This window comes from Actinocrispum wychmicini (assembly GCF_004345645.1).
GTDB lineage: Bacteria > Actinomycetota > Actinomycetes > Mycobacteriales > Pseudonocardiaceae > Kibdelosporangium > Kibdelosporangium wychmicini.
On sequence record NZ_SLWS01000001.1, the window covers coordinates 57,672 to 398,614 of the forward strand.

The 340,943-nt window shown below is 68.5% G+C and carries 343 protein-coding genes, 11 tRNA genes, 1 other RNA gene and 1 pseudogene (1 of these 356 only partly in view); 195 read left to right on the forward strand and 161 right to left on the reverse strand.

Annotation, left to right across the window (positions count from 1 at the left end; genetic code table 11):
- From EV192_RS00245 to EV192_RS00270, 6 genes and pseudogenes are all read left to right on the forward strand, one after another.
- Positions 1 to 615, forward strand: a pseudogene (locus EV192_RS00245) (HAD-IB family hydrolase) (it extends 198 nt beyond the left edge of the window).
- Positions 616 to 1,246: 631 nt separating this feature from the next.
- Positions 1,247 to 2,974 carry a glycoside hydrolase family 3 protein gene (locus tag EV192_RS00250; RefSeq protein WP_243726544.1) on the forward strand — a complete coding sequence of 576 codons (1,728 nt, stop codon included), beginning with the start codon at positions 1,247 to 1,249 and terminating at the stop codon, positions 2,972 to 2,974.
- Entirely contained in the window at positions 2,968 to 4,224 is a 1,257-nt protein-coding gene (locus EV192_RS00255; RefSeq protein WP_132109954.1) for an exo-beta-N-acetylmuramidase NamZ family protein, read from the forward strand. Before EV192_RS00250 ends, EV192_RS00255 begins: the two co-directional genes overlap by 7 nt.
- A 12-nt stretch (positions 4,225 to 4,236) precedes the next feature.
- Entirely contained in the window at positions 4,237 to 5,982 is a 1,746-nt protein-coding gene (locus tag EV192_RS00260) for a serine hydrolase domain-containing protein (protein ID WP_424923325.1), read from the forward strand.
- 167 nt (positions 5,983 to 6,149) lie between these two features.
- On the forward strand, positions 6,150 to 7,067 hold the full coding sequence (locus tag EV192_RS00265; protein WP_132112741.1) for a MurR/RpiR family transcriptional regulator: 918 nt from the start codon (positions 6,150 to 6,152) through the stop codon (positions 7,065 to 7,067).
- A 32-nt stretch (positions 7,068 to 7,099) separates the two neighbouring features.
- On the forward strand, positions 7,100 to 8,026 hold the full coding sequence (locus EV192_RS00270; RefSeq protein ID WP_132109956.1) for an N-acetylmuramic acid 6-phosphate etherase: 927 nt from the start codon (positions 7,100 to 7,102) through the stop codon (positions 8,024 to 8,026).
- 468 nt (positions 8,027 to 8,494) lie between these two features.
- Here EV192_RS00270 and EV192_RS00275 read toward each other — a convergent pair whose 3' ends face one another.
- Entirely contained in the window at positions 8,495 to 9,235 is a 741-nt protein-coding gene (locus EV192_RS00275; RefSeq protein WP_132109958.1) for a Fic family protein, read from the reverse strand.
- Positions 9,236 to 9,401: 166 nt separating this feature from the next.
- On the opposite strand from EV192_RS00275, the gene acs reads away from it, so the two are divergent.
- Positions 9,402 to 11,381 carry an acetate--CoA ligase gene (gene acs / locus EV192_RS00280; protein ID WP_132109960.1) on the forward strand — a complete coding sequence of 660 codons (1,980 nt, stop codon included), beginning with the start codon at positions 9,402 to 9,404 and terminating at the stop codon, positions 11,379 to 11,381.
- A 40-nt stretch (positions 11,382 to 11,421) separates the two neighbouring features.
- On the opposite strand, the gene EV192_RS00285 is transcribed toward acs, so the two are convergent.
- Together EV192_RS00285 and EV192_RS00290 are read right to left on the reverse strand one after the other, a co-directional pair.
- A complete protein-coding gene (locus EV192_RS00285; RefSeq protein WP_132109962.1) occupies positions 11,422 to 11,886 on the reverse strand; it encodes an OsmC family protein in 465 nt (154 codons plus the stop codon).
- Positions 11,886 to 12,668, reverse strand: a complete 783-nt coding sequence (locus EV192_RS00290) for a carbon-nitrogen hydrolase family protein (RefSeq protein ID WP_132109964.1) — start codon at positions 12,666 to 12,668, stop codon at positions 11,886 to 11,888. The genes EV192_RS00285 and EV192_RS00290 overlap by 1 nt, the downstream gene beginning before the upstream one ends.
- A gap of 69 nt (positions 12,669 to 12,737) precedes the next feature.
- Between EV192_RS00290 and EV192_RS00295 the strand changes: the two genes are divergently transcribed.
- Positions 12,738 to 13,367: a GntR family transcriptional regulator gene (locus EV192_RS00295; protein ID WP_132109966.1), complete on the forward strand. Its 630-nt coding sequence runs from the start codon at positions 12,738 to 12,740 to the stop codon at positions 13,365 to 13,367.
- Between the two features lie 152 nt (positions 13,368 to 13,519).
- On the forward strand, positions 13,520 to 14,200 hold the full coding sequence (locus EV192_RS00300; protein ID WP_132109968.1) for a DUF2848 domain-containing protein: 681 nt from the start codon (positions 13,520 to 13,522) through the stop codon (positions 14,198 to 14,200).
- Here the strand turns inward: EV192_RS00300 and EV192_RS00305 are convergent.
- Positions 14,197 to 15,153: an AraC family transcriptional regulator gene (locus EV192_RS00305; protein ID WP_132109970.1), complete on the reverse strand. Its 957-nt coding sequence runs from the start codon at positions 15,151 to 15,153 to the stop codon at positions 14,197 to 14,199. The genes EV192_RS00300 and EV192_RS00305 overlap by 4 nt on opposite strands.
- A 119-nt stretch (positions 15,154 to 15,272) precedes the next feature.
- Between EV192_RS00305 and EV192_RS00310 the strand changes: the two genes are divergently transcribed.
- From EV192_RS00310 to EV192_RS00325, 4 genes are all read left to right on the forward strand, one after another.
- The gene (locus tag EV192_RS00310; RefSeq protein ID WP_165960152.1) at positions 15,273 to 16,142 is read left to right on the forward strand and encodes an NmrA family NAD(P)-binding protein; all 870 of its coding nucleotides are present in this window, start codon (positions 15,273 to 15,275) and stop codon (positions 16,140 to 16,142) included.
- Between the two features lie 79 nt (positions 16,143 to 16,221).
- Positions 16,222 to 17,394, forward strand: a complete 1,173-nt coding sequence (gene nhaA, locus EV192_RS00315) for a Na+/H+ antiporter NhaA (RefSeq protein WP_279492588.1) — start codon at positions 16,222 to 16,224, stop codon at positions 17,392 to 17,394.
- 24 nt (positions 17,395 to 17,418) lie between these two features.
- Positions 17,419 to 17,883 carry a phage holin family protein gene (locus EV192_RS00320; protein WP_132109974.1) on the forward strand — a complete coding sequence of 155 codons (465 nt, stop codon included), beginning with the start codon at positions 17,419 to 17,421 and terminating at the stop codon, positions 17,881 to 17,883.
- Positions 17,864 to 18,808: an alpha/beta fold hydrolase gene (locus EV192_RS00325; protein ID WP_132109976.1), complete on the forward strand. Its 945-nt coding sequence runs from the start codon at positions 17,864 to 17,866 to the stop codon at positions 18,806 to 18,808. Before EV192_RS00320 ends, EV192_RS00325 begins: the two co-directional genes overlap by 20 nt.
- Here EV192_RS00325 and EV192_RS00330 read toward each other — a convergent pair.
- Genes EV192_RS00330 through nth form a run of 4 tightly spaced genes read right to left on the reverse strand, consistent with a single transcriptional unit; the run spans position 18,805 to position 21,944 of the window.
- Positions 18,805 to 19,989, reverse strand: a complete 1,185-nt coding sequence (locus EV192_RS00330; RefSeq protein WP_132109978.1) for a MarP family serine protease — start codon at positions 19,987 to 19,989, stop codon at positions 18,805 to 18,807. The two genes, EV192_RS00325 and EV192_RS00330, sit on opposite strands and share 4 nt — an antisense overlap.
- Before the next feature lie 4 nt (positions 19,990 to 19,993).
- A complete protein-coding gene (locus EV192_RS00335; RefSeq protein ID WP_132109980.1) occupies positions 19,994 to 20,677 on the reverse strand; it encodes an NUDIX hydrolase in 684 nt (227 codons plus the stop codon).
- Entirely contained in the window at positions 20,674 to 21,231 is a 558-nt protein-coding gene (locus EV192_RS00340; protein WP_132109982.1) for a TlpA family protein disulfide reductase, read from the reverse strand. Before EV192_RS00340 ends, EV192_RS00335 begins: the two co-directional genes overlap by 4 nt.
- On the reverse strand, positions 21,228 to 21,944 hold the full coding sequence (nth, locus tag EV192_RS00345; RefSeq protein ID WP_132112745.1) for an endonuclease III: 717 nt from the start codon (positions 21,942 to 21,944) through the stop codon (positions 21,228 to 21,230). The genes EV192_RS00340 and nth overlap by 4 nt, the downstream gene beginning before the upstream one ends.
- 161 nt (positions 21,945 to 22,105) lie before the next feature.
- Here nth and EV192_RS00350 point away from each other — a divergent pair, with 161 nt between their 5' ends.
- From EV192_RS00350 to EV192_RS00365, 4 genes are all read left to right on the forward strand, one after another.
- A complete protein-coding gene (locus tag EV192_RS00350) occupies positions 22,106 to 22,360 on the forward strand; it encodes a hypothetical protein (protein WP_132109984.1) in 255 nt (84 codons plus the stop codon).
- A gap of 124 nt (positions 22,361 to 22,484) precedes the next feature.
- Entirely contained in the window at positions 22,485 to 23,159 is a 675-nt protein-coding gene (locus EV192_RS00355) for a Crp/Fnr family transcriptional regulator (RefSeq protein WP_132109986.1), read from the forward strand.
- Between the two features lie 619 nt (positions 23,160 to 23,778).
- Positions 23,779 to 25,020, forward strand: a complete 1,242-nt coding sequence (locus EV192_RS00360) for an MFS transporter (protein WP_132109988.1) — start codon at positions 23,779 to 23,781, stop codon at positions 25,018 to 25,020.
- A 10-nt stretch (positions 25,021 to 25,030) separates the two neighbouring features.
- Positions 25,031 to 25,957, forward strand: coding sequence for a nucleoside hydrolase (locus EV192_RS00365; protein WP_132109990.1), 927 nt, complete (start codon positions 25,031 to 25,033; stop codon positions 25,955 to 25,957).
- Here EV192_RS00365 and EV192_RS00370 read toward each other — a convergent pair.
- The gene (locus EV192_RS00370) at positions 25,954 to 27,300 is read right to left on the reverse strand and encodes a CehA/McbA family metallohydrolase (RefSeq protein ID WP_243726545.1); all 1,347 of its coding nucleotides are present in this window, start codon (positions 27,298 to 27,300) and stop codon (positions 25,954 to 25,956) included. The genes EV192_RS00365 and EV192_RS00370 overlap by 4 nt on opposite strands.
- Before the next feature lie 310 nt (positions 27,301 to 27,610).
- Between EV192_RS00370 and dnaN the strand changes: the two genes are divergently transcribed.
- Positions 27,611 to 28,711, forward strand: a complete 1,101-nt coding sequence (gene dnaN, locus EV192_RS00375; protein ID WP_132109994.1) for a DNA polymerase III subunit beta — start codon at positions 27,611 to 27,613, stop codon at positions 28,709 to 28,711.
- Between the two features lie 10 nt (positions 28,712 to 28,721).
- On the opposite strand, the gene EV192_RS00380 is transcribed toward dnaN, so the two are convergent.
- Both EV192_RS00380 and EV192_RS00385 read right to left on the reverse strand, forming a co-directional pair.
- A complete protein-coding gene (locus EV192_RS00380; RefSeq protein WP_132112747.1) occupies positions 28,722 to 29,477 on the reverse strand; it encodes an MBL fold metallo-hydrolase in 756 nt (251 codons plus the stop codon).
- 2 nt (positions 29,478 to 29,479) lie between these two features.
- Positions 29,480 to 30,331 carry an NUDIX hydrolase gene (locus tag EV192_RS00385; protein ID WP_165960256.1) on the reverse strand — a complete coding sequence of 284 codons (852 nt, stop codon included), beginning with the start codon at positions 30,329 to 30,331 and terminating at the stop codon, positions 29,480 to 29,482.
- Between the two features lie 90 nt (positions 30,332 to 30,421).
- Here EV192_RS00385 and EV192_RS00390 point away from each other — a divergent pair, with 90 nt between their 5' ends.
- On the forward strand, positions 30,422 to 31,306 hold the full coding sequence (locus tag EV192_RS00390) for a Gfo/Idh/MocA family protein (protein WP_424923326.1): 885 nt from the start codon (positions 30,422 to 30,424) through the stop codon (positions 31,304 to 31,306).
- A gap of 66 nt (positions 31,307 to 31,372) precedes the next feature.
- On the opposite strand, the gene EV192_RS00395 is transcribed toward EV192_RS00390, so the two are convergent.
- Genes EV192_RS00395 through sp36 form a run of 4 tightly spaced genes read right to left on the reverse strand, consistent with a single transcriptional unit; the run spans position 31,373 to position 33,876 of the window.
- Complete coding sequence (locus EV192_RS00395; protein ID WP_132109998.1) at positions 31,373 to 32,593, reverse strand: hypothetical protein; 1,221 nt, start codon at positions 32,591 to 32,593, stop codon at positions 31,373 to 31,375.
- Between the two features lie 25 nt (positions 32,594 to 32,618).
- Complete coding sequence (locus EV192_RS00400; protein WP_132109999.1) at positions 32,619 to 33,242, reverse strand: hypothetical protein; 624 nt, start codon at positions 33,240 to 33,242, stop codon at positions 32,619 to 32,621.
- A 17-nt stretch (positions 33,243 to 33,259) separates the two neighbouring features.
- A complete protein-coding gene (locus EV192_RS00405) occupies positions 33,260 to 33,715 on the reverse strand; it encodes a RidA family protein (RefSeq protein ID WP_132110001.1) in 456 nt (151 codons plus the stop codon).
- The gene (gene sp36, locus EV192_RS00410; RefSeq protein WP_132110003.1) at positions 33,712 to 33,876 is read right to left on the reverse strand and encodes a Sp36 family protein; all 165 of its coding nucleotides are present in this window, start codon (positions 33,874 to 33,876) and stop codon (positions 33,712 to 33,714) included. Before sp36 ends, EV192_RS00405 begins: the two co-directional genes overlap by 4 nt.
- 155 nt (positions 33,877 to 34,031) lie before the next feature.
- Between sp36 and EV192_RS00415 the strand changes: the two genes are divergently transcribed.
- The 3 genes from EV192_RS00415 to bagB are packed head-to-tail and all read left to right on the forward strand — an operon-like array spanning position 34,032 to position 36,457.
- Positions 34,032 to 34,283 (forward strand): hypothetical protein, encoded by a 252-nt coding sequence (locus tag EV192_RS00415; RefSeq protein WP_132110005.1) that lies wholly within the window; start codon positions 34,032 to 34,034, stop codon positions 34,281 to 34,283.
- A gap of 45 nt (positions 34,284 to 34,328) precedes the next feature.
- A complete protein-coding gene (gene bagA / locus EV192_RS00420) occupies positions 34,329 to 35,333 on the forward strand; it encodes an ATPase BagA (protein WP_132110007.1) in 1,005 nt (334 codons plus the stop codon).
- Positions 35,330 to 36,457, forward strand: coding sequence for an ATPase BagB (bagB, locus tag EV192_RS00425; protein WP_243726546.1), 1,128 nt, complete (start codon positions 35,330 to 35,332; stop codon positions 36,455 to 36,457). The genes bagA and bagB overlap by 4 nt, the downstream gene beginning before the upstream one ends.
- A 3-nt stretch (positions 36,458 to 36,460) precedes the next feature.
- Here bagB and EV192_RS00430 read toward each other — a convergent pair whose 3' ends face one another.
- The gene (locus EV192_RS00430; RefSeq protein ID WP_132110009.1) at positions 36,461 to 36,760 is read right to left on the reverse strand and encodes a WhiB family transcriptional regulator; all 300 of its coding nucleotides are present in this window, start codon (positions 36,758 to 36,760) and stop codon (positions 36,461 to 36,463) included.
- 206 nt (positions 36,761 to 36,966) lie between these two features.
- Between EV192_RS00430 and EV192_RS00435 the strand changes: the two genes are divergently transcribed.
- Complete coding sequence (locus tag EV192_RS00435) at positions 36,967 to 39,396, forward strand: penicillin-binding protein (protein ID WP_207925844.1); 2,430 nt, start codon at positions 36,967 to 36,969, stop codon at positions 39,394 to 39,396.
- Positions 39,397 to 39,434: 38 nt separating this feature from the next.
- On the opposite strand, the gene EV192_RS00440 is transcribed toward EV192_RS00435, so the two are convergent.
- The gene (locus EV192_RS00440; protein ID WP_132110011.1) at positions 39,435 to 39,902 is read right to left on the reverse strand and encodes a GatB/YqeY domain-containing protein; all 468 of its coding nucleotides are present in this window, start codon (positions 39,900 to 39,902) and stop codon (positions 39,435 to 39,437) included.
- A gap of 69 nt (positions 39,903 to 39,971) precedes the next feature.
- On the opposite strand from EV192_RS00440, the gene EV192_RS00445 reads away from it, so the two are divergent.
- From EV192_RS00445 to EV192_RS00465, 5 genes are all read left to right on the forward strand, one after another.
- Positions 39,972 to 40,916 carry a metallophosphoesterase gene (locus EV192_RS00445; RefSeq protein WP_132112755.1) on the forward strand — a complete coding sequence of 315 codons (945 nt, stop codon included), beginning with the start codon at positions 39,972 to 39,974 and terminating at the stop codon, positions 40,914 to 40,916.
- Between the two features lie 17 nt (positions 40,917 to 40,933).
- Positions 40,934 to 41,007: transfer RNA gene (locus tag EV192_RS00450), tRNA-Pro, on the forward strand.
- Between the two features lie 335 nt (positions 41,008 to 41,342).
- Complete coding sequence (locus EV192_RS00455) at positions 41,343 to 41,669, forward strand: hypothetical protein (protein ID WP_132110013.1); 327 nt, start codon at positions 41,343 to 41,345, stop codon at positions 41,667 to 41,669.
- A gap of 38 nt (positions 41,670 to 41,707) precedes the next feature.
- Complete coding sequence (locus EV192_RS00460; RefSeq protein WP_132110015.1) at positions 41,708 to 41,935, forward strand: hypothetical protein; 228 nt, start codon at positions 41,708 to 41,710, stop codon at positions 41,933 to 41,935.
- A gap of 92 nt (positions 41,936 to 42,027) precedes the next feature.
- Positions 42,028 to 42,264, forward strand: coding sequence for a hypothetical protein (locus EV192_RS00465; protein WP_132110017.1), 237 nt, complete (start codon positions 42,028 to 42,030; stop codon positions 42,262 to 42,264).
- A 26-nt stretch (positions 42,265 to 42,290) separates the two neighbouring features.
- Here the strand turns inward: EV192_RS00465 and EV192_RS00470 are convergent, their stop codons facing one another.
- Entirely contained in the window at positions 42,291 to 42,767 is a 477-nt protein-coding gene (locus EV192_RS00470) for a DUF3291 domain-containing protein (RefSeq protein WP_132110019.1), read from the reverse strand.
- Between the two features lie 40 nt (positions 42,768 to 42,807).
- Here EV192_RS00470 and EV192_RS00475 point away from each other — a divergent pair, with 40 nt between their 5' ends.
- On the forward strand, positions 42,808 to 44,643 hold the full coding sequence (locus EV192_RS00475) for a S9 family peptidase (protein WP_132110021.1): 1,836 nt from the start codon (positions 42,808 to 42,810) through the stop codon (positions 44,641 to 44,643).
- A 35-nt stretch (positions 44,644 to 44,678) separates the two neighbouring features.
- On the opposite strand, the gene EV192_RS00480 is transcribed toward EV192_RS00475, so the two are convergent.
- Positions 44,679 to 45,230 carry an NADPH-dependent FMN reductase gene (locus tag EV192_RS00480; protein ID WP_132110023.1) on the reverse strand — a complete coding sequence of 184 codons (552 nt, stop codon included), beginning with the start codon at positions 45,228 to 45,230 and terminating at the stop codon, positions 44,679 to 44,681.
- 75 nt (positions 45,231 to 45,305) lie between these two features.
- Between EV192_RS00480 and EV192_RS00485 the strand changes: the two genes are divergently transcribed.
- Positions 45,306 to 46,388, forward strand: coding sequence for an alpha/beta hydrolase (locus EV192_RS00485; protein WP_132110025.1), 1,083 nt, complete (start codon positions 45,306 to 45,308; stop codon positions 46,386 to 46,388).
- A gap of 47 nt (positions 46,389 to 46,435) precedes the next feature.
- On the opposite strand, the gene EV192_RS00490 is transcribed toward EV192_RS00485, so the two are convergent.
- The 11 genes from EV192_RS00490 to EV192_RS00540 form a co-directional block, all read right to left on the reverse strand.
- A complete protein-coding gene (locus tag EV192_RS00490) occupies positions 46,436 to 47,044 on the reverse strand; it encodes a hypothetical protein (RefSeq protein ID WP_132110027.1) in 609 nt (202 codons plus the stop codon).
- Positions 47,045 to 47,468: 424 nt separating this feature from the next.
- A complete protein-coding gene (locus tag EV192_RS00495; protein ID WP_243726547.1) occupies positions 47,469 to 48,917 on the reverse strand; it encodes a catalase in 1,449 nt (482 codons plus the stop codon).
- Positions 48,914 to 49,363: a Fur family transcriptional regulator gene (locus EV192_RS00500; protein ID WP_243726548.1), complete on the reverse strand. Its 450-nt coding sequence runs from the start codon at positions 49,361 to 49,363 to the stop codon at positions 48,914 to 48,916. Before EV192_RS00500 ends, EV192_RS00495 begins: the two co-directional genes overlap by 4 nt.
- Positions 49,364 to 49,628: 265 nt before the next feature.
- Positions 49,629 to 50,672: an ABC transporter ATP-binding protein gene (locus tag EV192_RS00505; protein WP_132110031.1), complete on the reverse strand. Its 1,044-nt coding sequence runs from the start codon at positions 50,670 to 50,672 to the stop codon at positions 49,629 to 49,631.
- 4 nt (positions 50,673 to 50,676) lie between these two features.
- Positions 50,677 to 51,756: an ABC transporter ATP-binding protein gene (locus EV192_RS00510; RefSeq protein ID WP_243726549.1), complete on the reverse strand. Its 1,080-nt coding sequence runs from the start codon at positions 51,754 to 51,756 to the stop codon at positions 50,677 to 50,679.
- The gene (locus EV192_RS00515) at positions 51,753 to 52,769 is read right to left on the reverse strand and encodes an ABC transporter permease (RefSeq protein ID WP_132110033.1); all 1,017 of its coding nucleotides are present in this window, start codon (positions 52,767 to 52,769) and stop codon (positions 51,753 to 51,755) included. The genes EV192_RS00510 and EV192_RS00515 overlap by 4 nt, the downstream gene beginning before the upstream one ends.
- Positions 52,770 to 52,864: 95 nt before the next feature.
- Positions 52,865 to 54,655, reverse strand: coding sequence for an ABC transporter substrate-binding protein (locus tag EV192_RS00520; protein ID WP_132110035.1), 1,791 nt, complete (start codon positions 54,653 to 54,655; stop codon positions 52,865 to 52,867).
- Positions 54,656 to 54,715: 60 nt separating this feature from the next.
- Positions 54,716 to 55,717 (reverse strand): ABC transporter permease, encoded by a 1,002-nt coding sequence (locus EV192_RS00525; protein WP_132110037.1) that lies wholly within the window; start codon positions 55,715 to 55,717, stop codon positions 54,716 to 54,718.
- Positions 55,718 to 55,973: 256 nt separating this feature from the next.
- Positions 55,974 to 56,513, reverse strand: coding sequence for a uridine kinase family protein (locus EV192_RS00530; protein ID WP_243726691.1), 540 nt, complete (start codon positions 56,511 to 56,513; stop codon positions 55,974 to 55,976).
- On the reverse strand, positions 56,513 to 57,109 hold the full coding sequence (recR, locus tag EV192_RS00535; protein ID WP_132110039.1) for a recombination mediator RecR: 597 nt from the start codon (positions 57,107 to 57,109) through the stop codon (positions 56,513 to 56,515). The genes EV192_RS00530 and recR overlap by 1 nt, the downstream gene beginning before the upstream one ends.
- 1 nt (position 57,110) lies before the next feature.
- Positions 57,111 to 57,434 (reverse strand): YbaB/EbfC family nucleoid-associated protein, encoded by a 324-nt coding sequence (locus tag EV192_RS00540; protein WP_132112762.1) that lies wholly within the window; start codon positions 57,432 to 57,434, stop codon positions 57,111 to 57,113.
- Positions 57,435 to 57,500: 66 nt separating this feature from the next.
- Between EV192_RS00540 and EV192_RS00550 the strand changes: the two genes are divergently transcribed.
- The gene (locus EV192_RS00550) at positions 57,501 to 58,361 is read left to right on the forward strand and encodes an N-acetylmuramoyl-L-alanine amidase (protein ID WP_243726550.1); all 861 of its coding nucleotides are present in this window, start codon (positions 57,501 to 57,503) and stop codon (positions 58,359 to 58,361) included.
- Here EV192_RS00550 and EV192_RS00555 read toward each other — a convergent pair.
- Positions 58,358 to 58,909 carry a helix-turn-helix domain-containing protein gene (locus EV192_RS00555; RefSeq protein ID WP_132110041.1) on the reverse strand — a complete coding sequence of 184 codons (552 nt, stop codon included), beginning with the start codon at positions 58,907 to 58,909 and terminating at the stop codon, positions 58,358 to 58,360. The genes EV192_RS00550 and EV192_RS00555 overlap by 4 nt on opposite strands.
- 38 nt (positions 58,910 to 58,947) lie before the next feature.
- Here EV192_RS00555 and EV192_RS00560 point away from each other — a divergent pair, with 38 nt between their 5' ends.
- On the forward strand, positions 58,948 to 59,466 hold the full coding sequence (locus EV192_RS00560) for an arsinothricin resistance N-acetyltransferase ArsN1 family B (RefSeq protein WP_207925845.1): 519 nt from the start codon (positions 58,948 to 58,950) through the stop codon (positions 59,464 to 59,466).
- Here the strand turns inward: EV192_RS00560 and EV192_RS00565 are convergent.
- Together EV192_RS00565 and ffs are read right to left on the reverse strand one after the other, a co-directional pair.
- The gene (locus EV192_RS00565) at positions 59,463 to 61,412 is read right to left on the reverse strand and encodes a DNA polymerase III subunit gamma and tau (protein WP_132110045.1); all 1,950 of its coding nucleotides are present in this window, start codon (positions 61,410 to 61,412) and stop codon (positions 59,463 to 59,465) included. The genes EV192_RS00560 and EV192_RS00565 overlap by 4 nt on opposite strands.
- A 316-nt stretch (positions 61,413 to 61,728) precedes the next feature.
- Positions 61,729 to 61,823, reverse strand: an RNA gene (gene ffs / locus EV192_RS00570) — signal recognition particle sRNA small type.
- Between the two features lie 12 nt (positions 61,824 to 61,835).
- Here ffs and EV192_RS00575 point away from each other — a divergent pair.
- Positions 61,836 to 62,621 carry a S1 family peptidase gene (locus EV192_RS00575; RefSeq protein WP_132110047.1) on the forward strand — a complete coding sequence of 262 codons (786 nt, stop codon included), beginning with the start codon at positions 61,836 to 61,838 and terminating at the stop codon, positions 62,619 to 62,621.
- Here EV192_RS00575 and EV192_RS00580 read toward each other — a convergent pair.
- On the reverse strand, positions 62,584 to 63,147 hold the full coding sequence (locus EV192_RS00580; protein ID WP_132110049.1) for a nitroreductase family protein: 564 nt from the start codon (positions 63,145 to 63,147) through the stop codon (positions 62,584 to 62,586). The genes EV192_RS00575 and EV192_RS00580 overlap by 38 nt on opposite strands.
- Entirely contained in the window at positions 63,147 to 64,358 is a 1,212-nt protein-coding gene (locus EV192_RS00585) for a hypothetical protein (protein ID WP_243726551.1), read from the reverse strand. The genes EV192_RS00580 and EV192_RS00585 overlap by 1 nt, the downstream gene beginning before the upstream one ends.
- 120 nt (positions 64,359 to 64,478) lie before the next feature.
- Between EV192_RS00585 and EV192_RS00590 the strand changes: the two genes are divergently transcribed.
- Both EV192_RS00590 and EV192_RS00595 read left to right on the forward strand, forming a co-directional pair.
- Positions 64,479 to 65,744 carry an aspartate kinase gene (locus tag EV192_RS00590; protein WP_132110051.1) on the forward strand — a complete coding sequence of 422 codons (1,266 nt, stop codon included), beginning with the start codon at positions 64,479 to 64,481 and terminating at the stop codon, positions 65,742 to 65,744.
- Positions 65,744 to 66,799, forward strand: a complete 1,056-nt coding sequence (locus EV192_RS00595) for an aspartate-semialdehyde dehydrogenase (protein ID WP_132110053.1) — start codon at positions 65,744 to 65,746, stop codon at positions 66,797 to 66,799. Before EV192_RS00590 ends, EV192_RS00595 begins: the two co-directional genes overlap by 1 nt.
- Here the strand turns inward: EV192_RS00595 and EV192_RS00600 are convergent.
- Positions 66,769 to 67,926: an MFS transporter gene (locus tag EV192_RS00600; protein WP_243726552.1), complete on the reverse strand. Its 1,158-nt coding sequence runs from the start codon at positions 67,924 to 67,926 to the stop codon at positions 66,769 to 66,771. The genes EV192_RS00595 and EV192_RS00600 overlap by 31 nt on opposite strands.
- A 277-nt stretch (positions 67,927 to 68,203) precedes the next feature.
- On the opposite strand from EV192_RS00600, the gene EV192_RS00605 reads away from it, so the two are divergent.
- On the forward strand, positions 68,204 to 68,530 hold the full coding sequence (locus tag EV192_RS00605; protein ID WP_132110055.1) for a DUF4190 domain-containing protein: 327 nt from the start codon (positions 68,204 to 68,206) through the stop codon (positions 68,528 to 68,530).
- Positions 68,531 to 68,534: 4 nt separating this feature from the next.
- Here EV192_RS00605 and leuA read toward each other — a convergent pair whose 3' ends face one another.
- Positions 68,535 to 70,325 (reverse strand): 2-isopropylmalate synthase, encoded by a 1,791-nt coding sequence (gene leuA, locus EV192_RS00610; RefSeq protein WP_132110057.1) that lies wholly within the window; start codon positions 70,323 to 70,325, stop codon positions 68,535 to 68,537.
- A gap of 244 nt (positions 70,326 to 70,569) precedes the next feature.
- Between leuA and EV192_RS00615 the strand changes: the two genes are divergently transcribed.
- Both EV192_RS00615 and EV192_RS00620 read left to right on the forward strand, forming a co-directional pair.
- On the forward strand, positions 70,570 to 70,866 hold the full coding sequence (locus EV192_RS00615; protein WP_132110059.1) for a hypothetical protein: 297 nt from the start codon (positions 70,570 to 70,572) through the stop codon (positions 70,864 to 70,866).
- 58 nt (positions 70,867 to 70,924) lie between these two features.
- A complete protein-coding gene (locus EV192_RS00620; protein ID WP_132110061.1) occupies positions 70,925 to 71,263 on the forward strand; it encodes a hypothetical protein in 339 nt (112 codons plus the stop codon).
- A gap of 19 nt (positions 71,264 to 71,282) precedes the next feature.
- On the opposite strand, the gene EV192_RS00625 is transcribed toward EV192_RS00620, so the two are convergent.
- Positions 71,283 to 71,687 carry an RpiB/LacA/LacB family sugar-phosphate isomerase gene (locus EV192_RS00625; RefSeq protein WP_132110063.1) on the reverse strand — a complete coding sequence of 135 codons (405 nt, stop codon included), beginning with the start codon at positions 71,685 to 71,687 and terminating at the stop codon, positions 71,283 to 71,285.
- Between the two features lie 121 nt (positions 71,688 to 71,808).
- On the opposite strand from EV192_RS00625, the gene EV192_RS00630 reads away from it, so the two are divergent.
- On the forward strand, positions 71,809 to 72,882 hold the full coding sequence (locus EV192_RS00630; protein ID WP_165960153.1) for a DUF3103 family protein: 1,074 nt from the start codon (positions 71,809 to 71,811) through the stop codon (positions 72,880 to 72,882).
- A 206-nt stretch (positions 72,883 to 73,088) separates the two neighbouring features.
- Here the strand turns inward: EV192_RS00630 and EV192_RS00635 are convergent, their stop codons facing one another.
- Entirely contained in the window at positions 73,089 to 73,310 is a 222-nt protein-coding gene (locus EV192_RS00635) for a hypothetical protein (protein ID WP_132110067.1), read from the reverse strand.
- Positions 73,311 to 73,684: 374 nt separating this feature from the next.
- On the opposite strand from EV192_RS00635, the gene EV192_RS00640 reads away from it, so the two are divergent.
- The 17 genes from EV192_RS00640 to EV192_RS00720 all read left to right on the forward strand — a co-directional run bounded on the left by EV192_RS00640 (position 73,685) and on the right by EV192_RS00720 (position 88,466).
- Complete coding sequence (locus tag EV192_RS00640; RefSeq protein ID WP_132110069.1) at positions 73,685 to 73,933, forward strand: helix-turn-helix domain-containing protein; 249 nt, start codon at positions 73,685 to 73,687, stop codon at positions 73,931 to 73,933.
- Positions 73,930 to 74,832: a YqaJ viral recombinase family nuclease gene (locus EV192_RS00645; RefSeq protein ID WP_165960154.1), complete on the forward strand. Its 903-nt coding sequence runs from the start codon at positions 73,930 to 73,932 to the stop codon at positions 74,830 to 74,832. The genes EV192_RS00640 and EV192_RS00645 overlap by 4 nt, the downstream gene beginning before the upstream one ends.
- Positions 74,829 to 75,638 (forward strand): recombinase RecT, encoded by an 810-nt coding sequence (locus EV192_RS00650; RefSeq protein WP_132110073.1) that lies wholly within the window; start codon positions 74,829 to 74,831, stop codon positions 75,636 to 75,638. Before EV192_RS00645 ends, EV192_RS00650 begins: the two co-directional genes overlap by 4 nt.
- Positions 75,635 to 76,027: a hypothetical protein gene (locus EV192_RS00655; protein WP_132110075.1), complete on the forward strand. Its 393-nt coding sequence runs from the start codon at positions 75,635 to 75,637 to the stop codon at positions 76,025 to 76,027. Before EV192_RS00650 ends, EV192_RS00655 begins: the two co-directional genes overlap by 4 nt.
- Complete coding sequence (locus tag EV192_RS00660) at positions 76,024 to 76,302, forward strand: hypothetical protein (protein ID WP_132110077.1); 279 nt, start codon at positions 76,024 to 76,026, stop codon at positions 76,300 to 76,302. The genes EV192_RS00655 and EV192_RS00660 overlap by 4 nt, the downstream gene beginning before the upstream one ends.
- Entirely contained in the window at positions 76,272 to 76,628 is a 357-nt protein-coding gene (locus tag EV192_RS00665) for a hypothetical protein (RefSeq protein ID WP_132110079.1), read from the forward strand. The genes EV192_RS00660 and EV192_RS00665 overlap by 31 nt, the downstream gene beginning before the upstream one ends.
- A 198-nt stretch (positions 76,629 to 76,826) precedes the next feature.
- Complete coding sequence (locus EV192_RS00670) at positions 76,827 to 77,126, forward strand: hypothetical protein (RefSeq protein ID WP_132110081.1); 300 nt, start codon at positions 76,827 to 76,829, stop codon at positions 77,124 to 77,126.
- Positions 77,123 to 78,295, forward strand: a complete 1,173-nt coding sequence (locus EV192_RS00675) for a helix-turn-helix domain-containing protein (protein ID WP_132110083.1) — start codon at positions 77,123 to 77,125, stop codon at positions 78,293 to 78,295. The genes EV192_RS00670 and EV192_RS00675 overlap by 4 nt, the downstream gene beginning before the upstream one ends.
- The gene (locus EV192_RS00680) at positions 78,292 to 79,623 is read left to right on the forward strand and encodes a replicative DNA helicase (protein WP_132110085.1); all 1,332 of its coding nucleotides are present in this window, start codon (positions 78,292 to 78,294) and stop codon (positions 79,621 to 79,623) included. Before EV192_RS00675 ends, EV192_RS00680 begins: the two co-directional genes overlap by 4 nt.
- Complete coding sequence (locus EV192_RS00685; RefSeq protein WP_207925846.1) at positions 79,620 to 80,243, forward strand: VUT family protein; 624 nt, start codon at positions 79,620 to 79,622, stop codon at positions 80,241 to 80,243. The genes EV192_RS00680 and EV192_RS00685 overlap by 4 nt, the downstream gene beginning before the upstream one ends.
- A 4-nt stretch (positions 80,244 to 80,247) precedes the next feature.
- Positions 80,248 to 80,817 carry a hypothetical protein gene (locus EV192_RS00690; RefSeq protein ID WP_207925847.1) on the forward strand — a complete coding sequence of 190 codons (570 nt, stop codon included), beginning with the start codon at positions 80,248 to 80,250 and terminating at the stop codon, positions 80,815 to 80,817.
- The gene (locus EV192_RS00695) at positions 80,814 to 81,326 is read left to right on the forward strand and encodes a WhiB family transcriptional regulator (protein WP_132110089.1); all 513 of its coding nucleotides are present in this window, start codon (positions 80,814 to 80,816) and stop codon (positions 81,324 to 81,326) included. The genes EV192_RS00690 and EV192_RS00695 overlap by 4 nt, the downstream gene beginning before the upstream one ends.
- A gap of 1,032 nt (positions 81,327 to 82,358) precedes the next feature.
- Entirely contained in the window at positions 82,359 to 83,159 is an 801-nt protein-coding gene (locus tag EV192_RS00700) for a hypothetical protein (protein WP_132110091.1), read from the forward strand.
- 134 nt (positions 83,160 to 83,293) lie between these two features.
- On the forward strand, positions 83,294 to 83,788 hold the full coding sequence (locus tag EV192_RS00705; protein ID WP_207925848.1) for a helix-turn-helix domain-containing protein: 495 nt from the start codon (positions 83,294 to 83,296) through the stop codon (positions 83,786 to 83,788).
- A complete protein-coding gene (locus tag EV192_RS00710) occupies positions 83,781 to 85,019 on the forward strand; it encodes a PBSX family phage terminase large subunit (RefSeq protein WP_132112772.1) in 1,239 nt (412 codons plus the stop codon). Before EV192_RS00705 ends, EV192_RS00710 begins: the two co-directional genes overlap by 8 nt.
- The gene (locus EV192_RS00715) at positions 85,016 to 86,605 is read left to right on the forward strand and encodes a phage portal protein (RefSeq protein ID WP_207925849.1); all 1,590 of its coding nucleotides are present in this window, start codon (positions 85,016 to 85,018) and stop codon (positions 86,603 to 86,605) included. Before EV192_RS00710 ends, EV192_RS00715 begins: the two co-directional genes overlap by 4 nt.
- On the forward strand, positions 86,577 to 88,466 hold the full coding sequence (locus EV192_RS00720; protein WP_132110095.1) for a phage minor capsid protein: 1,890 nt from the start codon (positions 86,577 to 86,579) through the stop codon (positions 88,464 to 88,466). Before EV192_RS00715 ends, EV192_RS00720 begins: the two co-directional genes overlap by 29 nt.
- Before the next feature lie 522 nt (positions 88,467 to 88,988).
- Here the strand turns inward: EV192_RS00720 and EV192_RS00725 are convergent.
- On the reverse strand, positions 88,989 to 89,630 hold the full coding sequence (locus EV192_RS00725) for a hypothetical protein (RefSeq protein WP_132110097.1): 642 nt from the start codon (positions 89,628 to 89,630) through the stop codon (positions 88,989 to 88,991).
- Between the two features lie 126 nt (positions 89,631 to 89,756).
- Between EV192_RS00725 and EV192_RS00730 the strand changes: the two genes are divergently transcribed.
- From EV192_RS00730 to EV192_RS00760, 7 genes are all read left to right on the forward strand, one after another.
- Entirely contained in the window at positions 89,757 to 90,386 is a 630-nt protein-coding gene (locus EV192_RS00730; protein ID WP_132110099.1) for a hypothetical protein, read from the forward strand.
- Positions 90,387 to 90,388: 2 nt separating this feature from the next.
- Complete coding sequence (locus EV192_RS00735; RefSeq protein ID WP_132110101.1) at positions 90,389 to 91,267, forward strand: major capsid protein; 879 nt, start codon at positions 90,389 to 90,391, stop codon at positions 91,265 to 91,267.
- Entirely contained in the window at positions 91,267 to 91,533 is a 267-nt protein-coding gene (locus tag EV192_RS00740) for a hypothetical protein (protein WP_132110103.1), read from the forward strand. The genes EV192_RS00735 and EV192_RS00740 overlap by 1 nt, the downstream gene beginning before the upstream one ends.
- 2 nt (positions 91,534 to 91,535) lie before the next feature.
- Positions 91,536 to 91,949 carry a hypothetical protein gene (locus EV192_RS00745; RefSeq protein WP_132110105.1) on the forward strand — a complete coding sequence of 138 codons (414 nt, stop codon included), beginning with the start codon at positions 91,536 to 91,538 and terminating at the stop codon, positions 91,947 to 91,949.
- A 650-nt stretch (positions 91,950 to 92,599) separates the two neighbouring features.
- Positions 92,600 to 92,923, forward strand: a complete 324-nt coding sequence (locus EV192_RS00750) for a hypothetical protein (protein WP_132110107.1) — start codon at positions 92,600 to 92,602, stop codon at positions 92,921 to 92,923.
- A 17-nt stretch (positions 92,924 to 92,940) separates the two neighbouring features.
- Entirely contained in the window at positions 92,941 to 93,315 is a 375-nt protein-coding gene (locus EV192_RS00755) for a hypothetical protein (protein ID WP_207925850.1), read from the forward strand.
- Positions 93,312 to 93,752 (forward strand): minor capsid protein, encoded by a 441-nt coding sequence (locus tag EV192_RS00760; RefSeq protein ID WP_132110109.1) that lies wholly within the window; start codon positions 93,312 to 93,314, stop codon positions 93,750 to 93,752. Before EV192_RS00755 ends, EV192_RS00760 begins: the two co-directional genes overlap by 4 nt.
- A gap of 14 nt (positions 93,753 to 93,766) precedes the next feature.
- Here the strand turns inward: EV192_RS00760 and EV192_RS00765 are convergent, their stop codons facing one another.
- Positions 93,767 to 94,336 (reverse strand): hypothetical protein, encoded by a 570-nt coding sequence (locus EV192_RS00765; RefSeq protein ID WP_132110111.1) that lies wholly within the window; start codon positions 94,334 to 94,336, stop codon positions 93,767 to 93,769.
- Positions 94,337 to 94,554: 218 nt separating this feature from the next.
- Between EV192_RS00765 and EV192_RS00770 the strand changes: the two genes are divergently transcribed.
- The 12 genes from EV192_RS00770 to EV192_RS00820 all read left to right on the forward strand — a co-directional run bounded on the left by EV192_RS00770 (position 94,555) and on the right by EV192_RS00820 (position 104,289).
- Positions 94,555 to 95,061, forward strand: coding sequence for a phage tail tube protein (locus EV192_RS00770; protein WP_132110112.1), 507 nt, complete (start codon positions 94,555 to 94,557; stop codon positions 95,059 to 95,061).
- A complete protein-coding gene (locus tag EV192_RS00775) occupies positions 95,061 to 95,561 on the forward strand; it encodes a DUF7426 family protein (protein WP_132110114.1) in 501 nt (166 codons plus the stop codon). The genes EV192_RS00770 and EV192_RS00775 overlap by 1 nt, the downstream gene beginning before the upstream one ends.
- A 179-nt stretch (positions 95,562 to 95,740) precedes the next feature.
- Entirely contained in the window at positions 95,741 to 97,894 is a 2,154-nt protein-coding gene (locus EV192_RS00785; protein WP_132110116.1) for a phage tail protein, read from the forward strand.
- Positions 97,894 to 100,044, forward strand: a complete 2,151-nt coding sequence (locus EV192_RS00790) for a hypothetical protein (protein ID WP_132110118.1) — start codon at positions 97,894 to 97,896, stop codon at positions 100,042 to 100,044. The genes EV192_RS00785 and EV192_RS00790 overlap by 1 nt, the downstream gene beginning before the upstream one ends.
- Positions 100,045 to 100,051: 7 nt before the next feature.
- Positions 100,052 to 101,194 (forward strand): hypothetical protein, encoded by a 1,143-nt coding sequence (locus EV192_RS00795; protein ID WP_132110120.1) that lies wholly within the window; start codon positions 100,052 to 100,054, stop codon positions 101,192 to 101,194.
- 25 nt (positions 101,195 to 101,219) lie between these two features.
- The gene (locus tag EV192_RS00800; protein WP_132110122.1) at positions 101,220 to 101,918 is read left to right on the forward strand and encodes a hypothetical protein; all 699 of its coding nucleotides are present in this window, start codon (positions 101,220 to 101,222) and stop codon (positions 101,916 to 101,918) included.
- Positions 101,915 to 102,094 (forward strand): hypothetical protein, encoded by a 180-nt coding sequence (locus EV192_RS00805; RefSeq protein WP_132110124.1) that lies wholly within the window; start codon positions 101,915 to 101,917, stop codon positions 102,092 to 102,094. The genes EV192_RS00800 and EV192_RS00805 overlap by 4 nt, the downstream gene beginning before the upstream one ends.
- Positions 102,095 to 102,669: 575 nt before the next feature.
- Positions 102,670 to 103,011 carry a hypothetical protein gene (locus EV192_RS00810; RefSeq protein WP_132110126.1) on the forward strand — a complete coding sequence of 114 codons (342 nt, stop codon included), beginning with the start codon at positions 102,670 to 102,672 and terminating at the stop codon, positions 103,009 to 103,011.
- Complete coding sequence (locus EV192_RS53535; protein WP_165960155.1) at positions 103,008 to 103,154, forward strand: hypothetical protein; 147 nt, start codon at positions 103,008 to 103,010, stop codon at positions 103,152 to 103,154. Before EV192_RS00810 ends, EV192_RS53535 begins: the two co-directional genes overlap by 4 nt.
- On the forward strand, positions 103,151 to 103,822 hold the full coding sequence (locus tag EV192_RS00815; RefSeq protein ID WP_132110128.1) for a peptidoglycan-binding domain-containing protein: 672 nt from the start codon (positions 103,151 to 103,153) through the stop codon (positions 103,820 to 103,822). Before EV192_RS53535 ends, EV192_RS00815 begins: the two co-directional genes overlap by 4 nt.
- Positions 103,819 to 103,953, forward strand: a complete 135-nt coding sequence (locus EV192_RS56710) for a hypothetical protein (protein ID WP_279492614.1) — start codon at positions 103,819 to 103,821, stop codon at positions 103,951 to 103,953. Before EV192_RS00815 ends, EV192_RS56710 begins: the two co-directional genes overlap by 4 nt.
- Before the next feature lie 72 nt (positions 103,954 to 104,025).
- On the forward strand, positions 104,026 to 104,289 hold the full coding sequence (locus tag EV192_RS00820; RefSeq protein ID WP_132110130.1) for a hypothetical protein: 264 nt from the start codon (positions 104,026 to 104,028) through the stop codon (positions 104,287 to 104,289).
- Between the two features lie 58 nt (positions 104,290 to 104,347).
- On the opposite strand, the gene EV192_RS00825 is transcribed toward EV192_RS00820, so the two are convergent.
- The 5 genes from EV192_RS00825 to EV192_RS00845 all read right to left on the reverse strand — a co-directional run bounded on the left by EV192_RS00825 (position 104,348) and on the right by EV192_RS00845 (position 108,317).
- Positions 104,348 to 105,172 carry a phosphotransferase gene (locus EV192_RS00825; RefSeq protein WP_132110132.1) on the reverse strand — a complete coding sequence of 275 codons (825 nt, stop codon included), beginning with the start codon at positions 105,170 to 105,172 and terminating at the stop codon, positions 104,348 to 104,350.
- Positions 105,173 to 105,175: 3 nt separating this feature from the next.
- Complete coding sequence (locus tag EV192_RS00830; protein ID WP_132110134.1) at positions 105,176 to 105,925, reverse strand: AAA family ATPase; 750 nt, start codon at positions 105,923 to 105,925, stop codon at positions 105,176 to 105,178.
- A gap of 13 nt (positions 105,926 to 105,938) precedes the next feature.
- The gene (locus tag EV192_RS00835; protein ID WP_341770827.1) at positions 105,939 to 106,871 is read right to left on the reverse strand and encodes a radical SAM/SPASM domain-containing protein; all 933 of its coding nucleotides are present in this window, start codon (positions 106,869 to 106,871) and stop codon (positions 105,939 to 105,941) included.
- Between the two features lie 57 nt (positions 106,872 to 106,928).
- On the reverse strand, positions 106,929 to 107,459 hold the full coding sequence (locus EV192_RS00840) for a hypothetical protein (protein ID WP_132110136.1): 531 nt from the start codon (positions 107,457 to 107,459) through the stop codon (positions 106,929 to 106,931).
- Between the two features lie 576 nt (positions 107,460 to 108,035).
- Complete coding sequence (locus EV192_RS00845; protein WP_132110138.1) at positions 108,036 to 108,317, reverse strand: hypothetical protein; 282 nt, start codon at positions 108,315 to 108,317, stop codon at positions 108,036 to 108,038.
- Positions 108,318 to 108,454: 137 nt separating this feature from the next.
- Between EV192_RS00845 and EV192_RS00850 the strand changes: the two genes are divergently transcribed.
- The gene (locus EV192_RS00850; RefSeq protein ID WP_132110140.1) at positions 108,455 to 109,669 is read left to right on the forward strand and encodes a helix-turn-helix domain-containing protein; all 1,215 of its coding nucleotides are present in this window, start codon (positions 108,455 to 108,457) and stop codon (positions 109,667 to 109,669) included.
- 382 nt (positions 109,670 to 110,051) lie between these two features.
- Here EV192_RS00850 and EV192_RS00860 read toward each other — a convergent pair whose 3' ends face one another.
- Positions 110,052 to 110,984 (reverse strand): tyrosine-type recombinase/integrase, encoded by a 933-nt coding sequence (locus EV192_RS00860; protein WP_132110142.1) that lies wholly within the window; start codon positions 110,982 to 110,984, stop codon positions 110,052 to 110,054.
- Between the two features lie 119 nt (positions 110,985 to 111,103).
- On the opposite strand from EV192_RS00860, the gene EV192_RS00865 reads away from it, so the two are divergent.
- Both EV192_RS00865 and EV192_RS00870 read left to right on the forward strand, forming a co-directional pair.
- A tRNA-Ser gene (locus EV192_RS00865) sits at positions 111,104 to 111,190 on the forward strand.
- 439 nt (positions 111,191 to 111,629) lie between these two features.
- Positions 111,630 to 113,165, forward strand: a complete 1,536-nt coding sequence (locus EV192_RS00870; protein WP_165960157.1) for a peroxidase family protein — start codon at positions 111,630 to 111,632, stop codon at positions 113,163 to 113,165.
- 88 nt (positions 113,166 to 113,253) lie between these two features.
- Here the strand turns inward: EV192_RS00870 and EV192_RS53540 are convergent, their stop codons facing one another.
- The 5 genes from EV192_RS53540 to EV192_RS00890 all read right to left on the reverse strand — a co-directional run bounded on the left by EV192_RS53540 (position 113,254) and on the right by EV192_RS00890 (position 115,295).
- A complete protein-coding gene (locus EV192_RS53540) occupies positions 113,254 to 113,403 on the reverse strand; it encodes a hypothetical protein (protein ID WP_165960143.1) in 150 nt (49 codons plus the stop codon).
- A 207-nt stretch (positions 113,404 to 113,610) separates the two neighbouring features.
- Positions 113,611 to 113,697: transfer RNA gene (locus EV192_RS00875), tRNA-Ser, on the reverse strand.
- Between the two features lie 30 nt (positions 113,698 to 113,727).
- Complete coding sequence (locus tag EV192_RS00880; RefSeq protein ID WP_243726553.1) at positions 113,728 to 114,234, reverse strand: RNA polymerase sigma factor; 507 nt, start codon at positions 114,232 to 114,234, stop codon at positions 113,728 to 113,730.
- A 127-nt stretch (positions 114,235 to 114,361) separates the two neighbouring features.
- On the reverse strand, positions 114,362 to 114,826 hold the full coding sequence (gene tadA, locus EV192_RS00885) for a tRNA adenosine(34) deaminase TadA (protein WP_132110146.1): 465 nt from the start codon (positions 114,824 to 114,826) through the stop codon (positions 114,362 to 114,364).
- On the reverse strand, positions 114,807 to 115,295 hold the full coding sequence (locus EV192_RS00890; RefSeq protein ID WP_132110148.1) for a tRNA adenosine deaminase-associated protein: 489 nt from the start codon (positions 115,293 to 115,295) through the stop codon (positions 114,807 to 114,809). Before EV192_RS00890 ends, tadA begins: the two co-directional genes overlap by 20 nt.
- A gap of 80 nt (positions 115,296 to 115,375) precedes the next feature.
- Between EV192_RS00890 and EV192_RS00895 the strand changes: the two genes are divergently transcribed.
- The 3 genes from EV192_RS00895 to EV192_RS00905 are packed head-to-tail and all read left to right on the forward strand — an operon-like array spanning position 115,376 to position 119,455.
- Positions 115,376 to 116,623: a M20 metallopeptidase family protein gene (locus EV192_RS00895; RefSeq protein WP_132110150.1), complete on the forward strand. Its 1,248-nt coding sequence runs from the start codon at positions 115,376 to 115,378 to the stop codon at positions 116,621 to 116,623.
- Between the two features lie 21 nt (positions 116,624 to 116,644).
- Entirely contained in the window at positions 116,645 to 117,607 is a 963-nt protein-coding gene (locus EV192_RS00900) for a prephenate dehydrogenase (RefSeq protein WP_207925851.1), read from the forward strand.
- 57 nt (positions 117,608 to 117,664) lie between these two features.
- On the forward strand, positions 117,665 to 119,455 hold the full coding sequence (locus EV192_RS00905) for a fibronectin type III domain-containing protein (protein ID WP_132110154.1): 1,791 nt from the start codon (positions 117,665 to 117,667) through the stop codon (positions 119,453 to 119,455).
- A gap of 77 nt (positions 119,456 to 119,532) precedes the next feature.
- Here the strand turns inward: EV192_RS00905 and EV192_RS00910 are convergent, their stop codons facing one another.
- The gene (locus EV192_RS00910) at positions 119,533 to 120,582 is read right to left on the reverse strand and encodes a DUF1906 domain-containing protein (protein ID WP_165960158.1); all 1,050 of its coding nucleotides are present in this window, start codon (positions 120,580 to 120,582) and stop codon (positions 119,533 to 119,535) included.
- Positions 120,583 to 120,689: 107 nt separating this feature from the next.
- On the opposite strand from EV192_RS00910, the gene EV192_RS00915 reads away from it, so the two are divergent.
- A complete protein-coding gene (locus tag EV192_RS00915) occupies positions 120,690 to 121,439 on the forward strand; it encodes a sulfite exporter TauE/SafE family protein (RefSeq protein ID WP_132110158.1) in 750 nt (249 codons plus the stop codon).
- Here the strand turns inward: EV192_RS00915 and hisC are convergent.
- Positions 121,429 to 122,484: a histidinol-phosphate transaminase gene (hisC, locus tag EV192_RS00920; RefSeq protein WP_132112786.1), complete on the reverse strand. Its 1,056-nt coding sequence runs from the start codon at positions 122,482 to 122,484 to the stop codon at positions 121,429 to 121,431. The two genes, EV192_RS00915 and hisC, sit on opposite strands and share 11 nt — an antisense overlap.
- Before the next feature lie 165 nt (positions 122,485 to 122,649).
- Here hisC and EV192_RS00925 point away from each other — a divergent pair, with 165 nt between their 5' ends.
- The 7 genes from EV192_RS00925 to EV192_RS00955 all read left to right on the forward strand — a co-directional run bounded on the left by EV192_RS00925 (position 122,650) and on the right by EV192_RS00955 (position 127,804).
- Positions 122,650 to 123,321: a dienelactone hydrolase family protein gene (locus EV192_RS00925; RefSeq protein ID WP_132110160.1), complete on the forward strand. Its 672-nt coding sequence runs from the start codon at positions 122,650 to 122,652 to the stop codon at positions 123,319 to 123,321.
- Between the two features lie 24 nt (positions 123,322 to 123,345).
- Positions 123,346 to 123,789: a hypothetical protein gene (locus EV192_RS00930; protein ID WP_132110162.1), complete on the forward strand. Its 444-nt coding sequence runs from the start codon at positions 123,346 to 123,348 to the stop codon at positions 123,787 to 123,789.
- The gene (locus EV192_RS00935) at positions 123,789 to 124,823 is read left to right on the forward strand and encodes a PPE domain-containing protein (protein ID WP_132110164.1); all 1,035 of its coding nucleotides are present in this window, start codon (positions 123,789 to 123,791) and stop codon (positions 124,821 to 124,823) included. The genes EV192_RS00930 and EV192_RS00935 overlap by 1 nt, the downstream gene beginning before the upstream one ends.
- Entirely contained in the window at positions 124,816 to 125,550 is a 735-nt protein-coding gene (locus EV192_RS00940) for an ESX secretion-associated protein EspG (RefSeq protein ID WP_132110166.1), read from the forward strand. Before EV192_RS00935 ends, EV192_RS00940 begins: the two co-directional genes overlap by 8 nt.
- A gap of 17 nt (positions 125,551 to 125,567) precedes the next feature.
- Positions 125,568 to 127,532: an acetoacetate--CoA ligase gene (locus EV192_RS00945; RefSeq protein WP_132110168.1), complete on the forward strand. Its 1,965-nt coding sequence runs from the start codon at positions 125,568 to 125,570 to the stop codon at positions 127,530 to 127,532.
- Positions 127,533 to 127,602: 70 nt separating this feature from the next.
- A tRNA-Ser gene (locus EV192_RS00950) sits at positions 127,603 to 127,691 on the forward strand.
- Positions 127,692 to 127,728: 37 nt separating this feature from the next.
- A tRNA-Arg gene (locus EV192_RS00955) sits at positions 127,729 to 127,804 on the forward strand.
- A gap of 62 nt (positions 127,805 to 127,866) precedes the next feature.
- On the opposite strand, the gene EV192_RS54555 is transcribed toward EV192_RS00955, so the two are convergent.
- The gene (locus tag EV192_RS54555; RefSeq protein WP_207925852.1) at positions 127,867 to 128,865 is read right to left on the reverse strand and encodes a DUF5937 family protein; all 999 of its coding nucleotides are present in this window, start codon (positions 128,863 to 128,865) and stop codon (positions 127,867 to 127,869) included.
- Between the two features lie 81 nt (positions 128,866 to 128,946).
- Between EV192_RS54555 and EV192_RS00970 the strand changes: the two genes are divergently transcribed.
- The 6 genes from EV192_RS00970 (at position 128,947) to EV192_RS00990 (ending at position 134,215) form a co-directional block, all read left to right on the forward strand.
- Positions 128,947 to 130,179, forward strand: coding sequence for an MFS transporter (locus EV192_RS00970; RefSeq protein ID WP_132110172.1), 1,233 nt, complete (start codon positions 128,947 to 128,949; stop codon positions 130,177 to 130,179).
- A gap of 119 nt (positions 130,180 to 130,298) precedes the next feature.
- Positions 130,299 to 130,469: a hypothetical protein gene (locus tag EV192_RS53545; protein WP_165960159.1), complete on the forward strand. Its 171-nt coding sequence runs from the start codon at positions 130,299 to 130,301 to the stop codon at positions 130,467 to 130,469.
- Between the two features lie 92 nt (positions 130,470 to 130,561).
- Positions 130,562 to 131,728 (forward strand): CgnE/CgnB domain-containing protein, encoded by a 1,167-nt coding sequence (locus tag EV192_RS00975; RefSeq protein WP_132110174.1) that lies wholly within the window; start codon positions 130,562 to 130,564, stop codon positions 131,726 to 131,728.
- A complete protein-coding gene (locus EV192_RS00980; protein ID WP_132110176.1) occupies positions 131,725 to 132,453 on the forward strand; it encodes a class I SAM-dependent methyltransferase in 729 nt (242 codons plus the stop codon). The genes EV192_RS00975 and EV192_RS00980 overlap by 4 nt, the downstream gene beginning before the upstream one ends.
- 52 nt (positions 132,454 to 132,505) lie before the next feature.
- Positions 132,506 to 132,925, forward strand: a complete 420-nt coding sequence (locus EV192_RS00985; RefSeq protein WP_132110178.1) for a YciI family protein — start codon at positions 132,506 to 132,508, stop codon at positions 132,923 to 132,925.
- Between the two features lie 15 nt (positions 132,926 to 132,940).
- Positions 132,941 to 134,215 carry an RNA polymerase sigma factor gene (locus tag EV192_RS00990; protein ID WP_132110180.1) on the forward strand — a complete coding sequence of 425 codons (1,275 nt, stop codon included), beginning with the start codon at positions 132,941 to 132,943 and terminating at the stop codon, positions 134,213 to 134,215.
- On the opposite strand, the gene lhgO is transcribed toward EV192_RS00990, so the two are convergent.
- Complete coding sequence (gene lhgO, locus EV192_RS00995) at positions 134,208 to 135,386, reverse strand: L-2-hydroxyglutarate oxidase (protein ID WP_132110182.1); 1,179 nt, start codon at positions 135,384 to 135,386, stop codon at positions 134,208 to 134,210. The genes EV192_RS00990 and lhgO overlap by 8 nt on opposite strands.
- Positions 135,387 to 135,396: 10 nt before the next feature.
- Positions 135,397 to 137,175, reverse strand: coding sequence for an SdrD B-like domain-containing protein (locus EV192_RS01000; protein WP_132110184.1), 1,779 nt, complete (start codon positions 137,173 to 137,175; stop codon positions 135,397 to 135,399).
- 426 nt (positions 137,176 to 137,601) lie between these two features.
- Here EV192_RS01000 and EV192_RS01005 point away from each other — a divergent pair.
- The 3 genes from EV192_RS01005 (at position 137,602) to EV192_RS01015 (ending at position 138,405) form a co-directional block, all read left to right on the forward strand.
- Positions 137,602 to 137,675: transfer RNA gene (locus tag EV192_RS01005), tRNA-Leu, on the forward strand.
- Between the two features lie 9 nt (positions 137,676 to 137,684).
- Positions 137,685 to 137,756 (forward strand) — tRNA-Asn (locus EV192_RS01010).
- Positions 137,757 to 137,856: 100 nt separating this feature from the next.
- Complete coding sequence (locus EV192_RS01015; protein ID WP_132110186.1) at positions 137,857 to 138,405, forward strand: GNAT family N-acetyltransferase; 549 nt, start codon at positions 137,857 to 137,859, stop codon at positions 138,403 to 138,405.
- Here the strand turns inward: EV192_RS01015 and EV192_RS01020 are convergent.
- The 4 genes from EV192_RS01020 to EV192_RS01035 all read right to left on the reverse strand — a co-directional run bounded on the left by EV192_RS01020 (position 138,383) and on the right by EV192_RS01035 (position 142,569).
- The gene (locus EV192_RS01020) at positions 138,383 to 139,225 is read right to left on the reverse strand and encodes an ABC transporter permease (RefSeq protein WP_132110188.1); all 843 of its coding nucleotides are present in this window, start codon (positions 139,223 to 139,225) and stop codon (positions 138,383 to 138,385) included. The genes EV192_RS01015 and EV192_RS01020 overlap by 23 nt on opposite strands.
- On the reverse strand, positions 139,222 to 140,118 hold the full coding sequence (locus tag EV192_RS01025; RefSeq protein ID WP_132110190.1) for an ABC transporter permease: 897 nt from the start codon (positions 140,116 to 140,118) through the stop codon (positions 139,222 to 139,224). Before EV192_RS01025 ends, EV192_RS01020 begins: the two co-directional genes overlap by 4 nt.
- Positions 140,119 to 140,320: 202 nt before the next feature.
- Positions 140,321 to 141,349: an ABC transporter ATP-binding protein gene (locus tag EV192_RS01030; RefSeq protein WP_243726554.1), complete on the reverse strand. Its 1,029-nt coding sequence runs from the start codon at positions 141,347 to 141,349 to the stop codon at positions 140,321 to 140,323.
- Entirely contained in the window at positions 141,349 to 142,569 is a 1,221-nt protein-coding gene (locus EV192_RS01035) for an ABC transporter substrate-binding protein (RefSeq protein WP_132110192.1), read from the reverse strand. The genes EV192_RS01030 and EV192_RS01035 overlap by 1 nt, the downstream gene beginning before the upstream one ends.
- Before the next feature lie 333 nt (positions 142,570 to 142,902).
- Between EV192_RS01035 and EV192_RS01040 the strand changes: the two genes are divergently transcribed.
- Positions 142,903 to 142,976: transfer RNA gene (locus EV192_RS01040), tRNA-Arg, on the forward strand.
- 106 nt (positions 142,977 to 143,082) lie between these two features.
- On the opposite strand, the gene EV192_RS01045 is transcribed toward EV192_RS01040, so the two are convergent.
- Together EV192_RS01045 and EV192_RS01050 are read right to left on the reverse strand one after the other, a co-directional pair.
- Positions 143,083 to 144,678 carry an ABC transporter permease gene (locus EV192_RS01045; RefSeq protein ID WP_132110194.1) on the reverse strand — a complete coding sequence of 532 codons (1,596 nt, stop codon included), beginning with the start codon at positions 144,676 to 144,678 and terminating at the stop codon, positions 143,083 to 143,085.
- Positions 144,675 to 145,580, reverse strand: a complete 906-nt coding sequence (locus EV192_RS01050; RefSeq protein WP_132110196.1) for an ABC transporter ATP-binding protein — start codon at positions 145,578 to 145,580, stop codon at positions 144,675 to 144,677. Before EV192_RS01050 ends, EV192_RS01045 begins: the two co-directional genes overlap by 4 nt.
- Before the next feature lie 131 nt (positions 145,581 to 145,711).
- On the opposite strand from EV192_RS01050, the gene EV192_RS01055 reads away from it, so the two are divergent.
- The 6 genes from EV192_RS01055 (at position 145,712) to EV192_RS01080 (ending at position 152,078) form a co-directional block, all read left to right on the forward strand.
- A complete protein-coding gene (locus EV192_RS01055; protein WP_243726555.1) occupies positions 145,712 to 146,185 on the forward strand; it encodes a GbsR/MarR family transcriptional regulator in 474 nt (157 codons plus the stop codon).
- 10 nt (positions 146,186 to 146,195) lie between these two features.
- Positions 146,196 to 147,869 (forward strand): DUF885 domain-containing protein, encoded by a 1,674-nt coding sequence (locus EV192_RS01060; protein ID WP_132110198.1) that lies wholly within the window; start codon positions 146,196 to 146,198, stop codon positions 147,867 to 147,869.
- A gap of 156 nt (positions 147,870 to 148,025) precedes the next feature.
- Positions 148,026 to 149,189: a thioester domain-containing protein gene (locus tag EV192_RS01065; RefSeq protein WP_165960160.1), complete on the forward strand. Its 1,164-nt coding sequence runs from the start codon at positions 148,026 to 148,028 to the stop codon at positions 149,187 to 149,189.
- A gap of 69 nt (positions 149,190 to 149,258) precedes the next feature.
- Positions 149,259 to 151,217 (forward strand): FUSC family protein, encoded by a 1,959-nt coding sequence (locus tag EV192_RS01070; RefSeq protein ID WP_243726556.1) that lies wholly within the window; start codon positions 149,259 to 149,261, stop codon positions 151,215 to 151,217.
- A gap of 46 nt (positions 151,218 to 151,263) precedes the next feature.
- Positions 151,264 to 151,470, forward strand: a complete 207-nt coding sequence (locus EV192_RS01075; protein WP_132110204.1) for an antitoxin — start codon at positions 151,264 to 151,266, stop codon at positions 151,468 to 151,470.
- Positions 151,467 to 152,078, forward strand: a complete 612-nt coding sequence (locus EV192_RS01080) for a putative glycolipid-binding domain-containing protein (RefSeq protein WP_132110206.1) — start codon at positions 151,467 to 151,469, stop codon at positions 152,076 to 152,078. Before EV192_RS01075 ends, EV192_RS01080 begins: the two co-directional genes overlap by 4 nt.
- Before the next feature lie 21 nt (positions 152,079 to 152,099).
- Here the strand turns inward: EV192_RS01080 and EV192_RS01085 are convergent, their stop codons facing one another.
- Positions 152,100 to 153,098, reverse strand: a complete 999-nt coding sequence (locus tag EV192_RS01085; RefSeq protein ID WP_243726557.1) for a polyprenyl synthetase family protein — start codon at positions 153,096 to 153,098, stop codon at positions 152,100 to 152,102.
- Between the two features lie 117 nt (positions 153,099 to 153,215).
- On the opposite strand from EV192_RS01085, the gene EV192_RS54560 reads away from it, so the two are divergent.
- Together EV192_RS54560 and EV192_RS01095 are read left to right on the forward strand one after the other, a co-directional pair.
- Positions 153,216 to 153,641, forward strand: coding sequence for an excalibur calcium-binding domain-containing protein (locus tag EV192_RS54560; protein WP_207925853.1), 426 nt, complete (start codon positions 153,216 to 153,218; stop codon positions 153,639 to 153,641).
- Positions 153,642 to 153,679: 38 nt separating this feature from the next.
- On the forward strand, positions 153,680 to 154,006 hold the full coding sequence (locus tag EV192_RS01095) for a hypothetical protein (protein WP_132110208.1): 327 nt from the start codon (positions 153,680 to 153,682) through the stop codon (positions 154,004 to 154,006).
- On the opposite strand, the gene EV192_RS01100 is transcribed toward EV192_RS01095, so the two are convergent.
- Both EV192_RS01100 and EV192_RS01105 read right to left on the reverse strand, forming a co-directional pair.
- On the reverse strand, positions 153,987 to 155,126 hold the full coding sequence (locus EV192_RS01100) for a nucleoside 2-deoxyribosyltransferase domain-containing protein (RefSeq protein ID WP_132110210.1): 1,140 nt from the start codon (positions 155,124 to 155,126) through the stop codon (positions 153,987 to 153,989). The two genes, EV192_RS01095 and EV192_RS01100, sit on opposite strands and share 20 nt — an antisense overlap.
- A complete protein-coding gene (locus EV192_RS01105) occupies positions 155,123 to 156,139 on the reverse strand; it encodes a methyltransferase (protein WP_132110212.1) in 1,017 nt (338 codons plus the stop codon). Before EV192_RS01105 ends, EV192_RS01100 begins: the two co-directional genes overlap by 4 nt.
- A 97-nt stretch (positions 156,140 to 156,236) precedes the next feature.
- Between EV192_RS01105 and EV192_RS01110 the strand changes: the two genes are divergently transcribed.
- Positions 156,237 to 156,719 (forward strand): hypothetical protein, encoded by a 483-nt coding sequence (locus EV192_RS01110; RefSeq protein ID WP_132110214.1) that lies wholly within the window; start codon positions 156,237 to 156,239, stop codon positions 156,717 to 156,719.
- On the opposite strand, the gene EV192_RS01115 is transcribed toward EV192_RS01110, so the two are convergent.
- Positions 156,691 to 158,196, reverse strand: a complete 1,506-nt coding sequence (locus tag EV192_RS01115; RefSeq protein ID WP_132110216.1) for an MDR family MFS transporter — start codon at positions 158,194 to 158,196, stop codon at positions 156,691 to 156,693. The genes EV192_RS01110 and EV192_RS01115 overlap by 29 nt on opposite strands.
- A 140-nt stretch (positions 158,197 to 158,336) precedes the next feature.
- On the opposite strand from EV192_RS01115, the gene EV192_RS01120 reads away from it, so the two are divergent.
- The gene (locus tag EV192_RS01120; protein ID WP_132110218.1) at positions 158,337 to 158,828 is read left to right on the forward strand and encodes a MarR family winged helix-turn-helix transcriptional regulator; all 492 of its coding nucleotides are present in this window, start codon (positions 158,337 to 158,339) and stop codon (positions 158,826 to 158,828) included.
- Here EV192_RS01120 and EV192_RS01125 read toward each other — a convergent pair.
- On the reverse strand, positions 158,825 to 160,510 hold the full coding sequence (locus EV192_RS01125; protein ID WP_132110220.1) for a bifunctional metallophosphatase/5'-nucleotidase: 1,686 nt from the start codon (positions 160,508 to 160,510) through the stop codon (positions 158,825 to 158,827). The genes EV192_RS01120 and EV192_RS01125 overlap by 4 nt on opposite strands.
- A gap of 109 nt (positions 160,511 to 160,619) precedes the next feature.
- Between EV192_RS01125 and EV192_RS01130 the strand changes: the two genes are divergently transcribed.
- Together EV192_RS01130 and EV192_RS01135 are read left to right on the forward strand one after the other, a co-directional pair.
- Entirely contained in the window at positions 160,620 to 161,087 is a 468-nt protein-coding gene (locus EV192_RS01130) for a MarR family winged helix-turn-helix transcriptional regulator (protein ID WP_132110222.1), read from the forward strand.
- A gap of 21 nt (positions 161,088 to 161,108) precedes the next feature.
- Positions 161,109 to 161,193 (forward strand) — tRNA-Ser (locus EV192_RS01135).
- Between the two features lie 504 nt (positions 161,194 to 161,697).
- Here EV192_RS01135 and EV192_RS01140 read toward each other — a convergent pair.
- Positions 161,698 to 162,552, reverse strand: coding sequence for an XRE family transcriptional regulator (locus EV192_RS01140; protein ID WP_132110224.1), 855 nt, complete (start codon positions 162,550 to 162,552; stop codon positions 161,698 to 161,700).
- Between the two features lie 566 nt (positions 162,553 to 163,118).
- Here EV192_RS01140 and EV192_RS01145 point away from each other — a divergent pair.
- On the forward strand, positions 163,119 to 163,877 hold the full coding sequence (locus tag EV192_RS01145; RefSeq protein ID WP_243726558.1) for a methyltransferase domain-containing protein: 759 nt from the start codon (positions 163,119 to 163,121) through the stop codon (positions 163,875 to 163,877).
- Here EV192_RS01145 and EV192_RS53550 read toward each other — a convergent pair.
- The 3 genes from EV192_RS53550 to EV192_RS01155 all read right to left on the reverse strand — a co-directional run bounded on the left by EV192_RS53550 (position 163,852) and on the right by EV192_RS01155 (position 165,541).
- On the reverse strand, positions 163,852 to 164,010 hold the full coding sequence (locus tag EV192_RS53550) for a hypothetical protein (protein ID WP_165960144.1): 159 nt from the start codon (positions 164,008 to 164,010) through the stop codon (positions 163,852 to 163,854). The genes EV192_RS01145 and EV192_RS53550 overlap by 26 nt on opposite strands.
- A gap of 90 nt (positions 164,011 to 164,100) precedes the next feature.
- Positions 164,101 to 164,379, reverse strand: a complete 279-nt coding sequence (locus tag EV192_RS01150; protein WP_132110226.1) for a hypothetical protein — start codon at positions 164,377 to 164,379, stop codon at positions 164,101 to 164,103.
- 619 nt (positions 164,380 to 164,998) lie between these two features.
- Positions 164,999 to 165,541, reverse strand: coding sequence for a hypothetical protein (locus EV192_RS01155; RefSeq protein ID WP_207925854.1), 543 nt, complete (start codon positions 165,539 to 165,541; stop codon positions 164,999 to 165,001).
- A gap of 585 nt (positions 165,542 to 166,126) precedes the next feature.
- On the opposite strand from EV192_RS01155, the gene EV192_RS53555 reads away from it, so the two are divergent.
- From EV192_RS53555 to EV192_RS56715, 4 genes are all read left to right on the forward strand, one after another.
- Positions 166,127 to 166,285, forward strand: a complete 159-nt coding sequence (locus EV192_RS53555) for a hypothetical protein (RefSeq protein WP_165960161.1) — start codon at positions 166,127 to 166,129, stop codon at positions 166,283 to 166,285.
- 716 nt (positions 166,286 to 167,001) lie between these two features.
- Entirely contained in the window at positions 167,002 to 167,913 is a 912-nt protein-coding gene (gene ypfJ / locus EV192_RS01160) for a KPN_02809 family neutral zinc metallopeptidase (protein ID WP_132110230.1), read from the forward strand.
- 1 nt (position 167,914) lies between these two features.
- Positions 167,915 to 168,055: a hypothetical protein gene (locus EV192_RS53560; RefSeq protein WP_165960145.1), complete on the forward strand. Its 141-nt coding sequence runs from the start codon at positions 167,915 to 167,917 to the stop codon at positions 168,053 to 168,055.
- Between the two features lie 180 nt (positions 168,056 to 168,235).
- Positions 168,236 to 168,370: a hypothetical protein gene (locus EV192_RS56715; protein WP_279492618.1), complete on the forward strand. Its 135-nt coding sequence runs from the start codon at positions 168,236 to 168,238 to the stop codon at positions 168,368 to 168,370.
- Here EV192_RS56715 and EV192_RS01165 read toward each other — a convergent pair.
- Positions 168,357 to 168,992, reverse strand: coding sequence for a GNAT family N-acetyltransferase (locus tag EV192_RS01165; protein WP_132110232.1), 636 nt, complete (start codon positions 168,990 to 168,992; stop codon positions 168,357 to 168,359). The genes EV192_RS56715 and EV192_RS01165 overlap by 14 nt on opposite strands.
- A gap of 54 nt (positions 168,993 to 169,046) precedes the next feature.
- On the opposite strand from EV192_RS01165, the gene EV192_RS01170 reads away from it, so the two are divergent.
- Complete coding sequence (locus tag EV192_RS01170; RefSeq protein WP_132110234.1) at positions 169,047 to 170,024, forward strand: NAD(P)H-quinone oxidoreductase; 978 nt, start codon at positions 169,047 to 169,049, stop codon at positions 170,022 to 170,024.
- Here the strand turns inward: EV192_RS01170 and EV192_RS01175 are convergent.
- Positions 170,014 to 171,216 (reverse strand): cysteine desulfurase-like protein, encoded by a 1,203-nt coding sequence (locus tag EV192_RS01175; protein ID WP_132110236.1) that lies wholly within the window; start codon positions 171,214 to 171,216, stop codon positions 170,014 to 170,016. The two genes, EV192_RS01170 and EV192_RS01175, sit on opposite strands and share 11 nt — an antisense overlap.
- Before the next feature lie 93 nt (positions 171,217 to 171,309).
- Here EV192_RS01175 and EV192_RS01180 point away from each other — a divergent pair, with 93 nt between their 5' ends.
- From EV192_RS01180 to glfT1, 5 genes are all read left to right on the forward strand, one after another.
- A complete protein-coding gene (locus EV192_RS01180) occupies positions 171,310 to 171,870 on the forward strand; it encodes a bacterial proteasome activator family protein (RefSeq protein ID WP_132112798.1) in 561 nt (186 codons plus the stop codon).
- 232 nt (positions 171,871 to 172,102) lie between these two features.
- Positions 172,103 to 172,681 (forward strand): D-alanyl-D-alanine carboxypeptidase family protein, encoded by a 579-nt coding sequence (locus tag EV192_RS01185; protein ID WP_243726559.1) that lies wholly within the window; start codon positions 172,103 to 172,105, stop codon positions 172,679 to 172,681.
- A gap of 109 nt (positions 172,682 to 172,790) precedes the next feature.
- The gene (wzm, locus tag EV192_RS01190; protein ID WP_132110238.1) at positions 172,791 to 173,696 is read left to right on the forward strand and encodes a galactan export ABC transporter permease subunit Wzm/RfbD; all 906 of its coding nucleotides are present in this window, start codon (positions 172,791 to 172,793) and stop codon (positions 173,694 to 173,696) included.
- A 14-nt stretch (positions 173,697 to 173,710) separates the two neighbouring features.
- Positions 173,711 to 174,523, forward strand: coding sequence for a galactan export ABC transporter ATP-binding subunit Wzt/RfbE (gene wzt, locus EV192_RS01195; protein WP_132110240.1), 813 nt, complete (start codon positions 173,711 to 173,713; stop codon positions 174,521 to 174,523).
- The gene (gene glfT1 / locus EV192_RS01200) at positions 174,520 to 175,419 is read left to right on the forward strand and encodes a galactofuranosyltransferase GlfT1 (RefSeq protein ID WP_279492619.1); all 900 of its coding nucleotides are present in this window, start codon (positions 174,520 to 174,522) and stop codon (positions 175,417 to 175,419) included. Before wzt ends, glfT1 begins: the two co-directional genes overlap by 4 nt.
- On the opposite strand, the gene lanKC is transcribed toward glfT1, so the two are convergent.
- On the reverse strand, positions 175,373 to 178,012 hold the full coding sequence (gene lanKC / locus EV192_RS01205) for a class III lanthionine synthetase LanKC (RefSeq protein ID WP_132110242.1): 2,640 nt from the start codon (positions 178,010 to 178,012) through the stop codon (positions 175,373 to 175,375). The two genes, glfT1 and lanKC, sit on opposite strands and share 47 nt — an antisense overlap.
- A 548-nt stretch (positions 178,013 to 178,560) precedes the next feature.
- On the opposite strand from lanKC, the gene EV192_RS01210 reads away from it, so the two are divergent.
- Positions 178,561 to 179,475 carry a DMT family transporter gene (locus EV192_RS01210; RefSeq protein ID WP_132110244.1) on the forward strand — a complete coding sequence of 305 codons (915 nt, stop codon included), beginning with the start codon at positions 178,561 to 178,563 and terminating at the stop codon, positions 179,473 to 179,475.
- Positions 179,472 to 179,741, forward strand: coding sequence for a hypothetical protein (locus EV192_RS01215; protein ID WP_132110246.1), 270 nt, complete (start codon positions 179,472 to 179,474; stop codon positions 179,739 to 179,741). Before EV192_RS01210 ends, EV192_RS01215 begins: the two co-directional genes overlap by 4 nt.
- 50 nt (positions 179,742 to 179,791) lie before the next feature.
- On the opposite strand, the gene EV192_RS01220 is transcribed toward EV192_RS01215, so the two are convergent.
- Both EV192_RS01220 and EV192_RS01225 read right to left on the reverse strand, forming a co-directional pair.
- The gene (locus EV192_RS01220; protein ID WP_132110248.1) at positions 179,792 to 181,738 is read right to left on the reverse strand and encodes a glycosyltransferase; all 1,947 of its coding nucleotides are present in this window, start codon (positions 181,736 to 181,738) and stop codon (positions 179,792 to 179,794) included.
- 124 nt (positions 181,739 to 181,862) lie between these two features.
- The gene (locus EV192_RS01225) at positions 181,863 to 182,306 is read right to left on the reverse strand and encodes a GtrA family protein (RefSeq protein WP_132110250.1); all 444 of its coding nucleotides are present in this window, start codon (positions 182,304 to 182,306) and stop codon (positions 181,863 to 181,865) included.
- A gap of 54 nt (positions 182,307 to 182,360) precedes the next feature.
- Here EV192_RS01225 and dprE1 point away from each other — a divergent pair, with 54 nt between their 5' ends.
- Together dprE1 and dprE2 are read left to right on the forward strand one after the other, a co-directional pair.
- On the forward strand, positions 182,361 to 183,716 hold the full coding sequence (gene dprE1 / locus EV192_RS01230) for a decaprenylphosphoryl-beta-D-ribose oxidase (protein WP_279492620.1): 1,356 nt from the start codon (positions 182,361 to 182,363) through the stop codon (positions 183,714 to 183,716).
- Positions 183,713 to 184,468, forward strand: a complete 756-nt coding sequence (gene dprE2 / locus EV192_RS01235) for a decaprenylphospho-beta-D-erythro-pentofuranosid-2-ulose 2-reductase (RefSeq protein WP_132110252.1) — start codon at positions 183,713 to 183,715, stop codon at positions 184,466 to 184,468. The genes dprE1 and dprE2 overlap by 4 nt, the downstream gene beginning before the upstream one ends.
- Here dprE2 and EV192_RS01240 read toward each other — a convergent pair.
- From EV192_RS01240 to EV192_RS01255, 4 genes are all read right to left on the reverse strand, one after another.
- Positions 184,465 to 185,406 (reverse strand): decaprenyl-phosphate phosphoribosyltransferase, encoded by a 942-nt coding sequence (locus EV192_RS01240; RefSeq protein ID WP_132110254.1) that lies wholly within the window; start codon positions 185,404 to 185,406, stop codon positions 184,465 to 184,467. The two genes, dprE2 and EV192_RS01240, sit on opposite strands and share 4 nt — an antisense overlap.
- Positions 185,378 to 185,923, reverse strand: a complete 546-nt coding sequence (locus EV192_RS01245) for a phosphatase PAP2 family protein (protein WP_132110256.1) — start codon at positions 185,921 to 185,923, stop codon at positions 185,378 to 185,380. The genes EV192_RS01240 and EV192_RS01245 overlap by 29 nt, the downstream gene beginning before the upstream one ends.
- On the reverse strand, positions 185,916 to 187,106 hold the full coding sequence (gene glf / locus EV192_RS01250; RefSeq protein WP_207925855.1) for a UDP-galactopyranose mutase: 1,191 nt from the start codon (positions 187,104 to 187,106) through the stop codon (positions 185,916 to 185,918). The genes EV192_RS01245 and glf overlap by 8 nt, the downstream gene beginning before the upstream one ends.
- 172 nt (positions 187,107 to 187,278) lie before the next feature.
- Positions 187,279 to 188,163 (reverse strand): LLM class flavin-dependent oxidoreductase, encoded by an 885-nt coding sequence (locus EV192_RS01255; protein ID WP_132110258.1) that lies wholly within the window; start codon positions 188,161 to 188,163, stop codon positions 187,279 to 187,281.
- A gap of 139 nt (positions 188,164 to 188,302) precedes the next feature.
- Between EV192_RS01255 and EV192_RS01260 the strand changes: the two genes are divergently transcribed.
- Positions 188,303 to 189,109: an HAD family hydrolase gene (locus tag EV192_RS01260; protein ID WP_132110260.1), complete on the forward strand. Its 807-nt coding sequence runs from the start codon at positions 188,303 to 188,305 to the stop codon at positions 189,107 to 189,109.
- Here the strand turns inward: EV192_RS01260 and EV192_RS01265 are convergent.
- Positions 189,106 to 191,163 carry a DUF6541 family protein gene (locus EV192_RS01265; RefSeq protein WP_132110261.1) on the reverse strand — a complete coding sequence of 686 codons (2,058 nt, stop codon included), beginning with the start codon at positions 191,161 to 191,163 and terminating at the stop codon, positions 189,106 to 189,108. The genes EV192_RS01260 and EV192_RS01265 overlap by 4 nt on opposite strands.
- Positions 191,164 to 191,321: 158 nt before the next feature.
- On the opposite strand from EV192_RS01265, the gene EV192_RS01270 reads away from it, so the two are divergent.
- Complete coding sequence (locus tag EV192_RS01270; protein ID WP_132110263.1) at positions 191,322 to 192,548, forward strand: glycosyltransferase family 2 protein; 1,227 nt, start codon at positions 191,322 to 191,324, stop codon at positions 192,546 to 192,548.
- Positions 192,549 to 192,603: 55 nt separating this feature from the next.
- Here EV192_RS01270 and EV192_RS01275 read toward each other — a convergent pair whose 3' ends face one another.
- From EV192_RS01275 to EV192_RS01295, 5 genes are read right to left on the reverse strand one after another with little or no spacing between them, the layout of a single operon-like run.
- A complete protein-coding gene (locus EV192_RS01275; protein WP_132110265.1) occupies positions 192,604 to 193,002 on the reverse strand; it encodes a DUF2304 domain-containing protein in 399 nt (132 codons plus the stop codon).
- An 11-nt stretch (positions 193,003 to 193,013) separates the two neighbouring features.
- Positions 193,014 to 193,742, reverse strand: coding sequence for a glycosyltransferase family 2 protein (locus EV192_RS01280; RefSeq protein WP_132110267.1), 729 nt, complete (start codon positions 193,740 to 193,742; stop codon positions 193,014 to 193,016).
- 1 nt (position 193,743) lies between these two features.
- The gene (locus tag EV192_RS01285; RefSeq protein ID WP_132110269.1) at positions 193,744 to 195,627 is read right to left on the reverse strand and encodes a DUF6541 family protein; all 1,884 of its coding nucleotides are present in this window, start codon (positions 195,625 to 195,627) and stop codon (positions 193,744 to 193,746) included.
- Between the two features lie 9 nt (positions 195,628 to 195,636).
- Positions 195,637 to 196,911, reverse strand: coding sequence for a lipopolysaccharide biosynthesis protein (locus tag EV192_RS01290; RefSeq protein WP_132110271.1), 1,275 nt, complete (start codon positions 196,909 to 196,911; stop codon positions 195,637 to 195,639).
- A complete protein-coding gene (locus tag EV192_RS01295; RefSeq protein ID WP_132110273.1) occupies positions 196,908 to 197,912 on the reverse strand; it encodes a glycosyltransferase family 2 protein in 1,005 nt (334 codons plus the stop codon). The genes EV192_RS01290 and EV192_RS01295 overlap by 4 nt, the downstream gene beginning before the upstream one ends.
- 25 nt (positions 197,913 to 197,937) lie before the next feature.
- Between EV192_RS01295 and EV192_RS01300 the strand changes: the two genes are divergently transcribed.
- Complete coding sequence (locus EV192_RS01300) at positions 197,938 to 199,038, forward strand: UDP-N-acetylglucosamine 2-epimerase (protein WP_132110275.1); 1,101 nt, start codon at positions 197,938 to 197,940, stop codon at positions 199,036 to 199,038.
- Here the strand turns inward: EV192_RS01300 and serS are convergent.
- The 4 genes from serS to EV192_RS01320 are packed head-to-tail and all read right to left on the reverse strand — an operon-like array spanning position 199,035 to position 202,671.
- The gene (gene serS / locus EV192_RS01305) at positions 199,035 to 200,297 is read right to left on the reverse strand and encodes a serine--tRNA ligase (RefSeq protein WP_132110277.1); all 1,263 of its coding nucleotides are present in this window, start codon (positions 200,295 to 200,297) and stop codon (positions 199,035 to 199,037) included. The genes EV192_RS01300 and serS overlap by 4 nt on opposite strands.
- 43 nt (positions 200,298 to 200,340) lie before the next feature.
- A complete protein-coding gene (locus EV192_RS01310) occupies positions 200,341 to 200,793 on the reverse strand; it encodes a DUF350 domain-containing protein (RefSeq protein WP_132110279.1) in 453 nt (150 codons plus the stop codon).
- A 42-nt stretch (positions 200,794 to 200,835) separates the two neighbouring features.
- Complete coding sequence (locus EV192_RS01315) at positions 200,836 to 202,002, reverse strand: glutathionylspermidine synthase family protein (RefSeq protein WP_132110281.1); 1,167 nt, start codon at positions 202,000 to 202,002, stop codon at positions 200,836 to 200,838.
- On the reverse strand, positions 202,003 to 202,671 hold the full coding sequence (locus EV192_RS01320; RefSeq protein WP_243726560.1) for a hypothetical protein: 669 nt from the start codon (positions 202,669 to 202,671) through the stop codon (positions 202,003 to 202,005). It abuts the gene before it with no gap.
- A gap of 98 nt (positions 202,672 to 202,769) precedes the next feature.
- Between EV192_RS01320 and EV192_RS01325 the strand changes: the two genes are divergently transcribed.
- On the forward strand, positions 202,770 to 203,747 hold the full coding sequence (locus EV192_RS01325; RefSeq protein ID WP_243726561.1) for a septum formation family protein: 978 nt from the start codon (positions 202,770 to 202,772) through the stop codon (positions 203,745 to 203,747).
- Between the two features lies 1 nt (position 203,748).
- A complete protein-coding gene (locus tag EV192_RS01330; protein WP_132110283.1) occupies positions 203,749 to 204,099 on the forward strand; it encodes a metallopeptidase family protein in 351 nt (116 codons plus the stop codon).
- Positions 204,100 to 204,102: 3 nt separating this feature from the next.
- On the opposite strand, the gene EV192_RS01335 is transcribed toward EV192_RS01330, so the two are convergent.
- A complete protein-coding gene (locus EV192_RS01335) occupies positions 204,103 to 205,281 on the reverse strand; it encodes an RtcB family protein (protein WP_207925856.1) in 1,179 nt (392 codons plus the stop codon).
- Positions 205,282 to 205,347: 66 nt separating this feature from the next.
- Between EV192_RS01335 and tenA the strand changes: the two genes are divergently transcribed.
- Positions 205,348 to 206,022: a thiaminase II gene (tenA, locus tag EV192_RS01340; protein ID WP_207925857.1), complete on the forward strand. Its 675-nt coding sequence runs from the start codon at positions 205,348 to 205,350 to the stop codon at positions 206,020 to 206,022.
- Between the two features lie 94 nt (positions 206,023 to 206,116).
- The gene (gene shbA / locus EV192_RS01345) at positions 206,117 to 206,731 is read left to right on the forward strand and encodes an RNA polymerase sigma factor ShbA (RefSeq protein WP_132110285.1); all 615 of its coding nucleotides are present in this window, start codon (positions 206,117 to 206,119) and stop codon (positions 206,729 to 206,731) included.
- On the opposite strand, the gene EV192_RS01350 is transcribed toward shbA, so the two are convergent.
- Together EV192_RS01350 and EV192_RS01355 are read right to left on the reverse strand one after the other, a co-directional pair.
- Positions 206,721 to 207,050 carry a nucleotide pyrophosphohydrolase gene (locus EV192_RS01350; protein ID WP_132110287.1) on the reverse strand — a complete coding sequence of 110 codons (330 nt, stop codon included), beginning with the start codon at positions 207,048 to 207,050 and terminating at the stop codon, positions 206,721 to 206,723. The genes shbA and EV192_RS01350 overlap by 11 nt on opposite strands.
- A gap of 17 nt (positions 207,051 to 207,067) precedes the next feature.
- Positions 207,068 to 207,247, reverse strand: a complete 180-nt coding sequence (locus tag EV192_RS01355; RefSeq protein WP_132110289.1) for a hypothetical protein — start codon at positions 207,245 to 207,247, stop codon at positions 207,068 to 207,070.
- A gap of 196 nt (positions 207,248 to 207,443) precedes the next feature.
- Between EV192_RS01355 and EV192_RS01360 the strand changes: the two genes are divergently transcribed.
- Positions 207,444 to 209,126 (forward strand): sensor histidine kinase, encoded by a 1,683-nt coding sequence (locus EV192_RS01360; protein WP_132110291.1) that lies wholly within the window; start codon positions 207,444 to 207,446, stop codon positions 209,124 to 209,126.
- Positions 209,123 to 209,773 (forward strand): response regulator, encoded by a 651-nt coding sequence (locus tag EV192_RS01365; RefSeq protein WP_279492628.1) that lies wholly within the window; start codon positions 209,123 to 209,125, stop codon positions 209,771 to 209,773. Before EV192_RS01360 ends, EV192_RS01365 begins: the two co-directional genes overlap by 4 nt.
- A 14-nt stretch (positions 209,774 to 209,787) precedes the next feature.
- Here EV192_RS01365 and EV192_RS01370 read toward each other — a convergent pair whose 3' ends face one another.
- The 3 genes from EV192_RS01370 to EV192_RS01380 all read right to left on the reverse strand — a co-directional run bounded on the left by EV192_RS01370 (position 209,788) and on the right by EV192_RS01380 (position 212,395).
- On the reverse strand, positions 209,788 to 210,741 hold the full coding sequence (locus tag EV192_RS01370) for a hypothetical protein (protein WP_132110295.1): 954 nt from the start codon (positions 210,739 to 210,741) through the stop codon (positions 209,788 to 209,790).
- A gap of 72 nt (positions 210,742 to 210,813) precedes the next feature.
- Entirely contained in the window at positions 210,814 to 211,176 is a 363-nt protein-coding gene (locus tag EV192_RS55445; RefSeq protein ID WP_243726562.1) for a PASTA domain-containing protein, read from the reverse strand.
- A gap of 13 nt (positions 211,177 to 211,189) precedes the next feature.
- Complete coding sequence (locus EV192_RS01380) at positions 211,190 to 212,395, reverse strand: L,D-transpeptidase (RefSeq protein ID WP_132110297.1); 1,206 nt, start codon at positions 212,393 to 212,395, stop codon at positions 211,190 to 211,192.
- A gap of 124 nt (positions 212,396 to 212,519) precedes the next feature.
- Between EV192_RS01380 and EV192_RS57265 the strand changes: the two genes are divergently transcribed.
- A complete protein-coding gene (locus EV192_RS57265; RefSeq protein ID WP_132110299.1) occupies positions 212,520 to 212,684 on the forward strand; it encodes an SDR family NAD(P)-dependent oxidoreductase in 165 nt (54 codons plus the stop codon).
- On the opposite strand, the gene EV192_RS01390 is transcribed toward EV192_RS57265, so the two are convergent.
- On the reverse strand, positions 212,662 to 213,312 hold the full coding sequence (locus tag EV192_RS01390) for a DUF4232 domain-containing protein (RefSeq protein WP_132110301.1): 651 nt from the start codon (positions 213,310 to 213,312) through the stop codon (positions 212,662 to 212,664). The two genes, EV192_RS57265 and EV192_RS01390, sit on opposite strands and share 23 nt — an antisense overlap.
- A gap of 153 nt (positions 213,313 to 213,465) precedes the next feature.
- On the opposite strand from EV192_RS01390, the gene EV192_RS01395 reads away from it, so the two are divergent.
- Positions 213,466 to 215,217 (forward strand): phosphocholine-specific phospholipase C, encoded by a 1,752-nt coding sequence (locus EV192_RS01395; protein WP_132110303.1) that lies wholly within the window; start codon positions 213,466 to 213,468, stop codon positions 215,215 to 215,217.
- Here the strand turns inward: EV192_RS01395 and EV192_RS01400 are convergent.
- Together EV192_RS01400 and pheA are read right to left on the reverse strand one after the other, a co-directional pair.
- Positions 215,214 to 215,834 carry a histidine phosphatase family protein gene (locus EV192_RS01400; protein WP_132110305.1) on the reverse strand — a complete coding sequence of 207 codons (621 nt, stop codon included), beginning with the start codon at positions 215,832 to 215,834 and terminating at the stop codon, positions 215,214 to 215,216. The genes EV192_RS01395 and EV192_RS01400 overlap by 4 nt on opposite strands.
- The gene (pheA, locus tag EV192_RS01405) at positions 215,831 to 216,739 is read right to left on the reverse strand and encodes a prephenate dehydratase (protein WP_132110307.1); all 909 of its coding nucleotides are present in this window, start codon (positions 216,737 to 216,739) and stop codon (positions 215,831 to 215,833) included. Before pheA ends, EV192_RS01400 begins: the two co-directional genes overlap by 4 nt.
- Positions 216,740 to 216,803: 64 nt before the next feature.
- Between pheA and EV192_RS01410 the strand changes: the two genes are divergently transcribed.
- A complete protein-coding gene (locus tag EV192_RS01410) occupies positions 216,804 to 217,400 on the forward strand; it encodes a macro domain-containing protein (RefSeq protein ID WP_424923327.1) in 597 nt (198 codons plus the stop codon).
- On the opposite strand, the gene EV192_RS01415 is transcribed toward EV192_RS01410, so the two are convergent.
- A complete protein-coding gene (locus EV192_RS01415; RefSeq protein WP_243726563.1) occupies positions 217,389 to 217,874 on the reverse strand; it encodes a GNAT family N-acetyltransferase in 486 nt (161 codons plus the stop codon). The two genes, EV192_RS01410 and EV192_RS01415, sit on opposite strands and share 12 nt — an antisense overlap.
- 69 nt (positions 217,875 to 217,943) lie before the next feature.
- Here EV192_RS01415 and coaA point away from each other — a divergent pair, with 69 nt between their 5' ends.
- Positions 217,944 to 218,867 (forward strand): type I pantothenate kinase, encoded by a 924-nt coding sequence (gene coaA / locus EV192_RS01420; RefSeq protein WP_132110311.1) that lies wholly within the window; start codon positions 217,944 to 217,946, stop codon positions 218,865 to 218,867.
- 10 nt (positions 218,868 to 218,877) lie between these two features.
- Positions 218,878 to 219,510 carry a response regulator gene (locus tag EV192_RS01425; RefSeq protein WP_132110313.1) on the forward strand — a complete coding sequence of 211 codons (633 nt, stop codon included), beginning with the start codon at positions 218,878 to 218,880 and terminating at the stop codon, positions 219,508 to 219,510.
- Here the strand turns inward: EV192_RS01425 and EV192_RS01430 are convergent.
- The 8 genes from EV192_RS01430 to EV192_RS01465 all read right to left on the reverse strand — a co-directional run bounded on the left by EV192_RS01430 (position 219,499) and on the right by EV192_RS01465 (position 229,623).
- Entirely contained in the window at positions 219,499 to 220,008 is a 510-nt protein-coding gene (locus tag EV192_RS01430) for a hypothetical protein (RefSeq protein WP_132110315.1), read from the reverse strand. The genes EV192_RS01425 and EV192_RS01430 overlap by 12 nt on opposite strands.
- A 98-nt stretch (positions 220,009 to 220,106) precedes the next feature.
- Positions 220,107 to 221,231, reverse strand: a complete 1,125-nt coding sequence (locus EV192_RS01435) for a GAF domain-containing sensor histidine kinase (protein ID WP_132110317.1) — start codon at positions 221,229 to 221,231, stop codon at positions 220,107 to 220,109.
- 14 nt (positions 221,232 to 221,245) lie between these two features.
- Positions 221,246 to 224,389 carry a thiol reductant ABC exporter subunit CydD gene (gene cydD, locus EV192_RS01440; protein ID WP_132110319.1) on the reverse strand — a complete coding sequence of 1,048 codons (3,144 nt, stop codon included), beginning with the start codon at positions 224,387 to 224,389 and terminating at the stop codon, positions 221,246 to 221,248.
- Entirely contained in the window at positions 224,386 to 225,393 is a 1,008-nt protein-coding gene (cydB, locus tag EV192_RS01445; protein ID WP_132110321.1) for a cytochrome d ubiquinol oxidase subunit II, read from the reverse strand. Before cydB ends, cydD begins: the two co-directional genes overlap by 4 nt.
- 12 nt (positions 225,394 to 225,405) lie before the next feature.
- Positions 225,406 to 226,869 (reverse strand): cytochrome ubiquinol oxidase subunit I, encoded by a 1,464-nt coding sequence (locus tag EV192_RS01450; RefSeq protein WP_132110323.1) that lies wholly within the window; start codon positions 226,867 to 226,869, stop codon positions 225,406 to 225,408.
- An 80-nt stretch (positions 226,870 to 226,949) separates the two neighbouring features.
- Positions 226,950 to 227,594 (reverse strand): helix-turn-helix domain-containing protein, encoded by a 645-nt coding sequence (locus EV192_RS01455; RefSeq protein ID WP_132110325.1) that lies wholly within the window; start codon positions 227,592 to 227,594, stop codon positions 226,950 to 226,952.
- Positions 227,591 to 228,760, reverse strand: coding sequence for a fumarylacetoacetate hydrolase family protein (locus EV192_RS01460; protein WP_132110327.1), 1,170 nt, complete (start codon positions 228,758 to 228,760; stop codon positions 227,591 to 227,593). Before EV192_RS01460 ends, EV192_RS01455 begins: the two co-directional genes overlap by 4 nt.
- Positions 228,757 to 229,623, reverse strand: coding sequence for a hypothetical protein (locus tag EV192_RS01465; RefSeq protein WP_279492634.1), 867 nt, complete (start codon positions 229,621 to 229,623; stop codon positions 228,757 to 228,759). The genes EV192_RS01460 and EV192_RS01465 overlap by 4 nt, the downstream gene beginning before the upstream one ends.
- A gap of 77 nt (positions 229,624 to 229,700) precedes the next feature.
- Between EV192_RS01465 and EV192_RS01470 the strand changes: the two genes are divergently transcribed.
- On the forward strand, positions 229,701 to 230,879 hold the full coding sequence (locus EV192_RS01470) for a homogentisate 1,2-dioxygenase (protein WP_132110329.1): 1,179 nt from the start codon (positions 229,701 to 229,703) through the stop codon (positions 230,877 to 230,879).
- A 2-nt stretch (positions 230,880 to 230,881) separates the two neighbouring features.
- Here the strand turns inward: EV192_RS01470 and EV192_RS01475 are convergent, their stop codons facing one another.
- Positions 230,882 to 231,616, reverse strand: a complete 735-nt coding sequence (locus EV192_RS01475; protein WP_132110332.1) for an N-acetyltransferase — start codon at positions 231,614 to 231,616, stop codon at positions 230,882 to 230,884.
- Between the two features lie 153 nt (positions 231,617 to 231,769).
- Here EV192_RS01475 and EV192_RS01480 point away from each other — a divergent pair, with 153 nt between their 5' ends.
- The 6 genes from EV192_RS01480 to EV192_RS01500 all read left to right on the forward strand — a co-directional run bounded on the left by EV192_RS01480 (position 231,770) and on the right by EV192_RS01500 (position 240,050).
- Entirely contained in the window at positions 231,770 to 232,417 is a 648-nt protein-coding gene (locus tag EV192_RS01480) for an immunoglobulin domain-containing protein (RefSeq protein ID WP_132110334.1), read from the forward strand.
- Positions 232,418 to 232,495: 78 nt separating this feature from the next.
- Complete coding sequence (locus EV192_RS01485) at positions 232,496 to 233,776, forward strand: SWIM zinc finger family protein (protein WP_132110336.1); 1,281 nt, start codon at positions 232,496 to 232,498, stop codon at positions 233,774 to 233,776.
- 454 nt (positions 233,777 to 234,230) lie between these two features.
- Complete coding sequence (locus EV192_RS01490) at positions 234,231 to 235,610, forward strand: DUF5691 domain-containing protein (protein WP_481728356.1); 1,380 nt, start codon at positions 234,231 to 234,233, stop codon at positions 235,608 to 235,610.
- Complete coding sequence (locus EV192_RS01495) at positions 235,607 to 236,698, forward strand: ATP-binding protein (protein ID WP_132110340.1); 1,092 nt, start codon at positions 235,607 to 235,609, stop codon at positions 236,696 to 236,698. The genes EV192_RS01490 and EV192_RS01495 overlap by 4 nt, the downstream gene beginning before the upstream one ends.
- Positions 236,698 to 238,884, forward strand: coding sequence for a DUF5682 family protein (locus EV192_RS55450; protein WP_243726564.1), 2,187 nt, complete (start codon positions 236,698 to 236,700; stop codon positions 238,882 to 238,884). Before EV192_RS01495 ends, EV192_RS55450 begins: the two co-directional genes overlap by 1 nt.
- The gene (locus EV192_RS01500; RefSeq protein ID WP_243726565.1) at positions 238,881 to 240,050 is read left to right on the forward strand and encodes a VWA domain-containing protein; all 1,170 of its coding nucleotides are present in this window, start codon (positions 238,881 to 238,883) and stop codon (positions 240,048 to 240,050) included. The genes EV192_RS55450 and EV192_RS01500 overlap by 4 nt, the downstream gene beginning before the upstream one ends.
- On the opposite strand, the gene EV192_RS01505 is transcribed toward EV192_RS01500, so the two are convergent.
- The gene (locus EV192_RS01505; RefSeq protein ID WP_243726566.1) at positions 240,047 to 240,652 is read right to left on the reverse strand and encodes a LysE family translocator; all 606 of its coding nucleotides are present in this window, start codon (positions 240,650 to 240,652) and stop codon (positions 240,047 to 240,049) included. The genes EV192_RS01500 and EV192_RS01505 overlap by 4 nt on opposite strands.
- Positions 240,653 to 240,835: 183 nt before the next feature.
- On the opposite strand from EV192_RS01505, the gene EV192_RS01510 reads away from it, so the two are divergent.
- The 3 genes from EV192_RS01510 to EV192_RS01520 all read left to right on the forward strand — a co-directional run bounded on the left by EV192_RS01510 (position 240,836) and on the right by EV192_RS01520 (position 244,565).
- Complete coding sequence (locus tag EV192_RS01510; protein WP_132110346.1) at positions 240,836 to 243,103, forward strand: glycosyl hydrolase family 95 catalytic domain-containing protein; 2,268 nt, start codon at positions 240,836 to 240,838, stop codon at positions 243,101 to 243,103.
- A 63-nt stretch (positions 243,104 to 243,166) separates the two neighbouring features.
- Positions 243,167 to 243,931, forward strand: coding sequence for a DUF2470 domain-containing protein (locus EV192_RS01515; RefSeq protein ID WP_132110348.1), 765 nt, complete (start codon positions 243,167 to 243,169; stop codon positions 243,929 to 243,931).
- 82 nt (positions 243,932 to 244,013) lie between these two features.
- Positions 244,014 to 244,565: a CHRD domain-containing protein gene (locus tag EV192_RS01520; protein WP_132110350.1), complete on the forward strand. Its 552-nt coding sequence runs from the start codon at positions 244,014 to 244,016 to the stop codon at positions 244,563 to 244,565.
- 110 nt (positions 244,566 to 244,675) lie between these two features.
- Here the strand turns inward: EV192_RS01520 and EV192_RS01525 are convergent, their stop codons facing one another.
- Positions 244,676 to 245,140, reverse strand: coding sequence for a PPOX class F420-dependent oxidoreductase (locus EV192_RS01525; RefSeq protein ID WP_132110352.1), 465 nt, complete (start codon positions 245,138 to 245,140; stop codon positions 244,676 to 244,678).
- Positions 245,141 to 245,163: 23 nt separating this feature from the next.
- On the opposite strand from EV192_RS01525, the gene EV192_RS01530 reads away from it, so the two are divergent.
- Entirely contained in the window at positions 245,164 to 245,964 is an 801-nt protein-coding gene (locus tag EV192_RS01530) for a CPBP family intramembrane glutamic endopeptidase (RefSeq protein ID WP_165960163.1), read from the forward strand.
- Here EV192_RS01530 and EV192_RS01535 read toward each other — a convergent pair.
- Together EV192_RS01535 and EV192_RS01540 are read right to left on the reverse strand one after the other, a co-directional pair.
- Positions 245,957 to 246,850 carry an SDR family NAD(P)-dependent oxidoreductase gene (locus EV192_RS01535; protein ID WP_132110354.1) on the reverse strand — a complete coding sequence of 298 codons (894 nt, stop codon included), beginning with the start codon at positions 246,848 to 246,850 and terminating at the stop codon, positions 245,957 to 245,959. The two genes, EV192_RS01530 and EV192_RS01535, sit on opposite strands and share 8 nt — an antisense overlap.
- 10 nt (positions 246,851 to 246,860) lie before the next feature.
- Positions 246,861 to 247,682: a glutamate ABC transporter substrate-binding protein gene (locus tag EV192_RS01540; RefSeq protein WP_132110356.1), complete on the reverse strand. Its 822-nt coding sequence runs from the start codon at positions 247,680 to 247,682 to the stop codon at positions 246,861 to 246,863.
- A gap of 160 nt (positions 247,683 to 247,842) precedes the next feature.
- Here EV192_RS01540 and EV192_RS01545 point away from each other — a divergent pair, with 160 nt between their 5' ends.
- Complete coding sequence (locus EV192_RS01545) at positions 247,843 to 249,087, forward strand: arginine deiminase (protein ID WP_132110358.1); 1,245 nt, start codon at positions 247,843 to 247,845, stop codon at positions 249,085 to 249,087.
- 15 nt (positions 249,088 to 249,102) lie between these two features.
- Here EV192_RS01545 and EV192_RS01550 read toward each other — a convergent pair whose 3' ends face one another.
- Positions 249,103 to 250,641: an alpha/beta hydrolase gene (locus EV192_RS01550; protein ID WP_243726567.1), complete on the reverse strand. Its 1,539-nt coding sequence runs from the start codon at positions 250,639 to 250,641 to the stop codon at positions 249,103 to 249,105.
- A gap of 158 nt (positions 250,642 to 250,799) precedes the next feature.
- On the opposite strand from EV192_RS01550, the gene EV192_RS01555 reads away from it, so the two are divergent.
- Positions 250,800 to 251,384, forward strand: a complete 585-nt coding sequence (locus EV192_RS01555) for a TetR/AcrR family transcriptional regulator (RefSeq protein WP_132110360.1) — start codon at positions 250,800 to 250,802, stop codon at positions 251,382 to 251,384.
- Between the two features lie 91 nt (positions 251,385 to 251,475).
- A complete protein-coding gene (locus EV192_RS01560) occupies positions 251,476 to 252,006 on the forward strand; it encodes a ferritin (RefSeq protein ID WP_132110362.1) in 531 nt (176 codons plus the stop codon).
- Positions 252,007 to 252,057: 51 nt separating this feature from the next.
- On the opposite strand, the gene EV192_RS01565 is transcribed toward EV192_RS01560, so the two are convergent.
- The 5 genes from EV192_RS01565 to EV192_RS01585 form a co-directional block, all read right to left on the reverse strand.
- On the reverse strand, positions 252,058 to 252,852 hold the full coding sequence (locus EV192_RS01565) for a hypothetical protein (protein ID WP_132110364.1): 795 nt from the start codon (positions 252,850 to 252,852) through the stop codon (positions 252,058 to 252,060).
- A 2-nt stretch (positions 252,853 to 252,854) separates the two neighbouring features.
- On the reverse strand, positions 252,855 to 253,397 hold the full coding sequence (locus tag EV192_RS01570) for a SigE family RNA polymerase sigma factor (protein ID WP_132110366.1): 543 nt from the start codon (positions 253,395 to 253,397) through the stop codon (positions 252,855 to 252,857).
- Between the two features lie 73 nt (positions 253,398 to 253,470).
- A complete protein-coding gene (locus EV192_RS01575; RefSeq protein WP_132110368.1) occupies positions 253,471 to 253,860 on the reverse strand; it encodes a DUF952 domain-containing protein in 390 nt (129 codons plus the stop codon).
- The gene (locus EV192_RS01580; RefSeq protein WP_207925918.1) at positions 253,857 to 254,738 is read right to left on the reverse strand and encodes a DUF5926 family protein; all 882 of its coding nucleotides are present in this window, start codon (positions 254,736 to 254,738) and stop codon (positions 253,857 to 253,859) included. Before EV192_RS01580 ends, EV192_RS01575 begins: the two co-directional genes overlap by 4 nt.
- Positions 254,739 to 254,814: 76 nt before the next feature.
- Positions 254,815 to 255,549 (reverse strand): glycerophosphodiester phosphodiesterase, encoded by a 735-nt coding sequence (locus EV192_RS01585; RefSeq protein ID WP_243726568.1) that lies wholly within the window; start codon positions 255,547 to 255,549, stop codon positions 254,815 to 254,817.
- Between the two features lie 60 nt (positions 255,550 to 255,609).
- On the opposite strand from EV192_RS01585, the gene EV192_RS01590 reads away from it, so the two are divergent.
- The 7 genes from EV192_RS01590 to EV192_RS01620 all read left to right on the forward strand — a co-directional run bounded on the left by EV192_RS01590 (position 255,610) and on the right by EV192_RS01620 (position 263,463).
- Complete coding sequence (locus tag EV192_RS01590) at positions 255,610 to 256,770, forward strand: cytochrome P450 (protein ID WP_132110374.1); 1,161 nt, start codon at positions 255,610 to 255,612, stop codon at positions 256,768 to 256,770.
- Between the two features lie 103 nt (positions 256,771 to 256,873).
- Positions 256,874 to 257,656, forward strand: coding sequence for an ABC transporter ATP-binding protein (locus EV192_RS01595; RefSeq protein WP_132112825.1), 783 nt, complete (start codon positions 256,874 to 256,876; stop codon positions 257,654 to 257,656).
- Complete coding sequence (locus tag EV192_RS01600; RefSeq protein ID WP_243726570.1) at positions 257,644 to 258,417, forward strand: ABC transporter ATP-binding protein; 774 nt, start codon at positions 257,644 to 257,646, stop codon at positions 258,415 to 258,417. Before EV192_RS01595 ends, EV192_RS01600 begins: the two co-directional genes overlap by 13 nt.
- Complete coding sequence (locus tag EV192_RS01605; protein WP_132110376.1) at positions 258,414 to 260,192, forward strand: AMP-dependent synthetase/ligase; 1,779 nt, start codon at positions 258,414 to 258,416, stop codon at positions 260,190 to 260,192. Before EV192_RS01600 ends, EV192_RS01605 begins: the two co-directional genes overlap by 4 nt.
- Positions 260,189 to 261,085 carry a branched-chain amino acid ABC transporter permease gene (locus EV192_RS01610; RefSeq protein WP_132110378.1) on the forward strand — a complete coding sequence of 299 codons (897 nt, stop codon included), beginning with the start codon at positions 260,189 to 260,191 and terminating at the stop codon, positions 261,083 to 261,085. The genes EV192_RS01605 and EV192_RS01610 overlap by 4 nt, the downstream gene beginning before the upstream one ends.
- Positions 261,085 to 262,182 (forward strand): branched-chain amino acid ABC transporter permease, encoded by a 1,098-nt coding sequence (locus EV192_RS01615; RefSeq protein ID WP_132110380.1) that lies wholly within the window; start codon positions 261,085 to 261,087, stop codon positions 262,180 to 262,182. The genes EV192_RS01610 and EV192_RS01615 overlap by 1 nt, the downstream gene beginning before the upstream one ends.
- A gap of 15 nt (positions 262,183 to 262,197) precedes the next feature.
- Positions 262,198 to 263,463, forward strand: coding sequence for an ABC transporter substrate-binding protein (locus EV192_RS01620; RefSeq protein ID WP_132110382.1), 1,266 nt, complete (start codon positions 262,198 to 262,200; stop codon positions 263,461 to 263,463).
- 132 nt (positions 263,464 to 263,595) lie between these two features.
- Here the strand turns inward: EV192_RS01620 and EV192_RS01625 are convergent, their stop codons facing one another.
- The 12 genes from EV192_RS01625 to EV192_RS01680 all read right to left on the reverse strand — a co-directional run bounded on the left by EV192_RS01625 (position 263,596) and on the right by EV192_RS01680 (position 275,684).
- The gene (locus EV192_RS01625) at positions 263,596 to 265,164 is read right to left on the reverse strand and encodes a carboxylesterase/lipase family protein (protein WP_132110384.1); all 1,569 of its coding nucleotides are present in this window, start codon (positions 265,162 to 265,164) and stop codon (positions 263,596 to 263,598) included.
- 51 nt (positions 265,165 to 265,215) lie between these two features.
- Positions 265,216 to 265,872 carry a response regulator gene (locus EV192_RS01630; RefSeq protein WP_132110386.1) on the reverse strand — a complete coding sequence of 219 codons (657 nt, stop codon included), beginning with the start codon at positions 265,870 to 265,872 and terminating at the stop codon, positions 265,216 to 265,218.
- A gap of 3 nt (positions 265,873 to 265,875) precedes the next feature.
- Positions 265,876 to 266,898: a sensor histidine kinase gene (locus tag EV192_RS01635; protein WP_132110388.1), complete on the reverse strand. Its 1,023-nt coding sequence runs from the start codon at positions 266,896 to 266,898 to the stop codon at positions 265,876 to 265,878.
- Positions 266,899 to 266,972: 74 nt separating this feature from the next.
- Complete coding sequence (locus EV192_RS01640) at positions 266,973 to 267,881, reverse strand: DUF4328 domain-containing protein (protein WP_132110390.1); 909 nt, start codon at positions 267,879 to 267,881, stop codon at positions 266,973 to 266,975.
- Positions 267,882 to 268,214, reverse strand: a complete 333-nt coding sequence (locus EV192_RS01645) for a rhodanese-like domain-containing protein (RefSeq protein WP_132110392.1) — start codon at positions 268,212 to 268,214, stop codon at positions 267,882 to 267,884.
- A gap of 29 nt (positions 268,215 to 268,243) precedes the next feature.
- Positions 268,244 to 269,836 (reverse strand): solute symporter family protein, encoded by a 1,593-nt coding sequence (locus EV192_RS01650; protein ID WP_132110394.1) that lies wholly within the window; start codon positions 269,834 to 269,836, stop codon positions 268,244 to 268,246.
- Positions 269,833 to 270,183, reverse strand: a complete 351-nt coding sequence (locus EV192_RS01655; RefSeq protein WP_132110396.1) for a DUF485 domain-containing protein — start codon at positions 270,181 to 270,183, stop codon at positions 269,833 to 269,835. The genes EV192_RS01650 and EV192_RS01655 overlap by 4 nt, the downstream gene beginning before the upstream one ends.
- 148 nt (positions 270,184 to 270,331) lie before the next feature.
- Positions 270,332 to 272,050: a sodium/solute symporter gene (locus EV192_RS01660; protein ID WP_132112830.1), complete on the reverse strand. Its 1,719-nt coding sequence runs from the start codon at positions 272,048 to 272,050 to the stop codon at positions 270,332 to 270,334.
- A 112-nt stretch (positions 272,051 to 272,162) separates the two neighbouring features.
- Positions 272,163 to 272,585: a hypothetical protein gene (locus tag EV192_RS01665; protein ID WP_243726571.1), complete on the reverse strand. Its 423-nt coding sequence runs from the start codon at positions 272,583 to 272,585 to the stop codon at positions 272,163 to 272,165.
- A gap of 22 nt (positions 272,586 to 272,607) precedes the next feature.
- Entirely contained in the window at positions 272,608 to 273,462 is an 855-nt protein-coding gene (locus tag EV192_RS01670; protein ID WP_132110398.1) for a LytR/AlgR family response regulator transcription factor, read from the reverse strand.
- A 66-nt stretch (positions 273,463 to 273,528) separates the two neighbouring features.
- Complete coding sequence (locus EV192_RS01675) at positions 273,529 to 274,389, reverse strand: S49 family peptidase (protein WP_132110400.1); 861 nt, start codon at positions 274,387 to 274,389, stop codon at positions 273,529 to 273,531.
- Between the two features lie 11 nt (positions 274,390 to 274,400).
- Entirely contained in the window at positions 274,401 to 275,684 is a 1,284-nt protein-coding gene (locus EV192_RS01680) for a histidine kinase (protein WP_165960164.1), read from the reverse strand.
- Between the two features lie 90 nt (positions 275,685 to 275,774).
- On the opposite strand from EV192_RS01680, the gene EV192_RS01685 reads away from it, so the two are divergent.
- The 3 genes from EV192_RS01685 to EV192_RS01695 are packed head-to-tail and all read left to right on the forward strand — an operon-like array spanning position 275,775 to position 278,501.
- Positions 275,775 to 276,506: a (Fe-S)-binding protein gene (locus tag EV192_RS01685; protein WP_243726572.1), complete on the forward strand. Its 732-nt coding sequence runs from the start codon at positions 275,775 to 275,777 to the stop codon at positions 276,504 to 276,506.
- Positions 276,488 to 277,915, forward strand: a complete 1,428-nt coding sequence (locus tag EV192_RS01690; RefSeq protein ID WP_132110404.1) for a LutB/LldF family L-lactate oxidation iron-sulfur protein — start codon at positions 276,488 to 276,490, stop codon at positions 277,913 to 277,915. Before EV192_RS01685 ends, EV192_RS01690 begins: the two co-directional genes overlap by 19 nt.
- Positions 277,908 to 278,501: a LutC/YkgG family protein gene (locus EV192_RS01695; protein ID WP_132110406.1), complete on the forward strand. Its 594-nt coding sequence runs from the start codon at positions 277,908 to 277,910 to the stop codon at positions 278,499 to 278,501. Before EV192_RS01690 ends, EV192_RS01695 begins: the two co-directional genes overlap by 8 nt.
- A 7-nt stretch (positions 278,502 to 278,508) precedes the next feature.
- Here EV192_RS01695 and EV192_RS01700 read toward each other — a convergent pair whose 3' ends face one another.
- The 3 genes from EV192_RS01700 to EV192_RS01710 form a co-directional block, all read right to left on the reverse strand.
- Positions 278,509 to 279,372, reverse strand: coding sequence for an Fpg/Nei family DNA glycosylase (locus EV192_RS01700; protein ID WP_132110408.1), 864 nt, complete (start codon positions 279,370 to 279,372; stop codon positions 278,509 to 278,511).
- Between the two features lie 31 nt (positions 279,373 to 279,403).
- Positions 279,404 to 279,844 (reverse strand): DUF983 domain-containing protein, encoded by a 441-nt coding sequence (locus tag EV192_RS01705; protein WP_132110410.1) that lies wholly within the window; start codon positions 279,842 to 279,844, stop codon positions 279,404 to 279,406.
- Positions 279,845 to 279,955: 111 nt separating this feature from the next.
- A complete protein-coding gene (locus tag EV192_RS01710; RefSeq protein ID WP_132110412.1) occupies positions 279,956 to 281,428 on the reverse strand; it encodes a sigma-70 family RNA polymerase sigma factor in 1,473 nt (490 codons plus the stop codon).
- A 266-nt stretch (positions 281,429 to 281,694) separates the two neighbouring features.
- Here EV192_RS01710 and EV192_RS01715 point away from each other — a divergent pair.
- Positions 281,695 to 281,767 (forward strand) — tRNA-Gly (locus EV192_RS01715).
- Positions 281,768 to 282,463: 696 nt separating this feature from the next.
- Here the strand turns inward: EV192_RS01715 and EV192_RS01720 are convergent.
- Positions 282,464 to 282,661: a hypothetical protein gene (locus EV192_RS01720; RefSeq protein WP_132110414.1), complete on the reverse strand. Its 198-nt coding sequence runs from the start codon at positions 282,659 to 282,661 to the stop codon at positions 282,464 to 282,466.
- 79 nt (positions 282,662 to 282,740) lie between these two features.
- Here EV192_RS01720 and EV192_RS01725 point away from each other — a divergent pair, with 79 nt between their 5' ends.
- Positions 282,741 to 283,862 carry a class I SAM-dependent methyltransferase gene (locus EV192_RS01725; protein ID WP_132110416.1) on the forward strand — a complete coding sequence of 374 codons (1,122 nt, stop codon included), beginning with the start codon at positions 282,741 to 282,743 and terminating at the stop codon, positions 283,860 to 283,862.
- A gap of 18 nt (positions 283,863 to 283,880) precedes the next feature.
- Complete coding sequence (locus EV192_RS01730; protein WP_132110418.1) at positions 283,881 to 284,819, forward strand: hypothetical protein; 939 nt, start codon at positions 283,881 to 283,883, stop codon at positions 284,817 to 284,819.
- Here EV192_RS01730 and EV192_RS01735 read toward each other — a convergent pair.
- The 10 genes from EV192_RS01735 to EV192_RS01775 form a co-directional block, all read right to left on the reverse strand.
- Entirely contained in the window at positions 284,802 to 285,890 is a 1,089-nt protein-coding gene (locus EV192_RS01735; protein ID WP_165960165.1) for an acyltransferase family protein, read from the reverse strand. The genes EV192_RS01730 and EV192_RS01735 overlap by 18 nt on opposite strands.
- A complete protein-coding gene (locus tag EV192_RS53565; protein ID WP_165960166.1) occupies positions 285,887 to 286,777 on the reverse strand; it encodes a hypothetical protein in 891 nt (296 codons plus the stop codon). The genes EV192_RS01735 and EV192_RS53565 overlap by 4 nt, the downstream gene beginning before the upstream one ends.
- On the reverse strand, positions 286,770 to 287,336 hold the full coding sequence (locus EV192_RS01740) for a hypothetical protein (RefSeq protein WP_132110422.1): 567 nt from the start codon (positions 287,334 to 287,336) through the stop codon (positions 286,770 to 286,772). Before EV192_RS01740 ends, EV192_RS53565 begins: the two co-directional genes overlap by 8 nt.
- A 51-nt stretch (positions 287,337 to 287,387) precedes the next feature.
- Entirely contained in the window at positions 287,388 to 291,089 is a 3,702-nt protein-coding gene (locus EV192_RS01745; protein ID WP_132110424.1) for an FkbM family methyltransferase, read from the reverse strand.
- Positions 291,082 to 292,254: a hypothetical protein gene (locus EV192_RS01750; RefSeq protein ID WP_132110426.1), complete on the reverse strand. Its 1,173-nt coding sequence runs from the start codon at positions 292,252 to 292,254 to the stop codon at positions 291,082 to 291,084. The genes EV192_RS01745 and EV192_RS01750 overlap by 8 nt, the downstream gene beginning before the upstream one ends.
- A 108-nt stretch (positions 292,255 to 292,362) precedes the next feature.
- On the reverse strand, positions 292,363 to 293,658 hold the full coding sequence (locus EV192_RS01755) for an alginate O-acetyltransferase AlgX-related protein (RefSeq protein WP_132110428.1): 1,296 nt from the start codon (positions 293,656 to 293,658) through the stop codon (positions 292,363 to 292,365).
- Positions 293,659 to 293,900: 242 nt separating this feature from the next.
- The gene (locus EV192_RS01760; protein WP_132110430.1) at positions 293,901 to 294,557 is read right to left on the reverse strand and encodes a response regulator transcription factor; all 657 of its coding nucleotides are present in this window, start codon (positions 294,555 to 294,557) and stop codon (positions 293,901 to 293,903) included.
- Positions 294,554 to 295,615, reverse strand: a complete 1,062-nt coding sequence (locus EV192_RS01765) for a sensor histidine kinase (RefSeq protein ID WP_132112836.1) — start codon at positions 295,613 to 295,615, stop codon at positions 294,554 to 294,556. The genes EV192_RS01760 and EV192_RS01765 overlap by 4 nt, the downstream gene beginning before the upstream one ends.
- 63 nt (positions 295,616 to 295,678) lie before the next feature.
- A complete protein-coding gene (locus tag EV192_RS01770) occupies positions 295,679 to 297,469 on the reverse strand; it encodes a gamma-glutamyltransferase family protein (protein ID WP_132110432.1) in 1,791 nt (596 codons plus the stop codon).
- A gap of 3 nt (positions 297,470 to 297,472) precedes the next feature.
- Positions 297,473 to 298,750: a UDP-glucose dehydrogenase family protein gene (locus tag EV192_RS01775; RefSeq protein ID WP_424923328.1), complete on the reverse strand. Its 1,278-nt coding sequence runs from the start codon at positions 298,748 to 298,750 to the stop codon at positions 297,473 to 297,475.
- 144 nt (positions 298,751 to 298,894) lie between these two features.
- On the opposite strand from EV192_RS01775, the gene EV192_RS01780 reads away from it, so the two are divergent.
- The 3 genes from EV192_RS01780 (at position 298,895) to EV192_RS01785 (ending at position 300,922) form a co-directional block, all read left to right on the forward strand.
- The gene (locus EV192_RS01780) at positions 298,895 to 299,857 is read left to right on the forward strand and encodes an aldo/keto reductase (protein WP_132110436.1); all 963 of its coding nucleotides are present in this window, start codon (positions 298,895 to 298,897) and stop codon (positions 299,855 to 299,857) included.
- Between the two features lie 117 nt (positions 299,858 to 299,974).
- Positions 299,975 to 300,109 (forward strand): hypothetical protein, encoded by a 135-nt coding sequence (locus tag EV192_RS56720; protein ID WP_279492643.1) that lies wholly within the window; start codon positions 299,975 to 299,977, stop codon positions 300,107 to 300,109.
- Positions 300,110 to 300,163: 54 nt separating this feature from the next.
- The gene (locus EV192_RS01785; RefSeq protein WP_132110438.1) at positions 300,164 to 300,922 is read left to right on the forward strand and encodes an SDR family NAD(P)-dependent oxidoreductase; all 759 of its coding nucleotides are present in this window, start codon (positions 300,164 to 300,166) and stop codon (positions 300,920 to 300,922) included.
- On the opposite strand, the gene EV192_RS01790 is transcribed toward EV192_RS01785, so the two are convergent.
- Genes EV192_RS01790 through EV192_RS01800 form a run of 3 tightly spaced genes read right to left on the reverse strand, consistent with a single transcriptional unit; the run spans position 300,903 to position 303,525 of the window.
- Complete coding sequence (locus tag EV192_RS01790) at positions 300,903 to 302,063, reverse strand: aromatic ring-hydroxylating oxygenase subunit alpha (RefSeq protein ID WP_132112838.1); 1,161 nt, start codon at positions 302,061 to 302,063, stop codon at positions 300,903 to 300,905. The two genes, EV192_RS01785 and EV192_RS01790, sit on opposite strands and share 20 nt — an antisense overlap.
- Before the next feature lie 2 nt (positions 302,064 to 302,065).
- A complete protein-coding gene (locus EV192_RS01795) occupies positions 302,066 to 303,214 on the reverse strand; it encodes an NAD(P)/FAD-dependent oxidoreductase (protein WP_132110440.1) in 1,149 nt (382 codons plus the stop codon).
- Positions 303,214 to 303,525, reverse strand: a complete 312-nt coding sequence (locus EV192_RS01800) for a bifunctional 3-phenylpropionate/cinnamic acid dioxygenase ferredoxin subunit (RefSeq protein ID WP_132110442.1) — start codon at positions 303,523 to 303,525, stop codon at positions 303,214 to 303,216. Before EV192_RS01800 ends, EV192_RS01795 begins: the two co-directional genes overlap by 1 nt.
- A gap of 119 nt (positions 303,526 to 303,644) precedes the next feature.
- Between EV192_RS01800 and EV192_RS01805 the strand changes: the two genes are divergently transcribed.
- Complete coding sequence (locus tag EV192_RS01805) at positions 303,645 to 304,424, forward strand: IclR family transcriptional regulator (RefSeq protein ID WP_132110444.1); 780 nt, start codon at positions 303,645 to 303,647, stop codon at positions 304,422 to 304,424.
- On the opposite strand, the gene EV192_RS01810 is transcribed toward EV192_RS01805, so the two are convergent.
- Positions 304,421 to 305,512 carry a hypothetical protein gene (locus EV192_RS01810; RefSeq protein WP_132110446.1) on the reverse strand — a complete coding sequence of 364 codons (1,092 nt, stop codon included), beginning with the start codon at positions 305,510 to 305,512 and terminating at the stop codon, positions 304,421 to 304,423. The two genes, EV192_RS01805 and EV192_RS01810, sit on opposite strands and share 4 nt — an antisense overlap.
- Before the next feature lie 179 nt (positions 305,513 to 305,691).
- On the opposite strand from EV192_RS01810, the gene betA reads away from it, so the two are divergent.
- The 5 genes from betA to EV192_RS01835 all read left to right on the forward strand — a co-directional run bounded on the left by betA (position 305,692) and on the right by EV192_RS01835 (position 312,117).
- Positions 305,692 to 307,332, forward strand: a complete 1,641-nt coding sequence (gene betA, locus EV192_RS01815; RefSeq protein ID WP_132110448.1) for a choline dehydrogenase — start codon at positions 305,692 to 305,694, stop codon at positions 307,330 to 307,332.
- Positions 307,329 to 308,126 carry an IclR family transcriptional regulator gene (locus EV192_RS01820; protein WP_132110450.1) on the forward strand — a complete coding sequence of 266 codons (798 nt, stop codon included), beginning with the start codon at positions 307,329 to 307,331 and terminating at the stop codon, positions 308,124 to 308,126. Before betA ends, EV192_RS01820 begins: the two co-directional genes overlap by 4 nt.
- A gap of 63 nt (positions 308,127 to 308,189) precedes the next feature.
- Complete coding sequence (locus EV192_RS01825; RefSeq protein ID WP_243726573.1) at positions 308,190 to 309,206, forward strand: quaternary amine ABC transporter ATP-binding protein; 1,017 nt, start codon at positions 308,190 to 308,192, stop codon at positions 309,204 to 309,206.
- Complete coding sequence (locus EV192_RS01830) at positions 309,206 to 311,173, forward strand: ABC transporter permease (RefSeq protein ID WP_132110454.1); 1,968 nt, start codon at positions 309,206 to 309,208, stop codon at positions 311,171 to 311,173. The genes EV192_RS01825 and EV192_RS01830 overlap by 1 nt, the downstream gene beginning before the upstream one ends.
- Positions 311,170 to 312,117, forward strand: coding sequence for an ABC transporter substrate-binding protein (locus EV192_RS01835; protein WP_207925858.1), 948 nt, complete (start codon positions 311,170 to 311,172; stop codon positions 312,115 to 312,117). The genes EV192_RS01830 and EV192_RS01835 overlap by 4 nt, the downstream gene beginning before the upstream one ends.
- A 49-nt stretch (positions 312,118 to 312,166) precedes the next feature.
- Here EV192_RS01835 and EV192_RS01840 read toward each other — a convergent pair whose 3' ends face one another.
- Both EV192_RS01840 and EV192_RS01845 read right to left on the reverse strand, forming a co-directional pair.
- On the reverse strand, positions 312,167 to 313,552 hold the full coding sequence (locus EV192_RS01840) for an alpha/beta hydrolase (RefSeq protein WP_132110456.1): 1,386 nt from the start codon (positions 313,550 to 313,552) through the stop codon (positions 312,167 to 312,169).
- Between the two features lie 137 nt (positions 313,553 to 313,689).
- Positions 313,690 to 314,229 (reverse strand): PadR family transcriptional regulator, encoded by a 540-nt coding sequence (locus EV192_RS01845; RefSeq protein WP_132110458.1) that lies wholly within the window; start codon positions 314,227 to 314,229, stop codon positions 313,690 to 313,692.
- Positions 314,230 to 314,315: 86 nt separating this feature from the next.
- On the opposite strand from EV192_RS01845, the gene EV192_RS01850 reads away from it, so the two are divergent.
- The 7 genes from EV192_RS01850 (at position 314,316) to EV192_RS01880 (ending at position 323,212) form a co-directional block, all read left to right on the forward strand.
- Positions 314,316 to 314,879 (forward strand): hypothetical protein, encoded by a 564-nt coding sequence (locus EV192_RS01850; RefSeq protein WP_243726574.1) that lies wholly within the window; start codon positions 314,316 to 314,318, stop codon positions 314,877 to 314,879.
- A complete protein-coding gene (locus tag EV192_RS01855; RefSeq protein WP_132110460.1) occupies positions 314,876 to 316,168 on the forward strand; it encodes a carotenoid oxygenase family protein in 1,293 nt (430 codons plus the stop codon). Before EV192_RS01850 ends, EV192_RS01855 begins: the two co-directional genes overlap by 4 nt.
- Before the next feature lie 73 nt (positions 316,169 to 316,241).
- Complete coding sequence (locus tag EV192_RS01860; protein ID WP_132110462.1) at positions 316,242 to 318,638, forward strand: GcvT family protein; 2,397 nt, start codon at positions 316,242 to 316,244, stop codon at positions 318,636 to 318,638.
- 3 nt (positions 318,639 to 318,641) lie between these two features.
- Positions 318,642 to 319,844: a sarcosine oxidase subunit beta family protein gene (locus EV192_RS01865; RefSeq protein ID WP_132110464.1), complete on the forward strand. Its 1,203-nt coding sequence runs from the start codon at positions 318,642 to 318,644 to the stop codon at positions 319,842 to 319,844.
- Between the two features lie 11 nt (positions 319,845 to 319,855).
- On the forward strand, positions 319,856 to 320,098 hold the full coding sequence (locus EV192_RS01870) for a sarcosine oxidase subunit delta (RefSeq protein WP_132110466.1): 243 nt from the start codon (positions 319,856 to 319,858) through the stop codon (positions 320,096 to 320,098).
- Complete coding sequence (locus EV192_RS01875) at positions 320,095 to 322,710, forward strand: 2Fe-2S iron-sulfur cluster-binding protein (RefSeq protein WP_132110468.1); 2,616 nt, start codon at positions 320,095 to 320,097, stop codon at positions 322,708 to 322,710. The genes EV192_RS01870 and EV192_RS01875 overlap by 4 nt, the downstream gene beginning before the upstream one ends.
- Positions 322,700 to 323,212: a sarcosine oxidase subunit gamma gene (locus tag EV192_RS01880; RefSeq protein WP_207925859.1), complete on the forward strand. Its 513-nt coding sequence runs from the start codon at positions 322,700 to 322,702 to the stop codon at positions 323,210 to 323,212. Before EV192_RS01875 ends, EV192_RS01880 begins: the two co-directional genes overlap by 11 nt.
- On the opposite strand, the gene EV192_RS01885 is transcribed toward EV192_RS01880, so the two are convergent.
- Complete coding sequence (locus EV192_RS01885) at positions 323,209 to 324,846, reverse strand: TM0106 family RecB-like putative nuclease (protein ID WP_132110470.1); 1,638 nt, start codon at positions 324,844 to 324,846, stop codon at positions 323,209 to 323,211. The two genes, EV192_RS01880 and EV192_RS01885, sit on opposite strands and share 4 nt — an antisense overlap.
- Before the next feature lie 90 nt (positions 324,847 to 324,936).
- Here EV192_RS01885 and EV192_RS01890 point away from each other — a divergent pair, with 90 nt between their 5' ends.
- The 5 genes from EV192_RS01890 to EV192_RS01910 all read left to right on the forward strand — a co-directional run bounded on the left by EV192_RS01890 (position 324,937) and on the right by EV192_RS01910 (position 328,462).
- The gene (locus tag EV192_RS01890; protein ID WP_132110471.1) at positions 324,937 to 325,377 is read left to right on the forward strand and encodes a DUF6474 family protein; all 441 of its coding nucleotides are present in this window, start codon (positions 324,937 to 324,939) and stop codon (positions 325,375 to 325,377) included.
- A gap of 200 nt (positions 325,378 to 325,577) precedes the next feature.
- Complete coding sequence (locus EV192_RS01895; RefSeq protein WP_132110473.1) at positions 325,578 to 326,072, forward strand: hypothetical protein; 495 nt, start codon at positions 325,578 to 325,580, stop codon at positions 326,070 to 326,072.
- Positions 326,073 to 326,124: 52 nt separating this feature from the next.
- Positions 326,125 to 326,907 carry a YcnI family copper-binding membrane protein gene (locus EV192_RS01900; RefSeq protein WP_132110475.1) on the forward strand — a complete coding sequence of 261 codons (783 nt, stop codon included), beginning with the start codon at positions 326,125 to 326,127 and terminating at the stop codon, positions 326,905 to 326,907.
- Positions 326,904 to 327,452, forward strand: a complete 549-nt coding sequence (locus tag EV192_RS01905; RefSeq protein ID WP_341770831.1) for a copper resistance CopC family protein — start codon at positions 326,904 to 326,906, stop codon at positions 327,450 to 327,452. The genes EV192_RS01900 and EV192_RS01905 overlap by 4 nt, the downstream gene beginning before the upstream one ends.
- Positions 327,452 to 328,462, forward strand: coding sequence for a copper resistance D family protein (locus EV192_RS01910; protein ID WP_132110476.1), 1,011 nt, complete (start codon positions 327,452 to 327,454; stop codon positions 328,460 to 328,462). Before EV192_RS01905 ends, EV192_RS01910 begins: the two co-directional genes overlap by 1 nt.
- Before the next feature lie 82 nt (positions 328,463 to 328,544).
- On the opposite strand, the gene EV192_RS01915 is transcribed toward EV192_RS01910, so the two are convergent.
- From EV192_RS01915 to EV192_RS01925, 3 genes are all read right to left on the reverse strand, one after another.
- The gene (locus EV192_RS01915) at positions 328,545 to 328,850 is read right to left on the reverse strand and encodes a hypothetical protein (protein ID WP_132110478.1); all 306 of its coding nucleotides are present in this window, start codon (positions 328,848 to 328,850) and stop codon (positions 328,545 to 328,547) included.
- 134 nt (positions 328,851 to 328,984) lie between these two features.
- Positions 328,985 to 329,887, reverse strand: coding sequence for a phosphotransferase family protein (locus tag EV192_RS01920; RefSeq protein ID WP_132110480.1), 903 nt, complete (start codon positions 329,885 to 329,887; stop codon positions 328,985 to 328,987).
- Between the two features lie 25 nt (positions 329,888 to 329,912).
- The gene (locus EV192_RS01925) at positions 329,913 to 331,229 is read right to left on the reverse strand and encodes a helix-turn-helix domain-containing protein (protein WP_132112848.1); all 1,317 of its coding nucleotides are present in this window, start codon (positions 331,227 to 331,229) and stop codon (positions 329,913 to 329,915) included.
- Positions 331,230 to 331,504: 275 nt separating this feature from the next.
- Between EV192_RS01925 and EV192_RS57270 the strand changes: the two genes are divergently transcribed.
- Together EV192_RS57270 and EV192_RS01935 are read left to right on the forward strand one after the other, a co-directional pair.
- The gene (locus EV192_RS57270; protein WP_424923345.1) at positions 331,505 to 331,792 is read left to right on the forward strand and encodes a hypothetical protein; all 288 of its coding nucleotides are present in this window, start codon (positions 331,505 to 331,507) and stop codon (positions 331,790 to 331,792) included.
- A gap of 13 nt (positions 331,793 to 331,805) precedes the next feature.
- Positions 331,806 to 332,150, forward strand: a complete 345-nt coding sequence (locus EV192_RS01935; RefSeq protein ID WP_132110482.1) for a hypothetical protein — start codon at positions 331,806 to 331,808, stop codon at positions 332,148 to 332,150.
- A 60-nt stretch (positions 332,151 to 332,210) separates the two neighbouring features.
- On the opposite strand, the gene EV192_RS01940 is transcribed toward EV192_RS01935, so the two are convergent.
- Positions 332,211 to 333,425: an MFS transporter gene (locus tag EV192_RS01940; protein WP_132110484.1), complete on the reverse strand. Its 1,215-nt coding sequence runs from the start codon at positions 333,423 to 333,425 to the stop codon at positions 332,211 to 332,213.
- Between the two features lie 205 nt (positions 333,426 to 333,630).
- Between EV192_RS01940 and EV192_RS01950 the strand changes: the two genes are divergently transcribed.
- The 3 genes from EV192_RS01950 to EV192_RS01960 all read left to right on the forward strand — a co-directional run bounded on the left by EV192_RS01950 (position 333,631) and on the right by EV192_RS01960 (position 335,358).
- Entirely contained in the window at positions 333,631 to 334,251 is a 621-nt protein-coding gene (locus EV192_RS01950) for a TetR/AcrR family transcriptional regulator (protein ID WP_243726575.1), read from the forward strand.
- Between the two features lie 85 nt (positions 334,252 to 334,336).
- Entirely contained in the window at positions 334,337 to 334,807 is a 471-nt protein-coding gene (locus EV192_RS01955; RefSeq protein ID WP_132110489.1) for a helix-turn-helix domain-containing protein, read from the forward strand.
- The gene (locus tag EV192_RS01960) at positions 334,807 to 335,358 is read left to right on the forward strand and encodes a VapC50 family PIN domain-containing toxin (RefSeq protein ID WP_279492651.1); all 552 of its coding nucleotides are present in this window, start codon (positions 334,807 to 334,809) and stop codon (positions 335,356 to 335,358) included. The genes EV192_RS01955 and EV192_RS01960 overlap by 1 nt, the downstream gene beginning before the upstream one ends.
- 46 nt (positions 335,359 to 335,404) lie before the next feature.
- Here EV192_RS01960 and EV192_RS01965 read toward each other — a convergent pair whose 3' ends face one another.
- Positions 335,405 to 336,607, reverse strand: a complete 1,203-nt coding sequence (locus EV192_RS01965) for an amino acid deaminase/aldolase (protein ID WP_132110491.1) — start codon at positions 336,605 to 336,607, stop codon at positions 335,405 to 335,407.
- 85 nt (positions 336,608 to 336,692) lie between these two features.
- Here EV192_RS01965 and EV192_RS01970 point away from each other — a divergent pair, with 85 nt between their 5' ends.
- Positions 336,693 to 338,009, forward strand: coding sequence for a D-arabinono-1,4-lactone oxidase (locus tag EV192_RS01970; protein WP_132110493.1), 1,317 nt, complete (start codon positions 336,693 to 336,695; stop codon positions 338,007 to 338,009).
- Here the strand turns inward: EV192_RS01970 and EV192_RS01975 are convergent.
- The 3 genes from EV192_RS01975 to EV192_RS01985 all read right to left on the reverse strand — a co-directional run bounded on the left by EV192_RS01975 (position 337,982) and on the right by EV192_RS01985 (position 340,176).
- Entirely contained in the window at positions 337,982 to 338,653 is a 672-nt protein-coding gene (locus EV192_RS01975) for an NAD(P)H-binding protein (RefSeq protein ID WP_132110495.1), read from the reverse strand. The two genes, EV192_RS01970 and EV192_RS01975, sit on opposite strands and share 28 nt — an antisense overlap.
- Positions 338,654 to 338,677: 24 nt before the next feature.
- A complete protein-coding gene (locus EV192_RS01980; protein ID WP_243726577.1) occupies positions 338,678 to 339,265 on the reverse strand; it encodes a hypothetical protein in 588 nt (195 codons plus the stop codon).
- Positions 339,266 to 340,093: 828 nt separating this feature from the next.
- Positions 340,094 to 340,176, reverse strand: a tRNA-Leu gene (locus EV192_RS01985).
- Positions 340,177 to 340,301: 125 nt separating this feature from the next.
- On the opposite strand from EV192_RS01985, the gene EV192_RS55455 reads away from it, so the two are divergent.
- Positions 340,302 to 340,943: DUF3662 domain-containing protein (locus tag EV192_RS55455; protein ID WP_132112858.1), on the forward strand; the 642-nt coding region annotated here is incomplete at its 3' end.

Genomic DNA, 340,943 nt, shown 5'->3' on the forward strand with positions numbered 1-340,943 from the left:
CGGATGCGTGCGCACCTGACCGCGCTCTGCGAGGGCTGGGACGTCCAGTAGGTCCGGTCGATCGTCGAGGAGACCCTGCACGACATCGTGGACCCGTTGATCTACGCGGAGGCCGCCGAGCTGATCGCCGACCACAAGGCCAAAGGACACGACGTGGTGGTGGTCTCGGCCTCCGGCGAGGAGATCGTCCGCCCGATCGCCCGGATGATCGGCGCGACCGACAGTGTCGGCACCCGGATGGTCGCCGAGGAGGGCAGGTACACCGGCGAGATCGAGTTCTACTGCTACGGCGAGAACAAGGCGGTGGCGATGAAACAGCTGGCCGTGGAACACGGTTACGACCTGACCGCCTGCCACGCCTACAGCGACTCGATCACCGACGCGCCGATGCTCGAGGCGGTCGGCCACCCGTCCACAGTGAACCCGGACCGGGGCTTGCGGAAGCTGGCGAACGAACGCGGTTGGCCAGTACTGGCGTTCTCCAAACCGGTGTCGCTGCGGTCGCGCTTCCAGATGCCGTCAGGGACCACTGTGGCCATCACCGCGGCGAGTATCGGGGCGGTGGCGGCGGCCGGCGCGACCTGGTACGGCCTGCGGCGCCGCAAGCGGAAATAGCCATCCGTCCGGGCGACGTGGATAGCCCGGACGGTGGTAGCGCCGACGACCGGCCGCACGCTACTCATCGTCCATTCGACACGTGGCGTGTTGATCTACCGCTCGGCGACTCTGTAACGGTGCACCCCTTCGTGCCCTTGAAGTGACCGCCATCACTAGGTACAAAGGGATTGCGGACTTCCAGTCGGCCAGGGACCAAACGAAGAGAAGCTTGGTCCACCCCGAAGGAGCTCCGTGCGCGGACTCCAGGCACCCACGCGCAGCACGCCGCGGGAGGCTTGTCGTCAAGGGACTGCGTACCGGGACGCCGGGCGCCGAGACCCAGTGAGTACGACGTGAGTTGCACGCTTGGTAACCCGAGATGTCCGCGCTTGGAGGCGGCGCCCCTAACTAGGGGCGCCGCCTTACTGTGTTTATGGTCCTCGCTTCGCTCGGACAGGCTTGGCCGCCGCTCTGTCCGGTCGCACTGCCTCCGAACGGACCTTTGCGCAAGCACCACGATGTGGGTAAGTTACCGAAAGAAGTGACTACCGTGTAAGTATCTTACGCCTCCAGGGAGGCTGTGGTGTTACGTCCACGTCCCCGCCGTTGGATTCTCCCGCCCCTCGTCGCCTTCACTACGTTGGCCGCCGTGACGACTTCGGCTGATGCCGCGCCGCGGTTCGACCCGGCCACGTTCTACGCTCAGGCGACGTTGCGGCACATGACTTTGGAAGAAAAGGTCGGCCAGCTGTTCGTCGCCACCGTGTGGGGCAAGTCCGCGGACGAGGTGAACCCGGCCAACCGTGTGTACGGCGTAGACACGCCGACTCAGGTGGTGCAGCGCTACCACGTCGGCGGCGTCATCTACTTCAACAACCCGTCCACGGACAACGTGGACGACCCGACCCAGTTGGCACATTTCTCCAACGGCCTGCAGCGGGCGGCCCTCAGCAGCGGTGCGCACATCCCGTTGACGCTGTCCATCGACCAGGAGGGCGGCAACGTCACCCGGATCGTGGCGCCGGCCACCGAGTACCCGAGCAGCATGGCCGTCGGGGCCACCCGCAGCACGCAGGCGGCCACCCGGCTGGCCACGATCAACGCCCGGGAACTGCGGGCCATGGGCATCAACCAGAACTTCGCGCCGGACTCGGACGTCAACTCCAACCCGATCAACCCGATCATCGGGGTGCGGTCGTTCGCCGGCGACCCCGACCTGGCCAGCCGCATGGTGAGCGCCGAGGTCAAGGGCTACCAGCAGGGCGGTTGGCTGCCGGACACGGTGTCGTCCGCGGCCAAGCACTTCCCCGGCCACGGTGACGCGGCGACCGACAGCCACACCGGCTTTCCGGTGATCAGCCGGACGGTTGAGCAGTGGCGGCAGATCGACCTGCCGCCGTTCAAGGCCGCCATCGCGGCCGGCGTCGACTCGATCATGACCGCGCACATCCAGGTGCCGAGCCTGGACCCGTCCGGTGAGCCGGCCACGTTGTCCAAGCCGATCATGACGGGCCTGCTGCGCGACGAGCTCAAGTACGACGGCGTCGTGGTCACGGACTCACTGGGCATGGCCGGCGTCCGGCAGATGCACCCGGACAAGGAGATCCCGGTGCTCGCGCTGGAGGCTGGTGTCGACCAGATGCTGATGCCGCCGGACCTGAACATCACCATCACCGGCGTGTTGGAGGCGGTGCACTCGGGTCGGCTGACCGAGCAGCGCATCGACCAGAGCGTGACCCGCATCCTGAAGATGAAGTTCAACCGCGGCATCCTGTTCAACCCGTTGGTCAACGAGCGGGCCGTGGCGTACCGGGTGGGCACGCCGGAGAGTCTCAGGCAGATCCAGGACATCAGCGACCGCTCGGTGACCGTGCTGCGCAACGACGCCGGCCTGCTGCCGGTCCGGACGAAGCCGGCGAGGATCCTGGTCACCGGCTGGGACAATCCCGCCTTCCCGGGTCTGCCTGCCGAGCCTGTGGCCACGTTGGCCAAGGCGGTCGGCGGCACGGCCATCGCGACCGGCGGAGCGCCGAGCGCCGCGCAGATCGGCCAAGCGGTCGCCGCGGCGAACGGCAGCGATCTGGTCATCGTGCTGACCAACGGCCTGCGGACGTCCGCCTCCCAGACGAGCCTGGTCAACCGGCTTGTCGCCACGGGCAAACCTGTGGTCGCGGTGGCCGCGCAGGTGCCGTACGACCCGGCTTTCGCCGATGTGCCAACGTGGATCACCACGTACGCGTGGCGTGACATGTCCATGGCCAGCCTGGCGAAGGTGATCTTCGGGCAGATCAGCCCGCGGGGCAAGCTGCCGGTGAACGTCCCGACCGCGGACAACACCAAGGTCCTCTTCCCGTTCGGGACCGGCCTGACATGGTGACCCGGCGCGTTTTCCTCGCGACACCGGCCGTCCTGGCCGCGGCGGCCGCACCCGCCGCGGCCGGGCAGGACGAGGCCTGGGGCGGCCGCAGGGTCACGACGGGCGCGGACCGGTCGGCCGGCCGCGGCTGGCCGGACTTCGCCGGCCACAAGGTCGGTGTGCTGACGAACCCGACCGGCGTGTTGCGGGACAAAACACACATCGTGGACTCGTTGGTCGCGGCCGGCCGGGCGCCGGTCGCGGTCTTCGGCCCCGAGCACGGCTTCCGGGGGACGGCACAGGCCGGCGGTTCCGAGGGCGGCTACACCGATCCCCGGACCCACGTCCCGGTCTACGACGCGTACGCGGTCACGTCGGCGAAGTTGGCCGACATGTTCGCCAAGTCCGGTCTGGACACGGTCGTGTTCGACATCGCGGACGTCGGCGCCCGCTTCTACACGTACATCTGGTCGATGTACACGGCCATGGTCGCCGCGGTCACCGTCGGCGCCCGGTTCGTCGTGCTGGACCGGCCGAACCCGGTCGGCGGCAAGGCGTTCGGCCCACGGCTGGACCCCGCGTTCACCTCGGGTGTCGGGCTGAAACCGATCGTCCAGCAGCACGGCATGACCGCGGGCGAGCTGGCCAGGTTGTTCGACGCGGAGTTCCTCCCGGCCGACACCGGCGGGCGGCGGCTGTCCAAGTTGGACGTCGTGGAGGTCACCGGCTGGCACCGGGACGCGCTGTTCGGTGACACCGGCCTGGACTGGGTGTTGCCGAGCCCGAACATGCCGACTCCGCAGACCGCGTTGACCTACCCCGGCGCGTGCATGTTCGAGGGCACGGTGCTGTCCGAGGGCCGCGGCACGACCAGGCCGTTCGAGATCATCGGCGCGCCGGACATCGACTGGCGGTGGGCCGACGAGCTCAACGCCATGGATCTGCGGGGCGCGCGGTTCCGGGAGTGCTACTTCGCGCCAACGTTCTCCAAGTTCGTGGGCAAGACCTGCGGCGGTGTTCAACTGCATTACACGGACGAACGATCCTTCGACGCGGTCCGGACCGCCGTGGCGATGCTGGTCACCGCGAAACGGCTGTATCCGGCGGTCTTCGCGTGGCGGTCGGACAACTACATCGACAAGCTGTCGGGTTCCGCGCGCCTGCGGACCATGATCGACGCGGGGGCGGGCGTGGACGACGTCGTCGGTGCCTGGCAGGACGAGCTGGCCGCGTTCCGGCGGCTACGGCAGCGATACCTGATCTACCGGTGAGGGGGACCATTCATGTTTCGGCGGGCAGCGGTCATGCTGACGGTGATGGGTGTCGCCGGCGCCACGGCGGTGGCGGCCGACGCCTACCCTTGGCACAACAACCGGTTCGACCGTCCTGAGCACGGTTTCGCCCCGACGTGGACGACGTTGCACGACGGTTCGCCGCGGGACGTCGGCCTGGATCCCGGGCCGATCGACGCCTCGGTCCGCCAGATCGACGAGTGGACCAGGACCAACCCGACGGTCCCGGCCGTGCCGCATCCGCTGATGTCCGGCGTGGTCACCATGCTCGTGCACGACGGCGTGGTGGTGGAGCGGTCGCATGCCGGCTACGCGTCGCAGTACGCCGACCAGCAGGGGACGTTGCTGCCGTCGGACCAACGGGTGCCCATGCGCGACGACACGATCTTCGACATGGCGTCCATCAGCAAGCTGTTCACGTCCATCGCGGTGATGCAGCTCGTCGAGCGCGGCAAGGTCGACGTGGACGCGCCGGTTTCGCGCTACCTGCCGGAGTTCGGCGTGAACGGCAAGGCCGGGATCACGGTCAAGCAGTTGCTGACGCATGTCTCGGGCCTGGACGCGGACCTGCCGTTGTGGCGGGACTGGCCGGACAAGGCGGCCCGGATCAAGGCGGTCATGGACGTGGCCCCGATCAACCCGCCGGGCACCGTGTACAAGTACTCGGACCTGAACCTGATCACGCTTGGTGTGATGATCGAACGACTGACCGGGTCCACGTTGGACAACGTTGTCAGGACGGGTATCACCGAGCCGTTGCGTATGGTCGACACTGGATACAACCCACCCGCGTCCAAACTGGACAGGATCGCCGCGACGGAGTACCAGATCTCGCCGCCGCGCGGCATGGTGCGCGGTCAGGTGCACGACGAGAACGCGTGGTCGCTGGACGGCGTCGCCGGCCACGCGGGCGTGTTCTCCACCGCCAGGGACATGGCGATCCTGGGCCAAACTTTCCTCAATGGCGGCATTTATGCCGGCAGGCGGATCCTCCGCGAGGACACCGTACGGGCCATGCTGACCGACTACAACGGCGCGTTCCCCGGCAACGCACACGGTTTGGGCTTCGAACTTGACCAAATGTTCTACATGGGAGGGCTGAGCGGCCCGGTCACGGCGGGCCACACCGGTTACACCGGAACGACTCTGGTGGTCGACCTGGCGTCGCGGTCGATCGCGATCCTGCTGTCCAATCGCGTGCATCCCAATCGTGGCTGGGGATCCATCAACCCGGCGCGGGAGGCTCTGGCGACCGGACTGGCCCGCGCGCTGGCCGTCCCGCCGAGACACGGCCGTGACTACTGGTTCACCGGGATCGGCAACAGCACCACAGCCACACTGTCCACACAGGAGCTCGCGGCCGGGGATTCGCCCATCCGGGTTACGTTCGACACATTCGTCGACAGCGAATCCACCGACCACCTCGTTCTGGAGTCAAGCAATGACGGCGTGCGATGGCAATCGGTTGCCGTTGTCGCGCACGGCCCTGGCGCGCCGCCCGGCTCGACCGACTGGCTGGCCGGCCACGGCCACCGGACCTGGTGGTTTGTCGAAGCGACCGTTCCGCCGACCCCGAAAATCCGGTTCCGGTGGCGGCTGACCACCGACCGGCTCTACACCGGCCGCGGAGACGGTGTGGACAACATCAAAATCACCCAGGGTAGCCGGACACTTCTTGACGGTGAAAAACAACCAACCGTGCTCGATTCACAGGGTTGGGATCGTCGAATCCGATGATAAAGTTTGTTAACGACACCCCCATTACCTGCGATTTCCCACGCAAACCCCAGTGGTTGCAGGTTCAAGTTTCGGACACGTTTGGGTGTCGTTGCGTCAGGAGGTCTAGTCGTGACCTTGTACGATCTCATAACTGTTAGTAAGTTTCCCACGTGAGCACCGCAGAGATGGTTGACGAGCGCGCGGAGAACAGCCCGCTCGTGCGCATCAGGTCGCTCTTGCCTGGCCTGGCCCGCGCCGAGCAGCGAGTTGCGAAGGTGGTGCTGGACAACCCCGGCTCGGTGGCGCGCCGCAGCATCACCGAGGTCGCTGACGCGGCGGGAACCAGCGAGACCACGGTCACGCGGTTCTGCAAGGCGATCGGCGTCGGCGGGTATCCCGAGCTGCGGATCGCGCTGGCCGCGGACACGGCCCGCACGGAGGCACGGGCCGAGCGCGACCTGGGCGGTGAGATCGGTCCGGACGACGACCTGCAGCAGGTCGTCAGCAAGGTCACCTTCGCGGACGCACGCGCCGTCGAGGAGACCGCGGACCAGCTGGATGTGCCCACCCTCCAGGAAGTCGTGGACGTGATCGCCGCCGCCGGCCGCGTCGACGTCTACGGCGTGGGCGCGAGCGCTTTCGTGGCCTTGGACCTGCAGCAGAAGCTGCACCGCATCGGCCGTGTGAGCTTCGCGTGGAACGACACCCACATCATGCTCACGTCGGCTGCCGTGCTGCGTGACGGGGATGTCGCGGTCGGCATCTCGCACACGGGCGCGACCACCGACACCGTGGAGGCGCTGCGCACCGCGCGGCAACACGGCGCCACAACCGTGGCGTTGACGAACTTCCCCCGCTCCCCGATCACCGAGGTGGCCGATCTCGTGCTGACCACCGCGGCCCGGGAGACGACGTTCCGCTCCGGCGCGATGGCCAGCAGGATCGCCCAGCTCACGGTGATCGACTGCCTGTTCATCGGCGTGGCCCAACGACACCTGTCGGAGGCCATGGGCGCGTTGGAGGCCACCCGTGACGCGGTCGGACCGCACCGCCTGGAGACCAGGCCGGACGGTCGCCGCAAAACTCGCGACATCGGGAAATGAGAGAAACCAGTGCCGACTGAAGCAGGTGGGCGATGACGGTTCCGCAGCAGGCGGTCTACGTCGATTCGCCGACCGAGGGCCGCAACCCACGGACCACCGGGCTGGACACGTTGCCCACCCTGGAGGTCCTGCGGACGATCAACGCGGAGGACCGGCTGGTGCCGGCCGCCGTGGCGGCCGTGCTGCCGCAGCTGGCCCAGGCCGTGGACTACGCGGCCGAAGCGCTTCGACAAGGGCACCGGGTGCATTACGTCGGCGCGGGCACGTCCGGGCGGTTGGCCAGCCTGGACGTGGCCGAGCTGGCCCCGACGTTCAACGCGCCGTCGGAGTGGTTCCTGGCTCACCACGCGGGCGGTGACCGGGCACTCCGCACGGCTGTGGAGAACGCGGAGGACGACTCCGCCGCCGGGGCGGCGGAGCTGACCAGGGACGCTGAGGCCGGGGACTTCGTCCTCGGCCTCACGGCCTCCGGCCGGACGCCGTACGTGCTGGGCGCGCTGGCCGCGTCCCGGCGGATCGGCGCGCGGACCGGGCTGGTGTCGAACAACCCGACGTCGGCGCGGACCGTGGACGTCGATGTGGTGATCGCGGTGGACACCGGCCCGGAGGCGGTGGCCGGGTCGACCAGGATGAAGGCGGGCACCGCCCAGAAGCTGGTGCTGACCGCCTTCTCCACGGCGGTGATGGTGAAACTCGGCCGCACGTACTCGAACCTGATGGTGAGTATGCGTGCCACGAATGCCAAGCTCCGCGGCCGTACGCTGCGGATCCTGCGGGAGGCCACCGGTCTGGGCACCCAGGAGTGCGCGGAGGCCCTCACCGCGGCCAGCGGGGACCTGAAAGTGGCGTTGGTGCACTTGCTGTCCGGTGCGGATTCCGACCGGGCGGCGAAGGCACTGGGCGAGGCGAACGGTCATGTCCGCAACGCGTTGGACATGCTCGGCGCGGCCACGCACTGAATCCGGCGGCGCACACACACTGTGCACCGCCGGTTACATTTCTCCACAGTTTCAGCGATGCGGCAACCGCACGGCATACGATATTCCCCATATCATCGCCGACAATTCTTTCGTCCATATCGGACACAATCGTCGCAGGACCATTGTGGACGGTCGGGCGGGCACACGGACAACCCCGCGACCGCACCGGCGTTTCGCCAACGCGATCACGGAGTTGGCCGCTGCCGGCGGCCCGCTCGACGGTTCAACGGGCGCGTTCAAGGTCGTCGAGCGGGATGGCCGGCGGATCCCCGGCCGACCCGGGTCGGCCGGAGCCTTGGCAAGGCCAACCGGTTCGTCCTTTGTGACCGTCCGGATGTGAATGCAGTCCGCGGCAACCCGTTGTGTGTTACGGAAGTCACACGTTCAGCCCAACAACGGTTGCGCTTTGGTCAGGGCTGGATGACGAAACGGCGGCGACGTGCGGGTTCAGGCGCCTACCGACTCGGCGATCGACGTGGCTTCCTTGGCGCCGATCTCCACTGCCTCACAACACAACAGAACCCACTCCCGAACCCCGTCCGGCTGTCCACTGGCGAACGCGGTCGCGGCCGTGCGGTAACGCTCCGGTCGCCGTAGGTAGGCGACTTCCGGAACGGTCAGCCCTTTCGGATCCAGGCCGGTCGCGATCATGGTCAGTCGGGCGGCGGCTCGGGCGACCACGCCGTCCGCGAGCCCGAACGGCGCCAAGGTCAACAACTCGCCGTGCACCACGGCGGCCAACACTGGCCCCGGCGCCGCCGTGGCGCCCGTGACGAGGTTGGCCAACAGGTCCAATCGGCCCGACACGCCCCGTGCCGGTCGCGGACGGCCGAGCCGGTCGTCGTCGGAGGCGTCGACCAGGTCCGCGGCTGCCAACAGGTGCAGCCGGGCCAGTGCCTGCAAGGGCGCGCGCTGCCACACCGGGAGCAGCGGCCCGATGGCTTCGGCGACCCGCAACGCACCGGCCAGAACAGGGTCTGTGACGTCGCCCTCAGCCGGGATCTCCGGGTCGCCGCCGTCCATGTAGGCGGACGAGCGGGCGGCCCGTACGGACGCCTCAGCGGCTGTCGTAGGCCAGCCGCGCCGGTTCGTGGGGTGCCTGTGCACGGCGTCCACGGTCTCGCGGACGGACTGCACGGCCTCCGCGATCCCAGGGAGATCCAGCAGCGGGCCCAGCGGATCGGTCACGGGCAGACACTATCGGGTGGACTTCGATCTCCACGCCGACCACTGGGTTTTCCGGCCGGCCGACCATTGGTCTGAACCAAAATGGGTCCCCCGACCTGTTCTCGCGGCCAGGCTCGCACTACGGTCTCAACCAGCACGAGTTATCGGTTTAGAGGAGGTCACGCAGATGACCGAGCAGTCCGGCCAGGGCCCCGCGCTGGACAACCTGCTCACGGAGAGCAGGACGTTCCCGCCGTCCGACGAGTTCGCGGCGGCCGCCAACGCGCGCCCGGAGCTGTACCGGGAAGCAGACGCCGACCGGGAGGGCTTCTGGGCGAAGCAGGCCGAGCGACTGCACTGGGACACCAAGTGGGACCAGGTGCTCGACTGGAGCGACGCGCCGTTCGCCAAGTGGTTCGTGGGCGGGAAGCTGAACGTCGCCTACAACTGCGTCGACCGGCACGTCGAGTCGGGCCACGGCGACCAGGTCGCCATCCACTGGGAGGGCGAGCCCGGCGACACCCGCACGATCACGTACTCGGACCTGCGGGCCGAGGTCTGCCGGACCGCGAACGCCCTGCTCGAACTGGGCATGAACACGGGCGACCGGGTCGCGATCTACATGCCGATGGTCCCCGAGGCGATCTTCGCCATGCTCGCGTGCGCCCGCCTCGGCCTCACCCACAGCGTGGTGTTCGGCGGTTTCTCCGCCGAGGCGCTGCGGTCGCGCATCGACGACGCCCAGGCGCGGCTGGTGATCACGACCGACGGCCAGTACCGGCGCGGCAATCCGGCGGCGCTGAAGCCAGCCGTCGACGAGGCCGTCGCACAGACCCCGTCGATCGAACACGTGCTGGTGGTCAAGCGGACCAGCACGGACGTCGAGTGGACCGACGGACGCGACATCTGGTGGCACGACCTGGTCGACAAGCAGTCCGACCAGCACACGCCGGAGGCGTTCGACGCCGAGCACCCGCTGTACATCCTGTACACGTCCGGCACCACAGGGCGACCGAAAGGCATCCTGCACACCTCGGGCGGCTACCTGACCCAGGCGTCCTACACGCACTTCAACGTGTTCGACCTGAAGCCGGACACGGACGTCTACTGGTGCACCGCGGACATCGGCTGGGTCACCGGACACAGCTACATCGTGTACGGACCGTTGTCGAACCGCGTGACGCAGGTCGTCTACGAGGGCACGCCGAACACCCCGCACGAGGGCCGGCACTGGGAGATCGTGCAGAAGTACAAGGTGTCGATCTACTACACGGCACCGACGCTGATCCGCACGTTCATGAAGTGGGGCGCGGACATCCCGGAGAAGTTCGACCTGTCTTCGCTGCGGGTGCTCGGCAGCGTCGGTGAGCCGATCAACCCGGAGGCGTGGATCTGGTACCGGGAGAACATCGGCGCCTCCCGGACACCGATCGTGGACACCTGGTGGCAGACCGAGACCGGCGCGATCATGATCTCCCCGCTGCCCGGCGTGACGTCCGCCAAACCCGGTTCGGCCCAGCGCGCGCTGCCCGGCGTCTCCGCCAAGGTCGTCGACGACCAGGGCAACGAAGTCCCGCACGGCGGCGGTGGCTACCTGGTGTTGGACAAGCCGTGGCCGTCGATGCTGCGCGGCATCTGGGGCGACAACGACCGGTACCGCGAGACGTACTGGTCGCGTTTCGCCGCCCAGGGTTACTACTTCGCCGGCGACGGCGCCAAGTACGACAACGACGGCGACATCTGGCTGTTGGGCCGCGTGGACGACGTGATGAACGTGTCCGGGCACCGGATCTCCACCACGGAGGTCGAGTCGGCGCTCGTGTCGCATCCGACCGTGGCCGAGGCGGCGGTGGTCGGCGCGACCGACCCGACGACCGGCCAGGGCATCGTCGCGTTCGTCATCCTGCGCGGTGGCGCGGTCGACGGCGGCGCCGAGGCCGTCAAGGCGTTGCGGGACCACGTCGCCAAGGAGATCGGCCCGATCGCCAAGCCACGCCAGGTGATGGTGGTGCCGGAGCTGCCGAAGACCCGGTCCGGCAAGATCATGCGCCGCCTGTTGCGGGACGTGGCGGAGAACCGGTCGATCGGCGACGTCACGACATTGGCGGACTCGTCGGTGATGGAGCTGATCTCCGACGGCCTCAAGAAGGGCACCGCCGAGGACTGACAACCAGGGCGTGGGGTCGGTCCTGGCCCCACGCCCGCTGTCAGCGTGAAACGTCCACTGTCGGCTCGTGTCGTACAGGGAAGTTCACCGACCGAGCGATGAAGCACATCTCGTGCGCTTTCTTGTGCAGCTCAACGGCTTTGTCGACCATGTCGGCGCCGGCGACGGTCACCCGCGGCCGCAGCACGACTTCGCTGAACTGACCGGCGCCGTTCTTCTCCATCACCATCGTCCCGACCGATTCGTCCACATAGGACTCCACGGTCACCCCCGCGACGGCGCAGAGATGCAGGTACCACAGCATGTGGCAGTCGGACAACGCGCCGACCAGCAGTTGCTCCGGGTTCCACCGCGTCGGGTCGCCCCGGAAGTTCGGATCCGAGGACGCCTGGATCGTCGGCCGGCCGTCGGTGGCGATGTCGTGGTCGCGGGTGAAGTCGCGGTAGCCTGACGTGCCAGTGCCGAGATTTCCCGTCCATGTCACGGTGACCTGGTAGGTGTGCATCAGAACCTCCTGTTGACCAGTACGGGCACGGCCGCGCGAGCGGTCGCCACCTCGGCTGGGTCGACGTCCACCACGAGCAGTCCGGGCTCCGGGCCGAGCTGTCCGCGGATCTCCCCGAGCGGTGATACCACTGTGCTGTAACCGATTCCGGTCGGCGCGGTGCCGGACTCCCGGCCGACGGTGGTCGGGTCGGCCTGTCCACATGCGACGATCCAGGTGGTCGAGTCAAGGGCGCGCGCCCGGACCAGCAGCTCCCACTGGTCTCGTTTGCCCGGCCCGGATCCCCACGACGCCGGCACCACGATCACCTCGGCGCCGGAGTCGGCCAGTTTCTGGAACAGTCCGGGGAAGCGGATGTCGTAGCACGTGGCGAAGCCGACCGCGACGCCGTCTACAGTGGACACAATGGTCGCCGATCCCGGCGCCACCGTCTTGGACTCGGCGAACCCGAAGGCGTCGAACAGGTGGATCTTGTCGTAGGACGTGTCCAGCCCGCGACCGGTGATCAGCAGGGTGTTGGTGACCCGGCCGTCCGGGCTCGGTGTGAACATCCCGGCGACGATCACCACCCCGGCGGCTTCGGCGATCCGCCGGACCGACGTCGCCCACGGCCCGTCGAGCGGCTCCGCGACCGGGCCGAGCGGGATGCCGAACCGGGCCATGGTGGCCTCGGGGAAGACGACCATCGAGACGTCACCGGCCTCGGCGACGGCTGTGCGGACGTGCTCCAGGTTGCGCGCCGGATCCGGGTCGGCCGCGAACTGGCTGAGAGCGATGCGCATCGGGGCACCTCGTCTGGGATACAATTCGTATACTCGTTGTATACAAGAAGCATACAAGGAGGCTCCAGGATGATTCCACCGTCCGGCCGGGATCGGGCCTACACCTTCGTCAAGAAGGAGATCCTGACCGACCCGGCCAGGCAGGGCACGTTCATCAACGAACAGGTGCTCGCCGACCAGATCGGCGTCTCCCGCACGCCGATCCGCGAGGCGCTGCTCATGCTCGCCGCCCAGGACCTGGTCCAACTCGTGCCCAAACGAGGCGCGTACATCGCCCCCATGACCAACCGTGAGCTGCGGGATCTCGTCGGCGTCCGGCTGATGATCGAGCAGCACGCGGCCATGCATGTCAGCGACTTCAAGAACATCGCCTACGAGATGCAGGAGGCGCTCACGGCGCAGGATTTCAAGCGCCGACCGGCCCAGGCCAAGGAATTCATCGAGCTGGACACGAGGTTCCACACCGCGCTGGTGCGCGCGGCCGGCAACGAGATGCTCACCAAGATGTACGAAGGTCTGCGGGACAGGCAGGTCACAGCCGGTTTGGTGGCCCTTTCCCGATCGTCGCGACGCCAGGACGAGGTGCTCGCCGAGCACTCGGCGATTGTGGCCGCCCTCATCGACGCCAACGTACCGGCCGCCCTTGCGGCGATAGAAAAACACCTTTCGTCGACTCTACGGGTACAGCTCACCGCATGATCATGAGCAATCGCTTACCGGCCGCCGGCCCGACGGCGTAGGTTGGGCGTGCCCGCGACAACCGACTTGTCGAGGGTGGCGTCCGCTTCGGCGGCGCTCGCATACTGGTCGCATATCTTGTGTATACGACGCGTATACACGGCGTCTCGGAGGTGTGCGTGCTGCACTTCAGCCTGCCCGACGGCCAGCGGGTCTCCGTCGAGGTGCGGTCGGTGCTCAACGCCGGCTTCTCCGGTCGCAGTGACGACGTGGTCGCCGCTCACATCGCCGAACTGGCCGCGTTAGGCATCCCCGCGCCGAACGTCACCCCCTGCCTCTATCCCGTCGCGCCCTACCTGGCCACCCAGTCCGGCGAGGTCCTCGTCCAACACGGCCGCACGTCCGGCGAGGTCGAGTGGGCCCTGGTGATCACCCGCGACGACGTCCTGCTCACCGTCGCGAGCGACCACACCGACCGTGACCTGGAACGGCACGGCGTCGGCTGGAGCAAGCAGGTCGCCCCGAACGTGCTGAGCCACCAGGCGTGGCGCTTCGCCGAGGTCGCCGAGCGAATGGACGCGATGACACTGACCGCCTGGGTGCGCAACGGGGAGTGGACCGAGATCCAGAACGGCACGTGCGCGGACCTCCAACCGCCGAAGTACTGGCTGGACGTGATGGAGGCGAACAACCTGCACGTCCCGGGGACCGTGCTGATGTCCGGCACCCTGCCGATGCGCCGGGGTGTGAACCAGTTCGCCGACGCCTGGCGCGGGGAACTGTCGGACCCCACGACCGGCCGCACGCTCACGGCCGAGTACCACGTCCGCCGCCTGCCGGACCCGATCGCCTAGCCGTTCGCACGGTAGTGGCCTGGGGCTTGGCCAACGACGCGCTTGAAGGCGCGGGCGAAGGCGAATTCGGAGTCGTACCCCACCCGCTGTGCCACCTCACGCAACGGCGCCCGCCCTTCGCGCAGGATGCGGGCCGCCACTGTCATCCGCCACGCCGTCACGTAAGCCATCGGTGACTGACCGGTCATCGTGGTGAACCGACGGTTGAAGGTGGCCCGCGGCACCCCCACCGCACGAGCCAGCAGAGGCACACTCCACGGCCGGCCCGGGTCGGCGTGGACCAATGCCAGCGCACCGCCGACCGCCGGGTCGTAGAGCGCGCCCGCCCAGCCACCGCTCTGCTCCGCCAGCCAGGCCCGCAACATGTACACGAACAGCAGGTCGATCAGGGACGCGACCACCGCGGGCGCGCCAGGATCGGTCCGCTCGAACTCCGCGGACAGCAGGTCCACGGCCGCGCTCAGACCGGTTCCACGGGCCTGCCCGGCGCCCACGTGCACGATCGACGGCAGCATCGCGGTGAGTGGGTGTCGCGGACCGGGTTCCAGCAGGTATCCGCCGCACAGCAGCCCGGTGACCGGCCCGTCGCCCTCGATGACCAGTTCTCTGGGGGCGGCCTCGCCGAGCGGTCCGCCGATCAGCTCCGTCATCGACCGCAGGGGGCGGCCGGGGCTGTCGACGAGGGCATGGCCGAGTCCGGACGGCACGAAAGCGACGTCGCCCCGGATCAGATGCACGGGTTCACCGTCGTCCGGTATCAGCCAACAAGCTCCGGCGGTGACGACGTGGACGCTGGCCAGCGCGGCTGCCTCGACCCGGATGCCCCACGGCGCGTGGAACCGCGACCGGCTGTAGAGCGCGGTGCCTCGCCGGGTCGCGGCCACGACGTCAGCCACGATGTCGGCGACCACATCGCCCGATCGGACCGACTTGCCGGGTGTCACGATCACCATGCTCACCACGGTACGCCGTGAGCCGATCTGACATCCTATCGAGCTGGACTGTCATGGATTGGCTCAATCTTGAGCCGTACGGTCGACCTGTCCAGCACGACCGACAACCGGAGACCCATGTGTCCAGCACCGTCCTGGTGACCGGCGCGACCGGCAAGACCGGCCGCCGTCTGATACCGAAGCTCCTGCGACGTGGGATCGCCGTGCGCGCAGGCAGTCGCGCGCCGGTGCGCTCAGGAGCCGAGCCCGTACGTTTCGACTGGTTCGACGAGAGCACCTACCAACCGGCGTTGCAGGGCGCGGACGCCCTGTACCTCGTCAGCCCCCACCTGGCCGACAACGTCGTCGACGCGTTCGCCCAGATCCAGAAGTTCCTGCACAGCGCTGCCGACGCCGGCGTCCGCCGGCTGGTGCACCTGTCGTCGTTCGGCGTGGACCAGGCGCCCGCCGACGATCCGCTCCGCCGGGTCGAACTGCTCGTCGACGAGTCGGCGATACCCGCCACGATCCTGCGACCCGCCGCGTTCATGCAGAACTTCTCGGAGAACCACTGGTCGAACCTGGCCCGGACGATCAGGGAGCGAGGCGAGGTGGCGATGCCGTTCGGCGACCACCCGGTGAGCTACGTGTCCACCGCCGACATGGCCGACGTGGCCGCGGTCGCGCTGGCCGAAGACGGCCACGAAGGCCGCGGATACACGTTGACCGGCCCGGCGGCGATCACGCTGATCGAGGCCGCCGAGCTGATATCGGCGGCCACCGGCCGGCACATCCGTTACGTCGACCCCGGCCCCGGTGCGGTCCGCCAGGCCCTGCTGGATTCCGGCGCGCAGGCCGACTTCGCCGAGTACGTGAGCCAGATCTTCGAGTTCGCCATCACCTCAGGCGTGATGACGGCGGTCACCGGCGACGTCGCCGCGGTCACCGGCCGGGAGCCGACCGGGTTCGCCGAGTTCGCGACGGACGCGGTCGGCGCCTGGCTGCCGTGATCCGTTAAGATCCCGTATCGGTGTGCCGGGAAGCCTGGTCGGCGGAATGATCCAGTGATAGCCGACCCCGGGGAGCACCGTGAGCCGACGTCCAGTCGCCGAATTCGCCCGTTACCTGCGCACCGAGACCGTTGGCGGGATGGTGTTGCTCGGCGCGACCGCGATCGCGCTGCTGTGGGCCAACTCGCCGGTCCGCGGGTCGTACGAGGCGATCCGGACCTTCCACATCGGACCGGGCCACCTCAGTCTGTCCCTTGAGGACTGGGCCAAGGACGGGCTGCTGGCCCTGTTCTTCTTCGTGGCCGGGTTGGAGCTCAAACGGGAGCTGGTCGTCGGCGAGCTGTCCCGGTTCCGGGCGGCGGTGCTGCCGGTGCTGGCCGCGATCGGCGGGATGGCCGTGCCGATCGGGCTGGCGCTCGCGGTCGGGTGGGGCGCGCCGGGGATGAGTGAGGCGTGGGCCATCCCGGCCGCCACGGACATCGCGTTCGCGCTCGGTGTGCTGGCGATCACCGGGTCCGGGCTGCCCAGCAGTGCCCGGGTGTTCCTGCTCAGCCTCGCCGTCGTGGACGACCTCGGCGCGATCGTGATCATCGCGATCCTGTTCACGGCGACGTTCAACCTGGTCGCCGCGGCCGTCGCGGTGGCGCTGCTCGCGTTGTACGCGTACTTGCAGCACAAGCGCGTACGGACATCCTGGTTGTACGTCCCCATCGCGATAGGCACCTGGCTCGCCGTGCACGAGTCAGGTGTGCACGCCACGATCGCGGGTGTCGCGCTCGGACTGCTGACGCGCGTCAAGAAGGACCCGTACGAAGTAGCGGCCCCCGCTGTCCGCCTCGAACACCGCCTGCAGCCGTGGTCAGCAGGCTTCGCCGTGCCTGTGTTCGCTCTGTTCGCCGCCGGGGTGCCGGTCTCACCGACTGCCCTCGGGCAGATGCTGAACGACCGGGTGGCCATCGCCGTGATCGTCGGGCTCGTCGTCGGCAAGCTCATCGGGATCTTCGGCGCCACGTTCCTGGCCATCAAGATGAAGATCGGCGAGAAGCCAACCGGCATGGGATGGCGGGACATCCTCGCGGTCTCCATGCTCGGCGGCGTCGGGTTCACGGTCAGCCTGCTGATCGCCGACCAGGCGCTGGACGGGCCGGCCGAGCAACGCGCGAAAGCCGCGGTCCTGCTCGCGAGCGCGCTGGCGAGTCTGCTGGCCGCGGCGATGTTGGTGCGTCGCAGCCGGGCACGGCGGGCTCCGTGAGCTGCCCCATGGCACGATGACGCGGTGACGAGTGCGCAGGAGAACGACCACGCGGCGATCCCGTCGATCCCGCTGACCGAGGACCGGCCGGAGTTGGAATCCGGCGAGGGGTCCATCGGTGCCCTGGTCAGGGACGCGACCACCCACCTGTCCACGTTGGTGCGCGCCGAGATCGAGCTGGCCAGGATCGAGATCGCCAGGGACGTCAAGCGGGGTGTCCGCGGCAGCATCTTCTTCATGATCGCCCTGACAGTGCTGCTGTTCAGCCTGTTCTTCTTCTTCATCGCGATCGCCGAGCTGCTCGCCGACGTCGGACTGCCGCGCTCGGCCTCGTACGGCATCGTGTTCGCCGCCATGCTGCTGTTCGCGGGGCTGGCCGGCTGGCTGGGCTACAAACGGGTCCGCGGGATCAAGGGGCCGAGGCGCACGATCAGCACCATGCGGGACACCGCCGCGGCGCTCAGGCGCGATGGCGACAACACCGACTGACCCGTCGACAGTCCGCGTTGACGGGCCGTGGGCGCACCGAGACGTCCACGCCAACGGCATCCGCCTGCACGTCGCGGAGACCGGGAACGGTCCGCTTGTGCTGTTCCTGCACGGCTTCGGCCAGTTCTGGTGGACGTGGCGGCACCAGCTGACCGCGTTGAGCGACGCGGGATACCGAGCCGTCGCCGTGGACTTGCGCGGCTACGGCGACTCGGACAAGCCGCCACGCGGCTACGACGCCTGGACGCTCGCGGGCGACGCCGGTGGCCTGGTGAAAGCCCTCGGGGAACGCAAGGCGCACATCGTCGGACACGGCTGGGGCGGCCTGCTGGCGTGGACCGTCGCCGCGATCCACCCGCGTCTGGTGCACTCGATCGCGGCCGTGTCAGCGCCGCACCCGCTCGCGCTGCGCCGTGAGATCCGTCGGACTTCATTGCGCCGCAGGCCCAACAACCAGGCGCGGGCGATCGGAACGCTGTTTCGCGGGCAGCTGCCGATCGCGCCGGAACGATGGCTGACCAGGGACGACGCCGTCACCGTCGAACACCTGATGAGGCAATGGGCGGGGCGCGGGTGGGCCGCCGGCACGGATTTCCTCGCCGCGACGGAACGCTACCGGCAGGCCATGCTCGTGCAGGGCGTAGCGCATTGTTCCCTTGAGTACTACCGCTGGGCCGTGCGCTCCCAGATCCGCAGCGAAGGCCGTAAGTTCAGCGAAGCTCTCGACCGCACGACACCCGTGCCCGCGCTACGCCTGCACGGTGAACAGGACACGCTCATGCTGCCCGCCACCGCGAAGGCGTCCAGCCAATGGCTTGACGAGAAAGCACCGCTGCACATGCTCACGGGCGTCGGGCACTACCCGCACGAGGAAGCCCCCGACGTCACCAACCAGATCCTGCTCGACTGGCTCACCGGTCTTTAGGCCGCGCACGCCCCGGTGGCGACCCGCTGGGTCATCCCGGGCGCCTGTTTGACCTGGGGCAACACCTGCTTGGCCGTCAACGCGAACCCAGTCGTGTTGTTGTCCACCGCCGCGCCGAACACCACGCCGATCACGTCGCCGTTGACGTCCACGAGCGGACCGCCGGAGTTTCCGCTCTGTACCAACGCGCGCACGGTGAACACGTCCCGGGTGACCGTCCGCGAGTCGTAGATGTCCGGGCCCCGCAACTTGATCTGTTCACTGATCCGCGCGGGCGAGGCGGTGTACGGGCCGTCGAGCGGATAGCCCAACACGATGCTGTCCTGGCCGTTCTTGCCGTCCTCCACGGCGAAGTCCAACGGCTTCGCGGTGAGGTCCGGCACCGCCAGGACGGCCACGTCGACCTCGGGGTCGTAGTACACGACACGGGCGGACAGCTGGCCCTTGTCGGTCTCCACGGCCACCTGGTCCGTACCGGCCACCACGTGCGCGTTGGTCATCACCCGCTGTGGGGCGATCACGAACCCGGAGCCCTCCAGCTGACGCGAGCACGACTGGGCCCTGGCGTGGATCTTCAGCACGCTCGGCCGGTCTTTCTGGACGGCCGGTTTGCCCTGCAGCGCCGGATTCGGCGGCTCGGCGCTCACCGTCGGGGTCTGCGAGAACGGCCCGACCACGCTGGGGAACCCGGAGTCGTCCAGCAGTTTCTTCACACCCGCGGGCAGGTCCTTGGCGCCGGCCGGCATCAGTTCGTTCACGCCGCCCAGCACGACCGAGCCGTTGATCGCCTCCCGCAACCCGGGCAGACCGGTCACGCTGGTCAGCGGCAGCGCGATGATCCACGCCACCACGAACACGACCACGCCCTGCACCAGCGCGCCCAGGATGCTCTCGATCGGGGTCAGGTTCGGGGTCTTCATCTTCCGGCGCAGGGTCCGGCCGACCCACACCCCGAACGTCTCGCCGAGCGCGACCAGGAACACCACGATCGCGATGAAGAACGCGGCCCTGGTGGCGAAGTTGGTGAAGTTCTCCACGATCACCGGGGCGATCAGGGCGCCGAGCACCAGTCCGGCGAACACGCCGAGCAGTGCCGGCAGCGCGATCACCACGCCCTGGCGCGCGCCGGAGATCGCGGCCAGCACCACGAGCGCCAGCACCAGCACGTCGACCCAGTTCAAGTCCTCACACCTCCGGTCGGCTCGCTCGCCACGCTACGTCAAGGTCGCGCACGTCGGTGGCGTCCCACGGCCGTTCCCAGCCGCCGACGGCCAGCACGACGGTGAGCAACGCCGCCGTGAAGCCCCACACGAGCATGCCCGGCGCGCTGAACGCCGGGCCAGTGAACCCCGAAGGATGGGTGACCATGAACCGGTTCGCCGGATCCGCGAGGTGGTCGAGGGGAACGCGGGCGACCGCGGCGGTTTCCGCTGGGTCGACCGCCCAGACCGGCGACGGCTGCGGCCAGTGCGCCAGCACCGGAGTGACGAGAAACTTGGAAACGGGCACATACAGCGCGGGCATGACGGCGACCGGCAGAACACCCTCGGGCCGGACACCGGTCTCCTCGGCGGCCTCACGTAAGGCGGTGCCGATCGGGCCGTCGTCGCCGTCGTCGGTCTTCCCGCCGGGGAACGCGACCTGCCCGGCGTGCGAACCGAGGTCGTCGGAACGCAGCAGCAGCAACACATCCGGCCCGCCAGGTCCCTCGCCGAGCAGGACCAGCACCGCGGCGGTGCGCGCCAGGACGTGGTCCGGCGGGCTCAGCCGGCGGAACATCTCGGCGTCCAGATCCCGGGTCGCCTCAACGAGCTTGCCCATCCACGGCGGGACGTCCGCCGGGTCGACGAGCGGGCCGTGGTCGGTCATCGGCCCACCGCCGCGGCGACGTCCGCGACGGACTTGAACACCCTGGGCTGGCTGACGAACCGGACATTTCCCTGGCTGTCGACCAGGTACGAGGCCGGCAGGGTGTCCGGGACCTTCAACGCGCGTCGCACAGACCCATCACGGTCAAGCAGGCTCGGCAGGTTCACCTTCAGGTCTGTGAGCATGGCGATAGCGGTCGACTGGTCACTGTCCACAGCCAGTTCAACGACCGGCGTGGCGCCGGGTTCGGCGGCGTACCGCGAAAGCACGGGCAACTCGTCCTGGCAGGGGGCGCACCACGTGGCCCACACGTTCACCAGCACCGGACCCGCAAACGCTTTCCGCACGTCGAAAGGCGCGCCGTCGGCAAGGCAGGTCGCGGTGAGACCCTGCACGCTCGACGGCCCCGCACCCGCACGGGCGCACGACGGCAGTCCGGTCTTCACCGGTGTCGGCGCCGCTTGGGGAGCCGCGTCCTCACGCGGCCAGAACGCGACCGCGCTGGCCACGACCAGGACCAACGCGACGAGCGCCCAGCGAACCTTGGTGCTCAACCGGCCGCCCTGCGGGGACGTGCCGGCTTCGGGGCCTGCTCGGCGAGCGCGATCAGGTGTTCCGCTTCCACGCCCTTGACCAGCTTGGCGGCCACATCCGGTTCGGTCGGCCCGGCGCCGTACGACGGGCAGTCCTTGGCCAGCAGGCATGCGCCACACGCCGGCTTGCGGGCGTGACACACGCGCCGGCCGTGGAAGATGATCCAGTGCGACGCCATCGTCCAGTCCTTGGGCGGCAGCAGCGTGGCCACCGCGGACTCGACCTTCACCGGGTCGGTCTCCTCGGTCCACTCCCACCGCCGGACCAACCGGCCGAAATGCGTGTCCACGGTCAGGCCGGGGACGTCGAACGCGTTGCCGAGCACGACGTTCGCGGTCTTGCGGCCGACCCCGGGCAGCGTGACCAGTTCCGCCAGGGTGCCGGGGACCTGGCCGTCGTACCGTTCGACCAAGGCCGCGCCCAGGCCCATCAACGACGTCGTCTTGCTCCGGAAGAACCCCAGCGGCCGCAGAAACTCCTCGAGTTCGGTCCGGTCGGCGCCGGCGTAGTCCGCCGCGGTCCGGTACTTCGCGAACAGCGCCGGCGTGGTCAGGTTGACCCGCACGTCCGTGGTTTGGGCGGACAGCACAACGGCTACCAGGAGTTCGAGCGGGTCGGCGAAGTCCAGCTCGGCGCGGGCGTCCGGGTAGGCCTCGGACAGCGAGCGGATCATCCGCCGGGCGCGCCGGACCAGAGCCGTGGCCGGCTTGACCGCGGGGGGCTGTTGGGTGGCGGAGGGCACGGGACTAGCCTACGGGCCGCCAAGCAACCCCATCGGTGCCCCAGACATCTATCAACATGCCGAGTGTCCCGAGGCAAGCGAGGATTCAAGTCATGACGACGGTCTGGTTCGTGTTCATCGTCCCGCTCGTGATCATGCTGTTCGCGCTGTTCATGGAGCGTGTCGAGACACGCCTGCGGCATGTCGCCGTCCGCGAGGACGAGGTGACTGAGTTCCTCGACGACGCGCGGCCAGACGAGGTGCGCGCCCTCTACGGCCACGGCATTGGCCGGGCGCTCGAGCTTTTCCGCCTCCGCCGGCGCGGCGGCCGGGCCGCGCGACTGCGTGCACAGCGTGTCCGCCGGTAGCGGTCCCCGTGACCTACCGGTAGCGTCCGGCGTGCCGACGAGCGCTTCCGGGTGAACGTCCTACACTGCAGGTAGTGAAGACGGTGACGACGCTGGTCGCCGTGTCTCGACAGGAGGGACGAGCGTGGACGAGACCCTGGCCAGGGCCGGCATCTTCCAGGGGGTCGAACCCGCGGCAGCCGAGGCGCTCAGTCAGACGCTCGAATCCGTGGAGTTCCCCCGCGGGCACGTCATCTTCGCCGAGGGCGAGCCGGGCGACCGGCTGTACATCATCCTGTCCGGCAAGGTGAAGCTCGGCCGGAAGTCACCGGACGGCCGGGAGAACCTGCTGGGCATCTTCGGCCCGTCGGACATGTTCGGTGAGCTGTCGATCTTCGACCCGGGGCCCCGGACCTCCACGGCGACGACCGTGACCGAGGTACGCGCGGTCACCATGGGCCGCCCCGAGCTGCGGCAGTGGATCGCGACCCGTCCGGAGATCGCCGAACAGCTCCTGCGGGTGGTGGCCCGCAGGCTGCGCCGGACGAACGGGATGTTGGCCGACCTGATCTTCACCGACGTGCCCGGCCGGGTGGCCAAGGCGCTGCTCCAGCTGGCCCAGCGGTTCGGCAGCCAGGAAGCCGGCCTGCTGCGGGTGACCCACGACCTGACCCAGGAGGAGATCGCCCAGTACGTCGGCGCCTCCCGGGAGACGGTGAACAAGGCGCTCGCGGACTTCGCCCACCGGGGCTGGCTGCGGCTGGAAGGCAAGAGCGTGCTCATCCTCGACCCGGAGCGACTGGCCCGCCGAGCCCGCTGACCTCGACATTCTGTTCCGGCCAGCCTGACCCGACAGACAGAGCGTCTGCTTGACCAACGGGTCAGAGCTACCGCGTGTCCGCTCCACCACCAGGTCAGAGCTACACGTGTCCGCCGTTCCCGCCGGGTGAGTCGCCGGTTCGGCTCGCTACCAGCGCCGTTGGGTTTGCTTTTCGCCGCGAACCAGCAACTCACCCGCAGGAACAGCAGACACGCGCGGTTCGGCTCGCTCACCTGCTCGCTGGTTCGCTCACGCGAAAAGCCGGGCGCCGCCCCCGACGCGGCGCACCGGCTTCCCGTGTTCGCGCGAGCCATCCCCCGACAGCTCGCGCTCCCCGCCCTCCTGGCGTTCCGGCCCCGACCCATTCCGCCGGAGGGAGTTTTGTTCAGTTCGGGTTCCCCGTGGGGAGCCGCGTCAACCACCATCGCACGGACCCACCCCCGGAACTCAAGCCTTTTCACCCTCAAGGACTCGGATGAGTGGGTTTCGTTGTGCGACTTTCCCCCGAGTTCACTTTCTGTTACCAAACCGTGATCAACTACTGCGCCGATCGGGCGAGGTGATCAGGCCCACCGGAAAATAATGGTACGGCGGTACCATATTTGCCATACTGGTACGTGTGTCCCACTCTGTCTCGTTCGCCGACTACCGGGCCGCGCTGACCACTCCCGGCGCGCGATGGCCCGTGCTCACGGCCGTCCTCGCTCGCCTGCCGATCGCGATGGTCGGCCTGTCCCTGCTGTTCTACGTGCAGCGGGTGACCAGCTCGTTCGCCACCGCCGGCCTGGTCTCGGCGGGTGCGCTGGTGGGTGTGGCCGTGGGGTCGGTGCTGCAGGGACGGATCATGGACCGGCTCGGACCCAGCCGGCCGCTGCTGGTCAGCTCGGCGGCGTTCGCGGCGCTCGTGACCGTGGCGATCTTCGGCGTCGAGCAGCGCGCGAACACGGCTGTGCTCGTGGTGCTCGCGGTCGGTGTGGGGGTCACGCAGCCCACAGTCGGCTCGGCGAGCAGGGCGATGTGGTCGCGCCTGCTGCCGGCGGGCCGGGCCAGGCAGGCGGCCTACAACTACGACGCCATCAGCATCGAGGTGTTCTTCATCCTCGGCCCTGGCATCTCCGGGTTGCTGTCCGGTGCGGCCTGGGCGGGCACGGGCATGGTCGTCGCCTCGGTCATCCAGACCGTCGGCGCGATCGGGTTCGCGTTGACCAGGACCGTCCGTGGGCTTCGGCCGCTGCGCGGTGAGCTGCCGGGCTACCTGGGCGCGCTGGCCAGTCCCGGGATGCGCACGGTCGTGGTCGCCGCGATGGGTTTCGGCGCCGTGATCGGGTTCGTCGAGGTGGCGGTGCCGGCCGCGGCGACCGCCGCCGGGCACCAGTCGCTGGGCGGGGTGATGATCAGCGCGTGGTCGGTCAGCTCGGTGATCTTCGGCGTGGTCTACGGCATGCGGCCGTGGCCTCGCGCGATGCACCTGCGGCTGCCGTTCCTGCTGGCCGCGTTCGGCGTGCTGGTGGCCTTCTCGTCGATCCCGACCGGACTCGTCGGCCTCACGCTGACGCTGCTGATCGCGGGCACCATGATCACGGCGCAGTCGACTGCGCACTCGACCGCGCTGGAGCAGGTGGCGCCACCCGGGACGGTCACCGAGGCGTTCGGCTGGGTGATCACGGCCGTCACCCTGGGCCTGGCCCTCGGCCAGTCGGTCAGCGGGTACTTCGTGGACCACGTCAGCGTGTCCGCGTCGTTCCTGGCCGCGTCGGTCGTCGGGCTGATATTCGCGGGCCTGGTGTTCCTGCTGCGTGGCACCATCTCGCGGGGTGTCCCGACCGCGACACCCCAGAAAGACCACGCCCTAGCGAGCTGATCGGAGAACGATGCGGCGCCTGATCATCGACACGGACCCCGGCGTGGACGACGCCTTCGCGATCGCGCTGGCCTGCGCGAGCCCTGACGTGGACCTGATGGCCGTGACAACGGTCGCCGGCAACATCGGGATCGAGCACACGACCCGCAACGCCCTCAACCTCCTCGCGTTGTGCGGCCGCGAGGACGTCCCCGTCGCGGCGGGCGCACACAGGCCCTTCTCGCGACCGGTACGTGGCGACACCGCGCACGGCGTGGACGGTCTCGGCGGGCACGCGCACGCACTGCCCACGTCCAAAGCAACCGGGGACCCGAGGGACGCCATCACGTTGCTGAAGGACACCCTCGAAGCGTCCGAAGGGCCCGTCACGGTCATCGCGATCGGCCCGATGACGAACGTGGCGCTGCTGCTGGCGGCGCACCCCGGCGTGAAACCGAAGATCGACCGGTTGGTGATCATGGGCGGTGGGATCGCCGGCGGCAACATCACGCCGTCCGCGGAGTTCAACGTGTGGGTCGACCCGGAGGCCGCCCGCCGGGTACTGGTCGAGGAGGACGTGCCGGTCACCCTCGTCCCGCTGGACGTGACGATGCGCTGCGCGGTCGGCGACGAGTGGCTCGGGCAACTGGCTGACCATCCGGTTGGCCGCGAACTGGTGGCGATGACCCCGCACTACCGCGCGTTCTACAAGGAGACGTTCGGACGCGACGACTTCGTCATGCACGACGCCATCGCCGTGGCCGAGGCGATCAACCCGGGACTCCTGCGGACCACACCACTGCGCCTCGAAGTCGACTGCACCGACGGGCCAGGCAGCGGCGCCACCATCGCCGACCGTCGCACGCCACCGCAGCCGGACGAGCGTTTCGTGGACGTCGCGCTGGACGCGGACATCGACGCGTTGCGCGCCTACATCCTCGGCGAACTCGCGCGTTAGCCGAGGAAGATCGGGTTCGTCAGGGCGACCATGGTGTCGACTGTGGTCTGTGTGGGTTCGTTGCGGCGTACTTCGACGCGCACCCAACGGCTGTAACGGCTGCGCGTGGTCCATGACGCCGTACCGCCGTCCTTGTGGACGTACCCGCCCCACTGCGGCCCGGTCTGGTCGAGCATTCGGATGTGTGTGTCCGGCGCACCCTCCACCCGGACCTCGAACGTGACCGGGTCGTCGGTCTCCAGCCGCTGGCCGATGCCGACGGTCCGGATCCCGGTGGTGGCGGTGAAGTCGAGCCGGACCTCGGCGGACTCGGCGATCCAGTTGCGGCCCTGGGCGAATCCGGCCATCAGCTGGTCGCCGCTCAGGCCGCGGGACCAGACAACGTTGTGCGGCAGGCCGACCCGGTCCGCGCGCGAGTGCGAATCGCTGTTGCCGACGGCCGGCACCCACCGGCCGGCGCGCAGCAGGCTGTCCCACGCGATCACCGTGGCTTCGTCGTCCAACGTCCACGGGCCGTTCCACACCTCCACCAGGTCGACACGTTCCATGCCGAACTCCCACGAGCACCCCACGCACGGGCTGAACGGGTGCGCGGCGACCACCAGGCCGCCGGCGCCGCGCACCTCGTCCACGAACCGGCGCAGGTCATCCGGGTTGTCCGCGCGGTGGCGCCAGTCGATCCACTTGCCCGCCGGCAGATGCCACGCCGGCCAGTGCCCGGTCCGCGTGGTGACCTCCTCGCCGTTGAGGATCAGCAGGTCGTCGGTTGCGTGATGCCCCCACCGAAGATGCGCGCTCGACGTGTTGTGTTCCGTGGAAACGACGAAATCCAGGCCCGCCTGCCGAGCGTCCGCGACGAGCTCCGGGAGTGTGCGTTGCCCGTCGGAGTGGATCGTGTGCAGGTGCCCGTCGCCGCGATACCAGGCATGTCCGCGACCCGGGATGCGCGCGGGCGCCGGACGGGGCCGGAACGACTCACCATCCGGTCCACTGTGGATGGTGATGTCCAGCTCGTAGGAGATCCCCTGCGGGGACACCGTGTACGGGCCGAGAACCACCTGCCACCGGCCCGGCCACACCGGACCCGGCAGGTAGCCGGGCGTGGCCTCGCTGGCGTTGATGGCGAACCGGTCCCGCGCCCCGCCCGACCAGCCGCGGAACTCGTCGTCCGGCCCGAAGATCCCGATGTCCAGACTGTTGCCCCGGACGCCGGGCGGAACGGCCGGCCGGTCATAGGTGTAGGCCACCTCGATCTCCCGCGCACCGGGCGGGACGTCGATCGGCACATACACCCAGTCATCGGCGCCCGGCTCAATCCACCCGGTGATCCTCTCACTGGTCACCACCCCAACCTAGCCAAGACCACGCCGGCGGTGTCGCCCCGCTTGGCCGCGCCAACACCAGCCCCAGCTTGGCGGCACCAACACCAGCCCTTGGCTTGGCCGCGCCGGTCATTCCCGCCGCACAACCCGCCCGACATCGCCCGGCCAGAGCCGAGATCGCCCGAAACTGTCGGTCCCCTCCGATAACGTGGAAATCGGGGGTCCCCCTGGGAGGGGACGTCCGTCGCGGCGTGACCCCGAGGCGGCCAGGCCCGTCCGAGCGGAGCGAGGACCATCAATACTGTCGGTGCCCCTCGTTACTGTGCCGGGTATGGATCTGACCGCAACCACCGCCGAACTGGCGAGCGCCGCAGCCGAGGCTGTCCGGCTGCTTCCCGGGCGCGTTCTCGACCCAGTGCTCGCCGGCCTGTTGCTCACCGCCGAGGGTGACGAGGTCATGCTCGCCGGGAGCGACCGCGAGCGCGCTGTCCGGCTGTCGTGTTCCGCCGCCGTGCACACGTCTGGCCGCGTGCTCGTTCCGGCGAAGCCGCTTGCCGAGACGTTGCGCGCGCTGGATGTGCCGATGGTGCGGCTTGTCGTGGAGGGGGCGAGACTCGCGGTTCGGACGCCGAATGCCCGGTTCGCGTTACCGCTGCTCGACGCGGATCTGCATCCGGGTGCGCCGACCGCGCCCCCGCTCGCGGGCACGGTCGACGGCAAATTGTTGGTGTCCGCGTTGGCGACCGTGGCCGCGACGGCGTCCCGCGACGACGCTTTGCCGTTGTTCACGGGTGTTCGCGTGCGCGCGGACGGGGATCGATTGCTGTTGGCGGCGTCGGACCGGTATCGGATGGCGTTGGCGTCCTTGCCGTGGACGCCGACTGGCGGGTCGCTGGACGCGTTGGTGCCGGCCGCTTTGCTGGCCGAGATCGCCAAGCAGGCTCGGTCCACAGTGGGCTTGCACGTCGATCAGAACCGGGTCGGTGTCGCCTGGGGCAGTTCGGTGGTGACCACGGCGTTGCTGGACGGATCTTTCTTGAGCGAGAACAAGATTGTGACGTCCACAACGGACACTTGGCTGTCGGTGGACGCGGATGCCTTCGCTGCCGCGGTTCGTCGTGTCGCCCTCTACGCGGACCACCGCGGTGTCCTGAAACTCGAGGTGGGCGACAACGAGTTCCGTTTGCGCGGAGCCGATCAGCAGGCCGGTGAGGCCGAGGAGACCGTCAAGGCGGACGTCGACGGCGGACGTACGTCACCGTCGTTCCAATCCCGGTTCCTGCTCGACGCGTTGCGCCCGTTCGCCGGTGGCCAGGTACGCGTGGCGATCCAACCCGGGATGCGGGCGACGATCTTCAGCTCGCCGGACCCGGACAACCCAGTCGACCTGCGCTACATGGTCGCCCCGATGCGCCCACCTGCGACACCGTAGGAGAGCGGGTCTAGGACGAACGGAGGTACTCCAACTGAGCCCGCACTGACCATTCCGCCGGCCCCCACAACGAGGGATCGACGTCCGCGTACACAACTTCAACGACCTGCCGTGCCGACGCGTCCGGACCGAGCTGGCGCAGTGCCGCCCGAACTTGCTCCAGCCTGGCTTCCCGATGCGCCAGGTACTCGCTCGCGACCGTGGCCAAGTCGGGCAGTTCCGCCCCGTGTCCCGGCAACACCACGGCCGAGATCGCCTGAAGCCGTCGCAGCGACCCCAGGTAGTCGCCGAGCGACGAGATGATGGTGGTGCCGCGGCCGAGGATGGTGTCCCCGGTCAGCACGGCGTCGTCGAGCTGAAGGCTGACGGAGTCCTCGGTGTGCCCGGGCGTGTGCAGTACGCGCACGTCGAGACCGGCGACGGAGATGACTTCGTCGTCCGTGAGCGGCTCGGCGTCCTGGCACAGCTCGGGATCGAACGCCCGTACCGGCGCGCCGGTCTTCGCGGCGAGCCACGGCGCGCCTTCGACGTGGTCAGGATGGTGGTGTGTCACCAGAATCAGCGACACGGGCCCGCAGTCGGCGACCCGGGTCAGGTGTGCCGCGTCCTCGTATCCGGGGTCGACGACGACACAGCCTGCCTCGCCGGGGGCGCGCAGGATCCAGGTGTTGGTGCCGTCCAGGGTCATCGAGCCGGGGTTGTCCTCCAGCATCACGGACGCGGTCGGCGTGACGGGACGCAGGACGCCGTAGGCGGGATGGGCGATGCTCACCGTGGCTCCAGGGTGTCGCCGGCACGCGGGTCGAGATGGGCGGCCGCGCGGGGGTAGTCCGGGTCGCCGGGCAGCACCGGCCGGAGGGTGCTCCCGTCCCGGATCACCTTGGGCATCACGCGCTCGATCACCCGCTCGGCGGCCATCGCGTCGGCGACCGTCGCCAGCTCGCCCAGGTCCGAAAGGGTCATCCAGGTCGGCGGCAGCAGGCCGCGTTCGCCGGCCTGCCACATGGCGATCGCGTCCGCGGGCCGGCGCCACTCGACGTGGTCGGCCTCCGAGGTGGCGCCGTCCGCCCGCTGCCCGTCCGGGAGGGCCGCGACGAAGAACTTCGTGTCGTAGCGCCTGGGCTCCTCCTCCGGGGTCACCCAGTTCGCCCATGGCCGTATCAGGTCCGCTCGCAGCACCAACCCGGCGTCGGCGAGGAACTGCGCCAGCGAGAACGCCCGGTCCACCAACGCCTGCCGTGCCGTGGCGTACGGCCGGGTGTCCGAGACGACGGAGTCCGCGTCCGGGCCGGCGAGCAGCACCCCGGACTCCTCAAACGTCTCCCGGACCGCCGCGCACACCAATGCGCGTGCCAAGGGCTCCGTGCACGAGAACCGCGACGCCCACCAGGCGGCGTCAGGTCCGGTCCAGGCGACGTCGGCGTCGGCGTCCCGCCGGTCCACGCCACCACCTGGGAAAACGGTCATCCCGCCGGCGAACGCCATCCCCACCACCCGCCGGATCAGGAACGCCTCCAGACCCGCGGCGGTGTCCCGCACGAGCACCACGGTGGCCGCGTCCTTCGGCGGCACCGGCGGGTCCGGGAACTCGGCCGGGACCATGTTGGCCGGCAGAACCATCTCCTTCGGCAGTTCTCGCACGGATCGAGCGTACGACCGTGCCGTGACCCAGGCCCCGTGACCCGGCTCACCCCGTCGATACTGGGGCCCGTGGAGAACCAGCTGCGAGTAGGACTGATCGGAGCCGGCGGGTGGGCCGGCCGGGTGCACGCGCCGAGGCTCGCCGACCACCCCGGGGTGCGGCTCGTGTCGGTGTGGGCGCGCCGGCCGGACGCCGCCGAGGAAATCGCCGGCCGGCACTGTGCCCGGGTCGCGGCCGATCCCGCCGAGTTGATCGCCGAGGTGGACGCGGTCGCGTTCGCGGTGCCGCCCGCGGTCCAGGCCGAGTTGGCGTTGCAGGCGGTCAGGGCGGGCCGGCACGTGATCCTCGAGAAGCCCATGACGTCCACTGTGGACGAAGCAGAGCGGTTGGCCGACGCGGTGGCCGAGGCGGGGGTCGCCTCGATCCTCGTGCTGGTCCGCCGGTTCGCGCACGAGACCGCCGAGTGGCTCAGGGCCCTGCACGACCTGGGCGGCCTGGCAGGCGGCAACGCCCAGTGGCTGTCCGGCGCGTTGATGTCAGAGGAGTACGGCAACTCGGCCTGGCGTCAGGAACACGGTGCCCTGCTGGACATCGGCCCGCACGTGATCGACTTGATGGACGCCGCGCTCGGCCCGATCACCGAGGTCGTCGGCGCCACCCGCGGCGGCCACGACCTGTGGCACATCCTGTTCACCCACGAGGGCGGCGCGACCAGCACGATCTCCATGTCGCTCGGGCTGCCGATGCGGCCGACCGTGGTCGAGTTCTCGGTCTACGGCGACCACGGCTACCGCTCGCTGCCGGGCCGCGACACCCCGGCCGACCAGTGCTACACCGCGCTGCTCGACGACTTCGTCGCGATGGTCCACAGTGGAACCACCAGCCATCCGGTCGACGCCCGGCGCGGCCTGCACCTGCAACGCGTCATCGACGCCGTCCGCGAAAAGCTCTGAGCCCGCGGTCTTCAAGACCCACCAACCCTGTGGGTGGGGGTCTTGAAGACAGGCCAACCCTGGGGATCAGGCGCCCGGTGGGAACCGTGGCGGTTCGGCCGAACCGCCGGCGGTCGGCGGGACGCCGTTGATGATCCGCGGTGTGGCCGGGCTGGACCACTTCGCGTCCGCGTCGGAGTGCCGGCCCGACCGGTCGGTCTGCCAGCCCATCTTCTTGCCGGTGGACGCTGCCTCGGCCTGTTCCCGCTTGGCCAGCTCCTCCTGCAGCTGGCGGAGCAGGTCGCGTTCCTGGTCGTTGAGGTCGGCGTCGTCGAACGTGTCCTTGACCGGGGTGGCCGGCGTGGTCACCGGCTCGGGGTCCGGCACCGGTTCGACGTGCCGCAGGCTGGGCTGGTCGAAGTTCGGCCGGTCGGACCGGGGGGTCGGCGACGGCACGGACGGAGGCGGCGGCAGTGGCTCGACGGTCACCTCATCCACGACCGGGTCGGGCGCCTTCGCCGGTTCTTTTGGGGGCGTCACCGAGTCCATCTCCGGGATCCAGCTCGACGTGACGGGCTGCTCCGGCTCCGGCTCGGGGTCCTTCTTCCACGACTCACGTTCCTGGCCCCACGTCCGGGGCGTGTCCGGTTCGGCCGAGCTCTCGGCGCCGTCGAACGACACCCGACGGGCCTGCTGCATGCCCTGCTTGTGGTACTCGGTCAGCGGCGACGAGTCCCGAAGCACCTCGACCGCGGCCCGGATACCGGCGCGCCGCAGCGCGTGCTCGATCCGGTACGCCGTCGACGGCGGGAACCCGCGCGGCCCGATCTCGACGAGCACGACCCGGTGCGGCACAGGCCCAGCCACGGCGCCGGACGGGGTGGTCCGCCAGACGCACCACAGCGCCCGGACGTCCGGCAGCACCTCCAGCACCCGGTGCACGGCCTCACGCACGCCCTGCTCCGCACCGCCGACCTCGGAGTCGACCAGCCCCGGGTGGAACCGGTGCACCGGCGGGCGGACCCGGCCGTCGTCCACCTTGAGCTGCTGGATCAGCACGGTGTCGCAGTGTGCCTCGGTGAACAGCGCTTCCATGTCCCGGCGCTCAACGGGCGACAGCGGGATCTTCCCGGCGACGAGGCACCCGGCGATCAGCTCCAGCGACCGGTCCAGCTCGGCGGACGCCAGCAGCTCTCTCGCGTCGGTCAGCGCGTCGTCGTCCAGCCTGCCGGCGAGACCGAGCAGCAGGTCATGGACACGGATCGGGAGCGCGACGCGGTCGGCGACCTGGGTCACGGTTGTCTCCATTCCGGCTCGTCGAGCGGGAGGCCGGCTAGCTGGGGACCAGATGGCCCCCTTCAGCGGCTCCCATGGCCAGCGGCACCGATGCCGCCAGTGCCGCCTGGTGGTACCGAGGCAGCAGGATGCCCCTCGGGATCACCTCGACGCTCGGCTCGTGTGTGCCAAGCGCCCGCAGCACCCGCTGCAGCTCACCCACGAGCCGCGCGCACTGCGAGGTCGCGGTCACCAGGACGACCCGGGTAGCTGCACCACCACCCGTTCGTGGCAATCGCCAACTGCCCCGGACCTCACCGATGTCGGTTCGGTCGCGGACAATCGCCCCGAGGACTACGCCCGTGGAGTCGCCCATGCTCACCCATTCGGGCGACTCCGACGTGAATGTGTAGTCGACCTCGGCGATTTCGTCTACCCAAGGAAGCGCATTCAACCGCTCAGGATCCGCGCCCGCCGGCCGCAAAGCGTTCGTGAGCAGGCGAGACTCCTCCGCGGTGAGTCCGACACGTTCTCGCAAAAGGGTGAGCGGCAACGACCGCGCGAGGGCGGTCACCGCCCCCGCGGCGAGCCAGTCACGGAACCGCCAGAGCTGACGGTCGGGCAGCCGGCCCGCGAGCCGCAGCAACAGCTCGTGGCAGTCCGACTCGGCGTAGCTGTCCATCTTGCCTCCCAGTGGGCTCAACCCACCTCGAAGATCACGTCGACCTCGACCGGCGCGCCGAGGGGCAGCTCGGCCACCCCCACCGCGGCCCGAGCGTGCTTGCCCGCGTCCCCGAACACCTCGCCGAACAGCTCGGACGCACCGTTGACCACGGCCGGGACGGCCGTGAAGCCCTCGGCGGCGGCCACGAAGCCGCCGACCTTGACCACGCGGGTCACCGCGTCGACGCCGACCAGGTCGTGCACGGCCGCCAACGCGTTCAACGCGCAGGTGCGCGCGTGCGCCTTGGCCTCTTCCGGGCTGACCTCGGCGCCGACCTTGCCCGTGGCGGGCAGCGTGCCACCCACGAACGGCAACTGCCCGGACACGTAGACCTGCGAGCCGGACTGCACAGCGGGCACGTACGCGGCCAGCGGAGCGGCGACCGCCGGAAGTTCGATTCCCAGCTCGGCGAGCCTGTCCGACCAGCTCATCCGAGCACGTCCTTCGGCCGCTTCAGGAACGCCACGAGCTGCTCGCCGGTCGGGCCGGGCTGCACCGTGACCAGCTCCCAGCCGTCCTCGCCCCACTGGTCGAGGATCTGCTTGGTCGCGTGGGTGAGCAGGGGAACGGTCGCGTACTCCCATTTCGCCATGCGCGGCAGCGTATCCCGTGACCCGCCGTGAGCTTGGCCGCGCCGGTCGTTTGCGCCACGAACACGCCCGACATCGTCCCAGCCACGGCCTTGGCCAGCCACGAGCGGAGCGAGGATAAATCGGACACAGGTCGGAGGCCCGGTAGCTTCGGGGCATGGAGGCATGGCGAGTGATCGCGGGCGTGCTGATCGCGGCCGGCGGCATCCTGCTGGTACTGCAGACGATGGCGTTCACACGGGAGCGGAAGGGCAGCACCGGCGGCACGGTGGCGTTGGCCGGGCTGATCGCGTTCGTCGTGCTCCTGCTGTTGTGCGTGCTGTCGCTGACCGTGTTCCCCGGGATCGTCGTATGGGGACTCGTGCTGATCTTGGCCCTGACAAGCATAGTGCTGTTGCACACAAGCTGACCGGCCGCAAAGGCATTCCGGTAACCGCGCATTTACGCTGAAGTGGTGACCACCCCTGTCGTTGGTTGGACCGATCACGTGGCCCGCGCCCGGCTGCACATCGTGACCGGCAAGGGCGGAACCGGGAAGACCACGATCGCAGCCGCGCTGGCCATCGCGCTGGCCACGGGCGGCCGTCGGGTGCTGCTGGTCGAGGTCGAGGGCCGGCAGGGGATCGCCCAGGTCTTCGACACCCAGCCGCTGCCGTACGCGGAGCAGCGGATCGCGGCGGCCCCCGGTGGCGGCGAGGTCAAGGCGCTGCACGTGGACGCCGAGGCGGCGCTCCTGGACTACCTGTCGATGTTCTACAACCTGGGCCTGGCCGGTCGGACGCTGCGCCGGATGGGCGCCATCGACTTCGCCACCACGCTCGCCCCCGGGCTGCGGGACGTGCTGCTCACCGGCAAGATCAAGGAGACGGTCAGCCGGACCGACGACAACGGCCGGCACGTGTACGACGCTGTGGTCGTGGACAGCCCGCCGACCGGCCGGATCGTGAAGTTCCTCGACGTCACCAGGGCCATGGCCGACCTGGCGAAGGTCGGGCCGATCAAGGGCCAGAGCGACGGCGTGGTCCGCCTGCTGCACTCCGGCGACACCGCGGTGCACCTGGTGACCCTGCTGGAGGAGATGCCGGTGCGCGAGACCCTCGATGCCGTGGCCGACCTGGACGGCGCCGACCTGCGGCCCGGGGCGGTGTTCGTCAACCGGGTCCGGCCGCCCCGGCTGCCCGCCCGGTCGGTGACGTCGGCGGCCGGTGGCCGGGTGGACGCCGCCCGGATCCGCGCCGGGCTCGAGGCCGCCGGCCTGGACCTGGGCGCGGACGTGGTGGAGGGCCTGGTGGAGGAGACCGTCGAGCACGCGATCCGGGTGCGGGCCGAGAGCCGGGCCCGGGAACAGCTGGCCGAGGGTGACCTGCCCACGGTCGAGCTGCCCGAGGTGACCGACGGCATCGATCTGGGCACCCTGTACGAGTTGGCGGAGTCCATGGTGGAACAGGGGGTCAGGTGAGTACTCCCGCGCTGAAGACCGACGAGCTGATCGACGACCCGGCCACGAAGGTGATCGTGTGCTGCGGCTCCGGCGGCGTCGGCAAGACGACCACGGCCGCGGCCCTCGCGGTACGCGCGGCCGAACGCGGCCGGAAGACGGTCGTGTTGACCATCGACCCCGCGCGCCGGCTGGCCCAGGCGCTGGGCCTGCCCGAGCTGGACAACCAGCCGCGCCGGGTGGAGGTCGACGGCTTCGAACCCGCCGGTGACCTGGCCGCGATGATGCTGGACATGCGTCGCACGTTCGACGACATGGTGCACTCGCACGCCGGCCCGGAGCGGGCCAAGGAGGTGCTGGCCAACCCGTTCTACCGGACGATCTCCAGCTCGTTCTCCGGCACCCAGGAGTACATGGCGATGGAGAAGCTCGGCCAGTTGGCCGGCGAGGGGCTGTGGGACCTGATCGTGGTGGACACGCCGCCGAGCCGGTCGGCGCTGGACTTCCTGGACGCGCCACAGCGGCTGTCCCAGGCGTTGGACGGTCGGATGATCCGGCTACTGGCCGGGCCGGCCAAGGCCGGCGGCTGGGGCCTGCGCAAGCTGGTCGGCGCCGGGTTCTCGCTGTTCGCCAAGGCCGTGTCCACGATCGTCGGCGGCCAGCTGCTGGCCGACGCGTCCGCGTTCGTCCAGGCGTTCGACAGCATGTTCGGCGGGTTCCGGGAACGCGCCGACCGGACGTACCAGCTGCTGCGCTCCGGCGGCACGGCGTTCCTCGTGGTCGCCGCGCCCGAACCGGACGCCCTGCGCGAGGCCAGCTACTTCGTGGAACGGCTGTCCGGTGAGTCCATGCCGCTGGCGGGGCTCGTCGTCAACCGGACCCACCCCGTGCTGGCCGGCCTGGCCGGGTCGAAGGCGCTGGCCGCCGCCGAGGCACTGGAGCGCCGCGGCGACGCGCCGCTGGCCGCCGCGGTGCTCCGCCTGCACGCGGACCGGGTGTCGGTCGCCGACCGGGAACGCCGACTAGTGGCGAGATTCACCCGGGCGCACGAAGGTGTCGCTGTCGCCCGCGTGCCCGCGATGCCCTCTGACGTGCACGACCTGTCCGGCCTGCGGCAGATCGGCGAGCAGTTGGGCAACGGCTGAGCACTACCCGACCTGGGCGTCCTCCGGGTGATGGCGTCTGCGTGCCTTGTCGAGCAGTTCACGCCATGAGGTGACGTCCGGGCGCCGGCGCAGCAACGCGCGCCGCTCCCGTTCGGTCATGCCACCCCACACGCCGAACTCGATCCGGTTGTCGAGCGCCTCGGCCAGGCACTCCGTGCGGACCGGACACGCGACGCAGATCAGCTTCGCCTTGCGTTGCTCGGCCCCCCGTACGAAGAGCTCGTCCGGATCGTCGCTGCGACATGCCGCGTTGACGCGCCAGTCCTGCGGTTTCGGATTCATCTCCCCCAGCTCCTACCGTCGTTTCCACTCGTCCGATGCCCCCCGGCACCAGCTGCCTGTCGTGCAAGATTGACGACGTTCGACCGCCCCCGGTTCCACCTGATCTCCCCTTGACCCTTGATCAAGTTGCACAGAGGGCGCTCGCTGTCAACTCGGTTCCGCAGCGTAGCCATAGGCCCGAAAGGGTTAATCGGTACCCTGGCGTCGTGCGTTTTACCAACGGTTTGTTCAAGCTGCTCAGCCTGTGCCTGCTGGCCGGCGTTCTGCTGGCCGGCATGCTGTTCCCGGTGGTCGGGGCCTTGGGGGTGGCCTCCAACCGGGCCAGCGACACGATCGACAGCGCGCAGGCCGAGATGGTCGAGGTGCCACCGGCGCTGATCACGTCGATCACCGACAACCAGGGCAAGCAGATCGCGACGCTGTACGACCAGTACCGGATCCCGGTCGCCGCCGACCAGATCTCGCCGATCATGAAAGCGGCGCTGATCTCGATCGAGGACCGCCGGTTCTACGAGCACCACGGCGTGGACTGGAAGGGCACGTTCCGGGCCGCGCTGTCCACCAGCGGCGGCAACCAGCAGGGTGGCTCGACGCTGACCCAGCAGTACGTCAAGAACTACCTGATCAACGTGGTCTACCGGGGGAACAAGGCCGAGCAGAAGAAGGCGCAGGAGCCGACCATCGCCCGCAAGCTGCGTGAGGCCAGGATCGCCCTGCAGCTCGAGCAGAAGATGACCAAGGAGGAGATCCTCACCGGCTACCTGAACGTGGTCGAGTTCTCCAACGAGATCTACGGCATCGGCGGGGCGGCCGCCTCGTACTTCGGCACCACCCCGGACAAGCTGACCCTGCCGCAGGCCGCGTTGCTGGCTGGCATGGTGAACAACCCGAGCCTGTTCAACCCGTGGTCCAACGGCCCGAGCGCGCAGAAGCGGCGCGACCTGGTGCTCGACACGATGGTGCAGACCGGCAAGCTGTCCCCGGCGGACGCGGACAACGCCAAGAAGCAGCCGCTCGGCGTGCTCCCGCAGGTCTCCAAGCCGGCCAAGAACTGCAACGGCGCCGGCCCGGAGGCCGGGTTCTTCTGCCAGTACGTGGAGAACTACCTGGAGAAGCTGGGCTTCACCGAGGACCAGCTGATCACCGGCGGCTACACCATCAAGACCAGCCTCGACCTCAACGCCACCCACCTGGCCAAGCAGGCGGCCGAGGACGGCGTGGCCAAGACCCTGCCGGGGATCGCCAACGCGATGGCGATCGTGCGGCCGGGCAAGGACCGGCACGAGGTCGTCGCCCTGGTGTCCAACCGGGACTACGGGCCGAACGCGGCGGCCGGGCAGACCCAGTACCCGCAGCCGTACGGCATCGAGAACAAGTTCGGCGCCGGATCGACGTACAAGATCTTCACCGCGGCCGCCGCCCTGGAGAAGGGCATGGGCATCAACAACACCATCCAGACGCCCACCGAGTACACCTCGCACCTGTTCAAAGGCGGCAATCCCGAGCGGTGCCCGAAGACGGAAGACCCGAAGGACGGCAACACCCGCTGGTACTGCCTGAAGAACGCGGGCGACAAGTACGCCCCGACGATGTCCTTGCAGAGCGGGCTCGCGACGTCGCCGAACACCGGTTTCGTGGCTCTGGAGGAAACCCTCGGCAGCACCGACCCCGCCGTGGACATGGCGATCCGCCTGGGGATGCGCGAGACGATGGCCTCCACCCCCGCGGGAAACCAGCCCAAGCCCGGTGAGGACAACCAGGCCAAGTACTACAAGAGCAAGCCGGGCGACCCCGGTCGGGCGGCGTTCACCCTGGGCCCGGACGCGACCAGCCCACTGGAGCTCGCGAACGTCGCCGCGACGCTGATGAGCGGCGGCCGGTGGTGCCCGCCGACGCCGATCGTGTCGATCACCGACCGCAACGGCCAGCCGGTCGACATCAAGGCCAAGGAGAAGCCGTGCGAGCAGGCGGTTGACGAAGCCCTGGCCAACACCATGGTGGTCGGCATGAGCAAGGACGACCAGCCGGGCGGCACATCGTACGGCGCCGCCAGCGACGCCAAGTGGAACCGGCCGATGCTGGGCAAGACCGGCACGACCCAGGAGTACAAGTCCGCCGCGTTCGTCGGCGCGACCCCGCAGTACGCCGCGTCGGTGATGACCTTCAACGACGGCCCACGACCACGACCCATCCGGGACGGCGACCCGCCGTACTTCTCCGACACCGGCAACATCTACGGCGGAAAGATCCCGGCACGTACCTGGTTCCGCACGATGATCCCGTTGCTGCAAGGCGAACCTGTCCTGCCGTTGCCTGAGCCGGACCCGCGGTACCTGGACGGCGGCGCAGTGCAGGCCGTGCCGAACGTGGTCGGCATGAGCGTCCAGGACGCGACGAACAAGCTGCAGGGCGCCGGCTACCGAGTGGCCACCGTGAACCGCGACGACGCGGCCAGAAAGGGCACTGTGGTCTCGCAGAACCCACGCGGCAGCAGGATTCCGGGCGAGACGATCACGTTGTACGTGTCCACCGGGGTGGCGCCGCAGGTGCCGAACTCGGCGCCGCCGCCCTCAGGTGGTGGTGAGCCCGGCGGCGGGGACAACCCGAACGGCGGAGGTGGCGGCGGCGGAGGCTGACCCGGCAGGGCCCTCGGGTGACCGAGGGCCCTGTTTCGTCACTGCAGTCGCGCCCGGACCACGGCGGCGACCCGACCGCCTTCGGCGCGGCCGGCGACCTTCGCGTTGGCGGCCTTCATGAGCAGGCCCATCTGCTTCTGGGTGGGCGCCGCGCCGGCTTGTTCGGTCACCTCAGCGACGGCCTCGTCGACGAGTGCGGCCAGTTCCTCGTCGGTCAACTGCTTCGGCAGGTACTCCGCGATCACGGCGGCCTCGGCGCGTTCCCCGGCGGCCTGGTCGGTCCGGCCGGCGGTGTCGAACGCCTCGGCGGCCTCGCGGCGCTTCTTCGCCTCGCGGGTGAGGACGCGCTGGACTTCGTCGTCGGTGAGTTCACGGGCCGCCTCACCGGCGACCTCCTCGTTGGTGACCGCGGTCAGGACCATCCGCAGGGTCGCCAGCCTGGTCGTGTCCTTGGCCTTCATCGCGGCGACCATGTCCGACTTCAGGTTTTCCTTCAGCTGCGCCATGGCCGAAACGTTACCGGGGCGGCGGGTGCCGCCACCCGGGTGCGCCGCCGTACTCTCGGAAGGGTGAGTATGTTGGGCCGGATCGCGTTGGCGACGACAGCACTGGGCACAGCCACGATCGCCTACGCGGTGGGCATCGAGAGAAGGCGCTGGACACTGCGCCAAGCCACCCTGCCCGTCCTGCCCGAAGGCGCCCGCCCGTTGCGGATCCTGCACATCTCGGACATCCACATGATGCCGGGCCAACGCTCGAAGCAGCGCTGGATCGAAGCACTGGACGCTCTGGAACCCGACCTGGTCGTCAACACCGGCGACAACCTCGCGCACAAGCAGGCCGTGCCAGCGGTGGTCCGCGCCATCGGCCCCCTGCTGAACCGCCCCGGCGTCTTCATCTTCGGCAGCAACGACTACTACGCCCCGAAACCGAAGAACCCGCTGCGCTACCTCATGCCGAAAGGCAAGAAGAAGCGCGTCCACGGCATCCCCCTGCCGTGGCGTGACCTGCGCGCCGCCATGGTCGAACGCGGCTGGCACGACCTCACCCACGTCCGCAGGCTGGTCACCGTCGACGGCCGCAACATCGCGGTGGCCGGCGTCGACGACCCGCACCTGCGCCGCGACCGCTACGAACAGATCGCCGGCCGCCCCGACCCCACCGCCACCCTCCGCCTCGGCATCACCCACTCACCCGAACCCCGCGTCCTGGACTCCTTCGCCGCCGACGGCTACGACCTCGTCCTCGCCGGCCACACCCACGGCGGCCAACTCCGGATCCCCGGCTACGGCGCCCTGGTCACGAACTGCGAACTGGACCGCTCCCGCGCCCGCGGCGCGTCCCGCTGGGGCTCCCACATGTGGCTGCACGTCTCCGCAGGCCTCGGCACCTCCCCCTACGCCCCGGTCCGCTTCGCCTGCCCACCAGAGGCCTCCCTGCTGACCCTGGTCCCCCGCCCCACCGGCGGCACCGAGACCCAACCCAATACCCGCTTCAACGCACGTGCGGACGTCCGCTAGAGTTACTCAGGCAAGACCGGGGTGTGGCGCAGCTTGGTAGCGCGCTTCGTTCGGGACGAAGAGGTCGTGGGTTCGAATCCCGCCACCCCGACAAAGGTGAGAAGCCCTCTCCTCCACTCAGGAGGAGAGGGCTTCTCCCGTCTTGGGAGAAATCTGGGAGAAGATCTTGAACTTCTCCCCAGTTTCTACGCCCGCCGGCGTCCCACTCGGCTGTGAATCACACTGTCCAATGTGACGCGGGTCACAAGTGAACCTTGTTTGTGGTCACGATCTGTGATCGGCAGGGTGCGAGTGTCCGGTGTGGACGAACAATGCGTGGGGTCACCACATCGTGGCCGGTCAACGGAGGTGATTGGGACGCGGCCGCCGGGCTGGGTGACGTAGTGACGCGCTCGCACCGTCACACTCACAGAAAGGGATCATGCCGTGAGCATCATCAAGAATCGAATTGCGACGTTGCTGGCACTGCCCGTGCTGGTCGCAGGCGGCCTGCTCGTCGGCGGCGCGTCGGCACAGGCTGACCCGAGCCAGGGATACGAGTGCGACGTGGTCGCGAATGCCCTGGACGTTGTCACCGGCACCATTTGCACAACGGTAGGCAGCGTTCCGACCACCGGTTTGATCTTCGGAGAATTCTTCATCGACGACGGTGTCACTCAATACGATTGCGTCGGACTGCTCGGCCCGAATTTCCCGACCGGCGAGGCGCTCCTGCCCGCGGAAGTCATCGGCGAGGGCTGCACCGCAGTCTAAAAAGGCGATCCGCTGCCTTCGTCGGTCGGAGGCAGCGGATGCGACTGTCAGGCAAGATCCATCCACTCTCGCTTGACCGGGTCGCCTGCGGCGGCGGTGACCATGGTGCCAGCCACGTCCCAGCCGAGACCGACCATGTCCTGCGGCACCATCAGGACATCGGCCAGAAGGTGCTCACCCAGACCCTACGCAACCTCGAACGGGACTGTGTGCTGACCGTGCGATCGAACTACGACATTCGTGTCGCTGTTAATACGAATGGGTGACTGTTCAGCGTTCAACTGACTTTCTGTAACGGGGTGGATGATCGACGCGAGGACTTCAGTGAGCGTCCCAACGCCGTGCAGGAGGAACCGCCATGAGTAGCCTCTCCGCTCTTCGCCCCGTCTTCCGGCCCAGTGTCGCCCGCGTCGGCGTTGTCGGCAGTTTTGCCGTTTTCCTTGTTATTCTTGGGTTTCTGGTTCCATTTTGGATACTCCTCGGGATCAGCTCGGTGTTCGTCATCGTCGTCGGCGCGGTCCGCTCGGTCCGCCGTGCGGCGCGGACCGTCGACCAGATCCTGGCCGAGGAGCTCAGCGGCCGTTCCACCGAATGACGCAACGGGTCAGCTACCCTGAGTCACTAGCATTCGATCAGGTCTCGGGTGGTTGCGTCCCCGGTCGGGTTGAAGGTGTGCCGAAGCGTGAACGCGTACGGCGTCGGGCCGTGGCCCCGCAGGTACGTCAGGCGCTCCTCGGCTTCCGCCACGGTCGGCCGGTGGCCGGCGCGGACCCACCACAACGCCGTCATCGCCTCGACCGGCTTCTCGAACCACTCCCTGCGGCGGCGCATGATCGACCGGTGCGCCGTGTCGTACACGTAGGAGTTCAACGTCTCCACCGAGGTCCACACGGACATGTTCACGATCAGCCAGGAGTCGTCGAAGATCTGGACCGCGGTGGCGTTGCCGTCCTCGGTCTGCATCCGCCAGACGAACCCTTCGGCGGTGTCGGCCACCGCGTTCACCCGGTCAAGGGCACCCACGAAGTCGGCCAGTAACGGGCTGTCGATCGGCGCCAACAGCCTGCTGATGTTCACTTGTGCGAGCTCGTACCCCATGACTGCCAACCTACCGGGGAAATGAGGCAGGATCGTCCCTGTGACCAAGCATCCCGCAGCAGAGGAGCCCGACCACCTGTTCGCCGACACCGACGCGGACACGCGTTGGCGGGCGCGGTTCCGGGCCGCACGAGTGAACTTGCCGGAGTGGGCCAGGGACGCGCCCGACCGGAACGTGTACCTGTCCAACGCCAGCGGGGTGTGGGAGACGTACGCGTGGGACCGGGCGACCGGCACCCACCGGCAGGTCACCGACCGCCCGAACGGCACGTACAACTCGACGATCAGCCCGGACGGCGAACACGTCTGGTGGTTCGACGACACCGACGGCGACGAGTTCGGCAGCTGGGTCACCGAGCCGTTCGCCGGCAGACCGGCGGCGGAGGGGCCGAAGCCCGCCATCGTCGGCGTCCCCGCCGGGTATCCGGCCGGCGAGGTGATCGGGCGGACCGTCACCGCGATCGGGATATCCAACGACGACGGCACCACGATCGCGGTGTCCACCGACAAGAGCGAAGCCAAGGTCATCTACGCGCACAAGAACGACGCGGGCGTGGCGGCCCAGTCGCGCGACGAACGGCACCTGGTGATCGCACACTCCGAGCACGGCGACAACCGGCACACCGCGTTGCGTGTCCTGGACGTCAACGGGAACACGGTCGCGGACAAGTGGGACGGCAAGGGCAAAGGCCTTGACGCCATCGCGTTCAGCCCGGTCGACGGCGACACCCGACTGCTTGTCCTGCATGAGCGGCACGGCCGGGAGGAGTTGCTGATCTGGGACGTCACCGCGGACACGGAGAGCGAGATCAGCCTGGACCTGCCCGGCCAACTGTCCGCGAGCTGGTACCCGGACGGGCGGTCCATCCTCGTCATGAACACCCATCAGGCCCGGAATACCTTGCACCGCTACGAGATCGAGACCGACAGCCTGTCTGTTTTGGACACTCCCGCTGGGACGGTCGGGTCGGCGGGCGTACGGCCGGACGGCACGGTCGAGTACTCGTGGTCGAACGCGGCCGAGCCGCCGATGGTCCGCGCCCTGTTCACCGACGGCACGGACGACGTTCTGCTGACACCGCCAGGAGAACGCGCGCCCGGCAGTGTCACGGTGACGGACTCGTTCGTCGCGGGCCCCGGCGGGCAGGTGCACTCGCTGGTCGCGAAACCCGAAGGGGCACAAGGTCCGTTGCCGACGGTCTTCGCCCTGCACGGCGGTCCGCACTCGGCCGACGAGGACAGGTTCTCGGCGTACCGCGCGGTCTGGGTCGACGCCGGATTCGCCGTGATCCACGTGAACTACCGCGGCTCGAGCGGATACGGCTCGGCCTGGCGCGACGGCAACGAAGGCCGCCCTGGTCTGACCGAGCTGGAGGACGTCGCCGCGGTGCACGACTGGGCGGTCGCCAGCGGCCTGGCGGATCCGGAGCGGTGTGTGGTCGCCGGGGCGTCCTGGGGTGGTTACCTCAGCCTGCTCGCGATCGGCACCCAGCCCGAGCGGTGGGCCGCTGGGGTCGGCGGTGTGCCCGTCGCCGACTACCTCGCGGCGTACGAGGACGAGATGGAACCGTTGCGGGCGTTCGACCGATCGCTGTTCGGCGGCTCACCGGAGGACCTGCCCGACTTGTACCGCGAATGCTCGCCGATGACCTATGTGGACAGTGTGCGGGCGCCGGTGCTGATCTGGGCCGGGGAGAACGACCCGCGCTGCCCGATCCGGCAGATCGACAACTACCTGGACCGGCTCGCCGAACGCGGCGCTCGGTACGAGGAATACCGCTACGACGCCGGCCACGGCTCGCTTGTCGTCGCGGAGACGATCAAGCAGGTCGGCATCGAGGTGCACTTCGTCCAGCGGATGCTCGGCATGGCGTAGAAAACCCGCTCCTCGTGGCGGCCGCCACGAGGAGCCTATTTCTGGGCGAACTGGGCGACCTGCCGGCCGATGGTGCGCAGGTTCCCGGCCACGGTCGCGTTCGACGCCGTGCCATCGTCGTCGAACCGCACTTCGGCGGTGTTCACCGCGGCACCGAGCGGGGTCGGCCAGCCCCGCAGCGAGTGCACGATCGAACGCAACGACGTCAACGTGGTGACGGACGCCTGCCAGCCCAACGCCACGGCCACGCAGCCAACCGCGCGCCCGTCCAGGTACGGGCGGTCGTCTTCGCGGAGGTCCTCGATGTAATCGAGGGCGTTCTTCATCAGGCCCGAGATGGTGCCGTGGTAGCCGGGCGAGACGAGCACCACGCCGTCAGCCGTGCGCAACCGCTCGACCAGACGGCGCGCGGCCGGGGAGCGTTCCGGGACCGCGGGGTCGTAAAACGGCAGCACCAAGTCGTCCCCGGTGATCACGGTCGTCTCGGCACCCAGGTCGCCGGCACCCTCGAGCGCGATCCGCAACGCCCGTTCGGACTGGGAGCTGACGCGCAGGGAACCGCCGATGCCCACCACACTGATCGCCATTCCCTCGATCCTAGAACGTGAACCACGGTTCAGGTCCAGCTCCACAACGAAACCTACTCGAAGTAAGATAACCTGATGCCGACCCTGCTGGATCGTGTTCCCCACAGTGTCAGAGCCAGTGGTCTTCGTGCGATGTACGGGCTTCCGTACCGCGTACGTCGGCTGATCGCAGGCCCGCCGCTCCGGCTGGACGGGCTGGAACTCGCCCTGGACGCCCAACTACTGCTCCGGGCCAACGAACTCGCCAACCTCCCGCCGCTGTCCGCCGGCGCGCCGCAGCAGGCGCGGGCGTACCTCAAGGAGAACAGCAAACTGGTGCTGGGACCCCGGATCGAGCCGGTCGACACCAGGGACATCAGGATCCCGGTCGACGGCGATGAGATCGGCGCCCGCCTCTACGTGCCGACTGGACTGCCCACCGGGTCGCCGTTGCTGGTCTACTTCCACGGCGGCGGGTTCGTCGTCGGCGACATCGAAAGCCACGACAACACGTGCCGGTTCCTGGCCCGGCACGGTCGGGTCCGGGTGCTGTCGGTGGACTATCGGCTCGCCCCCGAGCACCCGTTCCCCGTCCCGGTCGACGACGCGCTGGCCGCGTTCCGCTTCGCCCACGCCAACAGCCGTGAGCTGGGCGCGAACCCGAACGGGATCGCGGTCGGCGGCGACAGCGCGGGTGGCAACCTCGCCACGGTCGTCTGCCAGGTCACGGCCACCGAGGGCGGCCCGAAGCCGGTCTTCCAGCTGCTGTTCTACCCGGCGACGGACGCGACCAGGTCGACCCGGTCCAAGGAGCTGTTCGGCAAGGGCCTGTTCCTGACCCAGGACGACATCGACTGGTTCATGGGTCACTACGCCACCCGAGAGGAGGACAAGCGTGACCCGCGGTACTCGCCGCTGCTGGCCGAGGACCTGGCCGGCCAACCGCCCGCGTACCTGGCGACCGCGGGTTTCGACCCGCTGCGGGACGAAGGCGAGACGTACGCGGACCGGTTGCGGGCCGCCGGTGTGCCGGTCGTGCTGTCCCGGCAGGCCGACCTGATCCACGGTTACGTGAATTTCCTCGGTATTGGGAATCGTTTTCGCGAGGCACTGTTCGAGGCCGCCGGCGCATTACGGGCGGCGCTCGAAATTACCGTGCGGGAATCGGTCGCGAAATAGCCGAACGTCCGGCGCGGAAACGCGCCGGACATTCACGTCCGGCGTGACTACGGCGCCGGCGGCAGCGGCGGAACCGGCAGCGGCGCCGGCGGCAGCGGCGGAACGGGTAGCGGCGCCGGCGGCACGGGCAGCGGTGGTGCCGGCAGCGGTGGTGCCGGCAGCGGCGGAACGGGCGGCAGCGGCGGAGCCGGGACGGGCAGCCCGCCGAGCAGGGCCTGGACCAGGTTCAGCAGCGTGCTCAGCAGTGACGTCAACAGCGCGGTCACACCGGAGAGCAGGTCAAGGCCGGGCAGGCCCTTGGCGGTACCGTCCGGCATCTTCGCCAACTCCGCCATGAGCTGCGCGTTCTTGTCGTTGGCGTCGGCCGAACCGGCCCGCACTTCGCTGCGAGTGGCCCAGTCGTCGGTCCGGATGACCAGGGCTTTGAGCACTCCGTCGAGCTCGCGCGTGGTGGCCTTCACGCCGGCCACGTCACCGGCTTCACTGGTGGATTTCAGCTCGTCATGGAGGCGCTGGACAGTCCTGGCGGCCACGTCGGCGCTGGCCGTCGACGTCCATCCGGCGCTGTGCCAGTCGTCCGCCTGAGCGCCGCCGGCCAGCGCGATCATGCTGCCGACGACCAGGGCGGCGATCTTTTTGACGAATCCTGTTCTCATTACCGACTCCTCCCCCCGCTCAAATGATGACTTAGCCAACAATGAGCGGATCCCGCTAGTACCGGAACATAGTCACCACCGGCAGGCAGGCGCGCCAGAGTTCTTCACCAATGTCGAACTGGGCAGTTCGCGCGGAGTGATCGGATTACCGGCATTAACCAACTACTTTGGCCACGGCGTGGGGAGGTTTGCCGGAACGACGCTAACTGTCCGATGCCCGACACGCGCACCAACCCACGCCCGCAGCCACGACAGGGGGACGGGTAACCCGGCAGAGTGAAATTGACCGACCCGGTCGCACCACTCACTACAGACAGCACGGCCTCACGTAACCAGCCCTGTCCGAGCGGAGCGAGGACCAAAAATATTGAGGCCCGGCGAGTGGCGGCTCGCCGGGCCCGTTACCGGGTGACGCTATGGGGTGTTACTTCTTCAGCGCGGACGCGACCCGGTCGCCCAGGGTCTTGTCCACGTTCCGCCAGTACTCGAACACCCGCTCGAGCACCGGCTGGGACACGTTGTTGCTGGCGTGGCCGACGATGTTGTTGACCAGGCGGTCGCGTTGGGCGTCGTCCAGGACCTCACGGACCAGCGTGCCCGGCTGGCCGAAGTCGTCGTCGTCGGAGTGCAGTTGGTAGGCCGAACGCACGACCTCGTCCTGCAGGCCGTAGGTCGACGCGGTCTCGGCGGCGAGCTCGGGGTTGGCGTGCGGGCCGCCGTACGAGTTCGGCGCGTACACCGGGTCGCCCGGGTTCTGGTAACGCATCGCGCCGTCCTTGGAGTAGCTGTTGACGGGCGACTTCGCGGCGTTCACGGGCAGTTGGGCGTAGTTCGCGCCGATCCGGTAGCGGTGGGCGTCCGGGTAGGCGAACAGCCGGCCGAGCAGCATCTTGTCCGGCGAGGGGCCGATGCCCGGCACCAGGTTGGTCGGCTCGAACGCGGCCTGCTCGATGTCGGTGTGGTAGTTCGCCGGGTTGCGGTCCAGCACGTACCGGCCGACCTTGATCAGTGGGTAGTCGCCGTGCGGCCATACCTTGGTCAGGTCGAACGGGTTGAAGCGGTAGTCCGCGGCGTCCGTGTACGGCATGACCTGCACGTACAGCGTCCAGCTCGGGTGGTTGCCCTTGTCGATCGCGGTCCACAGGTCGCGGATGTAGAAGTCCGCGTCCTCGCCGGCGATCCGGTCCGCGTCCGCCTGGGTGAGGAAGTCGATGCCCTGGTCGGTCTTGAAGTGGTACTTGACCCAGAACCGCTCGCCGCCCGCGTTCTCCCACAGGTAGGTGTGCGAGCCGTAGCCGTTCATCTCCCGCCAGTTGGACGGGATGCCGCGGTCGCCCATCAGCCAGGTGACCTGGTGGGCCGACTCGGGCCGCAACGTCCAGAAGTCCCACTGGATGTTGTGGTCACGCAGGTGGTTGTCGGCGCGACGCTTCTGCGACCGGATGAAGTCCGGGAACTTGATCGGGTCCCTGATGAAGAACACCGGGGTGTTGTTGCCGACGATGTCGTAGTTGCCCTGGCTGGTGTACAGCTTCACGGCGAACCCGCGCGGGTCGCGCCAGGTGTCCGGCGAGCCGTTCTCACCGGCGACCGAGGAGAACCGGATGACGGTCTCGGTGCGGGTGCCCGGCTGGAACACCGCGGCCTTGGTGAACTGGCTGACGTCCTCGGTGACCTCCAGGAAACCGAACGCGCCACCACCCTTGGCGTGCACCACGCGCTCGGGTACACGTTCGCGGTTGAAGTGGGCGTTCTTCTCGATCAGGTAGTGATCCTGCAACAGGATCGGACCGTTCGGTCCCAGGGTCAGCGAGTCGTTGTCGCTCGCGACCGGGATACCCACGTTGTTCGTGGTGTAGCGCGCCTCGGTCACGCCTTTCCCTTCGTCTCGTGGTGGATGCAGTCGGGACACAGTCCCCAGAAGACCACCTCCGCCTCGTCCACCACGTAGCCGGCCGACTCGGCGGGCGTCAGGCATGGCGCCACGCCTACCGTGCAATCGACGTCCTCCGTACGGCCGCACGCGCGGCAGACAAGATGATGATGGTTGTCCCCGGTCCGGGTCTCGAACCGCGCCGGATGGCCGGCCGGCTCGATGCGTCGGACCAGGCTCGCGGTCGAGCAGACGCTCAGCACGTCGTACACGGCCTGGGTGGAAACCGAACCCAGCAGGTCCCGCACGCCGCTGGCCACCTGCTCGGCCGTGGTGTGCGGATGATCATTCAACCAGGTGAGCACCGCGAGCCGCGGCGCGGTCACCCGCAGCCCAGCCAGCTTCAGCCGCTCTCGCAGTTGAGCCCGGTCCGGGAAGGTCGTCACGAGGCTGAACACTGCCACGTTTTCTGGAATGAGTCAAGAAAGCGATCAGATCTGGTTAGGTAACGCTTGGACACCTGCCATCGTCGACGACCGGTGCGGTGCTCGACATCTCCCAAGGTGCCCGCCAGGGGGCCAAGGCCGATCTTGACGCCCGCGGCGACCATGGGTTCGCGCGAGGACGCGAGCGAGTAACGCCACCAGTCGACAGATGGGGGTGACACCGGCGCACACGCGAAAGGGTGCTGCCGGTGTCCCGCACCTCGACCTAGACGACCGAGACGGTCTCCGCGGCGTCCGGCGTGTTCTCCGGGAAGTGACAGGCCGCCTGACGGCCGGGGGCCAGCTCGATCAGCGGCGGTTCCTTGGTCTTGCAGACGTCCTGCGCCTTCCAGCACCGGGTGTGGAACCGGCAGCCGGACGGCGGGTTGATCGGGCTCGGCACGTCGCCCTTCAGCCGGATCCGCTCGCGCTTGGTCTTGCGCTCCGGGTCCGGCACCGGCACCGCCGACAGCAAGGCGATGGTGTACGGGTGCATCGGGCGTTCGTACACACTGGTCCGGTCGCCGAGCTCGACGATCTTCCCGAGGTACATCACCGCCACCCGGTCCGACACGTGCCGCACCACCGACAGGTCGTGCGCGATCATCACGTACGTCAGGTCCAGCTCGTTCTGCAGGTCCTCCAGCAGATTCACCACCTGCGCCTGGATCGAGACGTCCAAAGCGGACACCGGCTCGTCGGCGATGATCAGCTTGGGCTTCAACGCGAGCGTGCGCGCGATGCCGATGCGCTGCCGCTGGCCGCCGGAGAACTCGTGCGGGTAACGGTTGTAGTGCTCCGGGTTCAGGCCAACGAGTTCGAGCAGGTCCTGCACGGCCTTCTTCACGCCGTTCGGTGTGTCGACCTTCTGCAGCTTGAAGGGAGCGCCGACGATCGCACCGACCGTGTGCCGCGGGTTCAGCGACGAGTACGGGTCCTGGAAGATCATCTGGACGTCCCGCCGCAACGGGCGCATCGACGACTGGGACATGTGCGTGATGTCCCGGCCCTCGAAGACCACCTTGCCGGCGGTCGGCTCGAGCAGCCGGGTCAGCAGCCGGCCGGTGGTGGTCTTGCCACAGCCGGACTCGCCCACCAGGGACAGTGTCTCGCCCTTGTGCACCGCGAAGTCCAGGCCGTCCACCGCCTGCACGTTGCCCTTGGTGCGCTGCAGCAGGCCCTTGCGGATCGGGAAGTACTTCTGCAGGCCGCTGGCCTCGAGCAGCACGTCCGTCTTGCGGCGACGTTCAGAGGCAGTCTGTTCGGTCATCAGCTCACAACTTCGGCTTGATCTCGGTGTCCCACAGGTGCTGGCGCTGCTCCGTGGACAGGTGGCAGGCGATGTGGTGCCCCGGGCTGATCTCCCGGAACTCCGGCCGCTCGGTCGTGCTCAGGTCCCCGTTCAGGCCGGCGTACTCGCACCGCGGGTTGAACGGGCAGCCGGCCGGCACGTTGATCAGGCTGGGCGGGGTGCCCTTGATCGGCTGCAGCCGCTCGGTCCGTTCCCGGTCCAGCCGGGGCATCGAGCCGAGCAGGCCCCACGTGTACGGGTGCTGCGGCCGGGAGAAGATCTCGTGCGCGCTGCCGTACTCGACCGAGCGGCCCGCGTACATCACCAGGATGTCGTCCGCCAGCTCGGCGACCACACCGAGGTCGTGGGTGATGATGATGACCGCGGAGTTGAAGTCCTTCTGCAGGTCCACGATCAGGTCGAGGATCTGCGCCTGCACGGTCACGTCCAACGCGGTGGTCGGCTCGTCCGCGATCAGCAGCTCCGGGTCGCACGACAGGGCCATCGCGATCATCGCGCGCTGCCGCATGCCGCCGGAGAACTGGTGCGGGAAGTCGTCCACCCGGGTGTTCGGCTGGGGGATGCCGACCCGGTCGAGCATCTCGATCGCGTGCTTGCGGGCGACCTGCTTGGACACCTTGTGGTGCACCTGGTACGCCTCGATGATCTGCTTGCCGACCGTGTAGAACGGGTGCATCGCGGTCAGCGGGTCCTGGAAGATCATCGCCATCCGCTTGCCGCGCAACAGCCGCACCTCTTCCGGCGTGGCCGCCACCAAGTCCTCGCCGTCGAGCAGGATCTGGCCGCTGATCTTCGCGCTGCCCTTCGCGTGCAAGCCCATGATGGACAGACTTGTCACGCTCTTGCCCGAGCCGGACTCGCCGACGATGCCGAGCGTCTTGCCGCGGTCCAACGCGAACGTGAGCCCGTCCACCGACTTGACCACACCGTCGTCGGTCGGGAAGTGCACACGCAGGTCGCGAACCTGGAGGAACGGCTCGTCCGGGTTGTGCGGCGGCACGGCGACGCTGCCCGCCATGAAGTCTTCGGAGTTATCGGTCACGAGTAACGCACCCTCGGGTCGACGACGGCGTACAGCAGATCCACGACGAGGTTCGCGATCACGATGAACAACGAGCCCATCAGGACCACACCAAGAACGCGGGGCAAGTCGTTCTCCTTGATCGCGGTGACGGCGTATTCGCCGATGCCGTGCAGCGAGTACGTGGACTCGGTCAGCACCGCACCGCCGAGCAGCAGCCCCAGGTCAAGACCGAAGATCGTCAACACCGGGGTGAGCACGGACCGCAGGCCGTGCCTGACAACCACGGTCCGTTCCGGCAGGCCCTTGGCCCGCGCGGTCCGGATGAAGTCCTCGTTCATCGTCTCCAGCATGGTGGCCCTGGTCAGCCGGGCATAGCCGGCCGCGTTCAGGAACGCCAGCGTGATCCACGGCAGCAGCAGGCTCATGAACCAGGCCGCCGGATCTTCGGAGAGCGGTTTGTACGCGCTGCCGTTGAACTCCGCGATCCCGAAGCCGTCCCGGAAGATCGCCAGCGACAGCAGGCCGGTGAAGAAGATCGGCAGCGACACGCCGGCGAGCGCGGTGCCCATCGACAGCCGGTCGAAGATCGTTCCCTTGCGCAGCGCGGAGACCACGCCGGTGCCCACACCGAAGGCCAGCCAGATCACCGAGGCGCCCAGCGCCAGTGAGATCGTCACCGGCAGCCGGTCGAGCAGGTCCGGCAACACCGGTGTCTGCTTGAGGAACGAGTACCCGAAGCACGGGGCGTCACAGTGGACGATCGCCGCACCGGTGTCGTAGTCCGCACCAGCGAAGATCCCCTTCACGAACCGCCAGTACTGCTCGTACAACGGGTCCGTGAAACCGAGCTTGATCGCCAGCTGGTGGATCTGTTCCGCACTGGCCGACTTGCCCACGTACCGCGAGGCGATGTCGTCCGCGGTCGCGCCGGCGAACTTCGGCAGCAGGAAGAAGATCATGAATGTGGCGACGGTGATCACGAACAGCGTGAGCACCGCGCCGAGAAGGCGTCGAATGATGTAAGCGAGCACCGCGGTCGGCGTGGCCGACGGGGCCGGCTCGCTGATCGAGCGGACCGGCCCCGTCGGCCTATGCCTTCACCTGCCTTATCGCTGGATAGTGACTACTACGACGACACACCCAGCGCGAGGTAGTCGTACTGCTGGAAACCGTTGCTGATGAAGACGTTCGACAGCGTCTTCGGCCGGTACAGCAGGCCCTTGGCCCAGATACCGGGGAGCACCCACGCGCCTTCCATCGTCTTCTTGTCGATGTCGCCCCAGATCTTGTTCCGGGCCGACTCGTCCGTGGTGGACACGGCCTTGTCGATCATCTCGTCGATGGCCTTGTCCTTCACGCTGAAGTTGGTGTTGCCACCGGTGTCGCGGATGGTGCGGCTGTCGGTGATCTGCGACAGGAAGCCGAAGCCGTCCGGCCAGTCAGCGCCCCAGCCGTACACGATCAGGCCGAGGTTGTTGTTCTTGGCGAAGTCCGGCTTGCCCGCGTACAGCTTGGTGTAGTCGCTCTCCGGGTACGGCTTGATGGTCAGCTTGATGCCGACCTTCGCCAGCGACTGCTGCAGCGACTCGGCCGTGGCCTTCTCCTTCGGCCGCTCGGCGCGGTAGGAGATGTTGGTCTCGAAGCCGTCCGGCTTGCCACACTGCTGGAGCTCGGCCTTGGCCTTGGCCACGTCGCCCTTGCTGCCGTCGCTCGGGTACAGGTCGAACTTCTCGTAGCCCGGGACGACCGGCGGCATCAGGCCGGACGCGATCTCACCACCGGTCTGGCCACCGTACGCACGCTGGTAGCCCTCACGGTCGGCGGCCCAGTTGACGGCCTTGCGGCAGTGGACGTCGTTCAGCGGCGCCACATCCGGGTTGACCGAGGTGAACCAGGCACGGGCCAGGATCGTCGAGTCGGCCATGGCCTTCAGGTCCGGCGTGGTCAGGACCTTGCTCTGCGCGGCGGCGCGGACGCCGTTGCCCTCGATGTCCAGGTCGATGGAACCGGAGAGCAGCTGGTTGTCCAGGTCGTCCGCGTTGACGTTCAGCTGGACCTCGTACTTGTCCGGCAGTGCCTTGCGGTTCGGGTCCGTCGACTGGTCCCACTGGTCGTTGCGGACCAGCACCATCTTCTTGCCCAGCTCGTAGCTGTCGAACTTGTACGGGCCGGTGGACATGACGTGCTTCTTGTACTCCGAGCCGGTGTCCTTCTTCTGCGGCACTGGCACGGTCTGCGGCAGCATCGCGAAGTAGTCGAAGCTGGAGAACGCCTGGTTCAGGTGGAAGACGATGGTCTGGTCGTCCGGCGTCTCGATGGCCTTCAGCCCGAGCTTGTCCGGCGTGGTGTCCTTGAAGGCGCCGGTGTAGCCCTGCAGGTCCAGGTAGTCCTTGAAGTAGGTCGGGCCGTTCGGCAGGATCGCCTTGTCGATCGACCGCTCGACCGCGTACTTGACGTCCTTCGAGGTGACCGCCGTGCCGTCCTCGTACTTGACGCCCTTGCGGATCTTGTACGTCCACGTCTTCAGGTCCGCGCTCGGCGTGCCCTTGCTCTCGGCGAGGTCCGGCACGAGCTGGGCGCCCTTGGCACCCGGGGCGGACTGGAACATCATCAGCGAACGGCCGTAGAGCCGCAGGAAGTTCCAGGAGTAGGCGTAGTAGGTGTCACCAGGGTCGACCGAGTCGCCCCAGTCACCGGCCTTCGCCATTCGCATCGTGCCGCCCTTTTTGTCGGACGGATTGAAGACCTTGTCGACACCGGCGTTGAACTCGGGTTTCGAGCTCCCGCCGCTGGCGTTGCCGCTACTGCTGCTGTTGTTGTTGCTGTTGCCGCTCGTCCCGCTGCTGCCGCAGGCCGCAAGCACCAACGAGGCGGCCGCCGCGGTGGCAACCATCGCGAGCGTGCGTTTACTTGTCATCTACAGTTGCACCCCTTTGTTGCTGAACAGCCACCGCGGTGGGCGGCTTCTTCCGTCGGGCTAGCGGGCCCTCGGGTCCAAGGCGTCACGGAGTCCGTCTCCGAACAGGTTGAACACCAGCACGGTGAGGAAGATCGCCAAGCCCGGGAAGATCATGAACCACGGGTCGGCCTGGAAGATGCGGGTGGCGTCGGACAGCATCCCGCCCCAGGTCGGGGTGGGTGGTTGGATGCCGACACCGAGGAACGACAGGGCCGCTTCGAACAGGATGTTCGTGGGAATCAGCAGCGTCGAGTAGACCAGGATCGGCGCGACCAGGTTGGGCAGCAGTTCCTTGAACAGCACGTGCGGCGATCGCGCGCCCAGGCTGCGGGCCGCGTCCACGAACTCCCGCTCGCGCAACGACAACGTCTGGGCCCGGACGATCCGGCCGATGTACGGCCAGTTGAAGAAGCCGATGATGAAGACCAGCACCAGGATGCGCGGCCAGTCGCCGGTCAGGCCGAACGCCTTGTCCGGGATGACACCGGCCAGCGCGATGGCGAACAGCAGCAACGGGAACGCCAGGAAGATGTCCATCAGCCTGCTGATCAGGGTGTCCACCCAGCCACGGAAGTAGCCGGCGATGACACCCATGACCGCGCCGATGATCACCGACAGCATGGTCGCGCAGAAGCCGATCAGCAACGAGATCCACGAGCCGGCGAAGATCCGGGTGAGCAGGTCACGGCCGTTGACCGGTTCGACGCCCAGTGGGTGGGCCCAGCTGACCCCGCCGAGCGACCCGATCGGGGTCTGGATGTCCGGGTCGACCAGGTCCTGGTGGAAGTCGTTGGGGTGAATGACGCCGAACACCCGGTCCAGCAGCAGGGCGGCGAGCGCGGCGATCACCATGATCACGATCAGCACGCCGCTGACCATGGCGACCCGGTCGCGTTTCAGCCGCATCCACGCGATCTGGCCGAGCGACCGGCCTTGGATGGCTTTCTTGCTGAGGCCTTGGGTCACGGCCTCGGGCTGTGCCTCGGCGGATCCGCCGGAGACTTCGAGCGGCGCGGTCATGCGCGCCGAGTGCGGGTCGTGGCATCAACTGCACTCGACATTGCCTGCAGCGTTCGCCGCGACGCGGATCGCGGGTATGCCATCACGCACTCCCTTGGAAGAACCGCTCGGACGCACACCGGTTTCTTGGCCGGATCACATCCGAGTCTCAGACTGTGGTCGCCGAATCTAGTCGCTCCAGTCTGCGGGCAAGACCACGGGAGGTCACAATCGGGCCACATGGTTTCCCAAAAGCCACGGATCTACATGCTGATGATTACCCAGTGTTAATTTTTTGGCTCGCGCGCGCCGCCGTATCGTCGACCGCGAACCAGCCGGCCTCGAATTCCTGCCACCGGCGGAAGTAGGGCCGGGACGGCTCGCCGTCCCGGCGCACCGAGCGTTCCAGACGCTGTGGCGCGTCAGCGAAATCCACCCAAAACAGGCACGACAGCCGATCTTGGACAGCCCGTCGGCCGGCCGACACGCCTTCGAGGACGAGGACGCTCGGGACGTCGACGGTGATCCACGCGCCGAGCCGAGGCACGCCACCCGGCCACTCTGTGCGTTGGTAGCGGCCCGGTCGTCCCTCGGCCAACGGCCGCAGCACGCCGCTGTCCAGCCTTGGCCACCACGCGACCGGGTCGTCCCAGGTCGCGAAGTCGTCGGTGGAGATCAGCACGGAATCCGGGACCACCGCGGCGATCCGGGCGGCCAGGGTGGACTTGCCGGCGCCGGACGGGCCGTCCACCGCGACCAGACGGACGCCGCCGAGCCGGGGCGGCGCCGCCAGTGTCGCGGTGCGAATCTCGTCGATCACACGGTCCGACGGCCGGACAGCGCCCGGGTGAGCGTGAGCTCGTCGGCGAACTCCAGGTCGCCGCCCATCGGCAGGCCGGACGCCAGCCGGGTGACGGTCAGCCCGGGGAAGTCCTTCAGCAGCCGGATCAGGTACGTGGCCGTGGCCTCGCCCTCCGTGTTCGGATCGGTCGCCAGGATGACCTCGGTCACATCCTGCGAGCCGATCCGGCCCAGCAGCTCGCGGATCCGCAACTGGTCCGGACCGATGCCGGACAACGGGTCGAGCGCGCCGCCGAGCACGTGGTAGCGGCCCTTGAACTCACGGGTCCGCTCGATCGCGAGCACGTCCTTCGGCTCCTCGACCACGCACACGCTCGCCGGGTCCCGCCGCGCGTCCCGGCAGATCCGACAGGTCTGCTGCTCGGACACGTTCCCGCAGATGTCGCAGAAGACCACGCCCTCCTTGACCTTCTGCAGGGCGTCCTGCAGCCGGGCGATGTCCGCGGGCTCGGCCGCGAGCAGGTGGAACGCGATCCGCTGGGCACTCTTCGGCCCGACCCCGGGCAGCCGGCCGAGCTCGTCGATCAGGTCCTGGACTGGTCCCTCGTACACCTTAGAACCCAGGCAGGCCGAGGGCGCCGCCGAGACCGCCGGCCAGGCCGCCCATCTTCTCCTCGGCCAGCTTCTGCGCGTTGCGGTTGGCGTCCCGCACCGCGGCGACGACCAGGTCGGCGAGGGTGTCCACGTCGTCGGGGTCGACCACTTTCGGGTCGATCGTCAACGCGGTCAACTCGCCCGCGCCGGACACGGTCGCGGTGACCAGGCCACCGCCGGCCGAGCCGGTCACCTCGGTGTCCTCAAGCTCCTCCTGCGCCGACGCGAGCTTCTCCTGCATGGCCTGCGCCTGCGCCAGGATGTCCTGAATATTGGGGGGCATTCCTCCGGGTTGCACCGCGGGCTCCTTCACGTCGGTGATGCTGCTGTCAAGACTAGTCTCGTCGACGTGACGACCTTGCCGCGCGCCACCATCGCCGTCGCCGCCGTGTTCGCGTGCCTCGCCGCCTGCGGAAACCCGGAGGCGAGCCCGGCGCCGCCGCCCTCGTCGACGACGGCCACCTCGACCACGACCACGTCGTCGGCTCCCCCGGCGCCGGCTTCGAGCCCGCCCGCTTCGACGTCGTCCTCACCGTCCTCGTCGTCCGCGCCCGCGGTGCCCGGCGGGAAGGTCGTCGTGCTCGACCCCGGGCACAACGGCGGCAACGGCTCGCACACAGCGGAGATCAACAAGCAGGTGCCCGCCGGTCGAGGCCAGATGAAGCCGTGCAACACGACCGGGACGGCGACCAACGCGGGCTACGAGGAACACGCGTTCACTTGGGACGTGGCCAACCGCGTCAAGGACGAACTGGCGGCCAAGGGCATCAAGGTCGTGATGACGCGCCCCAACGACACGGGTGTCGGGCCGTGTGTGGACCAGCGGGCCGCCGTCGGCAACCAGGCCAAAGCGGACGCCGTGGTGTCCATTCACGCCGACGGGTCCGATTCGGCCGGGGCGCACGGGTTTCACGTCGCCTACTCGAACCCGCCGCTGAACGCCGCCCAGGGCGCGCCGTCCTCGAAACTCACCCACGACCTGCGGGACGGTTTGAAAGCGGCGGGTTTCGCGACCTCCACGTACATCGGCACCGACGGCCTGTCGCCGCGCGCGGACCTCGGCGGGCTGAACCTGTCCGAACGCCCGTCGGCCCTGATCGAGTGCGGGAACATGCGCAACGCCGGGGACGCGGGCACGATGTCCAGTTCGGACGGACGGCAGAAGTACGCGGACGCGATCGCCAAAGCGATCATGGCGTACCTGAGCTAACCGTTCCGTTTGGTCAGCGCGACGAGGTAGCGGCATGGCTCGTCGGTGGGATTGACGAACCTGGTCGGCGTCGGCGGCCCGAGCTGCAGGCAGTCGCCAGTGTCGAGTTCGTGCACGGTTTCGCCCTCGTGGAACCGAAGACGGCCGTCGAGCATCCAGATCTGCTGGTGTTTGAAGGCGTAGGCGTCCGCCGGATACGAAATGTCCGTTCCCGGCGGCAGTTCCACCTCCACCAGTTCGAGTGGTCCGCCAGTGGACAAGGCCCGGCGGTGGTAGCCGGTCTCCGGGTCCGTCCACACGGGCTGGTCCGCTCGCCGGGTGAGCCGGTTTCCCTCGGCCCGCGCCACGAGTTCGCTCAGCGTCATGCCGAGCGCGCCGGACAGGCGGCCGAGCAGGACCGCGGTCGGCTGCGCCGCACCGCGTTCGATCTTGCCGATCATCGCCCGGGACACGCCGGAGCGTTCCGCGAGGGCGTTGACCGACAGGTCCCGGTCTCGTCTCGCGGTGCGCAAGGTCACCGCGAGTGATTCGGCGAGGTCGTCCACGATTGGACACTATAACGTCAGTTATGGCTACTATCGTCACCATGAAGGTCCGAGACGCGTCGGTGGACGACGCCGCCGCGTGTGCGGCGATCTACGCGCCATACGTCACCGACACCGCCATCACGTTCGAACTGGACCCGCCGTCACCAGCGGAAATGGCCGCGCGCATCAACTCCGTCGCGACAACGCACGCGTGGCTTGTCCTGGAGGACGCCGGTGACGTCGTCGGGTACGCCTACGGTGGCCCCTTCAAGGCGCGCGCCGCGTACCGGTGGTCGTGCGAGGTCAGCGTGTACCTGCAACAGGGTCGGCGCCGTGCGGGCGGCGGCCGCACGCTCTACACAGCATTGTTCGAGCGCTTGGCGGAACGTGGCTTCCGGACTGCCGTCGCCGGCATGACCCTGCCCAACGATGCCAGTGTCGGCCTGCACAAGGCCATGGGTTTCGAGCCGGTCGGCACGTACCGGCGGATCGGCTGGAAGCACAACAGGTGGCACGACGTCGCCTGGGCCCAACGCCCGCTGGTCACCGGCGACGATCCCCCCACTGAGCCCCGCTAGATCCGCTTCGCACCCAGTTCCTGGGTGAGCAGGTCGATCGCGATCTCCTCCGGGTCCTTGGCCGCGACCCGTTCGCCGTCGCCGGGCTCCTGGGACGCTTCGGCGAGCATCTCCTCCTCGGCCTCCGCCTCGGTCTGCGGCGGGAGAGGGTCGTCGGGCTCGGGCGGCTCCGGCGGCGGCGGAATCTCGTCGTGGTCCACCGCCGGCCTCGGGGCCTCGCGCCGGGGTGGTTCCACCGCGGCCGAAGGGGTCGGCGCCGGCCGGCTCGGCCTGGTCGGCTGCGGCCGGGGAGCGGGCGGCGCCTGCGCGGGCGCCGCGGCTGGTCCGGCGTGCACACACTTGACCCGCCACTTGCCGCCGATCACGTTGGTCAACGCCTCGGCGACCAGGTCCATGTTCCTGGCCTCGGCCAGCCGGCGGGCCAGCGGCGCGGCGGCGTGCCCGATCACGACTGTGTCGCCGTCGATCTCCTGCACAGTCGCGTTGGTGAGCATGGCTTCCGTGCTGCGGCCACCCGGCTGGCGGCGTACTTCGGCGAGCAGGTCCGGCCAGATCCGCCGGACCGCGGCCGCGTCCATCGCACCCGGCTCCGCCGGTGGCGGTGGCGCGACGGGTTCCGGCTCGGGCGCCGGCGGCGTCTCGTCGACCACGGCGGGCTCGGGCTTCGGCTCCGGTCGCGGCTCAGGAGTCGGTCGCGGCTCGGGGGTCGGCGTCGGTGTGGGGGCCCGGCGGGGTGCCGGGGCGGCGGGCGCCGGCTCGTGCGCGGCCACCGTGGCCGGTCCGCGTTTCTCAAGGCTCTCAAGGCGTTGCAGCACAGCGGAGTCGATGGCGGCGTCGGTCGGCACCGCGGCGGGCAACAGCATCCGCGCGCACAGCAGCTCAAGGACCAGCCGCGGCGACGTGGCCCCGCGCATCTCGACCAGTCCAGTGTGGACGATCTCGGCGAACCGGGACAGCGTGGCCGGACCGAGGTTCTCGGCCTGGCCGGTCATCCGGGTCAGCTCGTCGGCCGGCACGTTCACCAGGCCGCGCGCGCCCGAATCCGGCACCGCCCGCAGCAACACCAAGTCCCGCAAGCGATCCAGCAAGTCCGACGCGAACCGCCGCGGGTCGTGCCCGGCATCCACCAGCCGCTCGACCGTGCCATAGACAGCGGCCGCGTCACCGGCCGCGAGCCCGTCCACCATGTCGTTGATCAGCGCGACATCCGTGACCCCCAACAACGCCACCGCGCGGTCGTAGGTCACCCCGTTCGGCCCGGCCCCGGACAGCAGCTGGTCCATCACCGACTGGGTGTCGCGCGCCGAACCGCCGCCCGCCCGGATCACCAACGGGAACACCGCGGGCTCGACCGCGACCCCCTCCGCGGCACAGTTGCGTTCCAGCAGCTCACGCATGATCCCCGGCGGGATCAGCCGGAACGGGTAGTGGTGGGTGCGGGAGCGGATGGTCGCCAGGACCTTGTCCGGCTCGGTCGTCGCGAAGATGAAGATGAGGTGCTCGGGCGGCTCCTCCACGATCTTCAGCAGGGCGTTGAAACCCTGCGTGGTGACCATGTGCGCCTCGTCGATGATGAACACCCGGTACCGCGACATGGCGGGCGCGAAGAACGCCCGGTCTCGCAGCTCACGCGTGTCGTCCACGCCACCATGGCTGGCCGCGTCCAACTCGACGACATCGACACTGCCCGGCCCCTCCGGAGCCAGCGAAATACACGACTCACACTCGCCGCACGGCTCCGGAGTAGGCCCCTGCGCGCAGTTGAGCGACCGAGCCATGATCCGAGCACTGGACGTCTTCCCACACCCCCGCGGCCCAGAAAAAAGGTACGCGTGGTTGACCCGCCCAGCGGACAAAGCGGTGCGAAGCGGTTCGGTGACGTGCTCCTGCCCGACCACCTCAGCAAAGGTCGCCGGCCGGTACTTGCGATAAAGCGCGAGCGCCACACATCAACCCTACTGTGACCCACCGACACTCCAGGACCGGCCCGCGCCCAACCGAAAAACAACCCGCCAAACCCAGGGCAGCCCCCGCCACTCCCAGGGGGGCGACCCCGACACCAGCGTATCGAGAGGGCAAGATCAACTGGGGGTGTAGGCAGGGTCAGACCGGGCGAACGGTCCGTTCGTGCGGACTTCAGCCGATCGGGCTGGTGAGCGAGGCGGCGAAGCCGCACGTGGGGGGTTTGGGGGGCTCGGCCCCCCAAAATAATCCTGGCCGACCCAGCGAGGCTGCGAAGGAACCGAGCAGGGTCGGCCAGAGGCCAGGGGACCCCGCGCACCTGCCAGAGCCCGCTTATCCTTGCTGCCTTCCGGCCCTGGGGAGGTTCACGAGATGCACACCGCGCGAGGTCCGTGTTCAGTGTACCCATGAGACTCGGCGCCTTGCTGGTGGCCACGTTGTTCGTCGTGGGCAGCCCGCTGGCCTGGGCGGATTCGGTGCCGATGGTGGTTGGCGGCTCGCGGGTGCGCGTCGAGGACTACCCGTTCGCCGTCTACCTGGTCGACCGGTCCGGGTTCCAGTTCTGTGGCGGTTCCCTGGTCGGCGCGGACAAGGTGGTCACGGCCGCGCACTGCGTGAGCGGCCGGAGCACGGCGAACGCCTGGGTGGTCTGGGACCGGGAGGACAAGCTGGGCACCGATGGTGTGGTGGCCGGTGTCAGGGACATCTGGGTTCATCCCAGGTTCACGAGCTCCATGCGGGGTTACGACGTGTCCGTGGTCACGCTCAGTACACGCCTGCCAGGCCCGTACGTCCCGCTGGCCGCGCCTCAGGACACCGCGTTGTACGCGCCCAACACGATGGCCACGATCCTGGGGTGGGGGGCGGTCAGTTCAAGCGGCTCGGCCTCTCGGTACCTGGTGAAGGGCACTGTGCCGATCACCACGGACGCGGCCTGCCGGGCGGCGTACGGCCAGACGTACCTCAGCACGGCCATGGTCTGCGCCGGCTACCAGAACGGCGGGGTCGACACCTGTCAGGGTGATTCCGGCGGCCCGTTGATCTCCGGTGGCAGGCTCATCGGCGACACGTCGTGGGGACGTGGGTGCGCGATGGCCGGCTACCCCGGCGTGTACGGCCGGCTGGCGACCTACTACGACGCGATCGAGGCCCAGGTCAACCCGGAAATGTCGGCTGTCCCCACGCGCCGGTGAAGGCGATCTCGGCGAGGGGCAGTCGGTGGCGTTCGGCCAGTTCCCGGTCTCGCAGGTGGTCCGGGATGGTGTCGCGCGGGCCGAGCTTGCCGACCGCGACCACGATCAACGGCTGGACGTCCGGGGGCAGCTGGAACAGGATCCGGGCGGCCTCCGCGTTGAACCCACCCATCTGGTGGGCGACCAGGCCCTCGGCCACGGCCTGCAGCACCAGGTTCTCGGTGGCCAGGCCGACGCCGTACTCCCATTTCGGCAGCTCGCCCTTGGCGTTCGTGGTGGCCGCCATACCCATCAGCAGCGCGCTGGCGGTGTACGCCCAGCCCTGGTTGCGCCGGGACAGCGTCTCGAAGATCCGCTGGTACGTCGAGTCGCCGCGGCGGCCGACCAGGTAACGGGCCGGCTGGGTGTTGCCGTACGACGGGGCCCAGCGGGCCGCTTCGAGGAGGGCGCGCAGGGCGTCGTCGCCGATCGTGAACGACTCGTCCAGCCAGCGCGGGCTCCAGCGTTGCTCGATCAAGGGGTGCATCAGATCGCGTAGCTCCACACGGTTACCGCGTACGCGCCGAACCAGCTGGTGACGACCGTCAGGCCGCTCAACGTGAGCACCATGGTCGAAGTCCGCCGGTTGGCCAGCGCGACGGCGATGGGGATCAACAGGACGAAGGCCGGCAGCAGCAGCCGGGCCTTCGAGGCCATCATGCCGTTCGACCCGACGTCCATCAGCAGCACACCGATCCCGTACAGCATCAGCGGCCATGGCAGCCGCATCCGGAACCCGATCACCAGCAGCACGAACGCGGCGAGGATCACCACGATCGTGACGCCTTCCAGGACGGACAGCGGGTGGGTCAGCGAGTCGACCATGAACCGCCAGGTGGCCAGGCCGCCGTCGAACTGCGACTCCCATCCGCGTTGCTGCAGCTTGAAGTAGCCCAGGGCGTCACCGGTCCGGACGCCGACCCACGCCAGGTACGTGAGCATCCCGGCCGGTGCGATGAGCCCGCACATCCACGGTCGCCAGCCGTCCCGCCGCTTGATCACGGCGACCAGCGCGGCGACACAGATCGCGAGCACCAGCGCCATCGACGTGGGCCGGACGAGCCCGGCGGCGGCGCACGCCAACCCGGCCATGATCCACTTACGTTCCAGCACACCCACCAGGGCCCACGCGGCCAGCGCGCAGAACAGCGCCTCCGAGTAGGTCATGCTCAGCACGATGCTCATCGGCGCCACGGAGAACAGCGCGACGAGCACGAAGCCGACCCGGTACGAGCCGTCGGACACGTTCCGCCCGATCCGGCTCAGGCCGTACGCGCAGAACACCCCGGCCACGACCGTGATCGCGAAGGCGAAGAACATCTGCGCGCCGGGACCGCCGCCGAAGGGCGCGGCCAGGTAGTTGATCAGCTTGGGGTAGCCGGGAAAGAACGCCAGCGGGGTCTCGGCGCTGCGCTGCCCGAACGCGTCGCCGAGGTTCAGCGGCACGGTGTCGTAGCCGCCCGCGGCGATGCCCAGGTACCACTGGCCGTCCCAGGATGTGAGCGCGTCACCGATCGGGAAGTGTGTTTCCGCACTCATCCAGGCCAGTACGACCAGGCCGATCTCCCGGACGCCCAGGTAGATCAACCCGGGCGCGAGCAGCAACGCGACCCGCCTGATGGTCCACGGTGCGCGGGCCGGCCGGTCCCGCGTCTCGTCGGCCACGGCGGGCTGTTCGGCCACATCCGTCGCGGTCACGGCGACCAGGCTAAACGGTGTGGCGTGGAGTGGGCGGCCGCACATCACGATCGTGGTACGTAACCGGTCGCGGGTAGGCTCCTTTCGACGTAGGCCGCGTGATGGAGGAGGTCAGACCCAGTGGCGCTCGTCGTCCAGAAATACGGCGGTTCATCGGTCGAGAACGCCGACCGGATCAAGCGGGTCGCCGAGCGCATCGTGGCCACCAGGAAGGCGGGCAACGACGTGGTCGTGGCCGTGTCGGCGATGGGTGACACCACCGACGAGCTGCTCGACCTCGCCGGCCAGGTCGCCCCGGTGCCGCCCGCCCGCGAGCTCGACATGCTGCTCACGTCCGGCGAGCGGATCTCGATGTCGCTGCTGGCCATGGCCATCCACGCGCAGGGCCTGGAGGCCAGGTCGTACACGGGCTCGCAGGCCGGCGTGATCACGACCGCCGCGCACGGCAACGCCCGGATCATCGACGTGACCCCCAGCCGCATCCAGGAGGCGCTCGACGACGGCGCGATCGCGATCGTCGCCGGGTTCCAGGGGGTCAGCCAGGACAGCAAGGAGATCACCACGCTCGGCCGCGGCGGCACGGACACCACCGCGGTGGCGTTGGCGGCCGCGCTGAACGCCGATGTGTGCGAGATCTACACCGATGTGGACGGCGTGTTCTCCGCCGACCCGCGGATCGTGCCCAACGCGCGTCACCTTGAGCAGATCACGTACGAGGAAATGTTGGAGATGGCGGCCAGCGGCGCCAAGGTGCTGATGCTGCGCTGCGTCGAGTACGCCCGCCGGTACAACGTCCCGGTCCGGGTCCGCTCGTCGTTCAACCAGAAGCCCGGCACCGTGGTGCAAGGGTCCATCGAGGAGCTCCCCGTGGAACAAGCACTGATCACCGGCGTCGCCCACGACCGGTCCGAGGCCAAGGTCACCGTCACCGGGGTGCCGGACCGGACCGGGGTGGCAGCCCGGATCTTCCGGACGATCGCCGACGTCGAGATCGACATCGACATGGTGTTGCAGAACGTGTCGTCCACCCACTCGGGCCGGACCGACATCACGTTCACGCTGTCGAAGTCCAACGGCCCGGTCGCGGTCGCGGCGCTGGAGAAGGTGCGCGTCGAACTGGGCTTCGAGCAGGTCCTGTACGACGACCACATCGGCAAGGTCTCGCTGGTCGGCGCGGGCATGCGGTCGCACCCTGGCGTGACGGCGACGTTCTGCGAGGCGCTGGCCAAGGCCGGGGTGAACATCGACATCATCAACACCTCGGAGATCCGGATCTCGGTCCTGATCCGGGACACCCAGCTCGACGAGGCCGTGCTGGCCATCCACGAGGCGTTTGGCCTTGGCGGGGACGAGGAAGCAGTCGTGTACGCGGGGAGTGGACGCTGATGGCACCGGTTCTCGCGCTGGTCGGCGCCACGGGCGCGGTCGGCGGAGTGATGATCGACATCATGGACGCCCGGCGGCAGTTCCCGTGGGGCGAGGTCCGGCTGATCGCGTCGGCCCGGTCGGCGGGCCGGAAGATGACCGTGCGCGGCCAGGAGCTGACTGTTCAGGCGTTGTCGCCGGAGGCGTTCGACGGCGTGGACATCGCCATGTTCGACGTGCCGGACGAGGTCTCGAAGGAGTGGGCGCCGATCGCGGCGGCGCGTGGCGCGGTGGCCGTGGACAACTCGGGCGCGTTCCGGATGAACCCTGACGTGCCGCTGGTTGTGCCCGAGGTGAACGTGGCCAAGATCCACGACCGGCCACTGGGGATCATCGCGAACCCGAACTGCACGACGTTGTCGATGATGGCCGCGATGGGCGCGCTGCACCGTGAGTTCGGCCTGCTTGAGCTGGTTGTGGCCTCGTACCAGGCGGCGTCCGGCGGTGGCCAGGCCGCGATCGACCGGCTGTACGCCGAACTGGACGCGGTGCACGGCAAGCAGGTCGGCGTCCGCGCCGGGGACGTCCGGGAGGCCGTCGAAGCGGCTGGACTGCCCATTTCGGACTCGCCGTTCCCGGCGCCGCTCGCCATGAACGTGGTGCCGTTCGCCGGTTCGCTCAAGGACGACGGCTGGACGTCGGAGGAGTTGAAGGTCCGCAACGAGTCCCGCAAGATCCTCGGCATCCCGGACCTGAAGGTGTCCGCGACTTGCGTGCGGGTTCCTGTGGTGACAACGCATTCGGTCGCGGTGCATGCGGTCTTCGAGCATGCGGTCACGGTTGAGGCCGCCCACAAGGTGTTCGCCGCGCAGCCGTCGATCGTCCTGGTGGACGACCCGGCGGCGATGCGGTTCCCGACCCCGGCGGACGTCGTGGGCGAGGACCCGACCTACGTCGGCCGGGTCCGCCAGGCGCTGGACTTCCCGAACACGTTGGACTTCTTCGTGTGCGGGGACAACCTCCGCAAGGGTGCGGCCCTCAACACCTACGAGATCGCCGAGGCGCTGGTCAACTGATCCGTTCGGGTGAGGGCGAACGCGCTGGCGGCGACCAGCAGTCCGCCCACACCGGCCGCCGCGAAACCCAAGCTCGGCCACGTGTGGTCGACCACGAACCCGATCACCGGCGACCCCAGCGAAGCCCCCAAGGTGAACGCTGAGCTCTGCAACCCGGTCGCCTCACCCCGAACCGCCACTGGAGCCAGGCGGCTGACCTCTTCGCCCGTCGACGCGATGATCGGCGCGCACATCGCACTCGCGGGCGCCAGCGCGAGCCCGATCACCCACCACGGCCCGCCGAAGAACACCACGGGGATCGTCAGCAGACCCAGTAGCGCCATCAAAACCACCTGGGGCAACGACTTCCGTACAGCGCCGTGCACGACGCCGCCGATCAGCGAAGCCACGCACAGGATCACGACCACCGCGCCCGACCACTCGACGTCACCCTGCGCCCGCAGTACGGCGACGACGGCGACCTCGGTCCCGGCGATCACGAAGATCGCGCCCAGACCGAAGACGAGCACGCCGATCATCTTGCGCGTCAACCATTCCCGCCGTGGTGGGCGTGGTTCACCGGTCTTCTCGTCGGTGCCGCGGACCGCCGGGTTCACCACGTACAGCGCGACACCGACCAGGATCACCGAGCCGGCGATCGCGATCATGGCGACCTTTGTGGACACCTGGGTGGCCAGGGCGACACCGACCACCGGCCCGATCATGAAGCACAGTTCGACCATCACGGAGTCCAGCGAGTACGCCGTGCGCCGCTGATCCTCGGGGACGAGCGCGGCGATCGCCTGTCGTCCGATGGACATCGCCGGAATGGTGACCACACCGGCCACGAACGACGTCACGAGCAGCACCGGATACGCCATGAACGGGCCGGTGAACCAGAACGCGGCCTCGCCGATGGTGGTGAGCACGAGCATCGGCCGCAGGCCGTACCGGTCGACGATCCGTCCCATCACCGGGGCGCCCAGCGCGATCCCGACCGTCCCCGCGGCCCCGACCAGCCCGGCGGCGCCGTAGCCACGGCCGAGGGTGATCGCCACGTGCAGGGTGAGCGTCATGCCGACGGCGGCCGTGGGTATGCGCGCGAAGAAGTTCAGGATCATCAGCGTGCGGACACCTGGCAGGGCCAACGTTCGTCGGTAGCGCTCCACAACGAGTCAGCCGACCATCCCACCACCAGCCAGGGCAACCCAGTTTCCCAGGCATCATGGGTGGCGTGCCTCACCTCGGCGGAGGCGCGGCGGGTTGACCGATTCAGATCAACTCACCGCGATCACCCCGGTACCTACTGTTTTGGCTGGTAGGCCGATAGGTTGACGTTCTGGCGAACCGGTAACACGGTCTGGGATAACGGCGATTTATGGGCAAGTGTCCATCGACGGACAGCCTCGCCGCACGGGAGCCGCCATGAGCGCAGCGATCCGGCCGCACCAGGCCGCAACGCCGATCTTCCGCAACGGTTTCGCCACCACCGCGCTCGCCTTGGGCATTGTCGGGGTCGGCTTCGGGCTGACTGTGCTTTTCGGTCTCCTCGCCACCATTTTCGGCGCGTCCGCGGTGATCTTCGGGGTGGTCGGGGTGATCCGGGCCCGCAAGGGCCGGGCCACCGACGGCGGGATGGCCGCCATCGGTGTGGTCGCCGGCCTGATCGCGGTCGGGTTGGGAATCGCCGGCATGATCTCCGTGCCGGACGCTTCCCAACCGCTGTCGTCGAGTACGGTCCGCGGGGTCTGACCGGCTACCGGTGCGCCCGGTCGATCGCCGAGACCACAGCCCGCAGTGAGGCCGTGACGATCGACGAGTCCACGCCGACACCCCACAGCACGCGTTCGCCGACCGCGCATTCCACGTAGGCGGCGGCGCGAGCGTCATCACCGGCGGTGAGGGCGTGTTCGGTGTAGTCCAGAACTCGCACGTCATAGCCGACGCTGGCCAACGCGTCCACAAAGGCCGCGATCGGGCCGTTCCCCGAGCCCGTGACCTCGTGGCTGTCACCCTCCACATCGACCACGGCGACGATCTCGTCGTGCCCATGGCCGTCGTCCGACAACCTGTGCCGCTGCAACGCGAGCGGTGTCGCCGCGGACAGGTACTCCTGTGCGAAAACGTCCCACATCTGCTGCGGCGTGACCTCGCCGCCGGCGCTGTCGGTCATCCGCTGCACCGCGCCGGAGAACTCGATCTGCAGCCGGCGCGGCAGTTCCAGCTGGTGCTCGGTCTTCATGACGTACGCGACGCCGCCCTTGCCGGACTGGCTGTTCACCCGGATCACGGCCTCGTACGTGCGGCCGATGTCCTTCGGGTCGATCGGCAGGTACGGGACCTCCCACGGGAAGGCGTCCACCGGCGTGCCGGCCTTCTCGGCGGCGTCCCGCAGGGCGTCGAAACCCTTGTTGATGGCGTCCTGGTGGCTGCCGGAGAACGCGGTGAACACCAGGTCGCCGCCGTACGGGTGCCGCTCGGGCACGGGCAGCTGGTTGCAGTACTCGACCGTGCGCCGGACCTCGTCGATGTCGGAGAAGTCGACCTGCGGGTCGATGCCCTGGCTGAACAGGTTCATCCCCAGGGTGACCAGGCAGACGTTGCCGGTCCGTTCGCCGTTGCCGAACAGGCAGCCCTCGATCCGGTCGGCGCCGGCCTGGTAGCCCAGCTCGGCGGCGGCGACGCCGGTGCCGCGGTCGTTGTGCGGGTGCAGGCTCAGGATCACCGAGTCGCGCCGCTCCAGGTTGCGGTGCATCCATTCGATCGAGTCGGCGTACACGTTCGGGGTGGCCATCTCGACGGTCGCCGGCAGGTTCAGGATCACCGGCCGCTGCGGCGTTGGCCGCCAGATCTCGGTGATCGCGTTGCAGACCTCGGCCGCGTACGACAGTTCGGTGCCGGTGTACGACTCCGGCGAGTACTGGAAACGGAAGTCCGTGTCGGTGTACTTGTCCGCCAGCTCGACCACCATCTCAGCGGCGGACGTGGCGATCTTCTTGATCCCCTCGCGCTCCTCGCGGAACACCACGCGGCGCTGCAGGATCGACGTCGAGTTGTAGATGTGGACGATCGCCTTCTTCGCGCCCTGCAACGCCTCGAACGTGCGCTCGATCAGCTCCGGCCGGCACTGGCTCAGCACCTGGATGCGGACGTCGTCCGGGACCGCGTCCTCGGTGATGATCTCGCGGACGAAGTCGAAGTCGGTCTGCGACGCGGCCGGGAAGCCGACCTCGATCTCCTTGTACCCCATCCGCACCAGCAGTTCGAACATCCGCCGCTTGCGGGCCGGGGACATCGGGTCGATCAGCGCCTGGTTGCCGTCCCGCAGGTCGACCGCGCACCACAGCGGGGCCACCGTGATCCTGCGGTCCGGCCACGTCCGGTCGGGCAGCGTCACGTCCTCGACCACGTCGGCGAACGGTCGGTAGCGGTGGAACGGCATCGAAGTGCCCAGCTGGGCGTTCCAGTCGGCCTGGCCGGCGGGCGCGGGCCGGGCCGGGCGCCGAATCTTTCCAGCGGCCGGGCGGTAGTCGTCGTGGGTGGTCATCTCCGGGAATCTCCTGCTCGAGGTCGGTGTGCACTACGACCGGCGGCAACACTCAGCTCCGCGGCGGGGAGCCGGTCCGCAGAGTCAGGCCCCGTCGCGGCAGCGAAGCAGGAGGTTGAGTCGTGCCACCGGCTCACCATATCCACCCGGCCCCGGGATCGGTAAAGGAGGTGTCTCACATGGTGGGCACAGATTGGTCCGATCGGCGTAGTTTCCGGATCGGCGCCACGGAAACTCTATGAATATGACTACTCGCAGATGGCACGTGTCGAACGGCCGAGGTACTGCGGCACGAGTGGTGTTCGGAGTCACCGCGCTGTTCGCGTTGATCGAGGCGATCTTCATCCTGCTGAACCTGTTCGGCGCCAACGCGGCGAACGGCTTCTACATGTTCGTCAGGTCGCTGGCCGAGCCGCTCGCCTTGTTCTTCCCCGGCCTGTTCGCCACCGGCAGCTTCCCCATCGACGTGCTCCTCAACTACGGACTGGCCGCGGTGTTCTGGCTGGTCGTCGGATCGATCATCGCGCGGATCATCGCTTAGTCGGCACGAAGTTACCGACAGGTAGCGCAACCGGCTGGGCCATGCCAGACTGCTCTGCATGGCCCAGCATGCCGAGTCCGACGAGCGGCCCCGGCGCAGTGCCGGCGAGGCGCGCGCCCAGGTCCTGGGCGTCGTCGCCGGGGTCGTCCGGTGGGTCGGCCTGGCCTTCGCCCTCGTCCTGGTCATCCACGTGATCCTGACGGTCGGCAGCGCGAACCCGGCCAACGGGATCACCAGCTTCTTCGCGGACGTGGCCGACCCGGTCGCGCTCGGCTTCAAGGACCTCTTCACGCCGGCCGACCACAAGCTGTCCGTGCTGGTCAACTACGGGATCGCGGCGCTGTTCTGGCTGATCGTGTCGGCCGTGCTCGCCCGGGTGATCCGACGCTTCGCCTGACGCTGTCCATTGTGGACGATCAGTCCAGCAGTGCGATGTTCGCGGCCTCGTCCGGGTCGGCGTCGGTGCTGAGGAAAGTCCTGGTCACCTCGACGGCGACGGCCGGCGCGAGGCGTTTCAGGCTGAGCGCCAACACATTCGCGTCGTTCCACTTGCGCGCGCCCTCGGCGATCCACGCCTCCCAGGCCAACGCGGCCCGGACACCCGGCACCTTGTTCGCGGCGATCGACATGCCCGTCCCGGTCCAGCACATCGCGACACCGAAGTCGGCGTCACCGCCCGCCACGGCACGGCCGACCGCGGCGCCCAACTCCGGCCACGCGTCCGACCTGCCCACCCGGACGACCTCGTGGTCCTGTTCGAGGAACGCCACCACGGCACGCGTGGTCTCGTTCTCGTCGTCAGCCGCGAACGCGATGCGCATAGCGACAATGTTACTCGTTCACTTTTTCCCATTGCAGGCATCGCACCCATTTGGACAGTTGCGAATTGCCCGATGGTGCGGAAAGTTCGAGTTGTCCCTGACCCAGGACGTAAGGAACCCTATGCGTATCACATCCCTGCGCGCGGTCGCAGTCGCGTTTGTGCTCGCGAGTTCCACTGTCACAATCAGCGGCACGACCGCCGCCGCGGCGAATTCGAACACCATTTCCGGAATCACCGACGGCCTCGCGCGTGCCCTGGCGGGTGAACTCACCGACCACACGGTCCGCGACACCCTGACGAAGCTGGCCCCGGTCACCCCGGTCGACGTCCGCGCCCTGGATGTCCGTGGCCGGCTCGGCGCGGTCATCGACAAAGCCAACGCCGACCTGCTCGCCGCGAAAGGCCTGCCCGCGGGCGCCGCACGGCTGTCCGAGGTACGGCTGGGCTCCCCCACCATGGTCAACGCGCTCCGCCAGGGCGTCACCCCCCTCGTCGCCGCGACCCCCAACGACGACAACGCCAAGACGTTCGTGGCGTACGCACCGGGCGGCAAGGCAGAGACCCTGCCCACAGCCACCGTCCCACGGCAGCCGGTGTTGTTCGTCGACGTCGACGTGAAGACCGCGACCCGGCTCGGACTGGCCGTGATCGACCGGGAAACAGCCAGGCACCGGAAAGCCGCCCCGGCCTTGACCGCGCAAGGCGGCTACTGGGCGACCCAGCTCACCAGCATCCGCTTCAAAGACGTGGAAGAACCGTGGTTCAAGGGCGCGGCCGAGATCTTCGCCGTGGTCGGCGGCTTCGACCTCAACGGCGACGCCCGCACCGACATCGTCGACATGCCCTACCTCGACGACGAGAACACCACCTACTACCCGAACCAACTGGTCATCCACTGGAACCGCTACAAGTACAACGCGGCCGACATAGTGTTCATGGAAGACGACGGCGACACCAACTATCTGCAACTGGCCCAGGCGCTCATCGCCGCCCTCGCCTACCTCACCGACACCGGCGCCTACCAACCCCTGGTCAACGCGATCCTGCAAGCCATGCCCGGCAGCTGGTGGACCGACGACCCCGACTTCGTCGACGCCTGCTACACTCTGACCCAGCAGGCCAACGACACCCGCACCTGCGCCGGCGCCAACGGCACGGTGAGCGTCCGGCCCTTCTGGGTCAGCGAGCTCTGAACCACCCCCCGTTTTGGGAGGTCACGGCCACATCCGGTACCCTCTTCGACGGAGGATTCGCATAGTGGCCTAGTGCGCACGATTGGAAATCGTGAGATCGCCAGCGCTGTTCTAGCCTCTCAAATCCGCAGGTCGTAGACAATAACGACTTACGAAATCGTATGGTGTTCCGCAGGGCATCCCCGCCGGGGTAGACCAGAATTGGTCTACCCCGGCGGGTGTTTGTGTCCGGGCTCCTCTTCGGTGGCTGGACGCGTGAGCTCGGCGCCGGACAGTTCGCGCCTGATCAATTCCGGGTCTCCCGTATGGGCGGCTAGTTCGGCGAAGCGTAGGTCTATCTCGTCGCATAACTCGCGCACGGTGTAGTGGGAAAGTTCTTGGCGTGCCTCGGGTTGCGTGAGCACCCCGGCGGCCACGAGGACTGTCACGAGGGGGACGTCCAGCGCGTTGGCGGCAGCTCGGGCGTTCGCAATGGACGGTTGAACGCCTTTACCGATCCAGTCAGAGATGCGGCTAGCGGGCACACCAGACCTTTGGTGCAAATCCGTAGGCCGCCACCCCCGGTCGGCGAGCTGCCCGGAAAGCCATCTCGACCAGGGGTTTTCACTCACATGTCGCATGATACTTCCATACGCGGAAGTAGGCCACTCGGGTTAACCAACTGTGGAGATTCTGCGTTCTACCTGGTACTTCCGTGTACGCAAGCGTTGAAACGCCTGTTTGATCTGCGTAGTGTCGATCACACGGCCGGGGGGCCTGTTCCGTAGACAGAAACTCTGACACAGTAGGGGGTTCCGACCTGATGTCTGCACACGTGCGCATCCGCCCGGATGCGCTCGACAAGATCGCCGAAGCCAAGGGGCTGAGATCCCGGTACGCCCTGGCCAAGCGCCTCGGCGTGTCCCAGTCCACCATCGGCCGCGTCCTCGACGGCCAATGCCTACCTGGCAACCCGTTCATCGCCGCCGCCATGCTGCACCTCGACGTGCCGTTCGACGCCGTGTTCGAAGCGACCGACGAGAAGGAAACGAGGAAAGAGGTGCTCGCGTGAGCGCCGCCGTGCGCCTCGGCACCTTCACCCCCGGATCACCCGAATGGGTCACTACCCGATCGACCAGCCTCGGCGCCTCGGACATCGCCGCGGTGCTCCGCCTGTCCCCGTGGCAGTCCGCGTTCTCTCTCTGGCACGAGAAACGAGGCGTGCTCACGCCCGAACCCGACACCGAGGTGTTGCGCCGCGGCCGACTGCTGGAACCCGTGGTCGCCGCCTGGTTCGCCGAGCAGCACCCCGAGTATAAGGTGCGCCGGACCGGCACCTGGGCCAACCGCGCCCGCCCGTGGCAGATCGCGACTCCGGACCGGCTGTTGCATGCGTTGACCGGTCGCGCTGTGTTGGAGATCAAGACCGCGACCGACCCGGGTGAGTGGGGCGAGCCGGGCACCGGCGAGATACCGATCCACTACCGGTGTCAAGTTCTCTGGCAGTTGGACACCCTCGGCCTGACCCGCGGACACGTCGCCGTCCTGACCTCGGGGTTGGAGTTCCGCGAGTACGTCGTCGAGTGGAACATCGACGAGGTCGAGCTGCTTCGCGCGGCCGGCCGCGAGTTCCTCGACACGATCGACCGCGACGAGCGCCCCGACATCGACACGCACGGCGCCACGTATCGCGCGGTTCGCCTCCTGCATCCGGACATTGCCGACGTCGAGGTCGAGATTGCGCCAGGGCTCGCCGAGCACTACCGGGCCGCGGTCGCCGCCCACAAGCAGGCCGAGCAGACCAAGCAACAGGCCACCGCCCGGGTCATGGACGCGCTCGGCACCGGCCGCCGGGCCGTTGTCGACGGCGAGTCGATCGCCATCCGGGTGCCCGGTCGCGCCGGCGGGCCGCCGTCGCTGCGCCCGTCTCCTATCCGTATGACGCCGCAGAAGGTGAGCGCCGCAGCATGAGCCAGACGGTTACCGCCGCCGTTGCCCAACGTGACAACGGGGCGCAAGCCCTGATCGCGAAGTACCGCACTGACTTCGCGCAAGTCCTCCCGAGCCATCTCCGGCCGACAACGTTTGTCCGACTCTCGCAAGGTTTGCTGAGACGTAACGTCAAGCTCGCCGAGGCGGCCGAGCGCAACCCCGCGTCGTTCCTCGCCGCGCTGTTGGAGTGCGCGCGATTAGGGCACGACCCGGGAACCGATCAGTTCGCGCTCGTGCCGTTCAACGACCGCAAGCGCAACACGGTCGAGGTGGTCGGGATCGAGCAGTATCAAGGGGTCATTGAACGGATGTACCGGGCCGGCGCGGTCCGCTCAGTCAAGGCCGAAGTCGTTCGGGCGGCTGACCCGTTTGAGTACGCGCCGGACGTGATGGACCGGCCGGGGCACAAGCCGAATTGGTTCGCCGACCGGGGTGAGCTGATCGGCGTGTACGCCTACGCCGAGTTCTTCGACGGCAGTACCTCGCGCGTGGTCATGATGAACCGCGAGACCGTCATGGCACACAAGGCCAAGTCCCGAGGCGCCACCAGCGAGGACTCACCGTGGCAAGCGTGGGAAGAATCCATGTGGCTCAAAACCGCCGTCCACGAACTGGAGAAGTGGGTACCGACCAGTTCAGAGGACCGACGGGCGGCACGGGACGGCACCGCGGACCCGGCACCGGTCGAGGTGCCCCGGGTTGCCGACGAGGTGCTCGACGCCGACCTGGTCGAGGACGACCACGCCGACCATCCGACCGCGACCCCGACAGGTGACGTCCGATGACGGCGACCGTGGTCAACGGGCTGGAGGTACTCGCCGACGAGCCGACCGAGGCACCCATGCGCAGCCGCAACGGCTCGCCGGTGTTGTGGCAGCAGACCCGAACGCTGCTGTTGGAGGACGGCAACACGGTCTATGGGTGCGTGCACTGCGACTACACCTCGGACAACGTGCACAGCATCCGGCCGCACCTGAACAAGCACCGCACCGCCAGCGCTGCAAGCGTTGCGGGTGTCGACCAGTTCGGCGAGGTGACGCTCGCCGAGGTGATGCGCCGGCTCGCCGACTTCGACGAGATCAGTATTGAGCGAGAGGCGTGGAAGGCACGGGCGACGCGGGCCGAGCGGTCGCTGTCGACCCTGCGCGCCGCGCTACGTGGGGTCGCCTCATGACCGCGAAGGCGCTCGTGCCGACCGGTGTGGTGGTCGTCTGCTGCCGCGAGCACCGATCCGCCGGCTGCTGCGAACCGGAAGGGTGTGCTCCGTGTTGCCCGGAGTGCCCGACCTGCGCCGCGGTGCAGACCCGCCCGCCGGAGCAGCGCGCCATCGAGGCCGCGGCACACCGCGCCCTGCTGGCCACTCTTGCCGCGTGGGTGCGCGACGTCCGCGTGACGTTATGGGAAAGGGAGGCGCCGCCATGGTCGAGCACGTCGACCAGCTTGCCCTAGCGTTCGCCGACCGCCACGCCGGACAATCAGCGAACCTGGCCGCAGCGACCGCGGTTCACCGGCGCTACCGCGAGGCCGCCGAGACCGTGCTCGCCGACCTGGTCGCTGACGGACGCCCGTTCACCGCCGAGGACATCCGCAACGGCATCCCCGAGGACATCGAGGCGCACTCGCCGAACGTCCTGCCGTCCGTGCTCGGTATCTGGGCCGCTCGTCGCCGGATCGTGCCGTGCGGCGAGTACCGCAGTCGCCGGCGCAGTCGACGAGCCAGCCGCAACCGGGTGTGGATCGCTCACTCCAAGTCGAGCGATAGGCCGATCGAGTAAAGTACCCGTTTCTTGCCAAACGGGCAAAAAACGCGGTCGGTTGACGCTTAGCGTTCCGGCACCCACAAGGAACACCACCACGAAACGAAGTCCATCACTGACAAGTGGCGGGCGCGGTGAAGCACGCCCGCGTTCGCCGCTTTCCAAAGGGGGTCAACGTGATCATCAACCGTCCGGCAGTGCATCAAGAGGTGTTAAGTGGCAACGGATAACACGTTGTCTCGGTCCACTGTCGACATTCGTCTGTCGATCGAAGACGCCCGACAGGCAACGGCATCCGCCGGATGTGAGGACGGGCCGTACGGCGAGCTGATGGCGACCTATGTGGAGCTCGGCGAACTGCTCGACTCCGGCCGTGCCGACGTCGAGTACGAGCAGGAGTGCCGCGCGCTGGTCGATCGGCTGATCGTGCTCGGCAAGGCGAACGAGCGGCACTGGGACCAGAAGTGGGCGGCATGGGCAGCAGAGAACACGACGTTCGGGGGTGATGTCTGGTGAGCCGGGTACGGTTCGCCGCGATCAGGTGGGCTCGCGAGGCTCCGACCCTGCTGCACCACGGGCGGGTCGACCGGCTCGGCCATCACCTACTGGTGGTGATGGCCTCCTACGCGCGCAACGACGGCACCGACATCTACGTGTCCACAGCGACCCTCGCGCGCGAGGTACACGCCACGGTGGGCGAAGTCCAGACAGCCGTGGATCGGTTGGAGCGGGCTGGTCTGCTGGCGCGGGCGGCGGCATCCAACGGCGCCTCCGGCTGGCGGTTGAACCTCACCCATGAGCATGGCCCGGACACGGTCACGCAGACGCGAGCGGAGCGTCGCCGGGCGGCCACCCGGGAGCGGGTGCGTCGGTTGCGGGAGCGGACAACGACGCGCTCCGCTAACACCACAGTAGAGCGTGACGTCACGCCCGAGTCGAGCGTTACCAACGCCGAAGTCCAGCGTTACAGCGGCACGGGTGTAACGCAGGACAGTAACGCGGTAACGCAGGACAGTAACGCTTGTAACGCACCAGGAAGCGTTACATCAGCAGGTCAGCAGGGGTACAACTCCCTTAGAACTCCCTTAACTCCCATTCCTTCCCTCACCCGCGCTTCGCTTGGTGAGGAAGACCGACGCGACTCACACCTCGACACCCCCTCGATGTCCCTCGTCTTGGCATCGTCCATCGTGGACGCCAAACGGTCCCAAGCTGGCCGGGCATCCCGGACGAACACCAGCTACACGCCTGCCTTCGAAGCGTGGTGGACGTTGTACCCACGCAAGGTCGACAAGCTCGCCGCGTCCCGCAAGTTCGCGACCGCGCTCAAGCACACCAACATCGAGACCGTCACCGACGGCGTGCGGCGTTACGCCGCCGAGGTCGACGGCCGACTGCCGGAACACATCAAGCACGCCGCCACCTGGCTACACGGCCGCTGCTGGGAAAACGGCACCCCGGACACAGCCGAGAGCGTTGTCGAGTGGGTCCGCGACGAGTGGCATGCCGGCCGGGTGAAACCGATCGAGGAACGCACCGGGCTGCACTACGACCCGCCCGACCTCCCGCTGGACGTCACCGGCCGAGACGCCGTCGAGGAATTCCACGCCAACGCCTGCCGCGACTGGATCACCGCACACCGCGACATGATCCTCGACCGCCTGACCGCTCGGAGCGCATCGTGACCGAACTCAACCCCGCCGACGAAGAGCGCTACCTCGCCAGTCTGCTGCTGCCCATCACCACCCGCACGTTGCGCGACGACGCGCTCACGACCGTCGCCCCCGAGGACTTCTGGGACACCCACATCGGTCGACTCTGGACCGAGGCCCGCGCCCTGCGTGAGCGCGACGAGCCCATCACGAAACGAACGTTGATCGCCGCCACCCGCAACCCGGCCAAGGGCAAACCGGCCGACAACCCCGCGGTCAAACGCCTACTCGACGAACTCGACGGCGTCATGCCGACCATCGGGCTGTATCCGAAGGCCGTGACCACGGTGCGACACCACGCACGGATGCGCCGCATCGTCGGGTTCGCCGACTCCGTGCGGCAACGTGCGTTCCTCGCCGAGGATTACGCCCAGGCGATCGGGATGGCCTACGAGCTGCTCAGCAAGCTCGACGAGCAGCAGACCGAGCACGCCGATGTGCAGGCGTTCGGCGACCTGCTCGACCAGTTCATCACCGAGCAGCAGGTCCCCGCCGGCAGCCGGTCGCCGGTCATCGCCACGCCGTGGCCGGAGGTCAACGAGCAGATCGCCGGCGGTCTGCACGGCGGGCGGCTCTACATCGTTGGTGCCCGGCCCGGTGAGGGAAAGTCCATCGCCGCGCACCAGCTCGCCGAGAACGCCGCCGCCACCGGCCACCCCTCGATCGTGTTCTCCGTCGAGATGGGCGCCGCCGAGGTCACCGGGCGAGTCGTGTCCGCCGGCGCGCAAGTCGAGATGCGGGACGTGTCCCGACGCGACCTCGACCCGTACTCGTGGGGCAAGGTGCACGAGTACGTCGAGCGGGCACGGCACTATGCGCTGTTCGTGGTGGACAAGTCGGACCTGTCTATCCCGTACATCCGCACGGTGTGCCGCAACCAGAAGCGCCGCACCGGCCTGGACGTGATCGTCATCGACTATCTCCAACTGCTCTCGACCGACCGCAGCCAGCCCCGCGAGCAGCAGGTCGCCGGCATCTCCCGCGCGCTCAAAGTGTTGTCCCGCGAGTTGGACGCCGCGGTGGTCGTACCGGCCCAACTCAACCGGGAAACCGTCCGGCGCGGGGGTAAACCCAACTTGGCCGACCTGCGCGAGTCCGGCGGGATCGAGGCAGACGCCGACGTGGTGATGCTGCTCGCCCGCCAGGTCATCGAGGACGGACCACGCAAGGGCGAATACAACGGCATGATCAGCATCGACATCGCCAAGAACCGACACGGCAAAACCGGCCACGTCGAACTGCCCTGGCGCGCGCACTACTCCATGATCGGCGCCGCTCCCAGCAGGCATGGTGCAGCGTGAGCCGAGACCCGCACGGTGCGACCGGTCGCCGGCATCGCCGCGCGCACGCGACCAGCAGCTCGGCGAGTCCCTCGGCCGCTCCTCGCCGGTCGGTCCGAGTGCTGCTCGCCGGACTCGCCTACCTCGCCACAGTGACGCTCGCGAACTGGACGACCTCTGTCTACGGGTTGGTGCCCGCGGGGTTCGGGCTCGTGGTCACCGCAGGCACCTACGGTGCCGGGCTCGCGCTCGCCGTGCGCGATGCCGTGCAGGATGCCGCCGGCATGCGGGTCGCCGTCGCCTTGGTGGCGCTCGGGTGCGGGCTGTCGACACTGTTCGCCGATGCCCGGATCGCCCTCGCGTCCGGCGTGGCGTTCCTGCTCGCCGAGTTACTCGACATGGCCGTCTACACCCCGATGCGCCGGCGTGGTCATCGCCGCGCCGTTGCGGTATCGGGCGCCGTGGGCGCGGTCGCCGACTCAGTCGTGTTCCTGCTCGTAACCGGATTCCCGTTTACCGCACCGAGTCTCGGCGGCCAACTGCTGGTGAAGGCCGTGTGGGTGACCGGCGCGTACCTCGTCGTGATGGAGGTGGCGCGCCGTGCTCTACCTCGCGAACGCGTCATCTCCGAGGGTGCGTGAAGTCATGCGTACCGGCGAAATCGGCCAGATCTGCACCCCCGCCGAGGGGCGCGCCCCACTCGACGGCGTGCTCTGGGGAGCGGATAACGGATGCTTTGGCAAGGGCTACCCCGGCCCGGCCGGCTGGCGTGCGTGGCTCAGCCGGCACGCCGTGCACGCCGAGCGGTGTCTGTGGGCGACCGCGCCGGACGTGCTCGGCGACGCCGCCGCGACCCTCGACCGATCCCGGCCACACCTGCCAGCAATCTGCGCACTCGGCTACCCCGCGGCGCTGGTCGCCCAGGACGGACTCGAACACCTCACCGTGCCATGGGCCGACTTCGACGTGCTGTTCCTCGGGGGCACTACAGCGTGGAAGCTGGGGCCAGCCGCCGCCCGCCTGGCTGCTGAGGCGCTCGGCCGAAGTAAGCGCGTCCACATGGGACGCGTCAACTCCCAACGCCGCTGGACCTACGCCGAACACCTCGGATGCCACACCGTCGACGGCACCCTGCTCGCGTTCGGCCCCGACACCAACCTGCCCCGCCTGCTGTCCTGGACCAGACAGAGCACCCTCTCACGGGCCGATCGATGATCCGACTTCCGGAGTGGCGCACCCGAGCCGCCTGCCGCGGCCGGCTCGAACTCGACTTCATCGACCCCCGCACGCCGACTGAGGCCGCCCAGTGCCGCGCCATCTGCACCGACTGCCCCGTGCGCGAGCAGTGCCTCGGCGACGCGCTCGCCGCTGGCGAAGCATGGGGCATCTGGGGCGGGCTCGACGTCGACGAACGCGAGCAGCTCGCCGAGCAGCACGGCCACCCGGCGCCGAGCATCCGGCCGGAGCATGGCACGAACCCGCGGTACGCGAAACACGGGTGCAGGTGTGACCTGTGCCGCGAGGCCCACACCGCCTACGAACGCGCCCGCCGCGAGCGTCGGCGCCGGACCGGCGACCTCTGGGTGCAGCCGATCGTGCTCACCGTGCCGATCCGCACCGGCCGACGGTGGACCTGCGCAGGACAGTGCCTCTTGCCCCTGTCGGGCCTGCCCAGCTGCGGGAACCCGGACCCGACAAACCACCTACTGCGCTATGACAAATAGTGGACGAAAACTTGACAAAAAGTTGTCAAGAGATGGGTGGCCCTGAAACACGAACGAGTAGTCGAACAGGTTCGCCTCCCCTCGACGAGCACAAGGTAGGACCGCCCACTGTGGGCTTGGACACCACTCACAGGTCGACGAGGAGCCCCAGGCAACTACGTCACGGTGACCAACCTCACCACCCGTGCCGTCCTCACGGTGGAGACACGGAAAATCGTACACTCTACCCAACAAACCTCTGACCAGCGACTATAGCTGCCCTCAGAGCCTCTGCGAACTCGCTACGTAATTGGGCATCACGTATGGAACCAGACTGTGAACGCAAACAGTAAAAGCGAAGTTTGAAATCAGGTCTAATTTGCACAATTGCCAAAGCAGAGATACACCAAAGTTCTATTAAGATTGCGGATCAGAATTCTACAACGTAGTCTATAAGAGTACGGAACTTGGTTCCGTACGAAGACACGAACGGCGATTGAGCACGTGGGTGCTGCTACACCCGCTCAACCGCCGCCGTGCGGGACATCTTCCTAACCGCGCATTGCCAGTGCTACCAGGCGGAACGTTCCAGCCAGTGCCCTCGCCCACTGGGCGTGGGCACTGGCCCCAAGCATCGTCGCTACGGCGTCGAGGCCGAGCGCGCCACGGTCGAGCATGACCGCGACTCCATCTCGGGTAAGCCTTGGCGGTGGTCTCGGCGACATTGGCGTCTCTCCTTCTGGGCATGCCTCGGGCCGGAGAGGTATGCCCAGTGGTGATCACGTACCGGCCCAGAGCTCCAGTAAACGTCAAAGTCCTTCACCCACGCAACTGACGCCACGATATTTTTCCTTAAGTGGTTTGCGATCCGTCCCTAGGGGTGACATTTTTTATCAAATACGACTTGATTGCCCACCTGAGAGATCAACTAGACGTCCGGTTACCTGCGACTTCCGGGCGGGGTGACACCAAACGGGTGAAGTTTGTCCGGTGAGTGTGTGCGCTGTTCCGAGCTGTAGCAACGAGACCACCGGTGACCGCCCTGTCTGTGGCGTGTGCCTCGGCCGGCTCGACGGTCGGCTCGCCGAGTTGCCCGAACTGGTGGCGGACCTCGACGACACGGTCGCCCGGCAGACCCGGACCGGCAACCGCATCGGCTCGCGCCCGGCCGAGACCGGATTGCCGTACAACCTGGGCGCGGCCGAGGTGCGCGACGACTTACGCAACGTGTTGTCGACGTGGGTGCGCGACCTGTGGGAGTCCAACGGGCCTGGACGCGAGGTCTCCACCGGTGAGGTCACGCTCGACGGCGAGCCGGTGACCGAGTGGGTGCTCGACCCGCTCAACCTGGACGACACCGTGCCCGAGATGGCGAAGTGGCTGCGCCGACACCCGTCGTGGATCGAGGACCACCCTGCCGGCGGCGAGCTGGTCGACGAGATCACCGACGCCGTCGAGCGCGTGCGCCTCGCCGTCGACCTTCCACCAGCCAGGGTGTACTGCGGCCCCTGTCCGGACTGTGGCGCCGACCTGTACGCGCTTCCCGAGCGCGCGATCGTGGGGTGTCGCGAGTGCGATGCCCGGCACGATGTCGAGGCGTTGCGCGCCGAACTGCTCGACGCCGCCCGCGACACGCTCGCCACGGCCGCGGAGATCGCCCGCGCGTTGCCGCGCCTGCTCGGCCGCGACTTGAGCGCGAACACTGTGCGGACCTGGGCGCGTACTGGCCGGATCACGCGCCGTAAGCCGGACAAGCAGGGCCGTCCGCGATACCTGGTCGGTGAGGTGATCGACGTCGCGCTCATCACCCCGACCCGAACGCGTGTCACCCGGAACTCGGCCGAAGGTGCTTAAACTGGTGATCAGCAGCGGGTGAGCTGTACCCGCAGTCCGATGACGTGTACCTGTATCCCCGATCCCGACAGTCCCGAACCCCTCCCCCTGGGTTCGGGACTGTCGTCTCTCTGGCGCATGGCGAGGTGGTCCCCTTGCCGCGCAACCTGATCACCGACGCCGACCGCGACCGCGTGCGCGAGCTGCACGCGGCAGGCAAGACCCGCAACGACATCGCCCGCGCGATCGGCCGTTCACCTTCAACGGTGACCGGGATCGCGCGCTCGCTCGGCCTGTCGTTCGACCGTTCGGCCACTGCCGCGGCCACACACGCCCGGCAGGTCGACAACCGCGCCCGTCGCACCGAGATCGTCGGCCGACTCTACGGCCGCGCCGAGCGCGTGCTTGCCCGGCTGGAAGCACCGACGTACACGTTTACCGCGACCACCGTGCACGGCATCGAAACCAAGACGCTCGACCACGTGCCCGCACCGGATGAGAAGGCGCTCGCCTCGGCGACCTCAACGCACCTCGCTGCCGCCGCGCGCCTTGAGCAGATCGACGCCGACAAGGGCAGTGAAGGCGCCAAGAGCATGCTTGGCGGGCTCGCGGTCGCGCTCGGCATCCGGGCCACGCGCGGCGATGAATGACCTACCGCTGTCGCCCAAGCAACTTGACGCGATCCGGGGCAGCACGGCGCGGGTCAACCTGTACTCGGGCGCCATCCGCAGCGGCAAGACCGTCGCGAGCCTGCTCCGGTTCTTGATCTACACCGCGTCGGCGCCGCGTGGTGGTCAGCTCGTGGTCGTCGGCCGCACCCGTGACTCGGTCGCGCGCAACGTGTTCGCTCCGCTCACCGACCCGTCGCTGTTCGGGCTACTCGCCGCCCACGTGAACTACACCGCCGGCGCGCCGACCGGGCGGGTACTCGACCGCACGGTGTACGTGCTCGGCGCCTCGGACAGCAAGGCCGAGAAGGTGTTGCGCGGGTTGACCTGCTGTGGTGCTTACGTCGACGAGCTGACCGTCGTCGCTGAAGACTTCTTCACCCAACTGTTGGGCCGCATGTCGGTTCCGGGTGCGCAACTGTTTGCCACCACCAACCCGGACAACCCTGCGCACTGGGTGAAACGGCGCTACCTCGACCGGCTCGCCCAGCTACCCGACTGGCGCTCGTTCACCTTCCGGCTCGACGACAACCCCGCGCTAACTCAGTCTTATAAGGACAGCATCCGGCGTGAGTACACCGGATTGTGGTACCGGCGATTCGTGCTCGGCGAATGGGTCGCCGCCGAGGGCGCGGTATTCTCCGGCTGGAACCCGGCTCGGCATGTCGTGTCCGCCGACGCACTGCCGACCATGACACGGGTCCTGGCCGCCGGCATCGATCACGGCATGACCAACCCGAGCGCGGCAATCCTGCTCGGCATCGGCGCCAACGGCGCGCTCTATGCGATCAACGAGTGGTGGCTCGACCCGACCCACGGCGTCGAAAGACCGACCGTCGGACAGCAATCCGCGATGATTCGCGGTTGGCTCAACACTCAGCCGACCCGGCCCGAGTTCGTCATCGTCGATCCCGCCGCGGCATCCCTGCGCGTCCAGCTCCACCACGACGGCGTGACCACCCAAGCCGCCGACAATGACGTGTCCTACGGCATCGCGCTGTTGGCCTCTCTGCTCGGTTCCGGCCGCATGTTCATCAGTGACCGGTGCCCGAACCTCATCCGAGAAATCCCCGCCTACTCATGGTCGACCCAGGCAACCGAGAAGGGCGACGACAAACCCATCAAGGTCGCTGACCACGCCTGTGACGCCTGGCGCTACAGCGTAGTCACCACGGAAAACCTCTGGCGTCCCTTGCTCGCGCTCGCCGCATGACCTACCGAAAGGGGGCGAGCATGGGCGACCAGTGGCCCCCGGCCCCGTTTGACCGCGCGTATCAGCGGATGCGGGAACACGACGCCTGGTATGTCGGCAATCCGGAACACCTGGCCACGTTCTACGGCCGCGGTCCGGTCGTGCACACCCGGCCGGCGCAGTACCGCGGCGGGCTGGTCGGTGCCGTGTCGCGGTTCTTCTGGGGCCGCCCGGTGTCCCCTCGGGGGCAGCAGCGGACCCGGTTGCATGTGCCGCTCGCGTCGGACATCGCGACCGCCTCGGCCGACCTGTTGTTCGCCGAGCCGCCGCGGATCACTGTCGAGAACAGCGCTACACAAAGCCGGCTCGACGAGATTGTCAACACCCCGGGTGTCCACAGTGCTCTTTTGGAGGCGGCCGAGGTCGCCGCCGCACTCGGTGGCGTGTATCTGCGGGTGGTCTGGGATGCCGACATTGCTCGACACGCCATGCTCGACGCCGTCGACGCTGATGCCGCGGTGCCGGAATGGCGTTGGCGCGAACTGTCCGCGGTGACGTTCTGGCAGACCCTCGACGGCACCGACGGCGCCACCGTGCTGCGCCACCTCGAACGCCACGAGCCCGGCCGCATCATGCACTCTCTGTACCTGGGCACCGACGACGAACTCGGCCGGCCGATCCCGCTCACCGAACACCCCTCGACCGCGTGGACCGCTCGCGTGGTCGACGCCGACGGCGCAATCGACACCGGTACCCGCCGGCTCACCGCGAACTACGTCCCGAACATCCGGCCGTCACGCGAATGGCGGTCGGTGCCAGCATTGAAACCGTTGGGGCGTAGCGACTTTGACGGGGTCGAGCCACTGTTCGACGCGCTCGACGAAACCTATTCGTCGTGGATGCGTGACGTACGGCTCGCCAAGGCCCGACTGTTGGTGCCCGCCGGCTACCTGCAACCGCTCGGCGGACCCGGCGCGGGCGCGGTGTTCGACGACGATCAAGAGATCTTCACCGAACTCAACATGTTGACCGGCAGGGGCGATGGGTCACCGCCGATCACCCCGAGCCAGTTCGCGATCCGGGTGCGCGAGCACCGCGAGACGGTCGAGCAGATCACCCACGACGTCCTGCGGGCGGCCGGCTACTCGCCCAGTACGTTCGGCGAACTGAACGGTGCGACCGGGATCACCGCGACCGAGGTCACCGACCGGCGCGAACTATCTGAGACCACCCGGGACAAGAAATCGCGGTACTGGCAGGCCGCGCTCGGCCCGCTCGCCGGCGCGTTGCTCGACGTCGACCGAGCGGTGTTCGGTGGCGCCGGCATCGGGCTCGACGAGACCCCGCTCGTGGACTTCGGCGACCAGGCCCAACCCGACCCCGCCGAACTCGCCCGCACCGCGCAAACGTTGCTCGCCGCCGAGGCCGCCTCGACCGACGTGCGGGTGCGCCTCGTGCACCCCGATTGGGACGACGACCAAGTCGCCGCCGAGGTCGCCGCGATCCTCGCCGAGACCGGCCGCACCGTCCCCGACCCCGCCACCTTCCGCGGACCCGACCAGGCTGGGGGCGCGAGCGATGGTATGGGAACCGGCCCCGGGCAGTGACCCGGCCGACGTCGTCGAGCAGCTCGCCCGCGACATCCTCGCCGTGTTCACCCAGGCCGAGGCGCGGCTGCTCGCCGACATCGCACGGCGTGCCCGCGCCGACCGCAACGTTCCCGAATGGGCGAGCCAGAAAGCCGCCGCCGTGCGCGAGTTGCGCCTCGCGGTCGAGCGGATGCTCACCCAACTACACGCCGAGGCAGGCCAAGCCGCGGCCGACGCCGTGCTCGCCGCGTGGCAGGCCGGCGCCACGACGGCACTCGCCCAACTCTGGGACGTCGGCGCGCTCGACGCCGACCAACTCAGACAACTACGGGACGTCATTCCCGGCATGGACGCCGCGGCACTGCTCGCCGCGGACCTCACGAGCCGGCTCGACGCGGTGTATCTGCGGGTACTTCGCTGGGGACAGGACGCCTACCAAACCGCGGTCGCCGCCGCAGCGCCGACACAACTACTCGGCACCGGCACGACCCGCTCAGCGCAACGCGCCGCGTGGGATCGCCTGGTGTCCCAAGGGGTCACGGGATTCGTGGACCGGTCCGGGCGCGCGTGGAACCTCTCGTCGTACGTCGAGATGGCCACCCGCACCGCGACCGGGCGAGCGTGGAACGAGGGACACCTCGCCCGCATGGACGCGCTCGGGGTCGACCTGGTCACCGTGTCCCGCACGTCCGACGGATGCGTGCTCTGCGCGGTGTGGCAGGGCCGCATCCTCGCCCGCACGGGCACGGCCGGTGAGCGGACGGTCGAGAACGAACTCACCGGCGAACCGATGCCCGTCGAGGTTGCCGGCACCGTCGAGGAAGCCCGCGCCGCCGGGCTCATGCACCCGAACTGTCGGCATACCTTCCTGCCCTACATCCCCGGCGTGACCCGGGCCGAGCCGGTCGAGCACGACCAGGGCGCCGAGCACGACCGCGAACACCTGCGCGAGTTGGAACGCAAAGTACGCAAGGAGAAGCGCAAGGAAGCCGGCGCACTGTCCGACGATGAACGACGCCTAGCACGCGCCAAGATCCGCGCGCTACAAGGCGAGATCCGCGACCACATCACGGCCACCGGGCTCAACCGCAAACGCTACCGCGAGCAAATCAACCTCGGCCACGGCGACCAGCACGCCGCCCGACGCCGACGCGAGGACCTCGCCGAACAGGTCGCCGAGGGCAACGCCGAACAAACCCGACTCGACGCCGTCACCGCCGAGCAACAACGCCGACGCGAGCAAGAACGGCTCGCCGCAGAGAAGGCAGAGCGGGACCGGTACACCGACGAGTTGCGCGGGCTGTCCGACGAGGACCTCGACGCCCGGCTCGCCGAGGCTGCCAACGACGAGACGCTGCTCGACCTGGTGCTCGCCGAACTGGACCGCCGGCAGGCCGAGCAAGACCAGACCGACGAGGGAGCCGACGAGGACCCGCACGCGGAGAAGTGGGCCGAGGTCGACCGGCTCGTCGCTGAGGGATCGGACTACGAGCAGGCATACGCCGAGGTGTTCGACAAGGACGTCGACCGGGTGCGCCGAGAGGCCGCGATCGCCCGGCTACGGGACGATGGATTCCAGGGGCGCGGCTTCGACGAGTTGGCCCGCGCCGCGTACGCCAAAGCGCTCGAAGTGCAATACCTCGCCGCCGAGGCCGCGACCAATGGCTACCTGCTCACGCCGACAGGACAACGCAAGGGTCTCGACCCGCGGCAACTGTGGCGCCAGAACGAGACCTACGCGCGGAAATGGGCATCCGACGAGCTGAAAGAATGGTGGGACATCAACGGTAGACTCACCTTCGACCAGTTCGCCGCCCAGCTTCTCAGCGGTGGCAACGACAAGCGGTTCCGGACGGGTGGTGAGACATGGCTTCAGTGACCGCCGAACAAGTCCGCGCCGCACGCGCCGAGGGCTACGCCGCCGGGTACGCGCTGCGTCCCTCACGGCCCAACCCTTACGCACCCCCGCACGTGCCCGTATGGCTAGACCGCCGCACCACGGCCGAGAAAGCCGCCGGCGAGCGACACGCTCGGTCTGCGCGCATCCTCGCGGGTGTGTGGCAACGCGCCCACTCTGACGGGCTCGCCGCCTACGCTCGTCACCGTGGCCTCGCCCCGCCGTCGGAACCTCCACCCGTTCAGTCCGACGATTGACGACGTGGTCGGCCCCCGCCGGCACCCCGCCCCAACATTCCCGCCCGCCACTGCGTGATCTCCTCAAGCCGGTCGGGTGACCACCCAGGCACACCGTCAAGGTTGATATCCGGTAGCGGGAACGGATGTTGCGAGCCGGCGGGGTATCGGTCGCGCCACTTGTCCACCGCGGACGGGGTAACCCCCAGCGCGGCGGCCAGCCCGGTACGCCCCAGATACCGGGCCGGCTCGCCAGTCGGAGCGGGGCTCACGCGAGCACCGCCTGACCGGCCAAGTCGCCACGGGAGTAGAACGCGCCGACCGGCGCCGGCCACGCGAACGGCTCGACCGCGACCCGGGTGACGTCCGCGACGGGCTCGGCGAACAGGTCACCCTGACCCATCACCCCCGCCGTCACAGCCAGCCGACGCAGCGCCTCGGCCTGCCGCATCGGGGTCGTGTCGAACAGTGCGGTCATGTCGTTCACGGTGGTCTCCTTCTCCTGCTCCTGGTGGCGTGCACGGTCCAGCTCGCGCCGCTCGCAACGGTCGCGGATCTCGTCGGTGCTGGTCCAGTCGATCGCAACGGTGACCCCGCGGAAGCGCGCGGCCAACATCCGGCGCGCGTTCTCCGGGGAGGACAACCGGCCGTCTCGCTTGACCATCGCGCCGCCCACGAACAGCGGGTCGCACGCCTCAACCCACCCCTCCGGGGTCTCCAGGCCGGGATGGACGACAACGCGCATGGTCCGGCCCGAGCGCGGGTCGCTGTTGGCAATGACCCGGATCATCGGCGTACCCGCAACGATCAATGCCGCCGCTTCCGGGTAGTCGTCATTGTGCTTGAGCGCCGCGGCGCGGATCTCCTCGGCGGTCACCGGGATGTTGCCTTCGTAAGCATTGCCGGTCATCTCGCGCCCCTCTCGCCAACATTGTCTCTATTGCCGACAACGTTACAGGTAGCTCCTATCGTTGTCCACCCTCTTGGACAAAGTTTTCTGGTTCCCTTTCCCCGCAACATATGGAGGTCACCCACCTTGACCACGCCCACACCCCCCAACGACCCCGCACCCACACCCGAGAGCAGCCCACCGAGCCAGCCGCCCACACCGGACACACCACCTCCACCGTCCGCCGAGAACACCGACTCGTCGGCCGATCCGGCGAACCAGCCACCGAACGCCGCGGTCGACGTCGAGGCACTGCGCGCCGAGGTCGCCGACTGGCGCACCAGGTTCGAGGGCGCACAGCAGGGCATCGTCGACAAGATCGCGACAGCGCTCGGCATCGGCACCGACGAGGCGCCGACCGTCGAACAGGTCACCGACCAGCTCACCGCGGCCCAACGCGACGCCCGCGAGCGTGCCGTCGACCTGGCCGTCTATCGGGCTGCTGGCATGGCCGGCGCGGACCCCGACGCGCTGCTCGACTCGACCGCGTTCCGCAAGCGCGTCGCCGAGCTGGACCCCGCGGCCGACGGGTTCGCCGCGAAGGTCACGGCCGCGATCACCGCCGCTGTGAAGGACAACCCGCGGCTTGCCACCAGTCCGGCCACGGCGCCGCGTAGCGGCGCAGAGATCACCGGCGGGTCGCCGTCCGGCTCGGACGACCTCGGCTCACTGCCGGTCGAGGACTACATCAAGCGCACCAGGAAGGGGCGTAGCTGACCATGCCCAACCAGTTGTTGACAGTGAACGTGATCGCCCGGGAGGCGATCGCGACCCTGTATGAGGCCACGGTCATGGCCGGGCTCGTACATCGGGACTATGAAGGCGATTTCACCGGCAACTCCGGCGACACCATCACCATTCGCAAGCCGGCCACGTTCACCGTGACCGAGTTCAACCGGGCGACCGGCATCGTGTTGCAGGACGTCAAGGAATCCTCGACGTCCCTCACGCTGAACAAAATTCCGGACATCAGCTTTGCGGTCACGTCCGAGGACTGGTCGATGCGGATCACCGACTTCTCCGAGCAGTTCCTCCAGCCGGCCATGGAAGCCATCTCGCAGTACACCGACCGGCTCGTGCTCGGCCTACGTGCCGACATCACACAGTTGGTCGAGTACAACCCGACCGCGCCCAACCCATCGGACGTGTTGGTGGATGCCGGCAAGGTACTCAACGACGCCAATGTGGACACCGCGCAGCGGCGTGCGGTCGCGGACACCACCCTGACCGCGTTGTTCCAGAAAGATCCGCTGTTCACCCAGGCACAGCAGGTCGGCGACGACGGCACCGCCCTGCGCGAAGCGTCCATCGGCCGCAAGCGCGGGTTCGACAACTACATGAGCCAGAACGTCAAAGACGGCGTGTCCCTGGCGTTCCGGCGCGAGGCATTCGCGCTCGTGACCCGCACCCTGCCGTTGCCGCGAGGGATCGGCGCCGGGCAGGGCTCGATCGTCACCTACAAAGGCTTGGGACTGCGGGTGATCTACGGCTACGACATGACCAAGAAACAGGACGTGGTCAGCATCGATTGCCTGATGGGGGTCAAGACGCTGGACCCCAAGCGCGCGGTCTTGATCAAGCGGAAGGCCGGCGCCTGATGATCGCTTACCGCAACGTGCGCACCGAGGAAGTCCACGAGCCGGAACCTGGTTCGTGGATGGCGGAACGACTGGCCGGCCTGCCGGACATCTGGGAACCCCTCATCCCCGCCGCGCCGGCACCCACAAGCCCGGCGCGGCCGGTCAAGACAGCCCGGAAGGCCGACTGGGTCGAGTACGCCATGGCACACGGTCACTCCCGCGAGGACGCCGAAAACCTCTCGCGCGATGACCTCGCCCGACTGTTCGACGACCAGGAGATGTAGCCGTGCGGGTCTACGCCACGACGGCTGATCTCGTCGAGTACGCCGGTCCGGACGTGCTCGATCAGGACAGTCCGCGACTGCTGGCCCGTGCCTCCGAACGAGTCGACTCTCTGCTACTCACCGCGGTCTACGACACCACCCCCGACGGACTGCCCGTCGAGGAACAGGTACGCGACGCGCTCACACGGGCCACCTGCGCGTTGGTGCAGTGGTGGAGCGAGACCGGCGACCCGACCGGCGCCGGCGGACGGTTCGTCGAGTCGCAGATCGGCACACTCCGGCTCAAGCGTTCCGAGTCCGACACCGAGCCTGACCTTGCCCCGGCCGCAGTCCGCATCCTGGTCACGGCGGGGCTGCTCGCCGATGCACCATACGCGCCACGAGCCTGGGTCACGTACGGCAAACCCAAGTCGTAGAGCCACTGCTACGACGTGGCACGGCCTGGTCGTTGCCCGGGGGGTGATCGACGTCGTCTGCTCCGGCTTTGTTTGCGAGCAGGGTGGATGGGGATAACGTCCTGTGTCGGGTCGATCAGGTCGGGCGAAGAACTGATCGGGTCGGCGTCCTCCTTCGAACCGACGATGAGATGTCCATCAGGCTTGAGCTCGATACGGCGATCGGACTTGCCAGCCTCACTTCGTAGCGCATTGCGCTGCTGGAGGAGCCGTCGCCCCTCCGAGATGAGGTGCTTTGCCAACAAGAGCGATGCCAACGCGATCACCGTGGTCGGCCCGAGTTCGGGGGCGAGCCTGCCTACCCACGACCAGTCCATCTACGTACCTACCCACCTATCTCTGCTTAAGCCAACAGATCAGGTGGTAGGGGTTTCAATATGACGCCACGACCGCCAGCACCTTGTCAAGCACACCCCTGTCACATATCACCTGGGGAAAACGGGTCAAGAATCCGAGTTTTCGCAGGTCAAGACCTACATGACCCAAAGTAGGTAGACTTCGCTCATTTCTGTGCCAGCCGTACTACAACCGAACAAGTGCACGACGCCGACCTCTTGCGAATTGGCTGTTATGTCGGTTTCTTGCCGGTTCATATTGGGGGTGGACCCCACGTGCACCCACCCAATTTCGTCCTGCCCCACGCGGTCGCCGTCCGGCCTTACCTCGGGCCTGGCCCGTACGGGGACGTGTTCGGCGATCCGGTTGTCGTCCGGCGCGCGTTCGTCGAGGACCGCCGTCGGCTCGTGCGCTCGCCGGACGGTGAGGAAGTCGTCAGCGAGACCACCGTGCGCACCCGTCGCAACGAGCGCATCCCACTCGGGTCGAAAGTGACGGTCTGGCAAGGAACCCCACACGAGCGCACCGCAACCGTGATCACGGTGAGCGTCTTGGACCACCCGTCGAGCTGGTCGCACCTGGAGATCACGCTCACCTGACCGAACGGGGGTGCGGCATGCCCGTGGAACCCCGCGGAAACGGCGGTATCCGGGTTGAATCCGAGTGGCGCGGCTACGCGGCCGGGGAAGCAGCTCGGCGCGGCGCGGCACAGGGGGTGGCGTTGGGTGCCGAGTACATCCGGGCCGTGTCGGTCGACCGGGCGCCCTTGGATACGGGTGCGTTGCGGGATTCGGCGACCGCGAGCCATGACCCGGACACGCTCACCGCGGCCGTGTCTTACGACACCCCGTATGCGGCCCGGCAACACGAGGAACTGACCTGGCATCACCGCGAGGGCGGCCCGAAGTACCTGGAGTCCGCGCTCGCGTCCGAGCGGGATGTGGTCGCCCGGCTGATCCAAGCCCAGATCCGCAAGGCCCTGGGCACATGAGCTACACCGCAGACCTCGCGCACGGGCTCGCCGGCTACCTGGCCGCGGCCGGCATCGGCGCCTACCGGCCGGGCGGTGTGTACCGCGAGGACGAGGTCGGCATCGTGATCGGCACAGTTCCCGCATCGCCGGGCCGCGTCGTGACGCTGAGCGTGTATCCGCTCGTCGACGATGTCGACCAGGCCGACAGCCTGCTCGGGCTTCAGGTGAGGGTCCGTAGCGGCACCCCCGACCCGCGGGAAGTTCTCGACCTGCTCGACGCCGTGTTTGAGATCCTGCAAGGCACCACTCACCTGTACTTCCACGACGTCGAGGTACACCTTTCGCAGCGCATCGCTTCTCTTCCCATGAGGCAAGACTCGAACAAAAGGTATGAGCATGCCGATATTTACCAACTGACAACACACCGACCGACATATCATCGCCGTGATAACTAAGCCGTCCTTTGCAGCTAACTCATCTCGCTAAGCACGCCCCTTGCGTCACGCTTCCATCGAACTCCAGCAGAGTCCCGAAACTCAATTGTTAAACCACAATTCAGCCACATCTTCTCAATTTCTTCCGCCCTTCTCCAAATTGCCTGTTCCGCTTCAGAGGTACGCTCAAACTCTGCACGCTCTTCTTTTAGAAGCCGAAACCGCTCTCTATATTCAGCAAGCTCACCTTGCTTCGCCTCATCAAATGCACGCTCCACGGAGGCAGCCAGATCAGAAAGATGCTCGGCCGGATTCGGATGAGCCTTCGCCGATCCGGGCGGCAACACATGCCGCTCCCACGTTAGTTTACTGGAGTCGCCGGGAGTGACATAGGTAATTTGTACGTCGTAGATGGGGCCTGAACTTGCATTTAGCGCCCATAGCCCGTCAACCCGGTTAGCAATCCACGCCGAAACGCCAAGGGCTTGACTGCGTCGGCGATCCTGCTGTCGGTCAGTTGATTCATCCTTGAGAATCGCAATTTGTTGAGCCTGATGGGCGTTTGCTCGAAATGCAGCCCTTGCCGCATAAGCAGCAACTAGCAACGCGGCTAGCGTCAGAATCGAATATGCAAATGTAGACCACGCCGACAACCTCGCGACCCAATCCGACCCAGGAGTAGACGCCGGAGAGGGTGAGGGTGGTTCGAATGTCCAAATAAGTACTGGCATAGATCGATGCTATGCCGTTTCCGTAAAGACGAAAAGTGAATTCACCCGTTCAGGTACGCAATTCAGCCGCGATCTAACAGGAGCAAGAAACAATGACACTCCGCTCTCTGCTGGCTAAAGACTGGGTCTTGGAAGTGGACACCCGCGCGCCGGGCGCGACCGCGCCGGCATGGACCCGCGTGAACGGGTTGACGTCGCTGAGCGAGTCCACCGACGACAACACCGAAGACGACGTCACCGATGATGACGGTTGGGGCAGTTCCGTTGTCACCCAACGAACCTGGTCGATCGAGGCCGAGGGCAGACGCAAGCGGACCGAGACGACCGTGTTCACCCCGGACCCCGGGCAGGAAGCGATCCGCAAGGCCGGCCGGGTGGTCGGGTTCGGCGCGAACATCCGGGTTCGCTGGTACCGGCGCGACGGCGCACCAGACGCACAGGAAGGCACGGCCACCGTCTCAGGGTTCACCAAGGGCGGGTCCCGGACCGACCTGGAACCGTTCAACTTCGCCCTGAACGGACAAGGCGCGCCGGTCGACATCCCCAACCCGGCCACCAACCCAGGCTTTGCCGACGTAGCTGCGAGCGAGGCGGACTGATGGCCTTCCGTGACCTGTCCGAAGTCCTCGACGCCGGCCTGTCGTTGCCGATCAACGGAAAGACGTACGTCGTTCCGCCGGTCGACGCCGAGACCGGGCTACGGCTACAGCGATTGGCCGAACTCGCCGCGACCGTGGCGCACGCGGTCGAGGCCGGCGAGCAAATCGACACGGTCGCCCTCGATGACGCCGGCGAGATCGACCTCTACCGGGACGCGCTCGGCACCGTGTATGACGAGATGATCGCCGACCGGGTGTCCTGGCCGGCGCTGAAACTCGCTGGCGTAACCGCGTGGCTGGACGCCGCGGTCGGTCGGGAGGCGGCCGAGGCGTACTGGAACGGTGCGGGCTCCCCGGAAGCGCCGGCCGGGAATCGGGCGACCAGGCAGGCGGCCCGATCGACCCGGCAACCGGTATCCGGGAGTGGTACGACCCGCACCCGCACGGCGACGCCGAAGGCGGGCACACCTGGTCGTCGATCCTCGACCACTGGGCGCTGATCGAGGCTGACCTGCACGAGGTGTACGGCATCGACATCGAATCGGGCGTCTTGCGTGCCCGGTCGTGGCGGTGGTTGCGGACCCGGATCACGGGGTTGTTGTCGGGTGAGTCCCGGCTGTCGCGCGCCTTGTCCCCGAACGAACGGCAGTAGCGGGCGGGTTCGGTCGGGGGTGTCTTCGTGGCGCTCACGATCGGCGAGTTGGTCGGCTACCTGCGGGTGGACGACGACGGGTGGCACCGCGGGCTCGCGCGGGCACGGGCCGCGCTGGCCGAGGCGAGCAAGGGCACCGCCGGTGACCTCGGGAACATGGCTGACCAGGTCAGCAGCGCGGGCAACAAGGCCGCCGCGAACCTCGCGCAACTGGCCTTGTCCCTGTCCAAGGTGGCCACTGCGGCGTCGGCGCTGCACGAGGTCAACCTGCTGGTGACCCAACTGTCCGGCGTGATCGGCCTGCTCCCGGCGGCCGGTGCCGCCGCGGTGGCGGGCATGATCGCGCTCAAGGTCGGCATGTCCGGGTTCGGCGACGCGATGAAGAACGCCGGCGACCCGGAGAAGTTCGCCGAGAGTCTCGGCAAGCTCGCGCCGGCCGCGCGTGACACCGCGGTAGCGGCGCGGGACTTGGCGCCGGCGTGGCGGTCGGTCCAACAGTCGGTACAGAACTCCCTGTTCGCAGGTGTCGCGCAAGACGTCCGGACCTTGGGGTCTCGATATCTACCGGTGCTCAAGGTCGGGTTGTCGGGGATCGCGGGCGAGTTCAACACCGCGACCCGCACCACCGCGGGTTTCCTGTCTCAGTCGCGGCAGGTCGGCACGGTCTCGGGGATCTTCGGCAACCTCCGGGCCGCGATCGGTAACACCACCACGGTTGTTCAGCCGTTGGTCTCAATCCTGCTGGACGTGGTGTCGGTCGGGTCGGAGTTCCTGCCGGGCATGACGAAAGGGTTCGGTGACTCGGCACGCGCCGCGGCACAGTTCGTGCAGCACGCTCGGGAAACCGGGAAGCTGCGGGACTGGATCGGGTCCGGGTTGGACACGTTGCACCAGCTCGGGCAGGTCCTGCACAACATCGTCAGTATCGCCAAGACGGTGTTCGACAGCTTGGACACCGGCGGCGCCGGCCTGCTCACCACGCTGGTGAACGTCACCGGCGGAGTCCGTGACTTCCTGAAGTCCGTGCAGGGGCAGGAAGCGTTACAGTCGTTGGCGTCCGTGCTCAGCACAGTGTCCACAGTGACCTCTACCGTGCTGCTGACCGCGCTACGGCAACTCGCCCCGGTGGTGGTCGAGTTGGCGCCCGGGTTCGCCGAGCTGGCCCGTCAGGTCGGCTCGGTCCTGGTGACCGCGCTTCAGTTCGCCGGCCCGTTGCTGCAATCGGTGGCCCGGTTCCTGTCGGACAACGCTGGTTGGCTGGGGCCGCTGGCGATCGGCCTTTATGGTGCGGCCCAAGCCTTCCAGGTGGTCACCGGTGTGATGCGGGTGTTGAGCGCGGTCGCGTCGGTCAACCCGTGGGTGTTGTTGATCACGGCCACGGTCGCGCTCGCCACGCTGGTCGTGTCCCATTGGGACGCGATCAAGGACGCGGTGTCGGCGGCCTGGTCGTGGCTGTCGGATCGGGCGGCCGAGGTGTGGGGCTGGATCGAACGCAACATCGTCGAGCACATCGTCAACGCTGCCCGCTGGGTCGGTGACCGGGTCGGCGACATCCTCGATTTCTTCGGCTGGCTCGCCGCGCTACCTGGGAAGGCCGCCGAGTGGTTCGCCGGCATCGCCCGCTGGGCCGGCGACAAGCTCGCCGACGCGGTGCGGTTCTTCCGTGACCTTCCCGGCAACATCCTGTCCGCCCTCGGGGATCTGGGATCGCTGCTGGTCAACGCCGGACGCGATATCGTGCTCGGCCTGCTGCGCGGGCTGGAGAGCCTGGCCGGTCGGATCTGGGACTGGATCAAGGGAATCGCCCAACGGATCTGGGACGGCATCACCGACTTTTTCGACATCTTCAGTCCCAGCAAGAAAATGGCGTGGGCCGGTCGCATGATCGGCCTCGGTCTCGCCGAGGGCCTGGACGCGATGAACGGCAAGGTCCTCACCGCAGCGGACCAGCTCGCTGCGGCCGGCATGGTCACCGTCCCGGCTCCGGTGATCCGCGCCCCGGCCCTGTCCGCTGTCACCCGCACGCCGGCGGCCACGCCACCACCGCCGGCGACTCCCGTTCTGGTGGGCACGGCGCGGGATGCGTTGGTGCACATCGAGAACTACCACCCACCCGCCGACGCCACCCCCGGACAGGTCGCCAGCGACCTCGATTGGTTGATGCGAGGCGGTGGTCGCTGATGACGGGAGAGTTGATCACCCGCGACCGACAGATCGAGTGGCGCGGCCTCCTGATGGGGGCCGGCACCCGGATCAAGGTCACCGCGGTGACCGGCTGGCTCGACCTGCCCGAACAGCGCGGCAACGACCCCATCCTGACCGGCCGACACGGCACCTACCCCGGACAACGGCTCAGCAGCGGCCGGACCATCACCGCCGACCTGTCCATCACCGCGCCGGCCGAGGAGTTCCCGCGACTGCTCGACACGCTACGGCAGGCGACCGCGCCGGATGAGGACCCGGTCGAGGAACCCCTCGTGATCCGCGTGCGCGGCCAGGCGTGGATGGTGTGGGCACGCTGCACCCGGCGAGCCATCCCGACCGACCGCGCCTTCCTGGTCGGACACACCCGCGCCTCGGTGCAGTGGCAGGCCACCGACCCCCGGCTGTACTCCGTGACCGAACAGACCGCCGAGACCGGGCTACCCGCACCCGCACAAGGCGGGTTGCGGTTCCCGCTGGCCTTCCCGCTCGACTTCGGCCCCGGCCGCACCGGCGGCGAACTGGTCGCCGAGAACCTCGGCCACGTCCCCACCTGGCCGGCATTGGACGTGCTCGGCCCATGCCCAGGACCCGTCATCACGGTCACGTCAGGCGGCAACTGGTGTTCGACCCCGACTTCACCGTGCTCGCTGAGCAAACCATGGTCCTGGACACCGGGTTACGCACGGTCGAGATCAACGGCGTGTCCGTGCGGTCCCGGATGTGGACCCACCAATGGACACCCTTCACCAAGGGCACCAACCGGGTCCGGTTCTCCGCGGCCGGCGGCTTCTATCACCCCGGCGCGCGGCTACGTGCCCGCTGGCGCCACGCCCAACACTGACCCGGAAGGAGGATCTCTGATGCCCGAGCGTCCTTCCTGGGCCGCCATGAACGGCACAACCCCGATCCTGGACGGTGAGTCGTCCCGGCTCGCGCTCGCCGCGCTGTGGACCCCGGCGGGTGCGGTCGCCGCCCGGCCCGGTCGCCGCCCAGCCGCCGGCGACCCGCTACGGGTCACCGCCAGTAGCCCGACCCCGGACACCAAGATCCGGGTCGCGCCCGGTCAGGGTGTGCTCGCGGCGACCCGCGGCCGAGGCGAGTACATCACCACCCTGGACACGGCCAAGTCGATCGACATCCTGACCACTCGACCAGCCGACGGCGCCAACGCACGGTGGGACCTGATCGTGGCCCAACAGACCGACACGTTCTACGGCGACTCGGCGACCAACTATGTGGTGCGGCACGTGGTCGGGACCGCGTCCCAGCAGCCCCGCGACCCCGACGTCGACGGTTCCCCCGACTATCAGGTGCTCGCGCGTATCCGGGTACCGGCGCAGGCGACCGCGATCACCGCGGCCATGATCGATGACCTACGTCCACCGTTCGCGGTCGCGCTCGGCGGCCTGCTCCCGGTCACCGACGCCACCGACCGAGCGAAGATCACCACACCCTACGAGGGGCAACCGATCTACCGGATGGATCGCGACTGGGTCGAGGTCCACGACGGAACCGCGTGGCGGGTGCAGGGCACCGCCGTGTGTTCCTCCACAGCGGACCGAGACGCCGCCATCACCGCCCCCTACCCGGGACAACTCGCGATCACCACCGATCTCGGTATCGCCTGGCAATACCTCGCCGGCGCGTGGAAGGTACCTGGCCCGCTCGGGATCATCGGTGGCCGCGTCATCAGCGGCCTGAACCCGCTCGGTGCCGCGGTCACCACCACCGAGGTAGCACCGACCAACATGGACAGTGGCACCGTGGCACTTCTGCCCAATCGGCACTACCTGATCCACTGCCGCTACAAAGCGGCGTCCAGCGCCGTCGACGAATACTTTCTCTTGCGCATCCGGGAAGGCTCCACGCCTGGTACCGGCGGCAACCAGCTACGCCAGCTCGTCTACAACACGTTGCCCGCAGGCTTCGGCTGCACCCAGGATCTGTTCGCCGACTACGAGACCGGCGCGGCCCCGGCGACCAAGGTGTTCACGCTCACCGCGGCTCGGGTCGGGGGCACCGGGGCACTCCAGTTCCAAGGCGGCGACACCGGATCAACCAACCTGGTGGGTGTCTGGGTCGAGGACAAAGGCCCCGCCGGCAAGCTGACCGCCCTGGCGAGCTGAACCAGCCATGGCCACACCCCTCTACACGTACATGGTCCATGACCTGATCACCAACGCCCCACTCGGCGAACTCCCGTTGACCGGAGTACGGCACACCCACCGGCTCAACGACTCCGGCACCCTCACCGCCACGTTCAACCTCGACACCAAAACCGCCACCCGACGCAGAGTGAAAGACCCCTACGACTGGACCACCCCCGTCACCCGCTGCCTGTACGCCTACCGCGACGAACGCCCGGTATGGGGCGGCATCCTCTGGACCCGCAGATACGACAGCACCACCCGCACCGTCCAACTCGGCGCCGCAGACTGGTGGTCCTACTACGACCACCGCCGCCTACTCCCAGTCCTGCCCGCGAACCCGCCGGTCGACCTGGTGGCACGGCAACAAGTCCAGTACACCAACATCGATCAGAACGAGATCGCCCGCCGGCTCGTGCAGCTCGCGCACGCGCACACCGGCGGCAACATCAATGTTCAGCTCGATGCGTCCCTGTCCGATGTTCGGCGCGATCGGACGTACGCCGGGTACGAGCTGACCACGATCGGCGACGCCCTCCGCAACCTGGCCAACGTGCAGGGCGGACCCGACATGATGTTCGGTGTCGCCACCACCCTCGACCCCCGCGGCCGGCCCATCCGGCAACTCCAGGTCGGCGACCCGTACCTCGGGCAACAGGGCTCAGCGCACGTGTTCGAGACCGGCGGCAACATCACCGGCTACACCTGGCCCACCGACGGCACCCGCTACGCCTCCCGCGCCTTCGCCACCGGCGACGGCGCCGCCGAAGGAATGCCCATCGCCGTCGCCGAAGACCACGACCGCTACCCCCACGGATGGCCACTGACCGAGATCGAGCAGGGCTACAGCGCAGTCACCGACCCCGACACCCTGCAACAACACGCCGACGCCGACCAACGCGTCGCCCGGCTCCCGGTCGTCCTACCCACCCTGACCGTCCGCGGCGACCTACACCCCACCGTCGGCGAATGGGCAGTCGGCGACGACGCCCGAGTCGAAATCGACGACGACTTCATGGTCGACGGCATCTCCACCTCGATGCGGATAGTCGCCGACGAGATCGCGCCCGGCGACGACACCGAAGTCGTCACCCTCACTATGGCGCCCCTACTCGACGACGTCGCCTAACTCCTGGAGGTGTGTTGTGGGGCAAGTGAACCAGCCTTCAAACCTGCTCGACCGGATCATCCGGATCGAGAAACGCGTCGAGGACATCTGGAAGAAAGTCGGGCTCGCTTCGGCCGTCATCCGCCGCGGCGGGCTGACCCTGCTGGATGACGCCTACCTGAGAATGGTGGACGACAACAACACCGAAATCGTCTACATCGGACCTGACCAGGACGGCAAACAGATCATCCGGATACGCCGCGACAGTGGCGCCGACGTCCTGTTCACCTACACCGCCGGCGGCCGACAGTTCTGGGCGCTCACCGACAACGCCCGGCAGATCGTCGTCAGCGACGACGCCGTGTCCGGCCAAGGCATCGCCCGTCCCTGGCTACCCATCCCGGTGCAGACCAGCAGATACGACCACCTGCCCAGTACACCGCTGACCGACTGGGACCAGCTTCAGAACACCGGATACCGACCCAAACAACACCCGCTCTGGAGCGTCTTGATCAAGCACTGCACCACCGCGCCGGATACCAAGGGCGAGGTGCGACTCGTGCTCGACGGCGTCCAGGTCGGCACGACCATCCCGGTCGAGTACTACAACACGTGGGCCGGCGTCGGCCCGTTCCCAGTACCTGGCACGCACATGTCAGCACACATCCTTGAACTTCAAGCCCGCCGTACAGCCGGCACCGGCCGCGTCGGCGCCAGCATGGCAGTTGAAGGACTTCAGTCGTGACCCCACAGGAAGCCGAAGCCCTCGCCAACGCCCCCACCCTCGACCTGTCCGAATCCCCAGTCGACACCGGCCCGGACACACCCCCGACCAGCGCACCCCGCCGACCGCCACCCGCGCCGCTGCTGCCCGGGGAAACCCAGACTCCCGACGGCGGGGTCGTACTCAGCGCGACCTAGTCGGTTGATCCGGCCGCCAATCCTCACAAGGAACCGGCGTACTCCCCGGCACCCCACACAGATGCGTCGGTCTCGGTGGCGGTTGATTCACCGGGGGTTCCTGGCTCGTGGACTCCGAACCTGACCGCCCGGCCGGCGGCTGACCACCGTTCCCACCCCCACCGCCGGCATCACCCGAACCACCACGCGCCACACCGGATGTCGCCGGTCGCCCGCCCGTGTCACCAGCAGGACCACCGACACCCGCCGACGAACCGCCCAGGGTTGTCGCCGACGCCGGACCCGACGCTGCCGGCGTGATGCTCGGCGAGGTCGCCGTCGGGTCGACCTGCGGCAGGTCCACCACCTGACCCGCAGGGGTCGGCGAGGCCGGACCGCCGCCGGTCGTGAACGCGGCAACCGCCGTCACTGCCGCCGCGGCCACCACCAGCACCCCGCCCGCGAGCGCGTTGCGCGGCATTCGGTCCCAGAGTTTCACCCAATCCCCCTAACAGCACACACGGCGCACCACGGGACATATCGCCACACCCTGTCGATGCGTAACAAGCCGCTGCCCACCCTCGTGGAGAAATCTCGTGGATATCGCGTTGATCTGCGCCGGCACCATCGCCGCCCTCGGCGCAATCACCGCTCTGACAAAGGCGATCGCCCGCCTACTGCGCCTCCTGCGCAAGCTCGGCCACCTCGCCGACGACCTGTTCGGCGAACCCGCCCGCGACGGCGTGCCCGCCCGCCCCGGAGTCATGCATCGCTTGCACGACATCGAAACCAACGCGCGTGACATCGCCCACCGGCTCGACGCGATCGAGGCCGAACTACGCCCCAACTCCGGCGCCTCACTCCGCGACGCCGTCGACCGCGTCGAGCACCACCTCGACCCCACCCACCCGCAACACCCACCAGAGAGGAACACATGACCACACCCGACACCCCGAACACCGACACGACCGCAGTGTTCGACGACACCACCACACCAGCCCCCACCGACGTGACCCCGTTCGCCGGCAGTGAGGACGACAACCCGGAAACCCACATGAGCAACCAGGAAGTGACCGCATGAGCTACCGCCTTGCCCGATGTCTGGCCGTGTTCCGCGACGAGGTCAACAACCGATGGCCCGGCCGCGACAAGTCCTCCGACGGATGGATCGGCGACGCCGCCCACGCCACCCGACAGTCCGACCACAACCCCTGGGTCCACGACAACAACGGCGTGGGAGTCGTCCGCGCCTACGACATCGACGCCGGCCCCGGAGACAACACCGACATCGGACTGTGGCTCGCCGATCACGTCCGCACGCTCGGCGCGTCTGGACATCCGGCACTGCGCAACGGGTCCTATGTCATCTCCGCCCGCCGGATCGCCTCTCCCTCCTCCGGGTGGCAGTGGCGCGCGTACACCGGATCGAACCCGCACATCAGCCACACCCACGTGTCAGTCTCGCTGGACCAAGCCGGCTACGACGCCACCCAGGGATGGGCCATCACCGGCGGCCCCGGCCCAGACCCGGGCGGACGGCCCACCATCCGGCGCGGCTCCATCGGCGACGCAGTGCGGGAACTTCAACGGATCCTGAACGCCTGGTACCCATCCCTGCCGCCCCTTGTGGTCGACGGCGACTTCGGACCGAAGACCGACGAACGCGTGCGCTACATGCAGCAACGCGCCGGGCTCGCCGTCGACGGCATCGTCGGACCCCAAACCTGGGGCCGGCTCCTCAGCGGATGACCCGCCAACACCTGCTCCTCGCGGCGCTCGGCCTGGCCCTCGTCGCACTCGCCCGCCACGCCTGGCAACGACTCGGCGACATCGAGGCCGAACTCAACGCAGCCGAGCAGGAACTCGCCGAACGGGACTAGAACATTCGTTCGACTGTCCCCAAGTTGTCCCCACCCTGTGGACAACGACCCCGACCTATGGAGAAGTGATCAATGTCTGACCAACTCGTCGGTTGGCTGCGGACCGTCGTCCCGGCCACCTGGTCTGCGTTCGTGACCTGGCTCGCGACCCTCGCGGTTCCGAACACCATCACCGGTCCGCTTGGCCAGGCCGGCGAACTCGTCGTCGCGCCGATCGTGATCGCCATCGTGTATCCACTCCTTCGAGCGGTCGAGGCACACCTGCCCGACTGGCTCACCCGGGTCCTGCTCGGCTCGTGCAAGGTCCCGACCTACCGCAAACCCGACACCCCGTAAGACGACGTCGCCCCCGCACCTCACCAAGGGGTGCGGGGGCCGCTCGTCGCGTTCGGAGCTAGAGCAGGTCACGCGCGTGCGCCGCGAGCGGCTCAGCCAGGTCGGGGTAGTCGCCGCGATCGGTCCGGCGCAGTAGTCGCGCGACGACGTACAGCTGCGCCAAGCGTCCCGCGCTCGTGTCGAGGATGTCGGCAAACGTGGTGCGCACCCGCTCGGCAATGTCGGGTACCAGCAAGCTGTAGCACAGCAAGGTCGCCGCATCGGTTCCCGCCGGGCCGGTCCCCCACAATTCCCAATCGAGCAGTCCGAACCGGTGCCCGAACAGGTTCGCCCAATGCACGTCGCCGTGCACGGTCTCCCACTCCGTCACAGTCGGGTCGACCGAGTCGCCGAATCGCTGCCCGACGCGGTCGGCCAACTTCTCCTGGTCGGTATTCACCCGTCGGGTCGGTGTTGCCGCAACGGTCGTTATCGTTCGGCGCAGCTCAGTCCACCACTCGGCAGGCAGGTCAACGACGGTGCGCAACGCGTCAGTCGGCGAGCAGGGATGGCCTGGAACACGGGTCATGACCTCGGCGCGTTGCTGGCGCCATTCTTCCCACTCGTACACGTCGAGAACTCGGGGTTTGGCTATGTCGGTGAAGATGTTCGCGTCGAGGTTCCCAGTCCAGAAGTCTCCGCCTATCCACTTTCGGTCCTCGGACACGACTCGTAACCAGTATTGATCGCCGTCCTTGCTGACCGGTGCGCTGATGGAACGGCCGATCCATCCGTGCAGTGGCTCGCCGGTGACTGTCAGTCTAAAATGTTCCGCGGCACGATGGAGATTCGCGTGCATCCATTCCGCGAACCGGGCGTCGGCCTCGCTCGTGTCAGTCATCACCGGTCACCCTTGTGTAACGTATCGCAAATAAGCAGTAGGGTTGTTCATATAGCGGCGCCAGTGGTCCACGAGGGCGAGATCTTCCCATGTGGTACGGCGAAAACCGTGGTCACCGACTTCGATGATGTCAGCGCCAGGCGTAGCGGCCAGGATCGGCGAATGGGTCGCGCAGATCACTTGCGCTCCGGACTCGCCGAGTCGGTACATGAGATCAACCAGCCGTAGGCACGACTGGAAAGACAGGGCCGCTTCGGGCTCATCCATGACATAGAAACCAGGCTCTCTGAACATCGCCTCGAAGACCGCGAGGAACCCCTCGCCGTGGCTCATCTCGCTGGTATTCTCGTCCCAATAGCCGGCCATACTGCTCACAGTTTCCATGAAACCAAAGGCGGTCTCCGCACGGAGGAAGTAGCCTTTGCGTTTGTGGCGTGATCCTCCGCGCTGACGGGCTCCTGCTGATGTGGACTCCAGACGGAGAATTTCACCAAGCGGCGTCTTAGGGCGGTCGTTGCCGTACTTCCGCCCCGCTCGCCCGCCGCGCGCATCCAAACCCCAAGCCTCGGCAAACGCCTCGACAAGGGTCGACTTGCCCGAGCCGTTCTCTCCGACCAGCATCGTCACCGGTCGCTCGAACGTCATGTCTTCCTCGACTAGTTGAGCGACACAAGGCACGCTCAGCGGCCACGGTCGATCCTCTGGCGGGTCGTCCGGCAACAGCTCCTCAGGAATGCGCGCGCGACGGACAAGCATCAAACGACCTCAATCAGTACTCGGTGGGTACGCACGCGCCGACGGGTGTGCAGTTATTCATAGGTTCGCATGCCGGACCACAGGACGGGCCGCACTGCGGATCACACATCCTAGGCACGCATACGGCGCCTTCCGGCAGGCGCGGACCGAACTGCGCGGCAAGCCTCATCGATGTCTCAGCCATCGGCGGCCCGGTCAGGATGTCGGTGAGTGAGTCGTGCCGGACATTGCCGACCGGTAGCCATCGCGAGAAGACGCACGGCCACACCGAACCATCAGACGCAACCGCGACCTTGCCTCGGCCACAGTGCCCGCACAGTTGGGACAGGTCCGGCGACGAGGTCCGCACGCCGCGCCCGACCTGTCGCAAACGGTCGACACGTACCTCGCCTGTGACCCCGAGCGCGGCAAGCTCGGCACGTGCCCCCTCGACGCGTTGCCCGTCCGACATGTCGATTAGGCCGACGCGCAGCGGGATCGAGCGGCGCACTGCCTCGGCAATGTTCGCCTTGGTCCGCGTGTAGCTGCCGCGGCCCTTGGTGATGGACTCGTGCTGGTCGGCCCCGTCGGCGTAGTAGCTCGTAGCAAGCTGCACGCCCGGCTGCGCGAACACGTCCCAGAGTTGCGGCGACACGTGCACAAGGTTACTGAACACCTCGACTTGCAGCCTGCGGCCAAGAGCGTGCCCGACCAGGTCAGGCAAGCCACGGTGCAGCGTTGGCTCGCCGCCGATGAACTGCACCATGCTGGTTCCCAAGCCGGCAGCCTGATCAATCACGCTTGACCAGTCCTCCAACGTCATCACACCGTCTGTGCCAGACGCCCCAGAGTCCGCATAGCAGTGTTCGCATGCCAATTGACATTTCCCGGTAATCTCCAACCACACGAACGACAAATCTCGCACGCGTCGCCTCCTAAATTCGCCGACCGACATGGAATCAAACATGGCAGAGGATCATGTGGGCCGCACACCGCTGAACGCGCGAACGCGCCAGCAACCCAATCACATGGCGTTCTCGTACGTGTTCGTAGTACGACGAAACGACATAGCCTCAAACTGATCACATAACCTGTCGATGCCCCTCGAACGGTTAATACCTCCCTCTTCTTCTTGAGTTTCAAACCATCCAATTCGCCCGAAGTCAGCCGTTGTCGCCTCACCCAGCAAGAAAGGTTCAACTGCACGAGCTTGAACGTACGGACGAACGATGGGCTGCTCGTCGTCATCGCTCCATGCATTACTAATTTGACGAGTATCGTAGCCACTCACAAGTCTTGGCCCCATTATCAGACCCGGCATCGAGGCAGTCGCCTCACCAACATCCAGAAGATTGCTCGCGATAAATCCGCGCGAATGTCGACCGGCAAACTCCGCGAGAGCGTCCTGATGCGACATCCGCCGCCCAGTTCGGGTATCCATCAGGACGCACACGCCAATCACCAGAAGCGCGATAACCCCGACCGATATCAGTAACACCGTACCGGCGACGCTTTCGACATCCCGCACTGCCTCGGCAAAACCAAGGGTTCGCATCTACCTCCACATCCTCTCAAGAACGTCCCCCTCCAGTGATATGGCCGTGCGAATCACCAAGTATCCGTCTCGACTATTGAGTCGTGCCTGACCGCTTCTACCTGTGCAGACAGCTGAAGGAGTCCCTCAGTTCGCAACGACATGACCACCTGCTCCCGCCGGAATGCAGCGGCAGCAATGGAATTACAAACCCGCACTTCCAAATCACTGCCGCGAAATGCACGCAGTATGGTTCCTTGCGCCCGCACTTAGGGCACGGATAAGGCGGCCTCCTCACTGTATTCAGGCAGATGCCGACAAGCTCACGATCTACGGGATCTACTGCACGCACAAAACCGTCCACATATTCTCAGCGCTTTTACACCAGCTTTTCGATTTCCAACCCAATCAAAGAGTCGGCCAACCTCATAGACGTACATACTCCTTGCAACAAAGCAATCGGAGCGTCCTGTTGCCGGAGTCGATCTATCGCAATGGGAAGTAATGTGCCACACAATCGTTCAAGAGTGTCCGCAAGGTCGCTTCTATGCGCATCACTTCGAAGGCAATGTGCCGATCGCAGATCCGACGTGTCACTCACGGCGTGACTTCGTGGGACGTGGCGAGCACGGGCGTCTCGGGGGGTGGACAACCCGCACCCGCCACGAACTTGTGTGGACCGTCAGCACGCACGAGAGCGCGCCGCCGGGAATGGTCACGCTCGCGGGCGGACGCTTGAAGGTCAGCGACCTCGGCCACGATGGCAGCGAACCGGGCACGATGCCGGCGGACGTGACGCACGTACCCGACGATCGCGGACATAAGCGCGTACAACGCTATGGCGCCCAACGGGGCGAACATCATCGTCTCTGTAGCCATGTTGTCACCTCCGGTAGCGAGAGGTGACGCTACGTGCGATACCGGGGCTGAAAGAACAAATCAAGGACAAAACCGCCGTTCACCCCAGCGCGGTACCGTGGAAGCGCCCAACTACCGGCCATGAGGCAGGTTTGACGATGCCCGCTGAGGACCAACAACCGGACGGCATCGGCCGCCGGGTGAAGGCTGCCCGCCAACTTGCCGGCTGGACGCAAGACAAGCTCGCACGCGAGGCACACGTCAGCTTGAGCCTGGTCAAGCAGGTAGAACAGGGCAGGGTGCCCGCCTCACCGGCGTTTACGGACGCCGTCGCCGTCGCCCTCAAGTCCAGTTCGACGAAGTTGAAAGGCCAGCCGTACGAGGATGACAGCCGGCCGAGCCACCGGGTGCATTCAGGTATTGCAGCCCTGCGTCGCGAGGTCGCGTCCTACCGTCTGCCACCGGAGGACACACCTCCGCGTTCCCTCGCGCGGCTGACCGCAGCGGTTGCCGACGTGTCGCGACTACGCCACCGAGCGAAGCTCGACAAGCTCGGCGATGAACTGCCTACGCTGCTCGCAGAACTGCGAGCAGCCACTCATCACACCAAAAGCCCCGACCGCGAACGCTTGTTCGGCTTGCTCGCCGAGGCGTATGCCGCGGCTGGTCAAGTTGCGTACAAGCTCGGCTACGCGGACTTGTCCGCGCTCACGACCGAACGCGTCGAGTGGGCTGCCCGCCAATCCGGCGACCCGCTCGCGGGAGCTGCTGCCGACTTCTACATCGCCGGCGAGCTAATCGTCAACGCTGAGTGGCGAGGCGCGTTGAACTACCTCGAACAGGCGCGCCACCAGATCGAGGATGAACTGCGTACCGTGGACAACGAGGCCGCCCTCGCGATGCACGGAGTACTCCATCTGAAATCTGGCCTTGCTGCTGCTAGGGCTGGAGATGCCGACGCTGCCGACGCGCACCTCGCCGAGGCACGGGACGCAGCCCAATGGGTGACGCCCGGTAGTGATCACTATCGTCTCGCGTTCGACATTGACTCCGTCAACATCTGGTCAGTTGGCTTGGCCGTCGAGCGCCAGGACGGCACCGAGGCCGTCAAGCGAGCCCAAGGGCTACGGTTCAATCGAACCGCGCCACGCGAACGGGTCGGACATCACTGGATCGACCTCGCGCGCGCCTATCAGCTTCATGGAGACCGCGACCGAGCCTTGGCCACGCTGCTACGGGCGAAGAGGACAGCACCTCAGCAGATGCGTTACCACCCGCAAGTGCGGGAAACGCTGGTCACGTTGGCTGAACACGACCGCCGACGCTCCGACACGCTAGCCGGGTTGGCAAGTTGGGCAGGCATTCGACTCTGATTCCACGGTCGGCCAGATCACATGAATGGGCCGAAGTGGCCACCGTGGTGCTCGGCGGCCACTAGGGCACACGACCGCTCGTTAGGGCACACCACACCTACGTCGCGCTCTGGCGCTTAGTAGCGCGAGGCGCGAGAAGTGTGCCTTCTTGGCGGATTCGGCCCGTCGGGCACGCTCCTCAGGCGGAAGGACCCCGTCAGGGTCGACCTGTCGCTCGAAGCGTTCGAGCGCCGCTCGCCGTGCCGCCGCGGTCCGGGCCATCCGGTCCGCGGTGTTGGCCCACGATGCATGTGCGGCGGCCGAGGCGCGCAGGTGACGCTGTGCGGGGGTGAGGTTGGTCGATGCAGCCATACCCCAAGCACAGCGCCCCCGTGTCACCCGATCAGGCGATGAGCGAGTCGGCCGGCGACAGGCGCTCGTGCTCGTCGAGGGCCCGCTGCACTTCGGCTTGCTTGCCGTAATGGCGCGGCATCTTGGTAGAGGACCACCCGGCAATGATCATGAGCCCGTGCTCGCTGCCGCCGGCTTGCTTCCACCTGTGGGTGAAGTCGTGCCGGAAACGGTGAGCGTGCAGGGAGTCTGACACCTTCGCCTGCCGACCACGCCGGTTCAACATGTGCTTGATCCCGTCGACACAGAGCGGCTTGTCGACCCGGCGGGACAGCCACAGCCCGCTACAGGACTCCGCGAGCGGATGCTTAGCCCGAGCCTTCAGGTAGCGCGCCAGGGCCAGACCAGTGCTCGCCCCGAACCGCACCCACCGTTCCTTGTTGCCTTTGCCGCAGATCTTCAACCGCTTCGTCGTGAGGTCGACGTCACGGGCGTCTATCGAATGCAGCTCGGACACCCGCATTCCGGTGTCGATGAACAGCAGCACAATCGCCGTGTCGCGCAGGTCGGCAAGACTCTTGCCGGAGCAGGTCAAGAGCACCGCGGCGTGCTCCTCGTCGCTCAACAGTGGCGTGATCTTCTCCGGGACGTTCGGCGGCTCCGTCTCGTCCATCGGGTTCCCGGTCTTGATCTCCTTCCGCTTGACCAGCCACGCGAAGTACACCCGTAGGTTCCGGTAGTGGTGCGCACCGTTGGCCGCCGACGTGGCCTCGATGATGTCCACGATGAAGTCGTCGACGTGGTGTGCCTCGACGTCGGCCGGCTCGACGTCGTGCCCTTGGTCACTGAGCCACTCGGCCCACCGCCGAGCGGTGTAGAGGTAGCCACGTTCCGTGTTCGTCGACAGCGCCTTCGCCCTGATGGTCTTACGCCACCGCTCGGCCAACATGCTCCACACCGCAGCATTGGTACAGGTCTCGCCCATGTCACAACCTCAGCAATCGTGTTGTCACCGACCGCTGTGCTTGCCCACGGTCCCCGCCGCACGCCCCTCGTGACCCCCCGTTTTGGGAGGTCACGGCCACATCCGGTACCCTCTTCGACGGAGGATTCGCATAGTGGCCTAGTGCGCACGATTGGAAATCGTGTTGGGTGTGATAGCCCTCAGGGGTTCAAATCCCCTATCCTCCGCTCGTTTCCGGGTGACCTGTGTCTGCGGAAAGCGCAGACCAGGTCACTCGCCATAATGTTGGGGGGCGACCCCCCAAACCCCCCGAGGCGGGCTTCGCCCGCGTGTGGCTGGGTTCGGCTGGTTCGGTGTCCCCCGTCGATGGTTGTGGGTCGACAGCCGCAGTCTGTTGCGGTAGCAGACTCAGTGCGGGAGATCAGTTGGACCAATTTGCCGCCGAGGGTCTTCGGGGTGGTGGTGTGGTGGTCAGTTGTGTCGGTGGGTTCCTGTGCGGGCCAGGCACGTTGTTGGCCGGGTGGACAAGATCCGTGTTGGACCACACTTAGGGGAGTCTCCTCACTTGTCGTGGACTTGAGTGGACTAGACCATCCGGACCGGGGCCCGGCACCGAGATCCGGACCGGGCTCTGCACCGAGTGACAAGCTCGATTGGGAGGCCCGGATGAGGAAACTGAGTCGGCGTGGCTTTTTGGGTGGTATCGGCGTGGGTGCCGGCGTCCTGGCCGCCCAGCCCGCCAAGGCGTTCGGCGTGATCAACGAGATCTTCGACGACGCGCCCGCCGCCGCCGCGCCCTCCGCTGTCACTTTTGGACGGATCTTCGGGATTCCGGCGTTCGCGCCGGCGAGTTCCGCGGTGGTGGCCGCGCTTTCCGACATCGGCAAGGCGGGTGGCCTGCTGGACGCCAAGGACGACCTCAGTCAGGGCCCGGCCGCGTCGATCCTCGACCCGACACTGAGCCCGAACCACCACGACAACCCGAGGATGACCGCGGGTTTCCATTTCCTGGGCCAGCTGATCGACCACGACCTGACCTTCGACCTCACGTCCACGCTCGGCGTGCCGGCCGTCCCCGAGCAGACCCGGAACCAACGCACACCAGCGCTCGACCTCGACAACGTGTACGGCGGCGGACCGCAGGCCAGCCCGAAGTTGTACGACCCCGCCGATCCAGCCAAGTTCCTTGTGCAGAGCGGCGGGCAGTTCGAGGACGTCCCGCGCGAGGCGGACGGCACCGCCATCATCGCCGACCCGCGCAACGACGAGAACATGATGATCTCCGGGCTGCACGTCGCGATCCTCAAGTTCCACAACAACGTCGTGGACGCACTGCGCGCGCAGGGCGTACGGGACGTTTTCAACGCCGCCCACCGCACCGTTCTCTGGCACTACCAATGGATCATCCTGCACGAGTACCTGCCGGCGAACATCGGCCAGGACATGACCACCGCCGTCCTCAGCAACGGTTTGCTGTACTTCGACCCCTACCGGACGCCGTTCATGCCGATCGAGTTCAGCGCGGCCGCGTTCCGGTTCGGGCACGCCCAGATCCGGCCGTCCTACCGGGCGAACCTCAAGGGCGACAACGGCAGTCCGTTCTTCGGGTTTATCTTCGACCCGGCCGGCGAAGGCCAGGCGGATCCGGTGGACCTGCGCGGCGGGTTCCGGGCGCCACGGCGGTTCATCGGCTGGCAGACGTTCTTCGACTTCGGCGACGGCCAGGTCAAACAGAACAAGCTCATCAAGACGGCGGTCTCCACGCCGCTGTTCCAACTCCCGCTCAGCGCCATCGCCACCCACGACCAGCCGGTCTCCCTGATGGCCCGCGACATGCTGCGGATGCTCACCTGGTCGCTGCCCTCAGGCCAGCGGCTCGCCGAGTTCATGGGCGACCCGGTCATCGACGCCGGCCACTTCCCGGAACTCGCGAAGTACGGCCTGGGCCTGGACGCCAACACGCCGCCGCTCTACTACATCCTGCGCGAGGCCGACCTGGTCAACGGCGGCACCCACCTCGGTCCGGTCGGCGGACGCATCATCGGCGAGACCATCATCGGGCTGATGCTCGTGGACCCGGGCGCCTTCCTGTCCAGCAACCCCAACTGGACGCCGACGCTGCCCAGTGCCACACCGGGCACGTTCACCATGGTGGACCTGCTGAAGTTCGCCAAGGTCGACCCGGCCAGCCGGGGCCAGTGACGAAGCGCCGTCCGCGCGAATTCTCTCAGACCAGTTGGACCGGTTCGGCCAAGAAGCCGATGGCCTGGGCGCCGCCCAGGCCATCGGTTCACTCCTCGTCGTCCGGCTTGGCGTGGTCCGCCTTGCCGGGGTTCGGATCGCGGGACAGGTCGATCAGCGGGTGCGGCCCGACCGCGTCGTCCGGCAGGGCATGACTCCCCCTGCCCTCCTTGCCTGGTTTGTCCTGATCTGTGCTCACCACGCCCCTCCTTCGTGTCGATTGGACAGTACCCATGGGTGCCGACAACCCGCATGACGAGGTCCAACCACAAGCGGCGAAGCCCTACTCCAACAAAGGTGAGAAGTTCGCCGATCTCCGCCAGGACACAGCCGTCTTTCGCAATAGCGGTGGCTAAGGGAACGAAGCCCCCGGCGACCATGATCGGTCGGCGGGGGCTCTGAGCTGCGGTGGCGGTGGGATTTGAACCCACGGAGGACGTGAATCCTCACACGCTTTCGAGGCGTGCTCCTTCGGCCGCTCGGACACGCCACCGAGCGGAAGCTTACCGGACGGGTCGCTGGCTCAGCGCCAGGCCCGCATGGCCAGGGCCAGCCGGCCGCGGGCGCGGGCCAGGCGGCTGCGGACGGCTTCTTCGGTGCCGCCGGAGAGTCGGGCGATCTCCAGGTGGGGCAGGCCGTCGATCTCGGCGAGCAGCCAGGTTCGGCGTTGCGGGTGGGAGAGTTGGGCCAGGGCCGCGGTGAGGGCGTCCACGCCGGCCACCGCTTCGACCACCCGTTGGGGGTCGGCGGCGGTGGTGGGGAGGTTGATGTCGAGCTGTTCGTGGTGGCGGCGGCTGCGCAGGACGCCGAGACACTGGCGGTGGGCGACGCGGAAGAGCCAGGTGCGTACGGCGGCCGGTTCGGTCAGTTCGGACAGGCTTCGCCAGGCCGTGACCGAGACTTCCTGGGCGACGTCTTCGGCGTCGGCTGTGGAGCCGAGCATCCGCAGGGCCATCAGGAACACGCGGTGGGTGTAGCGGCCGAGCAGGATTTCGAACGCGTCCCGGTCTCCGGACGTCGCTCGACCCACCAGGGTCGCATCATCTACATCGGACAGATCACAGGTGCGCAATCGCCTGCCCTCCAACGAAAACGTCTGGCGCTCATGGTGGCAGGGACGCACTCAAACCCATCGTCGGCACGCTATGTGATCTGCGTCACTCTGTCCGTCGTTGGTCGAAGAAGGCGGCCAGCAGTGCCGAACACTCGTCCGCCAGCACCCCGCCGATCACCTCGGGCCGATGGTTGAGCCGCTGGTCACGCACGACGTCCCACAACGACCCCACGGCACCCGTCCGTGGCTCCCAGGCGCCGAAGACCACCCGGGCGATCCGGGCCAGCACGAGGGCGCCGGCGCACATTGTGCACGGCTCCACCGTCACGACCAGTGTGCACCCGGCCAACCGCCAGCCGTCGCCATAGGCCTTGGCCGCGGCACGCAACGCCAGGATCTCCGCGTGCGCGGTCGGGTCACCGAGGGCTTCCCGGGCGTTGCACGCGCTCGCCAGCTCGTCGCCGGCGGGCGAGAGCACGATCGCCCCGATCGGCACGTCCCCGGTGTCCAGCGCCCGCTCGGCCACCCTCAGCGCGGCCCGGACCAGGTCACTGTTGGATGCGGTCAAGCAACGCCCCGAACTGGTCGGCGAACCCGCAGCGCTGGGCGACCATCTGCAGCTGCTGGTCCGGGTACAGGTCCACCTCGGCCGTGATCACCTGCAGCTCCGGGCCGGGCAGGCCCAGGTCGGCCAGGATGTCCAGGGTGCCCTCCGGCCACAACTCGTCGTCATCGTCCTCCGGCGGGTCGACCCGCAGCAGGTCGAGCGCGTCCGCCGCGATGTCGTAGTCCAACGCCGCCGCCGCGTCCGACAGCAGCAACGACACCCCGCCCGGGCTCGGCCTGAGCAGGAGAAAGAACTCGTCGTCCACCGCGAGCATGCCGAACACCGCGCCGGTCGAGCGAAGCTTGCGCAGCTCGGTGATGGCCGAGTCCAACGAGTTGAGCGCGTCCGCGCCCATGGAGTCGCACCGCCACCTGCCGTCCTCCCGGACGACCGCTACCGCGAAGCCAGCGACCGGCTCCTCCTGAGACATGTGCACACCGTATTCCGCTTGGCGTTCACCCGGAAGAACCAAGCCCCCATCGGCGCGCCCACGGTGTCACTATCAAAGACATGAACGCGACCCGTCCTCACCCGTCACCTCCCGTTTCCCCGCTGGCCACCGACCCACGGTTCAGCGGCCTGGTGGAGGCCGCCCGAGCACTGCAACCGCGGACCGTCGCGTTGCGCAGGCGGATCCACAAGTTCCCGGAACAAGGCCTGCAGCTGCCCCGGACCCAGGCGGCCGTGCTGCAGGCCCTGGAGGGCCTCCCGCTGCAGATCACCAAGGGCAAGGACGTCGGCTCGGTGACCGCCGTGCTCACCGGAGCGCGACCAGGTCCCACCGTGCTGCTGCGCGGCGACATGGACGCCCTTCCGCTGCACGAGGACACCGGCCTGGACTATTCCTCCGAAGTGGACGGTTCGATGCACGCGTGCGGCCACGACACGCACACGGCGATGCTCGTGGCCGCCGTGCGCCTGCTGTGCAGCCGGAAGGACGCGTTGACCGGGCGGGTCGTGTTCATGTTCCAACCAGGCGAAGAAGGCCACCACGGTGCTCGTCACATGATCGACGAGGGGGTCCTGGAGGCCGGCGGGCGGCCGATCGAGCGGGCGTTCGCGTTGCACATCACGGCCACCGACACGTCCGGGTTGGTCCGCAGCAAGGCGGGCGCGATGCTCGCCGCCGCGGACTCGTTCACCGTGCGGGTCACCGGCAAGGGCGGCCACGGCGCCATGCCGTCGCACGCCCTCGACCCGATGCCGGCCGCCGCGGCGATGGTCGGCGCGATCCAGACGCTCGTCACCCGGCGGATCAGCGTTTTCGAACCGGTCGTCGCCACGGTCACCCGGATCACCGCGGGCACCACGTCCAACATCATCCCGGAGACCGCCGAACTGGAGGGCACGATCCGGTCGCTGTCCGAGGCCAGCCGCGCCCGGATGCGGGCCGAGCTGCCCAAGCTCTGCCAGCACATCGCCGCGGCGCACGGCTGCCGGGCGGAGGTCGACGTCAAGCCGGGCTATCCGGTGACCATGAACGACGCCGAGGTCGGCCCGCACGTGGTCGAGCTGGCCAGCGCGGTGCTGGGCGCACGGCACGCCGCGCCGATGCCCAACCCGCTGATGGGCGCCGAGGACTTCTCGTACGTGTTGCAGCGCGTTCCCGGCGCGTTCGCGTTCCTCGGCGCGTGCCCGCCGGGGATCGAGCCGGACGACGCCGCCCCGAACCATTCCAACCGGGTGCACTTTGACGAGTCCGCGCTCGCAAACGGGGTCGCGATGTACGCCGCGTTCGCGCTTGACACCTTGCGGTGACATGTAGGGCACTATGTGATCGTGCGGCCTGTTTGCGTGATCGGATTGGGACTCATCGGCGGCTCGCTGCTGCGCGCGGCGGCGGCCGCCGGGCGGCAGGTGTGGGGCGCCACACTGTCCACTGTGGATGCCGAAGCGGCGGTGAGCGACGGCTTCCTGGTCGAGTCCAGGGTGGACAAGGCCGTTGCCATGGCCAGGGAACGGGACGCGATCGTCGTTGTCGCCGTGCCGCTGCCCGCGGTCGACCAGACACTGTCGACGATCGCCCGGCACGCACCGGACTGTCTGCTCACCGACGTGGTCAGCGTGAAGGGACCGGTCGACGAGGCCGTGCGGCGGTTCACCACACGGGTGCGTTACGTCGGCGGCCACCCGATGGCCGGCACCAGCGCGTCCGGCTGGGAGGCCGGCTCGGACGGGCTGTTCCATGACGCCTCCTGGGTGTTGACCGTCGAGGACGAGACCGACCTGAGCGCGTGGCGCGACGTGGCCCAACTGGTGCTGGAGTGCGGCGCGCAGGCCGTGCCCACGTCCGTGGCCGCCCACGACGACGCGGTCGCCCGGATCTCCCATCTCCCGCACGTCCTTGCCGCGGTGCTTGCCGCGGTCGGCGCGGACGGCGGAACGCTGGCGCTCGCATTGGCTGCGGGCTCGTACCGCGACGGCACCCGTGTCGCCGGAACCCGGCCGGAGTTGGTCCGCGCGATGTGCGAGGGCAACCGAGCTCCGTTGTTGGACGCTGTGGACGACGCACTTGGACGGCTCGGCGCGGCCCGGGGCGCGTTGGCGTCGACCGGCTCGCTCGGCGCCACGCTCGAAGCCGGTCACCAGGCCTGGAACCAGCTGCAGGAGTACCGGACGACAGCCCGGCCGAAGGCCAGGATCGACTTGTCCGCGCCCGACGCCCGCGAGGCGCTGCTCGCGCTCGGGGCCCGTGGCGGCCGGGTGATCGGCGTGGACGGGGACTTCGTCATCACCGGCTGAGATACCGGCTTGGCCACAATGTGTGAGCTATCTCGCAACGACGCCTAGCTTGACGGGGTGGAGCGGAATGTCCTGCGCCGGGCCGGGTACACGGCCGGGGCCTTGGTGGTGCTTGCCGGCGCGATAGTGCTGTTGCGTAACGCTGATACGCCTACAGCCCAGAAGCCGCCGCCACCACCTCCGATCCAGACGACCGTGCGCGAGTACACCGACGACGGCGTCCTCGCCCCGCAGCCCGCCGGGAAGCCACCCACCCCCGCTGACCTGCGCGTTGTGCCCGGCCCGCATCGATTACAGGTGACCTGGCGCAGGAGCCAGGAGTCCGCGGGCTACGAGGTCCAGCTGCACGGCGGCACCGACCGGACCAAGCTCGTCACCGACAACGCCGTCCAGTTCGACGCACTCGACGACAACGCCGACTACGAGATCCAGGTCCGCGCGGTGGACTCGTACGGCCAGCGCTCCGCCCCCGCGACCGAGAAGGCCCGCCCCACGGCGAAACGACCGGACGAGACCCCGTACACCCTGATCGACCACTTCGACGACGGCATGGCCCCCGACCCGGCCCGCTGGCGCCTGGCGAACAACGCGGCCTGCGCCCGGATGTCCCAAGGCATCGACGCCGAACGCGGCCGGCTCGTCGTCAGCGCGGCCTGCGGGAACGAATCTGTGGCGTTGCGATCCCGGGCTCCCCTGGTCCTCACCGCCCATGACGGTGAACTCGGCCGCGTGATGATCGAGACGGACGCCCCCGAGACCGCCGGCGAGCTGGCCGTCGACCTGGTTCCCGGCCCTGCCGACCTGGTCGAGACGTCACCGCGGGGCGGCATGCCGCCGGGCACGGTCCGGGTGCGGATCACCCCGGACGCGGTGACCATCGGCGACACCCAGCCGATCCCGATCGAGCACCTGCACTCGGCGTTGAGCTCCCGTTGGGAGGTCGTGCTGCGGACCGATGGAGTCCAGGTGCGACGCAACGGGTCCGTGGTCGGCAGCGCGCCCGGGGTACCGACCTGGACGCAGGCCACCGCGTTGTTCGAGTTCACCGGACCGCCCAACGGCCTGAACTTCGTCGGCATCGACGCGCTCGGCCTGTCCACCGACTACTTCCCCGCGTTCGTGCCACCGCCCCGGGTCACCACGACCGAAACGCGGCCGGGCACCAACCCGCTGCCGGGTCAGCTCGGCGGGCAGCTGCGGATGACGATCCGGTCCAGCTACGGCGAGGCCATGCCCGGCCCGTTCACCGTGCAGGTCGGGAACCGGACATTCCCGGTGCGGCCCGCGGTCGACGGGCAGGTGCTTGACTCCGGCCTGCGCTACGCGGTCGTGGCGGACCTGCCGGCGGACGCGCTGCTCACCACCGACCGGTTCGAAGTGCCCATCCAGGTGCACAGCGGTGACCCGAACGCGCGGCCGCAGGTCCAGCACGCCGATCTCGAACTCACCCCCGACCCGGCGCACCCGCCCGCCGCCACCGGCCCGGCGATCGACCAGGTGCGGCGGCCGAAGCCGATCCTCGCCGACATCGAAGCGACGTTGCTCGACGCGGCCGGCGGCAAGATCGGCAACGGGCCGAGCCCGAGCGGCCGGGTGATCCTGGAGGTCACTGTGGACGGTCCCGGCGACCTCGCCGGCCTCGCCGGGGTGGAGATCTGGGTGGACAACAAGCGGGTGGCCGGGGTCCCGACGAACAAGGACGGCCCAGGGATCGCCGGCAGGTGGCGGTTCGCCCTGAACACGTCGTCCTTCCCGGCCGGCGTGCGCGACCTGGAGGTCAAGACGCTCAGCACGGACGGGGTGGCGTCGCCGCAGTTCGCCAGCATCGCCTGGCAGATCCCGGCCTAGCGGCGAGGTTGGCCGCTGTTGACGACGGTTGTCCACAGGGTTGGTGGGTCTTGAAGACCTCGCACCAGCGCCGGGGGCTAGCCGGTGATGTCCAGGAAGTTGCTGTCGATGTTGACACCCACGCCGTTGTAGGACTCGTCGTGTCCGCCTTGGTACTGGTGGATCCGCTGGCCGGCCCAGCGGTCGTCGGGCAGGAACCGGCCGCCGTCGGCGTTGGCCTGGTTGTTCCACCACGCGAACCAGACGTGGTCCGGCCGGTTGTAGCCGCCGTTGTCGAAGTTGCGCACCAGATCGGTGATGCCGGCGCCGGCGCTCGAGTACACACCGGGCCGGTAACCGCGGTTGCGCAGTTGTTCGGACCAGCCGCTGAAGAACGACATCACCGCGGCGCTGCATCCGCCGTCCGCCGTGTTGTACGCCTCCATGTCGTCGTAGATCACCGTGCCGGCGGCCAGCCCCAGGGGCTTGGCCAGGTCGACGGCGTCGTTGGCCGCGTCCCTGCCCTGGTCACGGGCCACGCCTTGGTCGGGGTCCACGCGGTAGCGGAACGACGTGCACGTCGCCTGCCGGCCGACGTAGATCGGGATCAGGTGCCATCCCTTGCGCGCCTGGGTGTTCACCCACCCGGCGGTGAGATTCGGTTGGGCGCACGCGCGGTGGATACCGCCGATGTACACGCCGATAGCCCGGTACGGCGACCCCAGCCACGCGTCCATCGTGCCCTGGGACGGCGCCGAGCACGCGTCGAAGCCCGGTCCTGTGTAGACACCTGGTTGCACCGTGTGGTGAGCGGGCTCGGCTCGCGTGGTCGCGATTCTGGTCCGCAACGACGCGTACTTCTCGCCGGTGACCGTCACGGTCCCGTCCGGCTCGATCAGCACCGCGTCGGTGACCTGCCGCACGCTCGCCGGGCACCGCTGGTCCGCACCGGGTTCTCCGAGGTAGACGGCATTGCGGTCGAACCGCACGCACTCGGTCGGCCGGGTGGTGAGATCGATCACCGGCCAGTCCACGGGCACCTTCAGTGAGTAACCGCGGTAGTCGACCGTCTGCTCGGTCGCTTCGGCCGGTACCACCAGGGCAGCCAGGAGCGTGACCGCTCCCGTGCCCGCGATCCACGCCCGCATGTCGCCCTCCCCGGCGGTGACTCTGTGTGAAGGAACAGGTCCCATCTTCGGTGATCGCGGCCGTGGCGGCCACTCGACCGACGTCGCGACCTGCCACTATCCGAGGAATGACCCCCATCGAGGCGACCGTGGTCGCAGTGGCCGGCCTGTGCGCGGGTGCCATCAACACGGTTGTCGGCTCGGGCACGCTGATCACGTTCCCGGTGCTGCTCACCCTCGGCTACCCGCCCGTGGTGGCCAACGCGTCGAACAGCATCGGTCTCGTCCCCGGCGGGATCACGGGCGCGTTCGGCTACCGGGCCGAACTGGCCGGGCAACGCACCCGGATCGTCCGGCTGGGGATCTGTTCACTGCTGGGCGGCGCGGTCGGCGCGCTGCTGCTGCTCGTGCTGCCGCCCGGGGTGTTCAAGGCGGTCGTGCCGGTGCTGATCATCATCGCGTTGATCCTCGTGGTGGCCCAACCTTGGCTCGCCAGAAGGCTTTCCGAGCGGGAACGGCACGAGCACGGCGGCACCCTCGCCATGCTGGCGGCGTTCGGCGCGGGCATCTACGGCGGATATTTCGGTGCCGCGCAAGGAGTTCTGCTCGTCGGGATGCTCGGCATCCTGATGACCGAAGGCATTCAGCGGCTGAACGCGCTGAAGAACGTGCTGACCGCCGGCGTGAACCTGGTCGCCGGCTTGGTGTTCGTGCTGATCGCCACCGTGGCGTGGCCGGTCGTGCTGCTGATCGCGATCGGCTCGACGGCCGGCGGCATCCTGGGGGCCAAGGTCGGCCGCCGGCTGCCACCGGCCGTGCTGCGTGGCGTGATCGTCGTGGTCGGGTTGGTCGCGGTGGTGAAACTGCTCACCGACTGAACGAGCGCGCCGCGGCGAGGAAGACGTCGTTCTCCTCGGGAGTGCTCACCGTGACCCGGGCACCGTCGCCGGCGAACGCCCGCACGATCACCTTGTGCGACAGGCAGTGCTCGTTGAACGCGACGGCCCGCTCACCCAACGGCAGCCAGACGAAGTTCGCCTGGGTCTCCGGCACGTCGTACCCCAGGGCCAGGAGTTCGTCGCGGACCCGGATCCGCTCGTCCTTGATCACCCGGACGCGTTCGAACAGTTCGTCCTCGGCCTCCAGCGACGCGACGGCGGCGGCCTGCGCGATGTGGTTGACGCTGAACGGGATGTACACCTTCCGCAGCGCGGCGGCCACGTGCTCCGGCGCGACGCAGTACCCGATGCGCAGGCCGGCGAGACCGTACGCCTTGGAGAACGTCCGCAACATGGCGACGTTCTCACGTTCCCGCGCGATCTCCAGGCCGTTCGGCGCGTCGGCGTCGTCCACGAACTCCCAGTAGGCCTCGTCCAACACCACCATCACGTTGGTCGGCACCGCGTCGAGGAACCGGTTGAGCTCCTGCTTGCGGATCAACGTGCCAGTTGGGTTGTTCGGCGTGCACACGAAAACCAGGCGGGTGGTCGGCGTGACCGCCGCGGCCACCGCGTCGAGGTCGATCGCGTGCCCCGGCGTCAGCGGCACCCGGACCTGTTGGGCGCCAACGACCTGGGTAACGATCGGGTACGCCTCGAATGAACGCCAGGGAAACACCACGGTGTCCTGCTCGGTGCACAGCGCCTGGATCATCTGCTGGCACAGGGTCACCGAGCCGCAGCCGATCGCGATCCGCTCCGGCGACTCGCCGAGCTTGGCCGCCAGCCGCTCGGTGAGCTCGCCGCACCCGGTGTCGGGGTAGCGGTGGATCTCGGCGGCGGCCTGGCCGATCGCCTTCGCCACGCTGGGCAACGGGCCGCCGGCGACCTCGTTGCTGGCCAGCTTGATCGCGCCAGGGATCACGCGCCCGGGCACGTACGAGGGCAGCGTCGCCAGGTCGGCCCGGGGTTGGACGTTGGTCACATCAGCTTCACGCACACCCGCACGTTAGCCTCCGAACCGGGGTACGCGCACAGACGTTTGGACGCCGAATCGATATTCCCGTGCCGCTGTGGACGGTCTATCGTGATTGCCTCGTCTGGTTGGTCACGTTGACTTCTGTTCACCCCTACGTGATTGGGTGGAGGCATGACCGAAACACGCACCGAGACGGTCCAGCTCGCCGATGGCCGCGCGTTGCCGCTGACCATCGCCGAGCCGGAGCGCGTGGTACGCGGCGGCCTTGTGGTGCTGCACGAGGCCCATGGCGTGACCGACACAGTGCGCATGCTCGTCAGCGCGTTCGCCGCCGAAGGATGGCTGACGGTGGCCCCGCACCTGCACCAGGGCGCGGGATCGAGAGAAGAGCAGGTCAGAGAGCTTTCCGGGGATTGCGTGCTGGCCGACACGGACATCGCGTTCGCCTTCCTCGCCGACCGCGGGATCACCGCCGACCTGATGGGTGTGATCGGTTTCGACCTCGGCGGCACCGCCACGGTGGTCGTGGCCGCGCGGCGTTCGATCGGCGCGGCGGTGAGCATCTCCGCCGGCGGCATCATCCAACCGGCCGCCAGCGGGTTGCCGCCGTTGGTGGAGATCGCGGGCGAACTGAAATGCCCGTGGCTGGGCATGTACGGCGACCAGGACACCGAGATCGACCCGTCCGAAGTGGAGAAGCTCCGCGACGCGGCGATCGGGTCGGGCACGGCGACCAACGTGGTCCGGTTCGCCGACGCGGACCACAGGTTCGACACCGACGCCGAAGCCGCGCACGAGGCGTGGCACCGGACCCTCAATTGGTTCGATGCGCACCTGAGGTGACCGGCCGGTGGGTATCGTGCCGGCATGGCGAAGGATCCCAAGGCCATGCCGGCATTCGGCGGCGCGGCCGGCGCACTCGTCCCAGTGGCCGGCCAGGCCCAGGAGGTCCGGCACAAGGCTGAGATCGGTGGGCTGAAACTCGATCCCACCGCGGCGAAGGCCCTGATCGCGACGTTGACCCGGCTGCACGCGCGGGTGGAGGACCTGGTCGGCGACTGCGCTGACCTGGGTCAACCGCTGAAGTTCGGCGCCAACTTCGTCGGCCAGACGGTCGCGGGGCGGCTGCGGAACACCGCGTCCGGCAACGCGGCCGCGGTGACACCCGTGTTGACCGAGTTCGGCCAGGTCCTCGGCGACCTGCTGGCGACCGTGCGAGCAGCCGCCGGAAGCTATGTGGTCACCGACGAGACGGCCGCACGGAACATGCGCCAGGCCGCCGCGAGGTTCGGGCTGGAGGTGGACGTCTGATGCTGATGCGTTGGCCCGAACCGGAACCCGAGCCGAAGCCGGGCGAGGCGTCGCTGTACGAGAACGTCGACTGGATGACGTTCGCCCACGAGCAGCTCTACGACATGGTCAACCAGGGGGTGGACCTCGCCGGGGCGACCGCGGTCGCGGCCGCGTGGGCCCGGCTGGGCGAGGCCCTGCAGGAGATCGGCGACGAGCTCACGCAAGCGCTTGCGGCCAGTGCGGACGCGTGGCAGGGCGAGGCGGCCGACCAGGCACGCGGCACGATGGCCGCGCTGTCGACGTGGTCGACGAACACCGGCGCGACCGCGACCGAGGTGTCGGGCTGCATCTCCGTCGAGGCGGACAACGCCGAGAACGCCCGCCGCAGCATGCCCGAACCAGTGCCGGGGATCCCGCTGGGGACGCGCGTGCCTGTGCATCCCGTGCACAGCGGCACGTCGCCGATGTCCGCAGCGTTCGGCTCAGCTCGTGACCTGGTCAAGGATCCCGCCGGACGCACCACCCAACAGCAGGCCGCCCACGAGGAAGCCGCCCGCGTGATGGAACGGTTCCAGGACGCGTCGCAGGAGGTGTACGGCACTGTTCCCGCGTTCTCGCCGCCGTCGTTGCGGCAGGCCCTGAATCCCGTCGACCCGCCGGCTCCTCCGTCGCGTCCTGAACCTGGGCCGGTGGTTCCGCCTGTCCAGGGCCTGATCGACGAACCGGCGCCGGCCAAAGGTGGATCGGTCGCACCCCCTCGGGAGAGCGGCCCTGCGGTGCCTCGTCCCGAGAGTGGTCCACCCGCTCCTGGCAAACAGCCAGCGGTTGCCGCGCCCACGCCGCCCGTTGAGCAGCGGCCCGCGGCGGCCGCTCAGCCGACGTCCGCTCGTCCGTCCGCCGCCGCCATGGCACCGGGTGCGATGGGCGCGGGCGCCGGGCACAAGGAGGAGGACCGGGAGCGGAAGTCACCCGGCTATCTGGAGGGCGATCCGAGTCTCTGGAGCATCGCCGACCGGCTGGCGCCACCGGTGATCGGGGACGACGGTGCGTGACCCGCGCTCGGGCTGGATCCAGCTCAGCGCGGCCGAGTTCAGCCTGGTGTGGTCCGCGCTCAACCTCGGCCCGATCCCGACCGCCCTCGGCATTCCGCGCCTCGGTCGGACCGCGCGGACCCGTGCCGACCTCAACACCCAGGCCTCCGCGACGCTGAACAGCCGGGACCTGGGCACGGTCGGGCAGCCCGCCAAGGACGTGGCGATCCCGCTGCACGTGCTGGCCGGCCACGAGAAGCTCGTGGAGATGACCGTCGACGGCCAGGAGTCGTCTCTCGCGGCCGTCGTCGGATCGGGCCAGCGCGGCACAGCCGTGGCGGCCCGCGTGGGCGACGAGGTGCGGGTGGGGCCGGTCGAGCGGATCACCGGAGCGTTGCTGGACGCGGTCGTGCCACTGCCGGCGGGACCAGGCAGTTCGGTGAACATCAGAGTGGCCGACTTCGACACGGCATGTGCCGCCGGCGAACGTGACGGGATCTCAGGTTTCAGCGCTGAGCTGGGCCGCGCCGGAATCCGTCCCCGGGACGCGTCGATGGTGGCCAAGGCGTTGACCACCCGCCTCGGCGGCGGACGGCTCGGGGTGACCCACAGCCGGGTCCGTACCGCGTTCTCGTGGGTGGACACCCCGGACGGGCGGTATGTGCTGCGCACCACAGGCGACTGGGTCACGGTTACGCCGGTGGATCCGCCCCGGCTCGCCGCGCTGGTGGACGACACGGTGGTCTGAGCGATAGGAACAGGGGCATGACGTCGACGGAAGCCCCTGAGCTGCTGTGGCAGCCCGACCCGGCCCGGGTGGCCGACAGCAGGATCGCCGCGTTCCGCGAGTGGCTGCGCACCGAACGTGGCCTTGACCTGCCTGACTATGCCGCGCTGTGGCAGTGGTCCACCACTGACCTGGCGGGGTTCTGGGGCGCGTTGGCGGAGTTCCTCGGCGTGGTCTTCCACACGCCGCCGACCCAGGTGCTCGGCTCGACGTCGATGCCCGGCGCGGAATGGTTCCCCGGGGCCACGGTGAACTACGCCGAACAGGCCCTGTCGGGCAAGCCGGACGACGACCTGGCGATCGTGTTCCACCGTGAGGACGGCGAATCCGCGTATCTGACGTACGGGAAGCTGCGCGCGAAGGTCGCCGCTTTCCGGGCCGCGTTGGTGTCGTTGGGCGTGCAGCGGGGTGACCGCGTGGTGGCGTTGGCGCCGAACTGCCCACAGACGCTCGTGGCGTTCCTCGCCACCGCGTCACTGGGTGCCACCTGGTCGTCGTGCTCGCCGGACTTCGGGCCGCGGGCCGTCTCCGACAGGTTCACCCAGATCGAGCCGACGGTGTTCATCGCGGTCGACGGCTACGTCTACGGTGGACGCTCGTTCGACATCAGGCCGACCGTCGACGAACTGAAGGCGGCACTGCCCAGCCTGCGCGCCACCGTCCTGATCGACTACCTCGGCAACAACGCCTCCCTGCCGGACACGTTGTCGTGGGACGACCTGTTGGCGGCCAACGCGGACGCCTCGTTGGCATTCGACCCGGTTCCGTTCGACCATCCACTGTGGGTGCTCTACTCGTCCGGCACGACCGGCCTGCCCAAAGGAATCGTGCAGGGCCACGGCGGGATCATCCTGGAACACCTCAAGGCGCTGGCGTTGCACAGCGACCTCGGCCCGGGTGAACGATTCTTCTGGTTCACCACGACCGGGTGGATGATGTGGAACTTCCTGATCTCCGGCCTGATGGTGGGCTGCACGATCGTCCTGTTCGACGGAAACCCGGCCCACCCGGACCTGACGGCCCTCTGGCGGCTCGCCGAACAACACCGGATCACCTATTTCGGCACCTCGGCGCCCTACATCCAGTCGTGTCTGAAGAAAGGGATCGCGCCGGCCCGTGAGTTCGACCTCTCGGCGCTGCGCGTGATCGGCTCGACCGGCGCCCCACTCGCCCCGGAGGGCTTCCGCTGGATCGGCGCGGAGATCGGCCCGTCCGTCCAGATCTGCTCGGTCTCCGGCGGCACAGACCTGTGCACGGCGTTCGTCGGCGCGGCCCCGGACGTCCCCGTCTGGCTCGGCGAACTGTCCTGCCGAGGGCTGGGCGCCGCGGTGGCCGCCTACAACGAGGCCGGCGAAGAAGTGACCGACGAGGTCGGCGAACTCGTCATCACCCAACCCATGCCCTCCATGCCGGTGTCGTTCTGGAACGACCCGGACGGCACCCGCCTGCACGCCGCCTACTTCGAGGACTTCCCCGGGGTCTGGCGCCACGGCGACTGGATCAGGATCACCCACCGAGGCTCGGCGGTGATCTACGGCCGCAGCGACTCGACCCTCAACCGCGGCGGCGTCCGGATGGGCACCAGCGAGTTCTACCGGGTGGTCGAAGGCTTCGACGAGGTCGCCGACTCCCTTGTGATCGACACCACCGCCGTCGGCCAACCCGACGGCGAACTGCTCTGCTTCCTCGTGCCGGCCCCCGGCGTCACCCTGGACGAGATCGAGCCCCGCCTCCGCGCCGAGCTACGCACCAGCCTGTCGCCCCGCCACGTCCCGAACAAGTTCATCGTGGTCACCGAGATCCCCCGGACCCTGAACGGAAAGAAGTGCGAGGTCCCGGTGAAGAAGATCCTCGCCGGAGTCGCCCCTGACCGGGCCGTCAGCCGGGACGCCCTGGCCAACCCCGCAGCTCTGGACCCCTTCGTCACCCTCGCCGAGGCCTGAGGAGGAGGGGCGCTTTGCAGCCGGCCCGGGGCCCTGTGTACGCTTATCGCCGAAGCGGCCGAGGGCCCCGGGAGGCTTCGCCTAGTCTGGTCTATGGCGCCGCACTGCTAATGCGGTTGGGGATAACACCCCTCCCGGGTTCAAATCCCGGAGCCTCCGCAGGACGTTCGGCTTCGGCTGAGCGACAACTGAACAAGCGCCCGTAGCTCAACGGATAGAGCATCTGACTACGGATCAGAAGGTTAGGGGTTCGAATCCCTTCGGGCGCGCCACATGGTTACGTCTGACCTGTAGGTATGTCGCCCCTTCCGTTACGCCGTCGATGGGGTCTTCGCTATTCACTTCTGGGCGTTGACTGCATTAGGGCTGCCGCTAGCGGGGTTTGGCGGTAAAGGACTTCTCGGCCTCGACGCTCGGCGGTGACCAGTCCGGCGTCGCGGAGGATGGCGAGGTGTTGGGAGACGGTTGCCGGGGTCAGGGCGACTCGTTGGGCCAGGCTTCTGGTTGTGCTCGGGAAGAGGGCTTTGGCCAGTACGGAGGCGCGTCCGGCGCCCAGGAGTCTGGTGATCGCCGGTGGGTCCGTGGCTGGTTCCCAGAGCCGCGCTGAGCCGAGCATCGGGTAGACGAGGGCCGGCGGTGTGTGCGAAGTGTCGTTGGTGGGGCCGATGCCGAGGTTCGGCCAGCCGAAGGCGGTCGGGACGAGAACGAGGCCGCGGCCGCGCAGATCGACGGTTCCATTGCGGAGACCGGTGAGGTGCAGCGCGTCGTTCTGCCATGTTGCCCGTGGGTGCAGGTTCGCGAACAGCCGCTCCAGGCCGCCGTCAGCCAGTTGCCGAGCCCGGGTGGTGATGTCCGCGTCGAGCATGCCGCGCATCCGGTCCCACAGGGGTGCCACCAGGGCCTGCCACGCCAGCCGCTGCTGCGCGACCAGCATGTCCCGGGTCTTGGTGGGGTCGCCGATGAGCGTGCGGTACAGGTCTTTGGGCACGGTGCGCGGGTCGAGGCGGCGGATGTGCTCGGCGAGTTCGGTGGCGACGACGCTTGGGTCGGTGGCCTGGACTTGGGCGAGGTCGTCCTCGATCGTGGTGAGCGGGCTGGTCGGGCTCGGCCACAGGAAGTCCGGCCCGTGCCCGTGCACCGGCGCGGCAACGCTCAGCAGACGCAGGTCCAGCTCGGCGACAACGGGCTGGACGTCGCGCAGCCAAGGCAGATACCAGCAGTGGCGGCCCGGATCGGTCAGCACCAGCAGGGTTGACATCGTCTCCTGCAGCGGTGACATCGCGAACCGGCACCGCGCCGCATCACCCGACCCAAACCGCAGCACGAGCGTCATACCACCAACGATGGCACGGCCACGATTCGACGCACACCGAATCCACGATGTTCGGAGGGCGATGGCGGCACTCTGACAGCCATGGTCGACACCCGAGCGCTGCTCCGCGGAAACCCGGCGTTTCGAGCGTTGGTCGCGTCGCGGGCGGTGTCGTTCGTCGGCGACGGGATCACCGCTACCGTGCTCGTCCTGCTTGCCGCCCAACAGAACGGGCCCGCTGGGGTGGGGCTGCTGCTGTTCGCGAACGCTCTGCCGCGCTTCGGCGGGCCGTTGGCCGGGGTGTTCGTCGACCGGGTCCAGACCCGCAAGCTGATGATGAGCTGCGAGCTGACCTCGGCGCTGGTCATCGGCCTGGTCGCGGTCGCCCTGCCACCACTGCCGGTGCTGATCCCGCTCGTCGCGCTCGCCGGGGTGCTGGCCACCATCCGCAACCCGGCCGGGCGCAGCCTGGTCCCAGTGCTGGTCGACCAGGCTGACCGTGCCCCGGCGAACGCCCTGTTCGCGCTCGGTCGCACCCTGCAACTCGCCGTCGGCCCAGGACTGGGTGGCCTGCTGGCAGCCGCGCCAGGCGGGATCCACACCGCGTTGGCGGTCGACGCCGCGACCTTCGTCGCCTCGGCGTTGCTCCTCAGTGGACTCCCAGCCTTCCCGGCGGCCCGTGATCCCGCGGCGGTCACCGGAATGTGGGCCGAAGCGGCGGCGGGTCTGCGCTACGTCGCGACCCACCGGCAGGTCCGAGTCCTGGTCCTCGCCCTGTTCCTCACCGTGGCCTTCGCCGCCGTGGACAACGTGGCACTGGTGTTCCTCACCAGCGATCGACTCCACGCCGGCGCGGCCGGATACGGCTTCGCGGCCAGCGCGTTCGGCGTCGGGATGCTGCTGGCGTCGGTCGCCTGCACCCGACTGGCCCGCGGGCGCTCACCGTTGGCGCTGCTGGTCCTCGCCACCGCCGCCACCGGCGTGGGCATGATCCTCACCGGCCTGGCCCCGGCCGTCGCCGTTGTCGTCGCCGCACAGTTGATCGCGGGCGCGGGCAACGCCGGGGAGAACATCGGCTACGACACCGTTGTGCAGAACCTCGTGGCCCGCCAGTTCCTGGGCCGCGTGTTCGGCACCTTCGGGACCGCCGCCCAACTGGGCGCGGGCCTGGCCTACATATCCGGTGGTGTGCTGGTCAGCCTGGTTGGCGCCCGCGCGGCCTTCGTCGTCGCCGGCGCGGGGACATTCGCTGTCCTGCTCATACTCGCGCCCGTGCTTCGCCGCAATTCGCATGATCGATTTCCTCAGTCACCAAAACCGACATCAACGACGTAGTCGACATCACTTCGCGCGTCGAATTCAAGGGGTTCAAGTGTCCGGCCTGGCGTAGTGAAGATCGTCAACATATGTTGTGACAGGTAACACTGGCCAACTAACGTAAGGGGAACGTTTCGATGGCGGGAACAGAAATCTTGGAAGCCGCGCGCAATGAGCGCGTCACGGCAGCGCTGAACACCATGCTCACCCACGAGTCGCCGGCCAGGTCGGTCGACTTGGTGGACATCCTTTCGGGCCGTGACGACGAAGCGGTCACGTTCACTTCCGCGTGGGAGACTGAGGAATAACAAACTGATGGTGCTGCCTCGAAGGAGCTCCTTCGAGGCAGCACCACCGTCGCGCGCCTGTATTCAAAGTTTGTTCTCCGGGGGTTTTCGTCATGAGCAATACCAGGTTGATCGACAATGTCACGCCTGCGCACGGGATTCCCGATGAGCGGGTTTGGCGCGGCGTGTCATTGATGCTTGACCAGTATCTTCGGATCAGCGCGGAAGATCGGGTCCTCATTCTCTACGCACGCAGCGCGCGTGAACCCGCTGCCTGGATCGCCGCCGAGTTGGGCGCGCGGGAAATTCCGACGGCCACCACCGATCTGGACACTCTCTCCGGGACGACGGTCGCCCGCTTCGCCGACAAGTTGAACGCGATGTCATCCGGTCCGGACGAGTCGGGCGCTCGGCTTGTGGTTGTCTGCGTCGAGTACGACATTGTCACGCCGTCGGCGTGGATCCGTGCGGCGTTGGAGCCGTTTGCCGGGAGAAAGACTGAAGTATTCCGAACGATCATGACCGGGGAAGCCTTCTTCCGGCAGGGTGTGACGACATCGCCCGACACGCTCAACAACATCAACGCGGGGCTGCTGCGCAATCTCCGGTCCGCCGAGCGGTTCACGGTCAGGACGTCGTCCGGGTCCGAGTTGGACATCACCCTGGACCATGGCCGCTATCGCTGGGTGAGCAATCGCGGGATGCCAAGGGAGGGGGCGTTCGTACTGCTCCCGGCCGGCGAGGTGGCCACCTACCCAGCCCGGATCAGTGGTCAGCTCGTCGCGGACGGCGCGTTCAACTCGACGGCGCACACCAAGCTCGACGCCCGGCTTCAGGATCATCCTGCCGTGTTCGAGATCGAGGACGGCAGGATGGTCGACTACCACTGCGACAATCCACTGGTGGAAAAACTCATCGAGCGGTGCCTGCGACTTCCGAACGCCGACCGGGTCGGCGAGTTGGGATTCGGCACCAATGTCGGGATCGAGCAGTTCATTTCCCTGAACTCGCACCTCAACGAGCGGTTCCCGGGTCTGCATATCGGTTTCGGCCAAAGCAACCAGATCAGAGGTGAGGTCTACTCGTGCGACGTGCACGTGGACTTCATCGCGTCCGACTGCACGATCGAGATCGCCGGTCAGCCGCCGCTCAACAGCGCGGACTTCAAGAATCTCACCGGCGAGCATCCGGCCATTGAGGCCGGTGTGTTCGACGAGGATCTCGACGGTGACTGCTGTGGCCTGTTCTCGCCGCACATCAACGCGCAGTGTGACGTGTGAGAAGTCCGCTTACGCCCGACGGCAGCCCGGTAGAGCTCTTCGCCCGCCTACCGGCCGGCTCGACCCCGGGACTGATCCACGGCGCGATTCCGCCCGGGGCGAGCATTCTCGAACTGGGAGCGGGTGCTGGGAGAATCACCCGTCCACTGGTCGAACTGGGTCACGAGGTCGTCGCGGTCGACGAGTCGTCGGCCATGCTGGCGTACATCAAGGGCCCGGAAACGGTCGAATCCCGGATCGAGGACCTTGCCATGGGCCGCCGGTTCGACGTCGTTCTGTTGATGTCGCATCTGATCGAGACGCCGGATCTCGATCAGAGTCGCGCCTTTCTGAAGACCTGCCGTGCACATGTGACCGACCACGGACAGGTGATCATTCAGCGGGATCCGCCGGACCGGGACTACACCGCGGAGCCGCCATTCAAGAGGGTTGTGGCGGACGGTTGCACGATCAGCATGCGCGACCTGAAACAGATCTCATCGGACGTGCTGACCTTCACCCTCGACTACCAGATCGACGACTCGGCGTGGTCGCAGTCGGTTGTCACCAGGCGAGTCGACGACGACGTCCTCAAGCACGAGCTTGCCCTGGCGGGACTGGAACTCGACGGCTTCCTCGTGCCGAACCGGTCCTGGGTGGTGGCCCGTCGCCGTGGTGAGCGACGGGTGACCGCCGGAAATAAGATCGGCGGTGTGTCGATCCACGGCTCTCCCCGTTCGACCTAGGGGCGAGCGGGGCCGGCGAGCGGCCCCGGACGAACCCAGGGAGACAGAGACCATGAAGTACATGCTGATCTGGCGCGCCACCGACGAGGCTGTCGCGGGCTTGGCGAACGTCGACTTCATGCAGATGCTGGAAACCGTCGGCAAGTACAACGAGGAGATGATCCGGGCGGGCGTGCTGCTCGCGGCCGAGGGGCTCGCTGACGCCGCTGAGGGGGTGGTCGTGGACTACTCGTCCGAGACGCCCGTGGTGACCGACGGCCCGTACGGCGAGACCAAGGAGTTGTTCGGCGGGTTCTACATCATCAACGTGGCGTCCCAGGAGGAGGCGGTCGAGTGGGCCAAGCGGTCGCCGATCAGTGGCGCGGGCTTCAAGACCGAGATCCGCCGGGTCACCACGATCGACGAGTTCCCGCAGGACAACGAGTGGATCCAGAAGGAACGGGCGTGGCGCGAAGCGACCGGCCAGCTCTGACCGGGCGGGGCGGCGATGGCTGACCCGACTGGCCGGGAGGCCGTCGCCGCTGTCTGGCGGATCGAGTCCGCGCGGATCGTCGGCGCGCTCGCGCGGTACACCGGTGACTTCGCGCTGGCCGAGGACCTTGCCCAGGAGGCGCTGGCTGAGGCGCTCGTGAACTGGCCACGTGACGGCGTTCCGCGTAACCCCGCGGGGTGGTTGCTGACCGTTGGCCGGCGTCGTGCGATCGACGCGTTCCGCCGGCGCTCAGCCCGTGACGACAGGTACGCCGCCCTTGCCCACGACCTGGGTGAGGGCGGCGTCGCCGCGGGCGGCGAACCAGGTGAAGCCCAGGATTTGCCGTGGGATCCCGACCAGATCGACGACGACGTGCTCGCGTTGATGTTCATCTCCTGCCACCCGGTGCTGTCGCGGGAGGCGAGGGTGGCGCTCACCTTGCGTGTGGTCGGCGGTTTGACCAGCGACGAGATCGCCAAAGCGTTCCTCGTCCCAACCGCCACTGTGCAGGCCAGGATCACCCGGGCGAAGAAGACCCTCGGGGCGGCCCGGGTGCCGTTCGTGGTGCCCCCGCCCGAGGAGCGGGCGGAGCGGCTCGGCTCGGTGCTCAGCGCGATCTACCTGATCTTCACCGAGGGATCTTCGGCCAGTTCCGGCGACGACCTGATCCGACTCGACCTCGCCGGCGAGGCACAGCGGCTGGCCCGGATCCTGACCCGGCTGGTACCCGACCAGCCCGAAGTGCACGGCCTGCTGGCCTTGCTCGAACTGACCGCGGCACGGTTCCCCGCCCGCACCGGGCCACACGGCGAGCCGGTGCTGCTGGAACAGCAGGACCGCCGCCGCTGGGACCGCGCCGCGATCCGCCGCGGGCGAGCCGCCCTGGCCCGTGCCGAGCAAGCCGGCCGGGGTCTCGGCGCGTACGGCCTGCAGGCGGCGATCGCCGAATGCCATGCCCTCGCCGCCTCGGTCGACGCCACGAACTGGGAACGCGTCGTGCTCCTCTACGAAGCACTCGGCAGGCTCACGCCCTCACCGGTGGTCGACCTCAACCGTGCCGTGGCGGTGTCCATGGCCCATGGACCAGCGGCGGCGCTACCGATCGTGGACGAACTGGCGGCCGCCGGAACGCTGGCCAGCTCCCACTTGTTGCCGACCGTCCGAGGGGAACTGCTCACCCGGCTGGGACGCACCGACGAGGCACGTGCCGAGCTGGAACTCGCCGTGAAGCTGTGCGGCAACGAACGCGAGCGGGCCTTGCTGGAGCGCAAGCTCGCCGACCTCAGCTGATCTGGTCGGCGACGTGCCGGGCGATCTCCAGAGCGCATGTCGCGGCTGGGGAAGGTGCGTTGAGGACGTGCACCTGGTTGGGGGCGTTCTCGATCAGGAAGTCGTCGACCATGCAACCGTCCGGCAGCAGCGCTTGGGCTCGTACGCCCGCGCCGCAACGCACCAGGTCGTCAGGGCCGACCGCGGGGACCAATCGGGCCAGGCTCGCGGCGAATCGCTTACGTGACAAGGAACGGAGCACTTCGTCGACGCCAGTTCGCCCGTACTTGCGAGCCAGTCGCCATGAGCCGGGGAACCGTGCGGTGTCCAGCAGGTCACGGGGCGAGATGTCCTGCCAGCGGTAGCCTTCGCGGCGCAACGCGAGCACCGCGTTCGGGCCGGCGTGCACACTGCCGTCGAGCATTCGGGTCAGGTGTACGCCCAGGAACGGCAAGGCCGGGTCGGGCACCGGGTAGATCAGGCCGCGGACCAGGTGCCGGCGGTCCGGTCGCAGTTCGTAGTACTCGCCGCGGAAGGGCACGATCCGCGCTCGGGGTTTCAGGCCGGCCAGTTCGGCCACCCGGTCGCTGTGCAGGCCGGCGCAGTTGACCAGAGCGTCCGCCCGCACGACGGCGGACCCGGTCGCGACCTCCACTCCGCCGTTCCGGCCAGGGCGGATGCCCAGTGCCGGGGTGCCGAGGCGCAGGTCGGCGCCGGCTTCGGTGAGCAGGCGGACAAGAGCCGCGCAGATCGCGGGGAAGTCGATGATCCCGGTGCTCTCCACGCGCAGAGCCGCAACGCACGACACTTCAGGCTCGTACTCGGCCGCTTCGGCGGGTTCGATCAGCTTCGCCGGCACACCGTTCGCCTCGGCGCGCTCCGCGAGCACTCGCAGCGCCGGCAGTTCGGTGCTGTCGGTGGCCACGACGAGCTTCCCGCAGATGTCCACCGGCACGCCGTTGGCGCGGGCGAACGCCACGACCGACCGGTTGCCGGCGACCGACATCCTGGCCTTGAACGAACCCGGCCTGTAGTACAGGCCGGCGTGCACAACGTTGCTGTTGTGGCCGGTCTGGTGGGCGGCCCAGTGGTCCTCCTTCTCCAGGACCGTGACCCGGTCGCCCCGCCGGACCAGCTCATGGGCCACAGACAGACCGAGGATTCCACCACCGACGACGACAACTTGTGCCACATCGCACAGGCTACGGACCCGTTGATCGGTGGCTCCGGCGACGTCCGTACATGACGGTGGCGACGCCGACAAGGAGTACGACTGCGCCGAAGCGACTCAGGCCGATCACGTCGGCACCGGTGCTCGCCAGGCCCGCATGTCCCTCAGGGGTGACCACAGCCGGCGGACTCCCCTGCGCGGGCGGCGCGCAGTCGGCGGGCTGCGTCGGCAGCGTGGGCGGCGTCGCGTCGCCGGGCACGAACTCGATGCCCAGGCGGGCCGGTGCGCCGTCGAATACAAGAGCATCGCTGGTCAGGTCACCGAACTTGGCCTTCCACCCGGCCGGCGGGAACATGAAGACCGTGTAGTCGGGGCCGACCGGCAGGTTGGTGAACTCGAAGACGCCGTTCGCGTCGGTCGTGGTCTCGGCCACGATCGGGCAGTGCTCGTGGTTGGTGAGCACCACCCGGACCCCCGGGATCGGCTGCCTCGGCCCGCTGGGTGGGGTGTACATGATGTCGCCGACGATGCCGCCGATCCCGCCCGGCACCCTGGCCGAGTCGAAGTCCGACGGGTCACTCTCGGGGTTCTCGACACCGGCATAGCCGAAGTCGCAGGCGACGAACAACCGGCCGGAGGTGAACGCGGCCTGGGGCACGGCCTCAGTCACGTCCAGGATCTTCGTCTCGCCGGCGGCCACCGTCACTCCGTCCGCCGCCAGGTCACCCCAACCCGGGCCTTTCCCAGTGAGTTCGTCACCGTTGCCGACCCGGTTGCAGTTCGCGACGATCCCAGTCACTGGCCCGCTGCCGCTGTTGGCGAGCGTCACGGTCACGTGTGCGATGTCGCCCACCTTGTAGGTGTCCTGGGTGAAACGCAGTTGTACGGCGAGTTCGCCGTGTAGGGGTTTGACCGCCCGGATCCGCAAGTCCTCGTTGCGGTCGGACTGGTCGACGGTGATCGCCCGGGAGCTGATCCGCCAGCCGTCCGGCGCGGTCCCGCTGAGGAAGTACGCTCCCGTGGGGATCGCGGGCAGGCTGAAGCGGCCCGCATGGTCAGTGCCCGTGGTGAACGTGCTCGGACCCCATCGGTAGCCCAGTGACAGGGTCACACCACCGAGTTCCTCGCCCGGGTCGGCCTGGCCGTTGTTGTTCTTGTCGCCGAAGACAAGCCCGCCGATCCGGCCGTCGGTCCGCGTGATCGCGAACGAAGCCGCGAAGTGCTTGATGTGCAAGCCGGTCGGGTCGAGGATGTCGCCGGCGAACTGCACGCTGGTCGCCTCGGCGTTCCGCTGGTGCCCGGTGACCGTGGCCGCGACCGACTCACTCGGCGCGAGCGGCACTCCCTTGCCCGAGAAGGCAAGCGGGCCCCACGACGGGTAGTCCAGGACGAAATCGGCGCTGGTCGGGAACTGTTCCAACGCACGGACGGTCACCGGGCTCTCGCCCACGTTCTTCACGGTGACCGTGGCCGAGAACTGCTCGCCGCTGGTGTAGGCGGCCTTGCCGAACTTCACGTCCACGTCGAGGTTCGGCTGGGTGTCCGCTGCCTTGGGTGGTGCGGGCTCCGCGGGTTTGGCGTGCTCGCTCCGGTTCGCCGACGCGGGGAGACTGGGGTCGGCCGACGACGGAGCGCTCGGTGCGGACGACGGTGGCGAGCTCGATGGCGGGTCGGCGGTCGCCGACGTGGACGGTTCCGCCGACGGCGTCGGTGTTTCCTGGTCGGCCCCGGCCAGTCCGGCCGCGTAGGTCAAGGTCACGGTAAGCGTGCTGATGAACGCGGCGATACGCGCGACGGATCTGCCATGCATGGCGGTGTCCCCCTGGTTTGTCCTAGCCGCGCAATTTAGGACCTTCCCAAGATCAGGTCAAAGAAAGTTCCCTACCGCGGTCCAGTCGGACCAGGCGAACAGTTGAACGCCCTTACCGTCTACAGTGGACGAACTGCCGTCCCGGAATTTTGTCCACAGGGGCGCCCCGGGTGAAGCATCCACACCGCCAATAACATCTGCCTCGGCAGCGCACCGAGTTGTCCACAGGTTTGGCCAGTCATCCACAGGGTTGTCCACAAGTGGAAAACCCTGTTGACGGGGATGCGAGAGTGAGCACATGACCTTGATGAGCAATTTGATGCCGGGCCGCGACTCCCCGCCCTGACGTGCGTTTGTGCCGTCACGACCGGGAGCCGCTCATCGCGCGATGGGCGGCTTTTTCGTTGTCCGGGACATTTCTGGCGAGCCCTCGTAGCCCAACCGGCAGAGGCGGCGGATTCAAAACCCGTCCAGTGTGGGTTCGACTCCCACCGAGGGCACGGTTTCTTTCCCGTGTGGTGTCAGTGGCAGCACGCCCGGCTGTTAACCGGGAGGGTCAGGTTCGAGTCCTGACACGGGAGCGACGCGCACGGTCCGGTGGCCACCCGGGTCTCATAAGCCTGGGCCGCCTGGTTCGACACCAGGGTGCGCGACCGACGCGGCGCATGATGGACTGGCTGTGTGCTCGCGACCAGGATCTATCTCCAACAGACCCGTGCGGACGACCTGCAGCCGGCCAAGGAACCCGCGTTCGACGTGTCGATCGTCCGGTCCGAGGAGCCGTCGCCGGAGTTCCACCGGTACCTCTACACAGCTGTCGGCGGCGACTGGTACTGGTCGAAACGGCTCAGGTGGACGTGGCAGGAGTGGCAGGACTTCCTGACCACGTCCGGCCACGAGACGTGGGTCTCGTGGGTCCGGGGTACCCCAGTCGGGTATGTGCTGATGATCCCCGGTGACGGCGAGGTGGAGATCAGGGACTTCGGGCTGGTCCCGTCGTTCATCGGCCAGGGCCTGGGCGGCCACCTGTTGACGTTCGCGCTGCGCCGGGCGTGGGAGATCGCCGGGACGAGCCGGGTCTGGCTGCACACGTGCACGTTGGACGGGCCGCACGCCCTGGCGAACTACCAGGCGCGCGGCCTGTCGGTGTACCACACCGAGGAGATGTACGAGGACGACGGCCCGCCGCCGGGTCCGTGGCCGGGCGCTAGTCGTCCTTCACCCGCGTGATGAGCTGCGTCGGGTTCACGAAACGCAACGCCACGAGCAGCAACAGCACTGTGGACAGCATGTACACCACGGCGATGGCGTCCACGGTCTGATCGGCGCGGATCCCCGCCCCGCTCTTGGCCGCGTACAGGGCGACCACGAGCGTCTGGCTGTCCGCGCCTGAGGTCAGGAACGTCAGCTCGAACATGCCGACGGTCCGTACGAGCACCATGACCGCGCCCGCGAGAATTCCCGGCAGCAGCAGCGGGCCGAGCACGCTCACCAGGATCCTCGGGGTGCCCGCGCCGAGTGTGCGGGCCGCGTCCTCCACCCGCCGGTCGATCTGTTCGACGAACGGCGTCATCGTGAGCACCACGAAAGGCAGTGACGGCACCACGTTCGCCAGCACCACGCCGGTCATGTTGCCGCCGAGGCCCCACTGGTAGAGCAATGTCGCCAGCGGGATGCCGTACGTGATCGGCGGCACCAGCAGCGGGAGCAGCAACAGCAGGCTGACCACGCGTTTGCCGGGGAAGTTCCGGCGCGCCAGGACGTACGCGGCCGGCACCCCGAGCGCCACCGAGATCACCACGACGAGCAATGCCACTTCCATGGTGACCAGCAGCGTGCTGCCCAGCCCGAACTCGGACCACGTCTGTTCCCACCACTTACCGGTGAACCCAGCGGGCAGCCACGTCCCCAGCCACACCGTGCCGAACGAGCTGACCACGACGGCCACGATCAGGGCGGTCACGAAGACAAGGAACACCGTGACCCCGGCCCAGGTGATCCATGCCGTCGGCGACAGGGCCAACGATCGCCTGGCGCGGATGGCCGTCATCCTTTGCCTCCTGTCGCCGGTCCCCGGTAGAGCAGGGAACGGGCCCCGAGCACGAGCACAACGAACACCAGTTGCGCGGCGGCGAGCAACATGGCCACCGCGGACCCCATCGACGGGTCGAGTCGTTCCTGCGCCTCCTGGTACGCGATCAACGCCATCACTCGTGCGGATCCGGATGGGTCCCCGAGCAGCACGGCCGACGGGAACACCGAGAACGCCATCACGAAGTTCAGGCACAACGTGACCGCGGCACCCGGCAGCAGCAGCGGAAAGACCACGTACCGGAACCGTTGCCCCGGGAAGGCGCCGAGCGTGGCCGCGGCCTGTTCGAGCGACGGGTCGATCCCGGACGCGTAGGCGAGCATCAGCAGGAACGCGAACGGGAACCCACTGACCACAAGGGACAGGAACACTCCCCACCAGTTGTTGGTCAACCGGACGGGACTGTCGACGAGACCGAGCCCCAGCAACGCCTTGTTGAGCCAGCCGGCCGGGCCGAGCACGTTCAGCATCCCGTCGGCGAGGAACACCGTGCCCAGGCTGACCGGCACGACCAACGCGGCGGCGAGCACCCGCCTGCCTCGGAACGCGCGCCGCATCCGGACAGCGATCGGCACGGCCGCCACGACGTTGACGAACGTGGCCGGCACGGCGATCGCGAGGGTGTTGACCAGGCTGCTGGAGTAGTACGGATCGGAGAAGAACGCCCGGTAGTTGTCGAACGGGTTGGTGAACCGTTGGGGGGTAAGGGAAAGCTGAATACCGAAGACGAACGGGTAGACGAACAACACGAGCACGACGAGCACAGCCGGAACGGCCAGCAGCAGCCGGAGATCGATGCCGCGCTCAGCCAGCCGGAGCCGGAGCGAAGGCCGCACAACGGTCGCGGTCACCGGATCACCTCCGCGACATTCCGGGTGTGGATCCGGTGAACGGCCGGCCCACGTGGTCGCCGGGCGGCCGGCCCGCAGCGTCGCCGAGCGGATCCGGCCCAGAAGCGGCCGACCCGGTTTTGTCGGTCCCCCACGGTAACGTTGATCCGGGGGACCTCAGCCCTCCCCTTCCATTGGGCTGCACGGAAACGAGGTGGCGCGGTCATGGCTCGAACACCAGCAGTCGGTCCGGGGTGATACCGATCCGGACTTCGTCTCCTGGGTTGTGCGGTTCGTAGCAGACCGCGTGCAGTTTGAGTCCGCTTGTTGTCCGCACTTCCAACAGGAACTGCCGGCCGTGGTACTCGACCACCTCCACGGTCACTTTGATCGCGTTGTGTTCGATGTCGACACGCAGGTCTTCTGGCCGGCACATGGCCACCGCGGCTCCGGTGACCGTGGACCGGCCCTGCCAGGTGCCGTCGTCGAACGTGAAGCCGGTGTCGGTGGCTGTGCCGGCGATCTGGTTACGGAAGCCCATGAAGTCGGCCACGAACGGCGAGACTGGTTGGGCGTACAGCTCTTCCGGGGTGCCGATCTGCTGGACCTGGCCGTCCTTCATCAGCACCAGCCGGTCGGCCAGGGACAACGCCTCTTCCTGGTCGTGGGTGACGTAGATCGTGGTCAGGCCGAGTTCCTGGTGCAGGCGCTTGATCTCGGTCCGCATCTCCACGCGCAGCTTGGCGTCCAAATTGGACAATGGTTCGTCCATCAGCACCAACGGTGGTCGTAGCACGACGGCACGCGCGATGGCGACTCGTTGCTGCTGGCCGCCGGAGAGCTGGCCCGGATGGGACCGGGCCAGGTGCTCCAGGTGGACCAACTCCAACGCGGCACGCACCCGCGACCGGACGTCCGCCTTCGGCACTTTGCGCATCCGCAGGCCGAAGGCGACGTTCCGTTCGACGGTCAGGTGCGGGAACAACGCGTAGTTCTGGAACACCATGCCGAAGCCGCGGCGCTCGGCTGGCTGGGTGTCCATCCGCTTGCCGTCCAGGGTGATCCGGCCCGCGGTCAGCGGGAGCAGGCCGGCCAGGCAGTTCAGGGCCGTGGACTTGCCGCAGCCGGACGGGCCGAGCAGCGCGATGAACTCGCCCCCGGTGATCGTCATGCTCAGCCCGTCCAGCGCGGTCACCTGCCCGAACCGGCGGCTCACCCCGGCCAGGTCGAGCGTGGTGATCCCGGGCGACACTACTTCTTCACCTTGCTTCCGCCGATCTCCCGATCCCACCGCTCGAACGCGGCGACCATGGCGTCGTTGTCCAGCGGGGTCTCGATCGGGTTGTTGGCGATCAGGTCCGGGTACTCCGGCCGGCCGAACTCGCCGATGGCCTTCTGCGACTCCGCCGGGGCCATCGACAGCGGCACGTCCCGCACCGCCGGCCCGGGGTAGAAGTAGCCCTGGTCGTACGTCTGGGCCTGGGCTTCCTTGGTGAGCATGTACTTCATCAGCTGGTAGAGCACGTACCGTTTCTCCGGTGTGACACCCTTGGGGATCACCATGTACTGGGCGTCGGCGACCCAGTGGAAGCCCTGCAGGGTGCCGGTCTTCATGTCCTTCGGCACCTGGCCGAGCGCACGCGGGTTGATGTCCCAGCCGGTGGTCGAGACCACGATGTCCCTGGTGCCCTGCGCCAGCTCCTTCATCACCGCGGACGTGCCGGACGGGTAGTACTCGACGTTCTTGCCCAGGTCGGCCAGGTAGGCCCAGGTCTTGTCCCAGCCACCCTTCGGATCTTTCGGGTCCTTGTCCCCCAGCAGGTACGACAGGCCCATCAGGAACGTCCGGCCGGGGCCGGAGTTCGCCGGCCGGGCGTACATGACCTTGTTGGGGTGTGCTTTGGCGTAGTCAAGGAGTTCCTGCGCGGAGCGCGGCGGGGTGGGCACGGTCGCCGGGTTGTACTCGATCAGCGGGCCGGACGGGTAGTACACCACGATGATCCCGTTGCCCTGGGCGAGCTTCTGCATCCGTTGGGCGGGTTCCTGCAGGGTGTCCTCGAAGCTGCCGAGCACGTCGCGGGCGTTGTCGGCGGCCTTCTCCCACAGGCCTTTCGACGCGCCGGCCGCGAGCGCGTCGGTGCCGGTGAGCACCAGGTCGATGTCGACCTTGCCGGCCTTCTGCTCGGCGTCGATCTTGCCGGGCAGCTCCGGCGCGGTCGACCTGGTGAAGTCCACACTGGACACCAGGTCCTTGTGCCCGTCCCGGAACTTCTCGATCGCCTTCTGGGTCAGCTGGAGGTTGCCGGCGACGTCCGCGACGGTGAGCTTGACCGGCTGGTCGGGCTTGCGGACCGGTTCGGCGGCCGGGCCGCTGGGGCCGGACGTGGGCGCCTGCTGCTTCTCCTGTGGCGCACCGCAGGAGACCGATAACAGCGCCGCGCAGCTGATGACCAGTGACAGCCTTCTCCTCATGGGCTCTCCCATCGGAGGAATCATCGGATGAATACGTTTACAGCTGTTACATACAGTACGACCTCGCGCAAGCCCCCGCCAGGCCCGCGGGTCTCGATCCGGTGTCGGCGCGGGCCGCCTTAATTCGTTGGACGGCCGTCCGCAATTTGAGTCAGAATTGTTCCCGTCAGCCGAGAGGAGGCAGCCCGATGATTACCAACCGGACCGTTCTTCGTCGCACTGCCGACGACCGAGACTGGTAACAACCAGCAGGTCGGAGCGGCTCTTGCGGTGAGCTAATAGCGCTCACATATCAAGAGCCGCCGAACCGGGAAATTGGTTCGGCGGCTTTTCGTCCCCATAGCTCAGTTGGACAGAGCGCGGCGCTACGAACGCCGAGGCCCGAGGTTCGACTCCTCGTGGGGACACCCCTGGCACGGCGGGTTGTGGTGCACCCGGTCTCCAGACAAGGACCGGGACGAACACAGTGGGGTGCTGTGGTGGGGGTGGGTCCGTGCGCCCACCCCCACGCACTCAGCCGACGTCCCGGCGGCGGAAGCCGACCAGGCCGGCCACGCCCAGAACCACTGCCACCACGGACAACCACACCAGCGGCGTGGCGGTGACCGCGCTGGTCAGCTTCGGCACGTGGGTGAACGGCGAGACGTCCATCGCCCACTGCGGCAGCTGGAGAATCGGCCCGAGCTGGCCGAGCAGCACGAACAACGTCAGCGCCGCCCAGCCGCCGATCACGTACTTCGGTGCCAGGCCGAACAACGCCATCGCGATACCGGCGACCACGAGCGTCGCGGGCAGTTGCAGCAGCGCGGTCTTCAACACCGACCCGAGCTGTCCGCCGACGTCGTCGACCTGGATGCCGTACGCGATCCCCAACGCCAGGCCGGCCACCAGCAGCATCAGCAGCGCGCCGACCGTGGCGAACACCAGATGGCTCGTCGCCCAACGGATCCGGCCGACCGGGGTGGCCAGCACCGGCTCCGCCCGGTACGTGGTCTCCTCGGCGCGCAACCGAAGCGTGGCCTGCACCGCGTAGACGGCGGCGACCAACGCGACCAGGCCCATCATCGCCGACATGAACGCGTCGACGATCGCGGTCGAGCCGCCCATCTGCGCCAGGACCTTCTCGATCTGCGGGTTGTCCTTGAGCAGGTCGACCGCGCCGTTGGCGATACTGCCGAACGCGGCACCCATCACCACGAACCCGACCGCCCAGCCGAGCATCGCCCACCGGTGCAGCCGCCAGGCGAGCCCGAACGGTCCGCTGAGCGTGACACCCGCGCCGGCCGGTCCGGGGCGCGGTCGGACGAGCCCGGCGCCGAAGTCACGGCGACCGACAAGGGCGTACGCCACAACGAAAAGCACGATCGCGAACCCGGCCATCAGGCTGAGCACCCACCAGTTGTCGTCGGCGTAGGCACGGACCTTCTCGATCCATCCGACGGGTGAGAGCCACGTCAGCCAGCCGGGTCCGTCGGTGCCGCCCGCGTCCCCGATCAGCCGCAGGATGAAGGCCACGCCGAACGCCGTGCCCGCGATGGCCGTGACAGTCCGCGCGTTCTCGCTCAACTGCGCGGCCACGGCGGTGACCGCGGCCATCACGATGCCCAGCCCGCCGATCGCGAACCCGGCCGCGAACGACCCGCTGACCGGCAGCTTCTGGCCGGCCATCCCGGCCCCGATCAGCAGTGCCATCACCAGGTTCGCGCCGATCGTGACCACCAGCGCGGCCGCCATCGGGGCGTGCCGCCCGACGACGGTGGCGCCGATCAGTTCGAGCCGACCGGCTTCCTCGTCCTGACGGGTGTGCCGGTTGATGGTCAGCATGCTCATCAGCCCGGCCAGCAGCGCGCCGATGATCGCCATGCGCCACATCACAACGGCTCCGACGGACGTGTCGTAAACCGGGCCGTAGATGGCAAGCATCGCCGGGTTGCTGCCGATCGTGCCGGCGATCCGCTGCCGGGCCGCTTCGTCCGGGTACAGCTGCGGAATCGTGCTCGCGGTGCTCAGCGCGATCCCGACGGTCACCACGATCCAGATCGGCAGCCGGACGCGGTCGAGCCGCAAAGCCAACCGCACCAAGGAGAGCGTGCCGGTGAGGGTGCTCATCGCAGGTCGTCCTCGTAGTGCCGGAGGAACATCTCCTCCAGGGTCGGCGGCTGGCTGGTCAACGACCGGACGCCGAACCCCGTGAGGTGCTTGAGCACGCCGTCCAACTCGGCCGTGTCGACTTCGAGCTTCACACCGCAGTTATTGGTCGCAGTGTCCTTGACCACCAAATCATGGACACCGGGCAGGTCGGCCAGGCCGGTGGGCGCGGTGCCCAGTTCGGCACTGATCGACGTACGGGTCAGGTGCCGGAGTTCGGCCAGCGTGCCGGATTCGACCGTGCGGCCGTTGCGGATGATGCTGACCCGGTCGCACAGCGCCTCGACCTCGGACAGGATGTGGCTGGACAGCAACACCGTGCGGCCGTTGCCCTTCTCGTCCTGGATGGTGTCCCGGAACACGGCTTCCATCAACGGGTCCAGGCCCGAGGTGGGCTCGTCCAGGATGAGCAGCTCGACGTCCGACGCCAGGGCGGCGACGAGGGCGACCTTCTGCCGGTTGCCCTTGGAGTAGGTGCGGCCCTTCTTGGTCGGGTCGAGCTCGAACCGCTCCAGCAGCGTGGTCTTGCGTTTGGCGTCAAGGCCGCCGCGCAGCCGGCCGAGCAGGTCGATGACCTCGCCGCCGGACAGGGTCGGCCAGAGCGTGACGTCGCCGGGCACGTAGGCCAAGCGGCGGTGCAGTTCGGCGGCGCTCCCCCAGGGATCGCCCCCCAGCAGCTGGGCGGTGCCCGAGTCGGCACGCAGCAGGCCCAGCAGGATGCGGATCGTGGTCGACTTGCCTGCGCCGTTGGGGCCCAGGAAGCCGTGTACCTCCCCCGTGCCGACGGCCAGATCCAGCCCGTCGAGCGCGCGCGTCCGGCCGAACGTCTTCACCAGGCCGGACACGGATATCGCGTGTGTCATGAGAAGGAAGCTACACTGTCTTCACAAAATCATGAAGTTAAGAAAGCGTATAAAGTTGTCTAAAGCAACTAAGAGTAAGGGATGATGCGCTGGTGAGTGAGGTGAGAGCAACGGCTCGCGACCAAGTCTCGGTGACCAGGTTCATAGAGCGATTCGCCGGGCACCTGGCGGACGCGGGTATGCAACGGATGGCGGCGCGGGTCTTCATCACGTTGTTAAGCGAGGACACGGGTCGGCTCACCGCCGCCGAGCTGGCCGACGCACTCCAGGTCAGCCCGGCCGCGATCTCCGGTGCGGTGCGGTATCTCACCCAGGTCAACATGGTCGTCCGGGAACGGGAGCCGGGTTCCCGGCGCGACTACTACACGCTCAACAGCGAAGACCTGTGGTACGACATGATCACGCAGCGCGAGCAGCTCGTGCAACGCTGGGACTCGGTGTTGCGCGAAGGCGTCGCGGCCCTCGGCGAGACCACCCCCGCGGGGCTGCGCATCCGGGAAACCGCGGCGTTCATGGACTTCCTGCACGAAGAGATGCCCGTGTTCATGAAGAAGTGGCACGAGCGCCGGGCCCGGCTGCTCCAAGAGTGGGACATGAGCGACTAGCTTGGGGCGCATGACGACCGAATCGAGCCGGGCCGACGCCCTGGCGGACGAACTGGCACGCCTCGGGTTCGACCACGAGCCGATCGGCGCGTCGCTGTACGGCATCCCCGGCTACGACGACAAGCTCGGCGACCCGTCCGCCGCGGCCGAGCAGGCATACCGCGCGAACCTGCTGGACATCGCCGCCCGCGCCGACGAGGTCGCCAAGTCCGACACGGACGCCGCGGACGGGATCACCCTGGCCGTGGTGGCCCAGCAGGCCCGCGCCGGGGTCGACCGGATCGACTCGTACATGGCCGAGTACACGGTCACCGACCTGTTCGTCAGCCCGGCCAGCGGCCTGCTGACGCTGCTGCCGATGACGGCGTTGCCGACCGCCGAACGGGCCCAGGACTACCTGACCAGGCTGCGTGGGCTGCGGGAGTACCTGCCCGCCTGCGCGCAGCGGCACCGGGAGGGTGTCGCCGCCGGCCGGGTCCCGGTCGCCCACCTCGTCCAGGCCGCCATCGCGCACCTGGACCGTTACCTGGCCGCGCCCCAGACCGACACGCTGCGCCGGCCGACCCCGCCGGCCGAGATCTCGACCACCTTCGAGGCGGCCCGCGACAAGCTGCTCGACGAGGTGGTCCGGCCGGCCTTCGCGGCGTACCGGGAAGTGCTGGTCGACGACATCGCCCCGCACGGGCGGCCCGCCGACAAGGTCGGGCTGACCTGGCTGCCCGGCGGGGACGAGATCTACGCGTCGCTGTCCCGGGTGCACACCACCACCGACCGCACGCCGGACGAGCTGCACCAGACCGGCCTCGACCTGATGGCCGAGATCCACGCCGAGTTCGCCACGGTCGGCGCGCGGGTGTTCGGCACCGCCGAGGTCACGGCCATCTTCGAGCGGCTGCGGACCGACCCGGAGCTGCGCTGGGCGTCCGGCGAGGAGCTGCTGGCGTCCGCACGGGCGGTGATCGAACGGGCCGAGGCCGAGGCGCCGCGGTGGTTCGGCCGGCTGCCGTCGAGCCCGTGCCGGGTGGAGGCCGTCCCGGCGGCGGAGGCACCGGGCGCGCCGATGGCGTACTACCTGCCGCCGTCCATGGACGGCCAGCGGCCGGGCACGTACTTCGCCAACACCTACCAGCCGGCGGAACGGCACAAGCACATCGCCGAGGTCACCGCGTTCCACGAGGCCGTCCCCGGCCACCACCTGCAGCTGGGGATCGCCCGGGAACTGACCGACCTGCCGCTGCTGCGGCGGATCGCGGACGTGAACGCCTACACCGAGGGCTGGGGCCTGTACTGCGAGCGGCTGGCCGACGAGATGGGCCTGTACTCGTCCGACGTGGCCCGGCTCGGCATGCTGTCGATGGACGCGGTCCGGGCCGGCCGGCTGGTGGTCGACACGGGCATGCACGCCAAGGGCTGGTCCCGCCAGCAGGCGGTGGACTACCTGACGCACAATGTGCCGATGCCGGCGCTGGAGATCAACACCGAGGTCGACCGGTACATCGCGTACCCCGGGCAGGCGTTGGCCTACATGGTCGGCCGGCTGGAGATCCAGCGGATCCGGACGAACGCGGAACGCGCCATGGGCGACCGGTTCGACATCCGACGGTTCCATGACCTGGTGATCGGCGGCGGACCACTGCCGCTCAGCGTCCTCGACCAGGTCGTCACCGATTGGGTGACCGCCTGACGAAGGATTGACTCCAGCTTTATGTACCCCAGATCACTCGGCCGTTGTCCGATCGATAGAGTGCGCCCCTGATCGATGGATGTACGCCTAGTGGTTGTTCGTACGCACAACACACTGCGCGTTGGGGCACGGACTGGTAAGAGGGAGCATTCAATCGTGAATCGGGTGAGCAAGCTGCGCAGAGGCGCCGCGCTGTTGAGCGTGGGCGCGATCGCCTTGATGGCCGCCGCCATCCCCGCTTCAGCGGACGCCGCCAAGGGTGTCTTCGCGGGGCGGGCGGAGAGCGGTCCGGGTGTCAACGTCAAGCCCCACGGCGGCGGCAAGGACGAGTTCTTCGAGACGGACCTGTTCAAGCTGAAGGTCGGCGACGACGTCCTCAAGACGTACTGCGTGGACATCCACACCGACATCATCGACGACGCACAGTACGACGAGGTGCCCTGGGGCGAGCACACCGCGCCCGACTCGACGTTCAAGAAGAACGCCGCCAAGATCAACTGGCTGCTGCACTTCGGGTACCCGTCGGTCGACCCGGACAAGCTCCAGAAGGCCATCGGCGGTAATTGGACACACGACCTGAGCAACCGAGAGGCCCTCGCCGGGACTCAGGCGTCCGCGTGGCACTACAGCGACAACGTCGACCTTGACCTCGACAACCCGATCGGCACGGAAAACCCCAACAACGACACCGCCGAGAACGTCGTCAAGGTCTACAAGTACCTGACCGACGACAAGAACAACGTCGGCATCGGCGACCAGCCGGCACCCGAACTGACCCTGAACCCGCAGAAGCTCGCCGGCAAGACCGGCTCGCTGATCGGTCCGTTCACGGTCACCACGAACGCACCGGATGTGGTCGTCAGCGCCCAGGTGCCCCAGGGTGTGGAGCTGACCGACAAGGACGGCAAGAAGCTGCCGGACGCCGGCTCCGCCGCCATGAAGGCGAAGGCGGCCGCTTCGGACAAGTTCGACTTCTTCGTCAAGGTGCCGGAGGGCACGCCGGACGGCAAGGCGGACATCACCGTCAAGGGCAACGTCTCGCTGACCCTGGGCCGGCTGTTCGTCAGCAAGAAGGGCGACAAGACGTCGCAGGCGATGATCCTGGCCGCCACCCAGAAGGTGAAGCTGCAGACCGCCGGTGAGGCCAGCTGGAGCGCGGCCGGCACCACGCCGCCCACCACGGAGGCCCCGACGCCGCAGGCCAAGAACGAGCTGGCGAACACCGGTGCGTCGGTGCTGACCCCGATCATCATCGGTGTCGTGCTCGTCGCCGGTGGTGTCGGTGCGCTGATCTTCCAGCGCCGCCGCCGTCGCGCCTGATCAACGTAGGTGAGTGATCCAGCCCCGGGGCCGCCGCCCCGGGGCTGGATCTTTGTTTAGATGGGTCGTGTGACCGGACCGACGACTCCCCGTAAGGACGTCGCCGCGCCGCACTGGCTGGTCCAGCTCGTCCGCCCGAAGTCGGTGCCGGTCGCGTGGAATCGGATCACCCGGGCCGCCGTGGGGATCGCCGGGCCGATCGGGCTGGGGTTGGCGGTCGACCGGCTGGACATCGGCGTGCTGGTGTCGATGGGCGCGTTGTGTGCGACTTTCGGCGACGCTGACGGGCCGTACCGGTACCGCTCGCGGCGGATCGGATGGGCCGTCACCGGCGGCGCTGTCGGGTTCTTTCTGGGCGCGTTGACCGGTGGGCAGGGTTGGTGGTCGGCACTTGTCGTCGTGTTGATCGCGGGGGCGTCCGCGCTGCTCAGCGCGAGCGGCAACATCGCCTCGCTGGCCGCGTTGCAGCTGCTGGTGTTCGCGACCCTCGGTTCGGGAACGCCGCGCGACCCAGCGTTCGCGACCTTGTGGTTCCTCGCCGGCGCCCTCCTCGCGTGGCTGCTCGCGATCGGCGGGTGGACGTTCAAGGCGACCGGGCCAGAACGGGCCGCGGTGGCGGCGGTGTACGACGAGATCGCGGTCATGCTGGCGGCCTCAGGGACCGCGGCCGCCCGCGACGCACGCCAAGGCCTCACCACGGCCCTGAACACGGCCTACGACGCCCTCCTGACGGCCCGTTCGCACCTGTCCGGGCGAGACAGGGCATACCGGCGGCTGATGACGCTGCTGGCGGACACCACACCGATCGTGGAGGCGAGCGTCGCCCTGGTCAACGTGGGCCGCCATCCGCCGGCCGAAGTGATCGTCCACATCGTCGCCGTCGCCGAGGCCATCCGGCTCGACCAGCCGATCCCGGCCCCACCCGAGTTCGAGGAGTCCTCCCGCGGCCTCGCGGCCCTCAAGGCCGGTCTGGAGGGCCTCACGTCGGCCAGCGGCAAGCGCGACGAACGTGATCCGGGCGAGGACATCCCGTGGCGGGAACGGTTCCAGGAGTGGTGGACGGCGACGTTCGCCGGCCGGGTCGCCTGGTCGCACGCGGCGCGCCTGATGCTGTGCATGGGGTTGGCCGAAGTGGTCAGCCGGGTGCTGCCGCTGCAGAACCCGTACTGGGTGGCGTTGACCGTCGCGATCGTGCTCAAGCCCGATTTCGGCTCGGTGTTCGGACGCGCTGTGCTGCGTGGGTTCGGCACGCTGCTGGGCGTCATGCTCGGCGCGGTGGTGCTCGCGTTCGACCCGCGAGGCTGGATCCTCGTGCTGATCGTCGCCGCCATCGCCGCCGCGTTGCCGATCGGCAAGGACCGCAACTACGGCATGTTCTCCGCGTTCGTGACCCCGCTGGTGATCGTGCAGATCGACCTGACCCACGCGGGTGACTGGGACGTGGCGCTCGCCCGGCTGCTGGACACCGCGCTGGGCTGCGCGATCGTGCTCGTCTTCGGCTACCTGCTGTGGCCGGGCAGTTTCCGGCCACGGGTCGGCACACACCTGCTGGCCGTGCTGGAAACCCTCGGTTCGTACATCCAGGACGCCTTGTCCGGTGCGGACAAGCGAATCGAGTTGCGCAGGCAGGTCTACCGTCAGCTGTCCGACCTGCGGAACGTGTTCCAGCAGGCAGTGGTCGAACCGTCCGCCGCGGGGCTACAGGCGGCCGCGTGGTGGCCGGTGATCGTCACCCTGGAACGCGCGACCGACGCGGTGACCGGACTGGCCGTGGGCATCGACCGAGGCGCCGAGCCGATCTCCCAGGACGCGATCGAGGCGCTCACCGACGCGGTCGCCGAGGCCGCGGCGGCCGTGCGGGAGGAACGACCACCCGATCGGATGCCGATGCCCGACGTGGACCGCCTGTCGCGCCTTGTCACCGAGCTGGTGGCGGTGCTGACGACGCTGCGCGGGCCGGACTGGTACAGCCGCTCGCCGGGCCAGATCGTCCGACGTCTGCTGCGGCCGGTCCGCACTGTTGGGTAGCCTGCGAGACGGGACAGGCCAGGTTTTCCTTCCAAGGAGCGACACAATGGGCATCAACTTCGACGAGCTGAAGAACAAGGCCGGGGACCTCCTGAACCAGCACGGCGACAAGATCGAGGACGGACTGGAGAAGGTCGGCGACTTCGCCAAGAAGCAGTTCGGGCACGACGAGCAGATCGACAAGGTGGTCGACAAGGCCAAGGACATGATCCCCGACAAGCCGACCACCGACGACCCGGCGGACAACACGTGACCACGACATCCCCAGCGACACCGGTCACCACCCGCAAACCCACCATCCTCACCTGGCAAGGTGTCGGCGCGCCCCGGCTGGAGTCGGTGCGGCTGCTGGTCGCCGAGCGCCGGTTCAAGGCGTCCGGCCGGTTGATCGCCGCCGCCGACGGCGACTCGGACGCCTACAGCACCTCCTTCGAGGCCGCCACGGACGAGTCCGGCACCTTCAGCCGCCTGCTGCTGCGCGTGACCACGGCCGAGGAGGAACGCCAGATCTCCGTCAACCGGACCGAGGACGGCCTGTGGCTGGTCGACCGGGGTCAAGGGTCGGAACGGTCCACCTTCGGCGGCGCGCTGGAGGTGGACGTCGCGGGCGCGGTCACGTTCAACGCGTTACCCATCCGGCGGTTGAACCTGCATCGCGAGTCCGGCCGGCACGAGCTGCCCGTGGTCTTCGTCTCGCTGCCGGACCTGTCGGTCCGGGTCACCCAGCAGACGTACACGACGATCTCCGTCAACGACGACGGGGCCGTGGTCAACTTCAGCTCCGACACGTTCACCGCCGACCTGACGGTCGACAGCGCGGGCTTCGTGGTCGACTACCCGGACCTGGCCAGCCGCGTCTGACCGAGCGTCCACTATGGACTCTCAGGACGTCCGCACGGCGACGAAGTCGCAGAGGGCGGACAACGCCGCGCGGGCGGGGATGTCCGGAATGTCGTGCAGCATGTCCCTGGCTCGTTCGGCGTAACGGACCACCTCCTGACGGGCGCGGCGCAGGCCCGCGGAGGGACGCAGCAACTCCAGGGCGAACGCACGGCAGTCGTCGTCCGTGATCGGCCCGGCCAGGACGACGTCCGCGAGCGCCGGATCGTCCTCCACCGCGTACAGCACGGGCAGGGTCACGATGCCCTCCCGCAGGTCGGTGCCGGGTTTCTTGCCCAGTTCGGCCTCGGTCGCGGCGATGTCCAACACGTCGTCGGAGATCTGGAACGCCGTGCCGAGCAGTTCCCCGTACAGCTCAAGGCACCTGGCGACATGCTCGTCGGCGCCGCTGACCATCGCGCCGAGCCGGACAGCCATCGCGATCAACGAGGCCGACTTGTCGGACATCACCCGCAGGCAGTGTCCACTGCGGTCAACCCCGTCCAGCGGGCCGACAGTCTCGTTGACCTGGCCGCGGACCAGCCGGCGAAGCGTGCCCAGTTGCAGCTTCAGCACCGCGTCGCCGAGGCCGGCGCCCAGTTCCGCGGCCCGCGCCAGCAAATAGTCACCCAAGAGCACTGCGATCGTGTTGCTCCAGCGGGCGTTCGCGGTGATGACACCGTGCCGCACCGGGGCTTCGTCCATCACGTCGTCGTGGTACAGCGTCGCCACGTGCACGAGTTCCGTCATCGCCGCGGCTTCCACGATCTGCGTGCGGGACGGTCCGAAGTGGGCGCCCAAGAGTGCCATCATCGGGCGGAAACGCTTGCCGCCCGCGTCGATCAGGTGCCCCGCTGCCGAGCTGATGAACGCGTTGTCCGCGTCCCGCACGACCGCACGAAGTGCTTGTTCCACCAGGTCAAGGTCGTCGGCCAGGTGGACGCCGGCCGACTCGACCGCCGCGAGCGGGCCCGGGAAACGTTGCGCGGTAACCATCTGCATAACTCCACGGTCGCAATCCGGCGAACGGACTACATCGTTCGTCGGAGTGACCGATCTCCCCCACCAGAGGGAGATCCGTTCTGTAACACCAGGACCCGCCGCGCGGACTAGACCGGTGTGTCTGGCAGACAAAGGTGGCACTGGATCGCGGCCGGTGTGGCCGGGTTGGCTGTCGTCGGTGCCGTGCTGGCCAACGGAAAGACCAGCAAGCCACCGACGTTGACCGCGCATCCGTTCCCCACGGTGCAGTTTCACCCGCCGGAGAACGGCGGCGTCATCGCGGCGACGCCGACCATGGACGCGACCACTGTGACCAATACCACACCGAAGCCGAAGCCCGGTCCACCGTCGACACAGGCCAGACCGACCGCGCCGGAGCACACCGAGACCAAGCTGACCATCACGTTCAGCCTGCCGGACATCCCGTGGTACTTCGACGACTGCGCGATCGCCAGGGAGTTCGGCCTGGCGCCCATTCGGAAGGGCGAGCCGGGGTACCGCCCGGAACTGGACGGGGATCATGACGGACTCGCCTGCGAGTAGCCCTGGCGGACGCGTGTGTCGGCTACTGATGTAACGCCATGCCGCACCCCGACTACATGCACGACGTGACCGAGTCGAAGACATCAACCATGTGGGTGGTCGGTGTCGTCGCGGCCGTCGTCATCATCTTGACATTCTTCGACTTCGACGACAGCAGACCGGTGACGACCATCCCGGTGAACCTGGGCGGGCAGCCCGCGGCCAGTGTCGACCGCGAGCTGAGAGGCCTGGGATTCGCCAACATCATGTACTCGTCGCCGATCGAGACCTCGGCCACCGTCCATCCAGAGTGGACGGTGGTCTCGGTGGACGGCGCCGGTCAGACCGTCGGCCTGGACAGCTGGATCATGGTCCGGGTGCACTGAACACCACGTTCAGCACCCCGAGCGTGGACCAGTCGACCAGTTCGTCGGCGAGGATCTCGCGGTATGTCCGTACTTCGACGAACGTACGTTCAGAGTCCTCGTGCACCCCGTACGGGCCTGGATTCTCGTGCGCGTACGCGATCTCCTCGGCGGTCAGCTCAACCGTGAAAACGTGCAGCCGGTGCGCGCACAAGGTCGCGACCACCTGCCGAACCTGACTGAGCCGCAACCGTTCCGGCGCGACCCGCAGGCCGGTCTCCTCGGCCATCTCGTGCACCGCCTGGTCGATCGGCGACCCGTCCAGCACACCGCCGCCAGGCAGTTCGTGCACGTAACCGTCGGACGTGCCCGCCGGCAGGCGGAACTCCTTGACCAGCACGACCTCGTTCCGCCACGGCGTTTCACCGGGCCGATAGGCCACAATGGACACGACGTCCGGCCGGCCGAGCACGAACTCGTTCGCCTTGACCCGGTCCTCGGCGGTGACGTACATCCGGGCGTGGTACGCCCAGATGAACTGGCCCTGGATCCACGCCAGCCGGCCGTCGAGCAGGATGTTCCCCGCGTTCTGCTGTGCCGCCACCCAGGTGCGGAACGTCGGCGACCGCCAAGCGACCAAGGGCACGAACCGCTCGCCGCCGGATCGCCGCGCGCCTGCCTCGATGGACGCGAGAGCAGCGGCGACGGTGTCCGACAGCGTCGGCAGCACTGGCGCGCCATGCTTGCGGGCGTGATGCTGCAGATAGCGGACATGCTGCGCGTCCTCGGGCGCGCCAAGCACGACACGGCCGGACGACTCGTAGCGCCCGAACTCCACGTTCGTGGTGAGGCCCGGCAGCGTGGCCATGTCCCGCGGCACCCAGAACAGGATCGTGTCGGCCGCGTCCAGCCAACGTTCCTCCCATGCCACCTGGTCGTCGTAGTCCGGATACGCGGTGCCGCCGGCGGCTTCCGGAACGAACACCACAAGGACGCCGACGTTGCTTTGCCGACACAGCTCCGCGAGCGCGCCCGGACGCCAGGACGGCACGGTCGCGGACCGTGGCGTCGGGCCGGCCAGGAAGATCGACGCGTCCCACTCGTCCGGCGGCTCCTGGCCGGCGTAGACGACCTCGATCATGCCGGCTTGCGGGCCACGACGACGCTGTAGCCGGCCGTCGTCGGCTTGTGCGTCACCTCGGCGAATCCGACCGTCCGGAAGATCTCGGTGAGTTCCGCGGCCGAGTAGCACCGCCCGGCCGTCATGAGCATCATCCGGACCGAGAACTCGGCCTGCCGCAACGGCCCGGTCTTGTCGTCGTCGATGTGCATGTCGTGGTCCACGAGCACTCCGCCCGGCGGCAGCGCGGCGAACGACGCTGCGGCGAGCCGCTCGATGTCGGCGGAACTCCAGTCGTGCAGGACGTTGGAGAACAGGTGGACGTCGAACCCGGTGGGCAGTTCGGCGAACATGTCGCCGGCGATCACGTCGACCCGGTCGGCCAGCCCGCGGGCGGCGATCGACGACCGCGAGAAGTCCACCACCGACGGCATGTCCAGCACCGCGGCCGTGGTCTCCGGCAGGACTTCGACCAGCGAACACGCGTAGATTCCGGAACTGCCGCCGACGTCGAGGACGCGCTGTGGCCGCAGGTCGCGCAACGCGTCGCCGAGCGCCGGGCCGAGGTAGCGGCCGCGAGCGTCCATGGCCGCGCTGAACACCGTCGCGAAACCGCCTGTGGACGACATCCGGGCCAGCCAGTCCCCACCGTCGTCCGCGCTCTCCCATGGCGCTGGCTTGCCAGTGCGAAGGACCTGGGCAGCGTCCCGGCAGCCCGGCCGGCCTTTCTGAGCCGCGGCGTAGGCCCGCACGTCGAGCTCGGCGCCCTCGGTCAGGTACGCCGCAGCCGCCGGCGTGGGCCGCACCGAGCCGCCGGGGAGCCGTTCGAGCAGGCCCAACGCGGTCAGGTACGTCAACGACACGTCTGCGGCGCGTTCGTCGATCTCCAGCAGTTCGGCCACCTCGGCGACCGTGCCCGCCCGGCCGGCGAGCTTGGTGAACAGGTCGAAGTCGCTGACGACCGAGATGAACAGGTCCACGCCGGACGCGCTGTTGACCAGGGCGATGACGTCCCCAGGCTGGTCTATGGTCATACCTTTGATCCTGGCGTGCGCCCCGGTCGCCCGTCCACTCTCGCAACTACCGAAAAACCCGCCTATACTCGGTAGTCAACGAGGGGGAGGCGTAGCCATGAGCGTGCTGGCGGAAACCCAACAACTCCTCGACCTGTTCGAACAGGTCGAGGAAATCGAGTCGGTGGCGGACACTCTACCGGCGGACGACCAGCGCCGCACCAGGCTGATCGGGGTAGTGGAACGCGCGCTGGCGAAGGCTCCCCCGGTCCGTCCGGTCGTCGCCGGTGAACTGCTGGACCTGACCGAGAAGACGGTACGGGCGTGGGCGCAGGAGGGCGTGCTCACGGTCAGCCACACATCCCCGCGGATGCTGCTCGACGCCGGCCGGCTGCACCAGGTGGTGCACCTCGTGGCCGACCTGCGACGGGCCGGCAAGACCCGCGGCCTGCTCGACGAGGTGTACCGGCGGCTCGCCAAACCGTCGTGCTGTGGCACAACGGGTGAGGCGCCCGTGTCCGCCGTGGAGATCGTGGACGATCTGGTCCGGCGGGCGCGGGCACCGCGGGCACTCAGTCGAGCGCACCGACGTCCCGGTTGACCTTGTTCCCTGGCATCAACAGCAAGGCCACCACGCTGAGGACCGCGACGAAGATCATGGCAGCGAACACGTTGTGGGTGGCGTCGTAGAGGGCGCCGCGGACGAACACCGCGACCGGGGAGCCGTCGTACGCTCCCGTAGCGTCCACATTGGACGGTAGGTGGCCGGCGACCCCGGCTGGCGCGTGGGCGAAGCGGTCGGCGAGCGTGGCGTTCGCGATCGCGCCGAACACCGCGACACCCACCGCGCTGCCCAGGGACCGGCTGAACATGTTCGTCCCGGTGGCCACTCCCCGTCGTTCCCAGCCGACCGACGACTGCACGGCGATCATCGACGGGCTGGACGTCAACCCGAGGCCGACACCGAGGACGAACGCGGCGCCCGCGGCCTGCCACACCTCGGCCCGCGCGGGCAACATGCCGATCAGCACGGCGCCGGCCACCACGAACACCGCGCCGATCAAAGCCGTGTTGCGCAGGCCGATGCGGAGGTACGCGTGCCCGGACATGGTCGCCGCGATCGGCCAGCCGATGGTCATCGCGGCCAGGGCGAACCCGGCGACCAGGGCGCCGGTGCCGATCACGCCCTGCACGAACGTGGGCAGGTACGAGCTGAGACCCATCATCAAAGCGCCGACGATCAGCGCCATCAGGTTCCCGCCGATGAGTGTGCGGCTGGTGAACACCCACAGCGGCAACACCGGTTCGGCCGCTTTGCGTTCCACGAACCCGAACGCCACCAGCATGGCCACGCCGACCGCGAAGATCAGCAGGCTGGGCGCGGAGTTCCACGCCCACGCCACCCCGCCTTCGAGCAGTCCCAGCAGCACCAACGACAGTCCGATGGTGAGCAGCGCCGACCCGGCGTAGTCGATCCGCTGTTCGCGGCGCTCGATCCGTTCGGCGAACTTCCGGACGATCATCAGCACGGCCAGGATGCCGAACGGCAGGTTGATGAAGAAGATCCACCGCCACGACACGTACTCCGCGAACACCCCGCCCAACGCCGGCCCGACCAGCGACGCCCCGCCCCAGATGCTGGTGACGTAACCCTGCACGCGGGCGCGTTCCTCAAGCGTGTATAGGTCACCGAGCATGGTCATGCTGATCGGCTGCACGGCACCCGCGCCGATGCCCTGGACCGCCCGCGCGGCGATCAGAACGGGCATGCTCCACGCGACCCCGCAGAGCACGGATCCGAGCAGGAACACCGCGATGCCGAACAGCATCACCGGCTTGCGCCCGAACATGTCCGCGAACTTGCCGTACAGCGGCACGGTCACGGCCTGGGTCAGCAGATAGATCGAGAACAGCCATGGGAACTGGGAAAAGCCGCCCAGGTCGGCCACCACGGACGGCACCGCGGTCGCGATGATCGTGCTGTCCAGGGCGACCAACGCGGTCGACAGCATGATGGCGCCGAGGATCGGTCCTCGCTCCGAACGTAGTCCCACCGCGCTGCGCGCGACCTGTGTCATTGTCAAAGCCCTCCCAGTAGCTCCCCCGAACCATGATCTACCTGGAGTAACTCCACCTCGGCTGTGAGAACCACTACAGCGCGGCTGTCCGACCGAGAGAATTTATCTCGACGTCAAGGTAAGTGGCAGAATGGGCGACTGTGCGTGACGCGGTGGACACCATCATGGACCAGTGGCGGACCGAGCGGCCGGACGTGGATCCGGAACCGATGGGGGTGACCGTGCGCGCGGCCCGATTAGCCGCCCTGCTGGAGCGGAGCATGGACGACACCCTGGCCGCGAACGGGCTGGCCGGGTGGGAGTTCGAGGTCCTCGCGTCGCTGCGGCGCAGCGGGGAGCCGTTCGAGCTGACGGTCGGCCGGCTGCTCGGCACGATGATGATCAGCTCGGGAACGATGACGCACCGGCTGGACCGGTTGGAGAAACGCCGCCTGGTGGCGCGGACCAAGGATCCGGAGGACCGGCGGGGCATCCGGGTCCGGCTCACCACCGACGGGCGGCAACTGGTCGACGAGGTCGTGGTGACCAGGCTCGACCGGGAGCGGGAACTGCTGGGCGGGCTGGACGAGGAGGGACAGCGGCAGCTCGCCGGCCTGCTGCGCACGCTGCTGCTGTCCCTCGACGACGTTTAGGGCGTCTTCACGATCCGGTCGAGCGCCGGCGGCGCCAGGTTCGGATGCGCGGTCAGGTACGCGGTGAACGCGTCCAGGTCGACCGGGCCACCACTGAGGTTCGTGCCCTTGGTGAACTCGGCGAACCCGTCCCCGCCGGCGGCGAGGAAGTTGTTCACCGACACCCGGTAGCCGCCGTTCGGGTCGACCGGCGTGCCGTTGACCGTGATGTTCGAGACCTTCGAACCCACCGGCGCGCTGTCCGACCACGAGTAGTGCAGCGACGAGGAGATCTGCAGCATCTTGACCCCGGCGGGCTGCCACTGCTGCTCCAGCACGTTCTTCAGGTTCGCGCCGGTCAACGTGACCGTCTGCATGATGTTGCTGAACGGCTGGACGGTGAACGCCTCGCCGTACGTGACGACACCGTCGCCCTCACCCGCCGGCGAGGACTTGAACACCAGGTCCGACCGGATCCCGCCCGGGTTGGTGATCGCGACGACCGCGTTGTTGCTCGCGGTCCCAGCCAGCTGCCCGTCGGCGAGCACATCACCCAGCGGCGACTCACCGGACGGGGCCTGTGAGCGGACCAAGTCCGCCGTGATCGTGCCGACCTGGCGGTTCGCGATGGGCGCGGACTTCGTCACCGCGTCCTTCACCAGCGCGGCGACCGTCGGGTCCGGCGTGACGTTCCGGGTGACGATCTCGTTGTGCGCCTTGGTCGCCGACCGGACGACGTCCCTGGTGCGGCGGTCGATCTTCAGGTCGATCACCGACAGCAGCCGACCGAACGACGCGCCCTGGATCATCGGCCGCGGGTTGCCGGCCGGGTCGTTGACCACGCAGTTGTACTGCTGGTGGCTGTGGCCGGTGAAGAACGCGTCCACCTTCGGCGACGCCTTCTCCACGATGGCGCGCGCCGGGCCGGCGACGTTCTTGCAGTCGTCCGGGCCGGCCGCGTCGGTGTTGTCACCCTGGTGCATGACAACGACCTGGGCCTTCACCCCGAACAGGTCCAGCAGGTTCGCGGTCCGGTCGATGGCCTGCACCTCGTCACCGAACTTCAGGCCCTTGATCGCGTCCGGCGTGACCACACTCGGCAGGTCCTTGAGGGTGACCCCGATGATGCCGACCGGGACACCCCGGACGAACTCGACACTGAACGGCAGCAACGCCGGCAGGCCACGGTCGGTGTACACGTTCGCGCCGAGGAACGGGAAGTCCGCGCCCTTGAACCGCGGCCGGAACTGACAGCCGTCCGTCGGGTGGCAGCCCCCGAACTGCATGCGCTGAAGTTCCTTGAAGCCCTCGTCGAACTCATGGTTGCCGACAACCGACGCGTTCACGCCGATGTCGTTCATGAACTCGATGGACGGCTCGTCATGGAACAGAGCCGAGGCCAGCGGCGACGCCCCGATGTTGTCACCGGCGGACAACACCAGGCTGTCGGCCGTACGCAACTGCTTGACGTGCGTGGCCAGGTAGGCCGCACCGCCGGCGTCGACCGTGGTGCCGTCCGGCAGCCTGACGCGCCCGGAGGACCCCGCGGGTGGCTCCAGGTTGCCGTGGAAGTCATTGATGGCGATCAGGCGTAAGTCAATGGTCGTGGACGGTTTGGCGAGCGCAGGGATGCCCGTGAGCCCCACCAAGCCGACCGTCGCCACCGCGAGTACCGCGGCGCGACGGATGGTCGAACCGATCATCTTTCCTCCGTCCGGGGATTTCACCCGGGCCGGGAGTCTGCCTGGTCAAGTGGGCCAACGCCAGACGGGGAGATGGATCGGAGATGTTTCGTGACTAGCCTCTTCAGGTGTGACCGCAGAGCCCCGCTGGCTGACCGACGCCGAGCAGAGATCGTGGCGCGCCTACGTGATCGGCACCGAGCGGCTGCGCCAGCGCCTCACCACCGAACTGCAGGACACCCACAACCTGCCCCTGGCCGACTACGAGGTGCTGGTCCGCCTGTCCGAGCAGGAGAACCACCAGATGCGGATGACCCAACTGGCCGACGAGGTCGCCCAGTCCAAGAGCCGCCTCTCCCACCAGATCTCCCGCCTCGAACAAGCCGGCCTGGTCCGCCGAACCTGCTGCCCCAACGACGCCCGAGGCATCCTCGCCGAACTGACCGACCAAGGCCTCACCCACCTCCACCAGGCCGCCCCCACCCACGTCGACGGCGTCCGCCGCCACCTGATCGACCTGGTCACCGACGAGGAACGAACCGTCCTGGCCACCATCTTCGAGCGAGTCCAGCAACACCTGGACGACACCGCCCCCTAGCCCGCTACCCTCTTGCACCAAGGAGGCGTGGCAGAGCGGCCGAATGCATCCGCCTTGAAAGCGGAAGACGGGAGACCGTCCGGGGGTTCAAATCCCTCCGCCTCCGCACCGTTGACCAGCAGAAACGCTGTAGTCCCGCCCACCCCCGGGGGCTACAGCGTCGGTGTGGGTCTCAATTGAGGTCTCATTTAGGCGCTTTCAGCTGAATGGGCATCAGCAGGAGTCGGCGGCCTTGCCGCGCTCATCGCCATCGGTGCTGCAATCGTGGCGTTCGCCGAAGCCAGGTTGGCCGAGCGTCAGGCAGCTGACGGCGTTGGCGCGCCTGTACATCAGCGTTGATACTGCGGTACAGCTCACGGTGACGTAGCCCGGCCCGAACGCTTGCCCAGATCAGCCATAGGGCGCCGAGTCCCAGCAGCCCGTACACCACAACCACAACAGTCACCCCGAACCTGGTCGTCACTTCACGGACAGCGCGAGCGAGGCGGCAACCCATCTACCGGGCGGCATGGGAGGTCGGGAAGCAGAACCGCTGTGCCCGCAGCTGAAGCGACGACGCTAAGTCTGATCATGAACCCGGTTTTCACAAATTGTGAAAACCGGGGCAGTATCACCTGGTTGGGGCAACGCCAATCTGATACGCCAGGCGACGCACGTCCCGTCCACCTGCGTTCCGACGAGCCGACACCAGCATGCCCGCCACCGCGTCCCGCACGAACGGGTTAGACCTCACCTGCTGCGGCGTCAGCTTCTCCGCCTTGAGGATGGCTTGCACGCCTTGATGCCGAGTTCGCTTGTCCTGAATCAGCGCACGCCCCAAGTCCATCCGATAGGCGCCCTGCCTAGACGTCGGCAACACCTGCCAGTCAACGCCCTTGGCAGCCGCGGCTGCCCTGCCGACGTGGCCAAGTTCGACCCCGATGCTGATCCGCCAGATGGCCACGTTGGCACGGCCGAAGTTGAGCATGGCCGAACCCCATGGGCTAACAGACATACCGAGTCGTTCGGCCATGCCCTCAGCTTCAGACAGGTGGGTTTCAGCTGTGGCAGCGTCGCCTTGACCTGCGGCAGCGAGCGAAGCTGTGAGGTGCCCCATGCCCCGGCTTTCCAAGCGCGCCCCAGACGCGTCCGCCGCCGCCACCGCGAGCTGATACTGACGTGGCCGAGACAGCGACGACATGAACCGTGCCCGTGCCCAGGCGGCCAATCCCAGCCATTCAGGGTCGTCCAGGGCTTCAGCCGCAGCCTGAATCCGTTCTGCGGCAACCAGTCCTAGATGCCTGGCGCCAAGCCATGCCGCCATGTTGCCGGCGGATTGGTAGACCGTGATCAGGCCGATCAACGAGTCGCGTCGGTGTGCGTCGTCCGCCGCATAGATCAGCAGGTCATGCAGCAGGCCGGGCAGGATGACCCCCTGCTGAACGAAGTCGGCCTGGGGGCGAAGCGTCGTGACCAGCAGCTCCATGTCCTGAGACACCAGCTCCCAAGACCGCGCCGGGTAGTCGTCGGGAACCTCACCCGGCCACCACTCGGTGAGAAGTGCGTCCAGTCCGTCAAGTGCCGCGTGCGCAGCGGTGCTGGTGGGCGCGACAGGAACACGATGCCGTCCGTCAAGATCAGTCGGAGACACCCGCAGGACAGCCGCTTCGTGGACCAAGCTGCGCGTCTTCGATGTCCATCGTGGGCCTGCCCATCGTCGCGGAGGCTGGACCCTTCGCATGCCCCCGGTGATCGCCGGGGCTTTCTCCGCGAAGAGGTTCGCGGCGAAGTTTACGGCAGCAACCCCATGCCTCACGGCATCACTGCCACTGACCAGCGATAACAGCACGTAGGCTCGCTGGTCCTCAAGCCACCCCGGACCCTGGTAGGTTCGCGGACAAGTTATGGCGAATATCCTGTAACGATGGCTGAGCGATGACGGTCTGACAGGGTGCCAACGGAGGCTGTCAGGGTTGGGGTCGGCGGCTGCTGGTGCTGCCATAGGTGAGGCGCCTGGTGTGCTTGACTGGGCTGATGGCTGACACGTTTGGGGTGCCGCGGCCGGACAAAGTCACCTATTACGGTCAGGTGGCGGGATCGAGCGCCGGGCGGGATTACAAGCAGCAGGTGCTCGCGGCGCTGGATCTGCGGCCTGGGCAGACGGTGCTGGACGTGGGGTGCGGTCCGGGAACCGATCTGGCGGACATGGCGGAGGCCGTGACGGCGTCGGGGTCGGTGATCGGCGTGGATGTCGAACCGGCGATGGTCGAGGAGGCCAGCCGCCGGCTGGCGGACAAGCCGTGGGTCGAGGTGCGTCGCGGCGATGCTCACGCGTTGCCGGTGCCCGATGCCAGCGTGGACCGTGCCCGCGCCGATCGGATGGTCCAGCACGTCGCCGATCCGGCCGGTGTGTTCGCTGAGTTCCGGCGGGTGCTGCGTCCTGGCGGTCTGGCATGCGTGGCGGAGCCTGACTGGGACAGCCTGGTGATCGATCCGGGCGATGTCGAGACGAATCGGGCGTTCAACCGCTTCGTGTGCTCCACCATGGTGCGCAACGCCACCGTGGGTCGGCAGCTGGCGCGCTTGGCCCACCACGCGCAACTGGAGGTGTGCGATGTGGTCACGGCTGCGCCGGTGTTTCGCGACTTCACCCTTGCCGACAAGATCCTCGGTCTGAGTCGCAACGCCGAACGTGCCATCCGAGCGGGTCAGTTGGACCGTGCGGCGGGCGAGCGGTGGCTGGCCGAACTGTCGGCCGGTCCTTTCCTCGCGACAAGCGTGCTGTTCATGGCGGTGGTTCGTCGAACCTGAGTGCGATCCACTCCCAGTCGATCAGGTCACAGAAGAACCCGCGCAGGCTGTCGATGCGTTGCACCTTGCCCACCGCGGTCAGCGGCTGGCCCTTTCTGGTGAGGCCACGCAGACCACGATCCAGGCGACACAAGCCCGGCAGGGCAACCGGCTCGATGAGATGGACGGCAAGCTCGACAGGCTGATTGAGATTCGGCAGGCCAAGGCGTCCGGGCCCCGGTGTTCAGCCCAGCACGACGAGCATGGCGGGCACGACAGACAGCAGGAACACGGCCCAGGAGCTGACAATCCAGGGCGAGGGGGGTGTGCCCCGGCGGGCAGCGAGGCTGCCGCCGACCACTGTGAGCAGGACGCCGACCCCCACGGCTAGCAACGGCAGCCACCCCAGTATCCAGTCGAGCGTGCTGAGGCTCGTGCGCCCGCCGTGGGACGCGGCGACGGAGTAGAGCCCCAGGAGGAGCAGCGACGGCAGGGCGCTGGCCAACATGAGGCCGACCGACAACCAGGCCCCTGGTGCGAGGCGCTTCGCAGGTATATCGGCATTGAAGCCGCCCACGAAGTCAGCATCGGCACGGGCGGGTCTCGGCATGCGACGGCTGTCCGAGGGACGGCGGCCAGGCGCTCCTGACCGCTCAGCATTCACCACGTCATCATCAGTCACGGGGGAATCCTGGCCAGCCCACCGCCGCGCCGGCATCCGCGTTTCTACTCATTCCGCTCGGACAAGAGCACAAGACGACGCGCAAGTTGTCAGTGCCACGCATATCCGCCCGACCACCCCACCCACAGATCCACAATGGACGGCATGGGTCTCATTCAGGACGGTTCGGGCTGGTTCATCCACCACGCCGCAGGGGCCCTGCCAGGTGATCTCTCGTCGAGCCGGAAACCCTATGTGGAGGCTGTGCCGGCCGGGTGATCAATTCCCGGGATCCGACCGGCACAGCTCTCCGTGCCACGCTCGACCCGACCGGATGTCGCCCCGACAGTTTCCGGTACGCGTTGTCGCATGGACTTCGACAAAGGGAGAAAGATCGCCGCCCGCGTGGCAGGCGGGCAATCGCGGTGATTACGAAGCCGGACCGCGTTGTCCGGATCGGCTCACCTGTGGTGGGCGATGACTACTTGGTCTTGCCCAGGCCCAGGCCGTTGCCCAGGACGCCGGTCGAGCCGATCAGGCCACCGGCGCCGTTGCCGCTGGCGTTGTGCGAACCGGCCGAGTCGCCGACCTTGTGCACGTTCACGTTGTCGCCCGCACCCTTGGCGCCGTGGGTGTTGGAGCCGGCCTGCGAGGAGCCCTGGTTCGAGGTGCAGGAGTCGTCGTTCACGTTGGTGGACACGTTGCCGTTGCTCAGAACGTTGATGTGCGGCTGCTTGAGCGCCTCGTCGACGTCCACGGCCACCGGCACCAGGCCGACCAGGCTCTGCGCGTTCAGGTCCTCGAGCGGACGGTTCGCCAGGCAGCCGAAGTTCGGCGAGACGTTCACGTTGTTCAGGGCGTGTACCGGAACGACGCCCGTCTGGTTGATGTTGCCGTCAGTGCTGCGGCCGTGGCCGTGGTCCGGACGCTCGCCGGCGAAGGCGGTACCCGCGACCCCTGCGAAACCGGCGGCGGCGAGAGCAGCTACGACGACGGCCTTCTTGAACAGCTTCAAGTTACTCATTCCTTTCGACTTGCGGGCCCGGAAATCTGGCTGATGGTCTACTTCGCCCCCAGTGGCGTTTGGGCCCGCTGCACGCAGGACCATACAACAGCTCGGCATTAGTCAACGGCTCGAATAACACTATCGGGTGATCGATCCCGCCGCGTTTCCCGCTTTCCGGTGAATGTGCGCGAGCCACGTTCGCCGACCCAGAAGTTGGCGGCGGCCTAACTGACATCTCGTCGAGAGCCAGAGAAGTGCCTGTTGTTCAGGGCAGTCTTCGTTGTCGCGACGTTCGGCGCCACGCCCTTCGGAGCATCCGGCGTCCGGCTGGGCGGAAATTGCCGATCCCCAGTGGTCGATGAACGCGCATCAGGCACCCGAAATCGTTCCAAGTCCACTTTCGCGCAGGTCAGGATGCATCTTGTGGATATACCGGGCCAATGCGGAGCGCGCTCATCGGAGCCGAGGCCGTGATCGCCGGGGCCGGGTCTGGTCTGCTTGCCAGTACTGGGATTCCGGGGCACGGTGGGCGCGGGGCGCGGGTTTGGCCATCCCGGCCAGACTTGTCCAGCGGCTGGTCCGCGTGGCTTCAATGAGACGGTCATGACTGGATTCCGCGACACCGTGGTCGGGGTCGACGCCCATCCGCGTGGGCTCGTGGATACTCGCCGGCCTGGCTCAGGCGCAGCGCACATACTCGATTGCGCCCGCGAACTCGTGCAACGCGAGGGCGGCTACTTCTTCGTCGCATGTCCGCTGTAAGGTAGGGATTTCCAACAGGACATCGTCCATGTGATGATCATCCGTCAGCCAGGAGCGGCGCACGGTTTTTTGTCGCCGGGCGGTGGGCACGACCGGGTTTGAGTGATTTTGCTCGTCCGGGGTTCGAATCCCGCCGCCTCGCTTTGGGTGATTGTGTCCGCAGAAGGCGCGGACCCGGTCGCTCGCCATAATGTTTGAGGGAGGCCCCAACCCCCCGAAGTTTGTCGGTCCACCCTCGGTCGTCGGGTGGCGGCCGTGCGGAGTGTGGTCGGCCGGTCACTTTGAGTACGGGGCGTTACGTTTCCGGACAGTGACCGAAACTTCACCAATTCAGGTCACTTGTGACTTGGGACACAAAGGGGCATGCTCAGGGGAAGGGTGGTCCTTCGACCCGCGTCGGAGCCAGGGACCAGCCGGAAAGGGTCAGGTGATGCCGTGGCGAAGCTGTCAACGCAGGTGGTCGCGCGCCTGCCGCGTCCCCGCGGCTGAGACGACAGCATCGACCCAGCCGTGGCTGTGGGCGGCGTGGTCCGTTCCCATCAGTGCATCGCACCTGGACGCCGATCGAGTCCTCGGTTGGGACTCCGCGCCGGTCGGGCCTGGGCGTGTGCGGCCACTGACAAGTCCATCCGAAACCCGGGCGCGCCTGCGGGCGCGTCCGGGCTTTGTCTTGTTGGGCTTTGTATCGTTGGGCCCCACACACCCCCGGAGGCGACGTGGAATTCAACGACGACGTGGGGCTCGACACGTCCCAGGTGCAGGACTTGCGGTCGGGCGGCGGCGGCATCGGGCCCCGGGTGTTGCTCGGTGGTGGCGGGCTCGGCGTCGTCGGACTGATCATCTACTTCGTGATGTCCCAGTTGGGGGGTACGCACGGGAGTCCGGCGTCCGGGCTCGGCGCGGTGGGGTCCGGGCAGCGGGTGGACAACTCGAAGATCGCCCAGCAGTGCAAGACCGGGCGGGACGCCAACACCAACCACGACTGTGCGCTGGTCGCCACGATCAACTCGATCCAGGGTTACTGGCAGGACCAGTTCGCCCGGTCCGGCAAGACCTACCGGACCGCGCCGACGAACTTCTTCAACGGCCGGGTCAGCACCGGCTGCGGCGGCGCGACCTCCGACACCGGCCCGTTCTACTGTCCCGCCGACTCCCAGGTGTATGTGGACCTTTCGTTCTTCAACGAGTTGCGGTCCCGGTTCGGCGCGCAGGGTGGGCCGTTCGTCGAGGCGTACGTCCTGGCCCACGAGTACGGCCACCACGTGCAGAACCTGCTCGGCACGTCAGGCAAGGTGAAGTCGCGCTCCGGTCCGACGTCCGACTCGGTCCGGCTGGAGCTGCAGGCCGACTGCTACGCCGGGGTGTGGGCCAAACAAGCGACCACCACACCGACCGCGAACGGCCAGCCGCTGATCAAGAACATCACCGACGACGACATCAAACGCGCCCTGGACACCGCGGCCCGGATCGGCGACGACTTCATCCAGACCAAACTCGGCAACGGCCAGGTCGACACGTCCAAGTTCACGCACGGCAGTTCCGCGCAGCGGGAGAGGTGGTTCACCACCGGCATCAAGTCCGGCAACCCCGCGAACTGCGACACTTTCGGCACCAACAACCTCGGTTAGCATGCTGCCTCGGCCCGGCGACCGCAGCCGGGCCGAGGAGCCCATGCCCACCGCACTGATCACCGGTATCTCCGGTCAAGACGGCGCGTACCGCCGCACCAGTTCGGTCAACTTCTGGCGGATCGCCGGGGTGGGGCGCTGAACCTGCTTGAGGCGATGCGGATCGTACGGCCAGGGGCCCGGTTCTACATCCCCAAGGTGGTCGACCACTTCCGGCGCGGCGAACGCGAGATCGAACTGGGCAACACCGGGGTGTGGCGGGACTTCGGCGACGTCCGGTCGGTGGCCCGGTACTACCGCCGGCTACCGGATCGAGGTCCGGGTGAACCCGGCGTTCGTGCGGGCGAACGAGGTGATCCGGCTGGTCGGCAGCCGGGACCGGCTCGTCGCCACGCTGGGCGACGAGCCGCCGATTCCGCTTGAGGACACCCTCGCCTGGATGTTCACGGCGCGCTGACCAGCAGCGGCAGGCTGTCGTCCAGCCCGCGCACCTCGACCGTCCACGAAGGACGGAACGCGGCGAACCGGGACGCGGTGAGCGCGAGTCGCACCGACGTCGCGGCCTTTCCCCGGCGTGCCAACGTCATCGTGCCGTCGGGTACGTAACCGAGCTTGCGGCTCACCGCGTTCGACGCCGCGTTGTCCTCGAAGGCGTCCGACATCAGCCGGGTCGCGCCCAGGTGGTCGAAGGCGAACATCGCGACCGCCGCGCGCATCTCCGTGCCGTAGCCCTTGCCTTGGTGCCGCGCGCCCAGCCAGGACCCGGTCGTCACCTCACGCGTCACTGCGAAGTCGGTGGCCTCCGCGCCTTGCGTGCCGATCACGCGCCCGTCCAGGCGGACCAGGAAGTTGATCCGCCAGTTCGCTGGCTTGACCCCGGCCCGGGCGGACCAGTGGTATTGCAGCCATTCGTGTTCCGGGTTGTCGGTCCAGGGCACGGTGAACGGCATGTAGTCCGGTGGGTGCACGCCGAGTCGCGCCTCCGCCACGAGTTCGAACAGGCCCGGGTCGTCGTCCGGACGCAGTTCGAGGCGCGGGGTGCGCAGGACCAGGTGTCGCAGTGGCCAGGGATCCGCCATGTCGAGATGGTCCCCGGTCCGCGCACGCGACGCGACCGGATTACCTTGAGCGACGTGTATGCGATCGTGGCCCGGGAGCCGGGTGGACCTGAAGTACTGGAATGGACCGAGGTGCCGGACCCCGAGCCGGGGCCGGGCGAGGTGCTGATCGACGTCGCCGCGAGCGCGGTGAACCGGGCAGACCTGTTGCAGCGTCAGGGTTTCTACCCGCCGCCGCCGGGTGCGTCGGACATCATCGGCCTGGAGTGCTCCGGCACGATCGCGAAACTCGGCGAAGGCGTCACCGGCTGGCAGGTCGGCGCCGAGGTCTGCGCGCTGCTCGCCGGCGGCGGATACGGCCAGCGGGTCGTTGTGCCCGCGGTGCAGGTCCTGCCGTTGCCTGACGGGGTCGACCTGGTCGCCGCCGCGTCGATCCCCGAGGTGGCGTGCACGGTGTGGTCGAACGTGGTGATGCACGGCCGCCTCGAAGCGGGCCAGGTTCTGCTGGTGCACGGCGGCGCCGGCGGCATCGGCACCCACGCCATCCAGGTCGGCAAGGCACTCGGCGCGACCGTCGCGGTGACCGCGGGCTCGCGGGACCGGCTCGACCGCTGCGCCGAACTGGGCGCGGACGTCACGATCAACTACCGGGACCAGGATTTCGTCGAGGTACTGGGAAGCCGCGGCGCGGACGTCATCCTCGACAACATGGGAGCGTCCTATTTGGACCGAAACCTCAACGCCCTCGCCATGGACGGCCATCTGCTGGTGATCGGGTTCCAAGGTGGCCGCAAGGCCGAGATGGACATGGGCAAGTTGCTGTTCAAGCGCGGCAGCCTCACCGCGCTGAGCCTGCGGTTCCGGCCGGTCGAAGGACGGGCGAGCAAGGCGGACGTGGTCGCGGCCGTCCGCGCCGGCCTGTGGCCGATGTTCGCCAAGGGCGAGGTCAAACCGATCGTGCACACCGTCATGCCGATGAGTGCCGCCGCCGACGCCCACCGCGCGCTGGAAAGCGGCGGCGAGGTCTTCGGCAAGATCGTCCTCACGTCCTGATGTCGGCCACCGCGTCGACGAGCTGGTCCACCTCGCCCGAAGTGGTGTAGTGGGCCAGCCCGACGCGGACCGCGCCGCCCACCTCGCTCACGCCGAGCGCGGCGAAGACACCGCTGGGCACGTCGTCGGCGAACGCGCAGATGCCCCGCTCGGCCAGTGCCACGATCGCGTCCGCCGCCTTCACGTCCGCGATGGTGAACGCCAGCACCGGGATCCGGCGCATCGCGTCGCCGATCACCATCACGTTCCGGATCGCCCGCAGCTCCGAGATCAGCTTGGCCAGCAGCCCCGCCTGGTACGACTTGGCCGACGACAACGACGTCTCCAGGCGCTCCCGCCGGGTGCCGGACGCGGCGTCGTCCAGCGAACCCAGGTAGTCCACGGACGCCACCAGGCCGGCCAGCATCGGGTACGCGTGCGGCCCTAATTCCAGGCGTTCCGGTCCGCGTGTCCCCGGGTCCAGCGCGGACGCGGGCAGCCGGTCGAGCAGGTCCGGGTCGGCGAACACGAGCGCGCCGACCGCCGGCCCGCCCCACGCGGACGCCGACACGGCGATGATGTCCGCGCCAAGGGCACGCATGTCCATGGGCATGAACGGGGCCGCGTAGGACGCGTCGACCACCATCAGCGCGCCCGTCTTGTGCGCGATCTCCGCGATCTTCGGCACGTCCGGCCGGGTGCCGACCGCGCCGGAGGCAGCTGTGACCGCGACCACCTTGGTGCGCCGGGACATCAGGCTGTCGTACTGCCACGCCGGCAGCTCACAGGTCTCGATGTCGATCTCGCCCCAGCGGATCGCCGCCCCCGGCCGTTGGGCCGCGCGCAGCCATGGCGCGATGTTGGCCTGGTGGTCCAGCCGGGACACCGCGACCTCGTCACCGATCAGCCACTCGCTGCCCAGCGCCTCGGCCAGCCGCTGCAGCAGGACGGGCACGTTCGGGCCGAGCACCACGCCGGCCGGCTCTCCGCCGACGAGGTCGGCCACGGCCCGCCGGGCCGCCTCCACGATGGCCTCGGCCCGCTGCGACGCCGGGAAGGCACCACCGGGCCCGGACACCGGCGCGCGCATGGCCGTGGCGACCGCCGTGGCGACCTGTTCGGGCACCTGCATGCCGGCTGACGCGTCCAAATGAATCCAGCCGTCACCCAACGCGGGGAACAGCCCACGAATCCGAGCGACGTCGAACGCCATGGCCACACCGTACGGAGCCGGCCAAGTGCGGTGACCAGTACCCTCGGGTATGTGGACTTGTGGGGGAACGTGCTGGCGACGAATCCGAGCGGGATGGGACATATGAACGACCACGCCACCAACGGCGCCCAGGCTGACGACAACACCCACCATGTGGTGGTGGTCGGACCGGACGGCCAGCCGCTGGGCGCGGCCAGGATCCCGGACGGCGACGACCGGCCCGGCGAGCAGATCGGCGACATGGTGGAGCAGCCCGCCAAGGTGATGCGGATCGGCACCATGATCAAGCAGCTGCTCGAGGAGGTCCGCCAGGCGCCGTTGGACGACGCCAGCCGAACCCGGCTGCGGGAGATCCACCAGTCCTCGATCAAGGAGCTGCAGGAGGGTCTCGCGCCCGAGCTGCGCGAGGAGCTGGACCGGCTGACCCTGCCGTTCACCGCGGACTCGGTGCCGTCCGACGCCGAGCTGCGGGTCGCCCAGGCCCAGCTGGTCGGCTGGCTGGAGGGCCTGTTCGCGGGCATCCAGACCGCGCTGTTCGCCCAGCAGATGTCCGCACGTGTCCAGCTCGAGCAGATCCGCCGCGGCGCCCTCCCACCCGGCCTCGGCGGCCAGCAGGAGGCCGGTCACGGCCGTGAGACCGGGCAGTATTTGTGACTTGGTCGCGCCGGTCGTTTGCGCCACGCAACACGCCCGACATCGCCCCGAGCACAGCGACGACCAGCCCCGAGCGGAGATGTCGGTCGCGTGGGGCGGGGTGGAAACGACCGGCTTGGGCGACCAAGTCCGTCCGAGCGGAGCGAGGACAATCGAACACAGCGGCCAGCAGGAAGGTGGCCACGGCCGTGAGACCGGGCAGTATTTGTAGCGCTGACAACCTTCACCCCTGGTGAGACGTCTGCCTGTTGTGCGGGGATGGATCCGAATAGCGCTGGTTGCCGGGGTTGTCGTGGTGCTCGGGGGCGGTGTGGCCGGCCTGTGGCTGAGCAGGGTCATCGGCTACGAGCCGGTGGCCGGCCAGGCGACCTTCCAGATCGAGGGTGTGGTCGGCCCAGACACCGGGGCGCAGTGCCCGGTGGACAAGCGGTACGTCGACGAGCAGCCGACCGGGCTGCGCGACGACGTGCTGGCGGCGTACACCAGCCTGCGGGCGAAGGCGACGGCCGAGAAGGTCACGATGTGCCTGCAGGACGGCAAACGCAGCTCCCGCCAGCAGCAGGCCCAGTTCGACGACTACGTGAAACGGTTCGGCAGCCGGGAGCTGGCCCGCAACTACGCCTTGCCGCCGGAGGAGTCCAACCACGTCAAGGGCGTCGCCGTGGACATCCAGCCGCTGTCCGCGGCCGGGTGGGTGGAGCGGAGCGCCGGCAAGTACGGCTGGTGCCGTCGTTACGAGAACGAGCCATGGCATTTCGAATACAGCCCGGACTACGCCAAGGGCTGCCCGACGCTGCTACCGCATGCGTGAGCGACCTATCATTCCTGCTCATGCTCAGCACACGACCGGTCACCAAGGGGTCAACCGGCCGCCGGTACTCTCATCGACTGTGCAAGCGACGAGCACGATCGACCGACCGATGACGACGGGGGAAGCCCCGCTCGACAATCCCAGCCGCACCTTCGGGCGGGCATGGGACGATGTCCGACGCGGTGTCCGGGCCGTGGACCTGTGGGGTCACCTCGGCTGGCAGGACATCAAGCAGCGTTATCGCCGTTCGGTGATCGGACCCCTGTGGATCACGCTGAGCATGGCGGTGACCGCCATCGGACTCGGGCTGCTGTACTCGCAGCTCTTCAAGACGACGATCGGGACATTTCTCCCGTATATCACGGTCGGCTTCATTGTCTGGAACTTCATCGTCGGATGCGTCATCGAGGGCACCGACACGTTCATCTCGAACGAAGGACTGATCAAGCACCTGCCCGCGCCGCTGACGGTGTACGCGTTGCGCACGGTGTGGCGGCAGACGCTGATGATGGCGCACAACCTGATGGTCTACGTGGTCGTCGTCGCGATCTTCTTCACGAACCTGACCGCGGCGGGGTACACGATCAGCGACGGCGGCACCCAGCAACCGGGCCTGAGTTGGACGGTCCTGCTGGCGGTCCCCGGGTTCCTGCTGATCGCGGTCAACGGCGTGTGGGTCACCCTGCTGTTCGGCATCATCGCCACCCGCTACCGGGACATCCCGCCGGTGATCAACGCGCTGATCCAGCTGGTGTTCTTCGGTACGCCGATCGTGTGGTCCACCGACCTGCTGACCGGCGGCGGCGCCTTCGGCGGTGGCGGCGGCCACTGGCGGGTGCTGATCGCCGAGCTCAACCCGCTGTACCACTTCGTCGAGGTGATGCGCGCGCCGCTGCTCGGCATGGTGGTCAGCTGGCACCATTGGGCCATCGTCGGCGGCATCACTGTCATCGGCTCACTGCTGGCTTTGGTGGCGATGCGTAACTACCGCGCGCGCGTGCCCTACTGGGTGTAACGGAGGCTGGAGACATGGTCAGCATCGACGTCTGGAACGCCTCCGTCGACTTCCCGATCTTCGACGCGAAGACCCGGTCGCTGAAGAAGGCGGTGCTCGGCAAGGTTGGTGGGCACATCGGCACCGAGGCCAGGGTCCCGGTGATCGAGGCGCTGCGGGACATCAACCTGTCGTTGGGCGACGGCGACCGGGTGGCCCTGGTGGGCCACAACGGCGCGGGCAAGTCCACGCTGCTGCGGCTGCTGTCCGGGATCTACGAGCCGATCACCGGCGGCGCGAAGATCATCGGCAAGATCGCGCCCGTGTTCGACCTGGGTGTCGGCATGGACCCGGAGATCTCCGGGGTCGAGAACATCATGATCCGCGGCCTGTTCCTCGGCATGAACCGCAAGGCGATGGAGAAGAAGGTCGACGACATCGCGGAGTTCAGCGAGCTCGGCGACTTCCTGCAGATGCCGCTGCGGGCGTACTCGACCGGGATGCGGGTGCGGCTCGCGCTGGGCATCGTCACGTCGATCGACCCGGAGATCCTGATCCTGGACGAGGGCATCGGCGCGGTGGACGCGGCGTTCATGAAGAAAGCCAGAGACCGCCTGGTCGACCTGGTGAAACGCTCCGGCCTGCTGGTGTTCGCGTCGCACCAGGACGACCTGCTGCTGGAGCTGTGCAACCAGGCGATCTGGATGGACGGCGGCCGGATGAAGATGCGCGGCGGCCTGCGTGAGGTGCTCACCGCGTACAAGGGCTACGACCCGTACGAGCACCTGGGTCCGGAGATGCTCAGCCGGCTGGGTGTCGAGGCCGTTCCGAACGGCGAGACCCGGTGACCACGCCGCTGCGGCCGGACTCGGTCGTCACCGTCGTGGTGACGAGGCACCGCCGTGACCTCCTGGTCGACTCGTTGAAGGTGATCGGCGCGCAGACCCGTCCGCCGGACCACCTGGTGGTCGTGGACAACGGCCCGGACCAGTCGGCCGAGGACGTGGTGGCCGCGTGCCCGGTGCCGTCGACGTACATCGCGTCGCACCGCAACCTCGGCGGCGCCGGTGGTTTCGCGCTGGGCATCCTGCACGCGTTGGCGCTCGGCGCGGAGTGGGTCTGGCTGGCCGACGACGACGGCCGGCCGGCGGACGAGACGGTGCTGGAAGTCCTGCTCGGCGAGGCGAAACGGCGTGGGCTGGCCGAGATCTCCCCGGTCGTCGTGAACATCGACACGCCGGAGACGCTGGCCTTTCCGTTGCGCCGCGGGCTGACGTGGAAGCGGCACACGTCCGAACTGGGCACGGACTTCCTGCCCGGGATCGCGTCGCTGTTCAACGGCGCGCTGTTCCGGGCGTCCACTTTGGACGTCATCGGCGTGCCGGACTACCGGCTGTTCGTCCGCGGCGACGAGGTCGAGGTGCACCGCCGGCTGGTCCGGACCGGGCTGCCGTTCGGCACGTCGCTGCGGGTGGCGTACCTGCACCCGGACGGGTCGGACGAGTTCAAACCGATGCTGGGCGGCCGGTTCCACGCCCAGGACCCGGACAACCCGGTCAAGCGCTACTACACGTACCGCAACCGCGGATACCTGTTGTCGCAGCCCGGGTTGCGCAAGATCGGCGCGCTTGAGGTCCTCCGCTTCGGCCTGTACTTCCTGACCGTGCGCAAGGACCCCAAGGCGTTCCTGACCTGGCTCAAACTCGTCCGCCAGGGCCAACGCGAACGTTTCTTCCGCTACTGACCCCGGCCGTCTTCACCCCCACTGTCGCATGGGGACTGTTGAGCACCCGCAGTGGCGCGGTGTCGGTGCTGTTGTCGCTCAAGAAGGGCAGCAGCTGAGCACCGTCCAGAACGGACGCGAGCGCGAGCAGCACACCCGCTCCGCCGGTGGCGACGTCCATCGACAGGCGCAGCAAATGGGTGCCGGGGAACGCGATGTGCCCGTGGTACGGCACGGCGTGCAGCGCCAGCCAGTCCAGATGCTGGTCGGTCGCCCGCGCCGAAATCGGATCCGGGTCCCGGCGCTGCCCGGCGGCGAGCGCGGCCAGCAGGCCGGCGCGGCCGAGCATCAGGCCAGGCTGGATCACGAACTCGGCCATCAACGCGCGCCGCAGCTTCGGCAGTTCCATCGCACAGGGGGCGCCGGGCCAGCACGACAGTAACTCCGTCATCACGAGGACGATCCCGGCGCTGCCGACCTCCAGGTACGGCAACGTGCGCAGCCCGTCCCGCACCTGCACCGAGCCGTCCGGGCCGCGGGTGCATTCCAGCAGGTCCCGGCGGATCGCGAGGTCGGCCTGGTCCAGCCAGCCGCGGTCCCGGGTGCGTTCGAACAGCCGCAGGAACAGCAGGGCCGGTCCGGACCAGCCGTGCATCAGGCCGGCGCGGCCGCGGATGCCGGGGCCGGGCAGCGGGACGTTGGCCAGCATGCCGGTGAGCCGTTCGCCGATCTCGACCGCGTGCCACAGGTGGCCGGCGTCCTGTCGGCTGGCCGCGAGGTGCAGCAGGTTCAGTCCGATCCCGGCGAGCCCGGTGCGCAGGCCGTGGCAGGTGATCGTGGCCAGTTGCGGCTCGAACCGGTCGATCAGGTCGTCGACCGCGTCCTGGTAGCCGAAGTTCTCCAACACGTACGCGGTGCCGTACGCGCCGTTGAAGAATCCCGCGGTGGTGGGTGGATCCCGGCGGACGGCTTCGAGCAGCCACTGTTCGTGCATGGGGAACCGGCCTGCCCCGGTGACGTCCAGTGCGTGCAGGACACCGGCGGCGCCGTGGCCGAACCCCGTGGCGCCGGTGGCGAACTGCTGGATGTCACCGGGGAAGAGCCGGTCGGTCCGGGCCGGCGTGGCGCTGGCCAGGATCGCGTCCGCGATCGACCGGCGGACCGCCGTCCAGTTCACCTCGGGCTGGTCCAGCGCGGTCCGCCGGCGGGCGGACCTGGTCGACCGGGGCCGCAGTTCGGCCAGTACCTCTTCGAGGTAGCCGAGTGGCAGGTCGAATCGTTTGCGCACGTACCGGACGAAGTCGGCGAGCTTGTCCGGTTCCATGTCCAGGACCGTGGTCATCGGCAGGAACATCCACAGCCGCAGCACCGCGAACGAGTACCGGTCGACCTCGTAGCCGGTCCGGTCGTTCGGGGCGCGGAAGCCCGGGGTGCCGCCCGGCGGGCGGTGCGGGTCGCGGGCCGGGAAGGCCAGCTCGAAGTCCACAAGGGACACTGAGTCGTCCTCGTCGACGAGGATGTTGCGGTCGTTGAGATCGCCGAACACCAGGCCACGCCGGTGGATGTCGGCGAGGATGCGTTCCACCCGGCTGAGCACGCCGAGGGCGCGTTCGACGTACCGGCCGCGGTCGGATCTGGTGGTGTCGCGTTGGGTCAACGGGTTGTGCCGGGCGAGCCAACGGCACAGCGGCATGCCGGGCACCGCGCTCATCGCCATGTATTCGTTGCCCCACACGGAGAACCGCTCGTGCAGTTCGGGCACGCCGGACACGCCGGCCAGGGCGGTGAGGGTCCGCGCCTCCCGCTCGAGCCGGGTCACCGCGTCGACACAGTCCTGGTCCAGACCTGTATACGGTCGCGCCTCCTTCAGCACGACCTGGCGGCTGTCCGACCGCCGGGTGGCCAGGTACACGCCGCCCGCGTTGGTCACGTGGTGCGCGCTGTCCACCCGGTACGGCGCCCGAATGTCCGGTTCGGGCGGATCGATGTGGGACCTGAGGAAGGCCGGGACCCGCACCCAGTCCGGCAGCCGCCGGCTCTCCTCGGGGACGAGGGTGCCGTCCGGGCGCTCCAGGGCCGGGATCGTCGCCCCGGTCCCCTCGGTGATCATACGTTCGACAAATCCACCGAACTTGATGTAAAGAGGACCCTCCCCATACCGCGCCTCGCCTGGTATGTGCGGACCGGCAACACCGGTCAAGCGTTCGCTCAGGTCCTCGAGGACACGTTTCAATTGGGTCTCGTCCACCGGGTAAATGGTGATCAATTTTCCACTTGCGGCCCGATCCGCATACTTGGCGTTCCGATTTGCGTGAATCCTGGCCGAGCGCAGAAATTTGAATGGTATACCGATTCGCACACAGTACGGCCGAACGATGTCCAGCACCCGCCGCGCGTCGGCCCGACCGGCGCTGATGTGCACCTTCCAGCCCTGCATCGGCAGATCCACGCCGTCCGGCAGGCAGACGTGCCAGCCACCGCGGTCGAACCGGCGCCAGCCGTGCACACATCCGGAAAGTGTGCTGACCCAACTGTCCAAATGTTCGAGCCCGTGGTCTTCGGTGTCATAGAACCAACGATCCGCGAAGCAGTATGCCTCATAACGCAGATCCATGCCGGCAAGCGCCTCCCCGTTCCCGATTTTCTCGCCACAGCGCCCGAGTAGAAACAATTCCCGCACATACCGACCGCGAGGGTCGATCCGCCGTTCGAGGGTTCACACTGCCAATTAGCAACCGAACGGCATATGTTACCGATGAGTATCTGCGGGCAACTGGCGGGAAAATGACGAAAAGCATCCGGGCGCCGGCAGCTGCTCGACCGAACGGCCCATTGCCCTATGGTCCTGGACGGACCATAGGCGACTACAGTACGTAGCCGTTCTACCGTCAGTGGGTCCGCCGAACGCAGGTTCAACCAAATGCCGCTTGACAGTGCCATTAGCGTGGTCGGCGTGCATCGCATGTTTCCCATCACTCCCCCTCCCGCCGCCTAGGCGGGGCTTGAGCTGACCATGCGCGGCACGCTGCCGCGCCGATGAGACATGCCAACCGCCCCGCGGACGAACACTCACCCTGTTCCTCCTGCGTTGGAGCGATTCCCTTGGTCGACAACGTCCTTACCGACCGTGTTCGAAACCGGTCGGCCTCTTCGCGGCGATCTATGTTCTTCCTGGTCCTCGCCGGCGTGCTCTGGGGCGCCGGCGGGCTTTCCGGTTCCCTGCTTGGCCTTCAGACAGGTCTAGACCCGTTGGCGGTGGCCGCGTACCGGCTGCTGATCGGCGGCGCGATCGCGACCCTCGCCCTCGGCACCCGACTGAAACGGTTGCCGCGCACCGCGGCGGCGATTCGCCGGCTGTTCGCGGCCGGCGCGCTCTTGGCCGTGTTCCAGGCCAGCTACTTCGGTGCGGTGGCAATGACTTCGGTGAGCCTGGCGACGCTGGTGACCATCGGCAGCGTGCCGGTGATCGTCGCGGCCGTCACCGCGGTCCGCGAACGCAAGGCACCCACGCGCCGAACAGCCTTGTGCGTCGCGCTCGCGGTCAGCGGGCTGGCCATGCTCGCCGGCATGCCCTCCACAAGGGACACCTGGCACACCGTCGCCGGTGTGGCCCTGTCCCTGGCCGCCGGCACCGGATTCGCCGCGTTCACCCTGGTCAACCGGCGTCCGGTGGCCGGCCTGTCGAACGGCGTCACCACCGGTCTCGGCCTGCTGGTCGGCGGAATCCTGTTGCTGCCGGCGGCATTGCCGCTCGGCATGGCCATTCCGTTGACACCTCAGGTGGTGCTCACCGCGGTGTTCCTGGGTACCGTGCCGACCGCGATCGCCTACGGTGCCTACTTCGCCGGACTTCAGCACGTCAGCCCGGTCGCCGCCGCGCTGTCCGCGATGTTGGAACCGCTGACCGCGACCGTGCTGTCGGTGACGTTCTTCCACGACCGTCTCGGCGCGGTCGGGATCGTCGGCGCGGTCCTGCTCGGCGTGGCGTTGGTGGTCAACTATTCCGCTCAGAGCGGATCAGCCGACGGTGAACCGGCATTGCCGGCCGAAGCACCCGATGCTGAGGTCAGGTCATGACTGAGTCGACCAAGACCGCACTGGTGCTGCATCTCGCCAGCGGCGGCGAGCCACTGGTGTACGCGTTGTCCGAGGAGGGGGCGACAGCCCTCGCTGCCCGGCTGCAGACGCTGATGACCTCAGGCGGAGTGGACGCGCCACTGCTGGCGGACGAGTCCAAAGTGACGATCAACTTCGCGCACGTCGCGACCGCGCACTTCGAGGAGGCGCCGTCGAACCGCGTGTACGGCAGCGCCAACAAAGGACCACACGGCTTCGCCCGCTGACAGCAAAGGGGTGGGACGGCAGCGAAGCCGTCCCACCCCTTTCCCGAAAGTCACTGCTGCTCGAACACCTTGCGCCACGACTCGATGGACGTGAGATCGCGCAACGCCGCGCGGTACTCGCCCTTCAGCCGCTCGAACTCACGCTCCAGTTGCATGAAGTCCTGAACAGCCTGACGCATCAGCATCCGGAACTTCTCCGGGTCCCGCTTGCGGAACGTGGTCCCGCGGCCGTCCGCCGTCGCCACTGTCGCGCCGTCGATCCGGGACATCAGGTACCAGCGCGCGTCCTGGGCCGAGATGTTCAGCTGGGGCCGCTCATGGTGCTCCGGCCGCGGCTTGCGCAGGTTGTGCACCAAGCCCTCCAGCAAGGTCCGGCCCATCGCGATCGGGTTGTCCGGACGGTGCGAGAAGTGCGCGGCGTGCGCGGCTGTCATCGACGGCAGCGGCAGGTCCCTGGCCGAGCCGACCACGCGGCCGTCGTCGAACTGGGCCCGCAGCTCGCGGACCTCGGCCAGCGCCGTGGGCAGCATCTCGAACAGCCGGTCCGGGCCGGCCATGAAGTCCTGGATGGCCCGGTGGTGCAGCGCGACCGTCGAGTACTGCAGGCTGAGCAGGTTCACCAGGGTCGACCTGAGGCTGCTCTTGACCAGGCCGCGCGGCTTGCGGTCGTCGCTGTACAGCGCGGCCACGATCAGCCGGTTGCGGAAGTGGAAGTACGCCTGCCAGTCGGTGCCGTCGTCCTTGTTCGACCACGGCATGTGCCAGATCGCCACGCCGGGCAGGCTGGCCGTCGGGTAGCCGGCGGCCGCCGCGCGCAGGCTGTACTCGCTGTCGTCCCACTTGATGAACAACGGCAGCGGCAGGCCCAGCTCCTCCACCAGCCGCCGCGGGATCATGCACATCCACCAGCCGTTGTAGTCCACGTCGATCCTGCGGTGCAGGTTCACCGACTTGGGGTGGCGCAACGGCCGCTTGACGAAGTCGTGGTCGGTGGCCGCGTACGGTGCCGCGTTCCACATGAACGGGCCGCGGTCGACGATCTCGCCCATCGAGTGGAGGTGCGAGCGGGCCTGCAGGTTGAGCATGTGCCCGCCGACGATCATCGGCTGAGCGGCGAACCGGGAGAACGCCAGCGCGCGCAGGATGCAGTCCGGCTCGATCACGATGTCGTCGTCCATCAGCAGGACCTGGTCGCAGTCGGTGTCCGTGACCGCCTCGAACATGCCGCGCGCGAACCCGCCGCTGCCGCCCATGTTGGCCTGGTCGCGCATACGCAAGCGGTCCCCGAGCCGGGCCGCGGCCTCCGCGTAGCCCGTCGCGTCCCGCACCTTCTTGGTGCCCTGGTCGGCCACGACCACGGCGGTGATCGCCGCGAGCACGAGGTCGTCCTCGCCGATCGCGGTCAGCGCACCGACGCAGTCGTCCGGCCGGTTGAACGTGGTGATGCTGATCGACACCGAGCCCCGGCCGGGCGCCGGCGACGTGGCGTACCAGCCGCTGTCGGTGATCTCCAGGTCGTCGCTCTCGCTGGTGACGTTGAACCAGTACCAGCCGCCGTCCTCGAACGGCGCCAGCTCAAGGTCGAACGACACCGGGCCGGCCTTGGCCACGGCCAGGCCGCGGACGTGGATCTGGGTGCCGTCGCCCTTGGACCGGTAGACGTCCACCCGGCAGGCCGCCGACACGTTCAGCCGCAGCACGACCGACTCCAACGTGGTCCAGCGGCGCCAGTAGCTGGCGGCGAACCCGTTGAAGTAGGTGGCGAACGAGATCTCCGAGTCCGGCCCGATCTGCAGCGCGGTCCGGCTGAGCGAGCGGGCCCGGCGGGCGTTGCCCGTGTCCTCGTCGAGGTAGAGGGCACGTACATCCAATGGGTCACCGATGCGCGGGAAGATCACTCGCTGCAGCAGCGCCCCGCCGTACGTCTCCGGCCCTGCGGCCGCCTTGGGAGCCGCCTTCTGGGCCGCGCGCGGGGTGTCGGCGGTCTTCGTAGCCATTGAGCTGTCTGTCCTCCCGCGGGCGACACCCGCGTCTGTGGTCGTCAAATTCCGAAACGCCGCAAACCGTCCCCCATCGGACGCGACGACGTTCAGATCCCAACGTACAGTGCATTACGCTGGGTCACACGGGCGCCTTGAACACCACTGTCCGTAGTATCACGAAGTTGATCGCCGTGGCCACGCCCTGCGCGATGATCCACGCGACCGTGACATGCCCCCGGAAGTCGCCAAGAACACCCAGCATCCAGGCGTTCATCCCGATGTTCACGAAGAACGTGACCGTGTACAGCAACGCGAACTTCGCCACCGACCCCGTGCCGCCGGACGCGTTGTTGAACGTCCACCTGCGGTTGAGCAGGTACGCGGTGGTCGTGCCCAGGACGAAGCTCATCGCCTTGGCCCCGTGTACCCAGATGCCCAGCGCCAGGAATCCCTGGTAGGTGCCGTAGTCGACCAGCGCGGACAGCCCGCCGACGAGGACGAACCGGGTGATCTGGGTCAGTAGGCCGATGGTGCGCGGCTCGGCGTTCACGGCTGTCACCACAAAGTTCCTCACTGCTGCCATGGCCCTGCATCCTCACGGGCAGTCTACGAGGCGGCGGCCGGTAGGGTGAGCCGGGTGGATGCCGAGTTGCGAACGCTCGCCGGCTGGGGACGGACCGCGCCGAGCACCGCACGAGTCATGGTCCCGTCGAACGTCACCGAGGTCCGTGAAGCGCTGCGGGACGTGGACGAACGCGGTGTGATCGCGCGTGGTCTCGGCCGCGCGTACGGCGATCCCGCGCAGAACGCGGGCGGCCTCGTGCTGGACATCACCGGCCTGAACCGGATCCATTCGATCGACGCGGACGCGGCCACGGTCGACACGGACGCCGGCGTGAGCCTGGACACCCTGATGCGACGGCTGTTGCCGTTCGGACTGTGGCTGCCGGTGCTGCCGGGCACCCGCCAGGTCACGGTCGGCGGGGCGATCAGCGCGGACATCCACGGCAAGGCGCACCACGTGGAAGGCAGCTTCTGCGAGCACGTCCAGTCGATGGACCTGGTCACCGCGGACGGCGAGGTGCACACGCTCACCCCGGACGGGCCCGAGGCGGAACTGTTCTGGGCGACCGCGGGCGGCATGGGCCTGACCGGTGTGGTGGTGCGGGCGACGCTCCAGCTCAACCGGGTGGAGACCGCGTACTTCCTCGTCGACACCGACCAGATCGACAATCTCGACGACCTGATGGCCAAGCAGTCCGTTGACGACGAGAAGTACCTGGAGTCGGTGTCCTGGTTCGACTCGACCACCACCGGTCCGCATCTCGGTCGCGGGACGCTGACCAGGGCGAATCATGCCACCCTCGACGACCTGCCGGGCAAGCTGAAGGCGAACCCGCTGAAGTTCGACGCGCCGCAGCTGGTGACCATCCCGAACATCGTCCCGCCGGGGATGTTGAACAAGTACACCGCGCGGATCTTCAACGAGCTGTGGTACCGCAAGTCGCCGACGAGGCAGGGCGCCGTCCAGAACATCACGATGTTCCTGCACCCGCTGGACGTCATGGGCGAGTGGAACCGGCTGTACGGCCCGCACGGCTTCCTGCAGTACCAGTACGTGATCCCGTTCGGCCGGGAGGACGCGGTCAAGCAGAGCGTCCGGATGATCGCCGAGTCCGGGCACGTGTCAGCGTTGAACGTGCTGAAGCGGTTCGGCGCCGGCAACCGCGCCCCGCTGTCGTTCCCGGCGCCGGGCTGGACGCTGGCCGTGGACATGCCAGCCAAACGGGGCCTCGGTGACCTGTGCACCGCGCTGGACGAGCTGGTGCTGGCCGCCGGTGGCCGGCTCTACCTGGCCAAGGAGTCGCGGACCACGGCCGAGGCGGTGCAACGGATGTACCCGCGGATCGACGAGTGGCGCAAGGTCCGCGCCGCCGTCGACCCGCACGGAATCTTTGTTTCGGACATGGCCAGAAGGTTGAGGCTCACGTGATCGACGCAGTTGGCAGCCCCCAGTCCCTGCTGGTGCTCGGCGGCACGTCCGAGATCGGCCTGGCGGTCGCCGAGCAGTACGCCGGCAGGCGCCCGATGCGGATCACGTTGGCGGCCCGCCCGTCGGAACGGCTCGACGCGGCGGTGGAACGGCTTCGCAAGGCCGGTGCGACGGTGAGCACGGTCCCGTTCGACGCCCGCCAGCCGGACACCCACACCGAGGTGATCGAGAAGGCGTTCGCCGACGGCGACATCGACCTGACGCTGGTGGCGTTCGGCGTGCTGGGCGACCAGGAGGAAGCCTGGACCAATGTGGACGTCGCCAGGGAGTTGGCCGAGGTCAACTACGTGGCCGCGGTGACCGTCGGCGTGCCTTTGGCCGAGCGGTTGCGCAAGCAGGGCCACGGCGTGATCGTGGCGCTGTCCTCGGCCGCGGGTGAGCGCGCGCGGCGGTCGAACTTCGTGTACGGCTCCACCAAAGCCGGTTTCGACGCGTTCTACACCGGCCTGACGTACGCGTTGAAGCCGCACGGCGTGACCGTCAGCGTCATCCGGCCGGGCTTCGTGCGCACGAAGATGACCGACGGCCTCGACGCCGCCCCGCTGTCCCAGTCCGCCGAGCAGGTCGCGGACATCATCGTCAACACCGTGCGCAACCGCCGCGAACAGGCCTGGGCACCGGCCGCGATGCGACCGGTGATGACCGTCCTGCGGCACGTGCCGCGGGTGATCTTCCGCCGGCTGCCGTTCTAGGCCGGCAGGTAGACCGCCAGGCCGAGGCTGAGCACCCAGGCGAGTCCGAGGATCTGCAGTACCCGGTCGCGCATCGCGATCTCCTCGGGTTCGCCGGCGGTGCCGCCGTCGACGTCCACCGCGTAGCGCAGCACGGCCAGCACGAACGGGATCATCGACACGGACGACCACGTCGGGTGGTGGCCGAGGCGGATCTCGAACGCCCACAGGCCGTAGCTCATGATCAGCACGGCGGCCGAGGTGGCCCAGACGAACCGCAGGTAGCTCGGCGTGTACTTGGCCAGCGAGGCACGGATCTTCGCGCCGGTCCGCTCGAACAGCATGATCTCCGCGTACCGCTTGCCGGACACCATGAACAGCGAACCGAACCCGGTGACCAGCAGGAACCACTGGGACAGCGCGATACTGGTGGCCGCGCCGCCGGCGATCGAGCGGATCAGGAAGCCGGACGCGACGATGCACAGGTCCAGCACGGTCTGGTGCTTCAGGCCGAAGCAGTAGCCGAGTTGGATGACCTCGTAGATCGCGATCACCAGCGCCAGCTGCCAGGTCGCGACCAGGGACAACCCGAGCGCGCCGAGGAACAGCACGATCGAGACGCCGTAGGCGAGCCGGACCGGCAGCACGCCCGCGGCGATCGGCCGGTGGCGTTTGGTCGGGTGCGCCCGGTCGGCCTCGACGTCCATCGCGTCGTTGACGAAGTACACCGCGGACGCCGCCAGGCAGAACGCCACGAACGCGACGGCCGCGTTCAGCAGCACGTGCCCCTCGGTGATCTTGCTCGCGGTGAACGGCGCGGCGAACACCAGGACGTTCTTGACCCACTGGCGTGGCCTGGCGGTCCGGATGATCCCGGCCACCAGGCCGCCCCGCTTCTGGTTCACCTCGTCCTGCGGGACATCGGGCGACTCAGTCGCGGTTTCGACCTCGTTGCTCATCGCGTTCCTTCCGGCGAGACAGCTTTCGTCGCACGACACCGCCGATGACGGCGCCGAGGACGGAGCCGGCCAGCACATCGCTGGGGTAGTGGACCCCGAGCACCATCCTCGACAGGAGCATCGGCGGAACCAGCACTGGTGATAGCCGACGGTTGAGCAATCCCCCATAGAGAACAGCCGCGGCGGTGGTCGAGGTTGCGTGCGCGGACGGAAAACTCAGCCGGGACGGCGTCCCGACGAGGACCTGGACACCCGAATCGTCCGGTCTTGTCCGTTTCACCACGCGCTTCACCACGACGGACGCCGCGTGGGCGCCGAACACGCCGCCGGCCGCGATCAGCCAGTCCTTGCGGCGCTCACGGTCGACCAGGGCGCCGACCGCGCCCACCGCGAGCCAGCCGATGCTGTGCTCGCCGAACACGGACATGCCGCGCGCCACCTTGACCACGATGGGCTTGGCGATCGCGCCCTGCACTCCGCGCAGCACGGCGATCTCGGGCGACGTGGACTCAGCCATCGAACGACCCGTCCAGCGGCGCGCCCTCGGTCAGGTGCGGGGCGACCTTGTTGTCGAACACGCTCAGCGCCGACCCGATGGCCATGTGCATGTCCAGGTACTTGTACGTGCCCAGCCGGCCGCCGAAGATCACGTTGCGGTTCGCCGCCTCGCCCTTGACCAGCTCGCGGTAGCGCTCCAGCTTGTCCCGGTCGTCCGGCGTGTTGATCGGGTAGTACGGCTCGTCGTCGTCCTTGGCCATCCGCGAGTACTCGCGGACGATGACGGTCTTGTCGGTCGGGTACTTCCGCTCCGGGTGGAAGTGCCGGAACTCCAGGATCCGGGTGTACGGCACGTCCTCGTCCGGGTAGTTCATCACCGGGGTGCCCTGGAAGTCGCCGGTCGTGCTGACGACCTCCTGCTCCAGGTCGACCGTGCGCCAGCCCAGCCGGCCCTCGGCGTAGTCGAAGTAGCGGTCCACCGGGCCGGTGTAGACGGTCGGCGTGCCCGCCGGGATCTGCTCACGCACCTCGAAGTAGTCCACGTTCAGCCGCACCTCGATGTTCGGGTGGTCGGCCATCCGCTCAAGCCACTTCGTGTACCCGTCCTTGGGCAGGCCCTCGAACGTGTCGTTGAAGTAGCGGTTGTCGTAGTTGTAACGGACCGGCAGGCGGGTGATGATCCCGGGCGCGAGCTCCTTGGGGTCGGTCTCCCACTGCTTGGCGGTGTAGTGGCGGATGAACGCCTCGTAAAGCCTTCGGCCGACCAGCGAGATGGCCTTCTCTTCGAGGTTCGTGGCGTCCTCGGTCCGGAACTCGGACGCCTGCTCGGCGATCAGTTGGCGGGCCTCGTCCGGGGTGAACGCCCGGCCGAAGAACTGGTTGATCATCGCGAGGTTCATCGGCATCGGGTACACCTGGCCATGGTGGTTGGTGAAGACCCGGTGCTGGTAGCGGGTGAACTCGGTGAACTGGGTGACGTAGTCCCACACCCGCTTGTTGGACGTGTGGAACAGGTGGGCGCCGTACTTGTGCACCTCGATCCCGGTCTCCGGCTCGGCCTCGGAGTAGGCGTTGCCACCGATGTGCGACCGCCGTTCGAGGATCAGCACCCGCTTGTTCAGCTGGGTGGCGGTACGTTCGGCCACGGTGAGGCCGAAGAATCCGGCTCCCACGATCACCAGGTCATAGCCATCGAAGCTCACGAGCTTCGAGGGTAGCGGCCGATTGCCGGATGAGATCGGGCAGCCCCCGTGCGTGGTCTCCCCCGACCACCGCACGAGGGCGTTACCCCCGCCCCTCCCGCTGTGTGCTCCCCGCACATGACAGAGAGACGTCGGCGACCGGGCGCCGGTTCCGTCGCATCACTCGTTCGGCCTAGCGCAGGGCCGGCAAGACCTCGGCGGCGATGTCCTCGACGAGCTGTTCGGATCCGGCGAACACGCCGTCGTGCCGGGGCCACGGCACCGTGACGTCGCTGAAGCCGAGCCGCTCGGCCTGGCCGAGCACGTCCCGGAAGTGCTCGACGCTGGTCAGGACGTTCGCCGGGGCGGCGTCCAGGTTCAGGTAGCGGTCGATCGTGCCCGGCGCGCGGCCCTCTGCCGCGAGCACGTCGTCGAACCGGCCGACGGTCTCCGCCACCGACTCCCACCAGCTCGACATTTCGACCATGTCGGCGCGGTCGCCACCTGTGGTGACCCACCCGGCGCCGTAGCGGGCCGCGATCCGCATGGTCCGCGGACCGTTCGCGGCCACCACGAACGGCAGCCGCGGCTTCTGCACGCAGCCAGGCGCCATCCGGGCCTCGACGGCTTCGAAGTACTCGCCCTGCCAGGTTGTGCGGTCCTGGCGCAGCAACAGGTCGAGCAGCTCGACGAACTCCGCGAACCGGTCCGCCCGCTGCCTTGGCGGCATCGACCTGTCGCCCATCACCTGGGTGTCGTAGCCGGTTCCGCCCGCGCCGACACCGAGGATGAACCGGCCGTCGGACACGTCGTCCATGGCGGTCAGCTCGCGGGCGAACGACACCGGGTGCCGGAAGTTGGGGGTCGCGACCCAGGTACCGAGCCGGATCCGGCTGGTGACCATGGCGGCCGCGGTCAGCGTGGGAACGGCACCGAACCACGGGCCGTCGACCAGCGTGCGCCAGCCGAGGTGGTCGTAGGTCCACGCGTGGTGGAATCCGTACTCCTCAGCGGCCCGCCACTTCGGTTCCGCCACCCACCACCGGTGTTCGGGCAGGATTTCGATACCAACTCGCACAGTGACCGACCGTATCGTGTCCTCCTGACGGCGCAACGCGCTACACCCAGAAAGGGGATCAAGTTTTCGATAACGGTCGGACACATGACCACGGTCACAGAGCCGCGAACGCCTGAGTTGATCGGGCAGGATGAGACATGTGCGGAGACCAGGCCTGGTGGCGTCGGACGTGGACGGGACGCTGCTGGACGCCATGGAGCAGGTCAGCCAGCGGACCGCACGGGTGGCCGGCCGGGTGATCGCGTCCGGCACGCCGTTCGTCCTGGTCAGCGGTCGACCGCCGCGCTGGATCCCCCGGGTCGCGGACGCGGTCGGGCTCACCGGGTACGCCGTGTGCGCGAACGGGGCCGTCGTCTACGACATCGGCAACGACCGAGTGGTCAGCGCCCACACCCTGGATCCGGTAAAGCTCAACGACGTGGTGCACTCGTTGGAGCGGGCGATGCCAGGCATCCGGGTGGCCGCCGAGCACCCCGCGCCCGCGGGCTACCAGGGCACGCCGTTCCTCACCGAGCCGTCGTACGCCAACCCGTGGGGCGACGGCGAGAACAACATCGCGTCCCGCGCCGAGGTGCTCGGCCGGACCGCGGTGAAGCTGCTGGTCCGGCACGAGGGGATGACCAGCGGCGAGATGTCCAGGCTCGCGAACACGGTGCTGGACGACAGCGTCACGGTCACGTTCTCCACCAACCGCGGGCTGATCGAGATCTCGGCGCCCGGCGTCACCAAGGCGACCGGCCTGGCTGAGGCCGCCGCGCTGCTGTCGCTGGACGCGTCGAGCGTGATCGCGTTCGGGGACATGCCCAACGACGTCGAGATGCTCCGCTGGGCAGGACACGGCGTCGCCGTGGCCAACGCCCACGACGACGTGCTCGCGGTGGCCGACGAGGTCACCGCGCCGAACACCGAGGACGGCGTGGCCCAGGTGCTGGAGCGCTGGTTTTAGCCGGCCGTGTCGGACATCCGCTGCAGGACGCTCCGGTCGAGCCGGTACACGTGCACGGCGCCCTGGTGGAACTCCTCGGTGAGGCCCGCGATGCCCTTCAGGTTCGCGAAACCGGACGGGAAGCTGAAGGACGGCGCGCCGACCCAGTTCTCCGGGCTGACCGGTGAGCCGATTCCCGGCGGCGACTCGTCCACGTAGACCCACGTGATGTTCAGGTCGAGGATCGACTTCCTGATCGTGGGATCCGTCGGGTACGTGTTGAACTTCTGCATCAGCTTGTAGGTGTACGGCACCCCGTACACACCCAGCGTGCTCAGGTTGACCACCGGGATCTTCTTCTCCACGTACAGGTACGTGGACCCGTCGTTGGCCGAGTTCATCACCCGCTCGCCCGGTCCGACCCGACCCGGAGCGGCCAGGAAGTCGAACGCCGCCTGGTCCTCCGCCGTGATCCGCCACAGGTCCGGCGCGCCATAGCGGGTGGCCAGGTAGCGCTCGTTGGTATCGGCGTACGTCCTGGCCGGGCCGGCCAGGTACGGGATCATGATCAGGGCCACCAGCGCCGCCGCCACCCAGCCGATCCGGGCGCGGCGCAGCGGTGGCCGGCGGGCCAGCCAGGCCGCGATCCACCGGGCGGTGAGCACCACGCCGAGCGCGGCCAGCACCGGGACCAGCAACGACTGGTGGCCCCTGATCCGCAGCATGGCGTTGTAGAAGAACCCAGTCACGGACGTCTCGAAACCGGTGCCGGGGCTAAGGAAGGCGCCGAGCACGATGACCGACCACACCCCGTACGCCGCGACCGGACCGAACCCGCGTCGGGTCAGCAGGACCGCGGCGATGCCGAGCACCGCGAGGCCGAACGCCACCACCTGGCTGCGCCCGTCGTACGTGGGGATCCAGCCGGCGTAGGGCAGGCTGAACGTCTGCCCCAGCGCGTTCGGGAAGGTCAGCTTGCCGAAGTCAGGCGGCCAGGTGCTGGTGATTCCGGACGCCTTGAACGCCTGGATCAGGTACGGCGAGGCGACCACGGCCGTGGCCACGACGGCGGCGAGCAGCGAGAGCAGCTGTCCGCCCAGCCGGCGCAGGCCACCCCGGGTGAACGCCTCACCGATCCACCAGGCGACCAGCGTCACCCCCACGCTGGCCGCGGAGCTGGGATGGGCCGCGAAGACCCCGGCGCAGGCGACCCCGGCGGCGACCGCGGCCGGCCAGTCCCGCCGGCGCAGGGTCAGCAGCACGGCCACGACCCCGAGGAAGAGGGCGAGCGAGACCATGTTGGCGAGGATCCCGCCGGCCTCGGCCATGTGGATCTCCGGCGACTGCAGCCCGCCGACGACGATCACGGCCACACCCGAGCCGGCCACCGCCATGCCCTGGTTCACCCCGGCCCGGCGCAGCGCCACGTAGGCGAGCGCCGCTTCGGCCATGCCCAGGCCGACCGTGCACATCACGACGGTGATCGCGTTCAGCCCGACGATCGGGCTGCCCATGACGCCGCCGGTCACGGCCGCCAGCAGGTGCATGCCGGACGGGTAGAAGCTGGTCGGCTGGCCGGAGAGCACGTCGACCGGCATCAACTGCCAGGGAGCGCCGCGCCCGGAGTACTGGATGTAGGCGGTCAGCGCCGAGTGCCCGATCGTGTCGTGCTCCTGCGGCACCGCACCCAGCTCGTGCAGGCCGGACATCCACATGTGCAGGCTGTACGCGACACCGATCAGGGCGAGCACGACACCCACCGCGATCGTGACCCGCTGTGAGCGCGGGATCAACGGTCGGGCGTCGTCAGGTTGGCTCTGCCGGCCGCGTACCCAACGGAAGACACCGACCGCCACCAGCAGTGCGACGACGACACTGAGGCTCACCGGGCCGAACGGGATGCCGACGAGTCCGCAGAGGATCGCCGTGATCGCGGCCACACCGATGGACGCCGCGGGGCCGGCACCGAGCACCCAGACGACCCGGCGTACCCGCAACGCGAACAGCAGGGCCGTCCCCGGCAGCACCGAGACGACGAGGGCGACCAGCAGCCCGGGAAGTGCGCCGATGGTCATGAGACGCCTGCTGAGGGGTGTCCACACCGCATGCCACGGATCCTGTCAGACGGCGGTGACCACGGGCGGTGGGGGCATGTGTCCCCTCTGTCCATGTCATGGTCAGCTTGCCGGTACCCTGGCGTGGTCTCGCCGCCTGACCACTGGGGAAGGACCCAATGGACCACCCGCGCACCAGTTGCGAGCTGACGATCGTCATGCCCTGCCTCAACGAGGCAGAGACGCTGGCGACCTGCATCCGTAAGGCGCAGGGCTACCTGGAACGGTCCGGAGTGGACGGTGAGGTGCTGATCGCGGACAACGGCAGCACCGACGGATCCCAGGAGATCGCCCGTGGCCTGGGCGCACGCGTGGTCGACGTGGCGGCCAAGGGCTACGGCAACGCCCTGATGGGCGGTATCCGCGCGGCCCGCGGCACGTACGTGATCATGGGCGACGCGGACGACAGCTACGACTTCTCGTCGCTTGAGCCGTTCGTGGCGAAGCTGCGCGAGGGCTACGACCTGGTGATGGGCAACCGGTTCAAGGGCGGGATCGAGCCGGGCGCGATGCCCCCGCTGCACAAGTACCTGGGCAACCCGGTGCTGTCGTTCATCGGCAAGCTGTTCTTCAAGGCCCCGGTCACCGACTTCCACTGTGGACTGCGGGGCTTCCGCCGCGAGGCCATCCTGCGGATCGGCCTGCACACCTCCGGCATGGAGTTCGCCAGCGAGATCGTGGTCAAGTCCTGCCTGTCCGGACTGCGCATCGCCGAAGTGCCCACCACCCTGAAGAAGGACGGCCGCAGCCGGCCACCGCACCTGCGCAGCTGGCGCGACGGCTGGCGGCACCTGCGGTTCCTGCTCATCTACAGCCCCCGCTGGCTGTTCCTCTACCCCGGCCTCGCCGCCCTCGTTCTCGGCTTGGCCGCGACCCTGGCCCTGATGTTCGGCCCGATCGCGATCGGCGGTGTCGGGTTCGACGTCGCCACCATGCTCTACACCGCCGGCATCGCCGTCCTCGGCTACCAGGCCGTGCTGTTCTCCGTGATGGTGAAGCTGTTCGGCGCCCGGGAGCAACTGCTCCCGATGAGCCCCAGGTACAAGCAGCTGGTCGAACGGTTCACCGTCGAACGCGGGCTGGTCCTCGGCATGGTCATCTTCCTGGCCGGCATCGTGCTCGCCGTCCTCCAGCTGGTGCTGTGGGGCGACACCGGGTTCGGCAAGCTGGACGCCGCCGCGACCATCCGGGTGGCCATCCCGGCGATGCTCGGCATCATCCTCGGCTTCCAGACGATCATGTTCAGCATGTTCGCCGGTGTCCTCAGCATCCCCACCTCGGCGGACACCGACAGCCAGTTCAACCAGGCCGAGCAGCCGGCCGACCAGGGCGAACTGGTCGCCTAGGGCCTGTATCGAGGTCCCCGTTCGATGAGAGTCGGGATCGGGGCGGTTCCTGGCCCTAAGCGTTCGTCATCTCCGAACGGGACTCCAGGAGCTGGATGCGTTTCTCCAGCTCCTGTTTCGTCTCCTCGAGTTCGCAGCGCACCAGCGCGGTTTCCTCCACCGAGGTGCGTACCTCTTCCTCAAGGTGGCCGACCTCCGCGCTCAGGTGCAACGCCACCATGCCCAGCACACCCAGGGCGAGGAACAGCACGAAGTTCGACACCGTGATGAAGTGCATCAGGCTGCTCAGCCACTCCGCGACGCCGGGCACGGCGCCGAGGACGGCCACGCCGATGGCCAGCAGCAGCCAGATGCCGGCGTACTTCTCGCGGAGTTTCCGCCTGCGCATCATCTCGACGACGATGAGCAGCACGAGGACCGCGACAACGATGCTCAGTACGCGCCAGGCAGCCATGGGTGGTTCTCCTACGCCGAATCCGACTGGTCCGCCGCGGGCCTGCGGCGGACCAGGGCGAGCAGCAGGGCGAGTCCGGCGCGGCTGAGGTAGATCGCCGCGCGGACAGGCGACGCGCTCGGCCGTCCCGACATCCGTTCCAGCATGACGACCGGGATCTCCTTGACCACCAGCCGGGCGCGTAACGCCATCACTAACGACTCGACCGTGTCGCCGAGGTACTCGGCCGGGTAGTAGCGGGCGAACAGTTCGACCGCGCGCGGCCCGGCCGCCTTGAACCCGGACGTGACGTCGGTCAGTTTGGTCCTGGCCAGCCGGGAGAACACGACCGACAGCACGACCATCGCCCAGCGCCGGGGGCCGCCGGCCCTGTACGTGCCGCGGCCGGCGAAGCGGGAGCCGATCACCAGGTCGGCGTCGTCCAGGCCGGCGAGCAGCGCGGGGAGTTCACCCGGGTCGTGCTGCCCGTCCGCGTCGACCTGCACGACCACGTCGTATCCGCGGGACTTGGCGTAGCGGTAGCCGGTCCGCATCGCGCCGCCGACACCCAGGTTCACCGCGAGCCGGGCCACACTGGCGCCGGCCTCGCGGGCGCGGTCCGAAGTGTGGTCCGTCGAGCCGTCGTCGACGACGAGAATGCCCGCGTCCGGCAGCGCGGCGCGGACCTTGGTGACCACGGCGCCGACGTTGTGCTCCTCGTTGAGCGCCGGCAGCACGATCAGGACACGTCGATCGGGCACGTCAGGACCTTACCCGCTCGCGTTGGCCCTCGATCTCGTAGACAGTGGCCCCCTCGTTGTGGAAGACCTGCTGAAAACCCCTGGTCGTGGCCAGGTCGACGAAGCCGGGGGAGGTCGTGTAGTCCCGGACCATGCCGGTGCCGACGATGACGTACCTGATCTTCAGGGTGTCGAGCGCGGCGCGGACCCGGGGGTCGGTGTTCAGCCGGTTGAGGTTCTCGGTGAGGTACGCGGCGTCGCTGTGTTCCGCGCCGTAGTACGTCCATTCCGCCGGTCGCACGCCGGCGAGCGCGTACATCCAGACCGAGCCGTCGTGGAAGTCGTTCATCACGACCTCGCCGGGCCGGACCTGGGTGGCCAGCCAGGCGTACCCGGCACGTTCGGCCGAGCTGACCGCCGGACCGTCGGTGTACCTGGTCGCCAGGCGTTCGGTGTTGCGCGGGATGTACGCGCCCGCGGCGAGCACGGCGCACACCAGCACGATGGCCAGCCCGAAGACGGCGGCCGGCACCCGGGTCACCTTGCGGCCGAGCCATTCACCGGTCTTCCACACGAACACGCCGAACGCGACCGCGCCCGGCAACGGCAGCAGCGCGGCCAGCCGCCAGTGGTCGTTGTAGAAGATCCCGGTGAGCACGTCGACGATGTGCAGGTCGAGCGAGACCGTCGCCGCGTACAACAGGCCGAACAGGGCGTACGCGCCGACGAGCCACACGAGAAGGCACTGCCGGGCCATGATCACGATGCCGATGAACGCGGGGATCCCGATCGCCCACAGTGGATAGTTGACCACCCCGGAGAACGTGAGTGCCTGGGTGAACGCGGCGGCCTGGGTCGCTTCGGGTGGCCACTGGGCGCTGGTGACCCCGCTGGCCCCGGCCAGCGAAGGCAACACGAGTGGAGCCGCGACCACACCGACAATCACGACGGTCGCGATCATCGCCGGCGCACTGGCGCGCCAGTCGACAGGTTCGAACCGGAACAGGCCGGCGAGCAGGATCAGCACGAACAGGACGACCAGGACGAACGCGAGGCTGGTGTGCAGACCGGCGAGCCCGGCCGCGGCCACCGCGGCGACGATCGGACCGGTCGCGCCCCTGTTCCTCAGGACGAGGGTGGCGGTGGCCAGAATCGCCGGCAGTAAAGCGATCCCGGCCACGTACGGCCACAGTGGACCGCGGGCCAGCGAGTCGTACGGGAACGGCGAGAACCAGGTGGACACACACGCGGCGGCCGCGGCGGCGACCGGCGGGAGCCGCCAGGCCAGGCACATCGCGGCGATGCCTAACGGCCACGCCAGGATGCCCATCAACGCACCCAGGTTCAACAGGTGCGGCATGTCCAGGCCGCCCTTGTCGAGCACCAGGGCCAGCAACGCGTGGTAGGTGTCCGGGTAGAAGTAGTCGGTGTTGGTGGGCTGGTTGGCGATCGTGCCGATGGTGGACGGCAGGGTCGAGCCGTGTTCGGCGATCCACCGCACCAGGTTTCCGTGGTACGGCGCGTCCCAGTCCTGGTTGACCCAGTCGAGGCTGGTGATGCCGCCCAGGAACGTGACCACGCCGACGGCCATCCCGGCCACGACCCCGCCGCCGACCATCAGGTGCTGGCCGAGCGTGCGCCGCTTTTCGGAATCGGTTCCGTTCGCCGTGCCGCGCCGGGAGACGAAAAACACTATTACGAAACCGACAATCGAAACCGCGGCCGTCCAGATCGCGAAGTCCAGCAGATCCCAACGGATTCCCAGCCGGCCGAGCAGGTAGCCGCCGACGGCGACGATTCCGAACGTCAACGCGGGTGCGGCGGCCGCCAGAATCCAGCCCCGCAGTTTCACCGCCGCGCCGAAAACCAGTCCGGGCAGCCAGAAAGCCAGCAGAAGCAGCGCCACGGCGGCACCTTAGCGGGCAGTCGTCCCGTCATCGACGGCGACCTCGTGATCGGTGGATGACCGGTGTGCCAACGAGACGAGACCAAGGCTCACCAGCAGTCCGAACGTCGGCCCGACAATGAGTCCGACGGTCGCCCGGAGAAGCGGGTCACCGGGCCAAAACGCGAGGGTCAGCGCAGTGGAAACCGCCACCACGGCCCACGTCGACAGCACGTGGTCGACCCTTTTACCGGCCACCATGACCGCGGCCAGCAATTGGATCATCGCCAGCAGCACGGCGGACCACATCAGTCCGGCGACCGCCCAGCCGGCCACCACGTAGTCGTGACCGTAAAGCAGCCGAACGAGCCACGGCCCGATCAGGAACGCCAACCCGGCCGCGATCGCCGCGAGGACGAGCCCGCCGACGGCGCCGAGCGTCAGCAGCTGGCGGAGCCTGCGCCGGCCGTCGTCGCTCGCCGACAGCCGGACCACCATCGGCACGGCGAGCGCCTGGACAGCGGCGAACAGCAACAGCGGGATCCGAGCCACAGCGAGCGCCGCATAGAACCCGCCGAGTTTCGTGCTGTCGCCGCCGGGCGCCAGGAGCGCGACCATCGCGGGGAAGCCGGTGATGACGCTCGCGGTGAGCGCCGCGCCCAGCAACAGCGTCAGCACGCGGCGGGCCACCGGACCCCAGTCGTCGCCGTGCACGGACCTGTCGATGTGCCGGCCGGCGCGGCGGACGAACAGCAGCCAGGCGAACGATCCGAGCCCGACGGCGACGCCGAACGGCACCATCTGACCGAGTCCGACCGCCACGAGCACGCCGACGACCACCGGCCGGATCGCCGCCTCCGTGACCAGCAGCCACGAGTACGACGTCACCTCGTCGCGGCCGATGAGCAGGCCACGTACGGCGAACTGGGCGGCGAACGCGATCCCGGCGACCAGCACGATGACACCGAGTTCGTAGTGCCCGGCGAAGAGTTTCGCGTTCACGGCCGGGATCAGCGGAATCAGGCCGACCACCACGACGACCACGGTGGCGACGCTGAACGCGCGCACCACGTCCACGCCGACCTTGCCCTGCTTGACCTGTGCTTCCGCCGACAGGCGCGCGACTTCCTGTTCCAGCGGGGAAAGCGCGCTGCCCACGCCGAACAGCAGGCCCCAGAAGGTCATGAACGTCGTGTACTCGGCAGGCGAAAGGATCCGGCCGACCGCGACGGTGAGCACGTAGCCGAGGATCGAACCGGCCAGCATCGCGACACCGATCTTGCTGACGCTCTTGGTGCCGCTCATCGACGTCGGCGAGCGGCGAGCGCAAGCCCGCGCAGGGCGCCGGCCAGGAAGCTGAATCCGAACAGCGGCAGCAGTCGGGCGAACGCCTTGGCCTCCGACTTGGTGGCGCCGAAGCGGCGCACCGCGACCCCGGCGGCCGCCGACCCGGCCATGCCCACTGCGATCGCGGTTTTCGGTCGCCGCAGCAGCAGCGCCACACTGGCCAGGCCAACGCCCACCACGGCGAACAGGCCGCGCCGGGCTGGGCCTTTGGACTGCAGGTACCCGTCGACGAACGTGGTTCCTCGAAAGAACGCGTGCTTGGTGAACTTCGCCAGCGAGTCCCGGCCGTGGTACGTGCAGGAGAACTCCGGTGCGAGCCAGATCCGTTCCCGTTCGGCGATCCAGCGCAACAGCCGGGTGTCGTCGCTGGCCAGGCGCTGGTCGTCGTACAACGACTCGAACTGCTCGGTGGCCTGCTCGAACAACGCGCGCGGCGCCGCGAAATACCCTGTTCCCTTCGGGAAGACGTCGAACTCGTCGATACTGAACGACATCAGCCGGGGATTGCCGAAATACCGCCGCCACGGGATCTTGACCATCGCGGAAAGAAACCCACTGTACGGATTTCCGTCGTCGTCGATGCGTACGTGCCCGGTCCAGACCCGGCGGTCGGGATGCGCGCGGAGTTGGTTCTTGAGGAATGCGAGCGCCGACTCGTCGACGATGATCCGACTGTCCACCAGCAGCAGCATTTCGCCGGACGCCTTCGCCAGCCCGGTCCGGCGGGCCGCGAACCGGCCCTTGTTGGCCTGAGTGATCACTACGATCCCGTGTTCCGCCGCCAGCTGCACCAACGCCTGCGGTGTCCCATCGGTGCTGCCGTCGTCGACGACGATGATCTCCGCGGGCCATTCCGCTTGCCGCGTCGCGGCGACGACGGCGGTGACGCTGCGCGTGATCCACTCTTCCTCGTTGAACACCGGAATGACGATGCTCAAGGACGGCTGATTCGCGTTCATCGGGTGCGACAGTACTCTGTGCCGCGTGATCTCCTTCATTGTCGGTACGACCGCTGAGCTGATCAAGATCGCGCCTGTGCACCACGCGATCGCCGCCCGCGGCACCCGGCCGCAGCTGTGGTTCACCGCCCAGCACATGGACAAGATCGCGGAGACGTTGGCCGACTTGAAGCTGCCCGAGCCGGACGTGTGGCTCGTCCCGAAGGCCAAGGCGGTGCACGTGAACCGGCCCGCGCAGGTGCCTGGGTGGGCCGCGACGGTCGCGAGCACGGCGTGGAGCCGTCGCGCCGAACTACGGGACGTGTTGACGTCGGACGGCCGGCCGCCGCTGGTGATGGTGCACGGCGACACGTTCTCCACCCCGTACGGCTCGTTCGTCGGGAAGAAGGTGTTGCGCGCACGCGTCGCGCACATCGAGGCGGGCATGCGCAGCGGCAGCGCGACAAGCCCGTTCCCGGAGGAGATCAACCGCCGGATCGCAACCCGGCTGACCGACATCCACCTCGCGCCGACCCACCGCGAGGTCAAGAACCTGGCGCACGCCCGCGGAATCGTCGTCGACACCGGCGCGAACACCGTCATCGACTCGGTCCGCGCGGCGATGACCGCGGACGTGACCATGCCTGACCTGCCTGCCGAGTTCGGCCTGGCCACCCTGCACCGGTTCGAACTGGTGTCCCGTGAGGACAAGTTCCGTGAAGTCCTGCACATGTTGCGGGACGCCAGCAGGCAGACGCCGATCCTGTACCTGGCCGGCGCGCCCGAGCGGGAACGGATCGAGAACCTGGGCCTGGGCGGCGTTTTCGACGACGAACGCTTCCTGATGCGCCCCAAGGTCCGGTACACCGAGTTCCTGCCGCTGCTCACCAGGGCCAAGTTCGTCGTGACGGATTCCGGTGGGCTGCAAGAGGAATGCGCGTACCTCGGCGTGCCGGCGGCGATCCACCGGGAACGGACCGAACGCCATCAGGGACTGGACCGCAACATCGTGCTGACCGAGATGCGCGCGAACAAGTTCGCCGCGTTCCTCGCCGACTACGAGTCGTTGCGGTTCCCGTCCCTGATGGACAAGTACCACCCCACCGAGATCATCGCGAACACGTTGGGGCAGCTGGGTTTCTGCTAGGCCGGTTCGATTACCTCAAGGCCGCCGAGGCCGGGCCGCAGCGCCGCCGGGACCACAACGGACCCGTCGGCCTGTTGGTGGTTCTCCATGATGGACGCGATCCACCGGGTGGTGGCGAGCGTGCCGTTCAACGTCGCCGCGGTCTGCGGCTTGCCGTCCTCGTCGCGGTACCGCACACCGAGGCGGCGCGCCTGGAACGTGGTGCAGTTCGAGGTCGAGGTCAGCTCGCGGTACGCCTGCTGCGACGGGAACCACGCCTCGCAGTCGAACTTGCGGGCCGCGCTCACCCCGAGGTCACCCGCCGCGGTGTCGATCACCCGGTACGGCACCTCGATCTTGGTGAGCATCTCCTCCTCCCACGCCAGCAGCCGGGCGTGCTCGGCGCCGGCGTCCGCGGGCTTGCAGAAGGTGAACATCTCGACCTTGTCGAACTGGTGCACCCGGATGATCCCGCGGGTGTCCTTGCCGTACGAACCGGCTTCCCGCCGGAAGCACGACGACCAGCCCGCGTACCGCCGCGGCCCCTTGGCCAGGTCCAGGATCTCGTCGGCGTGGAAGCCGGCGAGCGGCACCTCGGACGTCCCGACCAGGTACAGGTCGTCGTCCTGCAGGTGGTACACCTCGGTCGAGTGGGCGCCGAGATAGCCGGTGCCGCCCATGATCTCCGGCCGGACCAGCGCCGGCGTGATCATCACCTGGAACCCGTTGGCCACGGCCTGCTGCACGGCCAGGTTCAGCATGGCCAGCTGGAGCTGGGCACCGATGCCGGTGAGGAAGTAGAACCGCGAGCCGGACACCTTGGCGCCACGTTCCATGTCGACCGCGCCCAGCCTGGTCATCAACTCCAGGTGGTCGGCCACCTCGAAGTCGACCGGCTTGGGCTCGCCGACGTGCTTGAGGACGACGTAGTCCTGCTCGCCACCAGGCGGCGCCGCCGGGTCGACCACGTTCGGCACCGCCCGGTGCAGCGCGGCCAGCGACTCCTCGGCCTCGGCCTGCTCGGCCTCGGCCGCCTTCACCTCGGCCGCCAACTCCTTGCCCTTGGCCAGCAGGGCGTCGCGCTCCTCGCCGCGCGCCTTGCCGACCTGCCGGCCGAACTGCTTCTGCTCGGCCCGCAGCCGGTCGGCCTGGGACACGGAACCACGCCGACGCTCGTCCGCGGACAGCAACTGGTCGACCAGCCCCTCATCCTCGCCGCGGGCGCGCTGGGACGCACGCACAGCCTCCGGGTCGTCGCGCAGCATCCGTAGGTCAATCATGACAAGAAGGGTAGTAACCGCCGCCGGGGTAGCTCGACCGGGTTTAGCTGATGGAGACCGCGATGATCAGGCCGAGGGCGAGGTGGGCGGCGGCGACCACGAGGCTGGCCGGCGAGTACGTCTCACTCTGGATCAGGGTGCCGATGTCGATCCGGGTGGCCCACTCCAGGATCCGGATCGCGAGCACCTGCACGACGATGCCGACCAGGCCGTACACCAGGGCCGTGATCAGGCCGGCGGTCAGGTCGCTGTCCGAGTTGTTGATCGCGACGACGATGATGAACGCCATGCTGATCAGGCCGGCCGAGGTGACCACCACGGCGTTCGGCTTGCCTGTGCGCACCAGGTCGGACAGCTTGCCCGGGGTGGTCCAGTCGATCGCGTAGAAGCCGAGCAGGACCAGCACCAGGCCGACGATCGCGTACAGCGCGATGGCGCCGATCCCCTTGCCGAGCTGCGAGCCGAAGTCGTCACTGAGTGCGAGGAGAGTGGTCACGGGGTTCCTCCGGCCTAAGTGGACTCTGTCGTGCGTGAATTATCACGATTCCGGGATGCGGTGGGGGACAAACGCCGCACCGTCGTCCGTAACGAGACCCGCGGTCTCCCGGATGCCGAGTCCGGCCGCCGAGTCCCCGATGATCCACGCACCCAGCGCCGGCCGGAACCCGTCGAACTCGGGCAGCGGGTCGAACGCCTGGTAGACGTACCCTTCCCGGCCGTAGACGCCGCCGGTCTCGGTCTCGTAGCCGGGCGCGACGATCTGGACGTTCGCGCCCTCCCGGCCCAGCCGCGGCTTGCGCACGTACTCGGTGAGGATCCCCGGCTCGTCCAGGAACGCCGGCAGCAGGTTCGGGTGCCCCGGGTACATCTCCCAGAGCACCGCCAGCAGCGCCTTGTTGGACAGCAGCATCTTCCACAGCGGCTCGATCCACATGGTCTGCGGCAGGCTCTCCGCCGCGCGCCGGCCGAACTCCTCCTCGACCACCCATTCCCAGGGATAGAGCTTCACGACCGTGTTCATCGGCGCTTCCTCAAGGTCGACGAAGCGCTTGAGCAGGGGGTGCCAGCCGATCTCCTCGATCGCCAGGCCGACCGTGTCCAGCCCGGCCTCGGCGGCGGTCTCCTGCAGGTATGCCGTTGTCACGTGGTCCTCGCCGGTCGGATCCGCCGTGGACCACGTGAAGTGCAGCTCGTTGGACGGGAGCCGCTCGCCGATCTCGGTCCAGCGTTCGACCAGCTTCTCGTGGATGGAGTTCCACTGGTCGTCGTCCGGGAACACCTCGGTCTTCCAGTACCACTGCACGACCGCGGCCTCGAGCAGCGAGGTCGGCGTGTCGGCGTTGTACTCCAGCAGCTTCGCCGGGCCCGAGCCGTCGTAACGCAGGTCGAACCGGCCGTAGACGTGCGGGTCGTGCCGTCGCCACGACTCGGCGATCAGCGGCCATGTCCACTCCGGGATGCCGAAGTCCTTGTACCGCTTGGTGGTCACGACCGTGTCCACGGCCTCAAGGCACATCGAATGCAGCAGTTCGACGTCCGCCTCAAGGGACAGGATCTCGTCGAGCGTGAACACGTAGTGCACCGACTCGTCCCAGTACGGCCGGCTGGCGCCGGTGCCGTCCCTGGCCGGGGTGCCGAACACCAGACCCTGCTCGGCGACCTTCTCCGGCCAGTCCGGACGCGGTCGCGAGGACTCCCGACGCACTCAGCTGCCTCCGCTCTTGCCGCCGCTGCCGCCCCCGCTCGACCCGCTCTTGCCACCGCCGGTGCCCGCGGACGTCCCGCTCTTCACGCCGAACCCGCCGCGCTGGACCGTGGTGCCGGACGGCGTCTTGACCGTGGTCCGGCCGCTGGGCGCCACGGTCGAGCCACCCGCCATCTGGTGCGTCACCGGGTTGGGCGAGCCGCCGTAGTAGTAGTGGTACTGGCGGACACCGCCCGGATAGGGCAGGAAGAAGAACCCGCCGCTGTAGTAGCCGCCATGGCTGTTGACGTAGTCCTCGGTGCAGATGTTCTCGTCGCCCGACAAGGTGCTGGAGTCGTCGACGCAGCTCGCGGTGACCTCGCCCTTCGGCGCGGCCGCGTACCAGACCGCGACGGTCGCGGCGAGGCCGACGACGACACCCGTGCCGATCATCACCCGGCGGCGGCCGAGCGACTTGCGCTCGGCGTCGACCACAGCGACCTGGCGCTCAGCCTCCTCCTGCTCGGCCCGGCGCATGGCGCGCTGCTCGGCCAGCGTCGGCTCCCGTGGCGTGGTCGACTCGTCCTGGTACCGCATGCTGCCGCGCCTTGGCTTCGGCTGCTCCGGCTCGGCGGCACCGGACTCGCCGGCGTCCTTGGTCGGCTCGGTGTCGTCGTGGTTGTCAGTCATCCCGGCCCTCCCTACGCGGACAGTACATACGCCGAAGGTCGACTGAGGTGGCGGTGTCCTGATCGCAACACACATCATTCACCCCGGCGGAGTACGGCATGATGGAACTGATGTCGACGAGCGCCGAGCGGTTCCGAACCTTGAGCACCCGCCTGGTCATGGGTGGTGCTTTCGTTGGCGCGCTGGTCGTGCTGACGCTCAGCATGGTCTTCTCCTGGCCGGTCGGCGGCACCGCCAACGCCGGCGCCAATGATCCGGCCGCCAACCTGGCCGCCGCGTTCGACGCGCCGCCGGGCAGCTGCCTGACCTGGAAACCGGACGGCTCGGACATGCGTCCGACTGGGTGTGACCAGCCACACCTGTTCGAGGTCACCGGCGATGTGGACATCTCGGGCGAACACGGCCCGAACGACCCGTCACCCACGGCGGACGCCTGGCGGGACATCGCCAAGCAGAAGTGCGCCACGGGCGCGACCGCCTACCTCGGCGGCAAGCTCGACCCGTTCGGCCGGTACAGCGTCGGCGCGCTGAAGCCGTCGGACGACCAGTGGCGCTCCGGCGACCGCAAGCTCCGCTGCGGCCTGCAGCGCCAGGGGCCGACCGGCAAGATCCTGGTGCCGACGACCGGCTCGGCCAAGGGCCAGGACCAGTCGGACGTCTACGACGTGGGCACCTGCCTGGCGCTGGCGGACAAGACGTACGGCGACCCGGTCCCCTGCAAGGACGCGCACGCGTTCGAGATCGTCGGCGTGGTCGACCTCGGCAAGGTTCACCCGGACGGGTTCCCGTCCGACGAACAGCAGCAGGCCGCGATGCTCGACAACTGCACCAAGCAGGCCGCCGAGTATTCGAGCAACCTGAACCTCGCGGACAAGGGCCTGTCGCTCACCTGGGACACCCGCAAGCAGGAGAGCTGGGATGCCGGCTCGCGCAAGGCCGTCTGCAAGGTCGGTGCGCCGCTGAAGGACGGCACCGGGCTCGCGCCGGTGAGCGGCAGTGTGAAGAACGCGGGCGCCCCGGCACCCCCGCCGTCGTCGGTCGCCTCGTCCACGCCGCCCAGCCAGCCAGGCGGCTGACATGCCGGTGGAGATGACCCGGCAACGGTTCGAAGAGCTGGTGAGCGAAGCCCTCGACCTCATCCCGGCCGAGTTCGCCAAGGCCATGAGCAACGTCGTGGTCCTCGTCGAGGAGCACCATCCCGAGGACCCGACGATCCTCGGGCTGTACCACGGCGTCGCGCTGACCGAGCGGACCTCGCAGTACGCGGGTGTGCTGCCGGACCGGATCAGCATCTACCGGCAGCCCATCCTGGCCATCTGCCAAACCGAGGACGACGTGGTCGACGAGGTGGCCGTCACCGTCGTGCACGAGATCGGCCACCACTTCGGCATCGACGACAACCGGCTGCACGACCTCGGCTGGGGCTGACGCTCAACCCTTGACGCAGACCACCTGCTTCAGCTTCGCGACCACTTCGACCAGGTCGGACTGGTTCGCGATGACCTCGTCGATGTCCTTGTACGCCGCCGGGATCTCGTCGACCACGCCCGAGTCCTTCCGGCACTCCACGCCCTTCGTCTGCTCCGCCAGGTCCTCGGCGCTGAACTGCTTGCGCGCCTTGGTCCGCGACATCCGGCGGCCGGCGCCGTGCGACGCCGAGGAGAACGAGTCCGGGTTGCCCAGCCCGCGGACGATGTACGAGCCGGTGCCCATCGAGCCCGGGATGATGCCCAGGTCGCCCTGGCCGGCCCGGATCGCGCCCTTGCGGGTGACCATGACGTCCTCGCCGAAGTGCGTCTCCTCCGCCACGTAGTTGTGGTGGCACGAGATCGGCTCTTCGAACGTGACCTGCGGGAACTGGTCGCGCAGCACACCGCACACCAGCCGCAGCATGACCGCGCGGTTGCGGCGCGCGTAGTCCTGCGCCCAGTACAGGTCATGGCGGTACGCGGCCATCTCCGGCGTGCTGGCGAGGAACACCGCGAGGTCGGGGTCCGGCAGCTCGGCGTTGTGCGCCAAGCCCTTCGCCACCGAGATGTGGTGCTGCGCCAGTACGTTGCCGACGCCACGCGAACCCGAGTGCAGCATCACCCAGACCTGGCCGGTGGTGTCCAGGCAGACCTCGATGAAGTGGTTCCCGCCGCCGAGCGTGCCCATCTGGTGCAGCGCACGGTCCAGCTCCGCCTTGGCGCCCTCGGCGAGGGAGTCGAAGCCGCGCCAGAACGTGGTCCAGTCTGCCGCGTCACGCTCGTCGAACGCGGACGCGCGGTGCATCCCGAACCCGACCGGCACGGCCTTCTCGATCTCGGCCCGGACCCGGCCGAGGTCGTCCGGCAGGTCGTTGGCGTGCAACGAAGTCCGGACCGCGGCCATGCCGCAGCCGATGTCCACGCCGACCGCCGCGGGCGACACCGCGTCCCGCATCGCGATCACGGACCCGACTGTGGCGCCCTTGCCGTAGTGCACGTCCGGCATCACAGCCACGTGCTTGAAAGCCCATGGCAGCGCGGCGATGTTGTGCAACTGGCGCATGGCCTGCTCCTCGACCTGGTCGGGTCGAGTCCAGAGTCGGATGTCCACGTTCTGGCCGGGGATCACGGTCGCGTTCACGTCACCCAGGCTAAGGTGCGTGATCACGGTGGCACGACTGATATTCCGCGTGACACGATCGCGCGCGTGTTCACCGAACAGGCATGGACCAGGACCGAACGGCTGCAGCGAGCCATTGTCGAGCTGCCGTTCAACACGGAGCTGGCCGCGGGCACGCTGTCCCCGGAGCGGTTCCGGTTCTACCTGGCCCAGGACGCCCGCTACCTGGTCGGTTTCGGCCGGGCCCTCGCGATCGCCGCGGCCCGCGCGGACGACCACGACGAGGTCGCGTTCTTCGCGGCGAGCGCACACGACGCGGTCGTCGAGGAACGCCGCATGCACCAGAGCTACTTCGCCCGCTTCGGGATGTCCGAGCCGGACCTGGCCGCGATCGGGACGTCCCCGACCTGCCTGGCCTACACCTCGTACCTGCTGGCCGTCGCGCAGACCGGCTCCTACGCCGAGTTGGTCGCCGCGCTGCTGCCGTGTTTCTGGGTCTACCACCACGTGGGCACGGACATCCTGAACAGGCAACACGGCGAGAACCCGTACCGCGAGTGGATCGAGACGTACGCCGACGAAGGTTTCGGCGAGGCCGTGGCGAAATGTCGAGCCGCCGCGGACCGTACTTTTTTCACCGTCGACAGCGATACACGGGAACGGATGTTCGCTGCTTTCCAACAAGCGACGGAGTACGAGTGGTTGTTCTGGGACAGTGCCTGGCGGCTGGAGACATGGCCGACAGCACGTTTCCGTAACTGACTGACTACGTTACAGATTTCCGCAAACGCCTGGTATCTGCGGGCGTGCCGCTGACTCCTGTCCTTCGGGGAGGCCCCGCGGCGAGGAGGCACGTATGTCCGTTAGTGCGTTGGCGGAACGCGAGGACACCAGGTCACGGACTGGGGAGCCCGTTGACGAGATCGTGCTGAACGCGGTGGTCGAGGCGGCCGTGTCGGGGGACACGGCCGCCATCCACTGGCTGCTGGGTCACGTGCGGCCGCTGGTGCTGCGTTACTGCCAGTCACGGATCGGTGGCCACCGGACCGCCATCGCCGTCGACGACGTGGCCCAGGAGGTCCTGCTCGCGCTGTTCCGCGCGTTGCCGACGTACCGCAACCAAGGCCGGCCGTTCCTGGCGTTCGTGTACGGCATCGCCGGCCACAAGGTCGCCGACGCCCGCCGCAACGCGGCCCGGATCGCGGCGACCATGCCGGTGCCGGAGATCCCGGACGTCGCCAGCCAGGACGCCACGCCTGAACAGCACGCCCTGCAGTTCGAGATGACCAGCCGGATCGAACAGCTGCTGCGTCGCGTGCTGTCCCCGCGCCAGCACGAGATCCTGGTCCTGCGCCTGGTGGTCGGCCTGTCCGCGGAGGAGGTCGCGGACGTCATGGGCTCGACCCCCGGCGCGATCCGGGTCGCCCAGCACCGGGCGCTGTCGCGCCTGCGGAAGGTCGTCAGCCAGTGACGTCGCCGGGCTTGGGGAACCGGTGCTCGTTGCGGTCCATCTTGTCGTTCGCCGCCTTGATCAGGTCCACGCCGAGCACGTCGGCCAACTGGACCAGGTAAAGCAGGACGTCAGCCAGCTCGTCGGCGATGTCGGCGGCCAGCTTCGGGTCCGCCATGGCGTTGGCGGACTCCGCCGGCGTGAGCCACTGGAACAGCTCGGTCACCTCACCGACCTCGCCGGACATGGCCATCACCAGGTTCTTCGGCGTGTGGTACGGACCCCAGTCCCGCGCCGCCGCGAACTCCCGCAACCGGTCGGCCAGGGCGTCAAGGCTCATACCGAAGATCTACCACGTCAGTGCTGCACCGCGGGACGGGCGGCGACCGCTGGGCTCGTGCGGACCTCTTCGCGGCGGGCCCGGCGGCGGGCGGCCAGCCAGCCGTCCAGTTCGACGATGACCGGACCGAGCGCCATCAGCAGCAGCAAGGTGGTCCCGACCGCGATCCCGGCCCAGGTCAGCAGCAGTGTGAACATCTCTCCTCCTCCGGTGTCGTCCGATCTCGAACGTGTCTCCAGCTTCGCCCGTCGAGGGGCGTGTCCGAATCGGCCGATGAGTCGGGCCGGCCGGCTGATCGGTCCTGCTCAGCGGGGGTGAGATGGCCGTTCGGCCGACTCGCCGGCACCAGTTGACCGAGGCGCGGCAGCGGGCGGGGTGCGAAGCTCTACATCCGTGACGGCGCCACCCCTCGTGCCAGCGACCCACCGCTGGCTCCTCGCCCTGCTCGGCGGGGCCCTGTTCATCGACCTGCTGCTCGCGACGCAGGACGGTCAGTACGGGCTCGGCGCGCTGCCAGGCGGGGCGCTGATGGTGGCGTGCGCGATATTTGGCGCCCGCAAGCCGACCGAGGGGGCGTTGGCCGGCGCGCTGGTGATGGTGATGTCGACCGGCTTCATCCGGGTCATGCACATCGCCCCGACGTCGATCGGGATCAACGACCTGCTGCTGTCCGAAATGGCGTCCGGCGTGGTGCTGGTCGTGCTCGTGGTGTGGCGGTCATCGCCGGCGGTGTCGGCCGGGTGCACGACCATGCTCGTGCTGGCGGCTGTGCTGGCGTTGTTCGTCCGGACCGGCCAAAGCCACAGCATGACGCAGTTCCGGTCGCTGCAACTCGGCTTGCTGTTGCTGGTCGGGGCCGTGGTCGTGGGGGTGTACCTGCGGAACACGAACCTGCGGCGGACCGAGACCGAACTGGGTGCCCTGGTCCGCAGGCAGTGGCCGCTGGCCGCGGCGCTGGTGTTGCTGCTTTTCCTGGATGTCTACATCGGCAACAGCGGCACCCACATCCTGGCGATGGCCGGCGCGGTGCTCGCCTCGGTGTGCGCCTTCTTCGCCCCGCGTGCTCCAGTGAGCCTGACGCTCACGGCCACGGCATGTATCGCGCTGTCGCCGCTGCTGGTGTTCTTGGCGCAGGCGATCGGGCCGAACCGAACCGGCGGCGAGGCCATCGTCGTGACCGAGGTGGCCGCGAGCATGGCGCTGGTCGCGTTCGTCACCCGGTGGGGGGCGCCGTGGCCCGCGGGTCTCAGCACCGCCGCACTGGTCGCGGCGGACTTGATCGCCTTGGAACTGCGTTCCGAGTACGCCCGGCAACGGCTGACGGATTTCGGCTTCGTCATCGGCTTCCTGATCCTGGTCTCGGTGGCCACCGGGCTGTACTTCCGCGCCCGTGACCGTGAGCGCTCACAGACGATCAGCGTGGCCGTGAGCGGGGCACAGCAGTCCGAGCGGATGGCGTTGGCCCGGGAGCTGCACGATGTCGTGGCGCATCACGTGACCGGGATCGTCGTGCAGGCGCAGGCGGCGCGGCTGGTCGCCGAGAAGGACCCCCAGGTGGCCGTCCAGGCGTTGGCGAAGATCGAGAGCTCGGGTATTGAGGCGCTGAAGGCCATGCGGTTCCTGGTCGGCAGCATGCGCGGCGCGAAGCCGGCGGGCACGTCCCAGGCCACCGAGCACGCCACCATGGATCTCGCCGCCGACCTCGGCAACGTCATCCAGCACTTCAGCGGCCCCCCGGTGACGACCGAGCTGAACCTGCCGGAGGTGGTCCCGCACGAGGTCGGCCGGTCGGTGCTGCGGCTGGTCCAGGAGTCGTTGACGAACGTCGGCAAGCACGCGTTGGGCGCCCGGAACGTCCACGTCACGGTCACCGGATCGGACGGCGAACTGGCCGTCCGGGTGCGCGACGACGGCGTGGCGCGGCGTGCCGACCCGGTCGGCGGATCGGGCGGATACGGTCTTGTCGGCATGCGTGAACGCGTGGAGCTGCTCGGCGGCAGGTTCGTCGCCGGCCCGGTCAGCCCGGTGGGCTGGCGGGTGGAGGCATGGCTCCCCCTGAGGAAAGAGGACACTTGACGATCCGGGTGCTGATCGCCGACGACCAGGAGATGGTCCGGGCCGGGTTCCGGATGATCCTGGAGACCCAGGACGACATCGAGGTGGTCGCCGACGTCCCAGACGGAATCGCCGCCGTCACCCAGGCCCGCGAGCTGCGGCCGGACGTCTGCCTGCTGGACATCCGGATGCCCGGCATGGACGGCCTCGAAGTCACCCGGCAACTGGCCGGCCCAGGCGTGCCGGATCCGCTCAAAGTGGTCGTGGTGACCACCTTCGACCTGGACGAGTACGTGCACACCGCCCTGGCGAACGGGGCCAGCGGGTTCCTCCTGAAGGACGCCGGCCCGGCGTTGCTGCTGGAGGCGGTCCGGGCTGCGGTGCGGGGCGACGCGTTGATCTCGCCGCAGATCACGGTCCGGCTGTTGCAGCACTTCGCGCTCCCGGCGAAATCCGCGGTGTCCACGGACGTGGCGCTCACCGAACGGGAACAGGACGTGGTTCGGGCGGTCGCCAGGGGCCTGACGAACACGGAGATCGGCAACGAGCTCTACATGTCCCTGTCGACCGTGAAGACGCACTTGGCGGCGGTGCAGTCGAAGATCGACGCGCGCAACCGGGTCGAAGTGGCCGCCTGGGCGTGGCGCACCGGCCTGATGGCCAGCTGAACACCCCGGTGCGCTCAGACGAGCGGGACGACCAGCCGGAACCTGATGTCGTTGGAGTCGTCGTCCTCGGGGTCGAACCATCCCACATGCGCGGGATCACGGTAGGCGGTCGCCAATGTCAGCCATTGGATGAACACTCCTTCGCCGCCGTGGGCGGCACCGCCGCCGTCACCGCCGCAGGGCACCTCGCGATCCGAGGTCCGCTCGTACTCGTAGGGATCCTGGCCGATGACCAGCCCCCACAGGTTCGGTTGCCGGTCCAGGCCCGCGGACTGGTCGTCCGGATATCCGTCGTACATGCCGGCATAGTCGTCGCCCCATCGGAACAGGGTGGTGGCACCGGCGCCGCAGGCGTACTCCCACTCGTCCGGGGAGGTCGGCCGCATCCCCCGCTCGGCGGCCTCCCTTACCGCCTGGGCGTGGGTCATCCGCCGGACAACCCGCGCGTGACACGGCTGCCCTCGCTCGTCGACTTCGACCCGCAGGCTGTCGCCCGATCGCCAGGACATGATCGTCCAGCTGGGCACACCGCCTGCCTTGGCCGCCAACGCCTGGACCTCCGGATCATCAAGTGGCACAGCGGTCGCACCCATCGCCATCGCCTCTACCGCGACCAACATCGCGGCAAACTCCGTCACCCGGACCGGCGAAGTCATGGCGTCGACGAACTCCGCGGCCGCTGCCACGCCGTGCTCGCCGGTGCTGGCGGTGAAGTCGGCAGCCTGTTGTGGTGACGGGACGAACTTGGCGCCGTCATAGCCAAGCGACACGCGGTCGGCAGGGACCAGCGAGAACCGCATGCCGTCCCGTTCGAACAGGGCGAGGCGCTGACGTCTGCCCGCGTACTCATGGTCGTGGACGCCGACCAACTCCAGCCCGTTCTCACGCGTTATCGCCCGTGCGACGCCTATCGCCGACTCGTCGGAAAGTTCCCGCCACCGCGCGGCGGTCAGATCAGCATGCGACACGCGTGCATCCTGGCGCCCATGACCAGTGCGGGACGGCCGCTGTCCCCTTCCGGCCATGAGATGGCGATTCGGTCAGTCCGTGTACTTCTTCGACCGCAGCAGGACTTCCTGCTTCGGGTCGAGAGCCGCGCCGCCCGGCGGTTCCTGACTGACCACCTGCCAGTTGCGGTCGACGATGATCATCCGGCCTCGGCCGGTCGCGTCCTCGTCGGTGAAGTTGTAGAAACCCGAGGCCTGCAGTGTGCGCCGGGCGTCTTCGCGGTTCTTGCCGACCACGTCCGGGACCAGGTTGCCGCTGGGGGCTTTGGTGCCCCGGACGACCGTTTGGCCGAGCACCGGCTCAGGGGCTGCCGCCGGTGCCGCGGCCGGCGTCTCGGTGGGCGTGGCCGAGCACGCCGCTAACAGCAGAGCCCCGGCCAGCCAAGCTTTTCGCACACGTCCACGGTACTCACTTGAGGGCCGAGCCGGCCTGCCAGTTGGGCCAGGAGACCGCCCAGTCGCCGTAGGTGTCCCAGACCGGCAGCTGCGGGCCGCCGGAGTTGGTCACCTCGACCACGTCGCCGAGGCCGAAGTGATTGAAGAACCATTCGGCGTTGGCCGCGTTGAGGTTGATGCAGCCGTGCGAGACGTTCGTGCTTCCTTGTGCGCCAACGCTGTTCGGGTTCTCGTGGACGAACTCGCCGTCGTTGGACATGCGCTCGGCGAAGTGCTCGACCGACCGGTACGCCTGCGGGCCCGAGCACACGCCGTACGTGCAGGAGTCCATGGTGTAGTCGCGCTGCTTGTCCGAGATGACGTGGGCGCCGAGGTGGGTCGGGGTGGCGTCCTTGCCCATGCTGATCGGCATGTCCTTGACCATGTTGCCGTTCTGGTAGATCTGCATGTGCGCGGAGTTGCCGTCGGCCTTGGCCACCCAGGAGTCGTGCACCTTCAGGTTCAGGTCCCGGTCGGTGTCGCCGTACACGCCGCCACCCAGGTCTACGCCGTACACACCGGCGTGCACCTTGATGGTCGTCCCCGCCTGCCAGTAGGTCTGCGGACGGTAGTGCACCTCGCGCTTGCTCAGCCAGTACCAGCCGCCGGCCTGCGCCGGGGTGCTGGTGACCTTCAACGCCTTCTCGGCCGCGACCTTGTCGGCGATGTCCTTGTCGAACTTCACCACGATCGGCTGGCCGACACCGACGTCCGTGACGCTCGGCGCCGGGATGAACGACGGGAACGCCGTCGCCTTGGGCGCCAACGTCTTCACCGTGGAGTTCTGGTCGGCCTTCTTACCGTCCGTGGTGGCCGCGGAGGCGACCACGTTGTAGGAGGCGTTGTAGGCCAACGGCTCACTGGAGGTCCAACTGGTCTTGTCGCCGGAGTAGTTGCCTTTGACCTGAGTTCCCTTGGCGGAGTTGGTAACCGTCACCGACTGCAGTGCGCCGCCGGTGGCCTTCACCACCACCGGGTTGGTCGGCGAGACGTTGTCGCCCGCCGGCGTGATGTCGATCTTCACCGCCGGGGGCGCGGCCGAACCGCCGCCGGATCCGCCCGCGGTTCCCGACGAGCCGGGTGTGGCCAGTCCGGGCGTGTCGGAGGAGCTGCACGCCCCGGTGAACAGGACGCCCACCAGGATTGCGCCCGTTACGAGCAGTTTGTTCGAATTCGACATCGTTCCTCGCGCATTCTCCGCAGCCTCAGGCACTCACCTAACACGACGCACCAGGCGTCGAAAAGTTCACCCCGGTAGTCGTGGCTCACAAAGATTCCCGATCTGACCTGGAGCGCGCTCCAGGGTGCGGGCCAGCCGTGGCTCGGTCATCAACGTCTCCTCGGTCGCCGGCCGGCAGGCCAGGCTCGGTTCCGTTGTCTACAACGCTTCGAAGCGGACCGTGGGCGCCTTCACCGAATCGTTGCGTCAGTTGGTCACCGCTGTAGTCACGCCCGACCGACCGTCTTGACGCTCAGCTGCTGGCCGGGCGGGGTGCCCGCGCATCCGTTGCCCGGCAACGGAAGGAACATCGACGCGGTGTCGTGCGGCGGGTAGATCCGCAGCCCTCGGGTGGATGTCGGCCGGCAGACCGCCGGGTCGAAGTTGCCGACCTGTACGAACCCGACCGGAGCCTGTGCCTTGGCGCCGGGGGCGAGGGTGATCGCCGCGCCCTTGACACCCACGCGCACCGCGGCCGGGCCGACCTGGTGGCCGTCGTCGCCGGTGACGTACGAGACCCCCGGGAAGCCCTGCATGGTGCACGACTTGTCGCTCTTGTTCGTGAACACGACGGACCGGTAGACGGTCCCGGCCGCGGCGTCACCGCCGCCAACCGACACGGTCAGGTCGGCGGCCTTGCACTCGCCTGACCCACTGACCACCGGCTGGGGCGCGTCGCCCGGACCGGGTTTGTTAGGTGAGTTAGGCGGCTGCTCGACCGGCGTCTGCGGCACGGCTGAAGACACAGTGCCGCTCACGTTCGGCGGGATGTCGATGCTGGGTACCGGCGGGACGGCGGCCGGCTGGGCCTGACCGGTGCACGCGGTCAACAGGACCAGGCCGCTCGCCGCGAGAATCCGCTTGAATGGGACGTTCATGGCGTATCGCCTCCAGGGTCATCTTCTGGATGACACTGTGAGGACGTACCGAAACCTGATCCGGTTGCGTCAGTCTTTCACCAAACGTCGCCCGGCCGGTTCCCCCACTCGGCGGGTGGTGCGCCCAGTGGTCATGGCGGAGGCTCCGGAACCATGACCGAACTCTCCCGCCGCAGGTTGCTGGCTGTTTCGGGCGGTATCGCCGCCGGGTCCTTGCTGCCGCCGTCCGTCCACGCCGCGCTCGCGGAACCCGCACGGCCCGGCGGCTTGGACGCGATCAAGCACGTCGTGATCCTGATGCAGGAGAACCGGTCGTTCGACAACTACTTCGGCACGCTGCGCGGAGTCCGCGGGTTCGGCGACCCGTCGGCGTTGCGTGGCGTGTTCCAGCAGAACGGTGTGTGGCCGTTCTCCGCGCGCAACGCGGCCGAGGCGGCGCACCGGCCGGACAGCGACATCCAGTACCTCGGTTCGCTCGACCACAGCTGGGAGACCGGCCAGCAGGCGTGGGCGAACGGGTGGATGAACAGCTGGGTGCCGGCGAAGACGTCGTCCACCATGGCGTACTACGACCGGCAGGACATCCCGTTCCAGTACGAACTGGCGGAGACGTTCACGCTCTGCGACGCCTACCACTGCTCGGTCTTCGGTCCCACCAACCCGAACCGGCTGTACCTGTGGACCGGGAACGTCGGCTTCGAGCCAGGTACCACCCGGCGGGTCGTCGGCAACGACGCGTACGACGAGGACACCCACCCGGGATATGACTGGACCACGTACGCCGAGCGGCTGGAGGCGGCCGGCGTGTCCTGGAAGACGTACCAGGAATGGGACAACTACCAGGACAACGGCCTGGAGTTCTTCCAGTCCTTCAAGGCGGTCATGCGCAAGGCCCTGGTCCCGGCCGGCGGCCAGCGCAGCCTCACCACGTTCTACTCGCAGCTCGCCGAGGCCACGCCGGACGTTCGGCGGCAGATGCTGGCCGACCTGGCCAAAGGCGTTCAGTCGCTGACGCGGGCCGAGCGGTCCCTGTACGAACGCGGCCTCGCCCGGGTCGAGCCGGGCAAGCTGGCCGCGAGCTTCCGGGCCGACGTCGCCGCCGGCCGGCTGCCGAAGGTGTCGTACCTGGTCCCGTCGTCGGTGGACTCCGAGCACCCGTCCGCGTCGTCGCCCGCGGCCAGCGCGAAGATCATGTACGACGTGCTCGACGCCATCGCGTCGCACCCGGACGTATGGGCGAAAACGGTCCTGATCGTCACGTTCGACGAGTTCGACGGGTACTTCGACCACGTCCCGCCGCCCGTGCCGCCGCCGTCGCGCACCGAGGACCACTTCGACGGCAAGCCGATCGGCCTCGGGTTCCGGGTGCCGACGACGATCGTGTCGCCGTGGTCGGTCGGCGGGTTCGTGTCGTCGGAGACGTTCGACCACACGTCGGTCATCCAGTTCCTGGAACGCTGGACCGGGGTGCGGGAGCCGAACATCACCGACTGGCGGCGGACCGTGACCGGCGACCTGACCTCCACCTTCGACTTCCGGCGCGGGACGCCCGGCCCGTCGGTCGACCGCCCCGGCCCGGTGCCCGCGCCGGTCGACCGGTGGCGGGCCCAGCCGCCCGCGAAGGGTTCGCTGCCGCGCCAGGAGCCGGGGACCCGACCGTCGCGTCCGCTGCCGTACCGGCTGGAGGCGTGGGCGAGGCTCGAAGCGAAGACGCTCGTCGTCACATTGCGGAACTTCGGCACGAAGAGCGCGCACTTCGCGATCTACCCGTACGGCAAGGAACTGCCCGCGCCGAAGCACCTGGACGTGCGGGGCCTGCAGATCGTTCGGATTCCCTTGTCCAGCACCAGGTATTCGATCGAGGTGCACGGACCCGCCGGGTTCCGGCGCGTCTTCGTCGGCTAGCCGTGCATCAGCTCGAGGCCGGTCCACTCCAGGCAGTGCCAGGTGTCGCCGTCGGCCTCGAGCAGCACGTGCCCGGTGTTGGGCAGGATGCCGGTGATCGCGATCCGGCCGTCGACGTTGTCCGCCAGCCACTCGGCCGCCAGCCGGATCACGCCGCCGTGGCTGACCAGCACGACCAGGCCGTCCACGTGCTGTGCGCGGATGGCGTCGACCGCGGCCATGTACCGGGCCTTGATCTCGTGGCCGTCCTCGCCGCCGGGCATCCGCGCGGTCAGGTCGTTGGCCGTCCACCGGTCGTAGACCTGCACGAACGCCTTCAGCGCGGTCTCCCCAGTACGGCCCTCAAGGTCGCCGACGAAGACCTCCTGCACGCCCTCCATCACCTGCACTTCAAGGTCGTGCGGGGACGCGATGTGCGCGGCGGTCTCCTGTGCGCGGATGGCCGTGCTCGCGTACACCGCGACGACGGGCGAGGTGGACAGGCGCGCCGCGACCTTCGCGGCCTGAGCGTGGCCTTCATCGGTCAGCGGCGCCCCTGGGGGCTTGGAATCCAGTGCGCGGATCACGTTCGCCGAGGTCTGGCCGTGCCGGACCAGTAACAGTTGGAGCGTGCTCACCGCCCCTCCCGCATCCGCCGCACCCAGTCACGGGCGGCCTGGTAGTCGTCGTCGGTGTTCTTCGCCGACGGAACCGACGGCGACTGGTCGGCCTTCGGGTACGAGCCGAGGAACCGGACCTGGTTGCTGTTGCGGTGCAGCGCGGCCAGCGCGCCAGCCACCCGCTCCTCCCCGATGTGCCCGTCGAGGTCCAGGTAGAACCGGTATTCGCCGATCTGGCCGCGCAACGGCCGGGACTCGATCCGGGTCAGGTTGATGCCCCGCAGCGCCAGTTCGGACAGCGTGCTCGCCAACGACCCCGGCTCGGCGTGGGCGATCACGACCGCCAACGAGGTGCGGTCCGCGCCGGTCGGCTCCGGCACCCTCGTCGGCCGGCTCACCAGCAGGAACCGGGTCACGGCGTTGTCGACGTCGGCCACGTCGGTGGCCAGCGTCTCCAGCGAGTAGTGCGTGACGGCGACCGGTGCGCACACGGCCGCGTCGAACTCGCCGTCCTGGACCAGCACGGCAGCGGACGACGTGGACGTGGAAGCGACCGGCGTGGCGTTCGGCAGGTTCGCCGCGATCCAGTCGTGGACCTGCGTCAACGCGTGCGGATGGCTGGCGACGGTCTTCACGTCCTCGGCCCGCGTACCCGGCCGCACCAGGATGGAGAACCGCACAGGCAGGACACACTCGGCCACGGCGATCAACGGCTCGTCCTCGGCCAGCGCGTCCATCGTCGCTGTCACCGCGCCGCCGACGGAGTTCTCGATCGGCACACAGCCGGAGTCGACCTCGCCGGACCGGACCGCGGCAAGCACAAGCGGAACGGTCTCGACCGCGACCAGATCGGCGTCACCGAACGTTCGGGCGGCCTGCTCGGTGAACGTCCCCTGCGGTCCGAAGTAGGCGATTCGTGGCACATCCCCACAATAGGGCCCCCGACGGCGGTTCCGGTGCCGCGCCGGGCCTGACATGCTGGGACTTGTGACCGCCGAATCGGAGGCAAGTACGCGGGGCTTGTCGGGGTCTTATGCGCCGGAGCTGGCGCTGTGCGCGGTGGACGAACCACTGGCGCGGGCGTGGGAGGCGGCCTCGCGGGGACGCGCAGGCATCCGCGTGCACCACGGATCGGTGCTCGACTCCCAGGTGCAGGCGGTGGTCAGCCCGGCGAACTCGTTCGGCTGGATGCGGAGCGGCGTCGACGCGCTGTACGCCCAGGCGTTCCCGACCATCGAGCAGACCGTCCGCAGCGGCGTCCTGGCGTTCCACGGCGGCGAACTGCCGGTCGGTGAGGCCCTGATCGTGCCGACGGGCGTGCCCGCGCCCGCGTGGCTGATCAGCGCGCCGACCATGCGGCAGCCTGGCGAACAGCTGCCCGCGGACACCGTGCACCCGTACCTGGCGGCGCGGGGGCTGTTCCGGCTATGGCAGAACGGTCTGCTGGACGATGGCGTGCTGATCCGTGACGTCGTGCACTCCATCGGCTTACCTGGGCTCGGTACGGGTACGGGTGACGTGTCCCCGGAGACCTGCGCGCGTCAGGTCATGGCCGCGTGGGACGAGGTGTTCTCACAGCGTTAGCTCCAGTTCCAGCTCGTCGGTGATCGGGATGCCGTGGTTGCCGAGCAGCGGGATCTCCGGTTTGCTCGCCCGCGCCGTGGCGACCGCCCCGACCCGCAGTTCGCGCATGCGGAAACCGCGCCGCTGGTAGTACCGGATCGCGTCGGTGTTGTCGTTCGTCGTCATCAGGATGATCCGCGCGCAGCCCTCCGTACGCACCCGCTCGACCATCGCGTTCAGCAACGCCGTCCCGATTCCCTGCCCGTCCTGGAAGCTGTTGAAGGTCACCAGCTCAGCCGTGGTCCCCTCGACGGAATAGGTGAGCAAGCCGACAACCTCGCCGTCCTGTTCGGCGATCAGGCCGGGCAACCGGCCCGGTTCGAGGACCCGGCCGTGTCCAACGACAACCGTTGGGGCACCCCAGCTTTCGGTCACCAGTTGGGCGACAGTCGCCTGGTCGGCGGGCCCGGTCGGCCGCATCGTGTAGTTCGTCACAGCGCAAGCGTGCCAGTGAACACCTACCGTTAGGGCGAAGTTTCCCTGCCTCGGCGAGGAGTGGGCGCGATGGCGCGCGTGCGAGACCTGACCCCGTATGTCGAGCTGCATCGGGACCAGTGGAGAGAGCTACGCAAATCGACCCCTTTGCCGTTGAGCGCGGGCGACCTGGCCGGGCTGCGCGGCCTGAACGACCCGGTCGACCTCGGTGAGGTGGCCGAGGTCTACCTGCCGCTGTCGCGGCTGATCAACCTGCAGGTCGCCGCCAGACAACGGCTCAGCGACGCGATCGCGACCTTCCTGGGTGAGAAGGAGAAGGTCCCGTTCATCATCGGTGTCGCGGGTAGCGTCGCCGTGGGCAAGTCCACGACCGCGCGTGTCCTGCGCGCACTGCTGGCTCGTTGGCCGGATCACCCGCAGGTGGACCTCGTCACGACGGACGGGTTCCTGTTGCCGCGCGCCGAGCTGATGCGCAGGGGCATCATGCACCGCAAGGGATTCCCGGAAAGCTACGACCGCAGGGCGTTGCTCCGGTTCGTGTCCGAGGTGAAGTCCGGTGCGCCCGAGGTCCGCGCGCCCGTCTACTCGCACCTGCTGTACGACATCGTGCCTGGTGAGGAGCAGGTCGTCCGGCGGCCGGACATCCTCATCGTGGAGGGGCTGAACGTGCTGCAGCCGGGGCCGCGGCTGCACGTGGCGGACCTGTTCGACTTCTCGATCTTCGTGGACGCGCACACCGAGGACGTGGCCCGCTGGTACGTGGAACGGTTCCTCACCCTGCGGCACACCGCGTTCGCCAACCCCGAGTCGCACTTCCACCACTACGCGTCCCTGTCGGACGCGGAGGCACGCGTGGAGGCCATGCAGCTGTGGACCCAGATCAACGAGCCCAACCTGGTGCAGAACATCCTGCCCACCAAGCCACGGGCCACCCTGGTGCTGCGCAAGGCCCCTGATCACAGCGTGTGCCGGGTCCGGCTGCGGAAGCTCTAGGCTGGTTGCCATGGCTGTCCGGTTGCTGCTGGTCGACGACCACGAGGTCGTCCGCCGCGGCCTGCGTGACCTGCTGGACGGCAACGACGACATCCAGGTCGTGGCCGAGGCGGGCAGCGTGGGCGAGGCGCTGGTGCGGGCCACGGCGGCCAAGCCGGACGTGGCGATCGTGGACGTCCGGCTGCCGGACGGCGACGGCGTGGAGCTGTGCCGGACGCTGCGCGCGCTGCCGGACGGCCCCCGGTGCCTGGTGCTGACGGCGTTCGACGACGAAGAGGCGTTGGTCGGCGCGATCATGGCGGGCGCGTCCGGGTATCTGCTCAAGCAGGTGCGCGGCCAGGACCTCGTGACGGCCGTGCACGAAGTGGCGGCGGGGCGGTCGTTGCTGGACCCCGTCACCACCGCGCGAGTGCTTGAACGCATGCGTCGCGCGGCCGACTCGGACGAGTTGAACTCGTTGACCGACCGCGAACGCAAGGTCCTCGAACTGATCGGCGAGGGCCTGACGAACAGGCAGATCGCCGAACGCCTGTTCCTCGCGGAGAAGACCGTGAAGAACTACGTGACCTCGGTGCTGGCGAAACTCAACATGGAACGCCGCACCCAGGCCGCCGCGTGGGTCGCCCGACGGTCAACGCGCTAGCGCGCCCTCCGTCAGCTGCGCCCGAGCGGCCCTCGCGGCCAGTTCGGCGTTCGCCCGGTACGTGACGCTGGTGACCGGCGTGATCGACAGCACCACGCCGAGCAGCACGCTGAACACCGCCATCAGGTAGAACCTGTCGTCGGCCGAGGCACCCAGGATCAACGAGACGCCACCGAAGACCGTCGCCACGACAGTGACGGCTCGGGCGAGCCAGGCGGGCGGCAGGTCCGTCTTCAGGTACGTCTCGGCCATGGTCACCACGACGGGCGCGAGCCGCGGTTCGGCCAGGCCGCCCACGCGCACGACCTTCCAGGCTGCCCGCCGGTCCGTTTGGCGGAACGTCCGCACGGCCGGGTAGTTCACCGGCAACGGCCGAAGCCCCAGCATCGCGATCAGGGACGTGGTGGTCGCCTGCAGTCCGTACATGACCGCGGCGATGGGATTGCCCTGCCTGACGCCGAAGAAGACGCCCACGGCCAGACCAAGCCCGACGCTCAAGTGGATGGTGTATCGACCCGTGTGCCTAGATCTGCGCCTTCCGGCAGCATCCATGAGGAAGAAGCGTACGACGGTTTCCCGGCCCGTGGGGCATCGATTTAGCGCAACGGGACCTTCCAGACGACCGTCGTGCCGGCGCGCGCGGACGAGCGGACCTCGCAGTGGCCGCCGGCGTCCTCGGCGCGCTCCTCCAGGTGCTTGAGCCCGCGCCGGCTCACCCCGGGCGGGATGCCGCAGCCGTTGTCGATCACGTCGAGCTCGAGTTTCTTGGCGTCCACCAGCAGGCGGACCGTGACCCAGCTGGCCCCGGAGTGCCGGACCACGTTGGACAGCGCCTCGCGGAGCGCGGCCCTGGTGTGATCGGCCAGGTGGCTCGGGACCGCGCTCAGGTCGCCGGCCACGTCGAGTTTGGGCTGGAAGCCGAGCAGTTCGCCGGCGGTGTCCACCTCGGAACGCACCGACTCGGCCAGGTCCGAGGGTTCGGTGGGGTCGGGGTTGCGCAGGGCCCGGACCGTGGCGCGGACTTCGGCGATGGTCGTGTCGAGCTGGTCCACCGCGTCCGCCAACCGGGCCGCGTCGGTTTTGGCCAGGCGTTTCGCCGGCCGGCGGGCGAGCAGGTCGAGCTGCATCCCGGCGCCGTAGAGCCGTTGGACGACGACGTCGTGCAGGTTGCGGGCGATTCGCTCGCGCTCCTCGAAGATCGCGATCCGCTGCCGGGCGTTCGAGCCTTCGGCCAGCACCAGCACCAGGCCGGCCTGGGCGGCGAACGCGGTGAGGACGTCGACGGTCACGGGCGCAAACGGTTGCGCGCCTTTCTTTCGGTAGACCGTCAACGCCCCGAGCCGGCGTTCCCGGGTGCCGAAGGGCGCGGCCGCGAACGGCCCGTACGCCCAGAGATCCTTCGGGACGAACGGAGACGTCCGCGGGTCCGTGGTCAGGTCGTCCACGACCACTGGGATGCCACTGCGGGCCACCCGAGCGGCCGACGACCGCGGCGACAGCACCAGGCCGACCGGGCTCTCGCCGGCGTGGCCGTGGGCGGCCTCGATGGTGAGCCTGCCGTCCTCCTCGCGGGCCATCACCAGGCCCAGGTCGGCTTCGGCGAGTTCGGCCGCGCACGCCACGACGCGGCTGAGCACCGATTCCGGGTCGTCGCCGGACAGCGCAGCCGTCGCGATCTCGGTGGACGCGGACAGCGCCCGCGCGGCAAGTGTCGGATCCATGAGTGACAACAAGGCTATGCCACCCGCCCTTGCGCCACGCGGATCACCATGTCCGCTTCGACCGCTTCCTCGGGCCGGTGCGTGACGTGGATCAGCGTCCGGCCCCGCAACGACTCGGCCAGGCCCGCCAGCACGGTCCTGGCCGTGCCGACGTCCAGGTGCGCGGTGGGTTCGTCCAGCACGACCAGGTCCGAGTGCGGGACGGCGACGAGGGCCCTGGCCAGGGCCAGCCGGTCGGCCTCGCCGCCGGAGACCGGGCCGACCCGCTCGCCCAGCCGGCTCCGCCACCGCCCCAGTCCGGCCCTGGTCAACGCGTCGGCGAGTTGTTCGTCACAGGCGTGCGGGTCGCCCAGCCGGAGGTTCTCCCGGATGGTCGTGGAGACGAGCTGCGGCTCCTGTGGGCACCACGCCACGCGTTCGGGGACCTGGGCCACGCCGCGTTCGGCCGGCAGGAACCCCAGCAGCAGCGCCAGCAACGTGGACTTGCCGGCCCCCGACGGCCCCAGGACGGCCACGTGCGCCCCGGCCGGGATGTCCAGCGTGACGTCCCGCAGGCTCGGCTCGACCGCGCCGGGCCAGCGGACGTCCACGTTCTTCAGGCTGATGCCGACGCCGCGGTTGGGCTGCCCATGTGGTTCGAGCGTCTCGTCGAGCAGGGTCCCCAGTCGTGTGTACGCCGTATACAAGGCGGCTCTGTGCTGCGTGGCTGGCGGGAGCATGGCGAGAACCTCGACCAGCGCCAACGGCACGAGAGCGAGCACGGGGTTCCCGCTCGCCGCGCCCACCACTGCGGCCGCACCAGTGACGAGCGTGATCAACGCCGTCGCGGCGCCCGCCCCGAACGCCTGTCGCCGGGCCCGCGCGGTCAACTCCGCGTCCTGGGCTTCGATGTCCGCACGCCACTGCCTGTCGGCGCCGAACACGATGAGTTCCGGCGCAGCCTCCAGCAGAGCGAGGATCGTCGCCGCGATCTGCCGTCGGTTCTCCGCGAGCGCCAGCGTCGCCCGGTGTTCCAACGTCCGCGCGAGCCACGGCGCCCCGATTCCGCCGAGCAGCACCGCGACCGCGAGAGCAAGCCCGGCAACGGGTGAGATCACGGCCTGAATCGTCACCGCGATACCGCAGACGACCGCCGCGACCAGCGGCGGAACGAGGACACGCGGGGTGAGGTCCCGGACCGTGTCCACGTCGTCGACCAGCTTCCGCAGCCCCTCACCGCGGGCCATGCCGGCGGTCCTGGCGGGCCCGAGGGCGACCAGCCGGTCCCACAGCCGCACCCGCAGGTCGATGGCCGCCCGGAAGGCCGCGTCGTGCGTGACGAGTCGTTCGGCGTATCGCAGGCCGGCCCTGGCCAGGCCGAACGTGCGCACACCCACGATCGCCACGGACAACGTGAGGATCGGCGGCTGTTCCGCGGCTTTCGCGATCAGCCACGCCGAGGTCGCCGTCAACGCCACGCCGCTGGCCAGCGCGAACGCCCCGAGCAGCGCGCCGAACACCATCCGCCGGGTCAGCCGCGGCTTGGCCGTCGTCCCGCTTGAGTCCATAGTGGACGTTGCCACGGCGACCGGTTCGGGCGCCTCCTGGGTCACGGCCGTCTTCCGGTGGGTGGCAAGCAGAACAGCCACACCGTCGTCGCGAACCTGGTGGATCGCCGCCATCACCCGGCCGGCGGTGGCACTGTCGAGCTGGGCCGTCGGCTCGTCCAACAGCAGCACGCGCGCGCCCCGCCGGACCCGCAGCAACGCTCGGGCGATGGCGACCCGCTGCCGCTCCCCCGTGGACAGTTCGATGACGCGTCGTTCCAGCAGATGGCCCGCGACAGCCAGGTCAGCGACCTCGCGCAGTTCTGGGACTGTCGGCGGCACGTTCCGGTCGCTCACCGCCAGTCGCAGCTCGTCCGCCACGGTCTCGCAGGCGAACGCGGGTCGCTGCGGGACCCACGCCACGATCCGCCGCCACGCCTCGTCGTCGGCACAGCCGTCGATCTCGATCGACCCGGCGTCCGGCCGCACGAACCCGAGCAGCGCGGCGATCGTGGTCGACTTCCCCGACCCGCTGGCGCTATCCAGCCGCACCAGCTCACCGGGACGCAGCTCGAACGAGATCCCGTCCGGCGCGAACCCCGCCCGCCGAGCCACCCGCAGTTCCTTGACCCGCACGGACACCTGCTCGCCCGGCTGATATCGCGAGTCGACAGGCCGCCGAGGCCCGAGGAGGCCGTGCACTCGGCGAACGGCCTCAAGGCCGTCCTCGCTCGCGTGGTGCGCGGCTCCGGCGGCGCGCAACGGGAAGTAGCACTCCGGCGCGAGAATGAGGACGAACAGCCCGACCGACAACGTCAACTCGCCGGAGACCAGCCGGACACCGATGATCACCGCGATCACGGCCACCGACAGCGTCGCCACCAACTCCAGCACCAGCGCGGAGGCGAATGCCGCCCGCAGGGTCGACAACGTCGTCCTGCGGTGCTGGTCGGACACCCGGCGAACCGCGGCGGCTTGCGCGGAAGCGCGCCGGAACGCCGTCAGCACAGGCAAAGCACGGATCAGTTCAAGCATGTGCGCGGACAGCCGTGCGGACGCGTCCGCCGCCTCGGCCACTCGGGTCTTGGTCCACAGCCCGATCAGGATCGCGAACACCGGCACCAGCGGCAGGGTCACCGCGACCACGACCGCCGACGGCCAGTCCGCGAACAACACCGCCGCGCCGACCGAAACGGGCACGACAGCCGCGTTCACCAGAGCCGGCAGGTAGCTCGTGAAGTACCCGTCGAGCGCGTCCAACCCCTTGGTGGCCAAGACCGTCAGCGACGCCGGCCCCTGCTCGGTGATCCACTCCGGGCCACAGTCCATGGCAGTGGACACGACCGACGCCCGAAGTTCCTCCTTGGCTCCGGCCGCCGCCCGAGCCGCCACGACCTGGGTCGCCCACCCCAACAGCGCCCGCGCGACGACCGCCACCGCGAGCACCCACAACATCCCGTGGCCGGTCAGCGCCGACGACAACGACCAAGCCTGCGCCACCAGCGCCATCGCTGTCAGGAACGACAGCAGGACACAGGTGGCCAACGCTCGGCGCGCACCGGATGGCAGCGCGCCGAGCGGGCCGCTCCCTGGCCGGTTCAGGGCGGGTGTTCCCCGGCTGGGAGAGCTCATGGGACGTGCACTCGCGGGATGTGCTCGGTGGCGATCCGCTTGCGGAACACCCAGTACGTCCAGCCCTGGTAGACCAGGACCGCGGGCGCGCCGAGCCCGCCGATCCACGTCATGACCTTCAACGTGTACGGGTTCGACGCCGTGCCGGCGATCGTCAACGAGTACGCCGGATCCACAGTGGACGGAAGGACGTCCGGGTACAGCGCGCCGAACAACGTCACCACCGCCCCGACGATGGTCACGCCCATCAACGCGAACGCCTGCCCCTCATGGCCGGCCGCGAGCCGGACCAACGCGGAAACCGCCGCTACCACCGCCACCGCCAGCGCGATCCACGTCCAACCAGAGCCAACGCGCAGTTGGACGACGAGCAGTAGCGCGAGCAACGGCAACAGCGCGACCGGCCCCGCTTTCAACCCCACCAGCCGGGCCCGCCGCCTGATCTCCCCCGACGTCTTCAACGCGATGAACACGGCGCCGTGCACGACCGAGTACCCGACGATCGCCAACGCCCCCACCGCCGTCTCCCACCCCAGGCCGGCGAACGGACCGCCGACCCGGTGCCCGGCCGCGTCGATCGGCAGGCCCAACACGTTCCACGACAACAGCAGGCCGACACCGAGCGCGGGCAGCAGCGACCCGGCGACGATCACCCGGTCCCAGTTCCGCCGCCACCGCGCGGAATCCACCTTCCCGCGGTACTCGAACGCCACACCCCGCCCGATCAGCCCGACGAGCACCGCCAGCAACGGCAGGAAAGCCGAACTGAGCAGGGTCGCGTACCACCCGGGGAAGGCCGCGAAAGTGGCGCCGACCGCCACGATCAGCCAGACCTCGTTGCCGTCCCAGACCGGTCCGATCGTGTTGACCATGACCCGGCGTTCGGTGTCGTCCCGGCCGAGCACCGGCAGCAGCATGCCGACGCCGAAGTCGAAGCCCTCGAGGAACAGGTACCCGAGCCAGAAGAAGGCGATGATGAGAAACCAGACGAGTGCGAGATCCATTGGGCCACCTCCCTAGTACGCGAACGCCAGTTCGTCCTGGCCGGCCGTTTTCTCTCCTGCCGGCAGCACACCCGCTATGCCCGCGCGGGCGTATCTCCTGAGCAGGAAGAACTCCAGCACCGCCAGCACGCCGTAGACGGTGGTCAACGTGATCAGCGAGGTCAGGATCTCGCCGGTGGTCAGCCCGGAGACGCCCTGCGCGGTGAACATCCACACCCCGTCCACCCCGGTCGGGTTCGGCACCACCACGAACGGCTGCCGGCCCTGCTCGGTGAAGATCCACCCGGCGCTGTTGGCCAGGAATGGCAGGGCGATCCCGGCCAGGGCCGCCCACCGGAACCACCGGCCCGACGGCATTCGTCCCTTCCTGGTCAGCCACAAGGCCAGCGCGGACGCGGCGGCGGCGAGCGCGCCGAGGCCGATCATCAGCCGGAACCCCCAGTAGGTGACGGGCAGGTTGGGCACGTAGTCGATCGGCTTGCCGGACAGCTCGCCCAACTGCGGGTCGACCGGGTAGTTCTCGCCGTACTTCGCCCGGTACTCGCCGACCAGGTCGTTGATGCCCTTGACCTCGCTGGAGAAGTCGTTGTGCGCCAGGAACGACAGCAACGTGGGCAACGTGAACGACTTGACGTTCTCGCAGTCCGGCCGTTGCACGTCGCCGTAGGCGAAGATGGAGAACCCGGCCGGCTGTTCGCTGTGGCACAACGCCTCGGCCGCGGCCATCTTCATCGGCTGCTGCTGGAACATGAGCTTGCCCTGCATGTCGCCGGTGATCGCGAGCGCGGCGAACGCGACCATGCTCACCCAGCCGCCCACTTTCAGCGACGCCCGCCACACCTCCCGGTCGGCCTTCCGCTTGGTCAGGTGCCAGATCGCGATGCCGACGAGGAACGCGCCGGCGACCGCGAAGCACCCGGCGACGGTGTGCGGGATCGCGGCCAGCGCGGTGTTGTTGGTCAGCAGCGCCCAGATCGACGTCAGCTGCGGCTTGCCGTCCACAAGCGACACCCCGACCGGGTGCTGCATCCACGAGTTGGCCGCCAGGATGAAGTACGCCGAGGCGATCGTGGCCAGCGAGAACGCCCAGGCGCACGCCAGGTGCACCTTCTTGGGCAACCGGTCCCAGCCGAAGATCCACAGGCCGAGGAACGTCGACTCGACGAAGAACGCGACCAGGCCCTCCATCGCCAGCGGCGCGCCGAACGCGTCCCCGACGAACTTCGAGTAAGCGCTCCAGGACATCCCGAACTGGAACTCCTGGACGATCCCGGTGACCACGCCCATCGCGAAGTTGACCATCATCAACTTGCCCCAGAACTTGGTCATCGCGAAGTACTTCTGATGCCCGGTGCGAACCCACGCCGTCTGCATCGCCGCGACCAGCACCGCCAGTCCGATGGTCAACGGCACCATCAGGAAGTGATAGACGGTGGTGATCCCGAACTGCCAACGGGCCAGGTCAAGAACGTCCACATGACACATGCTGCGGCATGCGCGGGGACCGCGCCTGGTACGCGAGTCCCCACTTGCCGGGACCTAGGTCCCGCTGACGGCTAACGCAGGGCGTCGGCCACTTCGGCGGCGGTCCGGACCACCTGCGGCCCGACCACCTCGGCGTGCAGGCGTTCGAAGGTCACCACGCCGACGCTGGCCCGTAGCCCGGCCACACCGAGCACGGGCGCCGCGATTCCGAAGGCGCCGGCCTGGAGTTCGCCGGCGGTGGTGACCCACTCCGGACCGTCGCAGGACAGGAGAATCGCCTTTCCAGCCGCGCCTTTGCGCAAAGAATGACGGGTTCCAACCCGATATGCGACATGATATGCGGTCCACGAGGGTTCGACGACGGCCACGGCCTGAGCCTCGTCGCCGTCCGCGACCGTCAGGTGCGAGGTCGCGCCGATGGACTCGGCCAGCTCCCGCAACGCCGGCAACGCGGCGTGCCGCAACTGCGGGAGCACCCGCGCGGACAGCCGCAGCAGTCCTAGGCCCAGCCGGACCCGGGACCCTTCCCTGCGGACAAGTCCGCGGGCCTGCAACGGCACCAGTAACCGGTAGACCGCGGCGCGGCTCGCGCCGATCGCGGCCGCCAGGTCGCTGATGGTCGGCGCCTCCGACTCCGAGTCGGCGACGGCCTGCAACAAGGACAACCCGCGGTCAAGTGTCAGCGAGCTCTCCTTGTTGCCGTGCGCAGTCGTCACGGCAGGGCCGGGTGAACCGTGCCGACCACCTCGGCGACGCCGACCACGGAACCGTTCGGGCCGGGCGCGGTCGCGGTGATCCGGACGGTGTCGTCGTCCTCGAGGAACGTCCGCTGTTGACCGTCGGCCAACGCGATCTTGTCCCGGCCGCCCCAGCTCATCTCCAGGAAGCAGCCGAGCTGGTCGCGTTCCGGTCCGGAGACCGTCCCGGACGCGAACAGGTCGCCGGGACGGACCGTGGCGCCGTTGACCGTCATGTGCGCCAACTGCTGGGCGAACGAGTAGTACATCTCGGCGAACCGCGGCCGGGACACGATCGAGCCGTTCCAGTCGATCTCCAGCAGCAGGTCCAGGCCCCACGGCTGGTCCTCGGCCAGGTAGTCCAGCACCGGGTGCGCGGGCGGGCGCACGCGCGCGGCGGCCAACGCCTCCAACGGCGTGATCCAGGCCGAGACCGAGGTGGCGAAGGACTTGCCGAGGAACGGGCCGAGCGGCTGCGACTCCCACCCCTGGATGTCACGGGCCGACCAGTCGTTCACCAGGACCACGCCGAAAACGTGGTCCGCGGCGGCGGACGTGGACACCCGCGCGGTGACCGGACCGCCGCACACGAACCCGATCTCGGCCTCGATGTCCAGCTTCGTCGACGGCCCGAAGACAGGCCCGGTCGAGCCGCGTCGCTGCCCGTTCGGCCGGACGACCGGCGTCCCGGAGACCACGACCGTGCCGGCGCGACCGTGGTATCCGACAGGCAGATGCGTCCAGTTCGGCAGCAGCGGCTCGTCGTTCGGCCGGAAGATCCGGCCGGCGTTCTCCGCGTGGTGTTTCGAGGAGTAGAAGTCCACGTAGTCGGCAACGGTGAACGGCAGCATGGCCCCGGCCAGCGGCACCAGCGTGGCGCCGTTCGGCGCGGCCGGGCCGTTCACCAGCTCCACCAGCCGGGCACGCAGCTCCGTCCACACGGAACGGCCGGCGGCCAGCAGCGGGTCGAGCGAGGTGGCCGAGACCACGTCGGCGAGGCCGCCGAACGAGGCCGCGATCGGCCGCAGCGGCAGCGCCTGGTCGCCCACCCGGACCGCGACCTGGCCGTCGATCACGCCGTACGGCAGCGTCTGCGGGCCGAACGGCTGATCGTCACGGAACCCCGCGTCCTCGATCCACGTCACAGCAACCCCAGTTCTTCCAGGTCGGCGATGGGCTCGGCCAACGAGCACGAGCCGTAGGACGCGAACACGCCGCGAACGGCGTGCGACGCGGCCTCGTTGAGCTGCCCGGCCTCCTTGGCGAGGCCGTCGGCGTCCGTGCTGCCGAGGGCCTCACGGACGTCCCCGCCGGCCAGCGAGCGCGCGGTGGCGACGAGCAGGTTCACGAACCCGTGGTGGGTGAACCCGGTCTCGTCGTCCGTGTGCCGGACGGCGTTGTGCAGGCCGGCCGTGGCCTTGAAGGACGTGCCGCCGCCGGCCACCACCGCGAGAAAGTCCGCGATCTCGTCCACGCTCGGGAACGCCTGCTGGGACAGCCCGCCGCAGCGCAGCTTCGGCCAGCTGCCGTGCTCGGCCACCTTGTGGATGCTGTCCAGCCAGTCCTTGCCGCCGCGGCGGGGCTCGATCACCCGGATCACGTCCTCGGGTACGAACTCGGAGACCCGCTCGAGCCACTGGTCGTCCACATCGGACGGGGCGGGCATCTCGACCATCCGCAGGGCGAGCAGCTCGGTCCGGGACTCGATGATCGACAACGCCTTGGGAACGCCGCCAAGGCCGGTGTCGATCACCAGCGACAGGGCGACCGGTTTGACCGGCTTGGCCTTGATCAGTTCGGTGATCAACTCGGGCAGGCGGGACGCGGGACACAGGAAGAGGCCCATCACCCCGGCCCGGTTGCCTGTGCGCGCGGCCAGGTGCGCGGCGATCGCGTCCGGCATGGGCGCGTTGCCGGGAGGGAACAGGGCTGCGTCGTCCACAAGCCTCGCGAGCAGGGGCGGAACACCTCGAGGGCCGGGCGGCGGGAGTTCGACTGCGCTTGACACGGCTGACACGCTAGTAGCGTACCCGGAACCGAACAAAGATGTCCGCCTATCGGACACAATCCGATCCAGGAGCGAGCATGCCGTACTACCGTCAGGTGGGTGAGATCCCACGCAAACGGCACACCCAGTTCCGCGCGCCCGACGGGAGCCTGTACGCCGAGGAACTAATGGGTGTGGAGGGGTTCTCCAGCGACTCGGCCCTGCTGTACCACCGCCACCTGCCGACCGCGATCGTCGACGCCGTCGACGTCACCGTACCCAGGGACACCGCCCCGAACCTGCCGCTGAAACCCCGCCACTTCCGCACCCAGGACCTCAAGTGGGAAGCCCCGGCCGACGTCGACGCGGTCACCGGCAGGCGCCTGCTGTTCGGCAACGCGGACGTCAGGATCTGCTTCGTCGAAGCGACCCAGCCGTCGCCCCTCTACCGCAACGCGGCGGGCGACGAGCTGCTGTACGTGCAAACTGGCACGGCCGTCATTGAAACGATTTACGGCAGCATGGCGGTCGGCGACGGCGACTATGTCGTCCTCCCGACATCGTGTACATATCGCGTGGTCCCAGGAGACGACCTGCGGCTGCTCGTGCTGGAAGCCAGCGGCCACATCGGCCCGCCCAAGCGCTACCTGTCGACCAAGGGCCAGTTCCTGGAGCACTCCCCGTACTGCGAGCGTGACCTGCGCGGACCGGTCGAACCGCTGCTGGTCGACGACACCGATGTGGAAGTGTTCGTCCGGCACCGCGCCGGTGTCACCAAGTTCACGTACGCCAACCACCCGTTCGACGTGGTCGGCTGGGACGGCGCGCTGTACCCGTGGGCCTTCAACATCCGCGACTTCGAACCGATCACCGGCCGGGTGCACCAGCCGCCGCCGGTGCACCAGACGTTCGAAGGCCCCAACTTCGTGGTCTGCTCCTTCTGCCCGCGCAAGGTCGACTACCACCCGCTCGCCGTGCCCGTGCCGTACAACCACGCGAACGTCGACTCGGACGAGCTGATGTTCTACGTCGGCGGGAACTACGAGGCCAGGAAGGGCTCCGGCATCGGCCTCGGCTCGCTGTCGCTGCACCCGTCCGGCGTGACCCACGGCCCCCAGCCGGGCGCCGTCGAAGGCGCCCTCGGCGTGGACTACTTCGACGAGACCGCGGTGATGGTGGACACGTTCCGGCCGTTGGAGCTCGGCGAGGCGGCGGACGCGTGTGAAGACCCGCGCTACGCCTGGAGCTGGGCGAAGCGCGGGCCGGACTGGAGCTGACGTCACATCGGGTGTTCCATCCAGACGTTCGGCTCGACGTAGACGCCGTAGTCACGGTCGACCGACGCGACCACGGGCGCGATGCCGCCCGGGAAGTGGTTGTCGCCGTCGACGAGCTTGACGCCGGTCCAGTCGTGCCAGTCGGCGAGCGACCCGGAGAGGGTGACCGCGAACGGGCAGATCTTGATCATCTTGGCACCGAGCCGCTCGTGCGTGCGCATCCACCGGTCGGCGAAGAGGCCGTCCGGGCGCCTGCGGTTGGCGTACTCGCTCATCAGGGCGTTCGGCTCGTCCTCCTTGCCGATCGGCCGCACCGAGACCAGCAGCTTGGCCAACCCGGTCTCGGCGGCACGGGCCTTGAGCGCCGCCAACATCGGCGCGGACAGCCCCTTGCCCCGGTGTCTTGGGTCGATCACGACCTCCAACGCGCACAACGCGTTGGGCTCACGACCGTCCATTTTGTCCTGCGCGGCCCACTGGATCGCCTCGTCCCACCCATGGTCGGGCAGCTCGGCCCGATCGTGGGCGGGAAAAGCGAGCGGCACCGACAAAGCGCGGGCGATGGGCACCTCGTCCTCGACGGCGATCAGGAAGTACCGCGCCCACAGCCGCTGGAACCGCTCCAACGTGATGATCTTGCCGCTCGAGCCCTGGTAGATGAACTGGCCACCGACGTCGCCGAGGTCCAACGCGGCCTCGGCCAGGTCAGGACGGGTCGCAAGGTCAACAATGTGCATAACAACAGCTAACCGAAAGGGCGCCTGTCCGGAAAGCCGCCGACTGGCGCTAGTAAGCCGTGTGGGTACCCCACGAGTCGCGTTCCTCGTGCGGCCATCAGGGTGTCCACATAACCTGAGGACCTTACCGTCGACACCTTCCTGGGGGCTGGTGTGTTCGAGATCGTTCCGGGCTACGGCCTGGATGTCTCGCCCAAGCTCGTGCTGGGCAACCTGTGTGTATGCGTCGGGACCTACGCCGATCCCGAGGCGCACGAGAAGCACTTCCTGCAGACCGTGGGCAGCGGCAACTGGTACTTCTCCGAGGACGACGAGTTCCGGTTCGACCCGGTGACCGGCGTCCTGCGCAGCGTCCGGCTGCACATCCCGGAACGGAACGCCACCCACCACGTACCTCCCGACCTGCCGGCCGAGCCCGGGTCGATCCGGTTGACCAGGCTCGTCCCGTTCAGCATGGAGCCGGCCGCGCTTCGGTGGTTCGCCGACGGCCGGCTCACCTGTCTGTACACAGTGGACACTCCGGACCGGCGGGTTCGGGTCGCGCCGGACTTCGACCTGTTCTTCAGCGCGGGCGAGTTGTCCGGGTGGTCGCTCGCGCGGACCGGGGAGCCCGAGTTCGCCGGACTGCTCGCCGACTACTTCGCGTTGGTCACCGAGTCGACCATCGAACGCCTTGAGCACGAGGACCAAGGCGTTCTCCGCGAGCTCCAGGAACTCGCCGAACGGGTCGGGACCAGCGACGACGCCCGCACCGACCTGCACGGCCGAATCAGCTACATGGTCGACTTTTTCAGCGGCTGACCTGGGGATCTCAAAACTGTCGGTGGTCGGTTCTAGAGTGACCACGACAGATAGGGGGTCGCCAAGTTGAGTGTGGACATGGACGTCGACACCGTGCTCGCGCTGGCGCCGGACAAACAGGTCGCGACGGCCGCGGCCCGGTTGGCGGCGCCCGGCAACTGGCGCGGGCTCGGGCACGACGAGCACGCGGTGTGGGGGCAGTGCCGGGGCAGCGGCAAGAACCCGTACCAGGTCTGCGTCGACTTGGACGACCGTGCCACCAAGTGTTCCTGCCCGTCGCGCAAGTTCCCGTGCAAGCACGCGATCGCCGTCCAGGTCCTGCATGCGCGTGCGGGGGTCGGCGCGGGCGAGCCCCCGGCGTGGGTCAGCGAATGGCAGCACCGGCGGGACGTTCGCCGGGTGCCCAAGGAGCTCGACGAGTCGCCCGAGGCGGTCGAACGCCGCTTGGCCCAGCGGGCCAGGACCAGCGAGGCCCGAGACCTGGCCGTCCAGGGCGGTGTCGTCGGTCTGCGGGAATGGCTCTCGGACGTGGCCAGGCGCGGCATCGCCGAACTGCCCGGCCGGGACCGGGCCTGGTGGGAGTCGATCATCCGGCGGATGGTCGACGCACAGGCCCCCGGCCTGGCAGGCGCCCTCGAAGACTTGGCCGCCGTGGTCTTCCTTGGCGGCGCGCACTGGGCCGAGCGGGCCGCCGACCGCCTGGGCGGCCTGCACCTGCTGGCCACGCTCGCGGCCAAGCCGCCGCCCGAACTGGCCGACGTGATCCGGATGCGGCTCGGCTTCACCACCCCCGAGCAGGAGGTGAAGGCCAAGCCGGGCTGGGTGGACGAATGGGTGGTGCTGCTGCGCAAGGACGAGGACAACGGCCAGGTCCGGACCACGCGCCAGTGGGTGTGGGGCCGGGCCAGAGGCGAATGGGTCGTGGTGTTCCGGCACGCCGCCGGCAACGCACCCGCCGGCCCCGCCCTGCCAGTCGGCGAGTTCACCGGCGAACTGCACCCCTACCCGGGTGGCGCGCCCCGCCGGGTGGCCGTCGGGGAACGCGAACCCTCCAGGGCGGCCGGCCCGATCGACCTGTCGCCGACCTGGACCACCGCCCTCGCCGGCCTGGAGCCACAGCTCCGCCAGGACCCCTGGCAACGACTGCACCCCCTGACATGCCAACGAGTTCGCCTCGCCGCCGGCCTGCTGATCGACGCCGAGGGCCGCGCCCTCCCAGTGGCCGACACAGTCGCCACCGACCGCGCCCTCGCCATCCACGGCGGCGCCCACTTCGACGCGATCGGCCTGTGGGACGGCTGGGACATCAGGATCGGCGCCGCGGCCCACCCCGGCGCCGCCCCAGAGGTGATCGCATGACCCCCAACGCCCCACCCACCCAACACCCCAAAGACACCCCAACCCCCAACCATCCCCACACCACCAGCCGCCCCCTCGCAAGCCTCCACCCATCCCCCGCCACATCGGTCGTCGATCACCTCACCGACGCTCACCCCCACGGCGCCGCCGAGGCCTCCGGTCATCCCCACACTGCCTTCCGGGCTACCCTGGCTACCCCGGCCACCGAGCATCACCACGCGAGCCCTCACACCGCTACCCCAAACCTCAATCACCCCAACACCGCCACCCCGCGCCCCAACCGTCCCCGCACCACCCCATACACCGCCAGCCGGCCCCTCGGTCACCTCCTGGCCAGCCCGCGCACCACCACCCCAGCCGCCGACCATCCCCTCACCGACCCTCCCTTCCGCACCACCCCGCGGCTCCGTCGGACCGGTCTCGAAGTCAGCACCGGCCTTTCCGGGGTGGTCGCGTGAGTTGGGCGCAGGCGACGCAGAAGTTGGTTGTTGGCGCGTCGGAGACTGATGCGGTTCTTGCCGAGTGTGCCGCGTTTGGGTTGGCTCGTCGTGGTGGGCGGGTCGCGGCGGCGGCGGAGGTTGAGCCGATCGCGCCCGCGCCGGCGGAGAGTCGGCCGGAGGCGAGTGCGCGGGTGGGCGGCATTCTGACGCAGGTCATGGCTTCCGAGGACAACGAGATGCTTCGGGAGTGCTGTCTTGCCCTCGATCGGGCTGGGTTGGTTGTGCCGTACCGTCAACTGCCGGATTTGTTGGCGGCCGCGACGGCTCGGTCGGTGCTTCGGGACGCGGTTGGTGGGGCGTTGGGTACGCGCGGGCGGTGGCTGGCCGAACGCCGAGCCGCGTGGGCGTGGGCGGCTGGGGTCACCTATGAGAACGAACTGGTTGACATCGAGGAGGCGCTCGACCTGTCACCGGCTCAACGGAAGGCCAGGCTGGCCACGGCCCGCCGCCAGGATCCTGACCGCTACCGCCGGTATCTCGTGGAGAACTGGGCTGAGCTGCGCCGGGTGGAGGACCGCAAGCTCCTGGTCGCCGCCCTCGCCGACGGCCTGGACCCGTTGGACGAGCCGGTCCTGGAACAGGCCTTGGACGACCGGTCCACGAACGTTCGCGAAGAAGCCGTCGTGCTGTTGCGGCGCGTCCCAGGCTCGGCCATGTCGCAGCGGGCCGAGCAGCGGCTGCGTGCCGGACTGGTGCTCCGGCTGGTGATCGACCTGAACCCGGAGGGACCGTACGAGCTCGAACCCACCCGCGAAGAGTTGCGGGACTCCCCGGTTCGGCGGACCGGGTCGGCGCGTCTGAAAGCCGACGCGTCCAGTGTGTCGCCGGACTTCTGGCTGGCCGAGTACGGCCCGAAGGCGCCACGCCTGCTGCGGGCCAGCCCGTGGGGTTCGGCCCTGCTGCAAGGTGTGGCGACGAACCTGACGATGGCCGCGGACCCGTTGCCGTGGTTGACCGAGTTGTCGGCGGCGATCAGCGCGCCCGCGTTGCTGGACGCGTTGGACGAGTTGCCGGCCGAGACGCTCGGCAAGGTTCTGCTCAAGCTCGCGGGCACCTGGAACCACGACGAACTGGACCATTTCTGCACGTTGTTGCCTTCGCCGTGGCATCCCGACGTCACCCGGGTCGTCCTTGAGCGGTTCGCCGAACTGGCCGACCGGGGCTGGCGGGTCGGGCGGCCGCCCGAGATCCTGCTGCGTCGCGGTGATCTACGCGTGCTCAGTGACCACTGGGAAAGGATCGCGACCCGCTGGCCCGTGCATGGCGCGGAAGAACTTGTCCTGCGGTTGCGAACCGAACTTCATGAAGAGATCGAACGGAGAGAAAACCCGTGACGGCAACGAACGTGCTGCGCCCGAATGCGGAAACGCAGTACGCGGACGAACTGGCCGCGCTCGCCGCGAACGACGACAAGCCGCGCCCGCCGCAGTGGCGGATGTCGCCGCAGGCGGTCGTGCGTTACGTCCTCGGCGGAACGCTCACTGACGGCACCGTGATCACGCCGAAGTACGTGGGTGACCGCCGGTTGGTGGAGGTCGCGGTCGGCACGCTGGTGACGGACCGGGCGCTGCTGCTTGTCGGCGTCCCCGGCACTGCGAAGTCGTGGTTGTCGGAGCATCTCGCGGCCGCGATCAGCGGCGACTCGACGTTGATCGTGCAGGGCACGGCCGGCACGAGCGAGGAATCCGTCCGGTACGGCTGGAACTACGCGCGTCTCATCGCCGAAGGGCCGAGCGAGGCCGCGCTCGTCCCGAGCCCGATCATGCGTGCGATGCAGACCGGCGCGGTCGCCCGCATCGAGGAGCTGACCCGGATGCCGGCCGAGGTGCAGGACTCGCTGATCACGATCCTGTCCGAGAAGGCGCTTCCGGTCGCGGAGCTGAACCTCCAGATCCAGGCCATCGCCGGGTTCACGGTGATCGGGACCGCGAACGACCGGGACCGGGGCGTCAACCAGATGTCCTCGGCGCTCGCCCGCCGGTTCAACACCGTCGTCCTGCCGCCACCGTCCACTGAGGACGCCGAGGTGGCGATCGTCAGCCAGCGCGCCGCGCAGCTCGGCCGGGCACTGGCCCTGCCGTCCGAGCCGCCCGCGCTCGAAGAGGTCCGCCGGGTCGTGCGGATCTTCCGGGAACTGCGCGGCGGCAGCACGGCCGACGGGCGCACCCAGGTGAAGAAGCCCAGCGGCAGCCTCTCCACGGCCGAGGCGATCTCGGTGGTCACCAGCGGCATGGCGTTGGCCGCGCATTTCGGCGACGGAAAGCTCGGCGCCGACGAACTGGCCGCCGGCCTGCTCGGCGCGGTGATCAAGGACCGGGTGTCGGACACCGTGGCCTGGCAGGAGTACCTGGAAGCCGTGGTCAAGGAACGCAAGGAATGGCGCGACCTCTACCGGGCCTGCCGGGAGCTGGACCCGGCCTGATGAAACCCCTCGACGACCGGGTGACCCTGCTGGGCATCCGGCATCACGGCCCGGGGTCGGCACGGATGGTCCGGGCCGCGCTGGACGTCGTGCGGCCGCGGCTCGTCCTCGTGGAGGGCCCGCCGGACGCCGACGCCCTGGTGCCACACGTCCTCGAACTGACCCCGCCCGTCGCGTTGCTGCTGCACGACGCGGCGGAACCGGCCGATGCCGCGTTCTGGCCGTTCGCCCGGTTCTCCCCCGAGTGGCAGGCGCTTGACTGGGGTGCGAAGCACCACGTCGACGTGCGGTTCGCGGACATGCCGGCCGGGATCTCCATGTTCTACGAGCACGCCGACGCACACACCGACCGGGTGGTCGTGGACCCGCTCGGGGTGCTGGCCGAAGCCGCCGGGTTCGACGACCCGGAGCGCTGGTGGGAGGACGTGGTCGAGCACTCCAGCGCGGAGCCCGTGCAACTCGCCCACGCGGTCGCCGAAGCGATGACGGCGTTGCGCGAGGAGTACGCGGACACGGTCGACGAGCGGACTCTGCAGCGGGAAGCGTTCATGCGGCAGACCATCCGGAAGGCGTTGACCGAGGTCGACGGTCCGATCGTGGTGGTGTGCGGCGCGTGGCACGTGCCGGCCCTGCGCGAGTTCCCGCCCGCGAAGGCGGACACGGATCTGGTGAAAGGCCTGAAGAAACGCAAGATCGCGGGCAGTTGGGTGCCGTGGAGCCACGGCCGGCTCGCCGCGACCTCGGGCTACGGCGCGGGCGTCGCCTCCCCGGGCTGGTACGCCCACCTGTGGCAGCACACCGTGGACACAGTGCCTCGGTGGATGGCCAAGACCGCGCACATCCTGCGGGAGGAGGGCCTGCCCGCGTCGACTGCGAGCGCAGTGGAAGCCGTGCGGCTGGCGGACACGCTGGCCGCGCTGCGCGGGCGCCCGTCGCCGGGGTTGGCCGAGGTCAGCGAGGCCACACTCGCGGTGCTCTGCGGCGGTGACGATGTCGGGCTGCGGATCGTGCACGAGCAACTCGTCGTCGGCGAGGAGCTGGGTGTGGTCGGCGCGGGGGTGCCGCGTTCGCCGCTCGCGACAGACCTGGAACGGCTGCAACGCAAACTGCGGCTGCCGGCGACGGCGACCGAGAAGGCCTACCGCCTGGACCTGCGGCGAGACATCGACCGAGGGCGTTCCCAGGTGTTGCGCCGGCTGCAGGTGTTGGACGTGCAGTGGGGCGAGCCGGACGAGACGACCACGCTGGGCACGTTCGCCGAAGCCTGGCGCGTCCGGTGGGATCCGGGGCTGTCCGTGGCCATCGCCGCGGCGGCCAGGCACGGCGCGACCGTCCAGGACGCGGCCGAACACGTCCTGTTGGCGAAGGCCAAGGCGGCGGACACGGTCGCCAAGGCCGCGGAAGTCTTACGTGAGGCGGTGTCCAGCGAGCTCACCGGCGCGGTGACCGCCGGCCGCGCCGCTCTCGACCGATGCGCCGCGGCCGCGACCGACGCTTTGGAGCTGCTCGACGCGTTGCCAGCGTTGGCAAGCACGGTTCGGTACGGCTCTGTTCGCGGCACCGACCCGGAGCTGCTGCGGACCGCCATGCACGGTTTGTTGGCCCGTGGCTCGGCCGGCCTCCCGTTCGCGTGCCGCAACATCGACGACGAGACCGCCGAAACCGCACTGTCCGTTGTGGACAAAGCACATGAGGCGGTGTCGTTGGCCGCGGACGACGAGCACACCGCGAGCTGGTGGGACGCCCTGCACCGGCTGGCGACGATCGACCCGCCCGCGCACGGCCTGCCCACCGGGCGGGCCAGCCGGTTGCTGTGGGAGGCCGACCGTCTCGACGGCGACGCGGTCGCGATCCGGATGCAACGAGCAGTGTCCACGGCCGGTGCCGGGACCGCGTTCGTCGCGGGTTTCCTGCGTGGTTCGGCCGTCCGGCTGGCCGCGGACACCCGCCTGCTGGGTCTGGTCGACGAATGGCTGTCCGGCCTGCCCGGGGCGGCGTTCGAGGACGCGTTGCCGTTGCTGCGCCGCGCGATCTCGGAGTTCACCGCGCCGGAACGGCGGACGCTGGCCGAGCGGGTGCTGGCCGGCGGCGGCCCGACCGACCTGATCGTCGACGACGGCGATCCGGACCGAACCATCAGGCTCGTCGACTTCGTGCGGGACCTGTACGAGGGGGCGAAAGCGTGACGGACGATCGAACCCGCAGGTGGCGTCTGCTCCTCGGCCCGGACGCCGGCAAACTGGGCGACCTGAGCGACGACGACGCCAAACGCGACGCCGCCCTCACGGCGTTGTACGGCGGTGACGGCGGCGGTATCGGTAGCAGCGGCGGCGGGAAGCGCAGCGGTGGTCTGGGCAGCAGCTCACCGAAACTGCACCGCTGGCTCGGCGACGTGCGCACGTACTTTCCCACCTCGGTCGTGCAGATCATGCAACGCGACGCCGTTGAACGCCTCGGGCTGACGAAGTTGTTGCTGGAGCCGGAGTTGCTGTCGTCGGTCGAACCGGACGTGCACCTGGTCGGCACGTTGGTGTCGTTGTCCCGGGCGATCCCGCAACGCACCAGGGAGACCGCGCGGGCGGTCGTGCGGAAGGTCGTCGAGGAGATCGAACGCAAGCTGGCGGATCGGCTGATCGCCGCGGTCAACGGCGCCGTGGACCGCTCGCGCCGGACTCGCCGGCCCCGGATGTCCGATGTGGACTGGCCGACCACGATCCGGTCGAACCTCAAGCACTACCAGCCCGACCAGCGGACGCTGGTGGTGGAGACCCTGATCGGAGCGCACCGCCGCAGCCGCAGGGCCGCCTTGCGGGATGTGATCCTCCTGGTGGACCAGTCCGGTTCGATGGCCGAGTCGGTCGTCTACTCGGCGGTGTTCGGCGCCACCCTCGCCTCGCTGCAAGCCGTACAGACGCGGCTGGTCGTGTTCGACACCGAGGTCGTCGACCTGACCGAAACCCTGGACGACCCGGTCGACCTGCTGTTCTCCACCCAACTGGGCGGTGGCACGGACATCAACCGAGCCGTCGCGTACGCCCAACAGCACATCTCCCGCCCCGCGGACACCGTGCTGGTGCTGATCAGCGACCTGTACGAAGGTGGTGTCGCCGCCGAACTCCAGCGCCGGGTCCGCGAGCTCGTCGCCAGTGGCGTGACAGTCGTCGTCCTGCTCGCATTGTCCGACAGCGGAACCCCCGCCTACGACCACGAACTGGCCGCCCGGCTCTCGGCGCTCGGCGCGCCGTCGTTCGCGTGCACCCCCGACGCGTTCCCTGATCTGCTGGCGGTGGCGTTGCGCCGGGAGGACGTCGGCGCCTGGGCCGAACAGGAAGGAATGGCCGTCGGCCGTTAGTCCAGGGCGATCTTGATGCCGAGGCCGACCAGGATCGTGCCGGTGACGGTGTCCAGAACGCGCCGCACCCGCGCGGAGGTGAAGAACGTGCGCAAGGCTCCGACGATGTTCGCCAGGACCGTGAACCACACCGCGCTCACCGCGACGGCGAGCGCGGACAGAATCAGGGTGTCGTCCCAACGAGGGCTGTCGGAGAGGAACTGAGGCATCAGCGCGACAAAGAAGACCGCGCATTTCGGGTTGAGCAGGTTCGTGAGCAGGCCTTGGCGGTAACCGGCCCATGGGCTGACCTTCGTGGCACGGACGTCGCCCCGGACGGTCTCCCGTCGCCGCCAGGCCGACAGCAGGGCTTTGGCCCCGAGGTACGCGAGGTAGACCGCCCCGACCAACTTGACGACGGTGAAGGCGACTGCCGAGGCGGCGAGCAGGCTGGCGACCCCGAACGCGGCGACGACGGCCCACACGAACACCCCGGACGCGATCCCCAGGCCGGTCGCCACGCCGGCGCGCCGCCCCGAAATGGCGGCATGCCTGGTGACGATGATGAAGTCGGGTCCTGGCGCCATCGCGGCCAGCTGGACAACGCCGACAAAGGCAAGCATGTGAACTCCGGTGACCATGGCCCACCGTAGGCACATCGGGCACTCGGCCGCACCCGGATTATCCGCCGCCCGGACGGATAATAGATCCGATGCCTTCATGGATGTGAACGTTTTCTCCTCTTGACCACTCGGCTACCGTCGAATAGACATCGGAGGTATTGCCTGACACGGGTAGGTGGCAGAGTGGCCGACCTCAACCGACGAACCGTCCTGTCCGGGGCTCTGGCCGGCATCGCCGGCGCGGCCTTGCCTGGGCAGGCACACGCCGTGACCGACGCGCACCAGCAGCTGGACTGGCCTGGGTTCCTGGCCGGGTCGGACATGATCTGGCGGCGAATGCCGAAGACGTGGTTCGAGGGGCCGTTCCTGGGTAACGGGTTTCTCGGGTCGGGCATCTACGCGGAGCCCGGCCGCAACGCGATCCGGTTCAACGTGCAGCACAGCCAGGTGCAGGACCACCGGCCGGCGTTCGGCTCGCTGTTCGGCCTGGCCAGGCTGCCCATCGGGTACTTCACCCTGGAACCGGTCGGCACCATCACCGCGGTCGACTGGCGGCTGGACCTGTGGAACGCCGAGCTCAGCGGCACCCTCACCACGTCCGCGGGGAGCCTGCGGCTGCGGGCCATCGTCCACAGTGTCCGCCAGGTGCTCGCCGTGGAGATCACGCCGACCGCGGGCGAACGGAACTTCAAGTGGGTGTTCCATCCCGCCACGGCGGTGAGCCCTCGGGCCGACCCGGTCTTCGGCAAGCCGCCGCCCGAAGGCTACGCCGCGAACCCGCCGGCCGAGCTGCACACCAGCGGCGACACGACGCTGTCCGTACAGTCCCTGCTGGCCGGCGGCGAACACGTCACCGCCTGGCGGGAAACCGAACGCGGCGGTACGCGCACGCTGTACGTTTCCGTTGCCTGGTCCCATCCTGACCGCACCGCCGCCGCGCGGGCGATGCGGGAGGTCCGGCTGGTCGGCCCGCTGTGGTCGCTTGCCCAGGACCACCGAAGTTGGTGGCACGACTACTACCAGCGCAGTTTTCTGTCCATTCCGGACCGAAAGCTCCAGTCGTTCTACTGGATCCAGCTGTACAAGGTCGCGTCCGCGGCCCGCAAGGACGCTCCCGTGATGGCGACCAGCGGTCCGTGGCTTGAGCCGACACCGTGGCCGGCGACGTGGTGGAACCTCAACGTCCAACTCGAGTACTGGCTCATTCACGGCGCCAACCACCTGGAGCTGGACGCGGTCACCCGGGCGATCAGCGAGTTCCGGGACAACCTGAACGCCCAGATCGCGCCGGAGTTCCGCGACGGCTGCTACGGCATTCCGCGCACCACGGACATGACCCTGCTCAACGGCACCGGGACCGGCACTGCCGGGTTCCCGGTCGGCGTCCCGGGCCGGGACACCCCGACACCCGAGGTCGGCGACCTGACGTGGGCGCTGCACAACGTCTGGCTGTCCTACCGGCACACCATGGACGACCGCATCCTGCGCGACGTCCTGTTCCCGCTGCTGCGCGGCGCGATCAACTACTACCTCAAGTTCCTCACCCCCGGCTCGGACGGCAAGCTGCACCTGCCGTTCACGTTCTCCCCGGAGTACGGCGTCAACAGTCCGGACACCACGTACGACCTGGCGTTGATCCGCTGGGGCTGTCGGACCCTGCTGCGGACCGCGCCGGACGACGACCTGGCCAAGCAGTGGCGGAACGTCCTGGACACGCTCGTGCCGTACCAGGTGGACGAGAACGGCTACATGATCGGCGCGGGAGTGCCGTTCGCGAAGTCCCACCGGCACTACTCGCACATGCTGCAGATCTACCCGCTGTACGAGGTCACCTGGGAGCAGCCGGAGAACCAGGCGCTGATCCAGAGGTCGCTGGAGCACTGGATCAGTTTCGAAGGCGCGCTGCAGGGGTACAGCTTCACCGGCGCGGCCTCGATCTCGGCGCAGATGCTGCGGGGCGACAAGGCGGCGTTCTACCTGACCGAGTTGCTGCGCCGGTTCATCCAGCCGAACACGATGTACAAGGAGTCCGGTCCGGTCATCGAAACCCCGTTGTCGGCCGCGCAGTCGCTGCACGACATGGTGTGCCAGAGCTGGGGCGGCGTGATCCGGCTGTTCCCGGCGGCGCCGTGGCCGGACTTGGCGGTCCAGGACTTCCGCACGCAGGGCGCGTTCCTGCTCAGCGCGGCCAGGCAGGGCGGGCAGAATCGGTGGATGCGAGTGGTCAGCGAAGCCGGGGCGCCGTGCGTGCTGCGGCCGGGCATCACCGGGGACCTGGCCGTGACCGACCGGTCGGGCCGGGATCTGCGCTGGCGGGAGGTGGCTGTGGGCACGATCGAGGTCGATCTGCGGCGCGGCGAGGAGGCCCGGGTCCATCGCCGCGGTGACCAGCCGGACTTCGTGGTCCAGCCGGTGCCGGGGACTGCCGCCACGCCGTGGGGGCTCCCATAAGGGTGAGCCCACTTCCCAATCATGCCATCTCCAAGTTAGGCTGCCCTAACTTGGAGGTGAGCAGTGACCGCGACGCCGACACCCGCTGAGCGCGCCCGCACGATCGCCGCCCGTGGCGGCCGAGCGACCCTGCTGCCATCGGCGGAGGGGCTGCCCGGGAAGGTCACCCCGCTCACCCACCACGTGCACGCGGACGGCAGCGCGAGCGTCCTCATCACGCAGAGCCATCCTCTCGTGGCGGCGGCCTGGTCGGCGCCACGCGGCGAGGTCACGTCCATGCTCGAACTGGCCGACACCGCGCCTGTGCCGTTGCGCGAGCCGGTCCGCGGCCTGCTCTGGCTGACCGGCTGGGTCCGTGCCCTCTCCGACGACGAAGCCCGGCAGGCCGCGATGATCGTGGCCGAGGAACGCCCCGACCCGCGACTGCTCGACGTCGGCCACGGCGCCACGATGCTGAAGGTCGTGCCGGCGTCGCTGGTCCTCGCCGACGCCGAGGGCACGAAGTCGTTGACACTGCAGGAGTTCACGGCCGCGACACCGGATCCGTTCTGCGCGTACGAGGCGGACTGGCTGCGCCACCTGGAACTCGCGCACACCGACGTGGTCGGCATGCTCGGCAGGCACCTGCCGAGCGAACTGCGCGGCGGCCACATCCGGCCACTCGGCCTTGACCGGTTCGGCCTGCGGCTTCGCGTCGAGGCCAGCGACGCGGACCACGACGTGCGGCTCGCGTTCGAGCAGCCGGTGTCCACCACCGCCGAACTGGCCACCGAGCTGCGCCGGCTGGTCGGCTGCCCGTTCCTCGCCGAAACGCGCAAACAACGCTGACCTGACCAACAGCACTGAACCTTCTCTGGCCACGCCGCGTTGTTAGTCACTGGCGTGGCGTTACAACGAGGAGGCAGTACTGATGAAAAGACAGAGACGTCTGCTCGCAGTCACCGCGGTCGTGGGCGCCGCGATCGCCCTCTCCGCGACGGCGAGCACGGCGTCACCGGCCGGCGACAACTCGTTCGGCGGCCGCAATGTCCTGGCCGAGAATCTGTCCAGCTTCAACGAGACCCCACAGACCCTGTCCACCACCGGTGTCGGCCGCTTCTTCGCGACCATTGACGACCGCAACCAGACGATCACGTACCGGCTGAGCTACTCGAACCTGGCCGGCACGGTCACGCAGTCGCACATCCACCTTGGCGGTATGTCGATGAGCGGCGGCATCAGCGTTTTCCTCTGCACGAACCTGGGCAACGGCCCTGCGGGTACGCAGGCATGTCCGGCCGCGCCCGCCGTGGTCACCGGCACGCTCAAGCCGGGCGACATCATCGGCCCCGCGGCCCAGGGCCTCACCGCCGGCCAGTTCGCCGAACTGGTCAAGGCGATCCGGGCCGGTGTCACGTACGTCAACGTGCACAGCACCACCTTCCCCGGTGGCGAGATCCGGGCACAGCTCGACCGCCGCTGATCCGCACCGATACCGCTGGAGGAGCCGGGCGGGGCCGGCTCCTTCCGAACGTGGCCTGCCGTCGTGGACGCAGGCGCTGCTGACCGGTCAGACGCAGCTGGAGACCCGGCTCAGCCGGCGAGCTCGGGCGGGAAGCCGCCGGTGGCGATCGGGCCCCACCTGGTGATCGTCACCCGGATCAGGCTTTTGCCCTGGCGGCGCATGGCTTCGCGGTACTCGTCCCAGTCGGGGTGTTCACCGGAGACGCACCGGAAGTAGTCGACGAGCGGCTCCACGGCCGCCGGCAGATCCAGCACCTCGGCCTCGCCGTCCACCTGCACCCACGGGCCGTCCCAGTCGTCGGACAGTACGCCCAGGGCGACTTTCGGGTTGCGACGAGCGTTGCGGACCTTGGCGCGCTGCGGATACGTGGCGATCACCACGCGGCCTTCGGCGTCCACCCCGCACGTCACCGGGGACAGCTGCGGGGTTCCGTCGGGCCGGTGGGTGATGAGGATGGTCCGGTGGCGCGGACGCAGGAAATCGAGCAGTTCAGCGCGGTCCACCGTTGAGTTCGTCGCGATCCGTGGGGCCATGCGGCGGAGGGTAGCGTGCGCACGTGGCGAATCGACTCAGGGCGTGGCTGGTGCCGGAGCGTGACCAGGTGGTGGTCACCGACCCCGTGCAGCGCAAGGCCATCATCGTCGAGCTGGTGATCGTCTTCACTGTCACGCTGGGGATGAACGGGTTGCGGTCGCTGCTGTCGCTGATCGACGCGCTGCTCAAACCGGCTCCGCTGAGCGACCAGAAGGTCGCGATCAACGTCCCCCAGGCCGTCGACACCACGATCGACCTGATCAAACAGCTGCTAAGCGCGACCCAACTCGTCGCGTGGGGCGCGCTGGGCCTCTATTTGGTGTGGCGGGCCGGCCACAAGCTCACCGAGGTCGGGCTGAAGTTCTTCCGCAGCGACATGGTGCGGGGGGTTGGGCTGGCCGCGCTGATCGGGATTCCCGGCCTGGGCCTGTACCTGATCGTCTACGCCTTGGGCGGCAACCTCGCGGTCCAGACGACGACGCTGGACGACACGTGGTGGCGGCCGATCGCGCTGGTGGCGTCGGCCGCCGGCAACGCGTGGGCGGAGGAGACGCTGGTGATCGCGTACTTCATCACCCGCCTGCGCCAACTGGGGCTGCACGAGAACCAGTCGGTGGCGTGCTCGGCGGTGTTGCGCGGCAGCTACCACCTGTACCAGGGGTTCGGCGGGTTCGTGGGGAATCTGGTGATGGGGCTGGTGTTCGGCCGGATCTGGCAGCGCACGAACCGGCTGTGGCCGATGATCATCGCCCACACGTTGCTCGACACGGTCGCGTTCGTCGGATACTCGCTGCTGCGCGGAGTCAGCTGGCTGCCTAAATGACCTGGTAACGCATGCGCCGCATCATGTTCTCCGGCCCAGGCTGGATGCCCGACTCGTCGAACAGGGCCCCGATCCGGCCGGCGAGGTCCGCGGCATCCCACCGGCTCTCGCCCGCCTTGATCTCCGCGACCGAGGTGAACGGCTGGTAGATCTCGACGCTGTCGCCCTGCACCCCGAACACCTTGCCGCTGATGTGGCCGGCGTCCGGCGAACACAGGAAGGCGACGAGCGGTGCGATGTTGTCCGGGTCGTAGAAGTCGAAGTCACCCGCGCTCGCCTCGACGGCGGCGTCGGTGAACAGCGGCTCGGTCATTCTGGTCCGGGCCGCGGGCGCGATCGCGTTGGATGTCACGCCGTACCGGGCCATCTCGGTCGCCACGATCGTGGAGAACGCCGCGATGCCCGCCTTCGCCGCGCCGTAGTTGGTCTGGCCGAAGTTGCCGAGCAGGCCGGAGGTGGAACTGGTGTGGACGATCCGGCCCGGTCGGCCCGCCGCCCGCCAGTACCGGCAGGCCGCCCTGGTCGGTGCGAAATGGCCGCGCAAGTGGACTCGGACCACGGCGTCCCATTCGTCGTCGGTCATCTTGACCAACGTGCGGTCGCGCAGAATGCCGGCGTTGTTCACCAAGGCGTCCAGGTGGCCGTACTCCTCGACGGTGGACGTGACCATCCGGTCGGCGAAGTCCGTGTCGGCGACATCGCCCGAGGCCACCACCGCGCGGCCACCGGCGGCGATGATCTCGTCGGCCACGTCGTACGCGGGCGACGGGTCGAACTCGGCCAACACCACCGCGGCACCCTGCCGGGCGCACTCCAGCGCCTCACCACGACCGATGCCGCGACCCGCACCGGTGACGATGACGACCTTGCCGTCGAGAATGCCCATACCCACGACATTACGGATTGTCGGCGACCGCCGGCCGCACCGACACCTGGTATCCCGAGCGGCCGACGCTGTCGGTGACGAACCTCTGCCAGCTGCCGTCCGCGATCATCGTCCGCAGCGCCTCGGTGACCTTCGCCCGCCGCGCGTCCCCCTTGCGCAGGCCGACGCCGTACTTCTCGACCGAGAACGGTTTGCCGACCAGCTTCAGCCGATCCGGTTGCTCAGCCACGTAACCCGCCAGGATCACGTCGTCGGTGGTGACCGCGTCGACGTCGCCCTTCAGCAACGCGTCCACGCATTCGCGGTAGGAGCCGCGCTGGTCAAGGGTGACCGAGGCGGCGTAGCCGGAGCGCACCTTCTCCGCCGGTGTGGAACCGGTGACCGAGCACAGCCGCCAGTCGCTGTTGTTCAACGACTCGGGCCCGTCGATGTCCGTGTTCGTCCGGCGTACCAGCAGGGCCTGCCCGGCGACGAAGTACGGCCCGGCGAAGTCGACCTGCTGCTTGCGGGTGTCGGTGATGGAGTACGTGGCCACGACCATGTCGACCTTGCTCTGCCGCAGCAGGGACTCCCGGTCGACCGGACGGGCTTCCACGAACGTGATGTCGCGGGCGCCGGTGCCGAGGCGGTCGGCGACGTACTTCGCGACGTCGACGTCCAGGCCACTGAAGCCGCCGTCGGGGGCGCGCAGCCCGAGACCTGGCTGGTCGAACCGGATACCGACGGTGAGTTTCGGTCCGCCGGGTGGCTGCTCGCCGACCGCGCATCCGGCCACCACAAGCAGGCAGCCCACGGCCATGACTGATCTGAATCGTTCCCCGACGACTGACATCGGCAGGGACGATACCTGGCGATCTGGCACGCAACAAACAGCGTACGTTTCGCTCATCATACGAAACATTTCACTGTTCTTGACGCATCGCACAATCTATTTCCATCAGATTTTGGCCCGAGAGGCGACGATTTACATAGTGAGCCGGTAGCCTCAGAGCGTGACCGCGTACTCAGCGACAGAAGCGCAGGCCCTCGTCGAGCAGCAGGCGCAGCCCCGGGTCGACAGCGAAGTAGGCACGCTACGGACCGTGCTCCTGCACCGCCCAGGAGCTGAGCTCAAGCGGCTCACCCCACGGAACAACGACAAGCTGCTGTTCGACGGTATCCCCTGGGTGGACCGCGCGCAGGCCGAGCACGACGCGTTCGCGGAGGTCCTGACGTCCCGCGGGGTCGAGGTCATGCTGCTCGCCGACGTTCTCGGCAAGGCGCTGGAGGACGGCCGGGCCCGCGCCACCGGGGTCCTGACCGCGGTCGACGAGCGACGCCTCGGCTACGAACTGGCCGACTCACTGCGGTCCCATCTGTCCAGTGTGGACAGCAAGACCCTCGGGCACGTGCTGACCGCCGGCATGACCTTCGAAGAGCTGCCCGTCGCCGAGGGCGCCTCACTGGTCCGCCGCATGCACCACCCGCACGACTTCGCCATCGACCCGCTGCCGAACCTGCTGTTCAGCCGGGACTCGTCGGTGTGGATCGGCGACCGGGTGGCGATCGCGTCCCTCGCCATGCCCGCGCGTGTCCGCGAAACGTCGGTGCTGGACCTGGTGTACGCGTACCACCCGCGGTTCCGTCTGTCCGGCCGGGCGTACGGAGCCCACAGCGCCCCCGTCGAAGGCGGCGACGTGCTGCTGCTCGCACCCGGCGTCCTCGCCATCGGTGTGGGCGAGCGAACCACCCCGGCCGGCGCGGAATCCCTTGCCCGCTCAGCGTTCACCGACGGCCTCGCACATACCGTGCTCGCCGTTCCGATCGCCCAGGACCGCGCGACCATGCACCTGGACACCGTCTGCACCATGGTCGACAAGGACGCGGTCGTGATGTACCCGGCAGTGCGCGACAGCCTGATCGCCTACCCGATGCGCCCCGACGGCTCCGGCGGTGTCGCGGCCCACGGACCCGTGCCGTTCCTCGAAGCCGCGGCCGAAGCCATGGGAATCGAACGGCTCCGGGTCATCGACACCGGCCTGGACTCGGTCACAGCGGAACGCGAACAGTGGGACGACGGCAACAACACACTCGCCCTCTCCCCAGGGGTCGTCGTCGCCTACGAGCGGAACGTGGAAACCAACGCCCGCCTGGAAGAGGCCGGCATCGAGGTGGTACCGATCAGCGGCTCCGAACTCGGCTCCGGCCGCGGCGGCCCACGCTGCATGTCCTGCCCGATCAACCGGGACTCCGCCTAGGTCGTGCTTTCTCCGTCAGCTGTTGGGGAAGGGCTGACGGTCCGGGGTGCACTGGGTCCCTGGTGCCGGCAGTTGAAGGTCGATCAGGTACCGCTCGCGCAGGCGGTCGGTGCAGGTGCTGCCGAGCGGGTTGTGTCCGTGGCCGTCGACCACGACAAGTTGGGCGTTTCCCATTTCGCGGCGGGCGTCGTACGCGAAGGCCACTGAAGTGACCGGGTCGAACCGGTTGTTGATCAGCAGCGCGGGCGTCTTTGAGCGCAGCGTCCACGGCCCCCGGTAGCGCTGTGGGGGCGCGGCCCAGGACGCACACGCCTGCGACGAGTACAGCCAGTGCCTGCCGTAGGTGGGCGCGTACGCGTCGTATGCGCGGGCCAATGCGGGCCATGCTCCGGGAACCGGCGGCAAACTGTTGTCCGCACAGGAGATCGCCGTGAAGGAGTCGAGGAAGTCCAACCGGAACCCGGTGATCTGGTAGATCTCCCGCAGTGGCGCCGGGTCCCCGTCCGGCCCGCGCTCCAGTCCGGTGATCAGCTCGGCCAACGCGGGCCAGCCTCGCTCAGTGTCGTAGAGCAGCTGGGCGTGCAACGGAATGACGTCGGCGTACCGCAACTCCAGCGCATCCTTGCCGCGGCCGACAGTGATCGGCCCTCGCTTCAGCCGGTCCAACACCTTCGCGTTGTGGGCCAGAGTGTCGCCCGCCAAGGGACACCGCCCGGCACCGGCCTCGGTGCACAGCCGGGCGAACTCACGCAGCACCTCCTCCGTGCCTGCCGAGCGCCGCCACAGGGTGTCCAGGGTCCGGTTGGTGTAGCTGTCCGGGTCGATCATCGCGTTGAGCTGCAGCGCACGAACCCGATCGTCGAACAGCGCCCCGTAGACCTCGCCGAGGTAACTGGCGTACGACCCGCCGCTGAAAGTCATCGCCCGATCCCCAACGGCCCGGCGTAACAGATCCAGGTCCCTGGCCGCGTCCACAGTGGTCAGGTGCTGGATCAGTGCCCCGTCATGCTCGGCACATCCGCGCGCGAGCTCCCGGCTGGCCCGTTCGGCCTGCCGCTCCTCGGCCGCATTCACCGGCGGCAGCGCCACCCCGCCCCAGAACCGGGCCTGATCGGCGGCCGAGGCGAAACACCGCACCTGACGGCTGCGCCCAATCCCCCGCTGGTCCATGCTGACCACGTCGAACCGCCGAGCCAACTCACCGTCGGCAAGCGAACCGCCCTTGGCAGCGTCGAACCCAGAACCACCAGGCCCACCCACCGCGGTGAACAGAGTGCCGATCCGCCTCGCCGGGTCAGCGGCTGGCTGACGGATCACAGCCAACGGCAACCGCTTCCCACGCGGGCGCGCATAGTCCAACGGCACGTCAGCAACCGCACACTGATAGCGCTCAAGCCCAGGCTCCTGGCAGGAACCCCAAGCCAGGACCGGCGTGTCAGCCGCATCCGCCTGCGCGACCAGCAAAGCCGCCCCACTGGCGGACGCCACCGGCGCGCCGGCACAAAGCATCAGCACACTCAGCGCACCGACCAGAATCTTTCGAGAGTCGACCACGAAAGGGATCCTCACAGGCCACCTGCTCGCCGTCGTCCTCCAAAGGCACGACACCACCCATCTCAGCCTCTGCATGTCTCCCCTCACATAAGGTACGAACGTTTCTTATCAAGATCGACGATACGCTATAAGAAACGTCCGTGTCCACAGGAGGTTCGATGGCTGCCACTCGGCGCCGAGGCGAGGAGCTGGAGCGGGCGATCCTGGACGCGGTGTGGCTGGAGCTCAGCACCGTCGGGTACGCCAACCTGACCATGGAGAGCGTCGCCCACCGGGCTGGGACCAGCAAACCCGTGCTGTACCGCCGCTGGTCCAACCGCGTGGTACTGGTGCTCGCGGCCCTGCGGGACCAGGTCACGCCGCTGGGCCAGGACCTGCCCGACACCGGCGAGTTGCGTGGCGACCTGCTTGCCCTGCTGAACCGGGCCGCGACCCGCTACCGGGAGTTCGACCACGACCTGCTGCAGGGCCTGATCGGCGAGTTCCCGCACCTCCAGACGGAGATCTTCGAGATCGCCCCGGCGGCGGTCGAGACACTTCTGGCCCGCGCGGTCGCGCGCGGCGAGATCGCGGCGGCACCGGTCACCCAACGCGTCGCACGACTGCCGCTCGACCTGGTGCGGCACGAGCTGGTGATCACCCACGAACCGGTGCCGGACCATGTGCTGGCCGAGATCGTCGACGACATCTTCCTGCCACTGATCCGGGCACGGCGAGATGCGCACAACCGCATGAAGAAATAAGGAATGCCTTACCTAAATACGTTCTCGATAGGCTTGCCTAAATTAGCATCGCCAAATTGTGGAAACAAGACTTCCGGGTTATCTTGCGAATATGACCAGCAAGTTCCACGAGCTGCTTCAGCAGCAGATTCGCAGTGAGTTCACGGCCTCCCAGCAGTACATCGCGGTCGCGGTGTGGTTCGACGACCAGGACCTCCCGCAGCTCGCGAAGCACTTTTACCACCAGGCGCTGGAAGAGCGTAACCACGCGATGATGATCGTGCAGTACCTGCTCGACACCGGCCTCAAGGTGACCATTCCCGGGGTCGACGAGGTGCGCAACGACTTCACCGCCGCGGTCGAGTTGGTGGAGCTGGCGCTCGCCCAGGAACGCCAGGTCACCGACGAGATCATCCGGCTGGCCAAGACCGCGCGGGACGAGGACGACTACAAGGGCGAGCAGTTCATGCAGTGGTTCCTCAAGGAGCAGACCGAAGAGGTGGCGCAGATGTCCACCCTGCTCAACGTGGTCAAGCGGGCCAACGGCAACCTGTTCGACGTGGAGAACTTCATGGCCAGGGAGTCGGTCGGCAACGGCGGCTCGGACCCGCTCGCCCCGCACGCCGCCGGCGGTTCGGTGTAGGGAAGTTTGCCACCTCGCCCGCGCCGAGCCCGTGGGCGAGGTGGAAATGCCTCAGCCGCAGTCCGTGCCCTGCGTCAACGAGATCGACACGACTTTCGCCGGGGTGGCCGTGGAAAGGTCGAACTTGTAGCGTGCGCTGGAATTCCCGGGCACCGGGGTGACGCCGCCGCTGTAGCTCGGGTACTTCGCGCGAATCTGATCCTCGGTGGCCCCGATGCCGATACCTTCCGGGGTGTGCGTGCTTCCGTGCACGGCGATGCCGACCAGTCCGTTCTTCTTGGACACGGTGAGTGTCACGTCCGTCCGGCCGTTGACCGTGTACCCGGCGCATGACGCAGTGGATGTGCTGGGAGTCACCTGGTTGGTGGCCACCAGGTCGGCCTCGGACATGCCGAGCACGAACGAGCCGAGCCCGGTCGGGCCCAAGGTTGTCGGCGTGACGGGTGGTGAGGTGTCCTTCGAGGTGGCCGGTCGGGGGGTGGTCGCCACCGGAGGCACCTTGCCCGGCGTTTTCGGAGTGGAGGGGTCGACCGCGGGCGGCGAGGTCGAAGGCGGTGAGTCAGGCGCCGACGAGGCGGCCGACGTCAACGGGGAGTCCGGAGTGGACGAGGTGATCGTCAACTGGGGCACGGCGACGTCCGAGGCGGTCGACGAGGGGCGGGTCAGTGCGACGGCCCCGGCCACCAGCGCCACGGCACTCACCACACCGGCCGCGCTGACCAGCGCGATCCGCCGCCGGCGCACCCGACGGGCTCCAGCGACCACGGCCTTCTCCGCGTCCGCGGCGACCTGGACGTCCAGGCGGTCGTCCTGGAACAGCCTGGTCAACTCGTCCTCAATGTCCATCCTCAACACCTCCTTTCCGTCGTCGTCGCCAGCCTGGTCCGCAACGCCGCCATGGCCTTGCTCGCCTGGCTTTTCACGGTTCCCTGGCTGACCTTGAGGGTCCGGGCGATCTCCGCCTCGGACAAGCCGTCGTAGTAGCGCAGCACGATCACCGCCCGCTGCCGTTGTGGCAACGCGCGCAAAGCCTGCCAGAGAGGCTCGTTCTCGAACGAGTCCGCTGGAACGGACGCCGCTCGCTCCGGCAGGTCCGCTACCAGGCTTTCCTTCCGGCGCCGGCGCCACACACTGATGTGCGTGTTCGCCATCGCGCGCCGAACGTACGCCAGCGGGTCGTCCGCGCCGCGCGCGACGCTGGCCCACCGCGACCCGACCTTCTCCAGCACTGCCTGCACCAGATCGGCGCCGTCGTGCGGGTTCCCGGCCAGCGCGTGGCCGTAGCGCAACAGCCCGGGCAGCGCCGCGCGTACGAACTCCGCGAAATCATCCACGGAAATCTCCCCGGTGTCCCGCGAGTGAGCCGTCTGTGTCGGCACGACGACGGCCATTCGCCCGCCTTCCTGAACGACTCACGCTGGACATGCGGAACACGCGTGAACGTCGTCCGAGGTTGCCTTGACTTCAGGGACGGTTGTCGGCGAGGGCGGTTGGCAGGGTGAAGGCACCTTTCGCGTCCGGCGGAAAGGCGTGCACGGCGATCACGGCCCGTTCCGGGATCGGCCCGTAGACGTGCGGGAACCAGGGCATGGCGGCCGGGTCGTCCGATTCGGCCGCCGGCTCCCACCGGACCGGCACGTCCAGCCGGGCGGTGTCGATCACGAGCAGCACCAGGTCGGTCCGGCCGGCGAAGATCCGGTTGGCGGGCAGGTGCGCGGTGCCGAAGTCCGAGCAGTGCACGAACCCCTCGGTGGCCAGGGACGCCGGCCGGTACTCAGTGCTGACGCTCGACCCTGCAAGCAGATCTTCGGTCGCCGGCGGCCATTCGTCCCGGCCGCAGATGTGCAGGATCATCGAATGGTGACCTGACGGCCGACCAGACCGTCCCGGGACCGCCGTTCGTCGCTGGTCAACGGCTTGTCCGCGACGGTCGACAGCGCCTCGGCGAGCCGGTCGCCGAGTTCGGCCGCGGGCTTCTCCCATTCCCGGGCGTGCGGATCGGCGTCCAGGTCGAACACGGGCACGAGCAGTCCGTGCGCCCGGAACGATCCGGCGTACTTGGAGCCTTCGCCGAGGGTGAGCCCGCCGGCCGCGGACAGCCGGGCCATGGCGGCCATCAGCTGCTCCTCCGACTCCGGCCGCACCCACCGCAGGTACGCCTTGTCGCCCGCGAGCGTCCAGTACGCGGCGGGGCCGACCCGGTGCGTGGGCATGATCGCCTCGTTGGCCCGCTCCAACGACAGCGCGACGTCGCCGGACGGCTCGGTGTCCGGCGCGAGCCACCAGTTGAAGTTCTCGTGCACCACGGGCTCGAGCACGGCGTCCGCGGGGATCAGGTCCTGCAGGCGCTGCTCGGTCGACGGGGCGAGGCTGAGCACGTCACCCGGCTTGGCTTCCAACGCCCACGTGATGGACGCGGCGACGTCCCGGCTGATGTTCTCCGACCGGGTCTGCACCTGCAGGCCGATGAACGCCTCTTCGTCCTCGGTGGCGCGCACCAGCGCCGCCGAAGCCAGCGGGAGCACGGTGCCCAGGGTCACGGTCCGCGTGGCGTCCAGCGGAAGCCGTACGGTCGCGGACGGCACGAACTCACGCAACGCGACCAGCTCACACTCGGCGGCCAAGCCCTCGAAGGGCCGCGTGCCGGACAGGTCGACCGCTCCGCCGGGCGCGCCGTGGCACGCCTTGTACCGCTTGCCAGAGCCGCACGGGCACGCCTGACGCGGGTTGATCCCGTCCTCGCCAGCTGCCGAACGCCGTGCTCGTCTGGCCTGTTTCGCCCCGGCGCCCTTGCCCACCTGGCTCTCCTCACATCACCTCGGTCGAATGTGTCCCAGGGACGGTACCGCGCAGGATGGCCGAGGTCGCGGCCGGCTTGTTGGTGGCGACGAACCGGACCCCCAAGTCCCGGCACAGCTGGACGTCAGCGGGGTCGTCCACGGTCCAGCAGTACGTCGGCCGGCCGGCTTTCGCCACGTAGTCCGGGTCGGCGCGCAGTCGCTCGATGCCCGGCCCGACGTAGTCGCCGACACGCGGCGTGACCTTCGTCCCCACCAAGATCACGGTCGGTAGTTTCGGGGCGATCCGACGGATCCGGTGGACGGCGCGGGCGGAGAAGGACATCACCACGACCGGCGACTCGTCCTTGTCCTTCGGCCGGGCCAGCCCGTGCCTGGCCAGCAGGGCCACCAGCTTCGCCTCGACCAGGCCGCCGTACCGGACCGGGTGTTTGGTCTCGACGAACAGCCGCACCCCGGGCTTCACCAGGCCGAGCAGGGTGTCCAGGGTGAGCACGCCACGCTTCCCGTCGCCCCAGGAGAGCCGGTTCAGCTCGGCCATCGTCATCGTGCTGACCACGCCGTGGCCGTCGGAGGTCCGGTCGACTGTCCGGTCGTGGACGCACACCAGCTCGCCGTCCCTGGACAGCCGGACGTCACATTCCAGGCCGTCCGCCCGCTGGGCGATCGCCAGCTCGTAGGCGGCCAGGGTGTGTTCGGCCATGTCCGCGGACGCACCACGGTGTGCGACGACTTCAGGAAGCACCACCCGATGGTGACACGGATCGCTGGCAAGCGTGTGAACTGCGGTCATACGGTTGCCGACATGCCGTTCGACCCGAGTGACCCCGCTTTCGTCGCCGACCCGTACCCGACTTTCGCCGCGCTGCGCGCCAAGGCGCCCGTGCACCGGGCGGAAAAACTCGGCCTGGCCGTGGCGGTAACCCACGCCGCGTGCTCGGAGGTGCTGCGTGCCCGGTCCCTCGGCCGGATCTGGTCGGACGCCACCCCGATCGAACAGTTCACGTCGTTCAACCTGTTGCACCGCAACTCGCTGCTGGAGAACGAGCCGCCCACGCACACCCGGCTGCGGCGGCTGGTGTCGAAGGCGTTCGGCCGTGGGCACACCGAACGGCTGCGGCCGTGGGTGGACGAGCTGGCGCTGCGGCTGGTCGAGGACCTGGCGTCGGCCGGCTCCGGGGATCTGCTGGCCACGGTCGCGGCGCCGCTGCCGGTCGAGGTGATCGCCGAGCTGCTGGGGGTGCCGGCCACGGACCGGCCGTTGCTGGTGCCCTGGTCGAACGCGATCGTGAAGATGTACGAGTACGGCCTGCCTGAGCAGGCGCGGGCGGAGGCCGAGCGGGCCGCGACCGAGTTCGTGACGTACCTGCGGTCGCTCGCGGCCGATCCGGCACCGGACAGCCTGGTGAGTGACCTGGTCTCGGTCCGTGCCGAAGGTGACCGGCTGAGCCAGGACGAGTTGGTGGCGACGGCGGTGCTGCTGTTGATGGCCGGGCATGAGGCCACGGTCAACGTGATCGGCAACGGGGTGCTCGCGTTGCTGCGCAACCGGTCCCAGTGGCAGCGGCTGGTCGACGACCCTGCCTTGATCCCGACCGCCGTCGAGGAGCTGATCCGGTACGACGCGCCGCTGCAGTTGTTCGAGCGGACCGCCACCGCCGAGGTCACCATCGCCGGGTACCCGGTGAAACCGGGCGAGAAGATCGCCGCGCTGTTGGGCGCCGCGGCTCGGGACCCGTTGGCGTTCGACCGGCCGGACACCCTGGACGTCGGCCGGAATCCCAACCCCCACCTGGGGTTCGGCGCCGGGATCCACTACTGCGTCGGCGCGCCGCTGGCCCGGGTGGAGATCACGGCCGCGCTGACCGCGCTGGTGACCCGGATGCCCGGCCTGGATCTGGCCGGGGAGCCGGAGCGGCGGCCGGAGTTCGTGATCCGTGGGCTGCGAAAGCTACCCGTCAGTTAACAGTTCGGTCCGACCCATTGCCCCCGGTGAGCCCCGGAGCTACCGTCCGTGATCTAGGTCACAACGGTTTGCCCCGGTGGTCAACGGCGCGAAGGGCAGAACTGTGCTGCTGGTCAAGAACCTGGAAGTGGTCTACGACGACGTGGTCCTCGTCCTGCGCGGGCTGAGCATCGAGGTGCCCGCGGGCGAGATCGTCGCCGTACTGGGCGCCAACGGCGCCGGCAAGACGACCCTGTTACGGGCGGTCTCGGGCTTGTTGGCACCCCATCGGGGAAAGATCACCAAGGGCACGGTCACGCTCGACGGCACCGACATCACCGGCGCGGACCCGGCCAGGATCGTCCGCCGGGGACTGGCCCAGGTGCTGGAGGGCCGGCGGGTGTTCGCCGAGATCACCGTGGACGAGAACCTCCGGGCCGGCGCGTACACCCGGCGCTCACGTACCGAGGTCGGCGAGTCGTACGCACGCGTGCTCGACCTGTTCCCGGTGTTGGCCGAACGGCGGAAAGCCGTCGCCGGCTACCTGTCCGGCGGTGAACAGCAGATGCTGGCGATCGGCCGGGCGCTGATGGCGTCACCCAGGTTGCTCCTGTTGGACGAGCCGTCCCTTGGGCTCGCGCCCCGGCTGGTCGAACAGGTGCGGGACATCGTCGCGCAAATCAACCAGCAGGGCACAAGCGTGCTGCTGATCGAGCAGAACGCGGTGATGGCGCTGGCCGTCGCGCACTCCGGCTACGTGCTGGAGACCGGGAAGGTGGTCAAACACGGCCCGGCCGCCGACCTGCTGGCCGACGAGGACATCCGCGAGTTCTACCTGGGGGCCAGCGAACGGCGGTCCTTCGCCGAGGTCAAGACCTACCGGAGGAGGAAGCGTTGGAGCGTCTGACCAAGCTCGAAGTGCGCGACCTGACGCTGCGCTTCGGCGGGGTGACCGCGTTGGACAACGTCGGTTTCGACGTCATGGCCGGCGAGATGTTCGCGGTGATCGGACCGAACGGCGCCGGCAAGACGTCCATCTTCAACTGTGTCAACGGGGTCTACAAGCCGCAGGCGGGCACCATCAGGCTCGGCGACACCGTGCTGACCGGCAGGTCACCGGCGTCGATCGCGGCTCTCGGGGTGGCCAGGACGTTCCAGAACCTCGGGTTGTTCGGAAACCTGAGCCTGATCGACAACCTGATGCTCGGCCGCCATCACCTGATGCGGACCGGCATGCTCGCCGGGATGTTCTGGTGGGGACGGGCCAAACGCGAGGAGATCACCCACCGCGCCGACGTCGAGTCCGTGATCGACCTGCTGGAACTCGGGCCGTACCGGCGGACACCGGCCGGGATGCTGCCGTACGGCGTGGCCAAACGCGCGGAGCTCGGCCGGGCCTTGGCGATGGAGCCCACGCTGTTGCTGCTGGACGAGCCGGTCGCCGGGATGAACCTGGAGGAGACCGAGGACATGGCCCGGTATCTCACCGAGGTCCGGCGCCGGCTGGGCGTCACGATGATCCTGGTCGAGCACGACATGCGGCTGGTGATGGACCTCGCCGACCGGGTGCTCGCGCTGGACTTCGGCGTGCCGATCGCGACCGGGACCCCCGCGGAGGTCCAGAACGACCCGGTCGTGGTCGAGGCGTACCTCGGTGGTGCGGCGTGAACACGGTCCTTGAGAAGTCCACTGTGGACGTCGCGACGCTGCCGGCGCGGTTGCTGGAGTTGGCGCACACCCGTGGCGACACCGTGGGCCTGCGGTGGAAGACGGTCGGGCGATGGCAGTCGTTTTCCTGGCGTTCCTACGCGTTACGGGTGGCCGGGGTGGCCGCCGGACTGCGTGAACTCGGGGTCACGCGTGGCGGCAGAGTGGCGATCCTGGCCGAGAACCGCCCCGAATGGGTCTTCGCCGACCTCGCGGTCCAGGGGCTCGGCGCGGTGAGTGTCGGGATCTACCCGACCTCGCCGCCGGCCGACGTCGAGTACATCCTCGCGCACGCCCAGGTCGAGATCGCGATCGTGGAGAACGAGGAGCAACTCGACAAAGTGCTCGCGGTCCGCGGCCGGCTTCCCGTGTTGCGCCACATCGTCGTGATGGACGGACGCGGTGTCCGGCCCGGGGACGCGATCCCGTTCATGGACCTGGAACGGGACGAGGCGCTGGACGAGTTCGCGGCCTCGGTGTCCTTGCTGGATCCGTCGTCGCTCGCGGTTCTCGTGTACACGTCCGGCACCACAGGTCCGCCCAAGGGCGCCATGCTTTCGCACGCGAACCTGCTGGCCTCCGGGCACACGTTCGCGGCGGCGCTGCCGGCCGGGCCGCGCGACGAGATCCTGAGCTACCTGCCGCTGTGTCACGTGGCCGAACGGCTGTTGTCGGTGATCGTCGCCTTGTCGGCCGGATCGACGGTGAACTTCGGCGAAGGTTTTCTGACCGACCTGCACGAGGTGCAGCCGACGATCTTCCTCGGCGTCCCCCGGGTGTGGGAGAAGATGATGGCCGGGGTAGAGATCCGGATCGCCGACAGCACGTGGCTGAAGAAGACGCTCTACCGCTTATGCGTCCGCCTGGGCAAACGGATCGCGCCCCGCCGGATGACCGGCCGGGCCTCGGTGTTCGACCGCCTGGTGCTCACGCTGTGTGGGTTGCTGGTGTTCCGGCCGTTGCGCGCGAAGCTCGGCATGTCGCGGGCCCGGGTGCCGTTGAGCGGCGCGGCGCCGATCGCGCCCCAGGTGCTGGAGTTCCTGTGGGCCATCGGAATTCCGGTGCGGGAAGGGTACGGGCAGACCGAGAACACCGCCATCTGCACACTGAACCCGCCCGGGGACGTGCGGTTGGGCACGGTCGGCCAGGCACTGCCCGGAGTCGAGGTGCGGATCGCCGACGACGGCGAGATCCTGACCCGCTCGGCCGGTGTCTTCCTCGGCTATCTCAACGACCCCGGGTCGGGTGTCGACGCGGACGGCTGGCTGCACACCGGTGACGTGGGCGCCCTTGAGGACGGCTACCTGCGGATCACTGACCGGAAGAAGGACGTGATCATCACCGCGGGCGGCAAGAACCTGTCGCCCTCGGAGATCGAGAACCGGTTGAAGGTCTCCCCTTACGTCCGCGAGGCCGTCGTGATCGGAGACCGCAGGAACTACGTCACCGCGCTGATCGGGATCGAACTGGAGACCGTCGGCGACTGGGCCGCACGGCGCGACCTGCCGTACACGACGTACGCGGATCTCGCCGGGAAACCCGAGGTCGTCGCGCTGATCCAGACCGTCGTGCGCGCGGCCAACCGGGACCTGGCCCAGGTCGCGCAGGTCAAGCGGTTCACGTTGCTGGACAAGGAACTCGACCATGAGGACGGCGAGTTGACCGCCACCCAGAAGGTGAAACGCGCCGCGATCGAACGGCGGTTCGCGACCCGGATCGAGGCGATGTACACATGATCGCCTTCCTGCAGAACTGCTTCGCCGGCCTGTCGCTGGGGTCCACCTACGCACTGGTGGCACTGGGTTTCGTGGTCATCTTCAAGTCCACCGGGGTGATCAACTTCGCGCAGGGCGGGCTGCTCGCCCTCGGCGCGTACCTCGGGTACACGTTCGCCAACAACCTCGCGCTGGCGTTCGGCATCGCGATCCTGCTGGCGTGCCTGACGGCCGCGGTCGTCGGCGCCGGGTTCGAACGGATCGTGCTGCGGCGGATGGTCGGCCAGCCGCCGTTCGCGGTCATCATGGTCACCATCGGGCTGCTGTTCGTCCTCTCCCCGCTCACCACCGCGATCTGGGGATTCGACAACAAGCAGGTGCGCAACCCGTGGAACATCCAGACGGTCAGCCTCGGCGACCTGGTGTTCGGTGTCCGGGACCTGTGGACGATCGGGCTGACCGCCCTGGTCCTGACGGCGTTCTTCGTGTTCTTCCGGTACTCGTCGCTCGGCCTGGCCATGCGGGTGACGGCGTTCGACCCGGAAGCCGCGTTGGCCCAAGGGATCAGCGCGCGACGGGTGTACGCGGTGTCGTGGGCCATCGCGGCCGGGCTGGCGGCGTTGGCCGGGATCGCCACGGCCGCCGGGCCCGGCGGACTGTCGCCGTCCATCGGGGACATCGCGCTGGCCGCGTTCCCGGCGATGATCGTCGGCGGCATGGACTCACCGGCCGGCGCCGTGCTCGGCGGGCTGGTGATCGGGATGGCCGAGGCGCTCACCCGCGGCTACCAGGACCAGCTGTTCTCCTGGGCCGGGGACAACGTCTCGGTGATCGTCCCGTACCTGTTGATGATCGTGATCCTGCTGATCAGACCGTACGGGCTGCTCGGCACCAAGGACGTGAGGCGGGTCTGATGGGCCGACCACATCGTGCCATGGTCCGTGAGTTCGGGCAGGACCTGCGGCTCTTCGCCACCCCGGCAGCCCGGGTCGGGCTGGTGGTGATGCTGCTCGTGCTCGTGATGCTGCCGATGGTGGTCCAGGACGACTTCTGGCTGTCCGTGCTGATCTACGTCGGCATCACCGCGGTCGGCGCGCTCGGCCTGAACCTGCTGACCGGCTACTGTGGACAGATATCGCTCGGGCACGCCTTCTTCATCGGGGCCGGGGCGTACGTCACCGGTTGGCTGGGTGGCGACCTCGGCCTGCCGCTGGTGTTGTGGCTGCCGCTGGCGGCGGTCGCAGGTGGCCTGCTGGGAGCCATGGTCGGGCCGTTCGCGTTGCGGTTGCGCGGGCCCTACCTGGCGATCGTGACCCTGGGCCTGGTGTTCATCGGCGAGCACCTGTGGCGCAACCTCAAGGGGTTGACCGGCGGGAACTCCGGCACGTCCATCAACGCCGACCTGTCCGTCGGGCCGCTTGACTTCAACCGGATCGTCCTTGGCGGCGAGGTCTACTCCCGCAACCAGGGGTTCTTCTGGCTGGTGTGGGCACTCGTGGCGGTCCTCGCGCTGCTGGTGAAGAACCTGGCCAGGACCCGGCCGGGCCGGGCGCTGCAAGCCGTGCGGGACCGCGACCAGGCAGCCGAGGTGATCGGCGTCCGCGCCGGGCGCTACAAGATCGGCGCTTTCGTCGTGTCCAGCGCGATCGCCTCGGTCGCCGGCGCGCTGTTCGGGGCGTACCAGCAGTTCGTCAGCCCGGACGAATGGAACCTGCTGCTGTCCATCCAGTACATCGCGATCGTCATCGTGGGCGGCCTCGGCACGGTCTTCGGATCTGTGCTCGGGGCGATCTTCGTGGGCGCGCTGCCCGCGTTGATCGACCGGTTCGCCGCCGACATCCCCGGCGTGCAGACCAGCGTCGGCGGACCGGGCTTCATCAGCGTGTTCGCGCTCAACCAGGCCATCTTCGGCGTCCTCATCGTGGTGTTCCTGGTGTTCGAGCCGCGCGGGCTCGCCGGGATCTGGCTGCGGGTCAAGGCTTACTTCAAGTCCTGGCCCTTCTCGTATTGACTCAAGGAGGCGTCCATGCGAGGCATCACATTGGCGGTTGCCGCGACCCTGCTGGTCGCGGCATGCGGCGGCGCTGGCGACAAAGGCGGCGGCCCGAGCAGCGGCGCGGCCGGCGCCCCACCGACCACCACCGGCTTCGACGGGTCAACGATCAAACTCGGTGTGCTCAGCCCGCTGTCCGGGCCGGTCGCCGTGATCGGTTTACCGCTCACCGCCGGGAACAAGATCTGGTTCGACAGTTTGAACGGCCGCGGTGGCGTCGCCGGCAAGTACAAGGTCGAACTCGTCCAGGAGGACACCCAGTACAAGCCGGACGTGACCGTCCAGCAGTACAACAAGATCAAGGGCAACGTGGTCGCGTTCACCCAGGTCCTCGGCACCGCGCCCACTCTTGCGGTACTGCCGCAGCTCAAAACCGACAAGGTGCTCGCCGCGCCGGCCTCCCTGGACGCCCTCTGGGTGCGGGAACCGAACCTGCTGCCGGTCGGTGGGCCGTACCAGATCCAGGTGATCAACGCCCTCGACCACTACCTGACCGAGGGCGGCGGCACCAAGGACTCGAAGATCTGCATGATGCTGCAGGACGACGTCTACGGCGAAGCCGGACTGCAAGGCCTCACGTACGCGAGCCAGAAGTACGGCTTCCAGATCGCCAACACCCAACGCTTCAAGAACGGCACCGAGAACTACACCGGCCAGATCCAGGCACTGGCCGGCGCGGGCTGCCAGATGGTGTTCCTCACCGCCACCCCCACCGACGCCGGCAAGATCTGGGGAACCGCGGCCCAGGCCCGGTTCGCGCCACGCTGGTACGCCCAGTCCCCGGCCTACGCCGCCGCCCTGTCGAAGTCGCCGCTCACCCCGTACCTGCAGCAGAACGCGATCATCGTCGCCGAAGGCACCGAGTGGGGCGACAACAAGGTGAGCGGCATGAAGGACATGGTCGACCGGACGGCCCAGTTCGGCCCGCAGCAACAGCCGGACTACTACCTCGCGTTCGGCTACAACCAGGGCCGGGCGATGACCGCGGTGCTGGAGAAAGCCGTCCAACTCGGCAACCTCACCCGGGAAGGGATCCTGGAGGCGTCCCGGCAACTCGGCACGGTCTCCTTCGACGGACTCAGCGGCGACTACATCTATGGCCCCGCCGAAACCCGCAACCCACCCCGAACGAGCACCCTGTTCACGGTCGACCCGACAAAGCCGTTCGGCCTGAAGACCCTGAAGTACAACTTCGCCTCGGACGCCGCGAAGTCCTTCGAGTTCCAGAAAACAGGCTGACCCCCACCCTCTCCGGGGGGCGACCCCGGGGCCAGTCTATCGGGGGTGGCGTCCTGTCAGAGGGTTTGGCGGCAGTGAGTCCGTGCGGGCGGACCGCTCGCACGGACTTCACTCCGCCGGGTGAACGGGTTGTCAGATGTTCAGGCTCAACGCGGGGAAGCGGTAGCCGTCCCACAGCGCGCGCTCGGCCTCGTGGGGTGCCCGGACTGTGCGGGACCACGTGTCCCAGATTCTGGTGACCCGGCTGGATTCCTGGTAGCGGGACCAGCCTGGGTCGCCGTAGCGCGCGAACGAGGTCCAGGCCGACTGCATGTTCGCTGACAGCCAGCGCAGTGGCCATGGGTTCGCCTTGTACGCCTCGGCGCCGGCTGGGACGCCGGTGAAGCTCATGGTGCCGAAGACGAAGCCCAGTTCTGAGGCGTGGATGGCGCCGAGGCCACCTGGGGCCGCCCAGTTGAACTGGTACACGTACGCCTTGGCCCACTTGTTCTGGGCTGCCGCGAGGCGGGTCGCCGGGACGCGGAACGTCTGGTCGTTCATCATCGCCAGGGTGATGTCCGAGTCGCTTTCCCCAGGGCGGTCCGCCTTGTACGAAGCGATCATCTTGTCCCGCTGGGGGAACAGTGGTTTGGGGAAGAACGCGGCGTACTGCTGTTGGCCCATTTGCAGGATGGACGGGTCGAACTGGGCGAAGTAGCGGATCTCGTCCTTGTTCGAACCGACGAGCAGGTCGATGCCGCGGGCGTTGCCGGCTTCGACCGCGTCGATCACCGGCCGTTTGATCAGCTGTCCGTCGATGGCTGGCCCGAAGTAGATGGCGCCGCCGATCGAGCTTTCGCCGATCAGTTTCTCCTGCAGGTCGAGCAGGTTTCTGGGGCTCATCGCCCGCAACTGGTCGACGGTCAGGCCCTTGAGCCGGGACGCGAAACTCTGTTGCAGCTCGGGTGAGTGGGTCATGTATCCGGTGCCGCTCTGCAGGACCACCCGGTGGAACAGGCGTTGGGGGTTGTCGGTCGCGAGCATCGCGCTCAGCGAGAACGCGCCTTCGGACTCGCCCACGGCGGTGACGTTCCGTGGGTCGCCGCCGAAGTCCGCGATGTGCGCCTGCACCCATTCATAGGCGGCGATCTGGTCACGGACTCCGTTGTTGCCTGACCCTTGGTAGGCCGGGTCGAGACCGCCGAACTCGCCCCAGCCGAGCAGGCCGAGGCGGTAGTTCACGGTCACCACGACGGCATCGCCGGTCTTCGCCAGGTTCGTGCCGTTGTAGCGGGGTTCGTTGCCGGTGCCGAACCGGGCCGCGCCGCCGTGGTCGAACACGACCACCGGGTGCCTGCCCGGGGTTCTCGGCGCCCACACGTTGAGCCGCAGGCAGTCCTCGTCGGTGTAGATGTCCTTGTCGTCCGGGTACTCCTCGGTCATGCGGTCCCGGAACTGCGGGCAGACCTTGGTGTTGTCGTTCGCCTGGAACGTGCCGGGCCACGGCTGGACCGGTTGCGGCGGCTTGAACCGCAGGTCGCCGACTGGCGCCGCGGCATACGGAATTCCACTGTAGACACACAGGGCGGCGTTGGCCGTGCCGGCCACCCTGCCGAGCGACGTCGTTGTCGTGCAGCCACCGCCGCGGTCGGCCGGCGCCGCGCTCGCGACGGTCGGCGCCAGCAGCAGGCCGGCGACTACCAGAAGACCTGTCAGTTTCATACCTGCATCCTTGGCCGGAAGACGAGCGATCGGATCGCCGACAAGAGGGAGTCAGCTCTGGCCCGCGATGACCAGACCGGACTCGTAGGCGAACACCACCGCCTGCGCCCGGTCCCGCAGGCCGAGCTTGGCTAACAGGTTGCTGACGTGCGTCTTCACCGTGTGCTCGCTGACATACAGCGCGCGGGCGATCTCGGCGTTGGACAGCCCGCGGGCGAGTTGCCGGAGCGTGTCCCGTTCCCGCTCGGTCAGGTCGTCCAGCCGAGCCGCGAGCTTCGGCACCGGATGGCCACGGCCGGCCAGGTCGGCGATGAGCCGCCGGGTCACGCTGGGTGCGAGCAGCGCGTCGCCTGCCGCGATCAGCCGGACCGCATTGACCAGGTCGTCCCGCCGGATGTCCTTGAGCAGGAACCCGGACGCGCCCGCAGCCAACGCGGCGTAGACGTACTCGTCCACGTCGAACATGGTCAGCACGATGACCTTGGCGTTCGTCCGCGCACAGATCTGGCCGGTCGCGGTGACCCCGTCCATCCCGGGCATCCGGACGTCCATCAGCACGATGTCCGGTTCGAGCGCTGCCGCGGCGGCCACCGCGGCGGCGCCGTCCGCCGCCTCCCCCACGACCTCGATGTCCGGCTGCGCGTTCAGGATCAGCGCGAACCCGGCCCGGAACAGGTCCTGGTCGTCCACCACGAGCACACGCAACATCGGCTATCCGATCGGCAGGGTGGCGTGCACGGCGAACCCGACACCGCCCGGACCGGGACCGGTGTGCAGCGTTCCGCCGCACGCCATCACCCGCTCGCGCATGCCGATCAGCCCGTAGCCGCCGGCTTTCCAGTTCACCTGTCCACGGCCGTCGTCGACCACGTCCACCCCCAAAGTCCGTTCGTGCCACTGCAACCGCACCCGGACCGTCCTCGCCGCCGCGTGCCGCATCGCGTTCGTCAACGACTCCTGCACCACCCGGTACACCGTCATGTCCACTTCGGACGATATCGGACGTGGCTCGCCCAGCACCTCAAGCATGGCGCCGTCCATCCGGGCGACGAGATCCCGCACCGACCCGACCCCGACCGTCCGCAACGCCGCCACCACCTCACGCAGCGACGCGATCGCCCCTCGCCCGGTCTCCGCGATCGCGTCGAACGCCGCCGCCGCGCGCGCCGGATCGGCGTGCACGACCAACGGCCCCGCTTCGGCCTGAACGACCATCATTCCCACCGAGTGGGTGATGATGTCGTGCATGTCCTGAGCGATCCTGGTGCGCTCCCGCGCCGCCGCGGCCGCGCGTTCCTCGGCCACGACGCGTGCCTGAGCGCGCCGCGCGCGTGTACTCGTCCCGAGCGCATAGGCCCCGATGTACGCCGCCGCGAGATACCGGTACGTGCTGAAGTCGTCGTCCCCCGACGCGACCAGCGAGATCGTGACCCCCACGACGGTCGCCAGGGCGCACACCGCGCGCCACATCGGCGTGCTCTCGGCAGCGATGACGTAGATCACCAGCAGTGGCCCGGCCGGCAGCAACAGCGGCGTGTACACGGACGCGAGCACGGTGGTCGCGACTCCGACCACAAGCCCAACTGTCTGCGGGGCCCGCCACACCCACACGACCGGCGCGGAAGCGAGCACCGCGAGGGCGATCGCGTCCCAAGGCGCGGTGAGAGCGACCGGTACGACCGTCGCGGCCGTAACCACGACGGTGATCACCAGATCGATCACACGAATCCGCACGCCAGCAGTATGAAGCGACCGTGTGGGCCGCGCCTCGCCCGCCGGAACGAGCCGCCCCTCACCCACGAGGGCGATCAGCGAGTGGAACCCCACGCCCTGGTGGCGCGCAACGGCGGTGCGGGCGCGTCCGTCACCTTCACCACTCGCATGAGCGTCACCGCCGACGGATCGATCGGCGCCAGCAACCGGACCAGCCGGCGGATGACCAACACCGTCAACACGGCGACAGCCGCACCGACCAGGTCCGTCACCGCGGACAGCACGACCAGGTCAGCCTGGGCCTGCACGCCGCCACGGAACCGCCACACGACCGCGACCGCCATGCAGAGGCCGTTGGCCACCCACACCGCCCACCACCACCGCACCAGCCGGCTGGGCCTGGGCCGGGCGTCCCGGTCGCCCTGCTGGGCCATGTGCTCGAGTTCGGCCAGCACCGACCCGGCCACCACCAGGTTGACGACCGGAACGAGCAGCCCGACGAAGAAACTCCGGGTGGGCCGCGCCGGGGCGTATCCGCACACTTCGGTCGCCGCCAGCCGCGACACGGACAGCCACCAGACCGTCAAGGCGATCGCCAGACAGCCCACAGCGAGCGCCAGGCTGGCCGCCGTGTACACGAACGCGTCCGAAGCCCCGACGACGCCGCTGCTCAACGCCCCGAACCGGCTCCGGGCCAACAGCACGTACCGCCACATCTCGGCGCCGGCCGAGATCACCGCGAGGACGGCGAGCAAGCCCAGCATCCCGACCGTGTGCTTGGCCAGGACACGGACCCGCTCGATCGGCGGCACCGCGTGCGACCCCGCCCCGGTGCCGGGCACCGACCGCGGCCACCGCCAGGCCAGGCTCGGGAAGCCCCAGCGCGGCGGCGCCGGATAACGCGGCGGGCCAAGATATGGGCGAGAGCGGTGCTCTCGCGGGCCGCGCCGGGGCGCGCCGGGCGGCGGACTCGCCACCCAGCGGACCCGCGCCGGCCTGGTCACCTAGATGACCTCGGGGTCGGCTTCGGTGTCGCTGACCATGGGCTTTCCGGCCGTCGCCCACGACCGCATGCCGCCGTCGACGTTCACCGCGTCCCACCCGTTGGCGTTCAGGTAGACGGTGGCGCGGGCGGACCGGCCGCCACCTCGGCACACCACGTAGACGCCCTGGTCGGCGGGCAGTTCGTCGAGCCGCCCGGCCAGTTCGCCCATGGGGATGTGCAGCGCGTCAGGGGCGTGCCCGGCCGCCCACTCGTCGTCCTCACGCACGTCGAGCAGGGTCACGTCGGCCGGGATCTCGACCACGCCCACCGAGGGCACGTTCTGTGGGTTCACACCCGAGATGCTGCCACGGCTCGCATAAGTTAGTGGTGAACGGCCTGTTCAGCGCCCACGCCGGTGAGCGCCCGCACCTCCATCTCGGCGTATTTGGCGTCGTCGCGTTCGGACGAGAGCACCGTGCCCAGCCACCCCAGCAGGAACGAGACCGGGATGGACACGATCCCCGGGTTGGACAGCGGGAACCAGTCGAAGTGCTCGCCCGGGAGCATCGAGGAGGTCTCGCCGGACACCGCGGGTGAGAAGACGATCAGCACCAGGCACACGGCCAGGCCGCCGTAGATGCTCCACAGCGCGCCCTGGGTGTTGAACCGCTTCCAGAACAGCGAGTACAGGATCGTCGGCAGGTTCGCCGAGGCCGCCAGGGCGAACGCCAAGGCCACCAGGAACGCGACGTTCTGCCCGTTCGCCAGGATGCCACCGGCGATCGCGATCGCGCCGATGACGAGCGCGGTGATCCGCGCGACCTTGACCTCCTGGGCCTTGTCGTCGACCTCGCCCTTCTTGATGACGTTCGCGTAGATGTCGTGTGCGAACGACGCGGACGCGGTGATCGTCAGCCCGGCCACGACCGCGAGGATCGTCGCGAAGGCCACGGCCGCGACGAGCCCGAGCAACACCGGGCCACCCAACGCCTGGGCCAGCAGCGGCGCGGCCGAGTTGCCCTTGCCGGGCGCGGCGTTGATCGCCTTCGGCCCCACCAGTGCGCCGGCGCCGTAGCCGAGAACCAGGGTGAACAGGTAGAAGACGCCGATCACGCCGATCGCCCACGCGACCGACTTCCGCGCCTCCTTGGCCGACGGCACGGTGTAGAACCGCATCAGCACGTGCGGCAGGCCGGCCGTGCCCAGGACCAGGGCGAGCGCCAAGGACACGAAGTCCAGCTGCGTGATCCCGGTCTTGCCGTACTGCTTGCCCGGATCCAGCGAGGCGCCGGTCTTCGCCGCGTCGCCCAACAGGGTGGACAGGTTCAGGCCATACCTGGCCAGGACCCAGACCGTGATCGCGGCGGCGCCCACCAGCAGCAGGACGGCCTTGATGATCTGCACCCACGTGGTGCCCTTCATGCCGCCGACCAGCACATACACGATCATGACCACGCCGACCACCGCGATCACCACGCCCTGGCCGAACTTGCCGTTGATGCCCAGCAGCAGCGCGACCAGACCGCCCGCGCCGGCCATCTGCGCGAGCAGGTAGAAGAGGCTGACGACCAAAGTGGAAGTGGCCGCCGCCGCGCGGACCGGCCGTTGCCGCATCCGGAACGCCAGCACGTCACCCATCGTGTACTTGCCTGTGTTCCGCAGCAGCTCGGCTACCAGCAACAACGCCACCAGCCAGGCCACCAGGAACCCGATCGAGTACAGGAAACCGTCGTAGCCGTTCAACGCGATCAGGCCGGCGATCCCGAGGAACGACGCCGCGGACAGGTAGTCGCCGGAGATCGCGATCCCGTTCTGCGCGCCGGTGAACGCGCGACCGGCCGCGTAGTAGTCCGCAGCCGTCTTCTGGTTGCGGGACGCCCGGATCACGATCACCAATGTGATCAGAACGAACGCGGCGAAGATCGAGATATTCAGGGTCGGGTTGCCGCCGGACACCCCTTCGGCGAGGATCATTCGTCCGCTCCCTCGATCTTCGCCCGGATTTCCGCCGCTTTCGGGTCAAGGTTCTTGTCGGCGTACCGCACGTACAGCCCGGTGATCACGAATGTGGAAACGAACTGCAGGACGCCAAGGATGAGAGCGACATTGATATTGCCGACCACCTTGGTGGACATGAATCCGTGCGCGTAGTCCGCCAGCAGCACGTACACCAGGTACCAGACCAGGAACAACGCGGTCATCGGGAAGACGAAGCGGCGCAGCCGGTGCCGCAGATCGGCGAACTCCGGGCTGTTCTGCACCTCGGTCCACCTGTCTGACTCGGGTAGCTGATCGAACTGGGCTTGTTCGCTGGTGCTCACTTGACCCTCCGTTCGGGCATTTCCGCTCGGACGGACGTTAGGGACGGAACGACACCTTTGTTAAGGCTCCGTTCGGGGACAGTCGTCACCCGGTTCGGTGCTGCGGTGAACGGTCGTGAATGGCGGATCTTCTTCAGTTCGGCGGTGTTTACCGACGATGCCTGCCGTCCGCGAGTCGAGCGCGTTCCTCGGCCGTACCGAACCGCGCGACGTCACGGTCGCGGATGAATCCGAGCGGGTCGGGCGCGTGCATCCGCAACAGGGTTTGGCCGGTGTCCGCCGGCTGCCGCCGGTGCGTGGCCTTGCTGACCAGCAGAACCACCAGGAACGCGACCGGCACGGTGATCAACGCGGGCTGGCGGACGAAACCCGGTGCCCAGTCGCCGGTGTACCGGCTCACCACGTCCAGCACGATCGCCGAGAGCACCAGGCCACCGCCGACGATCATCCCCGCGCCCGCACCCACCCAGGTCAACTTGCGCCACCAGATGCCGAGCACCAGCACCGGGCAGAACGTGGACGCGGCCAGCGCGAACGTGACCCCGATGGTCAGCGACACGTCGTTGGGCCGCAACACGATCGCCAGGGCCAGCGGGACCGTCCCGGCGAGCAGCGCGGCCCACCGGAAGTCGCGGACCCGACCGGGCAGGACGTCCGTCGACAGCACCCCGGACACGCTCACCACCAGACCCGACGACGTGGAGAGGAAAGCCGCGAACGCGCCGGCCGACGTCACCGCGCCGAGGATCTCGCCGGCCACCCCGGGCACGATCTTCTGCGGTAACGCCAGGACCGCCGCGTCGGTCTTGCCCGTCACGAGCAGCTCCGGCACGTAGATCCGGGACAGCGCGCCCAACAGGATCGGGAAGATGTAGAACAACGCCAGCAACAACATCACGTGCAGGGTGGTCCGACGCGCGGCTTTGCCGTCCGGGTTGGTGTAGAAGCGGACGAGCACGTGCGGCAGGCCCATGGTGCCCAGGAACGTGGCGAAGATCAACGAGTACGTGCTGAACAGGTCGCTTGAGCCGTTCGGATTCGGCTTCATCCACAAGCTGTTCTCCGCGGGCGCGCCGACCACCACCGGCACGACTGCGTTCTTCGGGAACGTCAAAGTGGTGCCGGCGTCGACAGTCACCTGACTGCCCGCGGTCTTCCAGATGACCTCGCCATGCGCCGGGGCGCCGCCGACCGATCCGTCGGCCTTCAGCGCCACATCCGACTTGATCTGCAACGTCACCGGGGTCTCGACGTGAACCGTGGTGTCCTCGGTGAACGTCGGCGGCATCTGCGCGCTCAACCTCGTCGTCTCACTGCGCGCGCCGGCGCCGCCGTGGCCGATGAACAAGGCACACAGGATGAACGTGGGCGCGGCGATCGCGAACAGCTTCAACCAGTACTGGAACGCCTGCACGACAGTGATCGCGCGCATGCCGCCGCCGAAGACGTTCACCACGACCACGACCACGACCAGCACCATGCCGACCCACGACGGCACCGGCATGATCCGGGCGATCAACAGGCCCGCGCTTTGCAGCTGCGGCAACAGGTACAGGACGCCGATCAGGATCACGACGGCGGTGGCGAGCTTGCGCAGCCCGGACGACCCCAGCCGCGCCTCGACGAAGTCCGGCAAGGTGTACGCGCCTGACCGGCGCAGCGGCGCGGCCACGAACAGCATCAACGCCAGATACCCGGCGGTGAACCCGATCGGGTACCACAGCGCGTCCACGCCGTCCTTGAGCACGAGCCCGGCGACACCGAGGAACGACGCGGCCGACAAGTACTCGCCGGACACCGCGGCGGCGTTGCGGCGCGAGCGGACCGTGCGGCGCGCGACCAGGAAGTCCCGGGTCGTGCTGGCCATGCGTGAGCTGCGGTAACCGATGTAGAACGTGACCACGGCGACCAGCAGGATGGCGCAGACCGCCCACAGGTTCAGCGCAACGGCTGTGCCATCCACCGTGAAAACCCTTCGGCTACTTCTCGACCATGTCGACGAAGTCCCGCTCGTGCCGTTCGGCCAGCACGTTGTACCAGTATCCAATGCCGAACAACACCGGGAACGGGACGACCCCCAGAAGCAGCCACGGTAACCGGACCCCGGCGAGCGTCACGTCCGCCATCCCCGGGATGAGGAAGAACAACACGGGCAGGCCGCACAGCAGGACCACGGCGAGCGCACCCAACCGGACCGCGGTCCACAGCTGGATCCGGATGAACCCACGGACCAGCTCCTCGCCGTAGCTGGTCTGTTCCTCCAGCTCGACAACAGTGCGTAGGACGGTGACCGGCGCCCGCGAGTCGGCGAGGATGACCCGTTTCCGGCGCGGCGGCGGCCCGGGAGTGGCGCCGTTCTCCTCCGCGCGGCCCGGACCCGTTCCGGCCGAATGCCTGCTCACAAATCACCTGATCGGGTCATCGCTAGCCGCCGAACCCACTGCGCGGCGACCGGACCAGCTTGTCCTTCAGCTCACGCGTGTGCCGGCGGCTGACCGGCAGCTCCTTCTCCTCGCTGCCGATCACCACGGTGTAGCCGGACGCGCCCATCCGCAGCTCGGTGATCAGGTTCAACGGCACCAGGTACGACCGGTGGATCCGGACGAACCCGACCTTGCCCCACCGCTCCTCCAGCTGCGCCAACGGAATCCGAACCAGGTGCGAGCCGTCCGAGGTGTACAGCCTGGCGTAGTCGCCCTGCGCCTCCACCCAGCGCACCGAGTTGCGGGCGACGAGCTTGGTCGTGCCGGCCAGCTCGACCGGGATCACCTCGTCGTCGCGCGACTCCGCCGCGGCCACACCGCCGACCTGCGTCGCCGTCTGTGTGGGGGCGGCGGAGCGCAGCTTCAACACGACACGCTCGATCGCCTTGTCCACGCGCTGCTGGTCGTTGAGCGGCTTGAGCAGGTAGTCCACCGCGCCCAGCTCGAAGGCGTGCACGGCCTCGTCCCCGCCGACACCGGTGACGAACACCAAGCACGGTGGCGGGCTGAACTCCGCGAGCACTCTGGCCATCTCCATGCCGGTCAGGCCGGGCATGTTGATGTCGCAGAACACGGCGTCCACCGCGGGCATCCCGGCCTTGCGGCGGGCCACCAGCTCCTCGTCGCTGCCGGACAGCACCCGCAGGGCCTCGGCCGCGTCGAAGGCCGTCAGGATTTTGCGAACGTGCCGGTTGTTCTCCAGCCGCTCGGTGATCATGTCTATGCCGGCTTTCTCGTCGTCCACGCAGAGGACGACCAGCCCGGCGGCGCTCTCAATAGTCACGGTGGTCAGCATTTTGCCTACCTCACCACCTCGATGTCCACGGCCATGCGTACCAACACCCTGTGGAGTGAAGGGGGGTCACAGTCCGAACCTGGACCAGGTCGCCCGATTCTCGACCGCCTGAATCGCGGCGCCGAGAAGTCCGGCGCCCATTCCGCCGCCGACGCCGAGCCGGGCGAGCAGTGGCCGGCGGGGTTCCGCGACGGCTATCTCCGCGTCCGGAAAGCGCTCGGCCAGCACGCCGCGCAACGTGCCGAGGCCGTCGACCAATCCGCGCTTGACCGCGGTCGCACCTGTCCACACCTCGCCGCTGAACAGGTCCTCGTGATCCTTGTTGAGCTTGTCACCTCGGCGTTCGGTGACCCAGGCGACGAACTGGTCGTGCAGTTCGCCCTGCAGGCCGCCCAACCATTCCACGTCTTCCGCCTTCTCGGCCAGGAACGGGTCCAGCCGCAGTTTGTTCGTTCCGGCGGTGTGCACCCGGCGTTCCACCCCGACCCGCTCGATCAGCCCGGACAGGCCGAAGCCCGCGCTGATCACGCCGATCGAGCCGACGAGCGAGGTGCTGTGCGCGTAGATCTCGTCGGCCGCGCACGCCAGCCAGTATCCGCCGGACGCGGCCACGTCCTCGCAGAACGCGATCACCGGGACGTTCTTGCGGCCGGCGAGCTGCCGGATCCGTTCGGCCACCAGCGCGGACTGGGTCGGCGCGCCGCCGGGCGAGTTCACCGCCAGCGCGACGGCGACCAGCCGTTCGTGCTCGAACGCCCTGGTCAGCGCCGACTCGACCGAGTTCAGGTTGATCGCCCCACGGCCGATCGGCGACGGGGTCGGGGTGATCACGCCGTGCAGCCTGACCACGGCCACCACGGGTTTCCTGTCGATCCGGTCCCCCAGTCCCGGCAGCCGGGACATCAACTTGTCGGTCATGCCACTCATGGACATGAACTCTACGGACTCGGTGCGTGGCCGTTGGTCGACTGCGACCCGGGGGCCGGCGCGAACTCGTCGAAGTCCTCGTCCGGGCTGGAGTAGTCGGGCAGCGCCGGCCGGACACCCGGGTACGACTTCGGCACCCGCAGGATGACCTTCATGCCCGCGCCGGGCGCGGTCTCGACCATCAGCGCGTACTCGTCGCCGAACACCGAGCGCATCCGTTGGTTGATGTTGCCGATGCCCACGTGCGAGCCGGTCTTGTGGGCGTCCCGCAGGTCGGCGAAGAGCCGGTCGGCGTCCATGCCGACGCCGTCGTCCTCCACGCTGATCAGGGCTTCCGAACCGTTGTCCTGGGCGATCACGGTGACCGTGCCGCCGCCGGGCTTGCGAGCGACGCCGTGCCGGACCGCGTTCTCCACCAACGGCTGCAGCACGAGGAACGGCACGGCCACGCCGAGCACCTCGGGCGCGATCTTCAGCCGGACGCTGAGTCGCTCTCGGTAGCGGGCGCTCTCGATCGTGAGATACCGGTCGATGTTGCGGAGTTCCTCGGACAAGGTGGTGAAGAAGCCGGACGAGCGGAACGAGTACCTCGTGAAGTCGGCGAAGTCCTGCACCAGGTCACGGGCCTGTTCCGGGTCGGTGCGGATCAGCGACGAGATGGTGTTCAACGCGTTGTAGACGAAGTGCGGCGAGATCTGCGCGCGCAGCGCGCGGGCCTCGGCCTGGGCGAGCTGCTGCTTGGCCTCGTCGAGTTTGGCCAGCTCCAGCTGGATGCAGACGAACTTGGCGACCTCGTCGGCCATCCGCATCAGCCGGCCCGAGTTCACGCCACCGACCACGATCAGCGCGCCTTCGACCGTGCCCTCGACGATCAACGGGACGATGACGGCCGTGCGCATCGGGCAGCTGCCGCGCCGGCTGCACGGCAGGTTCTCGTGCTGGATGTGCTCACGCTGGCCGCGCGAAACGGCCGCCACGATGGCGTCGGCGAGGTCCTGGTAGTGGTGGTTCGCCTGCCCGTCCCACGACAGCAGGGCGCCGTTGGCGTCGCTCAGCCCGACGGCCACGCATTTGAGCAGCTCGACCAGATGCTTGACGGTCTGGTCGGCGGACTCCTCGGTCAGCCCGCCACGAAGCTCGGGCGCCGCCTTGGACAGCCGCTGGATCGCGTCCAGCTGCGCTTCGTCCACCGAGGTGCTCACCCGCCGTGTCCGGCACAGGAAGACGAACAGCCCGAGCACGGCGAGTGTCGCGATAGCCCCAAGGACGACGCGCTCGGTCAGGAACTGGACCACTTGTCAATGCTCTGGCACTCGGTAATCACAAGCAAGCTTTGCGGTTACTTTAGTAGACATCGGATGAATCGGTGCGGCAGGGTGGGCGCTGTGCCGACCGAGCGACAGACCAGGCGCGTCGCCCTGTTCGCGACGTGCCTGACCGACACGTTCTACCCCGACACCGCCCGCGCGGTCGTCCGGTTGCTTGAACGCCTCGGGTGTTCCGTGGCGTTCCCGCTGGCCCAGACGTGCTGCGGCCAGATGCACTACAACACCGGTTACCACGATCGGGCCAAGCCGCTCGCCAGGCACACGGCCACCACGTTCGCGGGATACGACGCGGTGGTGATGCCGTCCGGGTCGTGCGCGGGGATGGTCCGGCACGTGTACCCGTCGCTCGGCGTGCGAGTGCCGGCGTACGAGCTGGCCGAATTTCTCGTGGACGTGCTCGGGGTGGAGGACGTCGGGGCATATTTCCCGCATCGGGTGACGTATCACCCGACATGTCACTCGCTGCGAATGCTCGGCGTCGGCGACAAGCCGCTGCGGCTGTTGCGCGCCGTGCGTGGGCTTGAGCTGGTCGAACTCCCGGCGGCGTCGACGTGCTGCGGCTTCGGCGGGACGTTCGCGCTGAAGAACGCGGACGTGTCCGCGGCGATGCTCGCCGACAAGATGACCGCGGTGCTGGAGACATCGGCCGACGTGCTGACCGCCGGCGACAACTCGTGCCTGATGCACATCGGCGGCGGGCTGTCCCGGCTCGGGACCGAGGTCCGTCCGCTGCATTTGGCGGAGATCCTGGCGAGCACGGAGGAGGAGCCATGGGTCGCAACCCGGTGACCTGGCTGGGCAGCCCGACGTTCCCGACCGCCGCGAAGACCGCGCTGGCCGACGACCAGCTCCGCCGCAACCTCAAGCACGCCACCACGCTGATCCGCGACAAGCGCGCCGGGGCCGTCGCCGAACTGCCGGACTGGGAGGAGCTGCGGCTGGCCGGCGAGGCGATCAAGGACGACGTCCTGACCAATTTGGACACTTACCTGCTGCGGCTGGAGGAGTCGGTGACCGCCCGCGGCGGCGTGGTCCACTGGGCCGCCGACGCCGACGAGGCCAACGAGATCGTGCTGCGGCTGACCCGCGAGGCCGGCGCGACCGAGGTGGTGAAGGTCAAGTCGATGGCCACCGCCGAGATCGGCCTGAACGAGGCGTTGGCAGCCGGCGGTGTGCACGCGATCGAGACGGACCTGGCCGAGCTGATCGTGCAGCTCGGCGACGACCGGCCGTCGCACATCCTCGTGCCCGCGATCCACAAGAACCGCACGGAGATCCGCGACATCTTCCGGTCCCGTATGCCGAACGCCGCCGGTCTGAGCGACACGCCGACCGAACTGGCCGAAGCGGCCCGGAAGTACCTGCGGCAGAAGTTCCTGTCCGCGCGCGTCGCCGTCTCCGGCGCGAACTTCGGTGTCGCGTCGACCGGCTCGATCGTGGTCGTGGAGTCCGAGGGCAACGGTCGGATGTGCCTGACCCTGCCGGCGACGCTGATCACCGTGATGGGCATCGAGAAGCTCGTGCCCACCTGGGCCGACCTGGAGGTGTTCCTGCAGTTGCTGCCGCGGTCGTCCACCGCGGAACGGATGAATCCGTACACGTCCGTGTGGTCCGGGGTGACGCCCGGTGACGGGCCGTCCGCGTTCCACCTGATCCTGCTGGACAACGGCCGCACCCGAACCCTGGCCTCCCAGGTGGGCCGGCAGGCGTTGCGGTGCATCCGGTGCTCGGCCTGCCTGAACGTGTGCCCGGTGTACGAGCGGACCGGCGGCCAGGCGTACGGCTCGGTGTACCCCGGCCCGATCGGCGCGATCCTCGCGCCTCAACTCGGCGGCGACATGCGCGACAAGCACGCGGCCTCGCTGCCGTTCGCCTCGTCGCTGTGCGGCGCGTGTTTCGAAGTCTGCCCGGTCCGGATCGACATCCCGGAAGTGTTGGTGCACCTGCGTTCCGAGGCGGTCGCGGCGAAGAGCCGGGTCAGCCCGGAGGCGGTGGCGATGGCGGCGATGGCCTGGGTGATGGCCGGCCCGCGCCGGTTCCACGTGGCCCAGCGCCTGGCCACCGCCGGCCGCCTGTTGGCGCGCAACGGGAAGATCCGCAAGCTGCCGTTCGCCGGTGCACAGTGGACGGACAGCCGCGACCTGCCGGCGCCCGCGAAGGAGTCGTTCAGTGCCTGGTGGAGGCGAACCCGTGGCTGACGCCAAGGCGGAGATCCTCCGCCGGATCCGAACCGCGCTGGCCGACCGCCCGAGCGCGCCGCCCATCCCCCGGGACTACCAACGGTCGCGGCCGTTCCCGTCCGTCCTCGACCTGTTCGCCGAACGCGTCGCCGACTACCGCGCGGTCGTCCGCCGGGTTGACGACGTGCCGGCAGCCATCCGGGATTCCTTGTCCGGCAAGCGGATCGTCGCACCGGACCTGCCCGGCGACTGGCTCGTCCCGGAAGTCACCTGGCTGCGCGAGCCACTGTCGGTCAGCGATCTGGACTCCGCCGACGGAGTCCTCACCGGCTGCGCGGTCGGCATCGCCGAGACCGGCACCATCGTGCTCGACGCTGGCCTCACCCAGGGCCGCCGCGCGCTGACCCTGCTCCCCGACCACCACCTGTGCGTGGTCCGCGCGGACCAGATCGTCGGCACGGTCCCCGAAGCCCTCGAACGTCTCGACCCGCACCGCCCGCTGACGTTCATCAGCGGCCCGTCCGCCACCAGCGACATCGAGATGGACCGGGTGGAAGGCGTCCACGGCCCGCGCAACCTCGAAGTCCTGATAGTTCCAGGCTGAGGCCGGCCTACCTGAGCAGGCGCGACATCCGGCGGTCGGCCAGCGGCTTGCCACCGGTCTGGCACGTCGGGCAGTACTGGAACGCCTTCTCGGCGAACGAGACCTCCCGGACCGTGTCGCCGCACACCGGGCACGGCATCCCCGTACGGCCGTGCACCCGCAGGCCAGAGCGTTTCTCGCCCTTGAGCCGCGCGGCGGCCTGACCGACCGAGCGCGAAACAGCGTCGGTCAGTACCGACTGCATGGCCGCGTGCAACGCGTCCAAAGCGGGGTCGGCGAGCTTCCCCGCGGTCGCGTACGGCGAGAGTTTCGCGGTGTGCAGGATCTCGTCGGAGTACGCGTTGCCGACGCCGGAGATCAGCCGTTGATCCGTGAGGGCGTTCTTCAGCCGCTCGGTCCGGCCGGCGAGCAGGTCGGCGAGGGCGTCCCGGGTGAGCGACAGGGCGTCCGGCCCCAGCGACACGATCTGGGGAATCTGCCGCACGTCCGACACGATCCAGACCGCCAGGCCTTTCTTCGTGCCTGCCTCGGTCAGGTCGAACCCAGGCCCCTCCCCGGGCGGGCCGAGATGAACCCGCAGGGCCAACGGCCCCTTCCCCGGCTTCGGCGGCGTCGCGCCCATCGTGTCCGCCCACCGCAGCCAGCCGGCTCGGGCCAGGTGCACGACCAGATGCAGGCCGTCGCAGTCCATGTCCAGGTACTTGCCGTACCGGCCGGCACCGGTCACGGTCCGACCGTGCAACTCCGTCCACGGCGGACTGGCGGTCTTCAGGACCTGCAGCGACGCCACATCGACCCGCGCCACCGTGCGGCCCACGGCGTACTCGCGCAGGTGGTGGGCGAGCGCCTCGACTTCAGGTAGTTCTGGCACACGGACAGTCTCACCCGGGCCGGGTCGTGTGTCACTCCACGGGATGCAGCGGGCCGTCGAAGCCCGGCATGTCCTCCGTCTGGATGTTCTTCGCGACCTTGGCGATCTCCGTGCGCACGTTGAACATGCCGCGGACGGTGCCGACCCACTTCTCGATCGGGGCCTCCGGCGTGCCGTCCCCCGTCTCGGCGACGAGCTTCCATGGCCGCCGCAGCGCCCAGCGGGCCGGGAAGAACAGGAAGAGCAGCAGCAGCGCGAGCACGACCCACGCCGGCACGCTGACGTCATGCGGGGTCCAGATGACGAGCACAGCCGACAGCGCGACGAGCAGCGTGAGCATGACGATTCCGGGGCCGTAACCGGCGCTGACGTCGTGCTCGAAGTCGTCCATCGTGACCGGCTTGCGCCCCCACTCAAGGTCTCCGCGAACGGTCCACATCCGGCCGTTCACACTACGAACCAGGCGCGTCATGGTGGCCTCCTTCACGACACGTCTGAGTAGCGGGCTGGGCACACATCCCGTTAAAGGTACCGCGCGGCAGCTAGGCCCTGCGGGTGAAAGTGGATCGCGTCACGAGGTCACTCAGCGCTTCGGCGGTTTCGTGACCGTCGTCGACGGCTTCGTGCTGGTCGAACCGCTCGTGGTGGTCGGCTCGTTCACCGCCGGTTCCTCGGACGCCGGTGTCTTGTCAGTCGACGAGGGCGGCGTGCTGTCGGTGTCCGGCGGGTGCGGCGGAGCCGGCGGAGGCAGCGGACCCACGCACGGCGTGTCCTGGACCGTCGGGCCGCCGCCCTCGTTCACGGTCGGACCGCCGGTCGGCGGCGGCGCGCTGAACCCCCGGACGGAGTCCTGCCGACTGGGAATCTCGCTCCCGGCGAACGCGACCGCCACCTCCTGCTGCGACGACGGCGGTTCGGCCTCCGGTAGTGGCGCGTTCGGCCCGCCGGCGTCCGTCAACTCGGCGGCCTGCCTCGGTTCGTCCTTCGCGCCGTTCTCGCCCGCTCGCAGGACCCGGCCAGTGGCCGGCATGGACGTGCTGAGCGATCCCGTGACCGGCAGCGGACGGGTCAGGCTGCTGCCGCTGATCACCAGCTCACCTCTGCCGCTGAAGTCCAGGGCGGCCGGCGACGACCCGCCCGACGAACCGGACACCACGCCGAAAACGCCCACGGCCAGCACGGACGAGGCGGCGATGGTGAGCTTCGCACCGGCACCGGACAGCAGGCCCTTGACCATCGTCAGGACCCCGGTCTTGTTGGCCGCGAGCAGGCCCCCGGCCAGGATCGGCGCGGCCATCACTCCGGCGTACGAGCGCAACCCCGCGCACACGTCGACCAGCTCGTCGTGCGTCGACTGACACGACGAACAAGTGACCAGGTGCGCACGTACCCGGCGGCGCTCGGCGCCCTTGATGGTTCCGGCGGTGTAGGCGCCGAGTTTCTCCAGGATCGCCCGGCACGCGGTCGAACCCTGGTGGGTGGACAGGTGCGCCTGCAGGTAAGCGGCACGCAGCCCACGTCGGGCGCGACGGGCCAACGCGGCCGTCGCGTTCGGGGACAGGCCGAAGTTCGTGGCGACCACCGCCGGCCGCTCGCCCTCGACCTCGACTTTCCACAGCACGCTGCGCCAGCGCTCAGGCAGGCTGGAGAACGCCCGTGCGATCAGGTTGCGCTCATGCGCCTGCCCTGTGGTGTCCGGGTTCTGCCCGGCCCGGTGCGACAACACCTCGTCGGAAACCGGCACATCCCGGCGCCGCTCACGCCACTCCCACGCCACCCGCCGGGTGACGATCAGAAGGTAGGAACGCACGTTGTCATTCGGCCCGGAGCCGCGGCGAATGGCCTGCAACACCCGGAAGAAGGCTTCGGCCGTCAGGTCCTCGGCATCCGCGCGATCGGCCGACAAGCTACGGGCCAACCGGCGGACCGCGTCCGCGTGCCGCGAGAACAGCTCACCGAAGGCGGCGTCCTCGCCGGCCCTCAGGACGGCCAGGAGTTCACGGTCCTGGAGCGATTCCTCGCCAGTGTTGAGGGCTGGGTTGCCCGTGGCGGTCATCCGGCTAGGTACCTCCCCTCCGGATACACGCGAACCTTGAACAACATGCCACATCCGGGCGTCGCCCAGTGTGGGTAGTGTGAAGACTCTTGGTGACATCCGACCAACGACGTGAGCCGAAAGACCGTCCCGACTACGCCTTATGTCGTACTTGATCGCTCCCGCTTACGCCAAATGCCAGCCACCCGCACGGGTGATGGCGAACCCCCTACGAAACCCACTGGCGTCGTCGGATAGACTTCACGTCAACGTTGAAAGACGTCAACGCGGATGTAGCGCAGCTGGTAGCGCATCACCTTGCCAAGGTGAGGGTCGCGGGTTCGAGTCCCGTCATCCGCTCGCTCGGGGGAGTCATGTCCACGGAAAGCGTGGACCGGCTCGCTCGCCATAATATTGGGGGGCGACCCCCCAAACCCCCCGACTCACAGATCCTCTTCGCGCTGGGCCCACCTCAGCTTGCCCCCAAGGGGGCCTCTTATCGCTGTGACCACTCCGGCTTGGCCCTTTGCAGGTGACCCCTTCGCTGCCGCCCTCTCCAATGGGCCTTCTTGTCGCTGTGACCACTCCGGCTTGCCCTCCGCAGGTGGCCTTGCCCTTGCTTTGCCACCCCAGCTCGCCCTCCCCAAGTGCCTCCTATCGCCGTACCCACCCCGGCTTGTCCCTCGGCAGGTGGCCCTTCCCTTGCTTTGCCCGCCCGGCTTGCTCCCACGCCGGGTGGGCCTTCTGCGGCTTGCCCCTCCCCGGATGGACTCTTTCCCTTTTCTCTTGTCGATGTTTCCCCTGTTTTTGGTTGTCTACTGTGGGTAGATTTCGGGTTTTGCTTGACCCAAACGGGTTAAGCCAATAGAAGTATCGTGTGCTCGACCAACGAGGCGCTTCGTTACGGCTGGCCGTCGGAGCGTTCCTGGGAGCCGCCGTGGTCGCGTTGTTCGGCGTCGGCGTCAGCAGCCGACGGCCGGCTCAGCACCAGCCCATCGGGTTGGAACACGTGTCCTCGGACGATTCGTCCAGGTCATCCGCACCGGCCTACCCGGCTCAGCCGAGCTCGGCCGCGAGCAGCGTGGCCGAGCCGCCGAAGTCATCGTCATCCTCCTCGTCCGCTTCAAGCAAGTCGTCGTCGAGCTCGTCCAGTGCCGCGCAGTCCTCGTCGTCCGTCGAGGTGACCAAGACCACATCGAGTTCGACCCCGACCAGGACGTCGACCTCGTCCACCACCAGCTCGACCCGGTGCACATCGTTGCTCTGCTAGAGAACGACAATTCGCGGCGCCGTAGGATCCCCTCAGCCGCTTGGGGGCGAAAAAGGAGCATCTGTGGCGCTGGACGAGCTCAAGAACACCTGGGAAAGCCTGGGCACCGTCGACCCGTTCTGGGCCGTGGTCAGCGATCCGTCTCGTCGAGACGGGCGCTGGGACGTCGCCGAGTTCATGGCGACCGGCAAGGAGACGGTCGCGCGGGTGGTCGAGACGCTGGCCGGCTTCGAGGTGTCACTGGGCGAGCGCGTGCTCGATTTCGGATGCGGCGTCGGCAGGCTCAGCAACGCACTCGCCGAGTACGCGGACTCGGTGGTCGGAGTCGACATCGCGGCCTCCATGATCGACCGGGCCAAAGACCTCAGCCGGTTTCCGGACAAGATCGAGTTCGTCCGGTACGACGGACAGACCCTGCCGTTCGAGACCGGGTCGTTCGACGGCGCACTGAGCCTGCTGGTCCTGCAACACGGGCGACCCGAGGTGCAGTTGCGATGTCTGCTGGAGCTCCAGCGGGTCGTGCGGCCAGGTGGCGTTCTGCTGGTGCAGATCCCGAGCCGGCCGCTGCTTCAACGTCTCCTGCCTGCCGAGACCTACCGGATGCGGTTGGCCGCGCCGCACGCGCCACAGCGTCTGACACCCGGCGAGCAAGCGACTTTCACCGTGGGCGTGACCAACGTCAGCAACGTCCGTTGGCAGGCAGCCGCCGTGTTCCAACTGGGCAACCACTGGTTGGCCGACGGCGTTCAGCTTGTCAGGGACGACGGTCGTGCACTGCTGAAGACAGACGTCGAGCCAGGTGCTTCCATCGAGCTGCCGATCACGGTCACCGCACCCGAGTCTCCCGGCCGCTACGAACTCGAGCTCGATTTCGTACACGAGCTTGTGACCTGGTGGAAGGACACGGGCGCGGAGACCTTGCGGATCCCGGTGACCGTGGCCGGGACCGCGCAGCCGGCGCAAGCCCGGCCGGTCGAGCCGACCACCGAGATCCCCACCGAGCCCATCCCCCAGCCGGAAGCGCCCAGCGAGCATCCTGGTGACGCGATCGAGATGCACGGCCTGCACATCGACTTTCTGCGCCAGCTGTTCGAGTACTGCGGCACAGAGGTACTCGCGGCGATCGAGGACGGTTCCGCGGGCGAGGAGTGGGAGAACTACAGCTACGTCCTACGACGTCGATAGGAGTGAAGGGGGTTCGTGATGGCCTGGCAGGACGACCTGAGCCGGCTCGACGAGGAGTTGTCGGCGGGACGCATCCACAGCGACGAGTACCGCAGACGCAGGGATGAACTCCTCGCTGCGGCGTCCAGCAACCCCGCGGTCACCCGGGCTCGACGCCAGCCGTCCGTTGTCCCCGGCCCGACGTCGGACGACGCCGACGTGACCCAGCAGGTCGAGATGCCCGACCCCCGGCAACAGCCCAACGCCTGGGTGGCGGTGCCCGCGCAGCCCGTGATCGAGCAGCCGCCGATCAACTCGCTGGTCCCGAAGTCCGCGCCGATGCACGGAGCCGAAGTGTTCGGGCTGACGAACTTCGGTCCCGCCAGACGACGGACCTGGCCGCGGTTCGTCATCGCGATCGTCGTGTTGGCGTTGATCGGCGCGGGTATCTGGCTGTTCGTGCTGCGCAAGGACGGGCCAGCTGACAGCGCCCCGCCGGCCGCCCCGCAGTTCACCCTGGACCGGCTGCCGAACCCCACGGACTCGCCGCTGTCGACGTCCGGTGTGCTGACCGTCGACCAGGCCCAGATCTACAACCTGATCAAGCCGGACGAGGCCCAGTACCTGCTCGCCGGCGGGACCCAGAAGATCTTCTACCGCCAGGTCGTCTCCGGGACCATGTCCACTCAGATCTTCTACTTCATGGTGGCACCAGGCGGTTCCGGGACGCCGCTCGCGAAACGGATCGTCGACCGTGGCACCAAGCTCGGGATGGCGACCGTGCCGGGGTTGCCAGCCGGCGTGACCGGCCTGAAGTCGCTCGCGGCCAACGCCGGGATCTTCGAGGCCGCCTATCCGACGGACCAGGGCGCGGTGCGGATCGTCATCGGCCAGACCGGCGAGCCGGCCGAGAAGACGCTGACCGACAAGCTGAAGCAGACGGTGACGGCGGTCAGTTCGTCACTGCCGTACCGGTGACCGGCGCGCACGAAGCCACCGTTCGGCCGGCATCTCGACGTAGCGATGCAGGATTTCGGCCGTGCCGGCGACTGTGACCAGCACAAGCAGCACGGCGGCGTCCGGGCCGATGAGCGGCGAGACGTGATCCATGATCACGAAGACGCACGACAAGTGGATGAGGTAGATCGCGTAGGTCCGCCGTGACCAGTTCCGGATGACAGTGGACCGCGCGACGCGTCCCTTGGCCTTGATCATCACCGCGGTGAGGAGCAGCACGATCACAACGGTCCGAACGTTGGCGTAGCCCGCGTTGGTGACTTCCGCGGCTCGGTCCATCCAGAAGAACAGCGCCAGCTGCACCGCGCCGACGGCCAGCGCGCCCGGGATTCGAACACGTCCGGTATGGACAAGCGAAATCAGCTGACCGAGGCACAGTACGGGCATGTAGGCGCAGATCTTGAGCAACTCCTGCACTACCGGGTTCCTGCTGCCCGTGGCGGCCAGCACCACCGTGAAACACACCCCGGCGGCGATGAGCGGTGGGAGCCATGGTTTTCGGCGGAGCAACGGAATGGAAGCCGCGACGTAGCAGTAGAAACCGATCTGGACGACAAGGGTCCAGGTGACACCGATCATCGCGTGCAGGGGTGTGACGAAGTAGTTCGCGAGCACGAGCCCGCGAGCCAGATCGTCGATCCCCAGCCGGTCCGGCATGGGCTCCTGGGCGACCTGCTGGCCCAGGTTGATCAGGATCCAGGCGATGAGGGTGACCACCCACAACAGCGGAGCGATCCTGGTGACCCGCCGCCACAAGAACTGCCCTGGATTCTCCCGTTCCGTCACGTAGGTCACCACAACCCCGCTGACGACCAGGAACGTCGCGATCCCCAGGAACGAGAACCGGTCATTGAACTGGAACGTGTCGACGACGTTGCGTTGCACCCAGTCGGTGAGCCACCAGTTCCTGTCCTTGATCACGAACCACTCATGGATGTGCGTGTAGAGCACCAGGCACGAGGCGAGGACCCGGACCACGTCCAACCCGTGGAGATAACCCGTGCGACTGCCGACCCGCGTTGCCTCACTCATGGGCCATACACCCTCTCCGCCAACCGGTATCCGCCTTCGGCGGCGAATCCGACGAGCCCAAGCGCGACCACGAGGGCGACCACCAAAGGCAGCCTGCTCAGCAGGTCGAGTGCGACGTAACCCACCACCGCGACGGAAGCGAACAGCCAGCCGGCCCTGGTCGACAACCATCGCACCACCGGGAACCGGATGCCGCGGCCACGCAGGAGCAGCGTCAGCAGCACGGCATACACCACAGTCAACGCGTGCCACCAGCCGCTCAGCTCCTGATAGAGATGCTCGGCCACCGCGGGCAGGCCCACACAGAGCACACCAAGGGCCAGAGCGCGTAATGTGCCGAGCCGGATCAGCTGACCGATCAGCAGCGCCGGCAGATACTCAGCGACCAGGCCAAGGTGGTGCAGGAGAGCGTCAGCGCCGGGTGCGGCACCCGCGAACACCAGCAGGTACGCGACTTCCAACTGCAGCACGACGGAGAGCCACGGCCAGCGCCTGGTCAACGTCCAGATCACCACGAACAACAGCACGGCCGCGACTGGTCGAACCAACTCGACCAGTGGATGCGCACCGAGTGCCATGGCCACCGCACCGAGCGCGACGCCGGCCGCGAGCGGCGGGCCAAGGCGCCGAACCAGCGTCGGGGTGGCGATCATGCCGCCGGTGACAAGCAACAACGTGACGCCAAGGAAGCCGAAGTCCTCCCCGATGCCGAGCGGCTTGTTCACCCATTCCCGGATGACGATCGACAAGTCCGGCGAGTACCCGTGCCGAGCCGGCCACAACCCCGCGAGAATGCCGTATCCGACCAGACAGATCCCGAGGGCGGCCACAGCGTCCGGCCGGGTGCCCCGGGTGTTCTCCAGTACGGTGACTCGCTGGTCAGCCATTGGCGGGCAGCACTTCGAGCTGACGGTTCAGCAACGGTCCGAACCCGTTGGCCACATCCTGGCCGGCTCGGCCCACCAGTTCCATGCGAACCAGCAAGTCGTTGTGCTGGTAGTGAATCCTGACCAACGGCCGGCTGTTCGGGTCGCCGAGCCATTCGAGAACGAGCGGGCCGTTCGGCACGAACCCCCGGGAGATCTGTAATTCGTTCAGGACCTGTGCGGCGGTCTTCGCCGCGCCCCGGTCTTTGACCTGGGTCACCAGGACGATCGCCCGGCCGGCGGGTATGTCGTCGTTCACCGAGACCCTCGCCGGTCCGGCTTGGGCGTCGCGGAAGACGGCGATCTCGTCCGACTCGAGAAAACCCAGTTTCTGCACGTCGGAGAAGTCGCGAACGAACCCGTAGTCGTCTTCGACGCCGCCGAGGTCGGCGATTGCCAGGCCGCTGCCCGGCCGGCGACCTGTCTCCCCGACGGGGACGACATCGCCGGAACTGGCCGATGGGAACCGGTTGCCCCACACCAACCACGCCGTTGCCGCGAGCACGACAACAATGAGCACGGCTAACGCGCTTCGGATCCGATCCCCAGTCGTGGTCTTCCCCCCTCGGTACTACAACGGCCTGAGCCAGATCGTGACGAACCCAGTTTCCGCCGCGCGCGCCTGGTCCACCAGTGCCTTGTCCGGGTACGGCGTTGGGTCCGGTCCATCGTCACGCAGCAGGACAGGCCGGTATCCCAGTTCCCGATAGCCGGCGAGCACCACCAACGGGTCGTCACCGAGATCCTCGATGTGTCCCGGCGCGAACTCGCAGACCACATGCGGGTGGTCCCGGTCGATCACCGCGGTGAGCCCGGCTATCGCCCGATGGTCCCGACCCTGCAGATCGATCTTGATCAACCCGACTGTCCGCTCCGCGATCTGCGGAACACCGTCGAGTCGCACCGCACGAACGGCCGTACCGCCGCCACGGTCCGACGAGTCGACCCGATAGTCGCCGCTGTTGCCGGACTCGTGTTGGTTCAGGTGGACCCCGGTGTCGCTGTCCCACGCGGCCAGCTGAAGCACGGCGACCTTCGCGGCGATCTCGGCCGGCAGGTTCACCTTGACGTTGCGGGAAAGCAGGGCCGCAGTGGCCGCGTTGGCCTCGACCGCCACCACGCCGGTGAGCTTCTCGCCGGCGGCCATCACCCGCAACGTGTGGTAGCCGACGTGCGCCCCGATGTCAACGAACAGGCCGCCGGTGGCGAGCTCGGCCAGCAGGTCGGCTTCGGCGGGCTCCCAGGTGCGGTGGTGCGCGAGCCAGGGCAGGAAGACGTCATCGACCGGCACGAGCAGCGCACCGACATCGCACAGGACGACCTCTGTGCCCGGCGGAACGGGTGCGTGCAGCATGGATAGGGCGTGCCGTAACGCTCTGACGTCACGCAGTGCGGCGTGGTCGCTCTCGGCACGGCCGTCCCGCTCGACGAACATCTCGAATGTCTTCTTGTCGTTCTCGCCGATCCGCACGGCCATTTCGTCCAACCGCCGCCCGGCGACGTCGTGTACCCGGTCGAGATCGGTCCGCACCGCCGCGATGTCGTTCTCGTGCGCGAGATGGCTGCCGGTGACCTGCGCACGCAACTCGTCCACCGATCGAGCGGTGACATCCGCGACGGAGTTCGTGGCCCGCACCGCGGACTCCGTGGCCGTCACGGCCGAGTCGAGCGCGCCGAGTCGCCGCTCGACCTGCTCGATCCGGCGGAGCAACTGGCTGAGGCTGCCTTCCACGCCGTCGGTGACCGCGCCCAGCACCTTTCGTTGATGGACGTCGTAATGATCGATCACTCGCAGCACGGCCTTGCGCAGCGCCGGCGCCAGCGGCATCCGCGACGAGCTCGTGGTCTCCGGCCGCCAGTGCAGTGCCTCGCGGGACCTCTGCAACGGCTCCAGCGGTTCGACGACGTCCTGAGTGGATCGGCCCGAGGTCCTGGTCTGGTAGGCGGCTGTCAACTGCGTCCTCGTCCAGTCCGCCGCGGCCGCGATCGACCGCGTGGCAAGGATGTGTTCGCGGGCCTTGCGGCCACGCCGGCCAGCTTCCTCGGAATCGTCGGCGACCACGCGCATGGCGGCGGCGGCTTCGTCGAGATCGGGATCGGCCCACACACTGTCGGCGGAGTAGGGCGGACGTCCGTGGCCGACTTCGACCAGGTGATACCCGACCGGCCAGCCGGTGGTGTGGTCGAGGAATTCGGTGGTGCTCGAGTATCCGGTCGCGATCACGGGCATGCCGCGAGCCATCGCGTCGGCGACGGTGAGACCGAAGCCCTCGCTGCGGTGCAGCGAGACATAGCAGTGGCTGCTGGCGTACAGGTCGTCCAGCTCTGCGGCGGTCAGGTAGTCCTCGATCAGCTCGATCCGCGGGTCCGGTCCGGCGGCGGCCCGCAGCCGTTCCGCCGAGTGCGTGTGCTTGTCCGCGTTGATCGACTTGATCACGAGGCGGACGTCGTCCCGGTCGCCGAAGGCACGGCGGAACGCCTCCACCACGCCCCAGGGGTTCTTCCGCTCGGCGACACTGTTGTAGTCGAACGCGAACAGGAAGCGCACCGGCTCGCCCGGCGCGCGAACGGGTACCGGCCGGTGCGGATCCCGGACCGGGACCGGGAATACCTTGACCGGGATCGGGCTGTGCCTGGCGATGGCCGCCCGGCAGAACTCGCTGACCACCCAGACCTCGTCCAGCAGGCCGAAGGCCGGATGCAGCCACCCGGGGAAGTCCTCCAGCTCCCACGCCCACAGACCGATCCGGTAGCGGTGATGTCCGGCCTGGGCGTGCCGTTGCAGGATCACCTCGGTCTGGTCGGCGTTCACGCACAGCACGGTGATCGGGAACCGAGGCCGGCCTGCCGTGTCCCGGCCGGTCGCGTTCGTCCGGTTATGGACCAACCGGTCCTCCACCACGGACGCCACCGGGACACCTGCCTCGACGATCGCGTCATGGACGTTCCGGCCCTGCTCGCCGACGCCGAGTTCGGCGGTGAGGTAGCCGACCACGTTCACGCCGAACTCGTCATCCGGCTCGGCGAGAGGTTCGGGTTCGGCTGTCAGCGCCCAGGCGGGGACCTCTCCTTCGGCGCGGCCGGAAGTCCGCAACCACTCGCGAAACGCGGCCGCATCGCGCCCATGTGGCTGGGGGAACACCTCGCGCAGGTCGGCGCGCCTGTTCCAGACGGCCTCGGTGAGGCGGGTCAGACCGGACGTGGCCGGCTCGTCATCAGGCGGCTCGGACAGCCAGGCACGCAGCGCGGCACCGCCGTCCTTGCTGAAGGCGTGCGGTGGGAAAGGCCCGTTCTCGCGCTCGGCCGACACCCACGCGGCACCAAACATTCGGCGCACCGCCATGCTTATGGGGGTGCCGTCCGCCATCTTCGCGTAGCCGTACGGAATCGCGTCCAGGCTCTCGGCGTACCCGGCGGAGCGCAGGTCCTTTCCGTAGTCCGCACACAGTTCGCGGATCACCGGATGCTCGGAGAGCAGCACGCGCGGCTTGTTCGGCGCGTGCTGGCTGAGAATCCACGGCTTCTCCGGCCGGTAACCGCTGAAGTGGAAGAACCGCAACGGCTTCCCGCCCGCGGTGAGCGAACCATCCTCCTCGCGACGGACCGGACGCTCGTGCGCGTTCCAGTACGCGACATTGAAACCAGGGTCACGCAGGACGTGATGAGGGAAGTGCGCCGGCACGAGATCGACCCAGCGCTGGTCGGTGAACAGCTGCCGCTCCGGCGCGGCGATCGCGTCGTGCCGCAGCCGCTCGACCCAGAAGTCCAGGAACGGCTCGCTGCCCGGCCCGGTGGCGAGAAACCCCAGGTTGAACACGCCGGACCCCATGATGGCGGCTTCGCTCGGGTCCATGCCGTCGCGCGGTATCGGCTGGCAGCAGTGCGGCGTGAGCACGATCGGGTGCGCCATGGCCAGCTCGACCAGTTCGGGCATGGGCGCGTAGACGACAATGTCCGGGTCGAGGTAGATCACCACGTCCGACTCGGCCCGCAATGTCCTGACAACGGAGGGCTTCACCGCGGTGGCCAGCTCCGTGACGGAGTACGCCGTGGCCATCCGCAGGAACTCGTCCGGATCGATGCCGAGGCTCGCCCGTCCCACCACCTCGTAACCATCCCGGCGAACAGGCTCGTCCGCGTCGGAGTCGATCACGGCGATCCGGAACCGGTGGTCTGGATGGTGGTGGCGATAGGACTTCGCCAGGACCGTGGCGGCGGGCAGGTAGTTCCGCGCCACCACGGTGAAGGCAGTTGGGCACCGGCGGTCAGCCATCGGCCGGGAACACCTTCAGCTGCGCCTCGATCACGTCCTGCAGGACCGACATCAGCCGGCTCGCGTCGGCGGACTTCACCTCGACCCGGACGATCAGGTCCTTGCTGGCGAAGTGCGCCCTGGCCACGTCACTGACCTGGGTGCCCTTCACGTTCGACGGCAGGCCGGACAGTTGGGTGGCCTTGTAGCCCAGCTGGATCTCCACCAGCTTCGCGGCGGTCGACTGAGCCTGTGCGGCCGAGCCGGCTTTGACCACGAGGACGACGACGCGGCCGGTGTTGCCGGGGAGCTGGCTGATCATCATGCCGGACTCACCGGCCTGGGCGGCCTGGTAGGCGGCGATCTCCTCCGGGGTCAGGTAGTCGATCTTGGCCACGGTGCCGAACTCCTTGACCTTCTGGTCCACCTGCTGGCCAGGAAGGTCCGCGATGTTCATCGCGTTGGGGATCTTCGGCGGTGTGGTCTTCGTCGTCGACGGCGGGGCGGCCGAGGTCTGCGGGGAACCCCCGGAGCCGTTGGAGGTGCCCCAGATCAGGTACGCCCCCACCCCGATGCCGACCAGCAGCACCACGGCGACCACGATGGCGATGACCTTGCCCCGGGAGCCACTGCGGCCCTCGAAGACCTCAGGTCCCTGCTTGACCCACGGCTCGTTCGCGCCCCACGGCGGCGCCGCCGGCAACTCCGGCCCGTTCCATGGCGACGACGAGAACCCCTCATTGCCGGACTGCCACGCCCCCTGCGGCTGCTGCGGGAACTGCTGCTGGGGGAACCCGCCGGGTGGCGACTGGGGTTGGCCGACACTGGGCACGACCTGGGTGCGGTCGGACTCGTTGCCGCCGACCGGGCGCGGCTGCTGGTAGGACGGCTGCGGAGTCCAGTTCTGCGGCACGGCCTGGGTTCGGTCACTGTCCGAAGGCAGACCTGTCGGCCCCATCGGTCGGGGCTGCGGCGGCGGGCCGATCGGTTCGATCAGCTGGGTACTCTCCACACCCGATGACTCTCCGGAACCGGGGGGCGTGGGTCCAGGACCCGGTTCGGCCGGCCTCGCCGGATTCGCCGCCGCGGCCAACAGGGCGTCGCGGCCCCTGCGGTAGTCGTCGGCCGAGATCAGGCCGGACGCGAGCTTCTCGTCCAGCTGGCGAAGCTCATCCTGCCAGGTCAACCCCGCACCCCCTCGTCATGGCACGATCTGTGCGTCTTGGCATACCCAGCAATTCTGTCTCACGGGTTCCACGCGCGAACACCGGCTGTCGAATCGTGACCGGAACCGTCACCGACGAGGGTGGGCCGCCAGCTGCGCGCCGATCCGATCGATTACTCCGGGTGACAGAATGGGGTTGTTACCGGAGACCAACGTCCGTTCGACACCTTCCAGGACCACCACGTCCTGTTCGGCGAGCAGATCGCCGGTCTGCCGCGGGTCCCGCTGCGCCGTGTCGACGTGGATCACGGTCGTGTTGGCGAAGCCAGCCGCCAGGAACGGCAGCACGGGCTGGGTGAACGAGTCGGCAAGGACGGCCACTTTGGGGTCGACCACCCCGACCCCGGGCGACCGGACCAGCCGCAGCGGGGTGGCGAAGGCGGAGTTGACGTCGTGGCCGGCCGTGAACTGGCCGTCCGGGGCCAGCTCCAGGGTGCGGACGGTGAGCTGGCCGGTCCGGCCGATCAGCGGCGGGATGTCACCCTCCCGGGTGACCTCCCGTCCGGGTGCGACCTGCCAGGTGTCGGTGACGCCGGGCTGGATCTGCTCGGCGAGCACCTTGGCCATCACCAGCGCGCCGTCGAACGTCCAGTGCGAGTCGGTCTTGGTGTACAGCGGCTCGGTCGCCGCCGTGGCCAGCAGGCCGGGCCGCAGGTCGATCGCGCCGGCCTCGCGCATCATCCGCAGCCAGAACTCCTGGCCGGCCTTGGCCGCGCAGGACTTGCCTACGTAGTTGTCCGGCAGGTGGTCCGGCACCATCGTGGTCTTGTTCGGGGGCACCACCAGCAGGAACTTGCGGCCGGACGCCTCGACGACCGCCCGCAGCTTGCGCAGCGCGGCGACCACCTGGGGCAGCGGCTGGTCCGGCACACACCGACCGGCGACGTCGTTGCCGAGGTAGTACCAGCCGTCGCTGCCCTCGATCACCTTCGGGTAGCCGGCCTGCACCTTCTGCCGGTCGATGTTCGGGTCGGTCGCCTGCGGCAGGCTGGCCACCGGGCCGCTCTGGTCCTGCCGCTCACCCAGCTTCGGCGCCTCGCCGAAGACACCGCGGCTGATCGCGTCCTCCAGCGCGATGGCCTGGGCCCGCAGCGGCAGCTGGTCGATCGCCCACGGCTCGAACGACGTGAAGAACTGCCAGCCGGCGCTCAGTGCCGGGAACCCGACCAGCTTGCGGTTCTCGATCGCCTCCGGCCGGATGCCGATCACCAGCAGCAGCATCGGGACGCAGAAGAACACGATCGCGCAGATCAGCGAACTGCGCTGGTGGCGGCCGTGCCGGGGGCGGTAGAGGGAATGCTCGCGGGGCAGCCAGGCCTCGTGGACCGGCGGCAGGCTCTGCCGCGCGATCTCCGTCGTGTGCACATCTCCCTCCCGCCTCAAGATAACCGATCAGCGACCGTCGATCGCCCGAATGAGGGAACATCAACGCGCGCCGCCGCCGTGTTACCCACGTCACATACTCAACCGGCGCACGCTCGCGGACGTCCTAGTGGTGTCAACGAAGCACCGGAGGCGGGCAATGTGGATCACCCTCGTGGCGCTGGCGGCCGTGGCGTTCCTCGGCCGGCTGGCCTTCGTCACGGCGAAACGCGCCCCGCTGCGGATCACCGTTCCCTGGGCCGGACAAGGCCGGACTCGTAGGCGAGCACGACGAGCTGGGCGCGATCCCGAGCCCGCAGCTTGGTCATCACCCGGCTGACGTGCGTCCGGGCGGTCGCCGGGCTGATCACCAGGTGGTCGGCGATCTCCTCGTTGGACAGGCCGCCCGCGACCAGGGCGAGCACCTCCCGTTCCCGATCGGTCACCTCACGCAGCACGCCACTGTCGACCCGCCGCTGTTCCGGCCGGGACACGAAGTCCTCGATCATCCGCCTGGTCACGGTCGGCGCCAGCAGCGCCTCGCCGGACGCGACCACCCGCAGGGCGTGCAGCAGTTCGACCGGCTCGGTGTCCTTCAGCAGGAACCCGCTCGCGCCGCCGCGCAGCGCCTCGTAGACGTACTCGTCCACGTCGAACGTGGTGAGGACGAGCACCTTCACGTCCGTCGCCTCGGTGATCTGGCGGGTCGCGGCCAGGCCGTCGGTGCCGGGCATCCGGACGTCCATCACCACGATGTCCGGCTTGGTGGCGACGGCCAACCGGACCGCCTCGGCGCCGTCGGCGGCCTCACCGACCACCTCGAACCCGTCCTCGTTCTCCAGCAGCATCCGGAACCCGGCGCGGACCAGCGCCTGGTCGTCCGCGAGCACCACCCTGATCACGACTCACCCCGCACTGGAAGCACCGCCCGTACCTCGAATCCCCGCGCCGCCACCGGCCCGGCCGACAACGTCCCGCCCAGTGCCTCGGCGCGCTCACGCATGCCGCGCAGCCCGTTTCCGACGTTGACCGAAGGCGCGGCGCCGTTGTCGGTCACCACCAGCTCCAGCGCGCTGTCCGGGCGGGCGAACTCGATCACGATCCGGTCCGCGTCCCGGGCGTGCCTGATCGCGTTCGTCATGGACTCCTGCACGATCCGGTACGCCGTGAAGCTGACGTGCGTGGGCAGGTCGCCCGGCTCACCCCGTCGCTCGACCGCGAAGCCGGCCGCGGTGGCCGAGTCCACCAACTCGGGCAGCCGGTCCAGCCCCGGCACCGGCGACCGGTCACCGGACCGCACCACTCCCAGCGTCGCCCGCAGGTCCGCCAACGCCACCCGACTGGCCTCCTTGATCGCCAACAACGCCTCTTTGGCCTGGTCCGGCCGTTTGTCCGCGATGTGCGCGCCCACCCCGGCCTGCACGTTGATCATGGCCAGGCTGTGCGCGACCACGTCATGCACCTCCCTGGCCAGGTGCAGCCGCTCCTTCTCAGCGACCCGCTGCGCGTGCTCGACGGACCGTTCCCGGCGGGCCCGCACCGCCGCGCCGATCGCGGTCCCCGCGGTGATCCCGAGCAGGATCACCACCGTGGACCCGTCGAACCGCCACGCGATCAACTGGCCGACCACCAGGATCGACACGCCGATGACGCTCGCGACCAACGGGCCACGCAGGTACGAGGCGGTCATCAAGGCGATCATCGGCAACACAGGCAGTGGTCCAGGCGGAAACGGCGAGAACAGGAAGTACCCGACTGTCGACGCGAGCGTGATCCCGAAGACCGTGAGCGGGAAGCGGGTGCGGACCACCAGCGGCAGCGCGGTCGCCCCGATCCACAGGCCGCCGTCGACCCCCAGCGGATTCTTCTGCCAGTGACCGGCGACCGCCGTGACAGCGACCACGACCGTACCCGCCAGCACCGCGATCACGGTGCTGGCCAGCCACGACGTCCGCCACATGCGCACAGCGCGACGCTACGGCACCAGCGCCCAGACCGCGTCCGTTCCACAACGTATGTGCGGTCAGCGCCCGACGGCGTATCCCTGCATGCCACGGGGGTTGGCGGCGGCGCGCAACAGTCCGTCGGCGGGGTCTCTGGACACGGCCGACATCCGGCCGAGGGTCCACGGGCCGGCGTCGGTGACGAGGTGGCCCCGGTCGCGCAGGTCGTCGATGGTCGCGGTGCCGACGCGGGACTCGACGATCAGTTCGCCGGGCTGCCAGTAGCGCGGGAAGAACGAGCTGGGGAACGCGCCGGAGTGCCAGTTCGGGGCGTCGATCGCGGCCTGCGTGTTCAGTCCGCCGACCGTGTGGGCCAGCCAGAAACACAGCTGCCACTGGTCCTGTTGGTCGCCGCCGGGGGTGCCGAACGCCATTCGGGGCACGCCGTCGCGCAGCGCCATCGAGGGGCTCAGCGTGATTCTCGGCCGTTTGCCTGGCTTCAGCGCGCTCGCGAAATCGGGTTCCAGGGTGAACATCTGGCCACGGGTGCCCAGGCAGAAGCCGAGGGACGGGATCGTCGGGGACGACTGGAGCCAGCCGCCGGACGGGGTCGCGGAGATCATGTTGCCGGCGGCGTCGACCACGTCAAGGTGCACGGTGTCGCCCCGGACCACGCCGCTGTTGCCGATCGTGGGTTCGCCGATCGCGCCGCTGGTCTCGGTGGCCGGGACGAAGTACGGCACGGCGAACGCGGGCAGCCGCGGCGGCCGGCCGGCCGGTGATCCCGGGCGCAGCTCGAACGAGGCCTGGTCGGTCACCAGCGACCGGCGGTTGGCCACGTACTGGCCGGACAGCAGCACGTCCAGCGGAACGTCCGCGGAGTCGCCGTACCACGCCTCCCGGTCGGCGAACGCCAACTTCGCGCACTCGGTGGCGATGTGGATGGTCTCGGCGGTGGCCACACCATCCACATAGGATAGACGGTCGGCGAAGCCGGCCAGCAGGAGCAGTTGCTGCGCCAGCACCGGACCCTGGGTCCACGCACCGCACTTCACCAGCGTCCAGTCACCGAGGGACACGGTCAGCGCGTCCTCGAAGGTCGCCGACCACCCGGCCATGTCCTGACCGGTCAGCAGGCCGGCGTGGTCGCGGCCGGAGTCGTCCCGGACCGCCCGCCGCGCGAACGAGTCCACCGCCTCGGCGACGAAACCCTGCGACCAGGCCCGGCGACCGGCCTCGATCTGCGCCTCCCGATCGGCGCCGGCGCTCTCCGCCTCGGCCAGCAGCCGCTCCCACGTGTCGGCCAGAACCGGGTTGCGGAACCGGGTCCCCTCGGCCGGTGGGCGGCCGTCCGGCAGCCACAGCGCGGCCGAGGTCGGCCAGTGTTCGGTGAACAGGTCGGCCACCGCGTCGATGGTGACCGGGATCCGGGGCACCACCGGGAATCCGTCACGGGCGTAGGAAATGGCGCGGGCGAGCACATCCCGCAGCGTCTTGGTGCCGTAGTCCCGCAACAGGATCAGCCACGCGTCCCACGCGCCCGGCACGGTCGCGGCGAGCAACCCGCTGCCGGGCACCAGTTCCAGGCCCAGATCGTGGTAGTGGTCGATCGTGGCGGCGGCGGGCGCGACTCCCTGGCCGCACAGGACCCGCGGCTCTGACTCACCGGCGGCCTGGAACACCGCGGGCACCTCACCGCCGGGACCGTTGAGGTGCGGCTCCACCACCTGGAGCACGAAACCGGCGGTCACGGCGGCGTCGAACGCGTTGCCGCCGTCCTCCAGCATCGCCATCCCCGCCGTGGACGCCAACCAGTGCGTGGAGGCCACCATTCCGAACGTGCCGGCCAGCTCAGGGCGGGTTGTGAACACATGCTAACTAGTAACAGGACGACCCATGCCACGCCAAGTAAGTCCGGCCCGCGTCAACGGGTCGCCGTCGAGCAGGTTGCGGGTGTCCAGCACGGTGAACCCGTCCATCAGCTCGGCCACCCTGGTCCAGTCGAGCGTCCGGAACTCGGGCCACTCGGTGAGCACGATCACCACGACCGCGCCCTTCACCGCCTCGTACGGGTCGTCCACCAGCCGGATCCCCGACAGTTCGCCGCTGATCGCGGGGTCGTGCGCGGTCACCTCGGCGCCTTCGGCCACCAGCGCGTCCGCGATCCGGACCGCAGGCGAGTCCCGCAGGTCGTTCGTGCCGGCCTTGAACGCCAGGCCCAGCAGACCGATCCGGGCGCCGCGGATCGTCCCGTCACACGCCTGCCTGACCCGGTCAAGCACATCCGCCTGCTGACGGGCGTTCTGCTCGATCGCCGAACGCAGCAACGGGAACTCCAACCCGACGGACTCGGCCACATGCACCAGCGCGTTGGCGTCCTTGGGCAGGCACGAGCCACCCCAACCCGGCCCCGGCTTGAGGAAGGACCGGCCGATGCGCGGGTCGTACCCCATGCCCTCGGTCACCGCCACCACGTCGGCGCCGACCCGGTCACAAAGCTGCGCGATCGCGTTGACGTACGACAGTTTCACCGCGAGGAAGCAGTTCGCCGCGTACTTGACCATCTCCGCGCTGGCCGCGTCCAGGATCAACGTCGGTGCCTGCAACGGTTCGTACAGCGCGCCCACCCGCCGGGCGGCCGGGCGGTCCGACGAGCCGACGACGATCCGGTCCGGGTGCAGGAAGTCGTCGACCGCGCTGCCCTCGCGCAGGAACTCGGGATTGGCGACGATCGGAGCGTTCACCATTCGCGACAGCCGGTCCGCGGTACCGACCGGGACAGTCGACTTGGTCGCCACCGCACAGTCCTCCGGCAGCAGGTCGCCCACCTCACGCAACACGGACTCGACAGCTCTCAGGTCAGCGGAGCCGTCCGCGCCCATCGGCGTGGGCACGCACAGAAACAACACCTCGGTGTCCGTGTGGATCGCAGCGGGCGCGCCGACGACGAACTCCAACCGTCCGGCGTCCAGACCGCGCCGGACGAGTTCGGCCAGGCCCGGCTCCAGGATGTCCACCTGGCCGGCTCGCAACCGGGAAACCTTGCCCGCGTCGATGTCGGCGCACACGACGTGGTGCCCGATCGCCGCGAGGCAGGCACCTGTCGTGAGGCCGACGTAGCCGGTGCCGACCACCGCGATCTTTCGCTGCACCCGAACCACCCCATCGTCGACGTGTCCCATGACCGACGGTCGCAGCCGGAGTTGACCGACGCGCTAACAGCGGTTGGCAGGCTCGAATACTCCATGCGACGGACGCCACTAGGTCCGGCGGCGGTGCCCACATAGGGTGTGCCGGTGGAGCACCGACATCTCGGCGAGTCCGGCTTGGTGGTCAGTGTTGTCGGACTCGGCTGCAACAACCTCGGCAGGCCCGGAACACCCGCGGAGTCCTTGGCCGGCTCCCGGGCCGTCGTGACCGCGGCGTTGGACGCGGGTATCACCTTCTTCGACGTCGCGGACGTCTACGGCGCCCCACGCGGCCGCAGTGAGGAACTCCTCGGCCAGGCGTTGTCCGGTCGCCGCGACCACGCCGTCATCGCGACCAAGTTCGGCGTGGACATGCAGGGGACGAATGGCCCCGACTTCGGCGCCCGCGGTTCACGACGGTACGTCCGGCGCGCGGTCGAGTCCTCCTTACGCCGCCTCGGCACGGACTGGATCGACCTCTACCAACTGCACCGCGCTGACGTGCGCACACCCATCGTGGAAACCCTGGGCGTGCTGTCGGAACTGATCAGCGAAGGCAAGATCCGGTACGCGGGTGTGTGCAACCTCGCCGGCTGGCAGATCGCGGACGCGGCCTGGACCGCCCAGACCGAGCGCGTCACCAAACCGATCGCCGCGCAGAACCACTACTCCCTGCTCGAACGCGAAGCCGAACGGGACGTCAACCCCGCGGCCCGCCGCTTCGGCCTCGGCGTACTGCCGTACTTCCCGCTGGCCAACGGCCTGCTCACCGGCAAGTACCAGCGCGACAACAAGCCGCCTTCGACCTCCCGGCTGGCCACCCGCCGCAAACTGCTCACCGACGCCCCCTGGGACCGCATCGAACGACTGCGGACGTTCGCGGACGAACGCGGCATCGGCATGACGACCCTGGCCATCTCGTGGCTGACCACCCAGCCCCCGGTGTCCTCGGTGATCGCCGGCGCGACCCATCCCGACCAGGTCGTGGAGAACGCGGCCGCGGTCAAGTGGCGGCCATCCCCCGAAGAGCTGACCCTGATCGACGAGATCTGCCCTCCGGGTCGCCGCTAAGGGATGGTGTCAGACCTGAGTGGTAGCCGTCGGTGAGCTGGGCCGTCCCTCGGATGTAGGCCAGGACCGCTCTCCCGGCCGACGCGGTTTTGCCTGTTCAGGTCGCACAGTGGAGACATGCTGGACGTGCTGGGGATCTTGGCGTTGTTCGTCGGGTTGGCGCTGCTCGCCGCCATCCCGTTGGTGGTCGTCCTGCAGGTGGCCGACCGGCGGCGGTCCGTTAACGAGGTCACACCGCGCGACGGACCCTGAGCGAGTTGGCTAGCCTCTCCTGGAGTTGAGCCATCGGCCCAAAGGAGAGCAGGCATGCAGGTCAGCGGTATCTCGGCGGTGGTCACGGGTGGAGCGTCGGGCCTCGGCGGCGCGACCGTCAAAGCACTGGCCGCCGCGGGCGCCAGTGTGTACGCGCTGGACCTGCCGGGCGCCGTGGAGAAAGCACCTTCGCTTGACGGCGTGACATACGTTCCCACTGACGTCACCAATCCGGACCAGGTCCAGGCCGCCATTGACACAGCGAGCGCGGACGCGCCGCTGCGGGTGGCTGTGAACTGCGCGGGGGTCGGCACCGCCGGCCGGATCCTGTCCAAGAAAGGCCCGCACGACCTGGACGGGTACCGCAAGGTCATCGAGGTCAACCTGATCGGCACGTTCAACGTCCTGCGCCTGGCCGCCGAGGCCATCGCCAAGACCGCCGAGGTCGACGACCACGGCCAGCGTGGCGTCGTGATCAACACCGCGTCCATCGCCGCGTTCGACGGCCAGGTCGGGCAGGCCGCGTACGCCTCCTCCAAAGGCGGTGTGGTCGGGCTGACCCTGCCGGCCGCGCGTGACCTCGCCCAGTTCGGCATCCGCGTGGTCACCATCGCGCCCGGCATCATCGACACCCCGATGCTCGCCGGCGTCAGTGACGAGTTCCGCGCGGCTCTTTCCGCCGGCGTGCCGTTCCCGCAGCGCCTGGGCCTGCCGGCGGAGTACGCCAAGCTGGCCCTGTCCATCATCGACCAGGACTACCTGAACGGCGAGGTCATCCGGTTGGACGGCGCCCTCAGGATGGCCCCGCGCTGAGCTTCCCGGTCAGCCACTCGTGGAAGGCGGCGATGTGGTGCTCGCTGGGCACCAGGACGCCGCCTTTCGCGTACACGCGGGACGACATCGACGGCTGGCAGCGTTCGCAGGCGTCGAAGTCCTGCTGGTTGACGCGGTGGAACAGTTCGACCGACCGAGCCACGTCCCGCCCGCTGGCCACGACGTCCTTGGTGTAGAGCCAGTCGCAGACCACGACTGTCCGGGACGCGGACACCGGGTACATGCGGTGGAAGATCACGTGGTCGGGCACGAGGTTGATGAACACCTGGGGGTTGACCGTGATCGCGTAGTACTTGCGGTCCTGCTCCTCGCCCACGCTGCCGATCCGGTCGAGCCCTTCGCTGCCGTCGACCGTGAAGCCTTGCGCGTCGGGGGCGAAGTCGGCGCCGTGGCCGACGTAGTACTGCGCCGCGTAGCCGTCCGCGAACTCAGGCAGGACCTCGGTCAGCTCGGGGTGGATGGTCGCGCAGTGGTAGCACTCCATGAAGTTCTCGATGATCAGCTTCCAGTTGGCCCGCACGTCGTAGCCGATCCGGCGGCCGACGGACAGCTGGTCCACTTCCCAGTGCGTGATCATCTCGGCGGAGCCGAGCCGGGCGGTGGCCGCGCCCACCACGGTGTCCTCAAAGGACGGTGGGGGGTCGGCGAGGCAGACCCAGGCGTAGCCGAGCCATTCCCGCAGGTGCACGCCGACCAGGCCCCACTCGGTGCGGTCGATGTCCGGCATCTTGGTCAGGTTCGGTGCGGCGACGAGCTTGCCGTCCAGGCCATAGGTCCATGCGTGATAAGGGCATTGCAGCGACCGCTTGGCCTCGCCGGCGGTGTCCACGCACAGCTTGGCGCCCCGGTGGCGGCACACGTTCAGGAAAGCGCGTAAGACCCCGTCCCGGCCGCGGACCAGGATCACGCTTTCCCGGCCGACGTCGACGGTCTCGAACTTGCCAGGCGTGTCCAGGTCGTCGACGCGGGCGACCGCGAACCACATCGACTCGAAGACCCGCTCCTGTTCCAGGGCGAAGACCGTCGGGTCGGTGTAGTAGTGGCCGGGCAGGGTGGCGAGCAGGCTCGGCGGCAGGCTGCCCGCCGACGTGCTCTTCCCAGCGGAGGCGGCATCGCTGATGGTCAACTCAGAACCCCTTCGGTCAGACTGGTCAACTCCCGCCGCCACCGACCGAAGAGCCTCGGCTCGTCCTTGGCGAGTACGGCGACGGGCCGCGAGCCACGGCGATAGACGGCGACGAACGACGACCAGGTCGACCCTTCGACGACCTCCACCTGGTCACCGTCGCGGCGGTGGCCGGCGAACTGCAACCGGGAACCGTACTGGTCGGACCAGAAGTACGGCACCGCGAACCGGGCGGCGTGCACGCTCGTCCGGCCCATCAACGTGGCGGCCGCGATCCTGGGCTGCTGCAACGCGTTCGTCCAGTGCTCCAAGCGGATCACGTCCTGTGCGTGCTCGTTGAAGGAGGACGCACAGTCCCCGACAGCGACAACGGACGGGATGTTGGTCGTGCACCGGGCATCCGTGACGACACCGCCGTTGATCGCCAATCCGGACCCGGCGAGCCACTCGACGTTCGGAACCGCGCCTATGCCGGCTACCACGATGTCCGCACGCAACACACGCCCGTCCGCCAGCCGCACACCGCTGTCCATAAGGCTTTCCACGGCAACGCCGGTGATCAGCTCGACGCCGTTGGACGCGTGCAGCGAGGCGCAGACCTGACCCATTTCCACGCCGAGCGGCCCGGCCATCGGTGCCGGCAACGCCTCCACGACGGTGACGTGCAGCCCGACTTTCCGAGCCGTGGACGCCACTTCCGCGCCGATGAACCCGGCGCCGATCACCACCACCGAGCCACCCTTGGCGAACGCCGCCTTCAACTCGACGGCGTCATCGAGGGTCCTCAGAGTGAAGACGTTCTTCAAGTGGGACAACGTCCTCGCCCGCGCGCCCGTCGCCAGCACGACGGCGTCCGTACGAATCCGTTCGCCCGTGTCGAGCACGACCGCACGGTCACTTGTGTCCAGCTGGGTGGCCCTGTGCCCAAGCCGCCAGTCGATGTCGAGCAGGTTGTCGTCGGCCGTGGTCAGCTGGATGTTCTCGGCCGACGTGGTGCCGTCCAAAAAGTCCTTGGACAACGGCGGTCGGTCGTAGGGTGGTTCGTCGCCGACCAGAATGATCCGTCCGACGAACTCCTGCGCGCGCAAGGCTCTCGCCGCGGACAGCCCAGCGAGTGACGCGCCGACGATGGTGACGGTACGCATCACGCCGCCACAGCTACGACGACGTACACCTGTCCGTCCTGCACCACGATGTCGTGCGTGCGTACCGCGACCTTCGCCGGTGGGCCTGTCGGTTTGCCCGTGCGCAGGTCGAAGCATGAGGCGTGCAACGGGCACTCGACCGTGCAGCCGTCGAGCCAGCCGTCGGCGAGGGACGCGTCCTGGTGGGTGCACGTGTCGTCGATCGCGAACAGTTCGCCGTCGACGTTGAACACCGCGATCGGGTGACCGCCGTTCTCGACCCGCACGGCCGTGCCGTCGGCGATCTCCCCCTCGGCGCAGACCAGGATCATCTTGCCTCCGTTGTGTGATACACAACAAGCCGTGCGATAAGCAACAGAGTGACCGCTGCTGGTCGACGCGTCAAGGGTTCAACCAGGGGAAGCCCGGATTCGGTGAGTAAGGTTGCGGCATGGGGAACGAGAAGGCCCAGACCCCGGCGGTCCAGGTCCAGTCGGTGGACCGGGCGCTGGCGATCCTGGACATCCTCGCCACCCGTGGCGAGGCGGGGGTCACCGAGATCGCCGCCGAACTGGACGTGCACAAGTCCACGGCGTTCCGGCTGATCGGCGCGCTGGAGAACCGCCGCCTGGTCGAGCAGGTCGCGGAACGCGGCAAATACCGCCTCGGGTTCGGCATCGTCCGCCTGGCCGGCGCCACCACCGCCCGCCTCGACCTGCCCAGGGAGAGCCAACCGGTCTGCGAACGCCTCGCCGGCGAGCTGGACGAAACGGTGAACGTGGCGATCATGGACTCGGGCCAGGCCACCAACATCACCCAGGTCTACGGCACCGCGGCGGTCACCACCCGCAACTGGATCGGCCAGCGCACCCCGCTGCACGCCACCTCCAGCGGCAAGGTCCTGCTCGCCTGGGCCGGCGGGACGGACCTCGAAGCCGCCCTGGACACCCTGGAGCGCTACACCCCGAACACCATCACGAGCCGTTCCAAACTGGTGGCCGAACTGGCGACGATCCGGCTGAACGGCTGGGGCAGCACTGCGGAGGAGCTGGAAGTCGGGCTGAACGCGGTCGCCGCCCCGATCCGCGACGGCAGCGGCGACGTCATCGCGGCGGTCAGCGTTTCCGGCCCGGCGTACCGCCTGACCGTGCACTCCTTCCCGGACGTAGCCGGGAAACTCCGCGTGGGAGCCGCGGAGATCAGTTCCCGGATCGGCTACTTCGGCGGTTAGCGCAGCGGGTTGCGGCGCACCACGTTCCCCGAGCGATTGGCCTCGAGTGACGCCGAGCCGTTGCGTCCGGTCACGACGACGCGGATGGTCAACGAACCGGTCATGTTCTCCATGATGACCTCCCAGGACGGCGAGGTGACGCCGAGCGCGACAGTGGCTTCGTCGACCAACGGGCGGATCCGGTCGGTGGGCAGCTCACGCAGGTCGAACCCGGGCGCGGGGCTGCCGCTCGGGGCGAACACCACCGACATGACGCGGTCCTGGATGATCACGCTGATCACTTGGGCACCGTCCCTGTCCCTGGTCAGGGCGGCGACGGCGTCCTTCAGCGTGCCACGGTCCCGGAACGACTGGTTCGAGCCGAGGGTGACCGTGCCGTTGGCGGACGTGATCGTGGTGGACGACGTCGAGGTGACGGTGGTCGGTGCCGGGTCGGCAGCGGAAGGCTCCGCGACGGCGGTCGTCGTGCCGAACAGGTCCGCGCGGAACAGCACGAGGACGGCGACCGCGCCGATCAGCACGCCGATGAAGACGACAGTGCCGAACGCACCGCCCTTGGGCGGTTCCTTCACCAGGGCGGACTCGGGCGCGGACTCAAGTACGGCGTTGGCCGCCCGGCGTTCCCATTCCGGCGTCGGCTCGGTGAGGATCCGGGCATGCCATGGTCGGTCGGTCGGATAGTCGACCACGAGAATGTTGCCGGGTTTGTAGGTGGGCAGGTCGACCAGGTTGACGTTGAGGGTGATCTCGGCGCGAAAGGGTGGGCCGTCCGGTGCGACCGTGACGACGAAGCGGACCGGCATATCACCTGAATCACTCCCCAGGGCGCGCAGGCTCTCGATCTTCGCGAGAGCCGTGGTCCGTGGGGCAGCCGCCTCACGGGCGCGCCGGGGTATGCCGCCGATGAAGAGGAGCACGCTGTACACCACGGGAAGACCAACGCCCACGATGACCAGCGGCACGCTCTCGATGATGGGCGCGGCGACGAGGGAGGCCAGCGTCACCCCGCTCACACAGCCGGTGAGGAACCCTCGCGTGAGAGCGATCGGACCGGTGTGGGTCGGCTGTGGGCGATCGGTGATCGTCATGTACGCGAGTTTGCCGGGCCCAGGTCGTCGCCGGAAGGTGGGTCCGACCACCTTGTGCCCATCTTGAGATACCGGCCGGCTGAACAGCGCAGCGGTTGGCGTCCGAGTCAACCCCGGCTAGCCTCTGACGACTCGCATTGTGAACCGAGTTGGGTAATACGCAACTCCAGGAGGGCGCGATGAGCTACGACCACATCATCGTCGGCGGCGGTTCGGCCGGCTGCGCGCTGGCCAACCGGCTGTCCGCCGATCCCTCGACGAAGGTCCTGGTGCTGGAGGCCGGTCGGCCGGACTGGATCTGGGACGTCTTCATCCACATGCCGGCCGCGCTGACCATGGTGATCGGCAACCGCTTCTACGACTGGAAGTACCACTCCGAGCCGGAGCCGTTCATGAACGGCCGGCGGGTCTCGCACGGCCGGGGCAAGGTCCTCGGCGGGTCGAGCAGCATCAACGGGATGATCTTCCAGCGCGGCAACCCGCTGGACCTGGAGCGCTGGGCCGCCGACGAAGGCATGCAGGACTGGGACTACGCGCACTGCCTGCCGTACTTCAAGAAGATGGAGAACTGCCTGGCCGGCGCGGACGACTGGCGCGGCGGCGACGGTCCGCTCGTCCTCGAACGCGGACCGGCCACCAATCCGCTGTTCGGAGCGTTCTTCCGGGCCGTCGAGCAGGCCGGGTACCCGCTCACCAGTGACGTCAACGGTTTCCAGCAGGAGGGCTTCGCCCGGTTCGACCGGAACATCCACAATGGACGCCGGTGGTCCGCCGCCCGCGCCTACCTGCACCCGGTCCGCAACCGGCCGAACCTGACCGTCCGGTGCCTCGCGCACGTCAACAAAGTCCTGTTCGACGGCGCACGCGCGATCGGCGTCGAATACCGCCGGTTCGGTAGCACCCACAAGGTCAGGGCGAACGAGGTCATCCTCTGCGGCGGCGCGATCAACACACCCCAACTGCTCCAGCTCTCCGGGATCGGCAACGCGCGGGAACTTCGAGCCCTCGGTATCGACGTGGTCGAGGACCTGCCCGGCGTCGGCGAGAACCTCCAGGACCACCTGGAGGTCTACGTCCAGCACGCGGCCACCAAACCCGTCTCGCTCAACCCCGCCCTGAAATGGCGCAACCGTCCGCTGAGCGGCCTGCGGTGGCTGCTCGCCCGCACGGGCCCGGCCGCCACGAACCACTTCGAAGGCGGCGGCTTCGCGCGAAGCAATGACGACGTCGAGTACCCGAACCTGATGTTCCATTTCCTGCCGCTGGCGGTCCGGTACGACGGCTCGCGGCCCACCGCGGGCCACGGCTACCAGGTGCACATCGGGCCGATGTACTCCGACGCGCGCGGCTCGGTCAAGATCAAGTCGACGGACCCGCGTGCGCACCCGGCGTGCAAGTTCAACTACCTGTCCACCGACCAGGACCGGCGGGAATGGGTCGAGGCGATCCACGTCGCCCGGAGCATCCTCAGCCAGCCCGCGTTCGGCGAGTTCGACGCGGGCGAGATCTCCCCCGGCCCCGAGGTGCGGACCGACGAGGAGATCCTGCGATGGGTGGCGCGGGACGCCGAGACCGCGTACCACCCGTCCTGCACCGCCAAGATGGGCGTCGACGACATGTCCGTTGTGGACCCGACGTCCATGCGTGTGCACGGCGTCGAGGGGCTACGGGTCGTGGACGCCTCGGTCATGCCGTACGTGACCAACGGGAACATCTACGCCCCGGTGATGATGGTGGCCGAGAAGGCCGCCGACCTGATCCTCGGCAACACCCCGCTGCCAGCGTCGGACGCGAAGTTCTACCGGCGGAGTGAGGCATGAGCGAGAGCGCCATCCAGTCAGTCGACCGGGCCCTGACCGTCCTGCGCCTGCTCGCCGAGCATGGCGAACTGGGTGTCACGGACATCGCCAGGAGGCTGCAGGTCCACAAGTCGACCGCGTTCCGCCTGGTCACCACGTTGGAGGCGCACGACCTGGTGGAACAGCACGCCGACCGCGGCAAGTACCGCCTCGGCGTCGGCGTGTTGCAGCTCGCGGGCGCGACAACGGCCAAGCTCGACCTCGTCCAGCGCGCCCGCCCGGTGTCGCAGCGGCTGGCGGAGGTCGTCGGCGAGACCGTCAACATCACGGTCCTGTCCGGCCACGAGGCGCTGTACGTCGACCAGGTGGCCGGTTCGGCCGCGTTGCAGCTGCACAACTGGGTCGGCCAACGGATCCCCCTGCACGCGACGTCCAACGGCAAGGTGCTGCTCGCAAGCGTTTCCGGGGTCCGGTTCGACGAGCTGACCAGCGGCGTCCTCAAGCGCTTCACGGACAAGACGATCACCGGTCGCGCCGAGCTGCGCGGCCAGATCGAGGCGGTCCGGCGGGACGGCTTCGCCACCGCGGTCGACGAGCTGGAGGTGGGGCTGACGGCGGTGGCCGCGCCGATCAGCGGGGCCGACGGAGTCGTGGTGGGATCGATCAGTGCCTCCGGTCCCAGCTTCCGCGTCACCGCCGAACGCCTGCCCGACGTGGCGAAGCACGTGGTGGCCTCAGCCCACGAGGTTTCCCGCAGGCTGGGATGGCACGGCCACTACCTAAACCCATTTGAGACATGGCGCTCTCTTGACTAAGCGGGTCTCTCGACACGATGGTGTTCCATGCACGGAACTCGGGTGCACGATACGCAACAACCAGTGATCTCCGTCCGAAACCTGTGGAAGGTCTTCGGGCCCAAGGCGGCGCGGGTGCCCGTCTCGGCGGAGCTGCGGGAGCTGTCCAGGCGTGAGCTGCTGGACCGCACCAGTTGCACGGCCGCGGTCCGGGACATCGAGTTCGACGTCGCGCCCGGCGAGGTGTTCGTGGTGATGGGCCTGTCCGGCTCGGGCAAGTCCACCTTGGTCCGCTGCCTCACCCGGCTGATCGAGCCGACCGCGGGCGAGGTGATCTTCGAGGGCGAGGACATTCTCAACGCCGACGAGAAGCGGCTGCGTGAGCTGCGCCGGCGCAAGTTCTCCATGGTGTTCCAGCATTTCGGCCTGTTGCCGCACCGGTGCGTGGTCGACAACGTGGCGTACGGCCTGGAGATCCGGGGAGTTGGCAAGGCCGAGCGCGCCAAACGGGCTGGTGAGGTGATCGAACTCGTCGGCCTCGGCGGTTACGAGAAGGCATACCCGGACCAGCTCTCCGGCGGCATGCAGCAACGTGTCGGCCTGGCGCGGGCGCTGGCCGGCGACCCGGACGTGCTGCTGTTCGACGAACCGTTCTCCGCGCTGGACCCGTTGATCCGGCGCGACATGCAGAGCGAGATCTGCCGCCTGCATCGCGAGGTCGGCAAGACGATGGTGTTCATCACCCACGACCTGGCCGAGGCGCTCAAGGTCGGCGACCGCATCCTGATCATGCGGGACGGCGCCCTCGTACAGATCGGCACGGGTGACGAGCTGGTCGCGGCGCCCGCCGACGACTACGTCCGGGACTTCGTGCGGGACGTGCCGAAGTCGCATGTCCTCACGTTGAAGTGGATCATGCGCCCGAAGCGGGACGACGACCCGCTGGACGGCCCCGAACTGGGCCCGGACGTGGTGGTCCGAGAGGCGACCCGCAGCGTCCTGGCCGCCGAGAAGCCGGTGAAGGTGGTCAAGGACGGCGAACTGCTGGGCATCGTGGGCGACGAGGAGATCCTGTCGATCATCGCCGAGAGCGGGTCCTGATGGCCGCGGTCATCGAGCAGCCCGCCACCAGAGCTGGCTTCGTGTTCCGGCTGTCCCGCGGCCGCGGCCGGATCGTGCTCGGCGTCCTGGTCGCGTGGCTGGTGTTGTGGCTGGTCACGCGGGGCACGAGCACATTGGCGCTGAGCCCGGCCCAGCTGACCGACCTGCACCGCGGGCTGAACCACGTCAACGACTCGATCGGCGCCGACCGCGACTCCAGCTGGATCTTCCTGTACTTCTTCAACGAGATCCGGCTGGTCATCGACCAGTTCGTGATCTTCCTCCAGTCGCTGATCGCCCAGCCCGCCTATGGCCGGCCGCTACCGGTCGTCGGGTGGCTCGGCGTGGTCGCCCTGGTCGGGTTCGTGTCGTACGCGGTGGCGAACATCCGGGTGGCGCTGCTGGCCATGGCCGGGTTCTTCTTCCTTGGCCTGCAAGGACTGTGGCGCGAGAGCATGGACACGCTCGCGCTCACGCTGGCCGCGGTGATCATCTCGCTGGCGATCGGCATCCCGCTGGGCATCTGGGCGGGTGTGTCGAACCGGTTCAACCGGATCATCACGCCGGTCCTGGACTTCATGCAGATCATGCCGACGTTCGTGTACCTGGCGCCGCTGACGCTGTTCTTCCTGATCGGCCCGGCGTCGGCGACCATCGCGACCCTCATCTACGCCGCCCCGCCGGTGATCCGCCTGACGGCACACGGCATCCGGTCCGCGCCGCACGACACCGTCGAGGCGAGTGAGTCCCTTGGCTCGACGAAAACCCAGACGTTGACCAAGGTCCTGCTGCCGGCCGCGAAACGGACCATCGTGCTCGGCGTGAACCAGACGATCATGGCGGCGCTGGCGATGGTCACCATCGCGGCCCTGATCGACGCGCCCGGCCTCGGCAAGACCGTCGTGAAGGCGTTGCAGACGCTGGACGTCGGCACGGCGTTCAACGCTGGCCTGGCGATCGTGGTGATGGCCATCGTGCTGGACCGGGTCACCACGGCCGCCGCGACCCGGGGCCGGCGCCGTCCACATAGGATGGTCTTGCTCGTCGCCGGCGCGGCCGCGGCGTTCGCGATCTGGCTGTCGTACACCTATGTCTGGGCGGCGGAGTTCTCCGACGAGCTGAACATCGGCCCGGCGATCGCGCAGGCCGCCGGCGACGCGACGAACTGGGTGCAGACGACACTGTCGCCCGTCACCAACGGCATCAAGGACGTCTTCACGTCCGTGCTGATCGACCCGCTGCAGGCGTTGTTGACCGACTCGCCGTGGTGGCTGTTCGCCGTGGTCGTCGTGGTCATCTCGGCGGTGGTCGGCAGCGTGCGCGCGGCCGTCATCTCCGCGACCTGCCTCGCGTTGCTCGCGTTGTCCGGGTTGTGGCAGGACAGCATGACGACGCTGGCGTCCACGCTCGTGGCCACGGTGTTCACGATGGTCATCGGTGTGGTCGTCGGCGTGTGGATGGGCCGCAGCTATCGCGCGGACAGGATCATCCGGCCGGTCCTCGACGCCGCCCAGACCATGCCCGCGTTCGTGTACCTGGTGCCGTTCCTGGCCTTGTTCGCGGCCAGCAGGTTCACCGCGATCGCCGCGGCGGTGGTGTACGCGGCACCGGTGGCCGTGAAGATCGTCGCCGACGGCATCCGCGGTGTGTCGGGCACGACCGTGGAAGCCGCCGTGTCCGCCGGGTCGAGCACCTGGCAGACGATCACGAAGGTGCAACTGCCGATGTCGGTGCGGGCCCTGACATTGGCCACCAACCAGGGGTTGATCTACGTCCTGTCGATGGTCGTCGTCGGTGGACTGGTGGGCGCGGGCGCGCTCGGCTACGACGTCGTCGCGGGGTTCTCGCAGGGTGAGCTGTACGGCAAGGGCCTCGCGGCCGGGATCGCGATCGTGCTGCTCGGGGTCATGCTCGACCGCCTCACGCAGGCGGCGGCCAACCGCATGGGAAGAGGAGTGGCAACGTGAGGATTCTCGGAATCGCGCTGGTCGCGGCCCTGGCTCTGGCCGGGTGCAGCGGAGCCAAGGTGGGTGACAGCTCGGGCGGCGGCAAAGGCGCCTCCTGCGGAACACTCAACCTGGCCGTCAACCCGTGGGTCGGCTACGAGGCGAACGCAGCGGTGATCTCCTACGTGGCCGAGAAGAACCTCGGTTGCAAGGTGACCAAGAAGGACCTGAAGGAAGAGGTGTCCTGGCAGGGCTTCAGCACCGGCGAGGTGGACGCCGTGGTGGAGAACTGGGGCCACGACGACCTGCGCAAGAAGTACATCGACGACCAGAAGACCGGTGTCGCCGCGGGCTCGACCGGGGTGAAGGGCCAGATCGGCTGGTACGTGCCGCCGTGGCTGGCCCAAGCACACCCGGATGTACTGGACTGGAACAACCTCAACAAGTACGCGGAGGAGTTCAAGACCTCCGAATCCGGCGGCCAGGGCCAACTGCTCGACGGCGACCCCTCGTTCGTCACGAACGACGAGGCGCTGATCAAGAACCTGAAGCTGAACTTCAAGGTGGTCTACGGCGGCAGCGAGACCGCGTTGATCCAGGCGTTCAAGCAGGCGGAGGAGCAGAAGAAGTGGCTGATCGGCTACTTCTACTCGCCGCAGTGGCTGCTGTCGGAGGTGAAGCTGCAGAAGGTGAAGCTGCCCGCGTACACCGCCGGCTGCGACGCGGACCCGGAGAAGGTCGCCTGCGACTACCCGGACTACGACCTGGACAAGATCGTCAGCAAGAAGTTCGCCGACACCGCGGGTCCGGCGTACCAGCTGGTCAAGAAGTTCCAGTGGACCAACGACGACCAGAACCTCGTGGCCCGGTACATCGCCCAGGACAAGATGAGTGCCGACGCGGCGGCCAAGAAGTGGGTGGACGCCAACCCGGACAAGGTCAAGTCCTGGCTGCCCGCAACGTGATCAGCTCGCCGCAGCGGCGTCGGTCCGGACGCCGCTGCGGTGCAGGTCGCTAGACGGTTCCCGCTGGGCAGTGGGTGCCTGGCCACGGTGTCGTGCCGGCCAAGACGTAGTTGGTGAACACGGCTCGCGTGCAGTCCGTGCGGTCCACCACGCCATGCCCCCAGCCGTCGTAAGTCAGCAGCACGCTGCCACGAAGCTGCCGGTTGACGCTCCGCGCCCACTCCAGACCGGTCGCGGGGTCGTGCGAAGCGTTCATGATCAGTACGGGTGGCACACCGCCGATTGTCGTTCGGTGCTGCGGGTTCGGGGTCGCGGCCGGCCATGCCGAACACAAGGAGAACAGGGCGAACGCGAAGTGTGTCCGCACGGTCGGCGCCGCGGCGTTCTGCTTGCGCCACCACGCTTCCCACTCGTGCTGGCTGGAGATCCGGACCCGCTGATCGGCGCAGGTCGCGATCTGCGGGAACGGCACGGCCTCGGGCGCCGCCTTGGTGGACCGCACTTCGGAAAGCGCCTTCAGCCGGTTGGCGGCGCCGGCCCAGTTCGGTTTGTAGAAGTAGTTGACCACGGTGCTGGCCAGGTTCATGGGCGTGACCGGCAGGTCACCGCGGATCGCTTTGGCCCACAGGTCGCCGTACACCTGACCTGGGTCCTGACCGTGCAACGCGCAGGTCGTGTCGGCCGCGCACCATTTCTCGAACTCGTTGAACGAGTCCTCACCGAAGCCGGCCGCGTCGGTGACGAACTTCGACGGCGTCAGGCTGTGGTCGAAGACGCTGTCCAGCACCAGTCCGCGGACGCGCCAGGGGAAGTTCTCGGCGTACATCTGGCCGGTGAGGGTGCCGTAGGACCGGCCGTACAGCGTGATCTGCTGTTCGCCCAGCGCGGCTCGGATCGTGTCGATGTCCCGCGCGACACTCACGCTGTCGACGTGGTCGACCAGTGGACCGGTGAGCTGCCGGCAGCTGGTGCCGAGGTCGCGCGCGTAGTTCTGGACGACCGAGAGCCGGGCGCCCGCTTCCGGAACGAAGTTGGGCAGGTTCGCCAGCAGCGCCAGGTCGCACATGATCGGGTGGCTGCGGTTGGTGCCGCGTGGGTCGAAGCTGACGACGTCGAAGCGTTCGGCCACGGCGGGCGGCACGACGTTGCCGTCCACCAAGGTCTCGACGCCCGAGTCTCCTGGCCCGCCGGGCATGAACACGAGCGTGCCCTGTTTCCTGCCAGTCGCCCGCGCACGGGCCACGGCGACATCGATCGTGCCGGTCGACGGTCGCGCATAGTCGATCGGCACGGTGACCGTTCCACATTCGACCGTCGTGGTCGGTGCGCACGGCTGCCAGCCAACGCCTGGCGCTGGGGCCGCGGTCGCGGTGGTGGTCGTCGCGGTGATACCCAAAAGCAGCAGTGTGGCGAGCACCATGGGTCTGCGTCTCATACGTCCTCCCGGAAGCAGTGGATCTTTCCGGTTGAGTATGTGAGCGCGGAACTCCTTGACGTGCCAGGGAAGTCCCTGGGATGTCCCCGATTGTCCGACGGGTGACCCGGTCCGGAACAACCCCTGCTGTGCCGGTTCTACGGACCTTCCTCGGCGGACTGGGTGGCCCGCACCTCGGCCTCGGCCCAGGTTGCCCAGTCGTGGACCAAGGCCACCTGCCGTATTCCCCATTCCAGCGCGATCCGGCCGTACACCGCGAGGCTGTCTTTCTCGTCGGCGACCGCGGTTCTGATCGCCTCGAACTCCGCGATCCGCTCGGCGGCGAACTCGCTCTGGCGCCGCAGGTAGGCGATGGCCTCCTCGCTGGTCACCAGATCGAGGAAGAAGACCCGCAGGAGCATGTCGCTGCGCCGAAGGCGCTCGGGTTGGATCTCGGTCATCCAGTGTCGCAGTTCCACCAGGCCCGGCTCGGTGATGGCGTACTCCTTGCGACCGCGTGGTCCTTCGGCCGCGACTTCGACCAGGTCGGCGTCGGCCATCCTGTTGAGTTCCGAGTAGAGCTGGCTCTGGGTCGCCGACCAGACGTTGGCGAGCGACACTTCGAAGCGCTTCAGCAGGTCGTAGCCGCTGGCGGGGCCGTGGGCCAACAGCCCGAGCACGGCATGGCGGAGACTCATGACATCCATCCTACCTTCCAAGGTTGACATGTCTCCAATGGATATTCTACCTTTGACATGTCACAACTGGAATATCAGGAGCAACGATGATCGGGTACGTCAAGACCTTCGCCCCCTGGATCGCCTTCGCGGTGCTGTCCACCAGCGGTGAGTACCGATGGGGCGCGCTGGCCGGCTTCGCGCTCGCACTCCTGCTCCTGGCCATGGACCGCCGCAAGGGCAAACAGTGGGACGCCCTGATCATCGAGAGCAGCTCGGCGGTGTTCTTCGGCGCCCTGGCCGTCGCGTCGCTGACGATCTCACCGGCACCGCTCGGCGACTACGGCCCCTCGGTCGCCGCTGCCTGGCTTGCCCTGACCGCCTGGGGCTCACTGGCCATCCGCAGGCCGTTCACCCTGGGGATCGCCAGGACCATGGTGCCCGAGCAGTTCCACAGCCACCCGATGTTCTACCGCACGAACGCGATCATCACCGCGGCCTGGGCCGTCGGCTTCACCGTCGAAGTCGGCCTGCTCCTGCTGCTCGAAGCCGTGGCTCCGCACGCGACCGCCGCCCTCGTCGCGGTCAAGATCGGCGCCTTCGTGCTCCCGGCCCTGTTCACCATCCGCTACCGACAGATCGTCCGCGCCCGTCAGGAGGCCACCCGATGAAGACCTATCTCAACGGCCTGCTCGCCCCCGTCGACAACGAGATCGACAGCAAAGACCTCCAGGTCACCGGCAAGGTCCCGGAGGAGTTGACCGGCCGTTACTTCCGTAACGGCCCCAACCCCCTGCCCGGCACGGATCCTGGCCATTGGTTCGGCGGCTCCGGCATGATCCACGGCATCCGCCTCGCCGGCGGCCGGGCCGAGTGGTACCGCAACCGCTGGATCAAAACGACCCTCCTGGCCGGCCAGGAGTTCATCACCGACCGCGGCCTGGATCTTACCGCCGTCACCGCCAACACGAACGTCATCCGGCACGCGGACAAGATCCTCGCTATGGTGGAGAACGGTTTCCCGTACGAGATGTCGCCCGAGCTCGACACCGTCGGCCCGTACGACTTCGGTGGTCGCCTCACCACGGCGATGACGGCGCACCCCAAGGAAGACCCGGTCACCGGCGAGCTGCACTTGTTCGGATACGGCTTCGTCGAGCCCTATCTGACATACCACCGGATCACCGCGCAGGGCGAACTGGCCGAGAGCCACGACGTCGACGTGCCCGGACCGACGATGATGCACGACTTCGCGGTCACCGAGAACCATGTGATCTGGCTGGACCTGCCGATGGTGTTCGACGTCGAACGGGTCGGCAAGGGGTCGCCCATTCGCTGGGATGACGAGTACGGCGCCCGCCTCGGCGTCATGTCCAAAGCGACGAAGGCGGTGCAGTGGTTCGACATCGACCCGTGTTACGTGTTTCACGTCGGCAACGCGTACGAGGACAACGGCAGGATCGTGCTCGACGCGGTCCGTCACTCCCGTGACCACATCAACTCCTTCTGGACTGACGTGAGCGGCAGCGCGAACCCAGCGCCCGAGATTCATGGCACGACGCTGTATCGCTGGACACTCGATCCTGCGGGGCACACCGTCAAGGAGGAGCAGCGCGACGACCGGGACGTCGAGTACCCGTCGTTCAACGAAAGCCGCCTCGGCCGGCCGAGCCAGTTCCTGTACACGGTCACGGACGACGCGATCGTCAAGTACGACACGGTGACCGGCGTGGGCCACGCGCGGGATTTGGGCCGGGCGCCGGGCGAGGCCGAGTTCGTGGCCAGGCAGGACGCTCGTGCCGAGGACGACGGCTGGCTGATGTCCATCGTCACCGAGCATGACGGCAGTGCCTCCGACCTGGTGATCCTGGACGCCCAGACGTTGTGGACCGTGGCCGAGGTGCGTCTGCCCCGGCGGGTGCCGGCCGGCTTCCACGGGAACTGGCTGGCCGACTCTTGACACGGCTCCGGCCTGCGCGCGACGCTTGTTGCGTAAACTGCAAGCTGTTGCGGATTATGCACTGGAGGCGCGGGTGGCCGGACCGAAGGTCGTGATCATCGGCGCGGGAGTGGTGGGCGCGGCCCTCGCGGACGAGCTCTCCACCCGCGGCTGGACCGACGTCACAGTGGTCGACCAGGGGCCGCTGCCCGCGCCGGGCGGCTCGTCCAGTCACGCGCCGGGCCTGGTGTTCCAGGCGAACTCGTCGAAGACGATGACCGAACTGGCCCGCTACACGGTCGAGAAGCTCGCCGGCATCGGCTGCTTCCTGCAAGTGGGCGGGCTGGAGGTGGCCACCACCGACGAGCGGCTCCGCGAGCTGTACCGGCGGCACGGCTGGCTCACCGCCTGGGGTGTCCACGGGACCGTCCTCAGTCCACAAGAGACGCATGAGCTGTACCCCTTGCTCGACAAGGACACCGTCCTCGGTGGCCTGCATGTACCCACGGACGGCTTGGCCAAGGCCGTACGGGCAGTGGAGGTCCAGCTCAGCCGGGCACGCGGGGGTGGCGTCCGGCTGCTGGACCGCCACGAGGTACTGGACATCAGAACCGAAGGCGACCGGGTCACCGGCGTCGTGACGGATCACGGCGAGATCGACGCGGACCTGGTGGTGTGCTGCGCCGGGATCTGGGGTCCGAAGGTCGCCGGCCTGGTCGGCATGACGCTGCCGCTGCTGCCGCTGGCCCACCAGCTCGCGTGGACCGGCCAGGTGCCGGCGATCGCGGGCCAGCGGGCCGAGGCTGTCCGGCCCATCCTCCGGCACCAGGACGCCGACCTGTACTACCGCGACCGGTTCGACACGATCGGCATCGGCTCCTACGGTCACCGCCCGATGCCGATCGATGTCGACGACATCCTCGGTGTGGACCAGGCCGAGGTCATGCCGTCCGTGCAGCCGTTCACCGAGGACGACTTCGCCGACGCCTGGCAGGAGTCCCAGCGACTGCTGCCGTCCCTGCGCGAAGCCAAGGTCGAGGAAGGCATCAACGGCCTGTTCTCGTTCACCGTGGACGACATGCCGCTGCTCGGCGAATCCCCGACGGTCAAGGGCTTCTGGGTGGCCGAGGCCGTCTGGGTGACGCATTCCGCCGGGGTCGGCCACGCCATGGCCGAATGGCTCGTCAACGGCTACTGCGAGTCCTACGACCTGCACGAATGCGACGTGAACCGGTTCGAGCAGCACCATCTCGCGCCGGACTACGTCACGGCCCGCGGCTGCCAGAACTTCGTCGAGGTCTACGACATCAAGCACCCGCTGCAGCCGATGGACGACCCGAGGCCGCTCCGCACCAGCCCCTTCTACCAGCGACAGCAGGAGCTCGGCGCGGTCTTCCTTGAGGCCAACGGCTGGGAACGCCCGCAGTGGTACGAGGCGAACGCGCACCTCGTCGAAGGCCGTGACCTGCACGAGCCGAACGAGTGGGCGGCCCGCTACTGGTCACCGATCGCGGCCGCGGAAGCCCAGGTCACCCGCGAGACGGTCGCCCTCTACGACATGACCGCCTTGAAGCGTCTGATCGTCGAAGGGCCTGGCGCGGCACGGTTCCTGCAGCGGATGACCACAGGCGACGTCGACAAGTCCGTCGGTTCGGTCACCTACTGCCTGCTGCTGGACGTGGACGGCGGCATCCGCAGTGACGTGACGGTCGCCCGCCTGTCGAAGACCCGGTTCCAGGTGGGCGCGAACGGCAATCTCGATCTCGACTGGTTCACCAGGCATCTCCCCGACGACGTGCTCGTCCGTGACCTGACCGCGAGCACGTGCTGTATCGGCATCTGGGGCCCGAAGGCGCGCGATGTCGTGCAGCCGCTGACAAAGCTCGACCTCACGGCGTTGAAGTACTTCCGCGGCGCGCAGGACTACATCGGCAACGTCCCGGTGACCGCCCTGCGACTGTCCTATGTGGGCGAACTCGGCTGGGAGCTGTACACCACCGCGGACATGGGCCTGAAACTGTGGGACACGCTCTGGCGGGCCGGTGGCGAGCACGGGATCATCGCCGCGGGCCGGGCCGCGTTCACCAGCCTCCGCCTGGAGAAGGGCTACCGTTCGTTCGGCACGGACATGACGTACGAGCACGATCCCTTCGAAGCCGGCCTGGGGTTTGCCGTGAAACTCGCCAAAGAGGACTTCGTGGGCAAGGACGCTTTGCGCCCCGGCGACCCGAAGCGCAGGCTCACCTGCCTGACCTTGGCCGACACCGTGATGGGCAAGGAGCCGGTCTACGCGGGCGAGACGTGCGTGGGTTACGTGACGAGTGCCGCGTTCGGCCACACCATCGGCAAAGGCATCGCGTACGCGTGGCTGCCGGCCGAGCTGTCGCACCCCGGCCAGACCGTCCACATTGGCTACTTCGACCGCCGCATTCAGGCGACCGTGGCCGAGGAACCGCTGTTCGACCCCAAGATGACCCGGTTGAGGGGATGACCCGTGGCGCACCCGGACTGGCTCTGGCGGACCCCGGAGCCCAAGCGGTCGTATGACGTGGTGATCGTCGGCGCGGGCGGTCATGGCCTGGCCACCGCCTACTACCTGGCGAAGAACCACGGCGTCACGAACGTGGCCGTGCTGGAGAAGGGCTGGCTGGCCGGCGGGAACATGGCCCGCAACACCACGATCATCCGTTCCAACTACCTGTGGGACGAGAGCGCGGGCATCTACGAGCACTCGCTGAAGCTCTGGGAGGGCCTGGCCGAGGAGCTCGACTACGACTTCCTGTTCAGCCAGCGGGGCGTCCTCAACCTGGCCCACACGCTGCAGGACATCCGTGAGGGCACGCGTCGGGTGAACGCGAACCGGCTGAACGGGATCGACGGCGAATGGCTGTCGCCGGAAGAGATCGCCAAGGTCTGCCCGATCGTGAACGTCTCCCAGGACGTCCGCCATCCCGTTCTCGGCGGCACCTGGCAGCCCCGCGCGGGGATCGCCAAGCACGACTATGTGGCGTGGGCGTTCGCCCGGCGCGCGGACGAGTTCGGCGTCGACCTGATCCAGAACTGCGAGGTCACCGGCTTTCTGACGGACGGGAACCGGGTCACCGGAGTGCGGACGAACCGTGGCCCGATCAGCGCGGGCCGGGTCGGTCTCGCCGCGGCCGGGCACACCAGCGTCCTCGCCGCCACGCTCGGCATCCGGTTGCCGCTACAGAGCCACCCGCTGCAGGCGTTGGTGTCCGAGTTGCTCGAACCCGTGCACCCGACCGTCGTGATGTCGAATCACGTGCACGTGTACGTCAGCCAGGCCCACAAGGGCGAGCTGGTGATGGGCGCGGGCATCGACTCGTACAACTCCTACGGGCAACGCGGGTCTGTGCACATCATCGAGCAGCAGATGGCCGCGGCGGTGGAGCTGTTCCCGATCTTCGCGCGCGCCCACCTGATCCGGACCTGGGGCGGGATCGTCGACGTCTCCCCCGATGCCTCGCCCATCATCGGTCGGACGCCGATGGCGAACCTGTTCGTCAACTGCGGCTGGGGCACCGGCGGTTTCAAGGCCACGCCGGGTGTCGGCTGGGTGTTCGCGCACACGCTCGCCCACGGCACACCGCACGAGCTCAACGAACCGTTCACCCTGGAGCGCTTCACCACGGGCGCCCTGATCGACGAGCATGGCGCAGCCGCCGTGGCCCACTAAGGAGAGACCGCATGCTCCTGATCAGTTGTCCCTGGTGCGGGGAACGTGAGGAGACCGAGTTCCACTACGGCGGCCAGGCCCTCGTCGCCTATCCGGCGAACCCCGATGCGCTGTCCGACGAGGAGTGGGCCCAGTACCTGTTCTTCCGGGACAACCCCAAGGGCGACTTCGCCGAACGCTGGGTGCACACGGCCGGTTGCCGCCGCTGGTTCAACACCGTTCGCAACACCGTGACCAGCGAGTTCACGTCATGAGGTTGCCTGAAGGCGGCCGAATCGACCGCACCCGACCGCTCTCGTTCACCCTCGACGGCACCCGGTACACCGGTTACACCGGCGACACCCTGGCCTCGGCGATGATCGCCAACGGCGTCCTGCGGGTCGCGCCCTCGCTCTACCTCAACCGTCCACGCGGGATCTTCTCCGCCGGTGTCGAAGAGCCGAACGCCCTGGTCCAGGTGGGTTCGGAGCCGTCGCTGCCGGCCACCACGGTCACCCTGACCGACGGCCTCGAAGCGCGGACGCTCAGCGGGATCGGCCGTCTCACCCCTGATCCGGACGAGCCACGTTACGACAAGAAGTACACGCACACGGACGTCCTGGTGATCGGCGGCGGGCCCGCCGGCCGCGCGGCCACCGAAGCGGCGTCGACCGGCGGTGCCCGCGTCACGCACGTGTCCACATCGGAGGGTGCGACCGCGTTCGGCTACTACGACAGCAACTACGTCCTGGTGGCCAAGGGCAATACGCTGTGGCACATCCGGGCCCGGCGGGTGATCCTCGCGACCGGCGCGCACGAACAGCCCATCGTGTTCGAGAACAACGACCGCCCCGGAGTCATGCTCGCGAGCGCGGTTCGTAAGTACATCGATCACTACGCCGTGCTGCCCGGCCGGAACGCCGTCGTGTTCACCACCAACGACACTGCCTACGCGACGGTGTTCGCCCTGGTCAAAGCCGGTGCCCGAGTCACGGTCATCGACGCGCGAACGCCACCGGAAGCGCTCGCCGCTCAGGCCAAAGCCCTGGGCGTCGAAGTCCGCACCGGCCTGGTGACCAACACCGAAGGCACCGGCCGGATCACCGCAGCGTCCACATCGGACGGACGGATCGAGTGTGACCTGCTGGCGGTGTCCGGCGGTTGGCAGCCGGCGGTGCACCTGTTCAGCCAGTCCCGGGGCACCCTGCGCTGGACCGGCGAGTCGTTCGTACCCGAACGATCCGCGCAGGCCAACCGCGTGGTCGGCGCCGCGAACGGAACCTTCGGCCTGGCCGCGGCGCTCGCCGAAGGCGCGGCCGCCGGAGCCGAGGCCGCTGAGCTGGTCGGCTGTCCCGGCCCGAAACCGTCGTCGCCCCACGTGGAATCCCACGCGGCGACACCGGCCAAGCCGGTCTGGCTCGTGCCCGGCGACCCGAAGAACCAGTTCGTCGACCTGGCCCGGGACGCGACGGTCGCCGACATCAACCGCGCGATCGGAGCGGGCATGCGGTCGCCTGAGCACGTCAAGCGGTACACGACCATCGGTACCGGCGCCGACCAGGGCCGTACGTCGAACATCCCCACTCTCGGCGTCATCGCCGAAGCTCTGAAAACCACGCCTGGTGAACTGGGCCCGACCACGTTCCGCGCGCCGGCCGTCCCGGTCTCCTTCGCCCTGATGGCAGGCCGTGACCGGGGCAGGCTGGCCGACCCGATCCGGACGACGCCCATCCACTCCTGGCATGTGGCGGCCGGCGCCGAGTTCGAGAACGTCGGCCAGTGGAAACGCCCGTGGTTCTATCCGAAGCCAGGCGAGGACATGGCAGCGGCGGTTCTCCGCGAGTGCCGTGCCGCGCGGACGAGCGTCGGCATGCAGGACGCGAGCACGCTCGGCAAGATCGAGGTGGTCGGTCCGGACGCGGGCGAGTTCCTGAACCGGATGTACACCAACGCGTTCAAGAAGCTCGCGATCGGCTCGGCGCGCTACGGGATGATGTGCAAGGCCGACGGAATGGTCTTCGACGACGGCGTGACCATGCGCCTGGCCGAGGACCGCTACTACGTCACCACGACCACCGGCGGTGCCGCGAACGTCCTGGACTGGTTCGAGGAGTGGTCCCAGACCGAGTGGCCGGACCTGGACGTGAAGTTCACGTCGGTGACCGAGCAATGGTCGACGATCGCGGTGGTCGGCCCGCGGTCCCGGGCGGTCATCGCCCGCGTCACCGACCTTGACGTCGGCACCGACGCGTTCCCGTTCATGACCTTCCGGGAGACCAGGCTCCACAACGGCGTTCCGGCGAGGATCGCCCGGATCTCCTTCTCCGGCGAGCTGGCGTACGAGGTGAACGTGGCCGGCTGGTACGGCTTGAGCACGTGGAAAGCGATCCACGAGGCCGGCGCGGACTTCGACATCACCCCGTACGGCACCGAGACGATGCACGTTCTGCGCGCGGAGAAAGGCTTCCCGATCGTCGGCCAGGACACCGATGGCACGGTCACCCCGCACGACCTGGGCATGTCGTGGATCGTGTCGACGCGGAAGGACTTCGTCGGCAACCGGTCGTTGCGCCGCCCGGACACAGCGAGACCGGACCGGAAGCACCTGGTGGGCCTGCTGCCGGTCGATCCGACGGAGTTGTTGCCGGAAGGCGCGCAGATGGTGGCCGAGGGAACCCCGCTGACGCCGCCGGTGCCGATGGTCGGGCACGTCACGTCGAGCTATCGCAGCGCGGCACTGGACCGGACCTTCGCCCTGGCCCTGATCAAGAACGGCCGCAACCGGATCGGCGAGACCCTGCTGGCACCGCTGGGCGACCGGACGATCGCGGCGACGGTCACCGAGCCCATCTTCTACGACAAGGAAGGCGCCCGCCGTGACGGTTGAGCAGCTGCGCCGCAGCCCACTGGCGGACTACCCGGGGATCACCGAGATCCCGTTCCTGACCATGGTCAACGTCCGGGTGCCGCCGACCGGGCCGGCGGCGGCGTCGATCAGCGCACGGCTCGGCGGCCCGTTGCCCGTGGTCCCCGGCTCGGTGGTAGACGCGGGCGAACGGCACGTCCTCTGGCTGGGCCCGGACGAATGGCTGGTGGTCGGCCCACCCGACGACACCGACCTACTGGGCCTGCTCGCCGAACCAGGAGCGTCCATTGTGGACGTATCAGCCAACCGGACCACGATCGAGGTGGACAGCCGTGACCTGCTCGAACACGGCTGCACCCTGGATCTGCATCCCCGGGCGTTCCACGCGGGCAAGTGCGCGCAGACGACGATCGCCCGGACCCAGGTCATCCTCTGGCAGGTCAGCGACGACCCGGTCTACCGCCTGCTGGTCCGCGGTTCGTTCGCCGAGTACCTGGCCGACTGGCTGACGGACCACAGTTAGAGATCCTCGACGTACGGGATGTCCTGTACCTCAGGGGAAGACATCCACATCCGCAACGCGTGCGTGGCCCGGACGTCGTCCTCGTTGTACTCGAACAGCCGAACGCGCTGGCTCAGGTCCGGCTCGGCGCCGTCCATCCCGACCGCGTCCCGGTACCAGCGCATCGAGTTCTCGCCGCTCGCGGCCGGGTCCCGCCAGGAGAACCCGGCGACCGGGGCGATGGTTTTCAGCCCCTTGCCCTGCGCGCACAGGAACTGGTCCTGGACGCTGCGGAACAGGTCGAACCAGCCGTCGGAGTCGATGAACTCCTGCACCTGCCGGTCGGTGGGAATCCCCGGCCTGCCGCGGAACCGCCGGGCGGACGCCAGCAGCCACCGGTTCTCCGCCAACTCGTTGTAGCAGTAGGCGCGGAAGGTCAGCCCGCGGGCACGGGCCCGCAGCCGGACCCCCATCAGCCATTCCCAGAACTCCGCGAACGACCGGGCCTCGTCGTCGGTCGGCACCGGATCCCACGTGACGAACGCCCGGTAGCCCGGCGGGTCGCCGACGTCCGCCCCGCTCAGCAGGACACCCCACATGTACGCGCCGGAGTCCCCGAAGCTCTCCATGTCGACGTCGACCTCGACGTCGGCCCTTGGCACGGTCACCTCGGCCACCCGCCGCACCACGGTCAGGTTCCGCAGCCACGCCTTGGCCAGCGCGATGGCGTCCGCCGAGGTCAGCCCCACCAGTTGGAGGTCCGTCCCGGCGGGCACCACAGCAAGGTCGTCGACGGTCCGCACGCCGGTCGCTCGCAACGTCACAGCGTCCTCGCCGCGCGCCACCAGGCTCACGTCCCGCGCCGACAGCAGCACTTTCTCGCACACAGGCCACCACGGGCAGCTGCGGCAGTCGACGATCCGCGACGGTTTGGCCAGTGCTTCGCCGCCGTTGGCCGCCGTCGACGCGATGGCCAGCCGGTCGGAGAACCGGTTGTCGTACTCGGACAACGCGGTCCGCCCACCCGGCCAGGTCGGCGCCTCCAGGTCATGCCACGCGACCACGTCGGCGTCCAGTCCGATGACCCCGCCGACCGCCCGGCGCGGCGCCGCGTAACCGGAGGCCTGCAACATCCGCCACGCGTGCGCCAGCCGCATCTGGTCCCTGGGCTGCGGCCGGATCTTCCGCAACGGGTCCACCCGGCTGCCGTCCGGCATCGGTTCGCCGAGCGGCGACGTCCGCGCGCCCGAACCAGGGTCGGTCACCTTGTGCCGGACGACCAGGACCGGCACATACCCACGGCCGGTACGCACAAGCAGGTCGATGGATCCGCGCCGGCCGCCCGACGGGTCCCTGGGCAGCTGCGCGGACCAGATGAACCGGGCGCCGGCCGCCAGCATCGCCGCGGTGGCCCGTTCCCGGTCCGCGCCCTTCATGTCCGGCCCGTTCGGGATCTCCATCCAGTCCGGGCCGACCAGCCGGGACACCCGGTCGGCGACCGACCGCCGGTGGGCCGTCGCGTCCGCCTTGCGCTGCTGTCCGGTGGGGTCCGGCGGCGCCTTCTCCACGTCCCGCATGGCCGGGTCGTTCTCCAGGTGCACCCGTCGCCGGCATCGAGTGACCACACCAGCGTCGAGCAACACCGAATCCGTCACACGAGCACTCTATGCGGTGGGGGTGACAACACCTGTGATCATCCCGGTGCCGAGATGCTGCTGTAGCCCGGCGACAGTAAGTTGAGGGGCATGGCAGGGACAAAGCGGACCGGAACGCCGCGCATCACGCCGCGCAACGCCAAGAACGCGGTGGCCGTGGCGAAAGTGATCGGCCCGGCCGTCGCGCCGGTCCTGCTGCCGTTCATGGCCAAGGCGGCGGCGAGCCTGCGCGGCATGCGGGACACCCGTCGAGCGCACAAGCTCGGCGTTCCCGTCGACGACCTCGCCAAGTTCACCGGCAAGGGCGCGACGCTGCACGCCCGGATCGCCGGCCTCACCGGCGAACTGACCGAACTGCGCGACAGCGACCAGGACTTCGTCGAAGAGTCGCGGACCACGCTCGTCCAACTGACGTCCGCGGTCCGCGCGGCCGAGCGGATGCCGGCGCCTCGCCGCAAGTTCGTACACCGGGCGGTCTCGAACGAACTGGACCTGTTGGAACGCCGCCTGCTGCACAAACTAGGTCTCTGAGCCGTACCGCAGGTACACGGGCAGCGGATCTGAGCCGCGGCGGGCGGTCCGCGTCGGTGTCTCGCCCCGCAGGACCTCCATCACCCCGCCCCGGAATCTCCCAGCAATTCGACGCTGACCTGGACTCGGCACAGTTGGCTACGCTCCACCGTGTGAAAGGACGGCCGCCGGTTACTCGCAGCACAGTGCGCGGGTGCTCGATGGCTGTCGCGTCGGCCGCGTTGGCGATCGGCGCGCACGGCATGGCGGGTGGGGGCACCCCGGACACCGCCTTGGCTGTCCTGCTGACGATGATCGTGGCCTGGGCGGGCACATCGGTAGCGGCCCGTCACCAGGGCCCGTTCGCGGTGCTGACAGCGTTGGGTACGGCCCAACTGGCGATGCACCTGGTGCTCAACTACGTGCTGCCCACGCACACCGGTCACCACACGCAGCCTGTGGCTCCGGCGGCGATGTGGGCGACGCACGTCACGGCGACGCTGCTCACAGCGGTGCTGCTGGCCAACGCCGACCGGGCGCTCAGCGTCGTCGCGTCGGGCATCAGGCTGCTGCGTGATCTGGTGCGACCGCCGACTTTCGCGGCGGTACCAGGGGCGACGTATGTACTTGCCGCATCGCCTCAGTGCTCCGACCACATCCGGCGGGTGGTGCTGCGGAAGGTGCATTCGCGGCGTGGGCCGCCGACGACCTCCTGACGTCGAGACACCGTTCACCCCACACCCCTGCAGACTCAGGAGCAATATCGTCATGTCTACAAATCGACTCGTTAGGGGCGGTGCGATCGCCCTCGTCACAGGCGCGCTGGTGCTCGCCGTCCCCGGGGTCGCGAGCGCGCACGTGACGGCCAACGTCACCGGAACCGCCCAGAAGGGTGGCTACACCAAGATCACGTTCCGGGTGCCGAACGAGGACGACAGCCAGGGCACGATCAAGCTGGCCCTGAATTTCGGCACCAACCCGCCGGTGGTCAGCGCGCGGCCCAAGCCGCTGCCCGGCTGGACCACCACGGTCACCAAGGTCGACCTCAACCCGCCGGTCACCATCGGCAAGACCACCTACAAGCAGGCGATCGGCACGATCACCTGGACCGCCCAGCCGGGCAACCGGATCAACCCGGGCGAGTTCCAGGAGTTCGACATCTCGGCCGGGCCGCTGCCGGACGCCGACCAACTGGCGATCCCGGCGACGCAGACCTACGACGGCGCCAAGGGCGACGTGAAGTGGGACCAGCCGGCCATGCCGGACGGCTCGGAGCCGCAGCACCCGGCGCCGTCCATCAAGCTGGCCGCGGCCGGTGCGTCCGAGGACGCGCACGGCGGCATGGGTACCCAGGCGGACGTGAAGAACGCCGCGGACTCGCATGACGCCGCGTCGCCGGCAAGCGACAACACGGCTCGCTGGCTCGCCGGTGCCGGCCTGGTGATCGGCGCTCTTGGTCTGGGCCTCGGCGTGGGCGCGACCCTGCGGGGCCGTCGAAGCGCCGGCAAGACCAACCAGAGCAACCAGACCAGCCAGAGCGGAGAGGCGTGATCCGCCGGATCGCGGCGGTCGCCGTCCTGGCCGGCCTGGCTTTCGCCGGGCTGGCCTCGCCGGCGCTCGCCCACAACGCGCTGGTCGGATCCGATCCGAAGGACCAGGCGTCGCTCGATGTCGGGCCGCAGACCGTGCGGCTCACGTTCGACCAGCCGGTCCAGGACGACGCCGGGGCCAACACGGTCGCGGTGATCGGCCCGAGCGGCGACCACTGGGAGACGGCCGCGCCCAAAGTGGACAGCAACGTGGTGTCCGCGACGGTCGGTGCGCTCGGCCCGAGCGGCCAGTACTCGGTGAACTGGCGGGTGCTGTCCGCGGACGGACATCCGGTGCAGGGCACCGTGAAGTTCACGTTGGCCAAGGCGGGCAACGGAACCCCGACCCCGCCGGACGTGCTCGCCAAGTTCGGCGGCACCGGGCTGCAGTCCGGCGACTCCGGCGGCGGCATCCCGACCTGGGTGTGGATCGTCGGCGCGGCGGTCCTGCTCGTCATCGGGGTGGTGTTCGCGATGCGGATGGGCGGCAAGGAAGACGACGCCTGATGACCGCCCGGACCACGGCGGCCCCTCGGCTGACCCTGGTCCTGGTCACCGCGGCGCTGGCCGGTGTGCTCATCGGCCTGGCGCTCACGGCGACCAGGACTCTCCCAGGGCTGGCCGAGCCGGCCGCGGTGGTCCGTTATGGCATCCCGATCGTCCGCGTGCTGCTGGACATGGCCGCGGTCGCCACGGTCGGGCTGACGATCCTGCCGCTGCTGATCGGATCCGACCGGCCGAAGCTCACCGAGGGGGTGCTGCGCGGCACCCGGCGGGTGGCGGTCGCCAGCTCCTTGGCTTGGGGCATCACGGCTTTGGTCGCGCTCGTGCTGCAGACCGCCGAACTGCGACTGTCCGAATCGGTCACTCTCGGCGCGATCTGGGACTACGTGCGGACGATCAGCGCGGGCAAGGCGCTGGTCGCGGTGTTCGTCCTCGCGATGCTGAACGCCGGTCTCTCGGTGTGGGCGGTCCGGGCCGGCGATTCAGTACCGGCGGAGTTGCGAGCCGCGGCCGCGCTGTTCACGTTGCTGCCGCTCCCGGTGACCGGACACGCGACCAACTGGAGCTGGCAGGACGTCACGATGGTGTCGATGGAGCTGCACGTGCTGGCCGCGGTCGCGTGGACCGGCGGCCTCGGCGCGGTGGTCGTCCTGCTTGCCACGAACCGAACGCTGCTGGCCCACGCGCTGCCACGGTTCTCGACGCTGGCCGCGCTCTGTCTCGTGGTGTCCGTCGCGACTGGACTGTTCAATGGGGTCGCCGAACTGATGGCCAAGCCCGGCGGCGACCTGTGGCACGACCTGTTCGCGACCGGCTACGGGATTCTCGTGCTCCTGAAAGTCAGCTGCGTGACTCTGCTGGCGTTGCTCGGCGCGAACATCCGCTGGCGGCTGCTACCAGGTATCCTGCGGCACCACCGGACCGCTTTGGCCGGCTGGGCGGCGCTCGAGCTGTCCATCATGGGGCTGGCGTTCGGCTTCGCGGTAGTCCTGACCAGGACGGCAGTGGCGTGAACCACCGCTCGTCGCAAGTGGAGTTATGTGGCGAGCGTCACTCCGCACCGGCGGTCTGTCCAGCAGATGAAGAGTCGAGCGGTCAGTCCTGCTCGGTGAACTGCGCCCGGGGATGTGGCCGGCGAAGTTCCGCCAGACGGTCCATAGTGACCGCTCCCCGGCGCTCCAACTCCTTGCGGCTGATCCAGCCGGCGGCGAAGTGGCGGTAGCTCTGCGCGAGCATCACCAGCTCGGCGAGATAGTCCGCGGCTCGGCGGCGGCTGTCCTCGGGCAATCGGGATACCAGGGCCAACTGGTTGGCCACCACATCGTCCAACACTTTCGCGGACCTCAGCGCGCGCTTGGCCCGCCGACCATCACCGACCGTCCTGCTCAGCAGCCCCAACACCGTGACCCATCACCTCTTCGTGCACTGAACTCGAGCGAGAATCCGAACTCAGCGTAGCCGATAACCTGTCCGTGGCAACGGCCGCCATCTGTCGACAAAGGATTCGCTCAGCGGCCGGTGCGCGTTACCGCCATTCAGGTGTAACGGGACCACCTGGCGTGGGTATCTCCGCGCCGGAAATCGTCGAGCCGCCGCATGAGTTCGGGGCGTACATCCGGATTGCTGCGGACACTCGGCAGCACACTCGTGATCAGTTTCAGCTCTCTGACCTCGCGCAACACCGCGAACCCAGCCCATCGGGTGACATCCCAGCCGTAACTGCGAGCCATCTCACGGTACGTACGCGGCGGCTCGCCGAACCGGCCCACGCCGACCGCGACCGGGGTCAGATCCCACTCCGGCGGCCCCAGGCAAGTGGAATCGAAATCACACAACACCGGGCCGTCCGGCGACGAAATGAGATTCCCCAGGTGGGCGTCACCGTGCACGACCGCGGTCGGCCGCGGGAACACCAGATCGGCCAGTGCCTCCTGCAGCCGGGCACAGCAGGCCAGCAGGAAGTCCCGGTCGTCGTCGTCGAGGTCCTCGGCGTCGTCCACCCGTCGCCGTACGTCGTCCAACGGGTCCCAGGACGGCAGGTGGAACGTTGGCGGCGGCAGCCGGTGGATCCGCCCCAACAAGGCGCCGAGATCGTGGCCCCGGGGCGGCTGGCCACCGGACGGGACCACGTCCCACACCGTGGCCAGGTGGGCACCCACCTGGATGGGCTGCTCGACGCCGGCGGACAGGCGCACCGCCGGGATGTCGTGCTCGGCGAGCCAGCCGGCGATCCGGACGACCTTGTGCACCCGGTGCCGCAGCCCGTGCGAGCCGACGATCCGGACCACAGCCTGGTCGCCGGCCAGCCGGTAGACCGCGTTGTTCGTGAACCGGAGCAGCGTCGCACCTTCGGCGTCCAGGCCGAGCCGCGCGCAGATCTCCCGCAACACCGCCGCCAGCCGTTCCCTGCTGAACCGGCCTTCATGCGAAGCGGTCATGGAACGAGCCGCGGGACCGGTCGGCTCAGGCGTTGTCGTCGAAGTACTTGTGCAGGACGTCGGAGAGCTCACGGGCCTGGGTGTTGTTCCGGCGCTTGTCCGCCTCCAGCTTGAGCGGTCGCATCCGGTCCTTCGTCCGCCCGGAGGTGAGGTTCTCGGCCAGGTCGACCGTTGCGCGGCCAAGCTTGGCACCGTGGTCCATATCGCCTTCAAGCAGGTGGTTGATGGCCAGCGCGCCCATGTTGAACGCCTTGCTGCGGGCCATGTCGTCGCCGTACCCGTCGATCGCGCGCTGCAGCGCCGGGATGGCGTACTTGGTGTGCTTGACGTCGACTTCCTGGGCGAGCGCGGTGTGCACCGTGCCGATCATCGCGTAGACGTCGGTCTCGTTGAAGAACTTCACCCAGGTCTCGGCGCCGTCCAGGTCGGCGCGGGCGAACTCGTCCCGGGTCCGGCCGAGCAGTTTCATCGTCTGCTCACGCTGGCCCATCATCGCGTAGGCCCATGCCTCGTTCGCGCACAGCACCGCCACAGCCAGCTCCGAGCCGGAGTTCTGGGCGGCGATCTGGCCGAGCGAGAAGATCTTCAGCGCGTCGTTGGGCGCACCGTTGTGCAGGTAGACGCGGCCCATCCGGTACAGGATGTTGGCCACCAGCGGCTCGCTGCGGCCCTCCTTGGCCAGCTCGAGCCCCTTGCCGAAGTGGTTGCGGGCGGAATCGATCAGGCCGATGTCGAACGACGTCCAACCGGCCAGGTTGTGCAGGTCGGCCAGGGCGACATGCAGTCTTTGCTTGACCACGTCGGTGGCCGAGGCGCCCAGCATCTGCTGTCCCCAGGACAGCTGCGCGATCACCGCGTCGCGACACGAACCGCCGCCGTACTGGTAGTCCAACGACCGCAACGCCCTGGTGGCGGCTTCCACCTGGCGGACGTCCGTCATCCCGATCCGGCCGGGTGCCGGCGTGGAGATCGGGTTGGAGACCCACGGCCCGGAGTCCGCGCCGAACACGTTCGCGCCCATGGTGACGGCCGCGGCGTGCGCGAGGAACTTCCGACGTTTCACCGACTCTGCCTCCTCGGGGGTCTGGTCGTCCACTGTCGCGACGACCCGAACCCGTGTCTCCTCGTCATACGCGAGGCCCATGTAACCCCTTGGAACACCCAGGCCATGGGCGATCCTCGCGAGCACGTCATAGGCCATGACCTGGCGACCTTTGAGGATCTCCGATACCTCGGACTGCGACTGGCCGGTCTGCGCCGCTATCTGCCGCTGCGAGATGCCGTGCTTCCGCAACAGCCGGTAGACCTGACTGATCTCCCTGCCCGCCAGTGCTGACCGCATCTCTGGTTTCTCCCAGACATCGGCTGTCACCACAGCACCTTGTGACCCGGTGGAGTTCACTCGCGCCCCCTTGCAGTCCGTTGGGCGTCATCCGAAGCGTAAACACAATGCGCCGGCGGCGAGAAGTGCCGTTCAGCCAGGATGATAGGTCGGGCCGAACTTCGGTGACCGCTTATCGTCGAACCCGGTCCGATCAGCGCTGTATCGCCCCGCTGGCGTTTGCTGGGTACCAATCTAGTTTCTGGTAAGCATTCGAGCACGGAGGGAAACTTCAGATCGTGGACCTGGTCGGCTCGACAGTGACGCACCCCGCACGCGTGGCCGTTCCCCCCTCGGCGGACCCACCTGGCCTCAGGGACCTGCGTGGCTCCTTCGAGGGCCGCCGGGTATGGCACGTCAGCTGCGGCGATGTCATCAACCGCGATCGGTGCCTCACGGTGCTAGTGGATGACAACAAGGTGGTGCTCGTCGGACCTCCCGGCGAGACCGCGGTCCTGTCGTCTGGCCAGCTCGGCCAGCTTCGGGACGCCCTACGAGAAGCCGCCGAGCAGGCGGAAAGGTGACGGTGAGGAGATCGTGGACGAGATACTCGGCCAGGTCCTGCGTAACGCGGTGTGGGAACGTCTCGACATGCTCTCGGAGCTGGCGGACCGCGCCGACGCCCCGTCGCTGCTCTCGGTGGCCCGCTCCGAACTTCCCCGGCTGACCGAGGGGTGGCGGGCCATGCTCTCCGCCCACGAGCCGGATGAGCGTGGCAACTGTCCGACTTGTTCCACCCGGTGGCGCCAGCAGAAGGCGCCCTGCTCAGTGTGGCGTGCCGCGTACGAGCACCTGGTCGCCGGTGGCCTCGCCCCGGCCGGTGGCCGGCACGTCCGCAGGGCCACCACCACCCCGCGCCGTGTGGTGGCCGGCGCGCGCTGATAGAGCCGGCGGTCCGTTCGCCCGTCCCCCCGAGCGAGGCGAACGGGCCGCCTCCCAAGGTCACGCCACCGACCGAACTCGCACCACGAAGAATCCGGCGATGAGAGTCGCGAGCGCGGAAGCGCCGAACAGTCCCTGGTAGCCGAGGCCGGCGATCAGGCCGGACGCGATAAGTGGCGCGAAGACCTGCGGCAACGAGTTGGCGATGTTGATGACCCCGAGGTCCTTGGCCCGGTCGGCCGCGGCCGGCAGCACCTGGGTCAGCAGCGCGATCGCGACCGCCCAGTAGATACCGAACCCGGCGCCGAGCAGCGGCGCGGCGATCAAACCGGCGGTCCACGTCTCGGACACGACGAGCACGAGCGCGGCCACCGCCATCAGTGCGACCGACAGCAACACGTACGGCTTCCGACGGCCGGACTTGTCCGAGAAGACGCCGGCCAGCACGGCGCCGGCGATCAGCGCGATGCCGTAGAACGACATCAGGACCAGCAACGATCCCTCGGGATCGGGCAGGTGAACCGCGTCCTTGAGGAAGAACAGCAGGTAGAACGTGCCGAGCGCGTTCCCCAACTGGATCATGAAGTGACAGCCCCACGCCCACGCGAAGTCAGGGTGCCGCTTCGGTGAGACCCACAGTTCCAATTTCGTGGTCGGCCGCAGTTGCTTCGGCAGGACCGCGTCCGGCGTGAGCAACACGAACACCAACCCGCCCGCGACCACGACCGCCGCCGACGCGAGATAGCCGCCAGGCAGTGACGTCACCAACTCGGTCACGAGCAGCGCGCCGAGCACGGTGCCGAACATCTGGCTGATCCCGATGAACCCACCCACCTGGGCGCGCTGCGCCACCGGCACCCGGTCGGGAATCGCGGAGAGCAGACTCGCGAGCATGCCGTTCACACCCGCCTGAACCAGACACCACCCGATCACCATCACCGGCACGTTCCCGGCGGTGGACAGCACGACGAGCCCGGCCGCGCCGACGAGCGCACCGGCGACGGTCCACGGGTGGCGGCGGCCGAAGCGGGACGTGGTGCGGTCGGACAGCAGGCCCACCAACGGGTTCACCACCATGGCGACCGCACCGCCGACTCCGGTGACGATCCCGAAGACGAGTTCCTTGTCGGTGCGCGCGAGCAGTTCGGCCTGTTCGGGCAGGAGCACCTGGATGGGTGCGTAGATCGCCAGCCACAGTCCCAGGTTCGCCAGGAAGAGCAGGGTCAGCCAGCCGGCGCGGACCCGGGTGACCGGCTCAGACAGCGCGGTTGTCACGCACGACCTCCCGGTACCAGTGGGGCGTCGTCCCGGGTGACGCCCTCGATCTGGAACGCGGACCTCGACACACCCCACAGGAACCCGTCCGGGACCATCGCCACCTCCTCGTGGAATGTGAAATTCGTTCGGATACTAGATGCGATGTCGCTCACACGCCAGCGCCCGTTTCACGGCAAGATAGGTTCTGAACAGAGGAGACACAGTGGCGAGTCCGACCCCCCTGCGGCGTAAGCCGGTCCAGCAGCGCAGCGCGAAGCGCGTCGAGCAGATGCTCGAAGCGTGCGCCGCCCTGATCGAGGAGGTCGGTTATGACGGTGTGACGACAACACTGATCGCGGAGCGCGCCGGTGTGGCGGTCGGTTCGCTGTACCAATTCTTCCCGGACAAGCGAGCGGTCGTCCGCGAGATGACCCGGCGCAACCTCGAACGGTTCCTCCGTCTGGTCACTGACCGGTTCGAAGCCACCCCGCCGGTGCACTGGTGGGACGCGGTCGACCTGGCGATCGACAGCTACGTCCAGATGCACCGGACCGTCCCCGGCTTCGCCAAACTCCACTTCGGCGACGTGGTGGACCTCGAACTGCTGGACGACGGCTCCGGAAAGCACAACAACGAAGTGGTCGCCGAGCAGCTCACCGAGATCGTCGCGGCCAAGGCCGGGATCCCGGTCGAGGACCTTCGCCTGCCGATCACCATCGCGGTCGAAGCCACCGACGGCATCCACAAGCTCGCCTTCCGCCGGGACCCCCAGGGCGACCAGGTGATCATCGACGAGGGCAAGGAACTCCTCCGCCAGTACCTGTCCAGCAAGCTCGACCGTTAACGTTCGAATTTTTCGAATATTTCGCTTTTTTCGACCACCTCCGGTACGGTGAGTAGCAAGGCGATCACCAACCAGGAGAACTCCCATGACCATCGCGCCCGAGAGGCACACCGTGCTACCGCCTGACGGCGAGGAAAGTGCCGTCGTCAAGGCCCTGAAGGACCTGCTGGCCGCGAGTGACGCGCCACCGAGACTGATCGGGCCGGACGGCACCGAGATCACGGTGCCCCCAGCCGTCCACCACGTCCTGGTCGACGTCGTGAACCTGCTGGACCGCGGCCTGGCCGTCACGGTCGACTCACACAACACGCTGCTGACCACCCAGGAAGCAGCGGACATCCTGAACGTGTCCCGGCCGACACTGGTCCGTCTGCTCACCGAGGACGAGATCCCGCACGAGTACCGCGGCAAACACCGCCGAGTCCTCCTGGCCGACGTACTGGCCTACAAGGAGCGAGCCCGCGTCCGGCGCCGCAAGGTCCTCGACGAGATGCTTCGCGAAGCGCATGAGTCAGGCGATCTTGACCGTACCGACGTGTTCATCCGGACCCGCTAGTGACGCCTATCCCCGCGTTCCTGGACGCCTGTGTCCTGGTCCCGATACGGCTGACCGACCTACTGTTGCGACTGGCCGAAGCCGGCGTTTACAGTCCACTGTGGTCATTCGACGTGTTGTACGAGGTTGAGCAAAATCTTCCCAAGCTCGGCATCTCCGCACTCAAAGCTCTGCGGCGTACCGACAAGATGCGTCAGGAGTTCCCTGAAGCCGAGGTCACCGGATACGAAGCTCTGATCCCGGGCATGACAAATCACCCCAAGGACAGGCATGTGCTCGCAGCTGCGGTAACCGGTGGCGCGGCGGTCATCGTCACGGCCAACCTCAGAGACTTCCAAGGGCCTGCTCTCAAGCCGCACAAGCTTGTGGCGACCCACCCGGACGACTTCCTTGTGGCTCTGCTCGACACCCACTTCGAAGTCACAGTCCGGTGTGTCCGAGAACAATTCGTCGAGCTTACTAACCCGCCCGTTTCGCTGGAACAGTTCGTCATCAGTCTCGCACGTACTGTGCCTCGGTTCACCGGCTTGGTGCGGCCCTATCTGCCTTGAGCAGGGGCTCTCACCTGCGAGGACCGTCGTTCCACGTGGATCATTGTCAGCCGAAGTTGACGCCTTCGCCTCGGTAGGTGGGCACGGTTCGTTCGATTCGGTCGCCGCGGATCAGGTGGTACTCCTGGAAGCGCTCGGCCAGTTCGCCGGCTTTGGCGTGCCGCAGCCAGACGCGGTCGCCGAGTCGCAATGTGTCGGCGGCCTTGCCGACCACCGGGGTCTGCACTTCGCCGGCGCCTTCGAGGCCGAGCAGCTTGACTCCCTCGGGAAACACCGGCAGTGGTTGCCGGTCGGCGGTCGCGGTGCCTGAGGCTATGTAGCCGCCGGAGAACAGGGTGGCTATCCCCGCGGCGGGCCGGCGTACGACCGGCAGCGCGAACAGCGCGGCGGGGCGCGGCTGGAAGTTCCGGTATCCGTCGAACAGTCCGGGCGCCAGCAGTCCGGACCCGGCGGCCACCTCGGTCACCGAAGGGTCGGACGATGTCAGTTCCAGGCTTCCGGTTCCGCCGCCGTTCACGAACTCAAGTGGTGTGACCGCGCGGACGGCGGCGACAGTGGCCGAGCGCCGGCGGATCAGCTCGGGCCCGGACCGGCCCTGCATCCAGTGGATGATCGATCCGCGGAGCCGCTGACCGGGTGGGGCGTCGCCGAGACCGGCGATCTGGCCCTCGTACGACATGATCCCGACCAGCGAGAACCCGGGCCGCCGAACGATCTCGGCGGCCAGCCGGGTGGCCTGGCGGGCGGTCCGGATCGGCGATCGCCGGGTGCCCACGTGGATTCCCGGCAGCGGCCGCCAGGACGCGTCGAGTTCCAGGCAGACTCGGATGGGAGGATGGTCGATTCCCAGGGCCCGGTCGATCAGGTCCAGATGCTCGGTGGAGTCGACGACGATGGACGTGGCCCGCAGGGCGTGGGTGTCGGCGGCGAGTTCTCGGAGCGCGGAATGGTCGGTTGTCGGGTAGGCCACCAGGATGTCCGTGTCGGCGAGCGGGCCGGTGCGCCACTGGGCCACCAGCCACAGGGCCTCGCGCAGGGAGTACGACATCACGCCGGCGTAGCCGGGCATGGCCAGCGCGCGTTCCAGCAGGTAACGGACCCGGATGGACTTGCTGGCGACCCGGATCGGCCGCCCGTTGGCGCGGTCGACCATGGACCGCGCGTTGGCGTCGAAACTGTCCAGGTCGACCACGGCCAGTGGCGGGTCGAGCCCTTTGGTCGCGGTGTCCAGGTTCGCCTGCTGCGTCACCCGTCCACAGTACGTCGAGTTCCCTTGAAATGTGAATAGATTTCACTTACGGTGGCCGAACTGTGCTGCCGCGGAGGTCAAAAGGATGCCCGTGCAAACCACCCAGTGGACCAACTGGGCGCGGACGGCCAAGGCCGTGCCCGCGTCGATCGAGAAGCCGGGCAGCCTCGGTGAGATCTCGGAGGCAGTGACCTCCGCGGCCAAGGCGGGCCGGAAGGTCAAGGCGCTCGGCTCCGGCCACTCGTTCACCGAGATCGCGGTCGCCGACCGGGCCGCCGCGCTGGACCTGTCGAACTGGACCGGCATCCAGGTGGCCGACCGCGAGTCCGGCCTGGTCACGGTCCGCGCGGGCACCACGATCAAGCAGCTGAACGCCGGCCTGGACCGGCTCGGCCTGGCCATGACCAATCTCGGTGACATCGACGCCCAAACCATCTCGGGCGCCATCTCGACCGGCACGCACGGCACCGGGGCCAAGATCGGCGGCATCGCCACCCAGGTCGCCGCCCTCGAACTGGTCCTCGCCGACGGCACGGTCGTGCGTTGCTCCAACGACGAACGACCGGACCTGTTCAACGCCGCCCGGATCGGCCTTGGCGCGCTCGGGATCATCTCCTCGGTGACCCTCCGCTGCGAGCCGTCGTTCTGCCTGCAGGCAGACGAGCGGCCGGAGCCTCTGGAAGCCGTGATCGAGCAGGTCGACGAGCTGGTCACCGGGCACGACCACATGGAGTTCTACTGGTTCCCCTACGGGAACAAGGCGCTGGTGAAACGAAACAACCGCCTACCGCTCGACGCGCCGGTCCGACCGCTCAGCCCGACCCGGCGGTTCTTCGAGTACACGGTCATGGAGAACACCGCGCTCGCCGTGATGTGCGGCCTCGGCAAAACCGTCCGTGGCCTGGTCAAACCGCTCAACCGGCTGGCGTCGGTCGCACTGTCCCCACGCAGCTACAGCGACACGTCCCATCGCGTGTTCGTCAGCTCGAGGAACGTACGGTTCGTCGAGTCGGAGTACGCGGTCCCGCGTGAGTCGCTGCTCGACGTGCTCGCCGAGCTGCGTGCGCTCGTGCCGAAGCTGGCCGACCCGGTGATGTTCCCGGTCGAGGTCCGGGTCGCGGCCGCCGACGATATCTGGCTGTCAACTGCCTACCAGCGGGATTCCGCGTATTTCGCGATTCACCAGTATCTCGGCATGCCGTACCGCGAGTATTTCGCCGGCTTCGAGGCGATCGTGGCCCGGGTCGGCGGCCGTCCGCACTGGGGCAAGATGCACACTTTGGACGCGAGCGTGCTACGGGAGCGTTATCCCCGATTCGGGGATTTCCAGAAGGTTCGCGACGAGGTCGACCCGGATCGCTTGTTCTCCAACGCTTATCTGGAACGGGTGCTCGGCAGTTGACCGATCGCGATTTCCACCGGTGTTTCGCCGCGGGTCAACTCCAGGGTTAGCCCAATAGTGTGTTCGTTGTCCAACAGTCCTACGAGGACTGCCGCGACGTCCTCTCTGGGCACCTGGCCGACGGGGATGTTCGGCTCGGCCAACCGAACCAGCCCGTTGCCCGGCGAGTCCAACAGGCCGCCCGGCCGCAGGATCGTCCAGTCGAGATCGCGGGCCCGCAGGTCGTCCTCAGCGGCCGCCTTGGCCTTGAGGTAGACCCGGAACGTCTCGTCGACCGAAGGGTCGTCGGCCCGCTCCACGTTGATCGAGCCGATCTGCACGAACCGCCGGACACCGGCAAGTTGGGCCGCTTGGGCGAACAGCGCGGACGCCGCCCTGTCGACAGTGTCTTTGCGTGCGTTGCCGCTGCCTGGTCCCGCGCCCGCGGCGAACACGGCGGCGTCCGCGCCGTCCAACGACTTGGCGACTTCTTCGGCGGTGGTGTGTTCGAGATCGAGAACGACCGGTTCGGCACCGGCCTCCCGCAGGTCGTCCGCCTGCTCGGGGTTGCGGATCAGCCCGACCGGCTGGTCGCCGCGCGCGGAAAGCAGGCGCTCAAGGTGCAGGGCGATCTTGCCGTGTCCGCCGGCGATGACTACGCGCATACCCGCCAGCGTAGAACGATCGGCTCAGGCCGACAGAACGCGCTCGTACGCGACTTCGTTGACCCAACGGGACACCGCGTCGATGCCTGCGGCCACCCTGCGGTCGTTGCGGCCAGGCAGGTCCAGCTCCACCCCGTTGTCCGGGTCGGCACTGACCACCGCGATGCCATAGGTCCGCGCCCGCGGCAGGCAGTTCGCCAGGTAGTCGTGCGTCAACACGACCGACGACGGCACGACCATCGCGGTCTCGCCGTACCGCGCGAACGGCGCCAGCGCCGCGAGGCCGGTCCGCCAGTGCCGGACAACCGCGAGCACGCCGACGATCCGCACCGCGGCGGCCGGGACCTGCCCGGCGAATTCGGGCCACACCCACGTGGAAACAGTGGCGCGGTCGGTGACCGGCGCCTGGCCGAGACATATCCGCTCGGCGTGCGCGTCCGGCAACAGCTCCGCGACGAGGGACACCCGACGGCCCAACAGGGTCATCGGCGGGAGCGCCACCCCCGGCCAGCCGAGCTGGGCGACGGCCGCGGACGCGAGCTCGTCGTCGGGGGCGGGCAGTTCGACGGCGGACGGCGTCGGCAGTGATGTGACGTCATCGCTCACTGCCATTCGTCCTGGAATGCCGGTCACGAAGCCCCGCCTCCTCTACCTCGACCGTGCCCCCTGGTGGTCACGGGCCGAACTGGTACATGGAATTTGGTACCAGCTCCAAGCCGCCCCACGGAGCCCCGCAACCGCCCCGGCGACCAACGGCGCCGAGCGGTCGGTGACCGGTCGATAAGCAGTAGCCGGTCTTCGGCCGGGCAATGCTGCCGTCCGGGTGAGATGTATGCCAGCCGGCCCAAACCCCCGACCACCGACGGTAGAAGGTCACAAAAAGGTGTCCCCAGTCACAAATACCTGAACTACACACCTGTAGTTCAACCCAAAGGGGAAGCAATAGAGGCAACAACACCCAACCCCAACAAGAACCCCTCCGAGCAAACTTTCAACCAAGCAACCAAACCCCCAAGCCCCAACGCGTGTCATAAAAGCCCCCAGCAACCAAGGCCAGCCAAGCCTAAGCAACCCCCGGCCGAAGAAGAGAAGCGGCCGACAAGCCCACCGAACAAGAGACCCCGCCAAGGCAAGACCAACCCACCAGCAAGCCCAGCAACAACACCCGTCAAGCCAACGCCACGAAGCACAGGTATGACAGCGCAGACGCGACACACCCCAGACCCATCCAACGAGCCCCACCAGCGAAGCCGCAGGCAAGCAGGCCAGCCCAAAGGGCGGCCACGCAGCGAAGAACCGCTGAAAGCGGTAGACTGGAGGTCATTGGAGAAGCGAGGCGGCGATAGCCGCACGTGGGGGGTTTGGGGGGCTCGGCCCCCCAAAATAATCCACGGAGTCCACCAGGGAAGCGCGAAGCGCGACCATACTCCCCCGACGACGTGGGCGAGGAGGGAGTTGAACCCTCACGTCCTTTCGGACACACGGACCTGAACCGTGCGCGTCTGCCATTCCGCCACTCGCCCTGAAGTGACCGCGGAAGCGTAGCACGGGGTTTGGGGGCGTTTCGCACGGGGTTGGAACATCCCGGTGTCTCGGGGGCCACACCCGGATACGATCGGGGGAGGAACGACGCGTGAAGGGATGAACCGTGGGCCTCGTACAGCGCTTCGAGCGCCGTCTCGAAGGCATCGTGGGCAATACCTTCGCTCGTGTGTTCGGTGGCAACGTCGTGCCGCAGGAGGTGGCACAGGCGTTGCAGAGGGAGAGTGAGGACAACATCCGTGAGCTGGCCGGTGGCCGGCTGCTGGCCCCCAACCACTACGTCGTGCAGTTGGGACCGGCGGACCATGACCGGTTGGCTGGCGGAGACGAGGAACGTATCGTCACGCTCCTCACGGACGTCGTCGCGGAGAATCTCACCGAGCACGGGTGGGACACCTACGGTGACGTCGTAGTCTCCCTGGAGCGCTCCGACGCGCTGCACACCGGGCAGTTCCGAACACGCTCGTCCGTCGACCCTGACGTAAGCCGACGGCCGGCATCACCTCGCAACGCAGGAGACCGATCCATGAGCCAGCCTCCCGGCTACGGCCACCAACCGCATGAAGGTGACCCGTACGGCCAGCAAGGCCAGTACGGATACGGCCAGGGCCAGTACGGCAACGATCAGCAACACGGCCAGCAGCAACAGCAGGGCGGCTACGGCCAGCAGGCGCAGCAGCCCGGTGGCTACGACCAGGGCTATGGCCAGCAGGCGCAGCAGGGCGGTTACGGCCAGCAGCCCGGCTAC

Excerpts from the sequence above, each read along its gene's own strand:
- EV192_RS00255 (WP_132109954.1), top strand. The coding sequence starts at position 2,968 with ATGGTGACCCGGCGCGTTTTCCTCGCGACACCGGCCGTCCTGGCCGCG.
- EV192_RS00260 (WP_424923325.1), top strand. The coding sequence starts at position 4,237 with ATGTTTCGGCGGGCAGCGGTCATGCTGACGGTGATGGGTGTCGCCGGC.
- EV192_RS00265 (WP_132112741.1), top strand. The coding sequence starts at position 6,150 with ATGGTTGACGAGCGCGCGGAGAACAGCCCGCTCGTGCGCATCAGGTCG.
- EV192_RS00270 (WP_132109956.1), top strand. The coding sequence starts at position 7,100 with ATGACGGTTCCGCAGCAGGCGGTCTACGTCGATTCGCCGACCGAGGGC.
- acs (WP_132109960.1), top strand. The coding sequence starts at position 9,402 with ATGACCGAGCAGTCCGGCCAGGGCCCCGCGCTGGACAACCTGCTCACG.
- EV192_RS00285 (WP_132109962.1), bottom strand. The coding sequence starts at position 11,886 with ATGCACACCTACCAGGTCACCGTGACATGGACGGGAAATCTCGGCACT.
- EV192_RS00290 (WP_132109964.1), bottom strand. The coding sequence starts at position 12,668 with ATGCGCATCGCTCTCAGCCAGTTCGCGGCCGACCCGGATCCGGCGCGC.
- EV192_RS00295 (WP_132109966.1), top strand. The coding sequence starts at position 12,738 with ATGATTCCACCGTCCGGCCGGGATCGGGCCTACACCTTCGTCAAGAAG.
- EV192_RS00305 (WP_132109970.1), bottom strand. The coding sequence starts at position 15,153 with ATGGTGATCGTGACACCCGGCAAGTCGGTCCGATCGGGCGATGTGGTC.
- EV192_RS00325 (WP_132109976.1), top strand. The coding sequence starts at position 17,864 with ATGGCGACAACACCGACTGACCCGTCGACAGTCCGCGTTGACGGGCCG.
- EV192_RS00335 (WP_132109980.1), bottom strand. The coding sequence starts at position 20,677 with ATGACCGACCACGGCCCGCTCGTCGACCCGGCGGACGTCCCGCCGTGG.
- nth (WP_132112745.1), bottom strand. The coding sequence starts at position 21,944 with ATGATCCGCTCGCTGTCCGAGGCCTACCCGGACGCCCGCGCCGAGCTG.
- EV192_RS00350 (WP_132109984.1), top strand. The coding sequence starts at position 22,106 with ATGACGACGGTCTGGTTCGTGTTCATCGTCCCGCTCGTGATCATGCTG.
- EV192_RS00365 (WP_132109990.1), top strand. The coding sequence starts at position 25,031 with ATGCGGCGCCTGATCATCGACACGGACCCCGGCGTGGACGACGCCTTC.
- dnaN (WP_132109994.1), top strand. The coding sequence starts at position 27,611 with ATGGATCTGACCGCAACCACCGCCGAACTGGCGAGCGCCGCAGCCGAG.
- EV192_RS00385 (WP_165960256.1), bottom strand. The coding sequence starts at position 30,331 with ATGGTTCTGCCGGCCAACATGGTCCCGGCCGAGTTCCCGGACCCGCCG.
- EV192_RS00395 (WP_132109998.1), bottom strand. The coding sequence starts at position 32,593 with ATGGAGACAACCGTGACCCAGGTCGCCGACCGCGTCGCGCTCCCGATC.
- EV192_RS00400 (WP_132109999.1), bottom strand. The coding sequence starts at position 33,242 with ATGGACAGCTACGCCGAGTCGGACTGCCACGAGCTGTTGCTGCGGCTC.
- EV192_RS00405 (WP_132110001.1), bottom strand. The coding sequence starts at position 33,715 with ATGAGCTGGTCGGACAGGCTCGCCGAGCTGGGAATCGAACTTCCGGCG.
- sp36 (WP_132110003.1), bottom strand. The coding sequence starts at position 33,876 with ATGGCGAAATGGGAGTACGCGACCGTTCCCCTGCTCACCCACGCGACC.
- EV192_RS00415 (WP_132110005.1), top strand. The coding sequence starts at position 34,032 with ATGGAGGCATGGCGAGTGATCGCGGGCGTGCTGATCGCGGCCGGCGGC.
- EV192_RS00430 (WP_132110009.1), bottom strand. The coding sequence starts at position 36,760 with ATGAATCCGAAACCGCAGGACTGGCGCGTCAACGCGGCATGTCGCAGC.
- EV192_RS00440 (WP_132110011.1), bottom strand. The coding sequence starts at position 39,902 with ATGGCGCAGCTGAAGGAAAACCTGAAGTCGGACATGGTCGCCGCGATG.
- EV192_RS00445 (WP_132112755.1), top strand. The coding sequence starts at position 39,972 with ATGTTGGGCCGGATCGCGTTGGCGACGACAGCACTGGGCACAGCCACG.
- EV192_RS00460 (WP_132110015.1), top strand. The coding sequence starts at position 41,708 with ATGCGACTGTCAGGCAAGATCCATCCACTCTCGCTTGACCGGGTCGCC.
- EV192_RS00465 (WP_132110017.1), top strand. The coding sequence starts at position 42,028 with ATGAGTAGCCTCTCCGCTCTTCGCCCCGTCTTCCGGCCCAGTGTCGCC.
- EV192_RS00470 (WP_132110019.1), bottom strand. The coding sequence starts at position 42,767 with ATGGGGTACGAGCTCGCACAAGTGAACATCAGCAGGCTGTTGGCGCCG.
- EV192_RS00480 (WP_132110023.1), bottom strand. The coding sequence starts at position 45,230 with ATGGCGATCAGTGTGGTGGGCATCGGCGGTTCCCTGCGCGTCAGCTCC.
- EV192_RS00485 (WP_132110025.1), top strand. The coding sequence starts at position 45,306 with ATGCCGACCCTGCTGGATCGTGTTCCCCACAGTGTCAGAGCCAGTGGT.
- EV192_RS00490 (WP_132110027.1), bottom strand. The coding sequence starts at position 47,044 with ATGAGAACAGGATTCGTCAAAAAGATCGCCGCCCTGGTCGTCGGCAGC.
- EV192_RS00505 (WP_132110031.1), bottom strand. The coding sequence starts at position 50,672 with ATGACCGAACAGACTGCCTCTGAACGTCGCCGCAAGACGGACGTGCTG.
- EV192_RS00520 (WP_132110035.1), bottom strand. The coding sequence starts at position 54,655 with ATGACAAGTAAACGCACGCTCGCGATGGTTGCCACCGCGGCGGCCGCC.
- EV192_RS00525 (WP_132110037.1), bottom strand. The coding sequence starts at position 55,717 with ATGACCGCGCCGCTCGAAGTCTCCGGCGGATCCGCCGAGGCACAGCCC.
- EV192_RS00540 (WP_132112762.1), bottom strand. The coding sequence starts at position 57,434 with ATGCCCCCCAATATTCAGGACATCCTGGCGCAGGCGCAGGCCATGCAG.
- EV192_RS00560 (WP_207925845.1), top strand. The coding sequence starts at position 58,948 with ATGAAGGTCCGAGACGCGTCGGTGGACGACGCCGCCGCGTGTGCGGCG.
- EV192_RS00575 (WP_132110047.1), top strand. The coding sequence starts at position 61,836 with ATGAGACTCGGCGCCTTGCTGGTGGCCACGTTGTTCGTCGTGGGCAGC.
- EV192_RS00580 (WP_132110049.1), bottom strand. The coding sequence starts at position 63,147 with ATGCACCCCTTGATCGAGCAACGCTGGAGCCCGCGCTGGCTGGACGAG.
- EV192_RS00595 (WP_132110053.1), top strand. The coding sequence starts at position 65,744 with ATGGCACCGGTTCTCGCGCTGGTCGGCGCCACGGGCGCGGTCGGCGGA.
- EV192_RS00605 (WP_132110055.1), top strand. The coding sequence starts at position 68,204 with ATGAGCGCAGCGATCCGGCCGCACCAGGCCGCAACGCCGATCTTCCGC.
- leuA (WP_132110057.1), bottom strand. The coding sequence starts at position 70,325 with ATGACCACCCACGACGACTACCGCCCGGCCGCTGGAAAGATTCGGCGC.
- EV192_RS00615 (WP_132110059.1), top strand. The coding sequence starts at position 70,570 with ATGACTACTCGCAGATGGCACGTGTCGAACGGCCGAGGTACTGCGGCA.
- EV192_RS00620 (WP_132110061.1), top strand. The coding sequence starts at position 70,925 with ATGGCCCAGCATGCCGAGTCCGACGAGCGGCCCCGGCGCAGTGCCGGC.
- EV192_RS00625 (WP_132110063.1), bottom strand. The coding sequence starts at position 71,687 with ATGCGCATCGCGTTCGCGGCTGACGACGAGAACGAGACCACGCGTGCC.
- EV192_RS00630 (WP_165960153.1), top strand. The coding sequence starts at position 71,809 with ATGCGTATCACATCCCTGCGCGCGGTCGCAGTCGCGTTTGTGCTCGCG.
- EV192_RS00640 (WP_132110069.1), top strand. The coding sequence starts at position 73,685 with ATGTCTGCACACGTGCGCATCCGCCCGGATGCGCTCGACAAGATCGCC.
- EV192_RS00650 (WP_132110073.1), top strand. The coding sequence starts at position 74,829 with ATGAGCCAGACGGTTACCGCCGCCGTTGCCCAACGTGACAACGGGGCG.
- EV192_RS00655 (WP_132110075.1), top strand. The coding sequence starts at position 75,635 with ATGACGGCGACCGTGGTCAACGGGCTGGAGGTACTCGCCGACGAGCCG.
- EV192_RS00660 (WP_132110077.1), top strand. The coding sequence starts at position 76,024 with ATGACCGCGAAGGCGCTCGTGCCGACCGGTGTGGTGGTCGTCTGCTGC.
- EV192_RS00665 (WP_132110079.1), top strand. The coding sequence starts at position 76,272 with ATGGTCGAGCACGTCGACCAGCTTGCCCTAGCGTTCGCCGACCGCCAC.
- EV192_RS00690 (WP_207925847.1), top strand. The coding sequence starts at position 80,248 with ATGCGTACCGGCGAAATCGGCCAGATCTGCACCCCCGCCGAGGGGCGC.
- EV192_RS00695 (WP_132110089.1), top strand. The coding sequence starts at position 80,814 with ATGATCCGACTTCCGGAGTGGCGCACCCGAGCCGCCTGCCGCGGCCGG.
- EV192_RS00710 (WP_132112772.1), top strand. The coding sequence starts at position 83,781 with ATGAATGACCTACCGCTGTCGCCCAAGCAACTTGACGCGATCCGGGGC.
- EV192_RS00715 (WP_207925849.1), top strand. The coding sequence starts at position 85,016 with ATGACCTACCGAAAGGGGGCGAGCATGGGCGACCAGTGGCCCCCGGCC.
- EV192_RS00720 (WP_132110095.1), top strand. The coding sequence starts at position 86,577 with ATGGTATGGGAACCGGCCCCGGGCAGTGACCCGGCCGACGTCGTCGAG.
- EV192_RS00725 (WP_132110097.1), bottom strand. The coding sequence starts at position 89,630 with ATGACCGGCAATGCTTACGAAGGCAACATCCCGGTGACCGCCGAGGAG.
- EV192_RS00735 (WP_132110101.1), top strand. The coding sequence starts at position 90,389 with ATGCCCAACCAGTTGTTGACAGTGAACGTGATCGCCCGGGAGGCGATC.
- EV192_RS00740 (WP_132110103.1), top strand. The coding sequence starts at position 91,267 with ATGATCGCTTACCGCAACGTGCGCACCGAGGAAGTCCACGAGCCGGAA.
- EV192_RS00755 (WP_207925850.1), top strand. The coding sequence starts at position 92,941 with ATGCCCGTGGAACCCCGCGGAAACGGCGGTATCCGGGTTGAATCCGAG.
- EV192_RS00760 (WP_132110109.1), top strand. The coding sequence starts at position 93,312 with ATGAGCTACACCGCAGACCTCGCGCACGGGCTCGCCGGCTACCTGGCC.
- EV192_RS00770 (WP_132110112.1), top strand. The coding sequence starts at position 94,555 with ATGACACTCCGCTCTCTGCTGGCTAAAGACTGGGTCTTGGAAGTGGAC.
- EV192_RS00775 (WP_132110114.1), top strand. The coding sequence starts at position 95,061 with ATGGCCTTCCGTGACCTGTCCGAAGTCCTCGACGCCGGCCTGTCGTTG.
- EV192_RS00790 (WP_132110118.1), top strand. The coding sequence starts at position 97,894 with ATGACGGGAGAGTTGATCACCCGCGACCGACAGATCGAGTGGCGCGGC.
- EV192_RS00795 (WP_132110120.1), top strand. The coding sequence starts at position 100,052 with ATGGCCACACCCCTCTACACGTACATGGTCCATGACCTGATCACCAAC.
- EV192_RS53535 (WP_165960155.1), top strand. The coding sequence starts at position 103,008 with ATGACCACACCCGACACCCCGAACACCGACACGACCGCAGTGTTCGAC.
- EV192_RS00815 (WP_132110128.1), top strand. The coding sequence starts at position 103,151 with ATGAGCTACCGCCTTGCCCGATGTCTGGCCGTGTTCCGCGACGAGGTC.
- EV192_RS56710 (WP_279492614.1), top strand. The coding sequence starts at position 103,819 with ATGACCCGCCAACACCTGCTCCTCGCGGCGCTCGGCCTGGCCCTCGTC.
- EV192_RS00820 (WP_132110130.1), top strand. The coding sequence starts at position 104,026 with ATGTCTGACCAACTCGTCGGTTGGCTGCGGACCGTCGTCCCGGCCACC.
- EV192_RS00830 (WP_132110134.1), bottom strand. The coding sequence starts at position 105,925 with ATGCTTGTCCGTCGCGCGCGCATTCCTGAGGAGCTGTTGCCGGACGAC.
- EV192_RS00835 (WP_341770827.1), bottom strand. The coding sequence starts at position 106,871 with ATGTTTGATTCCATGTCGGTCGGCGAATTTAGGAGGCGACGCGTGCGA.
- EV192_RS00840 (WP_132110136.1), bottom strand. The coding sequence starts at position 107,459 with ATGCGAACCCTTGGTTTTGCCGAGGCAGTGCGGGATGTCGAAAGCGTC.
- EV192_RS00845 (WP_132110138.1), bottom strand. The coding sequence starts at position 108,317 with ATGGCTACAGAGACGATGATGTTCGCCCCGTTGGGCGCCATAGCGTTG.
- EV192_RS00850 (WP_132110140.1), top strand. The coding sequence starts at position 108,455 with ATGCCCGCTGAGGACCAACAACCGGACGGCATCGGCCGCCGGGTGAAG.
- EV192_RS00860 (WP_132110142.1), bottom strand. The coding sequence starts at position 110,984 with ATGGGCGAGACCTGTACCAATGCTGCGGTGTGGAGCATGTTGGCCGAG.
- EV192_RS00870 (WP_165960157.1), top strand. The coding sequence starts at position 111,630 with ATGAGGAAACTGAGTCGGCGTGGCTTTTTGGGTGGTATCGGCGTGGGT.
- EV192_RS00890 (WP_132110148.1), bottom strand. The coding sequence starts at position 115,295 with ATGTCTCAGGAGGAGCCGGTCGCTGGCTTCGCGGTAGCGGTCGTCCGG.
- EV192_RS00895 (WP_132110150.1), top strand. The coding sequence starts at position 115,376 with ATGAACGCGACCCGTCCTCACCCGTCACCTCCCGTTTCCCCGCTGGCC.
- EV192_RS00910 (WP_165960158.1), bottom strand. The coding sequence starts at position 120,582 with ATGCGGGCGTGGATCGCGGGCACGGGAGCGGTCACGCTCCTGGCTGCC.
- EV192_RS00915 (WP_132110158.1), top strand. The coding sequence starts at position 120,690 with ATGACCCCCATCGAGGCGACCGTGGTCGCAGTGGCCGGCCTGTGCGCG.
- EV192_RS00925 (WP_132110160.1), top strand. The coding sequence starts at position 122,650 with ATGACCGAAACACGCACCGAGACGGTCCAGCTCGCCGATGGCCGCGCG.
- EV192_RS00930 (WP_132110162.1), top strand. The coding sequence starts at position 123,346 with ATGGCGAAGGATCCCAAGGCCATGCCGGCATTCGGCGGCGCGGCCGGC.
- EV192_RS00935 (WP_132110164.1), top strand. The coding sequence starts at position 123,789 with ATGCTGATGCGTTGGCCCGAACCGGAACCCGAGCCGAAGCCGGGCGAG.
- EV192_RS00945 (WP_132110168.1), top strand. The coding sequence starts at position 125,568 with ATGACGTCGACGGAAGCCCCTGAGCTGCTGTGGCAGCCCGACCCGGCC.
- EV192_RS54555 (WP_207925852.1), bottom strand. The coding sequence starts at position 128,865 with ATGACGCTCGTGCTGCGGTTTGGGTCGGGTGATGCGGCGCGGTGCCGG.
- EV192_RS00970 (WP_132110172.1), top strand. The coding sequence starts at position 128,947 with ATGGTCGACACCCGAGCGCTGCTCCGCGGAAACCCGGCGTTTCGAGCG.
- EV192_RS53545 (WP_165960159.1), top strand. The coding sequence starts at position 130,299 with ATGGCGGGAACAGAAATCTTGGAAGCCGCGCGCAATGAGCGCGTCACG.
- EV192_RS00975 (WP_132110174.1), top strand. The coding sequence starts at position 130,562 with ATGAGCAATACCAGGTTGATCGACAATGTCACGCCTGCGCACGGGATT.
- EV192_RS00985 (WP_132110178.1), top strand. The coding sequence starts at position 132,506 with ATGAAGTACATGCTGATCTGGCGCGCCACCGACGAGGCTGTCGCGGGC.
- EV192_RS00990 (WP_132110180.1), top strand. The coding sequence starts at position 132,941 with ATGGCTGACCCGACTGGCCGGGAGGCCGTCGCCGCTGTCTGGCGGATC.
- EV192_RS01000 (WP_132110184.1), bottom strand. The coding sequence starts at position 137,175 with ATGCATGGCAGATCCGTCGCGCGTATCGCCGCGTTCATCAGCACGCTT.
- EV192_RS01020 (WP_132110188.1), bottom strand. The coding sequence starts at position 139,225 with ATGACGGCCATCCGCGCCAGGCGATCGTTGGCCCTGTCGCCGACGGCA.
- EV192_RS01035 (WP_132110192.1), bottom strand. The coding sequence starts at position 142,569 with ATGAGGAGAAGGCTGTCACTGGTCATCAGCTGCGCGGCGCTGTTATCG.
- EV192_RS01045 (WP_132110194.1), bottom strand. The coding sequence starts at position 144,678 with ATGAGCACCCTCACCGGCACGCTCTCCTTGGTGCGGTTGGCTTTGCGG.
- EV192_RS01050 (WP_132110196.1), bottom strand. The coding sequence starts at position 145,580 with ATGACACACGCGATATCCGTGTCCGGCCTGGTGAAGACGTTCGGCCGG.
- EV192_RS01060 (WP_132110198.1), top strand. The coding sequence starts at position 146,196 with ATGACGACCGAATCGAGCCGGGCCGACGCCCTGGCGGACGAACTGGCA.
- EV192_RS01075 (WP_132110204.1), top strand. The coding sequence starts at position 151,264 with ATGGGCATCAACTTCGACGAGCTGAAGAACAAGGCCGGGGACCTCCTG.
- EV192_RS01085 (WP_243726557.1), bottom strand. The coding sequence starts at position 153,098 with ATGCAGATGGTTACCGCGCAACGTTTCCCGGGCCCGCTCGCGGCGGTC.
- EV192_RS01095 (WP_132110208.1), top strand. The coding sequence starts at position 153,680 with ATGCCGCACCCCGACTACATGCACGACGTGACCGAGTCGAAGACATCA.
- EV192_RS01100 (WP_132110210.1), bottom strand. The coding sequence starts at position 155,126 with ATGATCGAGGTCGTCTACGCCGGCCAGGAGCCGCCGGACGAGTGGGAC.
- EV192_RS01105 (WP_132110212.1), bottom strand. The coding sequence starts at position 156,139 with ATGACCATAGACCAGCCTGGGGACGTCATCGCCCTGGTCAACAGCGCG.
- EV192_RS01110 (WP_132110214.1), top strand. The coding sequence starts at position 156,237 with ATGAGCGTGCTGGCGGAAACCCAACAACTCCTCGACCTGTTCGAACAG.
- EV192_RS01115 (WP_132110216.1), bottom strand. The coding sequence starts at position 158,196 with ATGACACAGGTCGCGCGCAGCGCGGTGGGACTACGTTCGGAGCGAGGA.
- EV192_RS01125 (WP_132110220.1), bottom strand. The coding sequence starts at position 160,510 with ATGATCGGTTCGACCATCCGTCGCGCCGCGGTACTCGCGGTGGCGACG.
- EV192_RS01140 (WP_132110224.1), bottom strand. The coding sequence starts at position 162,552 with ATGGAGCTGCTGGTCACGACGCTTCGCCCCCAGGCCGACTTCGTTCAG.
- EV192_RS01155 (WP_207925854.1), bottom strand. The coding sequence starts at position 165,541 with ATGAGTAACTTGAAGCTGTTCAAGAAGGCCGTCGTCGTAGCTGCTCTC.
- EV192_RS53555 (WP_165960161.1), top strand. The coding sequence starts at position 166,127 with ATGACTGGATTCCGCGACACCGTGGTCGGGGTCGACGCCCATCCGCGT.
- EV192_RS53560 (WP_165960145.1), top strand. The coding sequence starts at position 167,915 with ATGCTGCCTCGGCCCGGCGACCGCAGCCGGGCCGAGGAGCCCATGCCC.
- EV192_RS01165 (WP_132110232.1), bottom strand. The coding sequence starts at position 168,992 with ATGGCGGATCCCTGGCCACTGCGACACCTGGTCCTGCGCACCCCGCGC.
- EV192_RS01175 (WP_132110236.1), bottom strand. The coding sequence starts at position 171,216 with ATGGCGTTCGACGTCGCTCGGATTCGTGGGCTGTTCCCCGCGTTGGGT.
- EV192_RS01180 (WP_132112798.1), top strand. The coding sequence starts at position 171,310 with ATGGGACATATGAACGACCACGCCACCAACGGCGCCCAGGCTGACGAC.
- wzm (WP_132110238.1), top strand. The coding sequence starts at position 172,791 with ATGACGACGGGGGAAGCCCCGCTCGACAATCCCAGCCGCACCTTCGGG.
- wzt (WP_132110240.1), top strand. The coding sequence starts at position 173,711 with ATGGTCAGCATCGACGTCTGGAACGCCTCCGTCGACTTCCCGATCTTC.
- lanKC (WP_132110242.1), bottom strand. The coding sequence starts at position 178,012 with ATGGATCTGCGTTATGAGGCATACTGCTTCGCGGATCGTTGGTTCTAT.
- EV192_RS01210 (WP_132110244.1), top strand. The coding sequence starts at position 178,561 with ATGTTCTTCCTGGTCCTCGCCGGCGTGCTCTGGGGCGCCGGCGGGCTT.
- EV192_RS01215 (WP_132110246.1), top strand. The coding sequence starts at position 179,472 with ATGACTGAGTCGACCAAGACCGCACTGGTGCTGCATCTCGCCAGCGGC.
- EV192_RS01220 (WP_132110248.1), bottom strand. The coding sequence starts at position 181,738 with ATGGCTACGAAGACCGCCGACACCCCGCGCGCGGCCCAGAAGGCGGCT.
- EV192_RS01225 (WP_132110250.1), bottom strand. The coding sequence starts at position 182,306 with ATGGCAGCAGTGAGGAACTTTGTGGTGACAGCCGTGAACGCCGAGCCG.
- EV192_RS01240 (WP_132110254.1), bottom strand. The coding sequence starts at position 185,406 with ATGAGCAACGAGGTCGAAACCGCGACTGAGTCGCCCGATGTCCCGCAG.
- EV192_RS01245 (WP_132110256.1), bottom strand. The coding sequence starts at position 185,923 with ATGGCTGAGTCCACGTCGCCCGAGATCGCCGTGCTGCGCGGAGTGCAG.
- EV192_RS01265 (WP_132110261.1), bottom strand. The coding sequence starts at position 191,163 with ATGACCATCGGCGCACTTCCCGGGCTGCTGGTCGCCCTCGTCGTCTCG.
- EV192_RS01270 (WP_132110263.1), top strand. The coding sequence starts at position 191,322 with ATGGACCACCCGCGCACCAGTTGCGAGCTGACGATCGTCATGCCCTGC.
- EV192_RS01275 (WP_132110265.1), bottom strand. The coding sequence starts at position 193,002 with ATGGCTGCCTGGCGCGTACTGAGCATCGTTGTCGCGGTCCTCGTGCTG.
- EV192_RS01290 (WP_132110271.1), bottom strand. The coding sequence starts at position 196,911 with ATGAGCGGCACCAAGAGCGTCAGCAAGATCGGTGTCGCGATGCTGGCC.
- EV192_RS01295 (WP_132110273.1), bottom strand. The coding sequence starts at position 197,912 with ATGAACGCGAATCAGCCGTCCTTGAGCATCGTCATTCCGGTGTTCAAC.
- serS (WP_132110277.1), bottom strand. The coding sequence starts at position 200,297 with ATGATTGACCTACGGATGCTGCGCGACGACCCGGAGGCTGTGCGTGCG.
- EV192_RS01320 (WP_243726560.1), bottom strand. The coding sequence starts at position 202,671 with ATGACTGACAACCACGACGACACCGAGCCGACCAAGGACGCCGGCGAG.
- EV192_RS01325 (WP_243726561.1), top strand. The coding sequence starts at position 202,770 with ATGATGGAACTGATGTCGACGAGCGCCGAGCGGTTCCGAACCTTGAGC.
- EV192_RS01330 (WP_132110283.1), top strand. The coding sequence starts at position 203,749 with ATGCCGGTGGAGATGACCCGGCAACGGTTCGAAGAGCTGGTGAGCGAA.
- shbA (WP_132110285.1), top strand. The coding sequence starts at position 206,117 with ATGTCCGTTAGTGCGTTGGCGGAACGCGAGGACACCAGGTCACGGACT.
- EV192_RS01350 (WP_132110287.1), bottom strand. The coding sequence starts at position 207,050 with ATGAGCCTTGACGCCCTGGCCGACCGGTTGCGGGAGTTCGCGGCGGCG.
- EV192_RS01355 (WP_132110289.1), bottom strand. The coding sequence starts at position 207,247 with ATGTTCACACTGCTGCTGACCTGGGCCGGGATCGCGGTCGGGACCACC.
- EV192_RS01380 (WP_132110297.1), bottom strand. The coding sequence starts at position 212,395 with ATGTCGAATTCGAACAAACTGCTCGTAACGGGCGCAATCCTGGTGGGC.
- EV192_RS01390 (WP_132110301.1), bottom strand. The coding sequence starts at position 213,312 with ATGAACGTCCCATTCAAGCGGATTCTCGCGGCGAGCGGCCTGGTCCTG.
- EV192_RS01395 (WP_132110303.1), top strand. The coding sequence starts at position 213,466 with ATGACCGAACTCTCCCGCCGCAGGTTGCTGGCTGTTTCGGGCGGTATC.
- coaA (WP_132110311.1), top strand. The coding sequence starts at position 217,944 with ATGGCGCGCGTGCGAGACCTGACCCCGTATGTCGAGCTGCATCGGGAC.
- EV192_RS01425 (WP_132110313.1), top strand. The coding sequence starts at position 218,878 with ATGGCTGTCCGGTTGCTGCTGGTCGACGACCACGAGGTCGTCCGCCGC.
- EV192_RS01435 (WP_132110317.1), bottom strand. The coding sequence starts at position 221,231 with ATGGATCCGACACTTGCCGCGCGGGCGCTGTCCGCGTCCACCGAGATC.
- cydD (WP_132110319.1), bottom strand. The coding sequence starts at position 224,389 with ATGAGCTCTCCCAGCCGGGGAACACCCGCCCTGAACCGGCCAGGGAGC.
- cydB (WP_132110321.1), bottom strand. The coding sequence starts at position 225,393 with ATGGATCTCGCACTCGTCTGGTTTCTCATCATCGCCTTCTTCTGGCTC.
- EV192_RS01470 (WP_132110329.1), top strand. The coding sequence starts at position 229,701 with ATGCCGTACTACCGTCAGGTGGGTGAGATCCCACGCAAACGGCACACC.
- EV192_RS01475 (WP_132110332.1), bottom strand. The coding sequence starts at position 231,616 with ATGCACATTGTTGACCTTGCGACCCGTCCTGACCTGGCCGAGGCCGCG.
- EV192_RS01485 (WP_132110336.1), top strand. The coding sequence starts at position 232,496 with ATGGACGTCGACACCGTGCTCGCGCTGGCGCCGGACAAACAGGTCGCG.
- EV192_RS55450 (WP_243726564.1), top strand. The coding sequence starts at position 236,698 with ATGAAACCCCTCGACGACCGGGTGACCCTGCTGGGCATCCGGCATCAC.
- EV192_RS01505 (WP_243726566.1), bottom strand. The coding sequence starts at position 240,652 with ATGCTTGCCTTTGTCGGCGTTGTCCAGCTGGCCGCGATGGCGCCAGGA.
- EV192_RS01520 (WP_132110350.1), top strand. The coding sequence starts at position 244,014 with ATGAAAAGACAGAGACGTCTGCTCGCAGTCACCGCGGTCGTGGGCGCC.
- EV192_RS01525 (WP_132110352.1), bottom strand. The coding sequence starts at position 245,140 with ATGGCCCCACGGATCGCGACGAACTCAACGGTGGACCGCGCTGAACTG.
- EV192_RS01535 (WP_132110354.1), bottom strand. The coding sequence starts at position 246,850 with ATGGGCATTCTCGACGGCAAGGTCGTCATCGTCACCGGTGCGGGTCGC.
- EV192_RS01540 (WP_132110356.1), bottom strand. The coding sequence starts at position 247,682 with ATGTCAGTCGTCGGGGAACGATTCAGATCAGTCATGGCCGTGGGCTGC.
- EV192_RS01555 (WP_132110360.1), top strand. The coding sequence starts at position 250,800 with ATGGCTGCCACTCGGCGCCGAGGCGAGGAGCTGGAGCGGGCGATCCTG.
- EV192_RS01560 (WP_132110362.1), top strand. The coding sequence starts at position 251,476 with ATGACCAGCAAGTTCCACGAGCTGCTTCAGCAGCAGATTCGCAGTGAG.
- EV192_RS01565 (WP_132110364.1), bottom strand. The coding sequence starts at position 252,852 with ATGGACATTGAGGACGAGTTGACCAGGCTGTTCCAGGACGACCGCCTG.
- EV192_RS01570 (WP_132110366.1), bottom strand. The coding sequence starts at position 253,397 with ATGGCCGTCGTCGTGCCGACACAGACGGCTCACTCGCGGGACACCGGG.
- EV192_RS01575 (WP_132110368.1), bottom strand. The coding sequence starts at position 253,860 with ATGATCCTGCACATCTGCGGCCGGGACGAATGGCCGCCGGCGACCGAA.
- EV192_RS01590 (WP_132110374.1), top strand. The coding sequence starts at position 255,610 with ATGCCGTTCGACCCGAGTGACCCCGCTTTCGTCGCCGACCCGTACCCG.
- EV192_RS01610 (WP_132110378.1), top strand. The coding sequence starts at position 260,189 with ATGATCGCCTTCCTGCAGAACTGCTTCGCCGGCCTGTCGCTGGGGTCC.
- EV192_RS01615 (WP_132110380.1), top strand. The coding sequence starts at position 261,085 with ATGGGCCGACCACATCGTGCCATGGTCCGTGAGTTCGGGCAGGACCTG.
- EV192_RS01620 (WP_132110382.1), top strand. The coding sequence starts at position 262,198 with ATGCGAGGCATCACATTGGCGGTTGCCGCGACCCTGCTGGTCGCGGCA.
- EV192_RS01625 (WP_132110384.1), bottom strand. The coding sequence starts at position 265,164 with ATGAAACTGACAGGTCTTCTGGTAGTCGCCGGCCTGCTGCTGGCGCCG.
- EV192_RS01630 (WP_132110386.1), bottom strand. The coding sequence starts at position 265,872 with ATGTTGCGTGTGCTCGTGGTGGACGACCAGGACCTGTTCCGGGCCGGG.
- EV192_RS01650 (WP_132110394.1), bottom strand. The coding sequence starts at position 269,836 with ATGATCCTCGCCGAAGGGGTGTCCGGCGGCAACCCGACCCTGAATATC.
- EV192_RS01660 (WP_132112830.1), bottom strand. The coding sequence starts at position 272,050 with ATGGCCAGCACGACCCGGGACTTCCTGGTCGCGCGCCGCACGGTCCGC.
- EV192_RS01670 (WP_132110398.1), bottom strand. The coding sequence starts at position 273,462 with ATGCTGACCACCGTGACTATTGAGAGCGCCGCCGGGCTGGTCGTCCTC.
- EV192_RS01675 (WP_132110400.1), bottom strand. The coding sequence starts at position 274,389 with ATGAGTGGCATGACCGACAAGTTGATGTCCCGGCTGCCGGGACTGGGG.
- EV192_RS01690 (WP_132110404.1), top strand. The coding sequence starts at position 276,488 with ATGGGTCGCAACCCGGTGACCTGGCTGGGCAGCCCGACGTTCCCGACC.
- EV192_RS01705 (WP_132110410.1), bottom strand. The coding sequence starts at position 279,844 with ATGACGCGCCTGGTTCGTAGTGTGAACGGCCGGATGTGGACCGTTCGC.
- EV192_RS01710 (WP_132110412.1), bottom strand. The coding sequence starts at position 281,428 with ATGACCGCCACGGGCAACCCAGCCCTCAACACTGGCGAGGAATCGCTC.
- EV192_RS01730 (WP_132110418.1), top strand. The coding sequence starts at position 283,881 with ATGGCCTGGCAGGACGACCTGAGCCGGCTCGACGAGGAGTTGTCGGCG.
- EV192_RS01735 (WP_165960165.1), bottom strand. The coding sequence starts at position 285,890 with ATGAGTGAGGCAACGCGGGTCGGCAGTCGCACGGGTTATCTCCACGGG.
- EV192_RS53565 (WP_165960166.1), bottom strand. The coding sequence starts at position 286,777 with ATGGCTGACCAGCGAGTCACCGTACTGGAGAACACCCGGGGCACCCGG.
- EV192_RS01745 (WP_132110424.1), bottom strand. The coding sequence starts at position 291,089 with ATGGCTGACCGCCGGTGCCCAACTGCCTTCACCGTGGTGGCGCGGAAC.
- EV192_RS01765 (WP_132112836.1), bottom strand. The coding sequence starts at position 295,615 with ATGTGGCGGACGTCGTGGCTGGCCAGCACCGTGATCGCGGTGCTGGCG.
- EV192_RS56720 (WP_279492643.1), top strand. The coding sequence starts at position 299,975 with ATGCTGGACGTGCTGGGGATCTTGGCGTTGTTCGTCGGGTTGGCGCTG.
- EV192_RS01785 (WP_132110438.1), top strand. The coding sequence starts at position 300,164 with ATGCAGGTCAGCGGTATCTCGGCGGTGGTCACGGGTGGAGCGTCGGGC.
- EV192_RS01795 (WP_132110440.1), bottom strand. The coding sequence starts at position 303,214 with ATGCGTACCGTCACCATCGTCGGCGCGTCACTCGCTGGGCTGTCCGCG.
- EV192_RS01800 (WP_132110442.1), bottom strand. The coding sequence starts at position 303,525 with ATGATCCTGGTCTGCGCCGAGGGGGAGATCGCCGACGGCACGGCCGTG.
- EV192_RS01805 (WP_132110444.1), top strand. The coding sequence starts at position 303,645 with ATGGGGAACGAGAAGGCCCAGACCCCGGCGGTCCAGGTCCAGTCGGTG.
- EV192_RS01810 (WP_132110446.1), bottom strand. The coding sequence starts at position 305,512 with ATGACGATCACCGATCGCCCACAGCCGACCCACACCGGTCCGATCGCT.
- betA (WP_132110448.1), top strand. The coding sequence starts at position 305,692 with ATGAGCTACGACCACATCATCGTCGGCGGCGGTTCGGCCGGCTGCGCG.
- EV192_RS01820 (WP_132110450.1), top strand. The coding sequence starts at position 307,329 with ATGAGCGAGAGCGCCATCCAGTCAGTCGACCGGGCCCTGACCGTCCTG.
- EV192_RS01830 (WP_132110454.1), top strand. The coding sequence starts at position 309,206 with ATGGCCGCGGTCATCGAGCAGCCCGCCACCAGAGCTGGCTTCGTGTTC.
- EV192_RS01840 (WP_132110456.1), bottom strand. The coding sequence starts at position 313,552 with ATGAGACGCAGACCCATGGTGCTCGCCACACTGCTGCTTTTGGGTATC.
- EV192_RS01845 (WP_132110458.1), bottom strand. The coding sequence starts at position 314,229 with ATGAGTCTCCGCCATGCCGTGCTCGGGCTGTTGGCCCACGGCCCCGCC.
- EV192_RS01850 (WP_243726574.1), top strand. The coding sequence starts at position 314,316 with ATGATCGGGTACGTCAAGACCTTCGCCCCCTGGATCGCCTTCGCGGTG.
- EV192_RS01855 (WP_132110460.1), top strand. The coding sequence starts at position 314,876 with ATGAAGACCTATCTCAACGGCCTGCTCGCCCCCGTCGACAACGAGATC.
- EV192_RS01870 (WP_132110466.1), top strand. The coding sequence starts at position 319,856 with ATGCTCCTGATCAGTTGTCCCTGGTGCGGGGAACGTGAGGAGACCGAG.
- EV192_RS01875 (WP_132110468.1), top strand. The coding sequence starts at position 320,095 with ATGAGGTTGCCTGAAGGCGGCCGAATCGACCGCACCCGACCGCTCTCG.
- EV192_RS01890 (WP_132110471.1), top strand. The coding sequence starts at position 324,937 with ATGGCAGGGACAAAGCGGACCGGAACGCCGCGCATCACGCCGCGCAAC.
- EV192_RS01895 (WP_132110473.1), top strand. The coding sequence starts at position 325,578 with ATGGCTGTCGCGTCGGCCGCGTTGGCGATCGGCGCGCACGGCATGGCG.
- EV192_RS01900 (WP_132110475.1), top strand. The coding sequence starts at position 326,125 with ATGTCTACAAATCGACTCGTTAGGGGCGGTGCGATCGCCCTCGTCACA.
- EV192_RS01910 (WP_132110476.1), top strand. The coding sequence starts at position 327,452 with ATGACCGCCCGGACCACGGCGGCCCCTCGGCTGACCCTGGTCCTGGTC.
- EV192_RS01920 (WP_132110480.1), bottom strand. The coding sequence starts at position 329,887 with ATGACCGCTTCGCATGAAGGCCGGTTCAGCAGGGAACGGCTGGCGGCG.
- EV192_RS01925 (WP_132112848.1), bottom strand. The coding sequence starts at position 331,229 with ATGCGGTCAGCACTGGCGGGCAGGGAGATCAGTCAGGTCTACCGGCTG.
- EV192_RS01955 (WP_132110489.1), top strand. The coding sequence starts at position 334,337 with ATGACCATCGCGCCCGAGAGGCACACCGTGCTACCGCCTGACGGCGAG.
- EV192_RS01970 (WP_132110493.1), top strand. The coding sequence starts at position 336,693 with ATGCCCGTGCAAACCACCCAGTGGACCAACTGGGCGCGGACGGCCAAG.
- EV192_RS01975 (WP_132110495.1), bottom strand. The coding sequence starts at position 338,653 with ATGCGCGTAGTCATCGCCGGCGGACACGGCAAGATCGCCCTGCACCTT.
- EV192_RS01980 (WP_243726577.1), bottom strand. The coding sequence starts at position 339,265 with ATGGCAGTGAGCGATGACGTCACATCACTGCCGACGCCGTCCGCCGTC.